This is a genomic window from Mycobacterium sp. (assembly GCF_046330795.1).
Classification (GTDB): domain Bacteria; phylum Actinomycetota; class Actinomycetes; order Mycobacteriales; family Mycobacteriaceae; genus Mycobacterium.
Map to the genome: position 1 here is coordinate 283,213 of NZ_JAXLSA010000001.1, position 461,373 is coordinate 744,585.

Annotated in this window: 430 protein-coding genes, 3 tRNA genes, 3 rRNA genes, 9 pseudogenes and 1 riboswitch (2 of these 446 cut by a window edge); of the genes and pseudogenes, 208 read left to right on the plus strand and 237 right to left on the minus strand. The window is 67.9% G+C overall.

Annotation, left to right across the window (positions count from 1 at the left end):
- From U0R18_RS01405 to U0R18_RS01420, 4 genes are all read left to right on the plus strand, one after another.
- Positions 1-549 carry the 3' portion of a hypothetical protein gene (locus tag U0R18_RS01405; protein ID WP_526365200.1) on the plus strand. It extends 51 nt beyond the left edge of the window, so only the last 549 of its 600 coding nucleotides appear in the window; its start codon lies off the left edge, out of view; it ends in the stop codon at positions 547-549.
- A gap of 138 nt (positions 550-687) precedes the next feature.
- On the plus strand, positions 688-1,071 hold the full coding sequence (locus tag U0R18_RS01410) for an STAS domain-containing protein (protein ID WP_526365202.1): 384 nt from the start codon (positions 688-690) through the stop codon (positions 1,069-1,071).
- Between the two features lie 31 nt (positions 1,072-1,102).
- Positions 1,103-1,573 carry an ATP-binding protein gene (locus U0R18_RS01415; protein ID WP_526365204.1) on the plus strand — a complete coding sequence of 157 codons (471 nt, stop codon included), beginning with the start codon at positions 1,103-1,105 and terminating at the stop codon, positions 1,571-1,573.
- A 53-nt stretch (positions 1,574-1,626) separates the two neighbouring features.
- On the plus strand, positions 1,627-2,244 hold the full coding sequence (locus U0R18_RS01420) for a nitroreductase family protein (RefSeq protein ID WP_526367353.1): 618 nt from the start codon (positions 1,627-1,629) through the stop codon (positions 2,242-2,244).
- Here U0R18_RS01420 and U0R18_RS01425 read toward each other — a convergent pair.
- From U0R18_RS01425 to U0R18_RS01445, 5 genes are all read right to left on the minus strand, one after another.
- Positions 2,227-3,123, minus strand: coding sequence for a DMT family transporter (locus U0R18_RS01425; RefSeq protein ID WP_526365206.1), 897 nt, complete (start codon positions 3,121-3,123; stop codon positions 2,227-2,229). The two genes, U0R18_RS01420 and U0R18_RS01425, sit on opposite strands and share 18 nt — an antisense overlap.
- Before the next feature lie 84 nt (positions 3,124-3,207).
- Positions 3,208-3,846 carry a uracil phosphoribosyltransferase gene (gene upp, locus U0R18_RS01430; protein ID WP_526365208.1) on the minus strand — a complete coding sequence of 213 codons (639 nt, stop codon included), beginning with the start codon at positions 3,844-3,846 and terminating at the stop codon, positions 3,208-3,210.
- 9 nt (positions 3,847-3,855) lie between these two features.
- Positions 3,856-5,034: a DUF1688 family protein gene (locus U0R18_RS01435; RefSeq protein ID WP_526365210.1), complete on the minus strand. Its 1,179-nt coding sequence runs from the start codon at positions 5,032-5,034 to the stop codon at positions 3,856-3,858.
- On the minus strand, positions 5,031-6,287 hold the full coding sequence (locus U0R18_RS01440) for a GTP cyclohydrolase II (protein ID WP_526365212.1): 1,257 nt from the start codon (positions 6,285-6,287) through the stop codon (positions 5,031-5,033). The genes U0R18_RS01435 and U0R18_RS01440 overlap by 4 nt, the downstream gene beginning before the upstream one ends.
- A 76-nt stretch (positions 6,288-6,363) precedes the next feature.
- Positions 6,364-9,213, minus strand: a complete 2,850-nt coding sequence (locus U0R18_RS01445) for an MMPL/RND family transporter (RefSeq protein WP_526365214.1) — start codon at positions 9,211-9,213, stop codon at positions 6,364-6,366.
- Positions 9,214-9,525: 312 nt separating this feature from the next.
- Here U0R18_RS01445 and secA2 point away from each other — a divergent pair, with 312 nt between their 5' ends.
- From secA2 to gcvP, 11 genes are all read left to right on the plus strand, one after another.
- On the plus strand, positions 9,526-11,853 hold the full coding sequence (secA2, locus tag U0R18_RS01450; protein WP_526365216.1) for an accessory Sec system translocase SecA2: 2,328 nt from the start codon (positions 9,526-9,528) through the stop codon (positions 11,851-11,853).
- Between the two features lie 22 nt (positions 11,854-11,875).
- Positions 11,876-12,478 (plus strand): CDP-alcohol phosphatidyltransferase family protein, encoded by a 603-nt coding sequence (locus tag U0R18_RS01455; RefSeq protein ID WP_526365218.1) that lies wholly within the window; start codon positions 11,876-11,878, stop codon positions 12,476-12,478.
- Positions 12,475-13,395: a DUF881 domain-containing protein gene (locus U0R18_RS01460; RefSeq protein ID WP_526365220.1), complete on the plus strand. Its 921-nt coding sequence runs from the start codon at positions 12,475-12,477 to the stop codon at positions 13,393-13,395. The genes U0R18_RS01455 and U0R18_RS01460 overlap by 4 nt, the downstream gene beginning before the upstream one ends.
- A 15-nt stretch (positions 13,396-13,410) precedes the next feature.
- On the plus strand, positions 13,411-13,743 hold the full coding sequence (locus U0R18_RS01465; protein ID WP_526365222.1) for a small basic family protein: 333 nt from the start codon (positions 13,411-13,413) through the stop codon (positions 13,741-13,743).
- 1 nt (position 13,744) lies between these two features.
- Positions 13,745-14,473, plus strand: coding sequence for a DUF881 domain-containing protein (locus U0R18_RS01470; RefSeq protein WP_526365224.1), 729 nt, complete (start codon positions 13,745-13,747; stop codon positions 14,471-14,473).
- Positions 14,474-14,509: 36 nt separating this feature from the next.
- Complete coding sequence (gcvH, locus tag U0R18_RS01475) at positions 14,510-14,905, plus strand: glycine cleavage system protein GcvH (protein ID WP_526365226.1); 396 nt, start codon at positions 14,510-14,512, stop codon at positions 14,903-14,905.
- Positions 14,906-15,020: 115 nt separating this feature from the next.
- A complete protein-coding gene (gene garA, locus U0R18_RS01480) occupies positions 15,021-15,521 on the plus strand; it encodes a glycogen accumulation regulator GarA (RefSeq protein ID WP_526365228.1) in 501 nt (166 codons plus the stop codon).
- Positions 15,521-16,261, plus strand: a complete 741-nt coding sequence (gene ftsR, locus U0R18_RS01485) for a transcriptional regulator FtsR (RefSeq protein WP_526365230.1) — start codon at positions 15,521-15,523, stop codon at positions 16,259-16,261. Before garA ends, ftsR begins: the two co-directional genes overlap by 1 nt.
- 49 nt (positions 16,262-16,310) lie before the next feature.
- Positions 16,311-16,805, plus strand: coding sequence for a bifunctional nuclease family protein (locus tag U0R18_RS01490; protein ID WP_526365232.1), 495 nt, complete (start codon positions 16,311-16,313; stop codon positions 16,803-16,805).
- Positions 16,806-16,992: 187 nt separating this feature from the next.
- The gene (locus U0R18_RS01495; RefSeq protein WP_526365234.1) at positions 16,993-17,607 is read left to right on the plus strand and encodes a MerR family transcriptional regulator; all 615 of its coding nucleotides are present in this window, start codon (positions 16,993-16,995) and stop codon (positions 17,605-17,607) included.
- Positions 17,608-17,730: 123 nt separating this feature from the next.
- A riboswitch (glycine riboswitch) is annotated at positions 17,731-17,828 on the plus strand.
- Between the two features lie 166 nt (positions 17,829-17,994).
- On the plus strand, positions 17,995-20,817 hold the full coding sequence (gene gcvP, locus U0R18_RS01500) for an aminomethyl-transferring glycine dehydrogenase (RefSeq protein ID WP_526365236.1): 2,823 nt from the start codon (positions 17,995-17,997) through the stop codon (positions 20,815-20,817).
- A gap of 225 nt (positions 20,818-21,042) precedes the next feature.
- Here gcvP and U0R18_RS01505 read toward each other — a convergent pair whose 3' ends face one another.
- The 10 genes from U0R18_RS01505 to U0R18_RS01550 all read right to left on the minus strand — a co-directional run bounded on the left by U0R18_RS01505 (position 21,043) and on the right by U0R18_RS01550 (position 34,962).
- A complete protein-coding gene (locus tag U0R18_RS01505; RefSeq protein ID WP_526365238.1) occupies positions 21,043-22,626 on the minus strand; it encodes a hypothetical protein in 1,584 nt (527 codons plus the stop codon).
- Positions 22,627-22,757: 131 nt separating this feature from the next.
- Positions 22,758-24,611 carry a substrate-binding domain-containing protein gene (locus U0R18_RS01510; RefSeq protein WP_526365240.1) on the minus strand — a complete coding sequence of 618 codons (1,854 nt, stop codon included), beginning with the start codon at positions 24,609-24,611 and terminating at the stop codon, positions 22,758-22,760.
- Between the two features lie 12 nt (positions 24,612-24,623).
- Complete coding sequence (locus U0R18_RS01515) at positions 24,624-26,840, minus strand: malate synthase G (protein WP_526365242.1); 2,217 nt, start codon at positions 26,838-26,840, stop codon at positions 24,624-24,626.
- Between the two features lie 67 nt (positions 26,841-26,907).
- A complete protein-coding gene (locus tag U0R18_RS01520; protein WP_526365244.1) occupies positions 26,908-27,858 on the minus strand; it encodes a 3-methyladenine DNA glycosylase in 951 nt (316 codons plus the stop codon).
- Positions 27,851-28,939: a CBS domain-containing protein gene (locus tag U0R18_RS01525; protein WP_526365246.1), complete on the minus strand. Its 1,089-nt coding sequence runs from the start codon at positions 28,937-28,939 to the stop codon at positions 27,851-27,853. Before U0R18_RS01525 ends, U0R18_RS01520 begins: the two co-directional genes overlap by 8 nt.
- Positions 28,940-30,301 (minus strand): CNNM domain-containing protein, encoded by a 1,362-nt coding sequence (locus U0R18_RS01530; RefSeq protein ID WP_526365248.1) that lies wholly within the window; start codon positions 30,299-30,301, stop codon positions 28,940-28,942.
- A gap of 197 nt (positions 30,302-30,498) precedes the next feature.
- Positions 30,499-31,947 carry a GuaB1 family IMP dehydrogenase-related protein gene (locus tag U0R18_RS01535; RefSeq protein WP_526365250.1) on the minus strand — a complete coding sequence of 483 codons (1,449 nt, stop codon included), beginning with the start codon at positions 31,945-31,947 and terminating at the stop codon, positions 30,499-30,501.
- A 102-nt stretch (positions 31,948-32,049) separates the two neighbouring features.
- Positions 32,050-33,513 (minus strand): NADP-dependent phosphogluconate dehydrogenase, encoded by a 1,464-nt coding sequence (gene gnd, locus U0R18_RS01540; RefSeq protein ID WP_526365252.1) that lies wholly within the window; start codon positions 33,511-33,513, stop codon positions 32,050-32,052.
- A 51-nt stretch (positions 33,514-33,564) separates the two neighbouring features.
- The gene (locus tag U0R18_RS01545; protein ID WP_526365254.1) at positions 33,565-34,509 is read right to left on the minus strand and encodes a M56 family metallopeptidase; all 945 of its coding nucleotides are present in this window, start codon (positions 34,507-34,509) and stop codon (positions 33,565-33,567) included.
- A 57-nt stretch (positions 34,510-34,566) separates the two neighbouring features.
- Positions 34,567-34,962: a BlaI/MecI/CopY family transcriptional regulator gene (locus U0R18_RS01550; protein ID WP_526365256.1), complete on the minus strand. Its 396-nt coding sequence runs from the start codon at positions 34,960-34,962 to the stop codon at positions 34,567-34,569.
- 182 nt (positions 34,963-35,144) lie between these two features.
- Between U0R18_RS01550 and U0R18_RS01555 the strand changes: the two genes are divergently transcribed.
- The 8 genes from U0R18_RS01555 to U0R18_RS01590 all read left to right on the plus strand — a co-directional run bounded on the left by U0R18_RS01555 (position 35,145) and on the right by U0R18_RS01590 (position 40,845).
- Positions 35,145-35,942, plus strand: a complete 798-nt coding sequence (locus tag U0R18_RS01555) for an iron reductase (RefSeq protein ID WP_526365258.1) — start codon at positions 35,145-35,147, stop codon at positions 35,940-35,942.
- Positions 35,943-36,071: 129 nt separating this feature from the next.
- Entirely contained in the window at positions 36,072-36,488 is a 417-nt protein-coding gene (locus tag U0R18_RS01560; protein ID WP_526365260.1) for a PaaI family thioesterase, read from the plus strand.
- Between the two features lie 43 nt (positions 36,489-36,531).
- Positions 36,532-36,834 (plus strand): urease subunit gamma, encoded by a 303-nt coding sequence (locus U0R18_RS01565; RefSeq protein ID WP_526365261.1) that lies wholly within the window; start codon positions 36,532-36,534, stop codon positions 36,832-36,834.
- Positions 36,834-37,148 carry an urease subunit beta gene (locus U0R18_RS01570; RefSeq protein WP_526367355.1) on the plus strand — a complete coding sequence of 105 codons (315 nt, stop codon included), beginning with the start codon at positions 36,834-36,836 and terminating at the stop codon, positions 37,146-37,148. The genes U0R18_RS01565 and U0R18_RS01570 overlap by 1 nt, the downstream gene beginning before the upstream one ends.
- On the plus strand, positions 37,145-38,878 hold the full coding sequence (locus tag U0R18_RS01575) for an urease subunit alpha (RefSeq protein ID WP_526365263.1): 1,734 nt from the start codon (positions 37,145-37,147) through the stop codon (positions 38,876-38,878). The genes U0R18_RS01570 and U0R18_RS01575 overlap by 4 nt, the downstream gene beginning before the upstream one ends.
- A complete protein-coding gene (locus U0R18_RS01580) occupies positions 38,878-39,513 on the plus strand; it encodes an urease accessory protein UreF (RefSeq protein WP_526365265.1) in 636 nt (211 codons plus the stop codon). The genes U0R18_RS01575 and U0R18_RS01580 overlap by 1 nt, the downstream gene beginning before the upstream one ends.
- Positions 39,514-39,523: 10 nt before the next feature.
- The gene (ureG, locus tag U0R18_RS01585) at positions 39,524-40,213 is read left to right on the plus strand and encodes an urease accessory protein UreG (protein ID WP_526365267.1); all 690 of its coding nucleotides are present in this window, start codon (positions 39,524-39,526) and stop codon (positions 40,211-40,213) included.
- Positions 40,213-40,845 carry an urease accessory protein UreD gene (locus U0R18_RS01590; protein WP_526365269.1) on the plus strand — a complete coding sequence of 211 codons (633 nt, stop codon included), beginning with the start codon at positions 40,213-40,215 and terminating at the stop codon, positions 40,843-40,845. Before ureG ends, U0R18_RS01590 begins: the two co-directional genes overlap by 1 nt.
- Here the strand turns inward: U0R18_RS01590 and ndh are convergent.
- From ndh to U0R18_RS01605, 3 genes are all read right to left on the minus strand, one after another.
- Complete coding sequence (gene ndh, locus U0R18_RS01595) at positions 40,842-42,212, minus strand: type II NADH:quinone oxidoreductase Ndh (protein ID WP_526365271.1); 1,371 nt, start codon at positions 42,210-42,212, stop codon at positions 40,842-40,844. The two genes, U0R18_RS01590 and ndh, sit on opposite strands and share 4 nt — an antisense overlap.
- Positions 42,213-42,316: 104 nt before the next feature.
- Positions 42,317-43,234, minus strand: coding sequence for an LLM class F420-dependent oxidoreductase (locus tag U0R18_RS01600; protein WP_526365273.1), 918 nt, complete (start codon positions 43,232-43,234; stop codon positions 42,317-42,319).
- Positions 43,235-43,315: 81 nt separating this feature from the next.
- Entirely contained in the window at positions 43,316-43,987 is a 672-nt protein-coding gene (locus U0R18_RS01605) for an SDR family oxidoreductase (RefSeq protein ID WP_526365275.1), read from the minus strand.
- A 189-nt stretch (positions 43,988-44,176) separates the two neighbouring features.
- On the opposite strand from U0R18_RS01605, the gene U0R18_RS01610 reads away from it, so the two are divergent.
- From U0R18_RS01610 to U0R18_RS01625, 4 genes and pseudogenes are all read left to right on the plus strand, one after another.
- A complete protein-coding gene (locus U0R18_RS01610) occupies positions 44,177-45,001 on the plus strand; it encodes an ABC transporter permease (RefSeq protein WP_526367357.1) in 825 nt (274 codons plus the stop codon).
- A complete protein-coding gene (locus U0R18_RS01615; RefSeq protein WP_526365277.1) occupies positions 44,949-46,067 on the plus strand; it encodes a sulfate/molybdate ABC transporter ATP-binding protein in 1,119 nt (372 codons plus the stop codon). Before U0R18_RS01610 ends, U0R18_RS01615 begins: the two co-directional genes overlap by 53 nt.
- A gap of 77 nt (positions 46,068-46,144) precedes the next feature.
- A complete protein-coding gene (locus U0R18_RS01620; RefSeq protein WP_526365279.1) occupies positions 46,145-47,194 on the plus strand; it encodes an APA family fibronectin-binding glycoprotein in 1,050 nt (349 codons plus the stop codon).
- A gap of 118 nt (positions 47,195-47,312) precedes the next feature.
- A pseudogene (locus U0R18_RS01625) lies at positions 47,313-47,617 on the plus strand (GlsB/YeaQ/YmgE family stress response membrane protein).
- A 19-nt stretch (positions 47,618-47,636) separates the two neighbouring features.
- Here U0R18_RS01625 and U0R18_RS01630 read toward each other — a convergent pair.
- Positions 47,637-48,629 (minus strand): nitroreductase family protein, encoded by a 993-nt coding sequence (locus tag U0R18_RS01630; RefSeq protein WP_526365281.1) that lies wholly within the window; start codon positions 48,627-48,629, stop codon positions 47,637-47,639.
- A gap of 92 nt (positions 48,630-48,721) precedes the next feature.
- Between U0R18_RS01630 and U0R18_RS01635 the strand changes: the two genes are divergently transcribed.
- Entirely contained in the window at positions 48,722-49,729 is a 1,008-nt protein-coding gene (locus U0R18_RS01635) for a zinc-binding alcohol dehydrogenase family protein (RefSeq protein ID WP_526365283.1), read from the plus strand.
- Position 49,730: 1 nt separating this feature from the next.
- On the opposite strand, the gene U0R18_RS01640 is transcribed toward U0R18_RS01635, so the two are convergent.
- The gene (locus U0R18_RS01640) at positions 49,731-50,192 is read right to left on the minus strand and encodes a hypothetical protein (protein ID WP_526365285.1); all 462 of its coding nucleotides are present in this window, start codon (positions 50,190-50,192) and stop codon (positions 49,731-49,733) included.
- 94 nt (positions 50,193-50,286) lie between these two features.
- On the opposite strand from U0R18_RS01640, the gene U0R18_RS01645 reads away from it, so the two are divergent.
- Positions 50,287-50,841, plus strand: coding sequence for a CGNR zinc finger domain-containing protein (locus U0R18_RS01645; protein ID WP_526365287.1), 555 nt, complete (start codon positions 50,287-50,289; stop codon positions 50,839-50,841).
- 18 nt (positions 50,842-50,859) lie between these two features.
- Here the strand turns inward: U0R18_RS01645 and U0R18_RS01650 are convergent, their stop codons facing one another.
- The gene (locus tag U0R18_RS01650) at positions 50,860-51,651 is read right to left on the minus strand and encodes a CPBP family intramembrane glutamic endopeptidase (RefSeq protein ID WP_526365289.1); all 792 of its coding nucleotides are present in this window, start codon (positions 51,649-51,651) and stop codon (positions 50,860-50,862) included.
- A gap of 117 nt (positions 51,652-51,768) precedes the next feature.
- Here U0R18_RS01650 and U0R18_RS01655 point away from each other — a divergent pair, with 117 nt between their 5' ends.
- The 4 genes from U0R18_RS01655 to U0R18_RS01670 all read left to right on the plus strand — a co-directional run bounded on the left by U0R18_RS01655 (position 51,769) and on the right by U0R18_RS01670 (position 59,117).
- Positions 51,769-54,105 (plus strand): CaiB/BaiF CoA transferase family protein, encoded by a 2,337-nt coding sequence (locus tag U0R18_RS01655; protein ID WP_526365291.1) that lies wholly within the window; start codon positions 51,769-51,771, stop codon positions 54,103-54,105.
- Positions 54,102-55,535 carry an aldehyde dehydrogenase gene (locus U0R18_RS01660; protein ID WP_526365293.1) on the plus strand — a complete coding sequence of 478 codons (1,434 nt, stop codon included), beginning with the start codon at positions 54,102-54,104 and terminating at the stop codon, positions 55,533-55,535. The genes U0R18_RS01655 and U0R18_RS01660 overlap by 4 nt, the downstream gene beginning before the upstream one ends.
- 1 nt (position 55,536) lies before the next feature.
- Complete coding sequence (locus U0R18_RS01665) at positions 55,537-57,027, plus strand: acetyl-CoA acetyltransferase (RefSeq protein ID WP_526365295.1); 1,491 nt, start codon at positions 55,537-55,539, stop codon at positions 57,025-57,027.
- Between the two features lie 143 nt (positions 57,028-57,170).
- Positions 57,171-59,117, plus strand: a complete 1,947-nt coding sequence (locus tag U0R18_RS01670) for an NAD-dependent epimerase/dehydratase family protein (protein ID WP_526365297.1) — start codon at positions 57,171-57,173, stop codon at positions 59,115-59,117.
- On the opposite strand, the gene U0R18_RS01675 is transcribed toward U0R18_RS01670, so the two are convergent.
- The 5 genes and pseudogenes from U0R18_RS01675 to U0R18_RS01695 all read right to left on the minus strand — a co-directional run bounded on the left by U0R18_RS01675 (position 59,118) and on the right by U0R18_RS01695 (position 66,843).
- Complete coding sequence (locus U0R18_RS01675) at positions 59,118-60,350, minus strand: NAD(P)/FAD-dependent oxidoreductase (RefSeq protein ID WP_526365299.1); 1,233 nt, start codon at positions 60,348-60,350, stop codon at positions 59,118-59,120. It lies immediately after the preceding gene.
- 36 nt (positions 60,351-60,386) lie between these two features.
- Positions 60,387-60,716 (minus strand): TfoX/Sxy family protein, encoded by a 330-nt coding sequence (locus U0R18_RS01680; protein WP_526365301.1) that lies wholly within the window; start codon positions 60,714-60,716, stop codon positions 60,387-60,389.
- A 207-nt stretch (positions 60,717-60,923) separates the two neighbouring features.
- Complete coding sequence (gene lon, locus U0R18_RS01685) at positions 60,924-63,290, minus strand: endopeptidase La (protein ID WP_526365303.1); 2,367 nt, start codon at positions 63,288-63,290, stop codon at positions 60,924-60,926.
- Between the two features lie 65 nt (positions 63,291-63,355).
- Positions 63,356-64,759: a mechanosensitive ion channel domain-containing protein gene (locus U0R18_RS01690; RefSeq protein WP_526365305.1), complete on the minus strand. Its 1,404-nt coding sequence runs from the start codon at positions 64,757-64,759 to the stop codon at positions 63,356-63,358.
- Positions 64,759-66,843: pseudogene (locus tag U0R18_RS01695) on the minus strand (adenylate/guanylate cyclase domain-containing protein). The gene U0R18_RS01690 and the pseudogene U0R18_RS01695 overlap by 1 nt, the downstream one beginning before the upstream one ends.
- 207 nt (positions 66,844-67,050) lie before the next feature.
- On the opposite strand from U0R18_RS01695, the gene U0R18_RS01700 reads away from it, so the two are divergent.
- Positions 67,051-67,500 (plus strand): DUF1810 domain-containing protein, encoded by a 450-nt coding sequence (locus U0R18_RS01700; RefSeq protein ID WP_526365307.1) that lies wholly within the window; start codon positions 67,051-67,053, stop codon positions 67,498-67,500.
- A 7-nt stretch (positions 67,501-67,507) separates the two neighbouring features.
- On the opposite strand, the gene U0R18_RS01705 is transcribed toward U0R18_RS01700, so the two are convergent.
- From U0R18_RS01705 to U0R18_RS01720, 4 genes are read right to left on the minus strand one after another with little or no spacing between them, the layout of a single operon-like run.
- Positions 67,508-68,815, minus strand: coding sequence for an alpha-amylase family protein (locus tag U0R18_RS01705; RefSeq protein WP_526365309.1), 1,308 nt, complete (start codon positions 68,813-68,815; stop codon positions 67,508-67,510).
- Positions 68,812-69,291 carry a nucleoside deaminase gene (locus tag U0R18_RS01710; protein ID WP_526365311.1) on the minus strand — a complete coding sequence of 160 codons (480 nt, stop codon included), beginning with the start codon at positions 69,289-69,291 and terminating at the stop codon, positions 68,812-68,814. Before U0R18_RS01710 ends, U0R18_RS01705 begins: the two co-directional genes overlap by 4 nt.
- Positions 69,215-69,928 carry a rhomboid-like protein gene (locus U0R18_RS01715; RefSeq protein ID WP_526365313.1) on the minus strand — a complete coding sequence of 238 codons (714 nt, stop codon included), beginning with the start codon at positions 69,926-69,928 and terminating at the stop codon, positions 69,215-69,217. Before U0R18_RS01715 ends, U0R18_RS01710 begins: the two co-directional genes overlap by 77 nt.
- Positions 69,929-69,950: 22 nt before the next feature.
- The gene (locus U0R18_RS01720) at positions 69,951-71,513 is read right to left on the minus strand and encodes a regulator (protein ID WP_526365315.1); all 1,563 of its coding nucleotides are present in this window, start codon (positions 71,511-71,513) and stop codon (positions 69,951-69,953) included.
- A gap of 106 nt (positions 71,514-71,619) precedes the next feature.
- On the opposite strand from U0R18_RS01720, the gene U0R18_RS01725 reads away from it, so the two are divergent.
- Both U0R18_RS01725 and U0R18_RS01730 read left to right on the plus strand, forming a co-directional pair.
- Positions 71,620-72,669 carry an ABC transporter permease gene (locus U0R18_RS01725; RefSeq protein ID WP_526365317.1) on the plus strand — a complete coding sequence of 350 codons (1,050 nt, stop codon included), beginning with the start codon at positions 71,620-71,622 and terminating at the stop codon, positions 72,667-72,669.
- Between the two features lie 3 nt (positions 72,670-72,672).
- Positions 72,673-73,665 carry an ABC transporter ATP-binding protein gene (locus tag U0R18_RS01730; RefSeq protein WP_526365319.1) on the plus strand — a complete coding sequence of 331 codons (993 nt, stop codon included), beginning with the start codon at positions 72,673-72,675 and terminating at the stop codon, positions 73,663-73,665.
- Here the strand turns inward: U0R18_RS01730 and U0R18_RS01735 are convergent.
- On the minus strand, positions 73,652-75,628 hold the full coding sequence (locus U0R18_RS01735) for an FUSC family protein (RefSeq protein WP_526365321.1): 1,977 nt from the start codon (positions 75,626-75,628) through the stop codon (positions 73,652-73,654). The genes U0R18_RS01730 and U0R18_RS01735 overlap by 14 nt on opposite strands.
- 32 nt (positions 75,629-75,660) lie before the next feature.
- Between U0R18_RS01735 and U0R18_RS01740 the strand changes: the two genes are divergently transcribed.
- On the plus strand, positions 75,661-76,371 hold the full coding sequence (locus U0R18_RS01740; RefSeq protein ID WP_526365323.1) for an EthD domain-containing protein: 711 nt from the start codon (positions 75,661-75,663) through the stop codon (positions 76,369-76,371).
- Between the two features lie 17 nt (positions 76,372-76,388).
- A complete protein-coding gene (locus U0R18_RS01745) occupies positions 76,389-77,141 on the plus strand; it encodes an enoyl-CoA hydratase/isomerase family protein (protein WP_526365325.1) in 753 nt (250 codons plus the stop codon).
- 4 nt (positions 77,142-77,145) lie between these two features.
- Here U0R18_RS01745 and U0R18_RS01750 read toward each other — a convergent pair whose 3' ends face one another.
- Positions 77,146-77,337, minus strand: coding sequence for a (2Fe-2S)-binding protein (locus U0R18_RS01750; protein ID WP_526365327.1), 192 nt, complete (start codon positions 77,335-77,337; stop codon positions 77,146-77,148).
- A gap of 301 nt (positions 77,338-77,638) precedes the next feature.
- On the opposite strand from U0R18_RS01750, the gene bfr reads away from it, so the two are divergent.
- From bfr to U0R18_RS01770, 4 genes are read left to right on the plus strand one after another with little or no spacing between them, the layout of a single operon-like run.
- Positions 77,639-78,130: a bacterioferritin gene (gene bfr / locus U0R18_RS01755; protein ID WP_526365329.1), complete on the plus strand. Its 492-nt coding sequence runs from the start codon at positions 77,639-77,641 to the stop codon at positions 78,128-78,130.
- Between the two features lie 46 nt (positions 78,131-78,176).
- Entirely contained in the window at positions 78,177-80,291 is a 2,115-nt protein-coding gene (locus tag U0R18_RS01760; RefSeq protein WP_526365331.1) for an MDR family MFS transporter, read from the plus strand.
- A complete protein-coding gene (locus U0R18_RS01765) occupies positions 80,288-80,782 on the plus strand; it encodes a carboxymuconolactone decarboxylase family protein (RefSeq protein WP_526365333.1) in 495 nt (164 codons plus the stop codon). The genes U0R18_RS01760 and U0R18_RS01765 overlap by 4 nt, the downstream gene beginning before the upstream one ends.
- Before the next feature lie 9 nt (positions 80,783-80,791).
- The gene (locus U0R18_RS01770) at positions 80,792-82,129 is read left to right on the plus strand and encodes a type I glutamate--ammonia ligase (protein ID WP_526365335.1); all 1,338 of its coding nucleotides are present in this window, start codon (positions 80,792-80,794) and stop codon (positions 82,127-82,129) included.
- A gap of 186 nt (positions 82,130-82,315) precedes the next feature.
- Here U0R18_RS01770 and U0R18_RS01775 read toward each other — a convergent pair whose 3' ends face one another.
- From U0R18_RS01775 to U0R18_RS01790, 4 genes are all read right to left on the minus strand, one after another.
- On the minus strand, positions 82,316-84,079 hold the full coding sequence (locus U0R18_RS01775; protein ID WP_526365337.1) for an N-acyl-D-amino-acid deacylase family protein: 1,764 nt from the start codon (positions 84,077-84,079) through the stop codon (positions 82,316-82,318).
- A 13-nt stretch (positions 84,080-84,092) separates the two neighbouring features.
- Positions 84,093-84,575, minus strand: coding sequence for a nuclear transport factor 2 family protein (locus tag U0R18_RS01780; protein WP_526365339.1), 483 nt, complete (start codon positions 84,573-84,575; stop codon positions 84,093-84,095).
- A complete protein-coding gene (locus U0R18_RS01785) occupies positions 84,565-86,355 on the minus strand; it encodes an N-acyl-D-amino-acid deacylase family protein (RefSeq protein WP_526365341.1) in 1,791 nt (596 codons plus the stop codon). Before U0R18_RS01785 ends, U0R18_RS01780 begins: the two co-directional genes overlap by 11 nt.
- An 87-nt stretch (positions 86,356-86,442) precedes the next feature.
- Positions 86,443-87,339 carry an SDR family oxidoreductase gene (locus U0R18_RS01790; protein WP_526365343.1) on the minus strand — a complete coding sequence of 299 codons (897 nt, stop codon included), beginning with the start codon at positions 87,337-87,339 and terminating at the stop codon, positions 86,443-86,445.
- Positions 87,340-87,369: 30 nt separating this feature from the next.
- Between U0R18_RS01790 and U0R18_RS01795 the strand changes: the two genes are divergently transcribed.
- On the plus strand, positions 87,370-88,272 hold the full coding sequence (locus U0R18_RS01795; RefSeq protein WP_526367359.1) for a dienelactone hydrolase family protein: 903 nt from the start codon (positions 87,370-87,372) through the stop codon (positions 88,270-88,272).
- Here the strand turns inward: U0R18_RS01795 and U0R18_RS01800 are convergent.
- On the minus strand, positions 88,269-88,622 hold the full coding sequence (locus tag U0R18_RS01800) for a hypothetical protein (protein WP_526365345.1): 354 nt from the start codon (positions 88,620-88,622) through the stop codon (positions 88,269-88,271). The genes U0R18_RS01795 and U0R18_RS01800 overlap by 4 nt on opposite strands.
- A gap of 51 nt (positions 88,623-88,673) precedes the next feature.
- Here U0R18_RS01800 and U0R18_RS01805 point away from each other — a divergent pair, with 51 nt between their 5' ends.
- Together U0R18_RS01805 and U0R18_RS01810 are read left to right on the plus strand one after the other, a co-directional pair.
- Positions 88,674-89,498: an acyl-CoA thioesterase gene (locus tag U0R18_RS01805; protein ID WP_526365347.1), complete on the plus strand. Its 825-nt coding sequence runs from the start codon at positions 88,674-88,676 to the stop codon at positions 89,496-89,498.
- Between the two features lie 85 nt (positions 89,499-89,583).
- Positions 89,584-89,979: a hypothetical protein gene (locus U0R18_RS01810; protein ID WP_526365349.1), complete on the plus strand. Its 396-nt coding sequence runs from the start codon at positions 89,584-89,586 to the stop codon at positions 89,977-89,979.
- On the opposite strand, the gene U0R18_RS01815 is transcribed toward U0R18_RS01810, so the two are convergent.
- The gene (locus U0R18_RS01815) at positions 89,957-91,300 is read right to left on the minus strand and encodes a cytochrome P450 (RefSeq protein WP_526365351.1); all 1,344 of its coding nucleotides are present in this window, start codon (positions 91,298-91,300) and stop codon (positions 89,957-89,959) included. The two genes, U0R18_RS01810 and U0R18_RS01815, sit on opposite strands and share 23 nt — an antisense overlap.
- Positions 91,301-91,332: 32 nt before the next feature.
- Here U0R18_RS01815 and U0R18_RS01820 point away from each other — a divergent pair, with 32 nt between their 5' ends.
- Positions 91,333-91,737, plus strand: a complete 405-nt coding sequence (locus tag U0R18_RS01820; protein ID WP_526365353.1) for a hypothetical protein — start codon at positions 91,333-91,335, stop codon at positions 91,735-91,737.
- On the opposite strand, the gene U0R18_RS01825 is transcribed toward U0R18_RS01820, so the two are convergent.
- Together U0R18_RS01825 and U0R18_RS01830 are read right to left on the minus strand one after the other, a co-directional pair.
- Entirely contained in the window at positions 91,727-93,013 is a 1,287-nt protein-coding gene (locus U0R18_RS01825) for a cytochrome P450 (protein ID WP_526365355.1), read from the minus strand. The genes U0R18_RS01820 and U0R18_RS01825 overlap by 11 nt on opposite strands.
- Positions 93,014-93,032: 19 nt before the next feature.
- On the minus strand, positions 93,033-93,488 hold the full coding sequence (locus U0R18_RS01830) for a transglycosylase family protein (RefSeq protein WP_526365357.1): 456 nt from the start codon (positions 93,486-93,488) through the stop codon (positions 93,033-93,035).
- Between the two features lie 270 nt (positions 93,489-93,758).
- Here U0R18_RS01830 and U0R18_RS01835 point away from each other — a divergent pair, with 270 nt between their 5' ends.
- From U0R18_RS01835 to U0R18_RS01850, 4 genes are all read left to right on the plus strand, one after another.
- Positions 93,759-94,250, plus strand: coding sequence for a protein disulfide oxidoreductase (locus tag U0R18_RS01835; RefSeq protein WP_526365359.1), 492 nt, complete (start codon positions 93,759-93,761; stop codon positions 94,248-94,250).
- 10 nt (positions 94,251-94,260) lie between these two features.
- Positions 94,261-95,121 (plus strand): cytochrome c biogenesis CcdA family protein, encoded by an 861-nt coding sequence (locus U0R18_RS01840; RefSeq protein ID WP_526365361.1) that lies wholly within the window; start codon positions 94,261-94,263, stop codon positions 95,119-95,121.
- A gap of 46 nt (positions 95,122-95,167) precedes the next feature.
- The gene (fdxA, locus tag U0R18_RS01845; RefSeq protein WP_526365363.1) at positions 95,168-95,509 is read left to right on the plus strand and encodes a ferredoxin; all 342 of its coding nucleotides are present in this window, start codon (positions 95,168-95,170) and stop codon (positions 95,507-95,509) included.
- Between the two features lie 74 nt (positions 95,510-95,583).
- On the plus strand, positions 95,584-96,825 hold the full coding sequence (locus U0R18_RS01850; RefSeq protein WP_526365365.1) for a DUF7159 family protein: 1,242 nt from the start codon (positions 95,584-95,586) through the stop codon (positions 96,823-96,825).
- Between the two features lie 3 nt (positions 96,826-96,828).
- Here U0R18_RS01850 and U0R18_RS01855 read toward each other — a convergent pair whose 3' ends face one another.
- The 3 genes from U0R18_RS01855 to U0R18_RS01865 all read right to left on the minus strand — a co-directional run bounded on the left by U0R18_RS01855 (position 96,829) and on the right by U0R18_RS01865 (position 99,521).
- Positions 96,829-97,479 (minus strand): sterol desaturase family protein, encoded by a 651-nt coding sequence (locus tag U0R18_RS01855; RefSeq protein ID WP_526365367.1) that lies wholly within the window; start codon positions 97,477-97,479, stop codon positions 96,829-96,831.
- Entirely contained in the window at positions 97,476-98,198 is a 723-nt protein-coding gene (locus U0R18_RS01860) for a FadR/GntR family transcriptional regulator (RefSeq protein ID WP_526365369.1), read from the minus strand. Before U0R18_RS01860 ends, U0R18_RS01855 begins: the two co-directional genes overlap by 4 nt.
- Before the next feature lie 84 nt (positions 98,199-98,282).
- Positions 98,283-99,521 carry a cytochrome P450 gene (locus U0R18_RS01865; RefSeq protein WP_526365371.1) on the minus strand — a complete coding sequence of 413 codons (1,239 nt, stop codon included), beginning with the start codon at positions 99,519-99,521 and terminating at the stop codon, positions 98,283-98,285.
- Positions 99,522-99,700: 179 nt separating this feature from the next.
- Between U0R18_RS01865 and U0R18_RS01870 the strand changes: the two genes are divergently transcribed.
- The gene (locus U0R18_RS01870; protein WP_526365373.1) at positions 99,701-100,234 is read left to right on the plus strand and encodes a hypothetical protein; all 534 of its coding nucleotides are present in this window, start codon (positions 99,701-99,703) and stop codon (positions 100,232-100,234) included.
- On the opposite strand, the gene U0R18_RS01875 is transcribed toward U0R18_RS01870, so the two are convergent.
- Together U0R18_RS01875 and U0R18_RS01880 are read right to left on the minus strand one after the other, a co-directional pair.
- A complete protein-coding gene (locus tag U0R18_RS01875; protein ID WP_526365375.1) occupies positions 100,231-100,617 on the minus strand; it encodes a hypothetical protein in 387 nt (128 codons plus the stop codon). The two genes, U0R18_RS01870 and U0R18_RS01875, sit on opposite strands and share 4 nt — an antisense overlap.
- A 65-nt stretch (positions 100,618-100,682) precedes the next feature.
- Positions 100,683-101,822, minus strand: coding sequence for a nitronate monooxygenase (locus tag U0R18_RS01880; RefSeq protein ID WP_526365377.1), 1,140 nt, complete (start codon positions 101,820-101,822; stop codon positions 100,683-100,685).
- A 105-nt stretch (positions 101,823-101,927) separates the two neighbouring features.
- Here U0R18_RS01880 and U0R18_RS01885 point away from each other — a divergent pair, with 105 nt between their 5' ends.
- Genes U0R18_RS01885 through U0R18_RS01895 form a run of 3 tightly spaced genes read left to right on the plus strand, consistent with a single transcriptional unit; the run spans position 101,928 to position 106,853 of the window.
- Positions 101,928-104,702 (plus strand): glycoside hydrolase family 2 protein, encoded by a 2,775-nt coding sequence (locus U0R18_RS01885; protein ID WP_526365379.1) that lies wholly within the window; start codon positions 101,928-101,930, stop codon positions 104,700-104,702.
- 35 nt (positions 104,703-104,737) lie between these two features.
- A complete protein-coding gene (locus U0R18_RS01890; RefSeq protein WP_526365381.1) occupies positions 104,738-105,403 on the plus strand; it encodes a GNAT family N-acetyltransferase in 666 nt (221 codons plus the stop codon).
- 7 nt (positions 105,404-105,410) lie between these two features.
- A complete protein-coding gene (locus U0R18_RS01895) occupies positions 105,411-106,853 on the plus strand; it encodes a nicotinamide-nucleotide amidohydrolase family protein (protein ID WP_526365383.1) in 1,443 nt (480 codons plus the stop codon).
- Here the strand turns inward: U0R18_RS01895 and U0R18_RS01900 are convergent.
- Genes U0R18_RS01900 through U0R18_RS01910 form a run of 3 tightly spaced genes read right to left on the minus strand, consistent with a single transcriptional unit; the run spans position 106,850 to position 110,000 of the window.
- Positions 106,850-108,637, minus strand: coding sequence for an HNH endonuclease signature motif containing protein (locus tag U0R18_RS01900; RefSeq protein ID WP_526365385.1), 1,788 nt, complete (start codon positions 108,635-108,637; stop codon positions 106,850-106,852). The two genes, U0R18_RS01895 and U0R18_RS01900, sit on opposite strands and share 4 nt — an antisense overlap.
- 44 nt (positions 108,638-108,681) lie before the next feature.
- On the minus strand, positions 108,682-109,050 hold the full coding sequence (locus tag U0R18_RS01905) for a nitroreductase family deazaflavin-dependent oxidoreductase (protein WP_526367361.1): 369 nt from the start codon (positions 109,048-109,050) through the stop codon (positions 108,682-108,684).
- A 29-nt stretch (positions 109,051-109,079) separates the two neighbouring features.
- Positions 109,080-110,000 (minus strand): alpha/beta fold hydrolase, encoded by a 921-nt coding sequence (locus U0R18_RS01910; protein WP_526365387.1) that lies wholly within the window; start codon positions 109,998-110,000, stop codon positions 109,080-109,082.
- Positions 110,001-110,057: 57 nt separating this feature from the next.
- Between U0R18_RS01910 and U0R18_RS01915 the strand changes: the two genes are divergently transcribed.
- Positions 110,058-110,933 carry an SAM-dependent methyltransferase gene (locus U0R18_RS01915; protein ID WP_526365389.1) on the plus strand — a complete coding sequence of 292 codons (876 nt, stop codon included), beginning with the start codon at positions 110,058-110,060 and terminating at the stop codon, positions 110,931-110,933.
- On the opposite strand, the gene yaaA is transcribed toward U0R18_RS01915, so the two are convergent.
- From yaaA to U0R18_RS01935, 4 genes are read right to left on the minus strand one after another with little or no spacing between them, the layout of a single operon-like run.
- On the minus strand, positions 110,917-111,678 hold the full coding sequence (yaaA, locus tag U0R18_RS01920; protein ID WP_526365391.1) for a peroxide stress protein YaaA: 762 nt from the start codon (positions 111,676-111,678) through the stop codon (positions 110,917-110,919). The genes U0R18_RS01915 and yaaA overlap by 17 nt on opposite strands.
- 60 nt (positions 111,679-111,738) lie before the next feature.
- Positions 111,739-111,981 (minus strand): hypothetical protein, encoded by a 243-nt coding sequence (locus U0R18_RS01925; RefSeq protein WP_526365393.1) that lies wholly within the window; start codon positions 111,979-111,981, stop codon positions 111,739-111,741.
- A 27-nt stretch (positions 111,982-112,008) separates the two neighbouring features.
- Entirely contained in the window at positions 112,009-112,644 is a 636-nt protein-coding gene (locus tag U0R18_RS01930) for a class I SAM-dependent methyltransferase (protein ID WP_526365395.1), read from the minus strand.
- Positions 112,641-113,741, minus strand: a complete 1,101-nt coding sequence (locus tag U0R18_RS01935) for an alkaline phosphatase family protein (RefSeq protein WP_526365397.1) — start codon at positions 113,739-113,741, stop codon at positions 112,641-112,643. The genes U0R18_RS01930 and U0R18_RS01935 overlap by 4 nt, the downstream gene beginning before the upstream one ends.
- A gap of 23 nt (positions 113,742-113,764) precedes the next feature.
- On the opposite strand from U0R18_RS01935, the gene U0R18_RS01940 reads away from it, so the two are divergent.
- Positions 113,765-114,565: a haloacid dehalogenase type II gene (locus U0R18_RS01940; protein WP_526365399.1), complete on the plus strand. Its 801-nt coding sequence runs from the start codon at positions 113,765-113,767 to the stop codon at positions 114,563-114,565.
- Here the strand turns inward: U0R18_RS01940 and U0R18_RS01945 are convergent.
- From U0R18_RS01945 to U0R18_RS01965, 5 genes are all read right to left on the minus strand, one after another.
- On the minus strand, positions 114,501-114,941 hold the full coding sequence (locus tag U0R18_RS01945) for a response regulator (RefSeq protein ID WP_526365401.1): 441 nt from the start codon (positions 114,939-114,941) through the stop codon (positions 114,501-114,503). The two genes, U0R18_RS01940 and U0R18_RS01945, sit on opposite strands and share 65 nt — an antisense overlap.
- Positions 114,938-116,491, minus strand: a complete 1,554-nt coding sequence (locus U0R18_RS01950; RefSeq protein WP_526367363.1) for a sensor histidine kinase — start codon at positions 116,489-116,491, stop codon at positions 114,938-114,940. Before U0R18_RS01950 ends, U0R18_RS01945 begins: the two co-directional genes overlap by 4 nt.
- A gap of 41 nt (positions 116,492-116,532) precedes the next feature.
- On the minus strand, positions 116,533-117,690 hold the full coding sequence (locus U0R18_RS01955; protein ID WP_526365403.1) for a PP2C family protein-serine/threonine phosphatase: 1,158 nt from the start codon (positions 117,688-117,690) through the stop codon (positions 116,533-116,535).
- Positions 117,691-117,771: 81 nt separating this feature from the next.
- The gene (locus U0R18_RS01960; RefSeq protein ID WP_526365405.1) at positions 117,772-118,239 is read right to left on the minus strand and encodes an STAS domain-containing protein; all 468 of its coding nucleotides are present in this window, start codon (positions 118,237-118,239) and stop codon (positions 117,772-117,774) included.
- 189 nt (positions 118,240-118,428) lie between these two features.
- Positions 118,429-119,070, minus strand: a complete 642-nt coding sequence (locus U0R18_RS01965; RefSeq protein ID WP_526365407.1) for an MOSC domain-containing protein — start codon at positions 119,068-119,070, stop codon at positions 118,429-118,431.
- Positions 119,071-119,275: 205 nt separating this feature from the next.
- On the opposite strand from U0R18_RS01965, the gene U0R18_RS01970 reads away from it, so the two are divergent.
- Positions 119,276-120,463 (plus strand): acyltransferase family protein, encoded by a 1,188-nt coding sequence (locus U0R18_RS01970; RefSeq protein ID WP_526365409.1) that lies wholly within the window; start codon positions 119,276-119,278, stop codon positions 120,461-120,463.
- A complete protein-coding gene (locus tag U0R18_RS01975; protein ID WP_526367365.1) occupies positions 120,463-121,158 on the plus strand; it encodes an Rv0518 family GDSL lipase in 696 nt (231 codons plus the stop codon). Before U0R18_RS01970 ends, U0R18_RS01975 begins: the two co-directional genes overlap by 1 nt.
- A gap of 13 nt (positions 121,159-121,171) precedes the next feature.
- Here U0R18_RS01975 and U0R18_RS01980 read toward each other — a convergent pair whose 3' ends face one another.
- The 6 genes from U0R18_RS01980 to U0R18_RS02005 all read right to left on the minus strand — a co-directional run bounded on the left by U0R18_RS01980 (position 121,172) and on the right by U0R18_RS02005 (position 129,103).
- A complete protein-coding gene (locus U0R18_RS01980; protein WP_526365411.1) occupies positions 121,172-122,539 on the minus strand; it encodes a carbamate kinase in 1,368 nt (455 codons plus the stop codon).
- Positions 122,536-123,939, minus strand: coding sequence for an oxamate carbamoyltransferase subunit AllG family protein (locus U0R18_RS01985; protein WP_526365413.1), 1,404 nt, complete (start codon positions 123,937-123,939; stop codon positions 122,536-122,538). The genes U0R18_RS01980 and U0R18_RS01985 overlap by 4 nt, the downstream gene beginning before the upstream one ends.
- Positions 123,936-125,480, minus strand: a complete 1,545-nt coding sequence (gene fdrA / locus U0R18_RS01990) for an acyl-CoA synthetase FdrA (protein WP_526365415.1) — start codon at positions 125,478-125,480, stop codon at positions 123,936-123,938. Before fdrA ends, U0R18_RS01985 begins: the two co-directional genes overlap by 4 nt.
- Positions 125,477-126,136 (minus strand): cysteine hydrolase family protein, encoded by a 660-nt coding sequence (locus U0R18_RS01995; protein ID WP_526365417.1) that lies wholly within the window; start codon positions 126,134-126,136, stop codon positions 125,477-125,479. The genes fdrA and U0R18_RS01995 overlap by 4 nt, the downstream gene beginning before the upstream one ends.
- A gap of 237 nt (positions 126,137-126,373) precedes the next feature.
- Positions 126,374-128,590 (minus strand): catalase/peroxidase HPI, encoded by a 2,217-nt coding sequence (gene katG, locus U0R18_RS02000; protein ID WP_526365419.1) that lies wholly within the window; start codon positions 128,588-128,590, stop codon positions 126,374-126,376.
- Positions 128,591-128,638: 48 nt separating this feature from the next.
- Entirely contained in the window at positions 128,639-129,103 is a 465-nt protein-coding gene (locus U0R18_RS02005; protein ID WP_526365421.1) for a Fur family transcriptional regulator, read from the minus strand.
- An 87-nt stretch (positions 129,104-129,190) separates the two neighbouring features.
- Here U0R18_RS02005 and U0R18_RS02010 point away from each other — a divergent pair, with 87 nt between their 5' ends.
- A complete protein-coding gene (locus U0R18_RS02010) occupies positions 129,191-129,484 on the plus strand; it encodes a Dabb family protein (protein WP_526365423.1) in 294 nt (97 codons plus the stop codon).
- 13 nt (positions 129,485-129,497) lie between these two features.
- On the opposite strand, the gene U0R18_RS02015 is transcribed toward U0R18_RS02010, so the two are convergent.
- The gene (locus tag U0R18_RS02015; RefSeq protein WP_526365425.1) at positions 129,498-130,235 is read right to left on the minus strand and encodes an alpha/beta fold hydrolase; all 738 of its coding nucleotides are present in this window, start codon (positions 130,233-130,235) and stop codon (positions 129,498-129,500) included.
- 83 nt (positions 130,236-130,318) lie between these two features.
- Here U0R18_RS02015 and U0R18_RS02020 point away from each other — a divergent pair, with 83 nt between their 5' ends.
- From U0R18_RS02020 to U0R18_RS02060, 9 genes are all read left to right on the plus strand, one after another.
- Positions 130,319-130,780 carry a hypothetical protein gene (locus U0R18_RS02020; protein ID WP_526365427.1) on the plus strand — a complete coding sequence of 154 codons (462 nt, stop codon included), beginning with the start codon at positions 130,319-130,321 and terminating at the stop codon, positions 130,778-130,780.
- 95 nt (positions 130,781-130,875) lie between these two features.
- Complete coding sequence (locus U0R18_RS02025) at positions 130,876-131,847, plus strand: o-succinylbenzoate synthase (protein WP_526365429.1); 972 nt, start codon at positions 130,876-130,878, stop codon at positions 131,845-131,847.
- A 21-nt stretch (positions 131,848-131,868) separates the two neighbouring features.
- Entirely contained in the window at positions 131,869-132,798 is a 930-nt protein-coding gene (locus U0R18_RS02030; protein WP_526365431.1) for a zinc-dependent alcohol dehydrogenase, read from the plus strand.
- A 26-nt stretch (positions 132,799-132,824) separates the two neighbouring features.
- Positions 132,825-133,607, plus strand: coding sequence for a hypothetical protein (locus U0R18_RS02035; RefSeq protein ID WP_526365433.1), 783 nt, complete (start codon positions 132,825-132,827; stop codon positions 133,605-133,607).
- Positions 133,608-133,950: 343 nt separating this feature from the next.
- Positions 133,951-134,577 (plus strand): NlpC/P60 family peptidoglycan-binding protein RipD, encoded by a 627-nt coding sequence (gene ripD / locus U0R18_RS02040; protein WP_526365435.1) that lies wholly within the window; start codon positions 133,951-133,953, stop codon positions 134,575-134,577.
- A gap of 56 nt (positions 134,578-134,633) precedes the next feature.
- Entirely contained in the window at positions 134,634-135,128 is a 495-nt protein-coding gene (gene tpx / locus U0R18_RS02045) for a thiol peroxidase (protein ID WP_526365437.1), read from the plus strand.
- Between the two features lie 47 nt (positions 135,129-135,175).
- Complete coding sequence (locus U0R18_RS02050; RefSeq protein WP_526365439.1) at positions 135,176-136,192, plus strand: NADP-dependent oxidoreductase; 1,017 nt, start codon at positions 135,176-135,178, stop codon at positions 136,190-136,192.
- Positions 136,193-136,233: 41 nt separating this feature from the next.
- Entirely contained in the window at positions 136,234-138,051 is a 1,818-nt protein-coding gene (locus U0R18_RS02055) for a fatty acyl-AMP ligase (protein WP_526365441.1), read from the plus strand.
- Positions 138,052-138,150: 99 nt separating this feature from the next.
- Positions 138,151-139,593, plus strand: a complete 1,443-nt coding sequence (locus U0R18_RS02060; RefSeq protein WP_526365443.1) for a hypothetical protein — start codon at positions 138,151-138,153, stop codon at positions 139,591-139,593.
- Position 139,594: 1 nt separating this feature from the next.
- Here the strand turns inward: U0R18_RS02060 and U0R18_RS02065 are convergent, their stop codons facing one another.
- Entirely contained in the window at positions 139,595-141,145 is a 1,551-nt protein-coding gene (locus U0R18_RS02065; protein ID WP_526365445.1) for a class I adenylate-forming enzyme family protein, read from the minus strand.
- Positions 141,142-141,915 (minus strand): enoyl-CoA hydratase/isomerase family protein, encoded by a 774-nt coding sequence (locus U0R18_RS02070; protein WP_526365447.1) that lies wholly within the window; start codon positions 141,913-141,915, stop codon positions 141,142-141,144. The genes U0R18_RS02065 and U0R18_RS02070 overlap by 4 nt, the downstream gene beginning before the upstream one ends.
- A gap of 71 nt (positions 141,916-141,986) precedes the next feature.
- Here U0R18_RS02070 and U0R18_RS02075 point away from each other — a divergent pair, with 71 nt between their 5' ends.
- From U0R18_RS02075 to U0R18_RS02085, 3 genes and pseudogenes are all read left to right on the plus strand, one after another.
- Positions 141,987-142,616, plus strand: coding sequence for a hypothetical protein (locus U0R18_RS02075; protein ID WP_526365449.1), 630 nt, complete (start codon positions 141,987-141,989; stop codon positions 142,614-142,616).
- A 41-nt stretch (positions 142,617-142,657) separates the two neighbouring features.
- Positions 142,658-143,026 (plus strand): STAS/SEC14 domain-containing protein, encoded by a 369-nt coding sequence (locus U0R18_RS02080; protein WP_526365451.1) that lies wholly within the window; start codon positions 142,658-142,660, stop codon positions 143,024-143,026.
- Between the two features lie 22 nt (positions 143,027-143,048).
- Positions 143,049-144,372: pseudogene (locus U0R18_RS02085) on the plus strand (NAD(P)/FAD-dependent oxidoreductase).
- Between the two features lie 45 nt (positions 144,373-144,417).
- Here U0R18_RS02085 and U0R18_RS02090 read toward each other — a convergent pair.
- The 5 genes from U0R18_RS02090 to U0R18_RS02110 all read right to left on the minus strand — a co-directional run bounded on the left by U0R18_RS02090 (position 144,418) and on the right by U0R18_RS02110 (position 152,459).
- Positions 144,418-145,044, minus strand: coding sequence for an FKBP-type peptidyl-prolyl cis-trans isomerase (locus tag U0R18_RS02090; protein WP_526365453.1), 627 nt, complete (start codon positions 145,042-145,044; stop codon positions 144,418-144,420).
- 33 nt (positions 145,045-145,077) lie between these two features.
- Positions 145,078-146,193 (minus strand): GGDEF domain-containing protein, encoded by a 1,116-nt coding sequence (locus tag U0R18_RS02095; RefSeq protein ID WP_526365455.1) that lies wholly within the window; start codon positions 146,191-146,193, stop codon positions 145,078-145,080.
- A gap of 328 nt (positions 146,194-146,521) precedes the next feature.
- Entirely contained in the window at positions 146,522-148,216 is a 1,695-nt protein-coding gene (locus tag U0R18_RS02100) for a GMC family oxidoreductase (protein WP_526365457.1), read from the minus strand.
- Between the two features lie 49 nt (positions 148,217-148,265).
- Entirely contained in the window at positions 148,266-150,413 is a 2,148-nt protein-coding gene (locus U0R18_RS02105) for a DNA gyrase subunit A (RefSeq protein ID WP_526365459.1), read from the minus strand.
- A gap of 12 nt (positions 150,414-150,425) precedes the next feature.
- Positions 150,426-152,459 (minus strand): toprim domain-containing protein, encoded by a 2,034-nt coding sequence (locus tag U0R18_RS02110; protein ID WP_526365461.1) that lies wholly within the window; start codon positions 152,457-152,459, stop codon positions 150,426-150,428.
- A 285-nt stretch (positions 152,460-152,744) separates the two neighbouring features.
- On the opposite strand from U0R18_RS02110, the pseudogene U0R18_RS02115 reads away from it, so the two are divergent.
- From U0R18_RS02115 to U0R18_RS02165, 11 genes and pseudogenes are all read left to right on the plus strand, one after another.
- Positions 152,745-153,044: pseudogene (locus U0R18_RS02115) on the plus strand (alpha/beta hydrolase); the annotation flags it as partial.
- A gap of 78 nt (positions 153,045-153,122) precedes the next feature.
- Complete coding sequence (locus U0R18_RS02120; RefSeq protein ID WP_526365463.1) at positions 153,123-153,356, plus strand: hypothetical protein; 234 nt, start codon at positions 153,123-153,125, stop codon at positions 153,354-153,356.
- Positions 153,338-153,688 carry a type II toxin-antitoxin system PemK/MazF family toxin gene (locus tag U0R18_RS02125; protein WP_526365465.1) on the plus strand — a complete coding sequence of 117 codons (351 nt, stop codon included), beginning with the start codon at positions 153,338-153,340 and terminating at the stop codon, positions 153,686-153,688. Before U0R18_RS02120 ends, U0R18_RS02125 begins: the two co-directional genes overlap by 19 nt.
- Positions 153,689-153,838: 150 nt before the next feature.
- Entirely contained in the window at positions 153,839-154,078 is a 240-nt protein-coding gene (locus U0R18_RS02130) for a type II toxin-antitoxin system Phd/YefM family antitoxin (protein ID WP_526365467.1), read from the plus strand.
- 26 nt (positions 154,079-154,104) lie between these two features.
- Positions 154,105-154,500: a type II toxin-antitoxin system VapC family toxin gene (locus U0R18_RS02135; protein ID WP_526365469.1), complete on the plus strand. Its 396-nt coding sequence runs from the start codon at positions 154,105-154,107 to the stop codon at positions 154,498-154,500.
- 316 nt (positions 154,501-154,816) lie between these two features.
- On the plus strand, positions 154,817-154,984 hold the full coding sequence (locus U0R18_RS02140) for an antitoxin MazE-like protein (protein ID WP_526367367.1): 168 nt from the start codon (positions 154,817-154,819) through the stop codon (positions 154,982-154,984).
- Positions 154,981-155,313, plus strand: coding sequence for a type II toxin-antitoxin system PemK/MazF family toxin (locus tag U0R18_RS02145; protein ID WP_526365471.1), 333 nt, complete (start codon positions 154,981-154,983; stop codon positions 155,311-155,313). Before U0R18_RS02140 ends, U0R18_RS02145 begins: the two co-directional genes overlap by 4 nt.
- A 545-nt stretch (positions 155,314-155,858) precedes the next feature.
- Entirely contained in the window at positions 155,859-157,055 is a 1,197-nt protein-coding gene (locus U0R18_RS02150) for an alpha/beta hydrolase (RefSeq protein ID WP_526365473.1), read from the plus strand.
- 18 nt (positions 157,056-157,073) lie between these two features.
- Positions 157,074-158,540 (plus strand): wax ester/triacylglycerol synthase family O-acyltransferase, encoded by a 1,467-nt coding sequence (locus tag U0R18_RS02155; RefSeq protein WP_526365475.1) that lies wholly within the window; start codon positions 157,074-157,076, stop codon positions 158,538-158,540.
- A 290-nt stretch (positions 158,541-158,830) separates the two neighbouring features.
- Positions 158,831-159,397 carry a TetR/AcrR family transcriptional regulator gene (locus U0R18_RS02160; RefSeq protein WP_526365477.1) on the plus strand — a complete coding sequence of 189 codons (567 nt, stop codon included), beginning with the start codon at positions 158,831-158,833 and terminating at the stop codon, positions 159,395-159,397.
- Positions 159,394-160,092 carry a dienelactone hydrolase family protein gene (locus tag U0R18_RS02165; protein ID WP_526365479.1) on the plus strand — a complete coding sequence of 233 codons (699 nt, stop codon included), beginning with the start codon at positions 159,394-159,396 and terminating at the stop codon, positions 160,090-160,092. Before U0R18_RS02160 ends, U0R18_RS02165 begins: the two co-directional genes overlap by 4 nt.
- Here U0R18_RS02165 and U0R18_RS02170 read toward each other — a convergent pair.
- Together U0R18_RS02170 and U0R18_RS02175 are read right to left on the minus strand one after the other, a co-directional pair.
- A pseudogene (locus U0R18_RS02170) lies at positions 160,054-160,917 on the minus strand (phytanoyl-CoA dioxygenase family protein); the annotation flags it as partial. The gene U0R18_RS02165 and the pseudogene U0R18_RS02170 sit on opposite strands and share 39 nt — an antisense overlap.
- A gap of 65 nt (positions 160,918-160,982) precedes the next feature.
- A complete protein-coding gene (locus U0R18_RS02175; RefSeq protein ID WP_526365481.1) occupies positions 160,983-161,879 on the minus strand; it encodes a hypothetical protein in 897 nt (298 codons plus the stop codon).
- Positions 161,880-162,024: 145 nt separating this feature from the next.
- On the opposite strand from U0R18_RS02175, the gene U0R18_RS02180 reads away from it, so the two are divergent.
- From U0R18_RS02180 to U0R18_RS02240, 13 genes are all read left to right on the plus strand, one after another.
- A complete protein-coding gene (locus U0R18_RS02180) occupies positions 162,025-162,672 on the plus strand; it encodes a TetR/AcrR family transcriptional regulator (RefSeq protein ID WP_526365483.1) in 648 nt (215 codons plus the stop codon).
- Positions 162,673-162,698: 26 nt separating this feature from the next.
- Entirely contained in the window at positions 162,699-164,024 is a 1,326-nt protein-coding gene (locus U0R18_RS02185; protein ID WP_526365485.1) for a flavin monoamine oxidase family protein, read from the plus strand.
- A gap of 91 nt (positions 164,025-164,115) precedes the next feature.
- Positions 164,116-164,568 carry an RrF2 family transcriptional regulator gene (locus U0R18_RS02190; protein ID WP_526365487.1) on the plus strand — a complete coding sequence of 151 codons (453 nt, stop codon included), beginning with the start codon at positions 164,116-164,118 and terminating at the stop codon, positions 164,566-164,568.
- Complete coding sequence (locus U0R18_RS02195) at positions 164,565-165,749, plus strand: globin domain-containing protein (protein ID WP_526365489.1); 1,185 nt, start codon at positions 164,565-164,567, stop codon at positions 165,747-165,749. Before U0R18_RS02190 ends, U0R18_RS02195 begins: the two co-directional genes overlap by 4 nt.
- A 224-nt stretch (positions 165,750-165,973) precedes the next feature.
- Positions 165,974-167,392: a nitrate/nitrite transporter gene (locus U0R18_RS02200; RefSeq protein WP_526365491.1), complete on the plus strand. Its 1,419-nt coding sequence runs from the start codon at positions 165,974-165,976 to the stop codon at positions 167,390-167,392.
- Positions 167,393-167,397: 5 nt separating this feature from the next.
- Complete coding sequence (gene nirB / locus U0R18_RS02205; RefSeq protein ID WP_526365493.1) at positions 167,398-169,914, plus strand: nitrite reductase large subunit NirB; 2,517 nt, start codon at positions 167,398-167,400, stop codon at positions 169,912-169,914.
- Between the two features lie 9 nt (positions 169,915-169,923).
- Positions 169,924-170,373, plus strand: coding sequence for a nitrite reductase small subunit NirD (gene nirD / locus U0R18_RS02210; protein WP_526365495.1), 450 nt, complete (start codon positions 169,924-169,926; stop codon positions 170,371-170,373).
- Positions 170,355-171,563, plus strand: a complete 1,209-nt coding sequence (locus U0R18_RS02215) for a uroporphyrinogen-III synthase (RefSeq protein ID WP_526365497.1) — start codon at positions 170,355-170,357, stop codon at positions 171,561-171,563. The genes nirD and U0R18_RS02215 overlap by 19 nt, the downstream gene beginning before the upstream one ends.
- Positions 171,538-172,263 (plus strand): sirohydrochlorin chelatase, encoded by a 726-nt coding sequence (locus U0R18_RS02220; protein WP_526365499.1) that lies wholly within the window; start codon positions 171,538-171,540, stop codon positions 172,261-172,263. Before U0R18_RS02215 ends, U0R18_RS02220 begins: the two co-directional genes overlap by 26 nt.
- 11 nt (positions 172,264-172,274) lie before the next feature.
- Positions 172,275-176,327 carry a bifunctional nitrate reductase/sulfite reductase flavoprotein subunit alpha gene (locus U0R18_RS02225; protein ID WP_526365501.1) on the plus strand — a complete coding sequence of 1,351 codons (4,053 nt, stop codon included), beginning with the start codon at positions 172,275-172,277 and terminating at the stop codon, positions 176,325-176,327.
- 32 nt (positions 176,328-176,359) lie between these two features.
- A complete protein-coding gene (locus U0R18_RS02230) occupies positions 176,360-176,713 on the plus strand; it encodes a molybdopterin oxidoreductase (RefSeq protein ID WP_526365503.1) in 354 nt (117 codons plus the stop codon).
- On the plus strand, positions 176,713-179,184 hold the full coding sequence (gene nirB, locus U0R18_RS02235; RefSeq protein ID WP_526365505.1) for a nitrite reductase large subunit NirB: 2,472 nt from the start codon (positions 176,713-176,715) through the stop codon (positions 179,182-179,184). The genes U0R18_RS02230 and nirB (U0R18_RS02235) overlap by 1 nt, the downstream gene beginning before the upstream one ends.
- Positions 179,181-179,492: a Rieske (2Fe-2S) protein gene (locus U0R18_RS02240; protein ID WP_526365507.1), complete on the plus strand. Its 312-nt coding sequence runs from the start codon at positions 179,181-179,183 to the stop codon at positions 179,490-179,492. Before nirB (U0R18_RS02235) ends, U0R18_RS02240 begins: the two co-directional genes overlap by 4 nt.
- Before the next feature lie 5 nt (positions 179,493-179,497).
- Here the strand turns inward: U0R18_RS02240 and U0R18_RS02245 are convergent, their stop codons facing one another.
- The 6 genes and pseudogenes from U0R18_RS02245 to U0R18_RS02270 all read right to left on the minus strand — a co-directional run bounded on the left by U0R18_RS02245 (position 179,498) and on the right by U0R18_RS02270 (position 183,318).
- Complete coding sequence (locus U0R18_RS02245; RefSeq protein ID WP_526365509.1) at positions 179,498-179,800, minus strand: barstar family protein; 303 nt, start codon at positions 179,798-179,800, stop codon at positions 179,498-179,500.
- Positions 179,797-180,225, minus strand: a complete 429-nt coding sequence (locus U0R18_RS02250; RefSeq protein WP_526365511.1) for a guanyl-specific ribonuclease — start codon at positions 180,223-180,225, stop codon at positions 179,797-179,799. The genes U0R18_RS02245 and U0R18_RS02250 overlap by 4 nt, the downstream gene beginning before the upstream one ends.
- A complete protein-coding gene (locus U0R18_RS02255; protein ID WP_526365513.1) occupies positions 180,225-181,736 on the minus strand; it encodes a carotenoid oxygenase family protein in 1,512 nt (503 codons plus the stop codon). The genes U0R18_RS02250 and U0R18_RS02255 overlap by 1 nt, the downstream gene beginning before the upstream one ends.
- A 99-nt stretch (positions 181,737-181,835) precedes the next feature.
- Positions 181,836-182,096 (minus strand): hypothetical protein, encoded by a 261-nt coding sequence (locus tag U0R18_RS02260; protein ID WP_526365515.1) that lies wholly within the window; start codon positions 182,094-182,096, stop codon positions 181,836-181,838.
- Between the two features lie 9 nt (positions 182,097-182,105).
- Positions 182,106-182,497: pseudogene (locus U0R18_RS02265) on the minus strand (DUF1801 domain-containing protein).
- Positions 182,494-183,318, minus strand: coding sequence for an alpha/beta fold hydrolase (locus U0R18_RS02270; protein WP_526365517.1), 825 nt, complete (start codon positions 183,316-183,318; stop codon positions 182,494-182,496). The pseudogene U0R18_RS02265 and the gene U0R18_RS02270 overlap by 4 nt, the downstream one beginning before the upstream one ends.
- A 114-nt stretch (positions 183,319-183,432) precedes the next feature.
- Here U0R18_RS02270 and U0R18_RS02275 point away from each other — a divergent pair, with 114 nt between their 5' ends.
- Positions 183,433-185,652, plus strand: a complete 2,220-nt coding sequence (locus U0R18_RS02275; protein ID WP_526365519.1) for a 6-phosphofructokinase — start codon at positions 183,433-183,435, stop codon at positions 185,650-185,652.
- Between the two features lie 69 nt (positions 185,653-185,721).
- A complete protein-coding gene (locus tag U0R18_RS02280; protein WP_526365521.1) occupies positions 185,722-187,641 on the plus strand; it encodes an ABC transporter ATP-binding protein/permease in 1,920 nt (639 codons plus the stop codon).
- Here U0R18_RS02280 and U0R18_RS02285 read toward each other — a convergent pair.
- The 7 genes from U0R18_RS02285 to U0R18_RS02315 form a co-directional block, all read right to left on the minus strand.
- On the minus strand, positions 187,638-189,125 hold the full coding sequence (locus U0R18_RS02285; RefSeq protein ID WP_526365522.1) for an FAD-binding protein: 1,488 nt from the start codon (positions 189,123-189,125) through the stop codon (positions 187,638-187,640). The two genes, U0R18_RS02280 and U0R18_RS02285, sit on opposite strands and share 4 nt — an antisense overlap.
- A 139-nt stretch (positions 189,126-189,264) precedes the next feature.
- On the minus strand, positions 189,265-189,876 hold the full coding sequence (locus U0R18_RS02290) for an Rv1815 family serine proteinase (RefSeq protein ID WP_526365524.1): 612 nt from the start codon (positions 189,874-189,876) through the stop codon (positions 189,265-189,267).
- A gap of 94 nt (positions 189,877-189,970) precedes the next feature.
- A complete protein-coding gene (locus tag U0R18_RS02295) occupies positions 189,971-190,558 on the minus strand; it encodes a LysM peptidoglycan-binding domain-containing protein (protein ID WP_526365526.1) in 588 nt (195 codons plus the stop codon).
- 138 nt (positions 190,559-190,696) lie between these two features.
- The gene (locus U0R18_RS02300; protein ID WP_526365528.1) at positions 190,697-192,103 is read right to left on the minus strand and encodes an NAD(P)/FAD-dependent oxidoreductase; all 1,407 of its coding nucleotides are present in this window, start codon (positions 192,101-192,103) and stop codon (positions 190,697-190,699) included.
- Positions 192,076-193,257 carry a cation:proton antiporter gene (locus tag U0R18_RS02305; protein ID WP_526365530.1) on the minus strand — a complete coding sequence of 394 codons (1,182 nt, stop codon included), beginning with the start codon at positions 193,255-193,257 and terminating at the stop codon, positions 192,076-192,078. Before U0R18_RS02305 ends, U0R18_RS02300 begins: the two co-directional genes overlap by 28 nt.
- A 15-nt stretch (positions 193,258-193,272) precedes the next feature.
- On the minus strand, positions 193,273-193,755 hold the full coding sequence (locus U0R18_RS02310; RefSeq protein WP_526365532.1) for a cation:proton antiporter regulatory subunit: 483 nt from the start codon (positions 193,753-193,755) through the stop codon (positions 193,273-193,275).
- Between the two features lie 41 nt (positions 193,756-193,796).
- A complete protein-coding gene (locus U0R18_RS02315) occupies positions 193,797-194,678 on the minus strand; it encodes a sterol desaturase family protein (protein ID WP_526367369.1) in 882 nt (293 codons plus the stop codon).
- A gap of 90 nt (positions 194,679-194,768) precedes the next feature.
- On the opposite strand from U0R18_RS02315, the gene U0R18_RS02320 reads away from it, so the two are divergent.
- Positions 194,769-195,098 (plus strand): DMT family transporter, encoded by a 330-nt coding sequence (locus tag U0R18_RS02320; RefSeq protein ID WP_526365534.1) that lies wholly within the window; start codon positions 194,769-194,771, stop codon positions 195,096-195,098.
- The gene (locus tag U0R18_RS02325; RefSeq protein ID WP_526365536.1) at positions 195,098-195,418 is read left to right on the plus strand and encodes a DMT family transporter; all 321 of its coding nucleotides are present in this window, start codon (positions 195,098-195,100) and stop codon (positions 195,416-195,418) included. The genes U0R18_RS02320 and U0R18_RS02325 overlap by 1 nt, the downstream gene beginning before the upstream one ends.
- A gap of 40 nt (positions 195,419-195,458) precedes the next feature.
- Here U0R18_RS02325 and U0R18_RS02330 read toward each other — a convergent pair whose 3' ends face one another.
- On the minus strand, positions 195,459-196,640 hold the full coding sequence (locus U0R18_RS02330) for an MFS transporter (protein ID WP_526365538.1): 1,182 nt from the start codon (positions 196,638-196,640) through the stop codon (positions 195,459-195,461).
- Between the two features lie 73 nt (positions 196,641-196,713).
- Here U0R18_RS02330 and malQ point away from each other — a divergent pair, with 73 nt between their 5' ends.
- The 5 genes from malQ (at position 196,714) to U0R18_RS02355 (ending at position 202,155) form a co-directional block, all read left to right on the plus strand.
- Positions 196,714-198,837, plus strand: a complete 2,124-nt coding sequence (gene malQ, locus U0R18_RS02335) for a 4-alpha-glucanotransferase (protein WP_526365540.1) — start codon at positions 196,714-196,716, stop codon at positions 198,835-198,837.
- A gap of 28 nt (positions 198,838-198,865) precedes the next feature.
- Positions 198,866-199,741, plus strand: coding sequence for an LLM class F420-dependent oxidoreductase (locus U0R18_RS02340; protein ID WP_526365542.1), 876 nt, complete (start codon positions 198,866-198,868; stop codon positions 199,739-199,741).
- On the plus strand, positions 199,711-200,184 hold the full coding sequence (locus tag U0R18_RS02345) for a nuclear transport factor 2 family protein (RefSeq protein WP_526365544.1): 474 nt from the start codon (positions 199,711-199,713) through the stop codon (positions 200,182-200,184). Before U0R18_RS02340 ends, U0R18_RS02345 begins: the two co-directional genes overlap by 31 nt.
- A gap of 34 nt (positions 200,185-200,218) precedes the next feature.
- Positions 200,219-201,637 (plus strand): serine/threonine-protein kinase, encoded by a 1,419-nt coding sequence (locus U0R18_RS02350; protein WP_526365546.1) that lies wholly within the window; start codon positions 200,219-200,221, stop codon positions 201,635-201,637.
- A gap of 86 nt (positions 201,638-201,723) precedes the next feature.
- Positions 201,724-202,155, plus strand: coding sequence for a hypothetical protein (locus U0R18_RS02355; protein ID WP_526365548.1), 432 nt, complete (start codon positions 201,724-201,726; stop codon positions 202,153-202,155).
- Between the two features lie 15 nt (positions 202,156-202,170).
- Here U0R18_RS02355 and U0R18_RS02360 read toward each other — a convergent pair whose 3' ends face one another.
- A complete protein-coding gene (locus tag U0R18_RS02360) occupies positions 202,171-203,043 on the minus strand; it encodes an SDR family NAD(P)-dependent oxidoreductase (protein WP_526365551.1) in 873 nt (290 codons plus the stop codon).
- A gap of 82 nt (positions 203,044-203,125) precedes the next feature.
- On the opposite strand from U0R18_RS02360, the gene U0R18_RS02365 reads away from it, so the two are divergent.
- Positions 203,126-203,860: a hypothetical protein gene (locus U0R18_RS02365; RefSeq protein WP_526365553.1), complete on the plus strand. Its 735-nt coding sequence runs from the start codon at positions 203,126-203,128 to the stop codon at positions 203,858-203,860.
- Between the two features lie 122 nt (positions 203,861-203,982).
- Here U0R18_RS02365 and U0R18_RS02370 read toward each other — a convergent pair whose 3' ends face one another.
- Positions 203,983-204,834, minus strand: coding sequence for an aldo/keto reductase (locus U0R18_RS02370; protein WP_526365555.1), 852 nt, complete (start codon positions 204,832-204,834; stop codon positions 203,983-203,985).
- Between the two features lie 66 nt (positions 204,835-204,900).
- Here U0R18_RS02370 and U0R18_RS02375 point away from each other — a divergent pair, with 66 nt between their 5' ends.
- The 3 genes from U0R18_RS02375 to U0R18_RS02385 are packed head-to-tail and all read left to right on the plus strand — an operon-like array spanning position 204,901 to position 207,389.
- Positions 204,901-206,385 carry an aldehyde dehydrogenase family protein gene (locus U0R18_RS02375; RefSeq protein WP_526365557.1) on the plus strand — a complete coding sequence of 495 codons (1,485 nt, stop codon included), beginning with the start codon at positions 204,901-204,903 and terminating at the stop codon, positions 206,383-206,385.
- Complete coding sequence (locus tag U0R18_RS02380) at positions 206,382-206,822, plus strand: nuclear transport factor 2 family protein (RefSeq protein WP_526365559.1); 441 nt, start codon at positions 206,382-206,384, stop codon at positions 206,820-206,822. Before U0R18_RS02375 ends, U0R18_RS02380 begins: the two co-directional genes overlap by 4 nt.
- 9 nt (positions 206,823-206,831) lie before the next feature.
- A complete protein-coding gene (locus U0R18_RS02385) occupies positions 206,832-207,389 on the plus strand; it encodes a TetR/AcrR family transcriptional regulator (RefSeq protein WP_526365561.1) in 558 nt (185 codons plus the stop codon).
- Between the two features lie 76 nt (positions 207,390-207,465).
- Here U0R18_RS02385 and U0R18_RS02390 read toward each other — a convergent pair whose 3' ends face one another.
- Positions 207,466-207,912: an SRPBCC family protein gene (locus tag U0R18_RS02390; RefSeq protein ID WP_526365563.1), complete on the minus strand. Its 447-nt coding sequence runs from the start codon at positions 207,910-207,912 to the stop codon at positions 207,466-207,468.
- A gap of 112 nt (positions 207,913-208,024) precedes the next feature.
- Here U0R18_RS02390 and U0R18_RS02395 point away from each other — a divergent pair, with 112 nt between their 5' ends.
- From U0R18_RS02395 to U0R18_RS02415, 5 genes are read left to right on the plus strand one after another with little or no spacing between them, the layout of a single operon-like run.
- Positions 208,025-210,355, plus strand: coding sequence for a xanthine dehydrogenase family protein molybdopterin-binding subunit (locus tag U0R18_RS02395; RefSeq protein ID WP_526365565.1), 2,331 nt, complete (start codon positions 208,025-208,027; stop codon positions 210,353-210,355).
- A 3-nt stretch (positions 210,356-210,358) separates the two neighbouring features.
- On the plus strand, positions 210,359-211,036 hold the full coding sequence (locus tag U0R18_RS02400) for an SRPBCC family protein (protein WP_526365567.1): 678 nt from the start codon (positions 210,359-210,361) through the stop codon (positions 211,034-211,036).
- On the plus strand, positions 211,033-211,920 hold the full coding sequence (locus U0R18_RS02405; protein WP_526365569.1) for an FAD binding domain-containing protein: 888 nt from the start codon (positions 211,033-211,035) through the stop codon (positions 211,918-211,920). Before U0R18_RS02400 ends, U0R18_RS02405 begins: the two co-directional genes overlap by 4 nt.
- Positions 211,913-212,395 carry a (2Fe-2S)-binding protein gene (locus tag U0R18_RS02410; protein WP_526365571.1) on the plus strand — a complete coding sequence of 161 codons (483 nt, stop codon included), beginning with the start codon at positions 211,913-211,915 and terminating at the stop codon, positions 212,393-212,395. Before U0R18_RS02405 ends, U0R18_RS02410 begins: the two co-directional genes overlap by 8 nt.
- A 22-nt stretch (positions 212,396-212,417) precedes the next feature.
- Complete coding sequence (locus tag U0R18_RS02415) at positions 212,418-213,074, plus strand: O-methyltransferase (protein ID WP_526365573.1); 657 nt, start codon at positions 212,418-212,420, stop codon at positions 213,072-213,074.
- A gap of 21 nt (positions 213,075-213,095) precedes the next feature.
- On the opposite strand, the gene U0R18_RS02420 is transcribed toward U0R18_RS02415, so the two are convergent.
- The 4 genes from U0R18_RS02420 to U0R18_RS02435 all read right to left on the minus strand — a co-directional run bounded on the left by U0R18_RS02420 (position 213,096) and on the right by U0R18_RS02435 (position 216,670).
- Positions 213,096-213,485, minus strand: a complete 390-nt coding sequence (locus U0R18_RS02420) for a hypothetical protein (RefSeq protein WP_526365575.1) — start codon at positions 213,483-213,485, stop codon at positions 213,096-213,098.
- A 63-nt stretch (positions 213,486-213,548) separates the two neighbouring features.
- Positions 213,549-214,313, minus strand: coding sequence for an enoyl-CoA hydratase/isomerase family protein (locus U0R18_RS02425; RefSeq protein WP_526365577.1), 765 nt, complete (start codon positions 214,311-214,313; stop codon positions 213,549-213,551).
- Positions 214,310-215,314, minus strand: a complete 1,005-nt coding sequence (locus U0R18_RS02430) for a TIGR03617 family F420-dependent LLM class oxidoreductase (RefSeq protein WP_526365579.1) — start codon at positions 215,312-215,314, stop codon at positions 214,310-214,312. Before U0R18_RS02430 ends, U0R18_RS02425 begins: the two co-directional genes overlap by 4 nt.
- Before the next feature lie 93 nt (positions 215,315-215,407).
- Complete coding sequence (locus U0R18_RS02435; RefSeq protein WP_526365581.1) at positions 215,408-216,670, minus strand: amidohydrolase family protein; 1,263 nt, start codon at positions 216,668-216,670, stop codon at positions 215,408-215,410.
- A 26-nt stretch (positions 216,671-216,696) separates the two neighbouring features.
- Here U0R18_RS02435 and U0R18_RS02440 point away from each other — a divergent pair, with 26 nt between their 5' ends.
- From U0R18_RS02440 to U0R18_RS02450, 3 genes are all read left to right on the plus strand, one after another.
- A complete protein-coding gene (locus U0R18_RS02440) occupies positions 216,697-217,536 on the plus strand; it encodes an AraC family transcriptional regulator (RefSeq protein WP_526365583.1) in 840 nt (279 codons plus the stop codon).
- Positions 217,537-217,538: 2 nt separating this feature from the next.
- Complete coding sequence (locus U0R18_RS02445; RefSeq protein ID WP_526365585.1) at positions 217,539-219,446, plus strand: potassium transporter Kup; 1,908 nt, start codon at positions 217,539-217,541, stop codon at positions 219,444-219,446.
- A 105-nt stretch (positions 219,447-219,551) separates the two neighbouring features.
- Positions 219,552-221,072: an aldehyde dehydrogenase family protein gene (locus tag U0R18_RS02450; protein WP_526365587.1), complete on the plus strand. Its 1,521-nt coding sequence runs from the start codon at positions 219,552-219,554 to the stop codon at positions 221,070-221,072.
- On the opposite strand, the gene U0R18_RS02455 is transcribed toward U0R18_RS02450, so the two are convergent.
- The 10 genes from U0R18_RS02455 to U0R18_RS02500 are packed head-to-tail and all read right to left on the minus strand — an operon-like array spanning position 221,069 to position 231,824.
- Positions 221,069-222,214: a phosphotransferase family protein gene (locus U0R18_RS02455; RefSeq protein ID WP_526365589.1), complete on the minus strand. Its 1,146-nt coding sequence runs from the start codon at positions 222,212-222,214 to the stop codon at positions 221,069-221,071. The two genes, U0R18_RS02450 and U0R18_RS02455, sit on opposite strands and share 4 nt — an antisense overlap.
- 37 nt (positions 222,215-222,251) lie before the next feature.
- On the minus strand, positions 222,252-222,755 hold the full coding sequence (locus tag U0R18_RS02460) for an Rv2253/PknI dimerization domain-containing protein (protein WP_526365591.1): 504 nt from the start codon (positions 222,753-222,755) through the stop codon (positions 222,252-222,254).
- Entirely contained in the window at positions 222,752-224,260 is a 1,509-nt protein-coding gene (locus tag U0R18_RS02465; RefSeq protein WP_526365593.1) for an MCE family protein, read from the minus strand. Before U0R18_RS02465 ends, U0R18_RS02460 begins: the two co-directional genes overlap by 4 nt.
- A complete protein-coding gene (locus U0R18_RS02470) occupies positions 224,260-225,423 on the minus strand; it encodes an MCE family protein (RefSeq protein ID WP_526365595.1) in 1,164 nt (387 codons plus the stop codon). Before U0R18_RS02470 ends, U0R18_RS02465 begins: the two co-directional genes overlap by 1 nt.
- Entirely contained in the window at positions 225,420-226,850 is a 1,431-nt protein-coding gene (locus tag U0R18_RS02475; RefSeq protein WP_526365597.1) for an MCE family protein, read from the minus strand. Before U0R18_RS02475 ends, U0R18_RS02470 begins: the two co-directional genes overlap by 4 nt.
- Positions 226,847-227,929, minus strand: a complete 1,083-nt coding sequence (locus tag U0R18_RS02480) for an MCE family protein (protein ID WP_526365599.1) — start codon at positions 227,927-227,929, stop codon at positions 226,847-226,849. Before U0R18_RS02480 ends, U0R18_RS02475 begins: the two co-directional genes overlap by 4 nt.
- Complete coding sequence (locus U0R18_RS02485) at positions 227,929-228,954, minus strand: MCE family protein (protein ID WP_526365601.1); 1,026 nt, start codon at positions 228,952-228,954, stop codon at positions 227,929-227,931. The genes U0R18_RS02480 and U0R18_RS02485 overlap by 1 nt, the downstream gene beginning before the upstream one ends.
- On the minus strand, positions 228,951-230,132 hold the full coding sequence (locus U0R18_RS02490) for an MCE family protein (protein ID WP_526365603.1): 1,182 nt from the start codon (positions 230,130-230,132) through the stop codon (positions 228,951-228,953). Before U0R18_RS02490 ends, U0R18_RS02485 begins: the two co-directional genes overlap by 4 nt.
- Positions 230,133-230,142: 10 nt before the next feature.
- Positions 230,143-231,000, minus strand: coding sequence for an MlaE family ABC transporter permease (locus U0R18_RS02495; RefSeq protein WP_526365605.1), 858 nt, complete (start codon positions 230,998-231,000; stop codon positions 230,143-230,145).
- Positions 231,000-231,824: an MlaE family ABC transporter permease gene (locus tag U0R18_RS02500; protein WP_526365607.1), complete on the minus strand. Its 825-nt coding sequence runs from the start codon at positions 231,822-231,824 to the stop codon at positions 231,000-231,002. Before U0R18_RS02500 ends, U0R18_RS02495 begins: the two co-directional genes overlap by 1 nt.
- 116 nt (positions 231,825-231,940) lie before the next feature.
- Here U0R18_RS02500 and U0R18_RS02505 point away from each other — a divergent pair, with 116 nt between their 5' ends.
- Positions 231,941-232,792: an alpha/beta fold hydrolase gene (locus U0R18_RS02505; RefSeq protein ID WP_526365609.1), complete on the plus strand. Its 852-nt coding sequence runs from the start codon at positions 231,941-231,943 to the stop codon at positions 232,790-232,792.
- Here U0R18_RS02505 and U0R18_RS02510 read toward each other — a convergent pair.
- Genes U0R18_RS02510 through U0R18_RS02525 form a run of 4 tightly spaced genes read right to left on the minus strand, consistent with a single transcriptional unit; the run spans position 232,775 to position 236,857 of the window.
- Positions 232,775-233,623 (minus strand): SDR family oxidoreductase, encoded by an 849-nt coding sequence (locus U0R18_RS02510; RefSeq protein WP_526365611.1) that lies wholly within the window; start codon positions 233,621-233,623, stop codon positions 232,775-232,777. The two genes, U0R18_RS02505 and U0R18_RS02510, sit on opposite strands and share 18 nt — an antisense overlap.
- 11 nt (positions 233,624-233,634) lie before the next feature.
- Complete coding sequence (locus U0R18_RS02515) at positions 233,635-234,468, minus strand: mycofactocin-coupled SDR family oxidoreductase (protein WP_526365613.1); 834 nt, start codon at positions 234,466-234,468, stop codon at positions 233,635-233,637.
- On the minus strand, positions 234,465-235,262 hold the full coding sequence (locus U0R18_RS02520; protein ID WP_526365615.1) for a mycofactocin-coupled SDR family oxidoreductase: 798 nt from the start codon (positions 235,260-235,262) through the stop codon (positions 234,465-234,467). The genes U0R18_RS02515 and U0R18_RS02520 overlap by 4 nt, the downstream gene beginning before the upstream one ends.
- The gene (locus tag U0R18_RS02525; protein ID WP_526365617.1) at positions 235,259-236,857 is read right to left on the minus strand and encodes a flavin-containing monooxygenase; all 1,599 of its coding nucleotides are present in this window, start codon (positions 236,855-236,857) and stop codon (positions 235,259-235,261) included. Before U0R18_RS02525 ends, U0R18_RS02520 begins: the two co-directional genes overlap by 4 nt.
- Positions 236,858-236,955: 98 nt before the next feature.
- Between U0R18_RS02525 and U0R18_RS02530 the strand changes: the two genes are divergently transcribed.
- The 6 genes from U0R18_RS02530 (at position 236,956) to lipP1 (ending at position 243,434) form a co-directional block, all read left to right on the plus strand.
- Positions 236,956-237,963: a 2Fe-2S iron-sulfur cluster-binding protein gene (locus tag U0R18_RS02530; protein WP_526365619.1), complete on the plus strand. Its 1,008-nt coding sequence runs from the start codon at positions 236,956-236,958 to the stop codon at positions 237,961-237,963.
- Between the two features lie 100 nt (positions 237,964-238,063).
- A complete protein-coding gene (locus U0R18_RS02535; RefSeq protein WP_526365621.1) occupies positions 238,064-239,245 on the plus strand; it encodes an acyl-CoA dehydrogenase family protein in 1,182 nt (393 codons plus the stop codon).
- A 10-nt stretch (positions 239,246-239,255) separates the two neighbouring features.
- The gene (bphC, locus tag U0R18_RS02540; RefSeq protein ID WP_526365623.1) at positions 239,256-240,161 is read left to right on the plus strand and encodes a biphenyl-2,3-diol 1,2-dioxygenase; all 906 of its coding nucleotides are present in this window, start codon (positions 239,256-239,258) and stop codon (positions 240,159-240,161) included.
- Positions 240,128-241,582 carry an FAD-dependent oxidoreductase gene (locus U0R18_RS02545; protein WP_526365625.1) on the plus strand — a complete coding sequence of 485 codons (1,455 nt, stop codon included), beginning with the start codon at positions 240,128-240,130 and terminating at the stop codon, positions 241,580-241,582. The genes bphC and U0R18_RS02545 overlap by 34 nt, the downstream gene beginning before the upstream one ends.
- 158 nt (positions 241,583-241,740) lie before the next feature.
- Complete coding sequence (locus U0R18_RS02550) at positions 241,741-242,550, plus strand: IclR family transcriptional regulator (RefSeq protein WP_526365627.1); 810 nt, start codon at positions 241,741-241,743, stop codon at positions 242,548-242,550.
- Complete coding sequence (gene lipP1, locus U0R18_RS02555; protein WP_526365629.1) at positions 242,547-243,434, plus strand: LipP1 family hormone-sensitive lipase; 888 nt, start codon at positions 242,547-242,549, stop codon at positions 243,432-243,434. Before U0R18_RS02550 ends, lipP1 begins: the two co-directional genes overlap by 4 nt.
- On the opposite strand, the gene U0R18_RS02560 is transcribed toward lipP1, so the two are convergent.
- A complete protein-coding gene (locus U0R18_RS02560) occupies positions 243,406-244,623 on the minus strand; it encodes an NADH:flavin oxidoreductase (protein WP_526365631.1) in 1,218 nt (405 codons plus the stop codon). The genes lipP1 and U0R18_RS02560 overlap by 29 nt on opposite strands.
- A 100-nt stretch (positions 244,624-244,723) precedes the next feature.
- Between U0R18_RS02560 and U0R18_RS02565 the strand changes: the two genes are divergently transcribed.
- Together U0R18_RS02565 and U0R18_RS02570 are read left to right on the plus strand one after the other, a co-directional pair.
- Positions 244,724-245,065, plus strand: a complete 342-nt coding sequence (locus tag U0R18_RS02565) for a hypothetical protein (RefSeq protein ID WP_526365633.1) — start codon at positions 244,724-244,726, stop codon at positions 245,063-245,065.
- Positions 245,058-245,660, plus strand: coding sequence for a Dabb family protein (locus U0R18_RS02570; RefSeq protein WP_526365635.1), 603 nt, complete (start codon positions 245,058-245,060; stop codon positions 245,658-245,660). Before U0R18_RS02565 ends, U0R18_RS02570 begins: the two co-directional genes overlap by 8 nt.
- 6 nt (positions 245,661-245,666) lie before the next feature.
- On the opposite strand, the gene U0R18_RS02575 is transcribed toward U0R18_RS02570, so the two are convergent.
- Positions 245,667-247,115: an HNH endonuclease signature motif containing protein gene (locus U0R18_RS02575; protein WP_526365637.1), complete on the minus strand. Its 1,449-nt coding sequence runs from the start codon at positions 247,113-247,115 to the stop codon at positions 245,667-245,669.
- Positions 247,116-247,156: 41 nt separating this feature from the next.
- Here U0R18_RS02575 and U0R18_RS02580 point away from each other — a divergent pair.
- Positions 247,157-248,382, plus strand: a protein-coding gene (locus tag U0R18_RS02580; protein ID WP_526367371.1) for an IS3 family transposase whose coding sequence is annotated in 2 segments (ribosomal slippage) — positions 247,157-247,388 and positions 247,388-248,382 — 1,227 coding nt in all. Because the reading frame shifts where the segments join, the coding sequence is not laid out codon by codon here.
- Positions 248,383-248,462: 80 nt separating this feature from the next.
- On the opposite strand, the gene U0R18_RS02585 is transcribed toward U0R18_RS02580, so the two are convergent.
- The 4 genes from U0R18_RS02585 to U0R18_RS02600 are packed head-to-tail and all read right to left on the minus strand — an operon-like array spanning position 248,463 to position 252,264.
- A complete protein-coding gene (locus U0R18_RS02585) occupies positions 248,463-249,026 on the minus strand; it encodes an ATPase (protein ID WP_526365639.1) in 564 nt (187 codons plus the stop codon).
- A gap of 7 nt (positions 249,027-249,033) precedes the next feature.
- On the minus strand, positions 249,034-249,456 hold the full coding sequence (locus U0R18_RS02590; protein ID WP_526365641.1) for a TA system antitoxin ParD family protein: 423 nt from the start codon (positions 249,454-249,456) through the stop codon (positions 249,034-249,036).
- Positions 249,457-249,496: 40 nt separating this feature from the next.
- Complete coding sequence (locus tag U0R18_RS02595) at positions 249,497-250,384, minus strand: SDR family NAD(P)-dependent oxidoreductase (protein ID WP_526365643.1); 888 nt, start codon at positions 250,382-250,384, stop codon at positions 249,497-249,499.
- Complete coding sequence (locus U0R18_RS02600) at positions 250,381-252,264, minus strand: flavin-containing monooxygenase (protein ID WP_526365645.1); 1,884 nt, start codon at positions 252,262-252,264, stop codon at positions 250,381-250,383. The genes U0R18_RS02595 and U0R18_RS02600 overlap by 4 nt, the downstream gene beginning before the upstream one ends.
- 100 nt (positions 252,265-252,364) lie before the next feature.
- Here U0R18_RS02600 and U0R18_RS02605 point away from each other — a divergent pair, with 100 nt between their 5' ends.
- The 11 genes from U0R18_RS02605 to U0R18_RS02655 all read left to right on the plus strand — a co-directional run bounded on the left by U0R18_RS02605 (position 252,365) and on the right by U0R18_RS02655 (position 263,671).
- The gene (locus tag U0R18_RS02605; RefSeq protein WP_526365647.1) at positions 252,365-253,918 is read left to right on the plus strand and encodes an acyl-CoA synthetase; all 1,554 of its coding nucleotides are present in this window, start codon (positions 252,365-252,367) and stop codon (positions 253,916-253,918) included.
- The gene (locus tag U0R18_RS02610; RefSeq protein ID WP_526365649.1) at positions 253,911-255,017 is read left to right on the plus strand and encodes a zinc-binding dehydrogenase; all 1,107 of its coding nucleotides are present in this window, start codon (positions 253,911-253,913) and stop codon (positions 255,015-255,017) included. Before U0R18_RS02605 ends, U0R18_RS02610 begins: the two co-directional genes overlap by 8 nt.
- 13 nt (positions 255,018-255,030) lie before the next feature.
- On the plus strand, positions 255,031-256,449 hold the full coding sequence (locus U0R18_RS02615; RefSeq protein WP_526365651.1) for an aldehyde dehydrogenase family protein: 1,419 nt from the start codon (positions 255,031-255,033) through the stop codon (positions 256,447-256,449).
- Entirely contained in the window at positions 256,446-257,219 is a 774-nt protein-coding gene (locus U0R18_RS02620; protein WP_526365653.1) for an enoyl-CoA hydratase/isomerase family protein, read from the plus strand. Before U0R18_RS02615 ends, U0R18_RS02620 begins: the two co-directional genes overlap by 4 nt.
- Positions 257,204-258,313: an acyl-CoA dehydrogenase family protein gene (locus U0R18_RS02625; protein ID WP_526365655.1), complete on the plus strand. Its 1,110-nt coding sequence runs from the start codon at positions 257,204-257,206 to the stop codon at positions 258,311-258,313. Before U0R18_RS02620 ends, U0R18_RS02625 begins: the two co-directional genes overlap by 16 nt.
- On the plus strand, positions 258,310-259,317 hold the full coding sequence (locus tag U0R18_RS02630; protein WP_526365657.1) for an acyl-CoA dehydrogenase family protein: 1,008 nt from the start codon (positions 258,310-258,312) through the stop codon (positions 259,315-259,317). Before U0R18_RS02625 ends, U0R18_RS02630 begins: the two co-directional genes overlap by 4 nt.
- Positions 259,318-259,377: 60 nt before the next feature.
- Entirely contained in the window at positions 259,378-259,851 is a 474-nt protein-coding gene (locus U0R18_RS02635; RefSeq protein ID WP_526365659.1) for a nuclear transport factor 2 family protein, read from the plus strand.
- Complete coding sequence (locus tag U0R18_RS02640) at positions 259,851-260,705, plus strand: SDR family oxidoreductase (protein WP_526365661.1); 855 nt, start codon at positions 259,851-259,853, stop codon at positions 260,703-260,705. The genes U0R18_RS02635 and U0R18_RS02640 overlap by 1 nt, the downstream gene beginning before the upstream one ends.
- A gap of 85 nt (positions 260,706-260,790) precedes the next feature.
- Positions 260,791-261,720 carry an alpha/beta hydrolase gene (locus tag U0R18_RS02645; RefSeq protein ID WP_526365663.1) on the plus strand — a complete coding sequence of 310 codons (930 nt, stop codon included), beginning with the start codon at positions 260,791-260,793 and terminating at the stop codon, positions 261,718-261,720.
- Positions 261,721-261,804: 84 nt separating this feature from the next.
- A complete protein-coding gene (locus U0R18_RS02650; RefSeq protein ID WP_526365665.1) occupies positions 261,805-262,881 on the plus strand; it encodes a hypothetical protein in 1,077 nt (358 codons plus the stop codon).
- Between the two features lie 13 nt (positions 262,882-262,894).
- Positions 262,895-263,671: an SDR family NAD(P)-dependent oxidoreductase gene (locus U0R18_RS02655; protein ID WP_526365668.1), complete on the plus strand. Its 777-nt coding sequence runs from the start codon at positions 262,895-262,897 to the stop codon at positions 263,669-263,671.
- A 12-nt stretch (positions 263,672-263,683) separates the two neighbouring features.
- Here the strand turns inward: U0R18_RS02655 and U0R18_RS02660 are convergent, their stop codons facing one another.
- The 3 genes from U0R18_RS02660 to U0R18_RS02670 are packed head-to-tail and all read right to left on the minus strand — an operon-like array spanning position 263,684 to position 265,933.
- Positions 263,684-264,487: an SDR family NAD(P)-dependent oxidoreductase gene (locus U0R18_RS02660; protein WP_526365670.1), complete on the minus strand. Its 804-nt coding sequence runs from the start codon at positions 264,485-264,487 to the stop codon at positions 263,684-263,686.
- A gap of 10 nt (positions 264,488-264,497) precedes the next feature.
- On the minus strand, positions 264,498-264,773 hold the full coding sequence (locus U0R18_RS02665) for a ferredoxin (protein WP_526365672.1): 276 nt from the start codon (positions 264,771-264,773) through the stop codon (positions 264,498-264,500).
- On the minus strand, positions 264,770-265,933 hold the full coding sequence (locus U0R18_RS02670) for a 3-ketosteroid-9-alpha-hydroxylase subunit A (RefSeq protein WP_526365674.1): 1,164 nt from the start codon (positions 265,931-265,933) through the stop codon (positions 264,770-264,772). The genes U0R18_RS02665 and U0R18_RS02670 overlap by 4 nt, the downstream gene beginning before the upstream one ends.
- Before the next feature lie 100 nt (positions 265,934-266,033).
- On the opposite strand from U0R18_RS02670, the gene U0R18_RS02675 reads away from it, so the two are divergent.
- Entirely contained in the window at positions 266,034-267,734 is a 1,701-nt protein-coding gene (locus U0R18_RS02675; protein ID WP_526365676.1) for a 3-ketosteroid-delta-1-dehydrogenase, read from the plus strand.
- On the opposite strand, the gene U0R18_RS02680 is transcribed toward U0R18_RS02675, so the two are convergent.
- Complete coding sequence (locus U0R18_RS02680) at positions 267,731-268,339, minus strand: PadR family transcriptional regulator (RefSeq protein ID WP_526367373.1); 609 nt, start codon at positions 268,337-268,339, stop codon at positions 267,731-267,733. The two genes, U0R18_RS02675 and U0R18_RS02680, sit on opposite strands and share 4 nt — an antisense overlap.
- 166 nt (positions 268,340-268,505) lie before the next feature.
- Between U0R18_RS02680 and U0R18_RS02685 the strand changes: the two genes are divergently transcribed.
- Positions 268,506-269,081 carry a PaaI family thioesterase gene (locus U0R18_RS02685; RefSeq protein ID WP_526365678.1) on the plus strand — a complete coding sequence of 192 codons (576 nt, stop codon included), beginning with the start codon at positions 268,506-268,508 and terminating at the stop codon, positions 269,079-269,081.
- Positions 269,082-269,088: 7 nt separating this feature from the next.
- Here U0R18_RS02685 and U0R18_RS02690 read toward each other — a convergent pair whose 3' ends face one another.
- The gene (locus tag U0R18_RS02690) at positions 269,089-269,715 is read right to left on the minus strand and encodes a TetR/AcrR family transcriptional regulator (protein ID WP_526365680.1); all 627 of its coding nucleotides are present in this window, start codon (positions 269,713-269,715) and stop codon (positions 269,089-269,091) included.
- 159 nt (positions 269,716-269,874) lie between these two features.
- On the opposite strand from U0R18_RS02690, the gene U0R18_RS02695 reads away from it, so the two are divergent.
- Genes U0R18_RS02695 through U0R18_RS02705 form a run of 3 tightly spaced genes read left to right on the plus strand, consistent with a single transcriptional unit; the run spans position 269,875 to position 272,833 of the window.
- Positions 269,875-270,660, plus strand: coding sequence for a spirocyclase AveC family protein (locus tag U0R18_RS02695; protein WP_526365682.1), 786 nt, complete (start codon positions 269,875-269,877; stop codon positions 270,658-270,660).
- Positions 270,657-271,850: a cytochrome P450 gene (locus tag U0R18_RS02700; RefSeq protein ID WP_526365684.1), complete on the plus strand. Its 1,194-nt coding sequence runs from the start codon at positions 270,657-270,659 to the stop codon at positions 271,848-271,850. Before U0R18_RS02695 ends, U0R18_RS02700 begins: the two co-directional genes overlap by 4 nt.
- Before the next feature lie 5 nt (positions 271,851-271,855).
- On the plus strand, positions 271,856-272,833 hold the full coding sequence (locus tag U0R18_RS02705) for an LLM class flavin-dependent oxidoreductase (protein WP_526365686.1): 978 nt from the start codon (positions 271,856-271,858) through the stop codon (positions 272,831-272,833).
- Here U0R18_RS02705 and U0R18_RS02710 read toward each other — a convergent pair.
- The 3 genes from U0R18_RS02710 to U0R18_RS02720 are packed head-to-tail and all read right to left on the minus strand — an operon-like array spanning position 272,805 to position 276,089.
- Positions 272,805-273,899, minus strand: coding sequence for an NAD(P)H-dependent amine dehydrogenase family protein (locus U0R18_RS02710; RefSeq protein WP_526365688.1), 1,095 nt, complete (start codon positions 273,897-273,899; stop codon positions 272,805-272,807). The genes U0R18_RS02705 and U0R18_RS02710 overlap by 29 nt on opposite strands.
- A complete protein-coding gene (locus tag U0R18_RS02715; RefSeq protein WP_526365690.1) occupies positions 273,899-274,873 on the minus strand; it encodes an LLM class flavin-dependent oxidoreductase in 975 nt (324 codons plus the stop codon). The genes U0R18_RS02710 and U0R18_RS02715 overlap by 1 nt, the downstream gene beginning before the upstream one ends.
- A gap of 7 nt (positions 274,874-274,880) precedes the next feature.
- Positions 274,881-276,089 carry a cytochrome P450 gene (locus U0R18_RS02720; RefSeq protein ID WP_526365692.1) on the minus strand — a complete coding sequence of 403 codons (1,209 nt, stop codon included), beginning with the start codon at positions 276,087-276,089 and terminating at the stop codon, positions 274,881-274,883.
- A 90-nt stretch (positions 276,090-276,179) separates the two neighbouring features.
- Here U0R18_RS02720 and U0R18_RS02725 point away from each other — a divergent pair, with 90 nt between their 5' ends.
- Both U0R18_RS02725 and U0R18_RS02730 read left to right on the plus strand, forming a co-directional pair.
- Positions 276,180-276,812, plus strand: a complete 633-nt coding sequence (locus U0R18_RS02725; protein ID WP_526365694.1) for a TetR/AcrR family transcriptional regulator — start codon at positions 276,180-276,182, stop codon at positions 276,810-276,812.
- Between the two features lie 11 nt (positions 276,813-276,823).
- Complete coding sequence (locus tag U0R18_RS02730) at positions 276,824-277,783, plus strand: SDR family NAD(P)-dependent oxidoreductase (protein ID WP_526365696.1); 960 nt, start codon at positions 276,824-276,826, stop codon at positions 277,781-277,783.
- Here the strand turns inward: U0R18_RS02730 and U0R18_RS02735 are convergent.
- From U0R18_RS02735 to U0R18_RS02775, 9 genes are all read right to left on the minus strand, one after another.
- A complete protein-coding gene (locus tag U0R18_RS02735; RefSeq protein WP_526365698.1) occupies positions 277,776-279,053 on the minus strand; it encodes a cytochrome P450 in 1,278 nt (425 codons plus the stop codon). The two genes, U0R18_RS02730 and U0R18_RS02735, sit on opposite strands and share 8 nt — an antisense overlap.
- A gap of 11 nt (positions 279,054-279,064) precedes the next feature.
- Positions 279,065-279,988 carry an SDR family NAD(P)-dependent oxidoreductase gene (locus U0R18_RS02740; RefSeq protein WP_526365700.1) on the minus strand — a complete coding sequence of 308 codons (924 nt, stop codon included), beginning with the start codon at positions 279,986-279,988 and terminating at the stop codon, positions 279,065-279,067.
- Positions 279,981-281,192 (minus strand): cytochrome P450, encoded by a 1,212-nt coding sequence (locus U0R18_RS02745; RefSeq protein ID WP_526365702.1) that lies wholly within the window; start codon positions 281,190-281,192, stop codon positions 279,981-279,983. Before U0R18_RS02745 ends, U0R18_RS02740 begins: the two co-directional genes overlap by 8 nt.
- A 26-nt stretch (positions 281,193-281,218) precedes the next feature.
- Complete coding sequence (locus U0R18_RS02750) at positions 281,219-282,694, minus strand: aldehyde dehydrogenase family protein (RefSeq protein WP_526365704.1); 1,476 nt, start codon at positions 282,692-282,694, stop codon at positions 281,219-281,221.
- Positions 282,687-283,706 carry an SDR family oxidoreductase gene (locus tag U0R18_RS02755; protein WP_526365706.1) on the minus strand — a complete coding sequence of 340 codons (1,020 nt, stop codon included), beginning with the start codon at positions 283,704-283,706 and terminating at the stop codon, positions 282,687-282,689. The genes U0R18_RS02750 and U0R18_RS02755 overlap by 8 nt, the downstream gene beginning before the upstream one ends.
- Complete coding sequence (locus tag U0R18_RS02760) at positions 283,699-284,835, minus strand: spirocyclase AveC family protein (RefSeq protein ID WP_526365708.1); 1,137 nt, start codon at positions 284,833-284,835, stop codon at positions 283,699-283,701. The genes U0R18_RS02755 and U0R18_RS02760 overlap by 8 nt, the downstream gene beginning before the upstream one ends.
- A gap of 2 nt (positions 284,836-284,837) precedes the next feature.
- Complete coding sequence (locus U0R18_RS02765) at positions 284,838-285,950, minus strand: ABC transporter substrate-binding protein (protein ID WP_526365710.1); 1,113 nt, start codon at positions 285,948-285,950, stop codon at positions 284,838-284,840.
- Between the two features lies 1 nt (position 285,951).
- Positions 285,952-286,800 carry an AAA family ATPase gene (locus U0R18_RS02770; RefSeq protein WP_526365712.1) on the minus strand — a complete coding sequence of 283 codons (849 nt, stop codon included), beginning with the start codon at positions 286,798-286,800 and terminating at the stop codon, positions 285,952-285,954.
- A gap of 82 nt (positions 286,801-286,882) precedes the next feature.
- A complete protein-coding gene (locus tag U0R18_RS02775; RefSeq protein WP_526365714.1) occupies positions 286,883-288,691 on the minus strand; it encodes a nitric oxide reductase activation protein NorD in 1,809 nt (602 codons plus the stop codon).
- Here U0R18_RS02775 and U0R18_RS02780 point away from each other — a divergent pair.
- The 3 genes from U0R18_RS02780 to U0R18_RS02790 all read left to right on the plus strand — a co-directional run bounded on the left by U0R18_RS02780 (position 288,690) and on the right by U0R18_RS02790 (position 291,954).
- Positions 288,690-289,673, plus strand: coding sequence for an SDR family NAD(P)-dependent oxidoreductase (locus U0R18_RS02780; RefSeq protein ID WP_526365716.1), 984 nt, complete (start codon positions 288,690-288,692; stop codon positions 289,671-289,673). The genes U0R18_RS02775 and U0R18_RS02780 overlap by 2 nt on opposite strands.
- A 12-nt stretch (positions 289,674-289,685) precedes the next feature.
- Complete coding sequence (locus U0R18_RS02785) at positions 289,686-290,981, plus strand: TetR/AcrR family transcriptional regulator (RefSeq protein ID WP_526365718.1); 1,296 nt, start codon at positions 289,686-289,688, stop codon at positions 290,979-290,981.
- A 103-nt stretch (positions 290,982-291,084) separates the two neighbouring features.
- Positions 291,085-291,954: a mycofactocin-coupled SDR family oxidoreductase gene (locus U0R18_RS02790; RefSeq protein ID WP_526365720.1), complete on the plus strand. Its 870-nt coding sequence runs from the start codon at positions 291,085-291,087 to the stop codon at positions 291,952-291,954.
- Between the two features lie 15 nt (positions 291,955-291,969).
- On the opposite strand, the gene U0R18_RS02795 is transcribed toward U0R18_RS02790, so the two are convergent.
- From U0R18_RS02795 to U0R18_RS02805, 3 genes are read right to left on the minus strand one after another with little or no spacing between them, the layout of a single operon-like run.
- Positions 291,970-292,752 carry an SDR family oxidoreductase gene (locus tag U0R18_RS02795; RefSeq protein WP_526365722.1) on the minus strand — a complete coding sequence of 261 codons (783 nt, stop codon included), beginning with the start codon at positions 292,750-292,752 and terminating at the stop codon, positions 291,970-291,972.
- Positions 292,753-292,777: 25 nt separating this feature from the next.
- On the minus strand, positions 292,778-293,782 hold the full coding sequence (locus tag U0R18_RS02800) for a hypothetical protein (RefSeq protein WP_526365724.1): 1,005 nt from the start codon (positions 293,780-293,782) through the stop codon (positions 292,778-292,780).
- Positions 293,783-293,785: 3 nt separating this feature from the next.
- A complete protein-coding gene (locus U0R18_RS02805) occupies positions 293,786-294,688 on the minus strand; it encodes a metal-dependent hydrolase (protein WP_526365726.1) in 903 nt (300 codons plus the stop codon).
- A 112-nt stretch (positions 294,689-294,800) separates the two neighbouring features.
- Between U0R18_RS02805 and U0R18_RS02810 the strand changes: the two genes are divergently transcribed.
- The gene (locus tag U0R18_RS02810; protein WP_526365728.1) at positions 294,801-295,466 is read left to right on the plus strand and encodes a TetR/AcrR family transcriptional regulator; all 666 of its coding nucleotides are present in this window, start codon (positions 294,801-294,803) and stop codon (positions 295,464-295,466) included.
- 22 nt (positions 295,467-295,488) lie between these two features.
- On the opposite strand, the gene U0R18_RS02815 is transcribed toward U0R18_RS02810, so the two are convergent.
- Entirely contained in the window at positions 295,489-296,652 is a 1,164-nt protein-coding gene (locus U0R18_RS02815) for an acyl-CoA dehydrogenase family protein (RefSeq protein WP_526365730.1), read from the minus strand.
- Between the two features lie 209 nt (positions 296,653-296,861).
- On the opposite strand from U0R18_RS02815, the gene U0R18_RS02820 reads away from it, so the two are divergent.
- A complete protein-coding gene (locus U0R18_RS02820; RefSeq protein WP_526365732.1) occupies positions 296,862-297,590 on the plus strand; it encodes a VldE C-terminal domain-containing protein in 729 nt (242 codons plus the stop codon).
- 21 nt (positions 297,591-297,611) lie between these two features.
- Here the strand turns inward: U0R18_RS02820 and U0R18_RS02825 are convergent, their stop codons facing one another.
- Entirely contained in the window at positions 297,612-298,265 is a 654-nt protein-coding gene (locus U0R18_RS02825; protein WP_526365734.1) for a sensor domain-containing protein, read from the minus strand.
- Entirely contained in the window at positions 298,237-300,477 is a 2,241-nt protein-coding gene (locus U0R18_RS02830; RefSeq protein ID WP_526365736.1) for an NADP-dependent isocitrate dehydrogenase, read from the minus strand. Before U0R18_RS02830 ends, U0R18_RS02825 begins: the two co-directional genes overlap by 29 nt.
- 97 nt (positions 300,478-300,574) lie before the next feature.
- On the opposite strand from U0R18_RS02830, the gene U0R18_RS02835 reads away from it, so the two are divergent.
- The gene (locus U0R18_RS02835) at positions 300,575-301,249 is read left to right on the plus strand and encodes a VldE C-terminal domain-containing protein (RefSeq protein ID WP_526365738.1); all 675 of its coding nucleotides are present in this window, start codon (positions 300,575-300,577) and stop codon (positions 301,247-301,249) included.
- Between the two features lie 88 nt (positions 301,250-301,337).
- On the opposite strand, the gene U0R18_RS02840 is transcribed toward U0R18_RS02835, so the two are convergent.
- The gene (locus tag U0R18_RS02840; protein WP_526365740.1) at positions 301,338-303,383 is read right to left on the minus strand and encodes an alkaline phosphatase family protein; all 2,046 of its coding nucleotides are present in this window, start codon (positions 303,381-303,383) and stop codon (positions 301,338-301,340) included.
- Positions 303,384-303,529: 146 nt separating this feature from the next.
- Here U0R18_RS02840 and hpnE point away from each other — a divergent pair, with 146 nt between their 5' ends.
- The 3 genes from hpnE to U0R18_RS02855 all read left to right on the plus strand — a co-directional run bounded on the left by hpnE (position 303,530) and on the right by U0R18_RS02855 (position 308,321).
- Positions 303,530-304,882 (plus strand): hydroxysqualene dehydroxylase HpnE, encoded by a 1,353-nt coding sequence (gene hpnE / locus U0R18_RS02845; RefSeq protein ID WP_526365742.1) that lies wholly within the window; start codon positions 303,530-303,532, stop codon positions 304,880-304,882.
- 83 nt (positions 304,883-304,965) lie between these two features.
- Positions 304,966-305,415, plus strand: coding sequence for an MmpS family transport accessory protein (locus tag U0R18_RS02850; protein ID WP_526365744.1), 450 nt, complete (start codon positions 304,966-304,968; stop codon positions 305,413-305,415).
- Positions 305,412-308,321: an MMPL/RND family transporter gene (locus U0R18_RS02855; protein ID WP_526365746.1), complete on the plus strand. Its 2,910-nt coding sequence runs from the start codon at positions 305,412-305,414 to the stop codon at positions 308,319-308,321. Before U0R18_RS02850 ends, U0R18_RS02855 begins: the two co-directional genes overlap by 4 nt.
- Here the strand turns inward: U0R18_RS02855 and U0R18_RS02860 are convergent.
- Complete coding sequence (locus tag U0R18_RS02860) at positions 308,261-308,758, minus strand: hypothetical protein (protein ID WP_526365748.1); 498 nt, start codon at positions 308,756-308,758, stop codon at positions 308,261-308,263. The genes U0R18_RS02855 and U0R18_RS02860 overlap by 61 nt on opposite strands.
- 51 nt (positions 308,759-308,809) lie before the next feature.
- Between U0R18_RS02860 and U0R18_RS02865 the strand changes: the two genes are divergently transcribed.
- Positions 308,810-308,938 (plus strand): hypothetical protein, encoded by a 129-nt coding sequence (locus U0R18_RS02865; RefSeq protein ID WP_526365750.1) that lies wholly within the window; start codon positions 308,810-308,812, stop codon positions 308,936-308,938.
- Between the two features lie 9 nt (positions 308,939-308,947).
- Here U0R18_RS02865 and U0R18_RS02870 read toward each other — a convergent pair whose 3' ends face one another.
- Positions 308,948-309,637 carry a type 1 glutamine amidotransferase domain-containing protein gene (locus U0R18_RS02870; RefSeq protein ID WP_526365752.1) on the minus strand — a complete coding sequence of 230 codons (690 nt, stop codon included), beginning with the start codon at positions 309,635-309,637 and terminating at the stop codon, positions 308,948-308,950.
- Positions 309,638-309,678: 41 nt separating this feature from the next.
- Complete coding sequence (locus U0R18_RS02875; protein WP_526365754.1) at positions 309,679-310,791, minus strand: ABC transporter substrate-binding protein; 1,113 nt, start codon at positions 310,789-310,791, stop codon at positions 309,679-309,681.
- A gap of 118 nt (positions 310,792-310,909) precedes the next feature.
- Here U0R18_RS02875 and U0R18_RS02880 point away from each other — a divergent pair, with 118 nt between their 5' ends.
- Both U0R18_RS02880 and U0R18_RS02885 read left to right on the plus strand, forming a co-directional pair.
- Positions 310,910-312,076 (plus strand): NDMA-dependent alcohol dehydrogenase, encoded by a 1,167-nt coding sequence (locus U0R18_RS02880; RefSeq protein ID WP_526365756.1) that lies wholly within the window; start codon positions 310,910-310,912, stop codon positions 312,074-312,076.
- Positions 312,077-312,101: 25 nt separating this feature from the next.
- Positions 312,102-313,091, plus strand: a complete 990-nt coding sequence (locus U0R18_RS02885) for a hypothetical protein (RefSeq protein WP_526365758.1) — start codon at positions 312,102-312,104, stop codon at positions 313,089-313,091.
- A gap of 42 nt (positions 313,092-313,133) precedes the next feature.
- Here U0R18_RS02885 and U0R18_RS02890 read toward each other — a convergent pair whose 3' ends face one another.
- The 5 genes from U0R18_RS02890 to U0R18_RS02910 form a co-directional block, all read right to left on the minus strand.
- Positions 313,134-313,631: a MarR family winged helix-turn-helix transcriptional regulator gene (locus tag U0R18_RS02890; protein ID WP_526365760.1), complete on the minus strand. Its 498-nt coding sequence runs from the start codon at positions 313,629-313,631 to the stop codon at positions 313,134-313,136.
- A gap of 120 nt (positions 313,632-313,751) precedes the next feature.
- Positions 313,752-314,513 (minus strand): PIG-L deacetylase family protein, encoded by a 762-nt coding sequence (locus tag U0R18_RS02895; protein ID WP_526367375.1) that lies wholly within the window; start codon positions 314,511-314,513, stop codon positions 313,752-313,754.
- A complete protein-coding gene (locus U0R18_RS02900) occupies positions 314,504-315,457 on the minus strand; it encodes an acyl-CoA dehydrogenase family protein (protein ID WP_526365762.1) in 954 nt (317 codons plus the stop codon). The genes U0R18_RS02895 and U0R18_RS02900 overlap by 10 nt, the downstream gene beginning before the upstream one ends.
- Positions 315,454-316,227: a glycosyltransferase family 2 protein gene (locus U0R18_RS02905; RefSeq protein WP_526365764.1), complete on the minus strand. Its 774-nt coding sequence runs from the start codon at positions 316,225-316,227 to the stop codon at positions 315,454-315,456. Before U0R18_RS02905 ends, U0R18_RS02900 begins: the two co-directional genes overlap by 4 nt.
- 64 nt (positions 316,228-316,291) lie before the next feature.
- Positions 316,292-317,623: a class I SAM-dependent methyltransferase gene (locus U0R18_RS02910; protein WP_526365766.1), complete on the minus strand. Its 1,332-nt coding sequence runs from the start codon at positions 317,621-317,623 to the stop codon at positions 316,292-316,294.
- 84 nt (positions 317,624-317,707) lie between these two features.
- On the opposite strand from U0R18_RS02910, the gene U0R18_RS02915 reads away from it, so the two are divergent.
- The 5 genes from U0R18_RS02915 (at position 317,708) to U0R18_RS02935 (ending at position 321,778) form a co-directional block, all read left to right on the plus strand.
- Positions 317,708-318,397, plus strand: coding sequence for an HAD family hydrolase (locus U0R18_RS02915; RefSeq protein ID WP_526367377.1), 690 nt, complete (start codon positions 317,708-317,710; stop codon positions 318,395-318,397).
- A 14-nt stretch (positions 318,398-318,411) separates the two neighbouring features.
- Positions 318,412-319,146, plus strand: a complete 735-nt coding sequence (locus tag U0R18_RS02920) for a DUF72 domain-containing protein (protein ID WP_526365768.1) — start codon at positions 318,412-318,414, stop codon at positions 319,144-319,146.
- A 124-nt stretch (positions 319,147-319,270) separates the two neighbouring features.
- On the plus strand, positions 319,271-319,810 hold the full coding sequence (locus U0R18_RS02925) for a cysteine hydrolase family protein (RefSeq protein WP_526365770.1): 540 nt from the start codon (positions 319,271-319,273) through the stop codon (positions 319,808-319,810).
- Between the two features lie 46 nt (positions 319,811-319,856).
- The gene (locus U0R18_RS02930; protein ID WP_526365772.1) at positions 319,857-320,027 is read left to right on the plus strand and encodes a hypothetical protein; all 171 of its coding nucleotides are present in this window, start codon (positions 319,857-319,859) and stop codon (positions 320,025-320,027) included.
- A 35-nt stretch (positions 320,028-320,062) separates the two neighbouring features.
- Positions 320,063-321,778: a thiamine pyrophosphate-binding protein gene (locus tag U0R18_RS02935; protein ID WP_526365774.1), complete on the plus strand. Its 1,716-nt coding sequence runs from the start codon at positions 320,063-320,065 to the stop codon at positions 321,776-321,778.
- Positions 321,779-321,789: 11 nt separating this feature from the next.
- Here the strand turns inward: U0R18_RS02935 and usfY are convergent, their stop codons facing one another.
- The 4 genes from usfY to U0R18_RS02955 all read right to left on the minus strand — a co-directional run bounded on the left by usfY (position 321,790) and on the right by U0R18_RS02955 (position 323,531).
- A complete protein-coding gene (gene usfY, locus U0R18_RS02940) occupies positions 321,790-322,101 on the minus strand; it encodes a protein UsfY (protein ID WP_526365776.1) in 312 nt (103 codons plus the stop codon).
- Between the two features lie 30 nt (positions 322,102-322,131).
- A complete protein-coding gene (locus U0R18_RS02945; protein ID WP_526365778.1) occupies positions 322,132-322,755 on the minus strand; it encodes a flavodoxin family protein in 624 nt (207 codons plus the stop codon).
- Positions 322,756-322,808: 53 nt separating this feature from the next.
- Positions 322,809-323,075 (minus strand): hypothetical protein, encoded by a 267-nt coding sequence (locus tag U0R18_RS02950; protein ID WP_526365780.1) that lies wholly within the window; start codon positions 323,073-323,075, stop codon positions 322,809-322,811.
- A 63-nt stretch (positions 323,076-323,138) separates the two neighbouring features.
- Positions 323,139-323,531 carry a hemophore-related protein gene (locus tag U0R18_RS02955; RefSeq protein WP_526365782.1) on the minus strand — a complete coding sequence of 131 codons (393 nt, stop codon included), beginning with the start codon at positions 323,529-323,531 and terminating at the stop codon, positions 323,139-323,141.
- 359 nt (positions 323,532-323,890) lie between these two features.
- On the opposite strand from U0R18_RS02955, the gene U0R18_RS02960 reads away from it, so the two are divergent.
- On the plus strand, positions 323,891-324,055 hold the full coding sequence (locus tag U0R18_RS02960; RefSeq protein WP_526365784.1) for a hypothetical protein: 165 nt from the start codon (positions 323,891-323,893) through the stop codon (positions 324,053-324,055).
- 13 nt (positions 324,056-324,068) lie between these two features.
- Here the strand turns inward: U0R18_RS02960 and U0R18_RS02965 are convergent, their stop codons facing one another.
- The 4 genes from U0R18_RS02965 to U0R18_RS02980 form a co-directional block, all read right to left on the minus strand.
- Complete coding sequence (locus tag U0R18_RS02965; protein ID WP_526365786.1) at positions 324,069-325,052, minus strand: LLM class F420-dependent oxidoreductase; 984 nt, start codon at positions 325,050-325,052, stop codon at positions 324,069-324,071.
- Positions 325,053-325,059: 7 nt separating this feature from the next.
- The gene (locus U0R18_RS02970) at positions 325,060-325,431 is read right to left on the minus strand and encodes a hypothetical protein (RefSeq protein ID WP_526365788.1); all 372 of its coding nucleotides are present in this window, start codon (positions 325,429-325,431) and stop codon (positions 325,060-325,062) included.
- Between the two features lie 19 nt (positions 325,432-325,450).
- Positions 325,451-325,708, minus strand: coding sequence for a Rho termination factor N-terminal domain-containing protein (locus U0R18_RS02975; RefSeq protein ID WP_526365790.1), 258 nt, complete (start codon positions 325,706-325,708; stop codon positions 325,451-325,453).
- A gap of 67 nt (positions 325,709-325,775) precedes the next feature.
- Positions 325,776-326,825 carry a DNA topoisomerase IB gene (locus U0R18_RS02980; RefSeq protein WP_526365792.1) on the minus strand — a complete coding sequence of 350 codons (1,050 nt, stop codon included), beginning with the start codon at positions 326,823-326,825 and terminating at the stop codon, positions 325,776-325,778.
- A 228-nt stretch (positions 326,826-327,053) separates the two neighbouring features.
- On the opposite strand from U0R18_RS02980, the gene U0R18_RS02985 reads away from it, so the two are divergent.
- On the plus strand, positions 327,054-327,569 hold the full coding sequence (locus U0R18_RS02985) for a DUF6328 family protein (RefSeq protein ID WP_526365794.1): 516 nt from the start codon (positions 327,054-327,056) through the stop codon (positions 327,567-327,569).
- 271 nt (positions 327,570-327,840) lie between these two features.
- On the opposite strand, the gene U0R18_RS02990 is transcribed toward U0R18_RS02985, so the two are convergent.
- Positions 327,841-329,301, minus strand: coding sequence for an aminotransferase class I/II-fold pyridoxal phosphate-dependent enzyme (locus tag U0R18_RS02990; RefSeq protein WP_526365796.1), 1,461 nt, complete (start codon positions 329,299-329,301; stop codon positions 327,841-327,843).
- 176 nt (positions 329,302-329,477) lie between these two features.
- Here U0R18_RS02990 and U0R18_RS02995 point away from each other — a divergent pair, with 176 nt between their 5' ends.
- The 4 genes from U0R18_RS02995 to U0R18_RS03010 are packed head-to-tail and all read left to right on the plus strand — an operon-like array spanning position 329,478 to position 331,855.
- Entirely contained in the window at positions 329,478-329,909 is a 432-nt protein-coding gene (locus tag U0R18_RS02995; RefSeq protein WP_526365798.1) for a hypothetical protein, read from the plus strand.
- Complete coding sequence (locus U0R18_RS03000) at positions 329,909-331,138, plus strand: NRAMP family divalent metal transporter (protein ID WP_526365800.1); 1,230 nt, start codon at positions 329,909-329,911, stop codon at positions 331,136-331,138. The genes U0R18_RS02995 and U0R18_RS03000 overlap by 1 nt, the downstream gene beginning before the upstream one ends.
- On the plus strand, positions 331,135-331,527 hold the full coding sequence (locus U0R18_RS03005) for a PRC-barrel domain-containing protein (RefSeq protein ID WP_526365802.1): 393 nt from the start codon (positions 331,135-331,137) through the stop codon (positions 331,525-331,527). The genes U0R18_RS03000 and U0R18_RS03005 overlap by 4 nt, the downstream gene beginning before the upstream one ends.
- Positions 331,514-331,855, plus strand: a complete 342-nt coding sequence (locus U0R18_RS03010) for a PRC-barrel domain-containing protein (protein ID WP_526365804.1) — start codon at positions 331,514-331,516, stop codon at positions 331,853-331,855. Before U0R18_RS03005 ends, U0R18_RS03010 begins: the two co-directional genes overlap by 14 nt.
- A 275-nt stretch (positions 331,856-332,130) precedes the next feature.
- Here U0R18_RS03010 and mbp1 read toward each other — a convergent pair whose 3' ends face one another.
- Positions 332,131-332,364 (minus strand): microaggregate-binding protein 1, encoded by a 234-nt coding sequence (gene mbp1 / locus U0R18_RS03015; protein WP_526365806.1) that lies wholly within the window; start codon positions 332,362-332,364, stop codon positions 332,131-332,133.
- Between the two features lie 507 nt (positions 332,365-332,871).
- Positions 332,872-333,354: an STAS domain-containing protein gene (locus U0R18_RS03020; protein WP_526365808.1), complete on the minus strand. Its 483-nt coding sequence runs from the start codon at positions 333,352-333,354 to the stop codon at positions 332,872-332,874.
- A gap of 491 nt (positions 333,355-333,845) precedes the next feature.
- Here U0R18_RS03020 and U0R18_RS03025 point away from each other — a divergent pair, with 491 nt between their 5' ends.
- From U0R18_RS03025 to U0R18_RS03040, 4 genes and pseudogenes are all read left to right on the plus strand, one after another.
- A complete protein-coding gene (locus tag U0R18_RS03025; RefSeq protein ID WP_526365810.1) occupies positions 333,846-334,793 on the plus strand; it encodes a helix-turn-helix transcriptional regulator in 948 nt (315 codons plus the stop codon).
- Positions 334,794-334,915: 122 nt separating this feature from the next.
- Positions 334,916-335,647: an ANTAR domain-containing protein gene (locus tag U0R18_RS03030; protein WP_526365812.1), complete on the plus strand. Its 732-nt coding sequence runs from the start codon at positions 334,916-334,918 to the stop codon at positions 335,645-335,647.
- Positions 335,648-335,682: 35 nt separating this feature from the next.
- Positions 335,683-337,095: pseudogene (locus U0R18_RS03035) on the plus strand (CheR family methyltransferase); the annotation flags it as partial.
- 107 nt (positions 337,096-337,202) lie between these two features.
- Complete coding sequence (locus tag U0R18_RS03040; RefSeq protein ID WP_526365814.1) at positions 337,203-338,366, plus strand: glycosyltransferase; 1,164 nt, start codon at positions 337,203-337,205, stop codon at positions 338,364-338,366.
- 134 nt (positions 338,367-338,500) lie between these two features.
- On the opposite strand, the gene U0R18_RS03045 is transcribed toward U0R18_RS03040, so the two are convergent.
- Positions 338,501-338,998, minus strand: coding sequence for a flavin reductase family protein (locus U0R18_RS03045; RefSeq protein WP_526365816.1), 498 nt, complete (start codon positions 338,996-338,998; stop codon positions 338,501-338,503).
- 102 nt (positions 338,999-339,100) lie between these two features.
- On the opposite strand from U0R18_RS03045, the gene U0R18_RS03050 reads away from it, so the two are divergent.
- From U0R18_RS03050 to U0R18_RS03060, 3 genes and pseudogenes are all read left to right on the plus strand, one after another.
- On the plus strand, positions 339,101-340,282 hold the full coding sequence (locus U0R18_RS03050) for a zinc-dependent alcohol dehydrogenase (protein WP_526365818.1): 1,182 nt from the start codon (positions 339,101-339,103) through the stop codon (positions 340,280-340,282).
- Positions 340,283-340,404: 122 nt separating this feature from the next.
- Positions 340,405-341,106, plus strand: a pseudogene (locus tag U0R18_RS03055) (HemK2/MTQ2 family protein methyltransferase).
- Positions 341,103-341,318: a CDGSH iron-sulfur domain-containing protein gene (locus tag U0R18_RS03060; RefSeq protein ID WP_526365820.1), complete on the plus strand. Its 216-nt coding sequence runs from the start codon at positions 341,103-341,105 to the stop codon at positions 341,316-341,318. Before U0R18_RS03055 ends, U0R18_RS03060 begins: the two are co-directional and overlap by 4 nt.
- On the opposite strand, the gene U0R18_RS03065 is transcribed toward U0R18_RS03060, so the two are convergent.
- Complete coding sequence (locus tag U0R18_RS03065) at positions 341,288-342,241, minus strand: iron-containing redox enzyme family protein (RefSeq protein WP_526365822.1); 954 nt, start codon at positions 342,239-342,241, stop codon at positions 341,288-341,290. The two genes, U0R18_RS03060 and U0R18_RS03065, sit on opposite strands and share 31 nt — an antisense overlap.
- A 192-nt stretch (positions 342,242-342,433) precedes the next feature.
- On the opposite strand from U0R18_RS03065, the gene U0R18_RS03070 reads away from it, so the two are divergent.
- The 5 genes from U0R18_RS03070 to U0R18_RS03090 all read left to right on the plus strand — a co-directional run bounded on the left by U0R18_RS03070 (position 342,434) and on the right by U0R18_RS03090 (position 346,573).
- The gene (locus U0R18_RS03070) at positions 342,434-343,993 is read left to right on the plus strand and encodes an FAD-dependent oxidoreductase (protein WP_526365824.1); all 1,560 of its coding nucleotides are present in this window, start codon (positions 342,434-342,436) and stop codon (positions 343,991-343,993) included.
- Complete coding sequence (locus U0R18_RS03075; RefSeq protein ID WP_526365826.1) at positions 343,981-344,640, plus strand: UdgX family uracil-DNA binding protein; 660 nt, start codon at positions 343,981-343,983, stop codon at positions 344,638-344,640. Before U0R18_RS03070 ends, U0R18_RS03075 begins: the two co-directional genes overlap by 13 nt.
- 37 nt (positions 344,641-344,677) lie before the next feature.
- The gene (locus U0R18_RS03080; RefSeq protein ID WP_526365828.1) at positions 344,678-345,742 is read left to right on the plus strand and encodes a peptidase M42; all 1,065 of its coding nucleotides are present in this window, start codon (positions 344,678-344,680) and stop codon (positions 345,740-345,742) included.
- A gap of 93 nt (positions 345,743-345,835) precedes the next feature.
- On the plus strand, positions 345,836-346,375 hold the full coding sequence (locus U0R18_RS03085) for a hypothetical protein (RefSeq protein WP_526365830.1): 540 nt from the start codon (positions 345,836-345,838) through the stop codon (positions 346,373-346,375).
- A 124-nt stretch (positions 346,376-346,499) separates the two neighbouring features.
- Positions 346,500-346,573, plus strand: a tRNA-Pro gene (locus tag U0R18_RS03090).
- Positions 346,574-346,685: 112 nt separating this feature from the next.
- Here the strand turns inward: U0R18_RS03090 and U0R18_RS03095 are convergent.
- The 7 genes from U0R18_RS03095 to U0R18_RS03125 form a co-directional block, all read right to left on the minus strand.
- A complete protein-coding gene (locus tag U0R18_RS03095; RefSeq protein WP_526367379.1) occupies positions 346,686-347,453 on the minus strand; it encodes a sulfite exporter TauE/SafE family protein in 768 nt (255 codons plus the stop codon).
- 160 nt (positions 347,454-347,613) lie between these two features.
- The gene (gene der, locus U0R18_RS03100) at positions 347,614-349,020 is read right to left on the minus strand and encodes a ribosome biogenesis GTPase Der (RefSeq protein WP_526365832.1); all 1,407 of its coding nucleotides are present in this window, start codon (positions 349,018-349,020) and stop codon (positions 347,614-347,616) included.
- Positions 349,017-349,688, minus strand: coding sequence for a (d)CMP kinase (gene cmk / locus U0R18_RS03105; protein ID WP_526365834.1), 672 nt, complete (start codon positions 349,686-349,688; stop codon positions 349,017-349,019). The genes der and cmk overlap by 4 nt, the downstream gene beginning before the upstream one ends.
- Entirely contained in the window at positions 349,685-350,428 is a 744-nt protein-coding gene (locus U0R18_RS03110; protein ID WP_526365836.1) for a pseudouridine synthase, read from the minus strand. The genes cmk and U0R18_RS03110 overlap by 4 nt, the downstream gene beginning before the upstream one ends.
- A 1-nt stretch (position 350,429) precedes the next feature.
- Positions 350,430-351,152, minus strand: a complete 723-nt coding sequence (gene scpB / locus U0R18_RS03115) for an SMC-Scp complex subunit ScpB (RefSeq protein ID WP_526365838.1) — start codon at positions 351,150-351,152, stop codon at positions 350,430-350,432.
- Positions 351,152-351,973, minus strand: a complete 822-nt coding sequence (locus U0R18_RS03120; protein WP_526365840.1) for a segregation/condensation protein A — start codon at positions 351,971-351,973, stop codon at positions 351,152-351,154. Before U0R18_RS03120 ends, scpB begins: the two co-directional genes overlap by 1 nt.
- The gene (locus U0R18_RS03125; protein ID WP_526365842.1) at positions 351,970-352,833 is read right to left on the minus strand and encodes a ParA family protein; all 864 of its coding nucleotides are present in this window, start codon (positions 352,831-352,833) and stop codon (positions 351,970-351,972) included. The genes U0R18_RS03120 and U0R18_RS03125 overlap by 4 nt, the downstream gene beginning before the upstream one ends.
- A gap of 112 nt (positions 352,834-352,945) precedes the next feature.
- Between U0R18_RS03125 and U0R18_RS03130 the strand changes: the two genes are divergently transcribed.
- A complete protein-coding gene (locus U0R18_RS03130; RefSeq protein ID WP_526365844.1) occupies positions 352,946-353,734 on the plus strand; it encodes an O-methyltransferase in 789 nt (262 codons plus the stop codon).
- Here U0R18_RS03130 and U0R18_RS03135 read toward each other — a convergent pair.
- Genes U0R18_RS03135 through U0R18_RS03160 form a run of 6 tightly spaced genes read right to left on the minus strand, consistent with a single transcriptional unit; the run spans position 353,707 to position 360,433 of the window.
- Positions 353,707-354,774, minus strand: coding sequence for a methyltransferase (locus U0R18_RS03135; RefSeq protein WP_526365846.1), 1,068 nt, complete (start codon positions 354,772-354,774; stop codon positions 353,707-353,709). The genes U0R18_RS03130 and U0R18_RS03135 overlap by 28 nt on opposite strands.
- Positions 354,774-355,958, minus strand: a complete 1,185-nt coding sequence (locus U0R18_RS03140; protein ID WP_526365848.1) for a flavin-containing monooxygenase — start codon at positions 355,956-355,958, stop codon at positions 354,774-354,776. The genes U0R18_RS03135 and U0R18_RS03140 overlap by 1 nt, the downstream gene beginning before the upstream one ends.
- A gap of 7 nt (positions 355,959-355,965) precedes the next feature.
- Positions 355,966-356,976 (minus strand): pyridoxal phosphate-dependent aminotransferase, encoded by a 1,011-nt coding sequence (locus U0R18_RS03145; protein ID WP_526365850.1) that lies wholly within the window; start codon positions 356,974-356,976, stop codon positions 355,966-355,968.
- A 2-nt stretch (positions 356,977-356,978) separates the two neighbouring features.
- On the minus strand, positions 356,979-358,004 hold the full coding sequence (locus U0R18_RS03150) for a 3-oxoacyl-ACP synthase III family protein (protein WP_526365852.1): 1,026 nt from the start codon (positions 358,002-358,004) through the stop codon (positions 356,979-356,981).
- Between the two features lies 1 nt (position 358,005).
- Entirely contained in the window at positions 358,006-358,671 is a 666-nt protein-coding gene (locus tag U0R18_RS03155; protein WP_526365854.1) for an SRPBCC family protein, read from the minus strand.
- A complete protein-coding gene (locus tag U0R18_RS03160) occupies positions 358,652-360,433 on the minus strand; it encodes a thiamine pyrophosphate-binding protein (protein ID WP_526365856.1) in 1,782 nt (593 codons plus the stop codon). Before U0R18_RS03160 ends, U0R18_RS03155 begins: the two co-directional genes overlap by 20 nt.
- 103 nt (positions 360,434-360,536) lie before the next feature.
- Here U0R18_RS03160 and U0R18_RS03165 point away from each other — a divergent pair, with 103 nt between their 5' ends.
- Positions 360,537-361,784: a cytochrome P450 gene (locus U0R18_RS03165; protein ID WP_526365858.1), complete on the plus strand. Its 1,248-nt coding sequence runs from the start codon at positions 360,537-360,539 to the stop codon at positions 361,782-361,784.
- On the opposite strand, the gene xerD is transcribed toward U0R18_RS03165, so the two are convergent.
- The 11 genes from xerD to U0R18_RS03220 form a co-directional block, all read right to left on the minus strand.
- A complete protein-coding gene (gene xerD, locus U0R18_RS03170; RefSeq protein WP_526365860.1) occupies positions 361,781-362,743 on the minus strand; it encodes a site-specific tyrosine recombinase XerD in 963 nt (320 codons plus the stop codon). The two genes, U0R18_RS03165 and xerD, sit on opposite strands and share 4 nt — an antisense overlap.
- Positions 362,740-363,375, minus strand: coding sequence for an NUDIX domain-containing protein (locus U0R18_RS03175; protein WP_526365862.1), 636 nt, complete (start codon positions 363,373-363,375; stop codon positions 362,740-362,742). The genes xerD and U0R18_RS03175 overlap by 4 nt, the downstream gene beginning before the upstream one ends.
- Positions 363,368-365,107 carry a CTP synthase gene (gene pyrG, locus U0R18_RS03180; RefSeq protein WP_526365864.1) on the minus strand — a complete coding sequence of 580 codons (1,740 nt, stop codon included), beginning with the start codon at positions 365,105-365,107 and terminating at the stop codon, positions 363,368-363,370. Before pyrG ends, U0R18_RS03175 begins: the two co-directional genes overlap by 8 nt.
- A gap of 150 nt (positions 365,108-365,257) precedes the next feature.
- Positions 365,258-366,199: a copper transporter gene (locus U0R18_RS03185; protein ID WP_526365866.1), complete on the minus strand. Its 942-nt coding sequence runs from the start codon at positions 366,197-366,199 to the stop codon at positions 365,258-365,260.
- A 9-nt stretch (positions 366,200-366,208) separates the two neighbouring features.
- Positions 366,209-367,393, minus strand: coding sequence for a putative cytokinetic ring protein SteA (gene steA, locus U0R18_RS03190; protein WP_526365868.1), 1,185 nt, complete (start codon positions 367,391-367,393; stop codon positions 366,209-366,211).
- A gap of 114 nt (positions 367,394-367,507) precedes the next feature.
- Positions 367,508-369,262, minus strand: coding sequence for a DNA repair protein RecN (gene recN, locus U0R18_RS03195; RefSeq protein ID WP_526365871.1), 1,755 nt, complete (start codon positions 369,260-369,262; stop codon positions 367,508-367,510).
- A 4-nt stretch (positions 369,263-369,266) separates the two neighbouring features.
- Positions 369,267-370,199 carry an NAD kinase gene (locus U0R18_RS03200; RefSeq protein WP_526365873.1) on the minus strand — a complete coding sequence of 311 codons (933 nt, stop codon included), beginning with the start codon at positions 370,197-370,199 and terminating at the stop codon, positions 369,267-369,269.
- Entirely contained in the window at positions 370,196-371,008 is an 813-nt protein-coding gene (locus tag U0R18_RS03205; RefSeq protein WP_526365875.1) for a TlyA family RNA methyltransferase, read from the minus strand. Before U0R18_RS03205 ends, U0R18_RS03200 begins: the two co-directional genes overlap by 4 nt.
- A gap of 10 nt (positions 371,009-371,018) precedes the next feature.
- Entirely contained in the window at positions 371,019-371,198 is a 180-nt protein-coding gene (locus U0R18_RS03210) for a hypothetical protein (RefSeq protein WP_526365877.1), read from the minus strand.
- A 29-nt stretch (positions 371,199-371,227) separates the two neighbouring features.
- Entirely contained in the window at positions 371,228-372,223 is a 996-nt protein-coding gene (locus U0R18_RS03215) for an HAD-IIA family hydrolase (RefSeq protein ID WP_526365879.1), read from the minus strand.
- Between the two features lies 1 nt (position 372,224).
- Complete coding sequence (locus U0R18_RS03220; RefSeq protein WP_526365881.1) at positions 372,225-373,061, minus strand: tetratricopeptide repeat protein; 837 nt, start codon at positions 373,059-373,061, stop codon at positions 372,225-372,227.
- A gap of 153 nt (positions 373,062-373,214) precedes the next feature.
- On the opposite strand from U0R18_RS03220, the gene U0R18_RS03225 reads away from it, so the two are divergent.
- On the plus strand, positions 373,215-373,535 hold the full coding sequence (locus tag U0R18_RS03225) for a hypothetical protein (protein ID WP_526365883.1): 321 nt from the start codon (positions 373,215-373,217) through the stop codon (positions 373,533-373,535).
- 61 nt (positions 373,536-373,596) lie between these two features.
- On the opposite strand, the gene rrf is transcribed toward U0R18_RS03225, so the two are convergent.
- From rrf to U0R18_RS03265, 8 genes are all read right to left on the minus strand, one after another.
- Positions 373,597-373,710, minus strand: a 5S ribosomal RNA gene (gene rrf / locus U0R18_RS03230).
- A 157-nt stretch (positions 373,711-373,867) separates the two neighbouring features.
- Positions 373,868-376,986 (minus strand): 23S ribosomal RNA (locus U0R18_RS03235).
- 463 nt (positions 376,987-377,449) lie between these two features.
- A 16S ribosomal RNA gene (locus U0R18_RS03240) occupies positions 377,450-378,968 on the minus strand.
- Together the 16S, 23S and 5S rRNA genes form the textbook arrangement of a ribosomal RNA operon.
- 396 nt (positions 378,969-379,364) lie before the next feature.
- A complete protein-coding gene (gene tyrS / locus U0R18_RS03245) occupies positions 379,365-380,672 on the minus strand; it encodes a tyrosine--tRNA ligase (protein ID WP_526365885.1) in 1,308 nt (435 codons plus the stop codon).
- A 28-nt stretch (positions 380,673-380,700) separates the two neighbouring features.
- Positions 380,701-381,297 (minus strand): DNA-3-methyladenine glycosylase, encoded by a 597-nt coding sequence (locus U0R18_RS03250; protein WP_526365887.1) that lies wholly within the window; start codon positions 381,295-381,297, stop codon positions 380,701-380,703.
- Positions 381,298-381,314: 17 nt separating this feature from the next.
- Complete coding sequence (locus U0R18_RS03255) at positions 381,315-381,509, minus strand: Trm112 family protein (RefSeq protein WP_526365889.1); 195 nt, start codon at positions 381,507-381,509, stop codon at positions 381,315-381,317.
- Between the two features lies 1 nt (position 381,510).
- The gene (locus tag U0R18_RS03260) at positions 381,511-382,074 is read right to left on the minus strand and encodes a hypothetical protein (protein WP_526365891.1); all 564 of its coding nucleotides are present in this window, start codon (positions 382,072-382,074) and stop codon (positions 381,511-381,513) included.
- A gap of 67 nt (positions 382,075-382,141) precedes the next feature.
- Entirely contained in the window at positions 382,142-385,126 is a 2,985-nt protein-coding gene (locus U0R18_RS03265) for an AMP-binding protein (protein WP_526365893.1), read from the minus strand.
- Between the two features lie 137 nt (positions 385,127-385,263).
- On the opposite strand from U0R18_RS03265, the gene U0R18_RS03270 reads away from it, so the two are divergent.
- Both U0R18_RS03270 and U0R18_RS03275 read left to right on the plus strand, forming a co-directional pair.
- A complete protein-coding gene (locus tag U0R18_RS03270) occupies positions 385,264-387,036 on the plus strand; it encodes an ABC-F family ATP-binding cassette domain-containing protein (RefSeq protein WP_526365895.1) in 1,773 nt (590 codons plus the stop codon).
- Positions 387,023-388,351: a hypothetical protein gene (locus U0R18_RS03275; protein WP_526365898.1), complete on the plus strand. Its 1,329-nt coding sequence runs from the start codon at positions 387,023-387,025 to the stop codon at positions 388,349-388,351. Before U0R18_RS03270 ends, U0R18_RS03275 begins: the two co-directional genes overlap by 14 nt.
- Here U0R18_RS03275 and U0R18_RS03280 read toward each other — a convergent pair.
- The 13 genes from U0R18_RS03280 to pheS form a co-directional block, all read right to left on the minus strand.
- The gene (locus U0R18_RS03280; RefSeq protein ID WP_526365900.1) at positions 388,329-388,841 is read right to left on the minus strand and encodes a hypothetical protein; all 513 of its coding nucleotides are present in this window, start codon (positions 388,839-388,841) and stop codon (positions 388,329-388,331) included. The genes U0R18_RS03275 and U0R18_RS03280 overlap by 23 nt on opposite strands.
- A complete protein-coding gene (locus U0R18_RS03285; RefSeq protein ID WP_526365902.1) occupies positions 388,838-389,398 on the minus strand; it encodes a hypothetical protein in 561 nt (186 codons plus the stop codon). Before U0R18_RS03285 ends, U0R18_RS03280 begins: the two co-directional genes overlap by 4 nt.
- Positions 389,395-390,015 carry a hypothetical protein gene (locus tag U0R18_RS03290; RefSeq protein WP_526365904.1) on the minus strand — a complete coding sequence of 207 codons (621 nt, stop codon included), beginning with the start codon at positions 390,013-390,015 and terminating at the stop codon, positions 389,395-389,397. The genes U0R18_RS03285 and U0R18_RS03290 overlap by 4 nt, the downstream gene beginning before the upstream one ends.
- A gap of 11 nt (positions 390,016-390,026) precedes the next feature.
- Positions 390,027-390,374 carry an HNH endonuclease signature motif containing protein gene (locus tag U0R18_RS03295; RefSeq protein WP_526365906.1) on the minus strand — a complete coding sequence of 116 codons (348 nt, stop codon included), beginning with the start codon at positions 390,372-390,374 and terminating at the stop codon, positions 390,027-390,029.
- Positions 390,375-390,433: 59 nt separating this feature from the next.
- Positions 390,434-391,846, minus strand: a complete 1,413-nt coding sequence (gene argH, locus U0R18_RS03300; RefSeq protein ID WP_526365908.1) for an argininosuccinate lyase — start codon at positions 391,844-391,846, stop codon at positions 390,434-390,436.
- An 85-nt stretch (positions 391,847-391,931) separates the two neighbouring features.
- Positions 391,932-393,131, minus strand: coding sequence for an argininosuccinate synthase (locus U0R18_RS03305; protein ID WP_526365910.1), 1,200 nt, complete (start codon positions 393,129-393,131; stop codon positions 391,932-391,934).
- 31 nt (positions 393,132-393,162) lie between these two features.
- A complete protein-coding gene (locus U0R18_RS03310; protein ID WP_526365912.1) occupies positions 393,163-393,669 on the minus strand; it encodes an arginine repressor in 507 nt (168 codons plus the stop codon).
- Positions 393,666-394,856: an acetylornithine transaminase gene (locus U0R18_RS03315; protein ID WP_526365914.1), complete on the minus strand. Its 1,191-nt coding sequence runs from the start codon at positions 394,854-394,856 to the stop codon at positions 393,666-393,668. Before U0R18_RS03315 ends, U0R18_RS03310 begins: the two co-directional genes overlap by 4 nt.
- Positions 394,853-395,728 carry an acetylglutamate kinase gene (gene argB / locus U0R18_RS03320; protein ID WP_526365916.1) on the minus strand — a complete coding sequence of 292 codons (876 nt, stop codon included), beginning with the start codon at positions 395,726-395,728 and terminating at the stop codon, positions 394,853-394,855. Before argB ends, U0R18_RS03315 begins: the two co-directional genes overlap by 4 nt.
- Positions 395,725-396,939: a bifunctional glutamate N-acetyltransferase/amino-acid acetyltransferase ArgJ gene (gene argJ / locus U0R18_RS03325; RefSeq protein WP_526365918.1), complete on the minus strand. Its 1,215-nt coding sequence runs from the start codon at positions 396,937-396,939 to the stop codon at positions 395,725-395,727. Before argJ ends, argB begins: the two co-directional genes overlap by 4 nt.
- On the minus strand, positions 396,936-397,970 hold the full coding sequence (gene argC, locus U0R18_RS03330) for an N-acetyl-gamma-glutamyl-phosphate reductase (RefSeq protein ID WP_526365920.1): 1,035 nt from the start codon (positions 397,968-397,970) through the stop codon (positions 396,936-396,938). The genes argJ and argC overlap by 4 nt, the downstream gene beginning before the upstream one ends.
- A gap of 118 nt (positions 397,971-398,088) precedes the next feature.
- A complete protein-coding gene (gene pheT / locus U0R18_RS03335) occupies positions 398,089-400,578 on the minus strand; it encodes a phenylalanine--tRNA ligase subunit beta (protein ID WP_526365922.1) in 2,490 nt (829 codons plus the stop codon).
- Positions 400,578-401,618, minus strand: a complete 1,041-nt coding sequence (gene pheS / locus U0R18_RS03340; RefSeq protein ID WP_526365924.1) for a phenylalanine--tRNA ligase subunit alpha — start codon at positions 401,616-401,618, stop codon at positions 400,578-400,580. The genes pheT and pheS overlap by 1 nt, the downstream gene beginning before the upstream one ends.
- Before the next feature lie 90 nt (positions 401,619-401,708).
- Between pheS and U0R18_RS03345 the strand changes: the two genes are divergently transcribed.
- On the plus strand, positions 401,709-403,292 hold the full coding sequence (locus U0R18_RS03345; RefSeq protein ID WP_526365926.1) for an FMN-binding glutamate synthase family protein: 1,584 nt from the start codon (positions 401,709-401,711) through the stop codon (positions 403,290-403,292).
- Here U0R18_RS03345 and U0R18_RS03350 read toward each other — a convergent pair.
- Positions 403,196-404,026, minus strand: coding sequence for a rhomboid-like protein (locus tag U0R18_RS03350; protein WP_526365928.1), 831 nt, complete (start codon positions 404,024-404,026; stop codon positions 403,196-403,198). The genes U0R18_RS03345 and U0R18_RS03350 overlap by 97 nt on opposite strands.
- Positions 404,027-404,036: 10 nt before the next feature.
- Positions 404,037-404,921 (minus strand): adenylate/guanylate cyclase domain-containing protein, encoded by an 885-nt coding sequence (locus tag U0R18_RS03355; protein ID WP_526365930.1) that lies wholly within the window; start codon positions 404,919-404,921, stop codon positions 404,037-404,039.
- Between the two features lie 191 nt (positions 404,922-405,112).
- Here U0R18_RS03355 and U0R18_RS03360 point away from each other — a divergent pair, with 191 nt between their 5' ends.
- Positions 405,113-406,201 (plus strand): oxygenase MpaB family protein, encoded by a 1,089-nt coding sequence (locus U0R18_RS03360; RefSeq protein ID WP_526365932.1) that lies wholly within the window; start codon positions 405,113-405,115, stop codon positions 406,199-406,201.
- 33 nt (positions 406,202-406,234) lie between these two features.
- Positions 406,235-407,485: an acyl-CoA dehydrogenase family protein gene (locus tag U0R18_RS03365; protein ID WP_526365934.1), complete on the plus strand. Its 1,251-nt coding sequence runs from the start codon at positions 406,235-406,237 to the stop codon at positions 407,483-407,485.
- Positions 407,486-407,557: 72 nt separating this feature from the next.
- Here the strand turns inward: U0R18_RS03365 and U0R18_RS03370 are convergent, their stop codons facing one another.
- The 4 genes from U0R18_RS03370 to infC are packed head-to-tail and all read right to left on the minus strand — an operon-like array spanning position 407,558 to position 409,600.
- The gene (locus U0R18_RS03370; RefSeq protein ID WP_526365936.1) at positions 407,558-408,289 is read right to left on the minus strand and encodes a TrmH family RNA methyltransferase; all 732 of its coding nucleotides are present in this window, start codon (positions 408,287-408,289) and stop codon (positions 407,558-407,560) included.
- Between the two features lie 29 nt (positions 408,290-408,318).
- Positions 408,319-408,708 (minus strand): 50S ribosomal protein L20, encoded by a 390-nt coding sequence (gene rplT / locus U0R18_RS03375; protein ID WP_526365938.1) that lies wholly within the window; start codon positions 408,706-408,708, stop codon positions 408,319-408,321.
- Between the two features lie 44 nt (positions 408,709-408,752).
- Positions 408,753-408,947, minus strand: a complete 195-nt coding sequence (gene rpmI, locus U0R18_RS03380) for a 50S ribosomal protein L35 (RefSeq protein WP_526365940.1) — start codon at positions 408,945-408,947, stop codon at positions 408,753-408,755.
- Positions 408,948-408,979: 32 nt separating this feature from the next.
- The gene (gene infC, locus U0R18_RS03385; protein ID WP_526367381.1) at positions 408,980-409,600 is read right to left on the minus strand and encodes a translation initiation factor IF-3; all 621 of its coding nucleotides are present in this window, start codon (positions 409,598-409,600) and stop codon (positions 408,980-408,982) included.
- A gap of 276 nt (positions 409,601-409,876) precedes the next feature.
- Between infC and U0R18_RS03390 the strand changes: the two genes are divergently transcribed.
- Genes U0R18_RS03390 through U0R18_RS03405 form a run of 4 tightly spaced genes read left to right on the plus strand, consistent with a single transcriptional unit; the run spans position 409,877 to position 415,437 of the window.
- Positions 409,877-410,212 (plus strand): DUF1844 domain-containing protein, encoded by a 336-nt coding sequence (locus tag U0R18_RS03390; protein WP_526365942.1) that lies wholly within the window; start codon positions 409,877-409,879, stop codon positions 410,210-410,212.
- 46 nt (positions 410,213-410,258) lie between these two features.
- Entirely contained in the window at positions 410,259-413,585 is a 3,327-nt protein-coding gene (gene lysX / locus U0R18_RS03395; RefSeq protein ID WP_526365944.1) for a bifunctional lysylphosphatidylglycerol synthetase/lysine--tRNA ligase LysX, read from the plus strand.
- Between the two features lie 55 nt (positions 413,586-413,640).
- Complete coding sequence (locus U0R18_RS03400) at positions 413,641-415,113, plus strand: alpha/beta hydrolase (protein ID WP_526367383.1); 1,473 nt, start codon at positions 413,641-413,643, stop codon at positions 415,111-415,113.
- Positions 415,114-415,152: 39 nt separating this feature from the next.
- Positions 415,153-415,437, plus strand: a complete 285-nt coding sequence (locus U0R18_RS03405) for a hypothetical protein (protein ID WP_526365946.1) — start codon at positions 415,153-415,155, stop codon at positions 415,435-415,437.
- Here U0R18_RS03405 and U0R18_RS03410 read toward each other — a convergent pair.
- Both U0R18_RS03410 and U0R18_RS03415 read right to left on the minus strand, forming a co-directional pair.
- A complete protein-coding gene (locus tag U0R18_RS03410; protein WP_526365948.1) occupies positions 415,431-416,537 on the minus strand; it encodes a hypothetical protein in 1,107 nt (368 codons plus the stop codon). The two genes, U0R18_RS03405 and U0R18_RS03410, sit on opposite strands and share 7 nt — an antisense overlap.
- Entirely contained in the window at positions 416,534-417,913 is a 1,380-nt protein-coding gene (locus tag U0R18_RS03415) for a hypothetical protein (protein WP_526365950.1), read from the minus strand. Before U0R18_RS03415 ends, U0R18_RS03410 begins: the two co-directional genes overlap by 4 nt.
- Here U0R18_RS03415 and U0R18_RS03420 point away from each other — a divergent pair.
- Positions 417,912-418,232 carry a hypothetical protein gene (locus U0R18_RS03420; RefSeq protein ID WP_526365952.1) on the plus strand — a complete coding sequence of 107 codons (321 nt, stop codon included), beginning with the start codon at positions 417,912-417,914 and terminating at the stop codon, positions 418,230-418,232. The genes U0R18_RS03415 and U0R18_RS03420 overlap by 2 nt on opposite strands.
- Positions 418,233-418,235: 3 nt before the next feature.
- On the opposite strand, the gene U0R18_RS03425 is transcribed toward U0R18_RS03420, so the two are convergent.
- The 4 genes from U0R18_RS03425 to uvrA all read right to left on the minus strand — a co-directional run bounded on the left by U0R18_RS03425 (position 418,236) and on the right by uvrA (position 424,712).
- Positions 418,236-419,447, minus strand: a complete 1,212-nt coding sequence (locus U0R18_RS03425; RefSeq protein ID WP_526365954.1) for a CHAT domain-containing protein — start codon at positions 419,445-419,447, stop codon at positions 418,236-418,238.
- Complete coding sequence (locus U0R18_RS03430) at positions 419,429-421,096, minus strand: hypothetical protein (RefSeq protein ID WP_526365956.1); 1,668 nt, start codon at positions 421,094-421,096, stop codon at positions 419,429-419,431. Before U0R18_RS03430 ends, U0R18_RS03425 begins: the two co-directional genes overlap by 19 nt.
- Positions 421,097-421,122: 26 nt before the next feature.
- Positions 421,123-421,614, minus strand: coding sequence for a lipoprotein LpqH (locus tag U0R18_RS03435; RefSeq protein WP_526365958.1), 492 nt, complete (start codon positions 421,612-421,614; stop codon positions 421,123-421,125).
- 188 nt (positions 421,615-421,802) lie between these two features.
- Positions 421,803-424,712: an excinuclease ABC subunit UvrA gene (gene uvrA, locus U0R18_RS03440; RefSeq protein WP_526365960.1), complete on the minus strand. Its 2,910-nt coding sequence runs from the start codon at positions 424,710-424,712 to the stop codon at positions 421,803-421,805.
- A gap of 252 nt (positions 424,713-424,964) precedes the next feature.
- On the opposite strand from uvrA, the gene U0R18_RS03445 reads away from it, so the two are divergent.
- Positions 424,965-425,642: an MBL fold metallo-hydrolase gene (locus U0R18_RS03445; protein WP_526365962.1), complete on the plus strand. Its 678-nt coding sequence runs from the start codon at positions 424,965-424,967 to the stop codon at positions 425,640-425,642.
- A gap of 69 nt (positions 425,643-425,711) precedes the next feature.
- Here the strand turns inward: U0R18_RS03445 and U0R18_RS03450 are convergent, their stop codons facing one another.
- On the minus strand, positions 425,712-426,155 hold the full coding sequence (locus U0R18_RS03450) for a universal stress protein (protein WP_526365964.1): 444 nt from the start codon (positions 426,153-426,155) through the stop codon (positions 425,712-425,714).
- 305 nt (positions 426,156-426,460) lie between these two features.
- On the opposite strand from U0R18_RS03450, the gene U0R18_RS03455 reads away from it, so the two are divergent.
- The 3 genes from U0R18_RS03455 (at position 426,461) to U0R18_RS03465 (ending at position 429,643) form a co-directional block, all read left to right on the plus strand.
- Positions 426,461-426,862 carry a phage holin family protein gene (locus U0R18_RS03455; RefSeq protein WP_526365966.1) on the plus strand — a complete coding sequence of 134 codons (402 nt, stop codon included), beginning with the start codon at positions 426,461-426,463 and terminating at the stop codon, positions 426,860-426,862.
- Between the two features lie 98 nt (positions 426,863-426,960).
- Positions 426,961-428,328: a wax ester/triacylglycerol synthase domain-containing protein gene (locus U0R18_RS03460; protein ID WP_526367385.1), complete on the plus strand. Its 1,368-nt coding sequence runs from the start codon at positions 426,961-426,963 to the stop codon at positions 428,326-428,328.
- Between the two features lie 61 nt (positions 428,329-428,389).
- Entirely contained in the window at positions 428,390-429,643 is a 1,254-nt protein-coding gene (locus U0R18_RS03465) for an MgtC/SapB family protein (protein ID WP_526365968.1), read from the plus strand.
- 22 nt (positions 429,644-429,665) lie between these two features.
- On the opposite strand, the gene U0R18_RS03470 is transcribed toward U0R18_RS03465, so the two are convergent.
- The 4 genes from U0R18_RS03470 to uvrB all read right to left on the minus strand — a co-directional run bounded on the left by U0R18_RS03470 (position 429,666) and on the right by uvrB (position 433,982).
- Positions 429,666-430,049: a nitroreductase/quinone reductase family protein gene (locus U0R18_RS03470; RefSeq protein WP_526365970.1), complete on the minus strand. Its 384-nt coding sequence runs from the start codon at positions 430,047-430,049 to the stop codon at positions 429,666-429,668.
- Positions 430,050-430,180: 131 nt separating this feature from the next.
- Positions 430,181-430,251: transfer RNA gene (locus U0R18_RS03475), tRNA-Cys, on the minus strand.
- A gap of 149 nt (positions 430,252-430,400) precedes the next feature.
- The gene (locus U0R18_RS03480; RefSeq protein ID WP_526365972.1) at positions 430,401-431,795 is read right to left on the minus strand and encodes an MFS transporter; all 1,395 of its coding nucleotides are present in this window, start codon (positions 431,793-431,795) and stop codon (positions 430,401-430,403) included.
- 18 nt (positions 431,796-431,813) lie between these two features.
- On the minus strand, positions 431,814-433,982 hold the full coding sequence (gene uvrB, locus U0R18_RS03485) for an excinuclease ABC subunit UvrB (protein ID WP_526365974.1): 2,169 nt from the start codon (positions 433,980-433,982) through the stop codon (positions 431,814-431,816).
- Positions 433,983-434,113: 131 nt separating this feature from the next.
- Between uvrB and U0R18_RS03490 the strand changes: the two genes are divergently transcribed.
- From U0R18_RS03490 to U0R18_RS03505, 4 genes are all read left to right on the plus strand, one after another.
- Positions 434,114-434,350: a hypothetical protein gene (locus tag U0R18_RS03490; RefSeq protein ID WP_526365976.1), complete on the plus strand. Its 237-nt coding sequence runs from the start codon at positions 434,114-434,116 to the stop codon at positions 434,348-434,350.
- Positions 434,351-434,437: 87 nt separating this feature from the next.
- Entirely contained in the window at positions 434,438-434,737 is a 300-nt protein-coding gene (locus tag U0R18_RS03495; protein ID WP_526365978.1) for a hypothetical protein, read from the plus strand.
- A 26-nt stretch (positions 434,738-434,763) separates the two neighbouring features.
- Positions 434,764-435,264 carry a ribonuclease FAU-1 family protein gene (locus U0R18_RS03500; protein WP_526367387.1) on the plus strand — a complete coding sequence of 167 codons (501 nt, stop codon included), beginning with the start codon at positions 434,764-434,766 and terminating at the stop codon, positions 435,262-435,264.
- A gap of 19 nt (positions 435,265-435,283) precedes the next feature.
- Positions 435,284-435,835 carry a hypothetical protein gene (locus U0R18_RS03505; protein WP_526365980.1) on the plus strand — a complete coding sequence of 184 codons (552 nt, stop codon included), beginning with the start codon at positions 435,284-435,286 and terminating at the stop codon, positions 435,833-435,835.
- A gap of 4 nt (positions 435,836-435,839) precedes the next feature.
- On the opposite strand, the gene coaE is transcribed toward U0R18_RS03505, so the two are convergent.
- From coaE to U0R18_RS03520, 3 genes are all read right to left on the minus strand, one after another.
- Complete coding sequence (gene coaE, locus U0R18_RS03510; RefSeq protein WP_526365982.1) at positions 435,840-437,069, minus strand: dephospho-CoA kinase; 1,230 nt, start codon at positions 437,067-437,069, stop codon at positions 435,840-435,842.
- A gap of 84 nt (positions 437,070-437,153) precedes the next feature.
- A complete protein-coding gene (gene rpsA, locus U0R18_RS03515; protein WP_526365984.1) occupies positions 437,154-438,602 on the minus strand; it encodes a 30S ribosomal protein S1 in 1,449 nt (482 codons plus the stop codon).
- Between the two features lie 121 nt (positions 438,603-438,723).
- Positions 438,724-438,963: a hypothetical protein gene (locus U0R18_RS03520; protein ID WP_526365986.1), complete on the minus strand. Its 240-nt coding sequence runs from the start codon at positions 438,961-438,963 to the stop codon at positions 438,724-438,726.
- 1 nt (position 438,964) lies between these two features.
- Here U0R18_RS03520 and U0R18_RS03525 point away from each other — a divergent pair, with 1 nt between their 5' ends.
- Positions 438,965-440,155 (plus strand): PrsW family intramembrane metalloprotease, encoded by a 1,191-nt coding sequence (locus tag U0R18_RS03525; protein ID WP_526365988.1) that lies wholly within the window; start codon positions 438,965-438,967, stop codon positions 440,153-440,155.
- Here U0R18_RS03525 and U0R18_RS03530 read toward each other — a convergent pair.
- On the minus strand, positions 440,128-440,928 hold the full coding sequence (locus U0R18_RS03530; protein WP_526365989.1) for a methyltransferase domain-containing protein: 801 nt from the start codon (positions 440,926-440,928) through the stop codon (positions 440,128-440,130). The two genes, U0R18_RS03525 and U0R18_RS03530, sit on opposite strands and share 28 nt — an antisense overlap.
- A 60-nt stretch (positions 440,929-440,988) precedes the next feature.
- Here U0R18_RS03530 and U0R18_RS03535 point away from each other — a divergent pair.
- Positions 440,989-442,153, plus strand: a pseudogene (locus U0R18_RS03535) (NDMA-dependent alcohol dehydrogenase).
- 73 nt (positions 442,154-442,226) lie between these two features.
- Here U0R18_RS03535 and polA read toward each other — a convergent pair.
- Positions 442,227-444,968, minus strand: coding sequence for a DNA polymerase I (gene polA, locus U0R18_RS03540; protein WP_526365991.1), 2,742 nt, complete (start codon positions 444,966-444,968; stop codon positions 442,227-442,229).
- Between the two features lie 89 nt (positions 444,969-445,057).
- Here polA and U0R18_RS03545 point away from each other — a divergent pair, with 89 nt between their 5' ends.
- The 3 genes from U0R18_RS03545 (at position 445,058) to U0R18_RS03555 (ending at position 447,070) form a co-directional block, all read left to right on the plus strand.
- On the plus strand, positions 445,058-445,555 hold the full coding sequence (locus tag U0R18_RS03545; protein WP_526365993.1) for a Zn-ribbon domain-containing OB-fold protein: 498 nt from the start codon (positions 445,058-445,060) through the stop codon (positions 445,553-445,555).
- Positions 445,552-446,757, plus strand: coding sequence for a lipid-transfer protein (locus U0R18_RS03550; protein ID WP_526365995.1), 1,206 nt, complete (start codon positions 445,552-445,554; stop codon positions 446,755-446,757). The genes U0R18_RS03545 and U0R18_RS03550 overlap by 4 nt, the downstream gene beginning before the upstream one ends.
- Before the next feature lie 85 nt (positions 446,758-446,842).
- Positions 446,843-447,070: a DUF167 domain-containing protein gene (locus U0R18_RS03555; RefSeq protein WP_526365997.1), complete on the plus strand. Its 228-nt coding sequence runs from the start codon at positions 446,843-446,845 to the stop codon at positions 447,068-447,070.
- Positions 447,071-447,144: 74 nt separating this feature from the next.
- On the opposite strand, the gene U0R18_RS03560 is transcribed toward U0R18_RS03555, so the two are convergent.
- The 7 genes from U0R18_RS03560 to U0R18_RS03590 all read right to left on the minus strand — a co-directional run bounded on the left by U0R18_RS03560 (position 447,145) and on the right by U0R18_RS03590 (position 454,407).
- A complete protein-coding gene (locus U0R18_RS03560; RefSeq protein WP_526367390.1) occupies positions 447,145-448,170 on the minus strand; it encodes a diiron oxygenase in 1,026 nt (341 codons plus the stop codon).
- A 258-nt stretch (positions 448,171-448,428) separates the two neighbouring features.
- A complete protein-coding gene (locus tag U0R18_RS03565; RefSeq protein ID WP_526365999.1) occupies positions 448,429-449,172 on the minus strand; it encodes an ABC transporter ATP-binding protein in 744 nt (247 codons plus the stop codon).
- The gene (locus tag U0R18_RS03570) at positions 449,156-450,019 is read right to left on the minus strand and encodes an ABC transporter ATP-binding protein (RefSeq protein WP_526366001.1); all 864 of its coding nucleotides are present in this window, start codon (positions 450,017-450,019) and stop codon (positions 449,156-449,158) included. Before U0R18_RS03570 ends, U0R18_RS03565 begins: the two co-directional genes overlap by 17 nt.
- Entirely contained in the window at positions 450,016-451,209 is a 1,194-nt protein-coding gene (locus U0R18_RS03575) for a branched-chain amino acid ABC transporter permease (protein WP_526366003.1), read from the minus strand. Before U0R18_RS03575 ends, U0R18_RS03570 begins: the two co-directional genes overlap by 4 nt.
- Complete coding sequence (locus U0R18_RS03580; protein ID WP_526366005.1) at positions 451,206-452,243, minus strand: branched-chain amino acid ABC transporter permease; 1,038 nt, start codon at positions 452,241-452,243, stop codon at positions 451,206-451,208. Before U0R18_RS03580 ends, U0R18_RS03575 begins: the two co-directional genes overlap by 4 nt.
- An 83-nt stretch (positions 452,244-452,326) precedes the next feature.
- Entirely contained in the window at positions 452,327-453,553 is a 1,227-nt protein-coding gene (locus tag U0R18_RS03585) for a branched-chain amino acid ABC transporter substrate-binding protein (protein WP_526366007.1), read from the minus strand.
- A gap of 230 nt (positions 453,554-453,783) precedes the next feature.
- Complete coding sequence (locus U0R18_RS03590; RefSeq protein ID WP_526367392.1) at positions 453,784-454,407, minus strand: two-component system response regulator PdtaR; 624 nt, start codon at positions 454,405-454,407, stop codon at positions 453,784-453,786.
- A 90-nt stretch (positions 454,408-454,497) separates the two neighbouring features.
- Between U0R18_RS03590 and U0R18_RS03595 the strand changes: the two genes are divergently transcribed.
- Positions 454,498-454,574: transfer RNA gene (locus tag U0R18_RS03595), tRNA-Leu, on the plus strand.
- A gap of 12 nt (positions 454,575-454,586) precedes the next feature.
- Here U0R18_RS03595 and U0R18_RS03600 read toward each other — a convergent pair.
- On the minus strand, positions 454,587-455,741 hold the full coding sequence (locus tag U0R18_RS03600; RefSeq protein ID WP_526367394.1) for an alkane 1-monooxygenase: 1,155 nt from the start codon (positions 455,739-455,741) through the stop codon (positions 454,587-454,589).
- 255 nt (positions 455,742-455,996) lie between these two features.
- Complete coding sequence (locus U0R18_RS03605; protein WP_526366010.1) at positions 455,997-457,040, minus strand: oxygenase MpaB family protein; 1,044 nt, start codon at positions 457,038-457,040, stop codon at positions 455,997-455,999.
- A 63-nt stretch (positions 457,041-457,103) separates the two neighbouring features.
- Between U0R18_RS03605 and U0R18_RS03610 the strand changes: the two genes are divergently transcribed.
- The gene (locus U0R18_RS03610; RefSeq protein WP_526366012.1) at positions 457,104-457,706 is read left to right on the plus strand and encodes a TetR/AcrR family transcriptional regulator; all 603 of its coding nucleotides are present in this window, start codon (positions 457,104-457,106) and stop codon (positions 457,704-457,706) included.
- Between the two features lie 27 nt (positions 457,707-457,733).
- Positions 457,734-459,056 (plus strand): adenylate/guanylate cyclase domain-containing protein, encoded by a 1,323-nt coding sequence (locus U0R18_RS03615; protein ID WP_526366014.1) that lies wholly within the window; start codon positions 457,734-457,736, stop codon positions 459,054-459,056.
- Here U0R18_RS03615 and stpK7 read toward each other — a convergent pair.
- Both stpK7 and U0R18_RS03625 read right to left on the minus strand, forming a co-directional pair.
- Positions 459,037-460,818, minus strand: coding sequence for a serine/threonine protein kinase StpK7 (gene stpK7 / locus U0R18_RS03620; protein WP_526366016.1), 1,782 nt, complete (start codon positions 460,816-460,818; stop codon positions 459,037-459,039). The genes U0R18_RS03615 and stpK7 overlap by 20 nt on opposite strands.
- A 35-nt stretch (positions 460,819-460,853) precedes the next feature.
- Positions 460,854-461,373, minus strand: partial view of an amino acid ABC transporter ATP-binding protein gene (locus U0R18_RS03625; RefSeq protein ID WP_526367396.1) — the 3' portion only. Its footprint extends 233 nt past the window's final position; the window shows 520 of its 753 coding nt (coding positions 234-753); its start codon lies beyond the right edge, outside the window; it ends in the stop codon at positions 460,854-460,856.

Consider the following 461,373-nt stretch of genomic DNA (forward strand, 5'->3'; position numbering starts at 1 on the left):
TACATCACCTATGAGCAGTGGGGCCGCAGATTCTTCGAGGTCGCGGTCACCGAGGAGCGGGTCGCGGCGGCCTTTGCCGCCATCGCCGGCGATCAGTTCGAGCTGGGCCCGATGGGCCAGGGGCCGGGCCGGATCGCCAAGGTGACCGCGAAGGTCACCATCGGGGAGCCCAAGGCAACGCGCCAGCTCGGCGACACCATCACCTTCGACATCCGCATCCCGCTCGAGATCGACCTGTTGGTGGACCTGCGCCTGGACAAGCAGCGGTTCAACGTCGACGGCGAGGTGGCGCTGCGGGCCACAGCGCGGGCCGCCGAGCCGCTGGCGCTGGTGCTCGAGGTCGCCAAGCCGCGGCCGACGAACATCAGCGTGCACGTGTCGACGAAGTCGATCCGCGGCGAGATCCTGCGGATCATCGGTGGCGTCGACGGCGAGATCCGTCGCTTCACCGCCGCGCACGTCGCCGCCCAGATCGACGCGCCGGAGTCCAAGGAGGCTCAGGTGATCGACGTGGCCGGGATGATCGATTCGACCTGGACCGGGATCTGAGCGCTCACCGCCACAGGAACCGGGCGCAGGTGGTGCGTTAACCTGTCAGCACCACGACACTTGCCGGGTTCAGACTGCAGCTCGCGAGATCGATGTGTGATACACAAATCTGCGAAAGCCCAACGAACGGGGTGCGTATTGAACGCCCAGCAAGATCCTTCTTCGGCGAAGGCCGAGGCGGTGACCTTTGCCGTCGGTGAGAAGACGGTCGGCAACGTCGTGGTGCTGTCGGTGCGCGGTGCCATCGACATGCTCACCGCGCCCCAATTGGCCGACGGGATCCGGGCCTCGCAGGGCCGGGGTCCCAAGGTCGTGATCGTCGATCTGTCCGAGGTCGACTTCCTGGCCTCGGCCGGAATGCAGGTTCTGGTGGCGGCCAACGAGAATGCCGGTCCCGACGGGCGCCTCGTGGTGGTCGCCGACGGTCCGGCGACCAGCCGGCCCCTGAAGATCACCGGCATCACCGATTTCATCGCCCTCTATCCGACGCTCGACGAAGCCCTCGAGAACGTGGCGGTGTGAGCTTGCGGGTATTGGGTAGTCACTAGGCACCATGGACGCTCCGGATCGGCCTTCGCCCATCGCAGATGCTCGGTTCGTCCGTGAGGTCGATGCGGATGCGCGTGCCGTCGCCGGGGTGAGGAACCAGTTCGCCCAGTGGATCCGGAGCCATCTGGTCCTCGATGAGGAGCGGGTCAGCGATATCGTGCTGGCCGTCAACGAGGCGCTGGCCAACTCCGCGGAATTCGCCTACGTGACAATGGCGGAGCCCGGTACGGTGTCCGTCGAAGCGGTGCACAGCGCCGTCACCGGCAGCCTGGTGGTGGTGATCGCCGACCACGGCGTCTGGTACGACGAGGACCCGACCGAGCGCAGCCGTACCCGCGGCCGTGGCATCTCGCTCATGGAGACGCTGTCCGACGACGTGACCTTCGAACGGCTGGCGGACGGAACCCGGGTCCGGCTGCTGTTCGCCGACTGTGCCGCGGTGCCGAAGCTGCCCGGCGCCCTGTCGGAAGCCTGAGCTTGGCCGTCGAACCGGACGGGGTTGCCGGCTGGAGTTCGGTTGCGCAGATCATGTCCACCGCCCGCACCATTCGCCGGTTCACCGCCGAACCCGTCGCCGACGAGGTCCTGGCCCGCTGCCTGCAGGCGGCCACCTGGGCGCCCTCGGGTGCCAATGCCCAGGGCTGGCGCTTCGTGGTGCTGCGGTCGGCCGAACAGCGCGCGGTGGTGGCCGCGGCCGCCGCGCGGGCGCTCGAGATCATCGAACCCGTGTACGGCATGACCCGCCCGGGGCCTGACGATCACGGCCATCAGGCCAGGAACAATCGCGCGACCTACGAATTGCACGACCGCGCGGGCGAATTCACCTCCGTCCTGTTCGCGCAGAAATCGTTCCCGACGGCCTCGGAGTTGCTGCTGGGCGGCTCGGTCTTCCCGGCCATGCAGAACTTCCTGCTGGCGGCCCGGGCCCAGGGCCTGGGCGCCTGCATGACCAGCTGGGCGTCGTACGGCGGCGAACAGCTGCTCCGCGACGCGGTCGGGGTGCCCGACGACTGGCTGCTGGCCGGGCACATCGTGGTCGGCTGGCCGCGCGGGCGGCACGGCCCGCTGCGCCGGCGGCCTCTGGCGCAGGTGGTCAACCTGGACCACTGGGACGCGCCGGCCACCGATCTACTGGGTGGCGTCTGACACGGCGCGCTCGTTGGCGATCATCTCGTCGAGGGCGGCGCTGTCGCGGGCCAGGGCCACGGCGCCGGCCACCATCGCGGCGACGGCCACCGGCAGGGCCAGAATGGCCGGGCCGTGCACGGTCAGCTCCTCGCCGAGCACCAGGATGCCGAGCAGCACCGCGACGATCGGCTCGAGGACCAGCATGGTCGGCACGGAGGTCTGCAGTGCGCCGGCATGGAACGCCGACTGCTGCAACACCGTTGCCACCACCGACACCAGGACCAGCAGGTACGGCGCGGGGGTGGACAGCAGTGCGGCGGGGCCGCCCGTCTCGAACCGGTGTGTGCTGACCTTGGTGAACAGGGCGACCATCCCGAACATCACCCCGACCGCGACGGCCAGCAGGACCGCGCGGCGGTCACCGCGGGCGCGGACGGCACCGGCGATGCACCCGGCGATCAACGGCACACACACCGCCGCGATGACGATCCACGACAGGGTGGTGGGTTCCAGGTGGCCCGCCCTGGGCTTGCCGACCAGGACGAAGACACCCAGGCCGGCCGTCAGCAGGACCGCCCAGCCCCATTCCGCCCGGGTGACCCGTGTCCGTGCCACCCGGGCGCTGATGGGCAGTGCGAACAACAGGCTCGCCACCAGCAGTGGCTGCACCAACAGCAGCGACCCGAACGACAGCGCCAGGGCCTGGAACGCATAGCCCAGGACCGCGGTCCCGGTCCCGGCCCACCACATCGGGTTGCGCACCAGCGACCTGAACATCGAAGCGCTCATGCCGTCCTCGGCGGGCACGTGCCGGGTGGCCAGCTGGCGCACGACGATGCCGACGGCCGCGCACAGGGCTGCCAGCAGCGCCAGCAGCACCACGAGCGCCTGCGTCACGGCGCAGCTCCCAGGGCGTTCATGGGGCTGCCGGGTCCGATGAACGCCGCCGGCATCCGGACTCGGGGGAGCGGCACCATATCTCTATTTTGTCCCGAAGATGCGGTCCCCGGCATCTCCGAGACCCGGCAGGATGTAGGCGTTCTCGTCGAGCTGGCGGTCCACCGCGGCGGTAAAGATCGGGACGTCGGGGTGCGCCTGCCTCATTGCGGCGATACCTTCCGGACAGGTCAGCAGGCAGACGAATTTGATGGACCGAGGTCCGTGCTCCTGGAGCCGGTCCACGGCGGCCACCGCGGAGTTGCCGGTGGCCAGCATCGGGTCCACCACCACGACGTCGCGCTCGTGCAGATCGCCGGGCATCTTGAAGTAGTACTCAACGGCCACATGGGTTTTCGGGTCGCGGTACAGGCCGATGTGGCCCACCCGGGCGCCCGGGACCACGCTCAGCATGCCGTCCAGGATGCCGGTGCCGGCGCGCAGGATCGAGACGAACACCAGCTTCTTACCGTCCACCACCCGGCCCGTGGTGGTCTCCAGCGGGGTCTCGACCTCGACCTCGTGGGTGGGTAGGTCGCGCAGCACCTCGTAGGCCATCAACGTCGATATCTCGGTCAGTAGACGGCGAAAACTGTTGGTGGAAGCGCTCTTTCGTCGCATGAGAGTGAGCTTGTGCTGCACCAGCGGGTGATCGATCAGATGTACGTGCTCGTTCGCGTCCACGCCAGCCTCCTAGAAAACCGTACCGTCGCTGCGGATGGTCAGCGGCGGCAGTCCGTCGCGCAGCTGCTGGGCCAGCGCCCGGCCGGTCGCCCACGTTCCGCCCTCGAGCACGCAGGCCAGCGGCAGATCCGTGCCGAGATGTGCGCAGACCCGTCCGGCCAGCTCGTCGAGCAGTGCGACGGTCAGACCCCGCCACTCCACGATCAGTTCGTCGGCCGGGGTCCAGGTCCGGTCGGCCCACTGCGGATCCCGCAGCCGCAACACGCCCGTATCGAGCATCAGTCCGCCGTTTCGGTACTCGGGCAGCCCGGTCAACTCGTCGAGTCCGGTGACCTCGACACCGGACCACGCGAACGGTTCGAGCAGCGAGTAGGTGACCCACTGCGACAGCTTGTGCAGCGGGAGCCACTGCACCGCCGGATGCGGCCAGCAGTCACCGAGGGGAACACCGTCGATGCTGTTGGACGCCGGCCAGATCCCCGACAGCGACACCAGCAGATAGGACAGGATGTCGTGTGCGCGAACCGGTGTCGCGCTCAGGACGTCGAACATCGCCCCCGGCCGGTCGCCCGATCGGCCGAGCACATCGCCCAGCCGGTGCAGCAGATCGATACGGCCATCCAGACCGACCACGGGATTGTCGTCGTCGACCTGCAGGGCCGCCGCCAGGCGCGCGGTGTCCAGGGCACGCAGGCCGGCCGCGTCGACCCGCAGCGGGTCCGCCGGATCCGACGAGAACGCCCCGGCCATGAACGCGTGAAAACTGGCGACCGCCAAGCCTTCCGAACGGGTGAACGTCCGGGTGCCCTCCCGATAACGCCAATCGGGGCCGGCCCCGGCGTCGAGCAGGACGCTGATGACCGTCAGGTCGATCATGGCGCGGGCCCGGGCTGCGGTATCGCGGTCGGCCAGTGCCGCGTCCAGATCGGCCCGCCGGTCGACGCCGCCGGCCGCGAAGTGTCGCCAGCGGCTGTGGTACGGAATCGCCAGGTCGGGGTAGTTGGTCCGGGTGACGTCGGCAACCGCGGCCGCCGCGCCGTCCAGCGCGTCGTCGTGCACGGTGAACCAGGAGGAGTCCCCGGCGCGGGCACGCGCCAATAACCGGCCCGCGCGCTCGCGGATGGTGTCCGTTCGGCGCAGTTCTGCGATGGCTCCAGGTGCACCCGGCGGGATGTCCAGCCTGTTCACCCGGACAGGCCCCGGCCCTTGGCCTTCTTGAGTTCGTCCGCGTCGGGCACCGGGCCGGGGGTGAAATATCCGGCCGCCATCTTCGCGTCGATCTCCACACGGGCGTCCGGCGGGATCAGCTCGTCCGGGATGTTGACGCGCTCGCCCACCTCGATGCCCGAGCCGGTGATGGCGTCGTACTTCATATTGCTCATCGAGACCAGCCGGTGGATCTTGGTGATGCCCAGCCAGTGCAGGACATCGGGCATCAGCTCCTGGAACCGCATGTCCTGCACCCCGGCAACACATTCGGTCCGGGTGAAGTAGGCCTCGGCGGTATCGCCGCCCTCCTGACGCTTGCGGGCGTTGTAGACCAGGAACTTGGTGACCTCGCCGAGGGCGCGGCCCTCCTTGCGCGAGTAGGAGACCAGCCCCACACCGCCGCGCTGGGCGCCGCGGATGCACTCCTCGATCGCGTGGGTCAGATACGGGCGGCACGTACAGATATCGGAACCGAAGACGTCGGACCCATTGCACTCGTCGTGCACCCGGGCGGTCAGCTCGACGCTCGGTTCGGCCAGGTCGTGCGCGCTACCGAAGATGTACACGGTCTGCCCGCCGATCGGGGGCAGGAACACCTCGAGATCCGAACGGGTGACCAGCTCGGGATACATCCCGCCGGTCTCCTCGAAAAGCGCTCGGCGCAAGGCGGTTTCGGTGCAGCCGAATCGCTCGGCCACCCCGGGCAGGTACCAGACGGGTTCGATGGCGGCCTTGGTGACCAGGGCCGCGCCGCCGGGCAGCAGCACTTGGCCGTCGGGCTGGAGTCGACGGCCGCTGATAGCTTCTACGACCTCCGGCAGGATGACATGGGCCTGGGTGATCGCGATGGTGGGCCGGATGTCGTAGCCGCCGGCCAGCGCCCCGGCGAACACATCGGCCACCGCCGCCCCCCAGGGATCCAGGCTGACGATCTTGGTGGGGTCGGACCACTGCGGGTACGGCCCGATGACCGCGGTGGGTGTGGTGTTGGTCAGATCGGCCTTGTGTTCGCGGGACAGCGATCCGGCCGCGACGGCCAGGGCCCGGTACACCCCGTAGGAACCGCTGTGGGTCCCGATGACGTTGCGGTGCGCCCGGTTGGTGGTGGTCCCGACGATCGGGCCGCGGCCGGCGGCGGTGCCGGCACCCCAGTGGATGGCCGGCGCGTGCATCCCGGCGTTGTGCGAGGTCAGCCGGATGTGCGAGGCGCGACTGGGATCGGCGGACGTCATGTGGCTACTCGGAGCTCCTGGTTCGGCCTGGAATGCGCCAGCATAACGACTTCCCGGCGCCGACGCCCGGTACCCGTCAGGCGTCCTGGAGCTGCGGCTGCGGTGGTGTGCGGGCTGGCCGGGAGCGGACCACCTGCGGCCACCAGAACCACCGGCCCAGCAGCGCGGCGATGGCCGGCGTCATGAAGGAGCGCACCACCAGGGTGTCGAACAGCAGACCCAGACCGATGGTCGAACCGACCTGCGCGATCACGGTCAGCTGACTGACCGCCATGGACATCATCGTGAACGCGAACACCAGCCCGGCCGAGGTGACCACCGAACCGGTGCCGCCCATGGCCCGGATGATGCCGGTGTTGAGCCCGGCATGGATCTCCTCCTTGAACCGGGCCACCAACAGCAGGTTGTAGTCGGCGCCGACCGCCAACAGGATGATGACCGTCATCGCCATCACCATGAAGTGCAGATCGATGCCCATGATGTGCTGCCAGAACAGGATCGACAGGCCGAAGGACGCGCCCAGGGACAACACCACGGTGCCGACGATCACCGCGGCCGCGACGATGGCCCGCGTGATGATCAGCATGATCACGAAGATGAGCGCCAGCGCGGCGATCGCGGCGATCATCAGATCCCAGCTGTTGCCCTCCTGCATGTCCTTGAAAGTGGCTGCGGTGCCGGTGAGTTGGATCTTCGAGCCCTCCAGCGGGGTGCCCTTGATGGCTTCCTTGGCGGCCAGCCGGATCTGATCGATCCGGTCGATGCCCTCGACGGACATCGGATCGCCCGCGTGGCTGATGATGAACCGCACCGCGTGGCCGTCGGGGGAGATGAAGTTCTTCATGCCGCGCTTGAACTCGTCGTTGTCGAAGATCTCCGGCGGAAGGTAGAAGCTGTCGTCGTTGCGGGCCGTGTCGAACGCGTCGCCCATGGCACTCTGGTTCTCCGACAGGGCCGCCATCTGATCCTGCAGACCCTTCTGGGTCTGATACATCGTCAGCATCATCGACTTCATCGTCTTCATGGTCTCGATGTTCGACGGCATCAGGGCCAGCATCTGCGGCAGCAGCTCGTTCATCTTGTCCATGTCCGGCAGGATGCTCTGGAAGGCGTCGGTCATGGTGTCGATGCCGTCGAGGCTGTCGAACGTGGACCGGATCGCCTGGCACGCCGGGATGTTCATGCAGTGCGGTTCCCAATAGAAGTAATTGCGCATGGGCCGCAGGAAATCATCGAAATCGGAGATGTGGTCCCGCAGTTCGGCGATGTCGTCGGCCATGTTGTGGGTCCGCGCCACCATCGATTTCATGACGCCGTTCATCTGCTCCATGAGCGTGATCATCTGCTGCATGGTGTCGATGTTCTTCTGCATGGCGGCGACCTGGACCTGCATATCGGCCATCCGGTCCATCATGTACTTGCGGTTCATCGTCTGGGTGGTGCCGCTCATGCCCAGCATGAAGGGAATCGTGCTGTGCTCCATGGTCGTTCCCTCGGGGCGGGTGATCGACTGGACCCGGGAAATTCCGGGGATGGCCATGATCGCCTTGGTGATCTTGTTGATCACCAGGAAGTCCGCCGAGTTCCGCAGATCATGGTCGGACTCGATCATCAGCAGTTCGGGGTTCATCCGGGCCACCGAGAAGTGCCGCTCCGCAGCCGAATAGCCCTCCTGGGCGGGCAGATCCTTGGGCAGATAGTTGCGGTCGTTGAAGTTCGTCTGGTAACCCGGCAGCGTCAGCAGCCCGATCAGCGACAGTGCGATGGTGGCGGCCAGGATGGGCACCGGCCAGCGGACCACCGCGGTGCCCACCTTGCGCCAGCCGCGAATCCGCATGGCGCGCTTGGGTTCCAGCGTCCTGCGGAACCGGCTGGCGATCGAGACCACCGCGGGACCCATGGTCAGGGCCGCGATCACCACCGTCACCATGCCGACGGCCAGCGGGATGCCCAGCGACTGGAAATAGGGCAAACGGGTGAAATGCAGGCACAGGGTGGCGCCCGCAATGGTCAGGCCCGAGCCCAGGATCACGTGCGCGGTGCCGTGGAACATGTCGTAGTACGCGGTCTCGCGGTCCATCCCGCGGCTGCGGGCTTCCTGGTACCGGCCGATCAGGAAGATGGCGTAGTCCGTGGACGCCGCGATCGCCAGCGTCACCAGCAGGTTGGTGGCGAACGTCGACAGCCCGATGATGTTGTGGAAGCCGAGGAACGCCACGATGCCGCGCGCCGCCGACAGTTCGAGCACCACCATCAGCAGCACCAGCAGCACGGTGACGAACGAGCGGTAGACCAGCAGCAGCATCACGATGATGACGGTGAACGTCAGGATCTCGATCATCTTGACGCTGCGGTCGCCGGCAATGTGCTGATCGGCCGACAGCGCGGACGGTCCGGTGACGTAGACGTGGACTCCCGGCGGCGGGGCGACCGACGCGACGACGTCCTGCACGGCCTTGACCGATTCGTTGGCCAGCGCCTCACCCTGGTTGCCCGACAGATACACCTGGACGTAGGTGGCCTTGCCGTCGACGCTCTGCGCTCCCGCGGCGGTCAGCGGGTCGCCCCAGAAATCCTGGACATGTTCGACGTGCTTGGTGTCGGCGCGTAGCTTCGCCACCATCTGGTCGTAGAAATGGTGCGCGTCGGGGCCCAGCGGCTGGTCGCCCTCCAGCACGATCATCGCCGAACTGTTGGAGTGGAACTCGTCGAACACGTGGCCGATGCGCTTCATCGCCATCACCGAGGGCGCTTCCTCGGGCGCCATGGAGACCGATCGCATCTGCCCGACGACCTCGAGCTGGGGCACGCTCGAGTTGAGGAAGCCGATCAGAACGACCCAGCCGATGATGATCGGGATCGCCAGCCGCCGGATCCACAGCGCGATACCACCCTTGTGCGGTGGCGCCGACAATGGCGTGCTCATGCGGGGCGGCAGCTTCCGAGGACGAGCGCCGGGCACAGAACAGTCATGTGCGGCTCGTACCTCCAGGTGTCGGAGCGGGGCGGGCGGTCGGCGATTCGCAGCAGCCCTCGGCATTCATATAGCCGAGCTAAGAGTAACACTGGTTCCCGGCCCGAGGACCGCCTGTGGTCGCGCTCACCGAGCGGCGAACGGCAACTCCAAATTCCGGACCAGCGCCGACGTGTCGAAGCCCGCGGACGCCACAACGACGTCGCATTCACGGTGCACCCGCCGATCATGCAGCCCGTCACCGGGGCCGCGTACCGTTGTCCTGTGGCACGAACCCCCAAGACGAGCGGCCGATTCTGGAAACTGCTCGGCGCCAGCACCGACAAGAACCGCGCCCGCACTGCCGAAGAGGTCACCGCGGCGGCCGAATTCGAGGCCAAGGCCGCCGAGCTCGACGACGAACAGCTGCGCAAGGCCGCCAAATTGTTGGATCTCGACGCGCTGGCCGAGTCCGCCGACATCCCGCAGTTCCTGGCGATCGCGCGGGAGGCGGCCGAGCGGACGACGTCGCTGCGTCCCTTTGACGTGCAGCTGCAGGGGGCGCTGCGGATGCTGGCCGGCGACGTCGTGGAGATGGCCACCGGTGAGGGCAAGACGCTGTCGGGCGCCATCGCTGCGGCCGGGTACGCGCTCGGCGGCCGCCACGTCCACGTCATCTCCGTCAACGACTACCTGGCCCGCCGCGACGCCGAGTGGATGGGGCCGCTGCTCGAGGCCATGGGCCTGACGGTCGGCTGGATCACCGAGAGCTCGACGGCCGAAGAACGCCGCGCGGCCTACGCCTGCGACGTCACCTACGCCTCGGTCAACGAGATCGGGTTCGACGTCCTGCGCGACCAGCTGGTGGTCGACGTCGACGACCTGGTGTCACCCAACCCCGACGTCGCCCTGATCGACGAGGCCGACTCCGTCATGGTCGACGAGGCGCTGGTCCCGCTGGTGCTGGCGGGCACCACGCACCGCGAGCAGCCGCGGCTGGAGATCATCGCGCTGGTCGGCGACCTGACCGCCGGGATCGACTACGCCGCCGATGCCGACCGGCGCAACATCCACCTGACCGAGGCGGGCGCCGAGAAGATCGAGAAGGCCCTGGGCGGGATCGACCTGTACTCCGAAGAACACGTCGCCACCACACTCACCGAGGTCAACGTCGCCCTGCACGCGCACGTGCTGCTCCAGCGCGACGTGCACTACATCGTCCGTGACGGCGCCGTGCACCTGATCAACTCGTCCCGCGGCCGCATCGCGACCCTGCAACGCTGGCCCGACGGACTGCAGGCCGCCGTCGAGGCCAAGGAGGGCATCGAGACCACCGAGACCGGCGAGGTGCTCGACACCATCACCGTGCAGGCGCTGATCAACCGCTACCCGACGGTCTGCGGCATGACCGGCACCGCGCTGGCCGCCGGCGAACAACTGCGCAAGTTCTACTCCCTGGGCGTCTCGCCGATCGAACCGAACACGCCCAACATCCGCGAGGACGAGCAGGACCGCGTCTACATCACCGACGCGGCCAAGATCGACGGGATCATCGACCACATCGCCGAGGTGCACGACACCGGCCGCCCGGTGCTCGTCGGCACCCAGGACGTCGCCGAATCCGAAGAGCTGCACCGCAAGTTGCTGCGCCGCGGCATCCCCGCCGTCGTCCTCAACGCCAAGAACGACGCCGAGGAGGCCGCCGTCATCGCCGAAGCCGGCGCCCTGGGGGCCGTCACGGTGTCCACCCAGATGGCCGGCCGCGGTACCGACATTCGGCTCGGCGGCTCCGATGAATCCAGCCACGACCAGGTGGTCGAGCTCGGCGGCCTGCACGTGGTCGGCACCGGCCGGCACCACACCGAGCGCCTGGACAACCAGCTGCGGGGCCGGGCCGGCCGGCAGGGCGACCCCGGGTCGTCGATGTTCTTCGCCAGTTGGGAGGACGACGTGGTGGCCTCGCACCTGGATCCCGGCAAGCTGCCCACGGAGACCGACGCGGAAAAGGGGGACGGCCGCATCGTCAGCCCCAAGGCCGCCACGCTGCTCGACCACGCCCAGCGGATCGCCGAGGGCAAGCTGCTCGACGTGCACGCCAACACCTGGCGCTACAACCAGTTGATCGCCCAGCAGCGGGCCATCATCGTCGAGCGGCGCAACAAGCTGCTGGCCACCGCGGCGGCCCATGAGGAACTGCAGGCGCTGGCCCCGGAGCGGGCGGACGAATTGGCCGAGCGGCTCTCTCCCGAGCAGCTCGAGCGGCTCTGCCGGCAGATCATGCTGTACCACCTGGACCGCGGCTGGGCCGATCACCTGGCCTACCTGGCCGACATCCGGGAGAGCATCCACCTGCGCGCACTGGGCCGGCAGAACCCGCTCGACGAATTCCACCGGCTGGCCGTCGACGCCTTCGGCTCGCTGGCCAGCAACGCCGTCGAGGCCGCCCAGCAGACCTTCGAGACGGCCGACCTGGTGGACGGCGGCGAGCACGAATTCGATCTCGACCTGTCGAAGCTGGCCCGCCCGACGTCGACATGGACGTACATGGTGCACGACAATCCGCTGCAGGACGACACGCTCTCGGTGCTGAGCCTGCCGGGGGTCTTCCGCTAGTCCGGGCACTAGGTTGGGCAGCATGGACGCGCACCCGGGTCAGTCGCGCGAGCGCGTGTTGACGGTGCCCAATGTGCTGTCGGTGCTGCGGCTGGTCCTGATCGTCGTCTTCGTCTACCTGCTGCTGGTCACCCACGCCTACGGTTGGGCGACCGCGGTGCTGATGATCAGCGGCGCCTCGGACTGGGCCGACGGCAAGATCGCCCGGCTGCTCGACCAGTACTCCCGGCTCGGCGAACTGCTCGACCCCGCCGTCGACCGGCTCTACATGGTGGTGGTGCCGGTGGCCATGGCGATCGCCGGGATGATCCCGTGGTGGATCATCGCGATCCTGCTGGTCCGCGACGGCCTGCTGGCGGCCACCCTGCCGCTGCTGCGCAGCCGGGGCCTGACCGCCCTGCCGGTGACGTACATCGGCAAGGCCGCGACGTTCGCCCTGATGTCGGCGTTCCCGCTGATCCTGCTGGGCCAGTGCCGCACCGACGGGGTGCAGTGGACAGATGTGGTGGGTGCCCTTGGTTGGGGCTTCCTGATCTGGGGCATCTACATGTACCTATGGTCCTTCGTGCTCTACGTCGTGCAGGTCACCAAGGTGCTGCGCGAGCTGCCGCGGGTGACGGGATGAGCGGCGACGGGCCGGCATCCCGCGTACTCGGCGGGTACCACCCCGATGCGGGGCTGCGCGCGGAACGGGCCGACCAGATCACCCGGTTGCCCGTGCCGTCGTTGCTGCGATCGTTGCTCACCGACCACCTCGACCCCGGCTACGCCGCGGCGGCCGAGCGCCGTTCGAAATCCGCACGGCGGCTTGGGGTTTCGCAAGGGTTGTGGCAGGCCGTCGGGGCGTTGTTGATCGCGGCGGTGTTCGCCGGGGCGGTGGCCCAGGCCCGCAGCCTGGCGCCCGGACTCACCAGCGCGCAGCGGGTGCTGGCCGGCAGTGTGCGCTCCGCCGAACAGAACGCCGACGGGCTGACCCGGGACCGCGACACCCTGGCCGGGCAGGTCGACGACCTGGCCCGCACCCGGCTGCGCGACGACAGCGAGGGGCGCAGCCTGCTGGCCGGTCTGGACAAGCTCGGCCTGGCCGCCGGCAGCACCGCGGTGATCGGCCCCGGCCTGACCGTGACCGTGTCCGATCCCGGTGCCGGCCGGGACCTCTCGGACGTGTCCAAGCAACGGGTCGCCGGCAGCCGGCAGGTGATCCTGGACCGCGACCTGCAACTGGTGGTGAACTCGCTGTGGGCCAGCGGCGCCGAGGCGGTGTCGGTCGGCGGCATCCGCATCGGGCCGAACGTGACCATCCGGCAGGCCGGCGGCGCCATCCTGGTCGACAACCATCCGATCACGGGTCCGTACACCATCCTGGCCATCGGACCGCCCAACACCATGCGGGACACCTTCGAACGCAGCCCGGGGCTCAACCGGCTGCGGCTGCTCGAGGCGTCCTACGGCGCCGGCGTCACGGTCAGCACCGGCGATGGGCTGACGCTGCCCGCCGGTGCCGGCCGCGACGTCGAATTCGCCCGGCAGGCCGGATCCTGAGATGGAGGACGACCGATGATCGGAATCGCCGCGCTGGTGGTCGGCATCGTGCTGGGCCTGGTGTTCCATCCGAGCGTGCCCGAGGTGGTGCAGCCGTATCTGCCCATCGCGGTGGTCGCCGCACTCGACGCGGTGTTCGGCGGCCTGCGGGCCTATCTCGAGCACATCTTCGACGCCAAGGTGTTCGTGGTGTCCTTCGTGTTCAACGTACTGGTGGCCGCCCTGATCGTGTGGGTCGGCGACCAGCTCGGCGTCGGCACCCAGCTGTCGACGGCCATCATCGTGGTCCTCGGGATCCGGATCTTCGGCAACACCGCCGCCCTGCGGCGGCGGCTGTTCGGGGCCTGACATGTCCCCTCCCGAGCCCGCGCCCGAACCCCGTCAGCGCCGCTCCCAGCTCGTCTTCGCCGTCCTGGGGGTCGTGCTGTGCCTGCTGCTCGGGCTGGCGCTGGCCACTCAGGTGCGCCAGACCGAATCCGGCGACGCCCTGGACACCGCGCGCCCGGCCGACCTGCTGGCCCTGCTCGGATCGCTGCAGCAGCGCGAGGCCGCACTGAACACCGAAGTCGGCGACCTGCAACGCCAATTGGCGACCCTGCAGGCCGCCGGCACCTCCGATCAGGCGGCCGTGGACAACGCGCGCGCCCGGCTGGCCGCCCTGTCGATCCTGATCGGCACGGTCGCCGCTACCGGGCCGGGGGTGACCATCACCATCGCCGACCCGGCCCGCGGCGTGGCTCCCGAAACGATGCTCGACGTCGTCAACGAACTTCGTGCCGCGGGCGCCGAGGCGATCGAGATCCACGACGGCTCCCAATCGGTCCGGGTCGGGGTCGACTCCTGGGTGGTGGGGCGGCCGGGCGCGCTGCAGATGGACGGCGCGACGCTGTCGCCGCCGTATTCCGTTCTGGCCATTGGCGATCCGCCGACATTGGCCGCGGCGATGAACATCCCCGGCGGCGCGGTCGACAGCGTCGAGCGGGTCGGTGGCACCATGACGGTGCAGCAGTCGCAGCGGGTCGACGTCACCACCTTGCGGCAACCGAAACCCCGCCAATACGCTCAGCCCGTCAAATAGCCCGTTCCATCCCCCTTGCATAGGAGCCAGACCACCGTGAGCGAAGTCCCGTCCGAACTGCTCTACACCAGCGAGCACGAGTGGGTGCGCCGCACCGGAGACGACACCGTGCGTGTGGGGATCACCGATTTCGCGCAATCCGCGCTGGGCGACGTGGTGTTCGTGCAACTGCCCGAGGTCGGTGCCGTGCTGACCGCCGGCGAGGCCTTCGGCGAGGTGGAGTCCACCAAGTCGGTGTCGGATCTGTACGCGCCGCTGTCGGCGAAAGTGGTTGCCATCAACGAAAATCTGGAGGGCAGCCCGGATCTGGTGAACTCCGATCCCTACGGCGAGGGCTGGTTGGTGGACCTGCGGATCGACGGCGGCACCCTCGACGACGACCTGACCGCACTGCTCGATCCGGACGCCTACCAGGCATCGCTGACCGAGTGACCGGATTGTTAGGGTTCCTACCGGCCGCGATCACCACCACTGAACGCCGGTCACACGGTACGGTCGAAGGAACGGCGAGTGCGGGGCGGGCACTGGAGACCAAGGGTGCCAAAGGATGCTGGAGACGCTGCCACAGCAGCCGAGTGAGGAGCCAGGTGTGACGGACAAGGACAGTTCCGACGAGGTCACCGTTGAGACGACGTCGGTGTTCCGCGCCGACTTCCTCAACGAGCTCGACGCCCCGCCGTCGACCGGATCGGAGAGCGCCGTCTCGGGTGTCGAAGGACTGCCGGTCGGCTCGGCCCTGCTGGTCGTCAAGCGCGGACCCAACGCCGGATCACGGTTCCTGCTCGATCAGGCCAGCACCTCGGCGGGCCGGCATCCCGACAGCGACATCTTCCTCGACGACGTCACGGTCAGCCGCCGTCATGCCGAGTTCCGCTTGGAGACCGGCGAATTCCAGGTGGTCGACGTGGGCAGCCTCAACGGCACCTACGTCAACCGCGAACCCGTCGACTCGGCTGTGCTGGCCAACGGCGACGAGGTGCAGATCGGCAAGTTCCGGCTGGTGTTCCTGACCGGGCCGCGCACCGACGACGGCGGCCCAGGCAGCTAGTGACGGCCCCCGATACTCCCGAGTTCGCCGGGATGTCCATCGGAGCGGTCCTCGACCTGCTGCTGCCCGACTTCCCGGATCACGTCTCCGTCTCCAAGATCAGGTTCCTGGAGGCCGAAGGTCTGATCACGCCCGAACGCACCGGGTCGGGGTATCGCCGATTCACCGCCTACGACTGCGCGCGGCTGCGCTTCATCCTGACCGCCCAGCGCGACCAGTACCTGCCCCTGAAAGTCATCAAGGCACAGCTCGACGCCCTGCCCGACGGTGAGCTGCCCCAGCCGGCGTCGGCCTACGGCACGCCGCGCCTGGTGCCCGACCCCGACAGCCCGGGGACGCCGGCCGTCGCCGCCGCGCGGCTCCGGTTGAGCCGCGACGACCTCCTGGAACAGTCCGGCGCCGGTGCGGAGCTCCTCAACGCGCTGCTGCGCAACGGTGTCATCACGCCGGTGAGCAAGGGCGGCGGGGCGGCCTACTTCGACGAGCACGCGGTGGTGATCGCGCAGTGCGCCCGGGCGCTGGCCGACTACGGCGTGGAGCCGCGGCACCTGCGGGCATTCCGGTCGGCGGCCGACCGGCAGTCCGACCTGATCGCCCAGATCGCCGGACCCCTGGTCAAGACCGACAAGGTCGGCGCGCGTGATCGCGCCGACGACCTCGCGCGCGAGGTGGCCGCACTGGCGATCACCCTGCACACGTCGTTGATCAAATCGGCCGTCCGCGACGTGCTGAACCGGTGAGGGCTAGAGTTGGAGGCAGTTCGCCGCAGCCTTCGGAGGGGCAACACTGATGGGTGAAGTTCGCGTCGTCGGGATCCGCGTCGAGCAACCTCAGAATCAGCCGGTCCTGCTGCTGCGGGAATCCAACGGCGATCGCTATCTGCCCATCTGGATCGGACAGTCCGAGGCCGCCGCCATCGCACTCGAACAGCAGGGTGTCGAGCCGGCCCGGCCGCTGACCCACGACCTCATCCGCGATCTGATTGCCGCCCTTGGGCATTCGCTCAAGGAGGTCCGGATCGTCGATCTGCAGGAGGGCACCTTCTACGCGGATCTGGTCTTCGACCAGGACATCACGGTGTCCGCGCGGCCGTCGGACTCGGTGGCCATCGCGTTGCGGATGGGTGTACCGATCTATGTCGAGGAGGCGGTGCTGGCCGAGGCCGGCCTGCTGATCCCCGACGAGTCCGACGAAGAGGCGTCGGGCACGGTCCGCGAGGACGAGGTGGAGAAGTTCAAGGAATTCCTCGACACCATCTCGCCCGACGACTTCAAGGCAACCTGACCTGCGGGTTACCGCCGCGAATGTTACGGAACCGTCTCAACTGGTCATCCGGCATTCGACACGCCCGGCACCTGTCGGGCAGAGCCGGAAATCCGGCGATACTGGGAAGCGAGAAGTTGGGGCCGGCGCACTCCCGGCGACCCGACGAGAGCGTATGCTCTTGAACACTCGGCGAGAGGAATCAGGGGTGGGCGAGCAGCCACGGCAGGAGCAGCTGGACCTGGGGACCGACCCGACTCCGGAGCCCGACATCGCGCAGGGGCCGGTGCAACCCGGTCTGTTCCCCGACGATTCCGTTCCCGACGAACTCATCGGGTATCGCGGGCCGAGCGCGTGCCAGATCGCGGGTATCACCTATCGCCAGCTCGACTACTGGGCCCGCACCTCGCTGGTCGTTCCGTCGATCCGCGGCGCGGCCGGCTCGGGCAGCCAGCGGCTGTACTCCTTCAAGGACATCCTGGTCCTCAAGATCGTCAAGCGGCTCCTCGATACCGGCATCTCGCTGCACAACATCCGCGTGGCGGTCGATCACCTGCGCCGGCGTGGCGTCGAGGACCTGGCCAACATCACCCTGTTCTCCGACGGCACCACCGTCTACGAGTGCACGTCCGCCGAAGAGGTCGTCGACCTGCTGCAGGGCGGACAGGGCGTGTTCGGGATCGCGGTGTCCGGCGCGATGCGCGAACTGACCGGCGCCATCGCCGACTTCCCGGGTGAGCGCGCGGACGGCGGCGAGTCGATCGCCGCGCCGGAGGACGAGCTGGCCTCGCGGCGCAAGCATCGCGACCGCAAGATCGGCTGATTCACCACCGCGCGTTATTTGCGCGAACAGACGCAAAGGCCCCTCGATCCGGCGCGGATCGGTCCCTTTTGCGTGTGCTCGGGGCACTGGGATCAGGCGGGCCGGGTAAGCTGAACGGCGCATCGCCCGCCCGCGGGAGAGTTCCGTGATCGCCAGTCACGGACGCCGAAGGAGCAACACCTCTCCGTCAACCTCTCAGGCCCCCGGACCGCGCTCGGCCCCGATGCCTCTGGAAAGCGGTGGACCCCAGGATTGTCGGGGGGCCGCCCGCCCATGGGGAAAGGCCCGGCCGGCCCACAACCGGCACGGCCGAATCTCTCAGGCGCCCGGTTCCGGGTGGACGACAGAGGGGGAGGAGTAGTTCCGCCTGCCCCGTTGAGGAGTCCCGTGCCCGAGCTGAACTTCGCCGACCGCCACATCGGCCCCGACGCCGCCGACGTCGCGACCATGCTCGACGTGATCGGTGTCGCGTCGCTGGACGATCTGGCCGCCAAGGCCCTGCCCGCCAACATCCTGGATGCGCTGGACGACAGTGGCCGCGCGCCCGGCATGGCCGAGCTGCCCGACCCGGTGTCCGAACACGAGGCGCTGGCCGAGCTGCGGGCGCTGGCCGCCTCGAACACCGTGGCCGTGTCGATGATCGGCCAGGGCTACTACGACACGCTGACCCCGCCGGTGATCCTGCGCAACATCCTGGAGAACCCCTCCTGGTATACGGCCTACACGCCGTATCAGCCCGAGATCAGCCAGGGGCGCCTGGAGGCGCTGCTGAACTTCCAGACCATGGTCGCCGACCTCACCGGTCTCGAGCTGGCGAATGCCTCGATGCTCGACGAGGGCACCGCCGCGGCCGAGGCGATGACGCTGATGCAGCGGGCCAGCAAGTCCAAGAGCAACCGATTGATCGTCGACGTCGACGTCTTCGCCCAGACCGCGGCGATACTGGCCACCCGTGCCGAGCCACTGGGCATCGAGATCGTCACCGCCGATCTGCGTGACGGCCTGCCCGACGGCGAGATGTTCGGTGTCCTGGTCCAGCTGCCCGGCGCCAGTGGTCGCATCACCGATTGGTCGGCCGTCGTCGAGCAGGCGCACGAGCGCGGTGCCCTGGTGGCCGTCGGCGCCGACCTGCTGGCGATGACGGTGGTGACCCCGCCCGGCGAGATCGGCGCCGACGTCGCGTTCGGCAGCGCCCAGAGATTCGGTGTGCCAATGGGATTCGGCGGTCCGCACGCCGGATATCTCTGCGTGCACGCCAAGCACGCCCGGCAGCTGCCGGGCCGGCTGGTGGGAGTTTCGGTGGATGCCGACGGCAATCCCGCCTACCGCCTCACCCTGCAGACCCGGGAGCAGCACATCCGCCGGGACAAGGCCACTTCCAATATCTGCACCGCGCAGGTGCTGCTGGCCGTGATGGCCGCCATGTACGCCAGCTACCACGGTGCCGACGGCCTGACCAACATCGCCCGCCGGGTCCACGGCCACGCCGAGGAGATCGCCACCGCGCTCGGTGACGCGCTGGTGCACGACAAGTACTTCGACACCGTCCTGGCCCGGGTGCCCGGCCGCGCCGACGCCGTGGTGGCCGCCGCCGCCGCGCGCGGGATCAACCTGTGGCGGGTGGACGCCGATCACGTGTCGGTGGCCTGTGACGAGGCCACCACCGCCGCGCACGTGGCCGCGGTGCTCGACGCGTTCGGGGTGACGGCGGCGGGCCGGACGTGCGCAGGGATCGTCACGCGCACCTCAGAATTTCTGACCCATCCCGCGTTCACCAGCCACCGGACCGAGACCGCCATGATGCGCTACCTGCGCGCCCTGGCCGACAAGGATCTGGCGCTGGACCGCACGATGATCCCGCTGGGCTCGTGCACCATGAAACTCAACGCGGCCGCCGAGATGGAGCCCGTCACCTGGCCGGAGTTCTCCCGCCAGCACCCGTTCGCCCCGGCGGCCGACACGCCGGGCCTGCGGCGCCTGATCGCCGACCTCGAGACCTGGCTGACCGGACTGACCGGCTACGACGCGATCTCACTGCAGCCGAACGCCGGTTCGCAGGGGGAGTACGCCGGACTGCTGGCCATCGCCGACTACCACGCCGCCCGCGGCGACACGCACCGCGACGTCTGCCTGATCCCGTCGAGTGCGCACGGCACGAACGCGGCGTCGGCCGCGCTGGCCGGGATGCGCGTGGTGGTGGTGGCGTGCCGGGAGAACGGCGACGTCGACCTGGATGACCTGCGGGCCAAGGTGGCCGAGCATGCCGCCGACCTGTCGGCGATCATGATCACCTACCCGTCCACCCACGGGGTGTACGAGCACGACGTCGCCGACATCTGTGCGGCGGTGCACGACGCCGGCGGACAGGTGTACGTCGACGGCGCCAACCTCAACGCCCTGGTCGGGCTCGCCCGGCCGGGCAAGTTCGGCGGCGACGTCAGCCACCTCAACCTGCACAAGACGTTCTGCATCCCGCACGGTGGCGGGGGACCGGGCGTCGGGCCGGTGGCGGTGCGTGCCCACCTGGCCGAGTTCCTGCCCGGTCATCCGCTGGCGCCCGAGCTGCCGAACGGGCATCCGGTGTCGTCGGCGCCCTACGGGTCGGCGTCGATCCTGCCGATCACCTGGATGTACATCCGGATGATGGGCGCCACGGGGCTGCGCGCTGCCACGCTGACCGCGATCGCCTCGGCCAACTACATCGCCCGCCGCCTCGACGAGTACTACCCGGTGCTCTACACCGGGGAGAACGGAATGGTGGCCCACGAGTGCATCCTCGACCTGCGCGCGATCACCAAGGCGACCGGCGTCACGGTGGATGACGTGGCAAAACGGCTGGCGGACTACGGGTTCCACGCGCCCACAATGAGCTTCCCGGTGGCCGGCACGCTGATGGTGGAGCCCACCGAGAGCGAGAGTCTGGCCGAGGTCGATGCGTTCTGCGAGGCGATGATCGCCATCCGCGCTGAGATCGACAAGGTCGGTTCGGGCCAGTGGCCGCTGGAGGACAACCCGCTGCGGGGAGCGCCCCACACGGCCGACTCTCTTCTGGTCGAGAAGTGGGAGCATCCGTACACCCGCGAGGAGGCGGCGTACCCGCTGGGCAAGGGCTACCGACCGAAGGTGTGGCCGCCGGTGCGGCGCATCGACGGCGCCTATGGCGACCGGAACCTGGTGTGCTCGTGCCCGCCGGTGGAGGCGTTTGCCTGACGACGATGCCCTGAGGAACGAGGGGAGGAGGAGTCGGGCGATTCGGATCTTGCCTGACGACGATGCGCTCCGGGTGCTGACTGGTGACCCCGACGGCGATACACCGCGTGAGGTGCGGAGGGGTCGCGCACTCGGCGTCCTGCCCAACGACGAGGTACCGGACGGACCCTCTGGTCGGCAGGGCGTGCCGCGGCCGGTGACGGGCCTCGGCCGCGTGGTCGGGGGTCATTCGCCGTCGGCTCCCGCTTTGCCGGTGGACCCGCCGATGCCGCCATTGCCGCCCGTTCCGCCGCTGCCGCCGCTGTTGGGCGTGCCGGTGGACGCCGCGCCGCCGTCGCCGCCGTCGCCGCCCCGGCCGCCGACCAGGCCACCGATTCCGCCGTTGCCGCCATTGCCCGCCTTGGAGGTGCCGGTGGAGGCGGTGCTGTCGTCGGAGACCACGCCGCTGCCGCTGCTGTGCGATGTGCCCGTCCGCGTCGACGCGATGTCGCCGCCCTTGCCGCCCTCACCGCCGGTTCCCGTCCCGATGAAGCCGCCGTAGCCACCGTCGCCGCCGCGTCCACCGACGACGGTTGTTCCGCCGGTGGCATTGCCGCCGTCCCCGCCGTCACCGCCGTCGCCGCTGACCATTCCGCCGCCGATCCCGCCCCTTCCGCCGGCGCCGCCGGTCACGGTTGCGGTACCCACCGCGTCGCCGCCGTCGCCGCCGTCACCGGCATCGCCCAGCGAGACCACCAGTCCGCCGTCGCCGCCCCGGCCGCCGACGGCGTTGCCGTTCACGGTCATGGCGTCGCCGCCGGAGCCGCCGTTGCTCCCCGTACCTGCGAAAACCGTTCCGCCGGAACCGCCGTCACCACCGTAGGCATCGCCGGTTCCGATCACCATGGCGCTGCCGCCGTTGCCGCCGGGCTTGGCCTCGTGCCACTTGCCCATCCCGCCGTCGCCGCCGTCGCCGCCGATGGCATCGCCGTTGACGGCGATCGCGTTGCCGCCGTTGCCGCCGCCGCCGCTGTCACCGCCCAGATTGAGGTCGGAGATGCGTGAGCCGCTGTCGCCGCCGTCGCCGGCGGTCGCGTTCCCGGTCGCGGCGTACGCGTTGCCGCCATTGCCGCCGGCCCCGGCGCTACCGCCGTAGATTCCGCTGGCGCCGCCCGTCCCGCCGTCGCCGGCGGTGGCGCCCTTGGTGGCGGTGCCGTAGTTGAGGTCGTTGCCGCCGTTGCCGCCCGTGCCGCCGCTGCCGGACATCAGGCCGCCATCGCCACCGCGACCGCCGTCGATGGCCGCCGAGATCAGCCGGCCGGTGACCGGGTCGTAGACGGCATCGACCCCGTCGCCGCCGTTGCCGCCGTCACCGGTGAACCAGGCGTTGCCGCCGTTGCCACCGTAGGCACCGTTGCCGCCGTTGCCCCCGAAGAAGCCGGCGTTGCCGCCGTTGCACAGGGCCGTGCAGGTCGGATCGATGACGAGTCCGTCCAGGCCGTTGCCCCAGAGCAGGCCGCCGTCGCCGATCATCATCCAGCCGGCGGTCGGATCGGTGACCGTCGGCGCGGAGCCGGACGGGCAGGTTGTCCCGCCGGTGGCCGGCGCGGCCGAGTCGGTGCACGACGCGGCCACGGCCAGGTCCGATTCGGTGGACATCAGCAGCACCGGCAGCGTCAGCTCGGGAGCCGCCCGGTCGGCGGTCTGCGGTGAGTGCGACAGCGCGGCCGCAATCACGGCAATGGCGATCGCTGCGAGAACTCCGACGAGCGCAGCGACACATTTCTTCGCCGCGCCGGCCACCCAGGCCTCTCCTGACACAACAGTCACAGAACTGAGACTAAAGCGTTATCTGGGATTAGGGAGACCAAAGGGGAAAAATCGACAGAAGTGACCGGCGTGGCAAAACGGAATACTGATGCAGCTGCCCTATCATGGCGCCGCCCCGCGGGTGCGAGCGGTCAGGAGAGCATGGCGTTCAGCGCCGTCACGAAGTCGGGCGAGTCCGAGGCAGGCACGTTCTGATACGTTCCACCGCTGAGCTGCGCGACGGCCTCCCAGGTCGGGCGGTCCGGATCGTCGCCGACATTGATCACGTCGACCGCCACCGGGCGGGCCGGATCGGCACTGGACCGGACGAGATCCTGCAGACCCTCGGCGCCCAGGGATTGGTCGGTGTGCGGTCCGGCGGTGATGACCAGCACCGAGTTCGGCTGGCCCGGCCGGAAGTTGGCCTGTGCATCGGCCAGCACGTTGCGCAGCGTCGTGAACGACACCGCGCCCCCGCCGCCGGGCGTCAACTCGCCCAGCGCGGCCGCCAGGACCGCTCCGCGCGACTGTCCGTCGATCTGATCGGACAGCGGTCCGACGTTCACCGCGGTAGCACTGGCCGAGCCATTGAAGCTGGTCAGGCCCACTGCCGAGGCCGGCGGGAGGGCGGCGATGCGCGTGTTGAGGGCCCCGACCACCGGCGCCAGGTCCAGCGATCGGTCCAGCATGATCGAGGTGGTGTGCGCGCCGCCGGGAGCGGCCAGCGTTCCGGCCACCGAGACCCGGACCGCATCGTCGCCGACCGACAAGGTCGCCGGCAGCGATGCGAAATCAACCACGTCGTTGGCCGGCGGGGTGTTGCCCTCGGTCCGGAAGCCGGCCTTCGCCAGCTGCGCCAGCTGTTCGGGCTTGCGCAGGAACCGCTCGAATTCACTGGCCGCACTGGCCTGTTCCTGGCTCACCCAGTCGCCGGCCAGCAGTGTCGCCGGGAAGTCGGCCACCGGCACCGGTCCCGGGGGCCGCCAGCCCGCCAGCGCGGACCCGGAGTTCGCCCGGGTGAACAGCTGCTGCTCGGTGATCGCCACGGCGTGCACCGCCGCTGCGGCAGCATTACCGTTGGTCCCACCGTTGTCCCCACCGTCGAGCAGGGCCGTCATGGCCGTGTCCAGCGTGGGACCGTCCAGTTTCGGTTGGCCGGCGAGCAGCGCCGTGACCGCGCCGATGCCGTCGGTGGCGGGCGCGCCCGAGGGCGCCGAGGCCGACGCCACCGCCTCTGCCAGCAGGTTTGCCGCATCACTGGCCCCTTCGGTGGGGACCGCCAGGCGCAGCGTGCCCCAGCCCGGCAGGCCCAGTTGGTCCAGCGACCCCTGGTCGTTCTGCAGTGCCGGCAACGTCGCCCAGTTCTGTTCGGACAGCGCCGACTTCAGGTCCGGTCGGACCGCGAGCAGCACCGGCGAGGTGGCCACCGAACGGAACGAGCTGACGATGCCCGGCCCGGCGGCGGCCTGCAGACGGGCCACCGACACCGAACTACCGGGGATCCACACCGCCGGCTTTTCGCCCATATCCCCAGGCCAGGCTCCCTGCAACCCGTTGATCACGGCAGTCGAACCGGCCGCGGTGACGCTGACGGCCACACACTCGTCGCCGACCGGGCCGGCGGTCTGGTTGAACGTCTTGGCGAACGTCGACAAGGTGTCCGCGATGGCTGGATCCGCCGCCACGGCGACCTTTGCCTCGCCCCCGAGGCAGCGGTCCGCAGCCGAGTTGGAGCGGTTCGACAGCGCGTCCCCGAAGAATCGCCACACGATGACTCCGCCGACCAGCACCACCACGGCGACCAGCGCCGCGATGACCGCTGGGCTGACACCGCGCCGCTGCGGGACCACCACGCGGTGGCTGCCGGTCCACTCACTCAGCGTGCGGTGCCCGCCGGTGGCCGGACCCGAATCCAGCCCCCCGGTGTCCCGGGAGTCGGTGGCATCCGGTCGGTCGCCGTACAGGTCCCCGGCCTCGTCCGGATCGGGAATGCTGTGCCTGCCCATGACTCCCTCTGTCTAGCTGTTGTCGGGTCCGTTCTGGGCCGCCTTGAACTCCCGGCGGCGTCGATGCAGGATCGGCTCGGTGTACCCGTTCGGCTGCGCCGCGCCCTGCAGGATGAGCTCCTCGGCCGCCTTGAACGCGATGCTCGAGTCGAAGTCCGGGGCCATCGGCCGGTAGGCCGGATCCCCGTCGTTCTGCCGGTCCACCACCGGCGCCATGCGTTCCAGACCGGCGCGCACCACCTCGGGTGTGATCACCCCGTGGCGTAGCCAGTTGGCCAGCAGCTGGCTCGAAATACGCAGTGTCGCACGGTCTTCCATCAGGGCGACATCGTGGATGTCGGGCACCTTCGAACAGCCCACCCCCTGGTCGATCCAGCGCACGACGTACCCCAGGATCGACTGACAGTTGTTCTCGACCTCTTCGCGGATCTCGTCGGGGGCCCAGGTCAGCGAGGCGTCGGCGAGCGGGATCGTCAGCAGCTGGTCGAGGGTGGTGCGCGTCTGGCCGGCCAGCTCCTGCTGCACCGCGGCGACGTCGACCTGGTGGTAGTGCAGCGCGTGCAGGGTGGCCGCGGTCGGCGACGGCACCCACGCGGTCGTGGCCCCGGCCCGCGGCTGGGCGATCTTCTGCGCCACCATGTCGGCCATCAGATCGGGCATGGCCCACATGCCCTTGCCGATCTGGGCCCGGCCGGACAGCCCCGCGGCCAGTCCGGCGTCGACGTTGGCGTCCTCGTAGGCCAGGATCCAGGGCTGGGACTTCATGGTGCCCTTGCGCACCATCGGCCCGGCTTCCATCGAGGTATGGATCTCGTCGCCGGTGCGGTCCAGGAAGCCGGTGTTGATGAACACGACCCGGTCGGCGGCGGCCTTGATGCAGGCCCGCAGGTTGGCCGAGGTACGTCGTTCCTCGTCCATGATGCCGACCTTCAGGGTGGCCTCGGGCAGCCCCAGGACGTCCTCGACGCGGCTGAACAGCTCGCAGGTGAACGCGACCTCGTCGGGGCCGTGCATCTTGGGCTTGACGATATAGATCGAGCCGGTCCGGCTGTTGGTCAACGGCCCGGTCTCATCGGAGGCCTTCAGGCCGTGCAGCGCGATCAGGCTGGTGAACAGGGCGTCCTGGATGCCCTCGGGCACCTCCACCTCGGCGCCGTCCGCGTCGAGCGTGACGATGGCGTCGTTGGTCATCAGGTGCCCGACGTTGCGCACGAACAGCAGGCTGCGCCCCGGCAGCGTCAGTTCGGACTCGCCGTCCGGCGTGACGTAGGTGCGGTCGGCGTTGAGCGTGCGGGTGAACGTCTTGTCGCCCTTGCTGACCTCTTCGGCCAGGTCACCGCGGTTGAGGCCCAGCCAGTTCCGGTACCCGAGCACCTTGTCGTCGGCGTCCACCGCAGCGACGGAGTCCTCGAAGTCCATGATCGTGGTGATCGCCGATTCGAGCACCAGGTCCTTGATACCGGCCAGGTCGGTCGATCCGACGGGGGACTCCGGGTCGATCTCGATCTCGACGTGCAGACCGTGGTTGACCAGCAGCACCGACCAGGACGGGGAACCGAGGTCCCCGCTGTATCCGGCGAACCGCGCGGGATCCGCCAGGCCGGTGGTCTCGTCGCCGAGGGCCAGTTCGAGTTGCCCGTCGGCCACGCTGAGGCCCGTCACGTCGGCCCACGACCCGGATTCCAGCGGTGCGACGGCGTCCAGGAACCGGCGCCCGTAGGCGATCACCAGGTCGCCGCGGACCTGGTTGTAACTCGTGCCCTTCTCGGCGCCGTCGGTCTCCGGGATCACGTCGGTGCCGTACAGCGCGTCGTACAGCGAGCCCCACCGGGCGTTCGCGGCGTTGAGGGCGAATCGGGCGTTGAGGACGGGCACCACCAGCTGCGGGCCGGCCGTCGACGTGATCTCGGGGTCCACGCCGGAGGTGGTGATGGCGAAGGCGTCCGGCTGTGGCAGCAGGTAGCCGATCTCGGTGAGAAACGCCTGGTAGGACTGCGGATCGACCGGTTCGAGGACGTGATGGCGGTGCCACTTGTCGATCTGGGCCTGCAGTTCATCGCGACGGGCCAGCAACGCCTCGTTCTGCGGGGTCAGATCCGCGATCACCTTGTCCACGCCGGACCAGAAGGTGTCCGGGTCGATACCGGTGCCCGGCAGCGCTTCATTGGTGATGAAGTCGTAGAGCACCGGGGCGACCCGCAGATCGCCGACGACGACGCGGTCGGTCATGTTTCCTCCTCTGGCCCGGCGGGCTGGCAGTCAATCAATCCTAGGCCCGGCAAAGGGCGCAACGAGGCTATGGCGGCGCGCTGGCGCTGGTGTTGGTCCAGGGATGTGCGGGGGTGTGGCGCACCGGGGTGCCGCGACGGGTCGCGCCGCGATCGGCTCGCACCAATATATGGCACCGCGTCAGCAACTCCCGGCGCAGCGCGGCGGCAGCGTGTGCGAGCTCACTCTGGCGGCGCGCGTACTCGGCCCGGCCCGCCGGCTGCTCGACCTTGATCGGGGCGTACCCGTAGTGGGACAGGTCGTAGGGGCTGGCGGCCATGTCGAGTTCGCGCGCCGCGCCGGCCAGCTCGAAGCAGTCCAGCATCAGCTCGGAGGGCAGCAGTGGACCCAGCTTGATCGCCCACTTGAACAGGTCCATGTTCGCGTGCAGGCAGCCGGGCTGCTCGGTCCCGACCTGCGATTCGCGGGTCAGACGTGCGGCGTTGCGCGGCACCGCCGCGTCGGTGAAGAACCGGAACGCGTCGAAATGGGTGCAGCGCAACGGCGTGAACATGGGGGACTCGACCACCGCGTCCGTGCCGGCCGCGCCCAGCCGAAGCGGCACCGCATCGTGGCGGACGTCGGCGCTGCGGTAGACCATCGCCCACTCGTGCATGCCGAAGCAGTTCAGCTGCGCCGGCCGGGCGGCCGTGGCCGCCAGCAACCGCGCGACGAATTCGACGGTGGCGGCGCGTTTGGCCAGGTGATCGGCCGTCACGGTGACGCCGTCGGGATGCTCGGCGTAACCGGTGCGGCCCAGGTAGTGGCGGCGGGCCTGCCCACCGGCCAGGACGACGCCGTAGCCGGGATGCCAGCAGGTCAGTTGTCCGGGCCGGACGCTGTAGTAGGTGAACAGGAAGTCCCAGACCGGGTGCGCCGCGGTGTCCGGCCGGGTCAGCGCCAGCAGCGCGTCGGCCCGATTCCGGTGCGCGGCGGCCCGCTGCTGCCAATCGTCGGCGCCGAGCACCTGCTCAGACACGGTGGGTCCCGTCGCGCACGGTCCCGACCAGATCCTCGACCAGGTCCTCGAGCGCGACCACCGCCACGATCGGCGGCAGGCCGGGCGCCGCCGCGGGGCCCGACTGCTCGGTCGGTCCCGTGACCAGGGCCAGGTGGCTGTTGTTGCGCCGCATGTGCGACAGCGCGTCGGGCAGCGACATGCGCGATTCGACCTGCGGCAGCGGGCGGACCATGCCGCGGTCGACGACGGCGCCGGGATCGTCGCCGAGGGCCAGGACATCCTTGATGTGCAGATAGCCGATGTAACGGCCGTCGACGTCGGCCACCGGGAACCGGCTGTAACCCGTCTGGACGAGCGCCTGTTCGACGGCGCCGATGGTGGGGCCCAGCCCGGTCCCGGCCACCGGGACCGCCCGGATCTCATGCAGCGGCAGCGCGATGTCGGCAACGGTGCGCTCGGTGATCTGCAGCGCCCTGGTCAGTCGGGTGTGCTCCTCGGGATCCAGCAGGCCCTCGGACACCGATTCGGCGATCATCTCGGAGAGCTCGACCGTGGACACGGTCACGTCGAGTTCGTCCTTGGGCTCCACCCGCAGCGCCCGCAGTGTGATGTTGGCGCACCAGTTGTAGAACGCGATGAACGGCCGCACCGCCCGCACATAGACCAGGTACGGCGGGATCAGGAGCATCGCGGTGCGTTCCGGCCCGGCGATGGCGATGTTCTTGGGCACCATCTCGCCGAGCAGCACGTGCAGCAGCACGACCAGACCCAGCGCGACGAGGAAGGACACCGTGTGCAGCAGGGCGTCCGGAATGCCCACCAGGTCGAACGGCCTCTCCAGCAGGTGCGCGACGGCCGGCTCGCCGACCCGGCCGAGCAGGATGGAGCAGATCGTGATGCCCAGCTGCGCGCCGGCCAGCATCAGCGAGAGCCGCTCACCGGCGCGGATGACCGTCACCGCGCTCTTCTTGCCCTGTTCGGCCAGCGCCTCCAGCCGGTCCCGGCGCGCCGAGATCAGCGCGAACTCCGAACCGACGAAGAACGCGTTGGCGCCGAGCAGGATCGCGGTCAGCAGCACGCCCAGGATGTCGGTGCCCATCTAGCGTCGCCCCCCGTCGGGGCCGCGCGGGCCCAGCTCGGTCAGGTGGAGCAGATCGATGCGCCGGCCGTCCATCGCCGCCACGGTGGCCAGCCAGCGCACCGGACGTTCGGGGTCGCCGTCGGGGTCGAACGCGGTCAGCTCGACCGACTCACCGGATTGGGGGATGTGGCCGAGTTCGGCCAGAACCAGGCCGCCGATGGTCTCGTACTCGCCGTCGGGGGCGCGGAACCCGGTCTCCTCGGCCACCTCGTCGGTGCGCAGCAGCCCGGAGACCTGCCACCCGTTGCCGGCCCGGATCACGTCCGGGGTGGCGTCGTCGTGTTCGTCCCGCACGTCGCCGACGATCTCCTCGATGAGGTCCTCCACGGTGACCATGCCCGCGGTGCCGCCGTACTCGTCGACCACCAGGGCGGTCTGCAGGCCGTTGGCCCGGACCTGGGACATCACCGCGTCGCCGTCCAGGGTCGACGGCACCACCGGGACCGGTCGGGCCAGGGTGGCCAGCCGGGTGCTGGACCGCTGCGCCGGCGGGACCTCGAAAACCTGCTTGACGTGCACGATGCCGATGGTCTCGTCGAGGTCGCCGGCGACGATGGGGAAGCGGGAGAAGCCCGTTTCGGTGGTCGCCGCGACCAGGTCGGCGACGGTGTCGTCGGCCTGCAGCACCTCGATCTTGGAGCGCGGGGTCATCAGCTCCTCGGCGGTGCGTTCGCCGAACTGCAGCGAGCGGTCCACCAGTTTGGCCGTGTCCTCGTCGAGCGACCCGCTGCGCGCGGAGTTGCGCACCAGCGAGACCAGTTCGGCCGGAGTGCGCGCCGAGGCGAGTTCGTCGGCCGGCTCGATGCCCATCCGCCGCAGGATCCAGTTGGCAGTGCCGTTGGTGGCCCGGATGGCCAGGGTGAAGATCCGCGAGAAGAGCAGCTGCGGGCCGGCGGTGGCACGGGCGGTGGGCACGGGATGGGCGATCGCGAGGTTCTTGGGCACCAGCTCGCCGAACACCATCGACAGCGACGTGGCGATCACCAGCGAACCGGCCAGCGCCAGGCCGCCGGCCGGACCGGGTGGCAGGCCCAGGGCGTCCAGTCCGGGCCGCAGGAACTGCGCCACCACCGGTTCGGCCAGAAAACCGGTGGCCAGGGTGGTGATCGAGATGCCGAGCTGGGCGCCGGACAACTGGAAGGACAGCGTGCGGTGGGCCCGCTGGACGAAGCGGTCGCGCCGGTCGCCGGTGCGGGCGTTGGCGTCGACCGTGCTGCGTTCCAGCGCGGTCAGCGAGAACTCGGCGGCGACGAACAACGCGGTGCCGGCCGTGAGGAACAGGATGGCCAGCACGCTCAGCGCGGTCCACCAGCCGGTCATCGTTCAACTCCGGAGGGACAGCCGGGCCCGCGACGTTCGCGGCCCGGCCCGCTAGAGGATGGTTCGTCGGCCGAATTGTCGGGTTCCGACGGTGCGCACATCTGGTCCAGGGGTGCCTGCGGCGCAGGACTGCCGCAACCCAACTCGGTCCCTCTCCCTCGATGTGACGTGGGCTCCTATCCTAACGGAGCCCCCGCTCACCACCCCGTGGGCAGCGGATGTCCCTCGGCGAACCCGGCGGCGGACTGCACCCCGAGCACGACCTTGTCGTGCAGTTCGGCCAGGTTCCGGGCCCCGACATAGGTGCAGGTGCTGCGCACCCCGGAGGTGATGTGGTCGAGTAGGTCCTCGACGCCACCGCGGGTGGGGTCGACCGCCATCCGGGAGGTGGAGATGCCCTCCTCGAACAGGGCCTTGCGGGCGCGGTCGAACGCGCTGTCGCCGCTGGTGCGGGCGGCCACCGCGCGCTTGGAGGCCATGCCGTAGCTCTCCTTGTAGGGCCGGCCGTCGCTGTCGAACATCAGGTCGCCGGGGGATTCGTAGGTGCCGGCGAACCACGAACCGATCATCACGTTGGAGGCGCCGGCGGCCAGGGCCAGTGCCACGTCGCGCGGATGCCGCACACCGCCGTCGGCCCACACGTGCGCACCGAGTTCCCTTGCCGCCGCGGAACATTCGAGCACCGCGGAGAACTGCGGCCGGCCGACGCCGGTCATCATCCGGGTGGTGCACATCGCGCCCGGTCCGACACCGACCTTGACGATGGTGGCCCCGGCCGCGATCAGGTCGCGGGCGCCCTCGGCCGCCACGACGTTGCCGGCCGCCAGGGGCAGCCCGAGGTCCAGCGCCGCGACGGTCTTGATGGCGTCGACCATCTTGGCCTGATGTCCATGTGCGGTGTCGATCACCAGGACGTCCACGCCGGTCTCGGCCAGCGCGCGGGCCTTGGCGGCGACGTCGCCGTTGATGCCGACGGCCGCGGCGATCCGCAGCCGGCCCCGGGCGTCGACGGCGGGGGCGTAGATCCCGGCCCGGATGGCGCCAGTGCGGGTCAGCACACCGGCCAGTGAACCGTCGGGCCCGGTCAGCACCGCGACGTCGATGGGGTCGTGCTCGAGCCGTTCGAACACCTCGCGCGGATCGGTGCCGACCGGCGCGGTGACGAAGTCGGTGAAGGCCACGTCGCGGACCCGGGCGAACCGGTCCACCCCGGTGCACGCCGCCTCGGTGACCAACCCGACCGGCCGGGCGATGCCGTCGGCCGGGGCCACCACCACCGCGGCGCCGTGGGCGCGTTTGTGGATCAGCGCGACCGCGTCGGACACCGAATTGTCCGGGGTCAGCGTGACCGGCGTGTCGGCCACCAGGTCGCGGCTCTTGACGAAGTCGACGGTCTCGCGCACCGCGTCGATGGGCAGATCCTGCGGCAGCACCACGATGCCGCCCCGGCGCGCGACGGTCTCGGCCATTCGCCGGCCGGCCACCGCGGTCATGTTGGCGACCACCACGGGGATCGTGGTGCCGGTCCCGTCGCTGGTGGACAGGTCCACATCGAAACGGGATGCCACGTCGGAGCGGCCCGGAACGACGAAGATGTCGTCGTAGGTCAGGTCGTACGGCGGTTGGTGACCGTGGAGAAACTGCACGTCGCCGAGTCTAGTGTGCCCGCAACCCTCCGCCGAGCAGACGCAGAGGGCCCTTCTTCTGGCGGATTCCCGGGGCCTTTGCGTCTGCTCGCGGGGGTGAAATCAGGCCTCGACCTCGGTGTGGTCGCCGGACCACAGGGTGTGGAACCGCTTGGCGTGGTCGGTGTCGATGCGGCCGTAGGTGTGCGCGCCGAACAGGTCGCGCAGGCCCTGGGTCAGCGCGGCGGGCAGGCGCTCGGTGCGCAGCCCGTCGTAGTAGGACAGCGCCGAGGAGAAGCCCGGGTTGGGGATGCCCAGTTCGGTGGCGGTCACCACCACCCGACGCCAGCTGTCGATGCCGTCCTCGATGGCGGCCCGGAAGTACGGTGCGGCGATCAGGGTCGGCAGGTCGGGGTTCTCGTCGAACGCCTCCTTGATCCGGTTGAGGAACTTGGCCCGGATGATGCAGCCGCCGCGCCAGATGGTGGCCATGTCACCGGGAGTGATGCCCCAGTTGTACTCGGCGCTGCCGGCCTGGATCTGGTTGAAGCCCTGCGCGTAGGCGACGATCTTCGACGCGTACAGGGCCTTACGGACGTCCTCGATGAAAGCCTTTGCATCCGTGGGCTTCTGGCCGAGATGTCCGGACGCCATGCCCTGTACCGCGTGGCGCTGCGGAACCGAACCGGACAGCGCGCGGGCGAACACGGCCTCGGCGATGCCGGTCACCGGGACCCCGAGGTCCAGCGCGGACTTCACCGTCCAGCGGCCGGTGCCCTTCTGTTCGGCCTCGTCGAGGATGACGTCCACCAGCGGCTTGCCGGTCCTGGCGTCGGTCTGGCTGAGCACCTCGGCGGTGATCTCCACCAGGAAGCTGTCCAGGTCGCCGGAGTTCCATTCGGTGAACACCTCGGCGATCTGCGGTGCGGTGTAACCCAGGCCGTCGCGCAGCAGCTGGTAGGCCTCGCCGATGAGCTGCATGTCGGAGTATTCGATGCCGTTGTGCACCATCTTCACGAAATGTCCGGCGCCGTCGGGGCCGATGTGCGTGCAGCACGGCACGCCGTCGACGTGCGCGGAGATCTCCTCGAGCAGCGGACCCAGCGCCTGGTAGGACTCGGCGGGGCCGCCCGGCATGATCGACGGCCCGTTGAGCGCGCCCTCCTCGCCGCCGGAGATACCGGCGCCGACGAAGTGCAGGCCGCGCTCCCGCATGGCCTTCTCGCGCCGGATGGTGTCGGTGTACAGGGCGTTCCCGCCGTCGATGATGATGTCGCCGGGCTCGAACACCGCCGCGAGCTCCTCGATGACGGCGTCGGTCGGGTCGCCGGCCTTGACCATGATCAGCGCGCGGCGGGGCTTCTGCAGCGCCGCGGCGAACTCGGCCATGGTCTGGCTGCGCACGAAGTTGCCGTCGGCGCCGTGCTCGGCCAGCAGCGCGTCGGTCTTGGCGACCGACCGATTGTGCAGCGCGACGGTGTAGCCGTGCCGGGCGAAGTTCCGCGCGATGTTCGAGCCCATGACGGCCAGGCCGGTGACGCCGATCTGCGCGGTGCCGTCGGTGGATGTCGAGTCAGCGGAGGTCATGTAAGACAGGCCCTTTCGGTTCGGTTGTGGCACAACTCTTTTGAACGGTGTCTAGCGGGAAGTGCTCAGTAGCCGCTGCAATTCGGTCAGCCAGGGCACGGCCAGCGCGACGGTGGGCACGACCAGAACGGTGACTGCGCACAGGTACGCGGCGACCGAGTAGGCCCGGCTGTTGGGCTGGCCGGCCAGGCGACGGACCCTCAGCACGGTGGTGGGGCCGCCGGCGGCCAGGGCGCCGGCCGGGGTGTGCGCGCTGGCGCAGGCCACCAGTGCGCGCGCCAGCGGCGTCGGACCGGCGGTGCGCACGGCCGCGTCGTCGGCCAGGAGTTCGATGAGCAGGCGGACGGCCTCCAGGGCTGTCGCGCTGCTCACGAAGCGCGGGAACGCGGCGCGGACGGCGGTGAACGCCTCCAGCACGAGATCGTGGCGGGCCCGCAGGTGGGCCCGCTCGTGCGACAGGATCGCCGTGACCTCGCGCGTGCCCAGGGCGCTCAGGGCGCCCTCGCTGAGCACCACCCGGCTGCGCACGCCGGGCAGGCAGTAGGCCAGGGGCTGCTCGACGTCGAGGATCCGCAACTCGCCCCGCCGTGCGGCGCCGTGCGAGCAGCGGGAGACGTCGAGGATGTCGACCAGCAGGCGGTGGTGCGCCCGCCGGCGGCGGGTCGCAATGGCAACGCGGAAGATGGCGACCATGAATCGGACGCCGACCACGCAGGTCAGACCGAAGACGACGACGTAGGCGCTCCAGACGGGCCAGCCCATCCGGTGGATCTCGCCGAGTCCGAGGGCACCGCCGGGCCCGTCGTTGCGCAGGAAGAGCCGGCTGGCGATGGCGATTCCGGCACTGAATGCGGACAGCACCGCCGCCAGGGCGATGGCCTGCCAGAGCACCAGCGCCGCCCGGGGGGCCCGCAGGGGCCAGCGGGCGCGGGCGAGGGCCGCGGGCACCGGTCCGACCAGGCACAGGGCGAGGAGGGTGAAGGCCAGCGCGGACACGTCTCCAGTGTCTCTCAGTGGGGCCCACGACCGCCAACCGGCCCGGCCGATCGCCGGCTAGGGCTGCGGGTTGGTGTACTTGGCCTCGAGTTCGGCCAGGGCGCGGCGCAACGCGTCGGCCTCGTCGGCGCCGACGCGTTCGACGAAGTGGACCAGTGCGGCGTGCCGGATGCCGCTGTCGGCGGCCTGCTCCAGCGCGTCGACCATCAGGCCGGCGACGAGTTCTTCCCGGCCGTGGGCGGGGGAGTAGCGGTGTGCCCGGTCGTCGCGGTGCTGCACGACGAGGTTCTTCTTGGCGAGGCGTTGCAGAACCGTCATGACGGTGGTGTAGGCCAGGTCGCGGCGGGTCGACAGGGCCTCGTGCACCTGCCGGACCGTCTGGGGCTGGGCACAGGACCAGAGCTGGTCCATGACCGCCTGCTCCAGATCGCCCAGCCGTGCTTGTCTCGCCATGATCCGTTCATCTCCGTCAATGTTGTGGTCAGCCTACCCGCGTTTACTACCGGTTGTCGTACCTACGTCCGCCGTGGCCCCCACCGGCGGCTTCGGGCCTGTGTGAGGGCTGTCACAGGAGGCATGCCATCGCCCTCGAGTTTATCTATGGTTAGGCTTACCTAATCACATGAGGAGGTGTCATGACAGCCGTCATCGATGACCCGCTGATCGCCGGCATGGTGATCCGCCGGGAGCTGCCCGTACACGTATCGAGCCGTCGCCTTCGGCAGCTCTACCCGGACTGCCCGCGGGTCTACGGCCTGGCCGTGATGGCCGATGTGTCCAAGCGCCGCTGGTGGCCGCTGCAGGCGGCGCTGACCACCGACCGGCTCGACGAGATGTACCGCGCCGCGGCCGACGAGATGGACAGCGCCTCTGCCGCCGCCCAGCAGCTGGCGGCGGCCCTGGCCCACACGGTGATCGGCCGTGCCGTCGCGCTGTTCGTGCTGGAGGGCCGCGCCTGGGACACCGGGCTGGAGAACCTGTGGGTGCACGTCGACTCCGAGGGGGTGATCGACTGGCTCGGAATCGTCGATCCGACGTTGCGGGTGCTCCCCGACGACGCGTGCGCCGGCGAGCGCGGCGCCGTCGCACTGCCCGGCGAGGCCGCCCTGGCCACCTGGCTCGCCCATCGCTGCCACCGATCCCTGGCACCGCTGTTCGCCCGGCTGCACGCGATCAGCGGCGGCGCGGTCGGCCAGGCATCGATGTGGCACACCGTCGGGGCCGCCGTGGTCGGGTCGGCCACCCAGATCCCGCTGTTGGCCGGCATGAGCGAGCTCGTCGCGATGCGCCGGGGCCAGGCCGTCCTGGATGCCCTGGTCGGATTCGGCCTGCCGGTGCGCGGACCGCTGGCGCCCCGGGTGAGGGGCTCGGCGATCGTTCACGGGAATCATGCGAAAGGGCTTGCGAAATTAGGGCAGCCTTGCCTATGCTGAGCGGGTCGAGACGAACGGACCGCGCCGGAGTCCTGAGGGCTGCAGAGACCCCCGGTCCACTCGAAGGGCGAGCCCCGCGCAACCGCGCGGGGCTCGCTTCATTCCGGGGGGCGCGTGTAGACAGTGCATGTGCACGAATCGATCCCGCTTCCCGAGGGCGTCGCGTCGGCGTCCTCGCCATTCGACGAACAACTCGGCCTCACCTACACCGAGGTCACCGCGGACGGCATCAAGGCCGAGCTGACGGTCACGCCGGCGCTGCAGCAGCCGATGGGCATCGTCCACGGCGGCGTCTACTGCTCGGTGATCGAGTCCGTCGCCAGCACGTCGGCCTACGTCTGGCTGTCCGAGCACGGCGGCGGCAACGTGGTGGGCGTCAACAACAACACCGACTTCCTACGGGCAATCTCGTCGGGCACGGTGTATGCGGTGTCCGAACCCATCCATCGCGGCCGGCGCCAGCAGCTCTGGCTCGTGACGATCACCGACGAGCAGGATCGCGTCGTGGCCCGCGGCCAGGTTCGTCTGCAGAACATGGCGGCCTGAGCCTCGCCCTGCTGATCCCGCCCCAGCATGGCAGGATCGCCGAATGCGTCTGACCCCGCATGAACAGGACCGGCTGCTGCTGTCGTACGCCGCCGAGCTGGCCCGCCGTCGACAGGCCCGCGGTCTGCGGCTCAACCACCCCGAGGCCGTAGCGGTGATCACCGATCATCTGCTCGAGGGCGCCCGCGATGGTCGCAGCGTCGCGGAGTTGATGATCAGCGGCCGCGACGTGCTCACCCGGGACGACGTCATGGACGGTGTGCCCGAGATGCTCGCGGACGTTCAGGTCGAGGCCACCTTCCCCGACGGCACCAAGCTCGTCACCGTCCACCACCCGATACCGTGATCCGGCCCGGCGAGATCCTCTACGGCGAGGGCGATGTGGAGCTCAATGTCGGTGCCGAACGCATCGAGGTGGAGATCGTGAACACCGGCGACCGGCCGGTTCAGGTGGGCAGTCATGTGCACCTGCCGCAGGCCAACCGTGCGCTGTCCTTCGACCGCGAGGCGGCCCGTGGGTACCGCTTCGACATTCCCGCCGGCACCGCGGTTCGCTTTGAACCCGGTGTGGCACAACGTGTCTCGCTGGTTCCGCTGACGGGATCCCGCGAGGTGCACGGGTTGAGTCTGACCCCGCCCGGAAAACTGGACGCCCCGTGAGCGCCCTGTCTCGGCCGCGCTACACCGCGCTGTTCGGCCCCACCACCGGTGACCGGATCCGGCTGGCCGACACCGATCTGCTGATCGAGATCACCGAGGACCGCAGCGGCGGCCCCGGTCTGGCCGGCGACGAGGCCGTGTTCGGCGGCGGCAAGGTGCTGCGCGAGTCGATGGGCCAGGGCCGGGCCACCCGCGCCGAGGGCGCCCCCGACACCGTGATCACCGGCGCCGTCATCCTGGACCACTGGGGAATCATCAAGGCGGACATCGGGATCCGGGACGGCCGGATCGTCGCCATCGGAAAGGCGGGCAACCCCGACATCATGTCCGGGGTGCACCCGGACCTGGTGGTGGGTCCGTCGACGGAGATCATCGCCGGTAACGGCCGCATCATCACCGCCGGCGCCATCGACTGCCACGTCCATCTGATCTGCCCGCAGATCATGGCCGAGGCGCTCGGCGGCGGCATCACCACGATCATCGGCGGCGGCACCGGCCCGGCCGAGGGCAGCAAGGCCACCACCGTCACCCCCGGTGCCTGGCACCTGGCCCGGATGCTGGAGTCGCTGGATTCCTGGCCGCTGAACATCGCGCTGCTGGGCAAAGGAAATACGGTCAATACGTCCGCATTGTGGGAGCAATTGCGCGGCGGCGCTTCGGGTTTCAAGCTCCATGAGGACTGGGGCACCACCCCGGCCGCCATCGATGCCTGCCTGACCGTCTGCGATGCGGCCGGCGTCCAGGTGGCGATCCACACCGACACACTCAACGAGATGGCGTTCGTCGAGGACACCCTGGCCGCGATCAAGGGCCGCTCGATCCACGCGTATCACACCGAGGGTGCCGGCGGCGGGCACGCACCGGACATCATCACGGTGGCCTCGCACGCCAACGTGCTGCCCAGTTCCACCAATCCGACCAGGCCCCACACCGTCAACACCCTGGACGAACATCTCGACATGCTGATGGTGTGCCATCACCTCAACCCCAGCGTGCCCGAGGATCTGGCCTTTGCGGAGAGCCGCATTCGCCCCTCGACGATCGCGGCCGAGGACCTGCTGCACGACATCGGCGCCATCTCGATGATCGGCAGCGACGCCCAGGCGATGGGCCGCATCGGTGAGGTGGTGATGCGTACCTGGCAGACCGCGCACGTGATGAAGCAGCGGCGCGGCGCGCTAGGAGGGGATGCGGCGGGAAAGAATGGAGCCGACAACAACCGGGCCCGCCGGTACATCGCGAAGTACACCATCTGCCCGGCGGTCGCCCACGGTCTGGACCACGAGGTCGGCTCGGTGGAGGTTGGCAAGTTGGCCGACCTGGTGCTGTGGGAGCCCGCGTTCTTCGGGGTGCGCCCGCATGCCGTGCTCAAGGGCGGCATGATCGCGTGGGCGGCGATGGGCGACGCCAACGCGTCCATCCCGACGCCGCAGCCGGTGCTGCCGCGGCCGATGTTCGGTGCGGCACCGGCCGCCGCGGCGGCCACCTCGGTGCATTTCGTCGCCCCGCAGGCCATCGAGGACGGGCTGGCCGGCCGGCTCGATGTCCGGCGACAACTTGTGGCGGTCAAGGATGTTCGCGCGGTGGGCAAGGCGGACATGCCGGGCAACGACGCCACCCCGGCCATCGAGGTGGATCCGGACACCTTCACCGTCCGCATCGACGGCGAGGTCTGGCGCGAGCAGCCCGCCGCCGTGCTGCCGATGGCGCAACGCTATTTCCTGTTCTGATGAGCGCCCTGACAAACCTTCTGGCACTGGCGGATTCGCGGCTGCCCACCGGCGGACACGTGCACTCCGGCGGTGTGGAGGAGGCGATCAGCAGCGGGCTGGTGGTCGACACCGGCACCCTGGAGGCATTCCTGCGCCGCCGGATCCGTACCCAGGCGCTGGTGACGGCATCCATCGCGGCAGCCGTGCACCGCGGCGCACTCGATCTCGCCGATGCCGACCGCGAGACCGACGCGCGCACCCCGGCACCGGCGGCCCGGGCGGCGTCCCGCGCCCAGGGCCGCGGCCTGCTGCGGCTGGCCCGGCGGGTCTGGCCCGCGCAGAGCTGGGAGAGCGTGGGCCAACACCCGCACCTGCCGGTGGTCGCCGGATTGACCGGGCGCGCAGCCGGATTGACCCCCGAACACACCGCGCTGTCCCTGGTGTACACGACGATGACGGGCAGCGCGACGGCGGCGCAGCGGCTGCTGGCGCTGGATCCCGCCGACGTCGCGGCCATCACGTTCGGCTGCGCGCAGCTGTGCGAGACCACCGGCGCGCAGGCCGCTGCCGGGCTGTGTGACCTGTCCGACCCGCTGCTGGACACGCTTGCGCAGCGCCACGCGGCCCGGGACCGGCCTCTGTTCGTTTCGTGAAAGGACTCTTATGCCACCGCATTTCGATGGACACGCAGACGGCGCGCCACACGCCCACCCGCACCGGCCGCGCCGCGAACGGCAGCCCGGGGAACCGCTGCGGATCGGCGTCGGCGGCCCCGTGGGCTCGGGCAAGACCGCACTGGTGGCGGCGCTGTGCCGGATGCTGCGCGACGAGCTGTCGGTGGCGGTGCTGACCAACGACATCTACACCACCGAGGACGCGGACTTCCTGCGCCGCAACGCCGTTCTGCCCGACGACCGGATCGCCGCGGTCCAGACCGGCGGCTGCCCGCACACCGCGATCCGCGACGACATCACCGCCAATCTGGATGCGATCGATGACCTGATCGCCGGGCACGACGACCTGGACCTGATCCTGGTGGAGTCGGGCGGGGACAACCTGACCGCCACGTTCTCGTCCGGACTGGTGGACGCCCAGATCTTCGTCGTCGACGTGGCCGGCGGCGACAAGGTGCCGCGCAAGGGCGGCCCCGGGGTGACGTTCTCGGACCTGCTGGTGATCAACAAGACCGACCTGGCCCCGATGGTGGGCGCTGACCTGGACGTCATGCGCCGCGACGCGGGCGCGGTCCGCGGGCCGCGGCCCTTCGTGCTGATCAGCCTCACCACCGATCCCACGGCGGCGGCGGTGCTCGACTGGGTGCGCGAACAACTGCGGGTCGCCCAAGAGGTCTGATGCACTCACGGATACTCGTCGTCGCGCAGCCCGGCCGGCGGCCACGCCTGGAGTGCCACGGCGGGCTGGCCGCCCGCGCCACCCTGCCCGACACCGTGCACCTGGTGTCGGCGGCGGCCACCCCGCTGGGCGGGGACACCCTCAGCGTGCGCGTGGTGGTGCCCGCCGGTGCCCGGCTGCGGCTGTGTTCCGTCGCGGCCACGGTGGTGCTGCCCGGTGCGCACAGCGCGGTCTCGCGCTCGGCGTTCGCGTTCGAGGTGGCCGGGGTGCTGGAGGTCGACCTGGAACCCACGGTGGTGGCCGCCGACGCCGTGCACGAATCCGTCGTGGTCGCCGCGGTCGAGGCCGCGGGCGAGCTGCGGCTGCGCGAACGCGTGCAGATCGGCCGCAGCGGTGAGGACGGGGGCCGCTGGTCGGGGTCACTGCGCGTCGACGTCAAGGACCAGCCATTGCTGCGGCACCGCATCGAGCTGGGCGCGGGCACACCGGCCGACGACGCACTCGGGGCGCCGCGGGCGTGCATCAGCGAATTACGCTATCCGGAAACAACTTTCGATCATCCCGGTACGGTGCTGGAGCTGGCCGGCGGGGGAGCGCTGGCCACCTGGCAGGGTGAGCGGCTGCCGGCCTAACTCACCGCCCGGTCGTCCTCGACCGTCGCCGCGATCTCCTCGAGCTGCTCGATGCGGGTGCGGGCATACGCCTGCTGCTCGGTGATGGTCAGCTGGCCGCGGGCCCGCGACAGGAACGTGTTGGCCCAGGACAGCAGCGTGGCGATCTTGGTGCGGAACCCGACCAGGTAGATCAGGTGCAGGAACAGCCACGCCAGCCAGGCGATGTAGCCGCCGAACTCGAGCTTGCCGACCTTGGCCACCGCCGAGTGCTTGGACACCGTGGCCATCGAACCCTTGTCGAAGTACTTGAACGGCGCGCGGGTGCCGGTGCCGGCGCCCTTCAGCTCCGCCTTGATGAGGTTGGCCGCGTACTTGGCGCCCTGGATGGCGCCCTGCGCCTGCCCGGGCACACCGTCGACCGCCATCATGTCGCCGACCACCCACACGTGGGGATTGCCCGGGATGGTCAGGTCGGGCAGGACCTTGACCCGGCCGGCGCGGTCGAGCTCGACACCGGACTGGGCCGCCAGGTCCTTGCCCAGCGGGCTGGCCGACACACCGGCCGACCACACCTTGGTGGCCGATTCGATGCGTGCGGTGGACCCGTCCTTGTACTTCACGGTCAGGCCGTTGCGATCGACGTCGGTGACCATGGCGCCGAGCTGGATCTCGACGCCCATCTTCTCCAGCCGGCGCTGTGCCTTCATGCCCAGATTCGGGCCCATGGGCGGCAGCACCGCGTCGGCGCCCTCGATGAGGACGATTCGAGCCTGGGTCGAATCGATATGGCGGAACGCGCCCTTGAGGGTGTGATCGGAGAGTTCGGCGATCTGCCCGGCCATCTCGACACCCGTGGGTCCGGCTCCGACCACCACGAAGGTCAGTAGCTTCTCCCGGCGCACCGGATCGCTGGACCGCTCGGCCTGTTCGAAGGCGCCCAGGATCCGGCCCCGCAACTCGAGTGCGTCGTCGATGGTCTTCATGCCGGGGGCCCACTCGGCGAAGTGGTCGTTGCCGAAGTACGACTGGCCGGCGCCGGCGGCGATGATCAGGCTGTCGTACGGGGTTCGGTAGGTGTGGCCCAGCAGGACCGAGTCGACGGTCTGCTTCGCCAGGTCGATGTGCGTGACCTCGCCGAGCACCACCTGCGCGTTGCGCTGGTTGCGCAGGATGATCCGGGTGGGCGGGGCGATCTCACCCTCGGACAGGATGCCCGTCGCGACCTGGTAGAGCAGCGGCTGGAACAGATGGTGGGTGGTCTTGGCGATCAGCTTGACGTCAACGTCGGCGTGCTTGAGCTTCTGCGCGGCGGTCAGACCACCGAAGCCCGAGCCGATGATGACGACCTTGTGGCGCTCCGACGCGGTGGCTCCGGGGTGGCTCACCTTTTCGCTCCTCGATCGTGGGCTCTGCGAGTACACCCTCAACCGTAGCCAACAACGGGCGCAGGGGCGCATCGGTCCGCGTGAAATCAACCACCCCGCCGTTGTCAGGTGGGCAGCACGGGCCGCAGGGCCTCGGCGACCGCGGCGATCGCACCCGGCACGTAGACCGGCATGTTGAAGATGACGCCGTCCAGGCCGACGTCGAACACCTTGGTCCGGATCTGTTCGGCGACGGCAGCGGGCGTGCCGACGGCGGCCCGGCTGCGAAACGCCTCGGGTAGCTGGTCGGTGGTCGCGTTCTCGTCGACGATGACGGTGATCAGAGTGCTTGTCTCCAGGGTGGCCGGGTCCCGGTCGACGTCCTCGCAGCGGGCCCGGACGACATCCAGCTTGCCCGGCAGCTCATCGAGCCCGGCGATGATGTTCAGGTGATCGAAATGCCGGGCCGCCAGCGGGATGGTCTTCTTCTCCCCGCTGCCGCCGATCATCAGCGGGATGTGTTCGCGGTAGCGCGGATTCGCCATCGCCTGGTCGGTCCGGTAGTACTTCCCGGTCACGGTGGGCCGCTCGCCGGCGAGCATCGGCAGGATGATGTCCAGCGCCTCGGTGAGCTTGTCGAAGCGCTCGGTGAAGGTACCGAAGTCGAAGCCCAGTTGATCGTGCTCGAGCTCGAACCAGCCCGCGCCCAGCCCCAGGATCGCGCGTCCGGCGCTGACCACGTCGAGTGTGGTGACGGCCTTGGCCAGCAGCGTCGGGTTCCGGTAGGTGTTGCCCGTGACCAGCGTGCCCAGCTGCACCCGCTCGGTGGCGGTGGCCAGCGCGCCCAGGGCGGTATAGGCCTCGAGCATGGGTTGGTCGGGGGTGCCCAGGCCCGGCAGTTGATAGAAGTGGTCCATCACGAACACGGCGTCGAAGCCGGCCGCTTCGGCCTCCCGGGCCTGTTCGATGACGGTGGGGAAGAGGCGTTCGACGCCGGTGCCGTAGCTGAAGTTCGGGATCTGGTAGCCGAGTTTGATGCTCACCCGATCGACCCTAGCCAGGGCTGCGGTCCCGGCGGGCCGGGTTTCGCCCCTCGCGCAAGGTTCCGGAACGGGGAATAAAACTCAGCCGAAGTGGGCCATCGCGCCGGCGCTGACGTGAAGTGTCTGGCCGTTGATGTGCCGGGCCGCCGGGGTGGTCAAGAACAACGCCATCCGCGCGATCTCGGCGGCCACCGCCGGCTCGGCTCCATTCAGACCCGGGTAGCCGGGCTCCACCCCGTGCCCGACGGCCACCACGTTGACGGTGATGCCGCGGGTCCCGAAGCGGTCGGCCTGCCCGCCGGTCCAGTCGGACAGTGCGGCCTTGACCGCGGCCTCGGCGCTGCCCAGCCGCGGGTTCTCGGGAACCACCGAGATCACCGCTCCGCCGGAGCGCAGGTGGTCACCGATCGCCTGGACGGTCAGCACCGGCGCCAGCACGGCCGCGTCCAGGGCGTTACGCCAGGCCGCCGCCGTCTGCGCGGGCGTGAACGCGCGCGGGTCGCCGTCGGTCCAGCGCGGTGCCGGCACGTTGACGATGGTGTCGAGGTGGGCGGGGAACTGTGCGCGGGCCTGGGCGAGCGCTGCGGGATCGGAATTGTCGACGACGATCGCGTCGACGTCGAGTTCCTTGGCCGTGACCTCGAGTTCGTCGCGGCGGGCGCCGCTGACCACGACCCGATGTCCGGCGTCGCGGAACCTCTCGGCGATCGATCGCCCGAGCTCGGTATCGCCGCCGGTGACCAACACCTCCATCGCAGTGACCTCCTGTGTTCGTCGTTGAACGCCATGACCGCCCCGCCACTGAATCGTGGCACATCAGCGGGTCCGCGCCGGTGATCGCCGCGCAATGGCGCCGGATCGAATTGGCGCTGAAACGCACATGTTACTGGACAGTAGCGATTGCCGGAAACTCGCGGGAAGCTCCCGGTGGGCCGTAGGGTCATGGGCGTGCGTCGTACCTCCGGCGGTCGCAACGTTCCGCGGACGGCGCTGCCGGGCTGGGTCTACGTCCCCGCGGCGCTGGGCGCGACGTTCGTGGTGCTGCCGCTGGTGGCCATCGCCGTGCGGGTCGACTGGCCGCACTTCTGGTCGCTGATCACCAGTCCGTCGTCCACCACCGCACTGCTCCTGAGCCTGCGGACGTCGCTGGCCAGCACCGTCCTGTGCGTGCTGCTGGGCGTGCCGATGGCACTCGTGCTGGCCCGCAGCCAGGCCCGGCCGGTGTTCTGGCTGCGGTCGCTGATCCTGCTGCCGCTGGTACTGCCGCCCGTGGTGGGCGGGATCGCCCTGCTCTACACCTTCGGCCGGCTCGGGCTCATCGGCCAGTACCTGGAGGCCGTCGGCATCCGGATCGCGTTCAGCACCACCGCGGTGATCCTGGCCCAGGCCTTCGTATCGCTGCCGTTCCTGGTGATCGCCCTGGAAGGGGCCGCGCGCACCTCCGGGCAGGACTACGAGACGGTGGCCGCGACGCTGGGTGCCCGCCCGAGTCGGGTGTGGTGGCGGGTGACCGTGCCGCTGCTGCTGCCCGGCCTGGCCTCCGGTGCCGTGCTGGCCTTCGCCCGGTCACTGGGTGAGTTCGGGGCGACGCTGACCTTCGCCGGATCGCGGGAGGGCGTCACCCGAACCCTGCCGCTGGAGATCTACCTGCAGCGCGAGACCGATGCCGACGCCGCGGTGGCGCTGTCGATGCTGTTGGTGGCCGTGGCGGCGGTTGTGGTCCTGGGTCTCGGCGCGCGGCGGCTGGGTGGTCGTGGTGTCGGGTGAGCTGTTCGTCTCGGCGTCGGTGCCGCGGCGCGGGATCGACCTGGAGTTCACGGTGCCGGCCAGCGCCGTGGTGGCGCTGCTCGGCGCCAACGGTGCGGGCAAGTCGACCGCCCTGCACGTGATCGCCGGGCTGGTCCGCCCGGAGACGGCGTTGGTGCGCCTGGGCGACCGGGTGCTCACGGATACCGCCGCCGGCGTCGACGTGCCCACCCACGCCCGGCGGATCGCCCTGCTCCTGCAGGAGGCGCTGCTCTTCCCGCACCTGGACGTCACCGCCAACGTGGCGTTCGCGGCCCGGAATGGCGGGACCGGGCGCCGCGCGGCGCGTGCGCACGCCCTGCGCTGGTTGCGGGAGGTCGGCGCGGACGATCTGGCCGATCGCCGGCCCCGGGAGCTGTCCGGCGGCCAGGCGCAGCGCGTGGCCCTGGCCCGCGCCCTGGCGGCCGAACCCGAGGTGTTGCTGCTCGACGAGCCCATGGCCGGCCTGGACGTACAGGTTGCGACCGCGATGCGCGGTGTGCTGCGACGGGTGCTGAGCGGCAACCGGTCGGCGGTGCTGGTGACCCACGATGTGCTCGACGCGGTGACCCTGGCCGACCAGGTGGTCGTGCTCGCGGACGGGCGGGTGGCCGAGGCCGGGCCGACGGCCGCGGTGTTGTCGGCGCCGCGCAGCGCGTTCGCGGCACGATTGGCCGGGCTGAACCTGGTGGCCGGAACGATCGAGTCCGACGGCGTGCTGTGCACCTCGGCCGGGGAGCGCTGGCACGGGGTGGCCGCCGAACCGCTGGCGGCCGGCGCCGCGGCCGTCGCCGTGTTCACCCCGGCCGCGGTCGCGGTGTTCGGCGAGCCGCCCAAGGGCAGTCCCCGCAACGTCGTGGCGGCGCGGATCGCGGAGCTGGACTCCCACGGCGCCGCGATCCGGGTTCGGTCGGCGCCCGGCGCGGGCGGCCTGCCGGGTATCGCGGCCGACGTGACCCCGGACGCGGCGGCCGACCTCGTGCTGACGGCGGGCTCGGCGGTGTGGTTCGCCGTCAAGGCCCAGGAGGTGACGCTGCATGCACGCTGAGGTCGCGGAACGGCCGGAAACACACCGTATGCACTGCACACTTGCGTCACGGCTGTAACACAAATAGGTTCGTGGCCATGGATGATCCGACCCCCAGAATTCGCGCGCGGGGCATCTGGACGTCGCTGGCGGTGGCCGCGGTGTCCGGGTTGACCGCAGCCGGCATGGCCTTCCCGGCGACGATCGCCAATGCTGACCCCGTCGCACCGTCGCCCGCTCCGGCCCCCGCGCCGGCGGACCCGAACGCCCCCGTCCCCGCTCCGGCCCCGGCCCCCGCTCCCGCGGACCCGAATGCCCCCGCGCCGGCTCCCGCTCCGGCGGACCCCAATGCTCCGGCCCCCGCGCCGGCTCCGGCCGATCCGAACGCCCCTGCGCCGGCGCCCGCCGACCCGAATGCTCCGGCTCCTGCTCCGGCCGATCCGAACGCTCCCGCTCCCGCTCCGGCGCCGGAATTGGGCCGGGTCGACAACGCCGTCGGCGGGTTCAGCTACGTGCTGCCCCCCGGCTGGGTCGTCGGCGACGCCAGCAAGCTCAACTACGGCCAGGCGCTGCTGTCCAAGGAGACCGGACCCGCCGTCGCCGGGCAGCCGGCACCGGTCGCGACCGACACCAGCATTCTGCTCGGCCGCCTCGACCTGAAGCTGTTCGCGGGCGCCGAGCCCGACAACGCCAAGGCCGCGGTCCGGCTCGCGTCCGACATGGGCGAATTCTTCATGCCCTATCCGGGCACCCGCGTCAACCAGCAGACCTTCCCGCTCAACGCGAACGGCCTGACCGGTTCGGCGTCCTCCTACGAGGTCAAATTCACCGACACCACCAAGCCCAACGGCCAGATCTGGGCCGGGGTGGTCGGCAACGCCGGCGTCAATGCGCCGCGCGGTCAGCGCAACGAGCGGTGGTTCGTGGTGTGGCTGGGTACCTCGAAGAGCCCGATCGACACCAATGCCGCAGTGGCGCTTGCCAATTCGATTCGGCCCTTTACGCCGCCCCCGGCTCCGGAAGCCCCGGCCCCGGGTCCGGTCGATCCGAACGCGCCGGCGCCGGCACCCGCCGAGCCGGGCCACGCGCCCGTCGGCGTCCCGGTGCCCGTGGCACCGGAGAACGCGCCGGGGATGATGCCGCAGTAGCCGGTTTCGGGCCGTGCCGCGGATTGTTCCCAATTGACGGGTCGAATCGTTACCGATAGCGGGTATATCTGACTGCACAGGTCCGGCTGCCTGGCTGGACTCGAGCTAGGAGGTCCAGATGGACACCGTGTATCAAGCCGCCACCGAGATCCTGGCCCGGTCGTCGACCCTGACGAGCGTGGGCTGGATCGGCTACATCATCATCGGCGCCATCGCCGGTGGATCGCCGGCAAGATCGTCCGTGGCGGCGGGGACGGCATCCTGATGAACATCGTGATCGGCGTGGTCGGCGCCCTCATCGGCGGGTTCCTGCTGAGCTTCTTCCTCAACACGGCAGGGGGCGGCTGGTGGTTCACGCTGTTCACCGCGGTGCTGGGGTCGGTGATCCTGCTCTGGCTGGTCGGTCTGGTTCGTAAGGCCTGATCGCACCAGATCCCGCCTCTCACAAGCTGATCGACGCCCCGTCGAGTCGCTGGACCACCTCGGACAGCGGCCGGCGGGGCGTCGCCGGCAGTGGGTCGGCATTGAGCGGGGCCCAGCCGATCCGCAACAGCATCTGCGGGAAACCGTCGCCGTCGAGCGCCAGCGACCGAACGGTCTCGCGGGTGCCGGCGATCTCCAGGGGCTCCGTCAGCGGACAGCTGGCCAGCCCCAGCGCCGTCGCCGTCAACAACACCACGCCGGTGGCCTCGCCGGCCCGCAGCAGCGAGATGTGGTCGTCGGTGCTGGTTCCCAGTACCAGCACGACGCCGGCATCGTTACGGGATTCGGCGCCGCGGGGCTGGGGCAGTGCCGGGCTGGCGAACGCGCGGCCGGGGACGGGACCGTGCGACGGGGCGGGGGTGTTCCGCGCCGGCACCCCGGCGAGCGACCCGTAGCGGCCGCTCCACCGGGCCAGTTCGGCCAGGTATTCGGCGTCTTCGGCGTGTTGGTGGGTGGCCGTCGCGAGCACCGCGCTCAGTTGCCTCAGGTCGTCGACCCGGCGCAGTGCGACACCGCTGCGCGCGGCCCGGGCGGCCATCTGCGCGATGTCGCCGGCGGGCACCGGCCATGAGCTGTACCAGCGCCGGTCGGTCCGGCGGCGGGGGATCGCCGACGCGAGCGCGATGTCCTGCTCGGTGCCGGTGGAGGGCAGCAGCTCGATGCTGGCCAGGTGGTCGGGGTCGGCCGGGTTGGGCAACCGGTGGATGTGCGCCTGCCAGCCGAGGGCGGCCAGGGCCACCGAGAAGTGTTGCAGCGCCACGCCACAGCTCAGGATCAGCTCGCGCCGGGCCGGATCGGCGCGCGCGAGTTGCCGTTCGGCGTCGGCGTAGAGGTGCACGGTGCGCTCGCCGACGCGCCACCGCCACGGCTGGGAATTGTGGATCGACGGAGCCCGGACCGCCAGCGCCAGCGCGGCCCGGATCGTTTCGTCGTCGGGAAATCCGCTCTCCATGGATCAACTCTGGCACCAGCGCCGGGATCGCCGTCGGCGCAAAGGACCCCGATCCCGGGCCGTTGGTCCCTTTGGCCGCTTATGGTCCAACCATGTTCGCGTGGCAGGTGGCCAGACCGGGTCCGATGGTGACCGCGCCGTTGCGGCGAGCGACGGTGCCGGTGCCCGAGCCGGCACCCGACGAGCTCCTGGTGGCGGTGCGGGCCTGCGGGGTGTGCCGGACCGATCTGCATGTGTCCGAAGGTGATCTGCCGGTGCACCGCGCCGACGTCGTCCCGGGCCATGAGGTGGTGGGGGAGGTGGTCCGACTGGGCGACGGCCTCGGCCCCGACTGCGGGTTCGGGGTCGGGGACCGGGTCGGCGTCGCCTGGCTGCGGCACACCTGCGGCCAATGCCGCTACTGCGCGGCCGGACGGGAGAACCTGTGTCCGGGGTCGCGCTACACGGGCTGGGACGCCGACGGTGGATACGCCGAATTTACTACGGTTCCAGCGGCTTTCGCACATCAGCTGCCCGACGGATACAGCGATGCCGAACTCGCGCCGCTGCTGTGCGCGGGCATCATCGGCTTCCGGTCCCTGCGCCGCGCGGCGCTGCCGGCCGGCGGCCGGCTGGGGCTCTACGGTTTCGGCGGCAGCGCGCACATCACCGCTCAGGTGGCGTTGGCGGAGGGTGCGGAGGTGCATGTGATGACGCGCGGGGCGGCCGACCGCGAGCTGGCGCTGGCGCTCGGGGCCGCCTCTGCCCAGGGCGCCGCCGATCCGCCTCCGGTGGCCCTGGATTCGGCGATCCTGTTCGCGCCCGTCGGCGACCTGGTGGCGCCGGCACTGGAGGCACTGGATCGCGGTGGCACGCTGGCCATCGCCGGGATCCATCTGAGCGATGTGGGTCCGCTGAACTACCAGCGTCATCTGTTCCAGGAGCGGCAGGTCCGCTCGGTGACGTCGAACACCCGGGCCGACGCCCGCGATTTCCTCGAGTTCGCCGGCCGGCACCATCTGGCGGTCACGACGCAGCCCTATTCGCTGGCCGACGCCGACCGCGCCCTGACCGACCTGGCGGCGGGCCGGATCTCGGGAGCGGCGGTGCTCTCGCCGTGAGTCAGATCGCCGCGATCACGCCCCGCAGTTGTGCGGGCAGGCTCCCCCTGCCGGTCGCATAGAGGGGCCCCGCCGCGTCGCCGAGCAGCAACCTGAGCCGGGCGACACCGCGGGGGCGTACGCGCCCGGTGCGGTCGAGGCGCTGCAGGATCTGATCGATCAAGGCCGAATCGGCGATAATAGCGTTGTGCTGCAACGGAACTCGTCGTGAAGTACTGATGTTGTGAACACGGGTCCCGACGAGAACGGTCCGCAGGCCGTCGGCCAGACGCCGCCGTTCGGCCGGTCCGACGATCCGGGCGGCGTGCAGCGCCAGCGGGCTACCGGGAAGCACCGTCACGCCACGGTCCAGGTCGCGGTCATATCGGCCGGCCCGCCACCGGGCCCGCAGTCGCACGGTCCAGCCGGCCGGCTGGGGTACGGCATCCAGGCGCAGGTGCGTGGCGATCGAGGCGGTTCGCATGGCGTCTCCCAAAGTCGTGACCTTCAAATACGCTATACCGGTTATTCATGACCAGTCAATCGCATTCAACAGTCATGTCACGTAGGCTACCGGCATGGAGTGGTACGACGACCACGAGTCCAAGCCCGCACCCGGGCGGCTACGACTGATCCAGGCCCTGGTCAACACCCTGGATCGGGAATCCCACCAGGACCGTCTCGCCGATCCCGCGCACGCCGCGCCATGGCTGACCGAGAACGGGCTGCTGTCGCCCGGCGAACAACTCACCGAACCGGACCGGCGCACCGTCATCGAGGTGCGGGAAGCATTGCGCGCGTTGATCATCCACAACACCGGCGGCCCCCCCGCGGACGGCGCACTCACCCGCCTGGCGGGTGCCGGCCGGGCCGTGGCCAGCCTGGGTGCCGACGGCCGCATCACCCTGGCGCCCGACGGCGACACGGTGACCGACCGGCTGTTCGGGCTGCTGTTGATCGTCAAGGACGCACAGGACGACGGCAGCTGGGGACACCTGAAGGCCTGTGCCAACGATGAGTGCCGGTGGGCGTTCTACGACCGGTCCCGCAACCACGGCGGCACCTGGTGCGAGATGTCGACCTGTGGCAACAAGCTCAAGAACCGTGAATTCCGCGCGCGGAGGAAGAGCTAGCCGCGTCGGGGGCGGAAGCTAGTTGGAAAGGTGCCAGACCAGGGCGGCGGCCAGGGCGCCCAGCCCGTTGAGTGACCAGTGCAGCGCGATCGGTGCGATCAGGCTGCCGCTGCGGCGGCGCAACCAGGTGAACACGAATCCGGCGGCGGCGGTGGCGATCACGGCGCCGACGACGCCCGCGATCATTCCGAACATCCCGCCCCCGAGGATCCGGGTGAAACCGACATTGCCGGCCGTCAGGCCCAGCGAGGTGGCGATGTGCCAGAGCCCGAACAGCAGCGAGCCGGCGGCCGCGACGCCGCGGAATCCCCAGGCCCGGTCCAGGGCGCCGTGCAAAACGCCCCGGAAGGCCAGTTCCTCGGGGATGACGGTTTGCAGCGGGATGATCACCATCGAGGCGAGCAGCGCGCCCGACACGGTGGCGTAGTGGTTGTTCAGGAACATCGGCCGGGTCCACGGCAGCAGTGCGCCGATCGCGATCACCGAGCCGACGACGGCGAAGGCCACCAGCGCGTACCCGGCTCCGGTCCGCCAGTGCTCGCGGCCCAGTCCGAGTTCGGCCCAGCCCAGCCCGCGGGAGCGCACCAGTAGCACCAGGGCGACAGCGGCGGCCGGGACGACCACCACGTTGGCCCACGGAGTGGTGAAGTGCGCCACCAGGTTGGTCAGGGCGAGCATGACCACCACGATCGCGATGTCGACGTACACCCGGAAGTGGTGCAGCGCCGCCAATTGGCCCACCAGCGGGTGGTGGGTGGGAGCATCCCAGGCGTGGGGCTCACATACGGAGATGGCGGCGGCGTCGGACATAACCCCCCCAGCGTACCGGGCGCCGACGGCTGCCTTGCCGACCCTACCAACCGGTTGAGTGAGTTCTGTGGTTATCCTTGACCGGTCAATCGTCGGGGACAGGTGGAGGCACTCCGTATGGCCGAGCGCGCAGCGCTGCTGGAATCGCTACGCGTGGTCGACCTCTCCCGCGGCGACGGCGACGCGGTGGCCCGGATCCTGGCCGACCTGGGCGCCGACGTCCTCAAGGTCGAGGCGCCCGGCGGCAGTCCGGCCCGCGCGACCCTGCCGCGACTGGCCGGCACCGGGGTGGCGTTCGCGCTGCACAACGCGAACAAGCGCGCCACGGTGCTCGATCCGGAGTCCGACGTCGACCGCGTCCGACTGTTCGATCTGCTGGCCGGCGCCGACGTGCTCATCGACTCCGGCCTGCCGGGTTTCGCCGCCGCCTTCGGTTCGTCGGCCGCCGACCTCGCCGACCGCTTCGAGCACCTCGTCGTGCTGTCGGTCACCGACTTCGGGACGTCGGGTCCGCGGGCGCACTGGCGGGCCACCGACGCTGTGCTCTACGCGTTGTCGTCCGCACTGTCACGGTCCGGCCCGCCGACGGGCGCCCCGGTGCTGCCGCCGGACGGCATCGCTTCGGCCACCGCCGCCGTGCAGGCCACCTGGGCCGTGCTGGTGGCCTACTATCACCGATTGCGTTGTGGCCGTGGTGATTACATCGACTTCTCGCGGTACGAGGCCGTCTTGCTGGCACTGGATCCCCCGTTCGGATCGATGGGGCAGGCGGCCAACGCGCAGCGTCCCGACGCGTGGCGCGGCCGTCCGCGCAGTCAGGATCCGTATCCGATCATCGCCTGCCGGGACGGCTATGTCCGGCTGACCGTGATGGCACCGCGGCAGTGGCACGGGCTGCGCGCCTGGATGGGGGAGCCCGAGGCCTACCAGGACCCCAGGTTCGACGCCGTCGGCCAGCGGTTCGCGGCGTGGGGCGAGATCGGCGCGCTGCTGGCCGCGCAGTTCGCCGACCGCACGATGGACGAGCTGGCCGCCGAGGGGCAGGCGTACGGCGTGCCGATCGCCGCGGTGCTCGAGCCCGCACAGGTGCTGCACGCCGAGCATTTCCGCACCGTCGGAGCGCTGACGGACGCCGAACTGGTGCCTGGGGTGCGCACCGAGGTGCCGGTCGGGTACTACAACGTCGACGGGCGGCGGGCCGGGTTCCGCACGCCCGCCCCGGCGCCCGGTGCCGACCTGCCCGAGTGGCCCCGAGCGGCGCAACCGGACCCGCCGGCCGACAATCCGCCGCTGCCGTTCACCGGGGTGCGGATCGTCGACCTCGGCATCATCGTCGCCGGCGGCGAACTCAGCCGGCTGTTCGGCGATCTGGGCGCCGAGGTGATCAAGGTGGAGAGCACCCAGTTCCCCGACGGCCTGCGGCAGACCCGGCCCGGCCAGGTGATGAGCGAGTCGTTCGCCTGGACACACCGGAACAACCTGGCGCTGGGCCTCGAGTTGCGCAGCGCCGACGGCGTCGCGGTGTTCGCCGATCTGGTCGGCCGGTCCGATGCCGTGTTCGCCAACTTCAAGCCGGGAACCCTTGCCGGACTAGGTTTTTCATTCGAGAAGCTGCAGGAGATCAACCCGGCGGTGGTGCTCGCCGAGAGCAGCGCGTTCGGGGACACCGGACCGTGGAGCAACCGGCTGGGGTACGGCCCGCTGGTGCGCGCCAGCACCGGTGTGACCAGCCTGTGGGCCGGCGCCGACGCCGGTGACGGCCGGCATCCGTTCTTCGACGCCACCACGGTGTTCCCCGATCACGTGGTCGCACGGATCACCGCGATCGGTGCGCTGGCGGGCCTGATCCGGCGCGTGCACACCGGGCACGGTGCGCGCATCCATGTCTCCCAGGCCGAGGCCGGCATCAACCAGCTCGACACGCTCTACGTCACGCGCAACGCCCGCGCCGAATACCCCGACCTGCTCGAGGACGTCGACCCCGCTGTCCAGAACGACGGCGTGTACCCGTGCGCCGGCGACGACGAATGGTGCGTCATCTCGTTGCGCGGGCCGGCCGACCGGGCCGCCGCCGGAGCCGTGATCGGCTCGGCCGACAACTGGCAGGCGTGGACGTCGCAGCGCAGCCCGGCCGCGGCGGCCGAGGAGTTGCAGCGGGCCGGGGTCGCCGCCGCGCCGATGTACCGGCGCCCGGACGTGCTCGCCGATGCGCACCTGGCGGCGCGTGGGCTCTATCAGCAGATGACCCACCCGATGATCGAGGGTGCACTGCCCGCCGAATCCGGCCCGGCGCCCTTCCGGCACATCGGACCCGCGCCGCAGCGGCCCGCGCCGGTGCCCGGGCAGGACACCGTCGAGATCTGCCGGGACATCCTGGAATTCGACGACGCCCGCACCACCCGGCTGTTGGCCGAGGGCGTGCTGTTCACCACCCCGGAGAGGACCCGCACATGATCTCGACACCCGCACAGGTCTTCATAGCCGGCGCGTTCCGGCCCGCCGACCACGCCGAACCCGTGCTCGAGGCCGCGACGGGCGAGCACCTGGGCGACGGCGCCTCGGCCGGTCCGGCCGACGTCGACGCGGCCGTCGACGCGGCCCGGGCCGCGCTGCCCGGCTGGCGGGCCACCCCGGCGGCCGAGCGGGCGGGCGTCCTGCGGGCGATGGCGACCGCGCTGAAGGCGCGGGCCAAGTACACCAACGAGCTGGTCACGCGGGAGAACGGCATGCCGATGTCGTTGTCGCGCGGAGCCAACGGCGCCTTCCCGGCGCTGCTGCTGAACTACTACGCCGACCTGATCACCACCAGGGCCGACGAGGAGATCCGGCCGAGCGCGATCGGGCACACCATCGTGCGCCGCGAGCCGGTCGGGGTGGTCGCGGCCATCACACCGTGGAACTACCCGCAGGCCCTGGCCGCGTTCAAATTGGCGCCCGCGCTGGCCGCCGGCTGCCCCGTCGTCCTCAAGCCCTCACCCGAGACCGCGCTGGACGCGCTGGTCTTCGGCGAGGCGGCCGAGGAGGCCGGGCTGCCACCGGGAGTGCTCAACGTGGTCGCCGGCGGGGCGGCCGCCGGTGCACAACTGGTGAGTCACCCGGGCGTCGACAAGGTCTCCTTCACCGGTTCGACCGTCGCGGGCCGGATCATCGGTGAGGCCTGCGGCCGGCTGCTGCGGCCGGTGACCCTCGAACTGGGTGGCAAATCGGCGGCCATCATCCTCGACGACGCCGACCTGGACATCACCATGGCCGGGTTGCGCACGCAGTCGTTCGCCAACAACGGCCAGACCTGCTATCTCAATTCGCGGATCCTGGCGCCGCGCGCACGCTACGACGAGGTGGTGGACGCCATGGCCGCGCTGGCCGAGGGCCTGGTGGTCGGTGACCCGCTGGACCCCGCCACCGACATCGGTCCCGTCGTCAGCGAGAAGCAGCGCGAGCGGATCCTGGGCCATATCGCGGCCGGGACCGCCGACGGCGCCAAACTCGTTGCGGGCGGCTCGATCCCGAAGGACCGGCCGCGCGGCTGGTTCGTCGAACCCACGATCTTTGCCGACGTGAAGAACAGCGACCGGATCGCCCGCGAGGAGATCTTCGGCCCGGTCCTGGCGGTGATCCCCTACGACGACGATGCCGAGGCGGTGCGCATCGCCAACGACAGCGACTTCGGCCTGGGGGGCACCGTGTGGTCCACCGACACCGACCGGGCCACCGCCGTCGCCCGTGCCGTGGAAACCGGCACCATCGGGATCAACGCCTACAACCTCGACATCGCGGCCCCGTTCGGCGGGGTCAAGGCCAGTGGCCTGGGCCGTGAGCTCGGCCCCGAGGGGCTGGACGCCTACCTCGTCACCAAATCCATCTACCGCACTGGACAGGCCTGACATGACTGCCACATCCTTGGATCCCCGCACCCCCGTCCTGGTCGGCTACGGCCAGGTCAACCAGCACGCCGACCCGTCGGCCGCGGTCGAGCCCGTCGCGTTGATGGCGCAGGCCGCCCGGGCCGCGGCCGACCCGCGCGTACTCGCCGCCGTCGATGCCATCCGGGTGGTCAACCTGCTGTCCTGGCGCTACCGGGATCCGGGCCTGGCCCTCGGGGAGCTCATCGGTGCCCGCGATCCCGGCACCCGCTACACCGGCATCGGCGGCAACGTGCCGCAGACCCTGGTCAACCAGGCCTGCCTGGACATCATGGCCGGGCGTGCCGAGGTGGTCCTGCTGGCCGGTGCCGAGACCTGGCGCACCCGTAAACAGCAGAAGGCCAACGGAATTCGGCCAAACTGGACGTCGCAGGACGAGTCGGTGGCGGTGCCGCCGGGCGCCGAGGACGCCGTCGACATGTCCAGCCCGGCGCAGGACCGCATCAAACTGGCGCTGCCCTCGCACGTGTACCCGCTGTTCGAGGAGGCGCTGCGGGTGGCTGCCGGCGAGGCTCCCGACGACCATCGCCGGCGCATCGCGGAACTGTGGGCGCGGTTCAACGAGGTGGCCCAGCGCAATCCGCATGCATGGAGCAACCGGGCCTACAGTGCCGACGAGATCGGCACGGCCGGCCCGCAGAACCGGATGATCAGCTGGCCCTACACCAAGCTGCTGAACTCCAACAACATGGTGGACCAGGGCGCAGCGCTGATCCTGACCTCGGTGGAGAAGGCGACCTATCTGCAGATCCCTTCGGAGCGTTGGATCTTCCCGTGGTCGGGCACCGACGCGCACGATACCTACGCGGTCGCCGAACGCTGGGAGTACCACCGCAGCCCGGCCATCCGGATCGGTGCGCAGCGGGCCCTCGAACTGGCCGGACTCGATGCCGGTGACGTCGACCTGATCGACATCTATTCCTGCTTCCCGTCGGCGGTGCAGGTGGCCGCCAACGAGATCGGGGTGCCGACCGACGACCCGGCGCGTCCCCTCACGGTCACCGGCGGGCTCACCTTCGCCGGCGGGCCGTGGAACAACTACGTCATGCACTCGATCGCCACCATGGCCGAGCAGCTGGCCGCCGCGCCGGGCACGCGGGGCCTGATCACCGCCAACGGCGGATATCTGACCAAGCACGCGTTCGGCGTCTACAGCGCCACCCCGCCGCCCGGCGGATTCCGGTGGGCCGACGTCCAGGACCTGGTGGACCGCGAACCGACCCGCGCCGAGGACGCCGACTTCGCCGGTGTCGGGACGCTGGAGTCGTGGACCGCGTCATTCGACCGGGACGGCCGGCCGGACAAGGCGTTCCTGGCGGTGCGCACCCCGGCCGAGGCGCGTGCACTGGCCGTGATCACCGATCCGGACGGCGCCGCGGCGCTGATCGAGTCGGCGGACCCGGCCGGCGCGAAGGTCCGGGTGCAGCCCGACGGCAGCGCCGAACTGATCTGATCCGGCCGCCGCCGGCAAAGTTTCGCGGCGTCCCCGATAGCGTCCTGTGCTGGCGTGATCGGCGGTTCCGTGCAATCCCGCCGAACCCCCGCAACAGGCAGGCGACGGGCATATTCTCTCCGGTGAGGGATCGGGGAACGAGAATGCGAATATTGATCACCGGTGTCACCAGTGGTCTGGGCCGCCTGACGGCGGCACATCTGCTGGCATCGGGGCATCGGGTGACCGGGGTCGCCCTGAGAGCACACCGCGATCTCGACCCCCGCGTGACGGTGACGTACCGCCCGCTGGATCCCGGCCGGCTCGCGGCGCTGACCGACGACGCCGACGTGGTGGTCCACCTGGCACCGGTGGAGCCGGCCGCGCCCGAATCGGTCGAGTTGACCGGACTGCTCCAGTTGGCGGATGCGGCGGCCCGGTCCGGCACCCGGCTGATCGTCCCGATCCACGCGGGCGGCGATCCGGAGCTCTACCGGCAGGCCCGGGAATTGGCCGGGTCCAGCTGGGGACCCACCCTGGTGGTGCGGCTGGCCCCGCTGATCGGCCGCATCGACGACTTCGCGGTGCGGCGCACCCTGGCCACCCTGGCGAGCGACCGGCACCACACGACGACGCCGGTGCGCCTGCTCCACGTCGACGATCTGTGCCGGTTCCTGTCACTCGCGGTGGGCAGCGATCGCACCGGTGAACTGGACGTGGCCGGGGCGGAGTCGATCACCTACGTGTCGGCCCGCCGGCTGCTCGCGGGGCTACCGGTCCGGCGGGGCACGCCGCTGTGGACGGTTCCCGACCCGGTCTTCAGACTCATTCCGCTGCAACGTGATTGGCAGTTCGAATGTGGCTGGACGGCGGCCCAGGCCGTTGCCGACGCGGCCCGGGGTCCGGCCGGCCGCCCGTTGGGCGACGACGACGGCCGGGCGCTCGTCGCTGCCCCGGCGACGGGTTCCCCCGCCGCGCCCGAGGGGACCGCCGGCGAGTTCGACTATCCGATCGACGCCCGATACCCGCTGTTCAGTGCCGCCGGGGTGCCCGACGCACTGCCGGGTCCGCTGACGCCCATCACCCTCGACGTTCAGGTCGGCGCGATGCGGGCGGCGCAGCGCGCCACCGCCGGGTTGCTGGGTATGCCGGCCGACCTGGCTGCCGAGTGGGGCGCGCGGGCCACGGCGATCTTCGGTCACCGGGTCTACACCGGGGTCTCCGTGCACGACGCGTACGAACCCCGGGCCGCGACCGCGCAGCGCGTCCTGCGGACCGCCCGCGGCTACCCCGACCGGTGTCACGCCCACGCCGCCGCGGTGACGGCGGCGGCTTGCGATGCCGAGACGCTGGGCACCCTGTCCGAAGCCCGGATCGACGCCCGAATGATGCTGCTGTGCAACCAGATCCAGGACGGTTGGGAGCTGAGTGCTCTCGGGGTGTCCATCGAGGGCGCGTTCAACCGGCTGTCCCGGCGGCCGGGGTCGCTGACTCCGCCGCCGGCGAGCATGACGTCCACCGGGCACCTGGCCGCGCATACGGCGGTGCTGGCGGGCTTGCTGCGTCGGGGTGCCGCGGGACCGGACTTCGCCGCTGCGTTCGATGCGGTGGTGCGCGAGGTCGGGCACCGTGGACCGGGGGAGGCCGAGCTCGCCAACCCCGTCATCGCCGACGATCCGGGCCTGCTGCTGGCGGCCGCCGAACTCGCGGCCACCGAGGAAGCGCTGCCCGCCGTCGAACCGGACCGTCCGCCGTCCGACCCGATCAGCCGGCGTATCACCCGCACCCGGTCGGCGCGCGAGACGGCCTGGGACAGCACCGTGCGCGCCACCCATCAGCTCCGGATATTGTTGCGCGAGAAGGGTTCCCGTCTGGTGGCTGCCGACGTGATGGACAACGCCGACGACGTCTGCTATCTGACTCGCTTCGAACTGCTCGCCACACCGCCGGATCATCGGGAACTGGTCGAGCGGCGCCGGGCCGAGATGGCGCGGCTGCAGGCGCTCAGCCTGCCCGAGGTGATCGACGGGCAGTGGACACCGGCGGAGCATCCCGCCGCCGAGGCCGCCGGCCCGCTGGCGGCGTCCGACCTGGCCGACGCGGCGTCCTGATCAGGCCCGCATTCCGGCCAGCGGCTGGCCAGGGTCGGCCAGCCGGTCCGGGTCCACCGGAACCCGCGAGCGCACCAGGTCCTTGATGTCGTCGAGGCCGTCCCAGACGTTGACGTTCATCCCGGCCAGCACGCGGTCGTCCGCGTCGAGCCAGAATGCGCTGAACTCCCGGCCGGCGACCTCGCCGCGGGTCAGCAGCCGCCGGTAGCCCTCGGAGTCCCCGACGTATTCCATGCCGAGGTCGTACTGGTCGGTGAAGAAGTAGGGCAGCTGGTCGTAGACGGCGTCGCGGCCCATCATCGCCGCGGCCGCCGTGGTCGGCTGGTTGAGGGCGTTGGCCCAGTGCTCGGTGCGAATTCGCTTGCCCAGCAACGGATGTTCCGCGGCGGCGATGTCGCCGACGGCGAAGATGTCCGGATCGCTGGTGCGCAACGACGCGTCCACCGCCACGCCGCCCCGGGCCATCTGGAGCCCGGCCGCCTCGGCGATCTCGACGTTGGGGATCGCGCCGACGGCCACCAGCACGGCATCGGCGGCGACGTCGGTCCCGTCCTCCAGCGTGATGCCGACGGCGCGCTGCCCGTCGGTGGTGATCCCGGTGGCACCGGTGTTCAGCCGTAGGTCGACCCCGTGCTCGCGGTGCAGGTCGGCGAACACGGCCGCCATCTCGGGGCCGAGCGCGGCCAGCAGCGGCAGTTCTGTGGGCTCGACGACGGTCACCGGCACATCGCGGCCGCGTGCGGTGGCGGCCACCTCGAGTCCGATCCAGCCGCCCCCGACGACGGCCAGCGGTGCGCCGGCGCTCAGCGCGGCGTCGATGGCCTCGGCGTCGGCCAGCGTGCGCAGATAGTAGACACGGTCGGCCCCGGCTCCGGGCAGGTCCAGGTGGCGCGAACGCGAGCCGGTGGCCAGCAGCAGTTTGTCGTAGCCCACCGCCTGCCCGTCGGGCAGAGTGACGGCATTCGCCGCCCGGTCGATGCCGTCGACCTCGGTGCCGGGATGGAATTCGACGTCGTGGTCGCGGTACCACGCGCTGCCGTGCACGGTGAACTCTTCGGCGGCCTTCTTGCCGGCCAGGAAGTCCTTGGACAACGGCGGTCGCTCGTAGGGTAACGCGTCCTCGGCCGAGAACAGCACGATATTGCCGTCGAAATCATTGTTGCGCAACGCTTCTGCGGCCCGGGCACCGGCCAGCCCGCCGCCGACGATGACGAATGTGGGGTTTCTGGACATGCCTGTTCGCGTACCCGCGCAGGCGGGTTCTGAACCCTATTTGGCGGGCAGGCTGCGGGCGTGGTCGACGCCACGGCGCACCCACGGCTGCAGTTGCCGTTTGGTGCCGATGCCCTGGTCGGTGACCCTGATCCAGCCCCGGACCTCCCGCCCGCCCATCACCATGGGTTCGACGTGGGAGCGGTCCAGCAGGGCGGCAGTGTCCTGCGCCGGCACCCGAACCATCAGGCCACCCCGGCCGCTGACGCAGACGGCCATGTTGCCGCCGATCAGGAAGGCCAGGCCGCCGAACATCGCCCGCTCGGTGAACTGCGCGCCGCTGAGCAGTTCCCGGATCCGATGGGCCAGGTCGTGGTCGTAGGACATCTCAGTCGTGGGCCGGCTCAGGCCAGGTCGATCCGGATGGTCACCGGGTCGGTGCCCATCAGCCGCACCCGCGTGTCGTAGCGCTGTACCCGGTGCACGACGGCACGTTCGAGGCTCATACCGTGAGTCTAGGGTGCGCCGAGTGTGAATCCTTGGCGAGTTTCCCGGCGGTTTCTCGCACCAGATTCACACTCGGCGCGTCACGGGTCAGGCCGCGGCGGTCACCTCGGCAACCGGCTCCAATGCCTGCGCGACGATGTCGGCGACGTCGGTCATCGGCCGGACGTCGAGCGCCTCGAGCACCTCGACGGGCACGTCGTCGAGGTCGGGCTCGTTGCGGACCGGGATGAAAACCGTTGACAGACCGGCACGTTGGGCCGCCAGCAGCTTCTGCTTGACCCCGCCGATCGGCAGCACCCGGCCGTTGAGTGTGACCTCGCCGGTCATCCCGACATCCGAGCGGACCTGTCGCCCAGTGGCCATCGACACCAGCGCGGTCACCATCGTGACGCCCGCGGACGGACCGTCCTTGGGCACCGCCCCCGCGGGCACGTGCACGTGGATCTTGCGGTCCAGCGCCTTCGGGTCGACACCCAGCTGCTCGGCGTGCGACCGCACGTAGGACAGCGCGATCTGCGCGGACTCCTTCATGACGTCGCCGAGCTGACCGGTCAACACCAGTCCTGGCTCGCCGTCGGTCGAACCCGCCTCGATGTAGAGCACGTCGCCGCCCATGCCGGTGACGGCCAGTCCGGTGGCCACACCCGGCACCGCGGTGCGTTCGGCCGACTCCGGGGTGAACCGCGGCCGGCCCAGGTAGTCGACGAGGTCCGGCTCATCGATCGTGAAGCCGGTGATCCCGTCGTCGGCGGCCAGCTTGGTGGTGGCCTTGCGCAACGCCTTGGCCAGCAGCCGCTCGAATTGCCGCACCCCCGGTTCGCGGGTGTAGTCCGCGGCGATCTTGCGCAGCGCGGCCTCCGTGACGGTCACCTCGTCGGCACCGAGCGCGGCCCGCTCGGCCTGCCGGGGCAGCAGGTAGTCGCGTGCGATGGCCACCTTGTCGTCCTCGGTGTAGCCGTCGAGCTGGATCAGCTCCATCCGGTCCAACAGCGCGGACGGGATGTTCTCGATCACGTTGGCCGTCGCCAGGAACACCACATCGGACAGGTCCAGGTCGAGTTCGAGGTAGTGGTCGCGGAACGTATGGTTCTGCGCCGGGTCGAGCACCTCGAGCAGCGCGGCACTGGGGTCGCCCCGGTAGTCCGAGCCCACCTTGTCGATCTCGTCGAGCAGCACAACGGGATTCATCGAGCCGGCCTCGCCGATGGCCCGCACGATCCGGCCCGGCAGGGCGCCGACGTAGGTGCGCCGGTGGCCGCGGATCTCGGCCTCGTCCCGGACGCCGCCGAGGGCGACGCGGACGAACTTGCGGCCCAGGGCGCGCGCCACCGACTCACCCAGCGACGTCTTGCCGACACCCGGGGGACCGGCCAGCACCATGACGGCGCCCGAGCCGCGGCCACCGACCACGCTCATCCCGCGCTGGGCGCGGCGGCTGCGGACGGCCAGGTATTCGACGATGCGGTCCTTGACGTCCTCGAGCCCGTGATGGTCGGCGTCCAGGACTTCTCTGGCGAGCCTCAGATCCGTGGCGTCCTCGGTCGTGGTGTTCCACGGCAGGTCCAGGACGGTGTCCAGCCAGGTCCGGATCCAGCCGCCCTCGGGACTCTGCTCGCTGGCGCGTTCCAGCTTGCCCACCTCGCGCAGCGCGGCCTCGCGGACCTTCTCGGGCAGGTCGGCCGCCTCGATGCGGGACCGGTAGTCATCCTCTTCTCCAGTCCCGTCGGGACCCAGCTCGCCGAGCTCCTTGCGGATGGCGGCCAACTGCTGGCGCAGCAGGAATTCCTTCTGCTGCTTGTCCATGCCGGCCCGGACGTCCTCGGCGATCTTGTCGTTCACCTCGACCTCGGCCAGGTGTTCACCCATCCATTCGACGAGCACGCGCAACCGCTGCGCCACATCCGTGGTCTCCAGGAGCTGTCGCTTCTGTTCGGCGGTCAGGTACGAGGCATAACCCGCCGTGTCGGCCAGCGCCGACGGATCGGTCAGCCCGTTGACGTGGTCGACGATCTGCCAGGCCTCGCGACGTTGCAGCAGGGCCAGCAGCAGTTTCTTGTACTCGGCGGCCAGGGACCGGATTTCGTCGGTGGCTTCGAGCTCCTCGACCTCGTCCACCAGGACCCACAGCGCCGTGCCGGGGCCGGTGGTCCCGGCGCCGATGTGCGCACGCTTCTCGCCCCGCACGACGGCGGCGCTGCCGGTGCCGCCGGCAACGCGGCCGACCTGCACGATCGACGCGATCACGCCGTGCGTGGGATAACGGTCATCCAGGTGCGGGGCGATCAGCAGCCGGCCGGGTTCTCCGTCCGGGGCCGCGGCGCGAGCGGCCTGAACGGCCGCCTGCGCGGCGTCGTCGAGCTCGATCGGCACCACCATGCCGGGCAGCACGATCGGATCGGCCAGGAACAGGACGGGCAACGACAGGGAACGTGGTGTGGAAATGGCGTCGGCCATCAAACCTCCAGAGTTGATACTGCTGCGCTCAACCCTGTCGCGGGCCGGTTTGTTCCCGTCGCCTCTCAGTTCGGCTGCAGGGCCGCCAGCACCCGGCGCATGTCCGTGCGCCGCTCCTCGATCGCCCGCCCGATCTCCTGCAGCAACGCGGGCTTGTCCCGCACCAGTTCGTCGACGTCGTCGCGGTCGATCTCGAGGATGGTGACCTCGTCGAGCGCCACCGCATGCGCCGCCACCGGTTCGCGGGTCAGCGCCGTCTGGCCCAGGAAGTCGCCCTCCTCGAGGGTGCGCACCGTCACCAGGCTGCCGTCCGGCGCGGTGGCGGCCAGCCGGGCCTGCCCGGACACCACGAACTTCATCGCCAGCGGCACGGTGCCGGCCCGCTGGATGGTTTCGTCCGCGCCGTAGCGGAACATCCGCACCCGGTCCATCAGGAAGCGCTGATCGGCCGGGGTCAACCGCAGGATGGAGGTGCTGTCCCGGAGTGCCTCGCTCAGGCGTTCCTCGGTGGCGAAGTCGTCGTCGGCGCCGTCGAGGTGGTACTCGGCACGTCGCGCGGCGTACCACAACCACCGGTTGAAGGTCGCGCGGGCGGCGCCGTCGTCGGCCGGAGTGCGCAGCGGGATCGAGGTCCGGTACCCGCCGGCGCCGAGGGCGACTGCGGCGGGCCGGGCGTCGGGGCGGCACTGCGGCAGCGCGGCGGCCGTGCGCACCAGCAGCGCGCACACCCCGTCGGGCGGGTCGGCGGACGAGAACGTGGTCTCGATCGTGATCTTGTGGTCGCCGGCCGGCCGGCTCAGGTTGGTGAACGACGCGCCCGCCAGCACCGAGTTGGGAGTGACCTGGAGTCCCTTGCCGGTCTCGATGTGCACGGCGCGCCAGTTGACCTCCACCACGCGCCCGCGGGCGGCCGGGGTGTCGAGCCAGTCGCCGAGCTGGAAGGGCTGCTCGAACAACATCAGCAGCCCGGAGATGATCTGACCGACCGAGTTCTGCAGCGCCAGGCCCAGCACGATCGAACTGATGCCCAGCGCGGTGAACAGCCCGCCGACGTCGGCGCCCCAGATGACCGAGAAGATCATCGCCACCCCGACCGCGATCAGGACGAACCGCGCGACGTCGAGGAAGATCGACGGAATCCGCTTGCGCCAGCTGCCTTCCGGGGCACCCTGGAACAGCGTGGCGTTCAGGCCGGACAGCAGCAGCACGATGACCACGAACCCGAAGACCGTCGCGACGATCCGCACCGGCGTTTCGTGGCCGACTTCCTGCCGGGCCTTGGTCATCATCAGCAGCAGCGCGCCCAGCGGCAGGATGTAGGTCTTCAGCAGCCACACCGGCCTGGCCAGGTTGCTGTCGCGACGGCGCAGGGCGTTGTGCAGTTCGGTCAGCACCACCAGCCCCAGGGGCAGGCCGATGCCGACGCCGATGGCCCACGGCAACCACGACGACGAGAGGGCCGAATGCATCAGGAGCGCTCCGCGAGCCGCCAGATCGATTCGGTCGTGACGTCCGGTGGAGCTCCGACGGTGACCTCACCGACGGAGGTGAACCGTTCGCTGTCCCGCAGTGCCTCGTACACCGTCGTCGTCACGTAGATGCCCGGCTGACTCGAGCCGCTCTGGGCCTGGTAGGCCAGGTTGACCGCGGCGCCCCACAGGTCGTAGATGACGGCGGTGCGCCCGACCAGGCCGGAGCTGACGGTCCCGGTGTCGACGCCGGCCCGCAGGGCCAGTTCGTAGCCCGTCTCGGAACTGAAGCGGTCCACGATCTCTTCCATCTCGACCGCGAAATCGACAGTGCGCCGGACGTTGTCGAGGCGCGGCACGTTCAGCCCGCAGCTGGCCAGGTAGCCGCTGCGCATCGTGCGGACCCGTTCGACACCCATGCTCTCGGCCGCCGCGTCGAACTGGCGCACCAACTGGTTCACCGCGGTCAGCAACTCGTCACTGGACAAGCGGGTGGACAGTTCGTCGAGGCCGACGATGTCGGCGAAGATCACCGTCACGTCGCGATGTTCCTGGGCGACCATCTCCTCGCCCTGGCGGTACCGCTCCGCCACGGACTCGGGCATCAACGACAACAACAACCGGTCGTTCTCCTGGCGCTGCTGGGTCAGCAGATCGTCCTTGACCCGCAGACTGCGACTCATCTCGTTGAAGGATTTGGTCAGATCACCGAATTCGTCGCGCGACTCGACCGGCAGCGTGGTCTGGAAGTCACCGGCGCTGATCCGCCGGGCGCCGTCCTCGAGCCGGTGGATGGGTTTGACGAACAACCGCGACAGGAACATCGACGCCAGGCAGACCAGGAAGATGATGCCCATGGTCGAGAGCACCAGCTTCTTGGTGAAACTCTCGATGGGCGCGAACGCCTCCGCGGTGTCGATCTTGGCGATCATCACCCAGTGCAGGTTGGAGACCGTCATCGGGGCGTAGGACTGCAGTGATTCCTGACCCAGATAGTCCTCGGTGATGATCGTGCCGGACTGTCCGCGCTGGGCCAGCCGAACCGCCTCGTTACCGGCCGGCTGCACCAGGGTGGTGCCGCCGAATCGGATCGAGTCCTCGGCGACGTCCGGCGGGGTGCCCGCGTCGATGACGTCGTGCTTGAACTGCGCCGGATTCTCCAGGAAGAGCCGGGAATCCGACCGCATGAGGTTGTCGGTACCGACCAGGAAGGTCTCGCCGGTCCGGCCCATCCCGGAGCGGTCCCACTGCTTGTCGAACGTCATCAGCCGGTTCAGCTTGGTGATGGGGAACTGCATCGCGAGCACGCCCTCGACCCGGCCGCCCTCGCCGACCGGGGACATCAGCCACGCGGTGGGCTCGTTGTAGGACGGCAGGTAGGCGGCGAAATCCGTGGTGACGACGTAGTCCACCGTATTGGCGGCCATCGCCTTGTTGAACGCCTGGGCCAGATCACTGTCGTGGTACGGGCCGGTCATGATGTTCGTGCCGAGGTCGACGCCCTTGTAGGCGCTGTACACGACGTTGCCCCGGGGGTCGATCAGGAGCGCGTCGTCGTATTCGAAGCGCCGCACGATCTCGCGGAAGAAGTCGTTGTACTTCGCGTGCGCCGCGGTCCAGGTGCTGCCGTCGTGGGCGTCATCGACGTCGATGGAGTAGTTCTCGGTGGTGAACGGCGCGGTGTAGATGGCCTGCAGGTACCGCTGCGCATTCGATTGCGGCAACAGCCCGCGCACGTCGAGCTGGATCCCCGACTCCTTCCCGACCTGGGGTGCGAACTGGGTCCGGTAATAGTTGTCGATCTGCTATTGCTGCTGCGGGGTCACCGTGTACTTGGCCGGTTCGGTGTTGAGTTCGTCGAAGCCCCTGGTGAATTCGCGCATCGCGTTGATGGTGGTGGAGCCGCGGGTGTACACCACCAAGGAGTTCTGCAGATCCTTGAAGGATCCGTCAGCGAAGCGGGTCTGGGCTTCCCGGATCTCGGTGAGCCGGTCGAACGCGGCGGCCCGCAAGGACGCGCGGCCGGACTGATAGCCGATGGCGCCGACGATCGCCGCGGACAGGACGCTGGTCAGCAGGAGCATCAACAGCAACTTGGACTGGATGCTGACCCAGGAGAGCAGCCGGCGCCGGCCGCGGAAACGCCCGGCGGGGCGGGTCCGCTCGCCCGGGCGGGCGCCGTCCGGCGGGGCCTCGACAGCATCCTCGGTGGGCGTCGTCACGGCTCGAACATTAGCCGCTGCACCGGGTTTTCCCGGCGAACCGGGGCGGGACATGCCAGGGTGGTTCGTATGTCGGCGGCGGACCCGTTCGAGCTGAGCCGGTTCGTGGCCGCCCAGGACCGGTGCTACGAGACGGTTGTCGCCGAGTTGCGGTCGGGACGCAAACGCAGCCACTGGATCTGGTTCGTCTTCCCGCAACTGGCCGGCCTGGGCCACAGCCCGACCGCCCGGCGGTTCGGCATCTCCGGTTTGGCGGAGGCCGGGGCCTACTTGGCGCACCCCGTGCTCGGCCCCCGGCTGCGCGAGTGTGCCCGGATCCTGGTGGACGCCGGGCGACGCGAACGGCGTTCGGCGGACGAGATTTTCGGGTTCCCGGACCATCTGAAGGTCCGCAGCAGCATGACGCTGTTCGAGCGTGTTGCCGACGACCCGGCCGACTTCGCCGCGGTGCTCGACCAGTTCTACACCGGCTACCCGGACGGCCGGGAGGATCCGGCGACGCTGGCGCTGCTCGGTTGAGCGTCGGTCAGAGGGGCGCCGCGACCCGCCACCCGTGCGGGGGCACCATGAGATCGGTCAGCGTCCGCTCGGGTGGTGCGCCGCTGCCGGCGATCACGGTGGCCGCCGCCGGTAGCCGCACCGACACCGGGGTGTCCGAGACGCTGAGTGCCACCACCAGAGATTCGTCGCCACACCGGGTTTCGTACACGTAGCAGCGGTTGTCCAGGTGCAGCGCGGTGGTGCGGGCGGTGTGCAGCCAGGCGTGACGGCGGCGCAGCCCGATCAGGAACTGGTGCAGCGCGAACAGTTGCGCACCCGCCTCGTCCACGGGCATCGGGGGAGCCCCGAACTCCGGGCGCACCGCGTCGTCGCCGCCGGCGCGTTCCTCCTTGACGCCGTGCAGCCCGAACTCGTCGCCGGCGTAGATGGTCGGAACGCCGCCGGTGGTCATCAGCAGCACCAGGGCCTGCGCCACGTGGCGGGGGTCGGCCAGCCGGCTGGCGATGCGGGTCACGTCGTGGTTGCCGACGAAGGTCTGGGGCACAAAGGTTTCCAGGAATTCGGCGTGCCGGCCCAGCGCGTGATCGAGTTCGTGGAAATTGCCGTCGTTCAGCGCGCTCCAGGTCGCCTTCCACAGTTCGTACTGCGTCACCGCGTCGAAACCGGATTCGGTCACCATGGCCGCGTAGTCGCCGTGGATCACCTCGCCGACGAACCAGGCGTCGGGGTGACGTTCGCGCACCCGCGGCAGCACCTTGGCCCAGAACCGCCCGGGCACCGCGTACGCCGCGTCCAGTCGCCACCCGTCGGCGCCGCGGTCCAGCCAGTGGCCCATGACGTCCACGACGTAATCGACCACCTCCGGTTCGTCGTGGTTGAGGGCGATCAGGTCACCGTGGCCCTCGAAAGTGGCGAACCGGTCTGAACCACCGTTGTGCCCCCGGAACCAGCGCCGGGCGTCGGCGTCCCCGTCGAGGGCACGACGGTAGTGCGGGAAGTCAGTGCCGACATGGTTGAACACGCCGTCGAGCAGCACGCGCAACCCCTTGGCATGCGCCTGTTCGGCCAGTTCGTCGAAATCGTCCCCGGTGCCCAGCCGCGGGTCTATCCGATAATGGTCGGTGGTGTCGTAACCGTGTGTGCGCGAGGCGAATACGGGTCCCAGCGCGATGCCGGACGCCCCGAGCGTGACGACGTGGTCGAGCCATGCCGTCACTCGCCGCAGCCGATGCTCCTGCGGCGCTGGGGGTTCGGCGGCCGGGAAGGCGCCGGTGAAACCCAACGGGTAGACGTGCCACCAGATGGCGTGCCGCACCCAGGATGGTTCGGTCACGGCCGGAACCTGGCCTCGTAGAGCCGCTTCATCTCCGCCTCGAGTTGCGGTGCGGGCCCGTCGGTCACGATGCGCGGGGCCACCGTGGTGATCGGCAGCGCGGCCACCGGCGACGGCGGCGTGCCCCACTCGTCGCGCCAGCGCGACAGCTGCTGGGACGAGGTGGCGAACACGATGCGGCCCAGCCCGACCCAGGCATGCGCGGCCGCACACATCGGGCAGTGCTCGCCGGAGGTGTACACGGTGGTGCGCACGCGCCGCACGGGCGGGATGTTGTCGACCGCCCACGCGGCGATCGCGAATTCCGGATGCCGGGTGGCGTCCCCGTCCTTCACCCGGTTGCGGTCCTCGAACAACGTGGCACCGTCGGCGTCCACCAGGATCGAGCCGAACGGCTCGTCACCGTTCTCCAGTGCCTCCCGCGCCAGTTCCACGCAGCGCTCCAGGTGGGCGATGTCGTTGTCGGTCAAGGACATAGGAACGCAGTTTACGCACCGGATCCCAGAGCACGGGGTGGCGTCCGCGCGTCAGCGGGTAGCACGCGAGCCCGACCAGAACCGCGGTGAAGTGGCCGATCGCGGTGAAATCCGGGTCGGCCGCCAGGGCGATCCCGACCAGCGCGACCAGGCCGGTCAGGTAGACCCAGCGGAACGGTGGCGCGAACCGGTAGGTGAGCACGCCCAGCATCCCGGCCAGGAAGTAACTGACCCCGACGTCGTGGGCGCGGATCAGCCGGGGCGAGGCCTCGGCCTCCTGGATCGCCCAGTACAGCGTGCCCTCCCCGACGTACGTCGCCACCACGTGGGCGAGCAGCCCGACCGCCAGCCAGCGCAACGACCCCAGCCAGCGTTCGGCCGGCACCAGGATCAGGCAGTACATCAGCAGGTACGGCCACCACCACACGCCGTCGATCCACAGCAGGCTGGCGAACAGTACCCGGATCGGGTCGGTCGCCAGATGGTGCAGGTTGGTCGACTGGTGCTCGAGGACGGCATGCAGCTCGCGCCTGGTCAGGACGTGCTGATACACCGAGGTGGCCAGCAGTATCGCCAGCCAGCTGAACGTCAGCGGGGCGCTGCGGATGAACCGCCACACCGCGCGTCCTCGGCCCATCTGGCCCAGGGTAGACGGGAGCTCAGTGCCCCGCGACGAGGTCGGCCTCATCGTGCACCACCGGCTCGCGGGCCCCCGGCAGGAACCAGTACCCCAGACACACCAGGCCGAAGAACAGATAGCCAAGTGCCACTTGGGGATTGGCCGCCCAGGCCACCTCCGGAGCATGGATCAGCCCGATGAACGACAGCGCCGCACCCACCAGCGCGGCCACCGCCGCGGGCAGGAACTTCTTGTCCAGGATGAAAGTCACCACGGTGCCCAGGATCAGGCCCACCAGGACCGCGCCCTCACCCAGGGTCCGCAGCCCCTCGTACACCACGCCCGCGCTGTTGAGCGCGTCCACGCCCACCTTGTCCGCCGACGTCGCCGCCGCGCTCAGCGCGTTGTCGATCAGGCCGCTGGCCCACTGGGCCAGATTCGGCAGCAGCGCGGCCACCACCGCGATGGCATGCAGCCGCGGTACGGCCTGGAACGCCTGGGCGCCGATCAGCAGGCCGATGTAGAGCAGGATCGGCACGATCGCCGGTACCGGCAGCAGCGCCTCGAGGACGCCGAAAAGCCCGAGGAAACAGAACAATCCGATCACCGCGCCGCTGGCCAGTGAATAGCTCGCGCGCCCGCCGGCATCCTTCCAGCCGGGGTGTCCGATGTAGACCGCCGGCGGGAACGGCGATCCGAACGCCGAACCGATGACGGCGCCGGCGCCGTCGGCCAGCAGCACGCTGCGCAGGTTGTAGCTGTCGCCGGCGGCGGCCGCGCTCTCCACGTTGCTCATCGCCTCGGTGAAGTTGTAGACCCCCAGCGGTATCGCGGTGCCCAGCAGCGGGGCCAGGTTCGACAGCCCCGACCAGAGCAGGTCCACGCGCAGGTCGGGGATCCCGATCGCGATGTCGGAGATCGCCTTGCCGACATCCGGGGCCGACATATAGCCGCCGATCCAGCCGATCGCGGTGCCCACCAGCAGCGCGGCCAGCCCGACCGGGAAGCCGAACGGCAGTTTCACGTCGGTGAAGAACCCGATCAGGATGATCGCGAGCACCGGCAGGCCGATCCAGGCGGCTTCCCACATCTGCGCGGCCGGCCGCATCGAGATGAACGTGATCGAGATGCCGGCCAGGGTGCCCAGCATCGCGGCCCGCGGTGTCAGCATCCGGATGTACGGACCGACGAACGCCCCGATCATCACGATGACGCCGATCATGAACGCCCAGGCCAGACCCGCCGACCAGGCCTGCAGCGGGTCCTTGGTCTTCAGGTAGACCGGCAGCATCACCACGAACACGACGATGAACATGTGGGGCACGCTCGGCCCGTACGGCAGAGCGGTTACGTCGGAACGGTTTTCCCGCGCCGCCAGTCGGCGGGCCAGGAACGTGTAGTAGAGGTTGCCCAGGATCAATGCCACCCCGAGCGCGGGCAGCACCGTGCCCAGCACATTGTCGGCCGGCACTTGGACGACGCCGATCATCAGGCCGGTCAGCGTCAACACGTTCACCAGGATGTTGAAGCCCAGACCGAAGAAGGCGTTGGTGTCGCCGCGGGTCCACCATGACAACGGGGCGGTGGTCGTCTCGGTGCTCATCGGGTTGGCCTCCGGCGTGTCGATTTCGTCGCAGGTTACCGCCGACCTGCGCGTGGCGCGCGCCGAAAAGCCACTGCCGCACGGCCCGCCGGGCTAGATTCCAGGGGTGTTGACCGCGGCGTTGCGTGATCTGCAGTGGCGCCGCCGTCGCTTCATCATCGCCGTCGTCGGCACGGCGTTCGTCTTCGCGATGACGCTGGTGCTCACGGGGCTGGCCAACGGCTTTCGGGTCGAAGCGCGCAATACGGTCGACGCGTTCGGCATCGACTACTTCCTGATCCAGAACGGGGCGGTCGGGCCGTTCCTGGGCTCGTCGCCGTTCGGTCAGGCCGATGTGGCTCGGGCGCAACGACTTCCGGGCGTGCAGTCGGCCGCCGGACTGGTCTACGCCGGAATCACCGCCCTGGACAACGGCACTCCCCGGACCATGAACATGTTCGGCGCACCCACCGACGGCCCCGGCATGCCCGCCATGAGCCACGGCCGGCCACCGGCCAACGCCGACGAGATCGCGGTGTCCTCCACGCTGGGCCGCAACATCGGCGACCACCTCGACATCGCTTCGCACAACCTGGAAGTGGTCGGCATCGTCGAGGATTCGACGGTGCTGGCCGAGCAGCCCAACCTGTTCCTCACGGTGGCCGGCGCTCAGCGACTGCTCTTCGGCGGACAACCCGTGATCTCGTCGATCGGCATCCGCGGTGCTCCCGAACGGCTGCTGGACGGCTACCGTGCCGTCGACCGCCACGGCGCCGTCGATGACTTCATGCGGCCGCTGAAGGTGGCCGTCGACGCCATCAGCATCATGGCGATGCTGCTGTGGGTGGTGGCCGCGCTGATCGTGGGATCGATCATCTACATGTCGGCCCTGGAACGTACTCGCGACTTCGCGGTCTTCAAGGCGGTCGGCGTGTCGACGACGTCGATCCTGGGCGGGCTGGCGCTGCAGGCCGTGATCATCGCGATGTTGTCGGCGGCGCTGGGCGTGGTGCTGTCGCTGGTGCTGGCGCCGTTGTTCCCGATGCGGGTCGACATTCCGCAGGGGGCCTTCCTGCTGCTGCCGGTGGTGGCCGTTGCGATCGGGCTGATCGCCAGCGGCGCCGGCCTGCGCCGGGCGGTCTCGGTGGATCCGGCGCTCGCGTTCGGGGGACCGTGACCGATGGGCGACCTGAGCATCCGCGACCTGGTGGTCGAATACAGCAGCGGCGCCGAGGCGGTGCGTCCGATCGCCGGCCTGGATCTCGACGTGCCGGCCGGTTGTCTGGCAATCCTGTTGGGCCCCAGCGGATGTGGCAAGACGACACTGCTGTCCTGCATCGGCGGGATCCTGAAACCGACGTCGGGCGTGATCCGCGCCGGCAATATCGACGTCACCGCGCTGGACGCGCACAGCCTGACGGTGTACCGGCGCAACACGGTCGGCATCGTGTTCCAGGCCTTCAACCTGGTCCCCAGTCTGACGGCGGCGGAGAACGTCATGGTGCCCATGCGCGCGGCCGGGATGAGTCACCGCGCCGCGCACAAACGCGCCGTGGAACTGCTGGACCGGGTGGGCCTGTCGCAGCGGATGCACCACCGGCCCGGCGATCTGTCCGGTGGGCAGCAGCAGCGGGTCGCCGTCGCCCGCGCCATCGCGCTGGATCCGCCGCTGATCCTGGCCGACGAACCCACCGCGCATTTGGACTTCATCCAGGTGGAGGAGGTGCTGCGGCTGATCCGGGCGCTCGCCGACGACGACCGGGTGGTGGTGGTGGCCACCCACGACAGCCGGATGCTGCCGCTGGCCGACCGGGTGGTGGAACTGGTCCCCGCGCTGGCCAGCACCGACCGCGCGCCGGAGACGGTCGAGGTCAGCGCCGGTGCGACGGTGTTCGCGCAGAACACGATGGGCGATCTGATCTATGTCGTGTCCGCGGGTGAGTTCGAGATCATCCGCGAACTGCCCGACGGCGGCTCCGAGACGCTGTCCACGGCCAGCCCGGGGGAGTACTTCGGCGAGATCGGACCGCTGTTCGGCCTGCCCCGGTCGGCGACCGTGCGTGCGCTGACCGACGGCACCCTGATCGGGTACACCGTCAAGGAGTTCCGGCAACGCCTGGGTGCCAGGGGTATTCACGAGCTGATCGAGCACCGCACGATCAGCGTCGACTGACGTCGAGCCCCAGCAGGTAGCGGGTGATGGTCTCGGTCTCGGTCAGCAGCACCCGCTGCGCGGTGTCCTGTCGTTCGAGGAGTCCGGCCGCGTCGCGCAGCTGCTGATCGGTTTCGGACAGGTGGCGCGCGTCGACGATCCACGGCTGCCCGGCGGTGGGGGGTTCACCGCGCAGTGCGTCGACGTAGTCGTCGACGGCCACCACGAAGCGTGGGTCGAGCCGTTCCGGATGCGCTGCGGCCACCTTGTCCTCGAGGGCGACGCACGCGCCGGTGACGGCGTTGAGGGCGGCTCGGTAGGAGCTGAGCCAGCGCCGGACCTCCGGCGCCTCGGCCCGCAGGCTGCCGCTGGCCGCCTCGAACGCCGACCGGGCCCGGACGGCTCGCTGCCAGGCGGTGTTCAGGGTGCTGGCCGCGTGCGGAATCGGATGGACGAAACCACGGATCACCGTTGCCGCGTAGTCGATCTCGGCCTTCAGCAGCTCGCCGGCCCGTTGCCGCAGCCGCACCATCGACCGGTCCGGCAACACCACATGACTGGCCACGGCCAGGCCACCGCCGAGGACCACCGCGACGAGTCGTTGACTCAGGTCGGCGCTGTCGACGGAGCCCTGGATGTCGAGCAGGAACACGATGCCCATGGCCAGTGCGCCGGTCATCGGCACGGCGCCCAGGCCGGCCAGCCCGTACGACAGCCCCAACGCGATCACGGCCGGTACGGCGGCCAGTGGACCGGCGGGTTCCAGCAGGCCCGTCAGGATGGTCGCCACCAGCACGCCGGCCAGGACGCCCACCACGCGGCTGATGCACCGGGTGTATGTGTGCGCGGTTTCGGGCCGCAGTGCCAGCAGCACCGTCAGCGCGATCCACTCGCCATGGCCGAGCCCGATCCCGCGGGCCAGCGCCACACCCACCCCGGTGGCGACCGCGAGCCGTAGCGCGTGGCGCAGGATCGGGGAGTTCCCGGACAGCTGGTCGATGATCGCGGCCCGCGCCGCCCGCTCCGCGCCGATGAGGCCGGGCACACCGGCGAAGTGCAGTGCGCAGGCTTCGTCGACCTGGCCGCGGAACCGGTCGGCGGCGGTCGAGGAGCCCGACGGTCCGGCGAGCGCGACCGCTGATTCGCCGAGCCGGCGCAGTGCTGCCTGGGCGCCCGCCCGGCCGGCCCGGTCGGTGCCGGACAACGCGTCCAGGGCGTCGGCGCCGGCGAGCAACGTGTCCCGCAGGGCCGGGCTGGCCGGTTCGGTACGTAACACGTTGAGCGTCATGGTGATTCGTTCGGGCAGCGCATGCAGGCCGCGGTGCGCCGGGGGCCGGCGACGGGCCTGGCTCTCGGTCAGGACGTAGGCGGCCCGCAGGTCGAACAGTGCAGTGGCGTCCAGTTCGGCATCCGGTTCGTCGGCCAGTCGGCGGGCACCGCGGGCCACCCAGCCGTAGGCGTCCTGCAGGGCGCGCCGCTGAGCCTTCCAGCGCTGCCGGGGCCAGGCCGCCACCAGCACGACCTGGAGCAGTCCGGCGGCGGTCGCCAGCGCCGCGGCGCGCAGCGCGGACCCACCGTCCGGGGCAGCTGGGCAGGTCACCAGCACCACGCAGGAGGCGGTCGCGACCAGCCCGGCGTTGCGGCTGATGGCCCAGCACATCCCGGCCGACAGGCAGGCGGCGACCACCACGATCAGGAACGCCGGGTTCGAACCCGACGTCAGCGCACCGACGAGGACGGTCATCCCGATTCCCAGTGCCACGCCGATCACCAGCGGCACGCGGGCGTGTGGACTGTCGTGCAGCGCGACCGCGCCCGCAACCGCTGCCCCGCCCACGGCGGCAACCGCCATGCCCGCGACCCCGATCGGCGCCCAGTGCCAGGCCGCCAGCGCCGCCAGCAGAACACCGACAAGGCTGCGGAACACCTCACCGACATAGGGCCACGACACTGTTGGCGGCCGCAGGGCGAGGCCGTCCCACATGGGCGTCATTATTGCCGGTACGTTCACGAACTGTGGAGAAAGTGATCGTGCTGGTCCGCAGAGATCCCGGCGCCGCCGACGACGCGTGGTGCGCCCGGCTGCGGGGTCCCGTCGCACAGCGCCTGCTCGACCTGGGCGTGCCCGGACTAACGGTCAACGTCAAGGACGCCGAGGTTCGCGCGTCGCTCATGACACTGACGGTTCTCGACCCGCCCGTCACCGCGGTGGTCAGCGTGTGGACCCAGCAGTGCTACGGCGATCAGCTGCGCGCGGTGCTGGACATCCTGGCGGCGGAAGCCGGCGCGGTGGCGGCCTACCTGGTGACCGAGTCGGTGCCGCTGCCGCACCGCGACGCGCCGGGTGCCCGCACGCCCGGGCTGGCCAATGTGGCGCTGCTGCGCCGCCCGGCCGATCTGGACGCCGAAACCTGGCGCAGCCGTTGGCATCTCGGGCACACGTCGGTGGCCATCGAGACCCAGTCCACCTTCGGGTACACCCAGAACGAAGTGGTGCGAGCGCTGACGCCGGACGCGCCGCCGTTCGCGGCCATCGTCGAGGAGCTGTTCCCGATCGAGGCGGTCGGCGATCTGTCGGCGTTCTTCGGCGCCGCGGACGACGCGGATCTGGCCGACCGGATGTCCAGAATGGTGGCCAGTACGTCGTCGTTCGGGGCCAGTACGAACATCGACACGGTGCCGACGAGCCGCTATGTCCTGCGCTCGCCGTTCGCGGACCCGGCGTGACTGATTAGGCTGCCCCCGTGACGCTGAACATCGCCGACGAGAACCGGGTGCGCACGCTCACCCTCAACCGGCCCGAGGCGCTCAACGCGTTCAACGAGGACCTCTATCACGCGACCACCGCGGCACTGCGCGCCGCCGCCGACGATCCCGAGGTGTCCGTCGTCGTGGTCACCGGCACCGGCCGGGCGTTCTCGGCCGGCACCGATCTGGCCGAGATGCAGGCGTACATCGCCGACCCGGACAACTTTCCCGGCGACTACGGCACGGGTTTCATCGCGCTGGTCGATGCGCTCACCGCGTTCCCCAAACCGTTGATCTGCGCGGTCAACGGACTCGGGCTGGGCATCGGCACCACGATCCTCGGCTTCGCCGATCTGGCTTTCATGGCCGACGACGCGCGGCTCAAGTGCCCGTTCACCAGCCTCGGGGTGGCCCCGGAGGCGGCGTCGTCGTATCTGTTGCCGCAGCTGATCGGACGGCAGAACGCCGCGTGGCTGTTGTTGTCGTCGGAGTGGGTGGGCGCCCAGGAGGCCAGGGAGATGGGCCTGGTGTGGAAGGTCTGCCCGCCCGAGCAGTTGATGACCGAGACCTACCGGCACGCCGCGGTGCTGGCGTCCCGGCCGCTGTCGAGCCTGCTGGCGGTGAAGCGGACGATGACCGATCCGGTGCGGCCGGAGATCGACGCGGCCCGCGCACGGGAGAACGCCTGCTTCGCGGAATTGATGGGCGGCGCCGACAACGCGGCGGCGCTGGCCGACTTCAACCGGTGAGTCGCTAGCTGGCCTGCCCGACGGCGGTGAGCTTGGCGGCTTCGGACTCGATGATGGCGCGCACGGTGTGACGGCATCGACCGCAGTCGGTGCCCGCCCCGCATGCCTGTGCGACCTGCTTGGACGTACAGGCACCCTTGGCGACGGCATCGGCGACGCACTGGCTGGTGGCTCCGGTGCACAGACACACGTACAACGGCGGCAGCCTCCTCGCTGGAGTGTTCGTCGATCATCAGAGCTCACCACCACAATCGGCGATGATTAGTTGAGTCTAACCTAACTTTCACCCGAATGTTAAGGCTAGCTGCCATGCCATAGTGAGCCTTACCTACCCAAATTTATTTGCCAGCCGGGGCGAAATTGTTGTGTCCAGCCCGCCCGTTCCGGGGTCGATGGGGTTAGATTGTTCGAACGCGGCGGAATCTGTAAGCCCACGTCCGCGCGGATTTTCCAACCGTCCGACCACCGAGCCCGCACCGTTTGCCAGAGGAGATGCCATGCAGGGCGATCCCGATGTTCTGAAGTTGCTCAACGAGCAACTCACCAGTGAGCTCACCGCGATCAACCAATATTTTCTGCACTCGAAGATGCAGGACAACTGGGGATTCACCGAGCTCGCGGAGCACACCCGCAAAGAGTCGTTCGAGGAGATGCACCACGCCGAGTGGATCACCGACCGCATCCTGCTCCTCGACGGCCTGCCCAACTACCAGCGGCTGTTCTCGCTGCGCGTCGGCCAGACCCTTCGTGAGCAGTTCGAGGCCGACCTGGCCGTCGAGTACGAGGTGGTCGAGCGGCTGCGTCCCGGCATCATCATGTGCCGCGAAAAGGGCGATGCCACCAGCGCCAACATCTTCGAGGCCATCCTCAAGGACGAGGAAGGTCACATCGACTACCTGGAGACCCAGCTGCAGCTGATGGAGAAGCTGGGCGAGGAGCTCTACTCGGCGCAGTGTGTGTCCCGTCCGCCCGGTGGTGGCTCAGGCTAATCGCTAGCCGGGCTAACAAAATGGGTGTCGCCGTCGATAGACGGGTATGCGCAGTGACCTGAAAACCCACGACCCGAGCACCGACGACCTGAGCACCGATCGGCTGACGACCGGGGCCCGCGAGCCCGATGCCCTGATCACCGCGCAGCGCCGCAACGTCATCTTCGTCGCGGTGCTGCTCGGCATGCTGCTGGCCGCGCTCGACCAGACCATCGTCGCGACCACCCTGCCCACCGTCGTTGCCGACCTCGGGGGAGCGGGCCACCAGTCCTGGGTGGTCACCAGTTATCTACTGGCCTCGACCATCGCCACCGCGATCGCCGGCAAGCTGGGCGACCTGCTGGGTCGCAAGACGGTCTTCCAGGCGGCGGTGGTGTTCTTCCTGCTGGGTTCGGTGTTGTGCGGGCTGGCCGGCTCGATGGGGATGCTGGTCGGGGCCCGCGCGCTGCAGGGCGTCGGCGGCGGCGCACTGATGGTGACGGCGATGGCGGTCATCGGCGAGGTCATCCCGATGCGCGACCGTGGCCGGTACCAGGGCGCCCTGGGCGCGGTCTTCGGCGTCACCACCGTCATCGGCCCGCTGCTGGGCGGATTCTTCACCGACCACCTGACCTGGCGGTGGGCCTTCTGGATCAACATCCCGGTTGCCGTCGTCGTCCTGGTGGTCGCCATGACGGCGATCCCGGCCCTGGGCCGTACGCCGGGCGCGCCCCGGCCCGTGATCGACACCGCGGGCATCGTGTTCATCGGCCTGGCCGCCTCCGGCCTGACGCTGGCGACCAGCTGGGGCGGCACCGAATACCCGTGGACCTCACCGACGATTCTCGGCCTGTTCACGGGTTCGGTTGTGGCCCTGGGCATTTTCATTCGGGTCGAGCTGCGGGCCGCCGAACCGATCCTGCCGCTGCGGCTGTTCGGCGACCCCGTCTTCACGGTGTGCTGCATCCTGGCGTTCATCGTCGGGTTCGCGATGCTGGGCGCCATGACGTTCCTGCCCACCTACATGCAGTTCGTCGACGGCGTCTCGGCCACGGTCTCCGGCCTGCGCACCCTGCCGATGGTGGTGGGCATGCTCATCACGTCGATCGGCAGCGGTTCGATCGTGGGCCGGACCGGCCGCTACAAGATCTTCCCGATCCTGGGTACCGCCATCATGACGCTGGCGTTCGTGCTGTTGTCCCGGATGGATCCGGACACCTCGACGCTGCGGCAGTCGCTGTACCTGTTCGTGCTCGGTGCGGGAATCGGCCTGTGCATGCAGGTGCTCGTGCTGATCGTGCAGAACACCGTCAGCTTCTCGGACCTGGGCGTGGCGACCTCGGGCGTCACCTTCTTCCGGACCATCGGCAGCTCGTTCGGCGCGGCCATCTTCGGCTCGCTGTTCACCAACTTCCTCACCGACCGGATCGGGCCCGCCCTGGCGATCTCCGGTGCGCCCGCGGAGGCCGCCCGATCGCCGAAGGCGTTGCACCAGTTGACCGCCGACATGGCCGCCCCGATCGTCACCGCGTACTCGGACGCCCTGGCGACGGTGTTCCTGTGCGCGGCGCCGGTGGCGCTGCTCGGCTTCGTGGTGGCGTTGTTCCTGCGCGAGGTGCCGCTGCGCCAGCCCGAGGCCATGTCACCGACGGACCTGGGCGAGGGTTTCGGCATGCCGGTGGGTGAGTCGTCGGAGAAGATGCTCGAGGTGGCCGTCGGCCGCATGTTCCGGGACTCACCGGAGATCCGGCTGCGCAGCCTGGCCGCCCAGCCGGGCAGCCGGCTCGACGTCGCGCTGCTGTGGTCGTTGATCCAGATCTGGCGCCACCAACAGGTTTTCGGCAGGGCACTGCTGAGCGGCATCGCCGACCGGCTGCGGGTGCCGGTCGAGGTGATCGAACCGACCTTCGATCGGCTGGTGGCCCGCGGGTACGCCCGGCGCGCCGGCGACCAGTTGCAGCTCACCCCGGCGGGGCTGCGTCAGGTCAACGCGGTGACCGCCGTGATCGTCGACCGCCTCACCCACAAGCTCGCCCGATCGCCGTCGTTCGCCGGGCAACCCGACCGCGACCAGGTGCACGACGCGCTGCTGCGCATCGCCGGCCGGATGCTGGTCCAGCGCGATTGGTTCGACGATCGTGGGCTGGTGGGAGCGGCCGCACCGTTACGATCAGCGCCATGAGCCGAATCGGTGACTTCCCCGACGACGACGTGGCCGGCTGGATCCTGAAATCGCCGGACATCGGCACCGCGATGGCGGCCTACTCCCAGGCGGTCTACAACAAGAACCGGCTGCCCATGCGGGTGCGGGAACTGGCGCGCATCGTGATCGCGCACGACAACGAGTGCGAGGTCTGCATCAATACCCGCGACGCCGACGGCCCGGCGGCCGGGGTGGACGAGGAGCTCTACGCGCACGCCGACGACTGGCGCAGCTGGCCGGGGTTCACCGAGCAGGAGCGCATCGCCGCCGAGTTCGCGCACCGGTTCGGCACCGAACACACCAAACTGCGCGACGACGAGGACTTCTGGGCGCGCTGCGGCGAGCACTTCTCCGACGAACTGCTGGCCGACCTGGCGTTGTCGTGCGCCATGTGGGTGGGTATGGGCCGGATGCTGCGCACTCTCGACGTCGGCCAGACCTGCAAGATCACCATTCCCAGCCGCGGCTGACCGACGGCCATGCCCGGCGCCTCCCTCGCTGAACTCGAGGCGGCCGGCGTCGTGGCCGTCCTCGGCACGGTGATCAACCCGGCGGGTCTGACGCACGCCAAGGCGGTGCCCATCGCGCGGGCCCGGGCATTCGCGAACCCCGGTCTGGGAGCCAGCCCGGTCTTCCACGCGTTCGCCATCGACCAGACCGGCATCGTCTTCTCCGACGACATCGGCGTGGTCGGGGACCAGCGCATCCGCATCGACCTGAGCGCACTGCACGGCATCGGCGACGGACTGGCCTGGGCGCCCGGCGAATTCGTCGGCCAGGACGGCGAGGCGATTCCCGCCTGCGCCCGAGGAACGCTGACACGGGTGGCGGCCCGGCTCGCCGGCGCCGGTCTGGATGCCGCGGTGGGACACGAGATCGAATTCGTCCTCGTCGCACCCGACGGCGGCCCGCTGCCGTCGCGACCGTGGACCCAGTACGGGCTGACCGGTCTGCTGGAACGCGAAGGCTTCGTCACCGAACTGCTGGCCGCGGCCGATGACGCCGGCGTCGGGATCGAACAGTTCCACCCCGAATACGGACGGAACCAGTTCGAGCTCTCGTTGCGCCCGCAGCCGCCGGTGGCCGCCGCCGACCACCTGGTGCTGATGCGCATCCTGATCTCCCGCGTGGCGCGTCGCCACGGCCTGGGCGTCAGCCTGTCCCCGGTCCCGTTCTTCGGTCTCGTCGGATCGGGTGCACACCAACACTTCTCGCTGTCCCGATCCGGCGTGCCGCTGTTCTCGGGCGGATCCGGGCCGCACGGGATGACCGCCGACGGGCAGGCCGCGCTGGCCGGTGTGCTGGCCGGGTTGCCGGAGGCCCAGGCGTTCCTGTCCGGATCCATCGTGTCCGGGCTACGCATGCAGCCCGGCCACTGGGCGGGTGCCTACGCGTGCTGGGGCGTCGAGAACCGGGAAGCGGCGGTGCGATTCCTGGTCGGCGGCCCGGCGAATCCGCACGGCGCCAACGTCGAGGTGAAGATCATCGACCCGTCGGCCAACCCGTACTACGCCAGCGCGGTGATCCTCGCGCTGGCGCTGGACGGGATCGAACGCGCCGCGGCGCTGCCGCCGGAGACCACCATCGACCCGGCGCTGCAGACCGCGGCGCAGCGCGCCGCCGCCGGCACCCGGCTGCTGCCCGACCGGCAGACCGATGTCCTTGCCGCCCTGAATGATTCGAAGTCGATGCGGCGGCTGCTCGGTGATCAACCGGTCGACGTGACGCTCGGCGTGCGGCGGTACGAACAGCAGACGTACGGATCCCTGACCCCCGAGGCACTGACGGACAGGTTCAGAATGGCCTGGAGCCTGTGACCGGTCTGGCCGAACACCACGCCGAAACGTACGTTTCGGCGTAAAAGTCCGAGTGCGGCGCGCCATTTCGTGGATCTCGGTGTACGCCTCGCGGGCGACGGGTTTGTCGAGATCGACGAACGAGCGCGATCTTCTCGAACGAATACGCCGAAACGTACGTTTCGGCGTATTCAGTGCACCGGCGGGCTAACGCACTCCGCGGACCAGTCGGCCCGGCCGGGCGCCGGTGTCGACGCCGTTGCGCCGGGTCACCACGCCGTTGACGATGGTGGCGTCGTACCCCATGGCGCCCTGCAGCAACCGGCGGCCGCCGGCGGGCAGGTCGTGGACCATCTTCGGTACGCCCAGGCGCAGCGCGTCCATGTCGATGACATTGAGGTCGGCCTTCTTGTCCACCTGGATCACCCCGCGGTCCGACAGCCCGAAAAGCGTTGCGGTGTCCATCGTCTGCTTGCGGACCACGTACTCCAGGGAGAACTTCGGCCCGCGGTGACGGTCGCGCGCCCAGTGTGTCAGCAGGAAGGTGGGGTAGGAGGCGTCGCAGATCAGGCCGCAGTGCGCGCCGCCGTCGGACAGGCCCGACACGCCGGCCGGGCTCTGCAGCATCTCGTAGATGGCTCCGCAGTCGCCGTCGGCGTAGTTGAAGAACGGCAGCATCAACATGGCGCCGGCATCGGATTCCAGCATCAGGTCGTACATCGCCGACAGTGGATCCTGGCCGCGCGCGGCCGCGATGGCGGCCACGGTCATGTCCGGGGTCGGTTCGTAGTCGGGCGGGTCGCCGATCGCGTAGATCCGGTCGGTGGCGTGCTGGGCGAGTGCGAACATGCCGTCGAGCATGGCGCCGGGGATGGTCGGCAGATCGGTCTCGGACAGGATCGCCGCCTTGATCGCCGGATCGGCCAACCGCGTGCCCAGCCCGTCGCGGCCCTCCGCGAGCACCGCGCGGAAGGTGGGCCGATGCGTGAAGGCGTGATAGCCCGGGAAGCCCAGCAGCATCCCGAACGGCCGGGCGGCGACCTGCGCGTAGAGCTGGATGCTGTTCTCCTGGGCCTTCTCGGCCCGCTCGAGCTGCTGGCGCCACAGATCGGGCGCATGTGACGCCTGGATCATGGTGAACGACACCGGCCGGTCGATGTCGTCGGAAAGCTTTGTCATCCAATCCATCTCACGCATGCAGGCATCGGCCGGGCTCTCACCGGCGGTGCCCTGCGGGGCGACCTCGAACACCGCGCGGCCACCGGCGGCCATCGCCCGGCCCAGCCCGAACAGCTCGGCCTCGGCGGCGTAGGTGCCGGGGACCGGCCGGCCGTCCAGCGCCCGGTGACCCTCGGTGCGCGACGTCGAGAAGCCCAGCGCACCGGCTTCGACGCCTTCCTGCACCAGGCGGGCCATCGCCGCGATGTCGTCCGCGGTGGCCTCCTCGTTGCGGGCGCCGCGCTCACCCATCACGAAACCGCGGACCGCGCCGTGGGCGATCTGGGTGCCGTAATCCACGGCCAGTTCCCGCTTCTCGATCGCGTCGAGGTACTCCGGGAAGCTCTCCCACTGCCAGGTGATGCCCTCGGCCAGGGCGCTGCCGGGGATGTCCTCGACACCTTCCATCAGCTCGATGAGCCACTGCTCCTTGCCGGGGCGCACCGGCGCGAACCCGACACCGCAGTTGCCGCTGACGACGGTGGTGACACCGTGCAGGCTCGACGGTTCCAGCGTTGCGTCCCAGCTGACCTGACCGTCGTAATGGGTGTGCACGTCGACGAAGCCGGGTGCGACGAAACGTCCGGTGGCATCCACGGTGGCGGCCGAGGCGGCCTCGGTCAGACCGGGGTGGTCACCGGTGACCCGGCGGATGTCGGCGATGCGGCCGTCCTTGATGCCGATATCGGCGCGGTAGCGGTCGGCCCCGGTGCCGTCGATGACGGTGCCGCCGGTGATGGTCAGGTCATACATGTGCTCGTCCCTCTCAGACCAGTCCGGTGGCGTCGAACACCCAGGACATGTCGGCTTTCGCGAAGTCTTCCAACCAGGTCGGGGGAGCGAAGTTGGCCAGCGCTCCCATGTCCCAGTAGTCCTTCCACAGCGTGATCCGGCCGTTCTCCACCCGGTGCACCGTGGCGAACTGCAGCACCGCGGATTCGCCGGTGGCCCAATGCCATTCCTCATGGTGCTCGTACATGACGACGCAGCCGTCGTCGACCATAAGGCCGGGGAAGTTCTCGTACGACGCCAGCGGCTCCAGCCCGATCTTCAGGCGTTTGACGATATCCGCCGGACCCCGTGCGGCCGCGGCGGGCCCGACCGGCATGTCCAGGTAGATGCAATCGTCGGCCAGGTAGGTCACCAGCCGGTCCCAGTCCCGGTCGGACAGCGCCTGCCACATGCCGAGGACCACCTCGCGAACAGTTGTATCCCGCTGTGCCGCAACGGACTGGGCCTCAACCGACATCAGCGAGCTCTCCCTCGGTGCTGGGGGCGGGGGTCGGGCGACCGGCCCGCAGGAAACTGCCGGTGCGTTCGCGGCCGAGCACCTCGGTGGGCGCGCCGTCCAGGCAGACCGCCCGGCCGCCGACGAATACGGCGCTGACGGTCTCGTCGTTGCGGTTGACCATCCGGCTCATCCCGCCGTACTCGGGCACGGTGTCCTCGGCGTAGGCGTCCAGGCGCTGGTCGAGTTTCTCCGGGTCGACGATCACCAGATCGGCGCGGTCGCCCACGCGCAGGTGCCCGGCATCGATGTCGTACCAGTCGCCGAGTTCGCCCGTCATCCGGTGCACCGCGTGCTCGATGCTCATGAAGGGCCGGCCGGCCCGCTCGGCGTCGCGCACGTGTCGTAGCAACCGCAGCCCGCTGTTGTAGAACGCCATGTTGCGCAGGTGCGCGCCCGCATCCGAGAAGCCCATCTGGATGCCGGGTTCGACCGCCATCTGCCGGAGCACCTCGGGCCGGTGGTTGGAGATCGTGGTGCGCCAGCGCACCGCGCGGCCGTGTTCGACCACCAGGTCCAGGAAGGCGTCCACCGGGTGCACGCCGCCGCGTTCGACACCGACCTGGCCGAAGGTCTTGCCGATCACCGAGGCGTCCGGGCAGTCGACGATCTGTGCGTCGAAGAAATCGCGGTGCCACACCCGCACGCCGAACTTGCTCTCGTAGTCCTTGCGGAACCGCCGGCGGTAGGCCTGGTCGCGCAGCAGTTCGTCGCGCTCGACCTCGTCGCGCAGGTGCAGGGCTTCGGCGCCGGCGCCGAACTCCTCGAACACCACCAGGTCGATGCCGTCGGCGTACACCTCGAACGGCACCGGCAGGTGCTGCCACCGAAAATCCCCGCCGAGCCGTCCCACCGCCCGCGCCGAGGGTCCCATGATCCTGATGGCCAGCGGGTTGGACTTGACGTCGGCCGCCGACAGCAGGCTGGTCTTGAGGTTCTTGCGGAACAACCCGACCGACTGCGCAAGCTGGGACAGCAGGTTCAGCGGGTTCTCGATGTTGGGCCCGGACTGCAGGATCCGCCCGCTGCGGCGCAGCAGGGACTTGAGTCGACGCAGCTCGCGCGGTTTGGCGTACGTCGACGGCAGGGTGCGGGATCGGCAGACGTCGCCGTCGAGTTTGTCGAAGAGCAGCTGCTGCGAGGACATCCCGATGAATCCGGCGTCCAGGGCGTCGGCGAGCATGCGCTCCATGGCGGCCTGTTCGACGCGGGTGGGACGCTCATCCTTCCGAGTGGCGCGGTCCAATCCCATTGTGGCCGAACGCATGTCGGAATGGCCGAGGAAGGCCGCCAGGTTCGGGCCCAGCGGGCGGGCCTCCAGCGCGGCGATGTATTCGGCGGGGCTCGACCAGGTCTTGTTGTCCTCGACCGCGGCGATGACGTGCTCGCGGGGGATGGCCTCGACGCGGCCGAAGATGTCGCCGGCGTCGGTGCCGTCGAGGTAGACCGTCGACAGCGAGCACGACCCGAGCAGGACGGTGGTGACGCCGTGGCGCAGCGATTCGGACAGCGCGGGTGCTACCAACACCTCCACGTCGTAGTGGGTGTGGATGTCGATCATGCCCGGCAGCACCCATTTGCCGGTGGCGTCGATGACGCGGGTCCCGGTCCCGGCCTCGAGTTGGCCGCCGACGGCTACCGCGGTCACCCGGCCGTCGGCGATGCCGATGTCGCGGACGGCCGACGGCGCGCCGGTGCCGTCGAACCAGCGGCCGTTGCGGATGATCGTGTCGAAGCTCACAACCGTCCATAGAACCTGTTCCAGCTCACGGAGTCAACGAATCTAGTGAACAGATTTATATTTGTGTTCACTAGCCCGCTGAACAGGCTATTTCCAGCAGTCCGGCTGGCTGCCATCGACGTCGGTGCAACCGTACGCCCGGGCCAGATCCGCGGCGGTCACCGAGCGCTGGTTCCAGCGCGACCGGCCGGGATCGGCCGCCAGCGCGGCGATCCCGCGGCCGACGAACCGCGGCGTCTCCGAGTCCAGCCAGCCCGGACCCGCCGACTCGACGGCATCGCGCCAATTGCCCTCGGCGACGCCGTAATGCTCGAGCATGATCTCCGAGCGAAGCCACCCCGGCGTGACGGCCACGGCGGTGCCCTGTCGCGGTGCCAGCTCATGGCCCTGGGAGAAGGCCAGCCGGTTCACCGCGACCTTGGCCAGGTCGTAGAACACCGAGATTCGGTAGTTCTCGGCGTTGTAGGCGGCGGTTCCGTCGGTGATCTCGACCAGCAGGCCGCCGGGCCGGCGGATCAGCAGCGGCAGCAGGTAGTGCGAGGTCACCAGGTGCGTCTCGACCGCGAGTCGCAGGATGCGCAGGCCGGTGTCCAGGTCGTGCTCCCAGACCGGGGTGTTCCACTGGCTGGGCGGACCCTTGAGCAGCTCGGCGCCCCAGATGTCGTTCACCAGGATGTCGACGTGGCCGTAGTCGGCCTCCAGGCGCCGGGCCAGCTGCCCCACCTCGTCGTGCACCAGGTGGTCCACCACGGCGGCCACCCCGATCCCGCCCAGTTCGTCGACCAGTCGGGCGGTTTCCTCGATGGTCTCCGGGCGGTCGTAGTCCGAGCGCGCGTTGCCGGTGACGCTGCTGCGACCCGTGCACACGACGGTGGCGCCGGCCTCGCCGAGGGACATCGCGATCCCGCGGCCCGCACCGCGGGTGGCGCCCGCCACGACGGCGATCTTCCCGCGCAGGGCGTCCCGGTCCGGTGGCTCGGCCATGTGACCGAGTATGCAGGCATACTCGAGAAGGTGACCCCGCTGCAGCGCTACATCGCCGAAGAGATCGCGACCGATCACGCCGACGGGCTGCTGTCCCGCCGCGAAGCGTTGCGGCGGCTGGCTCTGCTCGGCGTATCCGCTTCTGCCGCAACGACATTGATCGCCGCCTGCGCCAAGGGTGATAACAGCTCCCCGCCCGCGGGCAGCGGTACCCCGACATCGGCGGCCGACGCACCCGGCATGGAACACGCCGTGCCCACGACGGCGATCACCTGGGCCGGCCCATCCGGCCAACTCCAGGGCGCCTGGGCCGCGGCGGCCGACCCGCGCGGGGGTGTGCTGGTGATCCACGAGAACAAGGGTCTGAACGACTGGGTCCGGTCGGTGGCGGGCCGGTTGGCCGGCGCCGGCTATTCGGCGCTGGCCATCGACCTGCTCTCCGAGGAGGGCGGCACCGCGACGTTCGCCGATCCCGCGCAGGCCACCGCGGCGCTGGGCAAGGCCCCGCCGGAGCGCTTCATCGCCGACCTGCGCTCCGGCCTGGACGAACTGGACCGCCGGGTGCCGGGCAAGAAGACGGCCGTGATCGGGTTCTGCTTCGGCGGGGGTCTGACCTGGCAGCTGCTGGCCGCGGGGGAGCCGCGGATCGACGCGGCCGTGCCGTTCTACGGACCCGCACCGGACCAGCCGGACTTCGACGGTTCGAAACAGGCCGCGGTGCTCGGCTTCTACGGTGAGCTGGACGCCCGGGTGGACGCGACCCGGCCGGCCGCGCAGATGGCCCTGCAGCGCGCCGGGATGGTGCACGAACTGATCGTGGAACCCGGCGCCGACCACGCCTTCTTCAACGACACGGGTCCGCGGTACAACCCGGCCGCCGCGTCCGACGCCTGGCGCCGCCTACAGGACTGGTTCGGCGCGCACCTGGTTTAGTCGAGTTGGAGGGTGACGACCGCGCGTTTGCCCTCCGGCCGCGACACCGCATGCCCGTGTCGCACGGTGCCGTCCAGTTCGATGCTCATCGGTGCGCCGGCGCCGGAGAAGTTGCGCCACCACGTCTTCTGCTGTGCGAGCTCGACCCGGATCGTCACCACGTCGCCGTCGCGGCGGTATCCCACCGGCAGGGTGAACGTGCGCGCGGACCTGCGCCCGGTGTAGGTGATGGTGGTGATGTAGCGGCTGACGAAGCGCCCCACCACGGGAGCGCCGGCCAGTGCGAGCGCACCCGCGTTGAATGCGGTGACGGCCCGCCGCCCCGGTCCCTGGAATACGTTGATGGCCATGACGCACCTCCTGACGGCGAGGGTACGGGGTTGCGGCAAGATCCCTGCTCGATGGCTTCCTCACTGACCGACGTGCTGGCCTCCCTGCGGCTCGAGCGCGTCAATGCGACCTTCTTCGTCGGCACCCAACTGTCGGCACCGGACAATCACATCCTCGGTGGTCACCTCGGGGCGCAGGCCCTGATGGCCGCCAGTCACACCGCGCCGGGACGCTCGCCGCACAGCGTGCACACCTATTTCCTGCGGCCCGGCGACGCCAGCCGGCCGGTCGATTTCGAGGTGGTCGACCTGCAGGAGGGCCGAACATTCTCCGCGCGCCGCACCACCGCCCGACAGGGCGGCACGGTCCTGCTGGAGGCCATGTCGTCGTTCAGGGCCGCGTCCACCGTCGCGTCGGACGTCGAATACCAGCCGGCCATGCCACTTGCGCCGGCTGCCGGCGAGTTGCCCTATGTGCCACCGCATTTCGCCGAGTCCCCGGAAGCCAGCGAAGGAAAGTGGGCGAGTCTGCGGTGGTTCCAGCGGCGCATCGTCGAGGCCGGCACGGCTCCGCCGGCGCGGTCGCTGATCTGGTGGCGCCCCGACGGTGAGGTGCCCGACGACCCGATGTTGCACGCCTGCCTGGTCGCCTATCTGTCGGCGGTGACGCTGACCGAACCCGCATTTGCGGCCCGGCCGACGTTCGGGTCGTCGGCGCAGCGCGACCATTCGGTGTGGTTCCACGGTCCGGCCGATCTGAGCGACTGGCTGCTCTACGACCAGTCGTCACCGAGCAGCGCCGATCACCTGGCCGTGGCGGCGGGAAAGATGTTCAACCGCGACGGTGCACTGGTGTGCACCGTGAAGCAGGAGATGTACTTCCCGCCCGCGCGATGAGACGGGTTTGACCGGCCGCTCCCCGGGAATCCCGCCTCCTGACGGGCTTGCACTCCCGCGGCCCCGGGAAGAACAGGAGCCCGAAATGGCCGACAGTGTCATCTGGATCGTGATCGCGGTGGCGGTGGTCCTGGTGTTGCTGGGCGTCGCGCTCGTCGCCCGCAACCGCCGGCACACCCGCTTGCATGGCCAGGCGCAGCGGATCCGGGAGGAAGTCGAGCAGCAATCGGTCCACGTCGACCGACGCGATGCGTTGGCTCAGGAGACCGCTGCCAGGGCCCGGGCAGCGCGGGCCGAGGCGGAGGTCAAGGACGCCGAGGCCACCCGGCTCGAGGAACGGGCCGGCGTGCACCGTCAGGCGGCGGCGGCCGGACGCGACGAACTCGACGCCCGACTCGGGCACGCCGACACCATTGACCCCACGGTGAAGGTCTCCGACGGAACCGGGCCGGACGACGTCACACGGGTCGAGCGGCGCTGACCTCCGGGCCGAGCCGCACCGGCAGGCTCGACCAGCCGCGCAGCACCCGGGTGTCGCGGCGCTGACCGGTGCCGGCCGGCTGGGCCTGCGGGAAGCGGTCGAAGAACGCGCGCAGACCGACCTCGCCCTCGGCCCGCGCCAGCGCGGCGCCCAGGCAGAAGTGCCGACCGCCGGAAAAGGCCAGGTGCCGCCCGGCGTTCTCGCGCGTGACGTCGAACCGGTGTGGATCGGGGAAGACGGCCGGGTCGCGGTTGGCGGCGGCCAGATAGATCGCCACCATCTCGTCGCGCTGCAGCCGCGTCCCCGCGATGTCGACGTCGCGCAGGGCGACCCGGGCGCTGAGCTGAACGGGGGAGTCCAGTCGCAGGATCTCCTCGACGGCGTTGGGCCACAGCTGCGGATCCTCGCGCAGCAGCGCGAGCTGATCCGGGGCGTCCATCAGCATTCGGATGCCGTTGCCGAGCAGGTTGACGGTGGTTTCGAAACCGGCCGCCAACACCAGGCCGGCGGTGGCCCGCAGTTCCCGGTCGTCCAGCAGCGGGGCCGTCCCGGGGGAGCCCTCCGCGGTGCGGATCAGCTGGCTCATCAGATCGTCGCCGGGGTTCCGTCGTAGCTCGGCCAGGTGCGTGGTCAGCCACTCGTTGAAGCTCTCCAGCCCGCGATCCACGGTCCGGTACTGCGACCACGACAGGCCGATGTCCAGGCTGGGCGCGGCGGCCTCCCCGAACTCGAGGACCCGGGCGCGCTGGCTCTCGGGAACCCCGAGCACCTCGCTGATCACCGTGACCGGCAGCTGGGAGCAGTAGCGGTCCACCACATCGACCACGCGGGAACCGTCACCGGCGCCGGCCATCTCGTCGAGCAGTGCCTCGGCGGTGTCCTGCACCCGTTCCCGAAGTGCCGCAACGGCTCTCGCGGTGAACACCGAGGACACCGTCTTGCGGTAGCGGGTGTGTTCGGGCGGTTCCACCGCCAGCAACGACGGCGGCCGCAGCGGATGCAGGGCCTGCGGCCGCGTGCGTTCCTCCAGGCGGCGCAGCGGGCCCGGCAGGTTCGACCCGAGCTTGATCACCCGGAAGTCGTCCGAACGCAGGAGTTCCTGCGCAAGACCGTGATCGATGGTGACGTAGCTGACCCGGCAGCGGATCAGGGGACCGGCACCCGTGACACGCTCGCGGAGTTCGTCGTAGAAGGGCACCGGGTCGGCGCGCACCGCGGGATCGGCCATCATCCGCGCCTGCACGTCGCCGCGGCGCACTCCCATCGCCGCGAACCGCCGGACCACCCCGTGCATGGCCAGCCAGTGCAACCATTGCTTCACCGCGCCAACGCTACGCCGCTAGGGTGCTGGGTATGTTGCTGCGCGCGATTCTGCCGGCCGTGTTCGCCGGATCGATGGTTCTCGGCGTCCAGGCTCCGGCCTCGGCCGACTCCGACGAACCGGGGATCTGCAACTTCATGCTGTCGGAGCCGAGCGTCACCCAGGTGTCGGGGGTGCCGATGGTCACGGCCAGCCTCACGCCGGGGGCCTGCACCGGGATGGCCAAGCCGACGTTCACGCAGGTGTGCCTGTCGGCCGCGGGCAGCAGCACCGCCGGCCGGTGCGCCGAACTGCCGGGCTACAACACCGCGCGGGTCTATTTGGCGCCGTATCAGCCGGGGGTGGCCTACACCGCGCGCGGCCGCGGCTGCGGAGCCCGGGCGGTCCCGCCGGAGCCGATCTGCACCACGGTGGGCCCCACCACCGTCACGCTGTAGCCGGGTCCCAGCTGACCGGCAACTCCTTGATGCCGTGGATGAAGGCGGAGACCAGCCGCCGCGGCTCAGCGCTGACCGTGATGCCGGGCAGCTGATTGCGCAGTTCCTCGAACGCCACCTTGATCTCCCGGCGCGCGAGATTGGCCCCCAGGCAGAAGTGGGCGCCGCCGCCACCGAAGCCGAAGTGCGGGTTGGGGTTTCGCCGGACGTCGAAGCGCCACGGGTCGGCGAACCGGTCCTCGTCGCGGTTGGCCGAGCAGTACCACAGGCTGACCTTGTCGCCCTTCGCCATCGCGGTCCCGGACAACTCGAAATCACGGGTCAGGGTGCGGCGCATGTAGACCACCGGTGAGGCCCACCGGATGATTTCCTCCACGGCCGTCGGGGCGATCGCGTCGAAGTCGTCCCACCACAGCTGGCGTTCCTCCGGGAACTTGCTCAGCGCGATGGCCCCGTGGCTGATGGCGTTGCGCGTGGTCTCGTTGCCCGCGACGACGAGCAGGATGAAGAACGACGCGACCTCGGCCGACGTCAGACTCTCGCCGTCCACTTCGGCCCGCACCAGGGCGCTGGTCAGATCGTCCCGCGGATGTGCGCGCCGGTCCTCGGCGAGCTGATGGGCGTACGCGCCGATATCCATTGCGGTGCGGCCGAATTCGTCGTAGTCGCTGGAGATGTCGGGATCGCCGAAACCGAGGATCACGTTGGTCCAGTGGAAGATCCGGTCCTCGTCGCCGGCCGGGATGCCCATCATGTCGCAGATCACCTGCAGCGGCAGCGGCCCGGCCAGCGCGGACACCAGATCCGCCGATCCGTCGGGATGCTGTTCGATCATGTCGGCCACCAGTCGGTGCGCCCGGTCGCGCACCGAGGTCTCGATGCGTGCCACCACCTTCGGCGTGAACGCCCGGCTGACGATCGACCGCAGCCGCTGGTGCCGCGGGTCGTCCAGCACGATCATCGAGCCGAAGTACTCGGCCAGGTCGGGGTTGCCGTCACCGATCGTGATGTTGGGGCTCGAGCTGAAGATCTCGGGATGCCGGCTGGCGAAATGGATGTCGTCGTAGCGGGTGAGCGCCCAGTGGCCGGGTCCCGGTTCGACATCCTCGAACCGGACCTCGTCGAAGAACGTGATGGGCGATTCGCGCCGCAGGGTGGCGAACGCGCCGTCGCGGAAATCGTCGTTGCGGGCGAAGAACTTCCAGGTGTCCAGCCGGACGTCGGCCAGGGGGACCTCCGGGGGAGCCTGCCCGTTGGCAGTCAGACTGCTGGTCACGAATGCGACTGTATCGGCGTCACTGCACCGGGGACATCTGATCGAGCATTCCGCGCACGGCCTGCAGCAGGTACTTGCCGGGGTACCAGGCGTGGCCGTCGTTGCCGAGGCCGCCGAATGCCGGAGTGGTGCCGGTGTTGCTCAGGCTGGTGGTGCTGCTCGGGCCCGAGAACAGCGAACCGCCCTTGCTGCCGCAGGACGGCCAGGCGCCCAGACCCTGCTTGGCCAGGACCCGCTCGGCCACCTGGATCTGCTGCTCGCGCGTGGCGTGGGCCGGGCTGCCGACGCCGCCGTTGGCCGCCCAGGTGGCCGGGCTGAATTGCAGGCCGCCATAGAAACCGTTACCGGTGTTGATCGACCAATTGCCGCCGGATTCGCATTGTGCGATGGCATCCCAGTTCACGCTGTCGGCGCTCGCGGTCGCGGTGCTCAGGGCCATGATCCCCATCAGGAAGGCACCGGCGAGAGCGGCCATTGCGAAGAACTTGCGGATGCTTTTCATATGGCATGTTTCGCCCCATTCGTCGCACGTGTTACTCCGATCACAGCTTTATCTCTAAGGAATCACTGGCAATTCTCGGCGTGGCCGACCTCGAACTGGCCGATCTGCGAACCCGACACATCCAACGAGGGCCCGAGTCCGAACCAGATGTAGGTGCCAACCGTGTCCGGACGGGGAACACGGACCGGTAGACGGCGACCGACCACGGACTCGACCGACCACCGACTCGAGAAGGACATCACCATGACCGGCACCACGCGCCTCCTGGCGGCCCTACTGACCGCGATCACCCTGCTGGCCCCCTTCGCCGCGCCACCCGCGTACGCCGACAGCCGGCTCGACTTCACCGGCACCACCATCGACGGCGCGCCGTTCAACGGCGCGAGCCTGGCCGGCCGGCCGGCGGTGCTGTGGTTCTGGACGCCGTGGTGCCCGTTCTGCAATCAGGAGGCGCCGTCGGTCAGCCAGGTCGCCGCCGCCAATCCGCAGGTGACATTCGTCGGCATCGCCGCCCGCGCGGACGCCGGCGCCATGCGCGACTTCGTCGGCAGGTATCACCTCGGCTTCACCAACCTCGACGACGCCGACGGCTCGCTGTGGGCCCGGTTCAACGTTCCGTGGCAGCCCGCGTACCTGTTCGTCGCCGCGGACGGCACCTCGAGCTTCGTGAACAACCCGACCTCGGCGATGTCCGAATCCGAACTATCGGGCCGCGTCGCCGCCCTGGGCCGATAGGACCGGGCGGGTGTTACGCGAACTCATCGGCCTGGCGTTCGCCGCGGGACTCGTCGCGGCGCTCAACCCGTGTGGCTTCGCGTTGCTGCCCGCCTATCTGACCTTCGTCATCGGCGACAGCGCGCCGGGGCGGCCGGTGGCGGTCGCGCGGGCGATTGCGGCGACGGTGGCAATGACGGTCGGCTTCCTGACCGTCTTCGCGGTGTTCGGGGCGTTGACGATCCCGCTGGCCTCGGCGATCCAGCGCTACCTGCCGTTCGTCACGGTGGTCGTCGGGGTCGTCCTGATCGCCCTGGGCCTGTGGCTGCTGACGGGCCATGAGCTGCGCATCCCGACCACCCCGCCGCACGAACTCGCCCCGACCGAACGGCTCGGGTCGATGTTCGGTTATGGCGTCGCCTACGCGGTCGCCTCTCTGTCGTGCACCGTCGGCCCCTTCCTGGCCGTCACCACGGCGGCCACCCGGTCCGGGTCGCGGGCCGGCGTGCTCGGGGTCTACGCGGGGTATGCCGCCGGGTTCGCGCTGATCGTCGGGACGCTGGCCGTGGCCACGGCCTTCACCTACGCGGCACTGGCGATCCGGCTGCGCGCGATGCTGCCGGTGGTGAACCGGATCGGCGGGGCGCTGGTGGTGCTGGTGGGCCTGTATGTGGCCTACTACGGCAGCTACGAGCTGCGGCTGTTCAACTCGAACACCAACCCCCGGGACACCGTGATCGCCGCGGCCGGACGGATCCAGGGCGCACTGGCCGGCTGGGTGCACGGCCACGGCGGCTTGCCCTGGCTGGTGTTGTTGATCGTGCTGCTGACCGCGGCCGCCGCGTGGGCGCGCCGCCGCCGAAGTGTGGACCCAGGTCCCCGGGGCTGGTGACCTTCGCCGCGCGAACCGGACCGGTTTCCTGCCTACCGTTTTGACCATGACATATGTGATTGGTTCGGCCTGCGTCGACGTGGTGGACAAATCGTGTGTTCAGGATTGCCCGGCCGACTGCATCTACGAGGGTGAACGGTCGCTCTACATCAACCCGGACGAATGCGTGGACTGCGCGGCCTGCGCGTTCATCTGCAAGATGGACGCGATCTATTTCGAGACCGATCTGCCCGAGGACCAGAAACAGCATCTGGCCGACAACGCCGCCTTCTTCACCGAGATCCTGCCCGGTCGCGACGCGCCGCTGGGCAACCCGGGCGGCGCGGTCGACCTGGGCCCCGTCGGCGTCGACACACCGCTGGTGTCGGCCATGCCGCACAAGGACTGAGGAAGCCCCCGCTCGGTTCGCATTTACCGCCATGATGCGGTAGAGAAAGGGATAGTCGAGCCAGGAGTCGTCGAGTGCAAACCGTGTTGGGCCTGTCGGTGACGGCCACCAACGTCCAGACCGTGCTCGTCGAGGGTTGCGACGCCGACGGGATCACGCTCGAGCACGACGCGTTCGACGTCTTCTCCGGTGCCGAGTCCCCGATCCACGCGTCCGAACAGGTGGCCGAGGCCGTGCTGTCCATCGCCGAGGCCGACGGGCATCAGTTGCACAAGATCGGCGTGACCTGGAGCGAGGACGCCGATCTCGAGGCCTCACTGGTTCTCGACTCGCTCGCGGTACGCGGCTTCCACAACGTGGTTCCGGTGCGGCTGCCCCAGGCCGCCGAGGCGCTGGCCCGCAGCATCGGTCGGGTGATCGGCTACCAGCGCACCGCCGTGTGTGTCGTCGAACCGGACGCGATGGTGCTGGCCCTGGTGGACACCCTCGACGGTGAGGTCGAATCGCTGGTCAATCCGTCGGTGGGCGACGACCGTCAACTGCTGGACTGGATCGCATCGGTGTTCGCCGGTGAAGCCTGGCACCCCGAGGGCCTGTTCATCGTCGGCTCGGTCGGCCTGTTCGGCCGTGCCGGCCTGGCCGCCTGGCTGGAGCAGGGGCTGGGTGTGCCCGTGTTCGACCCGCCGGAGGCGGAGTTGGCACTGGCCCACGGCGCGGCACTGGCATCGGCGCACAACCCCGTCGGCGAGCTGGACCTCTGGTACGGCGACACGGATCCGTGGGCGCGTTCCACGGCGCCGGACCCCCGTCGGGCCATGCGGGGCCCGGCCCTGTTGCTCGCCGGGGGCGCGGTCGCCCTGGTGGTGTCGACGGCGCTGGCGATCACGCCGCACACGCTGCCGGACCGTGCCGTCGTGACGGCCGCTCTCACCCAGGCGCGCGTCGACCCTCCCGCACCGGCCGCGGTCGCACCCACGCCGGCCGAGGCACCGCCGGCGCCGGAAGGCCCGCCGGAAGCCGCCGATGTGCCCGAGCAGGTCGCCACCGGCGAGGTTCCCGCCGAAGCGCCCGCGCCGGCGGACGAAGCCCCGCCGATCGATCCGGCACCCCCTGAGGCGCCGCTCGTTCAGGAACCGATCACCGAGGTGCACCAGATCGTCCAGCCCGCGCCCGCCCCGGTGGCCGTTGCGCCGGTCCCTCCGGTGCCGGTGATGGCTCCTCAGCAACCGGTCGTCCCCGAGGTGCCCGAGGCCAGGCCGCGGCTGCGCGACCGCATCCTCGACAAGATCCCGGGCCTCGACCGGTTCGGACACTGAGCGTTAGGCGCTCAGGGCATGCAGGTTCTTCGCGGTCGGTGAGGTGGGCACCGTGGCCGGATCCGGATAGGTTCCCAGCACCCGATCCGCGGTGCCGGCGCTGGTAACGGTGAACCAGTACCGCTCGTTCTTGAAGTGGTGTAGCCGGTGGTTGCGCCAGACCGCCCGGTACGCGGCCGACCGGGGTTTGTAGTCCGTGTGCACCAGGTAGTGCGTCCACTCGTAGGCCAGGCCGAGCACCGCCAGGAAGCTCAGGAAGGTCAGGCCCAGCGCGGGCCGCGGAAACGCAAGCAGCGCAATGGCAATCGAACCGGGCTGCACCCACAGCTGTGCCCGCCACGGGATGAAGATCAGGTCGACCCGACGCGGGTCCGCATGGTGCTCGCGGTGCTTACGGGCCAACAATGGGTCGACGCGCATGACGCCGACGGCGCGGGGCCGCCAGTGCAGGATGACGACGTGGACCACCCATTCGAAGAACGGGAAGACCGCCACCATCGCCACGGGCACCAGGGCGTCGGTCCACTGCCAGTCGCCGATGACGATCCGCGCGGTCAGTGCGCCCACCAACACCGCGGCAATCATCCACGGGGAGGGATAGCGGCAAAATTGGGCGAGTGCCTCTGAGAGCCCGAATCCCTTGCGCGACTTCATTGTTGATTCTCCAATTTCTCCAGCGCCGCGAGGATGGCACTGGTGGCCGGGGCGAGCAGGTCGATGGCCGCCGCGCGGGCGGCATCGGCGTCGCCGTTTTCGATGACCTCGGCAAGACGACGGTAGGCCTCCGGCCGGCCGACTTCGGGGGCCATCACCACCGATAGGGCCGGGAGCGCCGGCTCGTAGGTCGCGCGCATCGAGTTGTACATCAGCCGGAACACGATGGAGTCGGCGGCGTCGACCACATGGTCCCAGTACGCCAGCGCGTGCCGTTGCCGAGCCACGGGGTCCTGCTCGGCGGCGAGCAGTTCGATTGTGCCGCTGAGTAATCCGACGAGTTCGGGGCCACGACGCTGCGCGGCGAGCTCGGCGATCTTCGGTCCGTTGTGCAGCCGGGTCTCCAGGACGCTGCGGATCACCGAGACATCGAGCTCGCCGTCGCGGACCATCAGGTGGGGCAGCAGGTCCAGCCCGGCGTGCCGGCGGTAATCCCGAACCGTGGTGGCGTCACCCTGGCGGATCTCCACGAGCCCAGCCGCTGTCACCCTCTTCAATGCCTCTCGGACCGCCGGCCGTGACACGCCGAGCACCTCGGCCAGCCGTCGCTCACTGGGCAGGGTATCCCCGGGCTGCACGTTCCCGCTGAGCACCTCGCCGACGAGCTGATCGAAGACGTCCTCGGGCACCGAGCGGCGGTTCACGGGCTGTAGTGCCATGAGCCGAAGCTACCGAGAGAACAGATCAGACGTCAAGTGGTCAGACCAATTCGGGGATCACTGGGATTTTGCCGGCGCCTCTGCTCATGCAGTCGGTCCCCGGTAGTCCACCTGCCAGTGCTTGATGCCGTTGAGCCAGCCGGACCGGAGCCGGTCCGGCCGTCCCACCGAGGTCAGATCGGGCATGTGGTCGGCGATCGCGTTGAACATCAGGTCGATCGTCATCCGTGCGAGGTTCGCCCCGACGCAGTAGTGCGCTCCCGTCCCGCCGAACCCGACGTGCGGGTTGGGGTCCCGCAGGATGTCGAATTCGTAGGGCCGGTCGAATACTTCTTCGTCGAAATTGGCCGAGCGGTAGGACATTACGACGCGCTGGCCCTTCTTGATCGGCACGCCGGAGAGTTCGTAGTCGGTGAGTGCGGTGCGCTGGAACGAGGTGACCGGGGTGGCCCAGCGGACGATCTCATCAACAGCGGTGGCCGGCCGGCGCTCCTTGTAGAGCTCCCACTGGTCGGGGTGTTCGGCGAAGGCGATCATGCCGTGGGTGATCGAGTTGCGGGTGGTCTCGTTGCCGGCGACGGCCAGCAGGACCATGAAGAACCCGAACTCGTCGTCGGAGAGCTTGTGCCCTTCGACGTCGGCCTGGATCAACTTGGTGACGATGTCGTCGCCGGGTTCCTCGGCCCGCAGGGCGGCAAGCTGCATCGCGTACATGATCAGTTCCACCGAAGCGGTGCCGTTGTCGTGGTGCGCGAACTCGGGGTCGTCGTCGCTGACCATCTGATTCGACCAGTCGAACAGCTTCTTGCGGTCCTCCAGCGGCACCCCGAGCAGCCCGGCGATGGCCTGCAGCGGCAGCTCGCAGGCCACCTGCTCCACGAAGTCGCCGGATCCCTCGGCGGCAGCGGCCCTGGCGATGTCCTGTGCGCGTCGGTCGAGGTCCGCGCGCAGCCGCTCCACGGCGCGGGGAGTGAAACCGCGGGAGATGATCTGGCGCAGGTGCGTGTGATGCGGGGCATCCATGTTCAACAGCACCAGCTTGCCGCCCTCGATCTGTTCGACCTGGGAACTCTCGGGATAGCGGGGTAGCGCCGTCTTCTCCTGACTGGAGAACACCTCGCTGTGCCGGGAGATCTCCTTGACGTCCTTGTGCTTGGTCACCAGCCAGAAGCCGTCGTCGTCGAAGCAATTGCCCGGCGGTTGCGCGTTCCACCAGATCGGCGCGGTCCGCCGCAACTCGGCCAGCTCCTCGACGGGCAGCCGGGCGCAGTTGAGGTCGGGATCGGTGAAGTCGAAGCCGGGGGGCAGGCTGGGACTGGGCATGGAGTACCGCTCCTTACGGGGTCTAACGCGTTGTCGGCGGGCCCAGGGGGCTCAAATGTATTGGTACACCGCCGATCGGGTGGGTGTGGCCCGGTTCACAAAACGCGAACTGGAACAGGTTCCTGTCCGTTCCGAGAAATTCGGTGTAACACCGGGGCGGCCTGCGCAGAAGCACAGGTATGGCGCGTTTCATCACGGGTTGGGTGGCTGTCGCGGCCGCCATGCTGGCGCTGGCCGCGCCGGCGCACGCTGACGTCGACGATCCGGGCCCGGCACCCGGTCCGCCGTCCACACCGACGGTGCAGTCGGCGCTGGCATCGCCCGCTGCGGCGGCCCCGGCGGACCCCGCCGGGACGGCTCCTGCGGACACCGTCGCGGCCGATACGCCGGATCCCGAACCCGCGCCCGGTCCCGAGGCGACCGAGGACGGTATGCCGCACCTGAGCAGCCCGCAGAATTTGCCGCCGGGTACCACCGGCGTACCGGAGCAGCGTCAGGGCCGCGGCCTGTCCTACCTGCGCGAACTGTGGCAGGCCTACCAGACCCAGGAGGTCAGCGGGGCCGACGCATTGTTGCTGCTGACCCAGCGGCCGATGGATCCGGGCGCAATGTCGCCGCAGGGCCTGCCGGCCGGCCCGCAGGCAGCCGCGTCACCGGCGGCCGCCGTACCGGCGGATCCGGCGCCGCCGGTCGACGTGGTGCCGTCGCCCTAGCCGGGTTCCTGGTAGTCGATCCAGGTGTCGCCGTAGATCAGCCGGTCGCCGGAGAACACCTCGAGACGTGTCGGCGACACCGTGTAGCTCGCGGTTTCGGTCTGCGCGACGAATCCCGTATCGGTGGATCGGGCCGGTGCGCGGGTGGACGCGCCGTCGCTGACGCGAACCCCGATGTATTCGTAGCCGCCATCGCCGGTCCGGCACACCACCACTTCGGAACGCTGGGTCCGGCCGACCGCGGCCGCCTGCTGACCTGCGGCGCACCTGGCCGCCGAGCCGACGAATCCGCTGTCGTCGATGCTCGGCGCGGCCAGGGCGGCCGGGCCGGTCGCGAGCGCACCGGCGATCACGATGCCGACCATCGCAGTCAACCGCAGCATTTCTTCAGCAAACCACCCTGAACTGCGTTTTCAGTGGAAGCTGGCCCGCGTTTCGCGAGTGCGGATCAGGCGTGCGCCTCGGCGGCCTCGTTGAGCGCGTCGAGGGTCTCGGTGGCCTCCAGGTACTCCTGCACCCAGCGCTCGATCACCGCGGAGGTCTTCTCCACCTTGGTGAACTGCCCGACCACCTGGCCGATCGGGTTGAACGCCACGTCCACCGACTCGTTGGGGAACTTGTGGGTGGCGGCGACGGCCATGCCGGACACCATGTACTGCAGCGGCATGCCGAGCGGCTTCGGGTTCTCCGGAGCCTCCCACGCCTCGGTCCAGTCGTTCTTGAGCATGCGGGCCGGCTTGCCGGTGAAGGAGCGGCTGCGCACGGTGTCGCGGCTGGTGGCCTTGATGTAGGCGGCATGCTGCACCGGGCTGTTCTCGGACTCCTCGACGATGACCCACTGGGATCCGGTCCAGGCCCCCTGGCAGCCCAGCGCGAGTGCCGCGGCGATCTGCTGACCACTGCCGATGCCGCCGGCGCCGAGGACCGGAACCGGGGCGACTTCCTTGACCACTTGGGGCCACAGCACGATCGAGCCGACGTCGCCGCAGTGGCCGCCGGCCTCGCCGCCCTGGGCGATGATGATGTCCACGCCGGCGTCGGCGTGCTTGCGGGCCTGGTACGGCGAGCCACACAGTGCGGCCACGACGCGGCCCGCTTCATGGATGTGCTTGATCATGTCGGCGGGCGGGGTGCCCAGCGCGTTGGCGATCATGGTGACCTTCGGGTGCTTCAGCGCCACCTCGACCTGCGGGGTGGCGGTGGCCTCGGTCCAGCCGAGCAACTGCAGTGCGTCGTCGTCGCTGTGGTCCACCGGGACGCCGTGGTCGGCCAGGATCTTCTTGGCGAAGTCGATGTGTTCCTGGGGTACCAGGTCGTTCAGCGTCTTCTTGAGCACCTCGGGATCGATGTCGGTCTGATCCATGCCCTCGTACTTGTTCGGGATCACGATGTCGACGCCGTACGGGTGATCGCCGATGTTCTCGTCGATCCAGTTCAGCTCGATCTCCAGCTGCTCGGGGGTGAAGCCGACCGCCCCGAGGACACCGAAGCCGCCGGCCTTGCTGACGGCGACGACGACGTCGCGGCAGTGGGTGAACGCGAAGATCGGGTATTCGATGCCGAGCTGATCGCAGAGCGCGGTACGCATGGTGGCTCCTAGGCCTGAGGGAATCCAACAAAACTGGAACGTGTTCTAGTTCAGTATGCCACCACGCGCCGGGTGACCGGTCCGCGGATCTCGTAAGGTATCGGCGTGCTGCGCCGAGGAACCACCCTGATGGTCCTCGTTGCGCTGCTGGTGGCCGTGTGCACGCTGGGGGCCGGCGACTTCCCGTCGTTCGCCCGCGCACAGGCCGCACCCGCCGACATCGAACTGTCCGACGGCTGGAAGCTGTCCTCGGCGCGCAAGGTCGCCGAGTCCGGCGACGCCGTGTCGTCACCCGGTTACGACGACGGTGGCTGGCACTCCGTACGGCGGATGCCGGCCACCGTGCTGCAGACCCTGCAGGACGACGGGGTCTACCCGAATCTGTACGTCGGTACGAATCTGCGCGACGAAGTGCCCGACGACCTCTACCAACAGGACTGGTGGTACCGGACCACCTTCACCGCCCCGGCCGGGCACTCGCAGTACCTGCTGCAGTTCCCCGGCATCAACTACCGCGCCGAGATCTGGCTCAACGGGCGGCGCCTGGCCGGCCCCGACACCGTCGTGGGCATGTACGCCGCGCACGATCTGGATGCCACCGCGCTGGTGCGCCCCGGATCGGCGAACACCTTGGCGGTCAAGGTAACTCCCGAACAGTCGGTGCAGGATGTCGACGGCGTGGAGCTGGCCGACAGCTGGTGGGACTGGATCAACTGGCGTGGAATCGGCTACCGCAAACAGGGTGCGGCCGGTACCTCATTCGTCCCGGACCGCAACGCCGGCATCTGGAAGCCGGTGTACCTGCGGGCGAGCGGCGACGTCACGATCGGACCTGCCACCGTCAACTCCGAATTGCCGCTGCCCAGAACGGATTCGGCCCGGTTGACCATCTACGCCGACGTCCGCAACCGCACGGACGCACCGGTGCGGGGAGTGCTGCGGGCAACCATCCGTCGCCCCGGCAAGCCGGACGTCCGTGTCGAACAGCCACTGAATCTGAAGCCGGGTGAGAGCCGCGAGGCCCGGTTCGATCCGGAGTCGTTCCCGGCACTGGCCGTGCCTGATCCGGATCTGTGGTGGCCGTACACCCTTGGCTCACCCGATCTCTACGACCTGGACCTGGAGTACCGCTCGTTCGACCGCGTCGTGGACGCGATGCACCAGCGGTTCGGGATCCGCAGCGTGCAGCAGTTCCGCGACACCGATGACGGGGTCGGCCGGAGCGACCGCGAACCCGGGAGTGACGGCGGCAACTTCTACCTGAAGGTCAACGGCCGCGACCTGAGGGTCCGTGGCGCGACATACACGCCGGACCTGTTGTTCGCGTCGGACCCCGACCGCGAGAGCGCCATCCTTGGTTACGTGAAAGACCTGGGGCTGAACATGATTCGGCTCGAGGGCAAATTCCCCGGCGACCATCTGCTGCAGGTCGCCGACGAACTCGGCATCCCGGTGATGTACGGCTGGATGTGCTGCAACCAGTGGGAGAAGTGGGCGCAGTGGGACGCCGAGGATCGCGCGGTGGCGCAGGCCAGCATGCGCTCGCAGATCACCGCGCTGCGTCCGCACGCGTCGGCCTTCCTGTGGGCCAACGGCAGTGATGGGCGTCCGCCGCCGCAGGTGCGCGGCTGGTACCACGACATTCTCGCGGAACTGCACTGGCCGAACGCCGTCGTGGACACCGTGTCGTCGATCAACCGGGACGAGGACGGCAACATCGCCTGGGACGGCATCCAGATGGCCGGTCCGTACAGTTGGCGGCCGCCGAGCTACTGGTTCGCGGGCAAGTACGCGGCCACCGAGGGTGCGACCGCCGAGCAGGGCGACAATGAGCACATCCCGCCGTTCGCGAGCCTCGAGCAGTTCATCCCGGCCGACAAACTGTGGCCGATCAACAGCACGTGGTATTTCCACGCCGGCTCCGACGACAACAACGAGCAACTGAGCAGCATCCGCACGGCCGTTGTACGGCGGTACGGATCCTCGCGGAGCGCACAGGAGTTCGCGGCGAAAGCCCAACTGGCACACTACGAATCGACGCGCGCACAGTTCGAGTCGTTCGCCGCGGGCGGATTCGACACCCATAAGATGACGATCTACTGGATGCTCAACAACCACTGGCCGTCATTCTTCGGGAATCTGTTCGACTACTACCTGCGGCCCGGCGGTGCGTACTTCGGCGCCAAGAAGGGCCTGCAGCCGCTGTCGGCGGTTTTCGACTCCTACGCCACCAGCGACCACCGCACCGCCACCGTCACTGTCACCAACCAGTCGCCGTCCGACCGGGACGGGCTGCGCGTACGGGTGCGGGTCTACGACCTGTCCGGCCGCGTCCGGGACGACCGCACCAGTGACCCGGTGTCCGTGCCCGCCAACGGCGCGGTCCCGGCGCTGGAACTGCCGCGGGAGGCGACGAATTCGCGGGTGTTCTTCGTGCGGTGCGAGTTGCTCGACCCTGCCGGAGCCGTCGTCGCCGACAACGTCTACTGGCAGTCCCAGCAGCGCGACGACGTCGGAGATCCCCGCAACGACAGTGCCTTCTCGCTCAACCAGGTCACCTGGGCCGACATGACGCCGCTGAACACCATGCCGCGAACCGACCTCGACGTGAGCGCGCGGCGGGCCGGTGCCGACGCGATGACCATCACGCTGTCCAACCACACCGGCCGGATCGCCTTCTTCAACCGGGCCGAGGTGCTCGCCGGGGAGTCCGGATCGGAGATCCTGCCGATCGAGTACAGCGACAACTACGTGACGGTGTTCCCCGGCGAATCGGTGGAGCTGAGCGCCACCCTGCCTGACGGGACGCACGCCGACCGGGTGCGCGTCCAGGGCTACAACACGCCCGCACTCGTGGTGCCGGTCGACGGCGCTACCTGACACCTGGCACAGCCGACTGAACTACGCTGCAAGCCATGCCCGACCACGACATCGCCGCGGCCCGCCGCGAGATCACCGACGCCCTGCTGACCGCGCTGGACCGGCGCCACGAACTGCTCGACGCGATCGTCGAGGCCGAGGACCGCCCGGCGGCGCTGGCCACCATCCGGGAAACCCTGGGCACCTCCGAGCGCAGCGCCGAGGCGGTTCTGGGACTGTCCTTCGACCAGCTGACCAAACAGTCCCGCCGCGCGATCGCGGCCGAGCTCGAGGACCTGAACTCCCAGCTGAGCTTCACCGCCTCGGACCGGCCCGCCAGTATCGGCGACAGCCTGACGCTGCGGCCGTTCTCCGGTTCGGCCGACCGCGACATCTTCGCGGCCCGCACCGAGGACATGCACGCCGCCGGCGACGGCTCGGGTGCGCCGGCCGGTGACCTGGACGACGAGATCCGCTCGGCGGTCAACCGGGTGGCCGCCGAGGACGCCGCCTGGTTCGTCGCGGTCGAGGGCGACGACAAGGTCGGCATGGTCTTCGGGGAACTCGCCGGCGGCGAGGTGAACGTCCGGATATGGATCCACCCCGCACACCGCAAGCGTGGATTCGGCACCGCTGCGCTGCGTCGTTCGCGCGCCGAGATGGCCGCCTATTTCCCGGCGGTGCCGATGGTGGTCCGCGCTCCCGGCGCCACACCGTCCTGAGCCGCCGGTGAGCGCACGCGCCGGCATAGTCGTCACCGGCACCGAGGTGCTGACCGGGCGGGTCGCCGACGCCAATGGTCCGTTCCTGGCCGACCAGCTGCTCGGCCTGGGTGTTGAACTGGCGCACATCGCGATCTGCGGCGACCGGCCCGACGATATCGCTGCGGCGTTGCGGTTCCTGGCCGGCGAGAGTGTCGACCTGATCATCACCAGTGGGGGACTGGGCCCGACCGCCGACGATATGACGGTGGCCGTGGTGGCCGAATTCACCGGCCGCGCCCTGGCGCTCGACGAGGAGCTCGAGGAGAAGATCGCCACGATCCTCCGGTCCTTGATGCGCCGCTTTCCGGATGCCGACTTCGACGCCATCCGGGCCGCCAACCGCAAACAGGCCCTGGTTCCCGAGGGGGCATTGGTCATCGATCCGGTCGGCACGGCACCGGGTGTCATCGTGCCCGGAACGCAGACCGCCCCGACGGAGTCTGATGCGCGGGCTCGTCCGCTGCCGGCTTCGCCCTCACTCCCGACCCCGACGGAGTCTGATGCGCGGGCTCGTCCGCTGCGGGCTTCGCCCTCACTCCCGACCCCGACGGAGTCTGATGCGCGGGCTCGTCCGCTGCGGGCTTCGCCCTCACTCCCGACCCCGACGGTCCTCGTCCTGCCCGGACCGCCGCGTGAGCTACAACCCATGTGGCGCACCGCAATCGGGCTGCCTGTCGTGTTGGATGCCATCGCAGGCCGGACCGCCTACCGGCAGGACACCGTGCGAATGTTCGGGCTGCCGGAGTCGGGTCTGGCCGAGACGCTGCGGACCGCCGAGCGTGACATCGACGGCTTCGACCGACTCGAGATCACCACGTGCCTGCGCCGCGGCGAGCTCGAGATCGTCACGCGGTACGAGCCCGACGATGCCGCCGTCTACATCCAACTGGTCGATGCGCTGCGCACCCATCATCCTCGGGAGTTGTTCTCCACCGACGGCTCCCTGATCGACGATCAGGTGGCCGCGCTGCTGGCCGGCCGGAAGATCGCCACCGCCGAGTCCTGCACCGCGGGGCTGATCGCCGCTCGGCTGACCGACCGGGCCGGCTCCTCGGACTACGTGATGGGCGGGGCGGTGGTGTACTCCAATGCCGCGAAGAGCCATGTGTTGGGCGTGGATCCGGCGTTGATCGCCGAGCACGGCGCCGTGTCCGAACCGGTCGCCGAGGCGATGGCCGCGGGGGCCCTGCGGCAGTTCGACGCCGACGTCGCGATTGCCACCACCGGCATCGCCGGACCCGGGGGAGGTTCGGCCGAAAAGCCGGTCGGCACGGTATGTTTCACCATTGCGGTGGCTGGTGCCCCTCCCGTGACGCGAACCCTGCTCTTGCCGGGCAACCGCGCCGACATCCGCGAACGTTCCACCACCGTCGCGTTCCACATGTTGCGGGAAGCGTTGCGTCCCTAGGGGACAGCGATCGATCCTGCCGACACCTCGTCCCAGTCCGGTGGGTGACATGGGGACACGGGTTGCCACACGTCCTCGTCGAGCAGGTCGCTGTAGGCGTCCAGTGCGCTGATGAGGTCGGGGTCGAGGTTGTGGTGCCAGTCGTCGTAGGCGTCCGCGTCGGGGTCGTCGTTGAGGCCGAGGACGCCGTGATAGTAGGCGGATTGGTCGTCGGGCCAGTCGTCGTCGGGCCAGTTGTCGGGGTTGTGGGGGATGGGTTGTTGCCAGAGGGTGAGGCCGTCGGGGTCGGGGTCGATGGCGAGTAGGTATTCGAAGATCTCGTCATCGTAGCGATCGGGTTCGGTTGTCGGGCAGGGTCTTTCGATGATGGGGGTCGTTTCGCGGACCGGTGCGCGGTCAGGTATCCCGGAGGGGTCGGGGTGGGGCGCCAGGCGGTCTTGGGGGTGGTGCATCGTGTTGATGCGGGGTTGTCCGTGGTCCAGGCCCGGCGGCGGGATCCATTCGACCCGGCCGTGTTCGTTGAGGTGGGTGTCCCAGTGGAATTCGGTGCACATGCGGTTGTCGGGGCCGCAGGCCAGGGTGAGTTTGTCGATATCGGTCACGCCGTCCTCGGCCCAGTCGGACTCGAGGTGGTGGACCTGGCATCGGTAGCCGGCGGCGATGCAGCCCGGCTTGGTGCAGCCGTGATCGCGAGCGTGCAGCATGATCCGCTGGGCTACCGAGGCGGTGCGTTTGGAGCGGCCCAGGTGCAGGGCCTTGCCGTCGCCGTCGAAAACCGCCAGGTAGTGATACGCCTCGGCGGCGTTGCGGATCAGATCGCGCATCGGCATCCGGGATCCGCCGCCGGTGAGGGCGGTCCCGGCACCGGCTTCGAGTTCGGCCAGGGTGGTGGTGACGATGACGGTGACCGGCAGACCGTTGAGATCGCCGAGGCTCTTGGTGGACAACACGATCCGTCCGGCGGCCACCAGGGCGTCGTGGCGGCGTTGCGCTGGGGATCGGGTGTCTGCGGCGATCTGTTCGGCGGTCGGCCGCCCCGTCACACAGGGGTTTTCATCGGCCGGGTTGCACATGCCGGGGGCGTCGAGTTTGGCGAAGATGGGTTCCCACACCGCCCGGCATTCCGGGGACATGGTTGCGGTGAACTCGGTGAGCCCGTCGGCGCTCTGGCGGCCCATCGTTGCGCCGCGGCGGCGTTGGCGGTCGGCGTCGTCGAAGTCGCCGTCAGGATGTAGCAGGGCCGCCAGGAAGTCGGCGGCTTTGCGGTACTCCTCGGGCCCGAACGCCACGGCCCGCTGGGCGAGGTCCTTCTCCGCGGCAACCCGGGTGGCCCGATCCACCGCGGCGGGCAGTTTCTTGAAGAATTTGCGGGTGATGCGCAGATGCTCGGCCCCGACCTGCCCGTGGGCCTGCGCGGCCGCGAAGTGCGGCAGCACCGGCGCCAGTGCTTCCCCGGTGACCGCGGTGCGCGGACCCAGGTCCGCGGCATCGGTGAGGCGCCGAGACGCCTCCTCGGCCGACACCTGCAGCCGCTCGGCCAGGACCTTGGGCCACGTGGTGGACCCCAACTCGCCCGGGCGGGCCTGGGATCGCAACCCGTGGATGATCCGATGATCCAGGGCCGGGCCCCGGCGAGCGATCACTTCCCGGCGGGCCAGCAGCTCGAGCAGCTCGGGTGGGGTGAAACCGTCCAACGATGCGGCGGCCAGCACATTCAGAGCGGTCTCGATCGACGCCAGGGCACCCAGGACGGTGTCCCGATCGCCGACTGCACTGGATGTCATATTCGAACACTAGTTCGAATTGCCGACAAAGTCCAGTGGCAGCGCTACCCGATATCGGCGACCAACACCCCCGCGCGCCGGTTGATGGCCCGGGCGGCGCGCGGCAGTCCGGTGGTGTCTCCACCGGCGGGCACCAGCCGCGGGTGGACCAGATGAAAGTCCTTGCGGCCCATGCGGATATCGGCCTCGCCGGCGGCCAGCACGTTCTTGACCCAGTTCGTCTTGCCGTGGATCAGGCCGATCGCGACGACGTTGTCCTTGCGCAGGGGCGAGACCACCGTCTCGTAGCGGGTGCCCGACTTCCGTCCGACATGCGTGATCACCCCGAACGACGGCAGGTGCCGAAGAATGGGCCCCAATGCCGGATTGAGATATTTGACCTGCATGTTCTCCAGCCACGGCGGCATCAGCATCGGCACGCCGGGCACGTCGTTGGGATGGCTCACGGGGTTGTCCTCTCGTCCCGGTCCCACACCGTCATCACGGTACGCAGGATCTCCTCGGCGCAGCCCAGACCGGCCAGGTGGCTCTCGCCGGGGATGGTGTAGAGCTTCGCGTCGGGCAGTGCGGCCACGCAGTGCTCGCCGTGGGCGTAGGGGATGATGTGGTCGGCGTCGCCGTGCCACCAGTGCACCGGCACCTTGACCTCGTCGAGGCTGAAGCCCCACGGGCGGGCGAACGCCACCACATCGGCGAACGGCGCGGACAGTTGCTTACGACTGCCGTTGAGCAGATCGTCGAGGAACATCGCCCTGAACTCGGGCCGCACCAGCAGTCGCCGGTCACCTTCGGGCGAGATGGCCGCGTAGGCGTACAGCGCGGGCGTGGCGATCGGGCGGATCATGTTGACCAGGGTGACCGCAGCCAGTCGCATCGGCAGGCCGGCGACCTCGAGCAGCGGCGCGACGACGGTGCCCAGCGTCATGGCGCCGCCGCTGATGGCGTCGCGTCCCCGGGTGGGAGCCACCCCGCCGAGGACAGCGGCGGTGATCACGCGGTCGGGCATCGCGGCCGCGCACGCCAGCGTGTAGGGCCCACCGCCGGACAGTCCCACGACGGCGAACCGCCCGACGCCCAGGGTGTCGGCGATGGTGCGCAGGTCATGCGCGAATTCGGACACGGTCTCGTACTGGTGCGGTGTCGACGAGCCGATTCCGGGGCGGTCCACCCCGATGAGCCGGATGTTGTTCTGCTCCGCGAACAGCCGGGCCTCGGTCGGAATCTGGCGGCGCGCACCGGGCGTGCCGTGCAGCCAGAAGACCGAGCGGCCCTGCGGGTCCCCGAACTCGGCGAAACTGAGCCGGCGGTCACCGTCGACGCCGATGTTGCCCTCCAGCTTCGGCCGGGCGATGTCGAATGCCATTCGGCAAGTGTGCCACGCGTGATGTGGTGGATTCGACGATCGCGATACTCTGCGCCGATGACCGAACGCACCGCCGACGACCACTGGGATCTGGCCTCCAGCGTGGGCGCGACCGCGACCATGGTGGCCGCTTCGCGGGCGCTGGCGAGCCGCGCCGCCGACCCCCTGATCGACGACCCGTTCGCCGAAGCGCTGGTCCGCGCGGTCGGGCTGCCGTATTTCGTCAAGCTGCTCGACGGCGAGAACCCGTCCGGTGACCCCGAGCACGATCCGCAGCAGTCGGCCAACCACATCGCCACGCGCACCCGGTTCTACGACGATATCTTCCTCGACGCCACCCGCGGCGGGGTCACCCAGGCGGTGATCCTGGCTTCGGGCCTGGATACCCGGCCCTACCGCCTGCCGTGGCCGGCGGGCGCCACGGTTTTCGAGATCGATCTGCCCGCCGTGCTGGATTTCAAGGCGTCGGTGCTGGCGCCGATCGCACAACCGGCCGCGGCGCACCGTCCGGTCGCCATCGACCTGCGCCAGGACTGGCCGGCAGCGCTGCGGCACGCGGGTTTCGATCCGGCGCTGCCGACGGTGTGGAGCGCGGAGGGCCTGCTCTATTACCTGCCGGATGCCGGTGCGCTGCTCGACCAGATCAACGCCGCGAGCGCGGTGGGCAGCTGGCTGGCGTTCGACTTCATCCCGGACATGTCGTCGTTCAGTGAGCGGACGGCGATGAACGAGGAACGTTGGCAGCGGATGGACGTCAACATCAATGACCTGATGTATCACCAGGACCGGCGGCACACCCTGCAGCATCTGGCCGACTGGCGGATCGACAGCCAGACCGTCGTCGAATTGCACGAACGGTACGGCTTGGCCTACCCGGAGCGCGAGGTCTTCGCGGCGTTCGCCGACACGACGTACATCACCGCTCATCGCTGACCACGACGGTCAGCTTGTTGCCGGTGCGTTCCACGTGCAGACCGGCCCGGCGTGCCACCGTGACGACGCCGGCCGCGTCATTCGGTTCGCTGCGGCCCGACGCCAGCACCCGGGCGAGTTCGCCCTTGTGGGCCTTGTTGAAGTGACTGACGACCGTGCGGGTGCCATCGGGTCGTTCGGAGAGCACGTCGACGGTGACAACACCGACGGCACCGGCAATGCGGCCCAGCGCCGCGTAGGCCCCCGACCGCAGGTCGACGACGAGTTCCTCCGCGGCGATCTTGGCCAGCACCGGTTCGAGTGCGGGCTTCCAGCGGGACGCCAGGGTGGCCCCGCCGGGCAGTTTGGAACCGGCCGACAGGCGGTACGCCGGGATCTCGTCATCGGCGCGGAGCAACCCGAAGAGCGCCGAGCCGACCGCCAGCCGAGCTCGAGCCCGTTGCGCCGCAGCACCTTTCAGCGATCCGATGTCCAGCGCGTCATAGAGCACCCCGGTGTAGCGGTCGATGGCGGGCATCGTGGGCGCCGACCATAGCGCGGCGTTGCGGTCGATCTCGGCGTCCTGCTTCGCCGAGATCCCCAGGGCGCGACGGGACGCGGGACGGTCGGCGGCCAGGGCGACGAGTTCGTCGACCAGGTCCTCGCGCACCGGGGTGAGGCTGGGATGGCCCAGCGCCTCGAGCCGCAGTGCCGGGGCGTCACCGCCGGCACGCTTGGTCTCCGACGGCGGCAGCAGCACGATCACGCATCAGACCGTAGCGGGCGACCGCGGCGAGGCCCACCCGGCCCGACGGGGTGGGGCGAATCAGCCGAAGCCGAACCCGAATCCGAATCCGCCCCAACCCCAGCCCCATCCCGGCCAACCGGAGTTGTACGCCGAGGGCCCGGGGAACGTGGTGATCTGCGAGTTGCCGTTGGATTCGCACTGGGTGGTGTAGTTCGAGGTGTTGACGCACCGCGGTAGCGCGTTCGCCGGTGAAGCGGACAGCAATATGCCGATGCCCAACGCCATCGCCGACGCCGCTTCCACAATAGATTTTGTGGCCATGACCTGCTCCGATCGCAGGAAATTATCCTACGCCCGCGGCGGGTGGTTCGGTACCTCGCCGAGCGCGAATTCTGATGAGAGGTGCCGGTGGACCGACACCGCGTAGTCCCCGCCGGTGAAGGGCTCGCGGTCCCAGGTGGACCAGCGCGCCACGGGGGTCAGCCCGGCGGCCTCGGCGAACCGGTCGTAGTCGGCCAGTGGCAGGCGGCCGGCCCGTAACTGGAACCCAGCGATCAGCAATCCGCCGGGCGCCAGTCGCGCCGCCAATTGCCCGAGCGCGCGGTCCTCGGTCCCGGGGGTCAGGAAGATCATCACGTTGCCGGCCAGCACGACCACCTCGAAGACTTCGTCGAGAAGTCCATCCAGCGACGCGAGATCGGCCTGTACCCAAGGTAATTCGGGTGCCTTCTCCCGCGCGGTGGCCAGCATCGCCGGATCGGCGTCGACGCCGGTGACCGGGAAGCCGCGCCGGGCCAACTCGATCGCCACCCGGCCGGTGCCGCAGCCGGCGTCGAGGATCCGGGTCAATCCGTCGGCCCGGGCCAGGGACTCCACCAGATCGGCCTCGCCGTGGATGGCCGCGCCCCGGGCGGCCATCCGCCGCCACCGGGCGTCGTAGTCGTCGCCGCGGGGACCGTCCGAGCCCGCCCAGCGGGTGCTCATCCGTGGGCCAGCAGCAGGGGGACGCGCTGTTCGGCGCTGGTCAGGGAACCGTGCTGCCCGAGCAGGTTCGATTCCATCGGTTCGGCCCGGGGCCGCGTGAGTATGACGGTGTCACGTGCCGCCACGACGACGTCACCGATCCGGGGCCGGACCGCGTCGCTCACGGTGTCGCCGAACCAGCCGGCGGCGATCGCCTGTTCTCGGGTGGCCACCCAGGCGCGATCGCCCAGCACCTCGCGCCAGATCCAAGCCACCGACTCCGGCGCATCGGTGTGGACGTGCCGGGCGCGCGGCTCCCCGGCGATCATCGAAACCCCTTCCTGCAGAACCGGATCCGATTCGATGTCGACCTTCTCGCCGGCGGCCACCATGCCATGATCAGCCACCACGGCCAACATCGCGCCCGGCGGCAACGCGTCCATGATCGACTCGACCAGGCGGTCGACCTGGCGCAGCTGCATCCGCCAGGGCTGCGAGCCGGGTCCGTAGAGGTGGCCGAGCAGGTCCAGGTCGGCGTGGTAGCCGTAGCACAGCCCGCCCTCGGCGACCGCGGCGCACACCTGCGCGGCCAGGTCACCGATGCCCAGCACGCCGATATATCGGCCGCCGCGAAGCACCGCGCGGGTCAGGCCCGACTCGGCGAACTGTGCGGCCGAGATCACCCGGACCGCGATCCCGGCGGCCCGTTCGAAGACTGTCGGCATCGGCTGCACCTGTTCGGGCGACAACCCACCATCGACCGGCTGCCACCGCAGTGCGTTCAGCACCCCGGCTCCGGGCAGCCGAAATGTCATCCCCACCATGCCGTGTCGGCCGGAACGATGCCCCGTCCCCACGGCCGCCAGGCCCGCGACGGTGGTCGCCGGGAAGCCCACCTGCAACGTGCGCCCCCGCAACCCGGCCAGCACCGGGGCATCGGCCGCGAAGGTGTCCAGCAGTTCGGCGCCCAGGCCGTCGATCAGCAGGACGGCCGCGCCACGCACGGGGCCGGGCAGGCCGATCCGGTCCTCGAACCCGGGCGCTCCCAGCGCCGACAGTAGCGCGGGCGTGACGTCGGCCAAGTGCGGCAGGGCGGTGTCCGGGCGTGGCAGATCCACCCGGTCAGCCTAGCCTTGCGGGTATGGGTTCGTACCGCTCACCGTCGACGGGCTCGATCGTCCGCGCGGTCCTTTTCGACACCTTCGGGACGGTGGTCGACTGGCGCACGGGAATCGCCTCGGCGGTGGGCGATTTCGCCCACCGATACGAGATCAGGATCGATGCAACACAATTCGCCGACGCCTGGCGGTCCCGATATCAGCCGGCGATGCACCGCGTGCGGTCCGGGCAGCGCGCCTTCGTCGATCTGGACACGTTGCACCGGGAGAACCTCGATGCGGTGCTGCGCGACGCCGGGCTGGATCCGGCCGGCTTCGCTCCCGACGACGTGGACGCCCTGGCGCGGTCGTGGCGCTGGCTGCCACCGTGGCCGGACAGTGTCGCCGGGATCAGCGCACTGGCCACCGCGTTCATCGTCGGTCCGCTGTCCAACGGGAACACTGCGCTGCTCGTCGACATGGCCAAGTACGCGGGGCTGCCGTGGGATGTGGTGCTCGGCTCCGACGTCGGCCGCAGTTACAAACCCGATCCGGCGGCGTACCGCACACCCGGGACATACCTGGGCCTGGAGCCGGGGGAGATCATGCTGGTGGCCGCGCACAACGGCGATCTGGCGGCGGCCCGGTCGGCCGGCCTGGCGACCGGCTTCGTGGTCCGGGCCCACGAACACGGGCCGGCACAGCTCAGCGACCTGGAGCCCGAGGCGGACTGGGATGTGGTCGCCGGGTCAATGATCGAGCTCGCCGAACTCCTGGATGTCAGGAGTTCGGCAGCCGCACGACCTGGACGAAGAACTCGTCGATCTGACGAACCGCGCTCATGAACTGGTCGAGGTCCACCGGCTTGGTGACATAGGCGTTGGCGTGCAGTTTGTAGCTGCGCAGAATGTCCTCTTCGGCCGACGAGGTGGTCAGCACCACCACCGGGATGTGGCACAGGTCCGCATCGGATTTGATCTTCTCCAGCAGCTGGCGCCCGTCGTACTTCGGCAGGTTGAGATCGAGCAGGATCAGATCCGGCCGCGGGGCCCCCTCGTGCGCACCGCGCCGGTACAGGAAGTCCAGCCCTTCCTCGCCGTCGCGGGCGACGTGCAGCGTGTTGTTGATCTTGTTGTGCTCGAACGCCTCTCGCGTGATCAGCTCGTCGCCGGGGTCATCCTCGACCAGCAGGACGTCGATGGGCCGGGCGTCGGAGCTCATACGTGTGTTCCTTCCTCTTCCATCTGGGGGACGACCGCATGCACCGGGAGCGTGAAATAGAACCGGGTGCCGCCGGCGTAGGACGTGTCGATCCAGATCGTGCCGCCGTGGTATTCGACGATCTTCTTGCATAATGCCAGTCCGATGCCGGTGCCCGCATAGGCGTCGCGGCCGTGCAGCCGCTGGAAGATGACGAACACCTTGTCGACGAACTCATCGCCGATACCGATTCCGTTGTCGGACACGCTGAATCGCCACTGATCCGGTGCCGCGGGGTCATCCGACGACTCGAATTCGATGTCGATGCGCGGCGTTTCACCGGGGCGGCTGAATTTGACGGCGTTGCCGATCAGGTTCTGCCACAACATCGTCAACAGCGTGGCATCCCCGAGCACGCGCGGCAGCGGACGGAGGGGCCGGGTGATCAGCGCACCGGACTCCTCGATCGCGCCCGAGACATTCTCGATGGCCAGATCGAGCACCCGGTCGAGTTCGACCTCGGCATGGGTGACGTTGAGCCGGCCGACGCGGGAGAACGTCAGCAGGTCGTTGATGAGCACCTGCATGCGTTTGGCTCCGTCGACGGCGAACCGGATGTATTCGGTGCCACGCTCGTCGAGTTGATCGCCGTATCGCCGTTCCAGGAGCTGGCAGAACGAAGCCACCTTGCGCAGCGGTTCCTGCAGATCGTGCGACGCCACGTAGGCGAACTGCTCCAATTCGGCGTTGGATCTGCGCAGTTCGACGGTCTGCTCGTCGAGTACCTGGGCCTGCTCGGTCAATCGCGTTCGCGCCGAACGAGATTCGTCGAGTTCGGCGACGATGCGCTGGCGCATGTCCTCGACGTCGCGACCGATGGCGCGAATGTCCCGCGGGCCGGCGGGCACGATCCGCTCGCCGAAACTGCCACCGGTGATCCGCCGGCACGCCGCGGCCAGCGCACCCAGGGGCCGGGTGATGGCACTACGCACCAGGACGGCCAGCAGCGCGGCGGTGGCCACGAAGACCGCCAGGATCGCGATCAGAACACCGTTGCGCCATGCCTGGGCGCGCCGCAATTCGTGCAGGGCATCCGCCCGTACTGTGCTCAGGTGGTCGTTCTGGGCCTCGAAGAGGATACGGATATCGTCGAATTCGGCCTTTCCCCGCTCGACGCTGGCGGCGTCGGCGGCGGTGGGCCGCCCGGGGGTCACCGAGTTGATCAGCGGTTCCGCGTAATTGGTTCGCCATCGGGCGCCCGCCGCCTCGATGGCCTCGAGGTCGGCCATCTGCTGGGGTCGGTCACCCGCGCGGCGGCGGATCTCATCGGCGGCCGCCGCCTCGGCGCGCTGGCCGTCGGCATACGGCTCCAGGAACTGCCGATCGGCGGCGATCACGTAGCCACGGACCGCGGTTTCCTGATCGCGCAGCCCAGCCTGTAACTCCTGGGCGGCGACCCGGGTGGGCTGGATGTCCTCGGCCAGCTCGGCGGACATCCGGTCGATCTTGTGCAGCAGCACGGCCACCGCCACCGCGCCGGCCAGCACCACCAGTCCGATCGCCGACAGCATCAGGTTCAGCCAGCCCAGCACGCTCAACCGCAGTGCGCGGCTCACCAGGGCATCCGCTCCACCCGCACGACGGCGATGTCGTCGGACAGGCCGCCATGTGCCTGGGCCATCGCCTCGGCGCCGTCGATCAGCGCGTCGACGAAGGTGGCCGCGGGCAGATGGGCCAGCGACCTCGCCAACTCGAGCAGGCCCTCCTCACCCAGGCGCTCCCTGCCCCGACCCGAGTGGCCCTCGAAAACACCATCGGTCAACAGCACCAGCCCGGCGCCGGCGGGCAGCTCGACCTTGTCGGCGGGCCAGTCACCGTCATGCAGGCCCAGCGCCCCGGCACCGGGCGGTTCGATCCAATCCACGGTGCCGTTGTGGTGTAGCAGCATGCCGGGGTGCCCGGCGCGCACGGCGGTGATCATCGGACCCGCCGGCGGGATCGCGAGGCTCAACACCGTCGCGAAAGCCCCGCTGCCGGACCGTTCGGTGCTCAGGATCCGGTTGAGCTCCCGCATCCGATCGGGACCCCGTAGGCCGGCGAATGTGAGCGCACGCCAGGCGATGCGCAGCGCCACCCCCAGGGCGGCCTCGTCCGGGCCGTGGCCGGCGACGTCGCCGATCATCACGTGCACGGTGCGATCCGGGGTTTGGACGAAGTCGTAGAAGTCGCCGCCCAGCAGGGCGTTCTCCCGGCTGGGCCGGTACCGGGCGACGATGTTGACGCCGGGATCGTCGAGGAGCAGCGGTGAGGGCAACAGACCGCGCTCCAGCCGGGCCGTTTCCCGGGCCCGCAGCTCGCTGGCGTGCAGGTCCACGGCGGTCAGTTCGGCGCGTTTGCGTTCGATCGCGTACAGCAGGGCGCGCTGCAGCATCTCCGGTTCCACGCGGCCCTTGACCAGATAGTCCTGCGCGCCGGCGCCGACGGCGGACACGCCGAAGTGTTCGTCGGTGAACCCGGTGAGCACGACGATCGGCAGGGTCACGTCGAGGCGGGTGATGCGCTCGAGCACCAACAGGCCGGTGCCGTCGGGCAGGTTCATGTCCAGCAGGACGCAGTCCGGCCGGTTGATCGCGATCTGGCGTTCTGCCTCCGCCAGCGAAGGGGCCAGTGTCACCGTGGTCTGCATGCTGGTGTCGGCGATCAGTTCCTCGACCAGCAGAGCGTCCTGGCGGTCGTCCTCGACGAGCAACAGGGCCAACGAACCACGCACATCGGTAGACAGGGGACCGGCGGGCGATGCTGAAGTGGCGATGTATCGACCTTACCGGTTACCCGGACCGGAGCCGCCCGCTCAGGCGGACTTGGTGAGCTTGGCGCCCAGCAGCGGCATCATCATCGAGCGGCGGCTGGTGTTCGCCTCGGCGAATTCCTCGAGGGCATCGGGCACCGACGCGTAGACGGCGCCGGCGTTCTCCAACGCCTGGCCCGCAGGACCGCCGGCCACCATGGCCCAGTCGACACCGGCCTTCTCACAGGTCTCGGAAACGACTTCGAGCAGCCGTGCGGCCGGGGCGGTCACGATGTCCAGGGCACTGAGGTCGATGACGAACGGCTTCTCGTCGTTCACGAACCGGCGGACCAGGGCGCTGACCCGATCCAGGTTGTCGGAGCTGATGGACCCGCCGACGGTCACCACGTTCGCCAGCTGGCGGGACAGCGCGCGTATCCAGGCACCGTCGCAATCGAAGACGGGATTGCCGTATCGCAGTACGGACCCGGCCTTGCGGAAGGCGTCGGTCGATGCGTTGATCGGCGTCATGACGGCTCCATCCCCTGGTAGCTGCTGGTTCGAGACTCGAAGCTCGACCACTGCCACGAAGGCTATGAGGCAAATCTAAGGTCACTGGGAGCAGTGTCTAATACGTTCGTGAGAATTGTTTTGCCCTGATACCCGCCGGTAACAATCGCAATATGGCGAAAACCATTGTCATACAGTTGATTTCGGCGATCAGATGCGCGCGCGGGCGATTTGCCTGATTTCATCGGGCAGGGCTGCTATCCCGACGAGGCGGGGTAGCAGCTCCGGTTCCTTGGTCATCGCGCGGAAGACCAGCCCGACGGTGATGTCGTGCGCGGGCCGGTGGACCACCTCGATCTGATCCCCGGCACGCACCGGTCCGGCGTCGAGCACCCTCAGGTACGCACCGGGCACGGCCGCCGCGGTGAACGTCTTCATCCAGCCCCGCACCGCCAGCCATTGCGCGAACGTCCGGCACGGAATTCGCGGGCGCGACACCTCGAGCCGCAGGCCCGACGCGCCCACCGCCCACTGCTCGCCGATCCGGGCGTTGGTGACATCCAGACCCGAGGTGGTGAGGTTCTCGCCGAACATCCCGTTGAGCAGGTCACGTCCGAGGATGACCTGCCAGTGGTCGAGGTCCTCGCGGGCGTAGGCGTACACGGCCTGATCGTCGCCACCGTGGAACGTGCGATTGCAGATCGTGTCGCCCACCAGTCCGCTGCCCAGGCCGTTGTGCATCGGGCCGGGCGGGCGGACGGCGACGGCGTCGTCGATCGGCCGTTTGTCGATACCGGTCCCGCTGCCCGGAACGGCCACATTGACCGTGAGAACCCTGCCGACCACCGTCATGCGGTCGAGGGTAACGGCCAGTTCCCGGCCGGCCGCCGACGGCGGGGAGATCCCACGCTGTCAGCAATCACACAGCATTTCGATCCCGGGGCCGACGGCGCCGCGCTGTTAGGCTGACCGGCGGGGGTCAGTGGGAACCGTCGGGTTCGGCGAGCACGAGGCCCGGCGGCAGTGCATCGTCGGAAGTGGTCGTCAGGAAGAGTCTGTGCGCAGCGGAGAGATCAAGGCCCTCACCGGGCTTCGCATCTTCGCGGCACTGTGGGTCGTGTTGTTCCACTTCCGGCCCCTGCTGCACGAGGCCGCGCCCGCATTCGCCTCGGCCGTCGCGCCGCTGCTCAACGCCGGCGCACAGGGCGTCGACCTGTTCTTCATCCTGAGTGGTTTCGTGTTGACCTGGAACTACCTGGACACCATGGGGCAGTCGTGGTCGCTGCGCGGCACAGTCCGGTTCCTGTGGCTGCGCCTGGCCCGGGTCTGGCCCGTCTACCTGGTGACGCTGCACCTGGCCGCGCTGTGGGTGGTGTTCACCTTCTACGTCGGCCATATCCCGACCGAGGACACCAGCGCCTTCAACGCCGTCAGCTACATCCGGCAGCTGTTCATGGTGCAGTTGTGGTTCCAGCCGTTCTTCGACGGTTCCAGCTGGGACGGTCCGGCCTGGTCGATCAGCGCCGAATGGCTGGCGTACCTGCTGTTCGGCGTGCTGATCATGGTGATCTTCCGGCTGGCGCAGGTCACCCGGGCGCGCGGCCTGATGCTGCTGGCCCTGGCGGCGTCGCTGCCGCCCGTCCTCCTGCTGCTGATCAGCGGGCACTTCTACACCCCGTGGAGCTGGCTGCCACGGATCCTGATGCAGTTCACCGCGGGAGCGCTGGCCTGCGCCGCGGTCCGCCGGCTGCGCCCGTCCCACCAGACGCGCGTGCTGGCCGGCGTCGCCGCCGCGGCCATCGTCGCCGCGTCCGTGAGCCTCCTCTATGTTCTGGACGCCCACCCGCTGCACGATGTGATCGACAGCGGCGGGGTGGTGGACCTGCTGTTCATGCCGTTGGTGGTGGCACTGGCCATCGGCGTCGGGACGCTGCCGCGGCTGCTGGCCACCCGCGCGATCGTCTACGGCGGTCAGATCTCGTTCTGCCTGTACATGCTCCACGAGTTGGTCCACACCAGCTGGAACTGGGCGGCCCGGCAGTTCGACCTGACGCTGACCGGCGGGCCGGGCAAGCTGATCGTGGCCGGCCTGTTCGCGCTGTGCCTACTGGCGGCGGCGCTGCTCTACCACGTGGTGGAGGAGCCGGCCCGGAAGTGGTTGCGCCGCATGCTCGACGCGCGCCCGCCGACGGACGACCCCTCCGGCGCGATACGGCCGGATCGACGGAAGGCGGCGGTGCGGTGATGCGCACACTCCTGCGCGCGACGGCCCTCTGGGCGCTGACCATGCTGACGGCGCTGACGGTGCTCGTCACCCCGGCGGCGTGGGGCGCGCCGGCGGCGTCGACGGCGCCCGCCAGTCGGATCGCGGTGATCGGTGATTCCTACACCACCGGCAGCACCGAGGGTGGGGTGGGGCCCAGCGGCTGGGCGCCCCGGGTCTGGCAGATGCTGGCGACCCAGGGCTTCAACGTGACACCGGAGGTGTCGGCCGAAGGCGGTGCCGGATACGCGATCCGCGGCAACCACGGCAGCCTGTTCGGTGACCTGACGCCCCGCGCCGTCCGGCCCGACGACGCGTTGGTGGTGTTCTTCGGATCCCGCAACGACGCACCGGCCGACCCGAATGTGGTCGCGGCCAATGCGGCGGTGGCGTTCGCGCAGGCGCGACGGACCGCACCGGGGGCGAAGCTGTTGGTGATCGGGCCGCCGTGGACGGGTGCCGACGTGCCGCCGGCGGTGTTGCGGATCCGCGACGCACTGCGCGCGCAGGCCGTGTCGCACGGTGCGACGTTCTACGATCCGCTGATCGCCGGGTGGTTCTTCGGTACGCCGTGGCTCATCGGTCACGACGGTGTGCATCCGACCGACGCCGGACACGCGTTCCTGGCCGACCGCATCGCACCGTTGATCGCCGCCCAGCTCTCCCGGCCCGTCTGACGCCGGGATCAGCTCACGAAGGTAGGCCGCGCGTCGCCGCGTACGATCGCCAGCCGCCGAATGTCGTTATCTCCGAATGGTTCTCGACCAGGGCGGGCTCGCCGATCACGCCGAGGACAACTGACCCGTCGGCCAGGGCGACCTTGCCGATGGACAGACCGGCCGGCTCGCCCAGCAGGATCCCGGCCAGCCCGGGCCGCGGCACCGACCAGACCTCGACCGCCACCGCGACGCCCGAGCCGTCGGTCACCCGGACCATCGCGGGGTGCTCGTCGGCGATGCTCCACAGCCGGTAGACCGGCTCGGTGACCGTCTCCCGCACGAACACCGCGCCCGCCTCCACCAGATTCGGGTTCAACTCCAGGCCGCGCATCAGGGTGCCGTTGACCGCCAGCAGCACGGTGTCGTCACCGACGGGGCCGGGGTCCGCCACGATGCGCGTGCCCGAGGTGCCGTCGAGGATCTGGGCGATCTCGGCGGCCGAGCCGATCACGCCGGCGGCGTGCGGGGTCCGTTCGACGAAGTCGGCGACGGCGGCGACCTTCGGTTCCATCGATCCCTTGCCGAATTCGCCTGCGGCGATGAGGTTCCGGGCCTCGGCGACGGTGAGCCGGTCCAGCCACTTCTCGGCGGGAGTGCCGAACCCGACCGCGACGCGGGACACCGCGGTGGGGATCAGCAGCAGATCGGCGCCGAGTTCGTGCGCCAGCAGGCCCGAGGCCAGATCCTTGTCGACGACGGCTTCGAGGCCCGAGACGGTGCCGTCGGCTTCGACCACCACCGGAATTCCGCCCCCGCCCGCCGCGACGACGATGGCGCCGGCGGCCAACAACTGCCGGATCGAGTCGGTCTCGAGGATCGCGGTGGGAACGGGGGAGGGCACCGTGCGGCGCCAGCCGCGCCCGGCGTCCTCGGTGATGGTCCAGCCGTGTTCGGCGGCCATGGTCCGGGCGGTTTCTTCGGGCATGAACGAACCGACCGGTTTGGTGGGGTTCGCGAAGGCCGGGTCGTCGCGGTCGACGACGGACTGCGTGACGACGGCGACGACGGGCCGCGAGATGCCACGCCGGATCATCTCGTTGTGCAGCGCCTTGACGAACATGTACCCGATGGCGCCCTGGGTGTCGGCGACGGCGTAGTCCACCGGCACCGGATCCACCTCGGACTGCGCGATCTCCGAACGCCGCAGGATGAACCCGACCTGCGGCCCATTGCCGTGCGACACCACCAGTCCCCAGCCCTGTTCGACCAGCTCCAGCAGCGGTGGAACGGTGTTGGCGACGGTCTCGTACTGGTCCGGGATGCTGTCGTGCTCGGCATCGGTGACCAGTGCGTTGCCGCCGAAGGCGACCACGGCGATCCTGGGGCCGGCCGTTCTCATCGAAGTTCTCCCGCCAGCGCCGTGACGGCGCCCTCGAAGCACGCCATCGGCGCCGTGGTGATACCGGCGCCGATCTGACCGACGCCGGCCTGTTTGTGTGCGATCCCGGTATTGATGATGGGCAATACACCGGAGTCCACGACCGCGCGGGCGTCGATCCCGGCGGGGGTGCCGCCGAAGTTCAGCTGCGGCAGGGTGAATGCCGGGTTGGTGCCCAGCGTGATGCCCAGCATCCGGCGGCTGTTGGCGGTCGCGTCCGCCGGTGTGCCGCCGACGAACTGGACGATGGCCGGCGAGGCGGCCATCGCGAAGCCGCCGAGGCCGTTGGTCTCGGTGATCGCCGAGTCACCCAGGTCGGCGGCCGCGTCGTCCACCGAGTAGCCCGGGAAGTACAGGCCGTCAACCGGATTGGCGGGGGCCTGGAACCATCGCTCGCCGGTCCCGGACAGCCGGATGCCGAAGTTGACGCCGTTGCGCGCCATCACGGTCACCAGGCTGCTGCCCGTCACCCCGGCCGCCGCATCGGTCATCGACTTGCAGGCCGCCATCGACACATTGAGGAAGAAATGGTCGTTGCCGGCGATGAAACCCAGCGCGCGGGTCACCGCGCCGGTCGGCAGACCGGAATCCAGCAGTGCCAGGGTGAGGCGTTTGAACAGCAGACCGGACGCCGCCGCGTTCCGATTGTGCAGTTCGTCGCCCATGTGCAGCGCCTGGGCCATCAAGGGTTTCAGATCGTGGTCGGCCATGGCACGCACCGCGGTCTGCAGCACGGTGTGGAACTCACCGCCCAGCCAGCGCAGCCGGTCGAGCACGTCGTCGGAGTTGGCGCCGAAGCGCAGCACCTTGCCCAGGCCCTCGTTGAGGTTGCAGAACGCGCGGTTGCCCATGGCGGCGTTCTCCACCACCCACACCGGCATCGACGGGCTGATGATGCCGGCCATCGGGCCGACCGCCCCGTGCTCATGACACGGCTCGAGCACGACCGCGCCCGAGGCCGCGAGGGCTTCGGCGCCCGCCAGGTCGTCGGCCCAGCCCTCGTAGCGGATCGCCCCGGCGATCGCGCCGCGCTGCGGGCCGCACATGTCGTGCCAGCCGATCGGCGGGCCCGAGTGCAGGATGCGCCGTTCGGTCAGCGCCGGGATCGCGTCGCGGGCGGGCACCACATCGAGCAGGCGCGGTTGGGCGGCCAGGTAGCGGTCGTAGGCGGTCCGATTGGCCTCCTCGACCCGCGGGTCGCCGATCAGGGTGGCCAGTGTCCAGCCGAGTTCGGCGTCGGCGCCCGCGGGTGGTGCCCAGTCCAGTTGGGTGGCGGAGCCGCCGGCGGCGGTGATGTTGTCGGCGAAGCTCGATAGCCCGACGTTGACCACCTCGAGGTCCCGGGTGAACAGGCTCTTCACGCGGTGACTCCGGCTCGTTGGGCGATCAGGGTGGCCGACCAGGTGGCCGCTTCGGCGTTACTGGATGCGACCAGCACGCCGGCGGATTCCAGGCGGGCCACCACCTGATCACGGTTCTGCGGATCCAGGTCGGTGCCGCACACGTAGCCGATGAACACCACGTGCGTATCGCGCGCCGCGGTCAGCACCGGCAGCAGTCCGGCGATCGGATCGACCGCCGACCCGTAGCCGAGCACGACGTCGAAGAGCACCACGGCGGTGTCCGGGTCGGCGGCTTCGGCGCGAATTCTGCTGTCCCGCAACGACGGATCGATCATCGGATGGGGACGGCCCTGGGTGAACTCGTCATCGCCCATGTCGATGATGGTGTTCTCGACGCTGGCGGCGATATCGGCCAACGCGGTGTTGCCGTCCACCGGGGTGTTGGAGTGCGCGGTGATGCCGGCGGCGCGGTGCACCAGCTGGGCCTCGAAACAGAAGGTGCCGCCGGAGAAGATACCCCGCACATACTGCTGTGCGTCGGTCAGTCGGCTGGCCTTGTCGCGCAACAGTTTCCGGATCTCATCCGGGATCGGGACGTCGTCACGGCCGGGGTTGCCGCCGGCTGCCAGCGTGACCGCCATATCGGCCGCCTGGGCCAGGTCAACCGCGCCGTAGACGCCCTTGCCGTCGATCGCGGCCGGGTCGGCGCCCAGGAAGATCACCACCACCGGCTTGGCGCTGGCCGCGGCCGCGGCCAGGACCTTCGCCGCCACCGCCGGGGCCGGCGGTTTGGACACCAGAACGATGACGTCCGTGCCCGGATCGCCGTCCAGCGCGGCCAGTCCGTGCAGCATCGAGATCCCGCCGATGGTCTCGGCCAGATCGTGTCCGCCGGTGCCCAGTGCCTGCGAGACACCCGAACCACCCTGGTGGATGCGGACCGTCACCTCCTGGGTGCCGGTGCCCGAGGCGCCCACGACGCCGATCGGCCCTCGTCGTACCACGTTGGCGAATCCGAGCGGTATGCCGTTGACGATCGAGGTTCCGCAGTCCGGGCCCATCACCATCAGATCGGCCTGCGCGGCATAGGTCTTGATGGCGAGTTCGGCTGCGGGGGAGACGTTGTCGGAGAACACCATGACGTCCATGCCCAGCCGGAGGGCCTTCATGGCTTCGGCCGCGGCGTAGTCGCCCGGCACCGAGATCAGGGCGAGATCGAGATCGCCGTTGCGCGCCCTGGCCATCGCGATGCTCGTCGGTGCCATGTCCGCCACGGCCCCGTCGGCGTTGGCCGGGGCGGCCGAGAGCAGGGTGTCGGCCAGTTCCAGTGCCTGGGCACACGCGTCCGGGTCGCCCCTGACGGCAACGACGAGGTCGTTGGGCCGGACCTCGAACTCGCCCAGCCCGGCGGCCGCGAGATTCTCGACGTTGGCGGCCGAGGCCATCACCACCGATCCGGCCTCGATGCCGTCCAGTCCGGTGACGCGGGCCGTCACCGCCATCAACGACACCGAGTCCTTGTACAGATTCGGGTACTGCCGGGAACTGGCGCGGGTCATGCGGTGGCCGCGATGAACTTCTCGGAGTCCGACACCCAGCCGAAAATGGCGCCCTGCGCCTTGATCATCTCCAGGGCGACGCGCTGGAACTCCGGGAAGTACGACGCCACACCGTCTTCGAGGACCACACAGCGGTAGCCGCGGTCGTTGGCCTCGCGCACGGTGGTGTGGACGCAGACCTCGGTGGTCACGCCGCAGACCACGAGCGTCTTGATGCCCCGGTTCTGCAGGATGTCCTCGAGGTCGGTGGCGTAGAAACTGCCCTTGCCGGGTTTGTCGATCACCGGTTCCCCGTCGATGGGGTAGAGGTCCTCGATGATGTCGTGGCCCTTCTCGCCGCGGACGAGGATCCGTCCCATCGGTCCGTCCTCGCCGATGAACGTCTTGCCGCCGCGGGTCAGTTTGGCCGGCGGGCAGTCCGACAGATCGGGCCGGTGGCCCTCACGGGTGTGGATGACGAACATCCCGATCTCGCGGGCCCGGTCGAGCACCCGGCCGATCGGACCGACGGCGGCCAGGAGCAGAGACGTGTCGTTGCCGAGCTTCTCGCCGAACCCGCCGGGCAGGACGAAGTCCCGTTGCATGTCGATGATGAGCAGCGCGGTGGTGGCCGGATCGAAGTCGAGCGGAAACGGTTCGGCGTCGATGGTCGCCACGGGCCCCGCCTCCAAGTCCGCCCCGCGCCGCACGGAGCCATCTGCGCCGAGATTACGCCGCCACCTGCCGCGGCGCGCTCCGAAAGCACCGCCGCCCCCGGCGGGATCTGTTCAGCGCACGGACACGAAATGCGAGTAGGAGCCGCAGCTCGTGCTGGACAGATCGGACGAGGACAGCACGACGCCCCGCGAGCGGTGTGGCTCGCGGGGCGTCGTTACCTGGTTACTTCGGTCGCGCTACTTCTTCACGTCGAAGCGGTCGGCGTCCATCACCTTGGTCCAAGCGGCGACGAAGTCCTTGACGAACTTCTCCTTGGCGTCGTCCTCGGCGTAGACCTCGGCCCACGAGCGCAACTGCGAGTTCGACCCGAGCAGCAGGTCGACCCGGCTGGCGGTGAACTTGTCGGCGCTGGTAGCGCGGTCCTTGCCCACGTAGGTGCCGTCGTCGGCCGGGGACGGGACCCACTTGACGCCCATATCCGTCAGGTTGACGAAATAGTCGGTCGTCAGCGCGCCCGGCTTGTCGGTCAGCACACCGAGCTTGCTGCCGCCGTGGTTGGTGTCGAGCACCCGCAGGCCGCCGAGCAGCACCACCGTCTCCGGGCCCGTCAGATTCAGCTGGTTGGCCCGGTCGATGAGCTGATACTCCGGCGGAATCGACAGGCCCTTGCCCGCGTAGTTGCGGAAGCCGTCTGCCTTGGGCTCCAGGTAGGAGAACGACTCGACGTCCGTCTGCTCCTGGGTGGCATCGCCGCGCCCGCCCGTGAACGGCACCTCGATACCGAAACCGGCTGCCTTGGCAGCCTTTTCGACGCCGACGTTACCGGCCAGCACTACGGTGTCGGCGAACGACAGGCCGGAGCTCTCAGCGATGCTCTCCAGCGTGCGGATCGCCTGCGCCAACTCGTCGGGCTCGTTGACCTCCCAGCCCAGCTGCGGCTGCAGCCGGATGCGGCCACCGTTGGCACCGCCGCGCATATCGCTGTTGCGATAGGACGAAGCGGACTTCCACGCGGTCGAAACCAGCTGGGAGACAGTCAGACCCGAGTCGGCGATCGCGGCCTTGGCCTTCGCGACAGCGTCAGCCGACGGTGTGGTGCCGGCAGGGACGATGTCCTGCCACTCCCACGTCTGCTTCGGCACCAGCGGGCCGAGGTAGCGGACGACCGGGCCCATGTCGCGGTGCATCAGCTTGAACCAGGCCTTGGCGTACTCCTCGGCCAGCTCCTCCGGATGATCGAGCCAGCGGCGGGTGATCGGACCGTAGATGGGGTCCAGCCGCATCGACAGGTCGGTGGTCAGCATCGACGGATGCGTCCGGCCGCTGCCCTGCGCCGTCGGCACCGAGTTGGCCCAGCCGTTGTCCTTGGGCCGCCACTGGTTGGCGCCGCCTGGGCTCTTGAACAGCTCCCACTCATTGCTGTAGAGGATCTCCAGGAAGCTGTTGTCCCACTTGGTCGGGGTGTGCGTCCAGGTGACCTCGAGGCCGCTGGTGAAAGTGTCGTTGCCGACACCGGTGCCGTTGGCGTTGGCCCAGCCCAGACCCATCGCCTCCAGTGGCGCGGCCTCCGGTTCGACCCCGATCAGGTCGGGATCGCCGTTGCCGTGGGTCTTGCCGAAGGTGTGGCCACCGACGATCAGCGCGGCGGTCTCGACGTCGTTCATCGCCATCCGGCCGAAGGTCTCGCGGATGTCGATTGCCGCGGCGATCGGATCCGGATTACCTTCGGGGCCTTCGGGATTGACGTAGATCAGGCCCATGGTGGTGGCACCCAGCGGGTTCTCCAGCTTGGTCCGGTCGCTTGCGCCGGCGTAGCGCTCCTGGGTCCCCAGCCATTCGGCTTCGGCGCCCCAGTAGATGTCCTCCTCGGGCTCCCAGAAGTCCGGACGGCCGAACGCGAAACCGGCGGTCTTGAAGCCCATGTGCTCCATGGCCCGGTTGCCCGCATAGGCGATCAGGTCGGCCCACGAGATCTTCTTGCCGTACTTCTTCTTCAGCGGCCAGAGCAGGCGACGGGCCTTGTCCAGGCTGACGTTGTCCGGCCAGCTGTTCAGCGGCGCGAACCGCTGCATGCCGCGACCGGCGCCACCGCGGCCGTCGGACACCCGGTAGGTGCCGGCGGCATGCCAGGACATCCGGACGAACAGCGGGCCGTAGTGGCCGAAGTCGGCGGGCCACCAGTCCTGCGAATCCGTCAGCAGGGCGTCGAAATCGCGTTCGAACGCCTCGAAGTCGAGTGTCTGGACGGCCTCGCGGTAGTCGTAACCCTCGTCCTGCGGGTTGATGGCTTCCGGATTCTTCTGCAGGATCTTCAGGTTGACCGCATTCGGCCACCAGTCGCGGTTGCTACCACCCTCGACTGGCGGCTTGATCCGCATCGGGCACGCGCTCTCGGCCGGCTCGGTCTGAGCTTCGCCCATCGGGGGGGTTGTCTCAGCGTGTTCCTCAGGCACTGCATTTCCTTTCGGGAGTGGTGAATTGGGCTGTGATCACGGGTGTGATCAGGAAAACTCTTCTGCGGCAGAGGATTTCGACTCCTCGGACGCAGAGCAATTGGGGCACAGCCCCCAGTAGATGACCTCGGCCTCGTCGAGCAGGAATCCCTCGACGGCCGTCGGTTCGGGAGTCAGGCACGGGGTGTCGCCGACCGCGCAGTCCACGTCGTTGATCACCCCGCAGCAGCGGCAGACGACGTGGTGGTGGTTGTCGCCGACGCGTGATTCGTAGCGGGCCACCGAGCCCGACGGCTGGATCCGGCGTACGAGCCCGACGGCGGTCAGGGCGTTGAGGACGTCGTAGACGGTCTGCCTCGAGACGTCGGCCAGGCCGCCGCGGACGGCGGCGAAAATAGTCTCGGTGTCGGCGTGGGGATGGTCGTGGACGGCTTCGAGAACCGCGACGCGTGGCCGGGTGACACGAAGATCGGCGCTACGCAGCCGCTCGACGTACTCCTGGTTCGACCCCACCTGAACACTAGTACTCCCTTTTTCTGGACTGAGTCAAGAGTTTGACCGAATCCGCAGGCAGAGGGCGTGTCCTGTTACGGTGCGCCGGTGATCCGAAACGTCGTCATGATCCAGTTGAAGCCCGAGCCCGACCTCACTCTGGTCGCCGAGATCCAGGACATCTTCCGGAACCTGAACTATCCGGGCACCGTGGATTTCACCCTGGGGGACGACCTCGGGTTGCGCGACGGCAACTGGAGCTTCGCGATCGTCTCCGACCACGTGGATGCCGACGCCTACCGGGCGTACGACCGCGACGAGGCGCACAACGCGGCCCGCGCGCGGCTGGCGCCGATGATCGCGCAGGCCGCCCGCGTGCAGTTCGAGCTCCCGGACGCCTGACACCCCGCGGGACTCAGTCGATCGAGTTCCAGAATTCCGACAGCACGGCCGCGCTGTTGGCCGGATCCTCGATCATCCAGTAATGGCCCAGCCCCTCGAGCACGGCCGTGCGGGCGCCGGCGCGGTCGGCGGCGCGGCGACGGATCTCGTCCGATCCGACGAAGGTGTCGGCGGGGCACAACACCGACAGGCCGGGCCGGGCCGCGGCATTCTCCAGCCGACCGACATCGGCCGGCCGGGGCGCCGACCGATACAGAGCCAGGATCGCCCGGCCCATCTCGGGACCGTGGGCACGCCACACGTCTGCGGCGATGTCCGCCGTCATACCCATCGTGGCGATCTGGGCGACCCAGTCCTCGAGGGGCGTCGCCATCATCGCGTCGACCAGTTGTTCACCGTCCCCGGGTGTCTGCCAGATCTGGGCCAGGTCATGCCAGACGTAATCGGGGTCGTACAGACCGATCACATCGGTGACCCAACTGCGCACCAACTCGGGCCGGTGCATCATCACGTTGACCACGTGGCCACCACCCCAGTCATGGCCCACCAGGTCGATGGGGCCGTCGATGGCCGCGAGTTCACCCTCGAGCCAGTCGCGGTAGTCCACGTAGGTGGCCGGGAAATCGGCGGGCAGGGGCGCGCCGAAACCGGGCGGGGACAACCGGACGACATCCGGTCGTCCCAGCGCATCCGCCAGGGGGCCCCAGATCGCATCGGTTTCCGGGTTGCCATGAACCAGTACGACCGTCATGGCAGAGAGCTTTCCACGGTCCGTTTCATCGCCGGATAGCGCGGGTATGCGGGGCGGGCCCAACAATTGAGAGCGAGAGCCTGATGAAAACCAATGCCAGGACAGCACTGGCGCTCTTCGGCGGGACGGCCGCGGTTGTACTCGCGGTCGGCTGCAGTAGCAGCGACAGCACTGGACCGACAACCACCACGACACCGGTCGAAACGACCATGACCGGCGAGACCACCACCACGGAAATGAGCCCCACGACATCTCCGACGATGCCGGGAACGGGCACCGAAGCTCCGACCGGCACGGGTGAGGTCACCGTCCCGGGTGGGCCCACCGGCGGCGGCGGACCCGAGGGCGGCGGCGGGTCGATACCCGGCGGTCCGACCGGTAGCGGCGGACCCGGCGGTGGCGGCGGCGAGATCCCCGGCGGACCCACCGGTAGCGGCGGACCCGGAGGCGGTAGCGGAAGCATTCCCGGCGTCGGCAGCGGCGGCGGGGGCCCGGGTGGCGGGGGCGGCTGCATCAACGGCGTCGGCTGCGTGACCGTCCCCTGAGCGGTTGAGTCCGATCAGCCGGAGCCGGTGGGGAAACCCGCCGGCTTCCGCTGGTTGTCCGGCTCCTTCCGGATGCTGGGCTAACGTCGCATTCTGTGCAGGCCCTGATCGACTTCGACCGCGCCCCGGTTTTCGCGATACCGGCGACGGCCGATTCGGGGGCCGCGGTGGTCCGCGAGGGCATGCTCCTCGAGGGTCCGCAGGGCTGGGGTGAGTTCAGTCCGGCCGTCGACGCCAACCCCGCGGTGCTGGGGCGCTGGCTGACCGCGGCCGTCGAAGGCGGAACGGTGGGGTGGCCCGATCCGGTGCGCGGACGGGTCCCGGTGGCGGTCCGGGTGCCGGCCGTCGATGCCGTCCGCGCGCACCGAGCGGTCATCGATTCCGGCTGCGCCGCCGCCGACGTCGTGGTCGGGTTCGGACCGCTGGCCGACGACATTGCGCGCGTGGCGGCCGTCCGCGATGCCGTCGGTCCTACGGGAGGGGTTCGGTGTGACGCCGGAGGCCGATGGAATGTCGACGACGCGGTGACGGCCATCGAGGCGCTCGACCGTGCGGCCGGCGGACTCCAGTACATCGAACAGCCTTGTGGCACAACCGAAGAGCTGGCTGCGGTGCGGCGGCGCGTGGACGTGCCGGTGGCTGTCGACGAGTCCCTGCGGAACGCGGCGGATCCCAGCGGTCTCGAGCTCGCCGGGGTGGCCGATGTCGCCGTGTTGTCGTTCGGCCCGATGGGCGGTGCGCGGCGGGCCCTGCGGATCGCCGAGGCGTGCGGATTGCCGTGCGTGGTGACCTCCACCGGTGAGACCAGCATCGGACTGGCCGGCGCGGTGGCGCTGGCCGGGGTGCTGCCCGAGTTGCCCTACGCCTGCGGACTGGGTAGCCGCGGGCTGTTTGCCGGTGATGTTGTGCCCCAAGGGCGTTGGCTGATCCCCGTCGACGGCCACCTGCCGGTCGCACCGATGCCGCCGGGACCCGACCCCGGTCTGGTGGAGCGTTTCGCCCTCGCGGATCCGGACCGGGTGACATGGTGGCGGCAGCGGCTGTCGGCCGCGCAGACCCGGGCCTAGCGACGGAAGCGGGAGAACGCCATGCGGGCGGTGCATTCGGTGGACGGATCGGCGACCGTGGTCGACGCGCCCGTTCCGGTGTCCGAATGGCCGGTGGTTCAGGTCGCCGCGGCGGGGATCTGCGGCAGCGACCTCGGGCTGCTGCGGTTCGGCCTGCCGGTGACCCTCGGTCATGAGATCGCCGGAACCCTGGACGGCAGGACGGTCTGTATCGAGCCGACCATCGCCTGCGGGCAATGCGATCAATGTGCGGCGGGCGCAACGCAGCGCTGCCGGGGCCCCGCGCCGCGCGGAATGCTCGGCCTGGACCACGACGGCGGGATGGCCGAGCGCGTCGCCGTCCCACCGGACTGCCTGCTGGAACTACCGGCGGGCCTGGCGGTGACCGATGCGTCGCTCGTGGAGCCGATGGCGGTGTGCTGGCACGCATTTCGACGGGTGTCCGCGACGGCGGGGGAACGCGTCCTGGTGGTCGGTGGCGGCTCGATCGGACTCCTTGCGGTGGCCGCTGCCCGTGCGCTGGGTCTGGATGTCGACCTCGCGGCCCGCCACCCGCATCAGATCGCCGCAGGGGAGCGGCTGGGCGCCGGCCAACCGAACGGCCCGTACGACATCGCCGTCGAAGCGGCGGGCACCGGGCCGGCCCTGCAGCAGTGCGTCGACGCGGTTGCCCCGGGCGGGCGGATCGCGATGGTGGGCGTGAACACCGGGACGTGGGCCGTTCCCGGCCTGCCGCTGATGATGAACGAACTCACCATCGCGGGCAGCTACTGCTACGGACGTGGCCGTGGGGGCCGGGAGTTCGCCGAGGCCGCGACGGCCCTGGCGGCGGATCCCGAGATCGCGGCCGCCGTGATCACCCACCGTTTCCCGCTGGCGGACGCGGCGTCGGCGTTCCGGGTCGCCGCCGACCGGTCGGCGGGGGCGATCAAGGTGGTGCTGCACCCCTGAACCGGCCCGCCATACACTGACCGATCGTGGGCATCCTGTTTGGCTTCGCGCCGTGGCTGGTCTATTGGATCCTGGTCGGCAACGTCCCGTTCCTGACCGCCGTCCTGATCGCGCTGACCACCGCCGTCGCGTGCCTGGTGATCGGGCGGGCCAGCGGGAAACCGGGTGCCGCCCTGCAGATCGGGGCGGTGGCCACCTTCGGGGTGTTGACCGTGCTGACCTTCGTGCTGGACCAGTCGGTGATGGAACGCTGGATGCAGCCGCTGAGCAACCTCGGCATCCTGCTGGTGGCGCTGGGCGGTGTGCTGACCGGCCGCCCGTTCATCCGCGAGTTCGCCGAGGAGGGTCAGCCGACCGACGTGATCAACAGCGATCTGTTCGCACGGATCACCAACCGCCTGACGTGGATCTGGGTCGCGGTGTTCGCCGGAATGACGGTGTCTTCGGCCATCCCGCCGCTGGTCCAGGGTGATGCCACGATCCTCGACACCCGCACCCCGCTGTCGTTCGTCTTCTACTGGGTCATCCCGATCGCGCTGCTGGCCGTCGGCGCCCTGGCGTCGAAGGTCTTGCCGGACCGGATGACGGCCGGGCTCGGTGACGCCGAGCGCAGAACCACCTTCGTCGCGTACAGCGAGGCCGCGATCGACGAGCTCTACTACCTGGCCACCGAGCACGCCAACAAGGAGGTCGGGGCGGGCAAGGAGGCCTACAACGTGAAGGTCGGGGCCAAGGGCGTGCCCCTCGTGGGTGACGAATCCCGGCAGTCGTGGCCGTCGACGTACAAGGTGCGCGACAAGAAGCGCTAGTCGAGTCGACCGATGCCGCCGCGGCACGCGGCGGAGGAGGAGCGAGACAGTCGGGCACAGTCGAGTCGACCGATGCCGCCGCGGCACGCGGCGGAGGAGGAGCGAGACAGTCGGGCACAGTCGAGTCGACCGATGCCGCCGCGGCACGCGGCGGCGCTTGCGCGGCAACCCATTTCACGTCCTCCGGTAACGGGCTGCCACCGGGGCGGTCACGGTACGACAACAGATCCGAAACCCCTGCCACCAGATTTGGTGGCCCATTCGGCGTTGTTGTACAAGTGGTAGTAGTGACTGTTGTGGCGTATCTGATTGATTCGCGCCGTGACGAGAAAGGTGGACGGACATGACACGGATCAGCAAGGTCGCGGCGGCCGCACTGGCCCTGGTCGTGTTGGTGGCACCCGCGTCGATGAACGTCGGCACCGCCGCTGCCGCCCCCTGGACCGGGACCCGCGCACAGGCCATCCAGTTCGTGATCCAGCGAGCCCTGTCCCAGCGCGGGGTGCCCTATTCGTACGGTGGCGGCAACGTCGACGGAGCCAGCCCCGGCTCGGGTTCCGGCGATGACGCGGCGCCGGTCGACCTGAGCGCGGCCCAGACCACGGATCCGCTGAATCCCGCACCGGTGCCTGTCTTCGGGCAGCTGCCCCCGTTGGCCGCGCCCGTAGTGCCCGCGCCCAAACCGAAGGTGGTCGGCTTCGACTCGTCCGGTTTGATCGTGTACGCCTTCGCCGGGGTCGGCATCAAGATGCCGCGGTCGTCGGGCGAGCAGTACAAGGTCGGCCGCAAGGTGCTGCCCTCGCAGGCGCTGCCCGGTGACCTGATCTTCTGGGGCCCCGAGGGCAGCCAGAGCGTCGCGTTGTTCATCGGCAACGGGCAGATGGTCGAGTCCACGCCGCCGGCGGTGACGGTGTCGAAGGTGCGCACCGACGGGATGGCCCCGTACCTGGTGCGCATGATCGACCAGTAACCGCGCCGGGCGACCCTGACCGCCCGCCACCGCGTCGCGCCTGACACACTGTGCGCATGGCACAGATAACCTTGCGCGGAAATGCGATCAACACCCTCGGCGAGCTGCCCGCGGTCGGCACCCCGGCTCCGGCGTTCACCCTCACCGGTACCGATCTCGGCACCGTCAGCAACGAGCAGTTCCAGGGTAAGGCGCTGCTGCTCAACATCTTTCCCTCGATCGACACCCCGGTCTGTGCCACCAGCGTGCGCACCTTCAACGAGCGCGCCGCGGCCGGCGGGGCCACCGTCGTGAACGTGTCGAACGACCTGCCGTTCGCGCAGAAGCGATTCTGCGGTGCCGAGGGCATCGAGAACGTCACCACCGCGTCGGCCTTCCGGGACAGCTTCGGCAAGGATTACGGGATCACCATCACCGACGGTCCGATGGCCGGTCTGCTGGGCCGCGCCGTCGTGGTGGTCGGTGCCGACGGCAACGTCGCCTACACCGAGCTGGTGCCCGAGATCGCGCAGGAGCCCGACTACGACGCGGCCCTCGCGGCGCTGGGGTAGATCGATCTGGCCCGAAGGTGCCTGTGCGTCAGGTAGTTTCGGGCTTCGTGACGCAGCGAACCAACCGCCGGATAGTGCTGCGGCGCCGGCCCACGGGTCTGGTCGCCCCCGATGACGTCGAGCTGGTCGAGGGGCCGGCGCCGGACCTGCAGGACGGTGAGGCGCTGGTGCGCACCACCTACATCGGGATGGACGCCGCGGCGCGGACCTGGCTGGACGACCAGCCCGGGTATCTGCCGCCCGTCCAGCTCGGCGAAGTCATCCGCGGCGCCGGCATCGGCGAGGTCGTCGAATCGCGCTGCCCCGCGTACGCCGTCGGCGACGTGGTGACAACGCTGACCGGGTTCCAGGAGTACGTCGTGGTGCGCGACGACCTGTTCTGCACGCCGGTGGCCCCGGGGTTGGGCCAACTGGCCGCGATGTCGGTGTACGGCCCGACCGGCGCCACCGCCTACTTCGGCATGTCCGGCATCGGCAAGCCGCAACCGGGCGAGACCGTCGTGGTGTCGGCGGCGGCCGGTGCCACCGGATCCGTCGCCGGCCAGATCGCCAAGATCGCCGGGGCACGGGTGGTCGGCATTGCCGGGGGAGCGACCAAGTGCGCCTTCGTCGTCGACACGTTCGGATTCGATGCGTGCATCGACTACAAGCGGGGCGAACTGGCCGCCGATCTGAAGGCGCACTGCCCCAAGGGCGTCGACGTCTACTTCGACAACGTCGGCGGACCCGTGCTGAACGCGGTGCTGGGCCGGCTGGCGTCCCGGGCGCGGGTGGTGCTCTGCGGTGTCATCTCGAGCTACCTCACCGGCGACCATCCGGGTCCTTCGAACTACGTGAACCTGCTCTCCCGGACCGCCCTCATGCAGGGCTTCAACGCGCTGGACGAGTGGAGCCGGTTCGAGGAGGCCTACGCGGCCCTGAACGGCTGGGAGGACCAGGGCCTGCTGGTGCATCACGAGACCGTGTTCGACGGACTCGAGTCGTGTGTCGAAGCGCTCAACGGGCTGTTCACCGGCGCGAACATCGGCAAGATGCTGGTAAAGGTGAGCGACCCCACGAGTTGAGTTGATGCCCAGGCCAATTGGGGCCTCCTAGACTTGATTCCATGGTCGGCGCCGGGCAGCACACCGTTCCCTCCGGACTGCTGCGCATCGAGGATTGCCTGGACGCCCGCGGCGGAATCGTCCTACCGCCCGGCACCACGCTGATCTCCCTGATCGAGCGGAACATCGCCAGCGTGGCCGACGCGGTGGCCTACCGATATCTGGACCACAGTGGATCGGGGGAGCCACACGTCGTCGAACTGACCTGGGCTGAACTCGGCCTTCGTCTGCGCGCCGTCGGCGCCCGGATCCAGGAACTCGCCGGCCGCGGCGAGCGGGTCGCCATCCTGGCCCCGCAAGGTCTCGAATACGTCGCCGGGTTCTTCGCCGCCATCAAGGCGGGCACCATCGCGGTCCCACTCTTCGCCCCCGAGTTGCCCGGCCACACCGCCCGCCTCGAGGTCGCGCTCGCCGACGCCCGTCCGTCGGTGGTGCTGACCACGGCGGCGGCGCGCGGGCGGGTCAATGAGTTCCTGAGCGCCCACGCCGGTGCGGGCAACCCGCACGTGATCGTCATCGACGAGGTGCCCGACGACGCCGGAATCGCGTTCGCTCCGACGGAACTCGACGTGGACGACGTCTCGCACCTGCAATACACCGGTGGTGCGACGCGACCGCCGGTGGGCGTCGAGATCACCCACCGCGCGGTCGGTTTCAATCTGCTGCAGATGATCCTGTCGATCGACATGCTCGACCGGAATACCCACGGTGTCAGTTGGCTGCCGCTGTACCACGACATGGGTCTGTCGATGATCGGGTTCCCGACGGTGTACGGGGGCCACTCCACCCTGATGTCGCCGACCGCGTTCATCCGCCGGCCACAGCGCTGGATCGACGCACTGGCCGCCGGTTCCCGCGACGCCCGGGTGGTGACGGCCGCACCGAACTTCGCCTACGAGTGGACCGCGCAGCGCGGCGTGCCCGCGGCGGGCAGCGATATCGACCTCAGCAGGGTGGTCATGATCATCGGCTCCGAGCCGGTCAGCGTCGGCGCCATCACCGCGTTCAACACCGCCTTCGGCCCGTTCGGCCTGCCGCCGACGGCCATCAAACCGTCCTATGGCATCGCCGAGGCCACCTTGCTGGTGGCGACCAGCGAGACGCCGTCGGTGCCGAGGGTGACCTACGTGGATCGCACCGCGCTGTCCGAAGGCCGGGTCGTCGCGGTGGCGGCCGACGCGCCGGAGGGACTACCGCAGGTTTCGTGCGGTCGGGTGGCGCGCAGCCAATGGGCCGTCGTCGTCGATCCGGACACCGCCGCCGAGCTGCCCGACGGACGTGTCGGTGAGATCTGGCTGCAGGGCCGCAACATCGGCCGCGGCTACTGGGGCCGCGCGGAGGAGAGCCGCCGGACGTTCGGGGCCCGCCTGGGCCCGGTGCTCCCGGCCGGCGGGCACTCGGCGGGTTCGGACCCCGCCGGCGACTGGTTGCGCACCGGCGATCTGGGCTTCTACCGGGACGGTGAGCTGTACGTCACCGGCCGGTTGGCCGACCTGATCGTGATCGGGGGGTGTGCCCATTACCCGCAGGACATCGAGGCCACGGTGGCCGACGCCGCGACGCTGGTCCGGCGAGGGTACGTGGTGGCCCACGCGGCTCCCGGCGCCGACGCGGTCACCATCGTGGCGGAGCGGGCCGCGGGTACGGCGCGCGCGGACGTGCAGGCCGCGATCGACGAGATCCGCGCTCTGGTGAGCAGCCGGCATGGGGTGGCCGTGGCCGACGTGCAGGTGCTGTCCGCGGGAGGCATTCCCCGCACCACCAGCGGCAAGCTGGCCCGATGGGCCTGCGCGGGGCGCGGCCGAGATGCCGCCGTGTGACCGTTCTCTCCGTTGCGGTGTTTGACAATCACCTGGGCCGACCAGCATATTTGACATTGCTGTGATCGCTATCACGGTGCAATCCCAGACCTTTTGAAGGTGTCTCGGAGCAGTGAGGAGACGGCCATTTCGACGCGATTTCGTCTTGCTCTGGGCGCCTCTGTCCTCACAACCGGGCTGACTCTCGGCGGTGCGTTCGGCGCCGCCATCGCCTCGGCCGACCCTGGCGACGCCTCGCCCGGCGGCGGGACGACCACGTCTTCGGGTTCTTCGGACACCCCGGGCACCGGTACTGCTTCGTCGTCGTCCGCCGGCACAGCGGGCCGTACCGGCACCGGGCCGTCGCTGGACAAGGCGATCCGCGACGCGGTCCGCGCCTTCACCGGGGGTCTGGGCTCCCAGCATCGCAAGTCGGCACAGACCGCCGCCGACGAGGCCGCGGACCAGGCCGCAGCCGACGATGCGGCCGATGCCGCCAGTGCGGCCGACCCCGTCGAGAGCACCGCCGACCAGTCCGCGGCGACGGAATCCTCGCCGGCCGCGGGGGTCACGCCGGTTCCTACGACGGACGCCACGACGGCCGTCACCGATGCCGCACCGTCGACCGCCCCCGCAACACCGACCGCGCAGCCTGCCGCCCAGACTTCCACGGGGGGATCGTCCGCGACGACACCGCCCATCGCCGCGGAGGGCTCGTCCGCCCCGGCCGACACGCTCCCGACCGCCGAATCGGTGACCGCACCGGTCGATCCGACGCTCGCATCGTTGCTGCAGCCCACCACGGCGGCGCTGACCGCGGCCACCAACTTCGTCGTCGCCGTCGGCGACACCGTCATCTCGCTACCGGCGCTGCTCGCAGCGCTACCGACATCATCGACACCCGTCGCCGACGTCATCACGTACCTGCAGGCCAGCCTGACGTCCATGGGCGGGGCGCTGATCCCGCTGGTGTCGCTGCCCAGCGAGGTGGCCAACGCGGTGCTGTCGCTGACCGCGAATCTGCCGGACGCGGTCGCCTCGCCGGTCTCGGCGGGCCCCGCAACGGGCTACCTGCCCGGCGCCGGACTCGACGTGCCGCGCGCGCCGGTCACGCCGACGAATGTCGGCGGCGATCCCTCGCCGCGGAATCCGGTCACCTTCGCGTTGCGCGGCGGGTTCGCAGCGGCGCCGCCCGTGACCGGCCCGGCTCGACCGGCAACGGCACCCGCGGCGTCGGCACCGGAATCGCACAGCAACACGCCGCTCCTGATCACTGGCGCCCTGGCCGCGCTGCTCCTCTCGGCGTCACTGTGGGCGTTGTTCGCCGCGGCGCTCCCGGGTCTGGGCGGCCTGGCCGCATTCAGCGCCACCGGCATGCGGATCGGCTATCGCCAGGCCAAGGCGGGCACCGCGCTGTACCGCAGTGACCTGGCCCGGTTCGCCCCGCGGGGCCCGATCGGGGTGGTGCGTTCGGATTCGCTGGTGTCGGTGCACCGGCGCCGTGGCGGCACCGACGAGCAGCCCGCGAAGCCGCATCTGCGGCTCGTCGACACAGCGGCCTGAGTTACCCCAGCGTTCCGTCGGCGATCAACGCGCGCAACGTCTTTCGGTCCAGCTTCCCGCTCGGCAACGTCGGGATGTCCGTGCTCGAGATGAGTACCCAGCGCGTCGGAACCTTGTAGGACGACAGCCGATCCCGGGTGTGGACGGCCACCGCCTCGAGATCCAGGTGTTCGGCCGCCGGCACGATCACCGCGCAGACCTCCTCGCCGCGCTCGGCGTGATCGATCCCCAGGACAACGCACTGCGCGATGTCCTCGCGTTCGGTCAGCACCGCCTCTACCTCCAGCGGTGACACGTTGGCACCCGCGCTCTTGATCAGCTCGGTGGTGCGCCCGACATAGAACAGTCGCGGGTCGTCGGGGCGCCGGTACACCCGGTCGCCGGTGTGATACCAACCGTCGGCGTCGAACGTCTCCCAGCGCTCCCGCTTGTTGTACCCGGCCATCACGCCGATGCCGCGGATCCACAGCTCGCCGACGGTCCCGTCGGCAACCGGCCGACCATCGTCGTCGACGATCCGCATATCCGTGTGCACGAACCCGCCGGCGGTCTCGGACATGGTGCGGTGCACCGGGTATCCGTCGGGCACATCAGTCATCGCGATGTCCAGCGGCCCATCGCGCAACGTCGGCACGCTGCTGAGATCGCGCCGGGCGAAGCTCGGGTGTTCGCGCAACTGCTGGGTGAACGCCGGCCAGCCGATCACCCCGGTGGCCCGCTCCGTCTCGATCAGGTCCAGTGCGGTGCCGGCGTCCAGGCGCGCCAGCACCAGCAGGGTGATCGGTTCGTGCAGCGCACCCATCGCGGCCAGCACCCCGCCGACCCAGAAGAACGGCATGGCACACAGCACGGTGGCGGGGCCGTCGCTCCCGGTGACGGCGCGGATGGCCGCCGGCCATGTCGAGGTCTGGCGCACCAGCGTGCCGTGGGTGTGCAGCACCCCTTTGGGGTCGGCCGTCGAGCCCGAGGTGTGGATCATGATCGCCAGGTCGGCGGGGGAGACCTCGGCCTCGGCGGCCGCCAGCAATTGCGGGCTCACCAGAATTTCCGGGTCGTCGGGCCGCGTGGGTGTTGCCCAGCTCCGTTCGGTGCCGCCGGTCAGGACGATGCGCCGCAGATACGGGGCCGCGGTGACCGCGAGGGTGTCGCCGACCTGGCCGGTCAACTCGGGCAGCGCTGCTTCGAGGCGGTCGGCCACGTCGAAGTCGAGGATCCGGCTCGGTGCCACGAGGACACCCACATCGGCCAGCCGCAGCACCTTGGCGATCTCGGCCGGCCGGTACATCGTGCTCAGCGGCACCACGACGGCACCGATGCGCGACGCCGCCAGCCACCACACCACCCAGTCGACGCCGTTGGGGAAGAACAACCCGACCCGGGCACCCTTGCCGACGCCGACCCGCAACAGCCAGCGGGCGGCGTCCGCAGACCGGGCGTCCGCCTCGGCATAGGTGACCTGACCACCGGGTTCGACCACGTAGGTGTGCGAACCGGCCTGTTCGACGGCCCGGCGCAGCAGGGCGGGGACGGTCGGGGAGTCCGGCGCGGTCACCGGCCGCGCCAGTCCGGTTCGCGCTTCTCGCGCCAGGCCTGCAGACCTTCCGCGACGTCGTCGGTGGCGCCGGCCACCTTGCGCATCACCTCGCCGAAGCGGACCGATTCGATCCAGCCCATGTCGGCGGTGCGCCACGCGACCTCCTTGGTGGCCCGCTGGGCCAGGGGAGCGGCCCGGGTGAGCACCTCGGCCCAGGCGTGGGCCTGCGACTGCAGCTCATCGGGCTCGGCCAGCCGCCACACCAGGCCGACCTCGACGGCGCGCTGGGCGCTCATCGGCTCGCCGGTCAGCAGGAGTTCCATCGCGTTGGCCCAGCCGATGCGCCGCGGCAGCCGGATCGCGCCGACGATCGTCGGGACGCCGAGCCGGACCTCGGGATAGGAAAAGGTGGCGGCCGGGGTGGCGATGACGAAGTCGCAGAACAGGACGCCGGTCAGGCCGTAGCCCACGCACGGGCCGTGCACCGCGGCGATGGTGGGTTTGAAGAGTTCCATGCCCGATTCGAAGCTGTTGATCGTCGGCTTTTCCCAGAACGTGCCGGCGAACGTTCCGACCGATCCGGCACCGTCCTTCAGATCGCCCCCGGCGCAGTACACGTCGCCGTTGGCGGTCAGGATCCCCACCCAGGCGTCCTCGTCGCCGCGGAACCGCTCCCAGGCCGCGTTGAGGTCGTCGCGCAGTGCGCCGTTGATGGCGTTGCGGGCCTCGGGCCGGTTCAGTGTGATCGTCGCGATGTGGTTGTCGACCTCGTAGGTGACGAGACTCATGGCAGCAGCCTAGGAGCCCGGCATTCGCCGACGCGGGGACACCCGCGCACCCGGGCGATACCCTGGATCCCATGCCGTCCCCGACCGAACGACATCGCTTCGCCCTGGCCACCCGGATCGCGCTGGCGGGCGCGGCCGTCACCGGTGGCGCCATGCTGTTCGCCGGCACGGCCGCTGCCGATCCCGGGATCCCGGACCCGCAGCTGCCGATCGCCCCGATGGATCCCGCCGCGGCACCGCCCGGGGAGCCGGTCGTGGTCGCAGCCCCGGCGGGCCCCGACGTCGTCGCCGCTCCCGCTCCCGCGCCACCGGTCGGTCCGCCACCGGTCCCGGAGATGCAGAACCCGGGCTACGGCGGCGGCCAGTCGGGCCAGACGTTCGGTTACCTGCGCGACCTGTGGCACGCGTCCCGCAGCGGCGATCCGCTGAGCGCCCTGACGGTCGAGAATGGCGGGTCCATGGCACCGCCGCCCGGCGCCGGGCCGGCGCCCAAGCTGCCGCCGGGGTACACGTCCCTGACGGCCCCGGAATCGTCGACGCCCGGCGTGGGCTATCCGTCGCTCAACGCGCCCGGCGCGCCCACCCTGCCGCCCGGATACATCCCGATCGACGGCGGCCCGCCGCCGCCCGGGTGGTACGACCAGCCGCCGGCCGATCCCGCCGCGCCGCCCACCCCCGTCGTGCCTCTGCCGCCGGGATAGCTCAGCCGGGCCTCGGGCGGCTACGCGCGTAGCCTTCAAAGATGATCGAATTGCTTTCGGACATGCCCGCGGGAGTCACCGGAATCCGGGTCTCCGGCCGGCTTCGCGGTGACGATTTCCGCCAGCTCGCCCCCGAATTCGAGGCGGCTCTGGGAGCCGACGAGGTCCGGGTGGTCGAGGTCGTCGCGCCGGATTACGAGGGCTTCGGGCCCGGGGGATTGGTCGAGGATGTCAAGACGGGACTCGGCCTCGTCATGCGCAACCACGCCGCATTCAAGCGCTTCGCGTTCGTGACCGACAAGGAATGGGCCATCCACGCGATGCATCTGTTCGGCTGGATGGTGCCGGGCGAGTTCAGATTGTTCCGCCTCGACGAGTTGGAGCAGGCCAAGGAGTGGGCCGCCGGCTGAGCGACCGCGTAGCGTGCTGGCGGTGAGCAACGCCCGCACCCGTGTGGTGATCGTCGGTGGCGGATTCGGTGGACTGTTCTGCGCCCGCCGGCTGCGCCGCGCAGCGGTGGACGTCACGCTGCTGGATCGCACCGCCAGTCACCTGTTCCAGCCCCTGCTCTACCAGTGCGCCACCGGGAAGCTGAGTATCGGGCATATCAGCCGCTCGCTGCGCGAGGAGCTGCGCCGCTACCGCAATGTGACGACGTTGCTCGGCGAGGCAACCGAACTGGACCCCGTCTCGCGGACCCTGCGGGTGCTGCGGCCCGACGACACCACGTTCACGCTCGGCTACGACGTGCTGGTGGTGGCGGCGGGGATGCGGCAGTCCTATCTCGGCAACGAGCGGTTTGCGCAGTGGGCGCCGGGCATGAAGACCCTCGACGACGCGCTGACCATCCGCCAGCGCCTGTTCACCGCCTTCGAGATCGCCGAGACGCTGCCGGCGGGCGCCGAGCGCGATGCGTGGCTGACGTTCGCGGTGGCCGGTGGCGGACCCACCGGGGTCGAGTTGGCCGGGCAGATCCGCGAGATGGCGACGCGCACGCTGTCCAACGAGTTCCACAGCATCCAGCCGCAGGACGCCCGAGTGCTCCTGTTCGACGGGGGAGCGACCATCCTGAAGAGCTTCGCGCCGGATCTGGCCGCCAACGCGACCCGCACCCTGAAGCGGCTCGGCGTCGAGATGCACATGGGGGTGCACGTCACCGACGTACAACGGGACGGCGTGACCATCACGCCGAAGGCCGACGGAGCCGCCGAGCGCTACGCGACCCGCACGGTGCTGTGGACCGCTGGAGTGGAAGCCGTCCCGTTCGCCCGGCATGTCGCGGAAGTGCTTGGCGCCCAAGCGGATCGCGCCGGGCGGATCGCGGTGGAGCCCGATCTGTCGGTGCCCGGACATCCGGAGGTCTTCGTGATCGGCGACCTGGCCGGCCGCGACGATCTGCCCGGCGTGGCGGAGAACGCGATGCAGGGCGGATCACCATCGCCGCCTGCATCCGCAACGACCTGGCCGGCCGGCCCCGCAAACCGTTCCGGGTACCGCGATCTCGGCTCGGCCGCCTACCATCAGCCGCGGCAACGCGGTGTTGCAGGTCGGGCGGATCAGGCTCACCGGCTTCATCGGGTGGCTGGCATGGGGGTTCATCCACATCGCGTTCCTGACCGGTGTCAGCAACCGGATGAGCACCCTGGCCACGTGGTTCGCCAGCATCGCGCGCCGCGGTCGGTACCACCGTGCCTTCATGCTGGGCAGCGAGGGCACCCCGGAGTCCCGCTACACGTGGTCGATCGAGGACCGGTGAGTACCCGCGCCGCACTCCAATCGGCGGCCGGACCAGCGAGCGGGACTAGCCCTGGGCGTTGAGGATCTTGATCGCGAACACCAGGCTGTCACCCGGCTGGATGCCGGCCGCGGGCTGACCGTCGGGGTAGCCGTCGGCGGACGTCATGGCCACCGCGACCGTGGAGCCGACCTTCTGCCCGGCGATGGCCTTCTGGAATCCCGGCACGACGCCGCCGAGCGGGAAGTCGACGGGGGTGCCCTGAGTGTAGCTGCTGTCGAACACCGATCCGTCCCGGCCGTTGACGCCCATGTAGCAGACCGAGACCGTCGCGGTGGGCGCCACGACGGGGCCGTCGCCGGCCTTCAGGGTGTGCACCTGTGTCTCGGAGACGCTGAACGGAGCCTGGACCTTGACGCTGGGGGCCGCGGTATCGGTGGATCCGGTGACGGTCACACTGCCCTTGGCCCCCGAGAACGTCCACTCGGGGGTGCCGCCTTCGGCGGGGGCCGCCGTCGGGCAGCCCTCGGCGGCCGCCGGCGCGACCGTCGACGTGAAGACGTCGCCGATGGACGGCCCGCTGGTCTTCGTCGCCTCGGGGTGCGCGTCGCTGCCGCACGCGGAGAGCGTCAGGGCGACGGAGGCGGCACCGGCTGTGAGAACGAGGGCGGAGGACACGCGGGAGAGATTCACGGTTTCCCACGCTACCGGCACCGCGCAGGCGGGTTATCGGCGACGCCGGGTTCGGCCCGAGCCCGGCGGCAACGGCGGGTCATGGTCCTTGTCCAAGGTGTCGCTGTACCAGCGCACGCAGTTGCGCCCGGCCCGTTTGGCCTCGTACAGGGCGATGTCGGCGCGGCGGAGGCCCTCGATCAGCGCGGGGACTGCATCGCCGTGGATCTCGTCGCGGGTCAACGTTGCGACGCCGACGCTGGCGGTCACCCGGACCGGGTCGGTCGGTTCGTACACCGCCGCACGCATCGCCTCGGCCAGCTCGCCAGGTTCCGACGTCGTGATCAGGACGGCGAACTCCTCACCGCCAGTGCGGGCCAGTAAACCCCCGTTGGCCAGACGTGCGGTCAGTCGGTTGGCGGCTGCGACGAGCACATTGTCACCCGTGCGATGGCCGTGGGTGTCGTTGACCCGCTTGAAATTGTCGAGGTCGATGAGTATGAAATCGAGGCTGGCGGGTTGCGACCTGAGCGACCGGTTGACCCACAGCTCCAGACCGCGCCTGTTCAGCAGGCCGGTCAGGGGATCTCGGGTGGCGTTCACCAGTTGGGTGTCGAGTGCCGCCTGCACGCCGCGGGTGAAGCCGTTGAGCGCTAACAGGGTGGCGTTGGTGGCCAACATTGCGGTCGCCCACCGGGCGAGGACGGCGGCGGTATCGTGCGTCCCTTCTCGCCAGGTCAGGATCGCGAGTGTGGTGATCACCGCGGTGGTGAACGTCATGTGCCCGATGACGATCACCCGACCGGTGAAGGTGGCGGTCAGCGTGCCGATGATTGCGAACATTGCGGTGCCGAACAAGGCTGCTTCAGGGTCGACAAAGGTGAACAGGATCACGGTCAGCCCGAGGTCGGCGTAGATGACGATGGCGGTCACGCTGGACCTGACGCGCTTGACCGACTGCGGTCGCCAGGCCTTGCCGAAGTGCATTCGCGCGATCGCGATACCGACCGGAATGGTTGTCACGCACACCAGCAGCGCGATGGTGCGCCGGCAGATGGTAGCGGGGCCATCCGAGGAGAACATCGCGATGAGGCAGACCGACGCGAACCCAGGCACCAGGATGGCCGTGACATACCGGATCGTTCGCTCCGGCACCTGGGACAGTGTCATCGGATAGAGACTCCGCGCACGCTCGATGCGCTGGGATTCACCCTCTGAAGTCACCAGCGTCCGTTCCACCCCTGCGGCACGTGCACATACCGAACCGACTGCACGCGGCCACTATAGGTGTTAATCGCAAGGCTGACCCGAAAGCGACAGCCGCATGGCCCGTTTGCTGCACCGAACTCGGCACTGCGGGCGAGGCCGGAGCCGTGACGACGATTCGAACGGATCTCTATCGAATTCTGGGCCGAGCTAGCCAAAAACCTGTCGGCCATGTCCGCAGTGCACCAACAAGATTGGTGCGGGCGCGGCATGCGCCGCGACGCTCGTCCGACTATCCCAGGATCGCCCGCGCTGTGCGCTCTGCGATCAGCATGACAGGTGCGTTGGTGTTGCCGGACGTGATGGTGGGCATCGCCGAAGCATCGGCCACTCGCAGGCCGGCGACGCGGTACACGCGGCAGTCGGTGTCGAGCACGGTGGCGGTCGACCGCGGTCGACCGTGCGCGTCGAAGGCCCCCATCGCGCAGGTGCCCACCGGGTGGAAGATCGTCGTGCCGAGTTCGCCGGCCGCCGTCTGCAGGTCTTCGTCGCTCACCAATTGAGGGCCGGGCAGCAACTCCTCCGGGCGGTAGCGGGCCAGTGGTGCCGCGGCCATGATCTGCCGGGTCATCCGGAGCCCCCGCACGGCGATACGGCGATCGGCGTCGGTCGACAGGTAATTGCACAAGATCTTCGGGCTGGTCAGCGGATCAGCATCGGCCATGCGCACATGGCCGCGCGAGGTGGGGCGCAGGTTGCAGACGGAGGGAGTGATCGCGCCGTAGGGGTGCAGGGGGTCGCCGAACTTCGGCAAGGACAACGGCTGAACGTGCCACTCCATATCGGGACTGGCCAGCGCGGGGTCGCTCCTGGCGAAAGCCCCGAGCGTAGAAGGCGGCATGGTCATGGGTCCCGATCGCAACGTGAGGTACTGAAGTCCCATGCCGCCGCGGGTGATCCAATTCCGGTACAGCGTGTTGACGGTCCGGGCACCGCGCACCCGGTAGATCGTTCGAATCTGCAGGTGGTCCTGGAGGTTTTCGCCCACTCCGGGCAGGTCGACATCCACCGACACCTGATGCTGGGTGAGGAGCCCGGCCGGGCCCAGGCCCGAGACCTGCATCAGGTGCGGCGAGCCGACCGCACCGGCGCTCAGGATCACTTCCCGGCGGGCGCGGACGTCGACGATCCGGCCGTCCTTCAATAGCCGCACGCCGGTAGCGCGGCGCTGAGCGGTGGTCCAGGCACCGCGACGCTGACCCTCGTCGACCTGGTCGTCCATCAGCAGCCGCACGGCCTGGGTCTGCGTGTAGACGGTGAGATTGGGTCGGTGAGCGACGGGATGCAGGAACGCATCCGCCATGGACCAGCGACGGCCACGCCGTTGGTTGACGTGAAAGTACGCACTGCCGGCGTTGTCGCCGCGGTTGAACTCGTCGATCGGGGCAATGCCGACCTCGGCGGCGGCGGCCTGCCAGGCGTCGAGGATCTTCCAGCGCACCCGCGGTCGCTCGACCCGGATCTCACCGCCGGCGCCGTGCCATTCGTCGGCTCCGCCGAAATAGTCCTCCAGCTCCTTGTAGATCGCGAGCGTCGCACCCGGGGAATCCGAGCCGCCCCAGCGCCAGCGCTCGTCACCGGTGGCCTGCGCCCAGAGTTCGTAATCGGCGGCCTGTCCGCGCATATGGATCATGGCGTTGATCGACGAGCAGCCGCCGACGACGCGGCCCCGCGCGTAGTGAATGCTGCGGCCGGCCAGCCCCGGGTCGGGCTCGGTGGTGTAGCACCAGTCGGTGCGGGGGTTGGCGATCGTGTACAGATAGCCCACCGGCACCTTGATCCAGAACCAGTCGTCCTTGCCGCCCGCCTCGATCAGGAGCACCCGGTGGTCAGGGTCGGCACTGAGCCGATTGGCCAGTAGGCAACCGGCACTGCCTGCGCCCACGATGACGAAGTCGAATTCGGCGACGGGACTGATGTCCGGCATCGTTCCTCCCATCGCGATCGAATGCGCGTCCCAGTGTGCGCGATGACGGCTACGTAGCGGGTATTACGTCGCTGCCCGAGCCCTTGACCGATGCCTTGGCACGCTTCTGTGCCTGCACGGCCCTCTTGCCGCGGACGAACCCGGTGGCCGAGACCGTCGCCGACAGAAGTGTGCTCTCCCCGTTGACGAACGGATGGAAGCCGACGCCGGCGCCGCCACGACCCTTCACGGGGATGTCGGCCACTTCGGTTACCTTCCAACCTTTTTCGGAGATCGAAAGAATGGCTTCGCCGTTCTCACACGTCAGTGGTAGGGCGGCGATCACTGCGTCATCTGGGTCGCGGTCGCCACTGAGCTTCACCCCGGCCACGCCGTTCCCGGCGGCGCCCTGCGGATTCACTGCGGCGGGGTCGATCCGCAGCACCTTTCCGCGCCGCGTCACCAATGCCAGATGCGATCCGGGAGCGAGAACACCGGAGGCCAGCAGCCCGGTGATGTCCGGCGCAACCGGGATGTCGCGGATCTTGTAGGGCAGACCGTTGCCGGTGGTGAACTTGATCCGTCCGTCGGCCCACACTGCCCAGCCCAGTCCCGAAGTCAGCAGATCCCCGTGGCTGTCGGAGAACACGCCGCGGTCGTCAAGTCGCCACGCGGCGTTCGACTTACGCTCCCGGGGACCGTCCTCGTCGGAGCTGGACGCTGTCGGCGTTGCGTCGAAGTCCAGGACGGTGCGACGGTCGAACTCGGCGCCCTTGAATAGCTTCGCGGTCTCCACCAGCTCCTGGTCGATCACCTTTCGGCGCGCATCGGGACTCGACACCAACTCGGTGAGCTCGGCGAACTCGGCGTCCAGCTTCTCGGCCTCGGCGCGCAGCTCAATGACGTCGAGCTTGGTCAGACGCCGAAGCTGAAGTCCCAGAACGTAATCCGCCTGTTCGGCGTCGATCGCGAATCGCTCTTGCAGGCCCTGGCGGGCCTCGTCGACCGTGTCGGAGCCGCGGATTACCGCGACCGCAGCGTCAATATCCAGATGAATGGTCATCAGGCCGGCCACCAGATGGCGCCGCGCGGTGACCTTCTCCAGCCGATACTCGCTGCGATGCAGAACGACCGAGTCGCGCAGATGCAGGAATGCGGAGATCAGCTCGCGTACCGACCACCAGCGCGGTACCCGGTCCTCGTCGAGCGCGACCAGGCTGGCAGCGAATGTCGACTCCAGCGGTGTCAGGGCGAGCAGTTGCTCGCGGATGGTTTCGGCGTCATGCCCCCGTTTGGCGGTGACGACGATGCGCAGGCCGTGGCGCCGGTCGGTCAGGTCCGACATGTCTGCGACACCGGACATCTCGCCGGACTCGACCAGGGCCCGGATCCTCTCCTGCACCGTGTTGCTCGCGACACCGGGCGGCAGTTCGGTGATGACGCAGTTCTTTCCGTCGACCGTCACGGTGCCGCGGACCGTGAACGCACCCCGGCCGGTGGTGATGTACTCCCGCAGGCCGGCGGTACCGACCACGGTGGCGCCGCTGCCCCAGTCGGGACCCGGAATGAGCTTGAGCAACCGGTCGTCGGTCATATTCGGGGTTTTCAGCAGCGCCCGGCACGCGGCCATGACCTCGCGAGGATTGTGCGCGGGCACCTTGGTGGCCCAGCCTTCGGCAATGCCGACCGCGCCATTGCACAGCAGCACCGGCCACTGGGCCGGCAGCACGGTCGGCTCGATCCACTCACCGTCGAACGTCGCCACCATGGGCACCGCGTGATCGGCGAGCTCCGCGGTCAGCGCCGCACCGGGTGCCGACAACCGCATCTCGGTGTAGCGGTCGGCGGCCGGGATATCACCCTGGATGCGGGGAAAAGCACCCTGTCCGTCAATGACTTTCACCCGCTGGAACTCCGCGGCCATCAGCGCTGCCGCGCCGTACATCGACGCGCCGCCGTGCGGATGCAGATTGCCGGTGACCGCCGAACAGACCTTCGAGGACTTCTGCGGCTTGTTGCCGGGCAGCAGCCGGGAGTCGTACATCTGATACAGCAGCCGTCGTTGGCCGGGCTTGAGTCCGTCGAACGCGGACGGGATGGCGCGGTCGCTGACGCTGTAGAGCGCGAAGGTCAGCTGGTAGTGGTTCCAGTAGTCGTCGGCGCTCTGGTCGAGGACCAGATCGGGGTTCTGCTCGGCAGCGTCCAGGGTGGCGGTCACAGGTGATTCTTCCTAGTCGAGATCGAGTGCCAAGGTGTCGACGCGGGACGCGACGTCGGCCATCCACGTGCGCCGGCCCTCGGGCGGCCCACCGAACAGGGTGTGGTGCAGCTTCGGGTCGCCGTCATCGAGATGCACCCGAATCACGGTGCGCCGCTGCGGATCCAGCACGGTGTTCCAGAAATCGTCGGCATCCATCTCACCGAGACCCTTGTTGCGCTGCACCTCCACCTTGCGTTTCGAGGTGGACTTCATCTGCGCCACCGCGGCGTCGCGTTCGTTTTCGTCCTGGCAGTAGATCCGTTGCTGACCGTCCTTGACCACGAACAGCGGCGGCAGTGTCACGTACACCATGCCGGCCTTGACCAGCGGCCGGTAGAAGTCCAGGAACATCGAGATGAGACTCGAGTTGATGTTGCCGCCGTCGGGGTCGGCGTCGGAGGCGAACAGGATCCGGTCGTACCGGCAGGATTCCGGGTCGCAGTTGTCCCGCACGCCGCACCCGAGGATGCGTTCGATCGAATCGAACTCATCCTTGGCCCGGGCCTTGCTCACCGTGAAGCCGTAGACGTTGGGCGGCTTACCCTTCAGCGGGAAGGCGGCCTGGAAGGTGGCGTCGCGCGCCGCCTTGATCGTGCCCAGGGCGGAGTCGCCCTCGCACAGGAACAACTCCGCGCCCGACCCGCGGCCGCTTTCCCGGCTGGGCAGCAGCTTCGGCGGCAGTGACAGGTTCGTCCCCAGCCCCTTGGCCTTGGACGCCGCCCGGGAGCGGGCTTTGGCACCCTCGGCGCTGCGTCGCGCCCTGGCGGCCGCCAATGCCAGCGTGGTCCACAGCGACACCGCTTCGGCGTTGCCGGGGTTGGCGGCCCAGATGGTGACGCTGCGGGCGACCTCGGGGGCCATCGCGACGTTCAAGGACCGCGACGACACGGCGGTCTTGGCCTGGGAGTCCCAGGCCACATCGGGTGCGCGGGTATCGACGGCCAACGCGGTGACCGCCGCGAAGTCCTGCGCCTCCGGGCCGTCCTCACCCTTGGCCAGGCCCAGATCGCGGATCCGGGACGCGCGGTCGGCCAGTGCTTCGGACAGGCCCTTCACGGCGGCGGTCAGATGTGATCCGCCGCCGGGGGTGCGCACGGTATTGCAGAACGCGGCCACGGTGGCCGGTTCGGCGGGCCCCGCTGTCAGCGACCACCGGAACGGCGTCGGGCCGCGCCCGGTGGTGTACTCACCGCGACCCTCCACCACGGCACGCACGCCGGGCGCCGGGGTGCCCGCGGCGGCGCACATGAGGTCCAGGAGAGTATCGGTGCCCCACGGTCCGCTGAACGGTTCGAGCAGCTCGGGACGGATCTCGTCACCCGGCCAGCCTTCGTCGATGACGCTTAGGTGCACGCCGGGGGACATGCGGGCCGCGGCGTGCGCGCGCAGCAGCACCTCGTTGACGTCCACGCTGGAATCCGGCACCACGGCCGGGTCGAACAGGATGCGCACCGTGGTGCCGTGGGCATCCGGCTTCCGGTTGCCCACGCCGCGCAGTTTCTGCGTGTCGGAGCGGGTGAAGGGGGCGTCAGGGTCGAACTCCTTGCCGTCGAAGGCGCCCGGATAGCCGCCGCCGAAACTCTGCAGGTAGGTCTTGCCTGCGCGCCGCACCGTGACATCGGTCCGAGCGGAGATGAAAACCGCTGCGGCAGCACCGATTCCGTTCAGACCGGCACCGGTGCTGGCAGCGTCGGTGTGCGCCGAGAACTTGCCGCCGGCCCGCGCGGTGCCCAGCGTCTTGACGATGCCGTTCTTCCCGGTCACCGGGTCGGAGTCGACCGGAAGGCCACGACCGTCGTCGGCGACGCTGACCGATCCGTCGGCATGCAACGTGATGGTCACGGTCGATCCACCGTGGCTCGGTTCGGCAACTTCCTCGATCGCGTTGTCGACGATCTCTCGCAACGCGGTGTTGAGCACGTCGAGTCCGAGGTTCACCGCCGGCCGCAAGCGGGTGTGCTGGACATCGTCGAGTTCGGTGATGTCCGCTGCGGTGTAACTCACAGCTCATCCTTTCCATCAAGACAGGGGAGGGGCGGACCCAGCACGCAGCCTCTGTTGGCGACGGCTACTCGGCCAGGCACGGGTGCGCCGCCGAAATAGTAGTCGGCACCTCCGACATCTTCGCGCAGCCTTGGCGGAGTCCTGGGGAGGCGCGACGACCATTCCGCGGCACTGTCGACTCCGTCAGCCAGAGAACAATCATCCTGACGACGCGCGGCGCCGACGGCAGTTCCACGAAAACCACCGTCGAAGTCGACGACAAGACCCTATCGCCGACCGCAGGTTCGCAGCCCAGAGGTCTTTCGTGCGGCGTCGCCCATGGAACGCGTGCACGCGTCGGCGCCGCCGTTCCTGGCGGTCCACGGGACCAACGACGGCTTGATCCCCGTCGGTGAGCGTGGGTTCGTTGAACGGTTGCGGTCGGTATCCGAGTCGGCCGTGTGCTACATCGAATTGCCCGGTGTGGGACACGGTTTCGATCTCATCGACGGCACCCGCACAGCGCCGGTGGTGGCTGCCGTGGGCCGGTTTCTCAACCAGGTGCACCAGGAACGACGTCCCGGCGCGGTCACCTCGGCGGTTTGAGGCCTGGTGCTGGCGACGTGGTGAACACATGGATCGATCCGCCAGGGCGGCTGTCTACAATTCGTCTACACTGGTTCCATGGCAGCAGAAACCACAACCGTCCGAGTCCGCCGTCCCGATTCGGAGCGGCTGCAATCTCTGGCCAAGGCGCGCCAAACCGCGGTCATCGATGTCGTGCACGCAGCCATCGACGCCTTGGAGAGGCAAGAGTTCCTGCGGGGGCTCAATGGCGACTACCAGCGACTGCGCAGTGACCCCGAACTGTGGGACCAATACCTCGCCGAACGTCATGAATGGGACGCATTGGCTTGATCTGGCGGGGAGAGGTCTATCACGTCGATCTCGGCCAACCAGTCGGCCACGAGCCAGCCTTTCGCCGCCCCGCGGTGGTGGTGTCGGTCGACATTCTCAACAACGGACCGGGCGGGCTGGTGGTCGTCGTCCCAATCACGACAGCCAGCTACGGGCTGCGAAGCCATGTCGAGCTGGAGCCAGCGAGCAGTGGCCTCGACCACACCGCATACGCACGCTGCGATCAACTGCGAGCAGTCTCCGTCGAACGACTGTCATCTCGCCAGGGAATGATCAGTCCCGAACAGGTGCAAGCCGTGGACCAAGCACTGCGCTTCGTTCTAGATCTGTAGTGGCTTCTCGTCAAAACAATTGGGCCGCAATTTAATTCGGCGTACTTTACTGGTAACCCGCCATATTCGATTCCGCCGTATTCCTAAGGTGTGCGGTCTGTACGGCATCCGGCCATGCGGATATGTCTCACCGGTGATACTCTAGTGCATGTGACTGAGGTGGTGACTGTTCGCGACCTGCGCAACCACGGTGGGGAAGTGCTGCGCAGAGTGGAGCGTGGTGAGCGGATCGTGGTGACGCGTGATGGTGCGGCAGTGGCCGTGCTGAGCCCCTTGCCACGGCCTAGCGTGAGTCCCACTGAGCTGATTCGCCGGCGCCGGAACCTGCCACGTGTGGACGTGGAGAAGTTGCGTTCGGACGTGGACAGCGTGGCGGATCCGTCACTGTGAAGGGATCGGCTGACCGGTCGAGAGGCATGCTCGACACGTCGACGGTGATTCTGCTCGGCCAGCTGGCGGATCCCGACGAGTTACCAAACGAGTCTGTAATAAGTGCGATAACTCTCGCTGAGCTGTCCGTGGGGCCGCATGTCGCCCAAGCTGACGTCGAACGCAGCGCACGTCAGCAACACCTGCAGCAGGCGGAGGCGGATTTCGAAGTCCTTCCGTTCGACGCCGAGAGTGCGCGGGCGTTTGGGGCCGTCGCTGCCGCGCTGCGTACGTCGGGCCGCAAACCAGCCGCGCGGGCCTACGACGCGCTCATTGCGGCCAGTGCCGTCGCGCACGGTGTGCCGTTGTACACGTGCAATCCCAATGACTTCGCTGGGATACCCCAGCTAGAACTGCGTGTGGTCACGCACCCGGATCACTGATTCAATGTGCCATCTCGGACTCCGCGCACCGCCGATCGTCACACCAGGCTGCTGAAAGTCGTTGGGCAGCAGCGTAAAACGACGTACTTTACTGGTAACCCGCCATATTCGATTCCGCCTTATTTCTCCGCTATGAATCGCCGGCGCCCGCGGGCTCGCGGATAGAGGCACACTGTCCGCACCTCAGCGATGCGCTTCAGCACTTTGCTGAGATTCCTACCCGGCCGATCTGACAATCGGGGGCGGCTAGTCTTGGCGTTACATGTAACATGGCGGGATGGCGGTGAGGGACAGGGTCGGCGAGTACCGACGGCGGATGCGGGAGCGGGGTCTGCGGCCGCTGCAGGTCTGGGTGCCAGACGTGCGCACTGCGAGTTTTGCCGCTGAGGCGCATCGTCAGGCTTCGTTGGTCGCACGAGCGGACGATAGCTCCGATGACCAGGACTTCATTGAGGCCATTTCGGCGCCATGGGAAGACGAGTGATCAGAGGGGAGATCTGGACCGTAGCGGGTGGCGTCTACGCAACCAAGCCGCGCCCTGCGGTGATTGTTCAGGATGACCTCTTTGATGCCACGAGTTCAGTGACGGTCGCTCCGATGTCGAGCACGCTGTTGGATGCACCATTGATACGCATCCGGATTGCCGGCGGAGACGGCCGGTTATCTGGACTCGATCACGACAGTGACGTGATGATCGACAAGCTTACGACCGTTAAGAGGTCGAATGTCCACGTCCGGGTTGGCCGGCTGACAGCGGAGCAAGTCGTCGAGGTCGAACGAGCGATGATGGCGTTCCTCGGCCTTGCGCGATAGGCGAGAACAATTGGGCCCCAGTGCAAAACACTGCATTAACTTGACATAATGTAGCTTATCGGTACTTTGTGGACCTGGAGTAATGGCGGTGGCGAGACTTCAATCATTCAGGCCATCCTCACCTCGGTGGTCCTGTCGCCGCCGCACTGATCTCTTCCCATCGCCGGTGCGAGCATCCGCCCTCTTGCAGTTTGCACATTGGACGGTGCACCACGCGGACGCTCATCCGCGCCGCCGCCGCGACTCGCGAGCCCGACAGATCGACCCACACCCCGTCCTCGACGCCACACTTCCGCTACCTACTTACGTCACAGTGACGAATTGTACGATGGTGGCGTCCGTTTCCGTAGCTCGATGCGACACGACAGTTGAGTTCACGGATATGGCCCACCATCGATGAACAAGGCTGCAAAGCTGGTGTGGTGTCCGAAGCGGCAACTCACGGCTACTCGACGGCCTTCGATTCAGCTTCCTCGATGGTTCCTCCAGTGTCTGTGAACCACGGGCAGACCAGTGAGCCTTCGGGGCGCAACGGAGGTGCAGCGGTGAGACTCGCGAGCTGGCTGGGCCTGGCCGCGGCGGCCACCCCCTTTCTGGCGGCCGGCGTGGCCGGGGCCCGCGAGGTCGTGCGCGCGGATACGGCGCGCCGGCGAGGCGTCACCACGCGCGACGGCGTTCCGGTGCCGGAGCCGTCGATCGGGCTCGGGATGGCCGCAGCCGCCGACGCGCTGTTGGCAGCACCGATGCCGTTACTGTCGTCGCTCGGGTCCTCGGAGCACTACGCGGCGGCGTCGGCCGAACTCGATGCCGCTGTTCGCTACTACGGTGACGCCGGTTGGCTCGACGCTCCGCAGCTCCGGCACCGGCGTCCGAACGCGCCAGGTGACGTTCACCTCGAAACCCTTTCGCCCGGAACGGAAGTCGCGCGGTTCGACAGTGGGTGGCGGCCCGGGCCCGGCGAGCCCGGCGGCGAGCGGTGGCTGACGTTTCATGCCAACGAACAGGTGGCGGTCCGGCTACTGCGCCACCCCGGAGCCCCCCGACCGTGGCTCGTCGCCGTCCACGGACAAGGGATGGGGCGGTCGTCCGACGCCAAGATCCTGCGTGTGCAGCGTCTGCACGATGAGCTCGGTATCAACGTCGCGCTCCCCGTGCTCCCGTTACACGGTCCGCGCTCCTGTGGCTTCTCCCCCTCGCGGCAGTTCGCGTCCAACATCTTCGCGACGAACAACGTGCTGGGGCTCACCCAGTCGGTGTGGGACGTCCGCCGACTGCTGAGGTGGCTGCGCGAGGACCAGCAGGCACCCTCGGTCGGCCTGCTCGGTCTGTCCCTCGGCTCCTACGTCATCAATCTGCTGTCGACGCTCGAGGGCGACCTGGCCTGTCTCGTCGCCGTCGTCCCGACGAGTGACCTGGCCGCGTCGATGCGCGACGCCGAGCCGGTCACGCCGGCAAAACGGCGGCTGCACCGCAGGGTGCACGACCACCGCTCGGAGCTCGTGCACCGGGTCGTCTCACCGCTTGCCCGGCCGTGCCTCGTACCGCACCAGCGGCGCCACATCGTGGCGGGACAGGTCGACCGGATCGCGCCGCCGCGCGGCGCTGCCCAGCTCTGGCACCACTGGGACGAGCCGTCGATCGAGTGGTGCCCACGCGGCCACGTCACCGCGTGGCGCGGGGCGGCCTACGACGACCACATCGCCTCGGTCCTCAGCGCGTCCGGGCTGCGACACCAATCCTGACGACGGCGAGGAGGGATCATGCGCCAGCTTTCCAGCGCTGACTGGACGATGGTGTCACTCGACACCTCGACCGCTCACAACACCATCGGCATAGTCGGCATCTACGACCCGTCGACGCGCAGTGGGTCACGGGACCCGGTCACCTACGAGGAAGTGCTGAAGTACATCGATGCACGCCTTCACGTCGCCGAGAGCTTCCGGGAACGGCTCGTCCACGTGCCGTTCGGGCTTGACCGGCCCTGGTGGATCCGGGACGGCGACTTCGACCTGGAATACCATGTCCGGCACATCGCCCTGCCGCGGCCGGGAAGCTGGCGGCAGCTGTGCACCCAGATCTCACGCATCCACGCCCGGCCCCTCGACCTCACCAGGCCGCCCTGGGAGCTCTACCTGATCGACGGGCTCGACGGGGTCGATCATCTGCCCCAGGGTGCTTTCGCAATATTCCTGCGCGTGCACCACGCCGCCATCGATGGCGTCGCCGGTGCCGAGATCCTCACCGCGATCCACAGTCACGAGCCCGACGGGGGGCCGCCACCGGTGCCCGAGGGCTACGAGTGGAAACCGGATGCCATCCCGTCCGATCTCGGCCTCCTGAGCCGCGCTGCGCTGCACGGTGCCACCCGGCCGGTTGACATCCTGCGACAGGTCCGCAAGGTGGCGCCCCAACTGCCCGCGCTCGTATCAGACACCCGCGACCCGGCCGTGACATCGCCGGCGACGCTGCCCAGGGCGACCAGGTTCAACCAGGTCGTGTCGCCGCACCGGGTGTTCGGCACCGCCTATACGACGCTCGACGTCCTCAAGGAGATCCGCACGGCGCTGCCGGAAGCAACGATCAACGACGTCGGTGTCGCCGTCGTCGGCGGGGCCATCCGCCGCTACCTCCTCGACAAGGGCGAGTTGCCCGACGAGGCCATGGTGGCGATGATGCCGATCTCGATCCGGCCGACGACCACCCGCGCCAGCGGCGCGGTGAGCTCGTCGACCAGCACCGGGACCAGCGGTAATGAGTATTCGATCGCGCCCATTACGATGGCGACCGACGAAGCCGACCCGCTCGACCGGCTCGCGCGCATCGCGACATCCACTGCGCACGTCAAGGATTCCGGCGCCCACCCCGTCCGCGCGCTGATGGCGATGTCGGAGGAGGCATTCGGCGGTCTGATGGGAACTGTGCAACGGGCCGCCGTGCGCGCTCTGAGTCGGCGTGGGCGCACCGTCGCCGCTCACACCCTGGTGAGCAACGTCCCCGGACCGCTGACCCCGATGTATTTCTGCGGCGCACAGATGGTCGACACCACCGGCCTTGGTCCGGTGCTCGACGGCATGGGGCTCAACAACGGCATCGGCAGCTACGGCAACCGCGTGACCTTTTGCTTCACCGCGGACCGCAAGGCCATCCCCGACCCCGAGGTCTATGAGCAGTGTCTGAGCAGCGCTGTCGAGGAGCTGCTCGATGCCGCCCGCGCGCACCAATGCTGACCGCACAATTCTGGAATAGCTTTCTCGGACAACACTGATACACGCATTGGCTTGTGGCGCATAGCTATTCATCTGGTCTGACTGCTGGTCTCGGCCAATGTGGCCCAAGGCTCGTGCAACCGGCTGCCTCCGATGGTGCCGTGGACGAAGAGCCCGGCGTGGTCTATCGTGTATGAACATACCGACCGGCCGGTCGGTGAAATGCTCGGGAGCGGGTGATCATGACGCGAATGACACGCGGTGTACCTGCTGGACGGGATGCGCGCGCGGGACAGTTCTGCGGGCCAACGGTGAATCGGCAGGAGGCCGCGGCCCGCACCCGTGAATCCCTGCTGGACGCCGGCGTGCGGCTGGCAAGGACCACCGGACTGGCCGGGCTGAGCGTCAACCGCATCGTGGAAGAGGCCGGCGTCTCGAAAGGTGCCTTCTTCCACCACTTTCCCGATCGGGCCAGCTATCTCCTGGTGCTGCACCGCGATTTCCACGACCGCATCCTCGCGGAGGCCCGCGCCGTGCTCGGTGACGCGCAGCCGGGGGCCGACCGGTTGTTGCGGGCGACGCGGACCTACCTCGACGCCTGCCTGCGAGAGCGCGGGGTGCGGTCGCTACTCCTGGAGGCACGGGCGGAGCCGGTGACGGCCGCGGAGGTGCGCGCGCGCAACGCGCAGAACTCGGCGACCTGCGAGGAGGACTTCACCGCGATGGGGTGGGCACATCCGTACGCCGCAGCGCAGCTGTGGGTCGGCATGGCGGCCGAGGCGGCACTGCTGGAATTCGATGCGGGCAAGCGCGTCAAGGCCCTGCGCGCGGCGCTGGCCCGCTACATCGACGCCGACCCGAAGGCCATCGGCGGGTGACGGCGCAACCGGTCACCATCGGCACGCCGAACGGGCCACTGAATGCCGAGCTGATGGTCCCCGAGGGATCGGGCCCGTGGCCGGGCGTCGTCGTCGTGCACGATCTGCGCGGGCCGCGGCCCGAAGTGCGGGACAGCATGGCGCGTTTCGCTGCGCGTGGATTTCTCACCGTCGCACCGGATCTCTACACGCGCGGCGGTGTCGCCCGGTGCATCACCCGCACACTCTGGTCGATGCTCACCCGCGAGGGCCCCTCGGTCGAGGACCTGACCGCGGCACACGATCTGTTAGCAGCCCGGCCGGACTGCACGGGCCGGATTGGTATCGTCGGCTTCTGCATGGGTGGTGGATTCGCATTGGTGATGGGTACCAAGGGGTTTGACGCTTCGGCGCCGTTCTACCCGACCATCCCACCTGTCTACGAGTCGATCGCCCGGGACAGTTGCCCGGTGGTGGCCAGTTACGGCAGCCGCGACATCTGGAATCCGGGTAGTGGCCCGCGGCTGCGCAGGTCACTGGAGCGACACGGGGTGGCCCACGACGTCAAGGTCTATCCGGGCGTCGGACATTCGTTCGCCAACGACCTGCCCAATCAACCGCTGCAGCGCATCATCGGCTTCGGGCGCGATGACGCCGCGACCGAGGACGCTTACGGTCGGGTGTTGGCGTTCTTCGAAACGGCGCTCCAGTCGTAGGCCGCTAGAGGAGCCGTTTGGGATGCTGTATCCGAGCATGCGGCGGATGTCCTCGGACACCGTGCGCACCGTGTCGCGGGTCATCGACAAGGTGAACGCCTCCTGCGGGCGCAGCCACGGCTCGCAATACTGCGCCGTCACGGCCAGGCGCGAGCCGGCGGTGTTGTTGGCGCCCCCGCCGTGCCACAGGGTCCCCAGGAAGAACACACACGACCCGGCGCTCATCACCACCGGTTCACGCTCGGCGGGGTCGGGCAGTCGATCGCCCCACTCATGGCTGCTGGCGACGATGTCAGTGGCGCCGTTGTCGGCGGTGAAATCGTCGATCGCCCAGATCGTGGCCGCGCCCAACGCTTTTCGCGGCCGAGGCAGCGGGTAGAAGCCGTCGTCGGTATGCAGCATCTGCGCCTGCTCCCCCGGCAGGATGTTGATCACCTGCAACATCGACAACAAGTAGTTCGGCATGAACAGCCGGTCCAGCAGCGCCAGCACACGTGGATGATCCGCAATCCGGTCGCAGCTGCGGGTCTTGTTCAACACGCTGTACACGCGCTGGGTCGTGCGACCTTCGAAACCGTTGCGACCCCGCAGATCCAGTAGCGGCTCGACGGCTAGCCGAATCTCGTCGACCTCGGCTTCGGAGAGCAGATCGGGCAGCACGACGTACCCGTCGCGCAGCACCGCCGCCAGATCCTTCTCGGCCACCTGGGGATCGACGTTGCCCCCGCTGCTCGGGGTCCGTGGGAACGTGCCGGCCAGGTCGCCGGCCAGATCCACCAACGACGCCACTTCGTTGCCCGCTGACTGTGCCACATCGAACAACATAAACCAGTTCGGGCATGTTCGGAACATGGCACGCCCCGCCGATGCGCGCCGGCCTTAGCCCTCCGTCAAAAACGATGTCCACCAGTACTATTCGAGAGCGGTTGGTCTTCCCAACGGTGGCCGCACAGATCACACCGCCACTTCTCATCGCTCGGGCAACAGCCGCCCATGGTGAGCCAGGGCTGCCAGCTCTCGGGGTCTGCCGGTATTCCGTATCGGATCCTCGAGGTCCGCTTTCCTTCGCACAATGGACACTCCGGGTGCAGGGCGAATTTGAAGTCGACCATTGACGTGAAGCCACCGTCTCGCATTCGGCAGTCGCACGCGCGACACAGAACGGCAGGCCAATCGCGGGCGGCCTCACGCAGCCTGGCCCGGTACGGACGCCCAGGCGGTGGGCCGTCCACCGCTCTGATCGGCGATCCCGGATCGGGCCGCGGCAACGGATCGGTGGTGTGCACCAAGATCTGGTCGCGGGCGTCGGGTTCGCTCAGATCGATCCGCTGGTTGCAACCATGGCACTGGCTGCCGAAGTGCAGCAGGATCCGCGCCGCCGCCACCGATGAGTGTCCCCACCAATAGAACGGTTCGCCGTACACCGGGCTCTCATGCAGCGCCAGGATGACCCGTTCGGCCACCTCGTCATCCAGACGCCAGTCGGTGAATGCCTCGGACGCGTTGGCCAGCATCGCCAGAGTGGTCAGGTCCACCAGATTGAGCTGGTATTGCTGCGAGAACGTGCAGCCGTCGAGGCCGCCCTTGTCATCGATGCGGCCGAGCACCGTCAGTACCGACACCGGGTCGGTGCCCAGGACCAGCAGTGCGCAGTCACCTGGGCGAGTCTCCCCGAAGGCGTAACGCCACGGCCGATAGGGCGAACTGGGATCGAGCAGCGTGATCACGCCGTCCTTCCAATCGGCGGCCTCGAGGATGTGCAGACGGTGATGGATCGATTTCGTCATGAGCAATTGTCGCAGGGGGGTACGACAAGTATGCCGCCCGATGAACCCGGCCCGGCGGATTGATCGTGGGCCACCACGTTGCAAAAATAAGTCAGTTGTATGACAATCATCGGACGTAGTGCCACAGTCCCGGATCGGAGAACCCGTGGTTTACCTCAAGGCTGCCGAGCGGGAGGACCAGATCATCGCCGCGGCCGTCACCGTGCTCAGCAATGTGGGCGTGGCCGCCATGACGCTCCGCGCGGTCGCCGCCGAGGCGGGCGTGTCGCTGGGGACCGTGCAATACATCTTCCCGGCCAAGGATCAGCTGCTCCACGCGGTCATCACCCGGGTCATCCGCGACATCTCCGATGCGCTCCGGCCGGATCTGGCGCCCGGCAAGGGTGTCGAGCATGTGCTGCGCCAAGGCGTGACCGGCTTCTGGGAGAAGTTGGTCGAGGACAACGTCGGATTGCAGATCATGCAGTACGAGCTACTGGCCTACGCCGTGCGCAACGGCGACCACCGCCTGGCGCACCAGCAATACGACAGCTACACCTCGGTGGTGGCGGATTTCTGCGAGCAGGCCGCCCGGGCCGCCGGCGAACGCTGCGCCGTCGGCTTCGACACCCTCGGGCGCCTGGCGCTCGCCCAGGTCGACGGGCTGATCCTGCAATACATCGCCAGGCCCGACGCCCACCGCGCGCGCCGCGATCTGCAGCGCGCCCTGGACATGCTCGTCGCGTATGCCGACCCGCAGCCGATGGCGCCCCACCCGACACGGCGAAAGCCCAAAAATAATACAGATGACTGACTATAGAAGTCTATTGGAGTGATGAAATGCCCCAGCACCAACCAGCCACCGTTGCCGTCGTCGGCGCCGGAATGGCCGGGCTCATCGCGGCGCGCGAATTGCGGCGGCGCGGTATCGACGTCGTCGTGCTCGAATCCGCGTCACGCCCCGGCGGGCGCATGTTGGCCGAATCCACGGCGCTGGGCTCGCGGGTCGATCTGGGCGGCCAGTGGATCGGGCGCGGGCACCACCGTTTCGAAGCGTTGGCCGTCGAACTCGGGACGACGGTGTTCGCCATGCGCACACCCGAGCGGCCCGCGATCGTCGACGGTGCGGCCACCGTCCGATACTCGAGCCCGGCCGCACTTGTCGCCATCGCCAGTGTGATTGCCTGGGAGGTCATGTGCAGGACCGGTATCCGGCCCTCGCGGCAGGAGCGCAGTGTCGGGTCATGGCTCCAGCGGGTGCCGAATCGTCGTGCGCGGCGCATCCTGGAAGTTCTCGTCTCGGTGGCCACCACAGCCGATCTCGACCGGTTCTCGATGCATGCCTTCCTCGGAATGATCCGCCACGAGGGCGGACTGGCCACCATGCTGGCGACCGCGGGCGGTGCTCAGGACAGTTTGCTCGTCGAGGGCGCGGGAACGCTGGCCGAACGGCTGGCGGCCGGGCTCGACGGAAAGGTCGTGTACGACAGCCCGGTCACGGCCCTGCATCGCGATGACGACGGCGTCACGGTCCATTCGGCGACGGGCGTGTACCGCGCCGCCAGGGCGATCGTGACCGTCCCGCCGCCGATGGCCGCCCGGATCGAGCACCGGCCCGCACTGCCCACCGGTCGGATCGCACTGCAGGACAACACCTATATGGGCTCGGTGTACAAGGCGATCGCTATCTATGACTGCCCATTCTGGCGTGAGCGCGGCGATGCGGAATTCATTTCCCTGACCGAGCCCCGGATGGCGGTATTCGATACCTCACCTCCGGACGGCCCGGGCCACCTGTGTGTCCTCATCGCCGGGCCGGAAGCGCGCGACATCGACAAACTCAGCGACACCGATCGGCGTTCCACAATTCTGCACACACTTGCCGCGCGCCTGGGAACCGGCGTACTCGAGCCCCGGGACTGGCACGAGAAGTCGTGGCATCTGGACCCTCATGTAGGCGGCGGCTACGTCGCGCTGCCGATCATCGGACATACGGACGGCCTCGTGCCGGTCTCGGCCGAACCCACTGGCCACATCCATTGGGCGGGAGCCGAAACCGCGGGCGAACACGCCGGCTACATCGAGGGCGCGATCGAGTCCGGTTTGCGTGTTGCCGGCGAGGTTGCCGCGGCCCTGGGCGGTGACGCAGCTCTCCCCCGGACCTGATGCGCAGGTAGAAAAGCCGCACGAATCCTGGTGTTTGACACCACGTCGCTAAAAGTCGCATCTGGAATGCGTATTTAATAGCGTCTGGGTCATGCAGTTGACCCGCTTCACCGATCTCGGCTTGCGCGCCATGATGCTGCTGGCCGCAGGTGAGTCGCGGGACCAGCGCATCACTACCCGACGCATCGCCGTGGCCGCCGGCGCGTCCGAGCATCACATCGCCAAGGCCGTTTCCAAACTGGTGGAACTCGGGCTGGTGAACGCGCGCCGCGGCCGGGTCGGCGGCCTCGAGCTCACCGACGCGGGCCGGCACGTCTCGATCGGCTGGCTGGTTCGCGAACTCGAGGGCGACCGTGAGGTGATCGACTGCGAGAGCCCTGACAACCCCTGCCCGCTGGTGCCGGCCTGCCGGTTGCGCCGCGCGCTGGCCGAGGCCAAGGAGGCGTTCTACGCCGAACTCGACCAGCACACCCTCATGGACTTGGCCGGAGCCAGAAGGCTCTCGACCGTTCTGTCAATCACAACTGAAAGGAATCCGTCATGACCGTTGTCGACACCGTGGAACTGGAGCCGGCCCACGCCGAGATCGTGAGGGCGACCCTGCCCCTGATCGGTGCCCACATCGACGAGATCACCACCGCGTTCTACCGGCGGATGTTCGGGAATCACCCTGAGCTGCTGCGCAATCTGTTCAACCGTGGCAACCAGGCGCAGGGTGCCCAACAACGCGCTCTGGCCGCCTCCATCGCGACGTTCGCCACCCACCTCGTCGATCCCGAACTCCCCCACCCGGCTCAGATGATGTCCCGGATCGCGCACAAGCACGCGTCGCTGGGCATCACGGCCGAGCAGTACCCGATCGTGCACGACAATCTGTTCGGCGCGATCGTCGAGGTGCTCGGCGCCGAGACGGTGACGGCCGAGGTGGCCGAGGCGTGGGACCGCGTGTACTGGATCATGGCCGATACGCTGATCAGCGCCGAGCGGGGCCTGTACTCGACGGCCGGGGTTTCCGACGGCGACGTCTTCCGCCGGCTGCGCGTCACCGACCGGGTCGATGATCCCTCCGGTGCCGTCCTGCTCACCGTCAAGGCCGAGGACTCGGTGACCTTCGTTGCCGGGCAATACGTTTCGGTCGGTGTGACGCTGCCCGACGGTGCCCGTCAGCTACGCCAGTACAGCCTGGTCAACGCGCCGGGAACCGGCGAGCTGACGTTCGCGGTCAAGCCCGTCGATGCCGAAGGGGACCATCCCGCCGGCGAGGTGTCCAACTGGATCCGCGCCAACGTGGTCGTCGGTGATCTGCTGGACGTCACTGTGCCGTTCGGCGATCTGCCCACCCCGGGTTCTGCGCCGGTGGTGCTGATCTCGGCCGGTATCGGCATCACCCCGATGATCGGGCTGCTCGAATACCTCCTCGCGCAGGCACCCGACACCGATGTCCAGGTGCTGCACGCCGACCGGACCGAAGCCACCCATCCGCTGCGCGATCGTCAGCGCGAATTGGTCGACGCACTGCCGAGCGCCAGCCTCGAGGTCTGGTACGAGTACAACCGCGGGCTGCTGAACCTCGACGACGTCACGCTGCCCGAGGGCGCCGAGGTGTACCTGTGCGGGAACAACGGATTCGTGCAGGCCGTCCGCGCGCAGCTGACCTCCCGCGGAATCCCGGGCGACAGGGTGCACTGTGAGCTGTTCGGCCCCAACGACTGGCTCCTCGACTAACAGCATCATCAGTCCGCCCCGGCGATCGCAACACGCACAGCGATCGTCGGGGCGGACCGTTTTCACCTCACAACGAGTCTTAACGCGACGTGAGCAGACTGTGACGAGCGGGTCACGCAGGGAAAACTTGCGGCAATAGCGCAGCCCTAGGGTTTTGGCCATCACCCCCGGCAACGACGGCGAGGGCCCCCTGAGAAGACCCTGCAACCCGGGAGCGCTGGCTGATGGCCGCCTATACCTACACCCGCAAACACCACATCACCGGCTGGGACCCCGAGGACCGCGAGGCCTGGGACAACGGTGGCGCCGGGATCGCCCGGCGCAATCTGATCTGGTCGATCATCTGCGAGCACATCGGCTTCTCGATCTGGTCACTGTTCTCGGTGATGGTCCTGTTCATGTCACCCGCATACGGCATTTCGCTGGACCAGAAGTTCGTCATCACCGCGACCGCGACGCTGGTCGGTGGCTGTCTGCGGATCCCCTACACGCAAGCCACCGCCAAGTTCGGCGGCCGCAACTGGGCCATCTTCTCCGCCGTCGTCCTGCTGATCCCGACCGCGCTGGTGATGATGCTGATGATGAACCCGGGCCGGTTCGGATTCGGCTGGTTCGTGTTCGTCGCGGCGCTGACGGGCCTGGGCGGCGGCAACTTCGCCTCGTCGATGACCAACATCAACGCGTTCTATCCGCAGCGCTACAAGGGCTGGGCGCTGGGGCTCAATGCCGGCGGCGGGAACATCGGCGTTCCCGCGGTGCAGCTGATCGGTCTGCTGGTGATCTGGCTGAGCGCCGATCGCCCCGAGATCGTCTGCGCCGTATACCTTCTCGCGCTCACCATCGCCGGCATCGGCGCCGCGATCTACATGGACAATCTGGATCACCAGACGTCGAGCTACCGCTCGATGGTCGACAGCCTCCGGCACCGCGACACCTGGCTGATCTCGTTGCTCTACATCGGCACCTTCGGCTCCTTCATCGGGTTCAGCTTCGCCTTCAGCCAGGTGCTACAGATCAGCTTCAAGTCCACCGGGAGCGTCAACCCGGCGCTGGCAGCAGCGCAGATCGCCTGGGTCGGCCCGTTGCTGGGTTCCATCGCGCGGCCCTACGGGGGCAAGCTGGCCGACCGCTTCGGCGGTGGCCGGATCACGATGATCTGCTTCGGCGCCATGACAGTCGCGGCGACGATCCTGGTGGCGGCCGGAACGATCGCCGACGGACACGCCAATCACAAGATCGAAACCCCACAGCTGGCCGCGTTCATCGCCGGTTTCACGGTGCTGTTCCTGATCTCCGGCATCGCCAACGGCTCGGTCTACAAGATCATCCCGACGGTCTTCGAGCACAAGGCGCGCGCGAACGCGGGTCTGAGCGCCATGGAGAAGGTGATCTGGTCGCGCAAGATGTCGGGCGCCCTGATCGGCATCGCCGGCGCGGTCGGCGCACTGGGCGGCGTCGGCATCAACCTGGTGCTGCGCTCCAGTTACAAGGCGCACCAGTCCGCCACCGCGGCATTCTGGGTGTTCCTCGGCTTCTACGTCCTCGCCGGGATCGTCACATGGTGGTTCTACGCCCGCCGCGAGATCGTGCTGCACACGCACGACACCCGGACCACCGACACCATCGTCGCCGTCCCGGCCTGACGACCATGAACGCGCGCAAGAACATCGTGGTCGTCGGCCACGGCATGGTGGGTCACCGATTCGTGCAGGAGATGCGCGCCCGGGACCTCGCAGGCACTCACAACGTCGTGGTGCTCTGCGAGGAACCGGTGCCCGCATACGACCGGGTGGGTCTGTCGAGCTACGTCGGCGTATGGGATCCCGCAGCGATGGCGCTGGCCGGCAACGACTACGGCGACGACGATCTGGTGGATCTGCGCCTCGGCGAGTCGGCCACCATGATCGACTGTGCGGCAAGGGAAGTCACCACTTCGGCCGGTGATCGGATCTCCTACGAGGCGCTGGTGCTCGCGACGGGCTCGTACCCCTTCGTGCCACCCGTCGAGGGCGCTGACAACGCCCGGGCGTTCGTCTACCGCACGCTGGGCGATCTCGACGCCATCCGCGTGGCGGCCGAGGCGGCCGGCCCGGGCGCCCCCGGCCTGGTGGTGGGCGGCGGCCTGCTGGGCCTGGAGGCCGCCAACGCCCTTCGCCTGCTGGGCATGACGCCGCACATCGTGGAGTTCGCGCCACGCCTGATGCCGCTGCAGGTCGACGAGGGTGGCGGTGCGGTACTTGCCAACCTGGTCACCGAGTTGGGGCTGTCGGTGCACACCGGGGTATCGACCACCGCCATCGCCGACGATGCCGGCACCGGGATGCTGGCGGTGACGCTCTCGGACGGCACCGTGCTCGACGCCGCGCTGGTGGTGTTCTCGGCCGGGGTCCGCCCGCAGGACGCGCTGGCCCGGACGGCCGGCCTGCAGGTGGGCGAACGGGGTGGCGTCGTCGTCGACACCGCTTGTCGCACCAGCGAACCCGGCGTCTACGCCATCGGCGAGGTGGCCGCGGTCGAGGGCCGCTGCTACGGCCTGGTGGCACCCGGCTACACGATGGCCGAGATCGCCGCCGAGCAGATCCTCGCGCGCAGCGATGCCCGGTTCCCCGGCGCGGACATGTCGACCAAGCTGAAGCTGCTGGGCGTCGACGTCGCCAGCTTCGGCGACGCCATGGCCGCCACACCCGGTGCACTCGAGATCGTGCATTCCGATCCGGTGGCCGGCACCTACAAGAAACTCGTGGTCGCCGATGACATGAGGACCTTGCTCGGCGGCATCCTGGTCGGTGACGCCGAGGCCTACGCGACCCTCAAACCGCTTGTGGGCCGGGAGATCCCGGCCGACCCGAGCGCGTTGATCGCAACTGGCGGAGAGCCTGGCCCCGGACTCGCCAAACTGCCCGATGACGCCGAGATCTGCTCGTGCAACGGCGTTTCGAAGGGATCCATCTGCGGGGCCATCGCCGAGGGCGCCTGCACCGTCGCCGACATCAAGAAGTGCACGACGGCGGGAACCACTTGCGGCGGCTGCGTGCCCAGCATCACCAAACTGCTGGCCGACTCCGGTGTGGAACTCTCGAAGTCGTTGTGCGAGCACTTCACCCAGAGCCGCGCCGAGTTGTTCTCGATCGTGGCCGCGACCGGCATCCGCAGCTTCAGTGAGCTGCTCACCCGGTTCGGCACCGGCCTGGGATGTGAGGTCTGCAAGCCGACGGTCGCCTCCATCCTGGCCTCGACGTCCAGCGATCACATCCTCGACGGCGAGATGGCCGCGCTGCAGGACACCAACGACCATTTCCTGGCCAACCTGCAGCGCAACGGCACCTACTCCGTGGTGCCGCGGATGCCCGGCGGCGAGGTCACCCCGGACCAGCTGATCGTCATCGGGGAGATCGCGCGGGACTTCGGGCTATATACCAAGATCACCGGCGGCCAGCGCATCGACCTGTTCGGCGCCCGGGTCGAGGAACTGCCCCTGATCTGGCGGCGGCTGGTCGATGCCGGAATGGAGTCCGGGCACGCGTACGGCAAGAGCCTGCGAACGGTGAAGAGCTGCGTCGGATCGACCTGGTGCCGCTACGGCGTGCAGGACTCGGTCGGGATGGCAGTCACCCTCGAACGCCGCTACCGCGGGCTGCGCTCACCGCACAAGTTGAAGCTCGGGGTGTCCGGATGCGCCCGGGAATGCGCCGAGGCCCGCGGCAAGGACGTCGGAGTGATCGCCACCGATGCCGGCTGGAACCTCTACGTCGGGGGTAATGGCGGCCAGAGTCCCAAGCACGCGGAGCTGCTGGCGTCGGGCCTCGATGACGAGACCCTGATCCGCTACATCGACCGCTATCTGATGCTCTACATCCGCACCGCGGACCGGTTGCAACGCACCGCGCCGTGGCAGGAGGCCTTCGACGGCGGCCTCGAAAAGTTGCGGGACATCGTCTGCCAGGACATTCTTGGGATAGCCAACGACCTGGAAGCGGCCATGACCAGGCACGTCGCGGGATACCGCGACGAATGGGCCGCGGTTCTCGACGACGAGGACAAGCTGCGACGTTTCGTCTCGTTCGTCAATGCACCCGACACCCCCGATCCGACGATCGCGTTCGACGACTCCTCGGGACGAAAGGTCCCCGTCCTGCTCGGTTCGCCCGCTTTTCCCACTCGATAAGGAGCGATCATGACCATCCTGGAGACCGATCCGCAGGCCGGGGAGAGCGCTTTTCCGGAGCCGAATGCCGTGGGGACCCGTGCGCGCGGAACCGCACCGCTCGCCGAACCCGCCGAATGGGTCGCGGTGTGCCCGGTGACCGATCTCACCCCCGGCCGCGGGGTCGCCGCGCTGCTCGGCGACCAGCAGGTCGCGGTGTTCCTGCTGGGGTTCCCGGCGGGCTCACCGGATCTGCGGGCGGTCGGCAACATCGATCCGTTCGGACGGGCAGCGGTGATGTCACGCGGGCTGGTGGGCAGCCGCGGCGCGGTACGCACTGTCGCCTCGCCCTTGCTCAAGCAGGTGTACTGCCTGGACACCGGGGCGTGCCTGGACGACGACACCTACGCGCTGCCGGTGTACCCGGTCCGGGTCAGCGCCGGTGTCGTGGAGGTCGCCCGATGGGTGGACGCCGCTTGACCAGCCCACCGGAGCCCACCGATCAGGTGCCGCCTCTGACCGGATTCACGGTCGGTGTCACGGCGGCGCGCCGGGCCGAAGAGTTCGAGGCACTGCTGCAGCGCCGCGGCGCCGCGGTGGTGCAGGCCCCGGCGATCCGGATCATCCCGCTCGTCGACGACGAGGAACTGCGGCACGCCACCGAGTCGGTGATCGCGGATCCGCCGGACATCGTGGTGGCCACCACGGGCATCGGGTTCCGTGGCTGGATCGAGGCCGCCGACGGCTGGGGTCTGGCCGACGACCTCGTCGAGAAGCTCGCCGGCACCCGGCTGCTGGCGCGGGGGCCCAAGGCCAAGGGGGCGATCCGCGCGGCCGGACTGCACGAACAGTGGTCCCCGCCCGGGGAGTCCTCCTCGGAACTGATCAGCGAACTGCTCGACGAGGGTGTGGACGGTCTGCGGGTGGGCGTCCAGATGCACGGCGCCACCACCGACTGGGAGCCGCTGCCCGACCTGTGCGAGGTGCTGCGCGAGGCGGGTGCGACCGTCATCCCGATACCGGTCTACCGCTGGGTCACCCCCGACGACACCTCGGCAATGACGGCGATGATCGATTCGGCCATCACCGGCAACCTCGATGCCATCACGTTCACCAGCGCCCCCGCGGTCGCCTCGATGCTCGGGCACGCCGACAAACTGGGCGTGCTCGAACAGTTCCTGACCGCACTGCGGTTCACCACCCCCGCCCTGTGCGTCGGGCCCGTGACCGCCGGACCGCTGCATGCGCTCGGCGTACCGACGTTGCAGCCCAACCGTTTCCGGCTCGGGGCGCTGGCCCGGCTGGTGGCCGAGGAACTGCCCCGGCGTGCACAACACCTGCGGGTATGCGGGCACGACCTCAGCGTCCGGGCCGCCGGCGCGGTCATCGACGGCCAGGCCGTCACGTTGTCCGCGTCGAGCCTGGTTCTGCTCAAGGCCCTCAACAGGGTCCCCGGCCAGGTGGTGAGCCGCCAGTCGTTGCTCGATCAGCTGCCCGGCGGCGGCACCGACACCCATGCGGTCGAGATGGCGGTCACCCGGCTGCGCGGCTCGTTGGTCGATCCGAAGATGATCCAGACGGTGGTCAAGCGCGGATACCGCTTGGCCGTCGACCTCGAATACGACGATGGGGAGGACGCCGACGATGTCGCTGCGAATCCCACCCACTGACCGCTTCCAGCCCGTCCTGGTCGCCCACGGGACACGCTCCCCGCACGGCGTGAATACCGTTGCCCGGCTTGCCGAATCGGTTCGGGAACACATCGGGCCCACCCGGGTCGCGTTCGTCGACGTGCTCGGACCGTCGCCCAGCGAGTTGTTGCGCGAGATCGACGGCCCGGCGCTGCTGATACCGGCCTTCCTGGCTTCGGGTTATCACGTCCGCGCCGACATCCCCCACCACGTCGCGGCCAGCGGCCATCCGCACGTCACCGTCTGCGACAACCTCGGACCCGACCCCGTCCTGGCCGCGGTGATGCACGACCGGCTCCGCGACTGCGGCTGGCGGCCCGGCGATTCGGTGGTACTGGCCGCGGCCGGCTCGTCGGACCGGTGGGCACTGGCCGACGTCGAAACGGCCGCCGCCAACCTCGGCGCGGTCATCGGCGATGAGGTTGCCGTCGGCTACGTGGCCACCGCGCGTCCGCGGGTGACCGATGTCGTCCGCGCGCTGCGCCGGCGCCGGCGGGGAGCTCGGGTGTTCGTCGCGTCATACCTGTTGGCGCCCGGCCTGTTCCACACCCGGCTCGGCCAGTGCGGCGCCGACGGGGTGGCCGCCCCATTGGGTGCCGACCCGCGCATCGCCGAGCTGATCGTGGCCCGGGTGCACGCCGCCCGGCCGGCGGTGCTGCCTCGGCTGAGCGTGGGCTGACCCATTCGATGATGTCCCCGGCAACCGAGGTGAACACCCTCTGCGCATACTGCGGAGTCGGTTGCGGCATGGTCGTGCAGGTCGAACCGCCGGCCGGAGGGGGTCTGCCGGTGATCACCAAGTCGACCGGCCGGCCGGACCACCCGACCAACTTCGGCCGGTTGTGCACCAAGGGCTCCACGACCGTCGACATGTTGCGGGCGCCCGGCCGGATGGACAAGGCCTCGATGCGCACGGACCGCGCCGCCGACCGTGAGTCCGCCGATCTCGATGAGGTGATCACCCACACCGCACGCCGGTTCCGGGAGATCGCCGAGGAACACGGGCCGGATTCGGTGGCCCTCTACGTCTCCGGGCAGATGTCGCTCGAGGCCCAGTATCTGGCCACCAAGCTGGCCAAGGGCTACCTGCGGACCGTGCACATCGAGTCCAATTCCCGGCTGTGCATGGCCAGCGCCGGCACCGGATACAAGCAGTCCCTGGGGGCCGACGGTCCACCCGGGTCGTACCAGGACTTCGATCACGCCGACCTGTTCCTGGTGATCGGCGCCAACATGGCCGACTGCCACCCGATCTTGTTCCTGCGAATGATGGAGCGCGTCAAGGCCGGTGCCAAGCTCGTCGTCGTCGACCCGCGCCGCACGGCCACCGCCGCGAAGGCCGACCTGCACCTGCAGATCGCACCCGGTACCGACCTAGCGTTCCTCAACGGGCTGTTGCATCTGCTGGTCCGGGACGACGCCGTGGACCACAAGTTCATCGCCGAATACACCGAGGGATTCGACGAACTGAGCGAGTTCCTGGTCGACTACGCCCCGGCCGAGGTCGAGCGGATCACCGGGATCGCCTCCGCGGACCTGCACCGGGTGGCGGGCTGGATCGCCGAGGCCGACGACTGGATGAGTTGCTGGACAATGGGTCTCAACCAGAGCACCCACGGCACCTGGAACACCAACGCGCTGTGCAACCTGCACCTGGCCACCGGCGCGATCTGCCGCATCGGCAGCGGACCCTTCTCGCTGACCGGCCAGCCCAACGCGATGGGCGGACGCGAGATGGGCTACATGGGGCCCGGCCTACCCGGCCAGCGTACGGTGACCGCACCACCCGACCGTGCGTTCGTCGAGGACATGTGGGCGCTGCCCCGCGGCAGCATCCGGCCCGACGTCGGCTCCGGAACCATCGACATGTTCGAGCGGATGGCCGCCGGCGAGATCAAGGCCTGCTGGATAATCTGCACCAATCCCGTTGCCAGCGTGGCCAACCGGGCCACCGTGATCGAGGCGCTGCAACGTTGCGAACTGGTGGTGGCACAGGACGTCTTCACCGACAACGAGACCCTGCGGTACGCCGACGTGGCACTGCCCGCCGCGCTGTGGACCGAGTCCTCCGGCGTGATGGTCAATTCCGAACGCAACCTCACCCTGTTCGAACCGGCCCTGCCGTCGCCCGGCGACGCGCTGCCGGACTGGCAGCTGATCGCCCGGGTGGCCGCCGAGATGGGCTATCCCGAGGCGTTCGGCTACACCTCGTCGGAGCAGATCTTCGACGAGCTCGTCCAGTTCTGGAATCCGCGGACGGGCTGGGACCTGCGCGGCGCGTCGTACGCCCGGCTGCGCACCACCCCGCTGCAATGGCCCTGCCCGCCCGGTGACGACGCCGACCGGCATCCGCTGCGCTACCTCAACGACGGGCGCAGCCAGATCAAACTGGTCCGTCCGGACGGTACCGAACCGGCACTGGTGTTCCCGACCGCCAGTGGGCGTGCAGTATTTCATGCCCGGCCGCATCTGCCACCCGCCGAGATGCCCGACGGCGAGTATCCGTTGCTGCTCAACACCGGTCGGCTGCCGCACCAGTGGCACACCATGACCAAGACCGGCCGGGTGGCCAAGCTGAACAAGCTCAACCCGAACCCGTTCCTGGAGATCCATCCGGACGATGCGGCGAAACTCGATGTCCACGAGGGTGATTCGGTGCTGGTTTCGTCCCGCCGCGGGGACGCGACGCTACCCGCGGTGGTGACCGATCGGGTCCGCGCCGGAAACCTCTTCGCGCCGTTCCACTGGAGCGACATGTTCGGGGACGGTCTGGCGATCAACGCCGTCACCAACGACGCCGTGGACCCCGACTCACTGCAGCCGGAGTTCAAGGCCTGCGCGGTGACGCTGACGAAGGTGCGCTCGGCCGGACCGTCCGCACCCGCACCGGTCGAGTCCGGCACGGGCCTGGCGGGGGCGCTGGGACTCGCCGCGCCGCCGCGGGCACCGGAGCTGGATCCGGTCGCCGAACGTTACCTGGCCGGATTCCTCAGCGGGCTGACAAGTGCCGGCACCGTCACGGGCGTCCCGGTCCTGCCTGCCGACGCGCCGTTGGCCGCGGACGTCCGGATCTGGGTCAACGGCGTACTCGCCGGCCACTTCTCGCGGACCGGTGCACCGGAATCGCAAGCGCCCGGCTCCCCCACCGTGGAGGTGCTGTGGGCATCGCAGACCGGCACCGTGGAGGACTACGCCCCCGTGGTGGCGGAAGCCCTGCGTGCGTCCGGGGTGGCCTCGCGGGCCCGCACCCTCGACAGCGCCGGCATGGCGGCGCTGACCGCCGGCGGCACCGTTCTGATCGTCACCAGCACCACCGGGGACGGCGATCCGCCGGACAACGCCACCGCCCTCTGGGAGCAACTCAACTCCACTGACGCGCCCAATCTGGCCGGGCTGCGCTATTCGGTGCTGGCGTTCGGCGACCCCAGCTACGACGAATTCTGCGGCTTCGGCCGCAAACTCGACGACCGGCTCGGTGAACTCGGGGCGCACCGTATCGCCGATCGTGTCGACTGCGCACCCGACTTCCGGAAATCGGCGGACAGCTGGCTGTCCACAGTGTCGGCCGTACTGCGGGATCCGGTGCCGGCCGCCACGAAGCCGGCCCCGGCGGTCGCCGAAGAGATTTCCTATGGTCGGCGTAATCCGTTGCGGGCCAGAATTGTTCGCAATACCCGTCTCAGCGGTTCCGGTTCCAGCAAGGACGTGCGTCAACTCGGTTTCGAATTGCCGGAAGGCACGCTGGATTACGAGGCCGGAGATGCGCTCGGGGTGTGGCCGCGCAACGATCCGGCCTATGTCGCGCAGTTCCTCGATCGCACCGGCCTCGACGGCGATCAGACCGTCAACGTCGGCGGTCAGACGGTGTCGCTGCACCACGCGCTGCACGAACGTCTGGAGATCGCCAGGATCACGCCGGCGCTGCTCGACCTGGTCAACACCCGGCACGCGGGGGCCGATCTGGCCGGGCTGCTGGATCCCGCCAACCGCGCCGCATTCGAGACCTGGATCTGGGGACGCCAGTCGCTCGACGTGCTCACCGACTACCCGGTCTCGGCATCGCTGGAGGACTGGCTCTCGGTGCTCGAACCGCTTGTGCCCAGACAATATTCGATCTCGTCGAGCCCCAAGGAGAACCCGCGGGAGGTCCAGCTCACGGTCTCCACCGTGCGATACGACCACCGCGGGGTCCCACGGCACGGAGTGTGTTCGAGCTATCTGGCCGACCGGGCCGGCGACGAACCCGTCGGGATCTGGGTACAGCGCTCGGCCTCGTTCAAGCCGCCCGGCGATTCCGGAACGCCGATGATCATGATCGGCCCCGGCACCGGCATCGCCCCCTTCCGTGGCTTCCTGCACGAAAGACGCGCGCTGGGCCACACCGGCAGCAACTGGTTGTTCTTCGGCGAGCAGCACGCGGCCACCGACTTCTATTACCGCGAGGAGTTCGAACAGTTCCACGCCGACGGCCTGCTCACCCAGTTGGACCTCGCCTTCTCCCGGGATCAGGACGCCAAAGTGTATGTGCAACACCGGATGCTCGAACACGGCGCGCAGCTGTGGCGTTGGCTGAACGAGGGAGCCAACGTGTACGTGTGCGGCGACAAGGGCGGGATGGCACGGGATGTCGATGCGGCGTTGAAGCTCATCGTCGCCCGGCACGGCAAGTTGTCCGGGGCCAGCGCAGAGGCGTACGTCAAAGCGCTCGCCGCGGAGAAGCGCTATGTCCGTGATGTGTACTGACCGCATCCGCCGGCGACCGAAGGAGAACCGACATGAGTGATGCCAGCACGCCCCGCTTCCTGCAGGGCCGTTTTCCGTTCGAGGGGGTCGGCTTCGACACACTGTCCGTCATCGACGACTCCCTGTCGCTGACGGTCCCGGCCGGGTCGACCATCCAGGCCGTCTACTTCCGCGGCGGCAACAGCAGCGACGAACTGATCACGGTAGCGCTGATGCATGACGGGAAACCGGTGCGCTACTTCGCCATCGGCGCCCGCGCCGGCACCCACGTCGCGCTGCGCCTCGTGGAGGACTTCCGCGAGGGCGCCGAGCTGGGACTCGCCCTCACCGCACCGGAGGGTGCCGCGGGGACCGTGATCATCGATCTGGGACTGGTGGAATTCTGATGCCCGACAGCAGGCTCGTGGTGATCGGCAACGGAATGGCCGGTGGGCGCACCGTCGAGGAAATACTCGGCCGCGGCGGCGGCGACCAGTTCAGCATTACCGTCTTCGGTGACGAACCGTACGGCAACTACAACCGCATCCAGTTGTCGAACGTGTTGGCGGGGTCCGAGACCCCGGACGCCATCTATCTGAATACCGTTGACTGGTACCGGGACAACGGGATCGACCTGCGGGCCGGGGTGCGCGTGGTGCGCATCGACAGCTACGCCAAGACGGTGTTCGCCGATGACGGCTCCATCGTGGGCTACGACAAACTCATCATCGCCACCGGCAGCCGTGCTTTCTTCCCGCCGATCGACGGCCTGTGGGTGGACAACAAGACTCTGGTCTCCGGGGTCTTCGGGTTCCGCACGCTCGACGACACCGCCGCGATGATCGAGTACGCCGACGGTCACCGTCACGTGGCCGTGGTCGGCGGCGGTCTGCTCGGCCTGGAAGCCGCCCGGGGCCTGCAGAACCGCGGGTTGAGATCGACGGTGGTGCACTCCGGACCGATCCTGATGAACGCCCAACTCGACGAGACCGGCGGCGCGGTGCTGCGCCGGGCGATCGAGAACCTGGGGATCGAGGTCTTGATGGGCAAGCGCACCACGTCGATCCACTCCGACGCCGAACACAACGTCACCGGCATCGGCTTCGCCGACGGCACCGCCGTCGACTGCGACATGCTGGTGCTGTCCACCGGCATCCGCCCCAACGTCGGGCTGGCTCAGGCCGCCGGCCTCACCGTCGAGCGCGCCATCGTCGCCGACGACCACATGCGCTCCATCGACGATGACGACATCTACGTCGTCGGTGAGTGCGTGCAGCACCGCGGTCAGGTGTATGGGCTGGTGGCCCCGCTGTGGGAGCAGGCCAAGGTGCTGGCCGACCACATCACCGGCGCCGACGTCAGCTCCGCGTACCGCGGTTCGCGGACCTCCACCAAACTGAAGGTGGCCGGGGTCGACGTCGCCCAGATGGGTGTCAAGCACCCCGAGCACGAGGACGACGAGTACGTCCAGTTCTACGAGCCCAAGCGGGGCGTCTACAAGACGGCGGTGGTCCGGGACAACCGGCTGATCGGCGCCACCCTGGTCGGCGACGTCAGCAAGGTGTCGTTCCTGATGCAGGCCTTCGATCAGGGCACACCGCTGCCCGACGAGCGGGTGGCACTGATGTTCGACATCGGCACGCCCGACGCCGAGACCGGAGTGGCCGAGCTCTCCGACGACGCCCAGGTCTGCAACTGCAACGGCGTGGCCAAGAAGACGATCGTGGACTGCGTCAACGGGGGCACCACCTCGGTGGGCGGTGTCATGGCCGCCACCCGCGCCGGCAAGGGCTGCGGCTCGTGCAAGGGACTCGTCGGCCAACTGGTGGCCTGGGCGGCCGGCGGCGCCGTCACCGAGGACCCGTCGGCCAACTGGTACGTGCCGGCGATCCCGTACGAGAAGCCCGAACTGATGCGCCTGATCCGGGAGTTGAAGCTGCACTCGGTGCGATCGGTGTTCGCCGCACTGGCACCCGACGGCAAGGAGGACGCGAACTCCAAGATGGGGCTCTCGTCGCTGCTGGAGATGATGTGGGGTCCGGATTTCGTCGACGAGCGCGCCGAGCGGTTCATCAACGACCGGGTGCACGCCAACATCCAGCGCGATGGCACCTTCTCGGTGGTCCCGCAGATGAAGGGTGGTGTCACCAGCGTCGAGCAGCTGCGCCGCATCGCCGATGTCGCGGAGAAGTACGAGGTTCCCATGATCAAGCTCACCGGTGGGCAGCGCATCGACCTGCTCGGGGTGCGCAAGGAGGACCTGCCGGCCATCTGGGCCGACCTGGACATGCCCTCCGGCTACGCCTACGGCAAGAGTTTCCGCACCGTGAAAACCTGTGTGGGAAGCGACTTCTGCCGATTCGGTGTGGGTGACTCGACCGCGCTCGGCATCGAGATCGAAACCCGCTTCCAGGGCATCGCCGGGCCGGCGAAGATGAAGCTCGCGGTCACCGGCTGCCCCCGGAACTGCGCCGAGGCACTGTGCAAGGACCTGGGTGTGGTCGCGGTGGACGGTGGGAAGTGGGAGATCTATGTGGGTGGCGCTGCCGGCGCGCACATCCGCAAGGGCGATCTGCTGGCCACCGTGGACTCCCCGCAGGAGGTGATCACCCTGACCGGCCGGTTCCTGCAGTACTACCGCGAGAACGCCAAATGGCTGGAACGCACCTACACCTGGGTGCCCCGCTACGGAATCGACCGCATCCGGTCCGTGGTGGTCGACGACGCCGAAGGTATTGCCGCAGAACTGGATGCGAACATGCAGCGGTCCGTGGACGCCTACCGGGACCCGTGGCTCGACGGGAAGGAACCGGCCTCACCCGGTCAGTTCCGGTCGTCGTTGCCGCTGATCCCACTGCCGCTGGTGCCGGTCAGGTGAGCGAGCACACCCTGGGTCACATCGACGACATTCCCTGCGGGGAAGGTCGCGCGTTCGCCGTGAACGGCTTCCAGGTGGCGGTCTTCCGGCGTCGCGACAACTCGCTGCGCGCGCTCGGCGCAATCTGCCCGCACCGGGGTGGCCCGCTGGCGGATGCGCTCATCGACGACATGGTGGCCGTGTGTCCGTTGCACAACTACACCTTTGACCTGGATACCGGGGACGAGATCGCGTTCGACGGACCCGGCGTACCGACGTACCGCGTCCGGACCGATGAATCGGGCTGGATCCGGTTGGATGTCGAATAGTCCGATCAGCGCAGTTTGAGTTCGACCCCGGTGTCGTCGAAGACATCCACCACGGCGTCGAAGAACGGCTCGCCGGCACCGGTGAACCCGGCCAGGCTCTGCTGTGATTCGTCGCTGTGCCGCCAGACGAACAGGAAGGGCCGATCGTCCGGGGTGCCGTAGCCGCCGCGCAGACAGTCGGCCAGCGCATCCAGATTCCGGCCGAAGTATCCCCCCGGACCGTTGACGGCACGGCCGACCTCGGTATAGAAGTCGATGGGCGACTTGATCTTTCGCCCATCGAGACGATAGGTGACCGGCGTTATCAACGTGCCCCCTGCGCGCCGGAGATCTCGCAGAACGAGTCGTAATGGTCGCCGGTGTAGAAGTACTGCGGCGGGTCGGTCGGCGGGTTGCCGCCGGTGATGATGCGGCGGGTCGCGCGGTTGGCGGCGCCGGGGGTCACCACCGTGTATTCGCGGTAGTACCCCTTGTGCTGCTGAGGCAGATGCCCCTCACGATTCCCGAAGACCACGCCGTCATTGCGCGGATAGGGAAACGGGCCACCCGCATGGATCAGTCGGACGGTGTCGGCGGCTTCGGGAGGCAGGTCCGCGAGCGCACACGTCGCGCCGCCGGCATCCGAGCCGGTTCCGGTCGGGCTCTGGTGCGCCCGCGGCCAGAGCGCCACCGCGATCAACACGGCGATCAGTACGCCGGCCGCGGCCAGCAGTTGCGCGCGGCGTGACCGCATCAGTGGACGGGGCTGAAATTGCCGTGGAATCCCTGTGGAATGTGGTGGGTCAGTTCGGCAGTGGCAACGGGGCCCCGCTCGAGATCGGCGGCGTCCAGGATCACCAGGCGAGACGTGTGGCTCTGGGCCCGGTATTCGACGGTGAGCAGCCAGCCGTCGTCCTCGGCCGAGCCGCCTGGCCGCGGGGTGAACACCGGTTCGCAGAAACTGTTCCCCGAACCTGTTGCTGTGTAAGTGGTTTCGATATTGTCGGTCAGATCGAGCTTGGTCACCGAATCGTAGAACGCCCGCAGCCGTCGGCGCGTGTTGTAGTACGCGTACCGATGCGGCCGCCCCTCGTAGTTCGGGTGATGCCGCGGGAACTCGCAGGTGCTGTCGCTGAGCGGTTCCCGGAGCACCCGGCCCGAGCTGGTCACCCGGAACCGGGTGAACTGCGACGGTGCGTCGTCGAGCATGCTGGTATGAAACCGTGCCAGCCGCGCGAGCAGCGCTCCACTCTGATACGTGATGACGTCGATGACGACGTCGCTGCCGTCGTCATGGGCATTGCTGAGGTGGAACTGCAGGACGGCGTCCGTCTCGATCCGGCGGATTCGCCCGCCGTCCCGTGGGACCAGGATGATGCAACTGCCGCGTTCCGGGCGGTACCGCATCGAATCGCCGATCGCCTCGACGCCCAGCGCCACCGGCAGCGCCCTGGGGATGATCGGTGAGATGACGAACACCAGGTAGCGCTCCGTGATCGCGAAGTCATGCACCATGGCGGCATAGGGCATGGGTGCCGAGCGGAAATGCCGCAGGGTACCGCGCCGGTCGGTGCGGTAGATCCGCAGATGCGGCCGCGGGAAGAGTTCGACGCCGAAATTGAACATGGCGCCGGTGCGTGGGCACCCGCTCGGGTGCGCCGAGTACGCGCCCATCCACCGCAACTGCCCGCCGAACCGGCGCACCCCGAGCGTCTCCAGGGTCTCGGGGTCGATCTCGTGCGGCGGGCCGCCCTCCCACAGCGCGTAGAGATGTCCGGCGTGCGCAACGACGTTGGTATTGGCCAGATTCGGAGGCGGGCGGCCGATGTTCCTCGACACCCCGCCGGCCGCGGAAGTGCCCAGGTGCCGGGTGCCGGCCTTGCCCAGGAAATGCCGGGTGCGCACATAGCGGTTCCGGAACTGCACACCGTCGTCATCGATCCGGAAGGCCGACAGCATGCCGTCGCCGTCGAACAGATGCCGCAGCGGGCGTCCGGTGTGGTCCTCCCAGCGTCCCGGGCCGTTGCGGTACAGGGTGCCGCGCAGTTCGTCGGGGATGGTGCCCTCGACCTGCTCGACGCGGTAGTCGTGTTCGGCGTGCTGCGGTTCGCTGACGCCCAGGCTGAGCAGGTCGGCGGCGTCCAGCGAGGTCACGGTGTCGGTGGCTGTTGTCCGTTCGGCGACGGGCAGCGACGTCAGGTAGCGACGCAGTTCCGGCAGATCCTCGAGCCTTGCCTCTGCCGTGGATGAACCGTTGCCGACCATCGATGTTCCTCCCGCAGAGTGAAATCAATCGTTGTCAATTTACTCCGCGGACCGACCGAGGTCCATGGTCATTCCGATTCAACTGTCCTGCAACCTGTTTCAGGTCAGATTCAGGAAGCCGCCATTGATCCAGACGCCCCAGTGCCCGCCCGGCGTCGGATCCCCGGACCACCACACCACCGGCTGTCCCAGCCACGTCTCGGCCGGCTTGCGCGGCGCCCAGGTCGGCGGTACCTCGGGGGCCGGCGGCGGAGCCGGGGCAGCATGGACCACCGGTGCGCCCACGGCCGACGCACCCGCGAGTCCACCGGCCACCGCGACGGCGGCCACGAACGTCTTGGCAAGTTTGATGAGAACCACGTCCGCAGCCTACCTCCGTTTGGTCTCGGTCAGGTCGATGGCGGCCTTGATCAGTGCACCCAGGGCCCGCTCGTCGAGCGCATCGCCTTCGCGAATGTCGATGGCGCGCCGGGTGTTTCCGGCCAGGCTCGCATTGAACAGTCCGGCCGGATCCGGCAGCGCGGCGTCCTTGGCGAACGTCAGCTTCGCTGCCACTTCTCGACGTCCCGTCGGCCTCCGCCGGTGCAGATGATCCCGTCGCGCTCCCACACCGGCACGCCACGCCACTTCCACGCCTCCACCACGTCGGGGTCGGCCGCCCGGATGACCTTCCGGACCCGGGCCAGCATGTCACCGCGCCAGTCCCCCAGCTCGGCGATCCGCGCGTCGATCAGTTCGCCCGCGGACGGTTCGGCACTCATGAGCGGATGAATTCGAGCAGGTCGGCGTTGATGACGTCGGCGTGCGTGGTGGGCATGCCGTGCGGATACCCCGCGTACGTCTTCAGGATGCCGTTGGCCAGCAGCTCGGCCGACAGCGGTCCGGAGTCGGCGTAGGGCACCACCTGGTCGTCGTCGCCGTGCATCACCAGCACCGGTAGCTGGAGTGCGCGCAGGTCCGCGGTGAAGTCCGTCTGCGAGAACGCCACGACGCCGTCATAGTGCGCCTTCGCACCGCCCATCATGCCCTGCCGCCACCAGTTGGCGATGACGCCCTCGTTCGGCTCGGCCCCGGCGCGGTTGTAGCCGTAGAACGGGCCCTCGGGTACCGCGCGGTAGAACGCCGCCCGATTGCTGGCCACCTGATTCTGGAAATCGTCGAACACCGCCTTCGGGGTGCCGCCCGGGTTCGCCTCGGTCTGCACCATCAGCGGCGGCACCGCGGCGATCAGTGCCGCTTTGACCGCGCGGTCCTCGCCGTGTCGGGCCAGGTAGTGCACCACCTCGCCGCCGCCGGTGGAGTGCCCGACATGCACCGCGCCGCGCAGGTCCAGGTGCTGCACCACGGCGGCAACGTCGTCGGCGTAGTGGTCCATGTCATGACCGTCGGCAACCTGCTCGGAGCGGCCGTGGCCGCGCCGGTCGTGGGCCACCACCCGGTAACCGTGCCCGAGGAAGAACATCAATTGCGCATCCCAGTCGTCCGATGACAGGGGCCAACCGTGGTGGAAGACGATCGGAGGGCCCGATCCCCAGTCCTTGAAGTAGATGTCGACGCCGTCGTCGGTGGTGATGAATGGCATTCCGATGACCTCCTGGACGAATCCCCGACACCCCGCAGTATGCCCCGTGCACCGGTGGTGAACGATCTGTGCGCTCGGCACGCCAGAGGCCGACGCTCCCCCTACACTGCCGTCATGACGGAAGCCCCTTCGCGGCCCTCCAGCATCGGTGTCCTCACCAGCGGTGGCGACGCCCCCGGGATGAATCCGGCAGTGCGCGCGGTCATCCGGACCGCGTTGCACCACAACATCGACGTGTACGCGATCCACGAGGGTTACCTCGGTCTCGTCGGTGGCGGCGACCTGATCCGCCGGATGGAGCGCACCGACGCCGACGGGATCCTGCACAAGGGCGGCACCGCCATCGGCACCGCGCGGTCCAAGGAGTTCCGTACCCGCGAGGGCCGCCTGAAAGCCGCCCGCAACATGGTGGACCGCGGTATCGACGCCCTGGTGGTCATCGGTGGTGACGGCAGCCTCACCGGCGCCAACGTGTTCCGCGAAGAGTGGGCTGGGCTCCTGGCCGAGCTGGTCGAATCCGGCGAGATCACCGCCGAGGCGGCCGCGGAGTATCCGGTGCTGCGGATCGTCGGGCTGGTCGGATCCATCGACAACGACATGTCCGGCACCGACATGACCATCGGCGCCGACACCGCACTGCACCGCATCGTCGAGGCGATGGACGCGCTGCGCAGCACCGCGTCCAGCCATCAGCGCTCGTTCGTCATCGAGGTGATGGGGCGGCACTGCGGCTACCTGGCGGTCATGGCCTCGCTGGCCACCGCCGCCAACTGGGTCCTGATTCCCGAGAATCCGCCGGGGCCCGACTGGCCCGAGAAGATGTGCCACGACATCCGGGCCGGCCGGGAGGGCGGCCGGCGCCAGAGCGTCGTGGTGGTGGCCGAGGGCGCCCACGACATCGACGGCAACCCGATCACCGCCGAACAGGTCAAGGGACTGCTCGAGAGCGAACTCGGCGAGGACACCCGGATCACCATCCTCGGTCACGTGCAGCGCGGCGGCGCCCCGAGCGCGTTCGACCGCTACCTGGCCACCCTGGTGGGTCACGCCGCGGTGGAACGCCTGCTCGAGGATCCGCCCGACGCCCCGGCGCAGCTGATCGGGCTGCGCGGCAACCGGGTGGTGGCCTCCCCCCTGGTGGAATGCGTCGAGCAGACCCATGCCGTGGCCGAACGGGTCAGGGCCCATGACTTCGAGGGCGCAATGTTGTTGCGCGGCGGCAGTTTCCGGCAGTCCTACAAGATCCTGCAGACCATCCAGCAGGCCGCACCCCGGCCGACCGCGCCGGGCCGGCGCCGGTTCCGGATCGGGATCGTGCACGCCGGCGGACTGGCGCCGGGCATGAACAATGCGGTGCGGGCCGCGGTGCGACTCGGTCTGGACCGCGGCTACACGGTGCTGGCGATCAAGAACGGTTTCCGCGGGCTGCGCGACGGCGAGGTCCAGGAACTGGGCTGGATGGACGTCAGCGGCTGGGTCTCCGACGGCGGGGCCGAGATCGGCACCAACCGCTACATCCCCAGCGGTGCGGCCATCGAACAGATCGCCAAGCAGATCACCGCCCACCGCATCGACGGGTTGATCGTCGCCGGCGGCCGGGTCGGTTACCAGTCGGCGTACGTGCTGCACAAGGCGCGCGACTCGTTCTCGGCCCTCGATATCCCCATCGCGTGCATGCCGATGACGATCAACAACGACGTCCCCGCAACCGAGTTGAGCATCGGTAGCGACACCGCCCTGAACAGCATCGTCGCCGACGTCGACAAGATCCGGCAGTCCGCCGTGGCCACCCGGCGGGTATTCGTCGTCGAGGTGATGGGCCGCGACTGCGGGTACCTCGGGTTGCTGAGTGGGCTGGCGTCCGGCGCCGAGCGAATCTACATGCCCGAGACCGGGATCACGCTCGACAGTCTCACGGCCGACATCGCGGAGCTCGCTTCCGGATTCCGGTCCGGCGAACGTCTCGGCCTGATCATCCGCAGCGAGGGGGCCGACCCGGTCTACAACACCGGGTTCATCACGGCACTGTTCGAGAAGGAGGGCGGCGACCTGTTCGACGCCCGCCAGGCCATCCTCGGTCACATCCAGGAGGGCGGCGATCCGTCACCGTTCGACCGCATCCACGCCACCAGCCTGACGGCCCGCTGCGTCGAGTTCCTCTCCGAGCAGCTCGAGGCCGGCGGTCGGGCCAGTGCGATGGTCGGCTTCCAGTCCGGCCGGCTGCAGTTCACCGATCTGACCTCGTATCCCTCGCTGGTCGACCCGGAGACCCGCCGGCCCATCGAGCAGCGCTGGATGGATCGGCTCGCGCTGGCCGAGATCATGCGCGGCTGACGGGGCCTGGCCCCGCCGCCCTTCTGAGTTGCGCGGGCTTCATCCAGGCCATCACGGTAGGTTGCCCGGGTGGATATGTTCACGCCGTCCCTGGACTGGGGCACTGCGCTGGTCAGCTCGTTGTTGTGGATCGCCAAGGCCTGGGCCGTAGCGGCCGTCGCCACGCTGGTGGCGCTGGCTCTCATCGCGCGATTCACCGAATGGGGCCGGCAGTTCTGGTACATCACCCGCGGCTACTTCGTCGGCCGGGACAGTGTCATCGTGTGGCTCTGGCTGGCCGGCCTGTTGTTGTCCGTCATCATCGGTGTCCGGCTGTCGGTGCTGTTCAGCTACCAGGGCAACGACATGTCCACCAGTTTCCAGGTCATCGCCTCGGGTCTGGGCGGTGATGAGGCGGTCCGGCAATCCGGTGGGCGGGGCTTCTGGATGTCGTTGGGAATCTTCGCGATCCTCGCGACGCTCAACGTCGCGCAGTTGATGATCGACCTCTATTTCGCGCAACGCTTCATGCTGCGCTGGCGTGCGTGGCTGACCGACCAACTCACCGGAAACTGGCTGGACGGCAAGGCGTTCTATCGGTCGCGGTTCATCGACGACACCATCGACAATCCCGATCAGCGCATCCAGGCCGACATCGACATCTTCACGGCCGGGGTGAACTCGCAGCCGAACAAACCCAACAACACCTCGGAGTCCACACTGCTGTTCGGCGCGGTCTCCGCGATCACGTCGATGATCTCGTTCACGGGGATCCTGTGGAATCTGTCGGGCCCGGTGACCATGCCATTCATCGGGTACACCTTGCCGAAGGCGATGTTCGTGATCGGGATCGTCTATATCGTGTTCGCGACCGGCATCGCGTTCTGGGTGGGCCGGCCGATCATCCGGTTGTCGTTCGACAACGAGAAGTACAACGCCGTCTTCCGGTACGCGTTGGTGCGGCTGCGCGACGCGTCCGAGGCAGTCGCCTTCTATCGCGGCGAGGTCGCCGAACGCGCGGGGCTGCGCCGTCGCTTTGCGCCCGTCGTCACCAACTACAAGAAGTACGTCAACCGGATGACCGGGTTCTACGGCTGGAACGTATCGATCTCGCAGGCACAGGAACTGATTCCGTACCTGGTGCAGTTCCAGCGGTTCTACAACGGTGAGATCACGCTGGGCGCGCTGTCCCAGACCGCCGATGCATTCCGGCAGATCCTCACCGGCCTGTCCTTCTTCCGCAACGCCTACGACGACTTCGCCGGCTATCGCGCCGCGATCATCCGGCTCTACGGATTGGTGATCGCCAACGAAGAGGGCCGCGAACTTCCGTCGCTGACCGTGACGCCCAGTGTCGGGGGTCAGGTCGAGCTCGACGACGTCGAGGTCCGCAAGCCGGACGGCACCCAGCTCATCGATCCGATCGACCTGCGGTTGAGTTCCGGCGACACCCTGGTGATCACCGGCAAGTCGGGCACCGGGAAGACGACGCTGTTGCGCAGCCTCGCCCAGTTGTGGCCGTACACCAGTGGCACGCTGCACTGCCCGGCGGGCCCCAACGAAACGATGTTCCTGTCGCAGCTCCCCTATGTCCCGCTCGGCGACCTGCGGGCCGTGTTGTCCTATCCGAGTGAACCGGGCGACATCCCCGACGACGAACTGACCGCAATGCTGACCGACGTCGCGTTGCCGCATCTGGCGGGTCGGCTCGACGAGGTCGCCGACTGGGCGAAGGTGCTCTCCCCCGGTGAGCAGCAGCGCGTCGCGTTCGCCCGCATCCTGTTGACCAAACCGAAGGTCGTGTTCCTCGACGAGGCATCATCGGCGCTCGACGCCGGATTGGAGACGATGCTCTACCGGATGGTGCGCGACCGGCTGCCGAATACGATCATGGTCAGCGTCGCCCACCGGGCCACCGTGGCCGATCACTGCACCCAGGAGCTGAAGCTGCGGGGCGACGGGTCCTGGCAACTCGGCCCGGTCGACGGGCTCGAACCGGTTCCCGTCTAGCCCGCCGCGTGCGCTCCGGCGCGCCGGCCGAAGAACGACCCCTCGCCGAGCTGGGTTCCGCTGGCGTAGCTCTTGCCGTCCTCAGCGATGTTCGATGCGCAGGCGCCCACCGCGTACAGACCGGGCACCGGGCTTTGGTCGGCGCGCAGGACCTCACCGTCGATCGACACCGCCAGACCGCCCATGGTGAACCCGGAGTACATCGCCCGGCCCAGGGACAGGTCGAACACCGCCCACGGTCCGTGGTCCTGCGCCGCGAGGTAGTCGGGCTGCTTGTGGAAGTCGGGATCCTCGCCCGCCGCGGCGTTCGCGTTGTAGCGCTCCAGCGTGGCGGCCAGGTTGCCGGCCGGAATGCCAAGGGCGGCTTCCATTTCCGCGATGGTTTCATAGCCGTCGAGGAATTTGATCAACGGCATCTCCGGCATCTCGGTGTGTGCCTCGTCGACGATCAGGTACGCGGTCTGCTCGGGTTGCTCGAGGACGAACGCCGAGGTGCGCGAGTGATAGGAGTCCTCGGCGACGAACCGCTGGCCGTTCTTGTTGACGATCACACCGGTGAGCAGGATTTCCGGCGGGTAGGCGGCGGCGGTGATGAACAGGTGGTCCATATTGGTGGCCACGCCGCCGGCCGACACGCCCATCCGGATACCCAGGCCGTCGTCGTTCGGGTTGCCCAGGATGTAGGGCGCCACCATGCCGTGGTGCTTGGTCTTTCGTTCCTGGCCGAGCGCGGGCGTGTACTCCGCCACCATGTCGGGGTTCATCGCGAAGCCGCCGGCCGCGATGATCACCGAATTCGCTTTCACCGCACCGGTTTCGGTGAAGTGCTTCCATGCGACGCCGACCACCCGGCCCTCGTCGGCCGGGCCTTCTACCACTAGATTGGTCGCGGCGGTCTCGTAGCGGAACTGCACGCCCAGATCTCCGGCACGTTTGAGCAACAGGTCGATCACCATGGCCGCGCCGCCCAGTTCGCCGGGCACCGGCACCGAATGACCGCGTGGCGCCGGAGTGGCCTGCTCGCAGAACGGCCAGACCTTCTCGTTGCCGGTGTAGGACAGTCCCTCGGTGCCCGGCGGTACGACCACCTTGCCGGGATAGTAGGTGCGCTCGAACTGGAAGCCCAGGTTCTCGAGCCAGTTGAAATGTTCGACGCTGCCGTCGCAGTAGGCGCGGATCTTCGCCAGGTCGGGTTCGCGCGAAACCGCGACGAGGTATTTGTACATTTCGTCGGGGGTGTCGAAATGTCCGGTGGCCTGCTGCACAGCCGTGCCGCCGCCGAGGTAGAAGTGCCCGCCGGCCATGGAAGTGGTGCCGCCCGCGGCGGCGGCCCGTTCGAGCACCAGCACGCTGGCGCCCGCGGCGGCGGCGGTCACGGCGGCGCAGCCGCCGGAGATGCCGAAGCCGATCACCACGACGTCGACCTCGTCGGACCAGGTGTCGATCTCAGCGACCGGGACGGTGGCGGGAATGTCGGTGTTCACGGCTTCTCCGGAGGTTTCTGGACAGGAGTCTGGACACTAATACGTATCGCATCGGAGGATAGCCCAGCTGCTGTCATAGCAGAAGAACCCGGGTGAGTACCTGGGTGGAACACGTTCTAATGTGCGGCAGACCAGGGGCTCAGGTCGGCCAGAACACCGCGGCCGGGAAGCTGCCCCAGGTGCTGTTGAACAGGCCGACCAGCACCGCCCGGTTGCCGTCCAGGACGTAGACCGGGCCGCCGGAGTCGCCCTTCTGGCTCACCACACCGTTGGTCATGGTGAACCAGCGATTGTTCACGCGCTCGACGGTTCCGCAGCTCTCACCGGTGACGACGCCGAAATGGCAGATCGGCGCACCGGCCACCAGCCCCCCGCCCGTACCGGACTCGAGGGTCCTGCCGTCGGGTAGGACGTCGTTGGCGTCCACGCCGGGGTTCAGGGCGATCTGCTGATAGTCCGTGATCACCTGGTCGGTCGCGATGATGGCGCCCTGGCTGATGGTGGTCTGCGAGCTGGTGGTGACGCCGATCGGCCGGCCGCTCCGATCGGTGACCGGCCCGTCGGCGTGGCAGTGCCCCGCGGTGTACGCGACGCGTTGCTGGACGTCGACGTATCCGAGGGTGCACAGATTGGTGCCCTGCCTGATCTCCATCCCCGGGAAAGCCGCGACGCCGAGATCGGCAGTCGCGACCGGTGACAACGCGCTTGCGGCGGCGAGTGCCGCCATCGAGACGAGAAGTTGTGACCGCATGACCCATTATTCGACACGGATCACACTTTCATTACAAAGTGAGAAAGAAGCGGCCCGGTTGCTTGGCAACCGGGCCGCTATCTGATTCGAGAAATTATTCGGGGATCGTCAGCACCTGACCCGGCTGGATCAGATCCGGGTTGGCGACCCCGCTGGCAGAGGCGATCTTCTGGTACTGATTGCCGTCACCGTAGAAGCGCTCGGCGATGGCCCACAGGGTGTCCCCGGAGACCACGGTGTAGGTCCGCGGAGCGGGCGGGGGCGGCGGTGTGGGTGCCGGTGCCGGAGTCTCGACAGCGGCCGGAGCCACCTCTTCGGTCTTCAGTTCCGGCGCCTCCGGCGGGGCCTGGTCGGTTTCGGTCTTGGAGTCCCAGGCCGGGCCGTCCGCCGCGTAGAGGACCAGATTGCGGTCGTCCTGCAGCACCAGCTTGACGTCCTTCTTGCCCTTGGTGTCGGTGTGCCAGACGGGCTTGTCCGGGGTGTAGAGCACAAAGTTGCCGTCAGTCTGGACCTCGGCGCGCTCGACGTTCTGGCCGTTGGTGTTGGTGGCCCAGACCGCCTCGCCGCGCGCAGCCAGCACGAGATTGCCGTCGTCCTGCAGGGTCAGGGTGTAGGCACCGTTCTGGGAAGTGAGCGAATCGCCCTTCCCCAACTTCTGTCCTTCGGTAAGCGTGTCTCCCACGTCCATCCCTTTCGTCCCGTTGTTTCGGGGTTCGTGCCGTCGGCCGTGCCCCCGATGGGCAGGCCTCGACGACGGACTCGAGCTTACTCACTTCCTGTTTGCTGAAAAGGGTTCAGATCGACACGATCCGCAACCCGCTCAGGAATCGAAACCCAGTCCCAGCCGATCCAGGGTCTTCAGCAGTAGATTGCGCTCCCCGTTGTGGTGATCGGCGCGGTCGAGCGACCACCGGGTGGCCTGAATTCCCATGCTGGCGATCGGCTCCGGCGGGAACGGCAGCGGCTTCTCCCGGACCATCTGCAGTCGGGTGCGGGCGGTGGGTGCGCCCTCGAGCAGGTCCAGGCACACATCGGCGGCGAATCGGGCCGCAGCGACACCGAGGCCGGTGAACCCGTTGACGTAGGCGAGCCGGCCCCGGTGCGCGGTGCCCCAGTGCGCGCAGAACCGGGTGTTGGTGTCGATGGCGCCGGCCCACCGGTGACTGAAACGCACGTCGTCGAGTGCGGGGAAGGTCAGGAAGAAATGCGCGGCCAGTCGCTCATAGGTCTGCGGCCGGTGCTCGTAGGACGGATCCACGCGGCGTCCGAAGTGATAGACCGCGTCGTAACCACCCCAGACGATCCGGTTGTCGGCGGAGAGTCGGTAGTAGTGGAACTGATTGGCGGAGTCACCGACACCCTGGCGATGTTGCCAGCCGATGCGGGCCAGCTGTTCGTCGGTCAGTGGCTCGGTGGAGAGGACGTAGTCGTAGACCGGCACGGTGTAGAGGCGGTTGCGGCGGAGCAGGCTGGGAAAAACGTTGGTGGCCAACATGACCCGTTCGGCCGAGATGATCCCGCCCGGGGTGTCGGCCAGGAGTCCGCCCGGCCGGGCGGACAGGTTCTGGACCGGAGTGTGCTCATGGACCGCGACGCCGGCCGCGGTGCACGCGCGGGCCAACTCCAGTGCCAGCTTCGCCGGGTGCACGATCGCGCACGTCCGCGCGCTGAACAGGCCGGCGAGGTAGGTCGGTGAATTCACTTGTGCCCGTACCGCATCGGCGTCGAGGAACTGCCCCTGCCCCTCGCCGGCGGCCTCGCGCAGCCACGGCACCTGGTGGGCCTCGGTGGCCACCGCCAGCATGCCGGTGCGCTCCCAGTCCACGTCGAGGCCGAGCCGCTCGATGTCGGCCTGCATCCCGTCCAGGTTCTCCAGCCCGAGCGCCTCGAGGGTGCCGATCTCCTCGGGCCAGCGCGACTTCCCGTTCTCGTGGCCGTGGGTGATGCTGGCGTCGACGAATCCGCCGTTGCGCCCGGAGGCGGCCCAGCCCACGCGGTCGGCTTCCACCAGCACGATGCGGGCACCGGGGTTTTGCTCGGCGGCGTGCAGCGCGGTCCACAGTCCGGTGTATCCACCGCCGACCACCAGCAGATCGCAGTGCGTCGGCTCGGTGAGCGGCGGGTGCGCCGGCCGGGGCAGGTCCAGCCACATCGAGCCGAAGCGGGCATCGGCCAGCGACCGCCGCACGAGTCCGGGATCTACGGGTCGATCGAAGACGGTCTCCACCAGGGCAGCGTACGGGCGCGACCGCTCGAACCACCGGCGAATCTGGCCGCGACGGGCCCGACGACAGCGAGGATGAACACATAGGGCGTCGCAAGGTCTTCGACCGCTTCGACGGTCTCGCCCACCAGGCCGATGATCACCAGTGAGAACTCGCCCCGCACGATCAGTGTTGCGCCCGCTCGGAGCTGGCCCTTGGGGCCGACGCCATCTCGGCGCGCCGCAAATGCGCCGGCCGCCACCTTGGTCAGAGCGGTGACCGCGGCGAGCAGCAGCGCGGCCGGCAGCATGGGGATCAGGTTCCGGGCATCAGCCGCCAGGCCGATTGCCACGAAGAACACCGCGGCGAACAGGTCGCGAAGCGGTGTGAGAAGGGTGCGGGCCCGCCGCGCGGTCTCCCCCGTCAGGGTCAACCCGACCAGGAACGCGCCCACCGCCGCGGAGACGTGGATGTATTCGGCGAGTGCCGCCACGATGAGCGTCAGGGCCAGAATCCGTAGCAGCAGCTGCTCGTCGTCGCGATGCTCGATCAGCCTGCCGACGTGGTGACCCCACCGGTAGGACGCCACGAACGTGACCGCCAGGGCCGTCACCGCGATGGTCATTCCCATCGCCGCATGCCACCACGTGGCCCCGGCGGCCAGCACCGCCAGCATCGGGAGGTAGGCGGCCATCGCGAAATCCTCGAGCACCAGCACCGAGAGGACCGCCGGGGTCTCGCGGTTGCCGAGCCGGCGCAGATCCGACAGCAGTCGCGCCACCACGCCGGAGGACGAGATGTATGTGATGCCGCCCAGGGCCAGCACGCCCACCACGTCGAGGCCCAGCAGCAGGCCGGCGACCGCGCCGGGTACGAAGTTGAGGAGGAGATCCACCCAGGCCGACGGCAGGTGCCGGCGCAAGCTGGTGGCGAACTCCCCCATGGAGAACTCCAGTCCCAGCGTCAGCAGCAGTAGCACCACACCGATCGACGCGGTCGCCGAGATGAAGGGACCCGCCGCCGGGACCGGCGCGATCCCGCCGTTTCCGAGCATCAGACCGGCGAACAAATACAGTGGGATCGGGGATAGGGCGAAGCGCCGCGCAATCGTGCCCAGGATGGTCAGGGCGGCGAGGATGATCCCGAGTTCGAGCAGCAGTGCCAGCGAATCATGCACGCGCACAACCCTTGTCTAGCCATTCTCGAGGATCTTGATGACCCGGTTGATCCCGTCGGCCGTTCCGATGACCACTAGGACATCCCCGGCGCGCAGGGGTTCGGCCGGTCCGGGCGACGGCAGCACCTCGTCCTCACGCACGATCGCGACGATGGATGCGCCGGAGCGGGTACGCGCCTGGGTGTCTCCCAGTGGACGGTCGACGTACGGGCTGCCGGGTCGGACCGCGACCTGTCCGGCGTCGAGTCCCGGCACTTCGCGAGTGAGGTCCGCGAACCGTTCGGCGATCCGCGGCGCACCGAGGATCTGCGCCAGTGCATCGGCTTCTTCGTCGGTGAGGCGGAACATGGGTTGGGCGGCGTCCCGATCGGCGGCGGTGTAGCGGACGACCTCGAAATCTCCGGATCGTTTGGCGATGACGCCGATGCGATCACCGTCGGAGTTGTCGAACTCGTAGCGGAGGCCCACGCCGGGTAGGAGCACCTCTTTCACGTCCATGGCGCCCATCGTTGCCGATGCGGCGGCTGGGCGCTCGGACTTCAGCGCAGCACGTCGGCCGCGGCGACGGTATGCGCGTTCGCGCGCGGCTGCCAGCCCGGCGGGCCGAAGATGAATCCCAGCCGGCTGCGCCAGGTGTGCGCGGCGCGCACGTCCCGCGCGATCGCCGCGTATTCGTGGGTCTGCAGTTTCCAGATGTTGAACGTGTTCACCGGTTTGGTCAGCCCGTAGTGCGGCCGGAACAGCTCGGCCTGGAAGGTGCCGAACATCCGGTCCCAGATGATCAGGATGCCGCCGTAGTTCTTGTCGAGGTATTCCGGATCCATGCCGTGATGGACGCGGTGGTGCGACGGCGTGTTGAAGATGAATTCGACGGGTCGCCAGAGCTTTTCGATGCGCTCGGTGTGCACCCAGAACTGGTAGATCAGGTTCACCGAAAAGCTGAAGAACACCATCCACGGCGGAACCCCCAGCAAGGGCAACGGCAGCCACATCAGGATCTCGCCGCTGTTGTTCCACTTCTGCCGCAGTGCGGTGGCGAAGTTGAAATATTCGCTGGAGTGGTGGGCCTGGTGGGTGGCCCAGATCAGCCGCACCCGGTGTGCGATGCGGTGGTAGGTGTAGAACAGCAGATCCACGCCGACCAGCGCGATGACCCACGTGTACCACGACGTGGCCGGCAGGTGCCACGGTGCGACATAGGCGTAGACGGCCGCATAACCGAGCAGCGCGAGGAACTTCCAGGCGGCGGTGGTCGCGACGGACACCAGCCCCATCGAGATGCTGGTCCAGGCGTCGCGGCGTTCGTAGTTGGCCGACTCGAGCTTGCGGGCGGCGGTCCACTCCAGCACCAGCAGCAGCAGGAAGAACGGGACCGCGAACAGCACGGGATCGCGCATCTGCGGCGGGAGTGCCGAGAGCATGTCGGTGACCGCGTTCACGTGGCTGAGTGTAACCCAGAATCCGGTCTTGTTAGACATCGTGTCAATAACGCGTCGCCGTATCCTTCGGGCGTGCAGAAGTGGGCATTGCTGACCGCGGCGATCGTCTGCGAGGTGTCGGGGACCGTCGCACTGCGGGCGTTCCAGGACGACGCCCGCTGGATCGCGCTCGTGGTCCCCGGCTACATCGCCTCATTCGTGTTCCTGGCCAGGGTGTTGCGCGCCGGGATGCCGGTCGGTGTCGCGTACGGCATCTGGGGCGCCTGCGGAACCGCCCTGACCGCGGTCCTGGGCACGGTGATCTTCGGTGAACCGTTCACCATCCCGGTCCTGTTGGGCATCGTGCTGATCGTCGGCGGGGTCCTGCTCGTCGAACTCGGCTCGCACCGGGCCGAACAGTGATGTGGTGGGCGCTGGCCGAGGCCATCGCGGTCGAGGTCTGCGCGACGCTGTCGCTGCGCGCGTCCGACGGCTTCCGCAAGAAGAGGTGGCTGATCCCGGTGATCGCGGGCTACGTGCTGTCCTTCGCGCTGTTGTCGTACGCCCTGTCCCTGGGCATGCCGGTCGGCATCGCGTACGGGATCTGGACGGCCTGCGGGGTCGCGTTGGTGGCCGTGATCGCCCGGTTCCTGTTCGACGAACCGTTGACTCCGATGATGGGCGCGGGAATCGGCCTGATCATCGTCGGTGTGGTCATGATCGAACTGGTCGGCCCGCACTGATCCGGCGGGTCCATTTTCGCCGGGCCTCGTGCTCGCGGTACTACGCCGCTCGCCGAACCCGGCGGGCGGGCAGCGTCGCCGCGCACAGTGCGATCACCACTCCGGCAACCGGCACGATCAGCAGCCCCACCCGCAGGCCGGTGGCATCGGCGACCGCGCCGACCAGCGCGGGCGCCGCCAGGAAGCCCACCCGCATGAACCAGGTCACCAGCGTCAGCCCCGATCCCGGCCGCAGGCCCGGCACGTTGTCGGCGCCGTGGAAGGCCGCCGGCGCCACCGACGCGACACCGAAACCCGCTGCTGCGAAGCCGCAAACGGTGGCCGGAACCGTGTGGACGGCCAGTGCGACGGCCATGCCCGCACCCGCCAGCAGGCCGCCGCAGCGCACCACCATCCGCTCACCGAAGCGGTCCACCAGCCGGTCCCCCATCAGCCGCCCGGCGAACTGCGCGGCCACCAGCGCGACATAGCCGAAGGCGGCCAGCGCGGCCGGGGCCTGCAGGGCGTCGCGCAGGTACAGGGTGGCCCAGGAGCTGCCGGCGTCCTCGACCGCGGCGCCCGCGATGGCCAGCAGGGCCAGCAAGCCGATCACCAGCCACGTCCGCGCCGTCGGTCCGGCGCCGGCCACCGCGGAGCGCGGCTGCGCACGCTCGTCGGGGCCGGGCAGCAAGAATCGATACCCGACGAGGCAGGCGACCACGAACAGCGCACCCGTCGCCGCCAGCTGCGTGCCGCGCGGCACCCCGACGGCGATGGCGCCCGCGCCGATCAGGCCGCCCAGGACAGCGCCGGCCGACCACACCGCGTGCAGGGAGTTGATGATCGATCGCCCGTAGTTGCGCTGCACCCGCAGACCGTGCGTGTTCTGGGCGACGTCGGTGATCGCGTCGGCGAGGCCGGCCGTGAACAGTGCACCGGCGAACGCGACGGGCGTGGGTGCGATTCCCGCTGCGAACGTGCACAGTGCGACCAGCACACTGGTGGCCACCGCGACGCGGGCCGATCCGAACCGCCGGATCAGCGCCCCGGCGGTGAGTCCGGACATCAGCGCCCCGGCCGCGAACGCCGCGACCGACAGGCCGAAGGCCGTATTCGACAGTGCCAGTTGGGCCTTGATCTCCGGATAGCGCGGCAGGAGCCCGGCGAACAGCGTCCCGTTGGACAGGAACAACACCCCCACGGCGACGCGGGCCCGACGGTCGCGGAGTGCGGGTGGGGTCACCCTCGCACGATAGGCCAGCCCCGTCCCGGCGCTCGTGGCGACGGATCGGCGCGCACCTAGCAAGATCAACGGCATGACGGAACAGGTGCTGGCCGAGCTGGCTCGGCGGTTCGCGGTGGCCACGGAGTTCGACGACTGGATCGGGCAGCGGATCTCCGTCGACGAGGACACCCTGGTGTCGGTGCTCGCCGCCCTCGGTGTCCCGGCGGGCAGCGCCGACGAACGGGCCGCGTCATTGACCGCCCACGATCGCGCCCACTGGAGCCGGATGCTGCCCCCGACCATCGTCGGGACCAGCGGGACCGAGATCACCTTCTGGGTGCACGTGGACCACGGCGCCGCGGTGCGGGTCTGGATCCGCCTGGAGGACGGCAGCGTGCGACCGTTCGCCCGGCAGCTGGAGAACTTCACTCCCCCATACGATCTCGACGGCCGCCTCGTGGGAGAAGCCACCTTCGCGCTACCCGCGGATCTGCCGTTGGGGTATCACCGCGTCTACGCGCAGAGCGGTGCGACGGAATCCAGTGCGGCACTGATCGTCACACCCGCGTGGCTCGGACTGCCCGAACGACTCGGCCGCCGCCGGCTCTGGGGCCTGGCCACCCAGCTCTACAGCGTCCGCTCGGCACGGTCCTGGGGCATCGGTGACCTGACCGACCTGGCCGATCTGGCCGTGTGGTCGGGTGCCGGGCACGGCGCCGGGTATCTGCTGATCAATCCGCTGCACGCGACCGGACCCACCAGACCGATCGAGCCGTCCCCGTACCTGCCCACCTCGCGGCGCTTCGTCAGCCCGCTGTACCTGCGCGTCGAGGCCATCCCCGAATACGCCGACCTGCCCAGTCGCGAGCCGGTGCGCAGGCTGCATGCGCGCTTGCTCGGCCGGGTCGGCAACCTCGACGGGATCGACCGGAACAGTTCCTGGAAGGCCAAGGAGCGCGCCCTGAAAAAGGTCTACCGGGTCCCCCGCTCGGCCGGTCGGGAGGTGGCGTACGACGCCTACCGAGCCCGCGAGGGCGCCGCGCTGGATGCGTTCGCCACCTGGTGCGCGTTGGCCGACCGGTACGGCGACGACTGGCACACCTGGCCGGACGAACTTCGCCACCCGGACGCCGCGGGGGTGGCCGAGTTCGCCGAGAAGAATTGGCGCACAGTCGATTTCCACCGCTGGATGCAGTGGCAGCTCGACGAGCAGCTGGCGGCGGCGCAGACGGCCGCGGTCGGCGCGGGCATGCCGCTGGGAATCATGGCCGATCTGGCAGTGGGCGTGCACCCCGACGGCGCCGACGCCTGGGCGCTGCAGGACGTGCTGGCCCGGGGCGTGACGGCCGGTGCGCCGCCGGACGAGTACAACCAGCTGGGGCAGGACTGGTCGCAGCCGCCGTGGCGGCCCGATCAGCTCGAGGCCGGCGAATACCTGCCGTTCCGGGCGCTGATCGGTGCCGTGCTGCGGCACGCGGGCGGGGTGCGCATCGACCACATCATCGGGCTGTTCCGGTTGTGGTGGATCCCCGAGGGTGCGCCGCCGACCGCGGGCACCTACGTGCGCTACAACCACGAGGCGATGATCGGCATCGTGGCACTCGAGGCCCATCGTGCGGGGGCGGTGGTGGTCGGCGAGGACCTGGGCACCGTCGAACCCTGGGTGCGCGACTACCTCCGGGAACGGGGCCTGCTCGGCACGTCGATCCTGTGGTTCGAGCGAGACGAATACACCCGCGCGCCGCGGCCGGCCGAGCGCTGGCGCGAGTACTGCCTGTCCTCGGTCACCACGCATGACTTGCCACCCACGGCGGGCTACCTCGCGGGCGACCATGTGCGGCTGCGGGATTCACTCGGCCTACTGACCCGACCGGTCGCCGACGAGATGGCCGACGACGACCGGGAGAAGGGTGCCTGGCTCGCCGAACTGCGCCGGCTGGGCCTGCTCGCCGAGGGCGAGCAGGGCAGCGAGCAGGTGATCACGGCGCTCTACCGCTTCCTGGCGCGCACGCCGTCGCGGCTGGTGGCGCTGGCGCTCACCGATGCCGTCGGCGACCGGCGGACCCAGAACCAGCCCGGTACCACCGACGAGTATCCGAACTGGCGGGTTCCGCTGGCCGATCCCGACGGGCGGCTGTTGCTGCTCGAGGACGTGTTCACCGACGCGCGTGCCGCGGCGCTCTGCGAGGTCCTGCGGGCCGAGTTGACCGGCTGAAGCACTGGCCGGTGTTAGCTTCACCGCCATGAAGTTCGCCGTCTTCGCACCGGTTGCCCCGGCCACCGCGGACCCGGTCTGGATCGCGGGTTTCGCCCGGCACGTCGAAGCCCAAGGATTCGAGTCGCTGGTGGTCGCCGAGCACACGGTACTGGCCACCCGGTACAGCAGCGTCTACCCGTACGACCCGTCCGGTCGGGTCGATGTGCCGGCCGAATGTCCGGTGCCTGATCCGCTGGACCTGCTGGCCTTCCTGGCCGGGCAGACGACCACGCTGGGCCTGGCGACCGGGGTCCTGGTCCTGCCCAATCACCATCCGGTCGTGCTGGCCAAGCGGGTCGCCACGGTCGACGCCCTGTCCGGCGGGCGACTGCGGCTGTGCGCCGGGGTGGGCTGGCTGCGGGAGGAGATCACCGCCTGCGGGGTGTCCTTCGAATCCCGCGGCCGGCGCGCCGACGAGCAGATCGCCGTGTTGCGCGCGCTGTGGTCCGATGCGCCGGGCGTCAGTCACCGGGGCGAATTCTTCGAGTTCGAGAACGTGGTGTGCAACCCCAAACCCGTTGCCGGTGAACGATTTCCGATCCACATCGGTGGGCACAGCCCGGCGGCGGCGCGGCGGGCCGGACGGCTGGGTGACGGCTTCTGGCCGCTGGGGGTCACCGCAGCGGAACTGCCGCACCTGCTGGATCTGATGCGGTCCGCGGCGCTGGGCGCCGATCGTGATCCCGACGCCGTCGAGCTGTCGCTGGGCCACGCCGTGACCAAGATCGACCCGGACCGGGCCGGCCGACTGGCCGAGCAGGGTGCCGTCCGCGCGGTGCTGGCCATGCCCGCCGTCACCGATCTCGCGCAGGCCGAGGATCTGTTGTCGGCATGCGCGCAGCGGCTCGGCCTGATCCCGTGAGTACCGCGGATCGGCTGGCGCTGACCGACCTGGTGCACCGCTATGCGGCCCACGTCGACGACGGGCTGTTCGACCGTGCCGCGGCGTTGTTCGCCGAGACGGCCGAACTTGTCGTGCCGAACCCGCCCGAGCACCTCGGGCCGACCGTCCACTACCGCGGGCAGGCAGGTGTGCTGGATGCGCTCGCTCCCCTGCGCGGGCTCACCCGGACACGGCACGAGATCGTGGGCGAGGTCCACGACCTGGGCGCCGGGACCGCCACCGGGCGGATCGCGTGCGTCGCGCACCACTGGACCGTGCGGGACGGGACGATCAGCGACGCGGCCTGGCACGTGCGCTACGACGACACTTACGCCCTGGGTGCCGACGGCTGGCGATTCAGCCGGCGCGCCCTGACCATCGACGCCATCGAGACGCCGACGGTACGGAGGGTGCGAGCGTGACGTCGGCGGACGGCGGATTTGTAGGATTCGCCGCATGGCGTTGACCCCCGGCGCGACGTTCGCCGGCTACACCATCATCAGACTGCTCGGCACCGGCGGGATGGGCGAGGTCTACCTCGCGCGGCACCCCCGGCTGCCACGCGAGGACGCGCTGAAGATCCTGAACCAGGCGGTCACCACCGATCCGGACTACCGCCAGCGTTTCGAACGCGAGGCCGACGTGGTGGCCGGCCTGTGGCATCCGCACATCGTCGGCATCCACGATCGCGGTGAATCCGACGGCCAGCTGTGGATCGCCATGGACTACGTCAACGGTGCCAATGCTGCCGAGTTGCTGCAGGCCCAACCCGCCGGGTTGCCTGCCGAATCGGTGATCGCGATCATCTCCGCGGTCGCTGAGGCGCTGGACCATGCGCACGATCGGCATCTGCTGCACCGCGACGTGAAACCGGCGAACATCCTGGTTGCCGACGAGCCCTCGGGTCGTCGAATCCTGTTGGCAGACTTCGGCATTGCTCGTCGCGATGACGACAGTGACGGATTGACCGCCACGAACATGACGGTCGGTACGGTGGCGTACTCCGCACCCGAGCAACTCATGGGGCGTCCCATCGACGGCCGGGCCGACCAGTACGCGCTGGCGGCCACCGCCTTCCACCTGCTGACCGGCAGCCCCCCGTTCCACGATCCGAACCAGGCCGTCGTGATCAGCCGGCATCTGACCGCCGAGCCGCCTCGGGCCGGATTGCACCGCCCCGAACTCGCCGCGCTGGACCCGGCGCTGGCCAAGGCGCTGTCGAAGGACCCCGCCGACCGCTACGCGCGGTGCACCGATTTCGCTCGCGCCCTGGCCCACGGGGCCGGCGCGACCGCCACCGTGGATGAGACCCGCCTTGCGGGCGCCGCCGCACCGGCCGATCGTCGCGGTCGCCGCCGACTCTCGCGGGCCGGGATCGCCGCCCTGGTCGCCGTGGTGGGTCTGATCGTCGTCGCCGGGGCGTTCGCCGTGGGCCAGTTCTCCGGTGACCGGGAGGCCGCGTCGCGGGCCCCAACCACCACGTCGCCGGCCACCAGCGCGGCCCCGACCACCACGTCGCCGACCGCCGCCGCGACCCCAACCACCGACATCCCGGCGCCGACCGTCACGACCGCCCCGACGGCATCGGCGACTCCGACGACCCCTGCGCCGGTGTCGATCGGCGCCGCGTGCAGTCCGCCCGGGGCCACCGGCAGCACCGCCGAGGGTGCCGCCGCGTACTGCGCCAACCTGCAGTACACCGACCGCTACCTGTGGTCGATGAGCCCCGGGGAAATCCCGAATCCGGTGCTCAGCACTTCCCCCGTGAGCCCGCCGCCCTACGAGGAGGAGTCCCCGGTGCAGGTCTGCATGCAGCAGACCGGTCATGGCCGGCTGCGCTGCATGCGGGAGGTTCGTCGGGGAGACACCCCCTGACAAAACGTGGGGAAACGTTTCGGCTCCTCAGGGCGATATGAAACCAGTTGCGCTATCGTCGCAGCTGGTAAAGACGGAGGTCCTGCGTGAAGAAGGTCGTACTTCTGGTTCCGGGCGTGGCCGCTGCGGTGGCGGTCGCCGTCATCGGTGCGGGGCATGCCGATGCGCAGCCGAACGTCATCGGCGAGACGTACGGCAAGGCCGTGGCGATCCTGCAGGCCCAGGGCTACAGCGCGATATTCGGCGGCGCGGTGGGCAGCGATCTGCCCCAGTCCCAGTGCATCGTCATCGAGCAGAAACCGCAGATCGGTAACACCTGGTCGACGCCCTGGAACCCGATGGGCGGCGGCGGCGCGATGACGCTGAGGCTGGACTGCAATCTGCATCCGGGCCAGACCAAGCCGCCGACACCGGGCACGCGTTCGATGGTCCCGCCCGGCGGTTCGGCCGGTGGCGGCGGTCAACGGCCCACCCCGGGCGCCGGGACGGTCACCGTCCAGCCGGTGCCGATCGGCTGACGCTGCCGCGAACGGTCAGCGGCGGACCATCGCGTCCAGTTCGGGCAGCGTCCAGGGCGGTGCGTCCGCGTGGTCGCGGTAACCCAGCAATGCCGGTGCCGGCCGGTCGAATCGGCCGACGAACCCGCCCGCGGCCACCAGCATCTGCCCGCTGATCCCCCCGGCCAGGTCGCTGACCAGGTAGGCGTACAGCGGCGCGACGTATTCCGGTGGCGCCGCGTCCAGCGATGCCGCCGCGGTGGTTTCGTCGAGCAGTCCACGTCGCTGCAGTCCGCGGATCTGCTCCTCGTAATCCGGGCCGGATGAGATCCGGGTCTTGGCCCCCGGACACACCACGTTGGCGCGGACGCCGTGCTCCCGCAGTTCCGCCGCGATGGCCAGGGTCAACCCGTTGACCGCGCCCTTGCCGGCGGGATAGCCGGTGCCACCGTAGTCCCCCAGGAACGCGAACGAACTGGTGTTCACGATCGCCCCGGAGCCCTGTTCGACCATGACCGGCGCGGCCGCGCGGCAGGTGTGGAACACCGTCATCAGATGGCTGTCCAGCTGGTCCTGGAACTCCTCGACGCTGATGGTCAGGATCGACGATCCGGGCGGCTCCGGGATGCCGGCGCAGTTCACCACGGCGTCCAGGCCGCCGAACGTACTGGTGCAGTGGCCGATCAGGGCGGTGGCGGTGTCCGAGTCCGACGGTGAGCCGGTGAAGCCGGTGGCGCGGTGTCCCGCGGTACTGAGCTCGTCCACCACGGCGTGGACCGCATCGGCCCGGCGTCCGTTGACCACCACGGCGGCGCCGAGCTCCGCCAGCAGGTGCGCCACGGCACGGCCGATCCCGCGGCTGCCGCCGACGACAACCGCACGCCGGCCCGCCAGCAGTTCCTGTGTCATGCGCCGAATCCTGCCAGGCAGCCCGGCCGACGCGCGGGCCGGAGTGGACGGGCGGGCGGTGTGAGTGCAAACGTGGACGGTGATGAGCAACCCGGATCCGCTGCGATGGTGGGACCCCCGCCACCCGATGGACGCCATGACGGCCGTGTGGTCGGCCGCCGAGTACCTGCCACTGCGGCCCGGGACCGGGGCCGCCTACCAAACTCTGTTCCTGGCGTTGCGGCGCGTGGCGCTGGGCCGCACGTTCACCACCGATGTCGCCGGTGAGCGGCTCCAGGTGACCGTACGTGAGATCGTGTCGCTCCTTGATCCGGTCCGACTGATCAAGGGCCAACTCGACATCCGGCTGTCTCTGTCGGAGATCCGTTGGGGTTCATACGATTTCGACCCGTCCGAGGTCGTACTGCGCCGCGTTGCGCTGCGATCGGGCACTCCGCCGGTGGTGTCGGCCGACCTGGCCGAACTGCGGTTGGACATCCCGACCGCCACCCTGGACGCGATGGTGCAGCGTGCCCGGCCGGGTATGTCGGTCCACATCGACGACGAGGGGGTGGCCCGGGTGCGGTGGGCGCGGCGGCCGGGCTGGGGCAACGTCGAATGCGACCTGACCGTCGAGGCCGGTCCGCCGGCGGTACTGAAGGTCGGCCCGCGGGCGTTCATGATCGGCGGCCGCCGGTGGCGCACCCCGATCGGCATGCAGAGCTACCGGTTGGCGCTCGACCGGCTGCCGCCCGGGCTCGAGGTCGTCGGAGTGCGTTGCCGTCCGGGTGTGCTGCGCGTCCACGCGACGATGCCCGACTGGCGGTTGCCACGCTGAGCTCGGGTTGGTTGCCGCCGGGCCTCTTGCTCGCGGAACTACGCCGCTCGCCGAACCCGACGGGGTTGGTTGCCGCCGGGCCTCTTGCTCGCGGAACTACGCCGCTCGCCGAACCCGACGGGTCAGCGGTCGGGAATCCAGTCGAACGTCTCGGGATCCGGGCCGCGCCGGCCCTCGACGCCGCGGTCCAGGGCCGAGATGGCGGCCATCCAGTCGGCGGTCAGGTCGAAGTCGAACAGCGCGAAATTCTCCCGCATCCGTTGCGGGGAACTGGATTTCGGGAACACAATGTCACCGCGCTGGATGTGCCAGCGCAGCACCACCTGGGCCGGGGTGCGGTCCACCTCGCCGGCGATCGCGGTGACGGCCGGGTCGTCGAGCACCTGACCCTGGGCGATGGGCGACCAGGCCTCGGTGGCGATGCCGTGGGCCTGGCCGTAGGCCCGCACCTCGTCGTTGGCGTGGTACGGGTGCACCTCGATCTGGTTCACCGCCGGAATGGTCGACGAGCCCGCCGCGAGCGTATCCAGTTGTGCCTCAGTGAAATTGGATACTCCGATGCTGCGGGCCCGGCCGTCCGCGGCGAACTCCTCGAGCACCTTCCAGGTGGCCAGGAAGTCGCCGTCGTAACGGGTGGGCAACGGCCAATGGATGAGGAACAGATCGACGTGGTCGGACCCTAGCGCGGCAAGGGTGCCGTCGAAGGCGCGGCGGGCGTCCTCGGGCCGGTGGGCGCCGTTGTGCAGCTTGCTGGTGACGTAGACCTGATCACGCGCCAGACCGGCGTCGCGGATGCCCTGGCCCACCCCCGCCTCGTTGCCGTACATCTGGGCGGTGTCGATGTGCCGGTAGCCGATGTCCAGTGCGGCACGCACCGCTTCGGCGGTCTGCGCGGGCGGGATCTGATAGACGCCGAAACCCAGCTGCGGAATGCTGGTGCCGTCGTCGAGGGTGATGTCGGGTACTTGGCTCATGGGTTCGACGGTACGTCGCTGGCCGAAGCGGCTGACACTTCACGGCGTATCTGTAAAGCTGGGACGATGACCACGGTTCAGAGCGAGACCGGCGTGCTGGCCGGCGACGAGCGGATGTTGATCGACGGCGAGCTGCAGCACACCGCCAGCGGCGCAACCTTCGATGTCATCCATCCGGCCAGCGAACAGGTTGCGGGCCGGGCCACCGACGGCACCGTCGAGGACATGGGGCGGGCCGTTGGTGCGGCCCGGCGGGCGTTCGACGAATCGGACTGGTCGCGGGACGTCGAGTTCAGGTTCCACTGCCTGACCCAGTTGCACGACGCACTGGAACGTCACAAGGAGCACCTGCGCCGGGTGCTGATCACCGAGGTGGGCTGCCCGGTGACGGTCACCGGCAGCCAGATCGAGAGTCCGATCGCCGAGGTGAAGCACTGGGCCGAACACGGCCGCAACTTCGAGTACCTGGTGGACACCGGCCTGCACGACACCCCGATGGGGCCGGCCCGGCGCAAGTTGCACTACGAGCCGCAGGGCGTGGTCGGCGCCATCACCCCGTGGAACGTGCCGTTCTACCTCAACGTGGCCGAGACGGTGCCCGCGCTGATGGCCGGCAACACCGTCGTACTCAAACCCGCGCAGCTCACCCCGTGGTCGGGCACCGAGCTGGGGCGCATCGTGGCCGAGGAGACCGACATCCCGGCGGGTGTCTTCAATGTGGTGGTCGGCAATTCGAACGACGTCGGCGCGGCGCTGTCCGCCGATCCGCGCGTGGACATGATCACCTTCACCGGATCCACGGCCACCGGCCGCGCGATCCTGGCGGCCGGCGCGCCCACGGTCAAGAAGACCCTGCTCGAGCTCGGCGGCAAGTCCGCCCACGTCGTGCTCGACGATGCCGACTTCAATTCGGCCCTGCCCATCGCGGCCATGATGGCGTGTGTGATGTCGGGGCAGAGCTGCGTGCTGCCGTCGCGAATCCTGTTGCCGCGCAGTAGGTATGAGGAAGGCCTGGCCGTACTGAAGGCCGCCATGGAGAACTTTCCGATCGGTGACCCGTGGACACCGGGCAACATGCAGGGCCCGCAGATCAGCGAGACCCAACGCCAGAAGGTGCTCGGCCTGATCCGGGCGGGGGTGGATTCCGGCGCCCGGCTGATCACCGGCGGCGGCATTCCGGAGAGCCTCCCGGTCGGCTACTACACCCAGCCGACGCTGCTGGCCGACGTGGACCCCGACGCGACCATCGCGCAGGAGGAGATCTTCGGGCCGGTTCTCACGGTGACGCCGTACGGGACCGTCGATGAGGCCGTCGCGATCGCCAACAACAGCCTCTACGGACTCTCCGGTGAGGTCAGCGGTGCTGATCTGGACCGTGCGCTGGACGTCGCCAAGCGCATCCGCACCGGCAACGTCTCGATCAATTCCAAGAGCCACTTCGGGATCGACAGCCCATTCGGGGGGACCAAGCAGAGCGGGCTGGGGTATCGCAACGGGGCCCAGGGGTACCTGGAGTACCTGCACATCAAGACCATCGGGATGCCCGAATGAGCGGGCCGGGCATCGGCGAGGTCGCGGCGTTGCTCTACCGCTACGCGCGGGCCGTCGACTCCCACGACTGGGAGCTGTACCGCTCGGTGTTCACCGCCGACGCGCATATCGACTACGGGGCCGAGGTGGTGGCCGGCTCCCGCGACGAGGTCGTCGACTGGATGGCCGGCAATTTCTCGGCGATCCCGATGAGCATGCACTACATCACCAACGTCGAGATCCTCACCGTCGCCGACGACGCCGCCACCGTGCGGGCGATGTTCTTCAACCCGATGACGCTGCCGGGAATGGCGGAGCTGAGCTCGTGCGGCGGCTACTACCACCACACCCTGGTCCGGACCCCGGACGGCTGGCGCAGCCGGGAACTGCGCGAAGAGATGCTCTGGTTCGCCAATCCACCGGCCCATGGTTCGGCAACTCCGTTGCCCGGCGAATAGCATTCGGCAATGCTTCGCGAACAGGACCGCCCGGAACCGGCCGCCGGTACCGCGGACCCCGCGGCAGGTTCGACCAGCGATCGCATCCTGGCCGCCACGGCCGAGGTGCTCGGTCGCAACGGCATGTCCAAGCTGAGCCTGTCGGAGGTGGCGCTGCAGGCCGGGGTGTCCCGCCCCACCCTGTACCGGTGGTTCGCGTCCAAGGAAGAGTTGCTCGACGCGTTCGGCGTTTGGGAGCGCCGCAAGTTCGACAACGGCGTCAACCAGGCCACCGCGGGGTTGCGCGGCAACGAGAGGCTCGACGCCGCACTGCGTTTCATCGTCGACTATCAGCAGTCCTATTCGGGGGTGCGGATGATCGACATCGAACCCGGCCACGTGATCGGGCAGATGACGAACGTCGTCCCGATCATGCGGGAGCGCCTCGAGCGGTTGATCTCCGGCCCCCGGGCCGCGGTGGCGGCCGCGACCGCCGTACGCGTCGCCGTCGCGCACTACATCGTCCGCAGTGACGACAAGGAGCAGTTCCTGGACCAGTTGCGCCTGGTCGTCGGCATCAAGAAGTGACCTGACACACGCCGAAACGTACGAACGGGCGAGTTTGTGCGAGTAATTCCCACCATTTGGTCGGGTTCGGCGAGCGTCAGGCGAAGTGTGCAGCGATCCCGGCCAGCATCTGCCGGTGCGCACCGACGCCCTCGCGCACGGTGACGCCGGCCAGCGGTCGGGGTGCGGCGAATTCGATCCGTTCGGTCAGCAGCGTGCCGGCGGCGTCGGGTTCGAACGAGACGACCGTGTGCAATCGCACTCGTGGGAACTGCCACGAATCGGCGATGACGTCGCCCGTGCGCGGCACCGTCAGCCGTGCGGTGTAGCGGATCGGCAGTGTGACCGGGCCGAACGGGACGCGGTCGCGCACGACGTAGCTCTGCACGTACCCGTCCGCGGTCTCGTGCCGTCCGGTGCTGCGCACCGCGACCACCAGCGGGTGCAGCGCGGTGATGTTGTCCAGGTCGACATAGAACCGTCGCACGACGTCCGGGTCGGCCGGGACGTGCTGGGCGAGAACCTGCGTGGTCCGGCGCGTCATGCCGAACAACCTAGCCGGTGCGTGACTAGCGTCACGTCTCCGAGTACGCTCTGCTGAGCGACTGCCCAGCAGCCCCCGGGCAGTGCTGTCGACGAAACTGGAGCCCACGCCGATGACGGACAGTGTGACCACTCGGTATGCCGGAACCCGGATGCCCCGCGTCGAGGACACCCGCCTGCTCACCGGGCACGGAACCTTCGTCGACGACATCCAGCGGCCCGGGATGCTGCACGCCTGTTTCGTGCGCAGCCCATTTGCGCGGGCGACGATCAGCGCCATCGACCCCAGCGCCGCATTGGCGATGCCCGGCGTGGTGGCCGTCTTCACCGCCGCCGACCTCAACGCCGACGTCAAGGAGGCCTGGCACGCCGTCACCGGCAAGGACGTGCCCGATACGCCGCGGCCCCCGCTGGCCGACGGTGAGGTCAAGTTCGTCGGCGACCCGGTCGCGCTCGTCGTCGCCGAGAGCCGCTATCTCGCCGAGGATGCGATCGAACGCGTTGACGTCGACTACGAGCCGTTGCCGGCCATCGCCGACTTCATGCAGGCGCCCACCTCGGGTATTGCTGTGCACGAGGCATTCCCGGACAACGTCGCCGGTGGGATGGCCGGCGCGCCCCCGGACGAGGACACCTTCGAATCGGCTGCGTGTGTCGCGAAAGCCCATGTCTACCAACAGATGTACGTCCCGGTGCCGATGGAGTGCCGCGGCATGGTCGTCGAATGGGACAAGGCCTCCGAGGAGCTGACGATGTGGGCCTCCACCCAGACCCCGCACGAATTGCGGGCGTTCTGTGCACGGCTGCTCGGCCTGCCGGCCAACAGGGTCCGCGTCATCATGCGCGACACCGGAGGCGGGTTCGGCCAGAAGGTGGTCCCGATGCGCGAGGACATGTGCATCATGCTGGCCGCCCGCAAGGTCCCGGCCGCACTGAAGTGGATCGAGGACCGCCGGGAGAACCTGATGTCGGCCGGGCAGTCCCGCCACGTCGACGGCGACGTCCGGATGGCGTTCGACACCGAGGGCAACATCCTGGCCGCCGACATCGACTTCAGCCAGGACATCGGGTCCTACCCCACCCCGTACCCCGTGCTGACCACGGCGGCCATCGGAATGTTCTTCCCCGGCCCGTACCGGGTGCCGAAATGCAGCTTCAACTACAAGACGGTGTTCTCCAACACCGCCGGTCTGCACGCCTACCGCGGCCCCTGGCAGTACGAGACGCTCTCCCGCGAGATCCTGCTCGACATCGCGGCCCGGCAACTGCAGATGGACCCGGTGGAACTGCGCCGGCGCAACATCCTGCGCGGCGACGAGATGCCCTACGTCAATCCGAACGGTATGCCGTATGACCATGTGGCACCGGCGGATACGTTCGAGCAGGCGGTGAAGATCCTCGACCATGAGGGTTTCCGCAAGGAGCAGGCCGACGCGTTGGCGCAGGGCCGGTACATTGGCCTGGGGTTCAGCGCCTACATCGAGCCGACCGGCGCGGCCACCGGACATCTGGGCACCGAGGGCTGCACCATCCGGATGGAACCCACCGGCAAGATCAACGTGTACGTCAACGGGGGTTCGAGCGGAAACAGCATCGAGACCACCGTGGTGCAGTTGACCGCCGACGCGCTGGGCGCCGACATCGACGACGTGTCCACCATCCAGGGCGACACCGCGGTCACCCCGTACGGCGCCGGCACGCAGGGCAGTCGCAGCGGCCCGATGACCGCTGGCGCGGTGAACGAGGCGGGCACCATCCTGCGCCGCCAGATCCTCACAATGGCGGCCCAGCGCCTCGGGGTCCAGCCCGGCGATATCGAACTGGGTGGTTCGGTCGCCTCCGTGCGGGACGATCCCGAGAAGTCGGTCAGCTTTGCCGATATCGCCTACCGGTCCTACTACGAGCCGGCGATGCTCGGCCCGGACATCTCGCCCACCCTGGAGGCGACCGCCCGGTTCGCCTCTCCCCCGACTGCAATGATCCACTGGGCCAACGCAACTCACGCATGCACCTGCGAGGTGGACACCGTGACCGGCCAGGTCACCCTCACCCGCTACATCGTCAGCGAGGACGTTGGCCCGATGATCAACCCCAACGTGGTGGAGGGCCAGGTGGCCGGCGGCACCGTGCAGGGCATCGGTGGCGCCCTACTGGAGAACCTGGCCTACGACGACGAGGGCAACCCGCTGTCCTCCACCTTCGTGGACTACCTGCTGCCTACGGCCACCGAGGTGCCCGCCATCGAGTTCGGCCACGTGGAGATACCCGGGCCGGGCGTCGGCGGCTACAAGGGCGCCGGCGAGGGCGGCGCCATCGGCTCCACCGCCGCGGTCATCAACGCCATCAACGACGCACTGGCGCCGTTGGGTGTTTGTGTCACCACCCTGCCGGCCACCCCGGCCCACATCGTCGAGCTGATCGAAACGGCGCAGAAGGAAGCCTGACATATGGAGTTGGTCAACGAATTTCGCGTCCCAGTGCCGATCGACAAGGCCTGGGACGCGCTCACCGATGTACAACGCATTGCGCCATGCATCCCTGGTGCGGAACTGCTCAGCGTGGACGGAGATGACTTCACCGGCAAGGTCAAGGTCAAGGTCGGCCCCATCTCGGTGGCCTATCAGGGCAACGGAACCTTCCTGGAGAAGGACGCGGTGGCGCATCGTGCCGTGATCAAGGGCACCGCCAAGGAGACCCGCGGACAGGGCAACGCCGCGGCCATCATCACCTGCGCGCTGAAGGATGAGGGCGATTCCACCGGATGCGTGATCAGTACCGACCTGACCATCTCCGGCAAGGCCGCGCAGTTCGGCCGCGGGGTGCTCGCCGACGTATCGGCCAAGCTGATCAGCCAGTTCGCGCAGCGGCTCGAGGCCGACCTGCGGGCCGGTGACGCTCCGGTCGGGTCCGGTGCGGCCGCAACGGCATTCAGCGAGCCGGTCGACTCCGATCTGAACCTGATCTCGGTGGTGGCCGCACCGCTGGCCAAACGGGCGGCGCCGGTGGCCGGCGGTCTGCTGGCCGGGTTGGTGCTGGGCTGGCTGTTCGGTGGGCGGCGCGGTGGCCGGGCCCGGTACATCCTCGTCGAGCGCGTGGCCGACGGCGTGCAGGTGGTGCGGCCGTGAAGCCCGCACCATTCGCCTATCACCGGCCCGACACCGTCGAAGAGGCCTGTGAAGCGCTGGGCTACTACGGCGAGGACGGCAAGATCCTGGCCGGTGGGCAGAGCCTGGCCGCACTGCTCGCGCTGCGGATCACGCACTTCGAGAATCTGATCGATATCTCCATGGTCGATGAGCTGCGCGGGGTCGAGGTGCGTGATCAGACCATCTGGGTCAAGGCGGCCACCACGCACGCCGCTGTGGGCCGCGATGCCGATATCGCGTGCGCGGTGCCGCTGCTGACCCGGGTGACCCCGCACATCGGTCACTTTCAGATCCGCAACCGCGGCACCCTGGGCGGGGCCGTCGCACACGGCGACCCGGCCGGTGAATTCCCCACCGTGGCACTGACATTGGGCGCCGAGATCGAGGCGGTCTCGGCGGCGGGAACCCGCCGGATTCCCGCGACCGGATTCTTCACCGGACTCTGGGAGACCGCGCTGGAACCCGGTGAGGTCCTGACCGCGGTGGGCTTCCCGGTCTGGGGTGCGCGCAGCGGGTTCGGATTCCACGAGTTCGCCCGTCGCCATGGCGATTTCGCGATCGCCGGGGCAACGGTCGCGGTCCAGCTCGATGCGACGAACACCATCAGCCGGTGCGGCATCGGACTGCTGGGCCTGGGCTCCACGCCGCTGCGCGCCGCGGTGGCCGAGGCCGAGCTCATCGGTCGCCCGGTGTCGGACGTGGACGCCGAGGAGATCGGACGACTCGCGATGGCAGATCTGGACGAGGTGCCGGCCGACCAGCAGGGCTCGGCGCAGTATCGGAAGCGGGTCGGGGCGGCCATGGTCGCCCGGGCCCTGGCCGACGCGGTTGACGAAGCTGTCCGAGGAGACGCCCGTGTATGAACTACCGATCGAGATGACGGTCAATGGTCGCCCGGTCGAGGCGGTCGTCGAACCGCGGATGACCCTGGCGGATTTCGTGCGTGAGAAGTGTGGCCTGACCGGCACCCACCTGGGTTGCGAGCACGGTGCCTGCGGCGCCTGCACGGTGCTGCTCAACGGTGAAGCCGTACGCGGCTGTCTGGTGTTCGCCGTGCAGGCCCACGACGCCGAGGTGGAGACCATCGAGGGCGTGGCCGGCGAGGACGGCGACCTGTCGCCGGTCCAGGCGGCCATGCGTGAGTGTCACGGCCTGCAATGCGGCTTCTGCACACCGGGTTTCGTCATGTCGATCACCGCGCTGTTGCGGGACAACCCGCAGCCCACCGATGCCGAGATCCGCGAGGGCCTGTCGGGCAACTTCTGCCGGTGCACCGGATATCAGGGCATTGTGAACGCCGTGCACCGTGCGTCCGAGAGCTACACACCGCAGTCTTAGCTTTCGCGGCTACCGTGGCGATATGACGTCAACACTGACCGAAGGACCCGTTGCGGCTGCACTCTCCCGGATGTATGCCGAATCGGATGAGCAGGGCCGCAGCGTGTGGTCCAACATCGACCGCAGCGTCTTCGAGAACGGCACCGCGCAGGAGCGGGCCGACGCGGCCGACGAAATCTATATGCCCATCGCTCCGGATGCCGGCAAGCTGATGTACTCGCTGATCCGGGCCGCCCGGCCGGCGGCGGTGGTCGAGTTCGGGATGTCCTACGGCGTATCGACCATTCACCTGGCCGCCGCCGTGCGCGATAACGGCACCGGGCACGTCTACACCACCGAGCTCAGCGCCAAGAAGATCGCCACCGCTACAGCGACATTCGCCGAACTCGGTCTCGCCGACGTCATCACCGTGCTCGAGGGCGATGCGTTGACGACACTGCGCGATGTCCCCGCCCCGGTCGGCGTGGTGCTCATGGACGGCTGGAAGGAGATGTACCTGCCGGTGCTCGACATCCTCGAGCCCAAGCTGGTTCCCGGGTCGATCGTGGTGGCCGACAACACCTCTCGCTCCGACGCCGTGCCGTATCTGGACCGGGTCCGGGAGCCGGCCAACGGCTATGTCAGCCTGAACTTCCCCGGCAAGGGCAACGACACCATGGAGTTGAGCTGCCGGGTGTAGCGGCGATGACCCGACCGGCCGTCACGGCCAATCGATGGGCCATTCTGTGATCGCCCAATCGCGCATCTCGTCGATGACGAATTTGAGCCACTCCCAGAAATCGTCGAAGACGTGGTCGATCGAATATCCTTCGGGTGTCATCCACCCGTGCACCACAGCAATTTTCGTGGCGACATCGTCGGGAGTGACGACAAAACATGCGAGATCGTCACAATCCTGGCGTGCGGCAAACGCCACCAGGCGATCCGATGATGGTCCGTGTGGCCATCGTTCGGACACGTCGAACACGCGCTCGCTATTCAGGAACATCCAGGGTTGCAATGGCGAGAATGACTCGAAACTAGCGATCCGGCGAGCAATCAACCAGCGGTATCCGTAGTCAATCTCGAAGTCGAACGTCGGGATGTCCACACCCTCGATCATAGGGTCGATATTCGAACGACTCACCGCGCGCCTGTTCGATCAGCGCACCGGCTAGCCCCAGCGCGGCGGCCGATTTTCGGTGATCGCCGCGAGGGCTTCGGCGGTATCAGCGGAGCCCATCACCTGACGATGTGCCTCGGTCTCCAACTCGGCCACCCGTTGCGGCCCGTACCCGTGCATCACGGTGTCCCACAGCAGCCGCTTGCTCAGCGCGGCCGACATCGGCGCGACGTTCACGGCGATATCGTGAGCAATCTCTTGGGCCTTCGGCAGGACGTCGGAGGCCGGTAGTACATGGTTGGCCACCCCCATCGCCCGTGCCTCGGCGCCGTCGAAGGTCCGTCCGGTCAGCAGCAACTCCGCCGCCACCGAAACCCCGGCCAGATGCGGCAGCGTCCAGTGCGACGCGCAGTCGCCCAGCACACCCAGGCGTGCCTGTCGCACAGCGTATTTGGCATCAGCGGCCATCACCCGGATGTCGGCCTGCAGTGCGATGGTCAGCCCGATGCCGATCGCATGACCGTTGACGGCGGCGATCACCGGCTTTCGCAGTTCGAACGCCGCCGGTGCGATCGGCGAGGCGGTGAACTCCGCGCCCGGCGCGGCGAAGGGATCGCCGGAGAAGTCGGCGCCCGCGCAGAATGCCGGACCCGCTCCGGTCACCACGATCGCGCGCACGGCGTCGTCGTCGTCGCAATCCCGGTAGGCAGCGCTGAGCAACTCCCCCATGTCGGCGGTATACGCATTACGCCGATCGGGCCGGTTCAGGGTCAGGACGGCGACACCGTCGGCCACCTCGACCATGAGCTGGCTCATGGCGCGTGCAGCGCTGCGACGAACTCGGACAGCGCTTCCGGCGCGGGGCTATAACCCGGGAAATAGCAGCAGATCTCATCGGTATGCGCACCGAACCGGCCACGGATCTCGGCCGCGCACTCCGAGGGTGTGCCGGAGACGGCGATGCGGGCCACCATCTCCGGAGTGATCAGTGCCCGCATCTCGGCGTACCCGCCGGACTTGGACAACGCGTTCAGTTGGGGTTGCAGATCGCCCCAGCCCTCCACCTCCAGCACAGGCAGGTAGGCGGGGGTGGAGCCGTAGAACGCGATCAGCATCGCCACCCCGTCGATGGCGGCCGCAAGTTCGGCCGGCGTGCGCCCGACCGCAACCATCGCCGCGGGAATCAGACCCACCTCACGACGTCCGGCCCGGCGTAACCCCTCGGCGACCGCGGGCAGTGTGCGTTCGGCGAAGTGCCGGGCACTGTTGAACGGCATCACCAATACCGCGTCGGCCACCTCGGCCGCCGTCCGGGTCATCACGGGTCCGAGTGCACCCAACAGGATCGGCGGCGGGCCGAACGGATTGGGGCCGGGGTTGAAGGTCGGCGGCATCAGGGTGTGGGTGACGAACTCGCCACGGAAGTTCAACGGCGCGTTGCCTTCCCACGCATCGAACACCGCCTTGACGGCGCGGACGGTCTCGGCGATCCGGGCTGCGGGCCGACCCCACGTTGCGCCGTAACGCTTCTCGATGTGCGGGCGGATCTGGGTGCCCAGTCCGAGCCGGAACCGGCCCCCGCTGTAGACCTGCAGATCGTAGGCCGCATGCGCCAGGTGCACCGCGCTGCGCGGCCCGGCGATCGCGACGTTGGTCATCAGGGCCAGTTGGCTCTCCCGGGCCGCGACCAGCAGCGGGAAGAGCACATCGTGCGGTCCCTCGAAGCTGAACAGGCCATCGGCGCCCGCATCGGCGATCTGCCGGATGCTCTCGGATACCTTCGCGGGGTCGCCGTCGACCTGCAGATGCACACGCACCCGGTAAAGCTACCGCCGAGAGTTGACTTGTTCGCGCCCCCTCCTGGGGAAACGCGTCAACAAGTCAACTCTCGACGCGCAGCCAGCGCGCAACTACGTGGTGGCGAGGTGCTTCTCGTTGTAGATCCGGGCCCACTCGGCCCGCGGCCGGATCGAGGTGTCGACATCGGCGCCCTTGGCGCGCAGCCCCGCGACGGTGGCGTCCTGTCGCGCCGTGCGGGCGAACGGATCCCAGCCGAAGAACCGGCAGGAGTTCTCCCAGGTGATCTTGTTGATATCGGAATCCGAGGCACCCGCGGCGTTCAGCTCGGCCAGCACCTGCTCGGGAGCGTCGGGCCAGAAGCAGTCGCTGTGCGGGTAGTCGCACTCCCAGGCGATGATGTCGATGCCGATCTCGTGCCGCAGTTTCAGCGACGTCTTGTCGGTGACGTAGCAGGCCAGCGAGTGCTCGCGGAACACATCCGACGGCAGCTTGTCGCCGAAGTCGCGGCGCAGCCACTTCTGGTTGGTGTAGTGCCGATCCGAGCGGTCCAGGTAGAACGGGATCCAACCGATCCCGCCCTCGGAGAACGCGAACTTCAGATCGGGATAGTTGCGCATGGCCGGTCCCCACAGCAGGTCCTGGGCGCACATCGCCGATACCTGGGTGGCCAGGATGATCAAGTTGTCGATCGGCGCATCCTTGGCCATCGAGATGGCGCCGAAGCCGGTGCCGATGTGCAGACACATCACCACGTTCTCCTCCGAGAGCGTGCGGAACACCGGACCCCAGTAGTCCTCGTCGAAGTAGCTGGGCAGGCCTTCGAGGTGCGGCAGCTCCGGCATGGTGACCGCGCGGCAGCCCTTGGCGGCCACCCGGCGGATCTCGGTGCACATGGCTTCGGGGTTCCAGGTCGGCAGGATCGCGATCGGGATGAACCGGTCGGGATAGGAGCCGGCCCATTCGTCGATGTGCCAGTCGTTGTAGGCCGACACCATGACCAAGGTGGCTTCTTCGCGGTGCATGTTCAGGTGTCGTGCGGAGAAACCGGTGAAGGTCGGGAAGCACATCGAGGCCAGGATGCCGTTGCGGTTCATATCGCGGACCCGCTCGTGCACGTCATAGACGCCCGGACGCATCTCGGCGAAACCGGCCGGATCGCGGCCCCATTCCTCGGCCGGCCACGAGACGACGGCATTGAGGCCGGACACGCCCTGGGGCCGGCCCTGATACATCCACTGATCGACACCCTTGTCGTCGGTGACGACGATCGGTGCTTCCGGCTTGTACTTGGCCGGGACGTGGTTGAGGAACATATCGGGTGGTTCGACCACGTGGTCGTCGATGGACACCAGAATCAGATCGTCGACGTTCATGGTTTCCAGTTGTACCGTGTAATCCCGTGACCGTCTCTGCACTTTCGGACAAGGACTTGACTGAATCGGCCAGAATCCCCCGGACCTTGATCGCACTGCGCAAGGGCGGTCGTGCGCTCGGGGGCAGCTACCTCTATCAGGGCGACGCACTGATCACCGGCTGGCACTTCCACGAGGTACACCAGATCGAATACGCCCTGCACGGCGTGGTCGAGGTCGAGACCGATGCCGCGCACTACCTACTCCCTCCGCAGCAGGCGGCCTGGATCCCGGCCGGCCTCGAGCACCAGGCCGTGATGAACACCGACGTCCAGACCGTCGCGGTGATGTTCGATCCGACTCTGATCGCCAGCCCCGGGGACCGCGCCCGAATCCTCGCCGTCTCCCCCCTGATCCGGGAGATGATGATCTACGCGTTGCGCTGGCCGATCGACAGGGCCGACGGGGACGACACTTCCGATGCTTTCTTCCGCACACTGGGCAACCTGGTGTCCGAGGCGCTCGACCATGAGGCCCCGCTGAGCCTGCCCACCTCCGATGATCCGATCGTGGCGGCCGCGATGGCCTACACCAAGGACCATCTGAACTCCGCGACCGTGCAATCGGTCAGTCGCGCCGTTGCCGTCTCCGAGCGCACATTGCGCCGGCAGTTCCAGGCGTCCATCGGATTGCCTTGGCGCACTTACCTCCTGCATGCCCGGATGTTGCGAGCGATGGCACTGCTGGCCGCCCCGGGTCAGTCGGTGGCCGACACCGCGATCGCGGTCGGCTTCGACAGCCTGAGCGCCTTCACCCGCGCGTTCGCCCAATTCTGCGGTGAGACCCCGTCGAGCTATCGCAAACGAGTCACCGAGTCGGAGGCGTAGGGGTGCAATCGGATTCGGCGAAGCAACTGCGGCTGGGCGTCATTGTCTCGGCCCTGGGGGTGGTGTTCGGAGATATCGGCACCAGCCCCATCTACACGGTTCAGACCGTCTTCAATCCCGGCGACCCACACCCGGTCCCGATATCCCGGGATCACATCTTCGGGGTGGTGTCGCTGATCTTCTGGTCGGTGATGATCATCGTGACGCTGACCTACGTCACGTTGGTGATGCGGGCCGACAACAACGGTGAGGGCGGCATCATGGCTCTCATCACGTTGCTGCGGCGCTGGACCGTCGCCCGCACGCGGCGCACCGCCGCGTTCCTGGCCGCGCTCGGAATCTTCGGTGCCGCACTGTTCTTCGGCGATTCGATGATCACCCCGGCGATCTCGGTGCTGTCGGCGGTCGAGGGACTCAACGTGGTGGATCCCGGAATGCACGACTGGGTGGTGCCGATCACCGCGGCAATCATCCTGGCGTTGTTCTCCGTGCAGCGTCACGGCACCGCTGCCGTGGGACGGCTCTTCGGACCGGTGATGATCATCTGGTTCCTCGTGATCGGCGCACTCGGCGTCACCGCCATCGCGCGCCACCCGCAGATCCTGGCCGCACTCTCGCCGACCTATGCGCTGTCGTTCCTGGCCACCCACTTCCACATCGCGTTCTTCGCACTCGCCGCCGTGGTGATGTCGGTGACCGGCGCTGAGGCGCTGTACGCGGATATGGGTCATTTTGGCCGCAAGGCCATCACCTGGGGGTGGTTGGGGCTCGTGCTGCCCGCCCTGACTCTGAACTATTTCGGCCAGGGTGCGCTGCTGGTCGACGACGAGAAGTTGGTCAATGCACCGTTCTTCCTACTGGCCCCGGAATGGGGACGCGTCCCGCTCGTCCTGTTGGCCACTGTGGCAACGGTCATCGCGTCACAGGCGGTGATCACCGGTGCATTCTCGGTCGCCTCGGCGGCCGCATCGCTCGGGTACCTGCCCCGGCTGCGGATCGCGCACACGTCGGCGTCGACCATCGGGCAGATCTTTGTGCCGTGGATCAACGGTGTGCTGCTGGTGTGCGTGCTGACCCTGGTGTTCGCGTTCCGCAGTTCGGCATCCCTGGCCTATGCATACGGAATGGCCGTCACGGGCACCATGACGATCACCACCCTGTTGTTCTTCTACCTTGCGCGCACCCGGTGGCGGACCCCGCTGTGGCTGGTCCTGCTCGGCGGGGGTGCGCTGCTGACCGTGGACCTGCTGTTCTTCGCCGCCAACATGACCAAGTTGGTGCACGGGGCCTGGCTGCCCCTGCTGATCGCGGTGGTGGCCTTCATCGTCATGACCACGTGGCAGAAGGGCCGGCAGATCGTCACCGTCGAACGCGAGCGGATGGAGGGCTCTCTACCGCGCTTCGTCGACGAACTCGGTAGGCTCGATCCTCCGCTGGCGCGCATTCCTGGCACCGCGGTCTTCCTCAATCGCGGCAAGGCCACCGCGCCGCTGTCGATGCGTACCGCCGTCGACCATATCCGGGCGCTGCACCAGCACGTGGTGATCGTGTCCCTGGAAACCGAGCCGGTCCCGAGGATCATGGATTCCGAACGCATTTCGGTGGACAACCTGGGCAGTAGCGACGACGGTATCTTTCACGTCGAGGCCCGGTTCGGATACATGGAACGCCCGCACGTGCCGCGGGCACTGATGTTGGTCGACCCAGATCTCTGTGAGGGCGGAATCGACCTGGGTCACGCGTCGTACTTCCTGTCCAAACTCGAATTGGTCGCCGGGGACCAGCCCGGCATGGCGACATGGCGCAAGCGACTGTTCATCGCCACGTCGTACATCACGGGCGACGCCGCGGCGTACTTCGGGCTGCCGCAGGACCGGACCGTCATCATCGGGTCGCGGCTGCAGGTATAGGTCCGGACGTGACATTCGGCGCATGATCTGGGACATCGGGCCCAGCAGGTCTGGTCATTCGCTCCGCTCAATGGGACACTCGGACCACCTACCAGGGGGTTTCTCATGACTGCAGTCGATTCACCCGTCGTCGCCACCTCGATCGGGGTGCACAATCCGGCCAACGGTTCCCTCTCGGGCTCCGTACCGATCGACGATGCCGGCGCCGTCGCCGCCAAGGCCGCGAAACTGCGTGCGGCCCAACCGGAATGGGAAGCACTCGGCCCGCGCGGACGGAAACGCTGGTTGCTCGAGTTCCAGGGCTGGCTGTTGGACAACGCCGACCACCTGACCGAGGTTCTGCAGTCGGAGACCGGCAAGTCCCACACCGATGCGGCCCTCGAGCCCGTCGCCACCGCCGATAACGTCGGCTACTGGGCCAAACATGCCGAGGAGTACCTGGCCGATCGGCACCCGAAGGCCCACAGCCCGATCTACCAGGTCAAGCGCTTCACCACCGTCTACCGGCCCTATCCGCTGGTCGGCGTCATCACGCCGTGGAACTTCCCGCTGGCGATGCCGGGCGTGGACGTACCGCCCGCGCTGGCAGCCGGAGCGGCGGTGCTGCTCAAACCGTCGGAGGTGACGCCGCTGTCGGGGGTCGAATTCGTCCGCGGCTGGGCCGAGATCGGTGCGCCGCCGGTGCTGGACGTCGCCACGGGATACGGGGACACCGGGGCTGCGCTCATCGAACAGTCGGACTTCGTCCAGTTCACCGGTTCTGCGGCCACCGGCCGCAAGGTCGCGGTGGCCTGCGCGCAGCGGCTGATCCCGTACGGGCTGGAACTCGGAGGTAAGGATCCGGCGATCGTGCTGGCCGACGCCGACCTGGATCGGGCCGCCAACGGCATTGCCTGGGGTGGTCTGTTCAACTCCGGCCAGGTGTGTGTCTCGGTCGAGCGGATCTATGTGGAGGCACCGGTGTACGACGAGTTCCTCGCCAAACTGGTCGACCGGGTGCGCTCGGTTCGCCAAGGCGTCGACGGGGACACCGGCGCGATGGCGACCGAAGCGCAACGCGATATCGTGGCCGGCCACGTCAACGCCGCGACGGCGGCCGGCGCGCGGGTCCTGACCGGTGGCGCGCCGACCGGGGTGGGCACGTTCTTCGAGCCGACGGTGCTCGCCGATGTCGACCAATCGATGACGTGCATGACCGACGAGACCTTCGGGCCGACACTGCCGGTGGTCAAGGTAGCCGACGAGAACGAGGCAATCCGGTTGGCCAACGACTCGAAATACGGTCTGTCGGCGACGGTCTGGACCGCGGACTCGCATCGCGGTGAGCGGATTGCCCGTCGGATCGAGGCCGGAGCGGTCAACGTCAACGATGCGGCCATCAACGTGTTCTGCCCCGGCATACCGATGGGCGGTTGGAAGGAGTCCGGGGTCGGTTATCGCGCCGGCGGCGCCGCCGGGATCATCAAATACTGCCGGCAGCAAGCGATCACGTCACCGCGCATCCCGACCCAGAAGTCCGAACTGATGTGGTACCCGTCCTCGAAGCGTCGCTCGGCGTTCGCCCGGGCCGTGATGCGCGCCTTCTCCGCGCAGGGTCGTCGGCGGTTCGGCCTCAAACCCCGCTAGCGCGACAGCGCGGGTTTCAGCGCGCCCACCGGGTCCAGATCGTCGAGGGCGGCTACCGCACGCCGAAGACCTTCGAGTGCGACGTCGTCGGACTGCATCCCGCCGAGCGCCGCGGTGGACAGCGCCGAGAAGTAGGGGTGGATCACGCATTGGCGGTATCGCGTGAACAATTCGTCGCGGTCCAGCTCGGGACCGCCTGCGGAGGCCAGGGCCTGGCGGTAGGTATCGAGCAGATCGTTTTGGACCGCGCGCCGGTCGTCGGTCGGCATCCCCAGCACCATGGTGTAGGCCAGGTCGCGGGCCGGGTGACCGCGGCGCACCACCTGCCAGTCCAGGAGGCCGGCCTGCCCGTTGCGGAAGAACGTGTTGCCCGGGTGCGCGTCACCGTGCAGCACGGTGTGCGGACCCATGTCGATCACCTCGGCGATGGCCTGGAAGTTCTCCCAGAGGAATGCGCCGTCGCCGACGTCCGTCCGGTCTTTCAGCTTCCTTGCGGATGACCTCATCACCAACGGTGTGATCGGGTTGGACGGGTCTTGTGAGGGCGGTGTCAGCCAGCCGAATTTATCTGTGGCGCTGCCTTTTCCGGGGCGTACCGGGAGCGCACCCCAGAAGGTGGCGTGCAGGTGCGCGAAACACTCGATCAGCTGACCCATCTGGTCCTTGTCCAGTGGATGCAGGGTGTCGGGGAACTGGCAGGGCGAGGAGGTCATATCCTCGAGCACCACCACGTAACGACCGGTCAGCGGATCGAACCCGGCGCCGTACGAGCCCGGCAGGGCGCGATCGCCCAGATCGGGTGCCAGGTGGCGGTAGAAGCGCGCCTCGGTCTCCCCCAGTCCGGCCAACTCGCCCAGCATCCGGATGCCGATGCTGCCGGCCGACATCTTCACGAACACCGACCCGGGCACGTCATCCCCGGTCAGGGCGAGGCGCGCATGTGTCGATGTGCCGGGTTCCTCGTCGAGCAATGCGGCGCCAGTGATCCGGCGGCCGGTGATGGCCGACAGGTTCTCGGCGGTCAGATCGCCGACGGTGCGGGGGAAGGACCGGCGCCCGCCGAGTGCGGAGTCGACGGCCAGTCGGCGCGCGCCTTGTGCCAGGTGGGTGCCGAATCGGAGCATCCGCGGGAGCTGAGCCATGTGATCAGCATTACAAATTAAGGCGAAGGTGTAAAGCCTACGCGGGGGCGAGCTTGAACGGCATCTGGATGAACAGCGGCTTGCTGATCCCGCACGCTCCGCTGACGCCGGTGGTCTGGTCCTCGCCGACCAGGGTGGTGGCGGCCGGATCGCCCATGTCGCCACCGGGCGTGGTGCGTGAGAATCGGTAGACCTGCATTCCGGGCGACTTGGTCCCGTCCGGGCAGGGCTCCCAACCGTCCACCGTCCGCTTGACATACCAGACGCCGCTCTTCTGGTAGATCGGCGCGGTCCAACCCCAGTCGCTGTCGACCGTGCCGGTGCATTCGGTCGGATAGCTGCACTGTGTCGAGATCGTCCACACCTGACGGATGCTGCTCTCATTCTGGTAGCGGTCGTTGGTACGCGCCCATTCACCGTTCGACGTCGCGGTGAACCTGCCGTTGATCCCCCACTCTGCCTGATCAGCGTTCGCGGGCAACGGAATTGCCAGCCCGGCGCATGCTGTGAGCACTGTGACCAGAATGCGCACGGTTCTCATGTCGGCATCAAATCGGTCCATGACGCGGCTCCGCCGTTCTGTGCCAGGTTGGACTGCCGCAACACCGCACCGTCGGGTGCCACGAACTTTCCGGTCAGCGGGTCATAGGTGGCGATGGCCACCGACGGGCCGGGCGCACTCTGGAACGCACTCGGAGCAACCCCAGGGGGCGGCGGTGCCGTCGGCGTCGACGGTGGCATCGGGGTGCCGTCGACCGGCCCGTAGAGCCCGGCGCTGGGGTCGATCCGGCTGTCTGGGGGCACGCCCTGGGCGATCAGGCCGGGGTCGATCGGATACGCCCCCAATGCATGTTGGCGCATCGCGAGAGGCGAATACGGTTCTGGGCTCTCGCAGATCTCGACGGTCGGTGCGCGCTTGCCGGGTTGGCCCATGCACGGGGTGTTGCGGGAGCCTCGGACGCCGATCGGTGAGTCCTGCGGCAGCTTGCAGTACAGACCGTCAGGGGTATCGACGTCACTCAGGTCCTCCGGGCTGCGCCACGACGACGGGGGCAGGAATCCGACCGTGCAGGCCGGTGCGTCACTGATGGACAGCGTGAAGTCACCGAGCGCCTGGCCGGTGGGGTTGTTCCGCGGCATGCCGTAGGCCTGTGTGGAAGCCACCACCGGTGGCAGCAGCACCAGCAGCTGTTCGATGCCCGGCCGGTAGGTCACCGCGATCTGGCCGATCGTGGTCAGGCTCGCGAGCAGCACCGGCAAGGTGGGCTTCACCTGGTTGAACAGCCGGGACGCCTCGTCGGCGGCTCCGGGCCCGTCGCGCAAGATGGTGCGCCACTGCTGATCGTCGGCGGCGACCTGGCCGGTCACCCCTGCCAGGCTGTGCGACCAGGTGCGGATGGCGTCGGCGGATTGCGCCTGACCGTCGAGCAGCGGCCGGCTGTCGTCGATCAGGGTGCGCGTCTGCTGGGCCACACCGTCGGCATCGCGAGCCAGGGTGGACGCCGAGTCGAACAGCGATCCCAGGTCGTATCCGGCCCCGCCGAGTGCCTTGTGCGATTCATCGAGCAGCGGGGAGATCTTCTGCGTCGGGATGCTGTCCACCAGGGCACTCATCTGATCGAGCATGGGCCCGACGGCCTGCGGCACCGTGGCATTCGCCCGGGTGATGATCGAACCGTCGCGAAGATAGGGGCCAGATTTGGTCCGGGGTGCCAGATCGACGAACTGCTCGCCGACTGCCGAGACGCTCTGCACGTTGGCCTGCAGATCGGCAGGGATCTTCGGGGAGGACTGCAGCGAGAGCGTCGCGACGGCGCCGCCCCGGGTCGGTTGGACGTCGGTGACCTTGCCGATCTGGACACCGCGATAGGTCACGTTGGCGAATCGGTAGAGGCCGCCGGTGGACGGTAACTCGAGCTTCACGGTCATCCGGCCGATCCCGAGCAGGGTCGGTGCCTGTAGGTACCCCACCACCACCGCGGCAATGCCGATGATCGAGGCCAGGGTGAAGACGACGAGCTGTGTCCTGATGAATCGTGTCAGCATCAGTTTCCCTCCTGCGGTGCCGCTGGCGGGTCGATGAGCTTCGGCAGCGGTGCGACGGCGGGTGGCGCGGTGATCGGTGCCTGCAACGGGTCCTTGGTGTAGGTCGCCCAGGGCGGATCGCCGGGGGCTGGGACCAGGGTCGCACCTTCCTGTCCCCATCGAGTGCCCAGGAACAGGCCGCTCTTGAGGCGCGGGATGGTGAAATCGAAGGTGATGAACTGGTTCATGTAGTCACCGCGGATCCCCCGGTCGATGAAGTTCTGTGGGTACGGGAACGTCGGGGCGTAGCCGAGCACGGTCGGCAGGTTCGGCCCGATGTCAGCCAGCGCCTTGATGGTCGGTTCCAGATTCTGCAGGTTGCGAACCAGGTCACTCTGGGTGTCATTGATCAAACCTGTTGCCGTGTCGCTGAATACGCGGAACTTATCCAGCGCCGTAGTGATCCGGGGGCGTTCCCGATTGAGCACTTCCAGCGCCGGCGGGATCCGGTCCAACGCCCGGGTGATGGTGTCGTATTGGCCTGCGAACTGGCCGGCCATGCGGTTCAGCGCGGAGATCGACGCATTGATGTCATCGGTCTGATCGGCCAGCATGCCCACGAAGTCGTTCAGCCGCATGAGCAGATCACGGATCTGAACCTGTCGGCCGTTGAGCGCTGCGTTGAACTCCTTGACGATATCCCCGATCTGGCCCAGTCCCCCGCCATTGACCACGACCGCCAGCGACGACAAGGTCTGCTCGGTGGACGGATATGTCGATGATCGGTCCATGCCGATCGTCGACCCAGGCGGCAGTTGACCCGTCGGCGCCTGTCCGGGTGGCGGGTCCAGGGCCAGATGCATCGATCCCAGCAGGCTGGTCTGTCCTACCGTGGCCACCGCGTTGGTCGGGATCGCGGTGCCGGGCCGGACGGACACCTCGACATCGGCCTGGAAGTCGTGCGGGCGCATCCGGGCGACACTGCCGACGACGACATCCCCGACGAGCACCGGTGAATTCGGTTCCAGGGTACCGACATTTGCCAACTCGACATGATAGATGCTGGCGTCCGAACCACGACCGACGGTGCCGGGCAACGGCAGGGTATTAAGGCCGCCGAATGCGCAGCCACTCGTGCTCAGGACCACGGTGCTGGCCAGCAGGGCCAGGCGGCGGGTGATCATGGCTGACTCCCTTCGGCAGGCAGCAACATGTCCGCGAGATTGCCCGGCCCTGGGGTGGGATCCGGTGGGCGGGACACACCTGTTGGCACCGGTGCGCCGGGGAACAGCGCCGGCTGCGGATCGGCGGGCAACCCGTCGGGGGTGTACGCACCGGGCGGGTGCGCCGGGTCGGTCCAGCCGGGCGGCGGTGGCACGTCCCCGGCGCCGGTGTAGGCCGACACCGACGGCGGGATTCCCGGCAGGGGTGGCGTGGGCCCGCTGCCCCCGGGGGCGAGCTTGGGATCGGAGTACTCGATGTTGCTCGGCGATTTGGCCAGGTACGCGTTGAACGGGAACGGCAGGTAGTTGAAGTTGAGCAGGGACAGGGCCGGCCCGAGATACTGCTGGCAGAGTTTCGCGGTCTCCGGAGCCGTCGCATTCTTGATGGAAGCGATTGCAGTACAGACCAATTGGACGGGGTTGGCGAAGTTTGCCATCGCGAATCCACCCATGGCCGTGCCACTGTCCGGGTTGTAGATGTTGTACCCGTTGGCGAACGCGGACGGCGCGATGTGCAGGACGTTCTTCAATGCCATCTGATGATCGGCGACGTTCTTGGTGACCGCACCCAGGCGTTGGATCTGTTCGGCCGTCTGATCCCGGGTTCCCGCGATGAACCGCTGTACTTCGCCGACCGCCTGGGAGAGATTGGTCAGGGCTGCGTCGATATCGGAACGGCTGCCGTCCAGCACGCTGGTCAGGGTGGCCAACCGATCCTGGAACTGCACGATCTGGGTATTGCTGTCACGCAGAGCACTGATGAATACTTGAAGGTTCTTGACGATGTCGACGATATTGCCGCTGCCGTCGGCCAGCACGCGGCTGATCCCCGACATCTCCTTGATGGTTTCTCGGAGTTTGTCCCCGTTCCCCGCCATCGCGTTCGCCGCGCTGTCGATGAACCGTCCGGCCGCGCTCGAGGTGTCTCCGCCGGTTGGCCCCAGATCCGTTGCCAGTCGGGTCAATTGCTTCTTGACCTCATCCCACTCGACGGGCACGGCAGTGCGTTCGAGCGGAATCGTCGCACCGTCGGTCATCCTCGGTCCGCTGGGTCTGTCATTGGCACCGTAGGCCGGGGTCAGCTGCACGTATCGCGCCGAGATCAGATTCTGCGCGACCAATACGGCCTTGGCGTCGGCGGGCACGGGAACGTCTCGATCGACGTCGAGCGCCATCCGGATCTCGGTCCCATCCGGGTCGATCGAACGAATGCTGCCGACCTTGATCCCGGCGACCCGAACCTCGTCGCCCGGATAGACCGCCTGCGCGGACGGGAACACCGCAGTGATCTCCATGGGCCGGAACATCCGCTCGCGTGCGACCACGACGCCGCCGGCGATCAGCAGGGCGGCCAGGACCAGCGACAGTGCGCGACGTGTGCCGGTCATCGGGACCCTCCCGGAATTCCGTTGTAGGGGAAGGGGAATTCAGCTCGTGGACCGGCGTTGTCGGGTGGCTGTCCGGCATTGCTGCCGCGACGGAAACCGAAGATGTAGTCCAGGAACGGCTGGGTGGATTGGCCGGGGATCAGATTGGCGACGAACGCGTTGTAGAAGAACCCGTTGTTGACCGATTCACCCTGTGTCACCTGGTATTTGGCAAGCCCGTTCAGAGCTTTCGTGATGTTGTCGTTGTTCTTCTCCAACACCGCAGTCACGTCGTTGAGCTTCTGCAGGGTGGGCGCCAGCTTCTCCTCATTGTCGTGCACCATCGCGGTCAGCTGTTGGCTCAGGGCAGAGGTGTTCGCCAGCAGGTTCACGATGGCCGAGCGGCGGTCGTTGAGCATCCCGGTGAGGTCGTTGGCGTTGAGCAGCAACGTGTTGACCTGCGCACTGCGCGCCGACAACACACGCGTGACGTCCGCAGCACTCTTCAGGAGCTCAGCGAGGTGTTCGTTGCGTTCGTTCACGGCATGCGACAACCGTGTCAGTCCGGTGAACGTGGGCCCTAGTTGCGGCGCTATCCGGTCGATGGTCTCGCTCAGGGTGTCCAGCGACTGACTCAGTGTTGCGGTGTCGGTACCGGCGGTGTTGCCAGTGAAGTCGCTGACCGCTTCGGTCAGCGAGTAGGGCGATGAGGTTCGGCTCTGCGGGATCATGTCCAGTGCGTGCATCCTGCCACCGCCGGACGGTTCGATCGTGAGAATCCGCTCGCCCAACAGGGTGCCGGTGCGGATGTGGGCGGTGGTGGTCGCGCCGAGCCGCACTTTCCCGTTGAGCGCGAAAGTGACCAGGGCCCGGCCCTTCTGGAGCGCGACATCGGACACCGTACCCACCTTGACGCCTGAGATCTTGACGTCATTGCCGGGCGTCAGACCGCCGGCTTCGGCGAACAACGCTTGATAGCGAACCGACGTCGCCCAGGAGGCGATGCGCTCGGGCTGCAGCAGCGCGGCGATCACCAGCAGTACGACCGCCATTCCGAGGAAGCCGGTTCGGATGAGTTTGGAGCCTCGATATTTCAGCATCAGGGTTCCGCACACCTTCCGACGTCCTGCTTGATCCACGGGAAGTAGGCGGTGCGGCCCTGCAGGTCGGTCACGCGGACCGACATCCCGCACAGGTACTGGTTGATCCAACTGCCATAGGCCCCGAGGCGGACGAGTTTCCGATAGTTTCCGGGAGCTTTCTGCAGCGCCAGGTCCAGGGTGGGCTTGCCGTCATCCAGCAGTGGTGCAACACGATTCAGTTGTTCGATAGTGCCGGCGAGCGGCGGACGCGCCTGGGTCAGCAGATCGGTGAGCGAAGCGGTGCCTCGGTCCAGTGCGTCGACGGCTTGACCGATGGGGTCGCGGTCCTGCGAGAGTCCGGTGATCAGACGTTCGAGGCCGTCGACGGCCCCGGAGAACTTCTCGCCGTCCTTGGCCACGGTGCCGACCATGGTGTTGAGATTGTCGATCAGCTGTTTCACGGTTTCGCTGTTGTCGGCGATCGCATTGCTGAATGTCGAGGTCTTGGCCAGCAGTGAATCGATATTGCCGCTCTGGCCCTGCAGGATCTGAATCAGCGAATTGCTCAGGGCGTTCACGGCCTCGGGGTTGAGGCCCTGGATAACGGGCTTGAGGCCGCCGAGCAGCAGGTCGAGATCGAGTGCCGGCTCGGTCCGTTCGACGGGTATCTGCGAACCCGGTGGCTGTATCCGGGGGGAGCCCGGGCCGTCGACAAGATCAAGATAGCGGTCGCCGACCAGGTTCAGATAGCGCGCAACGGCTTTCGTCCCGGACGTCAGGGTGACGTCCCGGTCGGCGTCGAAGTCCACCAGGACGGTGTTGTCGTCGCGCAGCGTGACATCGTGCACCGTGCCGACCCGGATGCCCGCCACCCGCACCGAATCCCCACTACGCAGGCTGGAAGCATCGGAGAACACCGCGGAGTAGGTGTTGGTATTGCCGGTGCGGTACTGCCCGAAGATCGCGAACAGAACTCCGGTCAGTAGCACCATGACGACGCCGAACACACCGAACTTGATCAGGGTGCCCCGAGAACCGGTCATCCGGGGTGTCCGATCTGTGCGGAGTTTCGCGGCGGTCCGTCGATCGGGCCGAATAGCGCCTGCTTGAGTGCATCAGAGTTCAGCAGGATCCCCTGGTTGCCGTACTGGGCCTGATTGGCATCGATATCGGTTACCAGGTATGGCGGCCGGACATTCGCGCCGATATCCGGCAGACCCATGCATCGCGGTCCGCCGGTTGCGGCAACCTTCGGCAGGTTCTGCGGATACCGGTACCGCTCGCGCCCCAGCTGGAACGAGTCAAGCAACAGGGTTCCCGGCACCGGCGAGGGCGGCCCCATCGCCAGCGGGGCCATTCCGGCCAGGCCGCAGTTGATCGCCTCGTGATACTCGTTCGTCAGATCCGTGGTGGGCACCAGCAGGTGGAGCACGTCGGTCAGCGGCTGCCGGTTGGCGGACACCACATCGTTGCCGATGTCGGCCAGGCCTATTGCGCTGACCAGCAACCGGTCCAGGTCGCTGCTGCGGTCGACGATGGTGTCGCTGATCCGGGTCGCATTGTCCATCGTGGCCACCAGATCCGGGGACGCATCGGCGTAGGAATTGAAAACCTCTGGTGCCGTTGCGATCTCGTGCTGAAGATTCGGCCTGCTGGGATCCAGGGTGGCCAGCATGCCATCGAAGTCGGCCATACTCTGTCCGAGCTTGGCGCCTCGTCCATTCAGCGCATTGGAGAACGCGCCGAGCGTCTCGTTGAGCTTGACCGGTTCGATCTTGGAGAGCACGTTCACCAGTTGCTCGAAGACAGTGTTGATCTCGACGGTGACGTGCTGGCTGTCGAGAACCTGACCGGGCCGGATGGATTCGGGCGAGGGGTCGGACGGGGTGGTCAGCTGGACGAACTTCGCCCCGAACACGGTGGACGATGTGATGTCGGCGGTCACGTTTGCCGGGATGAGGTCCACGGCCTTCGGTTCGATGGCCAGGTGTAGCGCGGCGCGCCCGTCGTGCAGGAGCTCGACCGATTCGACCTTGCCGATCTGTGCACCGTTGAGCTTGACCCGGGCCTCGGGGTTCATCACCAGGCCGGCACGATCCGAGATCAAGGTCAGCGGAACGGTTTTGGTGAAGCTTCCGCGGAACAGTGCGACGGCAAGTGCGATGACGGCCGCAATCGCCAGCACGCAGAGCGCACCTGCGATTGCACGCTTCTGTCTCACTGACGCCCTCCTATCCGCTGAGGTTGAAGTTGCCGTTGGAGCCGTAGACGGCCAGGGAGACCAGCAGGGTGACCGAGACGACCACGACCAGGGAGGTGCGCACGGCGTTGCCGACCGCGGCGCCGACGCCGGAGGGTCCACCGGTCGCGAAGTAACCGAAGTAGGTGTGGATCAACAGGATCGCCAACGCCATCAACACGGCCTGCAGGAACGACCACAACAGGTCGATCGGGTTGAGGAAGGTGTTGAAGTAATGGTTATAGAGACCGCCGGACTGGCCGAAGAGCACCACCGTGGTGAACTGCGACGCCAGGAACGACAGGATCACCGCGATCGCGTACAGCGGGGTGATCGCGATCATCCCCGCCACGATCCGCGTGGACACCAGGTATTCGACCGGGGGGATGCCCATCGATTCCAGGGCGTCGATCTCCTCATTGATCCGCATCGCACCCAGCTGGGCTGTCACCCCGGCCCCGAACGTGGCCGCCAACCCGATCCCCGCCACCACCGGGGCGGCGATGCGCACATTGATGAACGCCGAGAGGAAGCCGGTCAGCGCTTCGATGCCGATATTGCCCAACGAGGAGTAGCCCTGGATGGCCAGGGTGCCACCGGCGGCCAGGGTCAGGAATCCGACGATCACCACGGTGCCGCCGATCATCGCCAACGTGCCCGCACCCATGGAGATTTCGGCGATCAGGCGGATGATCTCCCGACGGAAATGCACCGTCGCGTGCGGCATCCCGGCGATCGCCCGGCCGTAGAACAGGACGTGATCACCCAGGCGACCGAAGAACGACAGGGGCCGACCCAACTGATCGACCGCCCGCGGGAACCGGGACCGCAGTACTGCTTGGGTGCCCATCAGTGCGCCGTCATCCGGATACCGATGGCGGTGACCACCACATTGATCACGAACAACGCCATGAACGCATACACCACCGTCTCGTTGACCGCATTACCCACCGCTTTGGCGCCGCCCCCGGAGATGGTCAGCCCGCGGTAGCAGGCCACCAGGCCGGCGATCAACCCGAACAGGGCCGCCTTGACGCACGAGATGATCACCTCGGGCACCCCCGTCAACAGGGTCAGTCCCGCCGCGAACGCCCCCGGATTCACATCCTGGATGAACACGCTGAACGTGTAGCCGCCGATGATCCCGATGATCACCACCAACGAATTGAGCAACAGCGCGACCAGGCCGGAGGCCAGCATCCGCGGGGTGACCAACCGTTGCACCGGGTTGATGCCCAGCACCTCCATCGCGTCGATCTCCTCACGGATCGTGCGCGACCCCAGATCCGCACACATCGCCGTGGCCCCCGACCCGGCCACGATCAACACCGTCACCATCGGACCCACCTGCGTCACCGCACCGAACGCCGCACCCGCCCCCGACAGATCCGCCGCCCCCAACTCACGAAGAAGAATGTTCAAAGTGAACGAGATCAACACCGTGAACGGAATCGCCACCAACAACGTCGGCGCCAACGACACCCGAGCAATGAACCAACACTGCTCCAAGAACTCCCGCCACTGGAACGGCCGCACGAACACGAACCGCACCGCATCAGCAGCCATCGAGAAGAACCCACCAACCGCCTGCAGTGCCGTCGAAGGCCCCGCGAGACCACGCAACACCGGAACCCCGATCGACCACCGCTCGGGGCCTCGGACGGGCGCAGACATGGCGGCAAGATTTGCACCCCCGCGACCGGCGCCGCAGCCACCGTCCCGCCCATCGGGAAATCCAGTGAGCGGGACCACACTCCTGGCCGCGATCGGCCGGATGGCAGGGTGGGACCGTGACTGATCTGGACCTGCGAGAGCTCCCGACCGACCGTGGCATTCTGCGCTACTACGACACCGCGCAGGACGCGCCGGCGCTGCTATTCCTCCACGGGTCCGGGCCGGGTGTGACGGGCTGGCGGAACTTCCGCGGCGTGCTGCCGGCCTTCGCCGAACGGTTCCGTTGCCTGATCCTGGAATTCCCCGGTTTCGGGGTCAGCGACGACTTCGGCGGCCACCCGATGATCGACGCCCAGAGTGTCGTGTCGCCGTTCCTGGATGGCTTGGGAGTGGAGCATGTTGACATCATCGGAAATTCGATGGGGGGTGGCGTCGGCATCAACTTCGCCATCAACAACCCCGACCACATCGGCAAGCTGGTCACCATCGGCGGGATCGGCACAAATATCTTCTCCCCCGGCCCCAGCGAGGGCATCCGGTTGCTGCAGGAGTTCACCGAGGACCCCACTCGGCAGCGTCTGGTCGACTGGCTCAACTCGATGGTCTTCGACCAGGGCATCGTGACCGACCAACTCATCGAGGAACGCTGGGCGCTGGCCACCGATCCCGAAACGCTGGAATCCGCCCGCCGGATGTACGGCAAGAAAGCGTTCGCTCAGATGATGGCCTTCATGCGCAGTGCCGACATCCCGCAACCGTGGGCCCAGATGCACAAAGTGGCAGCGCCGACGCTGTTGACCTGGGGCCGGGACGACCGGGTCAGCCCGTTGGACATGGCACTGATCCCGATGCGCACGATCCCGAATGCCGAACTGCATGTATTCCCGAATTGCGGACACTGGGCGATGATCGAGGCCAAGGCGGCCTTCGAGAGCGCTGTACTGGCATTCCTAACGCGTGCGGCGTGACCGCAGGAACTGCCACAGGTAGCGCGGTAAACCCGACATCGGCACCCGGGTGGGCCAGTCGTCGGCCCGGAAATAGGCGTCCGAGCCACCGTCGACGAAAACAACACTGCCGCAGAGGAAGTCGGCAGCATCCGACAGCATAAAGAGCATCCAATCGGCCAGCTGGCCCGGATCGCCGAACCCGCCGATCGGCACCGGGAACGAATTGATGGCTTTGGCCTCGCTCGGGGTGGCCAGTTGCTTCTCCAGCAGCGGGGTCAGGATCGCGCCGGGAGCGATCGCATTGAGCCTGATGCCTCTGCCTGCCCACTCCTTCGTGACGGCGTGCCGGCGTACCCAGCGCGATACCGCGATCTTCGACCCGCCATAGGCCAGTGACGGAGCGGCCTTGCCGTACCAGCGCAGCGCACCAACGGCCTTCTCGGCATCACCGTCCAGCAGGCCGCGTACCAACCGATTCGGAACAGCGGGCATGGTCGTCGTGGAATTGCTCGCGACCACAACCACTTTCGCGCCTTGGCCAAAAACCGGCCGCCAGGCCTCCAGCAGGTCGACCACCCCGAAGAAGTTCACCTGCAGGATCAGCCGCGCGGTGTCCTTACCGGGCAACGGACCCACTCCGGCGGCCAGTACCGCACCGTCCAATCGCCCCCCGGTCGCGGTCAGGACCTCATCGGCCGCGGCGCGGCGCCCCTGGGCCGTGGACAGATCCGCCAGCACTTCCGCGTCACGGAGGTCGACTCCGATCACGGTGTGTCCGGCGGCGCGGAGCTTCTCGGAGGCCTGACGGCCCATCCCCGAAGCCGAGCCGGTGACAGCGTAGGTTCCCATGATTCCCATCCCTATCGCTGCGTGGCGCCGGCGTCAACGGGCAGTGCGACCGCCGTGATGTAGCGGGCCTCGTCGGACGCCAGGAACAACGTGGCGTTCGCCACGTCCACGGCCTCGATCCATGGCACCGCCAGGAGATTCATCGTTATTGCGGCGTTGGCGAATTCGTCGCGGGTCGGTGGCCGGTCCAGGTCTGGACGGAACGCCGAAGTGACCGCGTCGTTCTGGATCATCGGGGTGTCGACATTGGTGGGATGCAAGGTGTTCACGCGGATGCCGTGGGGCGCCAGGTCATGGGCGAGGGCGCGCATGAGACCCACCACGCCGTGTTTGGCAGCGGTGTAGTGCGCTACCCCCAACAGTCCACGCAGCCCGGCGATGGAACTGGTCAACACCATTGCACCGCCGCCGCGAGCGATCAAATGCGGTGCTGCCGCGGTGCACGTGTGCCACACGCCGGTCAGGTTCACGTCCAGCATTGTCCGCCAGGCCTCGGACGATAGTTCGAGAGCGGTCCCGCGGGAGGTGATTCCGGCGGTCGCACACACCACGTCAACACCGCCGAACATGGCTGCCCCAGCATCCGTGGCCGACCGAACCGCATCCAGGTCGCGGACATCTACCACGTCGGTGTGGATTCGGCTGCCGGCCTCGGCCACCAACCGTGCCGTCTCGGCGAGGTCGTCGGGCGAGGCAGGCGGAATCACCACGGTGTCGATGGGACCACAGACGTCCAGGGCGACAATGTCGGCGCCCTCCTGCGCGAACCGCACTGCCTGCGCCCGGCCGATCCCGCGGGCCGCACCGGTGATCAACGCCACCTTGCCCTCGAGTCGTCTTGTCATGTCGTCTTCTGAGTCAGGCCGGCGTCCACGACCAACGTGGTGGCGGTGATGTAGCGGGCGGCGTCCGAGGCCAGGAACAGCACGGCGTTGGCCACGTCCTCGGGTTCCACCCACGGCACCGGCAGCAGGTTGCGCCGCTGCAGTACCTCGGCGGCGTCCGCGGCGGTCGGGTTCTCCAGATCGGGCCGTAGCCGCCGAAAGGTCCTCTCGTTGAGCACCATCGGGGTTCCGACCGCGCCCGGGTGGATCGTGTTCACCCGGATACTGCGTGGCCCCAGTTCGTTCGCGACTGTGCGGGCCAACCCCACCAGGGCGTGCTTACTGGCGGTGTAATCGGCGCTGCCCGCACTGCCCCGAAGGCCGTTGGTGGAACTGATCAGGATCACCGAACCGCCCTCGACGCCCAGATGCGGCGCCCCCGCACGGACCGTGTGCCAGGCGCCCGTGAGGTTGATGTCCAGAGTTCGCTGCCACTGCAGCGGATCGAGCTCCCAGGCCGGTGAGCCGGCCGTGTGGATACCGGCGTTGGCCACGATCACATCCAATCGGCCCAGTTCGGCGACCGCGCCGTCCACGGCTGTTGTCATCGCATCGAGGTCGGTGATGTTGGCCGCTGCAGTCACACACGCCCGGCCACGGGACGTCACATCTGTCGCAGTATCGGACAATTCGCTGACTGAACGGTCCATAGCAATCACGTCGGCGCCCACGTCGGCGAACCGCCGGCAGTGCACTCGACCGCTACCTCGTGCCGCACCGGTCACCAGCACCACCTTGCCCAATAGGCCCGTCACGGCGCGGCGAGCAATTCGAACCCCTTGTACCCGGCGGCGGCTACCTCGGCGCAGATGTCGTTGTAGACGGCGAAGCCGCCGATGAACAACATGAACACCCGCGGCTTTCCGGGCACGTTGGCACCCAAGTACCAGGAATTGGCCTTGGTGAACAGAGTCGCGTCGGCCCGCTGTGCGCATTCGGCAATCCAGTTGTCGACGGCATCCGGCGTGGCTTCCAGTGCGGCGTAGCCGTTTTCGTCCAGGTAACCGATGGCGTCGGCGATCCAGTTCACATGCGCTTCGGCGTGCAGCACCATGTTGGCCAGCACCGCCGGCGCACCGGGGCCGGACACCAGGAATAGGTTGGGGAATCCATCGACCTCCAGACCCAGGTAGGTCCGCGGGCCGTCGGCCCAATCGTCGGCCAGCCGCTCTCCGTTCCGCCCGGTGATGTCGATCTTGGCCACGGCGCCGGTCATCGCGTCGAAGCCGGTGGCCAGCACGATGGCGTCGACGTCGTAATGTTCGTCGGAGGTGCTGATGCCGGTGGCGTCGATGGACTCGATCGGCGTGTGGCGAACGCTCACCAGCTGGACGTTCGGACGGTTGAACGTCTGGAAGTAGTTGGTGTCGGTACAGATTCGCTTGGTGCCGATCGGATGGTCGGTGGGGATCAGCAGGTCGGCGACCGCGGGATCGTCGATGACGGCCCGCACTTTCTCCTCGTAGAACTTGCGTGCCTCGTCGTTGGCGGCCAGGTCGGTCATCTGATCGGTGAACGTCTTCGAGAACAGCACCCCGCCCAGATCCCACCGGGTCTCGAACGCCTCCCGGCGTTCGGCCGGGCTGGCCTCCATGGTCAGCTTGGGGTGCGCGATGTGTGGCGATCCGCCGCCGCTGCGCCACGAGAGTCGCCGCCTCTCGGCGTAATTGGCCTTGACGTCGGCGACCTCGTCGGCGCTCAGCGGCCGATTCCCGGCCGGCACGCTGTAATTCGGAGTGCGCTGGAACACGTAGAGCTGACTCGCCTGACCAGCGATCAGCGGAATCGACTGCACACCAGAGGATCCAGTCCCGATCACCGCAACCCGCTTGCCGGAGAAGTCGACGTTCTCGTGCGGCCAGTGTGCGGTGTGGTAGATCTCGCCGCCGAAGGCGTCCAGGCCGGGAAAGTCCGGCGTCAGCGCGGCCGACAGCGGGCCGGTGGCCAGCACCACGAAGCGTGCGACCACCGTCTCCCCGGTGTCGGTGGTCACCGTCCATCGCAGCGCATCCTCATCGAGCGTCGCGGAGGCGACGCGCGTATTGAACGTGATCCCTCTACGCAGGTCCAGCCTGTCTGTCACCCAGTTCAGGTACTCGAGGATCTCGCCCTGGGTGGCGTACTTCTCGGTCCAGGTCCATTCCTGTTGCAGCTCATCGGAGAACGAGTAGCAGTAGTCCACACTCTCGACGTCGCAGCGGGCACCCGGATACCGGTTGAAGTACCAGGTGCCGCCCACCGCGGGTGCAGATTCGAACACCCGCACCGACAGGCCCTGGGTGCGGAACTTGTGCAGCGCATACAATCCGGCAAAGCCGGCACCGACCACGACGACGTCTGTCTCAGTCACGGCTCGAACCTAGCCGCGCGCGCCGGATTGGCCGCACCGCTTCCCGATCACCGGACGCCTGGTCGAGAACGGAGCGCGCCGGGGTCCACCATGGCTCTATGCCGCAGACCCTCACCCTGACGGTGACCGAGGTCATCGAGGAGAGCCCCGACGCCCGGTCCCTGGTGTTCGATATGTCCGAGCTGGACTACCGGCCAGGACAATTCTTGACACTGCGGGTGCCGAGCACGCAAACCGGGTCGGTTGCCCGCTGCTATTCGCTGGCCAGCTCCCCGCACACCGATGCCGCACCGAAGGTGACCGTCAAGCGGACCGCCGGTGGATACGCATCGAACTGGTTGTGCGACAACGTCTCCCCCGGCGATCGCCTCGAGGTGCTGCCGCCGGCCGGGTTGTTCACCCCGACGGGCCTCGAGGACGACTTCCTGCTGTGGGCGGCCGGCAGTGGCATCACTCCGGTGATCTCGATCGTGAAGTCGGCGCTCGCGTGCGGCTCCGGTCGGGTGATGCTTTGCTACGCCAACCGGGACGAGGGTTCGGTGATCTTCGCCGCCGAACTGCGCGAGCTGGCGGCCCGCTACGCCGGCAGACTGACGGTGCTGCACTGGCTGGAGTCGGTGCAGGGCCTGCCGACCATGGCTCAGTTGGCCGGCTTCGCCCGCGGGTTCAGTGGCTACCAGTGCTTCGTCTGCGGTCCAGCGCCCTACATGGCTGTGGTCAAAGAGGCGCTGCAGGAGTCCGGGGTCCCCCGTGAGCGCGTGCACCTGGAGGTGTTCACGTCGCTGTCCGGTGATCCGTTCGCCGACACACCGGCACCGGTCGAGGACAACGGCGACACCGCGGACGTGGTCGTCGAGCTCGACGGCGCGCGGCATGAACTGCGCTGGCCGCGGACCGCGACACTGGTGGACGTCATGCTCGGTGCCGGCCTGGAGGTGCCGTACTCGTGCCGAGAGGGCCAGTGCGGATCGTGTGCGGCCACCGTCGTAGCCGGGAAGGTCGAGATGGCGGCCTGCGACATCCTGGAACCGGAAGATCTGGCCGATGGACTGATCCTGGGCTGCCAGGCTCGGCCAATCTCCGACGAACTACACATCGAATTCTAGACAATGGGCTCGAGGGATTGGCCGCTGACCGGGATTGCGCCCGTCGCCGGCGGCTCGCCGAGGGACCATCGAGAACAGCTACTGAGGTAAGGACTTTCACATGACCGAACGGGTAATCGACCGGGTGGCCGACCTGGCGGACCAGTTGCGTGCGCAGGCGGCCGAGGCCGAGAAGATCGGCAAGCTGACCGATGAGACGGTCAAGCATATGAAGGCCGCCGGCAATATCCGGCTGCTGCAGCCCAAGAGCCACGGTGGGCTGGAGGTGCATCCTCGGGAGTTCGCCGAGACTGTGATGGCCACCGCGGCGTTGGATCCGTCGGCGGGCTGGATCAATGGCGTGGTCGGGGTGCACCCGTATCAGCTGGCTTACGCCGACCCGAAGGTGGCTGCCGAGATCTGGGCCGACGACGTCGACACCTGGGTGGCCTCCCCGTATGCACCTCAGGGGGTGGCCCGACCGGTGGAGGGCGGCTACATCTTCAACGGGCGCTGGCAATTCAGCTCCGGCACCGACCACTGCGACTGGATTTTCCTGGGGGCCATGCTCGGGGATGCCGACGGCAAGCCCATCATGCCGCCGCAGATGATGCACATGATCCTGCCCCGCAAGGACTACGAAATCGTTGAGGACTCCTGGGACGTGGTCGGTCTTCGGGGCACCGGGTCCAAGGACGTCATCGTGAAGGACGCGTTCGTGCCCACCTATCGCACGATGGATGCGATGAAGGTGATGGACGGCACCGCGCAGCGCGAGGCCGGCATGACCGAGACGCTCTACCTGATGCCGTGGTCGACGATGTTCCCGCTGGGTATCTCGTCGGCCACCATCGGCATCGCCGAGGGCGCGCTGGCGGCGGCGCTGGACTATCAGCGCGAACGGGTGAATTCCAGCGGTGTGGCGATCAAGGACGACCCGTACGTGATGTACGCGATCGGCGAGGCCGCCGCCGATATCAACGCTGCCCGGCAGGAATTGCTGGCCAACGCCGACCGGATCTACGCCATGGTCGACGCGGGCAAGGAGGTGTCGTTCGAGGACCGGGCCGCCGGTCGGCGCACCCAGGTTCGCGCGGTCGCCAGGGCGGTGTCGGCGGTCGACGAGATCTTCGCGCGCTGTGGCGGCAACGGCACCCGGATGGACAAACCGTTGCAGCGCTACTGGCGCGACGTGCATGTCGGGCAGGCGCACGCCATCCACGTGCCAGGGACCGTTTATCACGCGTCGGCGTTGAGCTCGCTCGGCGTGGACCCGCAAGGGCCATTACGGGCGATGATCTAAGGGGGCTCTGATGACCGATCTGAAAAGCCTTGGCTATGTGACGGTTTCGACCACCGATATCGATCGCTGGCGCAAATTCGCCTTCGAGGTGCTCGGCTTTGCAGAAGGGAGCGGCCCCGATCCGGCGGCCTTGTACCTCCGTATGGACGAGCGGGCCGCCCGCATCATCGTCGTGTCCGGGGAGGCCGACCGGGTGCTGACCGTGGGCTGGGAGGTCCGTGACAGCGCTGCGCTCGGCCGGGTGAAGGCCGCCCTCGATGGCGCCGGCGTGCCGTTCAAGGATCTTTCGCTGGCCGATGCCGATGCCCGCCGGGTCGAGGAGGTCATTACGTTCGACGACCCGGCCGGCACCACGGTCGAGGTGTTCCACGGCGCGGTGCTCGACCACAGCCCGGTGGTCACGCCGTTCGGCGCCCGGTTCGTCACCGGAGATCAGGGCCTGGGCCATGTGGTGGTGCCGGCCACCGACGTCCCCGGCCTGTTCGAGTTCTACACCGAGGTACTGGGTTTCCGGTCCCGCGGCGCGTTCCGGGTGCCGGTGCCGCCGGAGTTCGGTCCGGTCCGGGTGCGATTCCTCGGCATCAATGAACGCCATCACAGCCTGGCGATCTGCCCTGCGTCGCAAATCCGCGATCCAGGCCTGGTGCACCTGATGGTGGAGGTCGACAGCCTGGACGCCGTCGGTCAGGCATTGGACCGGGTCAATACCGACGGGTTCCAGCTGTCCTCCACACTCGGCCGGCACACCAACGACAAGATGGTGTCGTTCTACGTCCGTGCCCCCGGGGACTGGGACATCGAGTTCGGTACAGACGGCATGCGGGTCGACGAAACCTATTACACCGCAGAGGAAATCACCGCGGATAGCTACTGGGGCCACCAGTGGGTCAGCGATCTTCCGGCGGCCATGCGGTGACCTCCTGGGACGACGAGGCCGACGTGGTAATCGCCGGCTACGGCGTCGCCGGGGCCGCTGCCGCGGTCGAGGCTGCCCGGGCCGGCGCCGACGTGCTGGTGCTCGAACGCACCGGATCGTGGGGCGGCGCGGCGGCCATGGCTGGCGGTTTCATCTACCTCGGCGGCGGCACCCCGCTCCAAAAGGCCTGCGGCTTCGACGATTCCGTCGATAGCATGGCCACCTTCCTGAACGTTGCGATGGGGCCGGGTGCCGACGAGGCGCGGATCGCGGACTATTGCGCGGGCAGTGTCGCTCACTACGAGTGGCTGGTCGACTGCGGCGTGCCGTTCAAGGCGGAGTTCTTCGGCGAGCCCGGCTGGGAGCCGATGGGCGATCAGGGCCTGATGTACAGCGGCGGCGAGAACTCCGCCCCGTTCAACAGGATCGCCACACCGGCGCCGCGCGGGCACGTGCCGCAGATGCAGAACAAGAAGCAGGGCGAGGCAAGCGCGGGCTTCATGCTGATGAAGCCGCTCGTCGAAACGGCCACGGCTGCGGGGGCCCGGGCGTTGTATGACGTTCGTGCCCAAGAGCTCATCGCGGACGCCGACGGCCGCGTGGTGGGTCTACGTGCCCGCCGCTACGGCACCGAGATCACGGTGCGGGCCCGGCGCGGCGTGGTGCTGGCGATGGGCAGCTTCGCCTACAACGACGACATGGTGGCCCGGTACGCGCCGCGGATCGCCGGGCGGCCGGCGGCCTCGGTCGAACAGCATGACGGGCAGGCCATTCGGATGGCCCAGGCCCTGGGTGCCGACCTTGCGCATATGGACGCCACCGAGGTCGCGTTGTTCATCGACCCACAACAGTTGGTCCGCGGCATCCTGGTCAATGAACGCGGCCAGCGGTACGTCGCCGAGGACACCTATCCCGGCCGGGCCGGGCAGCTGACGCTGTATCACCAGAACAACACCGCGTACCTGATTATCGACGGCGACGCGCAGGAGGAAGCCATGGCGTCGCTGTCGCCGCAGTTGATGCTGCGCCCGCCGACCTGGGTGGCGGATTCGGTGGTCGAACTGGAACGCGACGTCGGGCTGCCGGACGGTGCGCTGCAGGCCACCGTCGCGGCCTACAACGACGGCGCCGCCCGCGGCGAGGATCCGCTATTGGGGAAGAAGGCGCAGTGGCTCAAACCCATCGGGACGCCCGTGGGTGCGATCGATCTCCGCGACAGCACCGGTGGTTTCACCCTGGGAGGTCTGCACACCACGCTGGACGCCGAGGTCCTGCACGTCAGCGGCGAGACCATTCCTGGCTTGTATGCCGCCGGACGGTGCACAGCCGGGTTGGCTGCCTGGGGGTATGCCAGCGGTGTCTCCCTGGGTGACGGCAGTTTCTACGGACGCCGAGCGGGTCTGTCGGCCGCCAAGGGCTGATCACAACACCGAGGACGCCGCCGCGACACGACATGTGTCCGGCGGCGTTCTTCGTGTCTTGTGTGACAGCGGGCACGGCAGTATGGTACAAACCGATATATTCCTATTAGGAATAGTTGATAGTCCGAACAGCCCACGCACTGCCCTTGGAGGACCCGATGACCGTCACCCTCGAAACCTGCGAGAACACCACCCCCAGCGCGGTGATCGACCGCATCTCGCTGGTGCTGGACGCGTTCGACGGACCCGGGCGGCTGACATTGGCCCAGATCGTCCGACGTACCGGTCTACCGCGTTCGTCCGCGCACCGGATGCTCGAACGCCTGGTCCAACTCCGGTGGCTACGCCGTAGCGGCCGGGACTACGAACTCGGCATGCGCCTGGTCGAACTCGGGTCACTGGCCGTGCACCAGGACCGGCTGGTCCGCGCCGCCACTCCCCTGCTGCACGAACTGCACCGCGCCACCGGACTCGTCGTACACCTGGCCGTGCTCGACGGCGCCGATGTGGTCTACCTCGACAAGATCGGCGACCGGATGGCAGCCGCGATCCCGACCCGGGTCGGCGCACGGCAGCCCGCCCAGTGCGCGGCCGTCGGCAAGGCCATCATCGCCTACAACGACCACGACGACGTCGATCTGAGCAGTCGCATGACCAAATACTCGATCGGTAGCGCGGCCCAGCTCGCGGCCGAGCTCGACAAGGTCCGCTCACATGGGTTCGCCTTCGATCGCGAAGAGGCGCTGCCGGGATTCGGTTGCGTCGCAGCGCCTATTGGCGGTGCGGGCGATGCCGTCGCGGCCGTCTCGGTGTGCGGGCCGATGAACCGGATGATGTTCGACCAGCGCTTGGTGGCTCCGGTTCGGATGACGGCCATGGGTATCTGGCGCAACGTCGAGGATGGCCCCCAGCGTGTGACGCCGACATTGCAGCAGCGGCGGCCGATGCGCGCCCTGCAGTACGCGTGACACTCGACCCGCAGATAGGCGGGATCATCGAGCAACTCGATTCCGGCTTCCCCGATGTCCACACCATGACGGGTGCGCAGGCCCGCGCGGTGATCAGGTCCCGATTCGTCGCCACTACCTCACCGGAACCCGTCACCGAGGTTCGTGACGACACGGTGGCCGGAGTTCCGGTCCGGGTCTACCGACCCGAGGGAACCGATCTGCCGGTTATGGTCTACGCGCACGGCGGCGGATTCGTGTTCTGTGATCTGGACAGCCACGATGGCCTGACGCGCGAGCTGGCGAATCGCGTTCCGGCCGTGGTTGTTTCGGTTGATTATCGACTGGCGCCCGAACACACATGGCCGGCCGCGGCGGAGGACGTCTACTCGGTGGCCTGCTGGGCCGCTGAGCAGAGTGACCGCGTCCTGGTCGGCGGTGATAGTGCCGGCGGCAACCTGGCGGCCGTCGCGGCGCTGATGGCCCGCGACCGGGGCGGTCCGGAACTTGCTGGCCAGGTGTTGCTGTATCCCGTGATTGCGCCGGACTTCGACACCGAGTCCTACCGGCTGTTCGGTCAGGGCTACTACAACCCCAAGCCCGCGCTGCAGTGGTATTGGGATCAGTACGTGCCGTCGGCGGGCGACCGCAACCATCCGTACGCGTCACCCCTGCGTGCCGACCTCACCGGGCTGCCGCCCGCTGTGGTGGTGGCCGCCGGTTGCGATCCGCTGCGGGACGAGGGATTGGCCTACGCCCGTGCACTGCAGGACGCGGAAGTGCCGACCACCGTGCTCAGCTACGAGGGCGGTATCCACGGCTTCCTGACCATGCCGATGCTCGAGCTGGCGCAGCGCGCCCGCGCCGAGGTCAGCTCTATTGTGGGACAGCTGGTTTCGCGCTGATCGCAGCGTAGCGCTGATGCGGATCGAGCACGCAGTGTGTGCGATCGAACACCGTCACCATGCACTTGTTGTTGTGGGTACAGCGGCTGCGGGTATTCGGATCGGCAATCATCTTGTTCACCAGATCCGGTTCACGCAGCAGCGCTCGGCCCATCGCCACGAATCCGAAGCCCTCGTTGATCCCGATCTGCACGTGGTCGCGGTTCGTGATGCCGCCCAGCAAGATCAGCTCGGTATTTCGGACAACCGGGACGAATTGCCGGGCCGACTCGAGCATGTACAGATCCTCGTACGGGTAAACACCCATCACCTGCTTGCCCGCCAGCCTTACCCCGGGCCGCAGGGCCGGCGGCATCACCGCGGCGAATTCCCGGACCGGGGTGTCGCCGCGGAATAGGTACATCGGTTTGAAAACCGAAGAACCCTGGGTCAATTCGAGGGCGTCCAGACACCGGTCGTGGTCGAGCAGCTGCGCGGTGCGCAGGGCCTCGTCGATCCAGATGCTGCCGGGCAGGCCGTCGTCCATGTCGAGTTTGGCGATCACGGCGATCTGGTTGCCCACCGCGTCGCGGACCAGCTCGGCGATCTCCCTGACCAGCCGAGAGCGGTTGTCGATGCCGCCGCCGTACTCATCCTTGCGCCGGTTGATCAACGGGCTCAGGAACGAACTCGGCAGGTACAGGTGGCCGAAATGCAGTTCGACGGCGTCGAAACCTGCGTCGACGGCGATCTTTGCGGCCTGGGCAAATTGAGCCAACACCGTGGCGAGCTCGGGCCGGGTGATCTCCCGGCAGTAGGCGAACGATGTCGGGTTGATGAACCGGCTGGGTGCCACTGCGGTGGCTTTCGTCAGTTTCTTGGGTGCCACGATGCCGGCGTGGCCGAGTTGTGCGGAGATTGCCGCGCCTGCTTGGTGAACCGCCTGGGTCAGTCTCTGCAGCCCGGGCAGCGCTGGGGCGCTCATCACGATCTGACCGGGCGCACTCGCGCCCTCGCGGGATACGCAGCAGTAGGCGACCGTGGTCATACCGACGCCGCCGTCGGCGAAGGCCCGGTGGAACGCGATCAGGTCGTCGGTCACCAGGCCGTCTGGCGACCGGCCCTCGGAGGTGGCGGCCTTGATCACCCTGTTGCGCAGGGTCACCGGGCCGAGCCGGGTGGGGGCGAACGGGTCCACGGCAGAGGGCATCCCGTCACCGTTATCGGTCCCGCCGAAGTGGTCAACCATGGTCTCCCGATGGCCGGGAGCGCGCAATCCGGGTCCGCTACCCCGCCCTTAGCGTGACGGCATGGGCGATGTTTCTGTCATCGACCGGGTGATCACGCGGCCCGGCCGCGCCCGGGAGTTCATCGACCGATACCTGGCGGAGTACGCGCCCGGTGCCCGGGAGCGCGGCATGACGTTGCGGGACGTTCTGGTCAGTCCGCCGATCTGGTTCGACGATCAGCCCAACACTGTGACCGTGATCTGGACGTTGCCCAGCGCTCAGGCCTGGTGGGAGATGACGTGGCAAGGCCGGCCAGATGCCTCGCTGGGCGAATGGTGGTCGCGGATCGATGAACTCGTGACCGAGCGTTCGCGGTCGGTGGCCGCGGCTGCCGATGACGTTGACGGGCTCTGCGATGTATAGCGTGACGCGACTCCTCGATGTCGACGAGCCAGACCGTGCGCGGGTGCTCGGCTCGCTGCGTACTGCTGCGGCTGCCTCCGGTGCCCAGAACTGGGTCGTCGAACCGACCCTGCCCGGATCGCGCAACGGCGGAGATGTTCTCGTCCACCTCCGATTCGATTCGGCACCAAACTATTTCAATCTGGATCTCGACGATCCGGCGATAACCCGGGTCAACGGAGCCGACTACACCGGAATGCCCATACGTACCGGTGAACCGGGCAGCGTGTACCGGGCACTGTTGTTGTCCGTAACCCCCGACACCGACATGGCGGCCGTCGAGCGGTTCGAGCGGGAACTCATGATGCTTCCCCGGTACGTGTCCAGCATTCGCGCTTGGCAGCTCAGCCCAATCTTGGAGCCTGTCGGTGCGACCGCCTGGACACACGTCTTCGAGCAGGAGTTCAGTGACGTGAACGGTCTCATGGGGCCCTATCTGATGCACCCGATACATTGGGCGGTGGTTGATCGATGGTTCGATCCAGAGGCCACCGATTGTATTGTGCGAGACCGGGTCTGCCATAGCTTCTGTAACACTATGACCGCCGTGCTCTGACCCGGCTCAGCTGGTGTCGTTGTGGGCGCGGCGGTTCTTGATGCGGGCCGCTCGGTCGGCGCCGCGGGTGCGACGGCGTTTGGGCATCTGCAGGCCCCGGTTGGCCGGCGCCGGGGTGTTGACCGGTGGTGGCGGAAGTTCAGCGGTGGTGACACCCCAGTCCGGGAAGGCCACCCGCGCCCCCGGATAGGTCGTGTATGTCCGCCCCGTGGGCGCGGTCCACTCGATCCGCCCGTCGGGGTATTGCCGATCCGACCAGCCACCCTCACCATCGTGGAACGTCTTGAGCAAGTGATGTTTGCGGCATAAACAGCGCAGGTTCGACGGATGCGTCGGCCCCACCGGATACGGGATCGCATGATCGATATCGCACATTTCGGCCGGGGCGCTGCAGCCCGGGAACCGGCACGTCATATCCCGGCACCGCACGAACCGTTGAGTCGCCACCGACGGCCGATACCGATCCTCGGCCGCCGCGCACGGCGTCGTCAACGGCACCACCGTGGCCCCGTTACGGATCAACTGCGCCAACAACGCCGGCGGCACGATCCCCCCGACCGTCAACTGCGCCGGGGCCACCCGCGCAGACCGCGACGGCGCCTCAGTGGGTGCATCGGTCGGCGCGTCAGGCCCGTCCGGTGCGGCCGGTGCGGCCGGCGACGACGTCCCCGCCGAAGAGGATCCCGCAGACGCGGCCGCGCGGGCCGCCTCGACCGTGGCCGCCTCGGCCACCACCGTGATCACCACCGTGCCCGCCAACCCGGTACTGGTCGGATTCGGGCACACCGGCGACCCACACTCACACGCGATCCGATCCGCCCCCGCCAACACCGCACCCATCGCCGCCGCACGACGCTGCCCCACCGTCCGCGGATCCCCGGCACACACCGACCGCGCGATCAAGGCCAACCGCCGCTCGCCCACCTCCGCATCCACCTTCAACAACCGGCCCCACATCGAACACGTGCCCGTCGCATCATCCGGCTTACCGAACTGCACATCCAACCCCTGCTTGGCCGCCTCGAACCACTCCCTGGCCTGCGGATCATGCTTGCCCACCAGCGCATCGATCGCCGCATCGACCTTCGCATCCGAGAGCACCCCCCATCGCTCGGCCGCCCCGGCGATCCCCGCATCAATGGCCGCCATCGCCTGCGCATCGATCACCAGATGCGTCCGCCACGAAATCGTCGCCACCAACCGCGCCCCGATCCCCCCAGCCAAAAACAACGCATTGACCCTGGGCAACCGCTCCCGCAACGACCGCGCCAAGAACATCTGCGACGACGCCCGACGCGCCGAGATGTTCAACGCCGCACCCACCTCCGCCGCCGTGGCATCCCACAGATCACACGCCCAGAACTCCCGCTCATCCCCATCCGGAGCACTGATCCGCCCCGGCGTGTCGGGAGAGTTCTTCCGTTGGGAAGGATGGGCACGTGGGATCGAAGTCATCGAGGCGGTATCCGGAAGAGCTGAAGACGCGGGCGGTGCAGATGGTGGCCGACCTGCGCGGCGACACGACTTCGGAGTGGGAGGCGATGGGCCGGGTCGCTGACCTTCTGGGCGTCGGAACGGCGGAAACGGTCCGCAAATGGGTCCGCCAGGCCGAGATCGACGCCGGGGATCGGGCCGGGCAGACCAGCGAGGAATCCGAGGTGCTGCGCAAGCTGCGCCGGGAGAACGCCGAACTCAAGCGGGCCAACGCGATCCTGAAAGCAGCCTCGGTTTTCTTCGCCGCCGAGCTCGACCGGCCCAGTCAGTAGTCGTGGAGTTCATCAACGCCCACCAGCACACGCGGGTGGGCGTTGATGGTCTCAAGTGGGGTGTCGAGTCGATGTGCGCCGTACTGTCCGAGTACGGCGTCACGATCGCCCCGTCGACGTATTACGCCCACCGCGCCCGATACGGCCCGTCAAAGACGGATTGGGCTGACGCGCAGGTGATTGATGCAATCTGGCGGCTGCGCCAGTCGCAGAGCCTGTACCAGGTGCTGGGCGCCCGTAAGACGTGGATCGTGTTGCGTACCAACGGTATCGATGTTTCTCGCTGCGTAGTGGAGCGGGTCATGCGGGAAATGGGATGGCGCGGGGCGTGCAAGCGCCGCCGGGTACGGACCACCGTCGCCGATCCTGCCGCGCACCGGGCGCCGGACCGCGTGTCTCGGCGGTTCGCCGCCGAGGCGCCTGATCGTGTGTGGGTGGCCGATTTCACCTACTGCCGCACCCGTGCCGGCTGGGCCTACACCGCGTTCGTGACCGACGTCTACGCCCGCAAGATCGTGGGCTGGAAGGTGGCCACCGAGATGACCCAGAAACTGGTGACCGATGCGATCAATCACGCCATCGACACCAGAAAGCGTTCTGGCACAACCTCTTTGGAATCACTTATCCACCACAGCGATGCGGGCGCCCAATATACCGCCGTTGCGTTCACCGAACGGTTGGCCGGCGAAGGGATCGTGCCGTCGATCGGATCGGTCGGCGATAGTTTTGATAACGCTCTGGCCGAATCGGTGAACAGCAGCTACAAGACCGAACTCATCGACCACCAACCGCCCTACCCCGGCGCCACCGAGCTCTCCCTGGCCACGGCCGAATGGGTGGCCTTCTACAACCGTCAGCGGCCCAACGGCTACTGCCAGGACCTGACGCCGGACCGCGCTGAAGCGCTCTACTACCATCGCCAGCGGCACCCTCAGACCGAGGAGGCACTCAGATAAGAGAACCTCCCGACACGCCGGGGCGGATCAACATGAGGCAACTTGGTGACAAGGCGGCGCAACAAGCCGGTGAACTGGGACTATGCCAGTGGACTCGGTGTCCAGGTCGGCCACGCGGGTGCGCCGATGAGGTACCCCCCGGCAAACTGCGCGACGATTCGCGGACCATTCAACCCGCTGTTGTCGTACACCGTGGCCGAGTCACAGCGCGTGATCGCTGTGGCCACCAGGGGCCACAACCGTCGGTAGCGCTGCCGGATCTTGTCGGCCGGAACATGGTGACCCCCAGCGGCCACCCGGAGGCGGACCCGTTCGACGGCCAGGGCCTCGGGGATCAACAGCACGTGCAGCGCCACCGTGTAACGGGCTTCGTGCGCATCGTCGATCAGTTCCAACTTCGACGGATGGGAGAACACCGTCTCGGCGATGAACGATTGCCCCAGTTCGATCAATCGGGACCGAGTCTGGCCGGCCACCCGGGCCGCCTCGTAGGAGTGTTCTGCCGGGGTGTCGGGCCAACGCTGCCGGGCGATCTCGTCGGCGTTGACGAACCCGCTGCCGGGCAGCAGCGGTGCCAGGGTCAGCTCGACGAATGTCGTCTTGCCCGCGCCGTTGGATCCGACGACCAGATCGAGTCGCTTCACCAGACTGTCAGGACGCCGACCTCACCCGACGCCGTTTGGATGCCGCGGCCTTCGTCAAAACCTTTGTGCTGCCATCAGGTCGATGTTCGACGATCTGGCCCGCATCGTTCAACGCGACCGTGGTGATGCCGCGACGGGCCAGCGTGGCACCGTAGTCGGCGGTGCTCAAGGACTGCTGGATCGCCGCGTCGATCTCGGCGTTGAACACCACACCCTCTTCGGCGCCGAGCGCACCGAGGTCCAGCTCACCGGCCAGCGCGGCCTCGACACGCCGGCGCGCAGCGCTGTGTTGGCTCGACACCGCACGACCAACCCGGGCCCAGTGATCGAGCTGCTGTTTGGCCGACCGGCTCTGGCGAGCCCCTTCGGCGGCTGCGCTGTCGAGAAGATCGGCGGCAAAGCGGGTGACGCGGTCGGCGTTGTCGGGCATCAAGCCTCCTGTAACAAGGTGCTACCAGCGTAGCAGAATGCTACATCCCGAGCGGCATGATGTTCGGGTTCGACGAAGTCGGCGGCTCCAGCGGCGGCAACACCGAACGACCGTCCAGCGTATGCACCGAGAGTCCCGAGGACCACGGATAATGCAGGCTGAACGCCACCAATCCGGTGCGTTCGGCCGCGGGCAGGTGACACATCGCCAGCACCGTCTCCGCCAGGTACTCGACCGGTTCGGTCGGGAAGCTGTCGGGAATCAGGGACGCGGCCCCCGGTGTCCGCACGGCGGTCGACGGACCCACGCAGTTCACGGCGATATTGGAGTCCAGCAGTTCAGCTGCCACCCCTTGGGTGAATCGGTGTAGCGCGGCCTTGCACGACGCGTAGATCACGTCGCCGGAGGTCTTGTTGTATTCCCGATACGGCCGTAATGGCGCTACCCCGGTGACCGAACCGATGTTGACGATCCAGCCCGCGCCCTGCTCACGCATATGAGGCACAGCGGCTCTGGTCAGCGCGAAAGGGGTGCGTAGGTAATGCTCGACGGTGCGGTCGAAGGTTTCGAGATCCATCTCCTCGATCACCGCGTAGTCGGCGAACCCGGCATTGTTCACCACGATGTCGACCCGGCCCGTCCGCTCGAGTACCGCGTCGATCAGACCGTCCCGCTGCCGGGGGTCCTCCAGGTCCGCCGCCAGACCGAACGCTTCTCCTCCTGCGGATTCGATCAACGCGATGGTCTCGTCGATGGTCCCGGGGATCGCCGACCCCACACCGCTCCGCACTGACACCGACGGTTCGTACGACCGCGCCGTCACCGCCACGGTGGCGCCCTCGCCAGCCAGCCGCTGCGCGATCGCGCGGCCTATCCCCCGGCTGCTACCGGTCACCAGAGCCGTTTTGCCGCAGAGCAATCCGGTCATCGGACGATGAAGTCAGATTCGACCGGCGCACGATGCCCGTGCCACACGTCCACCAGGCGGTACGGGAACGCCGTCACGATCCTGCCACCGCCCGAGCGGTAGTAGGTGTGCGCGGTCGGAGTGTGACACCACACCGTGCCCGCCATGGTGGCGTCGATATCGGCGACGTACCCCTCGTGCGCCACCGGGGTGACCTCGATGGCCCGACCGCCCCGATTCGCCAGCAGCTGAAGGCATTCCATGACGTAGTGACTGAACACCTCGACGCCGAAATTGTGCCCGGCACCGTGCCCGGGGCTGTAGTTCGGCGCCGAGGAGATGAACAGATTGGGGAACCCGGGCACCGTGCCGCCACGGTAGGCGGCCGGGCTATCGCCCCAGACCTCGGCCAACCGCACGCCGTCGCGACCGGAGATGTCCATGGTGGACAGGAAATCCAGGTAGTAGCCGGTGGCGTAGATGATCACATCGAGGTCGATCTGCCGGCCGTCGGCCGTGACGATCCCGGTCTCGTTCACCCGCAAAGGTTCGGCCGCTTCCACATCCACGTGCGACCGCGTCAATGCCGCATAGTAGCCGCCGGGATCCCGAATGATGCGCTTGCCGTACGGGGCGAAGTCCGGAGTCACTTTGCGGGCCAATTCACTTCCGGCGCCGAACGTCCGGTCGATGTATCCCTGGCAGATCTGCAACAGTCGATCGTTCGCCGGCGAGATGGATAGATGCTCGGCGGCCCACTCCGGATCCCGGATGATCACCGGGTAGTTGTTGTCGGCGGTCCCCCAGAACGACTTCAGTCGCGTCCAGTTCGCGTAGAACGGCAGGTGCGTGCCCAGCCATCGCTGGTGTTCGGGTACTTCATCGCTCAACCGCCTGCGCGGCGCGACCCAGTGCGGCTGGCGCTGGAACACCGTGAGGTGCGCCACCTGGTCGACCGTGGCGTCCACGATCTGGACCGCGGTGCAGCCCGCCCCGATGATCGCGACCCGCTTGCCGGTCAGATCCAGCTCGCGATCCCACAGCGCCGAGTGAATGCTGATGCCCCCGAAGGACTCCCGGCCTTCGAGATCGGGCCAGCGGGGCCGGTTGAGGTAGCCGACCGCTGGCACCACCACGTTGGCTTGGTTTATCGAGTCGCCGTCCGGGCCGGTCGCGCGGATCTCCCACTGCGCGCGCTCCTCGTCCCAGCGCAGCGCAGTGACCTCCGTCGAGAATCGGATGTGAGCCCGCAGCCCATTCGCCTCGGCGATCGATTCGAGGTAGCGCTGGTACTCGTCGCCCATCGGGTAGTAGCTCGACCAGTCGCCGTTGATATCGCGAGACAGCGAGTAGTACGCCGACGGGGTGTCCACGCCCAGGCCAGGATAGACGGTGGTGTACCAGGTGCCACCCACCTCGTCGTTGCGGTCGTAGATCTCGTAGTCGATTCCGGCGTCCGCACACGCCAACGCAGCCGTCATCCCGGCCATCCCGGCCCCGATGATCGCGACACGGAAGTCCGGCGGCAACTTGCTGGTGCGCGGCAGCACCGGCTGTGTCGGCTGAAAACCGCCCTGCTCCAACAACAACCCGAAATACTCGTCTCCGACGGGGCCGCCAAGGGCCACCGGTGCGACCCGCTCGAACAGTTCGGGATCGATATCGGCCGGACGTGGACCGCTCATCGCCACCACGATCGCGTCGGCCAGTTCGGCCATCGTGTCGTCGTCGGCCACGCCGAGTTGCTCGGGCGGATCGGGCACATGCGAGATGCGGCCGGCGAACCGGTCCACCACACCCGCGTCGCCGGTGAGCTGCGCCAGCACCGCCACCAGGACGCCGGCGTCGGCCTGCAGCAGATGGGTTCGCAGGTCGCAGTCCACGGTGATGCCAGTGCTCATGGCAGGAAGTATCCGGCGGGGACGCCGGCGGTGGCAGTGGCCTGCCTACTGAGCGGGACACGACCGGGCTTGGCCGTCCACACCGCCATATGGTCGGCGCATGCACGTGGATCCGGTGATCGCCTCGGCACGCAGTCACGCCCTCGGCGACATCCCGCGCCGCTCGGCACGGAAATTCCCGGACAAGACCGCCATCGTCGACGGCGACGTCACGCTGACGTTCGCCCAGTTCGAGAACCTGGTCGATCGGGCGGCAGCAGCGTTGCAGGACAATGGGTTTCACCCCAGCCACCGAATTGCGCTGCTGGCCCACAACTGCTGGCAGTACGCGGTCCTCGCGTTCGCCACCGCCCGGGCCGGTGTCGCACTGGTGCCGGTGAATTTCATGCTGACCGCCGAGGAGATCGCCTACATCCTGGAACACAGCCAGGTCACCGGGTTTGTCGTGGAGGACGCGCTGATCCCGACTGCCGAGGCCGCCATGGCGCTCGGTGGGCAGGTTGCCACCACGGCGGCAATCGGTGCCGCTCCCGACGGCTGGGCAGATTTCGCGGACTGGCTGGCCACGGATGCGCCCGCACCGCAGCCGCACGTCGACGACGACCAGGTCATCCGGATCATGTACACCAGCGGCACCGAGTCGCACCCCAAGGGCGCCATACACTCGAGCCGCAGCCTGATCGGCAACTACGTCAGCACCATCGTGGCCGGATCCATGTCTGCCGACGACGTCGAGGTGCACTCCTTGCCGCTGTACCACTGCGCGCAACTGGACAACTTCCTGGCCACCGATATCTACCTGGGTGCCACCAGTATCATCGTGTCGCGCCCCGACCCGGAACTGGTGTTGCGCACCATCGAGCGGTACGGCGTGACGAACTACTTCGCACCTCCCACGGTGTGGATCTCGCTGCTGCGGTCGCCGGTCTTCGACCAGGTGAATCTGTCGAGTCTGCGTAAGGGCTATTACGGCGCGTCGGCGATGCCCGTGGAGATCCTGGCCGAAATGCGGCAGCGCCTGCCGAATCTGCGGCTGTGGAACTTCTACGGACAGACCGAGATGGCACCTTTGGCGTCGGCGCTCGGGCCCGACGAACAGGACGCCCACCCCGGTGCCGCCGGGCGGCCGGTGATCAATGTGGAGACCGCGATCGTGGACGGCGAGGGCCAGCCCCTCGGGCCCAATGTGGTCGGTGAGATCGTGCACCGCAGTCCGCACCTGATGCTCGGGTATCTGGACGCCCCGGAGAAGACCGCTCAGGCATTCGCGGGCGGCTGGTTCCATTCCGGTGACCTGGGTTATTACGACGAGCACGGTCTGCTCCACGTCGTGGACCGCAAGAAGGACATGATCAAGACGGGCGGTGAGAATGTCGCCAGCCGCGAGGTCGAAGAAGTCCTCTACCGGCACACCGGGGTCGAAGAGGTCGCCGTGTTCGGACTGCCGCATCCCGTCTGGGTCGAGGCCGTGGTGGCCGCGGTGGTGTCACGCGAGGGGTCAGCACCCACCGAGGAGGACATCCTGGCGCACTGCCGGGAACACCTGGCCGGGTTCAAGACGCCCAAACGCATCTTCTTCGTGGACGCGCTGCCCAAGAACCCCAGCGGGAAGTTGCTCAAACGCCAACTGAGAGAGGAATTCACCCTTGTTTGAGGGACGTATCGCGCGCTTCGACGGGCCCGGTGAGCCGTTCACCATCGAGTCGGTCAGCCTGCCCGGAGTAGGTCCCGGCGAGATCCTGGTGCGCATCACGCGGGCCAACATCTGCGGCTCCGATGTGCACGCCTGGCATGGCACGTTCGCGACCCGGGGCCTGGGCGGACAGCTGCCCACGGTGCTTGGCCATGAGATGGTCGGTGCGGTGGCGGCACTGGGCGAGGGGGTGACGACCGATTCCAACGGCGGACCGCTGCAAGAGGGCACGCGGGTGGTGTTCCCGTACTTCTTCTGCTGCCATACCTGCCGGAACTGCCTGGCCGGACGGCGCAACGCCTGCACCAACCTGAAGATGGCCATGCTGGGCCGGGCTGACGAACCGCCCTATTTCGTCGGTGGATACGGCGACTACTTCCTGCTGCCCGCCGGGGCGGTGGTCTACACCGTGCCGGACACCGTGTCCGACGAGATCGCCGCCGGGGCCAATTGCGCGCTTTCCCAAGTGATGTACGGCCTCGAGCGCGTCGATCTTCAACTCGGCGAGACGGTCGTGGTGCAGGGCGCCGGCGCGCTGGGCCTCTACGCTGTTGCCGTGGCCAAGGCTCGCGGGGCATCGACCGTGATCGCCGTCGAGGGGATGCCTGAAAGACTGGAACTGGCAGCCGCATTCGGCGCCGACGCCGTCATCGACATCACCGAGTTGACCGCCGAGAAGGACCGCGTCAAAAGGGTCCGGTCCTTGACCGACGGGCAGGGCGCCGATGTGGTCGTCGAGGTGGTCGGACATCCGGCCGCCATCGACGAGGGGCTGAAGATGCTGGCACAGTTCGGTCGCTACGTCGAGATCGGGAACATCAACATGGGCAAGACCTTCGAGTTCGACCCGTCCCGGTTCGTGTTCTCGAACAAGACCATCGTCGGTGTCTCGCTGTACGAGCCCGCGGTGCTGCACCGGGCACTGACATTCCTCGAGCGGAACCAAGACCGATTGCCGTTCGATCGACTGGCCGCCGCGCAGTACTCCCTGGACGAGATCAATGACGCCTTCGCCGCCGCCGATAGTCGCCGCGATGTGCGTGCGGCCATCGTGCCCTGACCGAGAGCACAATATGCACAACTACGCCCGTACCGAGCTCTACCTCGATGGCGCCTGGGTAGCCCCCCAGGGCACCGGCATGATCGAGGTGATCGACCCAGCCACCGAACAGCCCATCGGGAGCGTGCCCGCCGGGAACGCCGACGATGTCGACGCCGCGGTGGCCGCGGCGCGCACGGCTTTCGACCCGATGATCACGCTGGCCGAACGGCGCGAGCGGCTGACCGGGGTGATCACCGCGATGGAGAAGCGCCTACCGGCCATCGCCGGGACCATCACCGCCGAGATGGGCGCCCCGATCCGGATCGCACAGACCGTGCAGACCCAGGTGCCGCTAGCCGTTGCCCGCGGATTCGCCGACGCGCTGGACACCTTCGACCCCGAAGAGCGCATCGGGAACTCGCTGGTGATCCGTGAGCCCTACGGTGTAGTGGCCGCCATCACCCCGTGGAACTATCCGCTCTACCAGGTGGTGGCCAAGGTGCTGCCGGCCATCGCGGCCGGCTGCACGGTCGTGCTCAAGCCCAGCAACGAGGCCCCACTCTCGGTGTTCGAGTTCGTCGAGGCCCTCGACGACGCGGGCCTGCCGCCCGGCGTGGTCAACCTGGTGTCCGGGCCTGGCGCCGTGATCGGCGAACGGCTGGCCGAACATAGCGACGTCGACGTCGTGTCCTTCACCGGCTCTACGGGTGTCGGCGCCCGAGTGGGTGAGATCGCCGGGAGGACGATCAAGAAGGTGGCGCTCGAACTCGGCGGTAAGTCGGCCAACGTGATCCTCGACGGTGCAGACCTGGCTACTGCCGTCAAGGTCGGGGTCGGGAATGCCTTCCTCAACGGCGGGCAGACCTGCATGGCGTGGACGCGGATGCTGGTGCCCCGCGCTCGGTACACGGACGCGCTCAACCTCGTGGAGTCGGCCGTCGCCAAATACACCGTGGGCGACCCGTGGGATCCGGGCACCCGGATCGGACCATCGGCCTCCAAGGGTCAGTACGAGATCGTGCGGGGCTTCATCGAACGCGCCCAGCGGGACGGGGCCCGGTTGCTCACGGGTGGCGCCGATACGATCCGTGACACCGGATATTTCGTCGCACCAACAGTTTTCGCCGACGTCGACCCGGATTCCGAGCTGGGCCAGGAGGAGGTGTTCGGCCCCGTGCTGGCGGTCATCCCGTTCGACGATGACGATGACGCCCTGCGGATCGCCAACGGCACCCCGTACGGCCTGGCCGGTGCGGTCTGGGCGGCCGATGATGCCACCGCCATCTCCTTCGCCCGCCAGGTTCAGACGGGGCAGCTCGACATCAACGGCGGTTCCTACAACCCTGCCGCACCGTTCGGTGGGTACAAAAAGTCCGGGATCGGCCGTGAACTGGGCCGCTTCGGGTTCGAGGAATACCTGCAGACCAAATCGCTACAGTTGCCCGCATGACCGCGCTGAGGATCGAGGCCGCCGGCGACACCCAAACCTGGACCATCAACCTGCCCGAGGCCGGCAACGCGATCACCGACACGTCGTTCATCTCCGAGTTCGAGACCGCGGTGGACGCGGCCAACGCCGACACGGCGGTCCGGGCGATCATCCTGACCGGTGAGGGAAAGATCTTCTCCGCCGGCGGCAATGTCAAGGAGATGGCCGATCGGCAGGGCATGTTCGGCCTGCCGGCCATCGAACAGCGACATGCCTACGTCGACGGCATCCAGCGCATCCCTCGCGCACTCGCGCGGCTGGAGGTACCGATCATCGCCGCCGTCAACGGACCGGCGGTGGGCGCGGGCTGCGACCTCGCGATGATGTGCGATCTGCGGGTCGCCTCCGAACGGGCGTCGTTCGCCGAGAGTTTCGTCCAGATCGGCTTGGTTCCCGGCGACGGCGGCACGTGGTTCCTGCAGCGCGCCATAGGCTACGAGCGCGCCGCCGAGATGACGCTCACCGGCGACCGGATCGACGCCGCCACCGCGCTGGACTGGGGCCTGGTAGGACGGACGGTCCCCCACGATGAATTGATCTCGGCGGCAATGGAACTGGCTGACCGAATCACCAAGAACCCGCCGCATGCCGTGCGGATGGCCAAACGCCTGCTGCAGGAATCCCGCACCGGGGCGTTGGAATCCACCCTCGCAATGGCAGCCGCGATGCAGCCGCTGGCCCACCATGACCCCGAGCACCAGGGTCGGATCGCGAAATGGCGGAGCAACTGATGAACCGGTTGGTGCCACCCGCTGCCGTCGAACCCGACGAATTGCGCGCCCTGCGCGCCGAGGTCCGTGCGTTCCTGCACACCCAACCCTTCGCGCCGTTGGTGGACACCTGGTTGTCCGGCTGGGACGAGGAGTTCACCGCGGCACTGGCCGCGCGCGGCTGGATCGGCATGACGATACCGAAAGGCTATGGCGGCCATGGCCGTTCATTCCAGGAACGGTTCGTGGTCACGGAGGAACTCTTGGCGGCCGGGGCACCGGTCGCCGCGCACTGGATTGCCGACCGACAGATCGTACCTTCGCTGCTCAAGTACGGGACCGAGCACCAGAAGCAGGAATTCCTACCCAAGATCGCCCGCGGCGAATGCTTTTTCGGAATCGGCATGAGCGAACCCGACTCGGGCTCGGACCTGGCCAGCGTCCGCACCCGTGCCACCCGGGTGGACGACGGCTGGGCACTGACCGGCACCAAGGTGTGGACCTCGGGAGCGCACCTGGCGCACGCCTTCATCGGGCTGGCCCGGACCGAACCCGTCGACCCCGCGCACCGGCACGCCGGGTTGAGCCAGTTCATCGTCGATCTGCGCGGCTCCGGTGTCGAGATCCGGCCGATCATCTCGATGAACGGCGCCCACCACTTCAACGAGGTCATCCTGGACCAGGCCTTCGTACCCGATGACATGGTGTTCGGCGAGATCGGCGCCGGCTGGACGCAGGTGACCTCGGAGCTTGCCTTCGAGCGCAGCGGGCCCGAGCGGGTCCTGTCCACCTTTCCCCTACTGGCATCATGTGCCACCGATCCCGAACGTGAGCTCGGCAGGCTCGTCGCGCGGATCGCGGGTCTGCACCACATGTCCAGTGCGGTGGCCGGCGCGCTGGAACGCCACGAGCCTGCCGACGTTCCCGCCGCCGTGGTCAAAGTACTCGGCACGAGCACCGAGGGCGACATCGCCGATTACGCCGACCTACGCGGCGATCCCGCGCTTGCCGAGCTGGTGACCCGTGCCGTCGATCAGCGGCCCGGCTTCACCCTCCGCGGCGGAACCAACGAGATCCTGCGTGGCGTCATTGCGCGCGGACTGGGGTTGCGATGAGTGTTGACCCCGATCTGGCCGCAATGATGGATTCGGTATTCGCTGATCTTCGTGTGAACACCGCCCAAATGTGGTCACGGCTGGACAATCTGGGGCTGGTTCGTCTCACCGGACCCGAGTCGGTGGGCGGCAGTGGCGCGGGTTGGCCGGAGGCAGCCGAACTGCTGTCGGCCGCAGTGAGACACGGTGTCCGGGTCCCATTGGCCGAGCACGATCTGCTGGCTTGTTGGCTGCTCGATGCGACGGCCACGGTGTACACCCCGGCACGCCGCACGCTGGCCCTGCTCGACGCGGACGGGCGTGCGGATGGCGTCCCGTGGTGCGCGGACGCCGAGCGGATCGTCGTGGTGTGGCCCTGTGCGATCGACGGGGCCGACGGCTACCGGCTGGCGGACGTCGAACCGTCGGAGCTGTCGATCACCAAGGGCGCCAACATGATCGGCGAACCTCGGGACACCGTCGTCGCTACCGGGTTGTCCGGCGTCCCCGTTGACCCGGGTCTGGTGGCAAAGGTGCGGCACCGGGCAGCGCTGATCCGTGCGATCCAGGTCTGCGCCGCGCTGGATCGGAGCCTGGAGTTGTCGATCGAGCATGTCAGCTCGCGGGTGCAGTTCGGCCGGCCGTTGGCGAAGTTCCAGGCCATCCAGAACCTGATCTCCGACATCGCCGCCGAGTCCGCCCTGGCCCGCGCGGCCACCGAGGCAGCACTGTCGCGGGCCATCGCCGACGACTGGGCCGGCCGGGATGTCGAATTCGCTGTGGCGGTGGCCCGTTCATGCGCCGGCCATGCCGCCTCGGTAGCCGTTCGCAATGCGCATCAGGTGCACGGCGCCATCGGCACCACCATCGAGCACCGGCTGCACGAGTACACCCGGGCCACGCTGGCCTGGCGGTCGGAGTACGGTTCGGTCCGGTACTGGGACCAGCGGGTCGCCGATCTGGCCGGTACGGCACCCGACCTGTGGGGCCTCATCGCCCCGGCCCCCGGAGCGCGGACGCCGTAGTCCCACTGACCGGTCAGCACCGCTGTTACCACCACGACGACCGCGGTTGACTCCATATCCATGAGCAACGAGATCACACTGGCCGAACTGCAGGACTTCCTCGGCGCCTTCTGGTTCCACTACGACGAGGCGAACTACGACGAGATGGCCGCGGCCCACGCCGAGGACGTGCACTATCGGACTCGCAGCGACTCGGGTGCCAGCCCATTCGAGAACCTGATGTCGCCGGAGCTCAACGGCCGTGACGCGGTGATGGAATGGCTGACCGCACACCGCAAGGAGAGCCCTTACCCGCTTCGCCACCATGCGACGAACATCCACCGCACCGGCGTCTCCGGAGATGCGGTGCTGACCCGGTCCTACATCGTGGTCAACCAGATCGCGAACTACGTGCCGTTCCTGGTATCCAGTGGCGTCGTCAACGCCGCCATCCGGCGCGGCGCGAATGGCCTCGAATTCACCGACGTCGAGGTGATCCTTGATACCACCAACTCGGTGAACCTGGCCGACCTGCACGCCGACGCAACGCCTTGATGAGTGCATCCGAGATCTTCGGAGGTGGCATCGCTGTCATCACCGGCGCAGGCGCGGGCATCGGTGCCGGGCTGGCCCGGTACTCCCACGCACTCGGAATGACGGTGGTCCTGGCAGATGTCGACCTGAGTGCGGTCGAAGCGTTGCGGGACGAACTCGGCGACCGAGCGGTCGCGGTCGAGTGCGATGTCCGGGATCCCGCGGCGCTCACCGAGTTGGCCGGCCGGGTGTATCGGGATATCGGCCCGGTGCGGCTACTGGTCAACAACGCCGGTATCGAGCAGTTCGGTTATCTGTGGGACACCCCGGTGACGAATTGGCAACGCGTACTGGACATCAACATCAGCGGCGTCTTCTACGGAGTGCGCGCCTTCTTACCGATGATGATGGCCACGGACGCCCCGGCCTGGGTCTGGAACCTGTCGTCGATCGGCGGCGTGGCGGTGGTACCACTCCAGGCCCCCTACATCGTCAGCAAGCACGCCGTGCTAGCACTGACCGAATGCCTGCACCTGGAGGTGCAGCAGGCCGGCCATGACCACCATATTCACGTGCAGGCGGTGCTTCCCGGTGCAGTCGTGTCCAACATCTTCGAATCGGCCGGTGGGGTCGACGAAGCCGATAACGGTGCTGCGGAGTCCACTCGGGCGGCCATGCTCGATATCAAGGCCGAGGCGATGGACCCGATCGCTGCAGCCGAAGTGGTATTCGAACAGGCTGCCGAGGGCCGCTTCTATCTGCTCACCCAGCCGGAGTATGTCGGCTCGGCCATGACCGAACGGGCCAATGTCCTTGCCGGCCAAAGACCCCCGCTGCTCCGTACTACGCAGCGCTTCGACCCGGCGCACCAGTGAGGCCGCTCGGGCGAGTGTGCGTGCGGGTACAAAACACGCCGCGCGATCGTGTTCCTACGTGTCCGCTCGGCCCGGGGGTCGGCGCGTGATTGCGAAACTCGACCCCGACGCCGCGGCCCGGGTGGCGTCCTTCGGCCCGCCTGCCACGCTGCGTGAACGTGGCCTCCCCGCGGTCCGCAAAAGCCTCGAAACTGCTCCGCTACCCACAGATATGCCCGAAATGGCACGTATCGACGACGTTACGGCCGGGTCCGTCCCGCTGCGCATCTACCGGCCGACGCTCGAACCGGAAGTGCCCGTCGTGGTCTACTTCCACGGCGGTGGACTGGCCATGGGCTCGAACCATTCGTATGAACCACTGGCGCGAGCTCTGGCCAGTTACAGCGGTGCCACTGTCGTCGCAGTGGAATACCGGTTGGCGCCGGAGCATCCAGCCCCGGCTCAGTTCGACGACGCCTGGGCGGCGACCTGCTGGGTGGCCGAGCGCAGCACCGGACTCGGGATGGACGCAACCCGGCTCGCAGTGGCCGGCGACAGCGCGGGCGGTGGCTTGGCCGCCGCGGTCACCCTGGCCGCCCGCGACCACGGCGGGCCACCGATTTTCGCGCAGGTGCTGATGTACCCCGGAGTCGACCGCGATATGGGGACACCGTCGATCGGAGCGCTGGCGAACGCGCCGATGCTGACCCTGGACGATATCGAGTACCTGCACGACCTGGCCGATGGCGGCGCCCCCGCGACCCATGATCCCTATCGGGTGCCTGCGTATGCCACCGATCTGACCGGATTGCCGCCGGCCATCGTGCTGACCGCTGAGTGCGATCCGATCCGGGACTGGGGTGAGCGATATGCCGCCCGATTGCGGGACGCGCACGTGCAGACCACCGTGACGCGCTACCCCGGGATCTATCACGGGTTCCTGATGCGTTCGGAGGCCACGGCGCGCGGTCGACTGGCAATCGCGGAGACCGGTTCGCTGTTGCGGGCCAAGTTCGCGCATCCCCTTGATTTCTGACGTCCCGATCACCGGACAGCGCCGCGGTTCGGTGGCACACGGCGGCACACAATCAACGAAATACGTTTGCAGAAGGAGAATCAGATGCTCACCGAGGAACGCCGGATGCAGCTTTCCGACGTACTGCGGCCCGCGTCCCCCCCGCGCGAGATCGACAACGTCTACACCGCGGATCAGCGCCGCCGCCTGCTCGACGTCGTGCACGACAACGGGCCGTGGAATCTGATCATCGCCCAGCACTTCGCGTCGGCCGACGAGCTGATGGCGACCATGAGCGGGATGTTCCCGGAGGGCTTCGAGCCCTCGCTGGACCTGTTCCTGACCCCCACCTTCCGCGGCTACCTGGCCAACTACGGGGCTGTGCTCTACCCCGAACTGCACGACTGCTTCTACAACGCGCAGTTCCTCGAACAGGCCAAGAGCTACTGGGGCGCGCAGTACGCCAAGCCAGAGATGATGCTCTTCAACATCAACGGCCCGTGCGCCAATCGGGATCCGGGCCATCTGGATTCCCCGAGCTTCCGCGGTGTGCGGCACGAGAACGCACCCACCTGGTTGACCAGCGTGATGGGCAAATCCGGCCTGTTCTCCGATTATCTGATCAAGATGGCGCAGGTCATCACGTGGTTCTCGCTGGACACCGGTAGCGGGTTCACCTACTGGCCCGAGGGTCCGCTGAAGTCCCCCAAGCGGGTGCTGCCGCCGATCAACAACCGCGGGGTCGTGGTGCAGAACGAAATGATGATGCACCGCGGCGAGGCCAACGGCCCGTTGGATCAGCAGGTTCCGGCCGGACTGGCGTTCGAGACGGTATTCGCCGGCGACCCCGCCGATCGGGACGGATGGCTACTCCGCAACGGTGACGACGTCATTGCCCACCACCACACGGACGACCTGCGGTTCCTGGTGCACTGGTCGGCAGAGGTGTTCACCGATGCCGACGAGCTGAAGAAGAACATGGAGGGCTCCGACGATCTCACGATCGACAAGGCGATCGACATGATGGTCGACGACCTGGCCGGCAAGGGCATCAAACTCGACATTCCCAGCAAACCGCTGCACGATCCGGCGTTCATCGGCGGCCTCAACGCGGCCTACGATCTGGGCGGTCCTGCCGTCTACCCCGACGAGGCGCCCATCAGTGCCTTCCAGATGTCCTGAAAGGCACTGTGCCATGGATCGTTTCGCTGATCGAAGGGTGATCGTCACCGGCGCCGGATCGGGTATCGGGCAGGCCACCGTACTGCGTCTACTGGACGAGGGCGCCACCGTGGTGGCCGTCGACATCAATGCGCAGGGCCTGGAGAACACGGTGAAGTTGGCGTCCGACAACAACGCCCGGCTCACCACGATGGTGCTGGACATCGCCTGCGAGTCGGATGTGGTGACCGCCGTGGACGGCGCTATCGCCGGGCTCGGCGGGCTCGAGGTCCTGGTGAATGTGGCTGCGCTGCAGACCTGCTCGCACACGCACGAGACCACGCTGGAGGACTGGAATCGGACCATCGCAGTCAACCTGACCGGCACCTTCCTGATGACCCGGCAGGCGCTGCCCGCACTGCTGGCGTCGGGACGTGGCGTCATTGTGAATTTCACCTCCACCGCAGCCACATTCGCGCATCCGTACATGGCGGCCTATGCGGCCAGCAAGGGCGGGGTCCTGTCCTTCACGCATTCCCTTGCGCTGGAGTACTCGAAGCAGGGGTTGCGGGCGGTCAACATCCAACCCGGCGGGGTGTCGACCGCACTGGCCAACACCACGCTCGACAAGATGCCCGACGGTTACGACCTGGGCCTGTGGATGAAGCAGACTCCCCTGCTGCACGGCCAGACCAGCGAGATCCTGGGCGACCCGAGCGCGGTGGCCGCAGTGATTGCGATGGTGGCGTCCGACGACGGGGCGTTCATCACCGGCACCGAGATCCGCGTCGACGGCGGCGCCCACGCCTGACCGCTCCTCGGATCAGCGCACCACGACGGAGCTGGGCTCCCGGGGCTCACCCAGGTGCCGGTGCGAGGGCGGCACCCGGCCGTCCTCGTCCGTCAGGCCGTATTCCGCCGCCAACTCCGCGCCGATGAACGTGCGACCGCTGCGCTCGCTCAACGCCGGATCACGGTAGAGCGCATCGATCAAATGGCCTGTGAAATCCGGGGTTTCGGCATGCAACGCAAAATCGGCCAGCGCCGCAGCGTTATCCCCGAACACCGCCCGCGTCCGTTCGGTCAGCAGGATCCCCATCCAGATCGACACGGTCGACACCCGGGTGCCGGCGAAGTCGACCGCCATATCGGCGGCCATCTTGTCCACCCCGGCCTTCTGGGCCCCATAGGCTGGCCCATGCATATAGGCCACCGACCCGGGCGAAGACGTGAACGCGATCAACCCGCGCTCGGCTTCCAGCAACAACGGTGCGGCATACCAGGACGCCACGTACGACGACCGCAGTCCGACGTCCAGCACATCGGCCAGATCAAGGGGCTTCTCCCAGAACGGTTTCGGGTTCACCAGTTGATCGGAGACCACGGCGGCGTTGTTCACCAGCAGGTCCAGCCGACCGGCCTCGCGCCGGATCTGGTCGAACAACCCCGCCACCGCGGCATCGTCGGCGTGGTCCATCGGCACGGCTACGCCGCCCGGCGGGGTCTCTGCGATGCTTCGTCCGGTGACATAGACCGTCCAGCCCCGGGCTGCCAATGCCGCGGCGATCCCTCGTCCAGCGCCACGACTGGCGCCCGTCACCACTGCGACCAGTACCCCATCACTCATGGGCGTGAGCCTACTGTTCGTCGACCAAGGCCAGCTCACCCGCGGACACTGCGCACAGGATCGACTCGGTCAGTTCCGAGCAACCTAGGAAGATTCCCCGGCCATCGAGCGCGCACAGCGCGCGGGCGTCGTGGCGTTGTTCGCAGCGGGCGACACTCATGGCGTCCCATTGGACGCTGGTCTGCTCCCAGGTGCTCTTGCGGGCCAGGACATTGGCCGAGCAGCGTCGGCAGGCCACATGCACCATCGGACTGTCGGCCAGCCGGTTGTCGGGCCGGACGGTCATTCCGAGGGACCCGACGATCTTGCCACCGCCGGGACGACGCCCGCGTTGATGTTGTCCTGGACCTCCTTCGTCCACGCTTCGCGCGGCCGTGTGGTGTCGATCTCGAACTCGAAGCGGTCGACCATGTCGGGTGTCACGTCGGCGACGTCGACGTAGAACTGCTCGTACCACCGGCGCAATTGGTAGACCGGGCCGTCCTCCTCGACAAGTAGCGGGTTGTCGATGCGCGCCTTGTTGCGCCAGATCTGGACGTCCTGCTCGAAGCCGAGCTTGACGAAGTCACCCAGTGCGACGGCGGTCTGCACCGCAACCTCCTCTGGAAGCTCCGCGGACTTCTTCACAATGATTCCGTATTGCAGCACAAAGGAATTCGTATCGATGGGATAGTGGCAGTTGATGAGAACCGTCTGCGAATCGCCGTGGTCGTAGTGATAGGTCAGATCATCGATCATGAACGACGGGCCGTGGTAGGACGCCAGCGACGAGGTACCGAGCAGCTTCACTCCGCCCTCGGCATCGCCGAGGTCCGGGCGCGACCCGCTGGTCATGTACTGCGTCGCGGTGTGACCTTCGAAGATGTTCTTGAAGTGGGTGGGCATGGTGCCGTGGATATAGAAGAAGTGCGCCATGTCAACGACGTTGTCGATGATCTCGCGGCAGTTGGTCTTGACCACCGTGGTGTACCAGTGCCAATCGGTCCACTCATCACTGGACGCGCCGTCGATCCGCGGGATCGTCACATCCTGGGGTGGCGCCTTGCACTCTGGGTCGTTCCAGATGAAGAGCATGCCGTCCTGCTCGAGGGTGGGCCAGGTGGCGGTGCGGGCCAACCGCGGGGCGCGCCGGGCGTAGGGCACCTGCTTGCAGCGGCCGTCGCCGCCCCAGCGCCAGTCGTGGAATGGACAGGCCACCTCGTCGCCCTTGACCGTGCCCTGGGACAGGTCCCCGCCCATGTGCCGGCAGTAGGCGTCGAGCACGTTGATCCGGCCGTCCCCGCTCCGGAACACGACTAGCTTCTGGCCGAACGCGTTGACGGAGTGCGGCGTGCCGTCGCCGAAGTCTCTGATCAGTCCCAGGCAGTGCCAGCCCCGGGCGAAGCGGGTGGGCGCGGCCTGGGCCTCGATGAGCCGAACCTGCTCAGCATCTTGCGGCGTGGTCATGCGCCGATTGAACCGCCGATCCGCAGTGTCGTAGGCAGCGCGTTCCACTCATCAGGAGGCCACTTCGCACCGGCCGCGAGGGCAACTTACCGTCGTCACCGTGATCACGCCCAGCATGACGATCCCCGCCGGACTGCCCGTGACCGACACCACCGTGGACCTGCTGGTTGTGGGTTCCGGAACCGGGATGGCTGCGGCGCTGACGGCCCGTGAATCGGGGCTGTCGGTGCTGATCGTCGAAAAGTCGGAGTATGTGGGCGGTTCGACGGCCCGCTCCGGCGGCGCCCTGTGGTTGCCCGCCAGCCCCGTGCTCCGCGACGACAATGCCGCTGACACACGCGAACGCGCCGGCACCTATCTGGCCTCGGTGGTCGGCGACACCGCGCCCGCCGAAAGGTCGACTGCGTTCCTCGAAAATATCTCGGCGACAGTCGAACTGCTGCGCCGTACCACGCCGATGAAACTGTTCTGGGCCCGCGAATACTCCGACTATCACCCGGAGGAGCCCGGCGGCAGCGCGGCCGGGCGTACCTGCGAGTGCCGGCCCCTGAACACCGCGATCCTTGGCGCGTACCGCAACCGGCTGCGGCCCGGCGTCATGGAGGTCACCATCCCGATGCCCACGACGGGCGCCGACTACAGATGGATGAACCTCATGACACGGATGCCGCGCAAGGGATTGCCGACCATCGGAAGGCGCCTACTCCAGGGTGTCGGCGGCCTCCTCCTGGGCCGGCGCTACGCGGCTGGCGGACAAGGATTGGCGGCCGGCATGTTCGCCGGCGTCCTTGCGGCCGGCATACCGGTCTGGACACACACCACTCTGCTCCGCCTCGCGGGCGATGGTGACCGGGTAACTGGAGCGGTGCTCGACCACGGTGGGCGCGAAGTCACGGTCACCGCCCGGCGCGGCGTAGTACTGGCCACGGGTGGCTTCGACCACAGCATGGACATGCGCTGGAAGTTCCAGTCCGAAGGACTCGGCCCGGATTTCAGTCTCGGCGCGGAAACCAACACCGGCGACGGTATCCGGATCGGTCAGGATCGCGGAGCCGATATCGACCTGATGGACCAGGCCTGGTGGTTCCCAGCCGTAGCGCCGCTGCCTGGCAAGGCACCCGCAGTGATGTTGGCCGAACGTTCCCTGCCGGGCAGCCTCATCGTCGACCAGAACGGGTCGCGCTTCGCCAATGAATCCTCCGACTACATGTCCTTCGGCCAGCGGCTTCTCACCCTCGAGCGGGCTGGTACCCCGGTCGAATCCATGTGGATCGTGTTCGACCAGGCCTACCGCAACAGCTATGTCTTTGCCGCCGAACTCTTTCCGCGCATGCCGATCCCCAAGCATTGGTACGACGCCGGCATTGCGGTGCGCGCCGACGGGTTGAGCGAATTGGCCACTGCGATGGAGGTTCCGGTCGAAGAGTTCGCCCGGACCATCACCCGATTCAACGAAAGTGCCTCCGCCGGTGAAGATCCCGACTTCGGCCGTGGTCGCAGCGCCTATGACCGGTACTACGGCGATCCGACGATAACGCCGAACCCCAATCTGCGGCCGCTGGTCAAGGGGCCGTTCTACGCCGTCAAGATGGTGTTGTCAGACCTCGGCACCTGCGGCGGACTGCGCGCCGATGAGCGGGCCCGGGTGCTGCGTGAGGACGGCAGTGTCATCGACGGGCTGTACGCGATCGGCAATACCGCGGCGAATGCCTTCGGTGCGACGTATCCAGGTGCGGGCGCGACGATCTCGCAGGGCCTGGTCTATGGATACATAGCCGCACGGGACGCCGCGCGGGGTTAATCCTTGCGTTTGGATTCGATCTGGCGCTCGACCTCGCGCCAGTAGCCAGGAACCGGCCGCGGCTTTCCCGCACCGCCCTTCGCCGCGTTGGCAATGACGGCGTCGGCCGCGTCGATGTCCTTGATCATCTGGAGCGCAAACTCTCGCTCGGCAGCGTAGTACTTTGCAGCCCAGCGCAATGCGATGACGGAATAGGCCCAGGCCGGCTCAACCTCCGCACCCTCGGAATCCTCGATCGCCTTGCGGTAGCGTGCATCGACGAAGGCGATGTGCTGCTGCAAGATCTCCTTCATCTTGGTCGGATTGCTCAAATGGCCGAATGTCATCCTCAGCAGGACGCTGTGCTTCAGCACGGTGGGATCGACGGGAGCGTCGTTGACCCATTCGGTGACGGCCGTCATCCCAGCCTCGGTGATCTTGTAGAGCCGGCGGCTGCGAGTGCCCTCGGACGGCTCGACACGTGAGGTCACGAGGCCGAGGGTTTCGAGCTTCTTCAGCTCCGTGTAGATCTGACTGTAGGACGGGCTCCAGTAATAGAGATCGACGCTCCAGTCGATCCATTTCTTGAGGTCGTAGCCGGAGACCTCTTCCTCGTAGGACATCATTCCCAGTACGGCCCAGCTGGTGGCGGCAAGTCCGCCCTTGGCCGCCTTGTCGCCGGGTTCGTCCACGTCGACAGACTAACAACACAGGTCACAGGCGTGGCTCCAGTGGCCGCTGGCCGGGACATCGTGTTGCCGCTGCGCTGTCTGTCGGCCAGGGTGGTCGGAAATGACCGACTCTGCGTATCAGGCCCTGGCCGAATCAGTGCGGCGTCTCGTTGATGCCACCATTCGTACCGAGGCCGATGCCGGCACCGTCGCGACGGTGACCGCAAAGGTGGATGCCGCCACCGCCCAATTACGCGCGGCCGTGATGCCCGGCTCGTTCGGGCAGCGGTGCATCAACGACGGTCAGCCAATCGCATCGGGCAATGTCGTGATCGGTGTCCGCAACCCGATTGCCCCTCCGTTGGAGGTGACACGCGAGTCTGACGGGTCGGTGTGGACGGAGTTCATTCTGGGAGCGCCCTATGAGGGCCCTATCGGCCACGTGCACGGTGGGGTGTGTGCGCTGATTCTCGATCACGTGTTGGGCGCGACGGCGCATCAGCCGGGACGCCCGGCGGCCACCGGGACGTTGACACTCCGCTACGAACGAGGTACTGCGCTGAACCGGCCGCTACGCGCGGAGGCTCGCGTCGACCGGGTGGACGGGCGAAAGGTGTTCGCGGTGGGCCAGATCGGCGATATCGCAGGTGCGACGGTAGTCGCCGAGGGAGTGTTCATCCTGCCACGACCGGAGTGACCCCACCCTACGGCCGGTGCAGAAAACCGTGCAGGGTGGCCTGCACCAGTTCGTCGACGATGGCCTCCCGGGCGGGCGGTTCGGCGCCGAAGAACGTGGACCGCAGTGCCACCATGCCGACGATCATCGCGACCGTGGAGTGCGCGGGCAGATCCGGCTGGCTCGAGCGCAGCCCGCGCAATTGCATACCCTCGGCGCTGATCCCGCCCAGCACCGCGAATGCGCGCCTGATCTCGGAGATGCCGGTGTCCTCGAGCTCGTCGTCGGTCAATGCATCGGAGGCGGCCAGTGTCAGCAGCAGACCCCGGTTCTCGACCAGGACGTCGTAGAGCGGGCCGACGAACTGCCGGGCCAGGTCCTCCTCATCAGTATCCTCGGGCACCACGGACTGCCAGGTTTCGCCGAAGCCTGCGACGAACGTCGTGAACGGCAGCACGAGTGCTTCGCGGAACAGCCCGGCCTTGGACCCGAAGTGCCGGAACAGCAGATATTCGGTGACCCCGGCGGCTTCGGCGATCTCGCGGGTGGTGGTGCGCCGATAGTCCTGACGTGCGAACAGCTCCCGCGCGGCATCCAGCAGTAGGCGGCGTGCTTCACCGGGCGCTCGCCGTGCGGTGCTGGATCGCGTGGGCACGGTTGTGCACCCTAACTGGTATTCGAGGTCATTGACGTCCCCTTCATAATAGTGTCCACTATTACTCGTGGGACAACTCATCATGCTGGGGACGCTGTTCGGACTGATCGTCCTGATCTACGGTCTGGTTCTGCGGTTCGATCCGGAAGCCCGTATCCGGTGAACACCGAGCTGACCCCGCTGCTGACCGCGGCCGTCATCTTCGGCTGGGGTGGCGGAATCATGTTCTCCGCCATCGCGATCTACCTGAGCGTCCGACAACGACGCCTGCATCCACTGCTGCTGGTGTGCATCGCGGCCATGTCCATCTCGTGGATCGAGGCGCCCTACGACTGGGCGATGTATGCCCAATTCCCGCCGGCGCTGCCCCGGATGCCGTCCTGGTGGCCGCTGAACATGACCTGGGGCGGCCTGCCGTCATCCGTGCCGCTGGGCTACATCCAATATTTCGTGCTGCCCGCCGTGATCGGCGCCGCTATCGGCCGCTGGCTCAGCTCGAGATTCGGCTGGCGCCGGCCGGTCACCCTGCTGACGGTCGGCCTGGTGGTCGGGTTCTGCTGGGCGCTGTTCTTCAATGCCGTCATCGGCGCGCGGCTGGGTGTCTTCTACTACGGTCTGGTGATCCCGGGGCTGGCGATCTTCGAGGGCAGCAAGCACCAGTACCCGCTCTACGACGCGCTGGCGATGGGTGTGCAGATGATGGTCTTCACCTACCTGCTGGGGCGCACGGATAGCCAGGGCCGCAACGTGATCGAGACCTGGGCGCAGCGGGTGACCAAGACCGGTGCACAAGCTGCAGCGCTCTCCATCGTCTCGGTGATCGTGCTGGCCAATCTGCTCTACGGCGCGGTGTTCGCCCCTCACCTGGCTACCAAGCTCGGCGGCTATGTGACCTCGGGCCCCACGGAACAACTGTTCCCCGGCGTACCGAATCAACCGCGATGACGGGCCCGGCGGTGGAGGTCTATTACGACCCGTTCGACCATGCCATCGACGACGATCCGTACCCGGTGTGGGAACGGATGCGCGCCGAAGCGCCGCTGTACTACAACGACAAGTACAAATTCTATGCACTCAGCCGTTACGACGACGTCGCCGCCGCGCTGCCGGACTGGCAGACGTACCGATCCGGCCGGGGCACCACGGCCGACATCCTGTTCAGCGGCATCGAGGTGCCACCCGGCATCCTGCTGTTCGAGGATCCGCCCCTGCACGATCTGCATCGCCGGCTGCTATCGCGGGTCTTCACCCCGCGCCGCATGCTGGCCGTCGAGAACATGGTGCGCGAATACTGTTGCAACGCATTGGATCCACTGCGCGATGAGGACGGCTTCGATTTCGTGGCCGATCTCGGGGCATTCATGCCGATGCGCACCATCGGCTATTTGCTGGGGATTCCGGAAGAGGGCCAGCAGCAGATCCGCGATCTCAACGACCGCAACATAACGGTCGGGAACGAGGCCGCCGATATCAGCCCCACCATCTTCGCCGAGACCATCGGGATGTTCGCCGAATACATCGAGTGGCGGGCCACGCATCCATCCGATGACCTGATGACCGAGCTGCTGAATGCAGAGGTGGATGAGGCCGACGGCACCCGGCGCCCGCTGGAGCGCACCGAGGTGCTGGCGTATACCGCGATGGTTGCCGGCGCCGGTAATGAGACCACCGCGCGGCTCATCGGGTTCATGGGCCAGCTGCTGGCCGAGCATCCCGATCAGCGACGTGAACTTGTCGCCGATCCGGGACTGATCCCCGGCGCCGTCGAGGAGACCCTGCGCTACGAGCCGCCCTCCCCGGTCCAGGCCCGGTACGTCGCCCAGGACGTCGAACTCTACGGCCGCACCGTGACCGAGGGTTCATACATGCTGCTGCTCAACGGATCTGCCAATCGGGATGAGAAGCACTTCCCCGATCCCGACCGGTATGACATCCACCGGGGTGGCGGCCACCTGAGTTTCGGGCAGGGCATCCACTTCTGCCTGGGCTCGGCGCTGGCACGGCTGGAGGCGCGCGTGGCGTTCGAAGAAGTTCTGGTGCGATGGCCCGACTGGTCGGTCGACTACGAGAACGCCAGCCGCGCCCGCACCTCGAGTGTGCGGGGCTGGGCGAGGCTGCCGGTCAAGACCGGGTAGTGCCGATGTTCACGCTGCGGTTCGATATGCGCTGCCCGCAGGGTGGCACATCGGAGCTGTATCGCGCGGCCCTCGAGATGTGCGCGTGGGCCGAGACGCGGGGTGCGATGCTGGCCGTTCTCTCGGAGCATCACGGCACCGAGGACGGACATCTGCCCGCACCGCTGATCCTGGCCTCGGCGATCGCGGCCCGCACCACGGCGCTCAACGTCCTGATTGCCGCCGCCGTGCTACCGCTGTATCACCCGGTGCGCCTCGCCGAGGATATGGCCGTCCTGGACAACCTCAGTGGCGGCCGGGTGCACTTCGTGTTCGGAATCGGCCACCGCGCAGAGGAATACGAACACATCGGGGTCAACGTCGGCCGGCGCGGCCGGATCGCCGATGAGAACCTCGATCTCCTGCTCCGGCTGCTGGCCAGCGATCCCGTCTACGTGGACGGCCGACGTGTCCACGTCACACCGGCCGCGGCAACGGACGGCGGCCCGCGCATCATGATCGCCGGCGGCAGCATTGCGGCGGCGCGTCGAGCCGGCCGGCACGGACTCGGATTCATCGCTCAGACCACCACACCGGGCCTGCGGGAGGCCTTCGAAGCCGCGTCGCTCGAACACGGCAATCAGCCCGGTCCGATCCAGTTCCCCGAACCCGACAGTCCGACTGTGGTTTTCGTGGCCGATGACACCGAGCTGGCCTGGGCGGAGATCGGCCCGTATCTGTTGCACGACGCCCGGATGGCGGCGTCATACCGGCACGGCGACGATTCGGTGGCCAGCATCACGCGTGCCGACACCGTCGAGGAACTGCAAGCTGCAGGACATCCCTATGGGGTGCTGACCATCGATGCCGCAGCCGAGCGGATCCGCAGCGGCAAGGCGCTACCACTGCATCCGCTGTGCGGTGGGATGCCACCGGAACTCGCCTGGCCCTATCTCGAACGCGCGGCGGCCGCCGTCAGCGCAGCACGTTCCGCGGCAGGGTGAGCGGCAGGTCCAGCGCGCTCAGCAGGCCCGGCTTTGCCTGCACCACATAGGGAATGGCGTTGACCACCCGCATCGCTGTCGACACCATTGCCCCAGCACCCGCGTCCATCGCCGAACCGAATGCACCTGGTTCACGCAGGCTGGCATTCATGGTGCATGCGATATCCGGTTCACCCTCGATCCGGACCTGATAGATCGGCCTGTCCACGCGATCGCCCCACTCCAGGCCGAGATCGGGCGCCAACCGGTTCACGTGCTCGATGATGATCGCTTCGCGGCCGTCGATCACAGCGATGGCCTGGGTGCGCAGCGCCCCACAGGTGCCGGCCTCGGCCGTGCCGAATGCCACCTGCAGGTCGCGGTCGGTGGCCACCCGGTCGAATCGCTCGCGGATCTCATCGATCCGGCAGCCCAATCCGTCGGCGATGAGCCGTAGGCCGGGACCCCACTGGAATGCGATGGCACCCGGATAGGCCAGATACGGTGTGGCATCGAGCGGTAGGCCGAAGCCCATGGCGTCGCGCATCGCCTCGGCCACCGGGTAGTCGTCGTACATGGCGATCTCGCTGGAGTAGATCTTGGTGATCGACTTGGATTGTGTCGCCAGCACCAACGCCAGATGATCGGCGGCGAACCCGGGTTCGATACCGCTGGCGTACAACGATGCACCGCCCGCCCCTGCGGCTGCGGTCAACTGGGTGCGCCACGCCTCCGGTTCGAAGGATGCCGGATGGATCAGCCGGTTCGTGGAGGTGGTGACCACGTTGATGCCTGCCGCCAGAAGACGCAGGTAGTCGGGCACCGCCGCCGCGTCCCGGTCGGGACCACTGGCCGCGTAGACCACGCAATCGGGCCGCAATGCGATCAGGGCATCGGCGTCACTGGTCGCGTACACCCCCAAGGGTCCGATGCCGACGATCTCGCCCGCGTCCCGGCCGGTCTTGTCCGGCGAGTGCACCCACACCCCCACCAGGTCGGTCCCCGGGTTCTCGGCCACGGCACGGACCGCGATCGACCCGATGCCGCCGGTCGACCACACCACCACCCGAAGCACGTTGTCTTCCATCAGGATCCTCCCTGTTGGCATTCGCCCGCGTCCGCGGCGGTCCGCAGGTATTTCCACGCAATGTCCGGCGGTAGACCGCCGCACAGCGGGGCCAGATTGAGCACCTGGCCGGCTCGTGCTGCTGCCGCTGCCTCGTCCGGGGTGAGGATGCGGTGGGTGCGGGACTCGGCGCGCAGTTCCGTCACGCTGCCGGCCGCCGTCACTCCCGCTGACGTCCCGTTGACCGGATTCCATTCGGCATAGGCCTGCGCGTCGTGCAACAGATGCGGGTCCAGTTCGTCCCAGGCAAGGTCGACGTCCTCGGCGACGAACGTGACGCTGGGTGTGTCGCGGTCGGGTAGCACCGTGACACCGGGCGGGTGACCGTGTTCGGCGCAGGCCGCTTCGTAGGCCTCCCGCGACCCAGGCATATCCCCTTGGGCCAGGTAGCCAAGGCCGTAGCGGCCCGCGCGCCGGGCCGCGGCCACGCTGCCGCCACCCCACATCAGCATCGGGCCGCCCGCTGTGTCCGGCGGCGGGGTGACGGTGACGCGCCGGGTTCCGATCTCCACGGTCTCACCGCTGAGCAATCGCCGGACCAGGTCGAGCTTCTCGTCGGCCAGGCGGCCCCGGTCGGACACGTCGAGTCCGAATTGGTCGAACTCCTCGGGCCGGTAACCGAGGCCGAATACATACGACGCTCGCCCCGCGCTGATGATGTCCAGGACGGCCATCTCCTCGGCCAGGCGGACCGGTTCGTACAGCGGCAGGACGACCGTCAGGACAATCGGGAGGCTCCGTGTGCGTGCGGCGATGGCCGTGGCCAGGATCAGCGGTGCCGGGAGGTAGCCGTCGGCCGAACCGTGATGCTCGCACAGCACGGTGGCCAGGCATCCGTGATCCTCGGCCCACTCACACATGTCGACCGCGGTCCGGTACAGGTACGTACGCGGCGCTCCGCCGGGTGCGCGCATATCGAATCTGATTGTGAACAAGCGGAATTCACCAGGTGACCGGGAGCGCTTCGACGCCGAAGATCTCCTGCTGGTTCTGGAACCGAAGCTGTTCGACGGGTACCGCCAGCTGGAGGCCGGGCAGGCGCCGCACCAATGACGATAGAGCGATCTGCATCTCGACGCGGGCCAGATTGGCGCCGATGCACTGGTGTGCGCCGTAGCCGAAACCCAGGTGCCCGCGGGCATTACGGGCTGGGTCGAATCTGCCGGGTTCGGTGACGAACTCGGAATCCCAATTGCCGGCGGGCAGGTTCATCAGGACCAGGTCCCCCGCCCGGATTTCCTGGCCCGCGATGGTGCAGTCCTCCAGGGCAACCCGTTCGACCAGGCTGTGGACCACGGTCAGGTACCGCATGAGCTCTTCGACGGTTGCGGCGACAACGGCCGGGTCGTCGGTGTCGCGGAGCCGTGCCAGGGTGTCGGGATGCTGCAGCAGGGTCAAGGTACCCAGGGAGATCATGCTGGCGCTGGTCTCATGTCCGGCCTGGAGCATGATCACCGCGTTCATGGCCACGGTCTCGAGGGAGAGTTCCCCGGCCGCAACATGATCGGTGATCAATCGGCTCACCAGGTCGTCACCAGGCTCGCGTTCCTTGCGCGCCACCAGCTCGAACATGTACCCGAACAGGGTGCCTGTGGCCGCCGACTTCTCTTCGACGGACGAGCTCGAGTCCAGCCCGGCCAGACTCCACTTCTGGAAGAACTCATGGTCCTCATAGGGCACTCCGAGGAGCAGGCAGATGACGAGAGACGGAACCGGCAGCGCGAAATCGCGCACGATATCGCACGGCGGGCCATTGGCCGCGATCCGGTCGAGGAATCCGTCGACGATCTCCTGGATCTGCGGCCGCATGGCTTCGGTACGCCGAAAAGTGAAGTCGCCGGTCATCATTCGGCGCAGCCGGTTGTGCTCCGGGTCGTCGATCCGGGGAAAGAGAACCGGCAGCGTATCCCCCAGGTCTGCCTTCATGGCGTCCGGAATAGTGTCGGCGCTCAGCCTCGGATCGACCAGAGCGGCCCTGATGTCCGCATAGCGGCTACAGACCCACGTGCGCTCCTCACGCCACATGGCCTCCACCATGCCCGGCCGATCCCGCCACTGGGCGAACTCCGCGGGCGGCGCTAATGGGCAGCGTGGGTCCCGGGGCATCGGGAACGTCGGCAGATCGGTTCCGGCCTGCGGTGCGGCAGCCATCGGCCTCCTTCGATTCGACAGCTGACTGTCAATTGCTGAGCCTAAGGTTCGCACTAGTGGCAGTCAACTGTCGGTTGTTAGGCTGATGGGATGGAATCCGCGGTCGATCGCGCAACACGGGCCGATGCCGTCCGCAACGCCGACAAGATCCTCCGCTCGGCCCGCGCCGTCTATGCCCACGTCGGTCCCGACGCCCAGATGAGCGCCGTCGCAACACATGCCGGTGTCGGAGAACGCACACTCTATCGACACTTCCCCACCAAGGCCGTGTTGTTGCGCGCCGCGCTCGATCAGAGCATTGCCGAGGACCTCTCGCCGGCCATCGAGCGCTGCCTGGCCAACCCGGACCCGATGGCGGGTCTGGCCTCGTTGATCGATGCGGCCATCGCTCTGGGCGCCCGGGAACATTGCATCCTGCAGGCGGCCCGCGCATCCGGTGCGCTGACCGACGATGTCTCCGGCCCGCTGTATGCGGCCCTGGAGAGTCTGACAACCCGCGCCCAACGGGCGGGCCTGCTGCGCCCCGACCTGGTCGGTGCCGATCTTCCCCGTCTGATCGCGATGCTGCACAGCGTGCTGTGGACCATGGATCCCGCCACTGGCGGCTGGCGCCGGTACCTCGAACTGATCCTCGACGCCATCAGCACCTCCCCGCAGAAGCGCTCTCTGCCAACAGCACCGGAGTTGCGTGGCATGTCGGACTCGGACAACTGGCCACTGTGAGCGGGGCAGGCGTGAACGAACTGCGATTCGACGGGAGGGTCGCGGTCGTCACCGGCGCCGGCGGCGGGCTGGGCCGGCAGTACGCACTGCTGCTCGCGGCCCGCGGCGCTCACGTTGTGGTCAATGACACCGGCGGTTCGGTGACCGGCCACGGCTCGCCGACCGATACCGCGCAGCAGACTGCCGACGACATCAGTATTGCGGGCGGCTCGGCGATTGCCAGTACCCATAGTGTGACCACCGTGGAGGGCGGCCGAGCCATTGTCGACGCGGCCCTCGAACGGTGGGGGCGGTTGGACATCGTCGTCAACAACGCCGGCATCGTCGACGATGCGCCGTTCGATCAGATGACCGACCATCGCCTCCAGCCCCTCCTGGACGTCCATCTGCGGGGCGCGTTCAACGTCACACGCCCGGCGTGGACGGTGATGCGGGACAACGGATTCGGGCGGATCGTGAACACCTGCTCGGCGGCCGGTCTGCTCGGTTCCGTGCACATGAGCAACTACGCCACGGCCAAGGGCGGCATTCTGAGCCTCACGCGCGTTCTGGCGGCCGAAGGCGCCGATCTGGACATCAAGGTCAACGCGATCGCACCGATCGCCGCCACCCGGATGCTGGACTACTCGTTGCGCAGCGTCGATGCATTGAACGATCCGGCCTCAGCGGCGGCGGCCCAGGAGATGATGCGGCCATTCCTGGACCGGCTGGACCCCGCCCTGGTGGCGCCGGTGGTCGCATTCCTGGCGCACCCGGACTGCCCGGTATCGGGTGAGGTGTACACGGCCGGGGCCTGCCAGGTGGCGCGCTACTTCGTCGGCAGGACCCGCGGCTACCACAACCCGGGATTGTCGGTCGAGGACGTCGCCGCCAACATCGACCGCATTCGGGATGTGTCGCACCACACCGTTCCCGAGGGTCCCGGTGACGAGATGGCCGAACTGTACGGCGCGCTGTTCGGCGCTAACTGATCACCGGGTCGAACTCGATGTGGATGGACGTCAACCCTCGCATGATGAACGTCGGCTCGAAGTCGTAGTGCCGGTTGCCCTCCGGCCCGTGGTCCTTCTCCGAAATCCGGATGTTCGTCATCCGGTCCAGGATCCGGTTCAGCGAGATGCGCCCTTCGGCGCGGGCCAGTGGTGCCCCGAGGCAGGAGTGCGAGCCGCGGCCGAATGCAACGTGCTCGCGTACGTTCTTACGATCGACCTGAATATCGTTGGGATTCTCGAACTTCCGTGGATCGCGGTTGCTGGCGCCGGGCAGCAGCATCACGACCGTACCGGCCGGGACCGCCAGTTCGCCGATCTGGGTGTCCTTGCCCGCGAGCCGGAAGTGGGTCTTGACCGGGCTTTCCAGTCGCAGTGTCTCTTCGACGAAGCCGGGGATCAGATCACGTTCGGTGCGTAGCTTCTCCTGGATGTCCGCACGTTCGGCGACGGTTCGGATCGCGGCGCTGAGCAGCTTGGTGGTGGTGTCCTGCCCGGCCGCGAACAGGAATGTTGCCACCTTCACCACCTCGTCGACGGTTGGGGTGGACCCGTCGGGATATTTCGCCTGCGCCAGTTCGGTCAACGTATCGGCGCGTGGATCGGCCCGTCGGTCGGTGATGTAACCGGCGAACTTCTCCTCCAGCCACAGCAGCGGATTGTGCGCGACGGTCTCCTCCTCGCCCAGACCACCGAGTGGCTCACCCGACAGCACCGCACGGAACTGCGGATGGTCCTCGGCGGGCACGCCCAGCAGATCGGCCACCACCAGCGTCGCGAACGGTTTGGCGTACTGCTCCATGAACTCGCAGTGCCCGCGGGACAGGAAGGTGTCCAGCTGCTGGTCGGCCAGCCGCCACATGAACTCCTCGTTCTCGCTGAGCCGCTTCGGGGTGATCAGCTTGTTGAGCAGCCCCCGGGTCCGGGCGTGCTGCTCGCCGTCCATCGTGACGATGTGTTCGGCCATCGGGATCTGCGCGCGGTGTTCTTCGATCTGCGCACCGATGTCGGGGCCCTGCGGGGTGAAGGGCAGCGGTGGGAACGGCCCGGCCACCGCCACACACGAGGACATCACCGGATCCTTGTAGGCCGCAAGGGCTTCTGCGTATCCGGTGATCGCCAGGACGTTCTGCGGGGTGGCGGTCCGGACCGGACCGGATGAACGCAGGTGGTCGAAGTACCGATAGGGATCGGGGATCAGGGACTGATCGCTGAAGTAGTCGATGGTCTCGACGGCGTCGGTCTGAGTCACGTTCTCTCCTGTCACAGTGTCATTCCGGCCGTCTCGGCCACGTGGCCGTCGCTGACGTCCATCACCTCGCCGATTCGTTCGGCAATCTCCTCGGCGCTGATCGACGGGCTCGTAATCCCCTTGGTACACACCACGGCAATGCGTGCGACACCGCCCATGCCGGCCTGGAGCACCTCACCGTTGAGCGGGCAGGATTCATGGGCCAGGAAGGCGGCGGCCGGTGCGCACAGTTCGGGCGGCATGCTGGCGTTGATCTGGTCCATCACATCCCCGGGGATGGACATCTCGGCGGACAAGGTGTCCGAATGCGCCGCGGACAGCCGGGTGAACGCCCGGGGCGCAATGGCATTGACCCGGATCCCGTGGACCAACCCCTCGGTGGCCAGGTTCCGGGTCAATCCGAACACCGCGCCCTTGGCCGCACCGTAGCTGCTCAGCTGGGTGATCCCGCCGAGCGTTGCCTCCGACACCGTGTTGACAACGCGTCCATAACCGGCCGCGATCATGTGCGGCCAGGCCGCCTGGGTGACGAACACGGTACCCAGGTAATGCACCTCCAGCATGCGGCGGAACTGCTGAGCCGTCAGGTCTTCGAACATCGCCGGATCGTGGATCCCGGCATTGTTGACCACGATGTCGATCCGGCCGAAGGATTCCAGTGCGGTCTTGACCACGCGGGCCGCCGAATTCTGTTCTGCCACCGACGCGTAACACGCCACTGCCGAACCGCCGGCATCCTGGATCTCGGCGACGACGCTGTCGGCGGGATCCGACGACTCCCCCGTTCCGGTGAGTCCACCGCCGATATCGGCCACCACGACGTGCGCACCCTTGGCGGCCAACAGCAATGCGTGCGCGCGGCCCACGCCCCGACCGGCGCCCGTCACGACGGCCACCCGGCCGTCGAAACGAAGCTCGGAGCGCAGTTCAGACATCGAACAGCACCGGCACCGATGTCGGTGATCGGAACACCTGACCCCGGATGTGTGGATCGTTGCCGTCCGGGTCCAGGCGCAGGTTCGGCAGCCGATCGAATAGCAGATTGAGCGCCGTGCGCATCTCGAGGCGGGCCAGATGCATTCCGAGACAGACGTGTACGCCGTGGCCCCACCCCAGGTTCGACCGAGCCGGGCGGAAGATGTCGAATCGGTCCGGATCGGGCCAGCGGTCCTCCTGCCGGTTGGCCGCGCCCAGCATCGGCATCACCGACGAGCCGGCCGGGATCTGCACACCCCCGAGCTCGGTGTCCCGTGTGGCGGTACGCGTGATGGTCAGCAGCGGCGGCTCCCAGCGCACGCCTTCCTCGATGGCCTGTGGGATCAACGCCCGATCGTCGCGGACGGCGTTGAGCTGCAACGGATCCGACAGCAGTCCGAGCAACAGGTTGCCCAGCGACCGATAGGTCGTCTCGACCCCGGCCGGCAGCAGCAGCCGCAGGAAGGAGTAGATCTCCTCATCCTCGAGTTTCTGCCCGTCGATCTCGGCGGCGGCCAGCGCGCTGATCAGATCGTCGCGCGGTTCGGCCCGGCGGGCCGCCAGGATGGGGGCGAAGTACTCGCACAGCGCTGCCGCGGCGGCCAGTCCGCGTTCGGGGTTCATGATCCAGCTGAGCAGCGAGATGGACCAGCGCTGGAACTGCGGGTAGTCCTCCTCCGGCAGCCCCAGCAGCCCTGCGATGATCTGGCTCGGGTAGTCGAAGGTGAACTCCTTGACCAGATCTGCCCTGCCGTTGGCGGCGAACTGGTCGATCAGCCCGTTGGCCACCCGGCCCACCAGCTCGTCCTGGTAGTGCGCCAATGCCTTCTGCGAGAACGCCTTCGAGACCAGGGAGCGCAGTCGACCGTGGATCGGTTCATCCATGCCGAGCATCACCCGCTCACCGAGTACCGGACCGAATGCCGCGATCACGCCCTTGGACGAGAACGTGTCGTTGTCCTTGAGCAGCTGCTGGGCCTCCTCGAACCGGTACACGATGAACACCGGCAGGGATTCCTCGTGCGGCATGCCCGAGACGTCGAGGCGCTGGACCGGTTCCTCGCGGCGCAACCGCGCGAGTTCGGTGTACGGATCGCGGACGTCGCCGGACACCGCGTCGTCGAAAGCCCCGAAGTCCTCGAGGTCGTCAAAGAGCTGTTCCATTGTCTTCCTTCACTACTGGGCTGGAGTTACTGAGCCGGGTAGGCCACCGATTTCACCTCGGTGTACTGCCGGAAGCCTTCGACGCCGTTCTGGCGTCCGACGCCGCTGGCCTTGTAGCCGCCGAATGGGGTGTCAGCGCCGTAGCCGACGGTGCCGTTCAGTCCGATGAACCCGGCGCGCAGGCGACGCGCGACCGCCAGGGAGCGGTCCAGCGAACCCGACATGACATTGCCGGCCAGGCCGTAGACGTTATCGTTGGCGATCCGGACCGCATCGTCATCGTCGTCGTAGGGAATCACCACCAGCACCGGGCCGAAGATCTCCTCCTGCGCGATGGTCATCGAGTTGTCGACATCGATGAAAAGAGTTGGGTCAACCCAGAATCCGCTGTCGAAGCGAGCCGGTGAATCGGTGCTGCCGACCAGCATGGTGGCACCCTCGTCGACGCCCCTACGGATGTACCCCAGGATGCGGTCGCGCTGGCGTTCCGAGATCACCGGACCGCACAGCGTGCCGGGGTCCTGCGGGTCGCCGGCGAACATGTTCGCGTAGATGGCCTGCAGGATCGCCACGCCTTCGTCGTAGCGCGAGCGCGGCAGCAACATGCGGGTGGGGGCCGCGCAGCCCTGGCCGGCGTGCATCAGCGGGCCGATGCCCAGAAGGCAGGCGGTGTTGAAGTCGGCATCGTCCAGCACGATGGTGGCAGACTTTCCGCCCAGTTCGAGGAACAGCCGCTTCATGGTGGCGGCGCCCTTCTCCATGATCCGTTGTCCCACCGCGGTCGAGCCGGTGAATGAGATCATGTCGACCTTCGGCGACAGTGTGAGTTCCTCGCCGACAAAGTGGTCCGAGGCCGGCACGACATTGACGACGCCGGCGGGGATGTCGGTGTGCTCGTTGATCAGCCGGCCCAGCCGGGTCGCGTTGAACGGGGTGTTGGGCGCGGGTTTGAGCACCACGGTGTTGCCGGGCGCCAACGCCTGCGCGAGCTTGTTGATGGTGACCTCGAAGGGAAAGTTCCACGGCACGATGGCGCCGACGACGCCGACGGGCTCGTGCCACACCTTGCGTCGGGTCTGCTGCCCGGTGACCGATACGAACGCCTCACCCAGATCGTCCTCCCAGGCGAATTCGTCGATCATCCGGGCCGGATACTTCAGACCGTCCTGCAGCGGCGCGTCCAGCTGCGGGCCATGGGTGACCGCGCGCGGGCAGCCGACCTCCCGGATCAGCTCCTCCCGCAGCTCCTCGAGCTCACCCTCGATGGCGTCGTGCAACTGCAGCAGGCACGCCTTGCGCAGGTCAGGGTTCGTCGACCAATCCGATTCGTCGAAAGCGCGACGGGCGGCATCGATGGCCCGATGCATATCGGCCTTCGAGGCGTCGCACACCCGCCCGAGATCCTCCTCGGTGGCCGGGTTGATGTTGGCGAATGTCCCGGCCTCCCCCTCGACCAGCTTGCCGTCGACCAGCATCCGCGCTTCGTGGGTCACCTCAGGCATTGTTGTTCTCCTTGGCGGCTTGCTCCTTCTTGGCGGCGCGCTTGGCCGCGACGGTGACCATCTTCATCAGCACCGGCTGTGGCAGGACCCGGGCAGCGGCCACCATCGCCCGCTGCGAGAGGGTCAGCGGCACCTGGCCATTACGCATGGTGCCCTGACGCGGGAGGCCCATCACCAGTCGGCTGACCTGGTGCATGCCCGCCGCCGGCAGGAAGCGGTTGGACACCAACAACATCGACGCATCCAGGCCGACCCCACGGCGTCGGAAGGGCGCCTGTTCGTCCAGAGCCCGCACCAGGCCGTCGGTGAATTTCGATGCCGGCCGGGCCAGGTTGCCCACCGCGAAGCGGCCGCGCTTGTCGATGGTCCGGTGCATCCGCGCATACGGGCCATCGAAGTCCCGTTCGTCAACAGTGCCGGCGTCGGTGATGATGTCGGTGTCGTAGGTTCCCGCGATCAGAACGGTGACGCCCAGCCCGAACGGCGCGATCTCGCCGGCCATCGATTCGGCCCAGCGTTCCAGCGCGCCCTTGGCGGCCGAATAGGCCGCGATGTTCGGTTGGCCACGTACCCCGCCGGCGCTGGACACCACGATGATGCGGCCCGCGCCGGCCGCCCGCATTGCCGGCAGCAGGGCCTTGGTCAAGGCGACGGGACCCAGCACATGGGTACCGAACATGTTCTGCCACAGCGCCGGATCCGATTCCTCGACCATACCCGCGGCCGAGATGCCCGCATTGTGGACCAGACCGAACGGCGCACCCCCCAGCGCCTCCTCGATCGCCTTGCCTGCCGCGGAGACGGATTCGGGGTCCAGCAGATCGAGCTGGACGGGGATCAGCCGGTCGTCATCGTCAGCCGCTCCGGTGGCCTCGCGGAGCGCGGCCATATCACGCTCGGGTCTGCGCATCGCCGCAACCACACGCCACCCCTCGCGATAAAGGCGTGCGGCCGAGGCGAATCCGAGTCCCCGGGACGCGCCGGTGATGACGACGCTGCGCGGTTCACCCATTCGCGGATCCCTGCGCACAACGATCGCTCTTCGAACCAAGTTCGACATCGAGGTTCTGGGCGGGCCCCTGCTGCCACGTGGCCCACTTGCCGACCGAGTACGGACCCTCGGCTCCGTTCGCCCGGTAGAACCCTTGTGGGTCATAGACCTTCGCTTCCGGGTACGGCCAGGGGCAGGCGACCGAGGTGGCCAGTCCGCTGGCCTTGATCGCCCAGAACCAACCGCCGTAGGCGAAGTACGACACGTTGATGATCACGAACATCACCAGGAATGTGCCGAGTACCGGCTTCTTCGGGAAGATCCTGGCCTTCGCTGCGAGCTTCTCCGCTACCGACTTGCCGGTGTCGTCGCGGTAGACCAGTATCGCGGCCGGGATCATCACGAAGGTCACGGACAGCGACTCCCAGATCAGCGGGAACTGGAATGTGCTGCCCGGGAACAGGGTTCCGAACGGAATGGTCTGTGAGTAGATGTACAGCCCGGTCCGCACCAGACTGACCTCGAGCATGGCATCGAAGATGAAACCGATGACCAATACCAGTGCGCCCAGGCTGATCAGCGGGTGCCGGGACACGAAAGCCTGCGGGCCGTGTTTGGCCTGCAGCTTGCGCAGGATCCAGATCGCCGGGAAGTACGGGCCGAAGTAGAAGGTGACGTATCCGAACACGATGAACGGTTCGACGGTCGGCGACATCATCACCAGCGGCCAGTTCTCCGGCCAGTGCAACAGCATCGGGTTGTACACGGCGTAGGGCGACCAGTTCATGATCGGGTCCTGCCAGACGATCAGCGTGGTGCACAACACCATCAGCAGCACCGGACTGCCGGGGTCCTTGCGCCAACCGCGGATGAATACCACGGTCAGGACCACCACCATGAGCAGGGCGCCGACTTGCGGGATGACCTGCCAACGATCGAATCCCGTCAGGAATTCGACCGGACGCGGCCGACCTTCGACATTGGGGTTCGCCACCCGGGGGTCGACCGCGGTACGGCCCACCGCGGCGAACAACCCGAGGAATCCGAGCCATGCGGAGAGCGCGATCCAGCGGCCCCAGTTCGGGCCCGTCCGGGCCGGTGGCGGTGCATCACCCTGTTCGTCCAACGATGTCGACTCGCGCGTGGTCATGACTACTCCTCTCCGAAGCGGTCAACGAGTTTGGAGTTGACACCGTCGGGGTCCAGCGTCCGGGCCACCAGGTAGCCCGCGCCCATCCAGGCCCGGCGGGTCCACTTGCCGAACGACACCCGGGTGCCCGGGGCGCCGGATGCCGCGGGCAGCATCTTGACCCGCTCGAGGGCCTCCTTGACGCCACGCGGACTCAGCGGATGTGCGTCAGAGAACGCGCGCACCAGGGTCTCGGCGACATCGCGATTGACCACGGACACGCAGTACTCGGGTCGCGCGCCGTACTTCTCGGCATAGCGATCGAGGAAATCCTGCCCGATCGGGTTGCCCTCGTCGTACTGGTCGACGCCGATCCAGCCCAGGAACGCCTGCCACATGATCGGATTCACCCAGGCGTTCTGGAACGCCGTGGTGGTGAACCGCGGCGGATCCCAGTCCAGTGCCTCCAGGGCCGGGTTGATGAAGACGATCCCGAAGCCGAAACCGAGGTGCACGATCGCCTCGGACTTGGCCTCGTGCAGGGTCCGAACCGCGTCATTGATGTCCTGCGCGGTCTGGGCCACCACGGATTCCGCCACGATACGGATTCCTTTGCGGCGGCACGCACTTCGCAGGTTGGTCAGATAGCTCTGACCGATCAGGCTCTGCTCCATCAGCACACCGATCTGGCTCAGGTTGCGTTTGGCCAGTAGGTCGGCGATGAAGATGGGTTCGTCGGTCATCGAGCCCTGCGGGAAGGCGAATGTCCATTCACCCAACCAGTCGTCGGTGCCCGTGACACTGATGGCCGGCACCTTGAAGCGCTCTTCGATGGCTTCCCGCATCGGTACGCAGTTGTCGGTGATGTTGGGCCCGAAGACCACCAGGCAGCCCTGGTCGACGAGATCGGCGTACGCGTCGATCACCGCCTTGACCGAACCCTTCGGCAGGCCTTCCACCTCGGAGTAGATCATCTGCACAGGGCGGTCCATCAATCCCTGCGCGCGCGCCTCTTCGAAGACCAGGTCGAAGGTCTGGGAGAAGCTGGCCTGCAGCACCTCTGGAAATCCGGGCGGCAGGGTGAAGTCCATCAGATAGCCGACCTTGATCGGCTCTGCGGTGCTCTCGTAGGACATGTCAGCCTTCCGCCGGTGTCAGATAGATATCGATCATCTCGGCCAGTCCGCGGCCCACAACCAGATCGTCGGTGAGCGGTCCGGCGATGGCGGCCTGCGCCGCGTCCCTCGGGCTCAGGCCCTCGGCCACCAGTCGCCCCGCCGCGATGAGCACCCGGGTGGAGGCCACCTCGCGCAGGCCGCCGGTTTCGAGCCGGCGGATGGCCTGACCGAACCGGACCAGTTGTGCTGCGGTGGCCACATCCACACCTGACTCGTGCGCGACGATGCCTTCCTCGACTTCCGGTGCCGGAAAGCCGAATTCGATGGCCACCATGCGCTGTCGGGTGGAGTCCTTGAGATCCTTGAGCACACTCTGATAGCCGGGGTTGTAGGAGACCACCAGGCAGAACCCGGGGGCGGCGTCGAGTGTCACGCCCAGCCGTTCGATCGGCAACTGGCGCCGGTGATCGCCGAGGGGATGAAGGACCACGGTCGTGTCCTGACGCGCCTCGACCACTTCGTCGAGGTAGCAGATGGCGCCCTCACGCACCGCTCGGGTCAGCGGACCGTCGACCCACACCGTCTGGTCACCCTGGAGCAGGTAGCGACCCACCAGATCGGCGGTGGTCAGATCGTCGTGGCAGGACACTGTGATCAGCGGCCGGCCGAGGTCGTAGGCCATCGCCTCGACGAATCGTGTCTTCCCGCATCCGGTGGGACCCTTCAGCACCAGCGCGAGGCCCTGCCGATAGGCCGCCTTGAAGACGGTCTCCTCGTTCCCGATCGCCTGGTAGAAGGGCCGCTGCGGTGATTCCAGCGTGATCACTCCGTTCGGGTGAGCGGGCTCGGCCTGCACCGAGGTCGTCATCGATGTCCTCCTCGTCGAACGCGGCGCCGATAGCACCCTAGCGCGGAACAGATATTTGGTTCAAGCATTTGGCGGTGATTGGTCAGGACACCCGGCGGCGGACCTCGGCAGCCCGGATCGCCGACCGGAATATCGGGCCGATGACGGCCGGCAGTTGGTCCGGTCGGCCCACGGTGGCGTGCGCGGCGCCGCCGAACACCGCGCGCAATGCCGCCACCTCGGTGCCGGCCCCCACGGTCAGGCACACGCAGCCGGTCCCCCGGCGACGGGCTTCGGTCAGTGCCCGGCGGGCGTCGGCGGCGCCGTACTCACGCTCGTAACCGTGGTCATAGGCCAGACCGTCCGAGAGCACCACGAGCAGGCGTCGTGCGGTACCGCCGTCGGCCTCCAGCACGGCGGTACCGTGCCGGATGGCCGCGCCGAGGCGGGAGTATCCGCCGGGCTCCAGGCTGTTGAGGCGTCGCAGTACCACCGTGTTCAAAGTTTCGCCGAATCGCTTGACCGGCAGCATGTTCACCGCCTGTCGACCCTGGGAGTTGTAGGCGAACAGCGCCACCCGATCGCCCAGGTCATGCAGCGCGACGGTCAGCGCCGCGGCCACCGTGCGCTGCTGCTGGTGCACCGTGCGGCCAAGGCTGCCGGGTTCGGCGGCCGAACCCGAGACGTCCAGCAACAGCAGCACCGACAGATCGCGTCGGCGCCGAAGATTGTCGAGGTACACCGCTTCATCGGGCGCCGAACCGGCCCGCACCTCGAGGCGTTCCTCGATCGCGGCGTCGATATCGATATCGTCCCCCTGGGGCTGCCGGTGTCGCCGCTGCAGGCCCAACCCCAGCCGCGCGAGCGGGCGGGCCACGCTGAGTGCGTCGTCGATGGTGCCCGAGGCCCCGGTTTCGACGGCCGGCATCGTCTCGGTGACGGTGCACCAGTCGGATCGGTACCGCTTGCGGGCGATATCCCACTCCGGATACGTGAACCTGCTGGGACGGAGGTTGACCACCTCGTCGGGCGTCCCGGTGGAAGCCGTCGACACCACCGCGCGGGCCCCCCGGTTGGATCGGTTGGTCCGGTGGGTCGGCGTGTCCGCACCGGGCGGGCCGCCACTGTCATCGGTGCTGCGCGCCGAGTTCAGGAGCTTCTTGAGCCAATTGCCGATCGCGCCACCACCGCCCACCGGACTGGTGAACAGGTCGGCTCCGCCGCTGTCGTCGATCTCGCCGTCGTCTAGTTCCTCAAGTTCGGCCTTCGCGAGCTTGTGCGGCACGTGGCCCGCGCCGTGCTGGTCGGCCTGCGTCGCGGCAGACCGCTGCGCCGCAATGACGCTCTTGGGCCGAAGAACACCGAAATCGGTTGGAGGTTGCGGCAATTCGATCTTCGACGAGGCCAGCACCAGGGAGTCGGCCGGCGAGGTGCTGCCGGGGTCCGGGGACTTATCCAGCAGGTCCGACAACGCCGCCGGGATCAGATAGGCGTTCTCACGGAGCGCGCGACGCCCCTCCGCGCAGAGGTAGCGCTCCGCCAGCCGGGGTTTGCGCACCAGAGCGCCGATGATGTCGGGTGCCAGGCTGCCCGCCGCGATCAGTGAGGCCTGGACGGCCAGCTGAGCGCGCTGGCGGGCCGCTGGCACCCCCGGATCGAGGTGGATGGTCTGTCCGTCGGTCCACGGCGGCTCACCGGGGCCGGTCTCTGCCACCGCGACCGCGCGTCCGGCGAGCGCCGAAGCCAGTAGCTCGAGGGACGTTGTCCGTTCGGCGACAGCGGTTTTCGGATCATCCGCCCCACCGTTCGGCACCGCGCCCTCCGATTTCGGACCTGTTGACCAAATATCTGTTCCACCGTAGAGTTCAGCGGACCGCCCGTCAATCACCGACGAGGAAGAGCCGAGGAACATGATCGACTTCACGGGGCAGACGGCGATCGTCACGGGGGCCGGCCGCGGTCTGGGCCGGCTGTACGCCCTCGACCTGGCTCGCCGCGGCGCCGCAGTGGTGGTCAACGACCTGGGTGGCAGCATGCGCGGCGACGGCACCGACCGAAGCCCGGCCGACGATGTCGTCGCTGAGATCAGCGCTGCCGGCGGAACCGCGGTGGCCTCCTATGATTCGGTCGCCACACCCGAGGGCGGGGCGGCCATCGTCGCGTCGGCACTGGACAACTTCGGCCGCTTGGACGTGGTGGTCAGCAATGCCGGCATCTTCGGCTCGGTGCTGTTCGAAGATCTGACCGTCGACCAGTGGCGGCGCATGTTGGAGGTGCACCTCGATGGTGGCTTCCATCTCGCCCAGCCGGCGTACCGGGCCATGCGGTCGGCGGGTCGCGGCGGCCGCTTCGTATTCATCTCGTCGTCCGCCGGGATGTTCGGCCAACCGATGGAGGCGCACTACGCGGCCGCCAAGGCCGGTTTGGTCGGATTGATGAACGTCATCGCCATCGAGGGCGAGGCCCACGGCATCCTGGCCAATTCGGTCCTGCCGACCGGCTTTTCCCGGATGGTCACCGAGACCGTCGGCGATGAGAAGTTCCTGGCCGAGTCGGGGTTCATGCGCGCCATCCGGCCCGAGCTGGTGGTACCCCTGGTCACCTTCCTGGCCAGCCGGGCCTGCACCTTCACCCATCGCAGCTATTCGGCATGTGCGGGGCGGTATGCCCGGGTGTTCGTCGGACTGGGCCATGGCTGGCTGGCGGAATCCGCGGCGACGCCCAGTGCCGAGGACATTGCCGATCGGCTCGACGAGATCTCGGCGACCGATCCCTTCCTGGTGCCGGCGTCCATCGTCGACGAGGTGCTCGAGGTCTGCGACCGCCGCGGAATCAGTGCGATGCCCGGCGGCGCCGAGGTCGCCTTCCCCGAACAACAGGCTGCCGATCGGTAGGATCGTGACCTGATGACCACCTCGCGGATCGACGGCGCAGCACCCGGCGCGAAAGCGCGCGCCGACGCATCGACCGAGGCCACCCGCCGGATCGAGATCCTGCAGACGGCGGATTCGGTGATCGCCGAGTACGGGCTGCGGGCCTCGGTGCAGCAGATCGCCGATGCCGCAGGCATTCTCGCGGGCAGCCTGTACCACCATTTCGAATCCAAGGAAGCCATCCTGGTCGAGCTGATCCGCCGCTACCACGCGGACCTCGACCGAGTGGGCGACGCGGCTCTCGAGCGACTCGACCAGCCCGATCCGCCGGCACCCGACCAGCTGATCCTCGCCCTGAGCCGCGATATCGCCCGATGCGCCGCCGGGCATCGGGCCGCACTGCAGATGTCGTTCTTCGAAGGCCCCAGCTCGGATCCCGAGCTTGCGGCGCTGACCAGACGGCGGCCGGAGAAGATCCAGGCCGCCATGTCGCAGGCGTTGCGGGCCGGCCGCTGGAGTGGTTACCTGCGACCGGAATTCGACCTGCCGATCCTGGCCGACCGGTTGTGCCAGAGCATGCTGCACGTCGGCCTGGATGTCATCCGGCACAAGGCATCCAGTGATGCGGTTGCCACGCTCAAATGCCGGATGGCATTGCACGGCCTGGCCACCAAGCGGCCCACCGATGCCATGCTGGACCGCTCACGAGCGATGGCTGCGGCCAATGCCGTGATCGATTCGTGGACCGATGACCGAGAGGGACGGGACAAGGCCGCGCACGTGCGGGCGGTCGCCCGGATGGAATTCGGGCGGCGCGGTTACGAGATGACCACCATCCGCGATATCGCGGCGGCCGCAGGATTGGGTACCGGTACGGTCTACCGCATCATCGGGTCCAAGGATGAACTGCTGATGTCGATCATGGTCAACTTCGGCCAGAAGGTCGGCGGCGCCTGGACCGACATCATGTCGTCGGATTCCACCGTGATCGAGAAGCTGGATGCGCTGAACTGGCTCCACGTCAACGCCCTCGACCGGTTCACCGACGAATTCCGGATCCAGCTGGCCTGGATGCGGCAGTCCTCACCGGGTACCAAGAGTCCCGCGTTCTCCTTCGATACCCGAATCCGGGAGATGAAAGCGCTGCTCTCCGAGGGCATTCGAGCTGGGGATGTGTCGATCGACAGCCCACCGGGCGATATGTTGGCCCGCTGCGTGATCGGTGACGGCTGGATCCCGGAAAACATCCTGCGCGATATCGGGGTCCGGAATTCGCAGGTGCTCAACCGCGACACCATGCTGCGCGGCATCGCCGTCCGCCGCCGCTGATCCTCCCGACCCTGAGCAGACCAAATATCTGTTCCAACCATTGACCAAATATCTGTTCCGCAGTAGTGTCCGCTCGGGTAGATCCGCCATGGAAGGGTTCGGAATGGGACGTGTAGCGGGCAAGGTGGCAGTGGTCAGCGGCGCGGCGCGCGGGCAGGGCCGGGCACATGCAGTGAAGCTGGCCGCCGAGGGCGCCGACATCATCGCGGTCGACCTGTGCGAGGACATCGAGACCAACAGCTATCCCCTGGCCCGGCCGGAGGATCTGGACGAGACGGCGCGATTGGTCGAGAAGGAGGGGCAGCGCGCCCACACCGCCATCGCCGATGTGCGGGACCGGGTCGGGTTGGCCGCGGCCATCGACGCCGGCGTCAGTGAGCTGGGCGGCCTGCACATCGTGGTCGCCAACGCCGGTATCGCACCGCTGACCGCCGGACTGCCCATGCAGGCCTGGGTGGACGCCGTGGACGTCGACCTGATCGGGGTGATGAACCTGGTGCACGCCAGCCTGAAGCACCTCGAGGCCGGGGCATCCGTCATCGCCACCGGCTCCCTGGCCGCCTACCTGGCTTCGATGCAGGGTCGCAGCGTCGGCGACGTCGATGCACCCGGTGGCGCCGGGTATTCGTTCGCGAAGCAGGTAGTGGCGCACTACATCAACGATCTCGCGATCCAGTTGGCGCCCCGGTTCATCCGGGCCAACGCCGTACACCCCACCAACGTCAACACCGACATGCTGCACAACATCGACATGTACCGGCAATTCCGCCCCGATCTGAAGGATCCGACCCGGGAGGACGCCGAGCTGGTCTTCCCGGTGCTCAATGCGATGCCGATCCCATTCGTCGAACCCGAGGACATCAGCGAGGCCGTGGTGTTCTTCGCCTCCGACGCCGCGCGGTACATCACGGGTCAGCAGCTCAAGGTCGACGCCGGCGGTTACGTCAAGACGATGCCCTGGACGCTGCGCTGACGTTTCGGTGTGCCGTCACGGCTCCGACCACGCGCCCTCGGCGTTCCCGAGGTCACTGAAGTCCTTGTGGCCCAGGCCTGCAACGCACCCGCCGTCCACGACGAACTCCGAACCGGTGGAGTAGCTCGACTCGTCGCTGGCCAGGTACACCACCAGGTTCGATACCTCGGCGGGCTCGGCGGCGCGGCCCAGGGCGGTCTGGAACAGGTCCTCGGGCACACCCTCGACCATAGGGGTCCGGATCAGACCCGGATGTATCGAGTTGACCCGGATCCCCCACTGCCCCAATTCCATTGCCGCCGACTTGCTGATGCCGCGAACGCCGAACTTTGCCGCGGTGTAGCCATGCGTCATCGCGGTCCCGGCCAGGCCTTCGATCGACGAGATGTTGATCATCGACCCCCCGCCGGCCGCGCGCATGGCCTTGACCGAGGCCCGCATGCCCAGGAAGACACCAGTCAGGTTGATGTCGATGATGCGTTGCCAGTCACCCAGGTCGTAGTCCTCGACGGTGCCGACGTTGATGATGCCCGCGTTGCTCACCAGGACGTTCAGCTTTCCGAAGGTGGAGACCGTGGCTTCCACCGCGGCCTCCCAGTCCTCGGGACTGGTCACGTCCAGATGGATGTAGCGGGCGGCCGCACCGATCTCCTTGGCCACCAGCTCACCCTCGGCGTCCAGGACGTCACCGCAGACCACCTGGGCGCCCTCGGCGACCAATGCCCGGGCGTGGGAGGCGCCCATCCCCCGCGCTCCGCCGCTGATCAGAGCCACCTTGCCGGTCAGCCGTCCCGCCATCAATCCTCCTGTGCTGTCGAAGCGTTCAGCTGATCTCAGCATGCCGCGTGCGCGGTTCAGAACGGTTCGCCGAATTCAGCCGGAGTGGCAGCGTCGCAAGGGCCAGCATGCCGATCAGTCCGAGCGTCTGGACCACGGCGTAGAACCGGACGCCGCCGTCGTGCAGCACGTTCCCGACAATCATCGGCAGGAAGGCCAGGACGTAGATCCCGATCATCGCCGGCATGAACGGATCAACCCGTCGCGCCGGGGTCGCCGAACGCAACGACTGCACCGTCACCACGGCCAGGCCCAGCACCAGGACCACCAGAACGGGCCACTGCTGACCGATGGTGAAGGTGGCCGCCAGCAGCGGCAGCATCCAGACCATGCCCAGTGCCAGGACAGCGATGGCGGCCAGCGGAGCCCGCACCGCCAGTGCATGGCGCGTCGACCACCGGGGCCGGGCATCGCCGTCGAGGTGGGCCCGGCAGCGCAGCATCACGTAGAAGAAGGTCGCCCCCCAGGTCGACTGCCAGAACATATCGGCCAACGGCCAGCCGAGCCAGTACTGGAACAACACGAAATGCGGGTCCCACGTCCACCAGACGATGTTCCGCAGATTTCCCTCGATGATGTACGGCGCATCGAGAAAGATCATGAAGAGCCCGCCGGTCAGTGCGGCCCGCCAGTGGCTGGGGATGCCGAGCGCCTCGACCACCAGGAAGCCCATCGTGAAGATCACCGGATAGAACAAGGTGACGTACAGCGGCATGGCCGTGGTGCCGGCGAACAACGGAAGTGCCGGGAAGTTGATCATCACCGGAAAATCGCCCTGGACGTACATGTTCAGCGTCGCCATGCCCGCCAGTTCCAGGACCATGCCGTACACCAGCCCCGCGATCAGCACGAAACTGTAGATCCGCACCCCGCGCCGGTGCCAGAGCACCGCGTGCGCCACGGCCGCCACGAACAGGGTGAGCATCAGGGCATCGAAAACGACGGTCTGCCAGGGTAATTCGAACGGACTGTGCAGGATGATGGGCGCCATGGTTCAGGCCGTCCGGCCCGCGCCGCTGCGGTACCAGCGGGGCGCCACTCGGGGATCTTCGTCGTACCGGTCGAACCACCGAGCCGCCAGCGGAGGCAGGTTCTCGAACCTGGGGTCATGTCCGGGCCCCTGTGAACGGATCAGACCCGCGACCATGGCGGCCAGCTCGCGGCGGGGTACCCCAGCGTAGGTCGGCAGCGTGGCGGGACGCATGGCACGCGCCGCACGGATCGTGTCGAACAACGCCCGCACGCCGAGACCGGACGGCATCAGGCGGGCCGCCGCACCACCCTCGTCGGCCGGCACATGCTCGCGGAACCCGGTGCCGATGATCGTGAGGATCTCGTGCAGGTGCCTGACGACCGCGGGAATGGTCCTGAGCCGGAACAGATAGTCGTCAGCGACCGCGTTGTAGACCAGCAGGGCCGAACTGCGGTGCTCGATCTCCTCCGCGAAATGCCAGAGGAACAGCGACGCCACCCGATCGTCGCCGGGCTCGAACAGCGTGTCGTCGTGGTCCAGGAACACTTTGAAGTAGGGCGTGAACGTTGCTTCGAGCACGGCCGGGTACGCCAATCGCCAGCGCAGCGATCTGGTCGCCGTCAGGCGTTCATAGGACGCGACAACATCGTCGGCCACCTGCTGCAGACCCGGCCAGCGCCGGGACAGGGCGCGGATATGCGCGAGGTGCGCGGCCGAGTGCTGGGCCTCCTGCCGCAGATACAGCTGAGCCTCCTCGGCGGCCGCCGGATCCGTGATCATCGGAATGGCCTCGCGGGTGGCGTCGACGATGAACTTCTCGAACCCGGGCGCGAAGAACGACACCACATTGCACTGCATCGCGAACGACGAGCGCCGCGGATGCCAGTTGAACGGGATGTCGTCACCGGCCAGGTCGAAACGCACTCTCCGCACTCGAAGCTCGCTCATCCGATATCTCCCGTCGCTCCGCTTGGCCATACATATTGTTGATTATGTATGGCCATAGGGCAAGGATGAACACGGATATGATCGCCGGATGCGGAGTCACGGCTGGTCGGGTAACGCGCCGGCTTCCGACGAAGAGGCCATCGCCCGCATCCTCGACGTGGCCGACAAGATCGTCGCCGAGCGTGGTTCGGCCATGCGGATCGCCGATGTCGCACGCACGCTGGGCGTCACCCGGCAGACCGTGTACCGCTACTTCCCCAGCACCGATGCGCTGATGCTGGCGTCGGCCATGCGATCGGCCGACGGTTTCCTCGATCAGCTGGCCCACCGCGCAAAGGGATTCACGGATCCGGTCAGTGCGCTCATCGAAGGCATGGCGTTCGCCATCGAGGCGCTGGCCGAGGACGAACAGATCCAGTTCGTCCTCGGCCAGCCTCGGCAGGCATCGTCGGCGACCAGCCTGACGTCGGACACCTCGCTGACCTTCGGGCGGGAGATGCTGCACCGGTTCGATGTGGACTGGGCGGCGTACGGCTACTCGGAGTCGGACCTCGACGAGCTTGCCGAATTCGGGATCCGGACGTTGCACTCATTCCTGATGGACCCCGGCCAGCCGCCTCGCCGTGGCAAGGATCTGCGCCGCTACCTACTGCGGTGGATCGGACCGGCCATCGCCCATCCGCGGTCGGCGACATCGCTCGAGGCGCTGGCGGCGGCGTCGCGGTCCACCCGGCGGCGCACCACCGCGTCCTGAATGCGGCATCACGTGCCGGCAACTACAACCCCGGCTGGTCCTCGATGAGCCCGAGCCAGATGGACGCGGCATCCATGGCCACCTTCTCGCTGATGAAGGCGTGCTGGGTGCCGGTGTAGATGTCGCGGAAGGCCCGTTCGAGACGCGAACCCTCGCGGATCGAACTCGTACCGGCCGCCAGGTGCGCCCACTCGGCACACGAGCGCGCGATATCGGTGGCGTAGACCGCTGCGACCCGCATATCGGCGCGCAGTCGCGGGGTCAGCTCCTGACCCGCGGCCACCGCCGACTCCGCGGTCGTGAAGGCGTCGAGGATCAGCAGTCGTGCCGCGCGCCAGGCCGCAACGTGATGGGCCAGACCCTTCTGGAACGTCGGCCGGCTGGCCAGGGACGCCATATCGCTCATCCGGTATTTGGTCGCGGCCAGCTCCTCGACGTCGTCGAGCATGCTCTTGGCGACCCCGAGTGCCCACGCTGCGTGACCCGCGGCCGTCACCGGCATCATCCCCATTCGGAACGCCGGCGACGATCCGCGCACCGGCTCGGTGGTGAACAGTGGGAAGGTCCGGTCCTCGGGTACCAGGACGTCCTGCACGTGATAGTCATACGAGCCGGTGCCCTTCAGACCCTGCACGTACCAGCCGTCGTCGAAGCTCACATCCGCCCGCGGCAGGATGGCCACCCGCATCTCGGGCAGCCCTTCGGCGACCCAGGTGACCTCGCCGTCCCGCACCGGTACGAAGCCGGCGGCGATGTACTCGGCGTGGCCCGTCCCCGAACCGAACTGCCAGGCGCCGGTGAGACGGAAGCCACCGTCGACCGCGATCCCCTGCCCGTTGGGGAAGAACTGACCACCCATGGTCACCCGGTTGTCGTGTGCCGTGAAGACCTCCGCGAATCCGTCGTCGGGCAGATAGGCGGCCGCCGCGAACGACGACGGCAGGTTCGCGATGCCCACCCAGCCGAATGATCCATCCTGCCAAGCCATTTCGATCCAGGTCTCGATCATCTCGGTGAAGCCCGGCTCGTGCCCCCCGGCCGCCGCGGGATTGAATGCCTGCATCAACCCGCTGCTCCACATCCCGTCGACGATCGGCGGGGTCAACGTGCGCTGCCGTTCGGATTCAGCGGCTTCGCCCTGAACCAGCTCGCGCATACCCCGAGCCATATCGGCGGCAGATGTCATCGCATTGCGTCCTCTCGTAAGGCTTTCCCGACGACCGTACCGGCCACGCTGCCGATGTTTCGGCAATGCCCGCAGAATTCGACGAATGACCGCTTGACGTCGCGCGATGAGAAAGTCGTGGACGTGCCGGTGCAATTCCACAGCCTATTCCGATTTGCAATTTCCGAACGATGTTATAAATCCGTGACCTGCGCGGTATCGTGCAGTCCGTGGGTCGGCACGAATTACCCAAACCCCCGCGGAAGCGACGGCCGTCGCTCCCGGTGGTCGCCGTCGTCATCCCGGTCACCGCATTCCTGATGGCCGGCGCGACCGCCAACACCACCGTCCGGCCCGCACCGGGAACGGAGTGCTGCGCCGAACTGATCGCCGCGCCGATGCCCGCGACGGCCCCCACCGGCATCCGGATCGTCGGCACCGGACCGATGACCTCGACCATCGTCGCTACCCGTGGCGTCACCCGCGATATGCGGTACATGCTGCCGGCGGGGGTCGCCCCGGAGAAGGGTCTGCAGGTCGAGACGATCCTCGCCGCTCGGGCGATCAGTGCGATGTTCCCCGAGATCCACAACATCGGCGGCGTCCGCCCCGACGCCCTGCGCTGGCATCCCGACGGCCTGGCCCTCGACGTCATGATTCCCGATTACCGCAGCCCGGACGGTATCGCGCTGGGCGACCGGATCGCCCAGTACGCCCTGGCCAATGCTGACCGCTTCAAGATCAATCACGTGATCTGGCGCCAGGTGATCTACCTGCCCGGCAAGCCTCCCCGAACCATGCCGAACCAGGGCTCCGACGACGCCAATCACTACACACACGTGCATGTCGCCACCAACGGCGGCGGTTATCCGACCGGCCGCGAGACCTACTTCACGTCGGCCGACGGACCCGCGATGGGCAGTGGGTCGGTGACCACCGTCGCGGTCGGCGCCCACTGAGGCCGCGGCCGACGGGCCGGCTCACACCTTGGCGTTCGCCAAGGCCTCGATACGTGCCAGCGCATCCGTGGCGAGGGCGGCCGTATCCAGGCCGCCGCCCGCCCCGCACGTCGTGATCTCGATGGCCGCATTGTGCGCCGCCACCATCGCGTTGTCGCAACTCCATGCCGCACCGCGGAGCGACCACAGCACGGCACCTGCCGGGGACGACGGGGTGGGCTCTGCGTCGAAGCCATAGCTGCGGCCGTGCACCGTGGTGACCGTCATCGATGTGCCCGCGCAGGATTCGACGGCCTCGTGGGCGTCGGCCAGCGCCGCCGATGGATCGAAGTCGGACGGGTAGACCGCGACGATCTCCTCGACCACCACGCCACCGTCCTCGGTCTGCCAGTGTCCGCTGATGATGGCGGCGGGGTGCCGATCGGTCAGCAACGGCGGCGACACCTCACGTGCCACCGGCGTACACCGATCCGGGTCGACCTCGTCGAACTGGTTCCCCTCCACGCCAGTGACTTTCGAGCTCAGCAGGTTGGTCACCTGCTGAGTGCTGATGGGCGCCACCTCGCGTTGCGGGAGCGCGCGCGGAGAATCCACCATCCGCGTGCATGCGGTGGTCAGCAACAGGAGGAGCGCCAGTGGCGCAAGCTCACGCCTGCGCTGCCGCCAGCGCGTCATTCAGCGTCTTGCTCGGGCGCATCACCGCGCTGGTCTTCTCCGGATCGGGCTCGTAGTAACCGCCGATATCGGCCGGATTTCCTTGTGCCGCAGCCAGTTCCTTGACAATGACATCCTCATTGTCGGCCAGCGTCCGGGCCAGCGGGGCGAAGTGCTCGGCCAGTTCCTTGTCGTCGGACTGCTCGGCCAGCGCCTGCGCCCAGTAGAGCGCCAGGTAGAACTGGCTGCCCCGGTTGTCCAGCTCACCGGTCTTGCGCGACGGGCTCTTGTTGTTGTCGAGCAGCTTGCCGACCGCCGCGTCGAGCGTCTTGGCCAGCACCCCGGCCTTCGGATTATCGGCCTTGTCGGCCAGGTCCTCGAGGCTGGCGCCCAGCGCCAGGAACTCGCCGAGCGAATCCCAGCGCAGGTGGTTCTCCTCCACCAGCTGCTTGACGTGCTTGGGCGCCGACCCGCCCGCGCCGGTCTCATAGAGACCGCCGCCGGCCATCAACGGCACGATCGACAGCATCTTGGCGCTGGTGCCCAACTCCAGGATCGGGAACAGGTCGGTGAGATAGTCACGCAGGATGTTGCCCGTCGCGGCGATGGTGTCCTGGCCGCGGATCACCCGCTCGAGCGTGTACCGCATGGCCCACACCTGCGGCAGGATCGTGATCTCGAGGCCGTCGGTGTCGTGGTCCTTCAGATAGGCCTTGACCTTCTTGCGCAGCTCGTTCTCGTGCGGACGCTCGTCGTCGAGCCAGAACACCACCGGCATCCCGGACAGCCGCGCCCGGTTGACGGCCAGCTTCACCCAGTCGCGGATGGGCGCGTCCTTGACGATGGGCATGCGCCAGATGTCACCCGCTTCGACCTCCTGGCTCAGTAGCACCTCACCCGATTCGGCGTCGATGATCTTGGCGACGCCGTCGGCCGCGATCTCGAAGGTCTTGTCGTGGCTGCCGTACTCCTCGGCCTTCTGCGCCATCAGCCCCACGTTCGGCACCGTGCCCATGGTGGTCGGGTCGAACTGGCCGTGCGTCTTACAGAAGTTGATGACCTCCTGGTACATCCGGGAGAACGTGGACTCCGGGTTGACGGCCTTGGTGTCCTTGGTGCGCCCGTCGGCGCCGTACATCTTGCCTCCGAGGCGGATCATCGCGGGCATCGACGCATCGACGATGACATCCGACGGCGAGTGGAAGTTGGAGATGCCCTTGGCCGAATCCACCATCGCCAGTTCCGGCCGGTGCTCATGACACTTGTGCAGGTCCTCGATGATCTCTTCGCGCTGCGAGGCCGGCAGGCTCTCGATCTTCTCGTAGAGATCGGACAGGCCGTTGTTGACGTTGACGCCGAGTTCGTCGAACAGCTTGCCGTGCTTGGCGAAGGCGTCCTTGTAGAAGATCTTCACCGCGTGGCCGAACACGATGGGGTGACTGACCTTCATCATGGTGGCCTTGACGTGCAGCGAGAACATCACGCCGGTCTTGTAGGCGTCCTCGATCTGCTCCTCGTAGAAGTCGCAGAGCGCGGTCTTGCTCATGTACATGCTGTCGATGACATCGCCCTCGTCGAGCTTGACCTCGGGTTTGAGCACCAACTCCTTGCCGTCCGCGGTCTCGAGGACCATCTTCACCTTGCGTGCCTTGTCCAGCGTCAGCGACTTCTCGCCGTGATAGAAGTCGCCGGTCTTCATCGTGGCAACGTGCGTACGGGAGGCCTGTGACCACTCGCCCATGCTGTGCGGATGTTTCTTGGCGTACTCCTTGACCGCATTCGGCGCCCGCCGATCGGAGTTACCCTCCCGCAGCACCGGATTGACCGCGCTGCCAAGCACTTTCGCGTAGCGATCCTTGATCGCCTTCTCGTCGTCGTTCTTCGGGTCCTCCGGGTAGTCCGGAATGTCGTAGCCCTTCTCCCGCAGTTCCTTGACCGCGGCCTTGAGTTGGGGCACCGACGCACTGATGTTGGGCAACTTGATGATGTTGGTGCTCGGATCCTGGGTCAGCTTGCCCAGCTCGCCGAGGTTGTCGGGCACCTTCTGCTCATCGGTCAGCTTCTCGGGGAACTCGGCCAGGATGCGGGCCGCGACGGAGATGTCGCTGGTCTTCACGTCGATACCGGCCGGTCCGGCGAAGGTCCGGATGATGGGCAGGAACGCGTAGGTCGCCAGCAGCGGGGCCTCGTCGGTGAGCGTGTAGATGATGGTCGACTGCTGCTCGGCGCTCATGTGTGTGTTCTCTCCCGCGTTCGATTCGGTCAGACGGCACCCAGTATCGCAGCAGCAGGCGGGATGTGGCGGTGCGGGCGGGTCTGCAGGGCTACGGTTGCTGATTGTGGGCAAATCGCTGAAGAGCCGGGGTCGCCGCGGAGTGGCGCTCGCGGCATCGCTCGTCATCTCCGCGGCGATGGTGTACGCCCAGGGTCGCGAGCCCCAGCATCCCAACGCCGCCCCGGCAGCACCGCCGGCCGCCTCCCCCGCCCCGGCCCAGGACGCCCCCGGCGTGCCTGTCGTGGCGACCGCCACGGAGGCCGAACTCCTGGCGGCCAGCGCGCCGGTGGACCCGCACACCTTCGAGTTGCAGCTACCCGCCGGCGTCGCCGACGAGAATCGGTTGCAGATCCACACCATCTGGGCCGCCCGGACCATCAGCGCGCTGTTCCCGGACATCAAGACCATCTACGGCTACCGGCAGGATCCCCTCAAGTGGCATCCCAATGGTCTGGCCATCGACGTGATGATCCCCAATCCCCATTCCCAGGAAGGAATCGATCTGGGCAACCAGATCGCCGGCTACGCCTTGGCCAACGCCAAGCGCTGGGGGGTGTTGCACGTGATCTGGCGCCGCGGGCTCTATCCCGGGATCGGTGCCCCGTATTGGACGGCCGACTACGGCAACGAGACCGCGAACCATTTCGACCATGTCCACATCGCGACGGACGGTGGTGGCTACCCCACCGGACGCGAGACCTACTACGTCGGATCGATGAAGACGAGTTGAACCCGTGTCCTTGGCATCGAGTCAGCGCTGGCTGCGCCGATTCCCGAGTAGGCCTCGCCGGGGACGCTGAGTCGATGACGGATGGCGGTCAGGCCACCACGCAGTAGTCGGAGCCGGCCCCGGCCTCACCGCAGGTGAGGGCATCCGCAGTGTCCTGCAGACCCGACGGCGGCCCTTCCAGCGGCGGCAGAGGTGCCGGCAGCAACGGGAAGATGCTGGTGTTGCTGACCCCGGTGAACGCCGCAACGATCTGCGCCAGGATGTTCGTCGGGATGTAGAGAGCGTCACCGAGCAGCTGGATCGGCAGGATGGCCAGGCTGGCCAGCGGGCTGATCAGGAAGATGTCCTGATCGACGATCGCCTGCAGCGCCGAGGTGATGCTGTCGGTGATCTGGACGACGAAGTACGGGATGCTCGCGAACAGCGTCCGCGCACCCAGCGCGATGTCATCGCCGATGTTCGGATAGCCGTTCATATCGATGATGTCCTGCAGCGCGCCGCGCAGCCCATCCTCATCGTTGATCGGCGTCACGTCCGCGCCGCCCAGCGTGGTCAGCGACACGCCCTGGGAGTACGACGCCGGCGTCCCGCCGAACAGCGTGACGATCGTGGGCGTGGTGTCGACGATGCTGTACTGCAGGTTGATGTTGCCCTGGGCGAACGGGCCGCCGTTCGCGATCACGAAAGTCGATGTCTCATTGGGTGATTGGAACCCGTGGCCGAAGCCCTGCGACTGCTGATGTCCGTGATCGGTCACCACGATGATGGTCCACTGCTCACCTGACATGGCGATGGCCGCCAGGATCGCGGCGAGGTTCTGATCGACATTGGTGATGGCGTCGGCGTACTGCTGCGAGCCGCCGCCGTGCATGTGCCCGTTCTCGTCGACGCCCACGAAGTAGCTGAACATGAAGTTCGGCACCGAGTAGTCGGCGTTGGTGATCGCGTTCACCGTGGCGGCACCCACTGCGTCATCGGTCAGCGACCAGTCGGTGTCACCCTCGACCTGCTTGACGTACTGCACGCTGTCGGCCGGGAGCGATCCCGACGCGGCGATGGCGGCAAGGACATCCCAGTCGGCGATGGCGGTGGTATGGATCAGCGGGTTGAACCCTTCGAGCTGGTTGAACACCGTCGGCCACGCGTCATAGACGGCCGGGTTGTAGATGTTGTTGATCACGCCGGTGGTCTCACCCCACACACCGGTCAGGATGGTGGTCCACGACGGGTTGGAGATCGTGGTGTGCCCGACGATGCTGGCCGCGGCGGTGGTGCCGGTCTGCATCAGGCTGAAGAAATTCGTGTTCGCGGCGTTGGCCAGGATCTTGGACAGATTGGTGCCGTCCACCCCGATCAGCAGAACGTTCGGCGTGTCATCGGGTTCCGACGAAGTCACCTGCGGGGCAACGTCATTCGCGCTGTCGACCAGCGCTTTGCGCTGCGTCTCGGTGGTCACGGCGGCGAGTACCGTCAGGGCCGCCGTGGTCTGCAGCGGCGAGACCGGATCCGATGTGGAGCCCTCATCGGAAGGCGCTAGCTCGCTGACCGCGGCCACCATGGTCGCGGGCTCTTCCTCCGGTTCCGTTGCGACGGGAGCCAGATCGACGGCGGCCAGCGCGGCGGCCTCGACCACCTTCGGCGCAGCGGGTGCGGCCGACGGTTCGACGTCGACATCCTGCTCGTCGGCGACCGTGATCTGCGGGTCGGCATCCACCTCCGTGGCCGCGCCCTTATCGGCGTCGTCATCGCTGGCGACGACGGTCTTGCGAGCCGACCCGTCCGAGTGACGCTCGGTCACCTCCGGCGCATCGGACCCTGCCGCGGCGGGCGGGTCATCGGCGTCGGCCGACTCCGCGGCGTCCGGCTCATCCTTCGGATCGCTCACGCTGCCAGTGGATTCGGCCGGATCGGACGCTGTCGCGCCGTCGCTGTCCTTGCCGTTGTCCTGGCCCGCGGTTTCCTTCTGCGGGGTATCCGTCGTGTCGTTCTTCTGGGTGTCCGACGCCGAGGCGTTGACCGAACCACTGGTGGAGTCGGCCCAGGCGGGGCAGCTCCAACCGGTCGCAACTGCCGCGCCGATTCCCAGCGCGAGGGCAAGGCCGCCGACGCGACCCACATAGTTTTCGAAGGCCACGCGGTATGTATAGCCCTCCGGTCCGGCGATCGCGGGCAAATGAACGAGGAACCTGAAAAGAACCTGAGTTCTCGGATCGTGCGCCCCACGCGCCCCGCGTGCACACCCCGCCGCGCGGTCGCCGGAATGGCCGTTAACATCGGCGTATGGGTGAGCGACACGTGGTGGTGGTCGGCGGTGGTCTGGCCGGAATGGCGTCGGCCGTCTGGCTGGCCGAACTGGGCCACGCGGTCACACTGCTGGAGAGCAACGGAACCCTGGGCGGGCGCACCGTCGGACTGACGTCCAAATACGGCGACGCTGTCGAGAACGGCCAACACGTCCTGGCCGGATCGTACGAGAACATCTTCCGATTCCTGGAGTCCATCGGCAGCCGTGATCTCCTGGAGTTCCCCGGCGAGTTCGGGGTGCGCTATCCCGGCGGGCATGCCGAGACCTTCGGTTTCGGTGCGCGGAACATCGTCCGGATGGCGCTGGGCCGGGTCCGGGACCTCAGCATCCCGACCCAGCTCGCGGCGTTACCTGCCTGGACGCGCCTGGCCCGCGACGTGGTCCGCTTCGACGATTCACTCGACGACATCACTGTTGATCAATGGTTCGACCGGGTCGGGTTTCCCGCCGCGCTACGCCGAGTCATGTTGAACCCCATGGTGATCGGCCTGTTGAACGAGCTGCCGTCATTGGCCTCGGCGCACGCGTTCGCGGCCCTGTTGCGCACCGGTTCCGATCGGGCCCGCCGATTCGGCCCCGCTGCGGTCCGAATCGGTTATCCGACAGTCGATCTCGGCGAGTTCTACATCGACGCGGCCAACCGCACCATGGCCCGACTCGGGGTCGACGTCCGGCTGCGTACCCGAGCGGTCCGTATCACGGTGAGCGACGGACGGGCCGGCGGCGTCGAATTATCGGACGGTTCGACAGTGGCCGCCGACGCGGTGGTGCTCGCGGTTCCCTCGTGGAATCTGCGTGCACTCCTGGACGACGTTCCCGGTTCGGAGGACGCCCGCCTGGCCGCCAAACAACTCGAGCCCATTCCCATCATGAATGCCTACGTGCTGCTGGACCAGCCGCTGGGAACCGTAGCGCCATGGGAATCGTTGCTGGACAGTGATATTGGCTGGGTCTTCGACCGCGATCGGATGCATGGACCACGCTCCGACGGCAACCATCTCTACGCGCTGACCACCTGCTCGAGCTACGACCTGATGGGGCTCAGCAATTCCGAGGTCGCCGACCGCCTGCTGACCGCACTACGGGCCAGCTACCCGGCCGCCCGAACGGCCAACGTCGTCGACCTGACCGTGGTGCCGTGGCCCAAGGCCACGTTCTCGTCCCGGGTGGGCATGTCGACCATCCGACCGGGAAACGACACCGATTTGCCCAACCTGGCGCTGGCCGGCGACTGGACCCACACCGACTGGCCCACCACCATGGAGGGTGCGGCCCAAAGTGCCGCGCGCGCTGTCGATCTGGTGCATTCCGCGCTCACCGCCCGGTAACCGGATTCGCCCCTGGTGATTTCCAGCCAGATGTGCATCGTGCCGCCGGGTCGAACCCGGGCGCCCGACTGTGCGAGCATCGAATGGTGCCCGACCGATCGATTGCCCGCCCGCTCATGCGGCGCTGGACCATCGTGGTGGCGGTGCTGGTGATCGCACTGGCCGGATTCGTGGTGTACCGGCTGCACGGTGTGTTCGCATCCAAGGACGTGACCTCGACACCCAGCAATGCGGGCAATGAGATCGTGCCGTTCAACCCCAAGCACGTGGTCCTGGAGGTCTTCGGCCCGCCGGGTACGGTGGCCACCATCACCTACCTGGACGTCAATGCCCAGCCGCAGCGCGCCGATGACGTCACGTTGCCGTGGTCCTACGACACCACCACCACGCAGCCGGCGGTGTTCGTCAATGTCGCCGCGCAGGGCGACGGTGATTCGATCGGCTGCCGGATCAAGATCGATGACGTCATCAAGGACGAGCGAACCGCCAACACCGTGAACGCCTTCACCTACTGCCTGGACAAGTCCGGATGAGCACCTCCACCGACATCGGCGCACCGCATCGGGTCGCCGAGCTGATCCGCCGGTTCGCCGCGCTCATCGCGCTGTTCTGGCTGGGACTGGCGGTAGGCACCAACGTCTTCGTACCGCAGCTCGAGACCGTCGCTGAAGCGCACAACGTGTCCTTGAGCCCGCAGGACGCCCCGTCCCTGCAGGCCAGCAAGCGCATCGGCAAGGTCTTCCAGGAATTCGACTCCGACAGTTCGGCGATGATCGTGCTCGAGGGCGATCAGCCGCTGGGTGCCGAGGCTCACCACTACTACGACGGCCTGATCCAGAAGCTGCGCCAGGACACCAAGCATGTCGAGCACATCGACGATTTCTGGGGTGACCCGCTGACCGCGGCCGGATCGCAGAGCGCCGACGGTAAGGCCGCGCTGGTACAGGTGTACCTGGCCGGCAACCAGGGTGAATCGCTGGCCAACGAATCCGTCGACGCGGTTCGCCGCATCGTCGAGGACAATCCGCCGCCGCCGGGGGTCAAGGCCTACGTCACCGGGGCCGCTCCCCTGGTCACCGATCAGTTCGAGGTCGGTCGGCACGGCACCCTGAAGACCACTCTGCTGACGCTCGGCGTGATCGCGGTGATGCTGTTCTCGCTCTACCGGCGTCTCACAACCGTTTTCCTGGTGTTGTTCACCGTGATGATCGAGTTGACCGCGTCGCGCGGTGTGGTCGCGGTGCTGGCCAATGCCGGCATCATCAAACTGTCGACGTACTCGACCAACTTGCTGACCTTGCTGGTGATCGCCGCCGGCACCGACTACGCGATCTTCCTGCTCGGCCGGTTCCATGAGGCCCGCTACGACGGGCAGGACCGCGTCACGGCGTTCAACACAATGTACCGCGGCACCGCACACATCATCCTGGGCTCGGGGCTGACCATCGCCGGTGCGGTGTTGTGCCTGACGTTCACCCGGCTGCCGTACTTCAACAGCCTGGGCGTGCCGGCCGGCATCGGTGTGCTGGTGGCGGTGGTGGCCGCGCTGACGCTCGCGCCGGCCCTGCTGGCCATCGGCCGGCACTTCGGCCTGTTCGAACCCGCCCGCCCGATGAACACCCGTGGCTGGCGGCGGATCGGCACCGCCATCGTGCGCTGGCCCGGGCCCATCCTGTTCGCGACGGTGGCCATCGCACTCATCGGCCTGCTGGCGCTGCCCCGGTACCAGACCAGTTACGACGCCCGGCACTACATGCCGGGCTGGGCACCGGCCAATGTGGGCTACGCCGCGGCCGATCGGCACTTCTCGCAGGCCCGGCTCAATCCCGAGTTGGTGATGATCGAAGCCGATCACGACCTGCGGAACTCGACCGACATGATCCTGCTGGAACGGGTGGCCAAGGCCATCTTCCACACCGACGGCATCGCCCAGGTGCAGTCGATCACCCGCCCATTGGGTACACCCCTGGACCACACGTCGATCCCGTTCCAGATCAGCGCGGGCAGTGCCGCGCAGATCAACAATCTGCCCTTCCAGCAGGCCCGCACCGCCGATCTGTTGAAACAGGTTGGTGTGATCAACAATTCGATCGACATCCTGCGCCAGCAGTACGCGCTGCAACAGCAATCCAGCGCCATCACCGATGAACAGAGCCAAGCCTTCCAGCAGACGGTCGCCACGGCGGAGAACCTGCGCGACAAGATCGCGAACTTCGACGACCAGTTCCGGCCGATCCGCAACTATTTCTATTGGGAGCCACACTGTTTCGACATCCCCATGTGCGCTGCGCTGCGGTCGGTGTTCGACGCGCTGGACGGTATCGATGATCTGACCGAGCAACTGGGCAACGTGTCGGGCAGCATCGCGAAACTCGATCAGCTGCAACCGAAACTGCTCGCCCTTATCCCGCCGCAGATCGCCAGCCAGGAGACCAACCGCGATCTCACGATGACCAACTACGCCACCAACAAGGGCCTGAACGACCAGAGCCAGGCGGCACTGCAGAATGCGACGGCCCTGGGCCAGGCCTACGACGCGTCCAAGACCGACGACTCGTTCTACCTACCACCGGAGGCGTTCACCAACCCGGAGTTCGTCCGCGGTATGAACATGTTCCTGTCGCCGGACGGCAAGGCCGCCCGGATGATCATCACCCACGACGGCGATCCCGCGACGCCAGAGGGCATTTCGCATATCGACGCCATCCGACACGCCGCTCAGGAAGCCGTCAAGGGCACCCCCCTGGCCGGCTCCAAGATCTTCATCGCCGGCACCGCGGCCACCTACAAGGACATTCACGACGGCGCCCAGTACGACCTGATGATCGCCGGCATCGCGGCGCTGAGCCTGATCCTCTTGGTGATGATCTTCATCACCCGGAGCCTGGTCGCCGCGCTGGTGATCGTCGGGACCGTGGCGCTGTCACTCGGCGCGTCCTTCGGTCTCTCGGTGCTGATCTGGCAGGACCTGTTCGGCATCGAGCTGTACTGGATCGTGTTGGCGCTGGCCATCATCCTGCTACTGGCGGTCGGGTCGGACTACAACCTGTTGTTGATCTCCCGATTCAAGGAGGAGATCCACGCCGGGCTGAACACCGGCATCATCCGGGCGATGGCCGGCTCGGGTGCGGTGGTGACGGCGGCCGGCCTGGTCTTTGCGGCGACCATGGCATCGTTCCTGTTCGCCGACCTACGGATCCTGGGGCAGATCGGCACCACCATCGCCCTGGGCCTGTTGTTCGACACGCTGATCGTGCGGTCATTCATGACTCCGGCGATCGCCACGTTGCTCGGGCGCTGGTTCTGGTGGCCGCTGCGGGTCCGGCCCAGGCCCGCCAGCGCGATGCTACGGCCCTATGGCACCCGCGAGTCGGTTCGTCAGCTGCTGCTGTGGGAGGACGGTGACCCCGCGGTGGTGTCCGCGTCACCGGAAGGCTGACCCTCGGACGTTACGTCGATGCCGCGCAGCTTCTTGCGCAGGTGCGCGACCCGGCGCAGTTGGGCGGCCATGTTCATGGAGGTCAGCATCGGGATCCCGCCGATGAACGTGCGGAACGAGGGCTGGCCACCGTGCACGTGCAATTCGTGCAGGCAGCCGACGACGTAGAAGAACCCCATCGCGAACAACACGGCCGGTATCGCGAACGCCAGCGGTGAGCGGGCGTCGTCGACCAACTCGGTGGCGTAGTCGAACTCGGCCTGGGTCAGCGGTTCGCGCTTGCGCACCTTGGCAAGCACCTCCTTGTGCGCGCCCACCTGCTCGCCCAGGTGATGCGGGATCCGGCGCTCGAGCCGCGTCAGGTAGATGAACACGCAGGTGGCGAACACCACGATCATCGCGGCGTCGAGCACCGTGAGGTCGCCCCAGAGATCCATGTCCACGACGCTACCCGCGCGCCGCGACAGGTGATGGCTGGCCACAGACTTGTGCGAACCACCCACGAGGACGAACGGCTGCTGCCGGTCGGTGCGCCCACCTGGCTCGACGCGGGCCGTTACGCCCGGATCATGACGGCCGGTCTGCGACTGCTGGCCCGGTTGCCGGGCATCAAGTGATGCGGCCGGTCAGGCCTCGAGCACCTCGACAACCTTCTCGGCGGTGGCCTTGGCCGAGCCGGGGTTCTGGCCGGTCACCAGGCGCCCGTCGACGACGACGTAGGACCGGAACGGGATGAGGCCTTTCTCGTAGCGGGCGCCGCGCTTCTTCATCTCCTCTTCGGCGTTGTACGGCACCAGCTTGTCCACCCGGGCCAGGACCTCCTCCGACCAGGCGAACCCGGTGAGCTTGCGCCCCTTGACCAGCAGGTTGCCGTCGGAGAGTCTGGTATTGAGCAAGCCACAGTAGCCGTGGCACACCGATGACACGACGCCGCCGGCCTCGAAGATCTCGCGTGTAATACGTTGCAGCCCTTCACTGTCCGGAAAGTCGAACATCACGGCGTGGCCGCCGGTGAAATAGATCGCGTCGAACTCGGCCGCGTCGATCTGCTCGGGCGAGGCGGTCGCGGCCAGCAGTGCCATCTTCGCCGCGTCGCCCTTCCACGCCTTGGCGCTCTTGTCGTAGTTCGGGAACTTCAGCGAGCGGGGCTCGAGTGGCGACGGGCCGCCCGAGGGACTGACGATCGTCTGGTCGTATCCCGCCTCGGCGAAGACGTGATAGGCATGGGTCAGCTCGGAGAGCCACAGGCCGGTCGGTTCCGACGGATCCTCGTAATGGCTGACGTTGGTGACGACGTTCAGAATTCGCTTGGCCATGGGTCAACCATGGCGGTTCTGCTCCGGCGGCGCCAGGGGCTTCACTTCTCGCGAGCGTATCCGTCGATGGTGGCGTAGAGCACCGAGCGGCTGCCGTCGGGGAGTACCCTGCGGGCCACCAGGAATTCGCTGCCCATCCAGCCGTGGCGGATGTACTTCCCAAAGCGCATCCGGGTGCCCGGTGCACCGGTAGCCGCGGGCATCATCTTGATCCGCTCCAGGGCGTCCTTGACCCCGACGCCGGTCAGTGGCCGTGCGGTGGCCAGCGCGGTCATCATCAGCCGCCCGACGTCGTAGGCGTACAGCGGGAAGAAGTACGCCGGCCGGTGTCCGTAGCGCCGCTCGAATCGGTCGAGGAAGTCCTGTCCGATGGTGTTGCGCTCGTCGTACTGGTCGAGTCCGATCCAGCCCGCCAGCTGCTGGCACCACCACTCACTGGTGGCGGCGAACTCGAAGGCCGTGGTGGTGTATCTGGGCGGCATCCAGCCGATGGCCTCCAGCGCGGCGTTCATGCCGATGATGCCCAGCCCGAAACCGACGTGCATGAGGGCGTCGGGCTTGTCGAGTGCCAGCGTCGCCATCGCCGTGCGCTGATCGGCCGCGACCTGCGGGATGGCGACCTCCGCGGTGATGGTCAGACCGGCGTCCCGGCACGCTTCCCGGGTGGTGCGCAGGTACTCGCGGCCGATCAGGCTGTCCTCGAAGGCCACCCCCACCGTGCGGCAGCCGTCGAGCGCCGCCACGGTGGCCATGATGATCGGCTCCTCTTCCATCGACCCGGCCGGCAAGCCGAAAACCCACTCCCCCAGCATCGTTTCGGAAGCGGCCATGGTGATGATCGGGACCTGGCCGCAATCCTCCACATAGGGCCGCAGCGCCACACCGTTCTCCGAGACCAACGGGCCGAAGATCACCAGCGCGTCCTCATCCACCAGTTCGTGGAACGCATCGCGGACGTGGCGGAACGATCCGTTCGGTAGCCCCTGTACGGCGCGTACGACGAATTCGACCGGGCGTTCCAGTACTCCGGCGGCGAGGTACTCGTCGGCCACGAGTTGAAGTGCCGGAAGGATGTTCTGGTCGTAGGGAGCATCCCCGTCCTTCAGATAATCGATCAGCAGTCCGACCCGGGCGGGTGTGACCTCGGCGGCCATGAATTCGGCTCCTCCAGGACGGGTGCAAGGAATGTTCAGTACCTTTACAAAGGTACCTTCGGAGGCTTGAATGTCGCTAGCCATTCGATTGACCCCTTGGCGGAACGAGGAGCAAGCGATGAGGACCCGAGCCGCGGTGCTGCACGGCGTGGGACAGGACTGGCAGATGGAAACCATCGATCTCGACCCTCCACGCGCCGGTGAAGTGCTGGTGAAGATGATGGTCGCCGGTGTCTGCCATTCCGACGACCACTTCGCCACCGGCGACAGCGTTCCCGACGAGAACCTGCGCGCGCTGGTCGAAGCCGCGGGAATGCCGCTCCCCGAATGGTTTCCGCTGCTGGGCGGCCATGAGGGCGCCGGGATCGTCGAGCAGGTCGGACCAGGTGTCACGTCGCTGCATCCCGGTGACCACGTGGCGGTGTCCTTCATCCCGGCCTGCGGTACGTGCCGCTGGTGCGTCACGGGCGCCACCTACCTGTGCGACATCGGCGCGAAGCTGTTCAGCAAGAACATGATCACCGACGACACCCCGCGTCGACACCTGGGCGATCAGGACCTGCTGGCCATGATGCAGGTCGGGACGTTCGCCGAGCACGTCGTCGCTTCCGAACGGTCCTTCATCAAGATCGACGACGCGATCCCCTTCGAAGCGGCGGCGCTCGTATCCTGTGGTGTGACAACCGGTTTCGGGTCCGCGAGCATCAGCGCAGCAGTCCGCCCGGGCGACACCGTCGTGGTGGTCGGAACCGGCGGCGTCGGTATGAACGCCGTGCAGGGCGCTCGGGCTGCCGGCGCGAAGTACGTCATCGGCGTCGATCCGGTCGACTTCAAACGCGACGCCGCAACCGGGTTCGGCGCCACCCACACCGTCGCCGAAGCGGGGGCTGCGTTCACGCTGGTGCAGGATCTCACCCACGGTGTCATGGCCGACGCGGTGATCCTGACGGTCGGTGTGCTGCAGACGGATCTGGTTCCGGTGGCGCTGATGATGACCCGCAAGGGCGGTACCTGTGTGGTCACGGCCATGACCCCGCTGTCGCAGATGACGGTGCCGATGTCGCTGACCGAATTCGTGAACTCGGCCAAGACGCTCAAGGGGACGCTCTACGGCCAGATGAATGCCCGTGCCAGCATGCCGATGCTGTTGTCGATGTACCAGGCGGGCACCCTCAGGCTCGACGAACTCGTCACGCGCCGCTACCGCCTCGACGACATCAACGACGCCATCGCACACCTGCGCGAGGGCAGCAACATCCGTGGTGTCATTTGCTTCAATCCGTAATCGCCGCAACATGATCGGAGCACCCATGGCGGACAGCATCAAGTTCGACGTGCGCACCCACGTCCCGGTTACCGAGATCTACCGCCGGGCCTGGACGCCCGGGCCGGGACTCGGGCTGGCCGGAATGTGGATCGGCGCGGTGGTCGACGACAACGCCGGAAACACCTACTGGGGGCTACGGGGCGCCGATGACTTCCTGGCCGGGATGACCCATGTGGTCACACCGGTCACCGGCTTCAAGAAGCTACCGGTGTCGTTCGCTCCCGAACCACCCCACCTGTTTCCGGAGTACTCGACCATCGACTGGTTCGAACCGCTGCAGTACTCCGAGAGTCCCGACCAGACGCAGCTGGGATACGACAGCGGACGGATCGAACGCGACGCCGCCGGGCTGCACTGGTACGACGCCAGTGGGCGCTGGGAAGTTCACGGCCGCAGCATCAGTGATGTCTTCACCGTCCACGTGCCTGCGCAGAACGGGATCGCCGACGAAGCCCACTACCGGCATGAGCTCATGGCCGCCACGGGGACCATCGAAGGTGTCCCGGTGTCGGGATACCTGCATCAGGATTTCGCCTATGGGCCACCCGGCAAGGTCTACCCGGAACTACCGATCGTGCGTGAGCTGCAGGGCATGTGGGTGTCGTGGATGCAGCAGTACGACGACGGACAGTGGGGCGGCGGCTGCTTCTGGCAGGGCCGCGACAGTCGCGCGTTCGGACCCGGCTATCACGTCGTGGACGGTGTCACCATCGCCTACGACGACATCGTCGCGACGCCGACGTTCTCCGAGGACGGCAAGCTCGCCCGACTGGAAGCGACGATCGGCTCCGACACCTACACGTTCGACTTCGACAGGGCCGGCAGCTTTGTCCACTACTTCGGACAGCTCACCTCGAGTTCGATCGAACCGCCGGCCCGCAGTTGGTGCTGGGTGGAGTACGCCGGCGGAATGATCAACGGCGCGATCATGGACGTGATCATGCAGCGGTTCGCCCTCGCCCGCGGCGGCTGAACGCGACCCGCGGATCTGAGGGATTCGGTGGGCGCGCAGACCCTAGGGCGGGGAGGTTCTCCCCTGCTCCCAACCCCGGACGACGTCCGAGTGGTATGCCTCCAGCCGGCGGATGAACTCCAGATAGCCCTCGAGCTCGGGCGTGCTCGCCGACCCGAACAGCGCGGCGCCCATGGATGCCCGGTACTCCTGTGCGATCTGGGCTGCCTGCAATCCTCGATCGGACAGGTGCAGCCGCTTTCGTTTGGCGTCCTCGGCAGACGGCGTCTCACTGACGAGCCCCTTGGCCCTGAGCTTGGCGATCACCTGCGATGTTGCCGAGCGGGTCACCCCGAGCTGCTCGGACAGCTCGCTGCCGGTGATGCCGTCGTGCCGAAAGATCAACGCGCACATCTCGGTTTCGACCAACGTCATCGAGATTCCGCACCCGTAGTCGCGCGGGGTGCGGCGGCCCTGCTCGATCTTGTTGACGACACGCATCAGGGACGTGGTGATCGCCTCGACGAGGTTGTCGTCGTCCTCTGGCGCGTCGTCAGGCATGGCGGACCTTGTCGGGAGATGAGCGGGGGCCGGTTATTTGTTAACTACCTTAATAAGTAGACTAACGGGCGGTCCGCGGCGGGTCAACGAACCCGGTGCCGGCCGGCTACAGTGCTCCGGCTATCCGTTGGCGAACGCAATCTCGCCGACACCGAGCAGTCGGGGTAACACGAAGGCCGGCAGAATGGGTTCCCCACCGTCCGGTAACCTGCGGAACTGGCTCTGAAAGCTCAGTGCCGCTTCCGTTTTCATGGACGCGAACGGTGGCGCCAGGTCGATCGAGAATGCCCGGTCCCACGGCACCGCGGGATCGTTCGGCCGTGCCCAGTGCCACATCCAGATCGGATACTCCAGCAATGGCACGTGGACAGCCGCCGCCGCGCGGGCCGCGGCCCTGCCGACGGCTTCGTGATCGGGGTGCCCATCGCCACGCCAGGTGGCCGCACACCAGGTGCCGGGAGGGCCGGTGCCCAGAATGTCGGTGAGCACCGCAGCGAGGGCGGTTTCGTGTTCGGCCAACCGTCCGTCGGGCAGTCCCAGCGTGATGGGCGGTGGGACACCCAGCACCTGCGCCGCCGCGTGGAGCTCTTCCCGGCGCTCGCGCGCCAAGCATTGCTTCGCCAGATCGGAGGACTCGGGCCGGCCGGCCTCCCCGTCGCTGGCCGACACCACCCGAACCTCGACGCCGCGGGCCGCGAGTTGTGCAGCGGTGGCGCCGAATCCGAGCGTTTCATCGTCGGGATGAGCGCCGACGATCAACAGCGCACGGCACTCACGCAGATCCAGGTTGGGCAGCGACGGGGTCTCGCGCCACTCATGCAGGCCGGTCCCGCCGGTGCTCAGCGGCACTGCGGCAAAGCGACCGCAGTTGCTCACCCGGATAGGCCGCCGGGTCCGCACAGCTTGCCCAACTCCGCCAGATCACGTTCGGCATGGCTCTGGCGCACGTAGATCACCAGATCGGCGACCACTTGCGCATGGTTGGGGTCGTGACAGAGCGGCCCGGGACCCAGCGCCCTGCCGGTGCGGGTGACGGCTTCGTCCACCGTGTGCTCGACGACGGCGCGTGTGCGGCGGGCCAGTATCTGCGCCGCGTCGGTGTGGTCGAAGGGATCCGCGTCGATGTGCACGGCTGCGGCCGACAGCATCGCTTCGGCGCCGGCCAGCGCCGCGTCGACGGCGCCAAGATGGGCCAGCAGGTGCGGCTCGTCGGATCCGTTGGCCACGCGCTCGTAGAGCGGGCCGGCGACCGCGCGTGCGCCGCCGAACCAGCACGCGGCAACCCCGATCGCGCCGTGCCAGAACCCAGGCCGCTGCAGGTACTGTCCGGGCTCGCCGATCAACGTCGCACGTGTCCCGGTGAACTGCACAGAGCGGGTGTCGCTGCCGGCCATTCCCGCATTCCACCATGAGCTTGGTCGAGCCCGGACGCCCCAATCGGTGAGTTCGACCGCGAACAGGCCCCGCTGGCCATCGACCAATTGCGCGGTCACCAGCGCGTGGGTGCAGATGTCCGCTCCCGAACACCACGGCTTGGTTCCATCCAAGCTGTAGTCACCGTTGGGCGTCAGACCGGCTGTCAGCGAAAGTTCAGCGGACTCCGCGGCCCAGACACCCCAGAGTTGGCCTGGCTCAGGCGGTTTGCCACCCAACTCATGCAGGATGGCAACCGCGTCCGAATGGCCCTCGGCGATCCGGGCCGCAGTCAGATTCTCCCCGGCCAACGTGGCCAATTGCCGGAATCGCTCACCCGTCCGACCCGATCCGGGCAGGGCGAGCTCGAGGCGGCCTTCGTCGATCCAGCATCGCAGCAGCCCAGCTGTCATATCGCTGTCCTAGCTGTCAATCCGCCGAAGTCGCTATCTCGCAGTGTCGACAGATAGTCCGCGAACCCCTCCGGAGCACGACCGACACGACGCGCGCTGGTCCGCACAGGCACCCGCGCGGAGCGCAGGATGCGCAGGCCCGACTGCCGTTCTGCGCGCTCGACGAGTGCGACGTCCTCCCCCGTCCGCAGCGGGCTCCAGCCGCCCAGGCCGACATAGGCGTCAGCCCGGAAACCCAGATTCGCGCCGTGAATATGCGGATGGCCGTCCACGTAGCGGTGCCTCCGCTTCCAGGCGTCCAGTTCGGCCGCGCTCAAACCCGGTGTGGGGCTGACCATCCCGGTGACCATGTGATACCCGCGGATTGCCGCCGCGACGAAGTGGACCAACCAGTACGACGGCACTTCGCAGTCGGCGTCGGTGCTGGCCAGCCACATCCGGTCCAGTGGTGAGGTGCTCCGTGCGATGGCTGCGGCGACACCGTCGCGCCGGGCGGCGCCGACATTGCGATGTTCAGCAGCTATGACCGTGGCCCCGAGTTCGTGCGAGATACCGGCAGTCCGGTCATGGCAAGCGTCCGCCACCACAACCACCCGGCAGGTGATCTGCGGTGCGTGGCGCCGTAGTTCCCGTCGCGCATGATGCAGCGTGCTGAGGCAGTTGCCGACAAGTCCCTGTTCGTTGTGGGCGGGAACCACTACGCACAATTCGTCGACGACGCCTGTCAAGTCGGCGCCCGACCGCGATGCTCGAATTTCGGCGATAGTCACTGTTCCCCTTCACCGTGGCGTGACGACATGGTCCACGGGCGGCGGGCTGCACCCGGCAGGCGGGTTACCCGCTACACGCCTGATCAAACCCTTGCCGGTGAAGAACTGCCCCGTCGTACTCGTCGTGAACGGACTCCGGCTGCCCCCACACCTCCACCACCAGATCGGCATCCTCGTAGCGCGCACGCAGCGGTAGATCCAGGACCGCCGCCGTCTGCCGCTGGGCGGCGGGGCCATCGAGCGGAATGTGTTCGGTGCTCCTGCGCCAATTCGCCATGAGCAGTTCACCACCCGGGGCCAGGTTTCGGCGAGCCGCACGCACCGTGGACAGCAGGTCCGGTCCGTCGAGGAAGTACCCGATCTCGGAGAGTACGACGAGGTCCGCGTCGGCATCGGGAAAGTCCTGGGGCGCCGCGCCCAGTACCCAACGGACGTTGGCAGCCCCGACGCGGCGCCGCGCTACCGCCAGCGCCTTGGGGCTGGCATCCATGGCGATGACTTCATCGGCTCGGAGCGCCAGCGCTGCAGTCAATTGTCCTGTTGCACAGCCAACTTCGATGACACGGCGGTACCGCGGACGGCCCAGGCAGGCCAGCACGAGCGCCAACCGGCGTTGCTCATAGGGCGAATCGTCCAGGTGCCAAGGATCCTCGTTACCGTCGTCGAACATCATGTCGAATGGCGCGGCGATCTCGCCTGGCCGAGCAGCGACCCGGGTGACTGCGGCGACGCGCGCGGCGAGGTCGGGGTTCTGCGGGACCAATGCAACTTCGGCGGCCAGCGAGCTGACCGCCGGGCACGGTGGACCCAGTTGTTCCAGTGCCAGATCCTTGTCCCGCAGCCCCGTCAGCGACGGAACCAGCCAGCGCGCCCGCGACCAGAACGAGTCGTCGTGTCCGGACGAGAACCACGGCCAGGGAACATATTCCAGCAATCTGGCTGCTTTCTTTCGCGCCGCAGCGGTGGCAGCCCGCGCGACCGGACACTCAACGGTTCCGGTCGGTGCGATGAGCACGGTTCGGTCATCCAGGAGCGGCGCCAACCGTTCGCACATCACGCCGTCGAGGACACCGGCCTCGGTGGAACGCAGGTCCCACCGGGAAATGTCCGGCAGCAAAGGACTCGAGGGCGGCTCGGAGTCGCTGGGATCCGTTGTTTCGACGACGATCATGGCCACGTCTGTGCCGGCGCGGGCGAGGTCGGCCAGTGTCGCGCCGACGGCCGCCACCATCTGCCGGATGTCGGTGCCGGTGGCCAGCACCCGTGACGTTCCATCGACGAGGCCGGCCATATCGACCCGGGGGACGCTATCCCACCGGGCATCGAGCAGACCGGTCGCCGCGTGTTCGAATTCGCGTTCTTCCGGCCCGCCAGGCTGGCTCGTGCCACGGCGCATGTGACCAATGTAGGTCAACCACCGACCATGGCCCCGCTCGCGCCGGGTTCGTTTGGTCGCGCGGGCGTCGGGTATCAGGCATACATGGGCGGTGATCGGCGAGCGGTGTTGTTCGACGTCGACGGGACGCTGGTGGACTCCACCTACTTGCACGTCGATGCCTGGCGGCGGGCCTTCGCTGATCTGCGACTACCGGTGGAGACCTGGCGTATCCACCGGTGCATCGGGATGGATGGTTCGACGCTGATCGACACCCTGTCGGATGGTGCCGACGATGCGGCGCAGCGGCGGCTGTCCGAACAACACGGTCACTACTACGAGAGATCCAGTTCGCTGCTGAACCCACTCCCGGGTGCGGCGGACCTGCTGCGCCGTATCGCCTCCGCGGGTATCGAGGTGGTGCTGGCCAGTTCCGCACCCGAGGACGAACTGCGGATGAGCCGAAAGGTGCTGGCGTGCGATGACGTGATCTCGGCGGCGACGTCGTCCCGAGACGTCGAGACTGCCAAGCCGCGGCCGGACATCGTCAAGGTGGCACTCATGCGCGCCGACGTCGAACCGAACAACGCGGTGTTGGTGGGCGATGCGGTGTGGGACATGATGGCCGCCAACCGAGCGGGTGTCATGTGTATCGGAGTGCGCAGCGGAGGGGTGAGCGACCGAGAACTCGAAACTGCAGGTGCGGAAGCGGTTTTCGACAACCCCGAGGACCTGCTGCAGCATCTGGACGACAGTCCGATCGGGACGTTCATGGTCCCGTCACCGCGTCCCTGATCCTGGGAGCAGAGGTGACGGAGGTTCGCATCGGTACGTCGGGCTGGACCTATCGGGACTGGGTCGGCGTTCTCTACGAACCGGGGCTTGCACAGCGGCGCTGGCTCGAGCGCTACAGCGCCGAGTTCGCGACCGTGGAACTCAACGGCAGCTTCTACCGCTGGCCCACCGAGTCGTCGTTCAACAACTGGCGGGACCGGTTGCCCGAAGGTTTCGAAATGGCCGTGAAGGCGCCACGGGGACTCACCCACGCGCGGCGTCTCGCGTCCGCTCAACCGTGGATCGAACGAATCACCGCTGGGCTGGCGGCCCTCGGCGAGCGCGCCGGTCCCCTGCTGGTACAGCTGCACCCGGCACACCAGCGTGACGATGCCCGGCTGGACGGGTTCCTGTCGGCAGTCCCGCGTCGCGTGACGGTGGCGGTGGAACTGCGCCATCCCTCCTGGGATGCGCCCGAGGTGTATTCGATCCTGGAGCGCCACGGCGCGTCATACGTCGTGATGAGCGGCGCTCGACTGCCGTGCATTCTGAGGGCGACCGCACAATCGGTATACGTCAGACTCCATGGCCCGGATCCCGACGCGCTCTATCGTGGCTCCTACGATTCGGCGGCTCTGGGCTGGTGGGCCGACCGGATCCGCGAGTGGTCGGCGGCGGGTCACGATGTGTTCGCATATTTCAACAACGACGGCCAGGGCAACGCGGTGCGCGACGCGCAGGGTTTGCGCACACGGCTGAGCAGCGATTGATCGAGGGGCATACCGCCCGGGCGGTGTTTGTGTACGCGCGACGCCGGGTATTCGCCCGCGTGTCCAACATGTCGACGACGCGCGCCGTGACCCCCGGCCGGACCGGTCGGCTCCGGGAGCCCACATGAGCGCCACCGCGGTGTTGGTGATCGACATGCTCAACGATTATCGACATCCCGATGCCGAGCAGTTGGCCGAGAGTGTGTCCACCATGATCGACCCGCTGGTCGGACTGATCGAGGAGGCCGACCGCCGCGGTCATGTCGACCTGATCTATGTCAACGACAACCGTGGCGACTTCACCGCGGACTACCGCACGATCATCAGCGATGCGCTCGACGGCGCACGGCCGGATCTGGTCGAACCCATACTGCCCCAGTCGGATTGGCTGTCCCTGCTGAAGGTTCGACACAGCGTCTTCTACGCGACGTCGCTGGATTATCTGCTTCGCCGGCTGGAGACCCGCCGCCTGGTTCTCACCGGCCAGGTCACCGAACAATGCATCCTCTACAGCGCGCTCGACGGCTATGTGCGGCACTACGAGGTCGTCGTACCGCCGGACGCCGTCGCGCACATCGACGCCGGCCTGGGCGCGGCGGCACTGGAAATGATGCGACGCAATATGAGCGCCCAACTCGAGGATGCGGCGCAATGCCTGAAATAACCGGCGGCCTCGGTGACCTGTTCAACCTGAAGATGGAGAGACGAAGATGAGCAATCCCAAGAAGGACCGCGCCGAATCCGATGTCGAGCCCGACCCGAATGTCGCCGGTTCCCGAGCGGGCCGCGACGGCGATGGCAGCTACGTCGGCCGCGCATCCGCCGACGACGACTTCGACAGCGGCGAGACCGGCGCCGAACGCCGAGCCGCCGAGGACTGAATGTCGGTCCCCGATACGAGATCTGGAGGAGCGCCATGGCCACCGTCGCGTCCACCATCGTCGATGCGCTGGGCAGTCTGGGTGTTCGGCAGGTCTGGGGGGTGGTCGGTGATGCGCTGAACCCCATCACCGAGGCAATCCGACTCGACGGCCGCGTCGAATGGGTCGGGGTCCGCCACGAGGAGGTCGCGGCCTTCGCCGCCGGCGCCCAGGCTCAACTCAGCGGCACCGTCGGAGTATGCATGGGTACGGTCGGACCCGGTTCGCTGCATCTGCTCAACGGTCTCTACGACGCCAAGAAATCGCACGCGCCCGTGTTGGCGATCTGCGGTCAGGTGCCGACCTCGGACATGGGCAGCAACTTCTTCCAGGAGGTCGACAACAACGCGGTGTTCGCCGACGTTGCGGTGTTCCACGCGACCGTCACCGCAGGAGCCCAGCTGCCGTATCTGCTCGAACAGGCCGTCAACGCGGCGTACGCCCACCGAGGGGTCGCGGTGCTGACCGTGCCCGGGGATGTCGGTGACCTCGATACCGACGGAGTGGCGACGTTCGCCCTCGACGGGAGCCGCAACGTCGCCTCGGCGCCGGATGTGGCCGCGGCCGCAACGCTGCTCAACGATGGCGGACGGGTCACGATGTTGGTGGGCTGCGGAGCGCGCGATGCGCGTGACGAGGTGCTGGACATCGCCAAAGCCCTTGCCGCACCGATGGTTCTGACCCTGAAGGCAAAAGAAGGCCTGGAGCACGACAACCCGTATCAAGTGGGCCAGAGCGGGCTGATCGGCAACCGCGCCGCCCACACGGCGCTCCACGAGGCCGACACCCTGTTCCTCGTCGGCACCGACTTCCCCTATCGCGACTGGTTGCCGAAGGGCAAGAAGGTGGTCCAGTTGGACTCCCGGCCCGAACACATCGGACGGCGGGTGTCAGTGACCCGTGGGTTGATCGGCGACGCCAAAGGCACACTGGCACAGCTCATTGCGCTGCTCGAACCCCGTGGCGACACCAAGCACCTCGACCGGCACCGGGCGGAGTACCAGGGCTGGTACGGTGCGCAGCTGCGGCTGACGGACCCGGCGCACGATCGCAAGCTCGTTGGCCGGGTGCGAAAGCATCTGGACAATCCCGACGAGCTGATCCGCCCGGAACTGGTCGCCAACATTGTCAACGACGCCGCCGCCGACGACGCCATCTTCACCACCGATACCGGGATGGCGACGGTGTGGCTGTCCCGCTTCGTCGAAATGCGCGGTACGCGAAGGCTGTTGGGTTCGTTCAACCTCGGATCGATGGCCAATGCCATGCCGCAGGCCTTGGGCGCGCAAGCGTTGGACCGCGGTCGCCAGGTGGTCGCGTTATGCGGTGACGGTGGCCTGATGATGCTGCTGGGCGATCTGCGCACTGCGGTCACCTACCGGCTGCCGGCGACGTTCGTGGTATTCAACAACAAGCGCCTGGGCATGGTGAAACTCGAGCAGGAGCAGAGCGGACTGCCGGAGTTCGGCACCGAATTGGACAACCCCGACCTGGCCGCCGTCGCCGAGGCAATGGGACTGCACGCCCAGCAGGTGACCCGGCCCGACGACGTCGCGGCAGCGATCCGGACCGCACTGGCCCACGACGGCCCAGCTCTGGTAGACGTCCACACCAACCCCGCCGAGATCTCGGTGCCGCCCAAGCCGACCATTCAGCAGGGGTGGGGATTCGCGATCGCCAAGATCAAGGAAAACCTCAACAGCCGGGAGTGACACCTGGCGCCTCAGCTGGTGGGCGGCTCCGCGGGGCGACCCGGATGCTCGGTGTGCCACTGCCGCTCGGCCTCACGGACCCTGCGATGGGTGAAAGCCAGCCAGCCGAGCCCGGCTCCGGCGACGAGCACCGCGACAACCGCGGCAATGAGCCCTGCGGTCGGATGGGCGGTCGCGAATGCCGCCAGGCTGATCACCAGCGCCAGCACCCCGATTCCGACGGCGATCAGGCCCGGGCCGTTCTGGCCGTTCTTGACCGTCTCGCCGGCGTGCTGGCGCGTTGTACGGACGTGGTCCACCGGATCGCGTGACGTGTCTGGCATGGGGTCTCCTTCGTGGATGAGCGTGTTTACTCAGCTGTACGGCTGGTACTGGGCGCGTTCGAGCACCCTCGCCAAGTGGGCGGCATTGCGTGCGGCGGCCGCTGATGCCGAAGCGACCGCTTCGGGCACCTCATCGAGGTCGTTGTAGTCGACGGATTCCATCGCGGCGCCGTTCCAGTAGGTGCTCCCCTGCGCCGGGATCGAGTAGCCGACATCGTTGAGCGCCTGGAACACGTCGGCGATCACCTTGTGCGCGCCGTCCTCGTTGCCGACGACGCTGACGATCGCCACCTTCCCGGTCATCACGGGGCGTCCGTCGGCGTCCTTGTTCGACAGTTCAGCGTCGAGCCGCTCCAGGACACGCTGTGTCACCGAGGACGGATGGCCGAGCCAAATGGGTGTGCTGAGCAACAGAATATCGGCGTCGAGCACCTTGGCCCGGATCTGTGGCCACTGATCGCCGTTGCCCATATCGGCTTCCACACCGGGAGCGATGTCGAAATCCACGCACCGGATCGTTTCGCAGTCGGCCCCTTGCGTCGTGAGAGTGTCGACAACGTGTGCCGCGATCAGGGCACTGCTCGACGGCGCTGGACTGGGTTTGAGGCTGCACACCAGGGCCAGGGCGCGCAGCGGAGCTGGACCGTCGGTCATGGGGCATTCATACCCAGCGGTGCTGCTGCCAAACCTGTCCGCATGGCGCTCGATCAGCGCCCAGCGAGAGCATCACGGGCACAGCGGTTCTCGATGCTACGAACGGATGACCGCTTCTTGCGTGTCACCAGCTCGTCACCTTCGAACGTCACGCGATCGCCCGGTCCGTTGCTGTAGAAGCTGTACGCGCCGGCATCGGCATCGGTGATCATCCGGATGCCACGCACCGTGACCCAGCGCTGTGCGACCGCATCCTCGATGACATCACCCTCGCAGATGTCGGTCGGTGGCACCATCTCAATGCTGTCCCGCAAATTCATGCGGGGATGGGTACCCGGATGCCCGGCGCCGCACACCTGCGCCGGGCATCCGGGTAAGACCGGTCAGCCGGCCATGAACTCGCTATAGGCCGACGCGAGCGCGGGAGGCAGCACCGTCACATTGCACCGTCGTTGGACATCCCCGATCGGTGCCAGGATTCCGCGGAGATCGTGGTACTCCGCCGGGTTGGCGGTGAAGTAGCCGCGGATGTTGGCCGCAGCCTGATCACGCGGCTGGCCATATGCGGCGGTGACGACCTGGTTGGCGCCCGGATGCGCGACCAGATACTGCTGGGCGGCTCCCGTCACCGTGCTGACCGTGCCCGCAAGAGCATCCGCATTGCACTGGTCGGCCGCGGCCGCCGCCGGCAGCGTTACGAGCGACGCCGCCACACCCCCGAGCACACAGCCGATGCCGACACCCAATCCGCGCGCACCAGAACCATTGAATTTCATGATCATATTTCCTTGCATCGCAATTGTTGATCCCCGCACCCGAACTCAACCGTACCGATGGCGGCGGGCCGCGGATCCGGTCGATTCCCGCGAATTTTCGAGGTGTGCGGGCGTTACTCAATATTGTGGTGATCTCGGCCTCAGGTTCGTTGAATCAACCCAGGTGGCAGAGCCTTTGGCCGTGAGCGAACTTAAGGATGCTCAGAATGCTGCCAATCTTCGCCTCGGGTGCGACCAATTCCGTTACCGAACCGAAATGACCGCAGCCCTGCCGGCCGGCGATATTTCAAGATCATTATGGTGTAGGCAGCTGCACGATGGTTACTCCTCCTCCGGAACTCAACGGAAAAGGAATCACCATGCCACGCGGACGCGGGATCTACCGGGATGAACCACGAGACAAGTTGCAACAGAGCGTCGACGCCGTGAACGCCACCGAGGACAACGAAAGTGACGGCGAGACCACGCAGGCCGCCGAGCGCGAGAACTCCGACTCACCGCGACCTGTGGAGCCACCGGACTGACCAACACCGCGTTCTAGGAGCTGGCCTTCCGCAGTGCGTCCAGCAGCGGCGGCGCGGCCTCCCGCAGGAACCGGTCCTGGTGCTCGTCGCCGACCTGGACCAGAGCGATGTCGGTGAAGCCGGCTTCCCAGTATTTGCTCACCGCAGCCACGATGGCATCCAGGTCTGGCCCACACGGAATACTCGAGGCGACATCCTCGGGCCTGACGTAGCTGCTGGCCGCGGCGAAGCCCGCCGTGGTGGGTAGGTCGGCGTTGACGGCAAAGCCGCCGCCGAACCAGCGGAACTGATCGTGGGCGCGCGCGACCGCGGCTTCGCGGTCGGGATCCCAGCAGATCGGAATCTGGCCCACGACGCGGCCGCCGCTCAGGTCCTTGCCGGAGCGTTGCGAATGCCACGACTCGACGAGTTCGGCGTCGGGCTCGACGGCGACGAGGTGGTCGCTGAGCAGTGCGAACCGCTCGACGGACCGCTGCCCGGTCATCGAAACAGCCAGGGGCACTGGAACGTCCGGCGCATCCCAGAGCCGCGCCGAGTCGACCTGGTAGAACTCGCCGCGCCAATCCACCAGATCCCCGTCGGCCAGTGCCCGGATGATGTGGATGGCCTCGGCCAGCATGTCCAACCGCGTGGGCAGGGCGGGCCAGCCCCGGCCGACCACGTGTTCGTTGAGGTTCTCGCCGGAGCCCAGGCCGAGCGTGAATCGGCCATCCGCCAGAATCTGCACCGTCGAGGCCTGCTGCGCGACGATGGCCGGGTGGTAGCGCATGGTCGGGCACGTGACGTATGAGTACAGGTCGACACGATCGGTGGCATGGGCTATGGCACCCAGCACGGCCCACGCATTGGGGGCGTGCCCCTGGGCGGCCAACCACGGCGAAAAGTGGTCACTGCACACCTCGAAATCAAAGCCGGTGGCCTCCGCCGAAATCGCGTATTCGACAAGCTCTTTGGGCCCCGACTGCTCCGTCATCAGGGTGTAGCCAAACCTCGTCATCGGACCGCTAGCTTTCGGTGTTCCACGGCGGAGCGTCGTCCATTTTCTCGTAGTACTTGGCCAGGTGACTCTTGACCCGGTCGATGTCTGCCCGCGGCAGGTCCACACCGCCGCGTGACCCCTGCATCACGGCCGCGGCCGCCATCACCGCGCGCGGAACCGCTCGCAGCCTGCCGTCGATGACATCGGCGATCAGCAGTTTGTAGGAGGTGAAGTTGTCCTTCTTCGCACTGTCGTACCAGACGTGGGCATCCCGGTACTTGCCGTTGGGTTCCTCGGTTGCCGCCGCCCATCGACGTACCCGCTTCTCGGCGGCATCACCGTCCCAAGTCCGGTCGCGGTCGGCTAGCGGCAGATCCTGGAAAGCAGTCACGGACATCGCTGAACTCCCGGCTGCTCTAGTGGTTGCGGAGTTTGGCGATGAGCTTGCTCTTCGTCAGGGACGAATAGCCGGACAAGCCAAGTTCTTTGGCGCGTTTCTTGAGCTCCGAGACGGTCCAGTCGTCGTAGGATCCGGCCTCACCGCCCTTGCGGCCGACCGACGAGGCTCCGCGCGCGGCGGCGGCATTGGAGATTCGGGCTGACTTCTCCTTCGAGTTGCCCTCCTCGCGCAGATCCCGGTACATCTTCTCGTTCTTGATCGAGGCGTTCGGCATGAGCGGATCCCTTCCTGACAACGTGGTCTGCTGTGCAGGGTGCCCCGCCTCTCGGCAGCCAAACCGGCTAGGCGGTTTTCGCGAGTCGGGCCGTTCCGGCGCCGGATCGCGCGTGCTGGCGGATCAAGGTGCGGGTCGCTTTCTCGAGCACTTCCTGTGCGGCCCCCGGCCGGCGTAGGCGGGCCGCTCGGCTGACTGCCGCTTCAATGGTTCGGCCGTCCTCGTAGGCAGCCACCACGCGCGGGTCGACGTAGGAGCCGCGTGCCACCGCCGGGGTATTGCCGAGAGCCTCGGCGACGGTCTTCATGACGGCCGCCGTGGCCTTCTTGGCCGCGCGGTGGGATAGCGCCGGATCGGCCACGGCGAACGCCTCGGCAGCGAGGACGGTTCCGTGCCAGGTGCGCAGATCCTTGATGCTGTAGTCCGCGCCGACGAGTTCCTTGAACCGAGCGTTGATGTCGTCCGACCGGATTTCCGCAATCCCGGATTCACTGCGGCACACGAGAAGTCGTTCTCCTCGCTCATCCCGGCGCATGAGGGCCCGTACGGCCCGTGTCACCTCGGGGTTCTCGATCTCGAGTGTGCGTCGCACTCCGCTCTTGGCCGGGTAGTCGAACAGCACCGAACTGTCGCGGACCGTCACGTGTTCGCAGAGCAATGTGGCGAGACCGTAGGATTCGTGCTCCTCGGCGTACTGCTCGCCACCGGCGCGGAAGTATCCGAGATCGAGCAGGTGCAGTGCGAGTGCGACGACGCGGTCGCGGGCCAGCCCACGCCCGGCGAGGTCCGCCGCGATGCGAGCGCGCCACTGCGGCAGTTCCGTCGACATGTCCAGCACCCGGTCGAACTTCGCCTCCGCGCGCTCGTCCTGCCAGGCCTGGTGGTACAGGTACTGACGCCGACCCGCCGTGTCGGTGCCCACTGCCTGGATGTGCCCGTTGGCATGCGGGCTGATCCACACTTTCCGCCATGCCGGAGGGATCACCAGGTCCTTGATCCGGGCGAGCGTCTGCGGATCCTTCACCGGATTGCCTTCGGCGTCGTAATAGGACATCCGCTCACCGCGGCGCCGCCGTGTGATGCCGGGCCCCGTGAGCACGCTGCGACGCAATCGCATCGAGATCCTCCTTTCGGCTGAACCGGTATTACCCGAGACTTGCCCAGCTCACACCGTTGGGCGACACGTTCCGGGCGTGGTCCGAGCCGCGGTCGACAGAGCGGGCGCGCACGGATACCGCCCCGTGACAGACGAAGCGCCGGTATGACGCCGCCACACAGCGTGGCGAGGAGTGCGCCGTATTGCGGAAGCTATCGCGCTGACCCACCGGGATGCGACAATCCAGACGTGGATGTCGACCATCCCGAAGATGACCAGAACTGGGACCTCCGGCAGCGGCATGAGACCGAAACCGAACGGCTGGACCGGAACTGGTCGAGTCTGTTGCAGGAGTTGCGAGTGGTGCAGACCGGTGTGCAACTTCTGACCGGCTTCCTGCTGACACTCCCGTTTCAACAGCGGTTCGACGTCCTCAGCCACGGCATGCAAGGGGTATACCTGGGAACCGTTGCCACGTCTGTCGCCTCGACGGTACTGCTGATCGCCCCGGTGGGTATGCACCGGCTGCTGTTCCGCCGGCACCGCCTGGTCGTGCTGGTCTCCGCAGCGCATCGCTGCGCCTATGCCGGGCTGCTTCTTCTCGGCTTCGCGCTTGCCGGCGTCACCACCATCATCTTTGACGCGGTCGTCGGTCGTGTCCCAGCTCTCATTGCGGGCGCTTGTGCCCTGGTCCTGTTCACGCTGGGTTGGCTCGTCGTACCGCTGATGATGCGGCGTGGCGAACTGCAGCCGCCTGCGCCGTGATTGCTGTGCCGCGGTCCTGCTGCGGTTTCGTTTGATCGGGCCTCCCATAATTCGAACTATTTGTTTGCGGGCACGGCGGGTTGGTTATCCGACTCCCCGGGGGGAGGGAAAGCCGTCCCCGTCGCCACGTCGGCGGGGACGGTTCCCCTGCTCCCAACCAGCCTCGAGCTTCCCGCGTCGGTCGGCGCCGAAGTCGAGGGATGCGGTGCTGCTGAATCGGCTGTGACACAACGGGATCGGAAGCATTCCGGAGGGCGCTTCGCGGCCGCCGTCAACGAACCACGCGAATGCGCTCCAAGGATGGATCGGCCGGATCCGGCAACGTCATCCCGGCCTGCACGCCGCTGCGCAGATAATCCAGCACCGCGTTGTTGAGGCGCTCACCCGGAACCACCACCGGAATCCCCGGCGGATACGGCGTGATCTGTTCGGCGGCAACGCGGCCCGCGGCGCCGCGACTCGGAATCATTTCCGTGTTGCCGAAAAACGCGTCCCTGGGCGGTATTTCGGTGGCGAGCTGGAGCTCGCTGGGCGACGGTAGATCCAGTTGCGGCGGTGCGGGCAGCCCGTCGGCGGCAGCACGCCACGAATCGACCGCATGCACCAGGCGTTCCAGGGTTGATTCGTCGTCGGCGAAGGACAAGGTCGCCAGGATCCGGCGGTGATCACTCATGCCGACATCCACGGCGCAGTGTTGCCGAAGCCAGTCGGCGGCCTGGTACCCCGATCTTCCTGTGGCGGAAACGTCGATCAGCACCTGTAGACGGTCCAGATCGTGAGAGGCCTGCGCGCCGAGCAGTTCGCGTTCGAGAACCCGGATGCCATCGATGTCGGCCAATCGGCACCGCACCTCGGATGCCCGCTGCAGGGCGGTGCCGAGCAATTCAGAGCCGTGCTGGACCATCTGCCGTCGCCAGCCGTCGAGGGCTGCGTACACCATGACATTCGGGCTCGTCGTCATCAGAAGGTCAGCGCATGCTGACAGCCGATCGCGGTCGATCAGATCCCCTTGCACGTGGAAAACCGAACCCTGCTCAAAACCAGCGCCCATCTTGTGGACGCTGACGACACAGACATCGGCCCCGGCGTCCATGGCCCAGGTCGGAAGATCGTCGTGGAACGGCAGATGCGCCCCCCACGCCTCGTCGACGATGAGCGGTTTGCCGCGCTCATGGCACACATCGACGATGGCTTCCAGGTCCGCGCAGGTGCCGTACGGACTCGGGCTGACCACCAGGGCGCCGGCGGCGTCCGGATGGGCCTCCCATGCATCGCGAACCTGGTCCGGCGACGGCGGGTGCGACAAGTGGTGTGCCGGGTCCCAACGCGGGGTTATCCAATGCGGCAGCACACCGGAGAAAATGAGGCCCGCCACAACGGATTTGTGGCTGTCCCGGCCGAGCAGCAGGCCGCCGCCCGCACCTCCGGCCACTGCCATCATCGCGGCCTTCACCGACAGCGAGCTTCCACACGTCGAGAAGAATGCGTACTCCGCGCCCACCGCGTCAGCCATCAACGCTTCGGCGCGCGACAAGTAGCCGCCGCTCGTGCGACGGTCGTCCAGACCCCCCGATGCGAGAAGGTCGTCGTGGAACGGTTGCTCACCGAGCACCGCCAGCACCCGGGGGTCCGTTCCCCGGCCCTGCCGATGGCCGGGCGGGGTGTAGCCGTATCGGTCGGCCCTGCGGTAGTCGGCGACCGCGTCCAGCAGCGGGGCCTCGTATTGATCCACGGGCCAGAGATACCCGGGGCCGGCCAGACGCAATCGCCGCCAGGATCGCAGTGGCTCGGGCGACGGCGACGTAACCCGATTTCGGTTTCCCACCGTCGTTATTCGGCAAATATAGGGGTGTGCAGACGAAGCCGGCGCCTCCTGGAGCTCGGACCGGCGCCAGCAGGCGCCGGATCGTGCGTGTGACATCGGCGGCCGCGGTCCTGCTCGCCACGTTGTTCTTCATCCTGACCAGTTGCCCGGCCAATCGCGACGGTATGCCGGGGCAACTCGCCTCGGCCAAGGATGAAGCACAGTCGGCGGCGCGCTCGGCCGCGCTGGCTCTACAGCTGTGGACGGATCACCGCTCGACGCGGCAACTGGCCAGCGTGCAACTAGCCGACGCTCGCGACGAAGTGGTGAAGGCCCACCAGGGCATCGCGGTGCTCGCCGCACACGACCCCGTCGATGTGCAGCGCCAGGCCCTACTCGCACAGACGATGACCGAGCTCATCAACGACCTCAATGCCGCCGCGGCGCTGCGCGCGCTGCCCGGTCAACCCGACCCGCGTCAGGTGCGCCAACACCTCCTCGACGTCAGCGCCGCACTCGAGAGTGAATACCGCTGATGAAGAGGATATTTGGCGTCGCACTGGGCATCCTCACCGCGATCGGCGGTTTCCTGGACATCGGCGACCTGGTGACCAACGCCGTGGTCGGCTCCCGATTCGGGATGGGCTTGGCGTGGGTCATTCCCGTTGGTGTGGTGGGGATCTGCCTGTATGCCGAGATGGCCGGCCGAGTGGCCGCGGTCAGCGGCCGGGCCACCTTCGAGATCATCCGGGAGAGGCTCGGACCGCGGATGGCCGCCGCCAACCTGTCGGCATCGTTCCTCATCAATCTGATGACCGTGACCGCCGAACTGGGCGGTATCGCACTAGCCCTGCAGTTGGCCACCGATGTGGGTCCGCTGTCCTGGATTCCAGTCGCCGCGTTCGCGGTGTGGGTGGTGATCTGGCGGGTGCGCTTCAAGATCATGGAGAACGTCACCGGATTGCTGGGGCTGTGCCTGATCGTCTTCGCCGTCAGCGTCTTCGCGCTGCGACCCGATTGGCACGAACTCACCCATCAGGTTCTCGCGCCGGTGATTCCGGAGACCGAGTCCGCGGCGACCTACTGGTACTACGCAATCGCGTTGTTCGGTGCGGCCATGACCCCGTATGAGGTGTTCTTCTTCTCCTCCGGCGCCGTGGAAGAACAGTGGACGGTGCAGGATCTGGGCACCTCGCGCCTCAACGTGTTGGTGGGATTCCCCCTCGGCGGGCTACTCTCGCTGGCCATTGCGGCCTGCGCCACGGTGGTCCTGATGCCCGCACAGATCGAGGTGACCTCGCTGTCGCAGATCGCCATGCCCGTGATCGCCGCCGGCGGCAAGCTGGCACTGGCATTCGTGATCATCGGCATCGTCGCAGCGACCTTCGGCGCCGCCCTGGAGACCACCCTCTCCTCGGGTTACACACTGGCGCAGTTCTTCGGCTGGGCGTGGGGAAAGTTCCGTCGGCCCGCCCAGGCGGCACGGTTCCACACCGTCATGCTGGTCGTCGTGGTGGCCTGCGCGGCGGTGTTGTTCACCGGGATCGACCCCATCCTGGTGACCGAGTATTCGGTGGTCTTCTCGGCCATCGCATTGCCGTTGACGTACCTGCCGATCCTGATCGTGGCCAACGATCCGGGTTACATGGGCGAGCACGTCAACGGGTCGGCGATCAACGCCGCAGCCACCGTATATCTGGTGGTCATCCTGGCGGCATCCCTGGCCGCCATTCCTCTGATGATTGTCACGGGAGCTGGTCAATGACACTGTCCGACAACGCGTTCCCTGACGCGCCGCGTCCGCCCGGCACCCTGCTGGACGCCCGGCTGCACCTGCTCGACCGGCAGCTGCTCGACTCCGGCGGCGAACCGGTCGGCATCGTCGATGACCTCGAGATCGAAGGGGTCGACTCCGACGACGGGCCCGCTCGGGTCAGCGCGCTGCTCACCGGGCAGGTACTCATCACCCGCATCTTCGGGGGCCAGCCGCCCCGATCGAGATTGCAACCCCTGGCCTGGGCGACCGTCCGCAAGGTCGGTATCGTCGTCGAACTCTCCTCCGACGCAGACGAACTCGACAGCCTGTGGGTCGAACACTGGTTGCGCGACCGCATCATCACCCGAATCCCAGGGGGCCGCGGTGCAGCTCAGTGAACTCCTGGGAATGGCCGTCCATGACACCGATGGCCGCCGACTGGGCACGGTGATCGACATTCGACTGGCCATCGCCGGCGACCTGACGGATCATCCGGGCCGACCGGAACTCTTTGGTGTCGTGGTCAGCCCACGGACCCGATCATCGTTCCTGGGTTATGAGCGTTCGGTTGCGCAGCGACCATTTCTTCTGGCGAACGTGCTCCGATGGCATCACCGCGGAACCTTTCTGGCGCTCTGGCGCGATGTCGCGGGCATCGAGGCTTCGGGGGTGTCCGTGCGGGCCGGCGCGACGAGGTATTCGCCCGTACTGCGTGACGATGATTGAGCCAGGATCGAAGGATGCCGGCATCTCGTGTACGTGTCGGTATTCGGTGCCGACCGGGCCGAGTTCATCCCGCACTACAAGGTCGAACAGGCGCTGCTGGCGTCGTCGGTGACGACCACGCTCCTTCGGTGCAGTTGCTTCACGCAGACGGGTGGCGGCCCGAGGCCGCGGCGGCTCGTGCACTGTTCGAGATCGGGGCCGGATCGAGTTCGACGCTGCCCGAACATCGAAGTAGGTCCGGCCAACCTGCAGGCCGGACCTACTTCGATGGCGGGTCACTGCTCGGATTTCTCCCGCGCCTCATTGGCGTCTGCGGCCGCGCGGGCACCCTCGGCCTGCGCCTCCTTCTCGGCTGCCTCCCGCTGCGAATCGGCCTTGTCCTGCTGCGCCTCGCCCTCGCGGCGCAGGTCATCGCGTCCGGTCACCGCGCCGGCGGCTTCCTTGACCTTGCCCTTCGCGCCCTCGACCACACCTGCGAGACCTTCACCAGCTCCACTCTTGTCCGACATTGCAGACCATTCCCTTCTTTCTGGGATTGAATTTCCGTTGCGCGAGCCCAAAATTGGAAGCAGCGCTTCTTTCAACCCGCGCTCTGCAGCCGTTCCCGGCCTTTCGGGCACCCAAACCCCCGCGCTGGCGCGGATTCGTCACAGGCCAACTCTCATGCAACCGGGTCCAGCTGCTGAGCCTCAGCAGCTCGGCGGTCGTCCGTTGCCGAGGTATGGCAGTCCACTCTCGATTACCTGAGTGGCCGCCAGTACATTTCGCGTATAGATGACCACGGCGTCGGCGCAGTCGGACATAGGTAGGGCGCGAAGATCGCCAAAATACCACTTGCCAAACGGATTCCATGACAGACCTCGATGGCGCGGGGTGGGCCCGCAATGCGGGCCCACCCCTATTCATCAAACCAGTGAGCGGTCAGTCCCAATCAGTAACGGCATCTCGGTAGACGGATCTTGCCGGTGGCCGCGCAGGCGGCCGCCCGCGAACTGGGTCGCGAGTGTGGTTGGTCCTCAGCTGCGCTGCCGTGGGCGGAGAAGCCGGATGGCGTCATCGACCTCGGCCCGCAACGGCAGGGGCGAAATCGTCGGGGCGAGTTCGAGGACGCGCCCCACCCGCGGCCCGGCGACCACCGCCCACGCAACATCCTTTGCGAGGTACCGGTCATGCAGTCGATCGAGCATGCGGATCCCCGCCACACTGCAGAAGCGCAACTGGCTCAGATCAACGACGATCTTCTCGTGACACCGCGGGAGCCTGGCCAGCTGCGACCCGAACCGGTCGGCATTGAAGGCATCGACTTCTCCGTAGGCGCGAAGGACCACGATGCCCTGATTCCGCAGAATTACCAACCGCAGGCCTGTGGGGTCGGCAGATATTGAGTCGTTGCACGCACGTGGTGTGCGGACGCGGAGTGAAGTCGACATGACGAGTCCTTCCACAACGGATTGCGGGACCCACCGGAATGGTGCTACAGCCGGGGATCCAGGCTGCATGCTCAACCCATTCAAACCGTAGCTCAGCTGTGTTGCACGTCAAGCCGCGCCTTGTTGACCGAACTGTAAATTTTCTACCGAATACGTTGTGCCCCAAACGCATTTCTTCATTACAGGCTTTCGGGGCGGAATATGCCTTTCGCATATTGGATAGCCAATGCCGTGGCACGACCAACCGCCGATAGCCTGCCATGCCCATCCCGAAAGGCTGCTCCGAGGGCCGATATCGGCGGTCTGGGCCTGGTCTTTGCTACGGATTTCGTGGTCGCGCCGCCCATTGCCCCCGACATGGGCAGCGTTCCCCCCGTCAGCCGGAGATCAGCCGCCGAACGCCGTCATCCTGAGCCCGCCAGGTGGCATGGCCGTCGTCGGCGACCTATGGTCGAAGGTGAACTGGGCCGTTTCGGTAGGCCAGGCATGGGACAAGGCGTTCGGGTCAGATGCTTGTCGACCCGGTTCGGACCGGAAGCGCTGTGGTGACCAGAGAAGTAATGCTGGATACGCACGATCTCGGCGAGGCCGAGTCGGTGTTGAAAACAAACCTGGCTGCAATCCGGATTTGCCCCTCCTCCGATACGGACGTCACGTCGATGCGCATCGCGCGTGCGTCGGTCGGGAACCTCAGTCTGGATGCGACCGAATGTGGCTTCGACTTCGAGTACGAAGCGCAAGACCTGGACCGCCTCGTGTTGTGCCGGGTGCTCTCCGGCGGCCTGGAGAGCGGCATTTCGGACCGGACACCACCGACGACACTCGAGCCGGGCCAGGTGGGCGCATTCGGGATCAGTGACCGACCGCGCCGTCGTGGCCGGGTCCAGCGTGGCAGGTATGAACAGTTGCTCCTGGATCGCCGGCTCCTCGGCGCCGTCGCGTGCGGAGCGCCGCGCTCGGCCGGGTTGGTGGAGCTGACCGCATCGGTACCGATCTCGGACGCCGCCAATCGCCAGCTCTTCGATTTGTTCGCCCACATCGGTCAGGCCACGGAACTTCGCTCGCAGGGCATTGGAAATCAATTGCTGTCCAACGCATTAGAGCAGTATGTGGCAACCGTATTGCTGTCGACCATCCCGAACACCGCGCTGCTGGAACCGGATGCCACGGACCGGCGTGACAGCACGCCCACCCTGCTCCGCCGCGCCATGGCCTTCATCGACGACAATGCGCACCGCGAGATCACGCTCAGCGACATCGCCGGCTCGGTCTATGTGACTCCGCGCGCGTTGCAGTACATGTTCCGCAAGCACCGCGACTGCACACCGACCGAATACCTGCGTTTGGTGCGGCTACATCATGCACATGTCGACCTCGCCGCCGGTACGCGCGCCGACACGACGGTCACCACGATCGCCCACCGATGGGGGTTCGCGCATGTCGGCAGGTTCGCGGTCTACTACCGACAGCACTACGGTCAGAGCCCGCATGTGACGCTCCGGGCCTAGGAGCCGCCGCCGGCGACGTCCAAAAAGCGAAACCCAGCCATCCGCACCGCGAGGAGGCGATGGCTCGTTGATACTTTCGACGCCCGTGCGAGGCCGTCGTCGTGGTGGATGGAGGAAGAGCCGTGCCCTTCGAAGCACTTGACCCTGCTGCCCAACCATCCACCGAATGGCGACGGCTGCTCTCGGTGCTCAACACGGTGAACGGCCTGCAGCGCGGGGCCGGAGCGGACTTCGACGAGGCGCTCGGCGAGATCAACCTGGCCAGCGTGCATTCCGTCCCGGGAGCCGACTACGTCGGGATCACGTGGGTCAGCGCCGACGGCGACGTCAGCACCCTCGGCGCCAACGACCCGGTCCCCCGGACACTCGACGACATCCAGCAGGAGTTCCGGGAAGGCCCGTGCCTGTCCGCCGCCTGGAACCAGCACACCATCCGCATCGACGATCTGACGACCGAGGACCGGTGGCCGGAGTACCGCGCCGCAGCCCTGGCCCGCACCCCGGTGCGCGCGGTCATCTCCTACCGGCTGTTCGCCGAGGGTCGGAGCATGGCCGCACTGAACTTCTACGCCCGGACGGAGCGGGCGTTCGACGACGAATCGATCGAGATCGGCCTGGTGTTCGCGGCCCACACCACCGTGGCCTGGAACCTGATGCGCCGTGAGAAACAGTTCCAAAGTGCCCTGGCCAGCCGCGACGTGATCGGCCAGGCCAAGGGAATCCTCATGGAGCGATTCGACATCGACGCGGTCGCGGCCTTCGAGCTGCTGCGGCGTGCGTCTCAGGAGGCCAATGTGAAGCTGGTCGAAATAGCTCAGCGGCTGGTTGCCTCCCGGGAGGATCCGGCCCGCTGAGCCGGTTGGCCGGCTCCAAATGGGGTAGCCGAGTAGACGCGCTCACCATTGCGCGCAGCGCCTGCTACGACGCCAAGGCGGTGGAGTCGGTGCCACCCGAACTGGTCGCCCGATACTTCGAACCGGTCAACAGCCGCTATGTGTTCCACAAAGATCTCCGCCGGGCAGTCATCTTCGGCCGCAACGACCTGGTCAAGGACGCTCCGATCTCACGCGTCGACCTTCTGGTCTGTCGGAACACACTGATGTATCTCAACGCCGAGACACAGCGTAATGTCCTGGGCCGCTTGCACTTCGCGCTCGCTCCGCAGGGAACACTGTTCCTGGGCCATGCCGAGATGCTGCTGAGCCACAGCGACCGCTTCACCCCGGTGAGCCTCAAGAACCGGATCTTTCGCAAGGCCATCGGGTCACACTCCGGATATGACCATTTCGAGGCCGCCGCGGTGATGTTCGAACGGCAGGGCGAACTCACCTCCCTGACCCATGTGCGGGAGCTCGCGTTTCGCGCCAGCCCGGTCGCGCAGATCGTGGTCACCGGAGACGACACCGTCGCGATGATCAACCAGCAGGCCGAGATCGCGTTCGGACTGTCCGCCCGAGACATCGGGCGGCTGCTGCGGGATCTGGAGGTCTCCTACCGCCCGGTCGAGCTGAGGGCCTACATCGAGCAGGCCAAGGTGGAGCGCCGCTCGGCACGGATCCAGGATGTGACGTTCCAGCGCCCCGGCGTGGACACCGTCTGGTTCGAGATCCACGTCAATCCCCTTGTCGACTCCGACAACGGCCTGGCCGGAGTCTCGATCGTGTTCTTCGACGTCTCTGCCACCCGCGCCCTGCTGGAAAAGGTGGTGCAGACCAACAGACAGCTCGAGACTGCGTACGAGGAGTTGCAGTCCACCAACGAAGAACTCGAGACCACCAACGAAGAGCTGCAGTCCACCGTCGAAGAACTCGAGACCACCAACGAAGAGCTGCAGTCCACCAACGAAGAACTCGAGACGATGAACGAGGAGCTGCAGTCCACCAACGACGAACTGCACACCATCAACGACACGCTGCGCGAACGCAGCGTCGAACTCGACGAGGCCAAGACGTTCATCACCTCGCTGATCGACTCGGTGCACATGGGCATGGTTGTCGTCGACCGCGACATGCGGGTGGTGGTGTGGAACCGTGGCAGCGAACAACTGTGGGGACTACGTGCGGAAGAAGCCAACGGCAATGTCCTCAGCGCCCTGGACATCGGGCTGCCGATGGACGAGGTACTACCACTGATCGGTAACGCCTTCGTCGATCCGGGCGGTTCCGGGGAGGCGACCGTCGACGCCGTGAATCGCCGCGGGCGCCAGACCCGTGTTCGGATCACCTGCTCGTCCTTCCGCTCCGCCGAGGCATCGGCCGGTGGGGCGCTCCTGCTCATGGAGGTCCTGGATCCAGGCGGCTGAGACGCGAAGTGACCGGTCCAGAAAGCGAAGTGATCTGGCCGGCTCGTTTCTTCCTTCTCGTGCCCCGGGTAAGCACTTCGATGTTCACCCGACCTTCAGGACACGTGATGAAGATCGCCATCGTGGCAGGCCCGGACGGACGCGCGTCGCGAACGGGTGAACCGCTCGGCGACGCGCAGTACGGTCGGCAGCTCGCGGCGGCGCTGAGCCGACGGGGCCACCAGGTCGTGCTGTATCGGCGGCACGAGGGCCGGCAGCTCGAGTCCGACGGCTACGGGTCCTACCCGGTCGTGTCGCTGCGCGCAGGGCCGGCGCGAGTCCTCGCCGAACGCGAGACCTTTCCGTTCATCGGGGATTTCGCGGCTGAGCTGGCTTGCGCTTGGCGCGTATGCCGACCCGATGTCGTCCACGCGCACTCGTGGCCCACCGGGCTTGCCGCTGCGGTGGCAGCTGACGGCGAGAGCCTGCCAACCGTGCAGTCCTTCCATGCGCGAGCCGACATGACCGATGATCACTCGCCCGACACGCGGCTGACCACTGCGCTGGCCAGGAATGTCACGTGGTTGCTCGCCGGGTCGCACGAGGAAGAGGCAACGCTGATCCGAGTACGAAATGGCCGGGACCGCATCACCGTGGTGCCGCCGGGCATCGACACCCGCCAATTCCGGCCTTCGCCCGTTGGGCACGAAAGTCGAACCGACTGCACGATTGTCGGCGTGGCCTCCTCGCGGTTCGGCGATCACGGCTTCGACGACGTGGTCAGGTTGTTGCCGAGACTTCCTCGGACCACCTTTGTCGCAGCCATGACGCCGGCACACGACCGCATGGTGCGGGCCGCGATGGGTCTAGCGGCATCTCTGGGTGTGGCCCACAGAGTGCGTTTCGAGAATGCACCCACCACCGCTGCGCTGGCCGCCGTCCTGCGCTCGGCGGACATCGTCACGTGCACGACAAGTTCGGCAAGCACCGAATCCGGCGCTCTGCTCGCAATGGCATGCGGCATTCCCGTCGTCGCGTGCGCGGCCGGCGCGCTGGCGGACCTCATCGTCCACGATGTCACGGGGATTCTCATCTCCCCACACCGTCCCGACGAACTCCTGCGCACCCTGAAATCCCTTATCGCTCAATCATTCCGGCGGCAGGGCATGGGTTCGGCAGCCCGAGCCAGGGCGTGTTCGCGCTACACGTGGGACCAGATCTCGCACGAGACGGAACTGGTCTACCAGCGAGTAGGACAGATACCGGTGTTGCCACAACATTTGGCCGGCTGACGCGACTCGACTTCCGGGGCTCAGGCGCCCAGCCGGGCGGCCGAGCCGGGCTGGGACCATCTCCGACAGGTCCTGGCCAACCACGCACCGGGACGTTGAAACACCGAGCCAAGAGTATTCGGGCGAAAGCCGGTTCACGCCTCATGTCCCGGCCGCAGATCGCGGACGTCGCACAAGGACACCCAGCGCCCGGCCTCCCGCGGACCGGTGCCGTCAACAGGCTCCAACAGGTGACCGACGTGGTCGCCGAAGGGAATCCGGTCGATCGTGCGGCCCAGGAACCAGGCGGCGGCGTCATCGAGTATGGGCACGCCGTGGGGACCTTGATGCCAGTAACACCGGGTGAACTTGTCGACGCGATCCCCCGTCTGGCCGCCGAACAATTCCACGACCTCCATCGACTGCTTCTCGAACACATGAACCGCCAGGAAGGAGGACTGGGTCGCGACCCGAAACGTCTTGTTGCGCTTCGAGAGTCCCACGAGGAATCGGGGAGGCTCGATGCTCACCTGGCTCGCGAATCCGACCAGACAGCCCGCCCGCCGGTCCCCTACCGCCGTCGTCACCACGAACATGGGGGTATCCAGCGACGCAACCAATTCTTCGAAGGCATCCGCAGCCGAATCCACCACGGGTCCCGTATGCCCCCTCCCGTGCGACCGCAATCCCCGCTGCCGTTTAGCGGGCCGGGACGCGGGTAGACAGGCGGTCACAATTCGTGGGAAGGGAATGGAATGAAGGCTGTCACCTGGCATGGCAAGAGGGATGTACGGGTGGAGAACGTGCCCGATCCCAGGATCGAAGAACCGACCGATGCGATCATCGAGATCACCTCGACCAACATCTGTGGCTCGGATCTGCACCTCTACGAGGTGCTGGGCGCATTCATGACGCCCGGTGACATCCTCGGCCACGAGCCGATGGGGATCGTCCGCGAAGTCGGCCCCGGCGTACCGAACCTGGCGGTCGGCGATCGCGTCGTCATCCCATTCCAGATCTCATGCGGCAGTTGCTACATGTGCGACCGGCAGCTGTTCACCCAATGTGAAACGACCCAGGTGCGCAGCCATGGTACGGGCGCCGAGTTGTTCGGCTACTCCGAGCTCTACGGATCGGTGCCCGGTGGGCAGGCCGAGTTGCTGCGGGTGCCGCAGGCGCACTTCACTCACATCAAAGTGCCACTGGGAACCCCGGATTCACGGTATGTCTACCTGTCCGACGTGCTGCCGACCGCCTGGCAGGCCGTCGCCTACGCGGATATCCCGGCCGGCGGTTCGGTGACCGTACTGGGACTGGGTCCCATCGGCGATATGTCCGCGCGTATCGCCAGCCATCTCGGCCACCGCGTCATCGCCGTCGACCGCGTGCCGGAACGACTCGCGCGGGCCGAGGCGCGCGGGATTGCCGTCGTCGATCTTGCCGACGCCGAGGGCAAGCTCGGCGATCTCATCCGGGACATGACCGACGGCCGCGGCACCGACTCGGTGATCGATGCGGTCGGGATGGAAGCGCACGGATCTCCGATCGCCAAAGCCGCACAACGGTTCACGGGACTGCTGCCGGATGCGCTGGCCAAGCCGATGATGCAGAAGGCAGGCCTCGACCGGCTGGACGCGCTGTACTCGGCCATCGACATCGTGCGCCGCGGCGGCACCATTTCGCTGATCGGCGTGTACGGGGGCGCGGCCGACCCGTTGCCCATGCTGACGCTGTTCGACAAGCAGATTCAGCTGCGAATGGGCCAGGCCAACGTCAAGAAGTGGGTCGACGACATCATGCCGTTGCTCACCGACGAGGACCCGCTGGGGGTGGACACCTTTGCCACGCACAGGTTGCCGCTCGACCAGGCGCCGCACGCCTACGAGATCTTCCAGAAGAAGGAGGACGGCGCGGTGAAGGTGATCCTCGAGCCGTGAGCCGAGCGACGGCACGGTTGATCTGGGCTGGTTGAAGCCCTCCCAAGATGGGCATAGATGAAGTCACACTCTTGGCTCGCTATCGATCCGACGGCAGCGGCGCTGACCGGAGGAGGACACCGATGACGACGGCAATGACGAAGGCCGCAGCGATGGTCGAGCACGCCCACACCGCAGATGCGCTGGCCGGCGTTTATGCCCCACAGCATGATTCGCGTCTGCTCATCGCGACCATGCGGAAGCTGGCACCCGCTCGGGGCTTGTCGGTCGCCGACCTGTGCACCGGCTCGGGGGCGGTGGCACTGGCCGCCGCCGCCGACGGTGCCGACAGGGTGGATGCGTTCGAACTGTGCCCTGTCGCCGCGGCGTATGCCCGGGCCAATTCCGACGAAGCCGGCGTCGCCGTGGACGTTCATCACAGCTCCTGGGTGCGAGCGGTGGCAACGGGTCCCTACCACCTGGTCACGTGCAACCCGCCCTATGTGCCCACGCCGGTCGAGGATGACGAGACGCCCGAGGTGCCTGCGGTATCGGTCAACGGTGGCCATGACGGCCGACTGGTAATCGACCCGCTGTGTGTCGCAGCGCCGGCGCTGCTATACCGCGGCGGTACCCTTCTGCTGGTGCAATCGGAGTTCGCTGACGTCAATCGCACGTTGAAGGCTCTGCAGCAGAACGGATTACAGGCTTCAGTGGTCGCACGACAGTGAATCCCGTTCGGTCCGGTGCTGCGCCGCCGCGCCCAGTGGTTGGAAGAGGTAGGCCTCCTGCGGCCGGGTCGGCGCACCGAAACCCTGGCCGTCGTCGCGGCCCGCAAGCCATGACCGGCGAACGGCGATCCGTCAGGATCACCACCTCCGGTCCGGTTCTCGTCGAAGGGCCGATCCGGATCCATCTCCCCGACGGCACCAGCGTGGACTCCGACCGCTTCATGGTGGCCGTCTGCTGCTGTCGTCGCAGCAAGACCTATCCACTGTGTGACACGAGCCATCGCCGTCGCAAAACTCAGGACAAGGTGCGCAGCAGCGAGGATTGACCGTTGCGCCAGGCTTCCAGGATGGCCGCGGCCAACCGGTCCTCGGCGACGCCGAACGCACGCATTCCGAACACCACGTCCGACGCCAGGTCGGGCTCCAGCTCGAGCAAGGCACCGACCACGTCGTTGCGCACCACCTGTTCGTGCACTGCATCGGCCTCGACATGCTCGGCGTAGAACGCCATGCACGGCTGCGGCGCCCGCAACCGCTGCAGCGCCTGTACCAGGCGCCGCGAGCCCGGCGGCGAGGTGATCTCGGTGGCCGCAAAGTGGCCCACCGTCGCACCCCGCAACTCGCGGTGCAGGCCGAACAGCGACATCAGATTCACCGCCGCCAGCGCCTCGGCTCCCACATGATCCAGATATCCCAGGTACGCATCGTCCAGCCCGGCCGCCGCGAGCAGGTCGGCGAACAACTCCTGATGCACGTTGCCCCCCCGCCCGGCACCGAACTCGTCGAACTCCACGGCCACGAACGACGCCTTCGCCTGACCGACCAGCCGCGGGATCACCCACGCGTGCGGATCGGCCTCCTTGAGGTGGTACAGCGAGCGGTGCACGAAATACTCGCGCATCTGCTCCCAGTCACCGTCATCGCGGAGGAACCAGGACAGGCCCGTGCCCTGGAGCGGTTCGACCGACAGCGCCTCCATTTCCGCGTGTGGGTGGTCGGCCGCGGTGATCGGCCCGACCTCCCGACCGATGGCGCCGAGGAACATGTCTTCCATCCGCGCGCGCAGATGCAGCATTGCTGCATCCCACTCCCATCGCGGATCAACGCCGGCAAAACCGCGGTAATGCAACTCATAGCAGACGTAGAGCGCCAGCTGGAAGTCTGCCCCGAACGGATCCGCATCGGCCACCGGGCTCGGAATCGGCGTCAGCCCCCCGTCCGGCGCACGGGCGGCCAACAGCTCGATCACGGTGTGTGACAACGGTCCGCGCGCCAGCGGCAACGACGGCTCAATGCGGTTCCGAAGAGCGGGCGTTGGATTCGCTGGGGGGGCACCGCCATGTGAGTGGCTGTCCACGGGCTAGAGATACCCAACGTGACGTCCGTCAAACACCCCTGCAAAATGCGGTCTGAACAGCGAATTGACGGGTAACTCGCCGCCATGTCCTCGCTGTGGGCTTCTTCCCGCGTAGCCTCGAGCACGGCCAATGACCTGACGACCCTCGATGGGCGCATCGTCGATGTCGCCGTCGTCGGCGCAGGTATCACCGGCTTGACGGCCGCCGTTCTGCTGGCCCGCGCGGGCAAGTCGGTGACCGTCGTCGAAGCACGCAATGCGGGCGCCGGTGCCACCGGCAACACCACCGGCAAACTCAGTGTCCTGCAAGGGACCAAACTCGCCCGGGTACGGTCCGCTCACGACAGCGGCACCCTGCGCGCCTACGTTGAGGCCAACACCGAGGGGCGAGAGTGGCTGTTGCGGCATTGCGCCGACCGCGGCCTGGTAGTGCAGCGCCAGGACGACCACGCCTACGCACAGGACGCTGATGGTCTCGAGGCTGCCCGTGCGGTGCTGGATGCCTGCGCCGATGCAGGACTCGAGGACGCCCGCTGGGTGGACCATGCCGACGTACCGTTCCCCTTCTACGGCGGGGTCCTGCTGCCCGATCAGGCACAGATCGATCCGATGCCGGTGCTCGACAGTCTGGTCACCGAACTCCACTCACATGGCGGATCGCTGTTCCACGGTGTCCGCGCCGTCGGCGTGGGCGATTCAGGCCCGATGACCACGTTGCGGTTGCAATCAACGCACACCAACGGCCAAGAACACCAAGAGTTCTCGATGAGCGCGCGGCACGTCGTCCTCGCAACCGGAATACCGTTCCTCGACCGGGGAGGGTTCTTCGCACGGGTCAGCGCACATCGTTCGTATTGCTTGGCGTTCGAGGTACCCGGCGAGGTCACCCGGCCGACGTTCATTTCGGTCGACTCCCCCACCCGTTCGATTCGCTGGGCCCCGCACCCCGAGGGCGAGAAGCTGATCGTGGGCGGGGCGGGTCACCGCGTGGGACACGGACAACAGGCGAGCAGAACCGTCACCGAACTTGCCGAATGGGCGACCACCCATTACCCGGGTGCACAGCAGACCCACTTCTGGTCCGCTCAGGACTACTCCCCGGTCGACGAACTGCCCTACGTCGGGCCGTTGCTCCCGTTCGGCGAAAAGGTCCTGATTGCAACGGGTTTCGACAAGTGGGGACTGACCAACGGGGTGGCGGCAGCGCTGGCGCTGTCGTCCCGGATCCTGGGGGGTCAGATCACCTGGGCGGGTGCCTTGTCCAGCTGGAGTACCCACGAGCTGAAAGGCTTGCCCCGCGCGGCGAAGGCCAATGCGACCGTGGGCGTGGACATGGCCACCGGCTGGCTCGCCCCGATGGCCTGTTCGTCGACCCACCTCACCGACGGGTACGGCGTTGTCAGCGGCGCGCCGTGGCACCTGCGGGCCGACAGCGTGGTGGACGACACCTACCGGACCGTGTCACCGGTGTGCCCACACCTGGGCGGCATCGTGTCCTGGAATGACGCTGATCAGAGTTGGGAGTGCCCACTTCACGGCTCCCGCTTCGCCCCGGACGGGACCGTGCTGGAAGGCCCCGCAGTGCGCGGACTGTCGCCAACCACCCACGGCACGGTTGCGGCGGGGCTGCTGTGGACTCCGTGACCGCCGAGAAATTCGTTCCGGACACAGCCGACCTGGCCGCGTTGGCCGCGGCGGCACGGTTGTGCCGGGGTTGCGAGTTGTACCGCGACGCCACCCAGACGGTGTTCGGGGACGGCTCGCCGTCTGCGCGGCTGATGCTCGTCGGAGAGCAGCCCGGGGACCGCGAGGACACCCAGGGCGAACCTTTCGTCGGTCCCGCGGGGAAGCTGCTGGACAGCGCCCTGGCGGCGGCGCGGATCGACCGTGACGGCCTCTACGTCACCAACGCGGTCAAGCACTTCAAGTTCGTCCGGGACGACCGGGGGGTCCGCCGCATTCACAAGTCGCCCAGCCGCATCGAACGGGTGGCCTGTCGGCCCTGGTTGTGGGCCGAACTGCACGCCGTACAGCCGGCCGCCGTGCTGCTGATGGGTGCCACCGCAGCACAGTCGTTGTTGGGCAATGGTTTCCGACTCACCGCGCACCGTGGCGAGATTCTTCCGCTGCCCGGCAACGATCTGCCCACCGAACCGCAGGTGGTGGTGACGGTCCATCCGTCGGCGGTGCTGCGCGCGGGCGCCGACTCGCGCAAGGAGGCTTTCGACGGACTGGTGGCGGACCTTGCGTTCGCCGCTACGTGCGCGGACATTCCCACGCGAAGCCGCTAGACGTTTACCCGACCGGACTCGCGGCCATTCACCTCGGGTGAATCCCGAGATCAATTCGAAGCTGCTGCAGGAACTGCTCTGCGCGTACGGACCCAGTGGCCAGGAGGATGACGTGCGGGCGATCTGCCGGCGCGAACTCGACGGTGTCGCCGACGAGGTCTGGGTGGACGACGCGGGCAATGTGGTGGCCATGTTCGGCGGGGAGACCCGCACCGGGCCCCCGGTGCGGGTACTGGCACACATGGATGAACTTTCCATGCTGGTCAAACGGGTCAATCCCGACGGGACGCTGCACTTGACGCACCTGGGAACAATGTATCCGGCCAACTTCGGTCTCGGTCCGGTGACCGTACTCGGAAACCACCAAACACTCTGCGGTGTACTGGCATTGGGCTCCGAGCACACCACCAGGGAGAGCACCCGGATATGGGAGACGAAACCGGACGGCGGCGGTAGAGCGCTGGATTGGTCGGATGTCTACGTCTTCACCGGGCACACGACAGCAGAACTGTCCGCGGCAGGGGTTCGCGCGGGCAGCCGGGTATGCATCGACCGCAGCAAGCGCCAACTGATCGAGGTCGGCGACTATCTCGGCTGCTATTTCATGGATGACCGAGCTGCCCTGGCGGTGCTGTTGGCCACCGCGTCGGCACTGGCCGAGCAGCGACCGGTCAATGACACCTACCTGGTGTGCACCGTGAGCGAAGAGGTCGGTGGAATCGGGGGCACTCACGCCGCCCGCCAACTTCCCGACGGGCTGACCCTGGCCGTGGAAGTCGGACCCACCGAGTACGAATACGGCACCACCGTTGCAGGAGGGCCGATCATCGCTTACAGCGACGCCCAATGCGTCTACGACAAAGCGCTGGCCGACCGCCTGATGGACATCGCCGTCGCACAGGGCGCCGAGCCGCAGCCGGCGGTGTTGGGGGCGTTCGAATCCGACGCGTCGCATGCCAAAGCCGTCGGCGTATCCGGGCCCGCCGGCCTGATCTGTCTGCCCACGCTCAGCACCCACGGATATGAAGTCATTGCGCGACAAGCGATCCCGACGCTCACCGCCGTCCTCGTGGAGTTCCTGCGGCTACCGGGCCCCGTCTGAGGCTTCTGGAAAAGCAGCCATGCCGTCCATGGTCGGAAGACCAGAGGAAGGTTTGCCGCGATCGCGCGGCGCCAACAACACAGCCGCGGCGACGTGCCCGTGCTGATAGGGATTGTCCGCCCGCAGAAAATCGACGATCCGTCCTGCCGATCTCGAAATACGCATACCGATCGCCGATCTTTCGAACCAACTGGTCAAGTACCCGACCCGGCCGACGGCAAACCTGCGGGTCTGGCGAATCCGAAACACCGCTGCGTTTACCGATATCGGCGATGGGTAGACCGCTGGACTGTGACTACGGAAGATACTCAGGACGACGTAAGCACCCGACGCGCATCGACCGTCCTCAACTGGGCATTGGCGATTGCCAGCCTGCTGGGCGCCGCTGCGGTGGTGATCTTTGCCTATGTCTCAGTGCTCGGGACCGCAGGGTGCAGTGGCCAGACCTGTCCGCACCTGGGGCCCGGCGAGACCGGCTTCACCGTCATCGTCTACGGCGCTCCGATTGTGGCGCTCGCTGCCGTCGCCGCTTCGATCGTCACCGCTCGACGCCGCCGGGGAATTCTGGTCCCGATCGGGGCGTGGCTACTGCTGATTGCGGGGTTCGTCATGCTGGCGGTCACTTTTCCGTAGGACTGGCCGGGACTCACGCACACCTGCCACTCCGTCTCCGCCCCGCCGCCCGGCACCGTTTCGCAGTTTCAGTCGCCGCTGATGTATCGTTCTGGCGTCCAAAGGTTCGTTCCCGGCGGACTCGCGGGCTGTGGCGCAGCTTGGTAGCGCACTACACTGGGGGTGTAGGGGTCGCAGGTTCAAATCCTGTCAGCCCGACGCGATTCGTGATGACGCACATAGTTGCGCGAAGCGGTAGGGACTCCAACTTCTCATTGATACCCGTTGCCGCGGTCGGCAGATCAGCGCTATCTGGTCCCCCGCGAACCAGTTACAACTGCAGCAATCGGTACAACCCGATCAGACCGACCACCACGATGACGGCCCGCAGCGCATTCGGGGACAGTCGACGGCCGTAGTGCGCCCCGAGGAACCCGCCGATCAGCGAGCCCACCGCGATCAACCCGGCCGCTTCCCAGCTGATCCGGTCGAACGCCACCAGAATGTATGCGGCGGCGGCAACGACGTTCACCAGCAGCGACAGCAGGTTCTTGGCCGCATTCATCCGCTGCATGTCCTCGGGCAGCAACGCACCCATGACCGCGATCAGCAGGATGCCCTGCGCCGCGGTGAAGTAGCCGCCGTACACGCCCACCGCGAAGGTGCCGGCCACCAGGGCGGCCATTCGGGCGGGCGTGACGTGCTCGGCCGAACGCCCGGCGGCCTCCGCCCGCGTGCGCGCCCAGGTCTGGATCCGCGGCCCGATGATCACCAGCACCAGTGCACCGACCAGCAAGACCGGCACCACCTGCTGGAACACCTTCTCGGGGAGGTGCAGCAGCAGCCATGACCCCAGGATGGCGCCGAGCACCGAACCGGGAACCTGCCAGCGCAGCCGGTGCCACTGCCCGCGCAGCTCGCGCCGATACCCCCAGGTGCCCGACACCCCGCCGGCGACCAGGCCGATCGCATTGGACATCGTCGCCGTCACCGGTGGAAACCCCAGCGTGACCAGGGTCGGGAACGTGATGAGCGTGCCCGACCCCACCAACGCATTGATGGCGCCGGCGCCGACACCAGCCAGCGCGATCAGGATCATGTGGGCCACGGACACTCGCCAGACCCTACCGGCGACTCGACTGGGCCCGACTGTCTCGCTCCTCCGCTGCCGCGTGCCGCGGCCGCATCGGTCGACTCGGCTGGGCCCGACTGTCTCGCTCCTCCGCTGCCGCGTGCCGCGGCCGCATCGGTCGACTCGACTAGCGCTTCCTGGTGCCGCGCTTCTCGCGCACCCGCACGTTCACCCGGATCGGGCTGCCTTCGAAGCCGAACGTCTCACGCAGCCGGCGCTCGAGGAACCTGCGATATCCGGCTTCCAGGAACCCGGTGGTGAACAACACGAACGTCGGTGGTCGCGCGGTGGCCTGCGTGGCGAACAGGATGCGCGGCTGCTTGCCGCCCCGTACCGGTGGCGGCGTGGCTGCCACAACCTCCTTGAGGAAATTGTTCAGCTGCCCGGTGCTGATCCGCTTGTCCCACGACGCCAGCGAGGTCTCGAGCGCGGGCACCAGCTTCTGCACGGCGCGCCCGGTCATCGCCGAGATGTTCACCCGCGGTGCCCACTGCACCTGCACCAGTTCGCGGTCGATCTCCTTCTCCAGGAGATAACGGCGATCCTCGTCGACCAGATCCCACTTGTTGAACGCCAACACCAGCGCGCGGCCCGCCTCGATCACCATCGTCAGCACGCGCTGGTCCTGTTCGGTCAGCGGCTGCGATGCATCGATGAGCACAATGCAGACCTCGGCGGCGTCGATCGCGCCGTGGGTGCGAACCGAAGCGTAGAACTCATGCCCGCTGGCCTGGCCGACCTTGCGCCGCAGACCGGCGGTGTCGACGAAACGCCAAGTCTTGCCGCCCAATTCGATCAGCGAGTCCACCGGATCGACGGTGGTGCCGGCCACGTCGTGGACCACCGAGCGCTGATCGCCGGCCAGCCTGTTGAGCAACGAACTCTTACCGACGTTGGGTTTGCCGATCAGCGCGACACGACGCGGGCCACCGCCGCCGCCCGACAGCTCCGATACCTCCGGCAGCACGGTCATCACCGCGTCCAACAGATCGGCCACGCCGCGGCCATGCATCGCGCTGATCGGATGCGGCTCCCCCAGTCCCAACGACCACAGAGCGGCCGCCTCGGCCTCCTGCTTCTCGCTGTCAACCTTGTTGGCCGCCAAGAAGACCGGCTTGCCCGAGCGCCGCAGGATCCGGGCTGCGGCCTCGTCGCCCGATGTCGCACCGACCACGGAATCGACCACCAGGATGATCGCGTCGGCGGTGCGCATCGCCACCGAGGCCTGCTCGGCCACCAGTTGCTGCAGACCCTTGGCATCGGGCTCCCACCCGCCGGTGTCCTGGACGACGAATCGTCGTCCGGACCAGAGCGCGTCATAGGACACCCGGTCGCGGGTCACCCCGGGCAGATCCTGCACGACGGCTTCGCGACGGCCGAGAATCCGGTTGACCAAGGTGGACTTGCCGACGTTGGGCCGGCCCACCACGGCGACCACCGGCGGCGGTCCGGAGAATTCGTCGAGGTCATCAGCGAACTCCGATTCGCCGATCTCCCAATCGCTCTCGTCTTCCCAGGTTCCGTCCTCGGTCACGTCGACACCCCGCTGTGCTGGCGCACCAGATCCAGCAGATGCGCCACCACCTGGTCCTCGGTCAGGTCGCTGGTGTCGACCGTCAGGGCATCCTCGGCGGCCCGCAACGGCGACACCGCGCGGGTGGAATCCAGATGGTCGCGACGACGCACATCGGCGAGCACTGCCTCGTAATCGTCGCCGAGCCCGGCTGCGATGTTCTGGTCGGTGCGGCGCCGGGCCCGCGTCTCCGCCGAAGCCGTCAGGTAGATCTTCACATCGGCATCGGGCAGCACGACGGTGCCGATATCGCGACCCTCGACCACCACACTGCCCGGCCCGGCCGCCAACTCACGCTGCCGACGGACCAAGCGCTCCCGAACCGCCGGCACGGCGGACACGGCCGACACCGCCGCAGTCACCGCGTCGCCCCTGATCTCGGCCGAAACATCTTCTCCGCCAAGACAAGCGCGGTCCTCATCGGGGTCATAGCCGACGGAGAACGACGGGTCGATGCCCGCGATCGCGTCGGCATCGTCCAGCGGTACCCCGGCGCGCAGCACCGCCAGCGTCACCAATCGGTACATGGCTCCGGTGTCCAGGTAGCGCGCATGGAGCGCACGGGCCAATGCACGGGACACCGAGGACTTCCCGGTACCCGCGGGGCCGTCGATCGCAACCACACTCACAGCTGCACCGCCTGGTACAGCGCGCCGATTTCCTTGCGCGTCAATGCCCGTAGCGATCCGGGCCGCTGCTCCCCCAGCGACACCTCGCCGATATCGGTGCGCACCAGCGCCTCGACCGGGAAGCCGACCGCGTCCATCATCCGCCGCACAATGCGTTTCCGGCCCTCGTGCAACGTGATTCGCACCAGAGAGCGGCCCGGCAGTGAGTCCACCATCGCGAAATCGTCGACCTTGGCCGGTCCATCGTCGAGCTCGATCCCCTCGCGCAGCTTCCTACCCAGCCCGCGCGGCACCTTGCCGGTGACGGTCGCCAAGTACGTCTTGGGCACCTCGTAGGACGGATGCATCAGCCGGTGCGCCAGCTCGCCGTCATTGGTCAGCAGGATCAGCCCCTCCGTGTCGGCGTCGAGGCGGCCCACATGGAACAGGTTCTTGTTGCCGCGCACCCGATTCTCGATCAGGTCACCGATGCACGGCCGGCCCTGATCGTCGGACATCGTCGACACCATGCCCAACGGCTTGTTGAGCGCCAGGTGCACCAACTCGTCGTCGAGCATCACCCGCGCACCGTCGACCCGGATCACAGAGTTGGCCGGGTCAACCCGGCTACCCAACTCCGTCACGATGCGCCCGTCGACCTCGACCCGGCCGTCGAGGATCATCCGCTCGGCGACACGTCGTGAAGCAATTCCCGCCTGCGACAATACTTTCTGCAAGCGAACACTTTCGTTGTCCACCATGTCAGTCCTCGTCCAGATCGAACGACGGCGCCGGCTCGGCTGCCGCGCTCGGATTCAGCTTCATGAACCGCGGCTCGGAGTCCAGTGAATCCGTCAGGTCGTCGATCACGTCGACGTCGGGCAGCAGCGGTGCGATATCGGGCAGTTCCGAAAGTTCGGACAGCCCAAGGCGTTCCAGGAACAGCTCGGTGGTCGCAAAGGTCACCGCACCGGTGTCCGGGTCGGATCCGGCCTCGGTGATCAGCCCGCGGGCCAGCAGGGTCCGCATGACGGCGTCGACGTTGACCCCGCGAACGGCGCTGACCCGTGCCCGGGTCACCGGTTGGCGGTAGGCCACCACCGCGAGGGTCTCCAACGCGGCGCGAGTGAGCTTGGAGCGGGCGCCGTCGAGCAGCAGCCGCTCCACGTACGGGGCGAACCGGGCCCGCGTGTACATGCGCCACCCGCCGCCGGCCTCACGCAGATCGATGCCACTGTCCCGCTGCGCCAGCTCCTCGGTCAGGGCCTGTAGTCGTTCGGCGACCCGCTGCGGCGGCTGTGCCGTCGCCGATGCCAGCGATTCGACTCCCACGGGGGTGTCGACGACCAGCAGCAGCGCCTCGAGGACGCGGGTCAGCTCGTCGTCATCGAGCACCGGTGTTTCGGGTGCGTCGAGGTCCAGGCCCTCGAGATCCTCGACGTCGACCGAACCCTCGGATTCGGTCTCAGGAACCTGCTCGGTCATCACTCATCTTCCGGCTCGTGCAGTTGATCGTCCGTCGGACTGCCGCCGGTCCACGAAACCTGGAGCACACCAAGCGGTTCTGGTTGCTCGAATGCTACCGCCCGGGCCCGGTACAGTTCGAGCAGCGCCAGGAAACGGCCCACGATCTCGATGGGCACCTGGCAGTCGGCCACCAGTTCGGTGAATGTCGCCCACTGCCCCACCCCCCGGCCCTCGAGGATCCCCAGCACGTAGCGCGCTTGCTCGGGCACCGACACCCGCGAGTGGTGCAGATGGCCGGTGCCCACCGTGGGGACCGGACGCGGCGTCATCGCTGCGGCCGCGATCTCGGCGAACGCCGTCGCGTCCACCCCGATCATCACCTCGGGCAACAGGTCGGCGAACCGATCCTCGAGCGACACCGACCGTGGATAGCTCTGCAACGCCGCCGCTTCCAGCTCGGCGAACATCAGGGCCACGTGCTTGAACGCCCGGTACTGCAACAGCCGGGCGAACAGCAGATCGCGGACCTCGAGCAGGGCGAGGTCCTCTTCGTCGTCGACCTGGCCGGCCGGCAGCAACCGGGCCGCCTTGAGGTCCAGCAGGGTGGCCGCGACCAGCAGGAAGGCCGTCGTCTCGTCGAGCCCCAACTCGGGACCGATCTGCTTGGTGTACGCGATGAACTCGTCGGTCACCTGGTGCAGCGCCACTTCGGTGACGTCGAGGCGGTGCGCGAAGATCAGCTGCAACAGCAGGTCGAACGGACCCTCGAAGTTCGCGAGCCGAACCTGGAACCCGGCGGGCGGCTGCGCCGCCTCCGCGATCTCGGAGGTGGCGGTCACGTGCCGAACCGGGCGATGACCTCACGGGCCAGGGACCGATAGGCTTCTGCACCAGCCGATTTCGGTGCCCACGTGGTGATCGGCTCGCCGGCGACACTGGTCTCGGGGAAGCGCACCGTCCGGGTGATGACGGTGTCGAACACCAGATCCCCGAACCGCTCCACCACCCGGGCCATCACCTCGCGGGCGTTCACCGTGCGGCTGTCGTACCGGGTGATCAGGATGCCGCTGATCGACAGTCGCGGGTTGAGCCGGTCGCGGACCTTGTCGACGGTGTCGGTCAACAGCGCCAGACCGCGCAGGGAGAAGAACTCGCACTCGGTCGGGATGATCACCCCGTCGGCGCACGCCAGACCGTTGACGGTGAGCAGACCCAGCGACGGTTGGCAGTCGATCAGCACGTAGTCGTACCGGTCGAGAACCGGATGGAGGGCGCGGGCCAGGCTCTGTTCGCGGCCGACCTCGTTGACGAGCTGGATCTCGGCGGCCGAGAGGTCGATGTTCGACGGGATCAGATCGAGCCCGCTGACCCGGGTCTTGATGAGCACGTCGTCGGTGGAGACCCGCGGTTCGACCAGCAGGTTGTGCACGGTGTGCTCGAGCTCGTAGTGCGGCACACCCAACCCTGCCGACAACGCGCCCTGCGGGTCGAGGTCCACCAGCAGCACCCGACGGCCGTACTCGGCCAGCGCGGCACCCAGGTTGATCGTCGAGGTGGTCTTGCCGACGCCACCCTTCTGATTGCACATCGCGATGACCTTGGCGGGGCCATGGGTGCTCAGCGGCTGGGGTTCGGGTATGTGACGCGGAGGACGGCCGGTCAGCCCGACTTCGGCACCGTGGTCAGCGTCGTCGGTCAAGCCCGGTTCCCCCCGGCTGTCGATCTGGTGGCGGACATTGCCGGGAAGTCTAACGGGTGAGCTGGCCTGCGAAGGCAGACCCGCGGACAAGCCGACCACATAGTGTGGCGCCATGGATCTCACGCGCCAACTGCGGCGCCGGATGCCGATGCTGCGGTGGTCGTTCCTGCGGATGGGCCTGGGTATGCGCAACTTCAACCGGACCGGGCAGATCGGCGACGGCCGGGAGGCCGCCGCGGTCGAGTATGTGCTGGCCAACGCCCGGCCGGGTGATGTCGACGACGTGCTCGCGACCATCGACCGGTTCGCCTACGAGCAGTCCTTCCTGATCAACGTCGGCGACGAGAAGGGGCAGATCCTCGACGCCGCGGTGCGCCGGGCGGCGCCCGGGCTGGCGCTGGAACTGGGCACCTACTGCGGGTACAGCGCCCTGCGGATCGCCCGCGCGGCGCCGACGGCCACGGTGGTGTCGGTGGAATTCGCCGCGGCCAACGCCGCCAACGCCCGCCGCATCTGGGCCCACGCCGGCGTCGGTGACCGCGTGCACTGTGTGGTCGGCACCATCGGCGACGGCGGAACCACCCTGGACGCGCTGACCGCCCAGCACCGTGTGACCGCGGGGTCGGTCGACTTCCTGTTCATCGACCACGACAAGTCCGTGTACCTCGCCGACCTGCAGAGCATCCTCGCGCGGGGCTGGCTGCGCCCCGGCTCCATCGCGCTCGCCGACAACATGGGTCTGCCGGGCTCGCCGAAATACCGGGCGTACATGCGGGAGCAGGAGGGCCGCCAGTGGCGCACGGACGAGCACCACGCACACGTCGAGTACCAAACCCTGGCACCCGACCTGATGCTGGAGTCGGAATTCCTGGGTCAGGCGGCGACCGGCTTGAACCCGTAGACCATCGACGTCGGCCCGACCAGGTGCCGCGTCCGCACGCCGGTGAAGCCGACGCTGCGCAGCCAATCGGCACACTGCGGTGTGCTGGCCTCGAAACCGTCCCTGGCCTCGAGCATGATGTTCAGGCTCGATAGGCAGGTCATCGACTCCCGGCGCCGGCCAGGGTCAATCATCGCGTCGTAGATGATCAGCGCGCCGCCCGGCGGAACGGCCGCATATGCCGCCGAGATCAGCTCGAGCCGCTTGTTCTCGGTGTATCCGTGCAGCATGTGGCCGAATGTCAGCACCTCGGCCCGTGGCATGGGGTCGGTGTGCACGTCACCGGCGGCAAAGCTCAACCGGTCGGTCAGTCCGAACGATCCGATGTAGTCGGCGAAGATCGGTGCCACGGCCGGCAGATCGAAGCCGCTGCCCCGCAGCTGCGGATGGCACAGCGCCACCCGCACCGGCAGGGCGCCCTGGGCGGTGCCGATGTCGGCGAACGTCGAATACCGCTGCCAGGGGAAGCGGGCCGCGATCAGCGTCGCCTCGGCGGTGGAGATGCCGGTCATCCCCGACAAGAACGTCCGCAGGGCCGCCGGGTCGCGGTAGAGCGACGAGAAGAACTCGTTGCCGTCGCGTTCCTCGTCCGCCTCGGGCAGCCCGGTCTGCAGCAGGCGTTCGAGGCCGCCCCACAGTTCGTAGAGCCGGGTGCTCGACAGCTCGATCAGACCGCCGATGTAGGTCGGCCTGGTGCGGTCGAGGTACAGCGCCGCACGCCGCGTGTTGGCGTACCTTCCGGCGCGTGTCCGGCGCAACAGTCCCATCGCCACCAGCGCACCGAGGAACGGTTCGGTGGCGCGGGGCTGCCACCCGAACGTCGTCATCAGTTCGTCCCGGCTGCGGGGTCCGGCGGCCAGTTCGGTGAACAGGCCCGCCTCGACCGCCAGGTGCAGCACCCGCGCCGGCCAGAATCCCATCCCCGTCCGCAGGATCGGTTCGGGCCCGGCCACCCTGCCCAGCACCCGGCCGAGGATCGGATGCTGAAAAGCCTTCATCATCAATAACTCTCGCTGCACCGCGCCAGACTCCTCTCGTCGCGCCAGGCGGCCAGCTCCGCCGTGATGCTGCGCGCCACCGCCCGCGATTCCCGCGCGACCCGCCCGATCAGCCCGGGACGGGACTGGAACCCGAGGAAACGCAGGCCGGGGGCGGCGGCGCGACTGCCCTGGGTGCGCGGATGGCCGTCGGCGCCGAGCACCCCGAGGTGGCCGAGGATGGGCCCGAGGCCACAGTGATATCCGGTCGCGCAGATCACCACGTCGGGGTCGAGTCGCCGGCCGTCGATCAGGGTGACGCCGTCGGCGTCGAAGTGCGCGATAGTCGGCACCACTTCGAAGGCGCCGGCGCGAATCGCGTCAATGACCTCCCGGTCGACGATCACCGGCGCCCGGCCCTGACGTTTGCCGCGCGCGAAGACACCCTCGGACGGGGTGGGCAGGCCGAACGCACTCAGATCACCGACGGTGATCCTCCCGCCGAGCCGCGCCAGCGGATCGACCAGCCGGCTGGGCGCATCGAACAGCGGTGTGGCCAGATAGTCCGACGGGATACCGCCGGGCAGGGCGCGCAGCATGATGTTCGGCGGGGTGCGGACGGCCAGCCACGCCCTGTCGACGCCGCCGACGGCCAGGTCGTAGACGATTTCCATGCCCGACGACCCCGCGCCGACCACCAGCACGCGCCCGTCCCGGAACGGCTCGGCGTTGCGGTAGGCCGAGGAGTGCAGCACCGCGCCGTCGAATCCGTCCAGCCCGGGCCAGTTCGGCATGACGGGCGTGTGTTCGTACCCGGTGGCGACGACGACCTGTCGGCTCCACCGGGGCCCCGCCGAGGTGTCGACCCGCCAGTACGTTCCGTCGCGGTCCACTCGCGTGACCGTGGTCCCCAGCAGCTGCTCGATGCCGCTCTCGCCGGCATGGTGTTCCAGATGTGCGACCACCTGATCCCGGGTCGGGAACACCGCGGTGCCGACTGGGTAAGGCCGACCCGGGAGGTGTGATGTCCGCCGGCCCGTGTTGAGCCGCAGCCGGTCGTATCGCGCGCGCCATGACGAGCCGACATCGGCTGCCCGGTCGATGAGGAGTGGGCGCAGACCGACATCCCGCAGGCTCAGCGCCGCGGAAACCCCGGCGGGTCCGGCGCCGATGATCAGCACGTCGTGGACTTCGTGACCGTTGCTCATCATGACCTCATCCGCTTCCCAGTGCGGCCAGGACCGCGTCGGTGGACGACTGCGCGCCGATCGACAGCCGAACGGCCCCGTCGCCGTAGTGCTTGACCCGCAGGCCGTCCTGATCGCACAGCCGGCGCGCGCCGTCGCCCGGCGGCAGGTAGAGGAAGTTGGCGTGGCCGGGAATGCTCTCGACGTGCAGGTCGGCCAGCCGCGCCCGCAGGAACTCGCGCTCGGTGGTGATGGCTTGGATTCGTTGGCGCAGTTGCGATTCAGCCAGATAGGATGCCTCGACCGCGACCAGGCTGGTGACGCTCATGCCGAACGGCAGCTGCATCGCCCACAGGGAGTCGGCCAGCTCCCGTGACCCGAAACCGTATCCGATCCGCAGCCCCGCCAACCCGTAGGCCTTCGAGAATGTCCGTAACACAACAACATTCGCGAATCGTTGGACCAGCGTCGTCGAATCGATCCGGTGGGCGGCCGCGACGAACTCGACATAGGCTTCATCGAGTACCACCAGGGTGTCGGGCAGGCGGGCCAGCAGTGTTTCGATTGCCGCCGCCGATTCGACGGTGCCGGTCGGGTTGTGCGGCCGGCAGATGACCAGCACCCGCGCGTCCCGGGCGGCTTCAGCCATCGCCGCGAGATCATGGTGGCCGTCGCGGGTCAGCGGAATCGACATCGTCTGGAGGCGGTTCATCGCCGCGATGATGGGATATCCGTCGAATGTGGGCTCCGCCATGACGATCCGATCGCCCGGGCTGGTCAAGGCGTGGAGGACCTGCAGGATCACCCCGGTCGCACCAGCACCCAGGATGACCTGCGTCGCCGGGACGCCGATCCGGGCGGCAATCACCCGGCGCAGTTGCTCGGGCAGGAACTCGGGATAGCGGTTGGCGGCATCCAGCGCCGCGATGAGCGCCGAACGGACCGCGGGCAACGGTGGATACGGATTCTCGTTGAGGGACAACGCTGTCGGGTCGACCGCGGCCGGCAGGCCGGCCGGCGAATCGGCAAGAAGTGTCATGGTCAGCGTCCTCCCCAGCGCACCGCGGCCGCACCGGCGAAGTCGCCGGCGTGCGCGAATCCCGCCATCATCACCACGTCGCCGGCCCGGACGGTTCCGTCCTCGATCGCTGACTCCAGGTTGACCGGGATCCCGGCGGCGAACAGATTGCCGCACTCGTGGAAGGTGTCCCGGTGCCGTTCGCGGGGAATCTCGAGGGCCTCGTTCCAGTTGCGCAGGAACACCCGGTTGGGCTGGTTGGTGACCAGCAGATCCAGATCCCGCGACTTCATCCCGATGCGGTCGCACACCGCCAGGGCGACCTCGGGCACCAACCGGTTGCCCCGGGCCAGCACCTTCATGATCTTGGCCTCGTTGAAGCTGACGTAACCCTCGCCGCTGCCGGCCTGCCACCACAGCCGGGGCGGATCGGTGGCCAGGGTCATATCGCCGGCGAACTCGCCGTAGTGCCGGCATTCGATGTCCAGGATCGGCGACCGGTCGGACAATCCGACCAGTCCGACCGCGGCGCCGTCGCCGGGCACCGAGGACTGCGCCAGCGTGCGGACGTGCTCCTGCCGGAAGATCTTGCCCGCCGCATTCTGCGCGCAGGCGATCAGCGCGGTGCTCCCGGCTCCGCTCCGCAGCAGTTCCCGGGCCAGGTCGAGCATCAGCACGAACGCCGCGCAGCCGCCGTTGTGCACGTCGATGACGAACCGGGGGTCGACGCCGAGCCGGCGCGCCAGCGCTCCCCCGGCACCCAGGATCGGCAGATCCGGCAGCTGCGAATGGGTCAGCAGCACATCGACATCCGCGAGAACGTCGTCGCCGTGGCGGGCGCGCAACCCCTCGGTGGCGCTCACCATCATGTCGACGTTCGTCTCTTCGAAGGCCGCGTGGTGACGGAACTGCGGGGCCCGGAACATCAGATTGTCCCGAAGCTCGTCGGCGCCGGCGAACTGCGCGTACCACTCGGCCGGAACCCGTTCGGGCGGAAGGTATGTCGCGACGTCCAGTAGGCTGACGGTCGGGGTCTCGGCAGTGGTCATGTCAGCACATCCAGTCCGGCTTGACGGGCAGGCCGTTGCGGTGGCGGTACTCGGCGATCGCCTTCAGGTTCTTCAGCTCGAGCAGATGCCCGGCGCCGAACATGTCCCAGAAGTCGCCCACCCAGACGGGACGCTTCTCGGGGGCGGTGTGCGGATAAGGATTTCGGTCGTAGAACGGGTGGTGGCAGTTGGTCCACAGCACGACCGACCCGGGCTTGTCCAACACCAGCCGGGCATCGACCACGCGCATCAGGTAGATCATCCACAGGTGCTCGCCCTGATCCCATGCGCAGTGGTAGTCGACGGTGCGGGCCGCGCCGTCGGTGACGGTACGCGTGTAGATCTCGGTGTGCTCACCGAGTCGGTCGTGGGCGACCCACAAGCCGGGCTCCTCGGTCTCGGCGAACCCACGCAGGCTGTAGGTCCACTCCTCCAGGCACCGGGTATCCGACATGTAATCGAACAGCTCATCGGGCGGACAGTCGACGTAATCATTGACCGTGCAGTACGTGCCGAACACGTCGTCGTGCGGATAGACCGAACGGATCATCTCCAGCAGGACAGGTGTCGCGATCTCCTTCGGCGATGTTTCGATGCGGGTCAGACCCTCGATGGGATCAGTGCTCCCGCGATGGGTGACGATATCGTCAAGCGCTGGCAGGGACATGGGCGTGGTCCTCCTCGGGGGCCGTGATGTGGTTGCCGGCCCCCGGGTCGAGAGCGGCCAGAAACGGTGCGAACGGTGGGATCTCGTCGGCCGAGCATTCGATGCTGACGACGGCGGGCCCCGAGTGCGACAGCGCTGAGGTCAGGACAGCGGGTAGCCGCCCCGGTTCGTCGACATCGGTCGCCGGCAGCCCGGGGAACATCGCGGCCAGACCGGCGGCGAGCCGGCTGGGACCGAATCTGTTGTAGCTGTGCGCGTTCGCGTAGAAGAGCTGTTCGCGCGTCACGCACATCGCGTGTGCATTGTTGTTCAGCAGCACATAGGTGATCGGCAGGCGGTGCTGAATTGCGGTGTGCAGTTCCAGTCCGTGCATGTAGAACGAGCCGTCCCCCGCGATCACCACGGTGCGTTTTCCGCGTGCGCAGGCGACACCGACGGCGGCGCCGAAGCTGTAGCCCATCCCACCCATGCCCAGCGCGACGACGAACCGTCCCCCCGGCCGATGCGGCAGGTGGTGGACGGCGGCCGCACCGGTGTTGCCCGCGTCCACCACGATGTCGGTGTCCTCGGGTAGCACTTCGTCCAGCGCGCGCATGATGTCGCGGTAACGGACCCCGGCATGCCCGCAGGCGGGCGGGGTGAGTTCGGTCCACCGCCCTGCCCGCACAGTACCCGGCCGTTCCGGGGATTCCAGAGCTGTTACCAAGGCCTGCAAGGATATTCGCAGATCGTCACTGTGCAGATGGGTGGCGGACACGTATGGTTCGGACGAGCCGATGGACACGACCTCGGTGTGTTCGAGCGCATCCTCGAGCCCCCCGCGCCCGGTCAACGGCATCCGGGTGCCCACCAGCAGGCACACGGCGCTGTCGCGAACGGCTGCGGCGGTGGCCGGATGGCCCATGGTCCCCGCCAGCGAGGCCGCGGGGATGGCGACGTCCTTCGCGTCGGGAACGCACGCGATATGGGCCTGCAGGGCAGTGCGCAACCGCTCGAGCTCGGCGCGGGCGTCGTCCCGGGCCACCTGCTCACCGGCCACGATCGTCACCGGTCCGGATGTCAGTGCGGCCACGATCGATGATCCTGGGGCGATTCTGGGCACTCGCCCGGTCGCACGGTCGGGCACCCGACGAACATCGCGGATCTCGATCACGGCCTGCTGAATGTCCTTGGGTAACAACAATACCGCCGGTCCGCCGCAACGAGCTGCCGCGATCGCCTCCGGCAGTGCGTCGAGGATCGCGGCCGGGGTGGTCACCCGCCGGCAGTACACCGACACGGCACCGAACAGGGCTACCGCGTCGAGTGCTCCGTTGCGACCGCTGGTGTCCTGGAAGCTGCCCAGACCATCGGTCGTCGTCGGTGCCTGACCCACCAGGGCCAGCACCGGCACCCGGCTCGCCAGTGATTCCCCAAGCCCTGGAACCAGATTCAGGCAGCCGCCGCCCGAGGTCGCGGCCACCACCCCGATCGTGGGTCCGCACCGGCCGTATGCGTCGGCCATCGTGGCGGCGGAGAACTCATGTTTGGCCAGCACGGTGGTGATCTCGGGCCGGAAGTGCGCGGCGTCGAACAGGTCTTCGATGTTCGCACCGTCCACACCGAAGATGTGCGTGACACCGCGCGCGCCGAGTTGCTCGACGATATGTTCGACCACCCGTGCGTGCTGCACTCCGACCACCACCTCTTCGTGTCTCGTACTGCGCGTCCATGGCCGTATCCCATGACGACGTCCGACCCGTTGGCGTGATGACCCCTGCATTGGAGACGTTGACGCAGCGGGATCGGTTCAAACCACCTCGAAGCCGCTGGCCAGCAACATGTTTGAACCGATCGATGCCGCCCCGCGTACCACGGGGGTGAGGATGCCGAACGGCACCGGTCTCTTCGACCACCTCGCGGGCTCGGTCCGCGCGGTGTCGGCCGGGGTGGATCCGGTCGGATTCTTCACCCGGCACGCCGATGACCCCCATCCGGTCCGGGTGACGTTTCCCGGGCTCGGGGCCGTCCTGTTCTTCGCGTCGGAGGCGGCCGCACGTGAACTGCTGAGCCTGCCGCCGGACGTCTGCATCGCGCCGATCCCGAATCCGATCGAACCGATCGTGGGGTCCGGCTCGTTGATACTGCAGTCCGGTCGCGCGCACCGGCACCAGCGCATGCGGCTGATGCCGGCGTTCCAGGCTGGGCGGGTGCGCGAATACGCCGAGGTGGTCCGCGCCGTGACCGCCGAGCAGATCGCATCGCTGCGATCCGGTGACCAGCTGTCGCTGCGGCGGCTCTCCACCGGGATCGCGCTGGACACCGCGATCCGGGTGCTGTTCGGAATCACCGACCCGGACCGTCGCGAGTCCTACGCCGCCATCATCGGCGCGCTGATGAATGCGAACACCGCGCCCCTGATGCTCGTTCCCGCACTGCGGCGCAGTATCGGCGGGTACGGTCCGTGGGCCCGGCTGATGACACTGCGCGACACCCTGGACGGGATGCTCGGCGAAGACCTCGGCACCGCCGAATCAGACATGCCCGATCAGCGCCGAACCCTGCTGGCCGCCGGGCACGAGACCACGGCCACGGCACTGACCTGGGCGCTGTACCGGATCCATCGGCACGGCGACGTCAGACGACGGCTGCTGGCCGAGCTGGACGCCGATCCGGCCCCGGCGGAGCTGACGGCACTTCCCTACCTGGGCGCCGTCATCAAGGAGGTGCTGCGGATGCACCCACCGGTCCCGGTAGTGCTGCGCAGGCTGACCTCGCCGACCCGGATCGGCCAGTGCTGGATGCAGTCCGGGCAGATTGTCGGGATCTCCTTGTACTCATTGCATTTCAACGCCGAGAACTGGCGGGATCCACACACCTTCGATCCGGGTCGGTTCCTGGACGCGCGGCCGTCTCCGTTCCGGTACGCCCCGTTCGGCGGTGGGCATCGGCGCTGCATCGGTGCCGCCCTGGCCACCACGGAACTTTCGGTGGCGATCGGCACCATCATGACCACCCTGGACCTCAGGGCGCCCACGGTCGCCGGCCGGTGCACCCCGCGCAGCACGGCACGCGGAATTGCCGTGACCCCGCTCCGCGAGATCCGCCTCGAGGTGGTGGGCCGGCGGGGTTAGCGCGCCCGCGGATGCGCACCGGCCCACACCTCGCGCAGCGCGGTCACCGTGACCAGTGTGTAGATCTGCGTCGTGGCGACCGACGCGTGGCCGAGCAACTCCTGGACGACACGGACGTCGGCGCCACCCTCGAGCAGGTGGGTGGCAAACGAGTGGCGCATCGTGTGCGGCGAGACCGTACTGGTGATGCCGGCGCGTTCGGCGGCGTCCTGCAGCACCTGCCAGGCGCTCTGCCGCGACAATCGGCCACCGCGTGCGTTGAGGAAGATCGCGGGTGTCCCCCGGCCGCGTTGTGCCAGGCCCGGACGGCCGCGGACGAAGTAGTTCTCCAGCGCCTGGACCGCCGGACGGCCGATCGGAACCAGTCGCTGCTTGCCGCCCTTGCCCCGCAGCAACACCGAGCGCGCCTCGGCGTCCACGTCGTCGACGTCCAGGCCGACGGCCTCGGAGATGCGGGCGCCGGTGGAGTACAGGACCTCCAGCAGCGCCCGGTTCCGCAACGCGAGGGGGCCGTCGGACGGATTGTCCCCACCGGCCGCCTCGAGCAGGGCCAACACCTCGTCGACCGTCAGGCTCTTGGGCAGCCGCCGGCCCGGCGTGGGGGGTTTTACCCCGCGGGCCACGTCGATCTCGGTGATGCCCTCCGCGGTGGCGAACTTGTGCAGTCCGCGCACGGCGACCAGCGCGCGTGCCGCCGACACCGCCGACAGCGGCACGGCCCCGGTCTCGGGATCGCCGCGGCGCAGCGCGACGACGAATTCGCTGACATCCGTCTCGGTGACCCCGGTCAGGTCGTCGATGCCCCGCAGGGTCAGATGCTCGTGGTAGCGGCGGAGGTCGCGGCGGTACGAGCTGAGCGTGTTGGCGGCGACGCCGCGCTCGATGGTGAGGTGATCCAGGTAGCCCTGCAACTGGCCATCCAGGGGCGCTCGGACGGCCGTGGCGCGCACCTCGGTCATCCGTTCTCCCGCTCGCCCGAGCGGCGGGCGAGGAACCGTGCCGGCCGGTCCACCCAGGGTGCGTCGACCGGGCGCGGCTGCGCGAGCCCGCGCCGGGCGCCGTCGGCGGCCAGGATGCCCGCCACCGCAAGGGAATTGACGATCTCGCCGCGATAGACCATCTGCATCGCCTCGGCCAGCGGCCGGCGTTGTACCTGCAGGTCGGCCTCCTCGTCATGTCCGGCCGGCCGCCCCACGTCGGTCAGACCGGTCGCGAGGTATACCCGCACGCTCTCGTCACAGAACCCCGCGGACGAGACGACGTCGACCAGGACGCTCCAGTGAGCGGCGGTCAGGCCGGCCTCCTCCTCGAGCTCGCGGGCCGCGGCCAGTGTCGGGTCCTCGCCGGGCATGTCGATCAGCCCCGCCGGCAGTTCCCACAGGCGCCGGCCGACCGGATGCCGGTACTGGTACACCAGCACCACATTGTCCTGGTCGTCCAGGGCCACCGTCGCCACCGCGCCGTAGTGCTCGACGACCTCACGCCGGCCGGTGCCCCCACCGGGCATGGCCACCTCGTCGATGCGCAGCGCCAGGATGTTGCCGACGTAGACGGTGTCGCTCGCGACGATGTCGAATTCGTGTTCAGCCACGGGCTACGGGTTCTTGGAGGGCGTGCTCCGACCCGTTGGAGCGCTGCAGGTTCTCCAGCGGCAGGCGTTCCTCGGCCTTGTAGGCGATGGCCGCTCCGATGAAGGCCGAGAACAGCGGATGCGGCCGCGTCGGCCGACTCTTGAGCTCGGGGTGCGCCTGCGTTCCGACCAGGTAGGGATGCACCTCGCGGGGATACTCGACGAACTCCACGAGGTGCCCGTCGGGCGAGGTGCCCGAGAACCGCAGTCCGCTCTCGGCGATCTTGTCCCGGTAGGTGTTGTTGACCTCGTAGCGGTGCCGGTGCCGCTCGGATACGTTCGTTTCGCCGTAGGCCTCGGCGACAATCGAATCTGCCTCCAGCACAGCGGGATACGCACCCAGCCGCATGGTCCCGCCCAGGTCGGCCTCGCCTGCGACGATATGTTCCTGATCGGCCATGGTCGCGATCACCGGGTCCGGGGTGTCCGGATCGAACTCCGCCGAACTGGCCTCCGTCAGACCCACCGAACGGGCCGCCTCGATCACGATGCACTGCAACCCGAGGCACAACCCCAGCACCGGGACGCCGCGTTGGCGGGCGTACCGGATGGCACCGATCTTGCCCTCGATCCCCCGGATGCCGAAACCGCCGGGGATGAGCACGCCGTCGACGTCCGACAGCGCCGCGGCCGCACCCGATTCGGACTCGCAGTCATCGGAGGCGACCCAGCGCATCTCGACCTTGGTGCGGTGCTTGAAGCCCCCGGCGCGCAGCGCCTCCGCAACGGAGAGGTATGCGTCGGAGAGGTCGATGTACTTGCCCACCAACGCGATTCGGACTGTCTCCTGCGAATCGTGCACCCGGGACAGCAGGTCGTCCCACTCCGTCCAGTCGACGTCGCGGAACGGCAGGTTGAGCCGGCGTACCACGTAGGCGTCGAGTTCCTCACGGTGCAGCACCTTGGGAATGTCGTAGATGGACGGCGCGTCCGGCGTGGAGATCACCCCGTCGACGTCGACGTCGCACATCAGCGCGATCTTGTTCTTCAGGGCCTCGGGCACATCCCGGTCGCAGCGCAGGATCAGCGCGTCGGGCGTGATGCCGATGCTGCGCAGCGCGGCCACCGAGTGCTGGGTCGGCTTGGTCTTCAGCTCGCCGGACGGCTTGAGGTAGGGCACCAGTGACACGTGCAGGAAGAAGCAGTTCTCCCGGCCCACCTCATGGCGGACCTGCCGGGCCGCCTCGAGGAATGGCAGCGACTCGATATCGCCCACCGTGCCACCGATCTCGGTGATCACGACGTCGGGCCGGTTGCCCTGCGCGTCGGGTTCGGCCATCGCCAGGATGCGCCGCTTGATCTCGTCGGTGATGTGCGGGATGACCTGGACCGTGTCGCCGAGGTATTCGCCGCGGCGCTCCTTGGCGATCACTGTCGAATACACCTGGCCGGTGGTGACATTCGCCGACCCGGACAGGTTGCGGTCCAGGAACCGTTCGTAGTGCCCCACATCGAGATCGGTTTCCGCACCGTCCTCGGTGACGAACACCTCGCCGTGTTGGAACGGGTTCATCGTTCCGGGGTCGACGTTGAGGTACGGGTCCAGCTTCTGCATGGTGACCTGCAGGCCCCGTGCGGTCAGGAGCTGCCCGAGGCTGCTGGCGGTCAGTCCCTTGCCCAGTGACGAGACGACGCCGCCGCTGACGAAGATGTGCTTGGTGGCGGACTGCGGGTGCTTGCGAAGCGGTGGCAAGAGCAACCTCCGGGGCGCTGCAATAGCGATGATGCAGGGCTGACGCGAACCAAACGCATCAGCTGGGCCTGCCGACCCACGGAAGTCCACCTTAACACCGAGCCCGACAGGTCGCTCCCGACGCGCCGTGGCGCGTGGGTTCCGTGCCGACTATTGCGCGAGCGTCACCGCGGTGGCGCCCTGACCGATGCCGTACTGACCGCTGTGCGCACCGCTGATCAGGCTCTGCAGCGCCAGCACGGCGGTGATCCGGCCGGATTCCGCACCGATGTCGTCCACGGTGCTCACCGCGGCGGCCAGACTCGGATCCGCCCGTAGCACGGCCAGCGCCGCGGTACCCGTCGCGGCGCCGTCGCGGCCGGCGAGCAGGGTGCCCGCGCCGCGCGGCGCCATCGCCGCGGCCAGGCGGGCCACACTGGCGCCCTGGTTGCCGGCGTCCTCACCGAGTGCACCCCCGGTGACGATCAGCGCCGCGTCCGCCGGGCCGAACTTCTCTGGGGTGTAGGTCAGGAAGCCGGTGTCGCGCAGCGCGGTCAGCACCGTCTCGCGTTGGGCGTCGTCGACCTTGGGGGCATCGGGGTTGCGATCGGACAGCAGCGCGATACCCAGCAGGTCGCCGGCCTGCGAACCCTGATCCACCAGCGTGGTGTTCAGCCGGGTACCGGCCGGCAGGATCGACGAGTTGACCACCGACCGAAGCTTCTCGGCCGAGTTGGCATCCACGAATTCCTGGGTCAGGGAGATGGTCCCGGTGGTTGCGGCACCCGACTGGCCGAGGACCCGCCCGATCGCCTCGAGGTCGTCGTCGTTCGCATCGGGGGTGCGGAGCAGGACCACGGATTTGCCGGCCAGTGCGTCGCGGACGATGCGCCCGGACATCTGCGTGTTGAAATCATCTGCCGCCGAAAGCTTTTCGTTCAGCATGTTCTTGTCGTCGGTGAGCTGCGCGATCTGGCCCTGCAGGTCCTTCTTCTGGTCACGCAGTCCGGACAACAGCGTGTCGGACAGGACGCCCGAGCCCAGGACGACGCCGACGGCGAGCGCCAGGAACACGGCCGCCAGTGAGATCGCATGCTGGCGAAGAGAAATCACGTTGGCTCCCTAACTCACCAGGTGCTGGACCCACAGCAGGAACCGGTTCCAGTACTGCACGATCCAGTCGACGACGACGGTGTCCGTGCTCGAGACCCACAGCGCGACCACCACCGCGATGAGCATCGCCAGCACCAGCATGGCGACCGCACCGGCCGAAACGCGATTGCGGTAGAGGGTGGCAACGGCTTTGGCATCGACGAGCTTCTCCCCCACCTTCAGGCGGGTCAGGAACGTCGACGGATTGCTCTGCTGGCGGGACCGGTCGAAGAACTCCTCGATGCTCGCGCTGTGCCCGGCCGTCACTATCAGGGAGGCGCCGTGGTGATCGGCCAGCAGCAGCGCCAGATCGGCGGCCGACCCGGCTGCCGGGAACGTCATCGCACCGATGCCGAGGTCCTGGATGCGCTCGAGCCCGGGTGCATGACCGTCCGCATCGGCGGGCAGGACCACCTGCGCACCGCTCTTGAGCGCCTCGGTGCTGATATTGCCCGGATCGCCGACGATGAGCTGCGCGCGGTAACCGGCCTTGTGCAGGACATCGGCGCCGGCGCCGACGCCGACCAGGACGGGCTGGTACTCCTTGATGAACGGCTTGAGGGCCTTCAGATCGGCCTCGGCGGACGTCCCTTCGGCCACCACGACGACGTGCCGCCGGTGCATGTCCACGTCGATGGCGGGAATGCCGACACCGTCGATCAGCAACGGGCTCTCACTGCGGATGAACTCGATCGTGTTGCCCGCGAACGCTTCCAGGTGTGCCACGAGGCCCGTCTTGGCCTCGTGCATGATCTCCATGATCTCCTGCTCGCTGCGCTCGGTGCCGGCCACCAGGCGGCGGTCACCGGCGTAGACGCCACCGTCGTGCAGACGGATCTTCGCGCCGTCCTTGATCTTCTTGAAGATCTCCGGGCCCGCGTCGTCGATCAGCACGATGCCGTTGCCGACCAGCACCTCCGGGCCCAGGTTGGGGTACCGGCCGGAGATGGATGTGGCGGCGTTGACCACCCCGGCGATGTTCGCCGAGACCAGCGCATCGGCCGTGGCTCGATCGAGGTCCAGGATGTCGATGACGACAATGTCGCCGGGTTCGATCCGGGGCAGGAGTTTGTCGATGTCTTTCTCGACCCGGGCGGTGCCGACGACCCCGGGACGCGTGCCACTGTTCCGGGTGAGAAGCGATGCCATGCGCATGGCGCCGATTCTGTCGGTGCATCGCCGATTGTCCGGGGAGGCGCGCCGTAACACTGGCCTCATTAGTCACATTGCGTCACATCTGCAACATGGCCGAGATGTGGCCGATCCGCGTCAATCGGTGTTGGTTCGCGCCGCTTCGAGCAGTTCCCGGGCGTGCGCCCGGGCCGTGTCGGACTCTCCGAGCCCGGCCAGCATGCGGGCCAACTCGGCCACCCGCTCGTCGTCGTCGAGGCGGCGCACCCCGCTGGCGCCGTCGCGCCCGAGCGCGTCGACCACCAGATGGATGTCCGCGTAGGCGGCCACCTGTGGCAGGTGCGTCACCACGATCACCTGGTGAGTGTGGGCCAGCCGGGCCAGGCGGCGGCCGATCTGCACCGCGGCACGCCCGCCCACCCCGGCGTCGACCTCGTCGAACACCATCGTGGTGCCGGCCGACGACCCCGCCAGCACCACCTCCAACGCCAGCATCACGCGCGAGAGCTCGCCGCCGGAGGCACTCTTGTGCAGCGGCAGGATGCTGCCACCGCGGTGCGCGGTGAAGCCGAACTCGACGAGATCGACGCCGTGCGGACCGGCCTGCACGGTCTGCCCGTCGGCGAGCACCAGTGCCGCCCGATCATCTGGTTGCGCCCCGACAGTGCCGACCGTGACGGTGAAGTCGGCCCCGGACATCGCCAGGCCGGCCAGCTCGGCGGTGACAGCCTTGCCCAGCGCACCGGCAGCCTTGGTGCGCGCCCGGGTGAGATCCGTGGCGGCCGCGGCCAGCTTGGTTCCCAGTTCGGTGACCAACCGCTGCAGGGCACCCAGCGCATCCTCGGACACGTCCAGTTGAGCGAGGCGTTCCCGGGACTGCGTGGCCCACGCCAGCACACCGTCGACGTCGGCCGCGTACTTCCTCGTCAGCGAGCGCAAGTCGGCCTGACGAGCCAGCTTGTTTTCGAGTGTCGATGCGTCGCTGGGCAATTCGGACAGGTAGGCGCCCACCTCGCGCGCCACATCGCCGACCACCGTGAGTGCCTCGCCGAGCTGTTCGCCCAGGCCCTGCAGGACCGCGTCATCGGTGCCCTGCAGCGACGCCGCGGCCCGGCCGATCGACCCGGTGGCACTGCTGGCGGCATCGAGCGGGTCGTCCGCGTCACCGGCGAGCGCGTGCCGGGCGGTGGCGGCCGCGTCGCGCAGCGCATCGAGCTCGGACATGCGCCGGATGTCGGCGACGAGCTGTTGGTCCTCCCCCGGCACCGGGTCCATCGCGTCGATCTCCTCGAGCGCGAACGTCAGACGGTCGGCCTCCTGGGCCAGCTCCCGCGAGCGCTCGGTCCGGTCGGCGAGATCGCGTCGGGCGCGGCGCCATTCGTCACGCAGCTTCTGGTACTTCTCCAGCCGGGCGGCGACCTCCGCGAACCGGTCCAGCGCAGCGCGCTGCTCGTCCGGGCGCATCAACCGCAACTGGTCGTTCTGACCGTGCAACGCCAACAGTTCGCCGGTGAAGTTGCTCAATGCCTTGGCCGGCACGCTGCGGCCACCCAGATACGCCCGCGACGGCCCGTCACGGCTCACCGACCGCGACGCGATCACGCTGCCGTCGTCGTCGCGGTCGGCCCCGCACGACTCGAGGATCTCCTCCACCGTGCGGGTGTCCTCGTTGGACAGCTCGGCCGTGCTGAACCGGCCCTCCACCACCGCCCGGTCCGAACCGCTGCGCACCCGATGAGCGTCGGCGCGCGCGCCGCCCAGCAGATGTAATCCGGTGACCACCATGGTCTTTCCCGCACCCGTCTCACCGGTGAGCACGGTCAGGCCACGGTCGAACTCGGCGCTGGCCGCCTTGATGGCGCCCAGCGATTCGATGCGGATCTCGGAGAGCATGCGCCTACTGCCCGCGCCAGCCGGTCACCGGGAGCCGGAACTTACGCACCAGCCGGTCGGTGAACGGTGCACTGTCCAGCCGGATCCATTTCACCGGTTTGGCGCTGCGGGTGACCTCGAGCCGGGCACCCGCCGGCAGCACCATGTCGCGACGGCCATCGCAGAACACCAGCGCGTCGTGCCCGGAAGCCTCGATCTCGACGGCCACGGTGGAATCGGGGCTGGTGACCATCGGCCGGGCGAACAGTGCGTGGGCGTTGTTGGGTACCACCAGGATCGCTTCGAGCGCCGGCCACACCACCGGGCCGCCGGCAGAGAATGCGTATGCCGTCGAGCCGGTCGGGGTGGACACCAGAATGCCGTCGCAGCCGAACGAGGACACCGGGCGACCGTCGATCTCGACAGTGACGCCGAGCACCCCCAGCCGGGGGCCCTTCTCCAGACTCGCCTCGTTGAGGGCCCAGCCGCGGTCCACCACCTCGCCGTCCACCCGGATCGCCACATCCAGGGTCATCCGGGTCTCGACGCGGTAGTTGCGGTTGATCACGTGGTCCAGAACGGTGTCGATGGCGTCCGCCTCGGCCTCGGCCAGGAAGCCGATGCGACCCAGATTCACCCCCAGCACCGGGATGTCGACGCCGCGAGCCAGCTCGGCGGCCCGCAGGAACGTCCCGTCACCGCCGAGCACCAGGACCAATTCGCAGTCCTGCGCGGCATTCTCGTCGGCGTCGACCACGTCGATCTCGACGCCCATGGCGCGCAGATCGTCCGGGGCCAGGTGCAGCGAACCTCGGTCCACCGCCTCCGCGGTCAACACTCGGAGCCCAATGCCGTTGTCGCTCAACACTTTTTCCACCCGACGGCCGACCTCGGTGGCCTCATCGCGGCCGGTGTGCACGACGAGCAACACGGTCCGCTCCCGACGCTCTCGAGTCACTGCGGCCCCTCTTCGACGGCCCGGCGCACCGCGTCGGCCAATTGTTCGTCACGTAGCGGCGCATCGCAGCGCGCCCGCAGCCATAGAAAATACTCGACGTTCCCCGACGGGCCCGGCAGCGGACTGGCGATCACGCCGACGGTCTCCCAATTCAATTCGCGGGCCCGGGCAGCCACCCCCAGCACCGCACCGGCGCGCAACTGCGGATCCGACACCACCCCGCCGGCGCCGACCAGCCCCTTGCCGACCTCGAACTGGGGTTTGACCATCGGCACGATGTCCGCGTCGGGCGACGCGCACGCCGTCAGCGCGGGCAGCACCGTGGCCAGGGAGATGAACGACAGGTCGGCGACCACCAGGTCCACCGGCCCCCCGATCGCATCCGGGGTGGTCAGATCGCGGATGTTGGTCCGTTCGATGACGACGACGCGGTCGTCCGAGCGCAGTGACCAGGCCAGCTGCCCATAGCCGACATCGACCGCCACCACCTCGCGGGCCCCGCGGTCCAGCAGCACCTCGGTGAACCCGCCGGTGGAGGCGCCGGCGTCCAGGCAACGCCGGCCGGTGACCGCGATGCCGAACCCGTCCAGAGCGCCGATGATCTTGTGCGCCCCCCGCGACACCCAGGTCCGGTCCCCGTCGTCCTCGACGGTCAGCGCCGAGGTGATCGACACCGCTGTGGCGGCCTTGGAGGCCGGCATTCCGTCGATCTGGACCCGGCCCTCGTCGATGAGTTGGGCGGCCTGTTGACGGGACCGGGCCAGTCCCCGGCGGACGAGTTCGGCGTCAACGCGTGCGCGCCGTACCACGGCACACCCCTCAGTCCTTCTCGACCGATTCCAGGGCTGCCACCAGCACGTCGTGAGCCTGCGCAAGGCGCTGTGCGGCATTGTCCATGGTGGCAATCGTGGCGTCGTCCTGCGACTCCGGAGTGAGTTCGGGCAGCTCGGCGAGCAGCGCGGCCACCTGCGCGCGGATCTGGTCGGGATCGGTAGTCATTGCGGTGTTCACGCTAGCGGATCGGTGCCCTACAGCAGCGCCCAGCGCTGCAGCGCCGCCCGCGCCGTGTCGTCTGCCGCGGCCAGCTGCGGCGCGGGCCGGCCCGCGTCCCACACGGCCGCCGCCACCGCCCGCACGACCGACAGGCCGTCCCCCTCGTCGGCGCAGCCGGTGCTGACGACGATTCGTTCGCCGTCGACGTCGGTGTGCCACGCGGGTTGCCCGACGACGGCCGCGGCGGCCGTCTCGGTGTGCAGCGTCCGCAGGTCGTGGCCGAGATAGGTGGGCCGCAGGCCGGGCGGTGCGAACACCGTGTCGCGCGCCGAATTGACGCCGCTGAGCACCATCAGGCTGGGTAGCGCGGCAGCCGCCGCACCGGCGATATCGGTGTCGAGCCGGTCCCCCACCACCAACGGTGCACGAAAGTTACCGCGGGACAACGCATCCGACATCAAAGTTGGTGCCGGCTTGCCGGCCACCTGAGGCTCTGCATCGGTGGCGGTGCGCAGTGCGGCGACCAGCGACCCGTTGCCCGGCAGCAACCCACGCTCCGACGGCAGCGTCTTGTCCACATTGGTGGCGACCCACAGTGCCCCGGCCCGGATCGCCAGAGCGGCCTCCGCCAGGTCCGACCACCCGATCGACGGTGAGTACCCCTGCACCACTGCCACCGGATCGTCGTCGAAGCCGCGTACCGGATGCAGCCCAACCGCGGCGATCTCGGCGGCCAGCGAGTCGGTGCCGACGACCAGGACCGCACTGCCGGCCGGCAGTTGTGCGGCGAGTAGATGCGCCGCGCTCTGCGCACTGGTCACCACGTCCTCGGGACCGGCCGAGAAGCCGAGTTCACAGAGGTGGGCGGCGACCTGCTGCGCACTGCGGGAGGCATTGTTTGTCACATAGAGTGCCCGAACCCCGGCCCCCGCGAGGGCGTCCACCGCACCCTCGGTCGGTTCGTGGCCGCGGAAGACCGTGCCATCCAGATCGAGCAACAGACAATCGAAGTCCTCGACGAAGGTGCTCATGTCAGGCCAGTTCGCCGATTCGCTCCTCGGCGTCGGTGGCGCCCTCGGTGTCGGCGCCGGCGGCCTCGAGGAACCACTGGAGCGCGTCCGCATCGCGGCCGAGCGCCAGCAGGGTCTCGGCGTACGCGTAGTACAGCCGCGCCGCCGTCTGGCCCGTGCGGCCGGGGTCCAACGGCGGCGACGACAGCACCGCAAGCGCCTGCTCGAGCTGACCCAGGTCGGCACGGGCTCCGGCCACCACGATGCGCAGTTCATCAGCGTCGTCGCCGGTCAGCGCATCAGCCTCGGGGCCGCGGGCCAGTTCGATCGCACGTTCCGGACGGCCCACCCCGCGTTCGCAGTCGGCGATCACCGGAAGCAGCACCGACTTGCTGCCCATCCGGCGAGCAGCGCGGAACTCGGTCAAGGCCTGCGCCCAGTCCCCGCAGTGATACGCGGCGATTCCCACGGCCTCCCGAACCGCCGCGATCCGGCCGGACCGGACGCGGGCTGCCTGCGCGTGCGCCAGTGCGGCCTCGGGGTCCTCGTCGAGCAGCCGTCCAGCGGCCACGAGGTGCCGGGCGATGTAGTCGGCGGTGCTCTTGTCGAGCGTGATCAGTTCACGCCGTACCTCCGGCGCGAGGTCCTTGGCCTCGATGTCCGGCGGGATCGACGGTCCGCGCGTGCCGACGGACTCATCGGAGTCGGCCTCATGCTGCGGTTGAGCTCGCCGGGCCCGATCCGGACCGGAGCGCATCGGCGTCTGGGTTCGCGGACCTCGACGTTGCTGTCCGCGCGGACCCGGATTGTCTCCGCCTCGCGGTTGACGCCGTTCGCCACCCTGCCTGTTGTCGGCCACGTGAACCTTTCGCTATTGAAGTCTCGATAAAGGATACGGCCCGCGACAGATCTGCCCTACCCAGCCATCGCGGTCCGGATTACGCTGCGGGGATGACCGCGGGGAGGCGGTCCTCATCGATCGGAGGGAAACATGAGAGCTATTTGCGGCGCGGTGCTGACTGCGCTCCTGACAGCGGCATCTATCGGCCTGGCCGGCCCGGCGTCGGCCGAACCATTGAGCGGCACCTACACGGCGCTGTTCTCCGGAAACAACGGTGCATCGCAGACAATGACGTGGACCTTCACGCCCTGCGGGCCCGACTGCACCACCATGGACAATGGCCGGGAATTGCATCTGCAGAACGGCATTTGGAGCGGCTCCAGTCCGGGCACCGATGGAATTGTGTGTTCGACGACGATCGACGCCGCCACGCTTTCCGGTACTCACGGATGCGGATTCATGACGTTCAATTTTCACATGACCCGGAATTAGCAATTCGTCGTAAATACAGAAACGCCCCCCAGGGTGTGGGGGGCGTTTCTGTTTTGTGTGTGTTCGGCGGTGTCCTACTTTTCCACCCGGGTTGGGTAGTATCATCGGCGCTGGCAGGCTTAGCTTCCGGGTTCGGGATGGGTCCGGGCGTTTCCCTGTCGCTATGTTCGCCGTAACTCTATTTTTTTGTGTGGGTGAATGGTTCCCTGTTGGTGTGGGGGGGGTTCACCGGGTTTGTTTTTGGTGGGGGGTGTGGTGTTGATGGGTTTGTGGTGTGGTTGCGTCGCGGTGGCGTCAATTTTTGTGTGTTCTTACAACGGTTTGTTGTTGGTTGTTGTAAGTTTTCGGCCGGTTAGTGCCAGTTCCCTGAACACCTTGCGGTGCGTGTAGGTCTGGTCTATCGATCCCGTGGTCTGCGGGGGGCCTTATCCCACTTGATGGGTGAGAAGCCTGGTCTTGGAAGAGGTTTCCCGCTTAGATGCTTTCAGCGGTTATCCTGTCCGAACGTGGCTATCCAGCGGTGCCCCTGGTGGGACAACTGGTGGACCAGAGGTTCGTCCGTCCCGGTCCTCTCGTACTAGGGACAGGTTTCCTCAAGCTTCTGACGCGCGCGGCGGATAGAGACCGAACTGTCTCACGACGTTCTAAACCCAGCTCGCGTGCCGCTTTAATGGGCGAACAGCCCAACCCTTGGGACCTGCTCCAGCCCCAGGATGCGACGAGCCGACATCGAGGTGCCAAACCATCCCGTCGATATGGACTCTTGGGGAAGATCAGCCTGTTATCCCCGGGGTACCTTTTATCCGTTGAGCGACACCCCTTCCACTCGGGGGTGCCGGATCACTAGTCCCGACTTTCGTCCCTGCTTGACGTGTCAGTCTCGCAGTCAAGCTCCCTTGTGCACTTGCACTCAACACCTGATTGCCGTCCAGGTTGAGGGAACCTTTGGGCGCCTCCGTTACATTTTGGGAGGCAACCGCCCCAGTTAAACTACCCACCAGGCACTGTCCCTGAACCGGGTTCACGGTTCGAGGTTAGAGGTTCAATACGATCAGAGTGGTATTTCAACAATGACTCCACCCACACTGGCGTGCGGGTTTCACAGTCTCCCACCTATCCTACACAAACCGAACCAAACACCAATACCAAGTTGTAGTGAAGGTCCCGGGGTCTTTTCGTCCTGCCGCGCGTAACGAGCATCTTTACTCGTAGTGCAATTTCGCCGAGTCTATGGTTGAGACAGTTGAGAAGTCGTTACGCCATTCGTGCAGGTCGGAACTTACCCGACAAGGAATTTCGCTACCTTAGGATGGTTATAGTTACCACCGCCGTTTACTGGGGCTTAAATTCTCCGCTTCACCCTTACGGGTTGACGGGTCCTCTTAACCTTCCAGCACCGGGCAGGCGTCAGTCCGTATACCTCGTCTTGCGACTTCGCACGGACCTGTGTTTTTAGTAAACAGTCGCTTCTCACTGGTTTGTGCCACCCCCCACCGCTGCCCACCGCAAGGGTGATGACAGTAGGAGGTCCCCCTTCTCCCGAAGTTACGGGGGTATTTTGCCGAGTTCCTTAACCATAGTTCACTCGTACGCCTTGGTATTCTCTACCTGACCACCTGTGTTGGTTTGGGGTACGGGCCGTGTGCGCACTCGCTAGAGGCTTTTCTCGGCAGCATAGGATCACCGAATTCGCCTCAATCGGCTATGCATCACCTCTCGGAATATGTGAACAGCGGATTTGCCTACTGTTCTTCCTACGGGCTTGCCCCAGTATTACCACTGACTGGTACGGCTACCTTCCTGCGTCACCCCATCGCTTGACTACTACCAGAGAAGGTCCCGCGCAGCCGGTCACCGTCTTACCCCGAAGGGATCGATCAGCAACCATTTGGGCGGTTAGTACCTCTGATTCATCAGGGACGCGCACACACGGGTACGGGAATATCAACCCGTTGTCCATCGACTACGCCTGTCGGCCTCGCCTTAGGTCCCGACTCACCCTGGGCGGACTGGCCTGCCCCAGGAACCCTTGGTCTTTCGGCGGGCAAGGTTCTCACTTGCCTTATCGCTACTCATGCCTGCATTCTCACTCCCACACCCTCCACCACTAGGTCACCCTGTGGCTTCACCGGATGCAGGACGCTCCCCTACCCAACCAACAAAATGTTGATTGCCGCGGCTTCGGCGGTGTGCTTGAGCCCCGCTACATTATCGGCGCACAATCACTTGACCAGTGAGCTATTACGCACTCTTTCAAGGGTGGCTGCTTCTAAGCCAACCTCCTGGTTGTCTTCGCGACTGCACATCCTTTTCCACTTAGCACACGCTTAGGGGCCTTAGCCGGCGATCTGGGCTGTTTCCCTCTCGACGCACGGAGCTTATCCCCCGCCGTCTCACTGCCACACTCTCACTTACTGGCATTCGGAGTTTGGCTGACGTCAGTAACCTAGTAGGGCCCATCGGCCATCCAGTAGCTCTACCTCCAGCAAGAAACATGTGACGCTGCACCTAAATGCATTTCGGGGAGAACCAGCTATCACGGAGTTTGATTGGCCTTTCACCCCTACCCACAACTCATCCCCTCAGTCTTCAACCTAAGTGGGTTCGGGCCTCCACACGGTCTTACCCGCGCTTCACCCTGGCCATGGGTAGATCACTCCGCTTCGGGTCCAGAACACACCACTACACCCCCTCACGGGGGATACGCCCTATTCAGACTCGCTTTCGCTACGGCTACCCCACCCGGGTTAACCTCGCGACATGTCCCTGACTCGCAGGCTCATTCTTCAAAAGGCACGCCATCACCCCACGAACAAGTCGAAGGCTCTGACGGATTGTAAGCGCACGGTTTCAGGTACTATTTCACTCCCCTCCCGGGGTACTTTTCACCATTCCCTCACGGTACTGATCCGCTATCGGTCACTGGGAAGTATTCAGGCTTACCGGGTGGTCCCGGCAGATTCACAGCAGATTCCACGGGCCCGCTGCTACTCGGGGAACATTCCACAACAGCCACAAAGTTTTCGGTTACCGGGCTCTCACCGTCTACGGCAGACCATCCCAGGCCACTTCACCTAACCCTGCGGTTTCTCACTGTCGCCCTGGCCGGCGGACCAGAGAAGAAACGCCCCACAACACCGCACACACAACCCCCGCCGGGTATCACATGCACACGGTTTAGCCATCCTCCGCTTTCGCTCGCCACTACTCACGGAATCACAATTGTTTTCTCTTCCTACGGGTACTGAGATGTTTCACTTCCCCGCGTTCCCCCCTGACACCTATGTATTCAGTGCCAGGTGACACGACATCACTCGTGCCGGGTTTCCCCATTCGGACATCCTCGGATCAACGCTCGGTTGACAGCTCCCCGAGGCATATCGCAGCCTCCCACGTCCTTCATCGGCTCCCAGTGCCAAGGCATCCACCATGCGCCCTTAAACACTTACAACACAAAAAACCAAAAATAGAGAATCACAAAAAATTACACCACAACAAACCACACACCACCCGAACCACCACCACCCCCGAAAGAGCGACGACAACCCGAGCAATCATGCGGTCTGATGCTCGCAACCACTATCCACAAATCAAACACCACACCCCACCACCAAGATGGAGCGACAACACGAACCCCCACACACCCACCCCCCAAAAAAAGGGGGGTGACCATCCAGGGGCCGGCACCCACCCCACAAGGCGGGCCCGCGGGCCTGTTGTCTCAGGACCCAACAGTGTGTCTGGTGACACCAGGTCTACCCACCCCAAAAGGAGCAGGCCCCGCCCTGGTCAACGTCTTGTTCATCGCGCACCAGAACCCGATCCACTACAGACCAGGCCCATCCAACGAATCCGTTCGAAAACCGGGAACCCCGCGCTCTGCGGGCCGGCCCGAACATCGTGGTGCTCCTTAGAAAGGAGGTGATCCAGCCGCACCTTCCGGTACGGCTACCTTGTTACGACTTCGTCCCAATCGCCGATCCCACCTTCGACGGCTCCCTCCACAAGGGTTAGGCCACCGGCTTCGGGTGTTACCGACTTTCATGACGTGACGGGCGGTGTGTACAAGGCCCGGGAACGTATTCACCGCAGCGTTGCTGATCTGCGATTACTAGCGACTCCGACTTCACGGGGTCGAGTTGCAGACCCCGATCCGAACTGAGACCGGCTTTAACAAGGATTCGCTCCACCTCACGGCATCGCAGCCCTTTGTACCGGCCATTGTAGCATGTGTGAAGCCCTGGACATAAGGGGCATGATGACTTGACGTCATCCCCACCTTCCTCCGAGTTGACCCCGGCAGTCTCCTACGAGTCCCCGGCATAACCCGCTGGCAACATAGGACAAGGGTTGCGCTCGTTGCGGGACTTAACCCAACATCTCACGACACGAGCTGACGACAGCCATGCACCACCTGCACACAGGCCACAAGGGAACCGACATCTCTGCCGGCGTCCTGTGCATGTCAAACCCAGGTAAGGTTCTTCGCGTTGCATCGAATTAATCCACATGCTCCGCCGCTTGTGCGGGCCCCCGTCAATTTCTTTGAGTTTTAGCCTTGCGGCCGTACTCCCCAGGCGGGGTACTTAATGCGTTAGCTACGGCACGGATCCCAAGGAAGGAAACCCACACCTAGTACCCACCGTTTACGGCGTGGACTACCAGGGTATCTAATCCTGTTCGCTCCCCACGCTTTCGCTCCTCAGCGTCAGTTACTGCCCAGAGACCCGCCTTCGCCACCGGTGTTCCTCCTGATATCTGCGCATTCCACCGCTACACCAGGAATTCCAGTCTCCCCTGCAGTACTCCAGTCTGCCCGTATCGCCCGCACGCCCACAATTAAGTTGTGGGATTTCACGAACAACGCGACAAACCACCTACGAGCTCTTTACGCCCAGTAATTCCGGACAACGCTCGCACCCTACGTATTACCGCGGCTGCTGGCACGTAGTTGGCCGGTGCTTCTTCTATAGGTACCGTCACTTGCGCTTCGTCCCTATTGAAAGAGGTTTACAACCCGAAGGCCGTCATCCCTCACGCGGCGTCGCTGCATCAGGCTTGCGCCCATTGTGCAATATTCCCCACTGCTGCCTCCCGTAGGAGTCTGGGCCGTATCTCAGTCCCAGTGTGGCCGGACACCCTCTCAGGCCGGCTACCCGTCGTCGCCTTGGTAGGCCATCACCCCACCAACAAGCTGATAGGCCGCGGGCCCATCCCACACCGCAAAAGCTTTCCACCCCAAACCATGCGATTCGGAGTCCTATCCGGTATTAGACCCAGTTTCCCAGGCTTATCCCGAAGTGCAGGGCAGATCACCCACGTGTTACTCACCCGTTCGCCACTCGTGTACCCCGAAGGGCCTTACCGTTCGACTTGCATGTGTTAAGCACGCCGCCAGCGTTCGTCCTGAGCCAGGATCAAACTCTCCAAACAAAAACCCCCACACCCAAAGGCGCAGGCAGAATCCGAATCAGAAAAATCTGACCTAACAAAAAGACACCAAAAACTGGCATCAAAAACAATCACGCCACACCCCAACACGGGGGTACCAGAGCATGGCAAAAAACAACAAACAAAAACCACCAAACACACTATTGAGTTCTCAAACAACAGACTTGCTGTTGATCCCCGGACCGCGCAGAAACCCCGCGACCGATTGGCCGCGAAGATCTAGAGCGGACTGTAGAACACCCTGATGCCTCAGGGTTATTCCTGGGGATGTCTCCGCGCTCCCCGGCCAGGCCGTGTCGCGTTGACTCGCAATAAGTTACGGCTCTGGAAACTCGGAGTCAAATCGGCTGGTAGACGGCATTTTTCGAACTTTCAAGATCAATCGGACGGCCTTCCGACCCGCTGCACCCCGGCCACATTCCGCTTGCCGCGGCGCAGCACCAGCCACCGGCCGAACAGGAAATCCGACGGCGCCGGGACCCATTCGTCGGTCGTCACCTTCACGTTGTTCACCGAAACCCCACCCTCGGCGATCGTGCGGCGCGCGGCTCCCTTGCTCGCCGCCAGCCCCGTCGCCACCAGCAGGTCCGCGATGGAGTCCGGACCCCCGGGCGGCAGCTCGGCCACCTCGTTGTTCGCGGCCTCGCGCAACGCGGCGGCCAGGGTGGGCTCGTCGAGGTCGGTCAGTTCACCGCGGCCGAACAGGGCCCGGCTGGCAAGCTCCACCGCGGACGTCGCCGCCGCCCCGTGGACCAGGCTCGTCAGCTCCTGGGCCAGCCGGCGCTGGGCGGCACGTTCGTGCGGCCGCTCCGCGGTGGCCCGTTCCAGCTCGGTGATCTCGTCCGCGTCGAGGAAGGTGAACCAGCGCAGATACGCGACGACGTCGGCGTCGGCCGTATTGACGAAGTACTGGTACCAGGAGTACGGCGACGTCATCTCGGGGTCGAGCCACAGGTTTCCACCACCGGTGGACTTGCCGAACTTCTTGCCCTCGGAGTCGGTCACCAGCGGCGTGGTCAGCGCATGGACGGAGGCCCCCGCCTTCTGGCGCACCAACCGCACGCCGGCGATGATGTTGCCCCACTGATCGGACCCGCCGACCTGCAGGCTGCAGCCGTACCGCTGGTGCAGTTCGACGTAGTCGTTGGCCTGCAACAGCATGTAGCTGAACTCGGTGTAGGAGATGCCGTCGCCGTCGAGGCGTCGGCGGACCGTGTCCCGGTCGAGCATGACGTTGACGGAGAAGTGCTTGCCGAGGTCACGCAGGAATTCGATGGCCGACAGCTGTGAGGTCCAGGAGAGGTTGTTCTCGACCACCGCGCCGGTCGGCGAATCGTCGAATTCCACGAAACGTTCCAGTTGGCCGCGGATGCGGCCCGCCCAGTCGGCCACCGTGTCGGTGGTGTTCAAGGTGCGCTCACCGGCCTCCCGCGGATCACCGATGAGGCCCGTCGCCCCGCCGGCCAGCACGATCGGCCGGTGTCCGGCCTGCTGGAAGCGCCGGAGTGTGAGCAACGGCACCAGATGTCCGGCGTGCAGGCTGGGTGCGGTCGGATCGAACCCCGAGTACACCGTGACCGGACCGGCCGCCAACTGTCCCGCGAGTGCTTCGCGGTCGGTCGACTGCGCGATGAGCCCGCGCCAGTCCAAGTCGTCGAGGATGGTCGTGCCCGTCAGATTGGCCATGTGCCGATCTTCCCGTATCGCGGTCCGGTCAGTCGCTGCGCCCGGTCAGCGGGGCCCGCGGACTGCGCCGGTACGCCGAGACCTCGGGATACCGATCGAGCCAGAAACGCCACGGCCGATCCGCCGCCTTGCTCACACCGACCCGCGGCCCGGCCAGCGCCGCGCGCCGATCAGCCAACTCGACCCGCACAGGCGAAGACGCATCGAGAAGGTCAATCCCATTGTCTGCCAACGTGATTCCCAGCGCGGCGCACAGATTACCGGGCCCCCTGGCCAGAGCCCTGGCCGGGACTGCCGATCCTCGGCGTTCGTGCGCGAGGTCGACGCCCTCGATGATCACCCCGGCGCGCAACAGGACTGCCGCGGCCACTCCGTCGGGCCCGCACACGACATTGGCGCACACGTGGATGCCGTGGCTGCGATAGGTGTAGAGCCGGCCGGGCGGTCCCGTCATCACCAGATTGCGGACGTTGGGACCACGGTAGGAATGCGACGCGGGGTCCGGCCAGGGGCCGTCGGGAACACCGCCGTACGCCTCGACCTCGACGACCGTCGCCGCGACGCCCCGGCCGAACAGGGTGGCGCCGAGAAGCCCCTGCGCCGCGTTCAGCGGATCGCGGTCCAACCGGCCGGGAACGGCGGCTAACCCGCCGTCAGGCGCATGTGCTCGGCCTCATCGGTGACCTCGCGCGACTCGTCGACCAGCAGCACCGGGATGCCGTCCTCGATGCGGTAGGCCCGCCGCAGCCGGGGGTTGTAGAGCTCGGCTCCGGTGTAGATCAGGCCACCCCGGTCCACCGGGCACACCAGAATGTCGAGCAGTTTGGCGTCCAGCACGCTAACTGCGACCCGGCATCGGGAAGATCGGGTCGTCCTGGATCATCGGATTGCCCGGAGCCCAGGTGCCCTGGTTGATGCCGAACCCGACCTGCGGCTGGCCCTGCGAGGAACTGCCGCTCTGCGACTGCATTTGATGCTGATGCGCGATGGTGCCCTGCAGCGCGGCGATCAACGGACCCTGGTTGGGCCGCTTGGCGACGGCGGCCTGCACGGCCATGAGATCACCCGGCCTGGGCGGGAAACCCTGCGCCCGCAACGTCAGCGCTTCGTTCAGCAGGTTGGCGACCTGACCGGCGCCCGAACCCCGGGAGAACTCCGTGGACAACTGATCAAGGACATAGGCATACGACGGTGCCGGACCGGTGGCCTGCTTGCGGGGCACGGTCGGAGTGCCCCCGGCGGCCCCGCCGGTCAGCTGGAGCCCGGGCGTGCCCGCGGCCTGGGTGGGCGACGTCGGCGTGGGCGTCTCGGGATCGGCCGCGGCGTAGCCGAGGCCCAGCGAGAGGCCGACAGCCGAGGCCAATCCCAGACCTGCGATCACGCGGCGCGCGTGCAATGACATGGCGTCCTCCAGCAAGGAATGATTACGGCCGAGCCTACCAGCGGTTTCGCTGCAGAACCCGGCAGCGTTACACCCCGCCGATCGCCGTGCGGGCCGTCGCGGTCAATCGTTTGTACCGGCCGTCCTCGGGATCGTGGTACCAGACCTGCCGCCCAACCTTGGGCAACCCGGCGGCACTCAGCACACCGGCCATCGGACGGAAGGTCGCCGACAGGGGAAGTTCGGGCACCACGTGGACGATGTCCGGCGGCAGACCGACCGGCATCGACGCCAGGGCATCGGTGAGGTCGGCCGCCGTGACCGACGCCCCCGGTCGCAGGGTCAGCGCGGTGACCGCGGCCTCATGGTCGGTGGTGGTCGGCACCGGATAGGTGACGGCCAGATCGACCGCACCGATCCGGCTGACGGCCTCGGTGATGGGTTCGGGGAATGTCACCCCCCGCGCCGTGTGGATCGCTGCGTTCCGGTTCCCCACCAGCCAGTAGTCGCCGTCCACGTCGCGGCGGAACAGCGATTCCGTCGACACCCAGATGTCGGACGGCGCGAACACCCCGCGCTTGACGGATGCCGTCGGATCGACCGGACCCCGCGGATGCGCCAGTAGCACGCCGATCTGATCGACCGCGGCAACCTGGACGAAGCCGCGGTCGTCCTCGAGGATGAGGTCGGAATCCACGTCGTAGGCCGCGAGTTCGATCTCGCCGCCGCCGGGTAACGGCCGGCCCTTGCTGCCGACCTTGGCACCGGCCACATTGGCCAGCACCGCTTGGCCGTCCGTCGTCGCGAAGAACTCCACCACCCGCGCCGGCGCGAACGTCTCGGTGAGTCGTTGCCACAGCCCCGTCGGCATACCCGAGCCGATGAACAGCCGAACCGGATGGTGGCCGTGCAGGACGAACGCGGGATCGTCGATGACATCACGCAGCATCGCCCAGGTGTAGGACACGACGGTCACGCCGTACTGGCGGAGTTCCTGGACGAACCGCTCCGGCTTCAGGCCGCGCGACAGGGCGATGCGGGCGCCGCCCACCACCGCGCCGCCGACGGCGACCAGCAGTCCCGACTGATGGTGCAGCGGCGTCAGGCAGTAGACCGTGTCGCTCGCCGACAACGCGGCCGCCGACGCGGTCCCGAACGCCGACAGCGCCCACCGGTAGTTGGTGATCTGCTTGGCGACGAGCTCGCCGCCGACCGTGTTGAAGGCGACGAAGGCCAGGTCACGCGCGTAGCCGGGGTTCGGGCGGTACCACCCCGGCAGCGTCACCGCGTCGGGATCGATCCGCTCCATGTCGATCACGCCGGTGTCGTCGGGCAGATGCAGGTCGCGGGACTCGCCGCCGCCGAGCACCAGCACCTGCAGCGCCAGGTGCCGGGCGGCCTCCAGATTCGTCGGATCGGTCAGGATCTCCGCCACCCCGCCGAGCCGGGCCGCCTCGTGCAGGTCGCCGTCGGGCGGCATCAACACCGACACCGCCCCGAGCCGTGACAGCGCGGCGATGGCCACCAGAGCACTCGGCCGGGTCTCCATCAGGATCCCGACCCGGTCGCCCTGTCGCACACCGACATCGATGAGCCCGCGCACCACGTTGTTGATCCGGCGGTCGACTGCCTCGTAGGTGTGCACGCGGCCGTCGAAGAGCAGGAACTCGCCGTTGGGCGATTCCTTGGCCTGCTCGGAGATGATGCGCCCCAGCGAGATTCGCGTGTGGTCATTGATCTGTCCCAAGCGGGTCAGCCGCGGCAGCGTGCGCGCGGTCTCGATGACCAGGGTGCGTACGGACTTGTTCGCCGCGACGACCGCGTCCGCGGCGCTGCGGGCCAGTGTCAGGGCAACCTCGGAAGCCTCGCCGACGCCGTGCGCCAGGCGTGCCGAGAGCGGCACCCCGGTATCGGCGATCTCGGTGCGCTGCGTGGCGTCGGGCATCGGCTCGACGTTGGCGGGCCGGGTGCCGCCGTCCTGCACCCAGTGCACCCAATCGGCCACGGTCGGCCAGGTGATCTCGGACGCCTTGGTCCCGACCACCAGGCCGAAATGTCCGGCCCGGATCATCGTCTCGTAGACCTCGGCCGAGGGCGCTGCGCGCTTGATGCCGCGCACCGACGCGGGCTGGCCGATGTCGTCGACCTCGCCGACGAACGCCAGCACCGGGCAGGTGATATCGGTGAGCGTCACCAACTGACCGTTGATCGCGAACCCGCCCGACATCAACCGGTTGTGCGCGATGAACTGCTTGAGCAGCTCGGACACCGCCGGACCCGACCAGGCGATCCAGCCCTCGGAATCCAGGAACCGGCGCTGCTGCTCACGCGGCAGGAGCGACTCCCGGTCGTGCAGTTGGCGAACGAAATCGACCCGGGCCTTCGCGGTCTTCAGCGGGTCGAGCATCTGGAAGCCCGTGCGGGCCATCCAGCCCTGGATATCGAGGCGGTTGAAGACGTGATCGGCCATGAAACCGGCCGCCACCGCGCCCAGATTGGGCGGGATCCCCATCGGCAACGCCGCCAGGGTGTCCACCGGGGCGCCGAATCCGATGATGCTCGCCAGATCCCTGGACTGCCGGTAGGCGGCCGCCTGGTAGGAGAACATCCCGCCCTGCGAGTATCCGGCGAGGTGGATGTTCTGACCGGTGATCTCCTTGACGGTGTCGATCGCCTCGGACAGCGCCACGACGTGATCGGTCAGGGTGCGGCGCATGCCGCCCTCCACCTTGTCCGGTTCGCCGAAGTCGATGACCCAGGGATCGAGGCCGGCGCGGTGCAGGATGCCGACAGCGCCGTCCTCGCGAGTGACGTCCCACATGTTGGCCGACATCATCATCGGGTGGACCATCAGGACCGGCGGTCCGGACTTCGTCCGGACGCGGCTGTCCGGCGGGAAATAGCGCCGCAACTTGTACATCGGCACGGTTTCGACGGTCTGGAACGGCGACGGCACCGATTCGGTCTCGAGCCCGCCGAGACGCAACACCTCGAGACCGTTCTGCGCGGTGGCCACCAACCGCCCGACCGGGCGCAGGATCGGCCCGGTGACCGCGGAAAGATTCAGGTCCACAAGCGCTCCCCTACTGTGTGATGCGAGGTCCCCGCACCCCCGACGGCTTGCACATCATGGCATACCGCCCGCCCCCCGAAGCCCGGCTTGGGAGACGCCGTTATCGCCCCGCGGCGCCGCCAACTAGGGTCAGCCGCGTGGCACACCTGCTCGGCGCGGAATCCCTTCGTCTGGAATACCCGACCCGCGTGGTGTTCGACGGGGTCAGTGCCGGCATCAACGACGGTGACCGGATCGGCGTCGTCGGGCGCAACGGTGACGGCAAATCCAGTCTGCTCGGGATGCTGACCGGACGGATCACCCCGGACGCTGGCCGCGTCACCCGGCGGACCGGCCTGCGAGTCGGAACCCTCGACCAGGCCGACACCCTCGACGAAACCCGCACGGTCGGTTGGGAACTGGTCGGCGAGCGCGCCGACCACGAATGGGCCGGCGATCCCCGGGTTCGCGACGTCGTCGCCGGACTGGTTACCGACATCGACTGGAAGGCAACGGTTTCCACGCTCTCCGGCGGCCAGCGGCGGCGGGTCCAACTCGCGGCGCTACTGATCGAGGAGTGGGACGTCATCGCACTGGACGAGCCCACCAACCACCTTGACATCGAGGGCATCACCTGGCTGGCCGCCCACCTGAAGGGCCGCTGGGCACGCGAGAGCGGCGGACTGCTGCTGGTGACCCACGACCGCTGGTTCCTCGACGAGGTCGCCACGACCACGTGGGAAGTGCACTCCGGCCCACGGGGAGGGATTATCGAACCCTTCGACGGTGGCTACGCCGCCTACATCCTGCAGCGGGTCGAACGTGACCGGATCGCGGCGGCCACCGAGGCCAAGCGGCAGAACCTGATGCGCAAGGAACTGGCCTGGCTGCGCCGGGGTGCGCCGGCGCGGACGTCGAAGCCGAAGTTCCGCATCGATGCCGCCAACGCCCTGATCGCGGACGTCCCGCCGCTGCGAAACCCGATCGAGCTGGCGAAGCTGGCCACCGCACGGCTCGGCAAGGACGTCATCGACCTACTCGACGTGTCGGTTTCCTTCGGAGACCGCACAGTGTTGCGGGACGTGGAATGGCGGATCGGCCCGGGTGAGCGCACCGGCATCGTCGGCGCCAACGGAGCCGGCAAGTCGACGCTGCTCGGCCTGATCGCGGGCACGGTGACGCCGGATTCCGGACGGGTCAAACGCGGGAAGACCGTCCAGTTGGCGATGCTCGACCAGCAGGCCGGCATCCTCGCCGACGTCGAGGCCGACCTGGTCCGCGAAGTGCTCGGCCGGCTGAAGACCACCTTTGTCGTCGACGGCAAGGACTTGACACCCGCGCAGCTGCTCGAACGGCTCGGCTTTGGGCGCGAACATCTTTCGGCCCGGGTGTCCGACCTGTCCGGCGGGCAGCGGCGCCGGTTGCAGCTGATGCTGACGTTGCTGAGCGAACCGAATGTGCTGATCCTCGATGAGCCCACCAACGACGTCGACACCGACATGCTGACCGCCACCGAAGATCTGCTGGACTCCTGGCCGGGCACGCTGATCGTGGTCTCGCACGACCGGTATCTGTTGGAGCGGGTCACCGATCAGCAGTACGCGATCCTGGACGGCCGGCTGCGTCACTTGCCCGGCGGTATCGACGAATACCTGCGGCTGGCGGCGGAACCCGTGCGCGCCGAGGCGCCGGCGCAGACCCAATCCGGCGCGGGTGCAGCTCTTTACGCCAACCGCAAGGAAATCGCCGCCGTCGATCGTAAGCTCGCCAAGGTCGCCGAACAGATCTCCGCTCTGCACACCGAGATCGCCGAGCACGACCACAGCGACTACACGGGGCTGGGTGCGCTCACCGCGCGGCTTCGCGAACTGGAGAGCGAGAACAACGAATTGGAGGACCGTTGGCTGGAGCTCTCCGATGACGCGAGCTGATACGCGCTACCTGCTGCGGCCGCTGCGCCTGTTCGTGCAGTACTTTCCGCAATTGGCGGCGTGGTACCTGTTGGGCGTGCTCGGGCGGGATGCCGCCATCGAGTTGGCGGCCTGGGCCGGCCACGACAACGACGTGTGGGCATCGCTGATCATGCCCATGGCCGGCCTGGCCCGGCTGGGCTCCTACGTCGGGATGTTCCTGGTATTGCGGCCCGCGCTTCCGGCGTTGGTCCGCGGCGCGACACCCCGCAGCAGCCGGGTCGACATCTTTTCCGCGGTGATCGTGCCGTTCTTTGCGATCTATCTGGCCTGGAAGTTGTTCCGCGAAGATTGGGTGGCCTTCGAGACGCGCGCGCTGGACTATCGGGTCGCCGACATCTTCACCGCCGCGGCAAACAACCAGCAGATCCCCGAGGTGACTCCCGGCAGCCTTCCGGTCAGCACGAGCACCTGGGCGATCATCGCGGCGGCATTGGTGACCCGGTGGGCGCTCAACAAGGTCAAGGACCGGCTGCCGAAATGGATGGTGCTGGTCCGGATCTACGTGGACGCGCTGTGGGTGTTCCTGGTGCTGAGCTTCTCGGTCAACGAGGGCCTGACGATCTTGATCAATCCGTCGAAGTGGATCTCGGAGCGCCGGATCATGGTGTGGTTCAACGAGACCCGCGCCGAACTGTTCTCACATTTCGCGCCGCTGGAACACGCGTGGGACCTGCTCATGTGGGTGCTGAGAACCACATTCGGTGGAGTTGCCGTCCCGCTGATGTGGCTGGCGGTGGCGGGCATTGTCTACGGTGTCGGGCTGACCCCGGATTGGCGTGCCGCGGTGCAGCGGTTCACCGGCCAACCGGGCAGTGTGCTGGTCGACCGCACGGCGACGGCGCAGACCCGGGTGCGCGCGGGCTGGCAGCAGCTGCCGAAGTACGTGCGGGACAGCGGCGTCGAGCGCGCGACGTCACAGCTCGGCAAGTTCAAGCCGATCACCGACTCGGCCCGGGTGATCATGCATGCCGGGATTCCCGCTCTCGCGCTGTACGTACTGGCCTACGTGTTCTTGGCCTGGCTGGACATGACCGGGGCGTTCTACGGCATCAAGGTGGCGGGCGACGGCTACCTGCTGCGCGGCATGGCGTGGGTTCTCGGACCCCACCCGCTGCCGTTCTGGTCGGCGTTCACCGGTGTCATGGCGATGATCTCGCACGTGCTGATCGAGTCACTGCGGGTCTGTCTCATCGCGTCGGTGTTCGCCCACTGCGTGGAGAACGTACTGCGTCAGGATGCCGCCGCAACTCCTACAGGCCCAGCCGCACCATGATCCGGCCGCGGTAATCGACGAGATCGACCGCAGTGGGCCGGACATCGCGCGGCAGGACGAAGGTGAACTGCACCGGGCCGGGCTTGGCGCAGTTGTCGGTAACCCCCGGCGCCAGTCGTGCGGTCTGCCCGCCCATCCCCTCGGCCTGCCAGCGCCGGCTGCCGTCGGTGATGACGCCGTCGCACGTCTCATCCGGACCGCCACCCTTTCGGTTGACGGTGACGACCACGGCCCCTGTACCCTCCGGCAATTTGTCGCTGAAACCGTAGCCGGGCAGGTCGTCGTAGTAGCGAACGGACTCGACACTCCAGGTGAGCCCGCCGACGTCGACCGCGCCACCGGCGTCGGCGACGTGGTCGGGGACGATGGAGCTCCGGTAGAGCGACCAGTCCTCGCGGTACTGCGTCAGATACAGCCCGGCCAGCGTCGCGGTCGTCACCAGCAACCCGATCACGTTGCGCCGGAACAGGTCTGTGGGCAGCAGGGTCATCGAGCCTCCCGTGCCGGCGGCGGTAGATCGATGCTGGGCGCGCGCTGGACGCGTTTGTCGTCGAGGGGGATGTCGATCACCAGCCGGGATTCCAGCCGCCCGTCACCGAGCCAGGCCCGGAACACCACCGTTTCGGCACCGTCGAGCACCGTCGGTGCGACGTCGAACGGCCAGCCGCGACGCTCGCTGATGCCCGGCTGCAACTGCGGCGGCTGATAGGCCATCAGGTCGGCGGGCTCGTAGCGGTTGGGTCCGACCAGCAGGTCGGCGTGCAGTAGGCCGGGGTCGTTCTCGACGTCGAACAACCCGTCGACCACCAGCCAGACGCCGATGGCCCGCAATTTTCGGTCGTACTTGGTTGTCATGGTGGGCGCGATGGTCACGCCGTCGACGACGGCCGTCAGATTTCGGCCGGCGGTAGGTTGCCCGATGTCACCGTGTACGTCGAACGGGGCGAAGATGTTCGTGGCGACCGGCAGCTTGTGCCACAGCACCGCGCTGGCCGCGATGACCAACACGGTGGACAGCACCGTCAGCAGCGAGCGGGCGCGCGTCATGGGGACACCTTCACCGGCACGGTGACCGTGATGTAGTCGGTTGCACTCGGCAGCCAGCCCTGGCCGTAGGTGGCGACCATCTCGGTGAAGGTCTTCGTCCAGACTCGCAACGTGACCGAATCCCCTTGCACGACCGCATCTTCGGGCAGCGACCAGACGAATGCCACCTCATCTGTCAAGCCGGGGCCCAGCGCCGACACCGGCTGGCCCTCGGACAACCGCCAGACACCGACCAACTCCGCGTCCGGCTGGCCGTCGAGTTGCAGCTCGCGATTGATCACCCCGGGTACCGTGCCGTCGTTGCGCAGTTGCGCGACGACACCGAGATAGCGTTGGCCGGGTTCGGCCGCGTGCAGCACCCGGGTGCCGGTACGCACTTCCGGAACCAGTGACGCCCGCTCGACCGTGACGGTGAACTCGCCGTCGCTGAACGGGGTGCCGGGCTCGCCGACGGTGACGTGGTCGTTGACGGTGTCGAGCCCACCGAACATCGCGGTGGCGGCAAGCACTACCAGGGTGCCGATCTGGGACAGCTGGCTGAGCTTCAGCCCGGTCAGCCAGGTCCGGAGCCTTTTTGGTGGCCCGGCGGGCTGCTCGGTGTCCGCAACGTCGGCCATGGCCGCCGATATTACTGAATGCCCGCCGCGACCGTCCGGCGGATCTCGACCTGACGAACCAGGAACCGCTGCTCGTCGAACTTCTTACGGCGCAGCCATGAGGTGACCTCGAAGTTGCACTTGCTGGCATTGCAGGACGGGCAGGCGGGCACCACGTTCTCCAGCGTGTAGCGGCCGCCGCGCGAGATCGGCAGCATGCAGTCCTTCTGCAGATCCGCCTGTCGTGCGCCGCAATAGGCGCAGCCCGCCCAGGCGTCCTTGAGTGCCGACCACTGGGCGTCGGTCAGGTCGTGTTCGACCTTGTCCAGCCGTCGTTTACGCCGCCGCGCGTAGACGGCGGACCTGCTGCGAGACGGCATCGTTGCAGCGTAGGCCCGCCGACGGGCGGATCGGTCGATCTGTGCCGGCGCGGCGTGGTTCAGCGGCGGAGCCGGATCCGCAGCCGCGCCTCGGTGTCGCGGACCACACCGAGCTGGTTGGCCACCTGAACCGGGGCGGTGCCGCCGCGGGCGTTGCGTGAATTCACCGAACCTGCCACGGTGAGCACCTCGCGCACCTGCGCTGTCAGGGCGGGGTCGATACCGGCGAACTCCTCGTCGGTGAGTTCGTCCAGTCCCACGCCGCGCTGTTCGGCCGTCTTGACGGCCGCTCCGGCCGCCTCGTGGGCGACCCGGAACGGAACCCCTTGACGGACCATCCATTCGGCGATGTCGGTGGCCAAGGTGTATCCGGCCGGGGCCAGCTCGGCCATTCGGGCCTCGTCGAAGGTCAGGGTGGCGACCAGTCCGGCCATCGCCGGTAGCAGCAGTTCCAGCTGCGCCACCGAGTCGAAGACGGGCTCCTTGTCCTCCTGGAGGTCGCGGTTGTACGCCAGCGGCTGCGCCTTGAGCGTGGCCAGCAGGCCGGTCAGGTTGCCGATCAGCCGTCCCGATTTGCCGCGCGCCAACTCGGCAATGTCCGGGTTCTTCTTCTGCGGCATGATCGAACTGCCCGTCGACCAGGAATCGTGCAGTTTCACGTAACCGAATTCTGTCGAGCTCCACAGGATGATGTCCTCGGCGAGCCGGGACAGGTCGACGGCGATCATCGCGAGAACGAAGGCCGCCTCGGCCGCGAAATCCCTTGCCGCCGTGGCATCGACGGAGTTGTCCGCCGCGGCGGCGAAACCCAGCTCCGCGGCGATGGCATCGGGATCCAGACCCAGCGACGAGCCGGCCAGTGCGCCGGAACCGTAGGGCGACACCGCGGTCCGGTCGTCGAAATCGGCGATGCGGTCCACGTCGCGCAGCAGCGGGTGCGCATGGGCCAGCAGATGATGCGCCAGCAGGATCGGCTGGGCGGACTGCAGGTGCGTCTTGCCCGGCATGATGGCCGTCGGGTGCGCGGCGGCCTGCGTGGCCAGCGCATCGACCACCTGCAGCACGCCGTCGGACACCCGCCGCACGGCGTCGCGCAGCCACATCCGGAACAGCGTGGCCACCTGGTCGTTTCGCGAGCGGCCGGCGCGCAGCCGGCCGCCGAGATCCGGGCCGACACGATCGATCAGGCCGCGCTCGAGCGCGCCGTGCACGTCCTCGTCGGCGACCGTGGGCAGGAAGCTGCCGTCGGCCACGTCGGCGCCCAGGCTGTCCAGCCCGGCCAGCAGCCCGTCGCGCTGATCGTCGGTCAGCAATCCCGCTCGGTGCAGGACGCGGGCGTGGGCCTTGGACGCGGCGACGTCGTAGGGCGCGAGCACCCAGTCGAAATGGGTCGACTTGCTCAGTGCGGCAAGGGCATCCGATGGGCCGCCCTCGAACCGTCCGCCCCAGAGCGCGCCCTCGTTGGTGCTCACTTCTCCCCCGCGAGCGTCCGCAGTTGTACACTCGCGACGGCGTGTCGGTGTACAGACACGGCCGCTCGCGGAGAAAAGGGCCTGATCACTGGGCGAGGTCCCGCTTGGCGGCGATCTTGGAGCTCAGCCCGTGCACATGCACGAAGCCCTTGGCGCTGGATTGGTCGAAACTGTCGCCCTCGTCGTAGGTCGCCAGATTGAAGTCGTACAGGGATTCCGCGCTCCGGCGCCCATTCACGGCGATGTGCCCGCCGTGCAACACCATTCGGATCTCGCCGGTGACGTGCTCCTGGGTCTCGGCCACGAACGCCTCGAGGGCACGCTTGAGCGGCGAGTACCACAGGCCGTCGTACACCAGCTCGCCCCACTTCTGGTCGGTGTTCCGCTTGAACCGGCCCAGTTCGCGTTCCAGGGTGACGTGCTCGAGTTCGGTGTGCGCGGTGATGAGCGCCATCGCGCCGGGTGCCTCGTAGATCTCCCGGCTCTTGATACCGACCAGACGGTCCTCGACCACATCGAGCCGGCCGACACCCTGCTCACCGGCCCGCTTGTTGAGCTCGACGATGGCCTCGAGGACGGAGACCCGACGTCCATCCACTGATACCGGTACACCCTTCTCGAAGCCGACGATCACCTCGTCGGGGGTGTTCCAGTTCAGCGTCGGATCCTGCGTGTAGTCGTAGACGTCCTTGGTGGGCGCGTTCCAGAGGTGCTCGAGGAAACCGGTCTCAACCGCGCGGCCCCACACGTTCTGGTCGATCGAGAACGGCGAACGCTTGGTCACGTTGATCGGGATGGCGTTCTCCTCGGCGAACGCGATGGCCTTCTCCCGGGTCCAGGCGTAGTCCCGGACCGGAGCCAGGACCTCGAGATCCGGTGCCAGCGAAGCGAATCCGACCTCGAAGCGAACCTGGTCGTTGCCTTTACCGGTGCAGCCATGCGCGACGATCGTGCCGCCGTGCTCGCGGGCCGCGGTCACCAGATGCTTGACGATCAGCGGCCGACTGATCGCGGACACCAGCGGATAGCGGTCCATGTAGAGCGCATTGGACTGGATGGTCGGCAGGCAGTATTCATCGGCGAACTCGTCGCGGGCGTCGACGACGACGGCTTCGACCGCGCCGCAGTCGAGCGCGCGCTGCCGCACCACCTCCATGTCCTCACCACCCTGGCCCAGGTCGATGGCGACGGCGACAACCTCTTTGCCGGTCTCCTTGCCGATCCAGCTGATGGCCACCGAGGTGTCCAGGCCGCCGGAGTACGCCAGGATGACGCGATCGGACATGGGTGAAGCTCCTTTGTGTTCGGTTCAGTTGCTACTGCAGGTTTTCGAAGGTGTGGGCGAGCTCGGAGCCCGTCATCGGTTCGCGGGCGACAACCATCACCGTGTCGTCACCGGCGATGGTGCCGACCACGTACGGCAGGGCTGCGCGGTCGATAGAGCTGGCCAGGTACTGGGCGGCGCCGGGCGGGGTACGCAGCACCGCCAGGTTGCCGCTGGCGTCGGTGGACACCAGGAGTTCGCCGAGCAGCCGCGACATCCGTTCGGTGCCACCGGATATGCCCTTCACCGGGCTGCCGTCCTCGGGCACCACGTAGACGCCCGTGCCCCCATCGGCGCCGCGGAGTTTCACCGCACCGAGTTCCTCGAGATCGCGCGACAGCGTGGCCTGGGTGACGTCGATCCCCTCGTCGGCCAACAGTGCCGCCAACTCGGACTGGCTGTGCACCTCACGCGCCGACAGCAGGGCGACGATCCGGGCCTGGCGGCCCACACGGGTGGCGGCGACCTCGGGCGTTGTCGGGTTGGTCCTGGCGCTCATGCGCTACCCCTGGCGGTGTCGAGGACGCCCGACAGCGCCCCGACGAAGCTGCCCAGCTGCTCCTCGGTGATGATCAGCGGTGGTGCCAGCCGGATGACCTCGGGGGCGGCCGCGTTGACCAGGAAGCCGGCCTCCCGCGCGGCGGCTTCAGCGGCCTTGGCCCTGGGCTCCGTCAGCACGATGCCCTGCAACAGACCGCGCCCGCGGACGTGATCGACCAGCGGATGGTCGAGTGCCTCGATATCGTGCGCCAAGGTTTTGCCGAGGGCGGCGGTGTGCGCGACGAGATCCTCGGCGGCCAGCGTGCGCAGCACGGCCAGCGCCGCGGCGGTGCACACCGGATTGCCGCCGAACGTGCTCCCGTGCAGCCCGGGCGTCATCAGGGCGGCAGCAGCGCCGATACCGATGCAGGCACCGATCGGCAATCCCCCGCCCAGACCCTTGGCCAGGGTCATCACATCAGGCGTGATGCCGTCGTGCTGGTGGGCGAAAAACGTTCCGGTGCGCCCGATCCCGGTCTGCACCTCGTCGAGGACCAGCAGGGCCCCGTGGTCGGTCGTGATCTCCCGAGCCGCGGCCAGATAGCCCGCCGGCGGGACCACGACGCCGCCCTCCCCCATGATGGGTTCCAGGAACACCGCCGCCGTCTCGTCGGTGACGGCCGCCCGCAGGGCGTTGGTGTCCCCATAGGGCACGAAGGTGACGTCGCCCGGCAGCGGTTCGAACGGCGAGCGTTTGGCCGGTTGGCCCGTCAGAGCCAGGGATCCCATCGTGCGGCCGTGGAATCCGCCCTCGGCGGCAACGAGTTTGGTGCGGCCCGTGAGCCGGCTGATCTTGAAGGCGACCTCGTTGGCCTCGGTGCCCGAGTTGCAGAAGAACACCCGGGCCACGTGGTCGGGCCCGAGCTGGGCGACCAGCGCCTCGGCCAGCGCGATGCCGGGCTCGGTGGCGTACAGGTTCGACGTGTGGCCCAGGGTGTTCAGCTGGGTGGTGACGGCTTCGATGACCGCCGGATGCCGGTGCCCCAGCAGGTTGACGGCGATGCCGCCGAGCAGGTCGAGGTAGGTCCGGCCGTCCGGATCGGTCAGCACCGCGCCGTTGCCGGTGGCCAGCGCCAATCCCGGGGTGCCGTAGTTGTCCATCATCACCGCGGACCAACGGTGTTGCAGTTCTTCGGTTTTCGTCATGCCGACTGGACCACCTTGGTGCCGGTTCCCTCGTTGGTGAACAGCTCGACCAGGACGCAGTGCTCCATCCGTCCGTCGATGATGTGCGCGCTGGGCACCCCGCCGGCCACGGCCCGCAGGCACGCCTCCACCTTGGGCACCATGCCGGATTCCAGCCGCGGCAGCAGTTGGGCCAGCGCGCCGCTGTCGATCTCGCTGACCAGCGAGTCCCGGTTCGGCCAGTCGGTGTAGAGACCCTCGATGTCGGTCAGCATGACCAGCTTCTCGGCCCCCAGCGCTTCGGCCAGCGCAGCCGCGGCGGTGTCGGCGTTGATGTTGTGCACCACGCCGTCTACGTCGGGGGCGATGGTGGACACCACCGGGATCCGGCCCGCGGCAATGAGATCGACCACCGCGTCGGTGTTGACGTGGTCGACGTCGCCGACCAGGCCGATGTCGGTGGCCACCCCGTCGACGGTGACGCTGCGCCGGACCGCGGTGAACAGTGCGGCGTCCTCGCCGGTGATGCCGACGGCATACGGGCCGTGCGCGTTGATCAGGTTGACCAGTTCACGGCCCACCTGACCGAACAGCACCATGCGGGCGACGTCGAGCACCTCGGGAGTGGTGACCCGGAAGCCGCCCTTGAAATCCCCTTCGATACCAAGGCGTTTCAGCATCGCCGAGATCTGCGGGCCGCCGCCGTGCACTACCACCGGGTGGATGCCGCAGTTGCGCAGGAACACCATGTCCGCGGCGAAGGCCGCCTTGAGGGCGTCATCGGTCATGGCGTTGCCGCCGTACTTGACGACGACGATGCGACCGTGCAGTTGCACGAGCCACGGCAGTGCTTCGGCGAGGATCGCCGCCTTGGTGGTGGTGGTGGCCGTCATGAGCTGTACGCCGAATTCTCTTCGACATAGGCGTGCGACAGATCGGTGGTCCGGATCGACGCGGACGCATCCCCGAGCCCCAACGACACCGTGACGTCGATATCGGCGCCGGACAGGTCGACGTCGCGGGCTCCGGGTGCACCGGCACCGTCGACGCACACCGGTGAACCGTTGAACGACACCGAGATCCGGTTCGGATCCAACACAACCGGGGCGATACCGACGGCAGCCAGTACCCGGCCCCAGTTCGGATCCGAACCGAACAGCGCGGTCTTGACCAGGCTGTCGCGGGCGATGGCTCGCGCGCACACCACGGCGTCGTCCTCGGTGCGCGCGCCGGCCACGGTGATGGTGACCCGCTTGGTGACGCCCTCGGCGTCGGCCTGCAGCTGGGCACACAGGTCGTCGCAGACGGCCCGGATCGCGTCGTCCAGCTCGTCCTGGCTGGGGGTGATCGCGCTGGCGCCGGAGGCCAGCAGCAGGACGGTGTCATTGGTCGAGCAGCTGCCGTCGACATCGAGACGGTCGAACGTGAGCGCGGTCGCCCGGCGCAGCGCGGTGTCCAGCGCGGCACCATCGGCCACCGCGTCGGTGGTGATGACCACCAGCATGGTGGCCAACGACGGGGCCAGCATCCCGGCGCCCTTGGCCATGGCACCGACAGTCCAGTTGTTCTTGTGGTGCAGCGCAACCTGTTTCGGCACGGTGTCGGTGGTCATGATGGCCCGCGCGGCTTCGTCACCACCGGTGAGGCCGCCGGCCATCTCGTGCACGATCTCGGTGACGCCCGCGAGCACCTTGGCCATCGGCAACCGGTCGCCGATCAGGCCGGTGGAGCACACCGCCACCTCGATGGGCCCGGTCTCGGTGCCCCACTCCGACAGTGCGGCGGCGACGGCCTCGGCGGTGGCGTGGGTGTCCTGGAAGCCGCCCGGCCCGGTGCAGGCGTTCGCCCCGCCGGAATTCAGGATGACCGCCCGCAGCCGGCCGGTGGTGAGCACCTGCTGGCTCCATTGCACGGGCGCGGCCTTGACCTGATTGCGGGTGAAAACACCGGCGGCGCCGTAGTCGGGGCCCTCGTTGAAGACCAGCGCCAGGTCGAGGTTGCCCGAAGCTTTGATGCCGGCGCTGATTCCGGTGGCGCGGAAGCCCTCCGGTGCCGTCACCCCTTGGTTGCGCAGCAGCCGGGACTCTTCGGTAACGCCGGTCACGGTGCCACTCCCACGGTCGACAGTCCTTCGGTCTCGGGCCATCCCAGTGCCAGGTTCATCGACTGCACCGCCGCTCCCCCGGTGCCCTTGGTCAAGTTATCGATGGCACACACCGCGACGAACACCCCGGCGTCCGCATCGACCGCGATCTGCAGTTGCGCCGCGTTGGATCCGATCACGGCACCCGTCATGGGCAGCCGCCCCTCCGGCAGCAGATGGATGAACGGTTCTGCGTCGTAGGCCTTTTCGTAGGCGGCCCGCAGTTCGGCCAGCGATGCGGTAGTGGGTGCCGTACAGGTGGCCAGGATGCCCCGCGACGTCGGGATGAGCACGGGGGTGAACGACACGCTCACCGTGGCGTCGGTGACCGCCCGCAGCCCCTGGGCGATCTCCGGCGTGTGTCGATGCGCGCCAGCGATGTTGTAGGCGCGGGCGGATCCGATGACCTCGGCGGCCAGCAGATCGACCTTGGCGGATTTGCCCGCGCCGGAGGTCCCGCTGACCGCGACGACGGTGACCGTGGGCTCGACGAGACCGGCCGCGACGGCCGGCACCAGGGCCAGCAGCGCCGACGTCGGGTAGCAGCCCGGCACGGCGATCCGCTTGGTGCCGCGCAGCGCGTCGCGGCCGCCGGGAAGTTCGGGCAGCCCGTAGGGCCAGCTGCCCGCGTGCGGCGAGCCGTAGAACCGCTGCCAGTCCGTGGCGTCGGTGAGCCGGAAGTCCGCGCCGCAGTCGACCACCAGGGTGTCGGGCCCCAACTGCTCGGCGATCTCGGCGGAGTGGCCGTGCGGCAGCGCCAGGAACACCACATCGTGTCCGCGCAGTACGTCGATGTCGGTGGGCTCGAGGATCCGGTCGGCCAGCGGGAGCAGATGCGGATGGTGTTCGGCCAGCGTGGTGCCGGCGCTCGCGGCGGCGGTCAGCGCGCCGATGGTCAGCCGGCCGTCGGCCTGAGCCGGGTGTCCGAGCAGGAGCCGCAGGATCTCACCGCCGGCGTATCCGCTCGCGCCGGCCAGGGCCACTGTGGTCATTTCGAGCATTCTGCATGGTTATGCAATCCAATGCAAATAAATTGGCGATTTCGGTGCATTGACCGTCGCCCACCGCCGGGTCATGCACCGAAATCGTTGATCCGACCGTCTCGACCAATCAGGTGCGCAGCGTGGCACCGAGCTCGCGACCGGCGGCGGCCACCGCGGCGTCGCGCGCCGCGCTGGCCTCGTCCTCGGTCAGGGTGCGGTCGGCGGCGCGGAACCGCAGCGCCAGCGTCAGCGACGTGCGGCCCGCGCCGATCTGCGGTCCCGAGTAGACGTCGAACAGTTGGACGTCCTCGAGCAGCTCACCGGCACCGGCGCGCACCGCGGCGATCACCGCATCGGCGGGCACCGTGTCGTCGACGACCAGGCTGAGGTCCTGGAACACCGCCGGGAACGGCGACACCCGTGGCGCGGGCAGCGTCTCGACGATGGGAATGGCGTCCAGATCCAGTTCCGCGGCGCAGGTGCCCTTCGGCAGGCCCGCGCGTTCGACGACGGCGGGATGCAGCTGACCCGCGAAGCCGACACTGATGTCGCCGACGAAAACCTCGGCGCAGCGCCCCGGATGCCAGGGCAACTCCTGCGCGGGTCGCAGCGTCACCTCGACACCACACGCGCGGGCCACGACGCGCACGGCTTCGAATGCGTCGGCGGCCTCGGCCCGCCGGCCCGGACCCCACGGGCCGCGTGGCTCGCGCAGTCCGGTCAGCACCACCCCGACGTGCTGCGGCTGCCGGGGCAGCGACGCGTCCAATTCGCCGATCTCCGATTCGGTGGGGCGTCGGTCGGTCGGGATACGTTGGACGGCACGGGTTTCCGTCGTCGGTAGGACCACCTGCGCGACGGAGAACAGCGCCACGTCGCCCGCGCCGCGGGAAACATTGCGGCCCAGCGCTTCCAGCATGGCGGGCAGCAACGTGGTGGCCAGATGCGGCCGATCGGCCTCCAACGGGTTGACCACCCGGGTGGTGTCGCGCCGCGGATCGTCGGCGGCCAGCCCCCAGGTGTCGAACACCCCGGCCGGCAGGAACGGCGTCGGCAGGATCTCCACGTAGCCCGACAGTGCCAGCGATTTGCCGACCGCCCGGCGGCGCTTCTGGGCGGCACTCAGGCCGCGGCCGGCCGGCGCGGTGGGCAATACCGACGGGATGACATCCAGGCCTTCGAGGCGCAGGACCTCCTCCACCAGATCGGCGGGCTCCACCAGATCCGGCCGCCAGCTCGGCGGGGTGACCTCAAGCACGCCATCGGGAAGCTCGGCGACCGCGGCGCCGATCTGGCGCAGTCGCGCGACCGTCACACCGTCGCCGTAACGCACTCCGGCCATCCGGTCGGGCAGGTCGACCGCCATCCTGATGGGTGCATACGACCAGTCATCGCGCGGCGGGTCGCCCCGCCAGTCCGTCAGGGTGGGTTCGACCGTGCCGCCGGCGATCTCGGCGAGCAGCGTCGCACAGCGGTCGATGGCCGCAACCGAGATCGCGGGGTCCACCGAACGTTCGTACCGGCGGCCGGCCTCGCTGACCAGATGCAACCGGCGCTGGGTCCGCGACACCGCCGCCGGATCCCACACCGCGGCCTCGAGCAGCACATCGGTCGATCCGTCGTGGATCTCGGTGCTGCCCGCACCCATCACGCCACCGATGGCGGCCGTACCGGTGTCGTCGACGATCAGCACGTCGGCCGGGTCGAGTTTGCGTTCGACGTCGTCGAGGGTCACCACGGTTTCGCCCGGTGCGGCGAAACGCACCCGGAAAGCACCGTTGATCCGGTCGCGGTCGTGAGCGTGCATCGGGTGGCCGAGCTCGAGCATCACGTAGTTGGTGACGTCGACGGCCGGTGAGATGGGCCGGATTCCGCACAGCATCAGCCGACGGCGCAGCCACCAGGGCGAGACGGCAGCGGGATCGATTCCCGTCACGGGCCGCAGGGCGAAGCGGCTCACCCCGGTGCCCGCATCCACCGTCAGCGGCCAGGCCTCACCTTCGACCGGCAGCGGCGGGACCGCGGCCGGATCGACGTAATCCAGGTCGTAGGCGCAGGCGATCTCACGCGCAATGCCACGGATCGACAGGCCGTAACCGCGGTCCGGCGTGATCGCCAGATCGAACACCACGTCGTCGAGCCCGAGGACCTCGATACCGGAATCACCCGGTTCGGCGGTTCCCGGCGGGAACACCATGATCCCGGAATGGTCGGCGCCCAGCCCCAATTCGGCGGCCGAGCAGATCATCCCGTCGGAGGTTCGGCCGTAGGTCTTGCGAGTGGCGATCACGAAGTCACCCGGCAATGTCACGCCGGGCAATGCCACCACCACCAGATCGCCGACAGCGAAATTGGTTGCCCCACAAACAATGTCACGCGGTTGGGACTCCCCCACATCCACCTTGCAGGCTCGGATGGGCTTCTTGAACTCGGTGAGTTCCTCGATCTCGACGACCCGCCCCATGGTGAGCGGACCGCTGACCGGACCGAGCTCGAGCACATCCTCGACCTCATGGCCGATCCGGATCAGGGCGGCCTCGAGGCCGGCGGGCGTCACATCCCAGTCAGGAGCGCCAGCCCGGACGGTCTCCCGCAGCCAGCTGTAGGGAACGCGCATCAGGCACCCACCCCGAACGGCAGCGAGAACCGGACGTCACCCTCGACCATGTCGCGCATGTCGGGAATTCCGTTGCGGAACTGCAGGGTGCGCTCGATACCCATCCCGAACGCGAACCCGCTGTATTCCGCCGGGTCGATTCCTGCGGCTCGCAACACATTCGGGTTGACCATGCCGCAGCCGCCCCACTCGACCCAGCCGGGGCCGCCCTTCTTGTCGGCGAACCAGACGTCGAACTCGGCCGACGGCTCGGTGAACGGGAAGAAGTGCGGGCGGATCCGGGTCCGTGCCTCCGGCCCGAACTCCGACCGCGCGAATGCATCCAGGGTGCCCTTGAGGTGCGCCATGGTCAGACCCCGGTCCACGGCCAAGCCCTCGACCTGGTGGAAGACCGGGGTGTGGGTTGCGTCCAGCTCGTCGGTGCGGAAGGTGCGTCCGATGGAGACGACGTAGACCGGCAGCTCCCGCGACAGCAGGGCGCGGACCTGGACCGGCGAGGTGTGGGTGCGCAGCAGCTGCCGCGAGCCCTCCGGCGCGATGTAGAACGTGTCCTGTTCACTGCGGGCGGGGTGATCGACCGGGAAGTTCAGCGCGTCGAAGTTGAACTGCTCGGTCTCGACCTCGGGCCCCTCGGCCAGTTCCCAGCCCATCGCGACGAACGTGTCCGTGATGCGCTCGGCCAGGATCGTGATGGGATGGCGGGCCCCGACCGGCTGGCGGGTGGACGGCAGCGTGACATCGATCCGCTCGGCCACCAGAACCTCGGCGTCGCGGTCGGCGCGCAACTGCGCCAGGCGGTCGTCGAAGAGCCGCTGGGCCTCGGAGCGGGCGACGTTGACCCGTTTGCCGGCATCCGCGCGTTCCGACTTGTCCAAGGTGCCCAGGGCCTGGCGTGCCAGGGCCAGCGGTGCGCGGTCGCCGAGGTGGTCGGTCTTGGCGCGGGCCAGGTCATCGAGGTTGGCGGCCGCGGCGAACGCCTCCCGCGCCGCGTCGACCGCCAGGGACAGCGCGCCCGCGGAAAGATATGGAAGATCAGCCACGCGGCCAGCGCCTCCTTGCTCGTTCCCACCGACGTTCCCCGGTAATGCAAGTGCCGATCATATGCGGTCGGCACGCGATACCCTCTCGCGGTGGTGAGGGCATTGATCGTCGCCGCCTTCGGGCTGGGTGCGGCGGTGCTGGGGGTCCTGGCGGTGATCATCGATCACCGTTGGTTCGTGATCGCCGTCCCGGTCGCGCTGCTGGCCGGCCTCGGGGCGTGGGATCTGATCCAGACGCGGCATGCGATCCTGCGGTCGTTTCCCATCCTCGGCCACGCCCGATTCCTGATGGAGACCATCCGCCCGGAGATCCAGCAGTACTTCATCGAGTCCAACACGGACGGCACGCCGTTCGACCGTGAGACCCGCGACATGGTGTACGAACGGGCCAAGGGCACCAAGAGCGACGAGCCCTTCGGCACCGAACGCGACGTCAACGCGCTGGGTTACGAGTTCGTCCGGCACTCGATGCGGGCGCGGTTCGCCTCCGATGTCGCGCCGAAGGTACGGCTGGGCGGGACGGACTGCACCCAGCCGTATGACATTGCGCTGCTGAATGTTTCGGCGATGAGTTTTGGTGCGCTGTCGTCCAACGCCATCCTTGCGCTCAACGGCGGGGCGGCCATGGGCGGGTTCGCGCACGACACCGGAGAGGGTGCGATCAGCCCCTATCACCTTCGTCCGGGCGGGGACCTGATCTGGGAGGTCGCCTCCGGCTATTTCGGCTGCCGGACCGACACCGGCGGTTTCGATCCGGCCAAGTTTGCCGAGAAGGCGCAGCTGCCGACCGTGAAGGCGATCTCGATCAAACTCTCCCAGGGCGCCAAGCCCGGCCTGGGCGGCGTGCTGCCCGGCGCCAAGGTCAGCGCCGAGATCGCCGCGACCCGCGGCGTGCCCCAGGGCCAGACGGTGATCTCACCGCCGGCGCACACGGCCTTTCGCACCCCGCTCGAGATGATGGAGTTCATCTCGACGCTGCGCCGGCTCTCGGGCGGCAAACCCGTTGGCTTCAAATTGTGCGTGGGCGCCCGGAGCGAGTTCCTGTCGCTCTGCAAGGCCATGCTGGCCACCGACATCACCCCGGATTTCGTCATCGTGGACGGCTCCGAGGGCGGAACGGGTGCGGCCCCACAGGAATTCGAGGACCACGTCGGAATGCCACTGACCGAGGGTCTGATGCTGGTGCACAACGCACTGGTGGGCGCCGGACTGCGCGACCGCATCAAGATCGGCGCGTCCGGCAAGGTTGCCAGCGGGATGGACATCGTCTCGCGGATCATCCAGGGCGCCGACTTCACCCTGTCGGCGCGCGCCATGATGTTCGCGATCGGCTGCATCCAGGCGCAGAAGTGCAACACCAACACCTGCCCGGTCGGGGTCGCGACCCAGGATCCCGGCCTGATCCGGTCGCTGTACGTTCCGGACAAGGCCAAGCGGGTGTACAACTTCCAGCGCGCCACGGTCGCCAGCGCGGCCCAGATCGTCGCCTCGATGGGGCTCGGCGGCTTCGGCGAACTGGACCCCACGATGCTCAACCGTCGGATCGAGGGCGGCCGCACCCGGACCTACGCCGAACTCTACGAGTGGCTCACGCCGGGCGCATTGCTCGACGATTCCGGCGCGGCCTCCTGGCGGGCCGACTGGAACATCGCCACCGCGGCCGAATTCCGCTGAATCACAATCAGACCCGCGCCCAGCCCGCACGCCGCCCCCACTGCGCCGGCAACCGCGAACGCGGCGGCGCCGTCGGCCAGCACCAGGAACCCGAATGCCGCGGCCACCGACAGCATCGCCCACCGCAGCCGACTCCAGCGGCCGGCCGGCCCGAACGCGGTGGACACCAGCATTCCCAGCGCCAGTGCGATCCCGTGGCCGACGGAGGTGAAATCCCGCAGCACCGCGGCGGCACCCACCACGACGCCGATCCAGCCGGCGACCCACACCGGACGGGCCGGCCGCGGGATCGCGGCGCTCAGCGCGCCGAGCACGCCGACCGCGCCGTAGCTCATACCTACGTCCTCGGCCCGGGACACCGCCGGCGGCAACAGGCCGTGGCGCACGGCGATCAGCAGCCCGACCGCCACCAGGACGGTGGCGCCCAGATGCGCTGTGGCGAAGGCCACCACCAGGCGAGCACTGCGGAACTGCAGCTCGCACAGTGCCAACAGGCACACGAGCCCCGGCAGCCAGTAGACGACCGGGCCGGCGTCCACGACGAACGCGCTGTCGAGCAGCGTGCCCAGGTGACCGCGGTGCAGGTTGTGCAGGTTGGTACTCGCGTGCCGGATCACCGCGTGCTCGGCGGCCGGACCCCGCAGGACCAGCGCGATGCTCACCGCCGTCAGGGCGGCCGCATAGCTCACCGTGACCCGGACCAGGGTCAGCCGCGAGACGGTGCGTGACAACATCGTCACCCCACTATGCCGACGGCCGGTCCTCGGTGTCCGCGTCGTCACCTGTCAGGTCCCTGCGAATTCCCAGCCGGTACATGACCAGGTCGGCCGGCACCCCGGTGGGTCGTGCACCGAACACCTGACGCCGCACGCGTTTGGCCGTGACGCCCATTTCGGCCAGCCGTCCCGGTGGCAGCAGCTCCAGGGTGGGTCCGGAGACGATGATGCCGCCCTTGGTTGCCCGTTCCATCACGCGCGCGGCGATGTTGACGTCGACGCCGAGCCAGTCCGAGCCGATGCGTTGCGGGTGGCCGGTATGTATCCCGATCCGCATTCGCGGCGTGTAGCCGTCGACAACCACGTCGTCGATCGCTGCACTGGCCGCCAGCGCGGCGGTGATCGCGATGTCCGGGGTGTGGAACACGGCCATCAGGCCGTCGCCCATACGTTTGACGATGTGCCCGCCGCGGTCGAGCATCGGCGGCTCGACCGCCGCCGAGACCCGTCGCAGCAGTTTGAGGGTGGCGTCGTCACCGGCGCGCAACGACCAGGACGAGAATCCGACCAGGTCGGTGAAGACGATCGTGGTCTCGGTGTCGGCCCGCTTGCCCGAGATCCGTTCGGTCAGCGCCTGCCACACCTGCAGGCCGGCGAGACTCACCTCGCGGGATGCGGCCTCGCGGTCGGGTAGCAGCCGGTCCACGCCGCGGGCGGCGGCGCTGGGACCGCCGACGCCGGCGGTCGACAACGGGTCGCCGAAATCCGGGTCGCCCGGCAGGTACCGGCGCACCCGGCGGATGAAGGCGATCAGGCCGGGGTTGTGGTTGGTGTCCGCCAGCCAGGTCCCCGCTCCGTCGGGTTCGGTGGCCGATGGTTCGATCGCGGCGGGTCGAGCGCCATCGGAGTCCACCGCGTCAGGGTAGGTCCCGGCGCGCCGGCCCGGCAACGACGCCCCAGTCGGCGCGAGGAATCAGCAGGTCACAGCCATGATGCGGTGCGGTAGCCGCCCGATAACGCCCCGGCGCGGCGACCGCCCAAATCGTAGACAACGATGGTTGTCACTATTATCGTGAGAACTCTTCCGCTGGATCAGGAGGACGGATGAAGACACAACGTGGTGTCACCGAAACCAACCGCGAGACCGCTGCCGCGGACCCGCTCGGCCCGGACTCGTTGACCTGGAAGTACTTCGGCGACCTGCGGACCGGAATGCTGGGCGTCTGGATCGGCGCGATCCAGAACATGTACCCCCAGTTGGGCGCGGGGGTCGAGGAGCATTCGATCCTGCTGCGCGAACCGCTGCAACGGGTCGCCCGCTCGGTATACCCCATCATGGGCGTCGTCTACGACGGTGACCGGGCCGCCGAGACCGGCGCGCAGATCAAGGGTTTCCACAACACCATCAAGGGTGTCGACGCGCAGGGACGCCGCTACCACGCGCTGGACCCCGACACCTTCTACTGGGCGCACGCCACCTTCTTCATGCTGATCCTCAAGGTTGCCGAGTACTTCTGCGGCGGGCTGACCGAGGCCGAGAAGCGACAACTATTCGACGAGCACGTCCAGTGGTACCGGATGTACGGGATGAGCATGCGGCCCGTGCCCGAAACCTGGGAAGCGTTCTGCGAGTACTGGGATCGCACCTGTCGCGACGACCTCGAGATCAACCGGGCGACGCTCGACATCTTCACCATCCGCATCCCGAAGCCCAAGTTCGTCATGATGCCGACCCCGCTGTGGGATCAACTCTTCCGGCCGATGGTCGCCGGACAGCGCTGGATCGCCGCCGGCCTGTTCGACCCGGCCATCCGGGAGCGGGCGGGCATGCGCTGGACCCCCGGCGACGAAGTGCTGCTACGACTCTTCGGCAAGGCCGTCGAGATCGCATTCTGGGCGGTGCCCGATGAGATCCGCTTGCACCCCCGCGCGCTGGCCGCGTATCGGCGCGCCGCCGGCCAGGCGCCGGCCGACGCCCCACTGGTCGAGGCGCCCTTCTTCATGGATCCGCCCCGCGACCGCAAGGGCATGCCGATGCACTACGCGCCCAAGCGCAGGCTGCCGTTCCCGGTGCCCCCGATCCCCGCCCCGCCGATCCCGAAGGTCATCGCCGAGCGGGCCGGCTCGCTGGTCCACACCACGTTCTCCCTCACCGGGCTCCGTCCCGCCCGCGGCCGTCGACCAGCCGCCTGAAATCAACTCTCCGACAACCGAATCGAGTACCGAATGATCGAGTGGTCCGATGTGGACCTCGCCGTGCGCGATGCCGTCCGCCAATTCGTGGACAAAGAGGTCCGGCCCCACGTCGACGCCCTGGAATCCGGCGAGATGGAGCCCTACCCGATCATCCGCAAGCTGTTCGCGACATTCGGGCTCGACGCGATGGCCCGCGACTCCCTGGAGAAGCGCCTGGCGAGGATGCGCGACGGAACGTCGTCCGGCGGCGGCACCGGGGGCGGCATGCTGGGCGGTGGACCGGAGACCGCCGGCATGGGCTTCATGATGATCAGCGAACTGTGCCGGGTGTGCATGGGCATCGTGACCGGCATGGGCGTCAGTCTCGGGCTGACGGTGCCGACCATCGCCGCCCGCGGCACCCTGGCCCAGCAGGAGCGTTGGCTGCCCGGGCTGGTGACCTACGAGAAGATCGGCGCCTGGGCCATCACCGAACCCGACTCCGGCTCGGACGCGTTCGGCGGCATGAAATCGTATGTAATTCGTGCCGCCGATGGTTCGGGCGACTACATCCTCAACGGCCAGAAGACCTTCATCACCAACGGGCCCGACGCCGATGTGGTCGTCGTCTACGCCAAGCTGGACGAAGGCGATCCGAGTGTCGACAAGCGCGACCGCAAGGTGCTGACCTTCGTGCTGGACCGCGGAATGGACGGATTCGAACAGTCGAAACCGTTCCGCAAGATGGGGATTCACTCGTCGCGCACCGGCGAGCTGTTCTTCAGCAATGTTCGGCTGGGCCGCGACCGGTTGCTGGGTGAGACCGAGCACAATGAGTCCGGTGACGGCCGGGCCAGTGCCCGGTCCAACTTCTCGGCCGAGCGCATCGGGGTGGCCTCGATGTCGCTGGGTGTCATCGAGGAATGCCTGCGGCTGTGCGTCGACTACGCCAGGAGCCGGACCCTGTGGGGTCAGGAGATCGGCCAGTTCCAGCTGATCCAGCTCAAGCTGGCCAATATGGAGGTCGCGCGAATGAATGTGCGCAACATGCTGTTCCGCATCATCGAGGCCCAGCAGAGCGGCGTGCAGATCTCGCTGGCCGAAGCGTCGGCGATCAAGTACTACTGCTCACAGGCCGCCACCGATGTTGCGATGGAGGCCGTGCAGTTGTTCGGCGGCAACGGCTACATGACCGAGTACCGGGTGGAACAGCTCGCCCGCGACGCGAAGTCGCTGATGATCTACGCCGGCAGCAACGAGGTCCAGATCACCCACGTGGCCCGGGGGCTTCTCGGCGGATAGCCCTCCATCGCCGAGCGTGCGCAGAAGTACGCGACACGCCGCGCAGATGTGGACCAACACGCACGGTCGCGGTCATACGTTGTGTGCGCGCGCACTCTGATAGAGGCAGATGGCCGCGGCCGCGGCGACGTTGAGACTTTGTGCGTGGCCGGGCATTTCGATGCGCACCCGCTGATCGGCCAGTGCGGTCACCTCGGCGGGCAGGCCGTGCGCCTCGGGCCCGAACAGCCAGGCCGTCGGGCCGCTCAGATCGGCGTCGGCGAGATCGACGGCATCGTCGAGCGTGGTGGCCAGAACTGCCAGACCGGCGGCCCGCAGCGCCTCCACCGCAACGACGGCGTCGGGTTCGACGACGACGGGCAGATGGAAGATGCTCCCGGCCGAGGCCCGCAGACATTTTCCGTTGTACGGGTCGACCGCGTGACCGGCGAGCAGCACGGCGTCGGCGCCCATCGCGTCAGCGATGCGGATCATCGTGCCGGCGTTACCGGGCTCGGAGATGCCGACCGGAACCGCCACCAGCTTCGGGTTGGCCGGGAGCGCATCCGCGGGAATGTCGCACACCGCCACCAGACCTGCGGGAGTCACGGTGTCGGACAACGCCTTTGCCGCGCGTTCGGTCACCAGGTGCACCGGGGTATTTCCGATCAGGCCGGCATGCCGGTCGAGGGCCGCAGTGGTGGCGAACACCTCGACGGCACATCCGCGGGCGACCGCGGTCGCGACGAGATTGGGCCCTTCGGCCAGAAACCTCCCGACACGGCGACGGCCCGCGGGGCGCAGCAGTTTGACTGCCGCGACCACGCGGGCCGATCGTTCGGTCAGTGGCGGATTCAGGCGGCCTCGCCGGACGGCGCGTTGACATCGGCGGGCAGCGCCGCCTTGGCGACCTCGACCAGTGCGGTGAATGCCGCGGCGTCGCTGACCGCGATCTCCGCGAGGTTCTTGCGGTCCACCTCGACGCCAGCGGCCTTGAGGCCCTGGATCAGTCGGTTGTAGGTGATGTCGTTCGCGCGGGCCGCGGCGTTGATCCGGGCGATCCACAGCTTACGGAACTCGCCCTTGCGGGCCCGGCGATCCCGGTAGGCGTAGGTCATCGAGTGCAGCTGCTGCTCTTTGGCCTTGCGGTAGAGCCGCGAGCGCTGGCCGCGGTAACCCTTGGAAGCCTTGAGGACTGTGCGCCGCTTCTTCTGGGCGTTGAGTGCGCGCTTCACGCGTGCCATGGGGGTATTCCTATCTCGTTGGTCTCAGGTCCGGTTGGCTGGGCTCAGCCGTTCAGCATCTTGGCGACACGCTTGGCGTCGTTGGCGGCCACCTCGGTGCGACCGTCGAGGCGACGGGTGCGGGTGGTGGGCTTGTGCTCCATCAGGTGGCGGCGGTTGGCCTTCTGGCGCACGATCTTGCCGGTTCCGGTCTTGCGGAACCGCTTCGATGCACCGCTGTGGGTCTTGGCCTTGGGCATGTGTCCTCAGTTCGTTGCTCAGGTGGTGGTGCTCAGGTGGTCTGCGTGTTGTCCTCGGCGGGCGCATCAGCCTCGGCCGGCTTCCCGGCGGGGCCGGGCGTCGGCGCGTCGGCGTCGTGCGCCGCCTTGGCGCGGGTCTTCGCGCCGCGGTGCGGGGCCAGCACCATCGTCATGTTCCGGCCGTCCTGCTTGGCGGACGTCTCGATGAAGCCGTGTTCGGCCACATCGGCGCCGAGGCGCTGCAACAGCCGGTAACCCAGTTCGGGGCGGGACTGTTCGCGGCCGCGGAACATGATCGTCACCTTGACCTTCGACCCGGCTTCCAGGAAGCGGACCACGTGACCCTTCTTGGTCTCGTAGTCGTGGTCGTCGATCTTGGGGCGCAGCTTCTGTTCCTTGACGACGGTCTGCTGCTGGTTCTTGCGAGACTCGCGCTCCTTCAGAGCCGTCTCGTACTTGTACTTGCCGTAGTCCATGATCTTGCAGACCGGAGGCCTGGCATTCGGGGCTACTTCGACGAGATCGAGATCGGCATCCGCGGCGACGCGGAGTGCATCTTCGATGCGCACGATGCCTACCTGCTCCCCACCGGGGCCGATCAATCGGACTTCAGGTACGCGGATGCGCTCGTTGACGCGGGTCTCAGTGCTGATGTGGCCTCCCTGGTTATGTGTCTTCCAGGAGACCCAAACCCGTCAGCATCTGTCCGTAAGAACAGAAAAGCCCTGCTCGAAGCAGGGCCCAATGCCGACCAGTCACGGTGTGAACCGCCCGCATGGAACACGCGGATCCGGGAGCTCGGTTTACCCTGAACTACCGGTGACCGGACCGCCGTGCCCTTATGGAACTCTGGGCAGACGGTGGGAGTTGGGACTCCACTTGCTGTCCCGGCGTCAGCCGGAACGGTCGCGCATGCGAGTCTAGCAGCCATGACCGACGATCCAAGAATCCGCGAACTGGCCGAGATTCCCGCCGTCGAGGTCATCAGCCGGTCCGCGGTCATGCTGATGAGCGCCGCGGCGGAAAAGCTCGGGCTGTCCGACACCGATCCGGACGACAGCTCCCATCGGGATCTCGACGAGGCGCGCCGGCTGATCACCGCGCTCGCCGGTCTGGTCACCGCGTCGGCGGAATACCTCGGCCCCCACGCCGGCCCGCTGCGCGACGGCCTCAAGAGCCTGCAGCTGGCCTTCCGCGAAGCGAGCGCCGAACCCGAGGAGCCCGGTCACGGCCCGGGTGAGAAGTACACCGGCCCGGTCTGGTAACCGTCCCCACCCCGCGTCACCCCGCCACCGCATATCCTCGCCGCATATGACCGTCACCACGCGGCCGCTCAGCCGTCCCACTACGCCATACCCCTGGGTTCCGGCGGCCACGGGGTGGATCGTCGGCGTCATCGCGACGCTGTCACTGATCGCCAGCGTCTCACCGTTCGTCCGGTCGCTGATCCGCATCCCCGCCGAGTTCGTCAACAACTACCTGTTCAACTTCCCCGACACGAGCTTCGCCTGGGCGTTCGTGCTGGCCCTGCTGGCTGCCGCGCTCGCCGCACGCAAGCGCATCGCCTGGTGGGTCCTGCTGATCTACTTGGTCGCCGAGATCGTCTGGAACGTCGGTGATCTGCTCACCGGTGGCGAATCGGCCCTCCAGGACGCCGGCGAACTGATCGGCCTGGTGGTGCACGTCGTCCTCATCGTGCTGCTCCTACTGGCACGCAACGAGTTCTGGGCAAGAGTGCGCCGCGCGGCGTTGTTCAAGGCCGCCGCGGTCCTGATCGTCGGGATGACGACGGGCACCTTGATCGGTTGGTGCCTGGTGGAGCTGTTCCCCGGTTCACTGGCGCGTGAAGACCGGTTCCTCTACACGGTCAACCGGGTCAACGCGTTCTCCGGTGCAGGTCCCGAGCAGTTCAGCGGGCATCCGCACATCCTGATCAACGTGCTGCTGGGCCTGTTCGGGGCGCTGGCCCTGATGGCCGCGGCCATCGTGCTGTTCCAGTCGCAACGCTCCGAGAACGCGCTGACCGGGCAGGACGAGTCCGCGATCCGCGGCCTGCTCGAGGTCTACGGCAAGAACGATTCGCTGGGTTACTTCGCCACCCGGCGCGACAAGTCGGTGGTGTTCGCCGCCAACGGCCGGGCCGCGGTCACCTACCGCGTCGAGGTGGGAGTCTGCCTGGCCAGCGGCGACCCCGTCGGCGACCCACGGGCCTGGCAGGCGGCGATCAAGTCGTGGCTCGAACTGTGCCAGACCTATGGGTGGGCACCGGGCGTGATGGGTGCCAGTTCGGCGGCGGCCCAGGCATTCCGCGAAGCCGGACTCAATGCGATCGAACTCGGCGACGAGGCAATCCTGTACCCCGACCGCTACACGCTGTCCGGATCGGAGATGAAGCCGGTCCGCCAGGCCGTCACCCGGGCCCGGCGGGCGGGACTGAGCGTACGAATCCGGCGGCACCGCGATCTGACACCGGCGGAACTGGCGGCGGCGATCGAGCGCGCCGACGCCTGGCGGGACACCGAGACCGAGCGCGGCTTCTCGATGGCGCTGGGCCGGCTGGGCGACCCCGCCGACGGCGAGTGCCTGTTGGTGGAAGCGGTCCAGGGCGATCCCGGCTCCGACGGCGGCGGTGCGGTGGTGGCCATGCTCTCACTGGTGCCCTGGGGTGCAACCGGCGTTTCACTGGATCTGATGCGGCGCTCCCCCGGTTCGCCCAACGGCACCATCGAGCTGATGGTCAGCGAGTTGTGTCTGCAGTCGGAAGCCCTTGGTATCAACCGGATCTCGCTGAACTTCGCCATGTTCCGGTCCGCCTTCGAAGAGGGCGCCCAACTGGGCGCCGGCCCGGTCGCGCGGTTGTGGCGTGCCCTGCTGATCTTCTTCTCGCGATGGTGGCAGCTCGAGACGCTGTACCGGTCGAACATGAAGTACCTGCCCGAATGGGTGCCGCGCTATGCGTGTTATGAGGACGCCCGGCTGATCCCGCGGGTCGGTGTCGCGTCGGTCATCGCCGAAGGGTTCCTGGTGCTGCCGTTCGGCCGGCGCAACCGCCAGCACACCGGACACCATCCCGCCGTGCCGCAGGCACTCGTCGACACGGGACACCTGCACGGCGACGGTTCCACACCGGACATCTCCGGACTCGCCGTCGATCTGACCGACGGCACCGCCCCGCCGCGGTTGCCCGAGCAGGTCCGTGTCCGGATGAACAAGCTGGACGCGCTGCGCGCCAAGGGAATTGACGCCTATCCCGTGGGCCAGCCACCCAGCCACGCGATCAGCGCCGCGCTCGCCGAAGCCGACGGGACGCCCGTCAGCGTGACCGGCCGGGTCCTGCGGATCCGCGATTACGGGGGTGTGATCTTCGCCCAGTTGCGGGACTGGTCCGGCGAAATCCAGGTCCTGCTGGACAATTCGGCACTCGAGTCCGGCTCTGGCACCGGATCTTTCACCGCGGCGATCGACCTGGGTGATCTCGTCGAGGCCACCGGCACGATGGGGCTCAGCCGGACCGGCACTCGTTCGGTCCTGGTGCGGAACTGGCGACTGACCGGCAAGTGCCTGCGCCCCCTGCCGGACAAGTGGAAAGGCCTGACCGACTCCGAGGCCCGTGTGCGGTCACGCTATGTCGACCTGGCGATCAACACCGAGGCACGCGAGCTGATCCGCGCTCGCAGCCAGATCCTGCATTCCATCCGGGAAACGTTGTTCGCAAAGGACTTCATCGAAGTCGAGACGCCCATCCTGCAGCAGATCCACGGTGGCGCCAACGCCCGCCCGTTCGTCACCCACATCAACGCCTACGACCTGGATCTGTATCTGCGGATCGCCCCGGAGCTCTATCTGAAGCGGCTGTGCGTCGGGGGCGTCGAGCGTGTCTTCGAACTGGGCCGGGCCTTCCGCAATGAAGGGGTGGACTTCAGCCACAACCCCGAATTCACCCTGCTCGAGGCCTATCAGGCACACGCGGACTACCTGGTCTGGATCGACGGCTGCCGCGAACTGATCCAGAATGCCGCCGTGGCCGCCAGCGGCGCTCAGGTGGCGATGCGGCCGGGACCCGACGGCAGGCTGAGGCCGGTGGACATCTCGGGCCGATGGCCGGTCAAGACCGTGCATGACGCGGTCTCGGAGGCCCTCGGTGAGCACGTCCACGCCGGGACCGAGCTCGCGACGCTGCGCCGGTTCTGCGATGCCGCCCAGATTCCCTATCACCGTCAGTGGGACGAGGGGGCCGTCGTCCTCGAGATGTACGAGCACCTCGTCGAGGACCGCACCGAGGCGCCGACCTTCTACACCGAGTTCCCCACCTCGGTGTCACCGCTGACCCGTCCCCACCGCAGCAAGCCGGGTGTCGCCGAACGCTGGGACCTGGTGGCCTGGGGCGTGGAGCTCGGCACCGCCTACAGCGAATTGACCGACCCGGTCGAGCAGCGCCGCCGCCTCCAGGAGCAGTCGCTGCTGGCCGCGGGCGGCGACCGGGAAGCCATGGAACTCGACGAGGACTTCCTGCAGGCGATGGAGTACGCCATGCCCCCGACCGGCGGCCTGGGCGTGGGCGTCGACCGGGTGGTCATGATGATCACCGGCCACAGCATTCGGGAGACCCTGCCGTTCCCACTCGCAAAACCGCGGTAGTCACCGTTCACAGCAATTTTCCAGATCCGCGGGCCAGGATTGGGCCGTGACAGTGATGTCGGCGCCCTTCGGCCTTTTCCAGCAGCATATTTCGTTGATGCACGGCTGGGTGCCGACGACGGTGCAGACCCTGGCCGCGGCCGCCCTGTTGGTCGCCGTCACCGGCCGGCGGCGCCGCTGGCTGCCGCTGGTGGCCCTGTTCGGGGTGATTGCCGCGGCGGCAGCGTACTGGGCCGTCGCCAGCAACGGACTGGCCAACGAGCCCGCCCCTCGCCAGCTGTGGACCTGGGTCGCCGCCAGCGGCGTCGCGGTGGGCGTCGCGGCGTTGGGCTGGCGCGCGGCCCGCTGGTGGCGGCGTGGCGTGTCGCTCCTGGCTGTCCCGCTCTGCCTGCTGAGCACGGCCCTGGCCGTCAATGCCTGGGTGGGCTACTTCCCGACTCTGCAGAATGCGTGGGGTCAGCTGACCTCCGGCCCGCTGCCCGACCAGACCAGCCGCGCCGCGGTGACCGCGCAGGCGGCGCAGGTCCAGGCCCACCATGTGCTCCCGGCGCGGGGCAGCGTCGTCCCGGTGACCATCTCCGCCGCCGCATCCGGCTTCAAACACCGCGGCGAGCTCGTGTACCTGCCGCCCGCCTGGTTCGCCACCAGCCCGCCGCCGAAGTTGCCCACCGTACTGATGCTCGGCGGCGAGTTCAACACCCCGGCCGACTGGCTGCGCGCGGGGAACGCGGTCAACACCGTCGACGCCTACGCGGCGGCCCATCACGGCAACGCTCCGGTGTTGGTCTTCGCCGATTCCGGCGGCGCGTTCAACAACGACACCGAGTGCGTCAACGGCCCGCGCGGAAACGTGGCCGATCACCTGACCAAGGATGTCCGGCCGTTCATGACGGCCGAGTTCGGCGTCAGCAGCGACGCCGCGAACTGGGGTATCGCCGGCTGGTCGATGGGCGGCACCTGCGCGGTCGACCTCACGACCATGCACCCGGAGTTGTTCAGCGCGTTCGTCGACATCGCCGGTGATATGGCGCCCAACTCCGGAACCAGGTCACAGACCATCAACCGGCTGTTCGGCGGCAACGCAGCCACTTACGCGGCCTGGGACCCGGTCACCGTGATCACCAAACATGGTCCTTACCAAGGCCTTTCGGCGTGGTTCGCGATCAACGCCAACACCGGTAACCCGGCCACGCAGCCACGGAACATCCCGGCGGCCATCGGCACGGCGCCGTTGGGTTACCACGCCGGCACCGGCAGGCCCAGCGACCAGACCACCGCGGCGAACACCCTGTGCGCCCTGGGGGCGGCGCACGGTATCCAGTGCGCCGTCGTCGCCCAGCCGGGCAAGCACGACTGGCCGTTCGCCGCCCGGGTCTTCGCCACCGCGTTGCCCTGGCTCGCCGGCGCTCTGCGCACCCCGGGCGTACCGGCGCCGACCCTGCCGGCCGCTGCGCGCTCGGCCGCCGATGTGCCGGCCACCGGCACGACGCCCGGTGCGGAGACGTCCACCGAGGCCGCGGGCCGGTAACCGATCGATCGGCCGCCCCGTCGGCGGTACCGTGGCGGAATGGCCGACGAAACGAACGCGCCCACACCCGAGCCCGGACCTCCGCCGTCCGGCGCCGCCCCGGTTCCACCGGTCGAGGACGTCGGCTATACCCCCGACGGCGTGCCCACCTTCGACTCGGTGCGCGAGAAGATCGAGACCCGGTACGGAACGGCGATCGGTGCGCACGAACTCGCGGCCGATACGCCCGAGGGGCACAACATCGAGGAACAGTACGAGGCCAGGCAGAAGGCCGCCGCCGAACGGCTCGCGCAGATCCGGGAGTCCATGCGTTCCGATCAGTAGTCCGATTCGGCCGCGAGTACCTCGGCCAGGAAGGCATCGGCACCCGGTCGCCGCAACCGTGCCCGCGCGAAGGCTCGGACCCGACCCCGCACCTCCGCGGACTCGTCGACACCAGCCCCCACCATCACCTCGACAGTGCGCCAATCATGGTTCCAGGCAGCCGATTCCGTGACCGGTGCGTTCGCCCCGTCCAGCAGCTCCAGCACTGCCCGGCCGCCGGCGTCGAGTTCACCGGCGCCGTGCAATGCGCCGGAGCGCACCGCGACCGCGACGCCCTGCGGCGAGACGGCGCCCGACAATCCCACGCCGACCACGGCGCTGACAGCCCCACCGTCGACGGCGATCCGCCAATCGACGGTGTCCTCGGCCGCATCGAAGACCCCCGGAGGCACGCCCGCCCAACTCAGTGATCGCACTCCCGTCGCGATGCCCGGCCCGGACGAGTCGATGCTGCCCGGACCCGCCGCCAGGGCGTAGTCGTCGCGACGCCGCAGAGTGGCCGGGGCGACCGCGGCACCGACGGCGACGCCGTTGTCCTGCGCGAGCTCTGCGCACGCCTCGACCAGATCGGCCACGCGCCGATCACCCGCCTGCCGCAGCGTGGCCAGCGCGACGGTGTGCGGCCGCAGCAGTGTGGTGAACTCGGAGTCCAGGGTCCCGTCCCCGAAATAGTCCTCGGCGGCGGCGGTCAACAGTGCGAGCTCGCCGTCGAGGAGTGCGCCGTCGAGTTCGGCAATGCCGTCGCGCTGGCTCGCCGGCCACCAACGCCGCAACCAGTGGCCGAGCGCCAGTCGCCACAGCGGATCCAGCGCGCCGGCGATGAACCCCACCTCCGGCACGTCGCGCTCCCCCATCGGAACCGTGTCGGTGGCCAGCGCCGCGACGATCGCCGCGTGGCCGGCCTCACCCACCAGCCGCCACAGCCAGTCGACGCAGGTGATGTCGGTGATCGATAGGCGCGCAACGGAATTCGTGTCGGGATGCGCCTCGTCGATCGTCCACGACAGGACCGCGCCGGCGAGCTCGATCACTGCGGTCAACGGGTCGGGTGCCGCAGTGGGCCCGGTGCTCCACAGCCCGGAGTCGGCGAAGAATCTCATGCCGGGAGCCCCTCGAGCATTGACTTGATGCGCTGTCGGTGATCAAGACTCACCGACCGGGCGACCCCGTCGAGGAGCGCGCGTACGTCATCAAGGTCCGTGCACGGCTCCTGCCACACATCGCGGCCGTGCAGCCGCGCCCACAACCTGCTCAGGTAGGGCCGGCGAAAAGCCGCCAGCTCGTCGATGACGTGCTGCTGATGCGGGTGGGCGGCGGCCGTGCCGGCCAGGTAGCGCCGCGCGTGCAGCACATAAGCCTCCTTCCGCAGCCGCGCCTGGATCCGGGCGGACAGCTGGTACCGGGTCGATGCGCCGCCGTCGAGCGGCGCCAGGTCCACGGCAACCTCGATGCCCGCGATCAACGTCGCCTGCTTGTCCTCGGCCAGCAGGCCCCAGGGTGCACACGCGCGATCGGTCTCCTCTGCACACAGCGTCGGCACGTCGGGCAGTTCGTCGCGGTCCATCGCGCGGCGCAGGGTGGATCGGACCCGGTCGATCACGCTGCGGTCCAGCGGGCGGTCGCCGACGGCCGCAGACCCGCCGCCGGTGTCGATGACGACCGGGGGACGTTGCGGCTCGACCGAACTGAGGCCGATCTCGACGATCGACCAGGGCAGACCCGAACCGTCGTGGTGGGCGGCCGCCCCGAGGTTGTACGGCGTGGCATCGGCAACGAGCGCCGACCAGACCCGTTGCCGCGCCGCGGCGGCGTTGTGCCCGTCGGTCGGGCCGAGTGCCGTGGTCAGGCCGGCCAGGAACGGCCCGGTCATCCCGGTGCCGGCCCGCACGTCCTGCCAGCTGTGCGCCAGCTGCTCCGCCAGCGCGGCGACGGCGGCCTCGTCGGCCAGATATCGGTTGAGCACTTCGATCGCCGTGCGGTCGCGGTCGGCGTGCACAGCGCGCAGGTGCCGTTCGGCTGTGGCCCGGTCCTGTTGCGCCGGTGGGCCTTCGAGGAGCGCGAGCTCATAGCAGACCGGGAAGTACAGCTCCTGGGCATTGCCGGTGGTGATCCGCAATCGGCGACGTTCCCGCTTGAGCAGATCGAACCACTGCGCGGTGGCCTGCAGCGTCGCGGTCTGCCCCACGATGAGATCGTGCATCTGCGCGGCGACGTCGACGGACACGAACGGGACCGAGAACCGGGTGTTGGACCGCAGCCGCAGCACCAGCGGATCGATGATCCGCTTGACGGTGCGCGTCAGCGGGCCACCGTCATCGGTACTGAGCACCTCGACACCGGGGCCGATGGCACGCCACGCGTGCTCGATCACCGCGCGGCGGGGCCGCACGGCGACCGCCGTTCCGGGTCCGGCACTCACCCGAACAGGATAGAAGTTGGGTTCGGTAGCGGTCCGGTTCCGCCACGGTGCTGACATGCCCAGTCTGTTCTCGCTGCTGTTCTTCGGCTTCCTGTTCGCCGGCACCGCGGTGGTGCTGCTGGTGCCCAGCACCACCGTCGTCAGGTCCCGCGGCGTGGTGGTGGCACTGCGCCTCACCGGTGAGTTCGACCAGGACCTCCACGGGGTCGAGCTCGACATCATGGTCAGCAGGCCCGAGGGGGGACAATTTCCGGCCCGGGAGTCAACGCTGATCCCCGAGGCGGTGCTGAGCTCCTTCATCCCCGGCAGCATCATCGACACCTACTACCGGCCCGGGGACGAATCATCGGTCGCAGTACGCGTGCCGGGGCGGTGAGGATCACCGGGCACCGTCCACCGCGAAGGTCGCCAGCGCAGCCCACCACAGCGGACTGGCGGCGACATCGCCGCTGCGCCAACGACGTAACTGGTCCCGCTGCCACCCACTGACGGCGCGTCCGGCATCCCGCGCACGGTGTGCCGTGTCGACGGCAATGACCGTTTCAGCCATGGGGTCTGCGAATCCATCTGCCGCACTGCGGAATTGGCGGTAGCCGGCGGTGGTGGGCAACGACCACAGCGTGGCGGTCACCAGCACCGCACCGCCCAGGATCAGTGCGGCCACCAATCCTGTCGCCTCATCGAAGCGATAGTCCCCGCCCGAGGAGCAGGCCAGCAGCGCGGCGCGTGGCGGGATCGGCAGCCGCGCCGCCATCAGGTCGGCCGCTGACAGTGGTACGGCGTCGGCGAGGTGTACCGCCGCGCGATCGGCGTATCCGACCGCGCCCTCGGCGGCGGTCGCGTGTCCGACGAACAACAACCGGGCCGGGCGCCGATTCAGCTGGGTCACCAGCCAGCCCCGGTCGGCATCGGCGTTGCGGAACAGCTCGACGGCCGACGCGACCTCGGGCAGGACGCTGCCCTCGGCCAACAACGCGGCGAAATACCGGGTCAGCGGGCTGTCCGGGTCGGGCCGGCCCAGCACCGAACCAAGCGCAGAGTCCGGACGCTGCCCCGGCACCCTCGGGTCGAGGATCAGCAGCGCTGCCCCGCCCGCCGCGACGCTCGGCGTCCGCGCAGAGTTCGCGATATTCGCCGGCGCAGCCATCAGGACGTCGGCGAGCTCGATCAACCGACGCTGGTCTCCGGGCGCCGACAGTAGCGACCACGGCACCTGGGCCAATCGCGCGGCTGGAGTGACGAACAGCGTGGGCAGCTCGTCACCTGCACTGGCGGCGATCAGCTCCCAGCCCGCCGACGGGATCAGCCGGTCACCGAGTTGTCCGGCCAGGCGCTGCTCGGCGTCCGGGGTGGCCAGCGAGCCGGTCGTAAGTGCACGCTCGACCGCAGCCCGCGGGCTCTCGGCAGTGCGGGGATCCGGGATCGCGTCGGCCAGCAGATCGCCGAGCGCGGTCAGTTCGGCGTTCTCGATCACCCAGGTGACGGTGGAACCGGGCACGCCGACGATCCGCAGGCTGGCATAGACGGCGACGCCGACGTCGGCGAAGCGCAACACGAGCGTCGGCGGTGCGGTCACGGCCATGTCGGCCACGCGGGGCTGTCGGCGGTGACCTGGCGGCCGTAGCGCTGCGTGGCCAACTCGCGGTAGTGGCCCAGGACGGCCGCGGCACCGGGATCCATCTGCAGTGGCGGCAGCGCCCCCAAGCTGGTGAGCGGCCCGGCCGCCACGGAGCCGTGACCGGAGGCCACCAGCGCGTATTCGCCGGTCTCGTCGACCGGGACGGCGGCGGTTGCGGTGTCGGCCCAGTCAGCGCTCACCAGCGCTTCCGGGGCGTTGAATGTGCCTCGTGCACAATGGTATTCGACGAGTTCGCGCACGACGGCGGTGTTCCCCCACTCCCAGGCCACCGCGAAGGCCCCGGCCAGGATGCGTGCCGAGACGTGGGCAGCCCAGCGCATCCGCGCGTCCGCGTCGCCGATCGCGTACCGCACGGAATCGACGGCAAGTGCGGCGGGGATCTTCAGTTCGGCCGCTTGGGCGAACTTCCGGTCCGCGGCACCGGGGTCGGCAAGCGCCTCGGCCCGCAGAATCGATCCGAGGTGATCGTCGAGCCGGGCATATTGCAGCCAGCTGTGCCGGGGCCATTCGTCGAGCAGTTGCCGGGCCGCGTCCACCCGGGTACGCGCGGCGGTGAAGTCGCCGCGCAGGATGTCGACCCAGCTGCGCTGCAAGAGGATCCGGTGGATGTGCAGCGGACGGCCGAGTTCACGCCAGTGCCGTTCGGCGTGACCGAGGCGCTCGTCGGCATCATCGAGCGCATCGACCGAGATGCTGATGAGTCCGAAGTACAGCCAGCATCGCGAGACATCATGCGCGCGTGCATGTTCGGCGATCGACGGATAGGCCGCGTGCACCAGCTCCTGGGCGGCGGCCCGGTCGCCCGCCGACCACGCGGCGGTGGCCCGCTCCAGCTGGGTGCGCGAGGTGGCCAGGGCCCAACCGCGCGCCCGGGCTCTGGCTTCGGCCCGACGCAGCCAGGGCTCGGCCTCGCCAAGGCGGCCGGTCTCCACGCAGAACCGCCCGTATCCCGTGCCGGCCAGCACACGGAGGGAATCGTCGTCCTCGGAACCGTCGCCGGGTCCGTCGAGCGCGTCGAACACCTTCTCCCACAGCGGGATCGACTGGACGTGCAGGTCATCGTCACACAGTGCGACGGCGCACAGGATTCGCGCGTGGGTCACCAGGTGCCGGTGCTCGTCATTCAGCCCCGCCGCTTCCGAGGGGTGATCGATCAGCTCGAGCAGGCCCGATTCGGCCGCCTCATGTTCGCCGTTCGCGGCGGCCAGCCCGATCTGCAGGAACAGTGCGCGACGGGTGTAGCGAGAAAGCATCTGGTCGATCTCGGCGTCGGACAAGGTGACCTGCCGGGCCAGGTCCGGCCGCTGCCCGGCCCGAATCCAGCGGTAGGTGTCGAGGCAGTCGCGGATGCGTTTCATGCTTTCGGTCACCCCGTCGTATGCCGTTCGGACCAGATAGATCTCGCCGAGCTGGGCCAACACCTCGAGCATCAGGTCGTCGCGGTCGGCCTGCTCGATCGTCGGCATCAGCGACAGCAGCAGTTCCTTGGCCGCGCCTTCGTCGGCAGCCAGCGCGAGGTGGCGCGCCCGCGCCAGATCGCTCGCGACTCCCGGGTCGATCGCCACCGCGTAATCATAGAAAGCGGCGGGCGCGCTGGGCACGCCCGCCGCTCTCCCCCTCCCCCTGGTCAGCTGCAGGTCACCGTGATGGTGAAGGGCTTGGTGATCATGCCGGCCATCGGGTTCTTCATGTCGGCCCCGGTGGCCTCACCGGTGATCGTGTAGGTGCTGCCGTCGACGGCGACCTTGGCGGATCCGACGCTGGCGCCGTTCATGTTGGTGACCGCCAGCGCGTTGCCGTCGAACACCATGCCGAGCGACTGCACCACCGGGGTGGCTTCGTCGGTCATCACGACACCCAGCCCCTGCTGGCCGCCGATCGCGGCGCTGCCGACATTGATCTTGCCGCCCTGCTTGACGCAGGTCACCGAGTTCAGATCGAGCCCCTGCAGGTCGGCGCCATCGACCTTGACCGCCGTCTTGCCGCCGCTGGACACCTGGGGGCTGGCGGCCGCGGACGGTGAGTTCTGCCCCGCGCTCTTCCCGCTGTCGTCGGAGCAGCCCACCATCAGTGCGGCGCCCGCGGCCAGTCCGATCACACCTGCGACAACTCGCTTCATCGATAGTCCCTTCGTTCGTGCGTCGCCTCGCTGGCGTCGTCGAAATGAAGTCAAGACGGCCGCCGTCGCTACCGATCCCAAATTTCGTCGGCGCCCGGGGGTACGGTTCGCTGGCTCGGCGGGGTGCGCGTCAAGCCCCGCTTCCCGTCGCCGCTGTCGAAGTCCGCCGGGTAGTGGTCAGTGCTGTCTCAGGCGGACGCCTTGCGCTTGCGCGCCGGCCGCTTGGTGGGCTGCGGCGCACTGCCGGCCAGGATCTCGGCCAGGAACTTGCCGGTGTAGCTCTCCGGCGTGTTCGCCACGTCCTCCGGAGTGCCCTGCGCGACGACGGTGCCGCCGCCGGCGCCACCTTCGGGACCCATGTCGATGACCCAGTCGGAGGTCTTGATGACATCCAGGTTGTGTTCGATGACGATGACCGAATTACCTTTGTCGACAAGGCCGTTGATGACCTTCAGCAGCTTGCGGATGTCCTCGAAGTGCAAGCCGGTGGTGGGTTCGTCGAGGATGTACACCGTTCGGCCGGTCGAACGCTTCTGCAATTCGGCGGCCAGCTTCACACGCTGCGCCTCACCGCCGGACAGCGTCGGCGCGGGCTGGCCGAGCCGGACGTACCCCAGCCCGACGTCGACCAGGGTCTTCAAGTAGCGGTGGATCCCGCTGATCGGTTCGAAGAACTCGGCGGCCTCCTCGATCGACATGTCGAGGACCTCGGAGATGGTCTTGCCCTTGTAGTGGACCTCGAGCGTCTCGCGGTTGTAGCGGGCACCCTGGCAGACCTCGCACGGCACGTAGACATCCGGCAGGAAGTTCATCTCGATCTTGATGGTGCCGTCGCCCGAACAGGCCTCGCAGCGTCCGCCCTTGACATTGAACGAGAATCGGCCCGGCTGGTACCCGCGCACCTTGGCCTCGGTGGTGGCGGCGAACAGCGTGCGGATCTTGTCGAACACCCCGGTGTAGGTGGCCGGATTGGACCGCGGGGTGCGCCCGATCGGTGACTGGTCGACGCGCACCAGCTTGTCGACGTGGTCCAGCCCCGTGATCCGGGTGTGCCGTCCCGGGACCTGCCGGGCACCATTGAGCTTGTTGGCCAGCACGGCCGCCAGGATGTCGTTGACCAGGGTCGACTTACCCGAACCGGACACCCCGGTCACCGCCGTCAGCACCCCCAGCGGGAACGCGACGTCGATGTCGCGCAGGTTGTGCTCGCGGGCACCGACCACGGTCAGCTGCCGGCGCCGGTCGGCCACCCGGCGCATGTCGGGCGTCTCGATGCTCTGCCGACCGGACAGATACGCGCCGGTGATGGAGTCCTTGTTGCGCAACAGGTCGGCATACGGCCCGCTGTGTACGACGGTTCCGCCGTGCTCACCGGCCGCCGGGCCAATGTCGACCACCCAGTCCGAGTGCGCGATGGTGTCCTCGTCGTGTTCGACGACGATCAGGGTGTTGCCGAGATCCCTGAGCCGCGTGAGGGTTTCGATGAGCCGGCGGTTGTCACGTTGATGCAGACCGATCGACGGCTCGTCGAGCACGTACAGCACGCCCACCAGCCCCGAGCCGATCTGGGTGGCCAGCCGGATGCGCTGGGCCTCGCCGCCGGACAGCGTGCCTGCGGCACGTTCGAGCGACAGGTACTCGAGGCCGACGTCGAGCAGGAAGCCCAGCCGTGACTGCACCTCTTTGAGGACCTGCCCGGCGATCGCCTGTTCGCGGGAACCGAGGGTGAGGGCATTGAGGAAGTCCGAGCAGTCCGAGATGGACAGCGCACACACCTCGGCGATGGACTTCGCGCCGCGCTCGCCGGCAGCGAGGGTGACCGCCAGGATTTCCGGCTTGAGCCTGGTGCCCTGGCAGACCGGGCACGGCACGTCGCGCATGAAGCCCTCGTAGCGCTCCTTCATCAACTCCGACTCGGTCTGCTCGATCTTGCGTTCCAGGAACGCCAGCACACCTTCGAAGTCCGCGTAGTAGGACCGCACCCGGCCGTACCGGTTCTTGTAGCGGACGTGGACCTGCTGATCGGAGCCTTCGAGAATCGCCCTGCGCGCCTTGGCCGGCAACTTGTTCCAGGGCGTGTCGACGTCGAATCCGAGCGCATCGCCGAGGCCCGCCAGCATCCGGGTGAAGTATTCGGCGCTCTGCCCCATCGACCACGGCGCCACGGCACCTTCGGCGAGCGTCAACTCGGGATCGGGCACCACCAGATCCGGGTCGACCTCCTTGCGGATGCCCAGGCCGACGCACTCCGGGCAGGCGCCGTAGGGCGAATTGAACGAGAACGATCGGGGTTCGAGGTCGTCGACGGCCAGCGGATGCGCGTTGGGACAGGCCAGCTTTTCGGAGAAGCGCTGCTCCCGATTGGGATGGTCGTCGTCGCGATCGACGAATTCGAGCACCACGATGCCGTCGGCGAGGTTCAGCGCGGTTTCCACCGAATCGGTGAGCCGCTGCTTGGCGGTGGCCTTGACGGTCAGGCGGTCGACGACCACCTCGATGTCGTGTTTCTCCTGCTTCTTGAGCTTCGGGGGGTCGGTCAGCGAATGCACCACGCCGTCGACGCGCACCCGGCTGTAGCCCTGGGTGTTGAGCTTGTCGAACAGGTCGACGAACTCGCCCTTGCGGGTCCGCACCACGGGAGCCAGCACCTGGAAGCGGGTGCCCTCCTCCATCGCGAGCACCTGATCGACGATCTGCTGCGGTGTCTGCCTGGCGATCCGCTCGCCACAGACCGGGCAATGCGGCGTGCCCGCCCGCGCATACAGCAGACGCAGGTAGTCATAGACCTCGGTGATGGTGCCGACCGTCGAACGCGGGTTGCGGTTGGTGGATTTCTGGTCGATGGACACCGCCGGCGAGAGCCCCTCGATGAAGTCGACGTCGGGCTTGTCCATCTGGCCCAGGAACTGCCGCGCGTACGCGGACAGTGACTCGACGTAGCGCCGCTGCCCCTCGGCGAAGATGGTGTCGAATGCCAGGGACGACTTCCCCGAGCCCGACAACCCGGTGAACACGATCAGCGAGTCGCGCGGAAGATCGAGGTCGATGCCACGCAGATTGTGCTCGCGCGCACCCTTGACGATCAGGCGGTCAGCCACGTAATCAACCCTCACCGAGCCCATCCACGAGGGCTCCACCTGCAACTTTGCGATCGCCTGCGGTGTGCTCCACAGACGACGTGGTCCATGCTATTCGCCGGTACCGACAAGTCGACGAGCCGCCGAGGCACGCGGCGGTGAGGAGCGCGTCAATCCAGAACCGACAAGTCGACGAGCCGCCGAGGCACGAGGCGGTGAGGAGCGCGTCAATCCAGAACCGACGAGTCCTCGCCGGGCAGTAACGTGACCGGCATGACTGTGATCGATGACGACTACACCGGCCACGTCGAAGCGGGCTCCGGCGCGCGGCGCACCTTGCCCGGCGCCTCGATCGTGAAGGTGTCGGTCGGCCCGATGGACAACAACGCATACCTGGTGACGTGTTCCCGCACCGGAGAGTCACTGCTGATCGACGCCGCCAACGACGCCGACACCCTGGCCGAGGTGGTCCGCGATCACGCCCCGAACGTGTCGTTGATCCTGACCACGCATCAGCACTTCGACCACTGGCAGGCGCTGGAGGCGCTCGCCGCGGCGACGGGCGCGCCCACCGCCGCCCACGCACTGGATGCCGAGCCCCTGCCGGTCGCCCCGGACCGACTGCTCGCCGGTGGCGACACCGTCACCGTGGGTGATCTCGAGTTCGACGTCATCCACCTGCGCGGGCACACCCCGGGTTCGGTGGCGCTCGCGCTGTCCGGCGAGGCCACCGGCGGCGTGACGCAGCTCTTCACCGGGGACTGCCTGTTCCCGGGCGGGGTCGGCAAGACCTGGCAGGACGGCGATTTCGAGCGGTTACTCGGCGACGTGTCCAGCCGGGTGTTCGACGTCTACGACGATTCGACCGTGGTCTATCCCGGCCACGGCGACGACACCACGCTCGGCGCCGAGCGGCCCCACTTGCAGGAGTGGCGCGAACGCGGCTGGTAGTTCGCCGGGTTCGGCGAGCGGCGTTGTTCCGCGAGCACGAGGCCCGGCGACGACCGCTGCGTCGGTGATCTAGGTGGTGTGCACGATCAGCACGTCGATCTTGGATCGACGCGCGACGTTGGCCGGCACCGAGCCGAGCAGCCGCCCGGCGATGGTGCTCAGGCCGACGTTTCCGACCACCAGCAGATCGGCGTTCACTTCTTCGGCGAGATCGACCAGCGCATCGACCGGCGCGCCGACGATCGCCTTCTCCTCGATATTGGCGGCGCCGGCCGCCTTGGCCCGGTCCTTGGCCTCACGCAGGATCGCGTAGATCGGCGCATTGCCCGCCATCTTGTAGCCCTCGTCCTTGAGGACGTCGGCAGCACGCGAGTCGTCGGTCGACGGGAAGTAGGCCGTTGCCACGATAACCTTGGCGTCGGGACCGGAAGCGAGTGCGCCGGCTCGGTCGACAGCACGCAGCGACGAGTCAGAGCCGTCCGTACCAACCACCACGGTCTTGTAGCTGCTCATCCATGCCCTCCACAGTTCATCGGTGATCCAGCGTCATCCGAGACAGTAACCCGTAGCCACGTGACGTTGGGTCACAATCGGGCAGGAATCGCCGCGCCGTTAAGGCGCTGAAGTGGCGCTCGGCCCCCTCACCAGCACGGAAACGTCGCAGGTGAGTTTGCCGACATCCGCCCATCCCGTTGATCCAGCGCTCATCCCCGCCGGCAATGTCGGCATCGTCACAGGGCTGGAAAACCAGTGCCCGACAACAGGAGTCGTTGCTGATTTCCCGCACTACCGGACCGCCGCATGTCAAGATCATCAACATGGGACCGTTCCTCATCCGCACCGCGTTCACGGGCCTCGCGCTCTGGCTCGTGACGCTGATCGTGCCGGGTATCGACATCGTCGGTGGCGCCAACACGCTGCAGCGGATCGGCATCGTCCTGGTGGTCGCGGTGATCTTCGGATTGGTCAACGCCGTCATCAAGCCGATCGTGCAGATTCTGGCGATACCGCTCTACATCCTGACGCTGGGCCTGGTGCACATCGTCATCAACGCGCTCATGTTGTGGATCACCTCCTGGATCACCGATCACGTCACACACTGGGGCCTGTTCATCGACAAGTTCTGGTGGACGGCAATCTGGGGCGCCATTGTCCTGTCACTCGTCGGCTGGGCGCTGGGAATTCTGATCCGCGACACCGTCGGTAGCGCCAGGCATTAAGTCCCTCGCTGCGCAGCGAAAGTCCTGACTCCGCGCGGAATCGTCACCCGTGCCCGGCCACGCTCCTAGGTTGGACGATGAGTGGCAAGGAGGCCGACATGGCCGAATTCATGCGCAACAGTGACGCTTTCACCTATCAGATGGAGAGCGATCCGCGACTGCGGTCCACCATCGTGACCGTCCTGATGATGGACGGCACCCCCGACTGGGACGTTCTCCGCGAGAGGTTCGACGCCGTCAGCCGGACCCTGCCGATGTTCCGGCAGCGGGTGGTATCCACCCCGGGTGGTACGCCACCGCGGTGGGAACCGGTTGTCGATTTCGACCTCGACTACCACGTACGGCGCGTCGGCGCCCCGGAGCCCGCCACGTTCGAGGGCGTGCTCGAGATGGCGCGGCTGGCCCAGATGGAGGCGTTCGATCCCGCCCGGCCGATGTGGCAGGCCACCCTGGTGGACGGCCTGGAGAACGGCGGGTCGGCCCTGCTGTGCAAGGTGCACCACGCGCTGACCGACGGTGTCGGCGGTGTCCAGATCGGGCTGACGCTGTTCGACCTGTCGGCCACTCCGCGCCGGCGGGAACCACTACCCGACCCGCCTGCGGCGGCGCGGCCCGGCGCACTTGCGGGGTACCGGGACGCCCTGCGCTACAACCTCGGCCTGGTCGGCCGCGCGGTGAGCGGCGGCATCCGCGCCGTGCCCACCGTGCTGGCCGGCGGTCTGCGCAGTCCGCTCGGCACGATCGGATCGGTCACGGCCACCGCGGCGTCGGTCTACCGGACCGTTCGGCCGGTGAACCGCACCGGCTCGGGGCTGATGACCGAGCGTGATCTGACCCGCCGGCTGGCGGTGCTCGATGTACCCAAGGCGGGGCTGCGTGAGGCGGCGCACCGCGCCGGAGGGGCGCTCAACGACGCGTTCGTGGCCGGTGTCGCCGGTGGGCTGCGGCTCTACCACGAGAAGCACGGCTGCGCGGTGGGCGACCTGCACCTGAGCATGCCGATCAATCTGCGTCATGAGTCAGATCCGATGGGCGGCAACAGGATAACGCTCATGCGTTTCGATGTGCCGGTGGGCGTCGCCGATCCCGCGCAACGCATCGCGGCGATCCATGAACGCACCAGCCGGGTGCGTGACGAACCGTCGCTGCCGCTGACGCAGACCATCGCCGGCGCGCTGAACCTCATGCCGCGCTGGTATATCGGCTCGATCCTGCGCAACGTCGACTTCGTCGCCAGCGACGTTCCGGGGGTGCCGGTGCCGGTCTTCCTCGGCGGCGCGACGGTACGCGCCCAGTACGCGTTCGGACCCACCATCGGATCGGCGCTCAACGTCACGCTCCTGACGTACGTGGACACCTGCGCGGTGGGCATCAACGTCGACACCGCAGCCATCCCCGACCACGACCTGCTCCAGGAATGCCTCAGCGCCGGATTCGACGAGGTGCTGGCGCTGGCCGGTGAGTGAGCCAGTGGCGGGTCGCCGACATACGCTCTGACACAGCCTGGTCTGCGTATAAGGAGTCCCGATGAATTGGCAGCAGATCCAGCCCTTCCTGGTGGCGCTGGCCATCGGGTTGCTGATCGGCCTCGAACGCGAACGCAGTCACATCCGCAAGATCCCGGCCGGATCGCGCTCGTTCGCGTTGCTGTCGCTGGCGGGCGTGGTTTCGGCGAGCTTCGACGAGTGGGTGATGGTGGCGGGCCTTGTCGGCGTGAGCGCGTTGGTGGCGTTGTCGTACTTCCGCACCAGCGCCGAGGACGCGGGAATCACCACGGCCATCGCCGCCCTGGTCGCCTATCTGCTCGGCGCCCTGGCCCTCACCCGCCCCGCATTGGCCGTGGCCCTCGCCGTGGTCGTCGCGGGCCTGCTCGTGTCGAAGGCGCGGATCCACCACTTCGCCCGCGAGGTCGTCAGCGAGGTCGAGGTCGAGGACGCCATCCGCTTCCTGGTGGTGGCGTTCGTGATCCTGCCGCTGCTGCCGGATCGGAATCTCGGCCCATACGGTGTGCTCAATCCCTCGAAGGTGTGGTTGCTCGTTGTTCTGCTGACCGGCATCGGCTGGTTCGGTTACATCGGCGTTCGGGCGCTCGGCCGTGAACGGGGTCTTCTCGTCACCGGCCTGGCCGGCGGGTTCGTCTCGGCCAGCGCGACCACCGCGTCGATGGCTCGCCTGAGCCGTACAGCCACGAGTCGTCGGCCGCCGCTCGCCGGCGCACTGCTCGCCAGCCTTGCCACGTTCATCCAGCTGCTCGTCGTCATCGCCGTCGTCGACGTCGACGTCCTGCGCCTCCTGTGGCCACCGGTGGTCGCCGGAGCGGCGGTGCTCGTCGGGATCTCCGTGTTCGTTGCCCGGGACGCACATCGCCCGACCGAGGACACCGCTGATGACAGCGCAACCGACGCGACGCCCTCAGGGCGTCCGTTCGCTCTGCGGCCTGCTCTCACCCTGGCGGCGGTGCTGACCTTCGCCCTCTTCGTAGCCCGTTGGGGCGCTGATGTTTTCGGCGCCAGGGGCGCGGTGTTGGCCGCATTCGCCTCGGGCCTGGCCGATGCTCATGCCGGCTCGGTGGCGGCCGCGAGCCTGGCCGCCAAGGGAGACATCACCGTCGATACCGCCCTGGTTGCGATCGCTGCCGCACTGGGCTCCAACCTGCTCGTCAAGATCGTGCTGGCCTTCACCGCCGGCGGCCGGCGATTCGGACTCGGATTCCTGAGCTGCATGGCCGCGCCGGCGATCGTCTTTGGTGTGGCGATGGCCGCGATGATCGCCGCCCCGTAACGGCGACGTGTGGCGACGAACCTCAGTCCAGGTCGATCCGGATGCTGAGCAGATCCGAGCCGAAGGTCCGCACGCCAAAGCTATTGAAGGCCGGAAGCTGTTCCAGCCGTGCGACCGGATCATCCTCGGGAACGGGGTGTGCGGTGCCCGTCAACCAATGGCCCCGAAGCCGCAGCCGGACCCTGGGGTTTGCCCGGATGTTCTTCACATACTGTGCGCCTTCACCGAACTCCGCCACCAACCAGAACTGGTCTCCGACGCGGCGTCCGCCCACAGCGGTGCGACGCGGCTCGCCCGACTTGCGGCCGGTCGTCTCCAGCAAGGTCTGACCGGGATTGAGTTTGGTGATGGGATTCGCCAACCGCCGCTGGAAGAGGTTGACAATCTTGTCGCGAAATCCAGACATTCACCGCCCCATTGCAGTTCCCGCTGGTGCCGCCGATGTCTCGACGCAACTCGAAGTGGCCCTTGGCTTTCGGACACTTCACTTCGTCGACCATCCCCGCTACCAACATCTGACGTGTACCAACATATCCGAGCGAGTGGCGGGATTCGAACCCGCGTGAACGGCTTTGCAGGCCGGTGCCTATCCTCTCGGCCACACCCGCGTTGATACGACCATGCCACGCGGAGCGAGGCCCCCGAAGGGTTGCGATCGCCGGGATTCAGACAGTCCTGCGCGCGGGCGTCCGCATTTGTACACCAGGAGCGGCGTGGCGCCGTGCAAACACGGACGCTCGCGGTCGGGAGAGCGCGGTCAGTGGCGGGCGCGGGAGGCCCGGTAGGACGCGACGCCCGTCAGCGCCGCCAGCCCCGCGAACAGACCGAACATCCAGCGGGCCGCGCTGGCGTCACCATGCCCGTTGACGTTGACCACCACACCGGCCAGGCCGGCGCCGAACGCACCGCACATCAACTGCACCGTGTTGATCGCCGCCGCGGCGACACCACCCTCGGCGGGGTCGGCCACATCGCCCATCGCCCAGGCCGATAGGTGCGGCCAGGCCATCCCGATCCCGCAACCGGCGACGAACAGCGCGACCACCCACACCGCCACCACGCTCAGCGAAGCCCCGTCGATCTGGCTCACGGCGGCCAGCGCCAGGCCGACGGCCATCACCAACGGGGCAACCGCGACGATGCGCGCGGTAACGCGCGTTCCACTCACCGACGCACTGGCGATCTCGCTGACCGTCCAGCCCACCGACAGGGCGACGCCCAGGAACCCGGCGGCCACGGGCACCAGGTGGGCGAGTCGCTGCCCGAACAGCGGCACGTACATGTCGGCCATCGTCGCTGCCATCAACAGACCCAGCGTGAGGTAGATCCACTTCAACGGTCCCGGCCCGAATGCGCTGGGCGGCAACACCGATGCCCCGGGACGGCGATCCACCCGCAGGAAAAGGGCGACCAATACCGCCCCGACTGCCAGCAGTGCACCCGAGACCTTCACGTCGTCGGGGATACCGGCGGCACTGACCGACATCGCGGCGCCGCCCAGCAGCAACAGCGACCGGACCGGGACGTTCCAGCCGGTGCGCTGAGCATCTTCACCCGTTCGGGCCGGCAGGGCGACGGGCACGAGCGCTGCGATCGCGACCGTGAGGAGCGCCAGCGCGCCGAATGCCCACCGCCATGAGCCGAATTGCGCGAACAATCCCCCACCGGCCGGGCCCACCACGGTGCCCACTCCCCACATCGCCGATACCAGCGCCGAGGCCCGGGTCCACAACCGTTGCGGCAGTGCGGAATTGATGACAGCGTAGCCGAGCCCGGCGAGCACCCCGCCGGCAGCACCTTGTACCACCCGACCGACGAGCAGGATCTCCATCGACGGCGCCAGCGCGCACATGACGCTGCCCACCCCGAATGCGGCAGCGCTCGCAAGGTACGCCCCGCGCGGTGCCAGCCGGACCAGCAGCGCGCTGACCGTCATGGCCGCCACCACCGAGGCCACCAGGTACACCGTGGTGACCCAGGCGTAGAACCGTTGCCCGCCGATCTCGGCGACCGCACTGGGCAGCAGGCTGATCGTCAGGAACTCGTTGGTGGCATACAGCGCGACGCCACCGGCCAGGACCGTCGACGTGCCCAGGTACCGGCCACCCAGCAGATCCCGCCAAGACCCCGCCTGCGTACCGGACTCCGTCACCGGTCCAACGCTAATGCGCTATTTCAGCCCGGCGGCATCCATCCCGCGGAGTTCCTTCTTCAGATCGGCGATCTCGTCGCGGATCCGGGCGGCCAGTTCGAACTGGAGGTCGCGGGCGGCCGTCATCATCTGCTCGGTCATGTCCTTGATCAGGTCCGCCAGTTCGGCCCGCGGCATACTCTTGGTGTCCCGGCCCTCGAACACCCCGGCGCTGACCGACCGGCCCGGTTCGCCCTGGGCGCGCCGGCCCCGTGACGAGTTCCGCCCGGATCCGCCGACAGCGACGGCCTCGGAAGCTTCGGTATCGCCGGCCTCCCGGTAGACCTGATCCAGGATGTCGGCGATCTTCTTCCGCAGCGGCTGCGGGTCGATGCCGTGCTCCTCGTTGTAGGCAATCTGTTTGGCTCGGCGCCGCTCGGTCTCGTCGATGGCCTCCTTCATCGAGTCGGTGATCTTGTCGGCGTACATGTGCACTTCGCCGGAGACGTTGCGGGCGGCGCGGCCGATGGTCTGGATCAGGCTGCGCGGCGAGCGCAGGAACCCCTCCTTGTCGGCGTCGAGTATCGCCACCAGCGACACCTCCGGCAGATCCAGACCCTCACGCAGCAGGTTGATGCCGACCAGGACGTCGTAGTCGCCGAGCCGCAACTGCCGCAACAGCTCCACCCGCCGCAGGGTGTCGACCTCGGAATGCAGGTACCGAACCCGAATGCCCATCTCGAGCAGGTAGTCGGTGAGGTCCTCGGCCATCTTCTTGGTCAAGGTGGTCACCAGGACGCGCTCGTCGCGTTCGGCGCGGATCCGGATCTCGCCGATCAGATCGTCGATCTGGCCCTTGGTCGGCTTCACCACCACCATCGGGTCGACCAACCCGGTCGGACGGATGACCTGCTCGACGAACTCGCCACCGGACTGACTGAGCTCATAGGGCCCGGGGGTGGCCGACAGGTACACCGTCTGGCCCACCCGGTCGGCGAACTCCTCCCAGGTCAGCGGCCGATTGTCGACGGCCGACGGCAGCCGGAAGCCGAAGTCCACCAGGTTGCGCTTGCGGGACATGTCGCCCTCGTACATCCCGCCGATCTGCGGCACCGTGACGTGCGACTCGTCGATGACGAGCAGGAAGTCCTCCGGGAAGTAGTCCAGCAGCGTTGCCGGCGCCGACCCGGCCGGCCGGCCGTCGATGTGCCGCGAGTAATTCTCGATGCCCGAGCAGAACCCGACCTGACGCATCATCTCGATGTCGTAGTTGGTCCGCATCCGCAGCCGCTGGGCCTCCAGCAGCTTGCCCTGGTTCTCCAATTCCGACAGCCGGGCCTCGAGCTCGGCCTCGATGGTGGAGATGGCGTGCGCCATCCGTTCGGGCCCCGCGACGTAATGGGTGGCCGGGAAGATCCGCAGCGAGTCGACCTTGCGGACCACGTCGCCGGTCAGCGGGTGCAGGTAGTAGAGGGCCTCGATCTCGTCGCCGAAGTACTCGATGCGCACGGCGAGTTCCTCGTAGGACGGGATGATCTCGACGGTGTCGCCGCGGACCCGGAACGAGCCCCGCGTGAACGACATATCGTTGCGCGTGTACTGCACATCCACCAGCAGTCTCAGCAGCCCGTCCCGGGGCACCTCGTCACCGACGTTGAGTTCCACCGAACGATCGAGGTAGGACTGCGGCGTGCCCAGGCCGTAGATGCAGGACACCGACGCCACCACCACGACATCACGCCGGGACAGCAGACTCGAGGTCGCCGAGTGCCGCAGCCGCTCGACGTCGTCGTTGATGGAGCTGTCCTTCTCGATGTAGGTATCGGTCTGCGCGATGTAGGCCTCGGGCTGGTAGTAGTCGTAGTACGACACGAAGTACTCGACCGCGTTGTGCGGCAACATCTCTCGCAGCTCATTGGCCAACTGGGCGGCCAGCGTCTTGTTGGGCGCCATGACCAGGGTGGGCCGTTGCAGCTTTTCGATGAGCCAGGCGGTGGTCGCGGACTTGCCGGTCCCGGTGGCGCCGAGCAGCACGATGTCGCGCTCCCCCGACCGGACCCGCCGCTCGAGGTCCGCGATGGCCGCGGGCTGGTCGCCGGCCGGCTCGTATTCGCTGACCACTTCGAACTGGCCGCCGCTGCGGACCAGCTCCTCGACCGCGCGGTATTCGGAGTGCGCGACAACCGGATGTTCAGTAGCGAACGCCATGTGTCCAGAGTAGGTGGGGGTGCCGACAACAGCTGCGGGAGCGGCGAACAGCACGCGTAGGCTTGGGGAGCAATCAAGTGACCGCGAGCTGGTCATGAGGCAATTGGAAACTGGGTGACGAGGTGACCCGCATGACCTCGAAGAAATTGATCGGAACGGCGACGTTGGCCGGTGCGCTCGGTGCAGCGGCCCTGGGCATCGGCGCAGGCCTTGCCCAAGCGGACGACAATTGGAAACCGTGGCAGCCGGACGGCAACCATTGGTCCAATTGGCTACCGGCTTCGCCCGGGCAGATCAAGCACGACTACTGCCCCTGGGATCCTCCGGGCCATTGGATTGGCGGCCCACACGGCATTCCGTGCACCTAGCCCGGGCTGCTCGACTCCACGGCAACGTGCCCGCAGTGGGCACCGACAACTTCACTCTCTAGCGGGGCCGCCGGTACGCTCACCCGCGTGCCCGAACCCGCCCGGATCGCGTTGCGCGTGCTCGGCCTGGCGCTGTTGGCCGCCAGCCTGCTGTTCCTGGTGCTCATCTTCTGGCCCGGTCCAGCCCAGGTCGCCGAATGGTTGGGCCGGTCCTGCGCCACCGGCCGGAACCGCGTCACCTACCAGTGCGACTGGCTCGATGCCGCCGACCTGCTGTGGACCGCCTTCTGGGTGAGTCTGGTGCTCGGTGCCGTATTGCGGATCACCACCCGGCCCGCCGGCCAGGGCCCGCGGACGATCGACCTTCGCCGCCTTTTCCGGTCATGAAACCCAGCTCTGCCTAAACTGACGGGATCCACACACCCAAACGCGAGACCTTCGACGTTCCCGCGCGCACCAACACCGATCCCAAGGGCATCGTGCGCGCGGTGGACGTCTACACCCCGCATCCCTGGGGTCTGTACATGGCCCGGCCGACGCCGGGCCGCGCCCAGTTCCACTATCTCGAGTCCTGGCTGCTGCCCGACCTGGGTCTGCGGGTCAGCATCTTCCACTGGAATCCGGGGCACGAACGCGAGCAGGACTTCTACCTCGACGTCTGCGACATCCGCATCGACGGCGACATCTGGCAGACCGAGGACCACTACCTCGACCTGGTCGTCCATACCGGCGACCGGACCGAGCTGCTCGACGTCGACGAACTCCTCGATGCCCTGCACGCCGGGCTGATCACCCCGGAAACCGCCGAGCGGGCCATCCACACCGCGGTGGGTGCGATCGACGGGCTGGCCGCCCACGGCCACGACCTACGGAGCTGGCTGTGCGGTAACGGCATGGACCTGTCCTGGCGATAACGGCGTAATGTCTGAAAACGTGAATCCCGCTGTCCGTGCCGCCGCCGCGGCGCTGGTCGTCGCCTGTGCGCCGTTGTGCGCCGGCACGGCATCGGCCGACCCCGAACCCCAGCCGGCCCCCCCGACGGACGGGGCCGGAACGACTCCGGATGCCGCGGATCAGCCGCTGCACAACATCACCTATCGGGCGCGGATCGACGGGGTCGCGCGCGGGGCCCTGATCACCTACAAGATCAACGACACCCAGGTGCAGAGCGCCGATCCGACGATGCTGCCGGGCCGGGTGTTCGAGGCCCAGTCGGTGCTGTCCGACGCGAACCTGGCCGGCATGCAGGTGTCGATCCAGTGGCCCTACGGCGCCAACCTGCACTGCGAGATCCTCGTCGACGACGCCGTGGTGGCGCAGGCCGACCAGTTCATCCGGCCACGGCTGACCCACGCCGACGACGACCCCGACTACGGCAAGCTGTTCTGCGGTGCACCGTTGATCAAGCCCGCCGGCGTTGCGACGCCCGCGGACCCCGCCGCCCCGGTGGCCCCGGCCCCGGCGCCGGAACCTCCGAGCACCTGACCTCTCAGTGCTGCGCGGGCTGCCACCCCGTGGCATCCGCCCACGCCCAGGCCCGCCGGTATCCGTCGAGGAACCAGGGTTCCTTGGCGGCCGCGTATGCCCCGACATCGGAGTGCGCCGCGGCGGCAGTGCGCTTGGCGGCCAGATAGTCGGTGCGCACCCCCGGGTTCGCGACGAGCCAAGCGGTGAACAGCAGCGCGAACTGCTGATTGGGCCAACCCGCCACCCGCACATGGATGTTGGTCGGCCGGCCCGGATCGGCCGAGGCATGAAATCGCTTGTTCCACAACTGGTTGTCATCGGTGTGATCGAATGCGGCGACGGTGCTGCGGCCATCGGGCTTCGGGACGTCGGCGATGATGTGTTCGACGCGCGGATACCCCGCGGCCAGCAGCGCCTCGGCGAGTTCGTCGGCCGTGGCCAGGGAATCCACGGTCACCTGGATGTCGATGACGTCCTTGGCGTCCAGACCCGGCACCGCGGTGGACCCGATGTGGTCCACCCGCAGGGCATGGTGTCCGCACGCGGTGTTGAGGCGCGCGACGATACGACGAGCCTGCTCGGGCCAATCGGGGTCATAGGGTGCCAGCCCCGCAGATCCGGGCACGGGTTGGCGGGCATGGACGTTGTGCGCAAAGGGCACGATGCGCTGGTACCACAGGTCACGGGCCGGCTCCACGAGTTCGCCCGCGCTGCCCGAGTTCTCCAGCCACACGTCGGCGACCAGTCGGCGCTGCTCCTCGGTGGCCTGCGCGGCGATCCGGGCCCGGGCGTCGTCCTCGCTGAATCCCCGGTGGTCGATCAGCCGCCGGACGCGCACCTCTTCGTCGGCATGAACCATGATGACCAACGGGAACATCGGCGCCATCTGGGATTCCACCAGCAGCGGAATATCTTCCACGATGACCGGGCATTCCGCGGCCTCAACGGCCGTAGCGATCAGTTCCGACCGACGGTGCGCGACCAGCGGATGCACGATCCCGTTGAGGGTGGCGCGCTTGTCGTCGTCACTGAACGCGATGGCGGCCAGCGCGGGCCGGTTGAGGGCCCCGTCCGGGTGCAGGATGTCCCGCCCGAACGCGTCGACCAGCTTGGCCAGCCCCTCCGTGCCGGGTTCGACGACCTCGCGGGCGATGACGTCGCCGTCGACGACGATGCCGCCGCATTCGGCGAATGTGGCCGACACCGTTGACTTTCCGGCGCCGATTCCCCCGCTCAGTCCGATTCGCAGCATGGGTGCCAGTCTGTCAGGGGCCCAGAACGAAGAACTCCCCGGCTCCTTGCGGGGCCGGGGAGTTCTTCGTGTATTGCGTCAGTGTCAGGCGTTGCCGGCGAGCTTCTCGCGCAGCGCGGCCAGCTGAGCATCGCTGGCCAGCGAACCGCCGGCCTCTTCGCGCGAGGCACCGTTGGACGACGACGAGGACGACGTCGGCCGGGCCGCTTCTTCGGCCTCGGCAGCGGCGAACTTCTCCATCTGCGCCGTGTGCATCTTGTGCCGACGCTCGGCCTCGGCGTAGCGGGCCTCCCACTCGGAACGCTGCTTGTCGAAGCCCTCGAGCCATTCGTTGGTCTCGGCATCGAAGCCCTCGGGGAAGATGTAGTTGCCCGCCTCGTCGTAGCTGTCGGCCATGCCGTACTTCGAGGGGTCGAACTCCTCGGTGTAGTCCTCGTTGGCCTGCTTGAGGCTCAGCGAGATCCGGCGACGCTCCAGGTCGATGTCGATGACCTTGACCATCGCATCGTCGCCGACGGCCACGACCTGGTCCGGCACCTCGACGTGGCGCTCGGCCAGCTCGGAGATGTGCACCAGGCCCTCGATGCCCTCTTCGACGCGGACGAACGCGCCGAACGGAACCAGCTTGGTGACCTTGCCCGGAACGATCTGCCCGATGGCGTGCGTGCGCGCGAAGTGGCGCCACGGATCTTCCTGAGTGGCCTTGAGCGACAACGAAACCCGCTCGCGGTCCATGTCGACGTCGAGGACCTCGACGGTGACCTCGTCGCCCACCTGGACGACCTCCGACGGGTGGTCGATGTGCTTCCAGGACAGCTCGGAGACGTGCACCAGGCCGTCGACACCGCCGAGATCGACGAACGCGCCGAAGTTGACGATCGAGGACACGACACCCTTGCGGATGGCGCCCTTGGTGAGCTGGTTGAGGAACTCGCTGCGCACCTCGGACTGGGTCTGCTCCAGCCAGGCACGGCGCGAGAGCACCACGTTGTTGCGGTTCTTGTCGAGCTCGATGATCTTGGCCTCGATCTCCTTGCCGATGTACGGCTGCAGATCGCGGACGCGACGCATCTCGACCAGGGAGGCGGGCAGGAAGCCGCGCAGGCCGATGTCGAGGATCAGGCCGCCCTTGACGACCTCGATGACGGTGCCCTTGACGGCCTCGTCCTTCTCCTTGAGCTCTTCGATGGTGCCCCAGGCACGCTCGTACTGAGCGCGCTTCTTGGACAGGATCAGGCGGCCTTCCTTGTCCTCCTTGGTGAGGACCAGAGCTTCGACCTCGTCGCCGACGGACACAACCTCATTGGGGTCGACGTCGTGCTTGATGGACAGCTCACGGGAAGGAATGACACCTTCGGTCTTGTAACCGATGTCGAGCAGGACTTCGTCACGGTCAACCTTGACGATGGTCCCTTCGACGATGTCGCCATCGTTGAAGTATTTGATGGTCTTGTCGATGGCGGCGAGGAAATCCTCCGCGGTGCCGATGTCGTTGAGGGCTACTTGCGGAGAGGTGACGGAGGGACTTGACATATTGTTGGGTTGCTCCGGACAGGTCTAATCGTAGGGACAGGTTGTTGGTTCTTTCGTGCCCGCGAACATGTGCACACGGGTACCGGATAAGCCTACGTCACCGGGCACACGCTGGACAAACTCAGCCCCGCTGGCGGGGATCATCGCGGCCCGCCGTCCCGTATCGCTCGAGCCATTCGTTCACCAGAAGGACCGCTGGGTCGAAGGGTCTGTCCCAGAAACCCATCACGTAGCCGTCGGCCTGGCGTCGGGGGCTCCGACGCCGGTCGGGCAGGTAGCGAAACCCGACCTGGACCAGCGGTCCCTCGGCCCCGAGCAACAACCACGCCGAGACCGTGGCCGGACACACTAGCCTGCTCATCGTGCACAATCCGCCGGTGCCGTCGCACCCACAAGTGCCCCAGCCGTTCCATGCCGGTCTACCGGCCAAGATCCGCAAGGTGGGTGCGCCCGTCGGCGTGATCATCGCGCTCGGCACGGCAGTTGCGCTGATCCTCGTCCTGATCACGGCCACCAACCCGGGCGGCGCCGTCATCGGGATCGCGCTGACCACCGCGGCCATCACCGTCGTCCTGCTGGCGTACCTGTGGCTGGACCGCTGGGAACCCGAACCGCCGCGATTGCTGGTGTTCGCGTTCCTCTGGGGGGCGTCGCTGGCGATCGTGGTGTCGATCGTGCTCGAAGTGGTGTTCGAACACGCGATCAATCCGGCCTCGACGATCGAGTCCGATGCCAGTGCCTTCACCGTCGCGTTCGGCGCGCCGCTCATCGAAGAAGCGGCGAAAGGTTCGTTCTTGCTGCTGATGATGACCGGCCGGCGCCGACTCGAGCTCAACTCGCTGACCGACTGCCTGGTGTACGCCGGGCTGGTGGCTGCGGGCTTCGCGTGGATCGAGGACATCTTCTACATCGCCAACGCCGAGACGCTGGCCGCCTCGCTGGTGACCGCCGCCCTGCGGTTGGTGATGGCACCGTTCGCACATCCGCTGTTCACCACGATGACGGGCATCGGGGTGTACTTCGCGCTCAAACGGCGCAACCCGTTGGCCAAGGCGGGCTGCATCCTGCTCGGCTACCTGGCCGCGGTGCTGCTGCACGGCGTGTGGAACGGCTCGGCGTTGTTCGGCATCAAGGCCTACTTCGGCGTCTACGCCTTCTTCATGGTGCCGATCTTCGCGCTGGTGATCACGCTGGCGGTGCACAGCCGGCGCCGCGAACAGCGCACCGTCGCCGCGAAACTTCCCGGCATGGTGACCGCCGGGCTGGTGACCGCCAACGAAGCGACCTGGCTGGGCTCGCTGGCGACCCGCAAACAGGCGATCGCCGCCGCGCAGGGCTTCGGCGGCAAGAACGCGGCCCGCGCGACCAAGCGGTTCGCCGCACAGGTGGTCGACTTGGCCTTCGTGAAGGACCGCATCGACCGCGGGTTCGGCAACCCCGAGGTGGATGCGCTGTTCAACGAGGAGACCCAAACGCTACGGACGACCCGGGCGGCCTACGACGCGACGTTGCGTGCCCTGGCGGGCTACCGGTTCGTCACCCCGCCGCGCTGACCCAGGGCGATTGCGCTGACCACGACGTAGGGGGACTCGAAGCTCACCGCGCCGTCGACACCCACGTAGGGTGCCAGGGCAGCCTCGAACCCGGAGCGGAGCGCGGCACTCTGCTGCGCGTCGGCGATGGCGAACGCCGCGACGTGGATCGGCGATTCCTCCGTCAGGAATTCCATCGTTGTGGTCAGCGAATCGAATTGCCAAGTGTGGCTGTGGTTCTCGATCTCGATCTGCACGAAAGCGTCGGACAGTCGGGCCTGCACCACTGGTGGGTCGCCCCACTGATCGGGCGCGAATCCGGTCGCCGGCGCTCCGAAAACGGCAGCCACCGGATCGTAGATCGGATTGGGCTCCGTGCGCACCCATGACGAGTAGCTCAGCACGCCACCAGGTTTCAGCAGCCGCGCGATCTCGGCGACCTGCCGCCCGGGATCGACGAAGATGATGCCCATATTGGAGATCACCGCGTCGAATCCGCTGTCGGCCAGACCGGTTTCGGCCGCGTCGCCCACTACCCAGGTGATCTGCCGGTCGCCGCACCGGGACTCGGCCAGTTCGATCAACTCCGGGGTGAGATCCACGCCGGTCACCCGCGCTCCACGGTCGGCCGCGGACAGCGAGGCGGTCCCGGTGCCGCAGCCCAGGTCCACCACGGCACCGTCGCGCAGTCCGACCCGTCGGTCCGCCGTGCTGACCACTCGGTTCGCGATGCCGGCGATGCGATCACCCACCGCGTCGTAGTGGCCCCGCGCCCAGAACGTCGAATGGGACATGAGCCCACGTTGCCACACGCATACTGACAGCGACAGGGGTCTGATCAAAGGGGGAACGAGATGAAATGTCGGGCTGCGGTATTGCGGGGGGTCGGGCGGGATTGGGACATCGAGGAGATCACGCTCGATCCGCCTCGCGACGGCGAAGTGCTGGTGAAGATGTCAGTCGCCGGGGTCTGTCACTCCGACGATCACTACGCCACCGGCGACGGCGTGATGGTGCCGGAACTGCAGGCGATGGTGGAGGCGATGGGCGGCCTCGCGCCGGAGTATTTCCCGCTCCTGGGCGGCCACGAGGGTGCCGGCGTGGTCGTCGAAGTCGGTCCCGGCGTGCGCTCGGTGCGGCCCGGCGACCACGTCGCGACCTCGTTCATCCCGGCCTGCGGTCGGTGCCGGTGGTGCGTATCCGGAAAGTCGTACATGTGTGACGGTGGCGCGCTGTTGTTCTCCCGTCAGATGACCACCGACGGCACCGCGCGCCGCCACCTCGGCGACGAGGATCTGATTCGCGATGACACAGCTCGGCACGTTTGCCGAATACATGGTGGTCGCCGAGGACTCGCTCGTGAAGGTTGACGACGACATCCCCTTCGAGGCGGCCTCACTGGTGTCCTGTGGGGTCACCACGGGGTGGGGGTCGGCCACCGTCGGCGTGGGCACCGAGCCCGGTGACACGGTGGTCGTGATCGGAACCGGTGGGATCGGGATCAACGCCGTGCAGGGTGCGCGCGCCGCCGGCGCCAGCAACGTGGTAGCGGTGGATCCCGTTGATTTCAAACGTGATTCGGCAAAGTTCTTCGGCGCCACCGACACTGCGCCGAGCGTCGAGGAGGCCATACCGCTGGTCCATCAACTGACCAGGGGCGTGATGGCGGATCGCGTCGTGCTGACCCCCAGCGTGCTGCCTGCCGAACTGATCGCGCCGGCCATGATGCTGACCCGAAAGGGTGGCACCTGTCTGATGACGGGGATCCCCAAACTCGAGGTCAACACCGTACCGCTGGTGCTCGTCGACATGATCCAGGGTTGTAAACAGCTCAAGGGCTTGCTGTTCGGCGGCATGAACCCGCGCAACGCCATCCCGATGCTGCTGTCGACGTATCGCAGTGGCGATCTCAAACTCGACGAGTTGGTAACCCGCCGCTATCCGCTCGACGGGATCAACGACGCGATCGCCGATCTGCGGGCCGGCCGCAACATTCGCGGCATCATCGAGTTCGGTTGACTCCTGGCGAGGGTGCACGCTTATGCATTCTCCGGCCCTCGAACTGCATATACGTGCACGGTCGCGCGGAAGGCTAGTGCGCCGCGGCATCCCAGCTGCGGCCGTATCCGACCGACACCTCGAGGGGCACGTCGAGCGGATAGGCGCTGCCCATCTTGTCGCGGATCAATGCTTCGACCTCGTCACGTTCACCGTCGGCAATCTCCAGCAGCAATTCGTCGTGCACCTGCAGGAGCATCCGCGAGCCGAGCCCGGCCCCACGTAATGCCGTGTCCACGTTGATCATCGCCACCTTGATGATGTCGGCCGCGCTGCCCTGGATGGGCGCATTGAGGGCCGCCCGCTCGGCGGCCTCACGCACCTGACGGTTGCTGCTGTCCAACTCGGGCAGATAGCGCCGCCGGCCGAACACGGTCGAGGTGTAGCCGTCCTTGCGGGCCTGCTCGACGACGGATTGGAGATAGTCGCGCACCCCGCCGAATCGGGCGAAGTACTGGTCCATCTGGGCCTTGGCCTCCTCCGTGGAGATCTTGAGCTGGGAAGCCAGGCCGTACGCACTCAGGCCGTACGCCAGGCCGTACGACATCGCCTTCACCCGACGACGCAATTCCGGTGTGACATCCGCGATTTCGACGCTAAAGGCCCGGGAGGCGACGAAGGAGTGGAGGTCCTCGCCGGTGTTGAACGCCTCGATGAGGCCTTCGTCGCCGGACAGGTGCGCCATGATCCGCATCTCGATCTGGCTGTAGTCGGCGGTCATCAATTCGGCGTAGCCCTGGCCCACGACGAAGCCGTCCCGGATCTCGCGTCCGGCCTCGGTCCGGATCGGGATGTTCTGCAGGTTCGGCTCGGTGGACGAGAGCCGGCCGGTGGCCGCAATCGTCTGGTTGAACGTGGTGTGGATCCGCCCGTCGGCCGCGGTGGCCGCGAGCAGGCCGTCGACGGTGACCTTGAGCCGGGTCTTGTCGCGGTGGGTCAGCAGGTGCTGCAGGAAGGGGTGGCCGGTCTTGTCGAACAGCGACTGCAGCGCGTCGGCATCCGTGGTGTAGCCGGTCTTGGTCTTCTTGGTCTTCGGCATTTCCAGTTCGTCGAACAGCACGACCTGCAGTTGCTTGGGTGAACCGAGGTTGATCTGCTTGCCGATGACGGCATAGGCGGCCTCCGCGGCGTCGCGGATCTGGTCGCCGAACTGGCTCTGCAGCTGGGTCAACAGGTCCAGATCGACCGCGATTCCGGTGGTCTCCATGCCGGCCAGCGCCGACTGCACCGGCAGTTCCATGTCGACCAGCAAGGACGCTGAGTCGATCCGGTCCAGCTCGGTGTCCAGCGCCTCGGCCAGGTCGATGACCGCACGGGCGCGCAGGATCAGCGTCTGCACGGCCTGATCATCCACGCCCTCTTCGTCATCGAGCAGCGAAAGCTGTTGCTGCTCAGGGGTATCCGCCCGCAGTTCGCGGCGCAGGTAGCGCAACGAGAGGTCATCCAGGGCGAAGCTGCGCTGCCCGGGACGCACCAGATAGGCGGCCAGCGCCGTGTCGGACGTAACCCCGGCCAGGGTCCAGCCGCGCCCGGCCAGGTCGTGCATTGCCAGTTTCGCCTCGTGCACGGCTTTCGGCCTGCCCTCGTCGGCCAGCCATTGTGCGAGTGCCGCCTCGTCCTCCGGGGTCAGTGCCGTGGTGTCGATGTAGCACCCTTCGCCGTCGGCCGCTGCCACCGCCAATGCGGTCGCGTCACTGTCGAAAGCCAGATGCGTGCCCACGACCGCGATCCCGGCCCGCTCACCGGCAGCGAGATGTTCATCGAGCCACGCACCGACGGCCCCGGGCGCCAGCGCGCCGCCGCGGACGTCGAACCCTTCGTCGACCTCGGGATCCGTCGAGGCCAGCGTGTCGAACAGCCGGTCGCGCAGCACCCGGAATTCCAGATCGTCGAACAGCCGGTGGATGTGATCGCGGTCCCACGGCTGCATCCGCAGCGTGTCGGGTGTCTGCGCCAGCGGAACGTCCTTGACCAGGTCCGTGAGCTCGCGGTTCAGGATCACCGAGGACAGATGCGCGCGCAGCGCGTCACCGACCTTGCCCTTGACCGTGTCGACGTTGTCGACCAGGCCCTGCAGCGAGCCGTACTCCACGATCCACTTCGAGGCCGTCTTCTCCCCCACACCCGGGATGCCCGGCAGGTTGTCACTGGGGTCGCCACGCAGCGCCGCGAAATCCGGGTATTGCGCCGGGGTCAGGCCGTACTTCTCGACGACGGCATCCGGGGTGAAGCGCGTTAGTTCGCTGACGCCCTTGCGGGGGTAGAGCACGGTGACGTCATCGCTGACCAGTTGCAGCGAATCCCGGTCGCCGGTGACCACCAGCACCCGGTAGCCCTGGTCCTCGGCCTGGGTGGCCAGGGTGGCGATCAGGTCGTCGGCCTCGAACCCCTGCTCGGCGAGCACGGTGATACCCAGTGCGACAAGAACTTCCTTGGTGATGTCGATCTGGCCGCGGAACTCGTCGGGCGTTGCCGACCGTCCCTCCTTGTACTCCGGGTACTTCTCCTTGCGGAAGGTCTGCCGGGACACGTCGAAGGCGGCGGCGATGTGCGTGGGACCTTCGTCGCGCAGCAGGTTGATCAGCATCGCCGTGAAGCCGTACACCGCGTTGGTGGTCAGGCCGCCCTTGGTCTTGAAGTTCTCGGCGGGCAGCGCGTAGAACGCCCGGAAGGCCAGCGAGTTGCCGTCCAGCAGCATCAGGGTGGGCTTCGTGTCAGAAGGCGCGTCGGCGACAGGGGCAGTCTTGGCGGGACTCACGGGCTCAACTCTAAGCATCGGGCCCGACAGCAGGCTCGGCTCCCGGTGGCCGGAACAAAACTGGAACACGTTTCAGTTTGGCCGCCGATCTCCGTTACGCTGACCGGGTGCCAGAAGCTACCGCGACCCAGCCCGCGATCGACGGCTGGTGGGATGTCGACGAGGCAGGACTTCCGCATCTGATCGGGTCGAAGTGTCCGCAGTGCGGGACCTACGTCTTCCCCCCGCGCGCCAACAACTGCCCCAACCCGGCGTGCGACAGCGACGTCCTCGAACCCGTCGCGCTCTCGCGACGCGGAAAGATCTGGAGCTACACCGAGAACCGGTATCCGCCGCCGGCGCCTTACCCGGCGCCCGATCCGTTCGAGCCGTTCGCGATCGCGGCGGTCGAGCTGGCCGACGAGGGCCTGATCGTGCTGGCAAAGGTGGTCGACGGCACGCTGGCCACCGACCTGGGGGTGGGCATGGAACTCGAGTTGGCCCTGACCCCGCTCTACGTCGACGACGACGGCGTCCAGCGGCTGACGTACGCGTGGAGGATCCCGTCAGGCGCTGTCGACGATGCAGCGCAAGGCACGAGCGATGAGGAGGAGCGGCGCCGATGAGCACGAGCCCCGATCCGCTGTACATCCTGGGCGCGGGCATGCACCCGTGGGGCAAATGGGGTCGCGATTTCACCGAGTACGGTGTCGTCGCTGCCCGGGCCGCCCTGGCCGAGGCCGGACTCGACTGGCGTCAGATCCAATTGGTGGCCGGCGCGGACACGATTCGCAACGGGTACCCCGGTTTCATTGCGGGGTCGACCTTCGCCCAGAAGTTGGGCTGGAACGGCGTGCCGGTCAGTTCGAGCTACGCCGCGTGCGCCAGCGGCTCGCAGGCCCTGCAGAGCGCCCGCGCGCAGATCCTGGCCGGCTTCTGCGATGTGGCGTTGGTGATCGGCGCGGACACCACCCCCAAGGGCGCGTTCGCCCCGGTTGGCGGCGAACGCAAGAACGACCCGGACTGGCAGCGCTTCCACCTGATCGGTGCGATGAACCCGGTGTACTTCGCGCTGCTGGCGCGGCGCCGGATGGATCTGTACGGCGCCACGTCCGAGGACTTCGCCCAGGTGAAGATCAAGAACTCGCGGCACGGCCTGCAGAATCCCAATGCGCGCTACCGCAAGGAAGCCACCGTCGAGGACGTGCTGGCCAGTCCGGTGGTCGCCGATCCGCTGCGGCAACTCGACATCTGCGCCACCTCCGATGGCGCCGCAGCCCTGATCGTGGCCAGCGCCGATTTCGCCCGCAAGCACCTGGGCTCGCTCGACGGCGTGCCATCGGTACGTGCGATCAGCACGGTCACGCCTCGCTATCCGCAGCACCTACCCGAATTGCCGGATATCGCAACGGATTCCACCGCAGTGGTGGCCGCGCCCGAACGCGTGTTCAAGGACCAGATCCTGGACGCGGCCTACGCCGAGGCCGGCATCGGCCCAGAGGACGTCAGCCTGGCCGAGGTCTACGACCTGTCCACCGCACTCGAGCTGGACTGGTACGAGCACCTGGGGCTGTGTGCCCGGGGCGAAGGCGAGCAACTCCTGCGCAGCGGCGCCACCACCCTCGGCGGCAAGGTTCCGGTCAATCCGTCCGGCGGTCTGGCCTGTTTCGGCGAAGCGATCCCGGCCCAGGCCATCGCCCAGGTGTGCGAGTTGACCTGGCAGCTCAGGGGCCAGGCCATCGGCCGGCAGGTCGAGGGCGCCACCGTCGGCGTCACCGCCAACCAGGGGCTCTTCGGTCATGGCTCGTCGGTGATCGTCGCCAGATAATTCCTCCGGCGAGCGTGCATGTTGGTCCACCGACACGCCGCGCGGGCCGCACTTTTGTGCACCCTCGGCGGTTGAATGTTCGGTCATGGCCGAGATGGTGACGGTCCGTGTCAAACCGGGCAGCAAGAAGGGCCCGCTGGTCGAATGCGGTGACGACGGCGATCTGACGATCTATGTCCGGGAACGCGCCGTCGACGGGAAGGCCAACGCCGCCGTCGTCCGGTTGTTGGCCGACTACCTGGGGGTGCCGCGCGAGCAGCTGAAACTGGCCTCGGGTGCGACGAGCCGGCTCAAGCGGTTTCGCATCGACTGACCCTGCCCGCGAGGGTGCGCAGAAGTACGGACGCAGCGGCGTGTCGGCGGGCCGACACGCACGCTCGCCGAGAATCAGGGCGCGTCGATGAGACGGCGGGTCGGCTCGCCGCGGTAGCGCGACGGCCGGCCCCCGATCCGGCAGGCGCGCCACATCAACCGTGCGGCCGGGTTCATCAAATCGACCTCGTAACAGAGCATTCGGATATCGCTGTACATGTCCTGCAACATCTGACGCGAGGCCGGATCACCGAAGAAGGCCTGCCGGCGGACCCCGCGCGGAATCCCCAGCTGCGCGAAGAAGCTCCGCGGCAGCACCAGGAATGCGCCGCAGAGCATTCGCATGACGAGCGGAACGTACAGCGACAACAGGAACCGGTCGAATCGAGGAATACCCGGCACGCTGCGACCAAGGTAGGAATGGGCGAACGAGATGTGCCGCGCCTCCTCGGCCACGTGGATCGCGACGATCCGCTCGAGTATCGGATGCGTCGGGGTGGCGTCGCGCAGGATGGCGGTCTGGGTGCAGTCGAACGGCACCTCGCCCGCCAGCACGCCGAAGAAGAACGAATTGGGCATCGGGCCGGCGGCCAGTGTCAGTGCCGGCGAGAGCCAGCGCAGCCACCGCGGCATTCCGTCGACGTCGGCCCCGGTCCGGTTCACCATCTCCTGGAACATCATCATGTGATTGCACTCTTCGACGGATTCGTGCACGCAGTAACGAAATTCGGGTGAACCGTTGGGCAGCCGGAACGTGTAGTTCATCAACCCGCGGACCAGAATGCTCTCGAACTGCATGGCCACCTTGGCGATATTGGCCTGTCGACATAGTCCGATCTCGATGCGCCTGCTCCGAGACTGCGCGAGATACCAGGGATGGCGTCCGAGCGCGTCGGTGCGCGGCAGGATCCAGCGCGGGTCGTCGGGTCCGACGCGGAAGTCGGGATGGTCCCAGTCGATGTCGCGGTAGGCCTGGAAACTGCGGCGCACCGAGCCCTGACACAGCGTTGCCAGGGTCTGCAGATACTCGGTGTCGTCGAAGACATCGCGGCGACGCCGTCGCCGGCGGACACTCCGTCGCCAGCCGAGACCGCAGACCATGATGAGGACCAGGGTCCAGCAAGTAATTGCTGCCAACTCCCCACCAGCCCCTCGGACTCGGCCACCGGCGAACCATCGCTCGGCGACAGCAAACAAATGCGGGAACAAACATACACGGCAATATGGCAGCGTGGCCAGCTTGAACGCTCCAAGAATCTGTGACACCCCACACCACGAGCTCGAAGTCCGACCATGTTTCAGCTACGAAAATATTGACAGTGCCGACAGTGTGCGGCAGCAATATGAAATTTGCTGGACTCAGGCAACGCCCAGATAGGCCGCGCGCACGCTGTCGTCGGCCAGCAGATCCCGCGCCGGCCCGGACCGGGTGACCGTGCCCGTCTCGAGGATGTAGGCCCGGTCGGATCGGCTCAACGCCTGCTGGGCGTTCTGCTCGACCAGCAGGACCGTGGTGCCCTGCTTGTTGATCTCGGTGATGATCTTGAAGATCTGCGAGATCACCATCGGCGCCAGACCCATCGACGGCTCGTCCAGCAGCAGTACCTTGGGCCGGGCCATCAGCGCCCGGCCGATGGCCAGCATCTGCTGCTCCCCACCCGAGAGGGTGCCACCAACCTGCGAGCGGCGTTCGGCCAACCGCGGGAAGGTTTCGAATACCCAGTCCAGTCGTTCGTCGTGTTGCGCCTTGTTGTCGAATGTCCGCCCGTAGCAACCCATCTCGAGGTTCTCGACAACCGTCATACCGGGAAAGACCCCACGGCCCTCCGGGGCCTGGATCAACCCGTCGATGACCCGCTGGTGCGGTTTGACCCGAGAAACATCCCGACCGTCGAACCACACCGATCCCGAGGTCAGCGGCCGCAGACCGGAGATCGCCCGCATCATCGTGGTCTTGCCGGCCCCGTTGGCGCCCAGCAGGGTGACCAACTCCCCCTCCCGCACCAACAGCGAAACCCCGTGCAGCGCTTCGATTCTGCCGTAGTTCACCACGACATCGCGGACCTCCAGCAGCACCCTGCGGTCGTCACTCGAGTTCGTCATCGGGCACTCCCAGGTAGGCGGCGATCACCGCCGGATCCTCCCGGATCTCGGCGGGCAGTCCGTCGGCGATCTTGCGGCCGAACTCCAGCACCACGATCCGGTCGGTCACCCCCATCACCAGACGCATGTCGTGTTCGATGAGCAGCACCGTGTAGCCGTCGTCGCGGATCGCCCGGATCAACTCGATCAGGGCGGCCTTCTCGCTCGGATTGAACCCGGCGGCAGGCTCGTCCAGGCAGAGCAGTTTGGGCTCGGTGGCCAGTGCTCGCGCGATCTCGAGGCGCCGCTGGTCGCCGTAGGGCAGGTTCTTGGCCTTCTCCTCGCCGCGGTGGGCGATCCCGACGAATTGCAGCAGCGCGGCGGCCTTCTCGATGGCGCTGTGCTCCTCCCGGCGATGCCGCGGCGAGCGCAGAACGGCCCCGGGCACCGACGTTCGGTGCCGCGCATCGGTGGCGACGACGACGTTCTCGAGCGCCGTCATCTCACCCCACAGCCGAACGTTCTGGAACGTCCGGGCGATCCCGCGGCGGGTGATCTGATGACGCTTGATCCGGCCCAGCGGCTCACCGTCGAAGGTCACCGAACCGGATGCCGGCCGGTAGACCCCGGTGATGGCGTTGAAGCAGGTGGTCTTACCGGCGCCGTTGGGTCCGATGAGTCCGAGGATCTCCCCCCGCCGGATCTGGAAGCTCACCGAATCCAGCGCGGTCAGGCCGCCGAACTTGACGGTCAAATCGGTTGTCTCCAGCAGGACCTGACCCTCGGCGACGTTGACATCGCGGTGCAGGGCGGCCATCTCCTCGTCGATGACGGGCGTGTCGTCCGCGTGCTCGTCCGGTGCAGTCATGCGGCCGCCTTGGAACCCGGTCCGCCGGATGCGCCCTTCAACAGTGCACGTGCCCGCTTGCCGTAGGCCAGCAGCTGCTGGCGCACCGGGAACAGGCCCTGCGGCCGGAAGATCATCAGCAGCACCAGCGCCAGGCCGAAGAACAGGTACTTCAGATCGCCCAGATTCACCCCGAACAGGTGCACGCCCATCAGCCGGTTGGGCAGGTAGACGATCACGAACGCGCCGAAGATGACACCCAGCTTGTTGCCCTGCCCGCCGAGCACCACCGCCGACAGGAAGAGCATCGAGTTGATGATGTTGAAGTTCGTGGGGATGACGAACTGAACCTGGCCGGCATACAGCGCGCCGGACAGCCCGCCGATGCCGGCACCGATGACGAAGGCCCACAGCTTGAACTTGAACGTGTTGACGCCCATCATCTCCGCGGCGTCCTCGTCCTCCCGGATCGCCACCCACGCCCGTCCGACCCGGCTGCGCTCGAGGTTGCCGACGATGAGCAGGACCACCGCGACCAGGACCAGACCCAGCCAGTACCACCAGGTTCCGTAGTTCGAATTGCCCATGGCGTTACCGGCCGAGAAGTAGCCACCGGGAACGCGATCCTCGCCGAAGCGCGGGTAGGCGATGCCGCCGAGACCGCGCGATCCGTTGGTGACGTCATTGAGGTTGTCCGCCAGCAGCCGGATGATCTCACCGAAGCCCAGGGTCACGATCGCCAGATAGTCGCCGCGCAGCCGGAGCGTCGGGAACCCGAGAATGAGGCCGGCCAGCGCGGTGAAGGCCATCGCCAGCGGCACGCACGAGAGCCATGCCCAGTCCTTGCTGAACATCCCGTGCGCACTCAGCTGGTTCCACGGGCTCTGCGGACTGGTCAGCAGCGCCACCGTGTAGGCGCCGACGGCATAGAACCCGACGTACCCCAGGTCGAGCAGACCCGCCTGGCCCACCACCACGTTGAGCCCGATCGCCACCAGGGCGATCATCGCGAACTGGGCCATCACCCCGTCGAAGCTGACCCCGGGGGTGTTCAGGAAGGACGGTGTGTAGATGGGCAGCAGCGCCATCACCGCGAATCCGATGACGCCGAATCCCCACTTCTGCACCCGGGTCAGTTCATCCCACCAGGTGCGCAGGCCGTCACCGGGTGCCGAGAACATCCGGGCCGCTTGATGTTTCGGGGCGGTCATACGCGCGCCTTCCCGAGGCTCTCACCCAGGATGCCGGTGGGCCGGATCAACAGCACCAGGACCAGCAGCACGAAAGCGACGACGTCGCGCCACTGGGTGCCGAACAGCATCTGGCCGTAGTTCTCCATCACGCCGAGAATCAACCCGCCCAACAGGGCGCCGCGCAGGTTCCCGATACCGCCGAGGACGGCGGCGGAGAATGCCTTGATGCCCAACAGGAATCCGCCCGAGTAGATGATTCCCTGCGGCACCTTCAGGGTGTAGAGCAGCGCCGCCGCCCCGGCGAGCAGTCCGCCGATGAGGAATGTCGTCATGATCACTCGTTCCCGCGACACCCCCATCAGCGTGGCCGTCGTCGGGTCCTGCGCAACCGCACGGATGCCGCGGCCGAACTTGGTGCGGTTGATCACGATGTCGGTCAGCAGCGCGAAAACCAGTGCGGCCCCGATGATCACGAGCGTCACGTTGCTGACGTGGGCGCCCAGCACCGTGAACTGCACCTTCGGTTGCACCAGGATGATCGGCTGCTGCGCGTTGTTGCCGCCGTAGCCGTGGATGAGCTGCGGCAGGATGAAGTGCACGAACTCCTGGATCACGAAGGACATTCCGATCGCGGTGATCAAGAACGTCAACGGCCGGGCATTGCGGCGCCGCAGCGGCCGGTAGGCCACGAATTCCAGTCCGACAGCGGCACTTCCGGACACCAGCATCGCGAACAGCATCGCGATGCCCAGGTAGAACACGGTCAGCAGGACACCCTTGTTGTAGGCGTTGCCGCTGGGGGTGAACCCCAGGATCATGTCGAGGCAGAAGTAGGCGCCGAACATGCCGAGCATGAAGATCTCGGAGTGGGCGAAGTTGATCAGCCGCAGCACCCCGAACACCAGCGTGTAGCCGACGGCCACCAAGGCGTAGATCGAACCCCAGGACAGGCCGTCGATCGTCAACTGCCAGAAGCTCTTCAGCAGCCCATCGACATTGAAGTTGATGTTGGCCGCCAGACAGGCGTACTGGTTCAGGCAATCGGCCGTCATCCGGTGGCGGGCTCCTTCAGCTGGTGGAAGTGCAAGACGCGCCCGAGGCCGTCGGGTCTCGGGCGCGTCTCACGCGTATGTGGTTACTGAACCTTGTAGATCCAGACCATGGCGTCGGTCAGTTCACCGGTGTCGGTCCACTGGTAGTGGCGCGCCACGCCCTGGCCCTGGTAGTTGCGGACGAAGTCCAGCAGGTCCGCGCGGGTGATCTTGCCCGAGTCGATGCCCTTGAGCATGATCGTGCCGAGGTCGTAGCCCTCGAGGCTGTAGGTGCCGGCGTCCTGGCCGAACTTCTCCTTGTAGTTCTTGGCGAAGTCGCCGGTGGCCGGGCTGCACGGGCAGGACAGGATGGCGTCCTTGGAGGACTGACCGGCCTGCTTGACGAACTCGGGATCCTTGGTTCCGTCGGCACTGGCGAACGTGCCGGTGAAGCCGCCGTCGCGCAGCTGCTGCACGAACGGTGCGGCCTCGGCGTAGTAACCGGAGTAGAACACGGCCTCCGGCGAAGCGCCCTTGACCTGGTTCACCGCGGCCGAGAAATCCTTGTCGCCCTTCTTCACCGAGATATTGCAGGACGCGTCCGCCACGCCGGCGAGTGTGTCGCGCACGACCTTGGCCAGACCGAGGCCGTAGTCGGTGCTGTCGTCGACGACGCAGACCTTCTTGTACCCGAGGTTGTTCTTCAGGTAGTTGGCGATCGACTGACCCTGCACACCGTCGTTGGACAGGCCACGGAAGAACGTCTTCCAGCCCTGCTCGGACAGCGTCACGTTGGTGGCCGACGCCGTGGTGGCGGCCAGTCCGGCCTGGTCGAAGATCTGACCGGTGGCCTTGGTCTCACCCGAGAACGCCGGACCGATCAGGCCGATGGTGAAGGCGTCGTCGACGATCTGCGGGGCCACCTGGGTGGCCTTCTGCGGGTCGCCCTCGGTATCGAAGGTCTTCAGCTGGACCTGGCATCCGGGATTGGCCGCATTGTGCGCGTCGACGGCCATCTGCACACCGTTCTTGATGTTGACGCCCAGCGCGGCGTCGGCGCCGGTCAGGGCGCCGGCCATCGCCAGCGACACCGGCGGGCAGGTGGCCTTGCCGTCGCCGGCGGGGTCGACAGGGGTGGATCCGGCGGGGGGTTTGACCTCGGCGCCGTTCTGGTCGATCGGAATCTGTTCGACGATCTTGAGGTCGCTGGCCTCCGCGGTACTACCGCCGCCGCCGCTGGACTGCGACTGCTGCTGGCAGCCGGCGACGCCGAACGCCAACAGGGCTGCCGAACCGAGAACCACCGCACTTCGCATTGTGCGACCGCGCACTATCCACCTCCAGGTAAGTGTTCACGAAGGCCCCGACGGGCCTGGCCGGCCCCCCAACGCTTCGGAAAGAACATAGCCAACCGGCGACGTAATCGCGTGGTGTTGGCGCAGGCGTGCCGTCGCGTCGAACGGCAGGCAGGGCAAAGGCAGCGGTCAGCGCGGTCAAAGAGGACAGAACGGCGCGACGGGAAACGCAGTGTTAACGCGCCCCGTCGGCTCCGACGGGCTGTCTATGGCGTGTCGGGGGCACCCTCGGCAGCGGGATCCAGCGTCTCGAGGACCACCTCGGCCACCCGCTTCATGGTGGTGCGACGGTCCATCGCCGCGCGCTGGATCCACTTGAACGCCTCCGGTTCCGACATGCCCTGCTTGGCCTGCAGCAGTCCTTTGGCGCGTTCGACCAGCTTGCGGGTCTCGAGACGGTCGCCCAGCGTGGCGACCTCCTTCTCCAGCGCGGAGATCTCGCTGAACCGGGTGACCGCAAGTTCGATGGCGGGGATCAGATCGCTGATGGAGAACGGCTTGACCAGGTACGCCATCGCGCCGGCGTCGCGGGCCCGCTCGACGAGGTCGCGCTGGGAGAAGGCGGTGAGCACCACGATCGGGGCGATGCGCTTCTCGGCAATCTCCCGGGCGGCGTCGATGCCGTCGCGACGCGGCATCTTGACGTCCATGATGACCAGATCGGGGGTCAGCTTCTCGGCCAGCTCGACCGCCTCCTGGCCGTCACCGGCCTCACCGACGACCTCGTAACCCTCCTCGCGCAGCATCTCGGCGAGGTCGAGCCGGATCAGCGCCTCGTCCTCGGCGATGAGTACGCGGTGTGCGGGGGCCTCGGCGGCGTCGGTGCTCATCGGCCCATTGTCGCGCAGTCGGTTCACGATCACCCGCCACGGGGCCGACGATGTCGCCGGGGCGATCATCTATGGTGGTTAGTCGCGCGCGCCCTCGTATCCCAATTGGCAGAGGAAACGGATTCAAAACCCGTGCAGTGTGAGTTCGAGTCTCACCGAGGGCACCAGGACTGACCGGGCTACCCGCCGACCCGCAGCGCGGCCCGTGGGCTCAGGCCCACTCGCCGAATGTCGTTGTCGTAGTGCGCCAGTACCCGCGGATCCATCACGCGGCGCCACAGTGGCGGAACGAGCGCGAGCAGCACCATGGTGCCGTAGCCGGCCGGCAGTTGCGGTGCCTCGGTCCTGGTGCGCAGCGTCTGATACCGGCGGGCGGGGTTCGCATGGTGGTCGGAATGCCGCTGCAGGTGGAACAGCAACAGGTTGGCCACCAGGGTGTCGCTGTTCCAGCTGTGCTCCGGCGACACTTTCTCGTAGCGGCCGTTCGACAGCTTCTGCCGACGCAGGCCGTAATGCTCGAGGTAATTGACCGTTTCCAGCAGGCCGATGCCGATGACGGCCTGCGCCGCCAACCAGGGCAGCACCACCGGACCGAACCAGACCCCGAGAACGACGAACAGCCCGGCCGTCATCGCCCAGGAATTGAGGACGTCGTTGCGGGGGTTCCAGCGCGTGCGCCCGGCCCGGTCCCACCGCCGCGACTCGAGCGCCCACGCCGAACGCACACTCCCGACGAGGGACCGCGGCACGAAGTGGTACAGACTCTCGCCGAACCGTGACGTGGCCGGATCCTCCACCGTCGCAACGCGTTTGTGATGGCCGCGATTGTGCTCGACATAGAAATGTCCGTAGCAGGTTTGCGCCAGGGCCACCTTGCTCGCACGGCGTTCGGTCCGGCTGGTCTTGTGGCCGAGTTCGTGTGCGGCATTGATCGCTACGCCGCCGATTATCCCGACGGTCACCATCAGGCCGATCTTGTCGATGAAGCCCATCACCAGCCAACCGCCGCCGGCCCACAGCCAGCAGGCGAAGATCAGCGAGAGGTACTGCGCCGGCAGATACAGATAGGTGGCCCAGCGGTAGAGCGGGTCGTCTTCGAGTGTTTCCAGGGTGGCGGCCGACTGATCGGACGACCGGGAACCGACGAGGAGGTCGAGCACCGGGATGATCCCGAACGTCACAACGGGCGCCAGCCACCAGAACGCGCCCCAGCCCGTCAGCTGCACCAGCGCCCAGGACGCGAACACCGCGCCGGGAACGAACGCCGTCAACATGAAGACGAACCGACGGAGACTGCGCCGGCGTCGGGGCGCGGGCGCCGACACCGTGGCCATCGTGGGACGCGCCCCCATCGCGTCTAGTCGATTCGACACGCGAGCATGATAGCTCGGACCACGCGAAGGGGTCACGTTTCGATCACGACGGCGCGCCGGACAATTACCGACACCAGGTTGATATTGCCCCGTCAACGCACTTCAGCAGGCCGCACGCGACCGAAGACGCGTTGCGCGAGATCTGGCGGCGAATTCAGCCGGATTGCAGAAATGAGTTTGCCACCGGGGGCGGACTGTCAGATTCCGCGGTCCGGCTCAGGCCATCTGCTCGGCCGTGGCGCGGCTGCGCCTCGGATCGGTGCCCGGGATGTGCATCGGTGACGTGGGCGCCGCCACCTCATCCGCACCGGCCACCCGCCGCTGGGCGGCCCGGAACTCCGGCAGCGGGCCCATCGTGAAGTGGATGCCGTTGATCACCGACCACACCGCGGCCTGCCGGGCGGCTCGTTCGACGGGATTGGGTGGACGGTGCATGACCATGGCCGCGGCCCAGCTGGGCAGCGTGTCACGAATGGCCCAGTCGATGAACTCGCCGCCGGGCGGCTGCGCCTGGGCCGCGGCGAGGTTCGGACCGGTGGCCATGGCCGCGCCGTAGGTCAGTGCCAGCTTGGGCAGGTACTCCCGTAGGCAGTCGAGGGTGTCCGCCTTGGTCTCGGGCAGGTCGGTACCGCCCAGCGCGTGGCCGACCTTGACGAACTCGCGGTAGTAACGGTCGATCTTGCTGCCCCGCAACGGGTTCGGATGGTAGTACTCGTGCGCGGTGGCGATGCCCCAGACCACCGTCGCGTAGTTCCACCGCAACCAGTCCGGGTCGTCGGCGTCGTAGGGCAGGCCGTCGGGACGGGTGCCCTTCACGGTGTGGTGCATGGCACGCACCGTGTTGGCGACGCGCTCGGCGGTGGCCGTCGAACCGTAGGCCGTGCCGATGAAGAACGACACCGAATGACCCAGGCGAACCGCGGCACCCTCGGGATCGACCTGCATGGTCGGCTCACCGCGCTCGTCACGTTCCACGATCCGCGAGTGGTCGACGCCCATCCAGAAGATGCTCGGGTCGAACCGTTCCAGGTAGGCCGCACACTGCAGCCCGAACACCAGCGCGGGCATGTGGGAATGCACGTACCAGACCGCGCTGCCCGGACCGAACCAACCCGGATCACCTTGCGGCCCAGCGAATTCCAGACCGCGGAAGTAGCGGCTGCGGATCTCGTCGTCATAGAACTGGGTTATCCGCTGCTGCATGAGCTGGTGTGGCAATCGGGGCATCAGAGGGAGCGCGGGCAGGGAGGGCAGCTGCATGATCGGCAGCCTACATTTCTGGATACACCTGTGTCCAGACTGGTCCGCGCTAGGCTGTCGGTCATGTCGAGCCCGACCCGCTGGGCCGGTGTGCCGCTGACCGACCGCCGCGCCGAACGCCGCGCCCTGCTGGTCGAGGCGGCCTTCGAACTGTTCGGCGCCGAGGGCGAGAGCGCGGTGTCGGTGCGCTCGGTGTGCCGTCGAACATCGTTGAACACGCGGTACTTCTACGAGAGCTTCCCCGACACCGACCAATTGCTCGGCGCCGTCTACGACCGCGTGGCCGAGGGCCTCAATGCGGAGGTGGAGGCCGCGATCGCCGCCACCGACGGCACCGACATCGAGCAGACCCGGGCCGGCATCCGTGCCGTGCTCGGGTTCAGTTCCGCCGATCCGCGCCGCGGCCGGGTGTTGTTCACCGAGGCGCGGGCCAACCCGGTGCTGTCGGCCCGCCGCGAGATCGCCCAGGAACTGCTGCGCCAGATGGTGCTCAGCGAACGCGCCCAGGCGCATCCGCGCGAGAAGCCGGTCACGACGGCCGTCGCGGCGGCGATGTACACCGGCGCGATGGCCGAACTGGCGCAGCAATGGCTGGCGGGCAACCTGGGTGACGACCTCGAAGCCGTGGTCGCCCACACCGTCCGATTGATGCTGTTCACCCACTGATCCGGCCCCGCACGCTACGCTGACGTCGTGGCGGGCACGCGCCGCTCGACCCCTTCCGCGCTGACGAGTCCGCGATCCCGTCGGCCGAATCCCTGTGTTACCGCGCGCAATGCGCACTACGCGGAAGCGGCGGTACGCAGATTTCGCGTCCTCCGAATCACCGCGGTCATCGCGGCGCTCGTCAGCGCCGGCTTCGGCTTCTACCAACTGACGCTCGGCTCGGCGTTGTGGCCGATGGGCATCATCAACATCGCGACCGCCGTGGCCTTCCTGGCCCTTCCCCTGCTGCGCGGCTTCGGCGAACTCGTCCCGGCCCTGGCCTTCACCGCGCTGGCCTACGCGTCGCTGTTCTACATCACCTGGCACGTCGGGACCGGCTCCGGGTTGCTGTTCTACTACCCGATCGCGGCGACCATCGTCGTGCTGACCCTGGGTGTCGAACGCATCGCGCTGGCCGGTGTCCTGGCTGCGATCGGGGTGGCGCTGGCCATCATCCTCGAGCTCACCGTCCCGGCCGACACGGGGCTCCAGCCGGACTGGAGCATCACCGTCGGTTTCATCGTCTCGATCACCGCGGCGGCGGTGATGGCCTTCGCGGCGGTGTGGTTCGTCCTGCGCGAGATCGACCGCGCCGAAACCGCGATGGAAATGGAATACGAACGCTCGGAACAACTTCTGGCGAACATCCTGCCCGCCAGCATCGCCGCCCGGCTCAAGGATCCCGCGCACGACATGATCGCCGACCGCTACGACGACGCGTCGATCCTGTTCGCCGACATCGCCGGCTTCACCGAACGCGCCAGCGAGATCGCGCCCTGCGATCTGGTGGCCTTCCTGGACCACGTCTACAGCGAGTTCGACCTGCTGGTGGATCGTCACGGCCTCGAGAAGATCAAGACCACCGGGGACGCCTACATGGTGGTCAGCGGCGTGCCGAACCCGCGTGCTGACCACGCGCAGGCGCTGGCGGCGCTGGCACTGGACATGGCGCAGGCCGTCGCGCGGATGCGTGACCCGCAGGGACACGGCGTCGGCATGCGCATCGGGCTGGCGAGCGGACCGGTGGTGGCCGGCGTGGTGGGTTCGCGGCGGTTCTTCTACGACGTGTGGGGCGACGCCGTCAACGTCGCCTCCCGGATGGAGAGCACCGACCCGACGGGGCGCATCCAGGTGCCGCAGAACGTCTACGAACGCCTGCGCGACGAGTTCGCGTTCACCGAGCGCGGCGACGTCGACGTCAAGGGCAAAGGGGTGATGCACACCTGGTACCTGGTCGGCCGGCAGGAGACATCCGCGCCGGCAGCCGACGGCGCGACGGTGTTGCCGCCCGTCAGCGGATCGCGCCGTTGATCACCGGCGTGTCGATGGTGCCCCGCTCGACGCCCCACAGGGTCGCGATGGTCTTGTACTCCCCCGACTTCATCAGATGCACGAGCGCTCGGCGCAGGGATTCGGCCAGCGGCGAGCCCCGCCGCACCGGATAGCCGTATGGCCCCGCGTCGAATATCTCCCCGGCCGGGGCCAACGCGCCACCGCTGGTCTTGATCGCAAAGCCGGTGACCGGTGAATCCGCCGACATCGCATCGACGTGACCGGCGAGCAGGGCCGCGGTCAGATCGTCCTGCCGCTCGAAGACCACGCTCTCGATCGGGGGCAGCCCCGCGGCCACACACGCGTCACTCTTGTGCGGCAACTCGTTGGTCTGCTGGATCACCCCGGTGGTGACACCGACGCGGAGTCCGCACGCGTGCGCCGGGTCGATCGGCGGCCCGGGCCGCTGCGCCCACAGCGTGCCGGCTTCGAAGTAGGTGACGAAATCCACCAGACGCTCCCGCTCGTCGGTATCGGTCACCGAAGACATCCCGATGTCGAAATCACCGGACTGCACCGAGGGCAGGATCGTATCGAAGTCGACCTCCCGGTATTCCGGCGTCACACCGAGCACGCGCGCGACGGCGTTCATCAGGTCGACGTCGAAGCCCACCAGCTGCCCGTAGCCGTCCCGGAATTCGTTTGGCGCATAAGGAATGTTGACGCCGACGATCAATCGTCCGCGCGACCTGATGTCCTCGGGCAGGGTCGCGGCGATCGACGGCACTGCACCGAGGGTCACCGGGGCGTCGGCCGGGTGCTGATCACCGGGACCCCGGTGTGCGAGCACCTGCCAGACCCCGAGCCCGCCGGCGGCCAACAGCACCGCGGCCAGCGCCGCCAGCACCGCGGTGCGGCGCGACCCGCTCCGCGACCCGGGCTCACCCGCCGAGTGCCGGCCCCGGCCACGCGATGCACGCACCCGGGGTTCGTCCACCGCCGCACGGACCGCGACCGCCAGATCGCGGCCGGTCTGGTAGCGGTCGTCGGGGTCCTTGGCCATGCCCTTGGCGATGATGGCGTCGAAGGCGGCCAACGAGGGATCGTCGTCCGACGGGCGCGGCGGGGTCGACATCAGATGCCCGGCGATCTGCTGCTCGAGGCTGTCGCTGGGATACGGGCGCTTCCCCGTGAGGCATTCGTAGAACACGCAGGTGAGCGCATAGATGTCCGAGCGGGTGTCACTCTGCCCGCTGTTGAACCGCTCCGGGGCCATGTACGCCAGCGTTCCCAGCGTGCTGCCCGCGGTGGTCAGGCCCGGCTCGCCGGCGGCGCGGGCCAGGCCGAAGTCGATGAGATAGACGAATTCCCGGTCGGAGATCAAGATGTTCGTCGGTTTGACGTCGCGGTGCACCAGGCCGTTGGCGTGCGCAGAGTCCAGCGCCGACGCGACCTGCTCCACCACCACCGCGCCGAGCCGCGGCCCGAGCGGTGTATCCCGTTGCGCCAGAAGGTTTCCGAGGTTCTCACCTTCGATGAGCCGCATATCCAGATAGAGCCGGCCGTCGATCTCACCGTAGCCGTGGATCGGCACGACATGCGGGTCGTTGACACCCGAGGCGGCCTGCGCCTCGCGCCGGAATCGCTCCTGGAAGACCGTGTCGCGGGCCATCTGGACCGGTAGCACCTTGAGCGCGATGATGCGGTCGGTATTGGTGTCGCGGGCGCGGTACACCTCGCCCATCCCGCCCCGACCGAGCAATTCGAGCAATTCGTACTGCCCGAAGCGTGTCCCCTCCACGTGGTTTTCCCCAGACTCCCCGGCGCTGCCGGTGGCTACATCACCTTGGAAAGAAACGCCTGCGTCCGTTGGTGCTGCGGGTTGGCCAGCACCTCGCGCGGCGGACCCGCCTCCACGATGACGCCGCCGTCCATGAACACCAGCTGGTCGGCCACCTCCCGGGCAAAGCCCATCTCATGGGTCACCACGACCATCGTCATGCCCGCTGCCGCAAGAGCTTTCATGACGGCCAGCACCTCACCGACGAGCTCTGGGTCCAGTGCCGAGGTGGGCTCGTCGAACAGCATCAGCTTGGGTTCCATGGCCAGTGCCCGGGCGATCGCGATGCGCTGCTGCTGCCCGCCGGACAGTTGCGCCGGGTAGGCATCGGCCTTCGCCGACAGCCCCACCTTGCCCAGCAGATCCTTGGCGCGTGCGAGTGCCTCGGCCTTCTTCACTCCCTTGACCTGCATCGGCGCCTCGATGATGTTGGCCAGCGCGGTGCGGTGCGGGAACAGGTTGAAATGCTGGAACACCATGCCGATGTCACGGCGCTGGCGCGCGGCGTCGCGCGGG

Coding starts and splice junctions, on each gene's coding strand:
- U0R18_RS01415 (WP_526365204.1), top strand. CDS start 1,103: ATGGACGCTCCGGATCGGCCTTCGCCCATCGCAGATGCTCGGTTCGTC.
- U0R18_RS01420 (WP_526367353.1), top strand. CDS start 1,627: ATGTCCACCGCCCGCACCATTCGCCGGTTCACCGCCGAACCCGTCGCC.
- U0R18_RS01440 (WP_526365212.1), bottom strand. CDS start 6,287: ATGACGTCCGCCGATCCCAGTCGCGCCTCGCACATCCGGCTGACCTCG.
- U0R18_RS01445 (WP_526365214.1), bottom strand. CDS start 9,213: ATGAGCACGCCATTGTCGGCGCCACCGCACAAGGGTGGTATCGCGCTG.
- U0R18_RS01455 (WP_526365218.1), top strand. CDS start 11,876: ATGGACGCGCACCCGGGTCAGTCGCGCGAGCGCGTGTTGACGGTGCCC.
- U0R18_RS01460 (WP_526365220.1), top strand. CDS start 12,475: ATGAGCGGCGACGGGCCGGCATCCCGCGTACTCGGCGGGTACCACCCC.
- U0R18_RS01465 (WP_526365222.1), top strand. CDS start 13,411: ATGATCGGAATCGCCGCGCTGGTGGTCGGCATCGTGCTGGGCCTGGTG.
- U0R18_RS01470 (WP_526365224.1), top strand. CDS start 13,745: ATGTCCCCTCCCGAGCCCGCGCCCGAACCCCGTCAGCGCCGCTCCCAG.
- garA (WP_526365228.1), top strand. CDS start 15,021: ATGCTGGAGACGCTGCCACAGCAGCCGAGTGAGGAGCCAGGTGTGACG.
- U0R18_RS01490 (WP_526365232.1), top strand. CDS start 16,311: ATGGGTGAAGTTCGCGTCGTCGGGATCCGCGTCGAGCAACCTCAGAAT.
- U0R18_RS01510 (WP_526365240.1), bottom strand. CDS start 24,611: ATGGGCAGGCACAGCATTCCCGATCCGGACGAGGCCGGGGACCTGTAC.
- U0R18_RS01515 (WP_526365242.1), bottom strand. CDS start 26,840: ATGACCGACCGCGTCGTCGTCGGCGATCTGCGGGTCGCCCCGGTGCTC.
- U0R18_RS01525 (WP_526365246.1), bottom strand. CDS start 28,939: ATGGGCACCGACATCCTGGGCGTGCTGCTGACCGCGATCCTGCTCGGC.
- U0R18_RS01530 (WP_526365248.1), bottom strand. CDS start 30,301: ATGACCGGCTGGTGGACCGCGCTGAGCGTGCTGGCCATCCTGTTCCTC.
- gnd (WP_526365252.1), bottom strand. CDS start 33,513: ATGACCTCCGCTGACTCGACATCCACCGACGGCACCGCGCAGATCGGC.
- U0R18_RS01550 (WP_526365256.1), bottom strand. CDS start 34,962: ATGGCGAGACAAGCACGGCTGGGCGATCTGGAGCAGGCGGTCATGGAC.
- U0R18_RS01555 (WP_526365258.1), top strand. CDS start 35,145: ATGACAGCCGTCATCGATGACCCGCTGATCGCCGGCATGGTGATCCGC.
- U0R18_RS01565 (WP_526365261.1), top strand. CDS start 36,532: ATGCGTCTGACCCCGCATGAACAGGACCGGCTGCTGCTGTCGTACGCC.
- U0R18_RS01580 (WP_526365265.1), top strand. CDS start 38,878: ATGAGCGCCCTGACAAACCTTCTGGCACTGGCGGATTCGCGGCTGCCC.
- ureG (WP_526365267.1), top strand. CDS start 39,524: ATGCCACCGCATTTCGATGGACACGCAGACGGCGCGCCACACGCCCAC.
- U0R18_RS01590 (WP_526365269.1), top strand. CDS start 40,213: ATGCACTCACGGATACTCGTCGTCGCGCAGCCCGGCCGGCGGCCACGC.
- U0R18_RS01605 (WP_526365275.1), bottom strand. CDS start 43,987: ATGGAGGTGTTGGTCACCGGCGGCGATACCGAGCTCGGGCGATCGATC.
- U0R18_RS01610 (WP_526367357.1), top strand. CDS start 44,177: ATGGGCGTGCGTCGTACCTCCGGCGGTCGCAACGTTCCGCGGACGGCG.
- U0R18_RS01620 (WP_526365279.1), top strand. CDS start 46,145: ATGGATGATCCGACCCCCAGAATTCGCGCGCGGGGCATCTGGACGTCG.
- U0R18_RS01630 (WP_526365281.1), bottom strand. CDS start 48,629: ATGGAGAGCGGATTTCCCGACGACGAAACGATCCGGGCCGCGCTGGCG.
- U0R18_RS01635 (WP_526365283.1), top strand. CDS start 48,722: ATGTTCGCGTGGCAGGTGGCCAGACCGGGTCCGATGGTGACCGCGCCG.
- U0R18_RS01640 (WP_526365285.1), bottom strand. CDS start 50,192: ATGCGAACCGCCTCGATCGCCACGCACCTGCGCCTGGATGCCGTACCC.
- U0R18_RS01645 (WP_526365287.1), top strand. CDS start 50,287: ATGGAGTGGTACGACGACCACGAGTCCAAGCCCGCACCCGGGCGGCTA.
- U0R18_RS01650 (WP_526365289.1), bottom strand. CDS start 51,651: ATGTCCGACGCCGCCGCCATCTCCGTATGTGAGCCCCACGCCTGGGAT.
- U0R18_RS01655 (WP_526365291.1), top strand. CDS start 51,769: ATGGCCGAGCGCGCAGCGCTGCTGGAATCGCTACGCGTGGTCGACCTC.
- U0R18_RS01660 (WP_526365293.1), top strand. CDS start 54,102: ATGATCTCGACACCCGCACAGGTCTTCATAGCCGGCGCGTTCCGGCCC.
- U0R18_RS01665 (WP_526365295.1), top strand. CDS start 55,537: ATGACTGCCACATCCTTGGATCCCCGCACCCCCGTCCTGGTCGGCTAC.
- U0R18_RS01670 (WP_526365297.1), top strand. CDS start 57,171: ATGCGAATATTGATCACCGGTGTCACCAGTGGTCTGGGCCGCCTGACG.
- U0R18_RS01675 (WP_526365299.1), bottom strand. CDS start 60,350: ATGTCCAGAAACCCCACATTCGTCATCGTCGGCGGCGGGCTGGCCGGT.
- U0R18_RS01680 (WP_526365301.1), bottom strand. CDS start 60,716: ATGTCCTACGACCACGACCTGGCCCATCGGATCCGGGAACTGCTCAGC.
- lon (WP_526365303.1), bottom strand. CDS start 63,290: ATGGCCGACGCCATTTCCACACCACGTTCCCTGTCGTTGCCCGTCCTG.
- U0R18_RS01690 (WP_526365305.1), bottom strand. CDS start 64,759: ATGCATTCGGCCCTCTCGTCGTCGTGGTTGCCGTGGGCCATCGGCGTC.
- U0R18_RS01700 (WP_526365307.1), top strand. CDS start 67,051: ATGTCGGCGGCGGACCCGTTCGAGCTGAGCCGGTTCGTGGCCGCCCAG.
- U0R18_RS01710 (WP_526365311.1), bottom strand. CDS start 69,291: ATGTCCTTGACCGACAACGACATCGCCCACCTGGAGCGCTGCGTGGAA.
- U0R18_RS01715 (WP_526365313.1), bottom strand. CDS start 69,928: ATGGGCCGAGGACGCGCGGTGTGGCGGTTCATCCGCAGCGCCCCGCTG.
- U0R18_RS01720 (WP_526365315.1), bottom strand. CDS start 71,513: ATGAGCACCGAGACGACCACCGCCCCGTTGTCATGGTGGACCCGCGGC.
- U0R18_RS01730 (WP_526365319.1), top strand. CDS start 72,673: ATGGGCGACCTGAGCATCCGCGACCTGGTGGTCGAATACAGCAGCGGC.
- U0R18_RS01735 (WP_526365321.1), bottom strand. CDS start 75,628: ATGTGGGACGGCCTCGCCCTGCGGCCGCCAACAGTGTCGTGGCCCTAT.
- bfr (WP_526365329.1), top strand. CDS start 77,639: ATGCAGGGCGATCCCGATGTTCTGAAGTTGCTCAACGAGCAACTCACC.
- U0R18_RS01760 (WP_526365331.1), top strand. CDS start 78,177: ATGCGCAGTGACCTGAAAACCCACGACCCGAGCACCGACGACCTGAGC.
- U0R18_RS01765 (WP_526365333.1), top strand. CDS start 80,288: ATGAGCCGAATCGGTGACTTCCCCGACGACGACGTGGCCGGCTGGATC.
- U0R18_RS01770 (WP_526365335.1), top strand. CDS start 80,792: ATGCCCGGCGCCTCCCTCGCTGAACTCGAGGCGGCCGGCGTCGTGGCC.
- U0R18_RS01775 (WP_526365337.1), bottom strand. CDS start 84,079: ATGTATGACCTGACCATCACCGGCGGCACCGTCATCGACGGCACCGGG.
- U0R18_RS01780 (WP_526365339.1), bottom strand. CDS start 84,575: ATGTCGGTTGAGGCCCAGTCCGTTGCGGCACAGCGGGATACAACTGTT.
- U0R18_RS01790 (WP_526365343.1), bottom strand. CDS start 87,339: ATGGCCGAGCCACCGGACCGGGACGCCCTGCGCGGGAAGATCGCCGTC.
- U0R18_RS01800 (WP_526365345.1), bottom strand. CDS start 88,622: ATGGCCATCAACGTATTCCAGGGACCGGGGCGGCGGGCCGTCACCGCA.
- U0R18_RS01805 (WP_526365347.1), top strand. CDS start 88,674: ATGGCTTCCTCACTGACCGACGTGCTGGCCTCCCTGCGGCTCGAGCGC.
- U0R18_RS01810 (WP_526365349.1), top strand. CDS start 89,584: ATGGCCGACAGTGTCATCTGGATCGTGATCGCGGTGGCGGTGGTCCTG.
- U0R18_RS01820 (WP_526365353.1), top strand. CDS start 91,333: ATGTTGCTGCGCGCGATTCTGCCGGCCGTGTTCGCCGGATCGATGGTT.
- U0R18_RS01830 (WP_526365357.1), bottom strand. CDS start 93,488: ATGGCCGCTCTCGCCGGTGCCTTCCTGATGGGGATCATGGCCCTGAGC.
- U0R18_RS01835 (WP_526365359.1), top strand. CDS start 93,759: ATGACCGGCACCACGCGCCTCCTGGCGGCCCTACTGACCGCGATCACC.
- fdxA (WP_526365363.1), top strand. CDS start 95,168: ATGACATATGTGATTGGTTCGGCCTGCGTCGACGTGGTGGACAAATCG.
- U0R18_RS01855 (WP_526365367.1), bottom strand. CDS start 97,479: ATGAAGTCGCGCAAGGGATTCGGGCTCTCAGAGGCACTCGCCCAATTT.
- U0R18_RS01860 (WP_526365369.1), bottom strand. CDS start 98,198: ATGGCACTACAGCCCGTGAACCGCCGCTCGGTGCCCGAGGACGTCTTC.
- U0R18_RS01865 (WP_526365371.1), bottom strand. CDS start 99,521: ATGCCCAGTCCCAGCCTGCCCCCCGGCTTCGACTTCACCGATCCCGAC.
- U0R18_RS01870 (WP_526365373.1), top strand. CDS start 99,701: ATGGCGCGTTTCATCACGGGTTGGGTGGCTGTCGCGGCCGCCATGCTG.
- U0R18_RS01875 (WP_526365375.1), bottom strand. CDS start 100,617: ATGCTGCGGTTGACTGCGATGGTCGGCATCGTGATCGCCGGTGCGCTC.
- U0R18_RS01880 (WP_526365377.1), bottom strand. CDS start 101,822: ATGCGTACCGCGCTCTGCGATCAGCTCGGCATCGAATACCCGATCTTC.
- U0R18_RS01890 (WP_526365381.1), top strand. CDS start 104,738: ATGCCCGACCACGACATCGCCGCGGCCCGCCGCGAGATCACCGACGCC.
- U0R18_RS01900 (WP_526365385.1), bottom strand. CDS start 108,637: ATGACATCCAGTGCAGTCGGCGATCGGGACACCGTCCTGGGTGCCCTG.
- U0R18_RS01905 (WP_526367361.1), bottom strand. CDS start 109,050: ATGCTGATGCCGCCGTGGCTGGAGAACATGCAGGTCAAATATCTCAAT.
- U0R18_RS01910 (WP_526365387.1), bottom strand. CDS start 110,000: ATGGCATTCGACATCGCCCGGCCGAAGCTGGAGGGCAACATCGGCGTC.
- U0R18_RS01915 (WP_526365389.1), top strand. CDS start 110,058: ATGACCGAACGCACCGCCGACGACCACTGGGATCTGGCCTCCAGCGTG.
- U0R18_RS01925 (WP_526365393.1), bottom strand. CDS start 111,981: ATGGCCACAAAATCTATTGTGGAAGCGGCGTCGGCGATGGCGTTGGGC.
- U0R18_RS01930 (WP_526365395.1), bottom strand. CDS start 112,644: ATGAGCACCCGCTGGGCGGGCTCGGACGGTCCCCGCGGCGACGACTAC.
- U0R18_RS01940 (WP_526365399.1), top strand. CDS start 113,765: ATGGGTTCGTACCGCTCACCGTCGACGGGCTCGATCGTCCGCGCGGTC.
- U0R18_RS01945 (WP_526365401.1), bottom strand. CDS start 114,941: ATGAGCTCCGACGCCCGGCCCATCGACGTCCTGCTGGTCGAGGATGAC.
- U0R18_RS01950 (WP_526367363.1), bottom strand. CDS start 116,491: ATGCTGTCGGCGATCGGACTGGTGGTGCTGGCCGGCGCGGTGGCGGTG.
- U0R18_RS01960 (WP_526365405.1), bottom strand. CDS start 118,239: ATGACGCCGATCAACGCATCGACCGACGCCTTCCGCAAGGCCGGGTCC.
- U0R18_RS01965 (WP_526365407.1), bottom strand. CDS start 119,070: ATGACGGTGGTCGGCAGGGTTCTCACGGTCAATGTGGCCGTTCCGGGC.
- U0R18_RS01975 (WP_526367365.1), top strand. CDS start 120,463: ATGCGCACACTCCTGCGCGCGACGGCCCTCTGGGCGCTGACCATGCTG.
- U0R18_RS01980 (WP_526365411.1), bottom strand. CDS start 122,539: ATGAGAACGGCCGGCCCCAGGATCGCCGTGGTCGCCTTCGGCGGCAAC.
- fdrA (WP_526365415.1), bottom strand. CDS start 125,480: ATGACCCGCGCCAGTTCCCGGCAGTACCCGAATCTGTACAAGGACTCG.
- U0R18_RS02015 (WP_526365425.1), bottom strand. CDS start 130,235: ATGACGGTCGTACTGGTTCATGGCAACCCGGAAACCGATGCGATCTGG.
- U0R18_RS02020 (WP_526365427.1), top strand. CDS start 130,319: ATGAAAACCAATGCCAGGACAGCACTGGCGCTCTTCGGCGGGACGGCC.
- U0R18_RS02030 (WP_526365431.1), top strand. CDS start 131,869: ATGCGGGCGGTGCATTCGGTGGACGGATCGGCGACCGTGGTCGACGCG.
- ripD (WP_526365435.1), top strand. CDS start 133,951: ATGACACGGATCAGCAAGGTCGCGGCGGCCGCACTGGCCCTGGTCGTG.
- tpx (WP_526365437.1), top strand. CDS start 134,634: ATGGCACAGATAACCTTGCGCGGAAATGCGATCAACACCCTCGGCGAG.
- U0R18_RS02055 (WP_526365441.1), top strand. CDS start 136,234: ATGGTCGGCGCCGGGCAGCACACCGTTCCCTCCGGACTGCTGCGCATC.
- U0R18_RS02070 (WP_526365447.1), bottom strand. CDS start 141,915: ATGAGTCTCGTCACCTACGAGGTCGACAACCACATCGCGACGATCACA.
- U0R18_RS02075 (WP_526365449.1), top strand. CDS start 141,987: ATGCCGTCCCCGACCGAACGACATCGCTTCGCCCTGGCCACCCGGATC.
- U0R18_RS02080 (WP_526365451.1), top strand. CDS start 142,658: ATGATCGAATTGCTTTCGGACATGCCCGCGGGAGTCACCGGAATCCGG.
- U0R18_RS02095 (WP_526365455.1), bottom strand. CDS start 146,193: ATGACACTGTCCCAGGTGCCGGAGCGAACGATCCGGTATGTCACGGCC.
- U0R18_RS02100 (WP_526365457.1), bottom strand. CDS start 148,216: ATGCCGGACATCAGTCCCGTCGCCGAATTCGACTTCGTCATCGTGGGC.
- U0R18_RS02120 (WP_526365463.1), top strand. CDS start 153,123: ATGGCAGCAGAAACCACAACCGTCCGAGTCCGCCGTCCCGATTCGGAG.
- U0R18_RS02125 (WP_526365465.1), top strand. CDS start 153,338: ATGGGACGCATTGGCTTGATCTGGCGGGGAGAGGTCTATCACGTCGAT.
- U0R18_RS02135 (WP_526365469.1), top strand. CDS start 154,105: ATGCTCGACACGTCGACGGTGATTCTGCTCGGCCAGCTGGCGGATCCC.
- U0R18_RS02140 (WP_526367367.1), top strand. CDS start 154,817: ATGCGGGAGCGGGGTCTGCGGCCGCTGCAGGTCTGGGTGCCAGACGTG.
- U0R18_RS02155 (WP_526365475.1), top strand. CDS start 157,074: ATGCGCCAGCTTTCCAGCGCTGACTGGACGATGGTGTCACTCGACACC.
- U0R18_RS02175 (WP_526365481.1), bottom strand. CDS start 161,879: ATGACGAAATCGATCCATCACCGTCTGCACATCCTCGAGGCCGCCGAT.
- U0R18_RS02185 (WP_526365485.1), top strand. CDS start 162,699: ATGCCCCAGCACCAACCAGCCACCGTTGCCGTCGTCGGCGCCGGAATG.
- U0R18_RS02190 (WP_526365487.1), top strand. CDS start 164,116: ATGCAGTTGACCCGCTTCACCGATCTCGGCTTGCGCGCCATGATGCTG.
- U0R18_RS02195 (WP_526365489.1), top strand. CDS start 164,565: ATGACCGTTGTCGACACCGTGGAACTGGAGCCGGCCCACGCCGAGATC.
- U0R18_RS02200 (WP_526365491.1), top strand. CDS start 165,974: ATGGCCGCCTATACCTACACCCGCAAACACCACATCACCGGCTGGGAC.
- nirB (WP_526365493.1), top strand. CDS start 167,398: ATGAACGCGCGCAAGAACATCGTGGTCGTCGGCCACGGCATGGTGGGT.
- nirD (WP_526365495.1), top strand. CDS start 169,924: ATGACCATCCTGGAGACCGATCCGCAGGCCGGGGAGAGCGCTTTTCCG.
- U0R18_RS02215 (WP_526365497.1), top strand. CDS start 170,355: ATGGGTGGACGCCGCTTGACCAGCCCACCGGAGCCCACCGATCAGGTG.
- U0R18_RS02220 (WP_526365499.1), top strand. CDS start 171,538: ATGTCGCTGCGAATCCCACCCACTGACCGCTTCCAGCCCGTCCTGGTC.
- U0R18_RS02225 (WP_526365501.1), top strand. CDS start 172,275: ATGTCCCCGGCAACCGAGGTGAACACCCTCTGCGCATACTGCGGAGTC.
- U0R18_RS02230 (WP_526365503.1), top strand. CDS start 176,360: ATGAGTGATGCCAGCACGCCCCGCTTCCTGCAGGGCCGTTTTCCGTTC.
- nirB (WP_526365505.1), top strand. CDS start 176,713: ATGCCCGACAGCAGGCTCGTGGTGATCGGCAACGGAATGGCCGGTGGG.
- U0R18_RS02250 (WP_526365511.1), bottom strand. CDS start 180,225: ATGCGGTCACGCCGCGCGCAACTGCTGGCCGCGGCCGGCGTACTGATC.
- U0R18_RS02255 (WP_526365513.1), bottom strand. CDS start 181,736: ATGGTCGGCAACGGTTCATCCACGGCAGAGGCAAGGCTCGAGGATCTG.
- U0R18_RS02270 (WP_526365517.1), bottom strand. CDS start 183,318: ATGCCATTCATCACCACCGACGACGGCGTCGACATCTACTTCAAGGAC.
- U0R18_RS02275 (WP_526365519.1), top strand. CDS start 183,433: ATGACGGAAGCCCCTTCGCGGCCCTCCAGCATCGGTGTCCTCACCAGC.
- U0R18_RS02290 (WP_526365524.1), bottom strand. CDS start 189,876: ATGCGGTCACAACTTCTCGTCTCGATGGCGGCACTCGCCGCCGCAAGC.
- U0R18_RS02310 (WP_526365532.1), bottom strand. CDS start 193,755: ATGGACGTGAAAGAGGTGCTCCTACCCGGCGTGGGCCTCCGCTACGAG.
- U0R18_RS02315 (WP_526367369.1), bottom strand. CDS start 194,678: ATGCTCTCGGCACTCCCGCCGCAGATGCGCGATCCCGTGCTGTTCGCG.
- U0R18_RS02325 (WP_526365536.1), top strand. CDS start 195,098: ATGTGGTGGGCGCTGGCCGAGGCCATCGCGGTCGAGGTCTGCGCGACG.
- malQ (WP_526365540.1), top strand. CDS start 196,714: ATGACGGAACAGGTGCTGGCCGAGCTGGCTCGGCGGTTCGCGGTGGCC.
- U0R18_RS02340 (WP_526365542.1), top strand. CDS start 198,866: ATGAAGTTCGCCGTCTTCGCACCGGTTGCCCCGGCCACCGCGGACCCG.
- U0R18_RS02345 (WP_526365544.1), top strand. CDS start 199,711: ATGCGCGCAGCGGCTCGGCCTGATCCCGTGAGTACCGCGGATCGGCTG.
- U0R18_RS02350 (WP_526365546.1), top strand. CDS start 200,219: ATGGCGTTGACCCCCGGCGCGACGTTCGCCGGCTACACCATCATCAGA.
- U0R18_RS02360 (WP_526365551.1), bottom strand. CDS start 203,043: ATGACACAGGAACTGCTGGCGGGCCGGCGTGCGGTTGTCGTCGGCGGC.
- U0R18_RS02365 (WP_526365553.1), top strand. CDS start 203,126: ATGAGCAACCCGGATCCGCTGCGATGGTGGGACCCCCGCCACCCGATG.
- U0R18_RS02370 (WP_526365555.1), bottom strand. CDS start 204,834: ATGAGCCAAGTACCCGACATCACCCTCGACGACGGCACCAGCATTCCG.
- U0R18_RS02375 (WP_526365557.1), top strand. CDS start 204,901: ATGACCACGGTTCAGAGCGAGACCGGCGTGCTGGCCGGCGACGAGCGG.
- U0R18_RS02380 (WP_526365559.1), top strand. CDS start 206,382: ATGAGCGGGCCGGGCATCGGCGAGGTCGCGGCGTTGCTCTACCGCTAC.
- U0R18_RS02385 (WP_526365561.1), top strand. CDS start 206,832: ATGCTTCGCGAACAGGACCGCCCGGAACCGGCCGCCGGTACCGCGGAC.
- U0R18_RS02390 (WP_526365563.1), bottom strand. CDS start 207,912: ATGACGCGCCGGACCACGCAGGTTCTCGCCCAGCACGTCCCGGCCGAC.
- U0R18_RS02395 (WP_526365565.1), top strand. CDS start 208,025: ATGACGGACAGTGTGACCACTCGGTATGCCGGAACCCGGATGCCCCGC.
- U0R18_RS02400 (WP_526365567.1), top strand. CDS start 210,359: ATGGAGTTGGTCAACGAATTTCGCGTCCCAGTGCCGATCGACAAGGCC.
- U0R18_RS02415 (WP_526365573.1), top strand. CDS start 212,418: ATGACGTCAACACTGACCGAAGGACCCGTTGCGGCTGCACTCTCCCGG.
- U0R18_RS02425 (WP_526365577.1), bottom strand. CDS start 214,313: ATGAGCCAGCTCATGGTCGAGGTGGCCGACGGTGTCGCCGTCCTGACC.
- U0R18_RS02435 (WP_526365581.1), bottom strand. CDS start 216,670: ATGAACGTCGACGATCTGATTCTGGTGTCCATCGACGACCACGTGGTC.
- U0R18_RS02450 (WP_526365587.1), top strand. CDS start 219,552: ATGACTGCAGTCGATTCACCCGTCGTCGCCACCTCGATCGGGGTGCAC.
- U0R18_RS02455 (WP_526365589.1), bottom strand. CDS start 222,214: ATGGCTCAGCTCCCGCGGATGCTCCGATTCGGCACCCACCTGGCACAA.
- U0R18_RS02460 (WP_526365591.1), bottom strand. CDS start 222,755: ATGAGAACCGTGCGCATTCTGGTCACAGTGCTCACAGCATGCGCCGGG.
- U0R18_RS02465 (WP_526365593.1), bottom strand. CDS start 224,260: ATGCTGACACGATTCATCAGGACACAGCTCGTCGTCTTCACCCTGGCC.
- U0R18_RS02470 (WP_526365595.1), bottom strand. CDS start 225,423: ATGATCACCCGCCGCCTGGCCCTGCTGGCCAGCACCGTGGTCCTGAGC.
- U0R18_RS02475 (WP_526365597.1), bottom strand. CDS start 226,850: ATGACCGGCACACGTCGCGCACTGTCGCTGGTCCTGGCCGCCCTGCTG.
- U0R18_RS02480 (WP_526365599.1), bottom strand. CDS start 227,929: ATGCTGAAATATCGAGGCTCCAAACTCATCCGAACCGGCTTCCTCGGA.
- U0R18_RS02485 (WP_526365601.1), bottom strand. CDS start 228,954: ATGACCGGTTCTCGGGGCACCCTGATCAAGTTCGGTGTGTTCGGCGTC.
- U0R18_RS02495 (WP_526365605.1), bottom strand. CDS start 231,000: ATGGGCACCCAAGCAGTACTGCGGTCCCGGTTCCCGCGGGCGGTCGAT.
- U0R18_RS02500 (WP_526365607.1), bottom strand. CDS start 231,824: ATGTCTGCGCCCGTCCGAGGCCCCGAGCGGTGGTCGATCGGGGTTCCG.
- U0R18_RS02510 (WP_526365611.1), bottom strand. CDS start 233,623: ATGGGAACCTACGCTGTCACCGGCTCGGCTTCGGGGATGGGCCGTCAG.
- U0R18_RS02515 (WP_526365613.1), bottom strand. CDS start 234,468: ATGACAAGACGACTCGAGGGCAAGGTGGCGTTGATCACCGGTGCGGCC.
- U0R18_RS02530 (WP_526365619.1), top strand. CDS start 236,956: ATGCCGCAGACCCTCACCCTGACGGTGACCGAGGTCATCGAGGAGAGC.
- U0R18_RS02535 (WP_526365621.1), top strand. CDS start 238,064: ATGACCGAACGGGTAATCGACCGGGTGGCCGACCTGGCGGACCAGTTG.
- bphC (WP_526365623.1), top strand. CDS start 239,256: ATGACCGATCTGAAAAGCCTTGGCTATGTGACGGTTTCGACCACCGAT.
- U0R18_RS02550 (WP_526365627.1), top strand. CDS start 241,741: ATGACCGTCACCCTCGAAACCTGCGAGAACACCACCCCCAGCGCGGTG.
- U0R18_RS02560 (WP_526365631.1), bottom strand. CDS start 244,623: ATGCCCTCTGCCGTGGACCCGTTCGCCCCCACCCGGCTCGGCCCGGTG.
- U0R18_RS02565 (WP_526365633.1), top strand. CDS start 244,724: ATGGGCGATGTTTCTGTCATCGACCGGGTGATCACGCGGCCCGGCCGC.
- U0R18_RS02570 (WP_526365635.1), top strand. CDS start 245,058: ATGTATAGCGTGACGCGACTCCTCGATGTCGACGAGCCAGACCGTGCG.
- U0R18_RS02575 (WP_526365637.1), bottom strand. CDS start 247,115: ATGACTTCGATCCCACGTGCCCATCCTTCCCAACGGAAGAACTCTCCC.
- U0R18_RS02590 (WP_526365641.1), bottom strand. CDS start 249,456: ATGCCCGACAACGCCGACCGCGTCACCCGCTTTGCCGCCGATCTTCTC.
- U0R18_RS02595 (WP_526365643.1), bottom strand. CDS start 250,384: ATGACCGGATTGCTCTGCGGCAAAACGGCTCTGGTGACCGGTAGCAGC.
- U0R18_RS02600 (WP_526365645.1), bottom strand. CDS start 252,264: ATGAGCACTGGCATCACCGTGGACTGCGACCTGCGAACCCATCTGCTG.
- U0R18_RS02605 (WP_526365647.1), top strand. CDS start 252,365: ATGCACGTGGATCCGGTGATCGCCTCGGCACGCAGTCACGCCCTCGGC.
- U0R18_RS02615 (WP_526365651.1), top strand. CDS start 255,031: ATGCACAACTACGCCCGTACCGAGCTCTACCTCGATGGCGCCTGGGTA.
- U0R18_RS02620 (WP_526365653.1), top strand. CDS start 256,446: ATGACCGCGCTGAGGATCGAGGCCGCCGGCGACACCCAAACCTGGACC.
- U0R18_RS02625 (WP_526365655.1), top strand. CDS start 257,204: ATGGCGGAGCAACTGATGAACCGGTTGGTGCCACCCGCTGCCGTCGAA.
- U0R18_RS02630 (WP_526365657.1), top strand. CDS start 258,310: ATGAGTGTTGACCCCGATCTGGCCGCAATGATGGATTCGGTATTCGCT.
- U0R18_RS02635 (WP_526365659.1), top strand. CDS start 259,378: ATGAGCAACGAGATCACACTGGCCGAACTGCAGGACTTCCTCGGCGCC.
- U0R18_RS02640 (WP_526365661.1), top strand. CDS start 259,851: ATGAGTGCATCCGAGATCTTCGGAGGTGGCATCGCTGTCATCACCGGC.
- U0R18_RS02650 (WP_526365665.1), top strand. CDS start 261,805: ATGCTCACCGAGGAACGCCGGATGCAGCTTTCCGACGTACTGCGGCCC.
- U0R18_RS02655 (WP_526365668.1), top strand. CDS start 262,895: ATGGATCGTTTCGCTGATCGAAGGGTGATCGTCACCGGCGCCGGATCG.
- U0R18_RS02660 (WP_526365670.1), bottom strand. CDS start 264,487: ATGAGTGATGGGGTACTGGTCGCAGTGGTGACGGGCGCCAGTCGTGGC.
- U0R18_RS02665 (WP_526365672.1), bottom strand. CDS start 264,773: ATGACCGTCCGGCCCGACAACCGGCTGGCCGACAGTCCGATGGTGCAT.
- U0R18_RS02670 (WP_526365674.1), bottom strand. CDS start 265,933: ATGACCACGCCGCAAGATGCTGAGCAGGTTCGGCTCATCGAGGCCCAG.
- U0R18_RS02680 (WP_526367373.1), bottom strand. CDS start 268,339: ATGATGTCCTACGAGGAAGAGGTCTCCGGCTACGACCTCAAGAAATGG.
- U0R18_RS02685 (WP_526365678.1), top strand. CDS start 268,506: ATGACCGACTCTGCGTATCAGGCCCTGGCCGAATCAGTGCGGCGTCTC.
- U0R18_RS02700 (WP_526365684.1), top strand. CDS start 270,657: ATGACGGGCCCGGCGGTGGAGGTCTATTACGACCCGTTCGACCATGCC.
- U0R18_RS02705 (WP_526365686.1), top strand. CDS start 271,856: ATGTTCACGCTGCGGTTCGATATGCGCTGCCCGCAGGGTGGCACATCG.
- U0R18_RS02710 (WP_526365688.1), bottom strand. CDS start 273,899: ATGGAAGACAACGTGCTTCGGGTGGTGGTGTGGTCGACCGGCGGCATC.
- U0R18_RS02720 (WP_526365692.1), bottom strand. CDS start 276,089: ATGGCTGCCGCACCGCAGGCCGGAACCGATCTGCCGACGTTCCCGATG.
- U0R18_RS02725 (WP_526365694.1), top strand. CDS start 276,180: ATGGAATCCGCGGTCGATCGCGCAACACGGGCCGATGCCGTCCGCAAC.
- U0R18_RS02740 (WP_526365700.1), bottom strand. CDS start 279,988: ATGTCTGAACTGCGCTCCGAGCTTCGTTTCGACGGCCGGGTGGCCGTC.
- U0R18_RS02745 (WP_526365702.1), bottom strand. CDS start 281,192: ATGGAACAGCTCTTTGACGACCTCGAGGACTTCGGGGCTTTCGACGAC.
- U0R18_RS02750 (WP_526365704.1), bottom strand. CDS start 282,694: ATGCCTGAGGTGACCCACGAAGCGCGGATGCTGGTCGACGGCAAGCTG.
- U0R18_RS02755 (WP_526365706.1), bottom strand. CDS start 283,706: ATGGGTGAACCGCGCAGCGTCGTCATCACCGGCGCGTCCCGGGGACTC.
- U0R18_RS02760 (WP_526365708.1), bottom strand. CDS start 284,835: ATGACCACGCGCGAGTCGACATCGTTGGACGAACAGGGTGATGCACCG.
- U0R18_RS02765 (WP_526365710.1), bottom strand. CDS start 285,950: ATGTCCTACGAGAGCACCGCAGAGCCGATCAAGGTCGGCTATCTGATG.
- U0R18_RS02770 (WP_526365712.1), bottom strand. CDS start 286,800: ATGACGACCTCGGTGCAGGCCGAGCCCGCTCACCCGAACGGAGTGATC.
- U0R18_RS02780 (WP_526365716.1), top strand. CDS start 288,690: ATGATCGACTTCACGGGGCAGACGGCGATCGTCACGGGGGCCGGCCGC.
- U0R18_RS02775 (WP_526365714.1), bottom strand. CDS start 288,691: ATGTTCCTCGGCTCTTCCTCGTCGGTGATTGACGGGCGGTCCGCTGAA.
- U0R18_RS02785 (WP_526365718.1), top strand. CDS start 289,686: ATGACCACCTCGCGGATCGACGGCGCAGCACCCGGCGCGAAAGCGCGC.
- U0R18_RS02790 (WP_526365720.1), top strand. CDS start 291,085: ATGGGACGTGTAGCGGGCAAGGTGGCAGTGGTCAGCGGCGCGGCGCGC.
- U0R18_RS02795 (WP_526365722.1), bottom strand. CDS start 292,752: ATGGCGGGACGGCTGACCGGCAAGGTGGCTCTGATCAGCGGCGGAGCG.
- U0R18_RS02800 (WP_526365724.1), bottom strand. CDS start 293,782: ATGGCGCCCATCATCCTGCACAGTCCGTTCGAATTACCCTGGCAGACC.
- U0R18_RS02810 (WP_526365728.1), top strand. CDS start 294,801: ATGCGGAGTCACGGCTGGTCGGGTAACGCGCCGGCTTCCGACGAAGAG.
- U0R18_RS02815 (WP_526365730.1), bottom strand. CDS start 296,652: ATGACATCTGCCGCCGATATGGCTCGGGGTATGCGCGAGCTGGTTCAG.
- U0R18_RS02825 (WP_526365734.1), bottom strand. CDS start 298,265: ATGACGCGCTGGCGGCAGCGCAGGCGTGAGCTTGCGCCACTGGCGCTC.
- U0R18_RS02830 (WP_526365736.1), bottom strand. CDS start 300,477: ATGAGCGCCGAGCAGCAGTCGACCATCATCTACACGCTCACCGACGAG.
- hpnE (WP_526365742.1), top strand. CDS start 303,530: ATGGGTGAGCGACACGTGGTGGTGGTCGGCGGTGGTCTGGCCGGAATG.
- U0R18_RS02850 (WP_526365744.1), top strand. CDS start 304,966: ATGGTGCCCGACCGATCGATTGCCCGCCCGCTCATGCGGCGCTGGACC.
- U0R18_RS02855 (WP_526365746.1), top strand. CDS start 305,412: ATGAGCACCTCCACCGACATCGGCGCACCGCATCGGGTCGCCGAGCTG.
- U0R18_RS02860 (WP_526365748.1), bottom strand. CDS start 308,758: ATGGATCTCTGGGGCGACCTCACGGTGCTCGACGCCGCGATGATCGTG.
- U0R18_RS02870 (WP_526365752.1), bottom strand. CDS start 309,637: ATGGCCAAGCGAATTCTGAACGTCGTCACCAACGTCAGCCATTACGAG.
- U0R18_RS02875 (WP_526365754.1), bottom strand. CDS start 310,791: ATGGCCGCCGAGGTCACACCCGCCCGGGTCGGACTGCTGATCGATTAT.
- U0R18_RS02880 (WP_526365756.1), top strand. CDS start 310,910: ATGAGGACCCGAGCCGCGGTGCTGCACGGCGTGGGACAGGACTGGCAG.
- U0R18_RS02885 (WP_526365758.1), top strand. CDS start 312,102: ATGGCGGACAGCATCAAGTTCGACGTGCGCACCCACGTCCCGGTTACC.
- U0R18_RS02890 (WP_526365760.1), bottom strand. CDS start 313,631: ATGCCTGACGACGCGCCAGAGGACGACGACAACCTCGTCGAGGCGATC.
- U0R18_RS02900 (WP_526365762.1), bottom strand. CDS start 315,457: ATGACAGCTGGGCTGCTGCGATGCTGGATCGACGAAGGCCGCCTCGAG.
- U0R18_RS02910 (WP_526365766.1), bottom strand. CDS start 317,623: ATGCGCCGTGGCACGAGCCAGCCTGGCGGGCCGGAAGAACGCGAATTC.
- U0R18_RS02915 (WP_526367377.1), top strand. CDS start 317,708: ATGGGCGGTGATCGGCGAGCGGTGTTGTTCGACGTCGACGGGACGCTG.
- U0R18_RS02925 (WP_526365770.1), top strand. CDS start 319,271: ATGAGCGCCACCGCGGTGTTGGTGATCGACATGCTCAACGATTATCGA.
- U0R18_RS02930 (WP_526365772.1), top strand. CDS start 319,857: ATGAGCAATCCCAAGAAGGACCGCGCCGAATCCGATGTCGAGCCCGAC.
- U0R18_RS02935 (WP_526365774.1), top strand. CDS start 320,063: ATGGCCACCGTCGCGTCCACCATCGTCGATGCGCTGGGCAGTCTGGGT.
- usfY (WP_526365776.1), bottom strand. CDS start 322,101: ATGCCAGACACGTCACGCGATCCGGTGGACCACGTCCGTACAACGCGC.
- U0R18_RS02945 (WP_526365778.1), bottom strand. CDS start 322,755: ATGACCGACGGTCCAGCTCCGCTGCGCGCCCTGGCCCTGGTGTGCAGC.
- U0R18_RS02950 (WP_526365780.1), bottom strand. CDS start 323,075: ATGAATTTGCGGGACAGCATTGAGATGGTGCCACCGACCGACATCTGC.
- U0R18_RS02955 (WP_526365782.1), bottom strand. CDS start 323,531: ATGAAATTCAATGGTTCTGGTGCGCGCGGATTGGGTGTCGGCATCGGC.
- U0R18_RS02960 (WP_526365784.1), top strand. CDS start 323,891: ATGCCACGCGGACGCGGGATCTACCGGGATGAACCACGAGACAAGTTG.
- U0R18_RS02965 (WP_526365786.1), bottom strand. CDS start 325,052: ATGACGAGGTTTGGCTACACCCTGATGACGGAGCAGTCGGGGCCCAAA.
- U0R18_RS02970 (WP_526365788.1), bottom strand. CDS start 325,431: ATGTCCGTGACTGCTTTCCAGGATCTGCCGCTAGCCGACCGCGACCGG.
- U0R18_RS02975 (WP_526365790.1), bottom strand. CDS start 325,708: ATGCCGAACGCCTCGATCAAGAACGAGAAGATGTACCGGGATCTGCGC.
- U0R18_RS02980 (WP_526365792.1), bottom strand. CDS start 326,825: ATGCGATTGCGTCGCAGCGTGCTCACGGGGCCCGGCATCACACGGCGG.
- U0R18_RS03000 (WP_526365800.1), top strand. CDS start 329,909: ATGAAGAGGATATTTGGCGTCGCACTGGGCATCCTCACCGCGATCGGC.
- U0R18_RS03005 (WP_526365802.1), top strand. CDS start 331,135: ATGACACTGTCCGACAACGCGTTCCCTGACGCGCCGCGTCCGCCCGGC.
- mbp1 (WP_526365806.1), bottom strand. CDS start 332,364: ATGTCGGACAAGAGTGGAGCTGGTGAAGGTCTCGCAGGTGTGGTCGAG.
- U0R18_RS03020 (WP_526365808.1), bottom strand. CDS start 333,354: ATGCAGCCTGGATCCCCGGCTGTAGCACCATTCCGGTGGGTCCCGCAA.
- U0R18_RS03025 (WP_526365810.1), top strand. CDS start 333,846: ATGCTGGATACGCACGATCTCGGCGAGGCCGAGTCGGTGTTGAAAACA.
- U0R18_RS03040 (WP_526365814.1), top strand. CDS start 337,203: ATGAAGATCGCCATCGTGGCAGGCCCGGACGGACGCGCGTCGCGAACG.
- U0R18_RS03050 (WP_526365818.1), top strand. CDS start 339,101: ATGAAGGCTGTCACCTGGCATGGCAAGAGGGATGTACGGGTGGAGAAC.
- U0R18_RS03060 (WP_526365820.1), top strand. CDS start 341,103: ATGACCGGCGAACGGCGATCCGTCAGGATCACCACCTCCGGTCCGGTT.
- U0R18_RS03070 (WP_526365824.1), top strand. CDS start 342,434: ATGTCCTCGCTGTGGGCTTCTTCCCGCGTAGCCTCGAGCACGGCCAAT.
- U0R18_RS03095 (WP_526367379.1), bottom strand. CDS start 347,453: ATGATCCTGATCGCGCTGGCTGGTGTCGGCGCCGGCGCCATCAATGCG.
- U0R18_RS03110 (WP_526365836.1), bottom strand. CDS start 350,428: ATGGTGGACAACGAAAGTGTTCGCTTGCAGAAAGTATTGTCGCAGGCG.
- scpB (WP_526365838.1), bottom strand. CDS start 351,152: ATGACCGAGCAGGTTCCTGAGACCGAATCCGAGGGTTCGGTCGACGTC.
- U0R18_RS03130 (WP_526365844.1), top strand. CDS start 352,946: ATGGATCTCACGCGCCAACTGCGGCGCCGGATGCCGATGCTGCGGTGG.
- U0R18_RS03135 (WP_526365846.1), bottom strand. CDS start 354,774: ATGATGAAGGCTTTTCAGCATCCGATCCTCGGCCGGGTGCTGGGCAGG.
- U0R18_RS03140 (WP_526365848.1), bottom strand. CDS start 355,958: ATGAGCAACGGTCACGAAGTCCACGACGTGCTGATCATCGGCGCCGGA.
- U0R18_RS03145 (WP_526365850.1), bottom strand. CDS start 356,976: ATGACACTTCTTGCCGATTCGCCGGCCGGCCTGCCGGCCGCGGTCGAC.
- U0R18_RS03150 (WP_526365852.1), bottom strand. CDS start 358,004: ATGACCACTGCCGAGACCCCGACCGTCAGCCTACTGGACGTCGCGACA.
- U0R18_RS03155 (WP_526365854.1), bottom strand. CDS start 358,671: ATGTCCCTGCCAGCGCTTGACGATATCGTCACCCATCGCGGGAGCACT.
- U0R18_RS03160 (WP_526365856.1), bottom strand. CDS start 360,433: ATGCAGGGGTCATCACGCCAACGGGTCGGACGTCGTCATGGGATACGG.
- U0R18_RS03165 (WP_526365858.1), top strand. CDS start 360,537: ATGCCGAACGGCACCGGTCTCTTCGACCACCTCGCGGGCTCGGTCCGC.
- xerD (WP_526365860.1), bottom strand. CDS start 362,743: ATGACCGAGGTGCGCGCCACGGCCGTCCGAGCGCCCCTGGATGGCCAG.
- steA (WP_526365868.1), bottom strand. CDS start 367,393: ATGCGCATGGCATCGCTTCTCACCCGGAACAGTGGCACGCGTCCCGGG.
- recN (WP_526365871.1), bottom strand. CDS start 369,262: ATGCTCTCCGAGATCCGCATCGAATCGCTGGGCGCCATCAAGGCGGCC.
- U0R18_RS03210 (WP_526365877.1), bottom strand. CDS start 371,198: ATGACTACCGATCCCGACCAGATCCGCGCGCAGGTGGCCGCGCTGCTC.
- U0R18_RS03215 (WP_526365879.1), bottom strand. CDS start 372,223: ATGAGCACCTTCGTCGAGGACTTCGATTGTCTGTTGCTCGATCTGGAT.
- tyrS (WP_526365885.1), bottom strand. CDS start 380,672: ATGGCCAATCTGACGGGCACGACCATCCTCGACGACTTGGACTGGCGC.
- U0R18_RS03260 (WP_526365891.1), bottom strand. CDS start 382,074: ATGTCATTGCACGCGCGCCGCGTGATCGCAGGTCTGGGATTGGCCTCG.
- U0R18_RS03275 (WP_526365898.1), top strand. CDS start 387,023: ATGACGCGAGCTGATACGCGCTACCTGCTGCGGCCGCTGCGCCTGTTC.
- U0R18_RS03280 (WP_526365900.1), bottom strand. CDS start 388,841: ATGACCCTGCTGCCCACAGACCTGTTCCGGCGCAACGTGATCGGGTTG.
- U0R18_RS03285 (WP_526365902.1), bottom strand. CDS start 389,398: ATGACGCGCGCCCGCTCGCTGCTGACGGTGCTGTCCACCGTGTTGGTC.
- U0R18_RS03290 (WP_526365904.1), bottom strand. CDS start 390,015: ATGGCCGACGTTGCGGACACCGAGCAGCCCGCCGGGCCACCAAAAAGG.
- U0R18_RS03295 (WP_526365906.1), bottom strand. CDS start 390,374: ATGCCGTCTCGCAGCAGGTCCGCCGTCTACGCGCGGCGGCGTAAACGA.
- U0R18_RS03305 (WP_526365910.1), bottom strand. CDS start 393,131: ATGTCCGATCGCGTCATCCTGGCGTACTCCGGCGGCCTGGACACCTCG.
- U0R18_RS03310 (WP_526365912.1), bottom strand. CDS start 393,669: ATGAGCGCCAGGACCAACCCGACAACGCCCGAGGTCGCCGCCACCCGT.
- U0R18_RS03315 (WP_526365914.1), bottom strand. CDS start 394,856: ATGACGAAAACCGAAGAACTGCAACACCGTTGGTCCGCGGTGATGATG.
- argB (WP_526365916.1), bottom strand. CDS start 395,728: ATGACGGCCACCACCACCACCAAGGCGGCGATCCTCGCCGAAGCACTG.
- argC (WP_526365920.1), bottom strand. CDS start 397,970: ATGACCACAGTGGCCCTGGCCGGCGCGAGCGGATACGCCGGCGGTGAG.
- pheT (WP_526365922.1), bottom strand. CDS start 400,578: ATGCGCGTTCCCTACAGCTGGCTGCGGGAGACCGTCCGGGCTGGCGCT.
- U0R18_RS03350 (WP_526365928.1), bottom strand. CDS start 404,026: ATGTTGTCACGCACCGTCTCGCGGCTGACCCTGGTCCGGGTCACGGTG.
- U0R18_RS03360 (WP_526365932.1), top strand. CDS start 405,113: ATGAAGACACAACGTGGTGTCACCGAAACCAACCGCGAGACCGCTGCC.
- U0R18_RS03365 (WP_526365934.1), top strand. CDS start 406,235: ATGATCGAGTGGTCCGATGTGGACCTCGCCGTGCGCGATGCCGTCCGC.
- rplT (WP_526365938.1), bottom strand. CDS start 408,708: ATGGCACGCGTGAAGCGCGCACTCAACGCCCAGAAGAAGCGGCGCACA.
- rpmI (WP_526365940.1), bottom strand. CDS start 408,947: ATGCCCAAGGCCAAGACCCACAGCGGTGCATCGAAGCGGTTCCGCAAG.
- U0R18_RS03390 (WP_526365942.1), top strand. CDS start 409,877: ATGACCGACGATCCAAGAATCCGCGAACTGGCCGAGATTCCCGCCGTC.
- lysX (WP_526365944.1), top strand. CDS start 410,259: ATGACCGTCACCACGCGGCCGCTCAGCCGTCCCACTACGCCATACCCC.
- U0R18_RS03400 (WP_526367383.1), top strand. CDS start 413,641: ATGTCGGCGCCCTTCGGCCTTTTCCAGCAGCATATTTCGTTGATGCAC.
- U0R18_RS03405 (WP_526365946.1), top strand. CDS start 415,153: ATGGCCGACGAAACGAACGCGCCCACACCCGAGCCCGGACCTCCGCCG.
- U0R18_RS03410 (WP_526365948.1), bottom strand. CDS start 416,537: ATGAGATTCTTCGCCGACTCCGGGCTGTGGAGCACCGGGCCCACTGCG.
- U0R18_RS03420 (WP_526365952.1), top strand. CDS start 417,912: ATGCCCAGTCTGTTCTCGCTGCTGTTCTTCGGCTTCCTGTTCGCCGGC.
- U0R18_RS03415 (WP_526365950.1), bottom strand. CDS start 417,913: ATGTCAGCACCGTGGCGGAACCGGACCGCTACCGAACCCAACTTCTAT.
- U0R18_RS03435 (WP_526365958.1), bottom strand. CDS start 421,614: ATGAAGCGAGTTGTCGCAGGTGTGATCGGACTGGCCGCGGGCGCCGCA.
- U0R18_RS03445 (WP_526365962.1), top strand. CDS start 424,965: ATGACTGTGATCGATGACGACTACACCGGCCACGTCGAAGCGGGCTCC.
- U0R18_RS03450 (WP_526365964.1), bottom strand. CDS start 426,155: ATGAGCAGCTACAAGACCGTGGTGGTTGGTACGGACGGCTCTGACTCG.
- U0R18_RS03455 (WP_526365966.1), top strand. CDS start 426,461: ATGGGACCGTTCCTCATCCGCACCGCGTTCACGGGCCTCGCGCTCTGG.
- U0R18_RS03460 (WP_526367385.1), top strand. CDS start 426,961: ATGGCCGAATTCATGCGCAACAGTGACGCTTTCACCTATCAGATGGAG.
- U0R18_RS03465 (WP_526365968.1), top strand. CDS start 428,390: ATGAATTGGCAGCAGATCCAGCCCTTCCTGGTGGCGCTGGCCATCGGG.
- U0R18_RS03470 (WP_526365970.1), bottom strand. CDS start 430,049: ATGTCTGGATTTCGCGACAAGATTGTCAACCTCTTCCAGCGGCGGTTG.
- uvrB (WP_526365974.1), bottom strand. CDS start 433,982: ATGGCGTTCGCTACTGAACATCCGGTTGTCGCGCACTCCGAATACCGC.
- U0R18_RS03490 (WP_526365976.1), top strand. CDS start 434,114: ATGACCTCGAAGAAATTGATCGGAACGGCGACGTTGGCCGGTGCGCTC.
- coaE (WP_526365982.1), bottom strand. CDS start 437,069: ATGCTGCGAATCGGACTGAGCGGGGGAATCGGCGCCGGAAAGTCAACG.
- rpsA (WP_526365984.1), bottom strand. CDS start 438,602: ATGTCAAGTCCCTCCGTCACCTCTCCGCAAGTAGCCCTCAACGACATC.
- U0R18_RS03520 (WP_526365986.1), bottom strand. CDS start 438,963: ATGAGCAGGCTAGTGTGTCCGGCCACGGTCTCGGCGTGGTTGTTGCTC.
- U0R18_RS03530 (WP_526365989.1), bottom strand. CDS start 440,928: ATGTCCCATTCGACGTTCTGGGCGCGGGGCCACTACGACGCGGTGGGT.
- polA (WP_526365991.1), bottom strand. CDS start 444,968: ATGCTTAGAGTTGAGCCCGTGAGTCCCGCCAAGACTGCCCCTGTCGCC.
- U0R18_RS03550 (WP_526365995.1), top strand. CDS start 445,552: ATGAGCACGAGCCCCGATCCGCTGTACATCCTGGGCGCGGGCATGCAC.
- U0R18_RS03555 (WP_526365997.1), top strand. CDS start 446,843: ATGGCCGAGATGGTGACGGTCCGTGTCAAACCGGGCAGCAAGAAGGGC.
- U0R18_RS03560 (WP_526367390.1), bottom strand. CDS start 448,170: ATGGTCTGCGGTCTCGGCTGGCGACGGAGTGTCCGCCGGCGACGGCGT.
- U0R18_RS03565 (WP_526365999.1), bottom strand. CDS start 449,172: ATGACGAACTCGAGTGACGACCGCAGGGTGCTGCTGGAGGTCCGCGAT.
- U0R18_RS03570 (WP_526366001.1), bottom strand. CDS start 450,019: ATGACTGCACCGGACGAGCACGCGGACGACACGCCCGTCATCGACGAG.
- U0R18_RS03575 (WP_526366003.1), bottom strand. CDS start 451,209: ATGACCGCCCCGAAACATCAAGCGGCCCGGATGTTCTCGGCACCCGGT.
- U0R18_RS03580 (WP_526366005.1), bottom strand. CDS start 452,243: ATGACGGCCGATTGCCTGAACCAGTACGCCTGTCTGGCGGCCAACATC.
- U0R18_RS03590 (WP_526367392.1), bottom strand. CDS start 454,407: ATGAGCACCGACGCCGCCGAGGCCCCCGCACACCGCGTACTCATCGCC.
- U0R18_RS03600 (WP_526367394.1), bottom strand. CDS start 455,741: ATGGCCACGGTGTCGGCGCCCGCGCCCCGACGCCGGCGCAGTCTCCGT.
- U0R18_RS03605 (WP_526366010.1), bottom strand. CDS start 457,040: ATGCAGCTGCCCTCCCTGCCCGCGCTCCCTCTGATGCCCCGATTGCCA.
- U0R18_RS03610 (WP_526366012.1), top strand. CDS start 457,104: ATGTCGAGCCCGACCCGCTGGGCCGGTGTGCCGCTGACCGACCGCCGC.